Source organism: Priestia sp. JSM ZJ58, from assembly GCF_044383985.1.
Classification (GTDB): Bacteria; Bacillota; Bacilli; order Bacillales; family Bacillaceae_H; genus Priestia; species Priestia zanthoxyli.
In genome coordinates this window covers 2,925,788-3,387,160 of the sequence record NZ_JBISEM010000001.1, presented here as the reverse complement: position 1 = coordinate 3,387,160, position 461,373 = coordinate 2,925,788, and the positions used below count along the sequence as shown (strand labels likewise).

Sequence of the window (461,373 nt, the reverse complement as noted above, 5' to 3'; positions counted from 1 at the left end):
GCAGGTGTAGACATTGTAGACGTAGCCGTAAGCTCAATGGCAGGCTTAACGTCTCAGCCGAGCGCTAACTCTCTTTATTACGCATTAGAAGGTGCGGACCGCAGACCAAATCTGGATATTAAAAATCTAGAAGAGCTTTCTTACTATTGGGAAGACGTGCGAAAATATTACCAAGACTTCGAAAGCGGGATGAATGCTCCTCATACGGAAGTGTACGAGCATGAAATGCCAGGCGGTCAATATAGCAACTTACAGCAACAAGCAAAAGCAGTTGGTTTAGGAAACCGCTGGGATGAAGTAAAAGATATGTATTCACGCGTGAATTTGTTATTTGGTGATATTGTAAAAGTTACGCCATCATCAAAAGTAGTTGGAGACATGGCATTGTTTATGGTTCAAAACAATTTGACAGAAGAAACGCTGTTTGAGCGCGGTGAAACGCTTGACTTCCCGGATTCCGTTATCGAATTGTTTGAAGGGTATTTAGGACAGCCTCACGGGGGATTCCCTAAAGAGCTTCAGCGCATCATTCTAAAAGGCAGAAAACCTATTACAGTTCGTCCTGGAGAACTGTTAGAAAATGTGGACTTCGATGCAGTGAAAGAAAAGCTATTTAAAGACTTAAATCGTCAAGTGACGAGTTTTGATGCCATTGCTTATGCTCTGTATCCAAAAGTATTTATGGATTATCACAAAGCAGTCGAACAATACGGAGACATCTCTGTTCTTGATACACCGACTTTCCTATACGGCATGCGTTTAGGAGAAGAAGTGGAAATTGAGATTGAAAAAGGAAAAACCTTAATCGTTCGCCTTGTATCCATTGGAGAACCGCAGGCAGACGGTACGCGAACAGTATACTTTGAATTAAACGGTCAGCCTCGTGAAGTCGTGATTAAAGACGAAAGTGTCAAAACAACCGTTACGGCAAAACAAAAAGCCGACCAAGGAAATCCGTCCCACATTGGCGCTTCAATGCCTGGAACCGTTATTCGAGTAGTAGTAGAAAAAGGCGATAAAGTCTCAAAAGGTGATCACTTAATGATCACAGAAGCAATGAAAATGGAAACAACCGTGCAAGCACCATTTGACGGCGTGATTAAACAAGTACACGTATCGAATGGAGATGGCATCCAGCCGGGAGATTTATTAATTGAATTAGAAAGCTAATCAAAAAAGGTACGAGCTCAGAGCTCGTACCTTTTTTGATTAATTATGTGTATGACGCGTTGCAAGTAAGGTCAAGTAGCTTAATACACCGAATAGGAAAGAGATAATTAAAGAATGAGCAAGCGCGAGCTCTAGCTGCAGACGTGTGACAACAACAAGCATACCGGAAACCGCCTGAAAAATAACTAGAATGAGAGCAGCTAACCATCCGTAAAAAATATTTTTTTGATGACGATAATATTTAACTGCATGAATAAAGGCAGCTAAAATCCATACAAACGTTAAAACAGCAGCGGATCGATGTCCCATTTGAATCCACTGATTCAAATCAACGGGTAGCCAACCGTTTCCGTTTGAACAAAATGGAACGTCTGGACAGGCTAAGCTAGCTTCTTTATGGCGAACAAGCGCGCCCGTGTACACAACGGCATATGTGTATAAGATAACCCCGTAAATATGTTTTTTCATTTTAGAGCCTAGCTGCATATTAGCTGTGTCGAGCTTTTGATCCACTTCAAAGATGATAAGTGTTAACAGCAGTACAGAAGCAAACGAAATAAGGGAAATACCAAAATGAAGAGCAAGCACCGCATCTGATTGCCCCCACATAACGGCAGCGGCCCCAATTAATGCTTGCAGTACTAGGAAGAAAAAAGAGATAAACGCTAAAGGTCTAACTTCTTTTATATGTCCTAATGAAACCCATGCCCATACGCATAAAGCGAGTACAAGAAAGCCCGACACGCCAGAAACTAAGCGGTGGCTTAATTCAACAACGGTTTCAAATGTTAAAGGGTCGGGAATGAGCTGTCCGTTACACAGAGGCCAAGAATCTCCGCACCCGTCTGCTGAACCAGTTTTCGTAACAAGAGCACCGCCAAGTAGAATAAGTAACATGGCTATGCTCGTCACAACGGATAAAAACTTTAATCCAAGTCGCACAATAATCACCATCCTAAAAGCAAAGTAAGTAATATAACGAGCTAAACATTTTATCCTAATCTTTTTGTATATTAAACATAAATTTCATTTATTCTCCATAAACTTGATTGAATTTGTTATAATGGTAGAAAGTGTAAGGGTTGTTCATGAGTTTGACTCTGCAGATATGTAAAAGGTACCGTACAGAAAACTATTTTACTTGCAGAAATATCTTTTAACAAGTGACAGGGACATGCATTTAGCTCATGACAAAAAAAATCCATATTTTTTTCATGAATTCTTCACAAAGTAACGGCAAAATATGGTTTAATAAACATGAGAAATAGATAATTCTCTACTATTTTATCGTTTACATGTGAAGCTTTTAAGTAGTTTCGGTGAGAGGAATATGACTTCTTTGTGAACAAAGAGGAGATTTTTGTAAAAATATGTTGAAAACGCCTTCATTTATAGACTCTTTATTTACTAGATAAAAGTCTGTGGATGAGTAAAGGAGGAAGCGCCATGGAAGATTCAAAAATGGTGGAAGATTCAACGCTTTCTGCATCGCCTAACACAGCTCATGTAAGCGAAAATAGTTCCATTTGGTCAGATTTTTTAGCTACGATTAAAATCGGAATAGTCAACTCAAATTTCATCACCACCTTTACTGGTTTTTGGCTAGCTCTTTTCTTCAACGAACAACACTTCTTAGAAAACCTGGATAAAGCATTTTTTACTTTAATAGGTTCTTCACTTATCATCGCCGGTTCATGCAGTTTGAACAATTACATAGATCGTGACATTGACCCTCTAATGGAACGAACAAAGGGACGACCTACAGTGACAGGAAGTTTTACACCTTTGACGGTCCTTGGGATTGGAATCGGTTTGACGTTAACCGGCTTGCTTATGCTACTAGTTGTTTCTTCCGTAGCCGCTCTCATCGGATTAGCAGGAATACTTACATATGTAGTTCTTTACACCATGTGGTCCAAAAGACTATACACAATTAATACAGTAATCGGAAGTATATCAGGCGCTGTCCCGCCATTAATTGGATGGGCCGCTATCGATCCCAATTTACACGTAGTGGCTTGGGTATTATTTTTAATCATGTTTATTTGGCAGCCGCCTCATTTTCTAGCTCTTGCTATGCGAAGATGTGAAGAATATCGAGCAGCGGGAATCCCTATGTTGCCTGTTGTACATGGTTTTGAGCTTACAAAACGACAGATTCTCATTTGGATTGCTTGTTTGTTGCCATTACCTCTTTATTTATACGAATTAGGCATTCCATTTCTAATTTTGGCCACTGTTTTAAACATAGGATGGCTATTTTTAGGATTTGCTCAATACAATAAACAAGAAGACACAAAGTGGGCTAGCATGATGTTTGTCTACTCACTAAACTATTTAACTATTTTATTTGTCTCAATGATTGTCGCAACGCTTTTTGCCTAGATAAAATCTTTCACTGAATGCGACGCTGCACAAGGGGGATTTCTTCTACATGTAGAATTCATTATAGAAGGAATAAGTTTTATGCTCAAGAGGGCATAGATGAAATCACGTCAATGAAAGAGAGGTTGGGGAATGGTATGAAAAAATGGCGATTGAACTTTCGTGTTTTGTCGTTATTTACGCTGCTTGCATTCGTGTTATCGGCCTGTGGAAAACCGTTTTTGTCAACACTTAAGCCTGCAGGTGAGGTAGCTGAAGAACAATATTCGCTTATGCTTCTTAGTACAGCCATCATGGTTTTAGTTATTATTGTGGTCACCATTATCTTTATATTTGTTATTCTGCGCTTTCGCCGTCGTAAAGGCGAAGAAAACGTGATTCCAAAGCAAGTGGAAGGAAGCAGAAAGTTAGAAATTATATGGACAGTGATTCCTATCTTGCTGCTCATTATTTTGACTGTTCCAACGGTCATCTCAACATTTAAGCTAGCGGACGTAAAAGGAATGAAGGACAAAGATGCTGTCGTAGTAAATGTGCGTGCTAACTTGTACTGGTGGGAATTTGAGTATCCTAATCAAAAAATTATTACATCCCAAGATCTAGTTGTTCCAACGGATAAAAAAGTCTACTTTAATATTAAAGCTTCTGACGTCAAGCACTCATTCTGGATTCCTTCAGTTGGAGGAAAGCTCGATGCTAACACAGAAAATGATAATAAATTCTGGCTAGTGTTTGATTCTAAAAAATCGAAGGAAGCTAACGGGGTTTTCTACGGAAAATGTGCTGAGCTTTGCGGTCCATCTCATTCTCTTATGGACTTTAAAGTACGGGCTGTATCAAGCAATGAATTTGATACGTGGGCAAAAGATTTGAAAAAGGCAAAGCCTGATGTAGAAACAGCATCCGCAAAAGCGGGTCAAGAGGTCTTTAATGAAAGCTGTATCGGATGCCATGCTGTTGATGTCAAAGACAATCGTCCAGAGCAAGCTCGTCAAGCACCAAACTTAGCCGGTTTTTCTGAACGTGAGCGTGTAGCTGGAGTGCTTCCTCACAACAAGGAAAATATCAAAAAATGGTTAAAAAACCCTGAGAAAGTTAAGCCGGGTAATAAGATGAGTGGTACATATCCTGACTTAACTGATGAACAAGTAAATGAGCTAGCAGACTATTTAATGAGTTTAAAAGAAAAATAAACGTCCAGTCGTTTTTAAAAGGGGAGGTTTAGCGATGAGTACACTCAGTCAAAAGAAGGGTGTAGGTGGAACAATTTGGGACTTTATGACAACCGTTGATCATAAAAAAATCGCCATTCTTTATTTAATTGCCGGCGGTATCTTTTTTCTAGTCGGAGGAGTGGAAGCGCTATTTATACGTATTCAGCTGGCTATACCAAGCAATGACTTTGTTAGTGCAGGAACGTATAATGAAATTTTAACAATGCATGGAACAACGATGATTTTCTTAGCTGCCATGCCGCTTCTTTTTGCTATGATGAATGCAGTTGTTCCGCTGCAAATCGGAGCTCGAGATGTAGCATTTCCATTTTTAAATTTGTTAGGTTTTTGGTTGTTTGCCTTTGGGGGACTCTTTTTAAATCTAAGCTGGTTTTTAGGAGGAGCACCTGATGCAGGTTGGACATCATATGCTTCGCTGTCTATTGCATCGCCTGGTCACGGAATTGATTTTTATGCGATAGGTTTGCAGATTTCCGGAGCCGGGACATTGATTTCAGGTATCAACTTTCTCGTAACAATCATTAACATGAGGGCGCCAGGTATGACTTATATGCGTATGCCGCTGTTTACGTGGACGACGTTTGTTGCATCAGCTCTTATTTTGTTTGCGTTTCCAGCACTGACGGTTGGATTGTTTTTAATGATTTTTGACCGCTTGTTCGGTGGAAACTTTTTTGACGCCACAATGGGTGGAAATACGATTATCTGGGAACATCTTTTCTGGATATTCGGTCATCCGGAAGTATATATTTTAATTCTTCCAGCGTTTGGTGTTTTCTCGGAAATTTTACCTACTTTTTCAAGAAAGAGATTATTCGGATACTCGTCGATGGTTTTTGCTACCGTATTAATCGGATTTTTAGGGTTCATGGTGTGGGCTCACCACATGTTTACAACCGGACTTGGTCCGATTGCAAATGCCATTTTTGCTGTCGCTACGATGGCCATCGCCGTTCCAACTGGAATTAAAATTTTCAATTGGCTGTTTACGCTTTGGGGAGGAAGTATTGAGTTTACGTCTCCAATGCTTTACGCTGTCGCCTTTATTCCGTCATTTGTTATCGGGGGAGTAACAGGAGTTATGGCAGCTGTAGCACCTGCAGATTATCAATTTCAAGATTCTTATTTTATCGTTGCTCACTTCCATTACGTTATCGTAGGCGGTGTCGTATACGCTATATTAGCAGGTGTCACATACTGGTGGCCAAAAATGTTTGGCAAGATGTTAGATGAAAAGTTAAGCAAAGCAACGTTCTGGCTCTTTTTGATTGGTTTCCACTTAACGTTCTTTATTCAGCATTTCTTAGGTCTAATGGGGATGCCTCGCCGCGTATGGACGTTCTTGCCTAATCAAGGTCTCGACCTTGGGAATGCAATCAGTTCATCAGGAGCTGCTTTCATGGCGGTTGCTACGCTCATTTTACTTGTTAACATTATAAAAACCACTGCCAAAGGACAAAAGGTAGGAGGAGATCCTTGGGGAGACGGACGTACATTAGAATGGGCTATTTCATCTCCGCCACCAGAGTATAACTTTAAACAAACGCCGCTTGTACGCGGGTTAGATGCATATTGGATTGAAAAAATGGCAGGAAATAAAGAAATGACGCCAGCCGAACCTCTTGGTGATATTCATATGCCAAACTCATCGTTTATTCCATTTATGATATCGCTTGGGATGTTTATTGCAGGGATTGGCTTTTTGTATCGAAATGATCATGCGTGGGGAGATGTTGTAGGGATTATCGGAATGATCGTCATGTTTTTATCGATGTTCTTCCGTTCATGGATTGATGATCACGGCTTTCATATTCACAAAGAAGACTTAGTTGATGATGACAAGGAGGCGAAGATGTAATGGAGACTGAACAAAAGCTAACCGCTGAAACTTTCCCTGCTTCGCCTGAAAAAGCAACGCTTGAAGGGAAAAATAAATTCACCGGCTTTTGGCTCTTTTTAGGCGGGGAGACGGTTTTGTTTGCTTCACTTTTTGCTACTTATTTAGCTTTGCGCAATTCAACGATGTCAGGACCTAAGCCGGAAGAATTGTTTGATATTAAGCTTGTTTTTGCAGCAACCATGATTTTATTAACAAGTTCACTAACAAGCGTATATGCTATGTATCATATGAAAAATTTTGAGTTTAAAAAGATGCAGCTATGGTTAGGCGTTACGTGGCTTTTAGGTTTAGCGTTTTTAGGGCTAGAAATCTATGAGTTCAGGCATTATGTTCATGAAGGGCATACGTTTACAAGCAGCGCATTTGGTTCTTCTTTCTACGCGCTGGTTGGGACACACGGAGCTCACGTAACGTTCGGACTGCTTTGGATTGGTTCTTTGATGATTCGAAATGCGAAGCGGGGGCTAAACTTATATAACGCTCCTAAATATTATGTCGCAAGTTTATACTGGCACTTTATCGATGTTGTGTGGGTCTTTATTTTCACGGTTGTATATTTAATGGGAATGGTGGGATAAGCTGATGACGACAAATCAATCAAACTCAGATAACCCAAGGCTCAATTTAGAATATCGTAAAAAAAGAAACGCAGAAGATATGAAGATGCAAGTTATCTCTTTTGCAATGATGTTGTTTTTAACACTAATTGCTTTTTTTGCGGTTTATCAAGAGTTTAGCGGATGGTACATTATGCCGGTGATTGTGCTCTTGGCGGTTGTTCAAGTCATCTTTCAACTTTATTATTTCATGCATATGAACCACAAAGGACATACCATACCAGCATTTTTCTTGTATTCAGGCGTATTGGTAGCTCTTTTAACCATTTTAGCTTTTGTAACCATTATTTGGTGGTAAAGAAAAGGGCTGGCATGCGCCAGTCCTTTTCATCATCTGTAGAAGGAGGAATAGACGTTGATTAACAATTTGCAGATGTTTGGTTTTGAAGCACTTTGGAGTCCTTACTATTTTTTAACCATTTGTCTGGTGACCGTCTTATATTTTTTCATCGTTGGTAGATGGAGAGGGAATTTTATAGGAGCGGCGGCCGTAGACAGAAAAACAAAAGCGTATTTTGTTATCAGCATGGTTCTTTTGTATATATGTAAAGGAGGACCTGTAGATTTACTAGGGCACTTTATGTTTAGTGCTCATATGACGCAAATGGCAATTGTTTACTTGGTGATTCCCCCGCTTTTTATTTTAGGAATTCCACCGTGGTTAGCTCGTTCTGTTATTTATGTAAGAGGGGTTAAACCTGTTTTTAAATTTTTTACAAAGCCCTTAATTGCTTTACTATTATTCAATGGGTTATTTTCTTTGTATCATATTCCGCTGCTTTTTGATGTTATTAAAACGGATATGACGCTTCACGGAATCGTGAGTGTTGTATTATTTATCGCTGCATTTTGTATGTGGTGGCCACTCATTAATCAGCTAGAAGAAGAACAAACGCTAAGTTCTTTAAAAAAGCTTGGATACATTTTTGCAGATGGCGTACTTCTTACTCCAGCGTGCGCGCTGATTATTTTTGCAAACCATTCTTTGTATGCGACGTATACAGACTCAAGCGCTTGGGTACAAGCTCTTTCCCTTTGTGTACCGCCTTCTATGATTGCAAGTTTAGGGCAGCTTGCTCCTGAGATGTTTAATACGCTGCCTCCCGTGGAAGACCAGCAGCTAGGCGGCGTTATTATGAAGATCATTCAAGAAATTGTGTATGGAACGGTTTTAGGCTTTATTTTTTTTCAGTGGGCTCGAAAAGAACGAGAGAAAGATACGTACATGCCTGATTTTACTGAACCTCAAGATATAAAACCAAAGGAATTTCCGTCTACTCCTCCTTTGAATTAAAAAAAGCGCAGTCTGATTACTGCGCTTTTTCTAATTCTATAGCTGAACGGTTTCAAGCTGTGATTTGATTTGTGTTAATATCTTTTCACACTGTTCTACAAGGGATGGCGGGAAATATTCTCCGTCTCCATATTCTACACCGTGAGGATAATAATGTTTGCCTAATAGAGGTGTCATAAGGTGAATAACAGCATGCCTGCCCCCTACATCGCCTGAAATAGCATGTCCTTGGACTCGCAAATAGAAGGTATCTCGCTGAAACTCGAATTTTCGATCGTACGTGACGCGTTCATAATCCCATTGTCCGGCGCGGACCAGGCCAAATTGATGCATAATCTCATCTAATAAATCTAAATCTACCTTTAATGAATCAAACTTTGCATATTCAAATTTCATATGAACTCCCTCCCAAAACAGATATACCCCAACTAAATCATAAGCTGAATGGATAAAACTTGCAATATCTAATAAGGAAAAATGTAAACGTTATCTATTTTTATTTAAACGTTTTAAATGCGAAAGTTTACTAAAAAGTTGGTCACACTATAAAGCGAACACACTATGTAAAGGAGGATAAAACAATGAAAACTGTACAAGAGGTAATGACAGCTGATACGGAAACATGCACCACGCTCGATAACGTATATGAAGTGGCAGTGAAAATGAAGGAATGGAATGTAGGCGCAATTCCAATTGTCGATAGAGATCAGTTAGTAGGAATGATTACAGATCGAGACTTAGTTATAAAAGGCATTGCAGAAAAGAAGCCAAATTCAAGTAAAGTAACGGATGTTATGAGTGAAGAGCTTATAACTATTACAGCGGAAGCCTCTGTAGAAGAAGCTTCTAAGCTTATGGCTCAACATCAAATCCGTCGTCTTCCTGTTGTGGAAAATCAAAAGCTAGTCGGGATTGTTTCGCTAGGTGATTTATCAACGTTTCGCTATGCAAATGAACGTGCAGGAGAAGCGCTCTCAGACATTTCAGAACATACGCATTAAAAAGCGAAAGCCAACTGTTTGCAGGATATTCGTAAATAGTTGGCTTTTTCTTTTGTTTCCTTCATACCGATAGCTATTTTTTTTTGAATGCATGTATAATAGAGATAAAAATAAGTTAAACAGGTAAAGAAAACAGGTGTAAGGAGAGGAAGAAAAGCTGAAAAAAGTTATTTTTATTCTCGTATTAATAGTGGCATTTGTATACGCGGAGGATTATTTACCTCAGCTAGAAAAATATCTAACGGGTCAAAATATTGAGCAAAACCAAACGGATTCCAAAAGTCAGCCCACCCAAGAAGTGGCTTCTTATGAAAAACAAAGTGAAAATATGATGAGGCTCATTGGAGATCATTCAGAACAGTTAATTGGAATGCTTGGAGAGCCGGATCGTATTGATTCTTCTGCATATGGCTATGACTGGTGGATTTACAAAAAGAATCGTCAAACGTATGCGCAGGTAGGAGTAGAAAATAATCAAGTCGTATCCGTATACGTCATTGGTTCAAAAACAAATACAGATCCTTTTGAGATTGGTGAGAAGCGGGAAGAAGTGGAAAAAAGAGTTTCACTTTCATCCGAACTCACGCTTCAAAAAGACGGAAATGAATACCGATTTCGTCTGAGTGAAGAGGATATGAAAATGCGTCCAATTATTAAATATGGAGATGTATACGTCCAACTATATTTTGATCAGTTCCTTAATACAATCTCAAGTATTCGAATTATGGATATGGACACGCTATTAAAACAGCGTCCGTACGAAATTGTTTATCGCGGCGAGCTTCCAACAGCTCCGTCATTGACAGCAGAGGAGTGGAAAAGTGTCCAAGAAGGAGAAGAGCAGCAAATTATCGATATTACAAATGTAATTCGAGACCGTTTTCAGCTGTCACCTTTAGCTTGGGACGAAGCCACTGCCGGAGTAGCTTATTTACACAGCAAAGAAATGAGTGACTTAAACTATTTCTCTCACGTTTCACCAGCACAAGGTGATTTAGGCAACCGTCTGCAAAAAGGTGATGTAGTATACCGTATCGCGGGCGAAAATATTGCCTCGAATTATCAGGATGGAATCGCTGCGGTTGAAGGGTGGCTTAATAGTGAGGGACATCGTAAGGCTTTACTCAATAAAGAGTTTACGCGTCTTGGTGTAGGTGTATATGAGAAGTATTATACGCAAAACTTTATCACTCCAATGAATGAATAGTAAGATTAAAACTTCCTTTTGAAAATAGGTCTACTCTTGTCCTCTTTCTCATAAGTTTTAGTAGAGGTTAGAGGAGGGACGAGAATGAAAGGAAGAATAGTAGGAATATTGCTCGTACTTTTCTTTGCATATACGACTACTGTACATGCAGCTGAAGGGCAGTGGGAAAAGCTTGATAACTTATCTGATCAAACGCTATCGCTTGTAGAGCAAAAGGAGTATAAAGCAGCCCAACATTTGTTCAGAAATTTTTCGAATGAATTTACCAGTCTCAATACAGCTTCTTTGGGCGTATCGGCCGAAGATATACGTATTTTAACTCTTTGTTATGAACAGGTAGAAAGGTCTCTTTTATCTTCTGATTCCAGTGATGAAGAACGTCTTCAAAAAGCTACTCAATTTCGATTATTAGTCGATGCGCTGCACAGCAAGCATCAGCCTATGTGGACTGAACTCGAAGGCAGTATGCTAGCAACATTTAAAGAGATGCGAAATGAAGCAGTAAAAGGACAACAGGCGGCTTATGAAGCGCAGCTTAAGCAATTTTTAAAGGAATATGATATGATCTTACCGAGCGCGCAGGTAGACGTGTCGTCTCCCTACGTACAGCGTGTGAGCGCAGACGTTCACTTTTTACAAAGTGAAGGAACGCTAAGTGAGATTAACGATGACCAGTTCAACCAAATGGAACAAAATTTAAAAGATTTTTTTGAACAAGTAAAAGAAAATCGTACGGACCCGTCTTTTATTTGGGTTACAATTACCACCGGAAGTATTATTATTGCTACACTTTTTTATGTAGGAGCGCGAAAATATTTCGCTGACCAGAAAAGAAAGTCAGCCAGAGGGCGTAATGATTGACGTAAAAGCGCAGAATTGTCTAAAATAAAAGAGTAGTCAAACACATAATGAAAGGTGTGGGTAAATGAGCTTTTTGATTTATTTTCTCATTATTATCCTTGTGCCAATTTGGGCACAGTTTAAGGTGAGAAGTGCTTACAAAAAATATTCACAAGTAAGCAACTCATCAGGAATGACAGGGGCAGAAGTAGCAAGGAAAATTTTGGATGAAAACGGATTGTACAACGTTCACGTAGAGCCTGTAGGCGGATTTTTATCCGATCACTACGATCCTCGCTCAAAAGTCATTCGTTTGTCAGAAGACAACTATTATGGAACGTCTGTCGCAGGCGCTGCCGTTGCGGCTCACGAAGTGGGACACGCGATTCAAGACAAAGAAAACTATTCGTTTTTACGCCTTCGCCACTCGCTTGTGCCGGTGGCAAGCCTTGGATCAAACGCTTCTTGGATTTTAATTATGATTGGAATTATCGCGTCGATTAAGCCGTTGCTATTGTTAGGTATTATCTTCATGGCAGCAGCGGTCGTATTCCAAGTTGTAACACTGCCTGTTGAATTTAACGCTTCAAGCCGAGCGATGACGCAAATCGTCTCAGTCGGAGCGATTCGAAATGACGAAGAGCGCGAGACGCGCAAAGTGCTTAACGCAGCGGCTTTAACATACGTAGCAGCCGCAGCAGTAGCAGTTCTTGAGTTGGTTCGTTTAATCATGATTTATACAGGAATGAATAACGACGACTAATAAAAAAATACCGCATTAGCGGTATTTTTTTATCTTTCAAGCGGTTTTTTATTTTCATCAAGGGTAAATCCTTCACCTAAGACATCATGAACATCCGTAACTGCAACGAAGGCGTGTGGATCTACAGAAGTAATAACTTGCTTTAAACGGAAAATTTCATTTTTACTAACAACGCAGTATAGCACGTTGGTATCTTGCTTAGAAAAAGAACCCTGTCCTTTTAAAATCGTCACGCCTCGATCCATTTCTTTCATAATTTTATCCGATATGGCTTCGTTATGATTCGAAATGATGGTTGCGCCTTTGGCCGCATACGCACCGTCTTGCATAAAGTCAATAACCCGTGCAGCGACAAAGACTGCAACAAGTGTGTACATAGCTTCTCGGTAGGATAAATAAATGAGAGACGCACTAATTACAATAAAGTCAAAAAGAAACATCGTTTTCCCCATATTCCACCCGATATATTTTTGAACAACACGGGCAATGATATCGACTCCTCCTGTTGTTCCTCCAAACCTGAAAATAATGCCAAGACCCACTCCAATAAAAACACCGGCAAAAAGAGCTGCTAGAGTCATATCATGGCGCAGGGGCATATTCACCGGAAAGCGCTGGAATATCCATAAAAATAGCGATAAGCTAACAACTCCGAGCATGGTATAAATAAATGCTGTTCTCCCTAATAGTTTCCACCCTACAAAAAACAAAGGAATATTTAACACTAAGTTAGAATAAGAGGGATCAATGTTAAATAAGAAAAATAAAAGCAGGGTAATGCCTGTGAATCCACCTTCAGCTAAATTGTTTTGCATGTTAAAATTAACAAGTCCAAACGCAAATATAGCAGAACCAAGCAGTATAAAAATAATATTTTTTAATCTGAGACCTTTCATACTTACAAACCTCCTATGACCGTTTTTGCACTACCTTATCATAAAGGAATATATTTCATTTCGTAAATAACTATCGAAAAGATTTTTGAAAATAGTAAAAAGTGATGATGTTTCTTCTAGTGCTATGTATTAGTAGTATCCTCAATTCGTAAAATATAGACAGATTTTTGAGAATTAAGGGAAACGTGAGGAATATTGTGAAAGAGCATCTGACAAAGGCGTGGTAAGAAGAAGTAATTACACTAAATAATTTGAAGTAAAGATGTTATAATAGTAAGCTGAGTGTACTTCTAAAAGAGGTGAAATAAAAAGATGTCAAAAAAAACGATGGAGCAAATGCAGCAAGAAGTTGATGCATATATTAGCCAATTTAAAGAAGGATATTTTAGTCCTCTTGCTATGCTTGCGAGAATGTCGGAAGAAGTGGGCGAATTATCGCGCGAAATTAACCACTATTATGGTGAAAAGCCGAAGAAAACGACTGAAGCAGAACGTACGGTCGAAGAAGAAATGGGCGACATTTTATTTGTATTAATTTGCTTTGCAAATTCATTAAATATTGATTTACAAGAAGCGCATGATCGCGTTATGAATAAATTTAATACGCGTGACAAAGATCGCTGGACGAAAAAAGAAGACTAAGGAGAGAAAAAGAATGGACAAAATTCGAATTGTACTTGCAGGACCAAGAGGTCGTATGGGAAAAGAAGCTGTATTATTAATAGAAGAAACAGAGCATTTTGAATTAGTAGCAGCGGTGGATCGTATCAATGAAGGAAAATACATAAGTGATATTGAAGGAATGCCAAATGTACAAGCGCCGATCTACACGGATATTGAAAAATGTTTTCAAGACGTTAAGGCAGATGTTTTAGTTGATTTGACAACACCTGAAATTGGGCGCGTTCATACTAAAACAGCTTTAACATATGGAGTACGACCTGTTGTAGGAACAACTGGCTTTTCAGAAGAAGATTTAAAAGAATTAAAGCAGCTTGCTGAAGAGAAGGAACTTGGCTGTATCATTGCACCTAATTTTGCGATTGGCGCTATTTTAATGATGAAGTTTTCACAAATGGCAGCTAAATACTTTGATGATGTAGAAATCATTGAAATGCATCATGATCAAAAGTTAGATGCACCATCAGGAACAGGCTTAAAAACAGCGGAGCTGATCAGTGAAGTTCGTGAAGCAAAAAAACAGGGTCATCCTGATGAAAAAGAACTGCTAGAGGGCGCGCGAGGTGCAGATTATGAAGGAATCCGCCTACATAGCGTACGTTTGCCAGGACTGATTGCTCACCAAGAAGTGATGTTCGGAGGATTTGGACAAACATTAAAAATTCGTCATGATTCATACAACCGCGCTTCTTTTATGTCAGGTGTGAAGCTAGCTGTTGATACAGTTATGAACGTAGACACACTTGTATATGGGTTAGAAAATATTATTGACTAAGGAGCGAGAAAAATGAAAATCGCCTTAATTGCACATGATAAAAAGAAAAATGATATGGTACAATTCACAACAGCCTATCAAGCGATTTTACAGGAACATTCGCTGTTCGCAACAGGAACAACAGGAACGCGTATTTCAGAAGCAACAGGTTTGAAGGTTCACCGCTTTCAATCAGGACCGCTTGGAGGAGATCAGGAGATAGGAGCTTTAATTGCTCAAAATGAAATGGATATGGTTATTTTTTTCCGCGATCCGTTAACAGCTCAGCCTCATGAACCTGATATTTCAGCTCTGATGCGTCTATGTGACGTCTATGCGGTTCCTCTTGCAACGAATATGGGAACAGCAGAGATTTTAATTCATGGACTTGAACGAGGCGATTTGCATTGGCGTTCAATTATAAAAAAATAGGGTGAAGATAATGAAAGAAACAATAGATATCCTTGCCTTTGGTGCTCATGCCGATGATGTAGAAATCGGCATGGGTGGAACCATTGCAAGAATGAGTGAACAAGGTTTGAAGGTAGTTATTTGCGATTTGACGCAAGCTGAACTTTCTTCAAATGGAACGGTTGAAATTCGAAAACAAGAAGCGTCTAAAGCAGCTGAAGTCTTAGGTGTTCATGAGCGAATTCATCTGCATTTGCCAGACAGAGGTTTGTTTTTAAAGCCAGAATATATAGCTGAAATTGCATCAGTCATTCGCACGTATCAACCAAGGATTATATTTGCTCCTTATTTTGAAGATCGTCATCCTGATCATGGAAATTGTGCAAAGCTTGTAGAAGAGGCCATGTTTTCCGCTGGCGTTAAAAATTATATAGATGATAAGAAGCAAAAAGCTCATCGTGCGGAGTCTCTATATTTCTATATGATAAATGGATTTCATAAGCCAGATTTTATCGTAGATGTATCAAGCACGTTTCAAAAGAAAGTAGCTAGTCTAGAGGCTTATGAAAGTCAATTTATAAAAACAGCAGATACGTTTGATACGCCGCTCGTAAACGGATATATTGAAACGGTAGAGAGCAGAGAGCGATTATTTGGCAAAGAAGTCGGGATAGCTTACGGTGAAGGTTTTTTATCTAAAAAACCGATTTTGATGTACGACGATTTAGTAGGTGGAAAATAAATGAAGTTAAAAATTGGTATTACATGTTATGCTTCCGTTGGAGGTTCAGGAGTGGTAGCAACGGAGCTAGGGAAGCTGCTGGCTGAAAAGGGGCACGAAATTCATTTTATTTCCTCTAGCATGCCTTTTAGATTGACGAAAGTATATCCAAATATTTATTTTCACGAAGTAGATGTAAATCAATACTCCGTCTTTAAATACCCTCCGTATGATCTCGCTTTATCCAGTAAAATGGCTGAAGTGGCTAAAAGAGAAAAGCTTGATATTATTCATACGCACTATGCAATCCCCCATGCCGTTTGCGGGATTTTAGCTAAACAAATGGTAGAGCACGAAGTGAAAATTGTGACGACTCTTCATGGAACAGATATTACGGTTCTAGGAGAGGATCCATCGTTAAAAGACTTAATTAAATTTGGAATTGAGAAATCAGATGCAGTGACGGCTGTATCTCAGTCACTTGTTGATCAAACTCACCATTTAATTAGTCCAGATAAAGAAATTGAAACGATGTATAATTTTATTGATGAACGAGTTTATCATAAAAAAGAAGTTCAGTATTTAAAAGCGGAGTATGGCATATTAGAAAATGAAAAAGTCGTTATTCATATTTCAAACTTTCGTCAAGTCAAACGAGTTACAGATATAGTCAAAACATTTGCTATTATTAATGAAAAGCTTCAGTCTAAGCTGCTGCTTGTAGGAGACGGACCTGAAATGACGGTTGTGTCTCAATTGGTAAAAGAGCTAAATCTTCAAGATTCTGTGTTATTTCTTGGGAAACAAGAAAATGTAGCAGAATTATATTCGATTAGCGATTTAAAACTGTTATTATCTGAAAAAGAAAGCTTTGGGCTTGTACTTTTAGAAGCTATGGCTTGTGGTGTTCCATGCATCGGAACAAATATAGGCGGAATTCCCGAAGTAATTGAACACGAAAAAACAGGATATATTTGCGAAGTTGGAGACGTCGAAGAGGCAGCGAGCAAAGCAATTCAGCTACTTGAAAATGAACAGCTGCATCACCAAATGAGGGAAGCGTCTCTAAGCGCAGTTAATCATAAATTTCATTCAACAGAGATTGTGAGTCAATATGAAAAACTTTATTATAAATTGGTACAGGGTTGAAGAATGGAGGACGTTATGAAAGAACCGTTCATTCATCCGCTTTATATTATTGAAAAACTGGAGACAGCCGGTTACGAAGCGTATTTTGTTGGAGGAGCGGTCCGGGATCTCATTTTAAATCGGGCGATTGGAGATATTGATATCGCTACGTCAGCTAGGCCGGAACAAGTGATGGAACTCTTTCCTAAGACGATTCATGTAGGAATCGAGCATGGTACGGTTGTCGTTGTCCATGAGAACGAGACCTATGAGGTGACCACTTTTCGCTCTGAGGGAGAATATGATGATTTTCGTCGTCCCTCGTCCGTTACGTTTATTTCGTCTCTGATAGAAGATTTGCAGCGTCGCGATTTTACAATTAATGCAATGGCTATGAATGCAAAAGGAGAAATTATTGATCCATTTAATGGAAGAGAAGATTTACGAAACCAGTTAATTCGTACTGTCGGAAATGCTAAAGAACGCTTTCATGAAGATGCTCTTCGTATGATGAGAGCCGTTCGCTTTGTCAGTCAGCTGGCGTTTTCGCTGTCTGATCAAACTAAAAGAGCCATTCAGCAATATGGTGAACTACTGAGGCATGTTTCTATTGAACGCATTACAGTTGAATTCGAAAAAATGCTGAGCGGAAAGCGGCCGTCTTTAGCATTAGCACTTGTAGCAGATACGGAGCTGTATCGCTACTTACCCGAATTGAATGTAGATCCGCAAAAATTCCGATCTGTTTGTGCACACGATTGGATGATGCTTCAGCGAGTATCGGAGTCATGGACACTTCTTGTACATCTGCTCGACATTCAAGACAAGCAGGCATTTTTTAAAAGCTGGAAATTATCTAATAAGCAAATTAAAGATATTCAGCTTCAGTCTATTGGTCTTCGGGACGTTTTGGAAAATGGATGGTCAAAACGTATCATGTATACAATTGGAGAGCAGGCCAGCGTGAGCGTGAATCGTATTTTACAACTTCTTCGAAGCAATGAGTATATGAATGAACATGAGCTTCTTTACATCTATAGCGAGCTGCCTATTCATTCTTTAAAAGATTTAGATATAAATGGTCAAGATCTTTTAGTATGGACAGGTAAAAAGGGTGGTCCATGGGTGTCTCAACTATTAAAAGAAATTGAGGAGAAAGTTCTATACAATGAGTTAATGAACACGAAATCTTCAATAAGAAAGTGGGTGCAGTCTTGCAGTCAGATATAAGAAGAACGCTGCTTGAAATGTTTACGAACGCAGATGGGGACTATGTGTCCGGCCAAAAGATCAGCGATTTATTAGGCTGTTCAAGAACAGCTGTATGGAAGCATATCGAAGAGCTGCGAAAAGACGGCTATGAACTTGAAGCTGTTCGTAAAAAAGGCTATCGCATTGTTGGGAAGCCGAACAAAGTAAGCAGCAACGAGCTTTTATTAGGGCTTCAAACAACAAAAATCGGCCAGTATATTCACTATGAGGAAAGCGTGCATTCTACTCAAAAAATTGCTCATCGAATTGCTCAAGAAGGAGCAAAAGAAGGAACGGTCGTAGTTGCTGAAGAGCAAACGGCAGGAAGAGGAAGACTTGATAGAGCGTGGTACTCCCCAAAATATACTGGTGCCTGGATGAGTATTATACTGCGTCCTTCTATCCCTCCGCAGCAGGCTCCTCAGCTGACTTTACTATCAGCAGTGGCTGTTGTACAGGCCATTCAAGAAGTGACGAACCTTTCTCCAGACATTAAATGGCCGAATGATGTTTTATTAAATGGGAAGAAGCTAGTTGGGATTTTAACGGAAATGCAGGCTGATTTTGACCGGATTCATTCGGTCATCATTGGAATCGGCATTAATGTGAATCAGCAGGAAACGGATTTTAATGAACAAATCAAACACATTGCCACATCTTTACGTATTGAAAAAGGTGAAGAAATTAATCGTGCCGCTTTGATGCAAGCGTTTTTCTTAAAGTTAGAAACCCTTTATGAAGAATACTTAAAAAATGGCTTTGGTTTAATTAAAGTTCTTTGGGAAACGTATGCAATCAGCATTGGAAAGCGAATTATAGCACGGACGATGACAGCCAACATTGAAGGCTTCGCAAAAGGTATAACAGATGAAGGCGTTTTATTGATTGAAGACGATGAAGGTGTTATACACCGAATTCATTCTGCAGATATTGAGCTCTCTGCTAAAAAATAGTAGAAAAATAAAGAAATTTTTATTATAATACGAGTATCAAGGTAGTATCGAAAGAACTTCACTTGATACTCGTTTGTTTATTTTTAATACGACAATAAATCTGCCTTGATCCATTAAGGACTAGGACAGAGGGATGACGCGTAGGTAAGCACATTAGGTAAAGTGTGCTTTTTATAGATGAAGTCTGTCAAAGTCCTTCTTCCTTTTATAGGTAGAAGGGCTTTTTTGTGTGCAGACGTGCGCTCATCTCCTCTGAGAAGGAGGAGAAAGTTAGTGAAAACAAAATTAGATTTTTTACGTATGAAACAAAACAATGAACCAATTGTGATGCTGACTGCGTACGATTATCCGTCAGCTAAGTACGCTGAAGAAGCAGGCGTAGACATGATTTTAGTAGGCGACTCTCTAGGAATGGTCGTTTTAGGATATGACTCTACGATTCCTGTAACGGTAGATGATATGATTCATCATACAAAAGCGGTTAAAAGAGGGGCTAGTGATACATTTATCGTCACCGACATGCCGTTTATGTCCTATCACGTGTCGAAAGAAGACACGATGAAAAATGCTGCTCGCATTATGCAGGAAAGCGGAGCTCATGCTTTAAAAGTAGAAGGTGCAAACGATGTTCTCTATACAATTTCAGAATTGACGCAAGCTGGTATTCCGGCTGTTGCACATCTCGGGTTAACACCTCAGTCTGTCGGTGTTCTGGGCGGTTATAAAGTGCAAGGGAAAGAAGCGAAAGAAGCCAAACAGCTAATCCAAGACGCAATCAAGTGTGAGCAGGCGGGAGCTATTGCTGTTGTATTAGAGTGTGTTCCTAAACAAGTAGCAAAACAAGTAGCTGAACGCTTAAGCATTCCAACAATCGGAATCGGAGCAGGAGCTGAGACGGATGGTCAAGTACTTGTATACCACGATGTATTAACGTACGGCGTAGAGCGTGTGCCCAAATTTGTTCAGTCATTTGCGAAAATAAATGAGCCTATTTCACAAGGGCTTTCTCAGTATGTAAGTGAAGTGAAAAAAAGAGAGTTTCCGAAAGAAGCACATACTTTTTCAATGAAAGAAGAGCAGTTAACGGCACTGTACGGAGGGAAATAAGATGAAAGTCATTACAACAATTAAAGACATGCAGCAGGAGATGAAAAAAGAAAAGCAGCTTGGACGTTCAATTGGATTTGTCCCGACGATGGGCTATTTGCATGAAGGCCATGCTACTCTGCTTGGAGCAGCTCGCACAGAAAATGAAGTAGTGGCGCTAAGTATTTTTGTAAACCCGACTCAATTTGGACCAAATGAAGATTTTGATACGTATCCAAGAGATTTTGAGCGCGATGAGCGCGTGGCAAAAGAAGCTAACGTCGACTATTTATTTTATCCTTCAGTAGAGGAAATGTATAAGTCAAGCCGTTCAGTTGCTATAACCGTGAGAGATCGTGTAGACGTATTGTGTGGACAGAAGCGCCCTGGTCATTTTGACGGAGTAGCCACGGTACTAACAAAGCTTTTTCACATTGTAACCCCAGATCGTGCATACTTTGGTAAAAAAGATGCGCAGCAAGTTGCTGTAGTAGATGGTTTAATTGAAGATTTTAATTTCCCGGTGGAGCTTAGAGCAGTAGATACGGTGAGAGAAGCAGATGGATTAGCTAAAAGTTCTCGTAACGTATATTTAACAGATAAAGAAAGAGAAGAGGCACCTGTTTTATTTAAGAGTTTACAAAGCGCTCTGCAGCTTCTTGAAGGCGGAGAGAAGCAAGTAGAAATGATTAAAGGAACCATTCGAAAAGAAATTGAGCAACATACGAGCGGTAAAGTGGATTATATCGAGGTTTATATGTATCCAGAGCTAAAACCAATTAAGAAAGCCGCTGGAAAAATCATTATCGCTTTAGCTGTTCAATTCTCTAAAGCTCGTTTAATTGATAATGTAATTGTAGACGTACAGGGGGATAACTAAATGTTTCGCACGATGATGAACGCTAAAATACACAGAGCTCATGTAACTGAAGCCAACTTAAATTATGTTGGCAGCATCACCATTGATGAAGATATTATCGACGCAGTAGGAATTGCAGCAAACGAAAAAGTCCAAATTGTAAACAATAATAACGGAGCTCGCTTGGAAACGTACGTGATTCCCGGCGAACGAGGGAGCGGCGTAGTTTGTTTAAATGGAGCTGCTGCAAGACTCGTGCAGCCTGGAGATATCGTCATCATTATCTCTTATGCGCTCGTAGCAAATGAAGAAGTAGCTCACCATCATCCAACCGTAGCGATTATGAATGAGCAGAATAAAATCCAACAATTGCTTAAACAAGAACCAGCTGGTACAATTCTATAAGAACAGTCCCCCTTTGTGAGGGGGATTTTTATTTGAATACATACGCTAGTAAGTGAACGGTATAAACCTCTATACACACTAAAGAAAAACTTCTATGTATGAAAGCCTCTCTGTTTTTCACGAGAAGGAGTTGCGCTTTTAAAGCATATAGAGCAGGCTTTCACTTTATACTATAAAAAGACAGACTTGCGAGGTGTTGACCGTGAATAAACGCTTTGTTGTGGTAGATCTTGAAACGACGGGACATTCTCCAAAACAAGGAGATAAAATGATTCAATTTGCTGCTGTCATAGTAGAAGACGGCAAAATTGTTGAACGTTTTTCTAGTTTTTTAAATCCTGGTATGGATATTCCGCCTTTTATTACACAACTAACTAACATTCAAAATGATATGGTGAAAGATGCGCCTTTATTTGAAGAAATTTCACCTAAAATTATAGAATTGCTAGATGATGCTTATTTTGTTGCACATAATGTGGCATTTGATTTAACTTTTTTACAAGAAGAACTCTATCAGTGCGGGATGGAGACGCTTTATAATTCAACCGTGGATACCGTCGAACTGGCCCGGATTCTGCTGCCTACAGTTGATGGGTACAAACTTAGTCAATTAGCTGAGTATTTACATATTGAACATGAAAACCCTCATCAAGCAGATAGTGATGCAGAAGTAACGGCACGTATTTTACTTTTACTAATTGAAAAATTAAAGAAGCTCCCTTTAACAACCTTGAAGCAGCTATACGCGCTAAGCTTACACTTTAAAAGTGAAATTGGAGAACTGATTCAACAAGTTATAGATGATAAAAGTTATGCCGAGGATGATTCTTATGAATTTATACACGGCATTGCGCTAAACAAATATCAGCCGCATTCAGCTAATGAAAAGCAGCACTCTCATACTTACGAAATATTTGAAACTGAAAAGCAAAAGCTGTTCCATCAGGCTCTGCCATTGTTTGAAGAACGAAAAGGGCAGTGGGAGATGATGAACTTTGTACAAGAGTGCTTTGCAGGTAACGAGCATGCTTTAATTGAAGCCGGGACCGGTATTGGTAAAACCTACGCTTATTTAGTTCCTGCCGTGTTTTATGCTTCTGTTCATCACCACCCAGTCATTATCTCAACTAACACGGTAACGCTTCAGCAGCAAATCATCGAAAAAGATGTGCCCATTTTAGAAAAGATTGTGCCGTTTCCTGTCACAGCAGCTGTTTTAAAAGGAAGAGAACATTACATTAGTATAAGAAAATTCATTCAGCTCTTAAAAGAGCGAAATAATAATTACGATGCGATCCTCACAAAAGCGAAGCTGCTTATTTGGCTGACGGAAACGGAAACGGGCGACAGCGATGAAATAAACCTGCCTTCTGGGGGCAAACTTTTTTGGGAACAGCTAAATGAAAGCAATCCGTCTCCAAGTGACTTTAAGCATCCTTGGAAGCTTTATTCTTTTTATGAACGAGCGCAGAACAGAGCGCAAAATGCCCATATAGTAGTGACAAATCATCGCTTGCTGTTGATGGATGTGATGAGTAATCATGAGCTGCTACCTGATTATGAACAAATTATTATTGACGAGGCTCATCACTTAGAAGACATTGCCGGAGAAGAACTGGGAGAGCGCCTAGATTATTTTGCGGTTCATGCGCTATTAAACCGAATCGGAACCATTCAAGACAAAGGGCTGTTAAAAAAAGTTCATCATACGCTTGTAAAATATAGCATCGATCTTAACACTGAACTTCTTCAAAATCTGTTTGTACAGCTTCATTCTGAGTGCGATGACTTATTTCGTTTAATTCATTCTTTTGTCCAAAAAAGAATCGGCAATCAGCAGGGCGAGATTGGAAGAAGCAGCTATCGATATAAAGTGGAAAAAGAGCATGGGCATTACTGGACGGCTATTCAAGAAGCAGCGTCGCGTATTCGTTTTTTAATTCACGATCTTTTTACATGGAATGATGGGGCAAGACATTCCTTTGACGATTTATATGACAAAGTCACAAAAAATGAACAGTCGTCTCTTCATGAATTTCAAACGGCTGTTAAAGGATTTGAGCATATATCTCAGCAAATAGAAAAGCTTTTGTTCAAACAGCAGAGTCATCACGTAACGTGGTTTGAGATTGAACCAAAAGGAGCAGCGAATGCTACGTATATCTATAGTCAGCCTACTTCCATTGCCGATACGCTGGCTGATGAATTTTTCGCCAAGAAACAAAGCGTTATTTTAACATCGGCTACATTGACGGTGAATGGAACATTTGATTATTTAATTCAAGAGCTAGGGTTATATGACTTTCAGCCTGCTCAACTTATTCTCCCTTCCGAGTTTGATTATGAGAAGCAAGCTAGAGTCTATATTCCTCAAGATATGCCTGCTGTTAACGAAGTATCATTATATGAGTATAGCGCTATGATGGCAGAAAGTATTCTTGACGTAGCTAAAGTAACAAATGGTCGTATGCTGGTGCTTTTTACTTCATATGACATGTTGAAAGCTACGTATGGTTATTTAAAAGAGTTAAACGATCTTGAAGAGTTTGTACTGCTCGGCCAAGGAGTCACAACTAGAAATCGTAATAGACTGTTAAAAGACTTCAGTCAATTTGAGCATTCCATTCTTTTGGGTACAAACAGTCTGTGGGAAGGAATTGATTTGCCAGGAGATTTATTATCATGTCTCGTAATAGTCAGACTTCCTTTTTCATCTCCAAATCAACCTCTGTTGACAGCTAAATTTGAGCAGATGAAAAAAGAAGGGAAAAGTCCCTTTATGAATTATTCACTTCCTCAAGCCGTTATCCGTTTTAAACAAGGATTTGGACGGTTGATTCGTTCAAAAAGTGACCGGGGAGCTATATTTATTTTTGATAATCGTATTACGCGAACAGCATATGGATACCATTTCCTTCACTCGCTTCCAAAAGTCCAGGTTGTTCAAAAAACGTTTTCAAATATCTTACTGGACTACAAAGAATGGTGGAATGAAAAGACTTGAGCATAGCTTAAGTCTTTTTTTATGCATACTGTTTCTTCACTTGAGAGACGATAGTAATATACTATGATAAGCAAATGAGGACAGTGTATGATTAAAATATTGCTAAGTGCTGTACTGTTTTTTAGTTTTATGACCTGTTCGGTTTCAGCAGCCGTCATTAAAAACGTAGATTTTGGTTTGCAAGCTGATGAAGTAGTGATCACTTTTCTGCCTCTTTCAGATGGAGAAGCAAGTCTGATTCAAGACGGAAGCGGTGAGGCGATTTTAGTAAATACGGGGAGTGCATCTTCCTATCCCGAGCTAAACAAGTGGCTGCAGCGATATAAAGTAAAAAAAATCAACCAATTAATAATTACGAAACAGCAAAAGTACTATGATTCAAATGTTCAGCGAGCTGTGAAGGATTATCATATAGAGCGTATTATTGTGCCGGCTCAGTACCAGGCGGAATTTCAAACAGAGAAATGGAAAGAAAATGATTTATTTCAGTTAACGGATAATATACACGTTGATGTCTTGCATGCATCGAAGCAAAAAACAGCGGCTATGGATCTATTATTCACGATTGGAGAGCACCGAGTTCTATATGCCATGAGCGGCTCAGATGAAGTAGAGGAAAAGTTTTTACGCATTCCCCTTACTCATGTAGATATATTGAAAATTCCTAATTTTGGAGAGGGAACGTTTTTTTCGAATACATTTTTGAAGCAATTAGATATACAGCTTGCCGTTGCGTTTACGAAACCAGGGCGTTCCTATTCCCCTCGACTGCTTTCAAATTTAACAGCTGAATGGATTGAATTATATGACGTAAGAGAGGGGAGCGCTTACTCTATTAAAATGGCGCTAAAATCCTATGATGTGATGAAATTTTCTGCAAAATAAACAAATTTCCTTTTGCAAAAAGAGGTAAATTCCTTATAATATTATATATGTTTACTTATTTATTCGGTTTTTACGTAAAACGTACAGGCTGGATTGATGAGTGAAAAAGATGACGATGGTTTTTGATACCTGTTATAATACGGATATCGTCATTTTTGCGTCGTGATAGACGAGCTAGGAGGTTTACAATGGAAAGCAGGATTGAAGTATTATCAACTGTCCGCGTGGAAAATTCCTCGGATTTATATAAAATTGTTGATAGTTTGAATCGCACGTTGAAAAAGCAAGATTTGATGTTCGGATTAGCGTTAGATGAAGAAGATCAAAGCAAAGCTGTATTTACAATTTATCGTACATAAGTAGGGATTTTATGAAAAAGTTAATTATTGTAGCGGTCGCTGCTGTGCTTTTAATTATCGGAGGCATTTCTTTTAGCATTTATCACTCGTCTGTGAAGGATGTTCAGTCTGCTGAGGAAAAAGCAGCATCCCAAGCAAAAAAAGAATTTAATTTGAAATCTGTCACAAGCACCCAGCCATATTTCGGCAATCATGCATTTTATGTAGTAGAAGGTACAAACCGAAGCAATCAAAAGGTAATTGCTTGGATGCCTAAAAGCAAAAAACAAACAGCTGTTTTAAAGAAAGCAAGCAGCGGGATCACAAAAGAGAAAGCCATTTCCATTGTGAAAAATGATAAAAATCCGCAGGAAATTAAGTCGGTGCGCCTAGGCATTGAAAATAAAAAGCCGCTGTGGGAAGTAACATATGTGGATAAAGATAAGAAACATTTAACATACTATTATCTTGATTTCTCTAGCGGTGAATTTATAAAACGATACAGCTTATCTCAATCATAAATCGTTTATACCATATGAAATACCATATGTGTCATAATATAAGATTTCAGCGCTTTATGAAAATGAAGCCAATTTTTTATCTATAATCAGCCTGCGGGCTGATTATAGCTTTAGTTCATAGGGGGAGATTTTAGTGAAGTTAGCAAAACGTGTATCAGCATTAACGCCATCATCAACATTAGCGATTACAGCAAAAGCGAAAGAATTAAAAGCGGCTGGTCATGATGTGATTGGACTTGGAGCAGGGGAACCTGATTTTAATACGCCGCAGCACATTTTAGAAGCGGCTGTTACGGCAATGAATGATGGTCAGACAAAATATACGCCAGCAGGCGGTCTTGCACCATTAAAAGAAGCGGTAATTGAAAAATTCAAACGCGATCAAGGCCTGACGTATTCACCTTCTGAAATTATTGTTTGTACAGGTGCTAAGCACGCACTGTATACGTTATTTCAAGTTCTGTTAGACGAAGGTGACGAAGTAATTATCCCAACTCCTTACTGGGTAAGTTATCCTGAGCAAGTAAAGTTAGCAGAAGGTACACCCGTATTCGTTGAAGGTTCTGAAAATAACGAATTTAAAATCACACCTGAACAATTAGAAGCGGCTATTACTGCTAAAACCAAAGCTGTTATTATCAATTCACCAAGCAACCCAACGGGTATGATTTACACAAGAGAAGAGCTTCAAGCTTTAGGAGAAGTTTGCTTGAAGCACGATATTTTTATCGTATCAGATGAAATTTATGAAAAGCTTGTGTATGGTCAAAATGAACATGTATCGATTGCACAGCTTTCACCAGCGTTAAAAGAAAAAACAATTATCATTAACGGTGTTTCTAAGTCACATTCCATGACGGGCTGGCGCATTGGATATGCAGCTGGTGATGCTACAGTTATTAAAGCAATGACAAACCTAGCGAGTCACAGCACGTCAAATCCAACATCTATTGCTCAATATGCAACAATTGCTGCTTATAACGGCACTCAGGAGCCGGTGGAAATGATGCGACAAGCTTTTGAAGAGCGTCTAAACGTGATTCATGAAAAGCTGATTAACATTCCAGGGTTCTCATGCTTAAAACCGCAGGGTGCTTTCTACTTATTCCCTAATGCAATTGAAGCTGCAAAATTCACTGGTTTTGATACAGTTGATGCATGGGTAGAAGCTATTTTAGAAGAAGAGAAGGTAGCCCTAGTTCCTGGATCAGGATTCGGTTCACCTGAAAACGTACGTCTTTCTTATGCTACATCACTAGATCTGCTAGAAAAGGCATTGGAACGAATTCAATCATTCATGACTCGTCATATGAAATAAAAAAGATTATATTTAAAAATAAAAGAGCCTTTTAGCACAAATCACACGTGTTAGAAGGCTCTTTTTGTTTGTTACTTGTTATTATGTTTGTCGAAATGTATAATAGGATGGCATACATAATTACGAAATGTAAGTTTTTTGGAGGGATATTAATCGTGAAAATTACGATTTCAGAAGCAAGCAAGCATGTAGGAAAAGAAGTAACAATTGGTGCTTGGTTAGCGAATAAACGTTCAAGTGGTAAAATTGCCTTTTTACAGCTGCGCGATGGATCAGGATTCATGCAAGGGGTAGTTGTAAAAGCTGAAGTAGAAGAAGAAACTTTTAAATTAGCTAAGTCTATGACGCAAGAATCATCACTATATGTAACAGGTGTAGTACGTGAAGATGAGCGCTCACCGTTTGGCTATGAGTTAACAGTTACAAGCCTTGAAGTTATTCATGAAGCTGTTGATTATCCAATTACGCCGAAAGAACATGGAACAGAGTTCTTAATGGATAACCGTCATTTATGGCTGCGTTCTAAACGTCAACATGCTGTTATGAAGGTTCGTAACGAAATCATTCGTGCAACGTATGAATTCTTTAACGAAAACGGGTTTACAAAAGTAGATCCTCCAATCCTAACAGGAAGTGCTCCTGAAGGAACAACAGAATTATTCCACACGAAATATTTTGACGAAGATGCATATCTTTCTCAAAGTGGACAGCTTTATATGGAAGCAGCAGCAATGGCGCTTGGAAAAGTATTTTCATTCGGTCCAACGTTCCGCGCTGAAAAATCTAAAACACGCCGTCATTTAATTGAGTTTTGGATGATTGAACCAGAGATGGCTTTCTACCAATTCGAAGATAACTTGAAAGTACAGGAAGAGTATGTGTCTCATGTCGTACAGTCTGTTTTAACAAACTGTAAGTTAGAGTTAAATGTACTAGGCCGTGATACATCTAAGTTAGAACAAATTAAAGCGCCATTCCCTCGTATTTCGTACGATGAGGCTCTTAAATTCTTACATGAAAAAGGATTTACAGACATTCAGTGGGGAGATGACTTTGGAGCACCGCATGAAACGGCTATCGCAGAAAGCTATGACAAGCCGGTATTCATTACACACTATCCAACGTCATTAAAACCATTTTATATGCAGCCAGATCCAACAAATGAAGACGTAGTATTATGTGCAGACTTAATCGCACCAGAAGGCTACGGAGAAATCATTGGAGGCTCTGAACGTATTCATGATCAAGAGCTTTTAGCTCAGCGTGTAGAAGAGCACAAATTAGATACAGAAACATACAAGTGGTATTTAGAGCTTCGTAAGTATGGCTCAGTTCCACATTCAGGATTTGGTTTAGGCCTTGAGCGTACAGTAGCATGGATTAGCGGCGTAGAACACGTTCGTGAAACGATTCCATTCCCACGCTTATTAAACCGTTTATACCCGTAAGGAAGTGAAAAAGTATTCTGACTCCTGTAGTCAGGATACTTTTTTAGCTTTTTTTATGAATCATAAAAAGAAAAGAAAAACGAGGTTTTTACTTATATCACAAGGAAACAACGGCAAACATAGAAGAGAGTCTAACTTAAAACGGAGTTGCAATTCTCGAAAAAATAAGTTAGTGTAATATTCTTGGAAGGAAGTCATCGTTCGTATATATTTTATATGTGCAGAGCAATGGTACGGTTTCAGCGGAAAGTTTTACATAGAAGCTTTTTAGCTTCGAATAATTATTACTTTGACTATAAACTTCATGATATACTAACTACTGAGGTGTTCGGATATGAAAAAAGAAACGTTAATTGAATGGTTTGAACAAGGCACAGTTTCAATTCCGAAGCTGCTGTTTAATCACTATAGCGATTTGGGAATGAACGAAACGGAATTCATGACGTTAATGCATATTTATGTTTCCATTGAAGGCGGTGAAGGTTTCCCGACACCTAACGAATTGGCGGCAAAAATGAGTATTTCAAGTGCTGTGTGTATGGATACGCTGCGAGCATTAATTCAGCGCGGCTTTTTATCTATTGAGCAAGATCAACAGCAAAACGCCCTTATTTGTGAACGTTATTCATTAAAACCGCTTTGGGAAAAGCTTATTCATCATATGATGCAAGAAACAAGAGAAGTAGAAAAAAGCGAAGAAGAACAAGAAGAGCTTAATTTATATACAATGTTTGAAAAAGAGTTTGGCAGAGCATTGTCTCCGTTTGAATGCGAAACGCTAGCGATGTGGATTGATCAAGATCATCATGACCCCATTATTATTAAAGCGGCACTAAGAGAGTCGGTGATGTCTGGAAAATTAAACTTCCGGTATATTGATCGTATTTTATTCGAATGGAAGAAAAATGGCATTCAGACCATTGATCAAGCCCGCAAGCATAGCCAAAAATTTCGTCAAAATCAACAGCCCAAAAAACTATCTTCTGTTAACCCTTCTCAGTCTACATCAGCCATTCCTTTTTTTAACTGGCTAGAGCAATGACAGGATAAAAAGCTGCTTCAAGATCCAAGTAATTGAATCTTGAAGCAGCTTTTTTAAAAGAATGTGGACAAAAGTAGCATTTGACAAGAACCCTATTGTAAAATAGGGGGGAACTACCTGTAAGAAGAAGGAGAACTAGTATGTTAACGTTAAAACAAATCAGACAGTGCCTAGATGCTATGGCAGAAATGTTTCCTGACGCTCACTGTGAGTTAAATCATCGGAATCCCTTTGATTTAGTCATTGCTGTGGCGCTATCTGCTCAGTGCACAGATGCTTTAGTCAACCGCGTAACAGCGGATTTATTCAAGAAATATCAAACGCCTGAAGACTATTTAGCCGTTTCGTTGGAAGAGCTGCAGCAAGATATTAGATCAATCGGCTTATATAGAAATAAAGCTAAAAACATTCAAAAGCTCTGCCGTATGCTCATTGATGAATACGGAGGAGAAGTTCCGAAAGATCGTGATGAGCTGACCAATCTTCCGGGAGTAGGGCGTAAGACGGCTAATGTTGTTGTATCCGTAGCTTTTGGAGTACCGTCAATAGCCGTAGACACGCATGTAGAACGTGTAAGTAAACGCCTTGGGATTTGCAGGTGGAAAGATTCCGTTTTGGAAGTAGAAAAAACGCTGATGAGAAAAATTCCGAAAGATGAATGGTCCGTTACGCATCATCGACTTATCTTCTTTGGACGCTATCACTGTAAAGCACAGTCTCCTCAATGTCATGTCTGCCCGCTTCTTGATCTTTGCCGAGAAGGAAAGAAACGAATGAAAGGAAAAGAGAAGAAGACAGATGTTACCGATTGAAGTGCCGTCACATTTCATATGCGAACCATTTTATTCAAAAGAAGATCGGGTTCTTGAAGTAGATAAAAAAAATGGAAGAAATTATTTTGCTTATGATATTTTATACGATGTACATAAAGAAACGAAAACACCTTGGAGGGATGTTCAAAAGAACATACGGCCATTTTTTGAAAAGTGGGAAACTCAAAGGGAAGAACTGCATACGCTTTTTTCTCAGCGAAAAGCAAAAGAAGCAGCGCCTTGTATGAAACAAGCTGCTGCTATGTATATTAGTTTACTGTTTTGGATTAATGGACAGCCCGTTCGGCGTTTAAATCGGCTGCAAGAAGACATAGCGGACCTAACCTATAAGCCTATTAACTGTGCTGAGAGACTTATGTTTTTGCTGCAGCGAGTTTCTTCTTATCAAGCGTATATTCAGCTGACAGAATTATTTAATGAGCTGCGTAAGCAGTATGCAAAAATGCTTATTCTTCACAAGAAATAAAGCCCCTACACGTGTAGGGGCTTTTTACTGCTACGTTAATTTTCAGTTGTTGGCTCTTGCTGCGGTGTAGCAGGTGTTGACGGCGTCGATGGTGTAGCAGGAGTTTGTGGTGTTTGACTTCCTGAGTCACTTCCACCGTTGTCTGCTGGAGGAGGAGTTGTGCCCCCGTTATTATTGTTGTTATTACCATCGTTAGTATTGCCGCTATCGTTATTGTTATTATCGGTATTGCCGTTATTACCGCTATTGCTACCGTCACTATTGCTGCCATTATTGCTGTTTTGGTTATCATCCGGCTTAGTAGATGAATCGTCACCTTGATCAGAGCCGTTGTTTTGATCAGTGTTGCTATTGTCTTCATTTTGATTATCGTCCGTTGTTCCGTCATCTTCAGGCTTAGTAGAATTATCTTCGGTAGCTTGATCTGATGAATCAGGGACTTTTACAGAAGAACTAGCGCTTTCGCCCGTATTTGTTGTTACGGTGAAACTATACGTTGCGCCTGCTGCTGGATTGGAAATTGTTTTTCCACCGGCTCCTGCGCCAGATGCGAGTTGTTCAGAACCGTTAGGAGATGACATTGTGACTGTAAAGGTCGTATCACTGGCTGCGTTTGACGCTGACCAGTTAACTGAAATTGCTCCTCCGCTATACGAAGCAGTAATTTTGGGCTTCACATCTTTATTGTCTTTTTTCTCTTTTTTGTCCTCTTTTTTATCTTCTTTCTTTTCTTCTTTTTCTTTCTTCACAAACGTTTGAGATACTTTTGTCGGTGCAGTGCCGCGCACAAAGTATTCTTTCGTAATTAGGCTCGAAGGAGTAGAGCCGCTTGGGCGTTTTAAGTCTTTGCCCGTTGGTTTTTCCACGGAACGTTCAACTACGCTGTCCGGCTGCTTGAAACTTCCTTTAGGTTTGCCTTCAGAAATATGAGTAATAACATGCTTAAAGATATTTTTTGCCATGCCTGTTTCATTAGGACTTAAAATATAGCCGTCTTTAGCAGTTTCATAGCCTGTCCATACGGAAATCGTATAGTTTGGCGTAAATCCATTAAACCAAACGTCTTTTTCACCAGCGTCTGGAATATTGTATCGTTGCTTTTCTGCAGCACTAAAGTTCGAAGTTCCCGTTTTACCCGCAATTTCTAATCCTGGTGTACGAACAGCACGAGCTGTACCATATGATTCGTTTACAACAGATTTCATCATGTCCGTCATCATAAATGCCGTGTAATCTTGCATTGCGCGTTTTGGTTTTGGCGTTAAATCAATTTCTGTTCCATCAGGGAATTTTACCTTTGTCACCGTATGCGGTGCATTGTACATACCTTCATTTGCAAAAGCACTATAGGCTCCAGCCATTTGTAGAGGTGTAACACCTGTACGGAAGCCTCCGATAGAATAAGATTCAGAATAAGCTTCGCCGTCTTCTTCATCTAATTTTAGCCCAAGGCCTGTAGCGAACTCTTTTGCTTTGTCCGCACCGGTTGCTTGGAACGCTTTTAAAGCAGGGATGTTCAGTGAACGTCCTAAAGCTTCACGCGCTGAAACCCAACCTTTATAGTTGCGTCCAAAATTTCGGATTGGCGTGCCGTTTGAATAATGATATTCTTCATCTTTTAGCGGTTGTCCAGTAGACCACTTTAAGTTCTCAATCGCTGGACCGTAATCTAAGATCGGCTTAATTGTTGAGCCGGGCTGACGTCTCATATTTGTTGCAAAGTTTAAGCCGCCTGATACACGATTACGTCCGCCTCCAATTGCTTGAATACCGCCTGTTTCATTATCTACAACGACAAGACCTGCTTGGAATTTATCGTTCGGGAAGTTGACTACTTTGTTATTCATCACATCATCCACATAGTCCTGAGCATTCGTGTCAAGCGTTGTATAAATTTCTAAGCCCGCAGAAAATGGATCCGCGTCTGTTTTCTTTTTTACTTCCTCGATTACTTGATCAATAAATACATCGTACTTAGATGTTGATTCAGTTTGTTTAGCTAAGTGAGCCTGTACATCTACTTGTTTTGCTTTGTCGGCCTCGGCTTGTGTAATGAAGCCGTTTTTAGCCATTAAGTTTAATACTGTGTTACGGCGTTTAGTAGCATTCTCTGGGTTTGTAACTGGGTTATAAGTAGTTGGCGCTTTTGGTAAGCCTGCCAACATAGCAGCTTCATCAAGAGTTAAATCTTTTACGCTTTTAACTCCGTAAAATTTCTCAGCTGCTCGTTCAATACCGTATACTTCACCTGATGCGAAATATATTTTGTTTAAATACATTTCAAGAATTTGTTGTTTCGAATATTTGCGCTCAAGCTGGTAAGCTAACCACATTTCTTGTACTTTACGTTTAACCGTCTTCTTTGGTGATAAGAACGAATTCTTTACCACTTGCTGAGTAATCGTACTACCGCCCTCAGCACCGAAGCCGTCTTTAAAGTTCGCCATTAATGCTCCACCAATACGGTAAAAGTCGACGCCGTGATGTTTATAAAAACGAACGTCTTCCGTAGCGATAAATGCGTTTTTGACGACTTGAGGGATTTCATCGTATTGCACATATGTACGTTTTTGAGCTCCAATTTCTTTTACAACTGTCTTTCCATCGTTTGCATATACTTTAGATGAAAAAGAGTTTTTTAATACCGAGTCATCAACTTTTGGAGCATCGCTTATCATAGCAAAAAAAGTTCCCACTCCGGCAATGAGCCCGATGATTCCTATCAGTAAAACTGCGGCAACAATTTTACGAAATAGGCCTCCTTTTTTCTTCTTTTTCGGTTTTCCTTGAGATTTACCTTCTGGTTTGTTGTCATTCATAGCTCTTCGTCGTTCTTCACGAGAGCGATAATTATCTGACATAAAAACTCCTACCTTTCAACGCATTGTAAGAGAATGATTTCCGTAAACATATATATCATACTCTTAAAAGTATAATTTATCTATAGTTTTTATGTAATCGATTCTCGGATGGTAACCAAGTTCGATGAAATGTCCTTTTTTTTCAATATCTGCCTTAGGGATTGATTTTCGTCCATCTTTTTTCATGGAATCCCAGTAAGGAAAAAGGAACTGTGCTTCGAACAAGTATATTTCTTGTAAAGTAGAGAACATTAATATAACGAAACAAACCCCGTTTTGTTTCACAATTTGCTTCATATGTTCAATTTGATGTTCATGAAAATTACGCAGAGGAAATGAGGTTTTATTTCTCGTTTCTTTTGCTTCAAAGTCAAGGTGTTTTCCTTTATAGACGCCATTATAATCTGTAGTAGAAGCCTGTTTAAAATAAGCTTCTTTGATAACAGCGGCACTTCTCTTCGGATAGTCTACTTTTACAATTTGAACAGGGGTTGGTTTTTTGTGAACAATGGCTATTCCTTTTGAAACATAGTATTCGTTTGTTTCGTTTAAATCGTCCTCCAGCGTCATACCACGATTGCTATAGCTAGGTTCTAGCTTTTTAGGGGAAGGACTGCTGGTATTCAATGGCTTATAGGCCTTTCCGTTAGGATAGCGAATCATAACCATCACTCCTTTAGTGTAAATCTATTAAACAAACAAATTCTATTATACCAAATCCTACAAATAAAAATAGATGAAAGAAGATGAAGAGATGTCACTCAATAGTTCGGAACAAGCGCTGTTGACGGCGATTAAAAAAACAACAGACAAGCTGAATATTGATAATATATCAAGAACCCAAGCTTATGCAACTTTTTATCACAGATATCCTGAAGTAAAGTGGGCATTTCTCGCAAGTATGGTATCCCGAAACGCAGGGTGGAATATGTGTGATTTGCAAGGGGAAATCATGAAAAAAGCGTTATCAAAGCAAACGCGCGATTTATTATTTTTGACGTATGAAAGAGCAAATTGGCTTATTTTCAAAGATGCCTTCCCGCAATTACTATTGTATGCTGTTTCGCGTAAAAAACATGTCTCTTACCTTCATTTACTTCCCTATTTAAATGTTTCATCTTTTATCGAAGGAAAGTGGAGGCAATTTATGCAGAAACCTTGTGAACTGGAGCTTATTTATGCGTTAATCGTGAATGAGCAGCACGTTATTCAAAAGCCTGTCATTGAACAGCCTTTTTATCAAGATAAAGTATTTAAAAGTATGTTGTTTTTTTTTCAAGATATATTCCACTTTAGCTCCGTCCTTTTTCCTACTACAAAAGGGGAGCTATACGGTTGTTCTGTTCATGATTTTACAAAAGTAAATAACCGGATTGGTTTGGGGAAGAAATTAGCGGCTTTATTATTTCATGAAAAGTATTATCCCTTGTTTTATGAATTTTCTTTGAAAACAAAGCATACGGGGTCGAGATACGATTATGAGCAGTATTTTGTGGATGAAACCAGTTGTACACCTGCACTTCGAAAGGTGTATCCGGTTATTAGACATCATGAAAAAAAGAGAGAAAAGTGGTTTTTAACAAAAAAAGAGGAACAAAAGCTCATGAAAAAGCCGCATTTTCCAAAGAAAGTTCATTTTACAAAGTGGTATCTTCAAAAGCAAAAGCAGCTGCATATATTAATGAAAGTAGCGCAAGTAGTTAATGTAAATAAAAACGGTCACAAGTGACCGTTTTGTTCTTAAGTAGAAGGCTGGTTAGGACCGTTTAACTTTTTAGGATCACCGTAGGTTTTTGTTTCAGGCTTATTTTTAGGCTGTGATTTTTGCTGTTTGTTGGCCATGTCTAGGCACCTCCTATCATGTTGTAATGAACGTTCAGCAGCAGAATGTATCTCCTTAGCTGAAATGTCTATACTAGTGTTTTCAATATGTTCTCTTTCGATTCACCATAAATGAAAATGTCGAAAACATCTTTCTTTGACGAATAGAAACTAGTTTTGTCATGTGTGAAGGGACATTGAATAAAAAAGAGAATACGTTATGCAAAGGAAAATTTGGAGGGATGGCGATGAAACAAAGTATGGTTAGAACAAGCGAAATGATGACTTTATTAGATAGCTTACTAGAGCAAGTAGATCTAGTGGATAAAACGATGTCTACATCTATAAATGAAGCATTTACACATTGTGAAGAAACATATATGGAACAAGTTCATCGCATTGACCAATCGCTGCAAGAAATTGAAGTAGCTGTGTATGAAAGCATGCCTTCCGAAACAGAATGGAGTAGAAGCCGAAGAGAAATGGTTCTTCATACAGTATAAAGATTGTTTATGTTACAATAGTCATCGTAGAGGTGACGAATAACGATGAATGAAGATGTGAAAAAAAGTACGGAAATCATGTTTCAATATAATGAAGTAGCTGTAGAACGATTAGCGTCTATTCAACAGGAAGAAAATTATGAAGTGAAATTTTTTGAAGAAGTAAAACCTTATGGAGATATTTTCTTCAAAGAACTTGATGAATGGGCTAGTCTCGTAACGGAATGGCTGAAGAAAGAGCGACCAAAATATATTCATGTTAATCAAGTAGAGACGTTAAAAGAAAATTTACAAAACGTTGTACTACAGTCATTTTATCCCGAGACGCGAGAAAAGCGATTTAAAAAGATGTATCACTCAAATAAGTATGTGCTCGAGTCGATATTGAATAATTAATCCCGGCCTTCCGTTGAGACTTATAAGGTGGGGATTTTCTATGTATGCCTAAAGAGAAAACTCTTTAGGCATTTTATCATTATCAATAAAAAGTTAATCAAAATCTTTTTGTGATTGGATAGAAACAGCTGGGTGATCTTGTGAAGCAACTGTATCGATATGATAATCAACTTTTTCGGTATGTTTAGAAGCAACGGCGTTATTTGTTTTATTTACTGCACCTTGTCCTTGTTTTTTATGATCAAAATGTTTTCCACGACTCATGAAATAAACCTCCTTTATTGAATACTACGTTAAAGCCTTTATAGTATAAACAAGTCAAAAAAGAAGTATGTGTCCACTTTATAGGAAACAAAGAAACCACCGATTTCTCAGTGGTAGTAAAAAAATTAATCATCTTGTGCACTAAAATCAGGCTTAGTAGCTCCAATTTGTTCGAGTTCACGTACAGCGGCTTTGTAATTCATAGGAGTTAAAAAACCTTTTAAATACTGCTGCTGAGCAAAATCGAGTAATTCATTACTTGACTGCGGCTCATATTGTTTCACCGCAATAAAAGCTTCTTGAAGTTCGTTCACATACATGTAAATTCCCTCCTAATCCCCATTTGTGCCACTACGTATAGGTAGTATCACTTGTTCTTATCGTACCATATATTTAAATAATCTCGTTTTTTTGAAAAATTTAAACTTTCGACAGAAACCTACATATTTTTGAATGCGTTCCCCAAAAGTACAAGTAGACGAACGTCACCTCTTATTTCTGCATACATACTATATATTATGTAATATTAAAAAGGAGGTATTGATTTTGCATGTATACAAGTAAGCACTATCCGTATTATGAGCAACATCAACCAGAACGTTTTGATTTAAGTCAGGTACATCCATTTCCACAGTATCACCAGCAGCCATGGACGGAAGCTTATATGCCGCAACATCCGTACGCTCAGCAACAAATGCCTTTTGGCCCTCAGCAAATTCCCTATATGAACGGAATGTACCAGCAGCCCATGTACAACAATGCAGGTGCGCCTTTTAATCCATATCCTAAAGGTCAGCAGCAAAAGCCTCAGCCATCTCAATTTCAGTCATTAATGTCTCAGTTTAAATCGAGTGATGGCAATTACGATATGAACAAAATGATGAATACTGCGGGACAGATGATGGGAGCCATGAACCAATTAACATCCTTAGTAAAAGGGTTTTCCGGGATTTTCAAAGTATAAGGACTAGAAGTTATTTTCTAGTCCCAGCTTATTATTTTTTCTGTTGATTTTTCAAATAGTTTTCTCCAAGAAGTGCAAATACTTCATTGTAGGTTAGTCCAGACTGCGCATTTAAACGTTTGATCTCTTCGACATCTGTTGTTGATGAAGTTGAAATTTGATGTTTGTTTTTTTTCATAAAACCTCTCCTTTTCTATGTAAAATGAATAACGCTTCATCTTAGTATATTTCCAAATGTTCCTCTTCTATAAGTGGAAAAAAACGCCGAAGACACTCATGGCTCTTCGGCGTTTTTTTTTCAATAAAGATGAGTGTTTAGGGAAATTAAGAACGGCGAGAACGACGAGAGCGGCGAGTAGAACGACGAGAGCGGCGAGTAGAACGACGAGAGCGGCGAGTAGAACGACGAGAGCGGCGAGTAGAACGACGAGAGCGGCGAGTAGAACGGCGAGAACGGCGAGTAGAACGACGAGAGCGGCGAGTAGAACGGCGAGAACGGCGAGTAGAACGACGAGAGCGACGAGTAGAACGACGAGAGCGACGAGTAGAACGGCGAGTGCCGCGAGAAGAGCGACGAGTACCGCGAGTAGAACGGCGGCTACTGCGGCCAGTGCTACGAGAAGAGCGACGCTTTCTTGTTAGTGGACCAGCAGTTGGCTCTTGAAACATAAAAGATTTCAGTTCTGTACATTCTAGGGCTTCAGCAGCTTCTTTAATTTTTTCAGGTGTAATATGCAATACAAAAACCTCCTTGTCAATTGGACTAGGTCTTGCATTAATAGAATACGCGCTAATGCTTGTCCTTGATATGAGTCAAAAGTGGAGTTTGCGCAAATAGTTGATGCTGCGGGGTATCATGGAGAATTTACCCTTCATATACTTTAATAATTGAAGAAAGGTGGTCGAATCATGAATCAAAAAGAAATCCCTCAATACGCTCTGTTTGTAAATGTAAAAGATTTAAAGGAAATGCAAAAAGATATTTGGTCAGAAGAAGCGGTTCAGGCAACGATGAAGTTTAACAAAAAACGCTACGATATTGATTTGCTGCTAAGAGGCTCCCACATTCGGAAGATGAAGAAAAAGTCATATTATATTGAATTTTATTCTCCAAAAATATTTCAGCGCGCCAAAGAAATACACCTAAACGCCGAATACAAAGATCCATCGCTTATGCGCAACAAATTGTCTCTCGATTTTTTCTCCTCTTTAGACGTTTTATCTCCTCACTCTCAGTTTGTCACTCTTAAAATTAATGGGAAAAATGAAGGAATATATCTTCAGCTCGAATCGGTAGATGAACTATTTTTGAAAAAAAGAAATTTAGCGGATGGATCCATATTTTATGCAGTGGACGGAGATGCTAATTTTTCTTTGATGAGCGATTTGGATAAAAGGCCGAAAACAACTTTGTTATCTGGATATGAAAATAAAGCAGTGAGAGAAGGGGATGCGGAAAAATTAGAAAAGTTTATATTTAATCTTAATACGTGGACAAATACAGAATTCGAACAGAATATTGAGAAGTACTTGAACGTCGACCGCTACTTATCTTGGTTAGTCGGTATTATTTGTATGCAGAATTACGACGGTTTTGTCCATAACTATGCCTTCTATCTAAATCATGAAAGCGGGCGCTTTGAACTGATTCCATGGGATTATGATGCAACTTGGGGAAGAGATGTAAATGGAAAAGTAATGGAAGGAGACTATGTCCGCGCACAAGGATTTAATACGCTTACAGCTCGCTTACTGGCGGTGAACAGCATTAAAAAACGATATATTCAAAAAATGAACAATGTTCTAAATAATCAATTTACGATAGAATACATGAAACCAATCATTTATCAACTGCATGAGTATATTGCTCCTTATGTATTAAAAGATCCTTACGTAAAAGATAACTTGGAGCAATTTTATAAAGAACCCGAATTTATGCTGTCTTTTATAAAAGAACGAACAGCGTATATTAAAAATAACATTTTGACTTTTTAAAAAGAGATAGATTTATAGGCAATTTATAGGCAACAGTGGATTTTGTTAATAATAGGCAAATGCAGGAAATCAATAGCTGTACATGATACGTATATATACAGTATGAATGACCAATAAGGATAATCAATAAGGAGGAAAAACAATGAGTAACTATTACTACGACCAAAATCAAGATCAAACTCAAAATGCAAATCGTAGTCGCGCTCGCAAAGTTCAACAAGCTGAAAGCACGGGCTACTCTGCCCATTTTAAACCACTAAAAGGGAGAGTAGTGACTGTATATCGCGGGGGGCCTGAATCTAAAACGGGATATTTAATTGACGTTCAATCAGATTATTTAACACTTGCTCTTGAAACAAATCAAAATAACAACCAGCAAAATAATCAGCCGGCTCAGCTTATTCCACAGCAGCAGTATACATTTATTTATTATCAGCTTGCCCATGTTAAAAGCATTACAGAGGATACGAAGTCTAATTCGGCACAAACATTTTCTGGATTTAATAGTGAAGTAGAACTTCACAGAGCTAACACATTTGCAGGTACTCTATTATTAATGAAAGATAAGCAGGTGCAAATAAATCAAGGTGGTCCAGAGAAGAAAGTGGGTAAAATCCTTGACGTATTAGGCTCATTTGAATCTGCGTATGTCGTATTATTAACAGAAGATGACGGCGTCGTTTATATCAATGTAGAGCATATAAAGAGTGTAAGTGAAGTTGTAAGCAAAAATACACCTGTTGTTCCGCAAAATCCATTATTAGTTGAAGAAACACCTGATTATATCAAAGCGAAAAGTTTTAATGAACTGTTTGAAGAGTTTTCACATAGATGGGTAGCTATTAACGGTGGAGGCCCAGAGGCTGTGGAAGGTGTATTAGTTCAAAGCCGCAGTGGAAACTTTACTCTTGTACAAAATAATCAAGTTTTACGTTTACAACCAAGACACGTAAAAACCATTGCCTTAGGATCAAAAGGATCTTTCAAGCAAAATGAAGAAAATTCTGAGCAAAATGGAGATACAAATGAAGAAGATTCTATGCAAGAGTCAACTACAGTAGATAGAACCGGAGGTCGCACGGATGGCCGTACTGGAGACCGTACCGGAAGACGTACCGGAAGACGTACAGGAGGTCGCACAGACGATCGCTCGGGAGGACGCCGTACGGGTTCACGCTCTTCAACACCAGGTGAAAAAGTTATTAAAACGAAAAATTATCGTTGGAAAGCATGACGAACTGGAACGTAAAAGGTGCTTATAAAGCACCTTTTCTATCATATAGGAAAAAGGAGGAGAATGAGAATGAGTATGAATCATTATATTGATAAAATTGTTGAAGTCGATATATCAGGGAAAACAACGTTTATAGGAAAACTTGTTGATCTCGGGTTAGATGTAATGGTTTTATATAATGGACATGATTATTTGTATATTCCTCTTTTACACATACATCGCTTGCGAGAGGTTTCAGAAGAAGATTATACACCTTTACGAACCATAGAAGAGAACTTAATAGAAGAAAGTCAGCGGATTTCTTATCGTAATATTTTACAGCAGGCAAAAGGAAAATTTATTGAAATTTATGTAACAGGAGGAAAATCATTGCATGGCTATATTACAAGCGTGCTGAATGATTATCTTGTGTTTTATTCTCCAGTATATAAAAATGTCTTTGTTTCTTTACATCATTTGAAATGGCTTACCCCTTATAGTAATGAGTTAACCCCTTATTCTTTAAGTGACAAAGAGCTCCCAGTAAGGCCTGCCTCTGCACCTTTTGTCAGAAACTTTGAAGAGCAGCTTAAAAAATATGAAAATCAACTGGTCGTATTAGATTTAGGGGATCAATCAGAAAAAATTGGCGTACTTAAAGAAGTTTCTAATAATATTGTTGAACTAATTACGGCAAATGGAGAAAGTATGTACTGGAAGTTAGCTCACGTAAAATCTGTGCACTTGCCTTAGAAAAAGAGACCTTGGTGTCGTCTCTTTTTTTATGTGCTTATCAGGACAAGTATATTGAATAAACAAATGAGATGATTTAAATTTTTTAGAAAATTATGTTGACAATAAAGAAAATCTTTATTAAAGTTAGTAACAACAAACGTTAACCACCAACAATTATATAGAACTCTTATCAAGAGTGGCGGAGGGACTGGCCCTGCGATGCCCGGCAACCATCAAATGAAACATTCATTTGAACGGTGCTAATTCCTGTGGAACATCAGTATTGTTCTAACAGATGAGAGAAATCGTGTATAAACGAACACTCTTCCATCTGTGAAGAGTGTTTTTTATTTTGAGTTAAGGAGAGAAATAGATGAAAATTGAAACTTTATTAGTTCGTTCAGGAGTAGGTCGTGACCCTTCAACAGGTTCTATTACAACACCCATTTACCAAGCATCAACATTTGCTCATCCTGCTTTAGGGCAAAGTACGGGATTTGACTATGCACGTACGGCAAACCCTACTCGTACAGCATTGGAAGAAGCAATTGCTGCTTTAGAAAAAGGCGAAGTAGGAGTAGCATTCGCTTCAGGAATGGCGGGTGTAATGGCAGTTTTAGCACTATTTAAAAACGGAGATCATTTAATTGTATCAGAGGATTTATACGGAGGAACGTACCGAGTACTAAATGAAATCTTTTCAGAGCAAGGAATTACTGTTTCGTACGTCAACACAGCCCATCTCGAGCAAGTAAAAGATGCGCTTCGTCCCAACACGAAAGCTCTATTTATTGAAACACCTACAAATCCAATGATGCACGTGACTGATTTGCCAGAAGCAATTGCGTTAGCTAAACAGCATGATTTGCTTACTATCGTTGACAATACATTCATGTCCCCTTACTATCAGCGTCCTTTAGAGCTCGGAGCAGATATTGTGATACATAGTGCAAGCAAATACATTGGGGGTCATAATGATGTAGTTGCTGGTCTTGTAGTCGCTCGATGTAGTAGCTTAGGAGAGAAAATTCGTTTTTATCAAAATGCAGCTGGGGCAATCTTAGGTCCACAGGATAGCTGGCTGTTATTGCGCGGTATTAAGACGCTAGCGCTTCGTATGGAAAAACATAACGAAAACGCACTGAAAATTGCAAATTGGCTTACTGCTCATGATCTCGTGGAAAAAGTGTATTACCCTGGTCTTGAAACACATCCGGGCTATGAAATCATGAAGAAACAAGCAACTGGATTTGGAGGCATGATTTCTTTTGCTGTCTCACACCCTAACATCGTGTCAGTACTTTTAGAAAATGTTAAAGTTATTACATTTGCAGAAAGCTTAGGAGGCGTGGAAAGTTTAATGACATTCCCAGCTCGTCAAACACACGCTGATATTCCGGAGGAAATTCGAAATCGTGTCGGAGTAACAAACTGTTTACTTCGATTATCAGTTGGAATTGAGCACGCAGATGATTTAATTAAAGATTTGAAGGAGGCATTTGATGCATACCAACAATAATAAACATAGATTTGGTACGAACTTAATTCATGCAAATACAGGAATTGACGGTCATTTTGGAGCGGTTAACGTACCTATTTATCAGGTATCTACATTTAATCAAGAAGATGAGACGAACAACGGCCGCTATGACTATTCTCGTTCAGGAAACCCAACGCGTGAGGCTTTAGAAAACACTATTGCTCAGCTAGAAAATGGATACGCTGGTTTTGCTTTTTCATCAGGTATGGCTGCTATTTCATCGGTGTTATCTATTTTTGAATCAGGAGATGAAATTTTAGTTTCACACGATACGTACGGCGGGACATATCGTGTATTAACACGACTATTTTCAAAGTTTGGTATCAAAACAACTTTTGTTGATACAACGAAGGTTGAGAAAGTAGAAGAAGCTATCACAAAAGATACGAAGGCTATTTATATCGAAAGCCCTTCAAATCCATTTTTACAGGTAACGGATATTAAAGCAGTAGCAAGTTTGGCGAAGGAGCACAATCTCCTTACAATTGTGGATAACACGTTTTTAACACCTTATCTACAGCAGCCGATTGACCTTGGTGTAAATATTGTCATTCATAGTGCTACAAAATATATCAGCGGCCACAGTGACGTCATTGGCGGTTTAGTTGTAGTAAGCGATGAAAAGCTAGCGGAAGAAGTAAAGTTTGTACAAAATGCTTTTGGTGCTATCTTGGGGCCACAGGATTGTTTTTTACTGCTTCGAGGCATTAAGACATTAAAAGTTCGTTTAGATCAGCAGTTAAAAACAGCGCTGCAGTTTGCAAAGTGGCTTGAAGAACAATCTCTAGTGAGCCGTGTATACTACCCAGGCTTAAAAAGTCATCCGGACCACAAACTCATTTCAGAACAAGCAAATGGATACGGAGCTATGATTTCTTTCCAAGTGCAGGATGAAGAAGTAGCACGACATATTTTACAAGGAGTCAAATTAGCTTCAATTGGAGTTAGTCTAGGTGCAGTTGAATCCATTCTCACGCATCCTGCAACAATGTCTCATGCAAGTATCCCAAAAGAAGTACGTGAAGAAAAAGGAATTACTGATTCACTTCTTCGCCTTTCAGTAGGGCTAGAGGAATTCGAGGATTTGAAGCAAGACTTTAACGCTGTTTTTCAAAGCTTAGAAGAAAAAGCGTTAATTAAATAAAAAAAGGACTTCCATTAAGGAAGTCCTTTTTTTGTTATATACAGCTATCTAAAAGGTTTGTGTATAGGGACGTAAGCGCAACTTTTTCATCAGAGGAAAGACTGCTGTTTAGAATTCTTTTTATGCCAAGATGATATTTTACATACGGTGTTTGCCGAACGCGTGGATGAGTCATTTCATCTTTTAAATCTTTCAGAATGGCTTCGTGAAGCTGATCTTCACTTGTCAGGGCTTGTTTAGAAGCGAAAGAACGGTTCAACCATAGGGTCTGATAAGCTGCTAGTAAATGTTCAGAAGTCATTGTGCAAAGAGCTCCTTTAGATTAGTTTCTTCATTATAATAATCTATAGTTTATCATAAGTATTAATACGTGTACGTAACTTTTACAGAAGCGGATACAGTCAAGGACTGAGCTTGGATAGGGGGAGAGGCTGCTAATAACTTAGGCGAGGAGCCAGATGACTGATAGACGGGGCCTTCTTCGATTAAAATGGGGATTTGGTTAATAGGGAGCTGCAGCGTGTTGGCAATGGTAAAGGCCTTTTCTTTAGCGTTAAGCAAAGCTTTACTTATCGCTTCTTGTTCATATTTATCATCATTTGTAACGTGAAATTGAAGATCTTGCGCTACGTTGGCTCCGCTTGAAAACGTAGCGTTATAAACATCGCCAGCTTGTTTTACATCTTGTACTCTTACTCTAAACAAATGCTGTACTTCGTATCCTGTAAGAGTCGATTTTCCATCGCTGTAATCATATTTAGGATTTATAGTGAATGAAGCTGTTTCAATTTGCTGGTCATTGATTCCAAGTTTTTGTATCTCTTGCAGCAGAGTATTTGAAACAGCTGAATTTTCTTTTAAGGCTTCTTGAACGTCTCGGTTTTCCGTGCGCGTTCCAATCGTCATGGAAATTTCATTTGGAATGGCTGAAGCACTTCCTTCACCAGTTACTTTAATTTCTCTATTTTGTGTATCTGCGCGCAGTGGCTGTGTAGGTTCATAAGGGAAATAAGAATGTTGCATGTAAAAAACCTCCTTAATCCGTCTTTAGTACATATATATGACTGCAGGGCTTGCATTAAAAGCAAAAAGTACACAAGTCGTAACTTGTGTACTTTTTTTACTATTTTGTATGCTGTTCTAATACGCTTTCCATGTTTCTAAATTGATCTTCTACAGCTTCTGAAGGCTTTTTTGTTAACAGACTTACTACAATAACAGCCAGCAAGCTTAAGAAAAATCCAGGAATCATTTCGTAAAGGGCATCTTTCAATGGAGTATTTACCCAAATTAATACTGTAGCTGCACCTACAATCATTCCTGCAAGGGCTCCCCATCTAGTCATACGCTTCCAGTAAAGACTTAGTAAAATGGCCGGGCCAAATGCAGAACCAAATCCAGCCCATGCGTATCCGACAAGTCCTAAAATCGTATCACTAGGCTTTAAAGAAAGCAAAATACCAATAATTGCAACACCTAAAACCGCAGCTCTTCCGACTGTTACAAGCTCTTTGTCAGAGGCTTTACGTCGGAAAAATGTTTTATAAAAATCTTCTGTAACAGAGCTTGCCGTTACAAGCAGCTGAGAAGAAATAGTACTCATAATCGCTGCCAATAAAGCTGCATATAAAAATCCAGTAATTAATGGATTAAATAAAACATCAGCAAATTTAATAAAGATTGTTTCAGGATCCCCAAGTTTCATCCCAGTTTGATCCACATAAGCAATTCCAACAAGACCCGTTAACATAGCGCCAATGATTGATAGGATCATCCAGCTCATACCGATACGACGGGCAGGCTTTAATTCTTTAATAGAAGAGATTGCCATAAAGCGAACGATAATATGAGGTTGACCAAAATAGCCAAGTCCCCAGGCTAAAAAAGAAATAATCCCTACTACGGTTGTACCTTTAAATAAATCAAGGTAAGTTGGATCGATATTTTTTACAATATCCATTGTTGTTCCAACGCCGCCTAAGTCAGTAAAGGCTACAATAGGCACTAAAACAAGGGCAATGAACATAATAACGCCTTGCACAAAATCTGTTAAACTAACGGCTAAGAAACCGCCGAACAGAGTATAGGCAATAACGACAGCAGCCGTTACAAATAGTCCTATTTGGTAATTTAAACCAAATGCCGATTCGAACAATCTTCCGCCTGATACCATACCAGCTGAAGTGTAAAGAGTGAAGAAAATAAAGATAACAATCGCTGATACTGTTCGAAGAACCTTGGCATGGTCCCCAAAGCGATTTTCAAAAAAGTCCGGAATTGTAATGGAGTCATTCGCTACTTCCGTATAAGTGCGAAGACGCGGAGCGAGGATTAAATAATTTAAATAAGCACCAATAGATAAACCTACTGCAAGCCATAAACTTGAAAGACCTGTCACGTACATGGATCCAGGAAGGCCCATTAACATCCATCCGCTCATATCTGAAGCACCTGCTGAAAGCGCAGTAACAGCCGGACCTAGTCCGCGTCCGCCTAGCATGTAACCCGATACGTCTTGAGTTGTTTTTGTGTAGGCATACCATCCTATTCCGAGCATTCCTACAAAATAAATGCCCAGTGAAATATAAACACCAATATCCACCAAATCTCCCCTTTATGCATTTTTTATGCATGAAACGAGCACTGCTCGCCATGCAAACATCTTATGGTTTCTAAAACTAACAAACTTTTCCCTTACTATCAACCCACAAAACCGTAAAATACATGAGGCGAAAATCCCCTATCCCTCTATAATAAAGAAATGAAAACGTTTTCAAAATAAAATAAAATAAAAATATTCAGAAACTTATAAGTGCATTTTTTATGCAATATTTTATGCAATGGGTAAAATAAAAAGAGCATTTTATAAAATGCTCTTTTGACATTCATGTATATTAGCGTGAATTTGGAAACACGCGGCGAACAACTTCTGAAAACTCGTCAAACAGTCCAGAGACTGGTTTACCCGTTTGAAGCTTGTCTACATATCCATTCATACGGTTTACAAAGTCGGGGTTTGTTGATACAAACACTCGATGAACACTGCCGTCGGCTTTTCGTACTTCGTGTGCGATCTTATGCTCCATATCTTTTGTGAGATTGCCTTCTTTGTTATCGTCTAATACAGCTGCTACATAAGCTGTATGGTCGGTTACGATTACGTTAGCATCTTTTACATTTTTTAACGCTACGATACGATCAGCTGCCACATCGGCTACTCTCATTCCGCCGGACTGATTGTACTGTTCTTTCTCATTACGCTGTACGTCTTGCGTATTATTTACGTCATTCATTTTCGTTTTATTGTTTCCATTTTCATATGTGACGTTGCGGACTGTATTATCGTCAATGACGCCATCTTTACCTTGATCTGCTGTGCTGCAGCCGAATAAAGAAAGGGTCGTCATGCAGCCTACAACAAACAAAAACGATTTCTTCATGATAGTATCACTCCTTATAAGTTTTAACCTTTCTTATAATTTGTTAAAAACGTGTGAAGCATACATGAAAAATATAAAAAAGCCTATACTATCGAAAAAGGAGGAATATGTATGAGTGAAATCCGACAAAGCATATTTGTGCTTCATACAAAAGAAGAAAACCATGAAGAAACAACAACGTTTGCGTTAACTTCAGAAGAAGCTAAGCTATTATTTGAAACTCTGCAAAATAAACGAAAAGAAATTATCGACGCCCATATTGATAACATGTTGACGTAAGGAAGGTAAATATCTTGTAAAACAGATGAGCCATATGTTAAAGGTGGCCAAATATTTGCATTCTACATATAGGTATAGTATAATGTAAACGCAACCAAATATAATTAATACTATGTTTTGACCATATACTCGAATTAGATTTAGTGAAAATTCACTTGTTATAAAAGAGATCTACTTCGCGTAGGTCTCTTTTATAATATGTGAATTTTTTATTTACGGTATAAATGTAAATATAGAGTAACATATTAAAATTTTTACATTTTTTGGAGGTTTTTTTACATGGCTACTACAGGTACAGTAAAATGGTTTAACAGTGAAAAAGGCTTCGGTTTTATCGAAGTACCAGGCGAAAATGATGTGTTTGTTCATTTTTCAGCTATCCAATCTGAAGGCTTCAAAACATTAGAAGAAGGCCAAAAAGTTGAATTTGAAATCGTTGAAGGCCAACGTGGACCTCAAGCGGAGAATGTTGTAAAATTATAATTCAACGCTACATATGAAAGCTGCCGATCGGCAGCTTTTTTTGTGCGAATTTGTTTTATTTGTATGATTAAGAAAATAGATTAAAGTAGGGGAGAAGGGAAGGCGTGAGTTCATTTCATTGCTGTGCCACATGTCAACATTTTCAAAGCATTAAATTGGATAAGGGAATGAAGTATCAATGCAAGAGACTAGGCTATGAAACTCGTCCTGCTTATCAGTTTACATGCTGGGAACCAAAAGAAGTAGTTAAAAAGCTAATGGAAAAACGAAATCAAAAAGATATTGATACATAACGAAATCGATCCCATCTAAAGACGAACAAATGGAATGGATTCTCTAGTATGAATTGCTTGTTACATAGCTGTTGGTTTCCGTGCAAGACTGCGCTTTCCGCGGGCGGGCGCTGAGCCTTGCCCTCCAATCAACAGCTATAAGCACCTACATACATGAAACCTAAGTTCACCATCACTACGAAAAAATCCGAACGAGTTGGATTCTCCATCAGGAATCTCAATTCATCGTTCGGATTTTTACTAAACTACTTTTGTTCCAGCCGCTTTTAATTATTCCTCTTTATCTGTCCCTTCCTCTGAAGGTAAATGCTTCCCGCAAAACTCTTTGACAGCTGCTTCTTCCTCTTCTTCTAGGTCGAAGTCTAATACTTTATTTGTTGAAACTTCGTAGAAATGAGTCTGGGCAATAGAAGTGTTATCTTCGCCTTTAATATATACTACGCGTAGTGCTAGGTCGCTGCCGGTATATAATTCATCCTCTTCTTCTACCTCAATGTATAAATGAAATTCATAGCGTTCACCTAGAAGGAGACCAAATGGATCCTGCAATTGTTCAGCTGTATATTCTTTAATTGTAAACATATGTACGTCCTTTCCATATATCAGTAAAATACTTGCATCATCTATTATAGTTTTTCTTTGCAAAGAAAGAAAGTGCATGCGTAATTCATGCACGGATTTATTCCTTGGTCATTCTATTTAGCGAATCTACTTGATGCGATGGCGCAAGGACTTCGATGATTTACTTAAAGATGGAAGAAACGCGCGTATGTTTTTGCTTATACATGGCAGCATCTGCTTTTTGAATTAATGTATCTAGGTTGGTGTCGTCTGAAGGCGCACATATAATAAACCCGTAACTCGCAGACAGTGCATATGGCTTCTTACATTCTTTCTTTTTATCTTCTAGCTGATTATTAATATTTTGCCATAGCTCGTGTACGTATTCTTCCGTTTGTTCAGGAGCAATTAATAAAAACTCATCACCTCCGTAGCGAAAGAGCGTATCATCCTTGCTAATATAACCACTAATTGATTCTGCTATTGTTTTAATAAGCCAGTCGCCTTCTCTATGACCGTATTGATCATTTACTAGTTTTAAGGAATTAATATCGATAAAACATAATACAAAAGATGTATCATTGGTTTTAGCTCTCAGCAGTTCCAGCTGCAGTTTTTCCATTCCGCTTCTTCGATTTAAAATTCCGGTTAGCATATCAGTTGAAGCGTGCAAGCTCAATTCATGCTCAACCGCTTTTAAATCGGTTATATCGGTAATACCTGCGAGTATGCAGCTTTCGCTTCTATACTCTAGTAATTCATAATTGATCATAACCCACTTAGAATCTCCATGTTCACGTGCTTCTAGGATGTAGTTTTTTACATGCTTTTTTTGTTGAAGACGTTTTAAAATCTCCTCTCGATCTTCATCAGTAGGGTAGATTATAAATCCGTCTAGTTGATCAAGATCTTGAGAAGCAAGATTGTAAAAATGAATAGCTTTATTGTTAATGAGCAGCACTTTGTGGTCGGATAATCTCGTTAATAGTAAAGGATAGGGATTAATTTTGAACAGCGTAAAAAAATTATGTTCGCTTTCTTTTAGCTTTAAATGATTCATATATTCTTTGTGACGGTATGTATAGAGAATATATGAGATAAGCAAAGCGATAGCAACTGCTGCAGTTGTATTGATCTGCTTTGAAATAAGAGAAAAAGAATCCGGTACATATCGTGATAAGCCATATAGTAAAAAAAGATGGTTAGGAATAAAAATAATGCACAGATGTTTTAATTTCATAGGACATAAAACAGCTGTGGAAATCAAAAGCATCATATAGACGTCTACGCGACCTGTGAAAAGCTGGCTGTTAATAGTAGAAAGTGCTGCAGCAAATACGTAATAAAATATATAGCCATATACCATGGTGCTTAAGTAGTTAGCAAATCGCTCTTTTCTTTTACTAAAATAATAGAAGAATAAATAAAGAGAAGAGAGAGCGAAACTAGTGAAATGAATACCAATTAGTGTATGTCTAAACTGAGATGTCCCCGCATGTTGAAGTAAAGAAAACCCTATATAAATATAAAGAGGGTAGGAAATGACAAGAGCAAGTGAAACTAGCTTGACTCTTTGTTGAAGCATTTCTGTATTCGTTTTATCGAACATTTTATCTTCATTAACTTCTCTTCCTGAAGGGAAACGAAATTTCTTCAGAAAGGAGAAAGGTAAAAGCGAAAGAAGAAATGACATGACCATCATCTCCATATCTTTTTTTAGGTATTTTAGCATGTTTGTATAAGAAAAGACATGAATTTTTTAGATGAAAATGTCTGCTTTTCCATCAAGAAAAAGCACTAAGAGTTATAGGAGTAAAGGTGAGACCAAAGGGCCCCACCTTTTTTTATTGAAGTTTATTTGATTCAGCATGCCGTACAAACATGGTTTCATCTTCTACTAAGCCGCAAGCTCCGCACTGAATGCGTTTTTGGGGTCCGTTATAAGCAGCGTGAAAGGCATCGAGCGTATCGTTTGTGTATTCTTCTACGACGTCTCCACTTCTTGGGTCCATTTTTACAGGTTTTGCATTTTGTTCAATGATATTAAAGCGCGTTCGATTTGTTTTGCAGCTGGGGCAAAGATAAGGACTTCCCATTTTTAACATCTCCTTGAAAAATTTACTGTATTAATACCATGTCCGAATCCACCAAAAACATACAAAAACTTATGGTTTTCTATCGAACGTTCATTCGTTAAAATAGAAGCAGGTGATGAAAATGAGAATACGAAAAAACTTACAAGAAGTAATAGATATCTTGCAAACGAATCCATCGTATCAGCAAAATATTGTTCATTGGCATACAATCGAAGAGAAAGAAGCTAAAACTGCGCCATTTCCAGCTTCTTTGCATACGAAACTGCGGGAAGCACTTGAAAAACGAGGAATTGGTTCGCTTTATACGCATCAAAAAACAGCGTTTGATTTGGCGACAGCTAAGAAGAATGTTGTGGCCGTTACGCCAACAGCCTCGGGGAAAACACTGTGCTACAACTTGCCGGTACTGCAAAGTATTATGGAAAACGATCAAGCTCGAGCTCTTTATTTGTTCCCAACAAAAGCGCTTGCCCAAGATCAAAAAAGTGAATTAAATGAAATCATTGAAGAAATGGAAGTGCCAATCAATAGCTACACGTATGATGGAGATACTCCGGCAAATATCCGCCAAAAGGTGAGAAAAGCAGGGCATATCGTTATTACGAATCCGGATATGCTTCATTCAGCTATTTTACCTCATCATACAAAATGGGTATCACTGTTTGAGAATCTGAAATACATTGTGATTGATGAACTTCATACGTACCGCGGTGTTTTTGGAAGCCACGTAGCCAACGTTATCCGCCGGTTAAAGCGAATTTGCCGCTACTATGGAAGCGATCCTATCTTTATTTGTACATCAGCGACCATCGCTAATCCAAAAGAACTCGCTGAACATTTAACGGGAGCTCATGTTATGTTAGTAGATAACAACGGAGCGCCTAGCGGCCGCAAACATTTTATTTTTTATAACCCGCCTATTGTGAATAAACCTTTAAACATTAGAAGAAGTGCTACGCTTGAAGTGCGAAATATTGCAGGAGAGTTTTTGAAAAATAAAATTCAAACGATTGTATTTGCACGAAGCCGAGTACGAGTGGAAATTATTTTAACGTATCTGCAGGAGCTCGTAAAAAACCAGCTTCAACATAAGTCTATTCAAGGGTATCGAGGAGGATATTTGCCGAAGCAGCGACGCGAAATAGAAAGAGGACTTCGAGAGGGAAGTATTTACGGGGTAGTCAGTACGAATGCTTTAGAGCTAGGAGTGGATATCGGACAGCTGCAGGTGTGTGTAATGACAGGTTATCCAGGCACGGTTGCAAGCGCTTGGCAGCAAGCAGGACGAGCAGGAAGACGTCATGGAGAAGCCGTCATTGTGATGGTCGCAAGTTCAAGTCCGCTTGATCAGTATATGATTCAGCATCCGGATTACTTTTTTAGCAGAAATCCAGAAACAGCTCGAATTAATCCTGATAATCTTGTTATTTTAGTCGATCATTTAAAATGTGCGTCCTATGAGCTGCCGTTTAAGCAGGGAGAAACATTTGATGGGGTAAAAATTGAAGACGTGCTGGAGTTTTTGCAAGAAGAACGAGTGATTCATTTTAGCGGAGATAAATGGTACTGGATGAATGATTCCTTCCCAGCTCATAATATCAGTCTGCGCTCTGCATCCCAAGAAAATGTTGTCATCATTGATCAATCAGACGTTGCAAATGTGAAAGTAATTGGAGAAATGGATCGCTTTAGTGCTATGACGCTTCTTCATGATGAGGCGATTTACTTGCATCAAGGCATTCAGTATCAAGTAGAATACTTGGACTGGGATGAGAAAAAAGCGTATGTTCGTGAAGTCGATGTAGATTATTTTACCGATGCAAACTTGGCGGTTAACTTGAAGGTTCTAGAAGCTGATAAAGAACGACTGGAAGGGACATATTCAATCAGTTATGGCGATGTAATGGTCAGCGCCATGGCGACGATATTTAAAAAAATAAAGTTTGAGACGCATGAAAACATAGGGTCAGGGCCCATTTCACTTCCGGAAGAAGAGCTTCATACAAATGCCGTGTGGCTAAGCTTTGAAAAAGAACAGTTTCACGAATCTGAAGAACGATTGGAACAAGCTCTTATTTCCGTGGCAAATGCCATTCAGTCAATTGCACCGCTTATGGTGATGTGCGATCCTTCTGATTTACATGTAGTGCCTCAGATAAAAGCGGTGCACAATGAACAGCCCACTATCTTCTTATATGACCGATACCCGGGAGGCATTGGCCTAAGCGATAAAGTATACGAACAAATGAATGGTGTGCTAAGTCAAACTAATCAATTGATTGTAAATTGTTCTTGCGAAAGCGGCTGTCCTTCCTGTATTGGTATGGAAGCACAGGGAGAACACGCGAAAAGCGATGCGCTCGTACTGCTACAACAACTGCAAAGTAGGTGAACTCGTGTCTTTTAAAAATAAATTAAACCGTATGAAAAAGCATCTTCATGTTACAGAAGCGAAGCCTCCGGTTGAAAGTAACCCCCAGCGATCTAAGGGCGCGTCTATTCCCTATGAGCAGGAATGGAAGGGAAATCATGCTGCGCCTTACTTTGCCGAAGACAGCTACTGTATGATCAGAGAAGTGGTTTACCCGCTCGACTACAAGCATGGACATTATGAATTTAATGAGCTGAAAAAAGTAGTGGAAGTATGGAATCAGTCTACAGTTGCTCATCCGCTTTCATCAAAAGGCCACACATATTCAGATTTGTTTTTCTTTGATACGGAAACGACGGGGCTTAGTACAGGTACGGGAACGACTATCTTTTTGCTAGGATACGCAAGGGTGTTAAAAGATTCCGTCGTTTTTCGTCAGCATATATTAACCGAGCCAAGTGGAGAAGTAGCATTTTATGAAAGTTTTTTAAAAGAAGTAGACTACACGACGCTTGTGACTTATAATGGTAAATCTTTCGATTGGCCTCACGTCAAGACTCGCCATACGCTATTGAGAGATCATTTGCCCAAGCTGCCTAAGTTCGGTCACTTTGATTTACTGCATGCGTCAAGAAGGCTGTGGAAACATAAAATGGGTTCGGTTAAGCTTGCGAATGTCGAAAAAGAAATACTTGGAATTGAACGAGTTGATGATATTCCCGGTTTCTTAGCTCCCATGATTTATTTTGATTTTATTGAAACGAAAAATCCAAGAGGCTTATTCGACATTATGAAACATAATGAACATGATATTTTATCGCTTATTACCTTATACATTCATTTATCAAAACATCTCCTTACTAGTGAGGAGTTTACAGAAAAAGAAACATATGAAGTGGCAAGGTGGTATGAGCAGTTGGGGGAGAACAAGCACGCTTTCTCTCTTTATCAAGGCGTAGCGGAAAAAGAAAAAGAAGAGCATAAAAAAGCTCAGCTAGCGATGGCTTATCATTATAAAAAAGAGAAGAGTTGGAAAGAGGCAGTGGACATGTTTGAACCCTTGGTTCAAACATGTGAAGGTGACGTCGCTATAGAAGCACTGGTTGAGTTAGCTAAAATTTATGAGCATCGTCTCAAAGATGTTCATCAAGCACTTCTATATACTGAGCTAGCCTCGGAGAAGTGGAATCAACTCAAGGGAATGACGAAAAAAACGTCGAAGGAAGCGCTTGAAAAAAGACTTCTTAGATTAAAAAATAAATCAGCTAAAGGATAGGCTTCAGCTGATTTATTTTAAAATATTCAGAATTATTATTCTTTTGTTTTTGTAGACGTTTTATATTGTTCTATTTTTCAGTCATTGATAAAATTAGTCAATGTAAGACTGATTCTTACAGCTTAAAAACAGAACTTTGGTGAGATGGAGAGAGGCCTCATGAAAAATGTGATTTTAGTATCATTTTTCGCATTAATTTGTTTAACAGTAATTGTCTTAAGCAGTTTGAAAAATTCGTATAACTCCTTTATGTAGGTCAAAAATAGGTGTTTGTCTTAGTACATGTACATTACCCTTCACATATTGTAATAGTGTAATAACTAAACAGTGAAAGGGGAAAAAGGATATGTATCCAAGACCAACAAAATGTATGCCACCAATTGTGCATCCAACAAAATGCTGCACACAGTTTACTTCTCAGGAGGTAGTTGTACCTCACATTCATCCAAGTCATAATACATTGGTGAATCATACAAATGTGAAGCACGTGCATTACTTCCCGCAAACACAATCTGTTGTAAATGAAACTTCAAATCAACAGTTTTTTGGCGGTGCGCAGCAATATCCAACTCAAGTAGGTGGAGCAGGCTATCCAGGTCAAATGGGAGGCTACCCAGGTCAAGTAGCAGGTGCTGGTTACCCAGGTCAAGTAGCAGGTGCTAGTTATCCAGGCCAAGGAGGCTACCCAGGTCAAGTAGGTGGAGCTGGTTTTCCAGGCCAAGGAGGTTACCCAGGTCAAGTAGCAGGCGCTAGTTATCCTGGACACAAAGGTTGCGGCCAAGGAAGCTGTCATACAAAAGGCGCGCATCAAGGACCTAATTCAGGGTATTTTAGATAATGTACGTTAATAGGAGCTGATTACATCAGTTCCTATTCTATTTTGTTACAAAGGAGTTATATAATGAAGGTGCTAACGGTTACTGGTTATAAGCCATTCGAACTTGGAATTTTTAATGAAAAACATCAAGGCATTACATACATAAAAAAAGCGCTCTATAAAAAATTACAGGAATTAGTAGAAGATGGATTAGAATGGGTATTGATTAGTGGCCAGCTAGGAGTAGAGATTTGGGCAGCAGAAGTGGTATTTGATCTGCAGCTCGATTATCCCGAGCTTCAGTTAGCTGTTTTAACACCATTTTTGGAGCAGGAAGAAAAATGGAATGACGTCAATAAAGAATTGTATGAATTCGTCTTAAGTCAAGCAGATTATGTAGATAGCATCACAAAAAAGAAATATGAAAGTCCAGCACAGTTTCGGTTGAAAAATCAATTTTTAGTAGAAAAAAGTGAAGGTATTTGTTTAGTTTACGACGAAGAGCACGAAGGAAGTCCTAAATATATGTTAGAAACGGCTAAAAAGCGTGCTGAACGAGAAGAATACCCTATTATAATGGTGACGTCTCACGACTTACAAGATATCGTGGATGAAGAAAAATTTTCGTCTTTTTAACGCCACTTGACGAAACATTTTAAAAGATAAATTGACATTTGAAGCTATTTTTGAAAAAATGAATTATAATAAAGATAAGGTTTATCGTATTCGAGGTGATAGAGATGTTAGCTGATAAAATTCGTTTAACGGCCAAAGAAATTTTAGAAAAAGAATTTAAAACAGGCATGAGAGGCTATAATCAAGAGGAAGTAGATAAGTATCTAGATTCTGTTATTAAAGATTATGAAGCATTTCATGAAGAAATTGAAGCATTACAAACTGAAAATTTACGCTTAAAAAAGCAAGTAGAAGAGTTATCTAAAAAGCCGCAACAACCTTCGTTTACCCCGCCGCCGGCTCAACAGCAGCAGCAAGCGGGTACGACAAACTTTGATATTTTAAAACGTTTGTCAAACTTAGAAAAACATGTGTTTGGAAGTAAATTATACGAATAACCTAAAAATAGGAGTTGCATTCAACTCCTATTTTTATTATACTAAGGAAAGTCGTTATCAATAACGTTCGGGTAATTGCTGCATCACATATGAGGATGTAGAGGAAAGTCCATGCTCGCACAGACTGCGATGTCTGTAGTGTTCGTGCCTAGCGAAGTCATAAGCTAGGGTAGCTGTTAAAAGCTAACGGCGGGGAAAAAGCCTAAGTCTTTTTAAGATATGGCTTGACTACTCTGAAAGTGCCACAGTGACGAAGTCTTATCAGAAATGATAAGAGTGGAACGAGGTAAACCCCTCGAGCGAGAAACCCAAATAATGGTAGGGGAACTTTCTGGAAGGAACTGAACGGAAGGAAGGACAAAATGGTTACATTTTGTAGATAGATAATTGCCACCGGAGTACGAGGTAGCTAGCCGCTTGCAGTACAATGGTACAAAACATGGCTTACAGAACGTTATTGAAAAGCAATCGACAATAGTTGTTATACACTATATTTTAATCCAACCCAGCTCTTCATATAACGGAAGAGCTTTTTTTATGTCAAAATGACAGCTTATCATAAGCTGTCATTTTTTTTGTACAATCAGGCTGAGCTTGTTGTCAGCCTCAGGTCTTAGGAGAAAATAAAGCTCTAGCTCGTTTTGAAAAAACGTTATCATCCTTAAACTAAGTATATAGAGAAGCGAAAGGAGGAAACAAAATGAAAAAAGTTGGTTTGTTTTTGATTGGAGCGGTAGCTGCTATCGTTCTTCTTGCAAATGCTGGCCCCATGGTAGGACTTGCGCTTGGCTTGGTTATTTTGTACGTAGCATTTAAAGGGTTTGTTAAAGCAGAGACCCCCTTTAAAAAATGGTTCTGGGGGTTTATTGGTGTCGTCGTACTCTTAACAACCGTTTCAAACCTTCCGGCTCTTGCTGGTATCATCGCAGCAGTAGTACTTTACATTGTATATAAAAAGTGGAACAGCAGCAGGCCTATAAAAATGGAAAAAGAAGATCCGTTTAAGCACTTTGAACGTCAGTGGGCTGACTTAAATCAAAAATAATAAAATTTCACTTTATTATCTAAGGAGATGAACAAAATGAGAAACTTATTTACTCGAATGAAAGAAACGATTTCTGCAGACCTTCATCAATTACTTGATCACAAAGAACAAAAAAATCCAATTGCTTCGTTAAATCACTATTTGCGCCAATGCGAGCAGGAGACTGAAAAGGTAAGGCAGCTTGTTGAGCGGCAGCACACGTTAAAAGAGCAGTTTAATCGCGAATACCATCTGGCACTTGACATGATGAAAAAACGTCATGAGCAAGCACAAGTGGCGCAAGCAGCTGAAGAAGCAGAATTACATGAATTTATTGTAAAAGAGCATGCTCACTACGAAGAGAGAGCAAAGCGTGTAAAAGAATCTTATGAAGATGCATCCAAGCAGTTAGAAGAGCTTGAACAAAAGTATGAAGAAATGAAGCATAAGGTAAAAGATATGCATATTCGCCGTATGGAACTAATGGGGCGCGAAAATATTGCCCGTGCGCACCATCGTATGAATTCAGTAATGAAAACGGAAGCATCTTATGCGTCCTACAGTCAGTTTGACGAAATGGAAACCTATATTGACCAGCTTGAAAATCAAATTAATACAAATTACTACAGACAAACGGTAGACAGCAAGATTGCTGAATTAGAAAAAAGAGTAAAATCATCGTAAAAAATCAGTGTTTCTGCATAAAACATGGTATTCTAAAAAAGGCGTAGGTTTCTGCGTCTTTTTAAGGTGAGAGAATAGATATCTGCAGCATCCAAAGAACGCTATGTCATCTACGAGGAGAAAGGAGAGGGAGCTGTGCAAAGCGTAAACAAAACAGAATCTCTTATGTTCATTTTTATTTGCAGCTTATTTGTCCTGTTTATTGAAATTATGTTTTTTCACAGCGGCTTGATCTTTTCTGTATTAATTGCCGGTGCGTTCATGTATATTGGGCGAAAAAAAATGAGAAGAAAATTAGGGCGTATGTTATTTTGGATTGGCGTTATTGGGCTTGTGTTGAATATATTTAATACGGTTGCCTTTAAGTTTTTAGTTATTGCTCTTTTCCTGTACTTTTTACTTAGATTTATTCAATTACGAAAGCATCCGGTTGAATTTAGACCAACTGACGAGTTGACACAGCAGCCAAACCAAAGTTTGGTGCAGGTCCGGCCGGTTTTGACGAATAAACTTCTTGGTAGTCAAAGAACCGAAGACTCCGTATACGAATGGGATGATATTAATATTCAAAGCGTATGGGGAGACATTGTGATTGATTTAAGCAATACTGTTCTGCCAAAAGGCGATGCGGTTATCTTTATTCGTCAAGTGTTTGGAAATATTAAAGTGCTCATTCCTTACGAAACAGAAGTATCTGTGAATCATTCTAAACTAGCAGGAAACGTAACGGTTTTTGGCCATCAGCGCGGCTTTTCGTTCAATGAAAATTTGTCTATCAAAACAGAGGAATTTGATCAATCTGCTCATAGGGTGAAGATTGTTACAACTGTTGTGATTGGAGATTTAGAGGTGCAAAGGATATGAGTATTCTTCAACGGCAGTTATTGTGGGGGATTTTCTTAAGTTTTTTTGTATTTGTATCCGTGCTCCTTACCGTGTTTTTTGCATATCCTGTTTTTCAACTTAGCGACTTATGGAAAACGAGCGTATTTGGCATGCCTTTTGTGCTGTTTTCCTTCAGTTTAAGCCTTACGATTGGAAGTGTGATTGGAGGAATCATGGGGTTTATGTGGAGACAGCAGTGGGCATATGTTGAAAACCGATTATATGAAATAGAAAATGGCCACCGGCATATGCCGGCAAATGAACCGCTTATTCAAGAAACGTCTCGAATTATAAGCCGTTTAAACAAAGTAGATCATAAAATGATTCTTCAAGCGCAGCAATCTCAAAAGATGGCAACGGAAAAAGTGGAAAATCAGCAAAAGCAAGTGCAAGAAATTGTTTCTCAAGAACGAAATCGGCTTGCTAGAGAACTGCATGACTCCGTTAGTCAGCAGCTATTTGCCGCTTCGATGCTTATGTCTGCTATTACGGAATCCAATCTTACGCTACAAGACTCTGAAGCTAAGCAATTAAAGATGGTTGAAAAAATGATTAATCAATCACAGCTTGAAATGAGGGCTTTGCTTCTTCATCTTCGTCCTGCAGCATTAAAAGGAAAATCGCTACAGGCTGGAATGAAAGAACTGATGAATGAGCTTGCTCAAAAAGTACCGCTTGAATTAAATTGGAAAATAGAAGGGTTTGAACTTGATAAAGGCATTGAAGACCACTTGTTTAGAATTTTGCAAGAATCTGTATCAAATACGCTGCGTCATGCAAATGCAACAGCTTTAGACGTGCTGCTGATCAAACGTGACTTTTCCATTATTTTACGTATTTTGGATAACGGAGTTGGTTTTGATGTAGAAAAGGAGAAAGTCGGATCGTACGGTCTGCAAAATATGTATGAACGCGCAGTTGAAATTGGAGGCCTATTAAAAATTATTAGTTTGCCCGACAAAGGAACAAAGCTAGAAGTAAAAGTACCGTTAGTAGAAAGAGAGGAGAAGCAAAATGATTAATGTACTGTTAGTAGATGACCATGAAATGGTTCGTATTGGCGTAGGAGCGTATTTGTCGGCTCAAACAGACATTCATGTAATAGCTGAAGCAGCCAATGGCCAACAGGCCGTTGAATTAGGGCTTCAGCTGCGCCCGGATATTATTTTAATGGATTTAGTCATGGAAGAAATGGACGGGATTGAAGCAACAAAACAGCTCATTAAGCAGTGGCCGGAAGCAAAAGTAATTATTGTCACTAGCTTTCTAGATGACGAAAAAGTATATCCCGCTCTAGAGGCAGGGGCAACAAGCTACTTATTAAAAACGTCTAAAGCAGGAGAAATTGCAGCTGCTATTCGCCGTACATATGAGGGGGAATCTGTATTAGAGCCTGAAGTAACCGGTAAAATGATGTCTAAAATGAGAAAGCCGTCTTTACCTCATGAAGAACTCACAGCTCGTGAAATGGAAATTTTACTTTTAATGACACAGGGTAAAACAAATCAAGAGATTGCAGACGAATTATTTATTGCGCTAAAGACGGTAAAAACACATGTGAGCAATTTATTAAGTAAGTTGGATGTGCAGGACCGAACTCAAGCCGTCATTTATGCCTTTAAACACAAATTAGCGCAGTGAGAATCGTTATTCAAAAGAGAATAACGATTTTTTTTGTGAAAAACCTATTTTTTTGCATGTATTCATTATAAAATAGCGATATGCGTAAAGGCGAACGCTTACGTAAAAGCACTATTTTGAGGGGTTGAGCACATGGAAAAGAAATGGTGGAAAGAAGCTGTTGCGTATCAAATCTATCCGCGAAGCTTCATGGATTCAAACGGCGACGGAATTGGTGACATTCAAGGGGTTATTTCAAAATTAGACTATTTATCTGATCTTGGAATTGATGTCATTTGGATTTGCCCGATTTATCAGTCTCCTAACGACGATAATGGTTACGATATCAGTGATTATAAAGATATTATGAAAGATTTTGGAACAATGGAAGACTTTGATGAGCTGTTAGATGAAGTTCACCATCGCGGAATGAAGCTGATTATGGATTTAGTTATTAACCATACTTCAGATGAACATCCTTGGTTTTTAGAATCTAGGTCTGCTAAAGAGAATCCATATCGTGATTATTATATCTGGCACGAAGGTAAAGATGGAAAAGAGCCAAACAACTGGGAATCTATTTTTAGCGGATCAGCTTGGGAGTTCGACGAAAAGACAAAAGAATATTACATGCACGTATTTTCTAAAAAACAGCCCGATTTAAACTGGGAAAACGAAAAAGTACGTCATGAGCTTTATGAAATGGTTAACTGGTGGTTAGATAAAGGAATTGACGGCTTTCGTGTAGATGCTATTTCGCATATTAAGAAAGTGGCCGGCTTCCCAGATCTGCCGAACCCTGAAAAGCTAGATTATGTGCCATCGTTTGAAGGGCATATGAATCGACCGGGAATTCAAGAACATTTAAAAGAGCTAAAAGAAAAAACGTTTGCCAAATACGATATTATGACGGTTGGAGAGGCAAATGGTGTAACATCGGACAGCGCAGATGAGTGGGTAGCTGAAGATGGCGGAAACTTCAATATGATTTTTCAGTTCGAGCATATGGGACTGTGGGATAAAGGAGAAGAAAAACCGCTTGATTTAATCGAGTTAAAAACAATCTTAACTAATTGGCAAAATGGTTTAGAAAAAATTAACGGCTGGAACGCTTTATATTTAGAAAATCATGACCAAATTCGTTCTGTAAATAAATTCGGCAGCACAGCTTACCGAGTGGAAAGTGCAAAGTGCTTAGCTGCACTATACTTTTTAATGAAAGGAACACCGTTTATTTATCAAGGACAAGAACTTGGAATGACCAATGTTAAATTTGATTCTATTGATGATTATGATGATGTTGGGATGATTAACTACTACCGTATTCAGCGTGAAAAAGGCGATTCACATGACGAGATTATGAAAGTTATTTGGGAAACAGGCCGCGATAACTCAAGGACGCCAATGCAGTGGAATACAGAAAAAAATGCAGGATTTTCTACCGGAAACCCTTGGATGAAAGTGAACCCAAATTACGTAGACATTAACGTAGAAGAGCAGAAAAGTGATAAGAATTCGGTACTGAATTTTTACAAACAGCTCATTAAAATTAGAAAACAGCATGATGTGCTGGTGTATGGAACTTATAAGCTGTTGGCAGAAGAAGATTCCGCTATTTACGCGTATACGCGAACATTAGAAGGTAAAACCGCTGTTGTTATTTGTAATATGTCACCGAATAATCAAACGTTCGAGTTTCCTTCAGAGAGCTCATTTACAAACATAGAAGTGCTGATTCATAATTATCCGTTGGATAAAAACGAAACGCTTGAACAATGTACGCTGCACCCATATGAAACACGTGTATACTTACTTTCATAAACAAGTTGAGCAACCGATTGCGCAATTTTAAAATGGAAAGCTTTTAAAAACAAATCTATATGCGACATATGTAAAGAAACTGCTGGCTCTACCAAGAGCGAGCAGTTTCTGCATTTTGATAAAAAGACGGAGAAAGCTTTGACTACGGCGCATGTATATGGTACTTTTACACTTAGTGTAGATAATTAGAAACAAAATGAGGTTGAAAAATGGCGAAATATAAAATTATTGCAACAGCAGCAATGGGAATTGAAGCACTAGTCGCTAAAGAAGTGCGTGCTTTAGGATATGAATGTGAAGTAGATAATGGCAAGGTTATCTTTGAAGGAGACGAGCTTGCAATTGCTCGATGCAATTTATGGCTTCGTACAGCAGATCGAATTAAAGTACAGGTTGGACAGTTCAAAGCTCGTACGTTTGATGAGCTTTTTGAACAAACAAAAGCATTAAATTGGGGAGATTATTTGCCCGTAGATGCACAGTTTCCCGTATCGGGAAAATCAGTTAAATCTAAATTGTTCAGCGTATCAGATTGTCAAAGCATTGTAAAAAAAGCAATTGTTGACAGCATGAAAAAACATTATAACAAAACAACAGGCTGGCTCGAAGAAACGGGGTCAACGTTTAAAATTGAAGTAGCGTTATTAAAAGATGTTGCTACATTAACAATTGACGCAAGCGGTGCAGGACTTCATAAGCGCGGTTACCGCGTAGGACAAGGGGAAGCTCCTTTAAAAGAAACGCTGGCAGCTGCTTTAATTATGCTAACGCCGTGGAATGCGAATCGTCCGTTTGTCGATGTTTTCTGCGGTTCTGGTACAATTGCTATCGAAGCAGCGCTTATCGGTCAAAATATTGCACCAGGATTTAATCGTGACTTCTTATCAGAAGAGTGGCCGTGGATGTCAGCAAGCATTTGGGACAAAGCGCGCGAAGAAGCAGAAGACTTAGCGAACTACGACCAAGTGCTAGATATTGCTGGTCATGATATTGACCATCGTATGGTAAAAGTAGCGGAGCAAAATGCATTTGAAGCCGGACTTGGAGATTTAATTCAATTTAAGCAAATGCAAGTGCGCGATTTTACGACGCCGAAAGAATATGGAATCATTATTGGTAACCCTCCGTACGGCGAACGTTTAAGCGATCGTCCTTCTGTTGAAAAAATGTACGCTGAAATGGGCGAAGCGTTTTCTAAGCTTGATACGTGGTCGATTTATATGCTTACATCTCATGAACAGTTTGAACAGTACTACGGTAAAAAAGCGACGAAAAAACGCAAATTATTTAACGGATTTATTAAAACAGACTACTATCAGTACTGGGGACCTCGTCCTCCACGCAACGATCAATAAATACAAAAAGCCAAGCGGTGTAAAAACAGCTTGGCTTTTTTACGTTATTTCTTTTTTAAACCGCGATAAGCTAGCATTCCAAACATGCCTATCCCGAGCACGACAATTAATAAAATAAACCAAAACGTAGCATTAAGCAGGTATTTATATAGTCCGTCATAATAATCATGCATGTACTCACCCCATTATGTTTTTTTATAGTATGGGCGAGTAGCAGGGCAATATATGTATTCATTTCTTTTCAATAGCAGGCTTAAAACGAGAAATGATTAGCTTATTTCTAACATATTTACGAAAGGGAAATCTCATACTAAAACCTAAGAGGTGATAAAATGAGAAAAAATCGATCAGCACGGGTTTTTGGCGGGATGATGCTTCTTTCATGGTTAACCATCCCTTTTATAGGACGACAGCATATTAAGCGCTATTTATCATCTACTATGTTTATTTCCTTTTTAATTATGGTTGAAAGCTATATTGCTGAAAAAAAGAAGTGGTGGATATTCCCTAATCCTCCTCATCCATATTTAACAGGTGAAGCTGTTTTACTCTTAGGTCCATTTTTAGAAGGTTCTTTATGGATTAAAAAGTTCACATATGGCCATTTTGGAAGGTATATGTTATTAAATGCAATCGTAGATACATTTTTTGTTTATCCTTTTCAACGAGCTATGAGCCGTGCAAAGCTTTTTAGGGTAGGCACATTTAAAGAGTACCATTTGCTAGGTATCTTTCTGTTAAAAGCTGCTTTAATGTACGTTTACCAACACCTAATAGTAGAGAAACCGAAACCTCAGCGTGCTTTAAAAAATAATCCTATAGAATAAAGGGGCAGGCAGGGAAGCGTGATTTTCTTGCCTGCTATTTTAATGCCCCAGAGGTCATTCCTGAAATGAAATGCTTTTGCAAAAACACGTACGCAATCAATAATGGAATAGAAGAAAGAACGACTGCTGAAAACAGCATAGGGTAATTGGTTAGAAATTCCCCTTGAAAGTCCAATAATGCAATAGGCAGCGTTTTTACTTCTTTAGATTTTAATAATAGCAAAGGGAATAACAGATCATTCCACACGATCACAAACGAAAAAATTCCTACTGTAGCCATTGAAGGTATGGAGAGTCGAAGAGCGATTTTTGAATATATTTTCCACTCTGACGCCCCGTCCATGCGAGCGGCTTCGAATAGTTCCTTTGGCAAAGTTTTCATAAACCCCGTTATAATAAACACACCGATAGGAAGCAAAAAACTTATGGAGACGATAATGACCCCTGTTAGCGTATTGACCAGTCCAAGCTTATTCATCAGCAAAAAGACAGGAGTCATATTGACTTGAGTAGGGACAATCATTCCGCAAACAAAAAAGCCGTATACAATCCATCCAAGCTTTTGAGGTAGCTGAATAATAGCGTAAGCAATCATGCTTGAAAACCATAGAATAAAAAACGTGCTAAAGACGGTAACAATCACGCTGTTTTGAATATAGCCAAAGATGGGTTCATTGACGAGCAGCTGTTTATAATTTTCAATATTCCAGCCTGCTGGTAATCCAATTGGGTTGCTGTAAAGTTCAGGCGTTGTTTTAAAGGTTGTTAATAAAACCAAGCTTAAGGGCAACAGAATGATTAAACCGTATATCCCTAAAATCAGATGTCTGAATGGATTTTGTTTCATAAAAGAATCTCCTTTTACATTTTGGTCAGGCGAAGTACGCGAAATTGAAGAAACGTTAAAAGAGCAATCACAATCATAAATACAACGGAAATGGCAGAGGCATAGCCAAAACGAAAATTAATAAAAGCTTCGTGATAAAGAAGTGTCGAAAGAATTTCAGTTGAGTTGGAGGGACCTCCATTTGTCATTGCAATGATTAAATCAAATGCTTTAAAGCTTTGTATGGTCGTATAAGCCACAACCATTGTCGTAGCTGGAGCTAAAAGAGGCCACGTAATGCGCTTGAATTTTTGCCATCGTGTTGCTCCATCAATACTAGCAGCTTCATATAACTCACTGGGAATAGCTTGAATTCCAGCTACAAAAATAATAAGCATTTGACCAGTATGTGCCCAAAATTGTACAAAAGCCAAGCTGTAAATGGCGATATGTCCATTTCCAATCCAAGACTGTGTCCAATGCTTAAGGCCTATTTTACTTAAAAATAGGTTAACTCCTCCAATGTTGGGGTCATACATAAAGTTCCACGTGAACGCAATCGACACGGACGAAATAATCGTCGGTACAAAAAAGAGTGAGCGATAAAATGTATTCCATGCAGAATTTCTATAAAGTAAAAGTGCAAAGCCTAAGCTCAATAACGTTTGAAAGATCAGCACGCCAATTGTGAACTTTAAGTTGTTTGTAAGCGACTGTGTGAAAATAGCATCGTTTGTTAAAATTTCTTTGAAGTTTTGAAACCCTACAAATGAGAACTGAGAAGACAATCCATTCCAATCAGTTGTACTTAAAAATAAAGCAGAAAGCGTTGGCAATGCAAAGAAAACCGTATATATGACAAAACCAGGAAGCAAAAACAACCATAGATGCCTGCTTTTAGAGATATTTTTAAATGAAAAGAGAGGAAAAGAGAACGAAGGGGTTCTCTTTTCTTCCTCTTGAATAGACGTATTAGTTTTTAGCGACACGTTCTACCTCTCCTTGTGCTTTTTCAGCAGCTTTTTTCGCTGACATACCGGATAGTACGTCCTGTACAGATGTTTCAACAGCTTTTGATACGCGCTCATTTAAAATGGTAAATCGAGGTTGGAAGACCGTTTTTTTGTCTTTCCACTTTGCGCTTTCTTTGAGTTCAGGTGAATCATATTTCACGTCTTTGACCGTTAATAACTGGCCAGTAGCATTTGCATACTCAGAAGAAATCTTTGGATCTGCAAGGAAAGTTAAAAATTTCTTAGCAGCTTCTTTATGTTTTGATTTTTCAGCAACACCTAATAAGAATGTTGTGGTATGAACACCTTCGTATTTGGCTTTATCTTGATCCACTGTAATCGGTGCAAGCAAACCTTGATCAATCTTTGGATTTTGCTGTTTGACTGTAGCCATCATATAAGAACCTTGAGCAAGCATTGCGCCTTTTTCCTGAGCGAAAAGTGCTGCAGCACTTTCTTTTTTCGTACCAAGAGCATCTTTTTGGAAGTAACCTTTATCATTTAATTCTTTAATTTGAGATAGGGTTTTGATAAACCATTCATCAGTTAGCTTGCGCTTGCCCGTTTCTACTTCGTGAAGGGCGTTATTTGTAGGTTCGTTATTCATAATCATTGGGTTAATAAATTGAGAAGGACTTACGTCTCCTGAAAATAAAATCGGCGTGTAACCATTTTTCTTTAATGTTTCAGCTGTTTTTAAAAAGCTATTCCAGTCTTTAGGAACATCTAAATTTAGTTTTTCAAAAATGCCTTTGTTATAGACAGGGATGTTATAGACTAGCTGATAAGGAAGAGCATATTGCGTATTATCCGCTTTACCCGCTTGGATTAGCTTTTCGTCAAATTTGCTGAGTAAGTTTTGGTCGTCCAGCTTTGCAAAACCGTTTGCTTTGCGAATCGTTTCAAATTGACTTCCTGGAAAACTAGCAAATACATCGATGCCTTCTCCAGAGAGTAGAGATCCTTGAATTTGTGATTGATATGAATCCGAAGGAAAGACGGTCATCTCTACATGAATATTTGGGTTTTTCTTTTCAAATTGCTCAATGATAGAATCAAAGGCTTTCGTATCTTCTCCTCGCCAATGCGTAAAGTTAATGGTTACTTTTTTTGAAGAATCGCTGCTGTCGCCGCTTGTTGAACTGTTTTTGCCGCAGCCGGCGATGATCACGGTGAGCATTGCTAACAGAATTAATAATTTTTTCATTTTAGTTCCCCCATTTATAGAATTCTTTTTAGATAGTTATTGGTCAATTTTGATACGATTGGTAGATGTTTGGTCAAAGAAATGAGCATGATTCATTTGAAAATGAAACGGAAAGTGCTGATGAACTTGAATATGTTCATCCCCAGGGATTTTAGCCACAAAGAGCTGCTCTCCTAAACTGCTGTATAGTATGTACTCTGCTCCTAATAACTCAGACACATCTACCGGTAATGAAATATGAGGAGCATCAGAAAAGGCACGCGTAATATGCTCGGGTCGAATTCCTACAGTAATGAATTGATTATTGTAGCCTTTTTCATGTAACGAATGCATTTGATTTTCTGTCAGCTGAAACTCATGTTCACTGATGTACAGTTTGCTGTTCACTACTTTTCCTGTGAAAAAGTTCATTCCCGGTGAGCCTATAAAACTGGCTACAAACGTATTCTCTGGAGCATTATACACTTGCATAGGTGAACCTATTTGCTGAATTTTTCCGTCTTTCATAACTACGATTCTGCTTGCCATCGTCATGGCTTCTGTTTGATCGTGGGTTACATAAATAATGGTCGTCTGCAGCCTCTGATGAAGCTTACTGATTTCAGCACGCATTTGTACGCGAAGCTTCGCATCAAGGTTAGACAAAGGCTCATCCATTAAAAAAATTTGGGCATTCCGTACAATGGCTCTTCCTAAAGCCACTCGCTGACGCTGACCTCCTGATAATGCTTTTGGCTTGCGTTTTAAATAGGGTTCTAAGTCCAAAATACGAGCCGCTTCACGAACGCGCTCATCAATTTCTTGTTTTGGGACTTTGCGGAGCTGCAAGCCAAATGCCATGTTGTCGTAAACCGTTAAATGAGGGTAAAGCGCGTAGTTTTGAAACACCATTGCAATATCCCGGTCCTTAGAAGGTAAATCGTTTGCACGATCTCCGTTAATAAGCAATTCTCCTTCTGTTATCGATTCAAGGCCGGCGATCATTCGAAGGGTAGTGGATTTGCCGCACCCTGAAGGTCCTACAAATACAATAAATTCTTTGTCTTGAATATGAAGATTAAAATTATCAACTGCAAGACTATCTTTTCCGTATTTTTTATACACATGCTGCAACTGCAGTTCTGCCATTTTTTTCTCCTCTCAGCAGGCTTTTAAAAAATAAAAGCCTCTAATTGCACAGACGGATTGTACGTGTATCTGGCAATTAGAGGCTATCGGTTGACCGGTAAGCCTGTAGTATGTAGTTTTGAGTGATTGAATCTGTAAGTAATTTTAAAATATATTATTCCTATATGTCAAGTGAGAATTAAAATATTTTAATAAGTTCGATTATTTTCTTAAATGAAAGAATCCATTTATTAAGCCAGAGATGCTGGTTTTGAGAATAAAATAAACAGCTGGTGTATAGAATGATAGTATTCACTTTTATAGTAAGCACTACAGAGAGAGGATGTTTATAAATGGATAGAAACACGCAGTTCACTATGATTCGGCAAGCGTTGGAAAACAGCTATCATTTAATGCAGCAGGGAATAGAAGTTAGCGGAGAGACGCTTACTCAGCTGGAACAAGCAAAAGCCGAGTATGAAGCGGCCTTTTTATTGTCTCAGTCCACGGATTCCAAATTCCGCTGTAATTAATTTTTTAATAGCACTTATTCCGTTTGCGTTCTATACACCCAGCTTTTATACAAAAAGGTTCTGTCCTTACAGGCAGAACTTTTTTATGTTCAGCTCTTTTTATTGACATTTTAGATAAAGTAGTCAATAATTAAGTTTTGCTTACATGAGAAATTTACTAGATAAAAAGAAGTGAAGCTAATTTTTATTGATAGATATTTACATAAATAAAGGAGTCAGTATCGATGATGAGAGAGCGGTTGCCTTTTACAATTGAGCGGGATGAAAACTTTTTTGACAAATTAAATGAATGGATAGGTGATGTTTTTTATGATCATCTTCCAGACGCAGGATTAGAACTTCGGGATGAACAAATTTTTATGGCTTTTCAAATCGAACGAGCTTTTAAAGAAAAAAATGTAATCTTTGCAGAAGCAGGTGTAGGAACAGGGAAAACCATTGTGTATTTACTGTACGCTATTTGTTATGCAAGGTATATTGGCAAGCCGGCTATTATTGCCTGTGCGGATGAAACATTAATTGAACAGTTAGTAAAAGCCGAAGGAGACATTGCCAAGCTCTCTGGTATTTTAGATATTAACATGGATGTTCGCCTAGCAAAATCTCAAGATCAGTATCTGTGTTTAAAGAAATTAGATGCTGTGACAGCACGAACAGATAATGAAAACATTGAAGAAATTTACGATACGCTTCCTGATTTTGTTCATGATCATAGTGGTATGCAGTCGTTCTATCACTACGGAGACCGTAAAGAATATCCTCATTTAACGGATGAGGAATGGAATCAAATTAACTGGGATACGTTTCAAGATTGCTCTTCCTGTGAGCAGCGTCATAGATGTGGCTTAACGCTTTCACGCGAGCACTATAGAAAAGCACATGACTTAATTATTTGCTCTCACGATTTTTACATGGAACACATTTGGACATATGAAGCCCGCAAGCGTGAAGGACAGCTTCCGCTTCTTCCTGAAAGCAGCTGTGTTGTATTTGATGAAGGTCACCTGCTGGAATTTGCTGCACAAAAGGCTTTAACGTATCGCATTCAAGAAGATACGTTAGAAAACTTGTTAACGCGTCTATTAGAAAATGACGTGCGAGAAGAATTTGCTGTGAAGATCGAGCACGCTATCGATGTGTATGCAATGTTTTTCGACCGTTTAAGTGAAGCAAGCACAGAAATCGTTGGTTCTAGCCGTAAAGAAGTAGCCCGCACAAACGGATTACAAAGTGTAGGAAAAGAACTTTTATCGCTGCTTGAGCATATCGGAAACGAGCTTGTGTTTGAGAGTGAGACTTATACAGTAGACGAATATACGCTGCGAATTGTAGATGAGTACCTAGATCAAATTGATTATTCGCTGCGCTTATTTATGGACAACGAAAATGCCATCTACTGGGTGGAAGAAAACAACTGGCAGCTGACGTTGGTTATTATGCCGCAAGCAGTAAAAGACGTCTTAAAAGAACGAGTATTTGCGAAGAAAATACCGTATATTTTCACTTCTGCCACTCTTTCAGATAACCAATCGTTCGATTATTTAGCATATAGCTTAGGAATTGCAAAGCCGCTTTCTTTTTCCGTTGAATCGCCATTTGATTATGATGAGCAAATGAACATTGCGGTAAAAAATGTTTCAGATGATCAAGAAGAAGCGTTTGCTGAAAAATTTGCCTTTGCTGTCACTCAGCTCGAAAAAACGAACGGACGAGCACTTTTATTGTTTAACAGCAAAGAAGAATTAGAGATGTTCAAAGAAGTTTCCAAAGAGTTAGATCAGTACACGTTTTTATTTGAAGGCGATCAAGAGATCAGTAAATTAGTATCTCAGTTCCAAAGAGAAGAAGAAACGATTTTATGCGCTGTTCATTTGTGGGAAGGGTTGGATATTCCTGGACCTTCGCTATCTAATGTAATTATTTGGTCTCTGCCGTATCCGCCAAATGATCCGGTCTTTGAAGCAAAGCGCAATCAAGTAGTTGATCCATTTTGGGATGCAGATATGCCGTATATGCTTCTTCGCTTAAAGCAAGGAGTTGGAAGACTGATTCGCTCTCATAACGATAAGGGTCTAATTACGATCTTTATGCCAAAAAGCACAGATTCAAAAGTGCGTTCAATCATTGAACAAAATGTCCCAACGAAAATAGAAAACGTATAAAAAAGCGCGGTTGTAGCCGCGCTTTTTTATATGTATTAATAGATTGAATATTCAGTTATATACACGCCGTTACTATTATGATAAAATAATTTATGGTGAAATAAGGAAAGTAAGGAGGAAAAACAATGAGAGAAGACATACAGAAAATTGAGAAACAGTTTTATGAATACATGAATAAAATTAAAAGTTATCACGAGGCAATCGGAGTGATGTACTGGGATTTGAGGACGGGTGCTCCAAAAAAAGGGGCGGATCAGCGTTCTGAAGTGATTGGCATGATGTCATCAGAAGCGTTCAATCTTTCTGTTTCTGATGAAATGGCAGGTTTTATTGAGAAATTAACGAACCCTGAGTCGCAGCCTTACATAAACGATATTACGAAAAAAGCAGTGGAAGAATGTAAAAAAGAATATGACTTAAATAAAAAAATTCCTCCACATGAATATAAAGAATACGTTACATTAACTTCAAAAGCTGAGTCGGTTTGGGAAGACGCAAAAGAAAAAGCAGATTTTGCTTTATTTCAACCGTACCTCGAAAAAATTGTAGCGTTCAATCAGAAGTTTGTGGATTATTGGGGGTATGAAGGGAACAAATATAACCGTTTACTGGATCTTTTTGAACCGGGGATGACGGTTGAAATTTTAGACGAGGTGTTTGGAAAGCTACGGGAGCATATTGTGCCTCTTGTTCAGCGAATCGCCGGGTCAAATACAAAGCCAAATACGGAATTTTTATTCCGTACTTTCCCAAAAGAAGCGCAAAAGCAATTTAGTCTAGACGTGTTAAAAACACTTGGCTATGATTTTGAAGCGGGGCGCCTTGATGAAACAGTTCATCCTTTTGCTACTGGCTTAAACCCGGGAGATGTGCGCATCACGACTAAATATGCCGAAAACGATTTTCGAACGGCTATTTTTGGAACAATTCACGAATGCGGCCATGCTTTATATGAGCAGAATATTTCAAAGGATCTTGTCGGTACAGTTCTATGTGAAGGTACTTCAATGGGAATTCACGAATCACAGTCGCTGTTTTTTGAGCAGTTTGTCGGTAAAAATAAGGCATTTTGGCAGCATAATTACGACGTACTAAAACAGCATGCGCCGGGGCAATTTGACGATGTAGGTTTAGAAGATTTTTACCGAGGAGTAAATGAGGCAAAACCGTCGCTTATTCGTATTGAAGCAGATGAGTTAACGTACCCTCTTCATATTATGATTCGTTACGAAATTGAAAAAGGATTGATAAACGGGGAGTATAAAGTTGAGGATTTACCGGAAATTTGGAATGAGAAATACGAAGAATATTTAGGAGTTCGTCCAAGTCACGACGGAGAAGGCGTGCTTCAGGACGTACACTGGGCCGGAGGAAGCTTTGGGTACTTCCCTTCCTACGCTCTTGGCTATATGTACGCAGCGCAGTTTAAGCATACCATGTTAAAAGATCTGCCTAATTATGATGAACTCCTCGAAAAAGGAGAAATTTCGCCGATCACAAATTGGCTAACAGAACACATTCATCAGTACGGAAAAATGAAAAAGCCTCTTGAAATTTTAAACGATGTAACGGGAGAAGGCTTAAATGTAGATTATTTAATTCAGTATCTAGAAAAGAAATATGGAGAAATTTATCACGTATAAAAGGCGCTATAAACGAATATTATGTTTTGTATCACAAGTAAATGTTCGAAAATATCATTTTTAGATATTTTCAAATAAAAGATTTGCTGATATAATACAATTAACTCAATAACGCACTCATATAATGACGAGAATATGGCTCGTAAGTATCTACCAAACTACCGTAAATAGTTTGACTATGGGTGAGCGATGAAGTTTGTTTTTCACTTTTGTGCGTAAAAGCTCAAAGACATTGCTCTACTCATATACGAGTGCAGCTATGTTTTTGAGCTTTTTTAATACAAACGTTGGAGGAACGAACTATGAAAGCTTTGCAAAACAAAATTTTAACAGATGGTATCGTATTATCGGACACGGTTTTAAAAGTAGACACATTTTTAAACCACCAAATGGATCCTGTATTGATGAAAGAAATTGGAGAAGAATTTGCTTTGCGTTTTGAAAATGCAGGAATTACGAAGATTTTAACGATTGAATCATCAGGAATTGCTCCAGCGATTATGACCGCATTGAAGCTAAACGTTGAGATGGTGTTTGCCAGAAAAAGAAAATCTTTAACACTTCAAGACGGACTCATTACATCAAAAGTATATTCATTTACAAAAAAAGAAGAAAATGAAATTTCAGTTGCTGATAAATTTATTCGAGAAGATGACGTGATTTTAATTATTGATGACTTTTTAGCAAACGGCCAAGCTGCATTCGGCTTGATGGATATCGTGCAAAAAGCAGGTGCTAAAGTAGGCGGCATTGGTATTGTTATTGAAAAAGCGTTCCAAGATGGAGGAAAACAAATTCGTAAATCAGGCGTTAAAGTAGAATCATTAGCGCGCATTCAGTCTTTATCAAATGGTAAAGTTACATTTGCTGAAGATAAACCGACAGTGGAGGTTTAATATGAATAAAGGAAAAGTCTTTTCACTTGGTTTACAGCATGTTTTAGCTATGTACGGAGGTGCGATTGTTGTCCCGCTTATTGTTGGAGGAGCCATTGGCTTGACTCAGCAGCAGCTTACGTATTTAGTGGCGATTGACTTATTTATGTGCGGTGTGGCAACGTTACTGCAAGTATGGAAAAATCGTTTTTTCGGTATTGGTCTTCCAGTTGTATTAGGGTGTACGTTTACTGCCGTAGGGCCTATGATTTCAATTGGAGGTTCTTACGGCGTTTCCTCCATATATGGTTCTATTATCGTCGCCGGTTTACTCATTGTCCTTCTTTCTGCTTTTCTAGGTAAATTGGTTAAGTTTTTCCCTCCTTTAGTTACGGGTTCGGTTGTAACGATTATTGGAATTACGTTAATTCCTGTAGCGATTAAAGATTTAGCTGGAGGAGAAGGAAGTAAAGATTTTGGCAGCTTGAGCAATTTAGGTTTAGGTTTTGGCGTTTTGCTATTAATTATTGTTCTGTATCGATTTACAAAAGGATTTATGCGCTCCGTCTCTGTGTTATTAGGATTGGTTGTTGGAACAATTGCAGCGTCTTTTATGGGGAAAGTCGATTTTTCCGGCGTAAAAGAAGAAGCGTGGATTCATATGCCGCACGTGTTTTACTTTGGGATGCCAACGTTTAATATTATGGCCATCCTGACAATGTTCCTTGTTTTACTTGTTGGCATTGTCGAGTCCACAGGCGTTTATTTTGCCGTTAGTGATATTTGTAAAAAAGAAGTGGATGAAAAAGATTTATCTAAAGGCTATCGTGCAGAAGGATTGGCGATTTTATTAGGCGGATTTTTTAACGCATTTCCTTATACAGCGTATTCTCAAAATGTAGGACTTTTACAGTTGTCAGGTGTTCGCACAAGAAATGTTGTATTTGCAGCGAGTGGAATTTTAATCATTTTGGGCTTTCTACCTAAAATCGCAGCCGTGACGACAGTTATCCCGAGCTCTGTACTTGGAGGAGCTATGGTAGCCATGTTTGGGATGGTCATCTCTTCAGGTATAAAAATCCTTAGTCAAGTTGATTTAGCAAAACAAGAAAACCTTCTTGTAATTGCATGTTCGGTTGGTATGGGTCTAGGGGTGACGGTTGTACCTGAACTCTTCAAAAACTTACCAGAGAGTCTTCAAGTTCTCACTGGAAGCGGTATTGTGATGGGGACTTTTACAGCAATCTTTTTAAATATTGTCTTTAATATGATGAAATCACCACGTGCGCAAGTTGCGGACACAAAGTTAACAAATGAAGTAATATCGAAATAAAAAGAGGCTGGAGCCAAAATATTTTAGTTGAAGAAGATCCGAACGATTAATCGTTCGGATCTTTTCAATGTCATAGGGAACATAGCTGTAACAAGCGATTCATAGTAGATTATTTGTCCAATTTGGTCGTCTTTCCTATTAAGACCGTGTTTTGAAAAACAGTGTATAAAGCATTTTCCCCACGTCAGGATTTTTTGCCACTAATGAAATTTCTCTTTTGAATTTGAAGTCTGTAATAGGCAATGCTTTAATGTTTGAGCTTTGTAAATGGCGCATAAAAATTTCAGGGAGAATTGAAATACCTAAATTAGCTGAAATAAATCCCATAATACTTTGAGCAAATTCAATTTCATTGGCAATGGAAATTTTTAAGTTATGACGATTGTAGGCTTTTTCTACTAGTGTCCGAACATCGCACCCTGGAGGGAGAACTACAATGGGTTCTTCTTTGAAATCTTCAAATGATACGCTTTCTTTTTCGGCTAACGGGTGCTGATCATTCACAAATAAATAAAAGTCTTCTTTGAATAATAATTTTGACCAGTAAGTATGTTGAATCTCTCGATCATCAAATAAAGCTCCATCAATTTGATTGCTTTCTAACTGCTCTAACAAATCATAATAGTGATGCGAGGTTTTTATATCAATATGGCGATTGTGGTCTTTAGCAGAAGCCAGTTGATAAGGTAAGTAAAAAGCAGCCATACTTTGCCACGTTCCGATAGTTAAATCACAAGCTTCTTGCGTAGACACTAATTTTTTTTGAAGAGCATGAACGCTTGATAGTATGGATTCACCTTCTTGTAAAAGAATTTCACCTGCTGAGGTTAATTCTACTCCTGTAGCGGAGCGAATAAATAATGTTACTCCTAAATCTTCTTCTAGTTTTCTCATTTGCTTACTGAGCGCGGGCTGCGTCATATGCAGCTGTTCGCTTGCTTTGCTTAAGCTTTTTGTTTTGGCTGTTTCAATAAAAGACTCAAGCCATTCTGTTTTCATATTTATCACCTATAACCTTTTGTTATACCCATAGTATAGAAGGGAAGTTCTCATAAATCAACGAAGATGCTAGTGTATATAGTGTAGTTAACACAGCGCAAAGAAATTCACACAACTAGGAGGATGAATGATGTATCCAAACAAACTATATATTAACGGTGAATGGACAACAACAGAAGAGAAAATTGATGTGATTAATCCAGCAACAAAAGAAGTTATAGGACAAATTCCCAAGGCAGGCGCAAAGGAAGCAGCACTTGCCGCTGATGCAGCAGCGACAGCTTTTAAAACATGGTCGAAAAGAACCGCTCAAGAGCGCAGTGCTATTTTAATGAGATGGCATCAACTTATTGAAAATCATAAAGATGAACTAGCAGAAATTATGACAACGGAACAAGGCAAACCATTTGCAGAAGCAAAAGGTGAAGTGCAGTATGGCAATGATTATATTGCTTGGTTTGCTGAAGAAGGAAAGCGTGTATATGGTGAAACGATTCCAGCTCATCATACGCATAAGCGTATTACGGTTAAAAAACAGCCTGTTGGCGTTGTAGCAGCTATTACGCCATGGAACTTCCCTGCAGCCATGATTACGCGTAAAGTGGCCCCAGCTCTTGCAGCAGGATGTACAATTGTTTTAAAACCATCTGAAGAAACACCATTTACAGCATTTCGTTTAGTAGAACTCGCAGAAGAAGCGGGCGTTCCAAAAGGTGTGATCAATGTTGTTACTGGAGATGCAGCAGCTATTGGCGACACATGGCAAAAAGACGGACGCATCCGAAAATTAACATTTACTGGTTCAACAGCGGTTGGTAAACATCTAATGCGGGGTGCTGCTGATACTGTGAAAAAATTATCGCTGGAATTAGGCGGTCATGCACCGTTTATCGTAACAGAAAATGCAGATTTAGACGCTGCTGTAAACGGCGTAATTGCTTCTAAGTTTGTCAACGCAGGTCAAACGTGCATCTGCACAAACCGCGTATACGTACAAGAATCCATTGCAGATGCTTTCGTTGAAAAATTTGCAGCAAAAGCGGCGGAATTAACAGTAGGAAACGGATTAGAAGAAGGTACACAAGTTGGACCGTTAATTAACGACAAAGCGGTTGAGAAAGTAAAAGCACAAATTGCGGATGCAAAAAGTAAAGGAGCTAAAGTTGTAGTTGGCGGACAAGCTATAACAACTAAAAACGGTTTCTTTATGGAGCCGACAATTATCACAAATGTAACTGATGACATGAATTGCATGTTTGAAGAAACGTTTGGACCATTGGCACCTGTAGCAACATTCAAAACAGTAGAAGAAGCCGTAGAACGAGCAAACAATAGCCCTTATGGTTTAGCAGCTTACGTATTTACAGAAAACATCAAAGAAGCAACATTTGTATCTGAAGAATTAGAGTACGGCATTGTAGGAGTAAATGATGGCTCTCCATCTGCAGCTCAAGCTCCATTCGGCGGCTTTAAAGAAAGTGGCCTTGGACGTGAAGGAAGTCATTACGGCATTGAAGATTATTTAGAAGTAAAATATATCTCAATGGGACTTTAATAAAAAGTAGGACAAAAATAGTTTAGTCGAAGTGAAATACGAACTAGCAACTAATAATCAAAATTATTGGTTGTTAGTTCGTATTTTTTTATTGTTAAGATGGACGTAGCTTTCATGCGTTTCGTTGCTTCTAGCGGATTAATCCCATTTGTTCGTCTTTAGGTCGGAGTGATTTCGTTGTGTCCCAGCCTCTTTTTTATGCACTTTTGTAAAGAAAATTTGAAATAATAGTTCTTTAACGCAATTAATTGCATTTCTAGGATGTCTGTGCAAGAATAAATATTTCAAAAATGGTTTAGCTTTGTTTAAAGCGTGGGTAATACAACAAATGCACATGATTGCTTGTTAGATGAAAGGAAAAGCAGAACTTTACCACTGATAAATTACGCAAGCTAGAACCAAAATAGTAGTACTGAATGGTGAAAAATATAGGAGTTGATATAGATGATTACAGCAGAGAAAAACATAGTGAAATTTAAAGCAAAAGACGGACGTGAAGTCACTATACGCCCTGCAAAGGCAAGTGATGCAGAGCATATTACAACAGCGGTAAGAGAAATTATTGAGGCCGGGGAATTTATTCAAAAAGATGAGCCACGCACAGTCCAAGAAGAGCAAGATTTTATTGCATCAGTAGAAAAGAACAATCACATGTACGTTGTAGCTGAAGTCGAAGGTGAAGTGCTTGGAATCGCACGTGTTCTGAGAGGCGAAATTAAAATGAAGCGCCACACGGGGCTCTTCCGTACATGGCTTATTTCAAAAGCACAGGGAATGGGAATAGGAAAACAATTTATGAATTATACGCTAAACTGGTGCAAAGAAAATAATCTTCATAAACTTTCTTTAACTGTGTTTGCTTCTAATAAAGTGGCATACGAATTGTATAAAAAGGTAGGATTTGAACAAGAAGGTGTTATGAAAGAACAAGCTTATTTTAACAATGAATATGTAGATGAAATCTATATGTCCATTTTCTTTTCATAAAAAATAAGCACTTATTTTCGTCAATCCATAAATTGTATCTGTACATTCAGATTATTTGCGCTATAATAAAAGTGCACAACAAACATACACTTCTTCAAAACGTAGACTTTCCTGAGTTACAGGAAAGTTTTTTTATGTTTCACCTCCATTCCACTAAAAAAGAATTGAATAAATCCCCAGCTATTACAAATGTTAAATGTAACGCAATCAAAGAGGTGAAGTGTATGCCAAAAATTATCTCAGTTGGATTTGGAGTTCCCCCCTATGAATTAACTCAGCAAGACACGCTGCTATTTGCAAAAGAACTTTTTTCCGAGTCGTTTAAAGATATTAATCGTCTGCTGACCGTTTTTCAAAATGGTCAAATTGAAAAACGTAATTTTGCCAAAGACTTATCTTGGTTTCAAGAAGATCATACATTCGAAGAAAAAAATGATGCTTTTATAGAATGTGCTGTTGAATTAGGTACAAAAGCCATTGAAGAATGCTTAACAAATAAAGACTATGTAAGTACCCCTTTGCCGTGTGGAGAAATTGATGCTATTTTTTACGTTTCAACAAGCGGTGTAGCTACGCCTAGCATTGAAGCTCGAATTATGAATAAGCTTGCGTTTTCAGACCATACAAAAAGAATCCCTATATGGGGATTAGGGTGTGCCGGAGGAGCATCTGGACTTTCAAGGGCTTACGAATATTGCAAAGCCTTTCCGCGCGCTAAAGTTCTTGTATTATCCGTTGAGCTGTGCAGTTTGACTTTTCAGCGGAATGATCGTTCAAAAAGCAACTTAATCGGTACATCTTTATTTGCTGATGGAGTAGCAGCTGCTTTAGTCGCAGGTGACGAAGCAGATATCACTTTTTCCCGTTCAAAAAGCTTTCCTTACATTTTACATACACAATCGACGCTTATGCCAAATTCCGAAGACGTAATGGGATGGGAGATTAAAAATGATGGGTTATTTGTTGTCTTTTCAAAAGATATTCCCACTATTATCGATTCGTGGTTAGGCGGAGAAGTTGAGTCTTTTTTACAAACTCAGAATTTGACCAGTCGGGATTTAAAACATTTTGTTGCTCATCCTGGAGGGAAAAAAGTGCTTGAAGCATATGTATCAACGCTATCGCTAAACGAAAATATGATTGCTGATTCACTAGATGTACTTAAAAACCATGGAAACATGTCTTCGGCAACCGTTTTATATGTGCTAGACCGCTTTATGAAGAAAGAAATTCCGAGTAAAGAATACGGTTTATTAACAGCTCTTGGTCCTGGATTTAGTTCTGAAATGCTTCTATTAGAGTGGAGGTAAAGCGATTGTTTTTTTATAGTTTTTTTGTATTTATTATCTTACAGCGTCTATGTGAATTGGTGATTGCCAAAAGAAATGAAGCTTGGATGAAGAAGCAGGGAGCATACGAAGCTGGTCAAAGTCACTACAAATGGATGGTAAGCATGCACGCCGCTTTTTTTGCTGCTCTTTTTACGGAAGTGTATGTGTTAAACGGTGGAATGTATCACTTTTCTTTTTTGTTGTTTAGCTTTTTTGTGCTTGTGCAACTTGCAAGAGTATGGGCTATTTCTTCATTAGGAAAGTATTGGAATACAAAAATTATCGTCTTGCCTAACGCGAAGGTTGTGCTAAGAGGTCCTTATCGGTTTATGAAGCACCCAAATTATACAGTTGTAGCGGCAGAATTGGTGTTAGTTCCGCTTATGTTTCAGGCATACTGGACGTTAGCTATTTTTTCTGTTTTCAATTTGTGTATATTAGCCGTTAGAATTCCTTTAGAAGAGCAAGCGCTAACGAATGAAACAAATTATGGCGAGGTCATGCAAAATACGGGACGTTTCTTTCCTGCAAAAAAATCTCAAAACTAATTGAAAATGATTATCTTTCATGATAAGATGAAATCAAATGATAAAGATTATCAATTTCATCAAGTAGAAACGGTGGTGGACGTAATGGTTAGTCTTTTTGTGATCGGAGCACTTGCTACATATGTTGGCGTCACAACGTATGTAATGAAAAATATTGAAAAAGCCCAAAAGGCGTAATATATACACGGTAAATAAATACAATGCAAAGCTGTCAAATTATTGACAGCTTTTTTTATTGTTTTTGTAACTAAAAATTCAGTTTTTTATGGGAAAACGTAGGTGAATCAAGTAAAATAGAGAAAGAATAAGCAGAAACAAAGATGGATAGAGAACATTTAAATACAGTCTTGAATGAGGCAAAAGGGGTAGAGTAATAATGGGTAAAGTGAGTGTGAAACATCAAGAAAATCTCCAATTGGAAGCATCTCTTTTTCATTTACATAAGCAATTTCAAGCAGCTGGAGATGAACAGCAGGCAGCAAAAGCAATACAGCTGTTAAAAAAGTGGGTGAACGGTGAATTTGTTGTAGCATTTTGCGGACATTTTTCGGCGGGGAAATCGAGTATGATTAACGAATTAATGGGGCAAGCAATTTTGCCTGCAAGTCCTATTCCGACAAGCGCAAACTTAGTATCAGTAAAGGCGGGGGATGAGCATGCAACCGTTTATTACCGCAAACAGCCGCCGGTGCGTTATGAAGCGCCTTATCAGTATGAACAAATTAAGCAGTTTGCTGTCGACGGAGATGAAGTAGAGTCCATTCATTTATCAATCGAGACAAACGCTATTCCTAAAAATGTTGTGGTGATGGACACACCGGGGATTGATTCAACAGATGATGCGCATCGTGTATCGACCGAGTCAGCTCTTCACTTAGCGGACGTTATTTTCTACGTGATGGATTATAATCATGTGCAGGCAGAATTAAATCTTCAATTTGCAAAACAGCTGCAAGAAGCTAATAAAACGCTTTATTTAATTGTAAATCAAATCGATAAACATCAAGAAGATCAGCTAACATTTCAAGCATTTAAAGAATCTGTAGAAACGTCATTTTTAAAGTGGAATGTTAGACCAGAAGGAATCTTCTATACGTCGTTAAAAGAGCCAGCCAACCGTCATAATGACCTTTCGTACGTAAAATCTCTATTACTTGCTATGATGACGGAAAAAGAAAACCGACATCAGCATATTCAACATGCGATGCAAATGTTAATTGACGATCACCTTGCCTTTATTGAAGACCAAGAAGAAGAAAAGTTAACGATTCATGACGAGCTGCGCCATAAGCTGACGCTTGAGAACCATGAAATAAATAAGCAGCAAAAAGAGCAGCTTCTCGAAAAAGAAGCGGAAATAAAGCGTGCTGAAAAGCAGTTAGCAGAAACGTACCAACAAGAAACAGGCAAGATACTAAGCAACGCCAATTTAACACCATATGAAATGAGAGAAAAAGCTAGGCTGTTTTTAGAAACGACAAAGCCTGATTTCAAAGTCGGTCTTTTATTTGCTAAGAAAAAGACCGAGGAAGTAAAAAAAGAGCGGCTGACGTTATTTTTTGACGATATGAAAGAACGAACAGCCTCTCAGCTGCAGTGGCACTTGCAGCAATATGTGCAAGATCTGGTGAAAAATCAAAATCTTACTGACCCGGATCTTATACGCCAGGTTCAGCAGTTTGAAATTCCGTTAGAACCTCATGACTTAATTGAAACGGTAAAAGCAGGAGCTACGATTAATGGTGATTATGTTTTAACGTACGCAAAAGATGTAGCTGATCACATTAAGAAAAAAGCCACGCGATTGTTATACGAGCTCTATGCGCAAATCGAACAGAGCAAAATGGAGCAAGATGAAGTAAAGCGTGAGAATATTTCTCAACACTTGCAGGAATGTGAGGCATTTGAAGAAGCGTATACATCTCTTCAGGAAATGAAAGCAAAACTGGCACGTACAAAAGCGTTGCTTCAATCTTTACAGCAAACTGATGACGACCTAACGCTAGAAGATACAAACGAGTTGTCATATATGTTACAAGAAGAATATGAAACGGGCATCATGAAAGCTGAAGAAAAGCATGAAGCTGCGAGTGAGCAGCAGTTAGTTTCACAGCCTGAGGAAGCTGTGCATGAAACAGGAACAGAAAAGGTTCTTCAAGATGTATCAGCTGTTCTCGAACAGCTCCGTTCATTTGGAAAATTAGACCGCTTTATTAATAGGCTTCAAGAAAAACGTAAAAAGCTATCAAATCAAACGTTTACCGTAGCTTTATTCGGAGCATTCAGTGCCGGTAAGTCATCTTTTGCTAATGCGTTGATTGGAGAAAGATTACTTCCTGTATCTCCGAATCCAACAACAGCAACCATCAATAAAATTATGCCTCCAACAGAAAAACGGCCGCATAAAACAGCTGTTGTGCAAATGAAAACAAACGAGCAGATGATCCAAGATTTAAATGGTGCACTTAAGCTGTTTCATCATGAAGTAGAAACAATTGACGAAGCGCTAGCGATTATTCCGACCCTGCAGGCAACAGAAGAGCTGCAGCTGCATTTGTCGTTTTTACAGGCAGTAGAAAAAGGCTACGGCGAAGTCAAGCATCATATCGGTTCAGAAGTAGTAGTGGATACAGAAGGATTTCATGATTATGTAGCCAAGGAAGAAAAAGCGTGTTTTGTTCAATTTATTAACCTGTATTATGACTGTGAATTTACTCGCTTAGGCATTACGCTTGTTGATACACCTGGAGCTGATTCAATCAATGCGAGACACACGGGAGTAGCGTTTGAGTATATCAAAAATGCAGATGCCATTTTATTTGTAACGTATTATAATCATGCATTTTCAAAAGCTGACCGAGAATTTCTTATTCAGCTTGGCCGTGTAAAAGATGTATTTGCGCTTGATAAAATGTTTTTCTTAGTAAATGCAGCGGACTTAGCCAGCTCGGATACAGAGCTGCAGTTAGTTCAGACGTACGTAAAAGAGCAGCTTGAACAGTATGGTATACGCTTTCCGCGCTTATACCCGGTATCAAGCTTGCAGGCTTTGCAAAACCACGAGGATAAAATGTTTCTGCCATTCAAAAATGCGTTTTACCGCTTCATAAATTATGAATTACCAGAGCTTGCTATCCAAAGTGTCTATGCAGATTTCGAACAAATTTTAGCAGTTGCCAATGAAATGAAACAGGTGCAGACAAAATCAGAAGTCGATAAAAAGCGATACATTCAATCTCTTCACATAAAAAATGAGCAGGTAGCAGCAAAACTGCATGAAATTCATTTTGAATATGAACAACAGCAGTTTGACCGAGAATTAGAAGAGCTCTTATTTTATGTGAAAAAACGTCTGTTTGTGAGGTACGATGACTTCTTTAAAGAAGCATTCAGTCCGGCAAACTTAAGAGATGATCGAGGTGAAAAGCAAAAGCAGCTGTGCCTGTGTTTGCAGGAGTTGTTAACGTCTATTTCCTTCGACGCAACGCAAGAAGTGCGTGCGACCACTTTGCGAATCGAAAAATACATCGTAAAATTAATCGAAGACTGGCATCGACTGATCATTACAAAGCTACAGCGCTATGAACCGACGTTTACTCCAACGTTGAACTCGTTAGAGCCGCCAAATGGCAGCGAAGTTGTGACAAGTCATCAATTCGATAAGAATGAATCGTATCAAAAAGAGCTTTCACTGTATAAAAACAATAAAAGCTTTTTTGAAAAAAATGAGAAAGCAAAGCTCCACGCTGCTTTATTAGAACGTATTAAGCCGGATGTTAATCACTACATTGCGAAAGAAGAAGCTGCTCTTCATTCACACTATACCTATTTAGTGAATCAGTACGTTTTAGCGCATAAACAGTCTGTATCTGAAGAATGGTATGATTATTACAAACAGCTGCAAGCGGCCGTGTCTGAAGAATTTCCAATTCAAGAATTGGTAAGTACAATGACGGTGCTAGAACATGTATTGGAGGAAAGAAAGGGTCATTAATTTTTATGTCTACACACATAAATAAACGTTTACAGGAAATTGAAAAAGAATATAATGTAGAAATTTTGTTTGCATGTGAATCAGGGAGCCGTGCTTACGGACTCGACACGTTAGCGAGTGATTTTGACGTCCGCTTTATATATAAATATAAAGCATCACGCTATCTTCATCTCAATAGACCTCAAGAGGTCATTAATGTAGCAGAAGGCAATTATGATATGCAAGGGTGGGATTTGTACAAAACCATTTATTTGTTTACAAAATCAAACCCTTCGCTTTATGAGTGGCTATGGTCGCCTTTTGTTTATTATCAGAGGTCATCGTTTGCTGAGCCACTCCGGCAAATGATGGCTCAATCATATTCCTTAAAAGCATTGGGATATCATTATTTTAAAATTTTAACGATAAATAGTAAAAGAAATCTGACATCTTCTGTTACAATAGAGGATATAAAAGTGATGCTCCAACTGATTCGTGCATTTTTATCACTGAAAGTAGTAGTAAAGCAGCGCAGTTTCCCTGTCATTTTATTTGCCGATTTATGTAAGCAGGCAAATCTCGACGATAGGCAGCAATCCATCATTGAGCAATTTGTACAATGCAAGATAAGCGGGAAAGTCGCTTTTAATGAAAAGATGAAAAACTTTTTGGATAGCATTAAGAAAGAATCTGCAGCGATAGAAAAAAACTTAAAAGAATTACCGGAAAAGCAAATCAGTTATGAGGACATTAACTTATTTTTACTAACTCAGCATAATATAATGGAGGAACGAACATGAGTGTACATAAAGAAATTTCAGCCCATTCTAAAAAACAGCACGAATTAGTACGTGCTTTTGCCAGCTTAGAAGCTCGACGTGAGCAAGCTATTGAAGCAGCTGTGCTTCTCTGCAAAGAAGGGAAGCCCTTTTCTGTAGACGGTATTAACGCTGTAACAGCAGAAATTAATGAGCTGTCTCAAAAATATACCATCATTCCAGGCCGTAAAGTAGTGACGGAAGAAATGGTTAAAGAGTACGTAGCAAGAATATAAACGTGCTAAGCTCTGGTGTTTTTACCTTAATTTGAACAGGATATGACGTGCCGCTTGATCCATACTAATAGTGTACCAACGAGGTACAAATAGGAGGAGATAGCGATGGGTCGTCAAAAATTAGGTAATAAAAATGCGCAAGCGAATAACAATGCAAAGCATAATTATAACCAAGAGTTCTCTTCTGAGTTTAAAGCAAATCAGGCTCAAAAAGCAAAGCGTGCAAAAAGTGCAAATGACACTTATGCTGGGGAGTTTGCTTCTGAGTTCAACGTGCAACAAAACCAAAATAATTCTGTTAACAAGAAGTTAGAAGCTAATAAAAGTGCAAATAATCAATATGGACAAGAATTCGGCTCTTATGCTGAAGTTGAATCTGCCAAAATGAATAATGCTGCACAAAAAAAGCGTAAAAAATAACAGAACTGTTTCCAAAAACGCCGGGATTAGTCTGCTCTGTCAGCAGATTAGCCCGGCGTTTTTTGTTGGGCAATATTTGCTTGGGTACAAGATGTCAATCCATCGCAAACTATAGATGAGGTGAAGCAATATGAATAAAGGAATTGTCATTGCTCTTTCATCAATCGGTTTAGCACAAGCTTTAAAAATCCCAATTAAAAAGTATCAAACAGGAAAATGGGATATGCGGATGATTGCTGCGTCGGGTGGAATGCCAAGCTCTCATTCAGCCGGCGTATCTTCTTTGGCTACCTATGTAGCATTAAAAAGAGGTGTTTCTACGATTGACTTTGCGTTAGCATCTGTTTTTGGAATTATTGTGATGTACGATGCACAAGGAATTCGAAGGCAGACTGGCGAAATTACTATTAAAGTGAATACGTTAGACGAAGAAATTGAAAAGCTTGCGGGTCTTCCAGACGGAGGCTTTCACGATTTGACGGAACAGCGCTTGAAAGAAATGCTTGGTCATCAGCCAGAAGAAGTGATTGGCGGAGCCATTTTAGGAGTAGCACTTGGAGCAATTGGCTATTTTTTAGAAGGGAAATCATAGTCAAATAGCCAAAAGTAAGCTAAGATAAAGAAGAACCTTTGCAAAAGGATGGGACGAAAAAGTGACAAAAACAGCTCAAACCGTTGAAGAGTATCTTCTTTATCTTGAAGAAAAAGGCTTTCATTTAGCAGAAGATGCACGTGGATTTATTTCATTTGGTCAGCAGTATACGCGTGCAGCTGACGAGATGGTCATATTTACAATTGAATGGACACTAAAAGTACAAAAAGAATTTGACGGCAGTTTTTTTGTATCGCTCCTCGAGAATTTGACATCAAATCGTATTAGCAATCAAAAACAAGCCATTCAATATTTAAAGTCATCAGGTATGATTTAAGCAGGATTACATTCCTGCTTCTTTTTGATTAATGGCTTGTCTGGCCAGCTGATCAGCACCTGCATTTTGAGAGCTAGGGATCCACTTTATAAAAAATAAATCAAATTGACTGGACAATTTGAGGGCTTCTTCCAGTAAAGGAGCAAACGCTTTATTTTTAACGTGTTCTTGGTTCATTGCGCGGTCTACTAGCTGAGAGTCTGTTCGAAAAGATACGCTCGTATACTTTTTTTCTAAACAAATTTTTAATGCATGAAGAAGTGCATGGTACTCTGCTTCATGATTCGTCATTGTCCCAAGAGCAATAGCGTAACGATGATGTTCACCATTTCCTTTAATTAAAATACCAGCTCCAGAAGGACCAGGGTTGCCAGCAGTGGCTCCGTCTATATAAACTTCAATCATCATACAGCCTCCTTGTTAAAACAATATAAGCTTAAACCATGTTTTTTCATCAATAGTATTGTATCATAAGTACTTCAGCTATTTTATATTAGCACGTATAAACGCTAAAATCCGCTTATTAGGTAAGAAAACTGTCATGAAAAGACATAATAGAAGATAAAATACAAAAAAGCAGAAAAAGTGTTGAATTCAAAATTGCTGATGAAAGGAATGCTCGTTATGAATTTCCAAATTGAATGGCATTATAAATCCTCGAAACATAAACAGTTAATTTTCACATCCGATTTCACAGATGCGAATGAGGCGCTAATGATTGTGGGTGATTTAGAAAAAACAGGTCGAACGAAGGAAATTTTTCTACTTGATGAGCAGCAGCAAAAATGGACTGTAAAAGAAGCGAAAAAGCTCTTACAGGAAGTACAGACAGAGCCTCACGATATTGTGGCATATTTTGACGGAGGCTATGAGCATGATACGCTTTTAGCGGGGCTTGGGGTTGTGATTTATTTTAAACAGAACAACCAGTCTTACCGAATACGACGAAACTCAAGACTGCAAGAGATAGAATCAAATAATGAGGCAGAGTATGCTGCTTTTTATTATTTAATACAAGAGCTTGAGGAACTTGGTGTTCATCATATACCGGTAACGTTTAGAGGTGACTCTCAGGTTGTATTAAATCAGCTTGCAGGGGAGTGGCCCTGTTTCGAAGAAGAGTTTAATCGGTACTTAGATCGAATAGAAGATAAAATGCAGGAACTTGGTATCCGACCGGTATATGAGCCTATTTCAAGGAAGGAAAATGAAGAGGCCGACCAGCTTGCGACTCAAGCTCTTCAAGGGATACCAATTGCTAGCAGGAAGCAAGTGTAACACACAGAACGAAATGGAGATGAACGAGAGTGGAACGTAAACAATTATTAGAAGAAGTAACGGAGTTATTGGATTACTACTGTAGTGATTGTTTTGTAAAAAAAACGTTTAACAAAGAAAAGGGCAAAACATACGCTCAGACGTTTTGTATTAAAGAGTGTACCGTAGGAGAAAAGATTAAGCAGTATGGAGATTTGCTGACTAAAAAGTAAGCGTGTATAATTTGTCGGCAGCAGCTTCATTCTATCCATATGGAGGTGTTCTTTCAATGGATAAGTTTTCAAATGAAGAAGTAACAACAGGATATAATGATTTAAAGCAAGTAGAAGTGTCCATTCAATCTGCTCAAAAGATGATTGGGACAGCTACGATGAGTATGAGTCCTCAGCAGCTTGAAGAGGCAACGAATGCGCTTAATGATGCAAAAGCACAGCTTCAATCTGCCAAAGCTCATGGCACAGGAGTAGACGAGCAATTTCTTCAGCAGTGCATGCAGTCTATTCAAACATGTGACCAGCAGCTTACTGAGGCCAAACGCTAGGTATAACAAAAAAGAGACTCAGAAAAGAGTCTCTTTTACTATAAAATAAAAAGATCTATTTATGATAGCTTAGTGACATTAGCGGCTTGTGGGCCTCTATTGCCTTCTACAATTTCAAAAGATACCTCTTGTCCTTCTTCCAAGGATTTATAACCTTCGCTTTGGATGGCAGAAAAATGTACAAATACGTCGCTTCCGCCTTCAACTTCAATAAAGCCATAGCCTTTTTCATTGTTGAACCATTTTACTTTACCATTTTGCATAACTTGAATCCCCCTAGTACTGTGCAGCATCATGCTGCTGAAACTCGAATTATCATTTCCAATAGAGGTAAATGATTGTTTATATTATATAATAAGAAGAAATAAAATTTCAATATTAAAATTTAACTTTTCTGAAAATTAAATTTTATTTAACGTGGACATAGTCTATTTTTAATAAAAAAATTTCTTGTGAGATGAAAAATAACTGAAAATTTAGTTTATAATAAAAGTATAGTCAGCATAATTTTAACGCGGTGATAAGGAGTGGGTCGTGTATGTATCGTACACAAATAAATGGAAAAGAAATCATTTTGTTATTTTCAACGCTCGAAGCAGCAAAGAGCCGCAGCAGCCTAGAGAAAGAACAAATTTATAAGCGCGTATTGCATTTAAATGAGCAGCTGTTAATGTTTCAAAATGGAACAAGCTTCACCATTGGTGATCCGTTAGGATTAATTGTAGCTCAAGTGAAAAAAAGCGATTTGACAACCATATATATCGAACATATTATTGATAAACAGTTTATGTATGATGGAGATGGTCATCGAGGTGAAGTAGTGTAATAAGATGACGCCTATATATGAAGAAGCGTACGGAGATACTCGTACGCTTCTTCATATATGGGATTAAAAACATGTGTTTTTACAAGTATTAACAAGAATAAATAACAAAGTTCAATAAATTAAAGAAGAACAGTGAAACCATGAATAGCAATTACCTTTTTAGCTAAAAAATATAGATACACATCATCTTATGTAATGAGATAGTTAAGCTTTGAAATCAATGAACACGAGAAGTTTTATAAAGCTTAAATTGAAAAACGTGTGATTGTGACGTTAATTAGAAGTAAGGTTTGGAGGACGCTATGGAAAGTAGAAAAAAATTGGATTTACTTGCTCTTGCTTCTGTGCCACTTATCATGACCCTCGGAAATTCAATGTTAATTCCGGTGTTGCCGGTGATTGAAAAACGTCTACAGATAAGCTCGCTGCAGGTATCCATGATTATCACGGTCTACTCAATTTTCGCTATTTTTTTAATCCCGATTGCTGGTTATTTATCAGATCGATTTGGCCGCAAGAAAATTATTATTCCTAGTTTGCTGCTTGCTGCAGTAGGAGGGGCTTTAACAGGCTGGGCTTCATGGCAAATGGCCAATCCATTTTGGGTTATTTTAATTGGCCGCGCGATTCAAGGAATAGGTTCAGCAGGGGCTATGCCTGTTGTGATGCCTTGTGTAGGAGATATGTTCAAAGACGAGCAAGAAATTACAAAAGGACTAGGTTTAATTGAAACAGCCAATACGTTTGGGAAAGTACTAAGCCCAATACTGGGAGCTTTTTTAGCGGCTATGATTTGGTTTCTTCCTTTTTGGTTCATTCCTATTCTTTGCCTTATTTCGATTCTTTTAGTTATCTTTTTAGTAAAAGTTCCGAAAAATGATAGTTCTTCTGAATCTGAACAAAAAAAGAAAAGTATCACGCAGTTTTTGAAGGATTTGAAGAAGACGCTCAAAGAAAATATTGGATGGCTTATGGCTATTTTTATTTTAGGCGCCATTATTATGCTTGTATTATTCGGGGTTTTATTTTACCTATCGACCATACTAGAGGAGCGTTATCATATTGTGAATACGAAAAAAGGCTTGGTAATGGCTATTCCTTTGCTCGCTTTATCTATTTCTTCTTTTGTGGCGGGGAAAAAAGTTGGCAACAATAAAATCGTTATGAAGTGGTCTGCTTTTTTTGGCTTTTTATTGTTAACATGTTCTTTCATCATTTTATTTTTTAATACGTCTCTTTTTAGTATTTTACTCACTTTAGTGCTTGGTGGAATTGGAATTGGAGCAGCTCTTCCCAGTCTTGATGCACTTATTACAGAAGGAATTGAAAAGGAAGAGAGAGGAACCATTACGTCTCTTTACAGTTCGATGCGCTTTGTCGGAGTAGCAGCTGGGCCTCCTCTTTATACATTGCTTATGAAGTGGTCGGACATGGCTGTGTTCCAAACGTCTCTAGGGGTTAGTGCAGTAGGTGCCATTTTAGTTTTAAAAGCTATCAAACCAAAACCTGAAGGCGGCGTAAAACTGAAGAAAGCTGAAGTGTGATTTTACGGAGCTGTCTTATGATAAAAGACAGCTCTTTGCTATTTAAAGACCCGTCAATATGCTTAAATTTATATTGTGTCTAGAAAAAATCCTTGAAATTTCTTATACTTCAATTTATAGACAGCAGATGCAATAGTTCTTATTTTATTGAATAAGGTGGTTTTGAATTGAGTATAAATTATCAGAAATTAAAAAGCATGGTGGATCATTATCAAATATTTGATCTTGTAGCGTATATAACAGAAGAAGTACAAAGCCTTCAACCAAAGAGCCTTGCGGGGATTGTGAAAGAATGGTTGACACACTTACAAACGGAAGAAGAGCTGTACGAGCTTATCCGCTTTTGTGATGAGGCTTTATTAAATCGTGTAAGCCGAATGTTAACGACATATGGCTATCGTCGATTTGGCTCGATTCGAATGGTGACTCTTTATTGCGATGATCTCCTGCGCGAAGGCAAGATACTCGACGCTGATGATAGACTTTCTTTATTAATTTCTCAGCTGGATACGGAATCAGTTAAAAAGGAACAGCTTGAGAAAATCTATTTTTTAAAGGTAAGAATTCTTTTAGAAATGAAACAAGTGGATGAAGCTTCTAAGTGGATGAAACAAGTAACGTCACATAACCAAAAGGGTATGGCTGACAGATGGGGATATTTTTATTTGCAGCTCAACGACAGAATGAAAGCTGAAGCCTGCTTAAAAGAAGGAACGGCATATAAGGAGAATGGAGATTTTTGCTATGCAATGCTAGCGGACTTATATGCGTACGAAGGGAAGCATGAACAAGCGCTTGAAACAATTAACGAGGCTATTGTTCGCTATCCACAGCTTCCGTCTTTATATATGGATAAAGTGATGCGATTAAAAGATTTAAAAGAGTATTCTCTCTTGCTTGAAACGATTGAATTTATCGACTCAAAGTTACCCTATCACGATTATCAAGATTTTTTTACGCTGCTGCGCGCCGACATTTATTTTGAACAGCAGCAGCAATCTCAGCTTATGCATCTGCTCTCGACCAAGCGATGTTTAAAAGATTCACCTTATCAAAAATTAATCGGAAAGCATACAGACGATAAATTCAGTACAATCAAGCTTCCGATTGTACCCATCGTTCAAAAAGATAATTATTGCGTGCCAGCCAGTATGAGTATGATGTTAAGGCTTTTACATACCGAAAAAACACAGGATGAGATTGGAACGCGTATTTACGGTGGCTTAGGATCCAAATTATCAACTGCGGTGAGCTACTTTGAATCTCTTGGCTTTGCAGCGATGTTTTTCACAGGCACAGTTGAACAGTTTAAAGAACTATTAGACAAAGGGCTGCCTATTTTGGTCAGTCTGGAATTTGAACAAGCTTCCCACGTTCAAGTTGTATTTGGCTACGATGATGAACTTGAACTTTTCCATGTACAAGATGCTAATTTTCTAAGTCCAACATATGTAGAATATAAAAATTTTGATCAGCATTACGCTAATTCGGGGTTTTTATCAATTGTTGCTTCTAAAGCGGCAGCGGATCTCGCTTCACTTTCGAAAGAGCAAGATGAGTTTATCCGTCAGCTGTATGACTTAATCGAACTAGTTGAAGCGGATGAAGAGGCCCACATTAACGATCTCGTTTCTTTATTAAAAGCAAATGAGCATGTTCCATTTTCCGCTATTTACAGTATGAAGCATTTGTACAGAAAAGAGCATGAAGCCTATATTCGTACGTGTATTAATCATGTGTTAGAGAAATATAGCAATCATGATTATCTTAAGCTTCACGCCGCATATGCCTTTTTTAAACTTGACGACAGTAAGGGAGCATCTTCCTTGTTACACCACATAGATAACAAAAAGCATAGCTCTTTTTATCACTATCTTAAAGGAAGAATTGCGCTGGATGAAGAGAAATATGATGAGGCTGTTGAAGCACTGCGCAGCTCGCTGCAATTAGACGTAGAGCAGCATTTGAACTGGAGCTATCTAGCACTTGCATACATGTACCAAGGAAACCTCGAAAAGGCTTTTGAATGCTCGACTATTTCCTTAAATATGTATAGTGATGAATCTTATACACAAATCAATCACGGACTTATTTTAATGGAGAAAGAAAGATACGCAGAAGCCAGAAATCTTTTCGACGAGTTAGTAAAGGAAAACCCAAAAGATGCGCACAGCTGGTTTGAAAGAGCCCGTTGTGATGAACATTTAAAAAAGTTTCGTAAAGCTTACCGGGGGTTTCAAGTAGCTAAACAGCTTTTGCCGACTGTTCCTTATCCATATCTTTCGATAGCTGATTTGCTACAATATCAACTAGAAAAAACGGACGAAGCTGAAAGCTATCTCAAAGAAGGCATGAAGCATCTACCGGGCGACATGACAATTCGAGGAAGACTAGGCGATTTATACGTCGCGAATCAAAGGTACGAAGAAGCTATTGCTCTGTATAAAGAAGGCTTAAAAATAGAGGAAGATGCCCTTATGTATTTGGGGTTATCTTATGCGTATTTAGAAACAGGTGAACATTTAACGGCCGTTGATACGCTCACGCTTATTGCGCAGAAGTTTTCATCGAACAGCGACGTCATGTTGGATGCAGGCAGCATGCTTTTAGATGCAGCAAAACAAAAGGAGCTAGACAATCAAACGTTAGAGTTTGGATTTGCTCTTTATGAAGAAGGAATTCATTTTGCTCAAACAGCGTTAGATGAAGTGTTAGAAGCATATACGGGTTATTTAGAAGACACGGCGTTATTGACTCGTGGAATTAAGTTTTTAACTGCAGAACATCAAGAGCACCCTAATGAGATTTTGTACATGTGCTATTTAGGCATATTATACGAACAGGTCAAGCAGCTAACAAAAAGTGAGAAACTTTATCATCAAGCGCTTCGTATCAAGCAAGATGCTTTGCCATATTATCGGCTAGGTGAAATATATCAATCAATGAATCGCATCACTGAAGCAAAAGAGGCCTTCCAAAAGTGCTTAACTCTTGATAAAACATTTGAAGCCGCTTGTATGAAGCTTGCCGAAATGGCTTGTGAAGAACAAAATCGAACGGCTGAAAGAAATTGGCTGCTTCAATGGATACAGCTGAATCCTATGGAAGTAAACGTTGAGCACGTAGCTTCACTTTGTGAAACAGAGAAAGAGTATGAAGAGCTGTTAGAGGTATTAAAGAGCGTAGAGGAAATTGTGCTACCTCAATGGCTCGCTGACAGCCAGGCTCATGTGTATCGTCTAAAAGGAGACATTTCACAGGCTGAAGCGTATCTAGAGAAGGCTCTTGAACTAGATCTACAGAATCCTGCTATTCGCCATCATCACGCAAAATGGCTCATCATGGAACAGAGATATGAAGAAGCTAGAAAAGTTCTTACAGAGTTGCTAAGTGAGGATCCGGAAGATTACGCTCTATTTCAAACGTTCATGTCTAGCTTTCCAAATGGAAAAAAACTGTCCGGGCTTACGGCAGATTTAAAAAAGATAAAAATGGAAAAACAAAGCAAAAGTTTGTTATTTAAAAACGCAGCCGAGGCTTTAAATGAGTATGCCGATTCGATTGTAGAAGAGCAACAAGGATCTATCTTCAAACGAAGCTTAGCAAAATTCAAAGCAAAGGCAAAAACGGTTACGCTGCTTGGCTTAACGATTGAACTGTATGAACTTGCCATAAAAACGGATCGGAATAATAAAGAGGCTGTGCATGCATTTGCGGCTTTTTACGAAGAGAAAGGATTGATTGAAGATAGCATCACCGTGCTGAAAAAATCGCTGCATCAAAGCTGGGATTTTGATGTTGCCTATCATTTAGCCAATATACTCGTTAATATCCATGAAAATGAACAGGCTGCACATGAAGCGCTAAACTTAGTTCAAAAACTTCTCAAACAGCAGCCAAATCATATAGATTTGCAGATATACCGAGCATTTATTTTGAGTAACCTTGAAGAGGTAGAAAAATCAGAGACAGCTTTTCAAGAATTACTTCAGCAGGAGATTTATCAGCCTGACATATATGCAGGACTAGCAAAACTGTATAATAAAACGGAACGTTATCATGAAACTGTTCAGCTTCTTCAAATAGCAATTGAACAGCGTCAAGAGTATGAAGGGATGTATACCGATTTAGGTATCGCGTATCATTTAGAAGGTGAAACAGAAGCAGCAGCTTCGCTTATGATAACCAGAGTAGAAAGTGGAGACGAAGATCTTTTTATTCGCTATAACTTGGCATGCTATCTAGCTGTTCTTGGAAAAACTGCTTCTGCTCAGAAAGAATTGGATTATGTTTTAGCGCACGATGAAACGGGAGAATTTTATGAAATGGCTATGGAAGACGATGAACTAAAAGGATTAACGGTAAAAAGGTAAAAAAAAGAAGCTGAGTTTCAGCTTCTTTTTTTATCCCTCTTTTGCATCTTGTCTTTTCAACGAAAGTGATTTGGAAATTTCCAGTGCAAGAATGATAATGGTACCAAGAACTAATCCGTTGCTTAAAAACGTAGTAACTAAAGGAGGAAGTGTTGAAAAAGCTTGAGAAGGCAAAAACATAACCCCTATCCCCGACAGCAGCGCAATACCTGCTTTTTTCATTGCTTTTTCGGGCTGTTTGGCATGCTTGAATTCTCCAATTCCAAGAGCCATCATACCTGTAAAAACAGGAAAGATTGCCGCGTATCCGACGGCAGGAGGAAGAGCGGACATAATGGACGTTAAAGGGGTAAAGATACTCAGAAAAAGCAAAAGACACGATGCTACAATAAAAGGAACTCGACTATAAAGATTTGTAGCTGAAATAAATCCACCGGAACCTGAAATAGGAACGGCACCGACACCTGAAAACAATCCTCCAAGCAGCTGGCTTATACCCGAAACCATCCCGGAACGTTTAATATTGTCTTTTTCAATTTTTTCTCCTTTGTGTTTATAAACAGACTCAACAACACGAATAGAAGCGAGCATGTTTGTAATTAAAATGAGTGTTACAAAAAAAGCAGTAACAACCATATTCCATTCAACGCGAGGAGCTCCGAATACAAACACTTTAGGTATGTAAAATAACTGCGCCTGAAATTCGATCGGTTTAGCTAACCCTAACATTGCAAATACTCCCCAGCCTACACCAATACTAATAATAATGCTGAGTTTATTTAACGTCCGGTGTGATAATAAATAAAAAGTCAGCAGCAAAATCGCAGCTGAAGTCAGCGCAATTGGAAGTTTAATAGCTGAATTCGTTTCTGTAATGCCAAACATTCCTTTTAAAAAGGAACCGCTGAGCTGCGTCACTAATAAAATTAAATATGTACCGGTAACCGTTGGAGTAAAGTATTTTGCTAGTTTATCAATGAGACCAAATAGGCTCATTAAAATAGCAATTATCCCGCTTATAAGAAGGGTGAACTGCAGCACGCGAAGCGTTTCGGAGTGAGAACCAAACAGAACGGTTCCAAGACTCGCATACAGAGAAAAGACGCCCCACCAAACGCCAGCTGGCCCTTCCATGATTGGGTATTTATGCCCTATAAACACCTGCAAGAGCCCGGATAAAGCCAAAATAAATAACGTTCGCTGTAAAAATTGAATAGAATCTGCTGCGTTTAAATGAAACTGAGAAGCAATTACAATAGGAACAATCATACTATTAGAAATCATAAATAAAAACCATTGTAGCGAAGCAATGGAAACTCGAAACATTCTTAACACCTCAATTAATGCCGACGAGCGGCTGAATGAACCAACAGGTTGCTCTATTATTTTACCATGGGATTTCCAATTTGTAAGCGATATCTTGTTAAAAGGATGACGAGTAAAATGTCAAAAGATTCAATATATTGTTGTAAAAAGAAGAAAGATAATTTATAATTTTCTTACAATTATAAATTATAAACATAAGAATAATTTATAATGAACTGACTAACAGTCAAGGAAGGAGGAGGGATAAGACAAATGAAACTATACCTGTCGGTTGATATGGAAGGAATTACAGGACTCGTCGATCACACAAATGTTCTGCGAGAGAAAGAGAATTATGAAAGAAGCCGCAAAATAATGACGGATGAAGCGAATGCAGTCATTTATGCAGGGTTTAGAGAAAAGTGCTCAGAAGTTGTGGTAAATGACAGTCATTCGAGTATGAATAATCTCCTTGTTGAACGGCTTCATCCAGAAACTCAGCTTATTTCAGGAAGCGTAAAACCATATTCAATGGTACAGGGATTAGATCAGACTTTTGATGGTGCTATATTTCTAGGGTATCATGCTAAAGCATCCATGCCTGGTGTCATGTCTCATTCAATGATATTTGGTGCTCGCAATATGTACATAGACGATATGAATATTGGAGAGTTAGGCTTCAACGCATACGTCGCAGGCTATTACGGCGTGCCAGTTTTAATGGTAGCTGGTGATGACCAAACGGCGCTGGAAGCACAGCAGCTTATTCCAAACGTGACGACTGCTATCGTCAAACAGGCCATTTCACGTTCTGCAGCCAAAACATTAACCCCTAAGAAAGCAGAACAATTACTTCAAGAAAAAACAGCCGCAGCTATTCAGCACAAACACCTTGTTAAACCTTTAATTCCACCTAAACACCCAACCTTACGAATAGAATTTGCAAATTATGGTCAAGCAGAGTGGGCGCATTTAATGCCGGGCACAGAAATTGAACCTGGAACGACGACCGTTCGGTTTCAAGCAAAAGATATTTTAGAAGCTTATCAGGCCATGCTTGTTATGACTGAATTAGCTACGCGCACAACATTCTGTTAGAAGGTGGGATAAAGGTGAAAAGTTATATTTTAAAGCGATTTTTATCCATGCTTGTTACGCTGTGGGTAATTGTGACCTTAACCTTCTTTTTAATGCATTCGATTCCTGGATCTCCATTTAATGAAGAACGAGCGACAAGCGATGCAGTTCAAAAAAACCTGGAATCATTTTATCACTTAGATGAGCCGCTGGTTGTGCAATATGTTCTTTATTTGAAATCCATTGTTACCTTTGACTTTGGTCCTTCTATTAAACAGCCGTCTCAAACGGTTAACGACCTTTTAGGAAGAGGGTTTCCCGTGTCATTTGAACTTGGAATGGTGACGTTAATTCTTGCGGTGATTTCCGGTATTACACTAGGCATTATCGCTGCTCTTAGAAGAAACGGAATAATTGATTACATTGCGATGAGCATAGCAGTTATCGGATTGTCGGTTCCAAATTTTGTTATGGCCACCTTGTTAATTCAACAGCTTTCTGTCAATTTAAAAATTTTACCCGCTGCTACGTGGACGAGCCCTTTACATATGATTCTTCCGACTCTAGCTCTTGCCACAGGTCCTATGGCTATTATTGCACGTTTGACTCGCTCAAGCATGATAGAAGTACTGACTCAAGATTATATTCGAACAGCGCGTGCAAAAGGGCTTTCGCCAATGAAAATTGTATTTAAACACGCGCTTAGAAATGCTTTAATGCCTGTTATAACAGTTCTTGGAACGATTGCAGCCAGCGTATTAACTGGCACATTTGTTATTGAACAAGTCTTTGCTATTCCTGGCATGGGGAAATATTTTGTGGACAGTATTAATACGAGAGACTACCCCGTAATTATGGGCACTACGGTCTTTTACAGTTCGATTCTCATCACTATGCTTTTTTTAGTAGACATTGCTTACGGAATACTTGATCCACGAATCAAACTGTATAAGAAGGAGGGATAACGTGCTGGAAAAACAGGAGTATAAGCAAATTCCTGATGAGTGGTTTACGCCAAAGAAAAAAAAGAAATCTGAAGCCGAAGCAGTTGTAAGGCCGAGTCTTTCTTATTGGCATGATGCATGGCGCAGGCTTGTAAAAAACAAGTTGGCCATGCTGGGTCTCTTTTTTTTAGTCATCCTCGTTGTGATGGCTATATTCGGTCCTATGTTTTCACCCTACAGCGTAACGAAAGCCTCTTTTACAGAGCAAAACCTTCCTCCTTCAGCTAGTCATTGGTTTGGAACGGATGACTTAGGCAGAGATATGTACACTCGGACATGGTACGGGGCTAGAATCTCCTTATTTGTAGGGCTGATGGCAGCGCTTATTGATTTTATCATCGGTGTCATTTACGGGGGCTTCTCAGGCTATAAAGGAGGAAAAACAGATAATGTCATGATGCGCGTAATTGAAATTTTATACGGTCTTCCTTATTTATTAGTGGTAATTTTACTAATGGTAGTCATGGGACCCGGGCTTTCTACGATTATTGTGGCACTTTCCGTTACAGGTTGGATCGGGATGGCGAGAATTGTACGGGGGCAAGTATTGCAAATAAAAAACTATGAATACGTGCTTGCATCCAAAACGTTTGGAACAAAAACAAGCCGTATCATTAAGCGAAACCTGCTTCCAAATACGATGGGACCGATTATCGTTCAAATGACACTAACCGTACCAACTGCCATTTTTGCTGAAGCTTTTTTAAGCTTTTTAGGGCTGGGTGTACAGGCTCCTTATGCGAGCTGGGGAGTAATGGCAAACGATGGTTTATCAACGATTCTATCAGGCTATTGGTGGCGTTTGTTTTTTCCCGCGTTTTTTATTTCTCTTACCATGTTTGCTTTTAATGTCCTTGGAGACGGACTGCAAGATGCACTTGATCCGAAATTAAGGAGGTAAGCAAATGGAAAAAATAATCCGAATCAAAAACTTACACGTACAGTTTTCAACTTACGGAGGGCAAGTTCAAGCTGTAAGAGGCGTTAGTTTTGATTTACATAAAGGAGAAACCCTAGCGATTGTAGGAGAGTCAGGTTGCGGAAAAAGCGTAACATCTCAAAGTATCATGAGGTTAATTCCAACACCTCCGGGCAGGATCACAAGCGGCTCTATTTTATTTAAAGACCAGGATTTGACAAAACTATCAGAAAAGAAAATGCGAGACATTCGAGGCGCTGATATTTCGATGATTTTTCAGGATCCTATGACTGCGCTTAACCCAACTCTTCGCGTAGGTGAGCAAATTGCAGAAAATATTATGCAACATGAAAACATCTCAAAAGAAAAAGCCAAAGAAAAAGCATTTGAAATGCTGGAGCTAGTCGGAATTCCAAATCCTAAAGAACGCCTAAAGCAATATCCTCATGAATTTAGCGGGGGAATGAGACAGCGTATTGTCATTGCAATGGCTCTTGTATGCAACCCCGAAGTGCTAATTGCTGATGAACCTACCACAGCCCTTGACGTCACGATACAGGCGCAGATTTTAGAATTATTTAAGGATATTCAGCAGAAAACGGATGTCTCCATTGTTTTAATTACCCATGATTTAGGTGTAGTTGCTCAGGTAGCTGACCGTGTTGCCGTAATGTATGCAGGAAAGATTGTAGAAATTGGAACAAGAAGAGACATCTTTTATACGCCGCAGCATCCGTATACAAAAGGATTGCTGCGTTCAGTTCCTCGGTTAGATCTATACGAAAGTGAGCTTGTGCCTATTGCAGGCTCACCTCCCGATTTATTTGCACCTCCATCTGGATGTTCGTTCGCACCTCGCTGTCCTTACGTAATGGAAGTGTGTGATCGCATGTATCCTACGTCGACAAAGCTGAAAGAAAGTCACCAAGTGCACTGCTGGCTTCAAGATGAGAGAGCCCAAAAATTTGTAACAACTATAAGCTAGATTTATAGATGAATAGCGAACTTATGAAAGAGGGGAAAATGATGAAAAAAATAGGGTCTTTACTAATGATGTGTGTACTTATATTTGCACTTGCTGCCTGTACGGCCACAAAAGATTCAGGCGCGGAGCCAGAAAAGAAAAGCAGTACAGCAAAAGAAGACGGTAAGGTCCTTTATATGAATAATGGCGCAGAACCTACGTCTTTTGATCCGCCTATTGGGTTTGATTCATATTCATGGAATATGCTTAATAACTTAATGGAGGGGCTGACTCGTTTAGGAAAAAGCGATGAGCCTGAAGGAGCAATGGCCGAGAAATGGGATATTTCTGACGATAAAAAAGTCTATACATTTCATTTGCGAAAAGATGCTAAATGGTCAAATGGAGATGACGTAAAAGCAAGTGATTTTGTGTTTGCTTGGAAGAGGCTGTTAGATCCTAAGACTGGTTCTCCAGCGGCGTTTTTAGGTTATTTTATTCAAGGTGGAGAAGAATTTAATACGGGTAAAGGCAGTGCTGATCAAGTAGGAGTCAAAGCGCTAGATGACAAAACTTTTGAAGTTACGCTTAAAAGTCCGCAAGCCTATTTCTTAAGCGTAGTTTCCAATCCAGCGTTTTTTCCAATTAATGAAAAAGTAGCAACAAAAAATCCGAAATGGTTTGCAGAAGCAGATTCGTTTGTTGCTAATGGTCCTTTCAAATTAACTCAATGGAAGCATAACAGTAATCTAGTAATGGAAAGAAACGATCAGTACTGGGATGCTAAAAATGTAAAGCTCGATAAGGTAAAATGGGCAATTGTTGAAAATACAAACACAGAATACCAAATGTATCAAAATGGAGAACTAGATGTTTCTGAAATTCCATCGGATTTAAGTGAAAAGCTGCTGAAAGATGGAGATGTTCATATCGAAGACCAAGCGGGAACTTACTTCTATCGCTTTAACTTAGATAAAGAGCCCTTTCAAAACAAAAATATCCGTAAAGCATTCGCAATGGCTGTAGATCAAGATCAAATTGTTAATTTTGTTACAAAAAATAAAGAAAAACCAGCTCGCGGGTTTGTATCATACGGATTTAAAGATGCAGATGGAAAGGATTTCCGTAAAACGGGCGGTGACTTACTAAAAACAGATGGCAAAGAAGCAAAAGCACTTCTGAAAAAAGGAATGAAAGAAGAAGGATATAAAAAGCTGCCAGCTATTACGCTAACATACAGTACAGACGATACACATAAAAAAATAGCAGAAGCACTTCAGCAAATGTTCAAAGAAAATCTAGGTGTAGATGTGAAGCTTGCCAATATGGAATGGAATGTTTTCCAAGAAGAACAAAAAGCGTTAAAGTTTCAGCTGTCACGAAGTTCGTTTTTAGCTGATTATGCAGATCCAATCAACTTTTTAGAGAGCTTCCAGACGGGTCATTCAATGAACCGTACAGCTTGGAGCAATAAAGAATATGATAAGTTAATTAAACAAGCTATGAACGAAACGGATAATAAAAAACGTTTTGAGCTTATGTATAAAGCAGAAGGTATTTTATTTGATGAGATGCCGATCATTCCTATTCATTTCTACAACTATGTGTTTTTAATAAAAGATAACGTATCTGGAATTGTTCGTCATCCTGTTGGCTATTTAGATTTGAAGTGGGCAGATAAACAGTAAAGTGGAACTTTTCGTCAGAGGGGATTTCAATTCCCTTCTGACCCAAGTTTCACTTTCTTCATTTCTTTACACAAAAGGAGTGTAGCAAATGATCAAACCAAAACGATTAAAAAAAGGTGATACAGTAGCTGTTATTGCACCTGCTAGTCCGCCTAATCAGCACAATCTAAAAAAAGGACTAGAATATTTGAAGGAAATAGGATTAAACGTAGTAACGGGTGCGCATTTATATAAAAAAAACGGGTACTTGGCAGGGACTGATGAACAGCGAGCAGCCGATATACATGCGATGTTTGCCAATAAGGAAGTAAAGGCAATTATCTGTGCATGCGGAGGGTACGGGACTGCTAGGCTTGCCTCGCAATTAAACTACAATTTAATTAAGCAAAACCCAAAGATTTTTTGGGGATATAGCGATATTACGTTTTTACATACCGCTATTCATCAGCGCACAGGTTTGGTTACCTTTCACGGGCCAATGCTTTCGTCGGATATCGGAAAAGAAGATGTTCATATAGAGACGAAGCAAGCTTTTTATCAATTATTTTCTCACCGTTCTTTTTACTATACGGATCAAATTAGCCCGCTCGACACTATTTGTGAAGGAGAAGCAACTGGTCAGCTGATAGGAGGAAATCTGACTTTGCTCGTGAGCACGCTTGGCACTCCATTTGAACTAGATACGAAAAATAAAATTTTATTTATTGAAGATATTGACGAAGAGCCGTATGAAATTGACCGCATGATGACACAGCTGTATATGGCCAATAAACTGCAGGATGCAGCGGGAATTCTTATCGGAGATTTCCATAACTGCTATCCTAAAAAACGTACAGAGTCGCTTTCATTAGAAGAGGCATTAACAAGTTACCTGACTTCTTTAAAAAAGCCTGTTATGAGAGGGTTTCGCATCGGGCATTGCTCGCCTCAAACAGCTGTGGGAATTGGAAGTTATGCCACGATGTCGACTTATGAACGAATGGTGGAATTTGAATCCGGTATTACATTACCAAAAGATAAAGTCGAACGCTGAAGGTTAAACCTGCAGGGAGGAGAAATAAGTGATGGATAAAAAAGCGTATTACGTTTGTGTAGCTGTGGCGACTGTGTGGACTTCCTATGACTCTAGCAGAGAAATAGATGACAATGCAACAAGTGTCCCAGTAAAACTGGATAAATGGCTGGAGCAATTAACGTATACACGTCGGTTGGAGCTTTGTGAGAAAAATTTAGTTCAAACGCAGCTGTTACTAGGAGAAGAAGTATATGTAACGGAACTGAAAGGTAAATGGGCAAAAATCGTTATTCCTTCTCAGTTTTCTTCTAAAGATGAAAGAGGATATCCCGGGTGGGTTCCTTTCCACCAACTGATTTCCCAAGCTGAATATTCTCCATTGAATAAACCAACGGCAGTGGTATCAGCAGCGATTGCGACACTGCAGCTAGCGGAAGAAACCTTGCAAATTAGTTATCAAACGCAGCTGCCTCTTTTAAAAGAAGATAAAGAATGGCTAGAGGTTCAAACACCGGTTGGCACTGGGAGAATAAAACGTCAAGATGCTGTTGTAATAGAGGATAGAAACCGTAAAACAACAAAAGGAACTGGAGATATGATTATTACAGCAGGAGAACAGTTTTTGAATCTTCCATATTTATGGGGGGGCATGAGTGCTTGGGGATATGATTGTTCCGGGTTTGCCTATGCTACTCATCAAGCAAACGGCTATCTTATTCCAAGAGATGCCACCGATCAAGCAAGGAAAGGCAAAGAAGTAGGATTAGACTCTATTCAACCCGGAGATTTATTGTTTTTCGCTTATGAAAAAGGGAAGGGGTCTATCCACCATGTTGGTATTTGTTATGGCAAAGGAAAAATGCTTCATTCACCTAAAACGGGTAAAACCGTCGAACTGATTGAATTAAAAGGAACGCTTTATGAAGAAGAGCTGTGCGCAGCCCGGCGCTATTATTAGGAGGTGGCAGTTATGACAGCGAAGCATTTGTTAGAAGTAAAGCAGCTGAGCAAATATTTTTCAATTACGAACAAGCAGGTTTTGAAAGCAGTAGACGGCGTGTCTTTTTATATTTCAAAAGGAGAAACCTTTGGGCTTGTTGGTGAATCCGGCTGCGGAAAATCCACTGCCGGGCGAACAATCATTGGATTGTATAACCGTACATCAGGAGAGGTGCTTTATAAAGGGAAAAACGTGCATGAGCTATCAGAGAAAGAGAAATTTGCTTTTCATCGTAATATGCAAATGATTTTTCAAGATCCATATGCTTCACTGAATCCTCGTTCTACCGTAAAGGAGATTATCTTAGAACCAATGGAGGTTCACGGACTTTATTCCAATAAAAAAGAAATGCTGAACCGGGTGTATGAGCTGCTAGAAGATGTGGGGCTAAATCGTGATCATGCCAACCGCTATCCTCATGAGTTCAGCGGCGGGCAGCGCCAGCGCATAGGGATTGCGAGAGCTTTAGCGTTAAATCCAGAATGCATTATTGCAGACGAACCTATTTCTGCTTTAGATGTATCTGTACAGGCTCAAGTAGTTAATTTATTAAAAAAACTCCAAAAAGAAAAAGGGTTAACTTATTTATTTATTGCACATGACTTGTCGATGGTAAAGCATATAAGCAGTCGTATTGGAGTTATGTATTTAGGGCATTTAGTAGAATTAACAACAAGTTCGGAGCTGTATCAAAAACCGCTTCACCCATACACTCAAGCTCTACTGTCAGCTATTCCTATTCCTGATCCTGACGTTGAGGATAATCGGAAGCGAATTGTTCTTAAAGGAGAATTGCCAAGCCCCATTAACCCTCCCTCTGGCTGCGTGTTTAATACACGCTGTCCTCTTGCAGTAGCAGCCTGTAAGACTCAAAAACCAGAGTGGCAGGAAGTTGAAGAAAATCATTTTGTGGCCTGCCACTTATACAATCAAAAGATAATGAGTACCAACTATATTGAAACAGCTGCGACAAAATGATGGAAAAAGCAAGAGTGAAAATAGAAGATGCAGTTACGAAATGGAAACGGAGTAATAATGGACTTATACGGATTCATATTGAAGGGAAAGAATCCATACAGATTAATTCTTTTATCCAACAACGAGCAGCAAGTACAATCAAGCTGCTGCTTGCAATAGAAGCGTTTCGTCAAATTGATGAGGGCATCTTGGCTTTAACATCTGTCATTCAAAGAATGGAAAAAAACACGGTTGGCGGAGCAGGTGTACTTAGAGCTCTTCCGCGGTTAACACATATTAAAGTGGAAGAGCTGCTTGCCCTTATGATAATGGTTTCTGACAACACAGCTACAAATGAGCTCATTTCTTTAGTAGGATTTGAAAAAATTAACGAATGTGCTAAAAATCTAGGATTAAAGAAAACCGTTTTAAACCGCTATATGATGGACGAAACAGCTGTTAAACAAGGGAGTGATAATTATACGTGTGCCTCTGACGTAGTAAAGTGCCTAAAGGAAATATGTGAAGGAAACTTTTTGCGAAAATCTAGTTGCGAAAAAATAATGAGAATGCTAGAAATGCAGCAGTTTCGGCATAAGCTTCCAGCACGTATAGGATCAGCGTTTCAAGCTGCGAATAAGACTGGAGAACTACAGGGAGCGGAACATGATAGTGCTATTCTCATGCGAGGTAACGAAACGTATTATGCCGTTGTTTTGATAGATGGACTAAGTGACAATGAACAGGGAAGGAGATTGATTACTGATATTGGATACCTTCTGTCATCTAACATCTAAAAATCTTTTGACCATTTCAATAAGCGGGGGTAGTTTGGTCTCTTTTTATTTAATGTCTTCCATCAAAGAAAAACTCACATGTACTAATAATAAATGCTTGTCTTCTCAGATTTTGGCGAGACCGTTGTTTGCAGTGCTGGATTTGTGCTAGTAATAGATAAACATGTTCTTTTTCATAAAATTTTATGAAAAAATAATGATAAATCATTCATCCTATACCAACTTATTCATATTTTTTATATAATAGAATAATAGTATATATTTTAAACGAATAGTGAATGTCTATGCCAATTAGCAAGGAGCATGAAATTATTCGATTCATAAATGGTGGTGTATGTATGGCAAACGAACATGTAATGATAGATATTATAAAAGCATTTAAACGCAATTCAACTGAATCCATTGCCATGGATTTAATTAAGGAAGTGCGAGGGACATTTAGTCCTTTACCTAAATATATAGCGGATTTAATTGATGAGCTGAGAAAATTAAATTTAAAAGACGAAGTGATCAGTGTAATCTTGTATCAATCTGTATATGTGGCGGATCATCAATTTAATATTAAAGATACCATTACCAATCGTCAGTTTGTAAAAGATACGATTGAAATGGGCAGAAGATGGGTGCATCAGTACGGCCGAATTGAAACAGTAGAAGAAGCAATTCATATTGCAGAGCAAGTGTCTACAAAAGAGGACTTGCCTCATCATTTGCAAACAGCAACAATTGACGAAAAAATTACGCTTGAGGTGCAGCTTGATCATCAAACATATGAAATGTTAAAAAATATAGCGGTTTATTATGATCATCATTCCTATGAACAGTCAATGACTGTAGCAATTAATCGTTTATATACGCAGCTGCGCGATGCACAATCAAAAAATAGTTAAATGTCAAATCTCACATGTTCCGTGCACCATGTGAGATTTTTTAAGATGTGAAAGAGGCGCAGATGAAAATGTCTTGCTCCATCATTCATCAAAAGGAGGGAGAACATAGATGAGGGTATATTTATCTCCTCTTCAAGAAAAAGATGCTTCTAAAGTTTTTGCATATTGGTCGGATGAAGAGGTTACGAGATATATGAATATTGAGCCCTTTACGACGCTTTATCAAGCGGAAAGCATGATTGCACTTCTTCAAAGTTTGACGAAAGAAGGGAAAGCAACACGCTATGCTATTCGATTAAAGACTTCCGATGAGATCATTGGAACCTGCGGTCTAAACCGTATTGATTATGATAAAAAGCAAGCAGAGATTGGGTATGATTTAGGCAGACCTTTTTGGAAAAAAGGCCTCATGACAGAAGCGCTCTGCCTTTTGCTAGAAAAAGCTTTTGAAGAGTTTCATATACGGGAGATTGAAGCAAAAGTCGATCCTAATAATAAAGATTCAATTACGCTTTTAAAAAAATTCTCGTTTCAATTAAAAGAGGCGTATAAGTCAGATGATTGTACGTGTTTATACACCGTCAATAAAGAAAAAGTGAGCGCGATATTGTCAGGACGCTCAAAAAGTAAGAAGTAAATCCAACAGAAGTTCTTTTGAAATAGTAAATATTTTTAGGCCTTAACCGATAACAAAGAAAAGAACGAATTGAAGGAAGGTCATGAATGAATCATCATACACATTTACTAGAAGGGACGTACAATGAGTTACTCGTTACACTTTCTTTCCTTATCGCTATTACTGCGGCGTACGCTTCTTTTGGGTTAGCTAATCGTGTGAAAATTTCCCGGGCAAAATTTATTCAGTTTTGGTTAATCAGCGGGGCATTTACATTGGGAGTAGGCATTTGGTCCATGCATTTTATTGCCATGCTTGCTTTTCACTTGCCCGTAGATGTTTCATACAATTTATGGTTTGTTCTTCTCTCAATCTTGGGAGCGATAACAGGATGTTATATAGGCCTTTACCTCATTCACAAACAAAAGAAAAGCATGAAGGCACTCACCATTGCGGGGAGCTTTATGGGAGCTGGAATTGTTTTTATGCATTATTCCGGCATGATGGCAATGGAGCCCATTATGATTTCATATGATCCATTTGTCGTTTTTCTCTCTATTCTTATTGCTGTTGCTGCTTCTAATACAGCTTTGTGGCTTGGTTTTTACTCAAAGCTAAATGAAGGGAAGCTTACCGTTTTTGCTAAGCTTATTTGTTCTACTATTATGGGCATTGCTATTGCTGGTATGCACTATACGGGCATGCAGGCAGCTTCTTTTTCAGGAATGCGAATGCCTGAACAATCAAACGGTTTTGCTTTAAATCCACTATATTTATCCGCCGTTATTATTTTTTTTGTTGTCTGCCTATTTACGGCTGTGTTTTTAACCATTTTTATGGATCGACGCGTACAAAAACAAGAAGTTTTAAAATGGGCTTTTTTTGAATCTGCCCTGGATGCTATTTTGGTGATTGATGAAAAAAGACATGTTTTATCGCTCAATTATGCAGCAGAAACGCTTTTCTCTCTTAAAGCATCAGATGTAATCGGGAGTGATGTTGTTAAGCTGCTGCCCTTCTATAAATTTTCTTCTCTACAAGACGGACGGACTGAGCACTCCCTTTTGATAAGTAATAGAGAAGTTACGGTTGAGATAACGGTGATGGCGGTAGCGATTGAAGAGACGGTTGAGTATATGCTGTATATACGCAATATGACGCAAGAGCGTGAAGCGGAAAAAACGTTGATTGAAGCAAAAAATCGTTATGAAAACTTGTTTTACTCCTCTCCATTGGCAATTATGGTCCATCGAGAAGAAGAGGTCGTGTCCGTGAATGATGCTATGATTCAGCTTTTAGGAGTAACGGAAGACCAGCTCGTTGGGAAATCGTTATATGATTTCTTTTCATCTGAACAAGTTCCTGATATTAAAAAAGGATTGAAGGCAGTAAGAGATAGAAAAGATGAGCCAAGACCTCCATTAGCTCAGTTGAAAATGTTTAATGCGTTAGGTAAGGAACTCTTTTTAGAAGTAAAATCTACGCTCATTCAAATTAATGGAGAGACGCTTTTTCAGACAGTAACTAGAGATGTAACGGAGCAGAAAAAAGCTCAAGAATCGCTTCAATATATGGCTTTTCACGATATGCTAACAGATTTACCAAATCGAAGTATGTTTTCAAACATTGTAGAGAAATCCATTGATTCAGCAGCTGCTTCAGGAAAAAAGCTTCATTTCTTATTCTTAGACCTCGATCGTTTCAAACAGGTAAATGACACGCTTGGTCATCATGCTGGAGATCAGCTTATGCTTCAGGTGGTCGATCGAATGAAGAGCTGCCTAAGAAACCAAGATGTTCTTTCGCGTTTTGGAGGAGATGAGTTTTTAGTTTTACTGCATGATAGGACGGATGAAGAAGTAAGAAAAATCTGTAAATCATTAAATGACTGCTTATCCACTCCTTTTGTAGTGCTGTCGAGAGATGTTTATTTAGGGGTAAGCATCGGAGTTAGTTTATTTCCTAAAGATGGAAAAACGCTTGAGGTGCTAGTTCGCCATGCTGATTTAGCGATGTACGAAGTCAAAAAACAAGGGCGTAATCATTATCTGTTTTATCAAAAAGAAATGCAGGTTCATACTACGCGACGAATGAGAATTGAAGATGGTTTACGAAAGGCTTTTGAGCTGGGCGAAATGGAGCTTCACTATCAGCCGAAAGTCAATATTCAAAGTGGCCATATTGTTGGAGTGGAGGCTTTGATCCGGTGGACTCACGCCGAGATGGGCGTTATTTCTCCCGCAGAATTTATTCCGATTGCTGAAGAAACAGGCGTTATTGTTACATTGACGAAATGGGTATTAAAAAAAGCGTGCCATCAAAATAAGTATTGGCAGCTGAAAGGACTTCCTCCCTTAAAAATGAGTGTGAACATATCAAGCGTGGATTTTGGTACAACAGATTTTGTTGATTATGTGTTAGATGTCTTGCGTGAAGTAGAGTTAGAATCACGATATTTAGAACTTGAAATTACGGAAAGTGTAACGATGAAGCATGTTGAGCAAACAATCGAAAAGCTACAAATTTTAAAAGATGCAGGAGTATTTATTTCGATTGATGATTTTGGCTCAGGATATTCCTCATTCAGCTATATTCAGAAGCTGCCTATTCATACGCTGAAAATTGACCGGTCTTTTATTAAAGATTTAGATCCTAATACAACGGAAGTATCGATTGTCAGAGCCATTATTACACTAGCCAAAAGTTTGCAGCTATCCGTCGTAGCAGAAGGTGTAGAAGAAGTTGAACAAGTAGAACTTCTTCATAAAGAAAAATGTGATGAAGTGCAGGGATACTATTTCTCCAAACCGATTTCAGCGCAGGAATTTTATGAGAAATTTCATAAAATCGAAGAAAAAATGGAATTTGTTCATTAATGTAAAAAGCCGTTCTTATTTAAAAGAACGGCTTTTTATTATTGGTTATTTCGATATACATAAGGGTCTTTTGGAGACTGCTCACGCTTTACTTTTGTTACTTTTACAACAGGGATGGTTTTTTTGAACGGCTGGTAATACATTGTACTAATTTTTCCTGTAACCGTTGCCCAGTCATCATTTTTAAAAGTAACATCATCTGGAAACTCAATAAGCATTCCAAACACCCCTGAATCTGCAATACAATGAATGATACCAAAGCGAAAGAGAAAATATTGATTCTTTTTTAATTCTTTCGTTTGATACATAAATCCTTTAAAAGAAATGGTTTTGTCAGTGAATTCACCAGGATATCGGTAAATAGTCTCCATTGCATTTAAAAATTCCTCGTCTTCTAAGTTGATATTTTCTCCTTTAGAAAACTTTTTAAGATCACGATGAATCATTTTGTCATAGGCTTCTTCTCCGTAAAAAGAACTTGTGTCAGGCTGTAAAAATTGATGAGAAGAATAAGGGTCCTTTTTGTCATAAATAGGAAAATGAAACCCTTTAGCTTCAACAATATTAGAATCAAGGGTTGCGACAGGTAAAAATAAGACCGTGAGTACTGGTAAAATATAAATTGGGTACCATACTCTTCGTTTCCATTTGCCATCTTGCTGATTATGGACGCATCCACAGCTACAATCATCATCATGTTTTTTAGGGCCTATCATGTAAAAGATTAATTCTGCAATGGTCAAGAACCAAAGGACAAAGATGGTGCAAAATGAAATCCAGGAATATTTCATATTGATATATTTTGAGATATCCCCAGTTGCATGAAGGTGCATGAAGATGAATGTAAACCCTATTAAAATTAAAATACGAATCATGCCAAATCCCTCCTTACTAATGAACAATTAAAATCGAAACAATAAGTACTAAAATGAAGACATACGCCAAAAGCGTAAAGACAAATTTAGTCTTAAACTGGCTTAGCATCATCAGCGTATTCTTGATATCAAACATTGGACCGAATACCAAGAATGAAACAATAGCACTATCTGTAAACGTACTGCGAAACGAGGAAGCGATAAACGCATCTGCAGAGGAACAAAGCGATAATACATAGGCAAGTCCCATCATTACCGCATTTGATGAAACATTTCCTTGTCCCAATGAAAGTAAAGTAGAGGTCTTCACGAACGTTTGCATGCCGGCGGCAATTAATCCACCAATAATTAAAAATTTCCCAACAGAAAAAAACTCATCAATAGTATGACGAATCGATTGTGAAACTTTCTCACTCATTTTCTTGGGGGAAGTATGCAAATGAACCTCACGTTTTGTCTGAGGTGCTTTGAATTGAACACTTAAAATAAGACCTACAAGTAAGGAAACAATAAAAGCTACTCCTGCCCGATAAAATACTATTTTCCAATCATTTCCGAAAGCTACAAAGGTAGAAAATAAAACAACAGGATTAATAATAGGGCCTGTTAACATAAAAGGAATGGCAGCATAAAGGGGAACCCCTTTTGCCATTAAGCGCCTAGTAATAGGAACAATTCCACATTCACAGGCTGGAAAAAGAGCTCCAATCACACTAGCTAATAGGACAGCACCTATTTTATTTTGAGGAATAACTCGAGCCATCATTTCATCCGTTACAAAAATTTGAATAATTCCTGAAATGATCACGCCTAATAATACAAAAGGAAGAGCTTCAATAAGAATACTAATAAATATAGTATTCATTTGTAATAGAGACGAATTCATTATTTTCACTCCAAAATTAAGTTTATCTAAAATGTATTAGTGCAATAAAGTTGTATTTGGTCAACTTATACATAGTGTATCGTAAAAAGGGAAGGGAATAAAGCTTTTTCAAAAAGAAGTGAAAGGATTTTTTTGTTATTTATTCAAAATATGTCCCGTATTATGAGAAAACTATTGACTCATCTTGAATTAACAGATAACATTGATGATAATGATTATCAGCGTCATCAAGAGTATATACATAGGAGGAAGCATTAAAATGAAGCAAGTTAAAAAGATTAGACTTCTCAGTATAGCTACTATTGTTGCTATTTTATTTGTTCTAGCAGGATGCGGGTCAAATCAAAATTCTTCAAAAGAAAATTCAGATAATAACCAAAAGGTGTCTGTTCAGCATGAGCTTGGAAAAACGAAAGTTCCTAAAAATCCTAAAAAAGTAGTTGTTCTTGAACTATCCTTTGTGGATGCTCTGCAAGGTTTAGGAATGAAGCCAATAGGGATTGCAGACGACAACAAAAAAGATATGATTAAAAAACTTGTAGGTGGAAAGATTGACTATACTTCAGTAGGAACACGTCAACAGCCGAATTTAGAAGTAATTAGTTCCCTGCAGCCGGACTTAATCATCGCCGATGTGCAGCGTCATAAAGCAATTTATAAAGAATTAAACAAAATTGCACCTACAATCGAATTAAAAAGTCGTGAATCTACATATGAAGAAAATATAGACTCATTTAAAACAATTGCAAAAGCAGTAGGAAAAGAAAAAAAAGCAGAGCAGCGATTAAATGAGCATGAAGAAACGATTTCAAAATTAAAAAATGAGTTAAAAGAAGAAAGTGGTCAGACAGTCTTACCAGCAGTTGTGAGAGATACTTCTTTCCAAGCGCATACGTCTTCTTCTTATGACGGAGAGTTTCTTGAAAAGCTAGGGTTGAAGAACGCTGTGCAGAACAAAGAAGCATATGCTGAAATGAATTTAGAACAGTTGTCAGACATTAATCCAGATATTTTAATCCTAGCAAATAATGAAGGCAAACTTGTAACGGATGAATGGAAAACAAATCCTCTTTGGGAAAATTTAAAAGCTGTTAAAAATGATAAAGTGTTTGTAGTAGACCGTGATTTATGGACAAGATTCCGAGGGGTAATTTCAGCTGAGGCAATTGGAAAAGATACGGTTAAGTTACTAAACAATAAGCAGCAGTAATATAACGGAATCTGACAAAGAGGCGAGAATAGTTATTCTATTCTTGCTTCTATTTGTTTAGAAAAGAAAACTGTAGAAAGTGTGTTGGAAATGACAAATCTTGTCCAAAAGCAAAAAATAAATAAATACATTGTGTTGGTAGCTAGTGTTTGCTTGTTAATCATCGGAATGATTTTACATGTCGCTGTGGGATCCTCTGCAGTTAGTTTTACAGAAGTAATTAAAGCAATTTTTGCTCCTGATGACTCTAAGCAGACAACGATCGTACAGACGCTCAGGTTGCCAAGAGCCGTGCTGGCAGCTCTTATTGGAGCCAGCTTGGCAGCTGCTGGAGCATTGATGCAAGCTATTACACGAAATTCGCTTGCTTCACCCCAAGTGTTTGGGGTAAATGCAGGTGCTTCATTAGCGATTGTAATAGCTTTTATTCTATTTCCTGATTTTACCTCTCAATCAACTGTTTATATTGCCTTTTTAGGAGCAGCTTTAGGAGGAATAACGGTTTATTTGTTCGCATCGGGCGGAAAGACAACTCATGTGAAACTAGCACTTGCCGGAATGGCCGTGCATTTATTTTTATCGTCGCTTACTCAAGGAGTGATTGTGTTAAATGAACAAGCTACGGACGTTTTGTATTGGCTTGTAGGTTCTATTAACGGGAAAGACTGGACTCATGTAAAAATTTTGTTACCTTGGTCATTTCTAGGTCTTCTTCTAGCTTTTGTATCATCTCGTTCTATATCGATTCTAGTGTTAGGAGAGAATATGGCAACAGGTTTAGGCGAAAAGGTAAAATGGATTCGCTTTTTTGCAGGTATACTAGTCATTATGCTTGCAGGTGCATCTGTTGCCGTTGCGGGGCCAATTGGGTTCGTAGGTCTCATTGTACCTCACATAGCTAGAAAATTAGTAGGAGGAGACTACCAGCGAATCCTGCCATTTTCAGCTCTATTAGGAGCCATTTTGCTTGTCTATGCCGATGTACTTTCTCGTTTCATTGCCTATCCTTTTGAGTCGCCAGTAGGGATTGTAACAGCTCTTATCGGAGCTCCTTTCTTTTTATATCTTGCTAGAAAAGGGAGGAATATTAAGCAATGAAAAGAAAACACCCTTATCAAATATTAAGTATCTTATTGCTATGTTTAATCATCACGGTTGTAATTAGCTTAGGAGTAGGAGCCGTTTATATTTCCCCTGCAGAAATCTTTCAGCAAATAGTAGGTAGTTCCCAAGGTAGTTCCTTTATTTTAACAAATTATCGCATTCCACGTACCCTCATTGCTATTGTGGTCGGTGCGGCTTTAGCGGTAGCAGGAGCTATTTTGCAGGGGATATTAAAAAACCCGCTTGCTTCTCCTGATGTTATCGGTGTAACAAAAGGAGCAGGGTTATTCGCCGTTTTTATTTTAATTGTATTTCCAGCTGCTTCTATGCTTCTGCTGCCGCTTTCAGCTTTTTTAGGAGCATCGGTCATCGCCGTTATACTCATGGTGTTTTCTTATTCTCAAGGAGCTAAAACTCATACGCTGGCTTTAGTGGGTGTAGCTTTAGGAGCTATTTGCCAGGCTGGAATTCAGTATTTTATGATTAAGTTTCCAGATGACGTGAATACAACTCTTCTTTGGCTTACAGGAAGTTTATGGGGAAGAGGCTGGAGTGAGCTTTTGATGTTAATTCCTTGCGTCGTACTTGTTCCTTTTATTATTATATTTGCATCTAAGCTCGATATTTTAAACTTAGGAGATGAGATTGCAGTTGGCCTAGGAGAGCGAACAAAGTACGTTCGTTATACACTATTGAGTATGGCTGTGATATTAACCGGTTTATCTGTAGCTGTAGTTGGGTCAATTGGATTTATTGGTTTAATTGCTCCTCATATTAGTAGGAGGTTAGTAGGGAGTCGGTCGAAGTTCTTGTTACCAGTTTCAGCAGCAGTAGGTGCTTTATTCCTGATAATTGCTGACAGTCTCGGAAGAGGGGTTGTGCCGCCCATTGAGATTCCTGCTGGAATCGTAACATCCGTTATTGGTGCCCCTTATTTTCTATATTTACTGCGGCGTGAACAGAAAAAATAGGAGAAAGGAGGAAGAGTAATGACAAAGTTAACTGCGGAAAAACTTTCGCTATCATATGATTCAACTTCAGTTATTCGCGATATTGACCTTCACATTCCAGAAGGAAAGATAAGCATAATCATTGGATCAAATGGCTGCGGAAAATCAACAATCCTTCGTTCATTGGCGCGTTTATTAAAGCCGACAGAAGGAAATATTTATTTAAACGGAAAAGATATTCATCAACATTCATCAAAAGAAGTAGCAAAAAAACTGGCTATTTTGCCTCAAGCTCCTGAAGCTCCTGAAGATTTAACAGTAAAAGAGCTATGCTATTATGGTCGTCACCCTCATAAAGGCTTATTTGCTCGCTATTCTGCTGAAGATCATCAAATTGTAGAGGAGGCTTTACAAGCAACTAAACTGTCTAATTTAAGTCATCGCACACTGGATGCGCTCTCTGGAGGACAGCGTCAAAGGGCCTGGATTGCAATGGCATTAGCACAGGGTACGGAGCTTCTGCTTTTGGACGAGCCTACCACATATTTAGATTTAGCTCATCAGATTGAAGTGCTTGAACTTCTTCGTTTCTTAAACCAAAAGAGAAATTGTACAATTGTGATGGTCTTGCACGATTTAAACCAAGCAGCTCGCTATGCAGATCATTTAATCAGTATTTCAAACGGTCAGATTTACAAAGAAGGTTCTCCTGCTCAAGTATTTACAGAAGAAATGATAAGGGATGTGTTTAATTTATCATCAACTATCATTCAAAATCCAGTTGATGGTTCACCTCTATGTATACCAACTGGAATCATAAAATAAACTGCACTTAAAAAAACAGCGTACTATTTTCACATAGTACGCTGTTTTACATTTAAGGTCAGAGCTAACAGTTTATACAATACATAGATTCCAAGGTATGCACCGGTTAATAAAAAAGCTGAATTTAAAAAGATTGCATGAATGCTCGTCATAAAAACAGTATGATTTTTTAAGATACGATAGATAGAAGCAGCGGCTATATTTCCAAATACTAGCGCTGAAAGAAGGGCTAGCGTATTAAAAACTAGTTCTGCTCCTTTCCACTTTAGTGAGAAAAAAAGCATGATAATAGGAACAATAATACTTGCAGAAACCAACAGGAAAATCAATGGACCATCTCCAATACGTTATCTTATTACAGTTACATAGGATAATGTTTTTACTTATTTTTAGATAGTCTTCCCTTTTTATAGTCTGTTAAGCTTTTTTCTTCCATTTTTTACTTATATAAAAAAGTAAAGTAATGGATAAAACCACTAAGATGATTTTTCCTTGCATAGATCCTTGTGAAATATGATAAACCGAATAAACTTCAATAAAAAGCGCTGGAATTTTTCCAAGTGCGCTAGCAGAAATGAATACCGCAAAGGAGCCTTTTCCTACAGCACTGAAGAATGTAATGAGGCCTGATGGAACAAAGGGAAGTAATCGCAAAGAAAGAATGAATATAAAACTCTCTTTCCCTTGTACGCGCAGCAGCTTTAGCCACTTGGAGTGAGAAGGTGTTTTGGTATGAACAAGTGTACGGAAACCTTTTCGGTACAGCCAAAAAGAGAGAGCTACACCTAAAACTTCTCCAATAAAAGAAAGTAAAAATCCATTCCAAAAACCAAATAATTTTACGTTTACGAACGTAAGGGGCGCGCTTGGAAATACGCCCGTAATGCTAATAAGGATGTTCAAGAGAACACTAATAAGCTCTGCTGCTTCTAAATGTTCAAGCAGAAATGTTTGAAGATAGTCAGTCATGGTTATACTCCCGTTTATGTTTTATATGTAGGGCTAATTTAAGCTCATTTTCTACTATTATATAATTTTTGGCATGAAATAAGCAGTCAGCAGTTTATAAAAAACGAAACAGGGTAACTACTTACTAATGAAAGACGATTTACTGATTTGAAGGGATGGACAACTCATGTTGAAATTTTTGCTTGTTATTGTGGTTGTATTATTAATTATTATGATTTTCAAACGCATTATCCGAAAATAAAAATGCTAACTAAGCAGCTCGTGAGACCTTTCTCACGAGCTCTTTTGCGGAGCTATTCGGCAGCTCAACAATACACTTTTTACTGTGATGAATATCACTGCAGCTAAAGAAATGAAGGGGTAAGATAGAAATGGGAGGGAGGTATATGGAGCTAATATTCTATCTCAGCACTTATTTATCAGGGGGAGCTATCGCATTATGGCTAATTAATGCAGCGTTTAATGGATTATTAAAATAACAGAGGGAGAGAAAATGAACGATTCTAAAGGTATATTTAACAATAAAGAAAGAAAGCTTGCTCGCTATTTGGAGACGTACACAACCGAGCAAATTTTAAACGAAGCAGGTATGTCTTCGTCTGCTGCGTTATATGAGTTGAAAAAAATAAGATTACCGCGGGCAGTTGCTAATACGATTGTTTATTACGTACTGGCAACCAATAATCAAAAGCTGGTTATGTACAAACTGCTCATGTTAGCGGGCGTTTGTAAAAAGCTTGGCATTCAAGATGCACAGGCAGCCCTCACTTTTATCAAAAAATATTACGTTTGTCATCAGCATTTACACTAAAAAGCACATCTGTCTGAGGGGGAAAAGAGATGAATATTGTCCCGTTTAAGCAGCGTTCATCTGCGGAAATTTATCAAGATAAAGAACAGCCGTTTCAATGTTTCATTGAGGGAGATCGATTTCAGTTAGATTTGTATATGACGTATTTATTTCATCGCTGTCATTCTAGCAGGTATAGATATAGCCGTGTTAACAGAAAGGGTAGGATGTAATGATAAGATACCGGTGGTAAGCGGCTTCATTTTCCTAATGGAATAATGAAGCCGTTTGTTGTGTTAGAAAGAATGATTTACTATGATGTAGTTAATGATAAAAGAAAAAAGGAAGGGAAGGAACGTAATGGATTTACATAATTGGGAATATTGGATTTCAAAGCTTGAGCTGCAGCCTCATCCAGAAGGAGGGTTTTATAAACAAACCTATCGTTCTAATGATGAAATTTCTGATAAAGAAGTGTCATCTCAGTTTGATGACAAACGATTTCTATATACGAGTATTTACTTTTTATTAAGGTCTCACGATGTATCGCATTTCCACCGGCTGCAATCAGATGAATTATGGTACTATCATGGGGGAAGTTCTTTAACCATTCATATTATCTACCGCGACGGAACCTATCAAGAAGTAAAACTAGGTACAAACTTAGAAAATGGAGAAGTTCCTCAATTTTTAGTTCCAAGAGATACCATTTTCGGTTCCTCTGTCGCAAATGAGAATACGTTTTCCCTGGTAGGGTGTATGGTCGCACCAGGCTTTGATTTCCGTGACTTTGAATTATTCACAAAACAGCAGCTGCTTGATGAATTCCCCGAGCATGTCGTGATCATCGACAAATTAGGGTACGATAAACTCCCAAATGATTAAAAAGCATGCATCTCGGTTTGATGCATGCTTTTTTCATTTGAACCATCCTTTTTCCTTAAAGCGAGTAATGGCTTCAATGCGATTCTTTACTTCGAGTTTGTCCAGAATGGTAGAAATATAGTTGCGCACTGTTCCGGTCTTAATAGATAGTTCGTCAGCAATTTCCTTTGTGTTTTTTCCATCAGCTACTAGAGCTAATACTTCTTTCTCTCTAGCAGTAAGAGGACTGGTAGATTCACTATATAAGTCATCCACTAATTCTGGAGCATAGAGGCGTCTGCCTGCCATCACGCTTCGAATTGAATTTGCGAGTTCTTCACTTGGACTATCTTTTAGCAAGTAGCCACTTACGCCTGCTTTCAAAGCTCTTTGAAAATAGCCGGAGCGAGCGAACGTTGTTAAAATGATGACTTTGCAGTTTAAATCTTTCAGTTCCTCTGCAGCTTCAAGCCCAGTTTTAAGTGGCATCTCGATGTCCATTACGCATATGTCTGGCTGGTGCTGCTTAGCAAGTGATACCGCTTGTTCCCCATTTGAAGCTTTTCCGACAACTTCCATGTCATCTTCTAAATTTAACAAAGAGCCTAAAGCTCCTAACATCATTTGCTGATCTTCGGCAATGACAATTCGAATCATAATTGTTCCTCCTTAATATGTTTGACGATGTTTGGAACTGTAATATGAATAATCGTCCCCCCTTGACTGGAGATATCAAGATGGCCGTTTACAAACTCCAACCGCTCTTTCATTCCTAAAAGTCCGTTTCCTTCCCAGCAGGTTTTTTTCGTATTAATACCCACTCCATTGTCTTCTACCGTTATGCCTACTTCTTTTGCAGACTGATGTAAAGTAATCGTGCAAACGGTGGCTTGACTATGTTTGACCACATTGGTTACGGCTTCTTTTAAGCACATGCTCAGAATATTTTCAATTAGCAAAGACACATTCTCTAATGAAATATCCTTTTCTCCTACAAACGTAATTTCGGCAGCTTCTAAAAGCTCTTGAACGCGTTTTAGTTCTTCGCTAAGGCGAATTCCACGCATTTGAGAAACCATTTTTCTCACTTCATTAAGAGCCGTGCGCGCTGTTTGCTGGACATCTTTTAATTCAGATTTTGCTTTTTCAGGATCTTTTGCAATAAGTTTTCTTGCTAAATCACTTTTTAGACCGATAAGAGACAGCTTTTGTCCTAGCGTATCGTGCAGGTCGCGAGCTATACGCTGGCGCTCTTCCTGTTTTACAAGCTCAGAAATACGTTTATTTGCATCTTCCAGCTGTTCTTCCAGCCGGTCTCGCTTCTTCCGGTTATAAATGCTAAATGGCAGTACAATTACACTAATGGAAATTACAAAAATGAAAGGCAGCTGTTTTAAAAAGATCTCTTCTTGCATAACAACGTTAAAGTTTACCGAAATAACGGTGCTGATCAAATGAACAGCATACAAAGTGAAGAAAGCGAGCCGTTTTTGGATATTTCCAATAAAATAAGCGATAAAAAAAGCGAAGTAAAAGGCAAAGTAAATATAATTAAAAATCGTTGTTAGTGCTAAGGAAATGACGATTAATAAAGCCGTCCATACGTAAACGGACTTGTCTGTTGAAACAAATGCAAAACGATAGAAAATAAAAAATAAGATGGTGAGTAAAGAGCCAAGAATAATGTGATTCATGGATGAAGACTGTAAGATAAAATAAAATGGTAAAATGGCAAATACCGTCCATATGTAAGGAGATAGCCCAGTGATTTTTTGGAAAAACGTATATTTTTTCATAAAGAACCTCATTTGTTTGTTAAAATACACTATTAGTTTACCACAAAGTAGAATGAAATAAGTTTAGGCGAATAGATAAAACAGTCAAGCTTTTGAAAGCTTGACTGTTTTATTAAAGTTCTGCTTTTGTTTGAGAAGAAATTCTGCTTGCTTTTGGTGCAGCTGAGCGTTTTTTTATTTCTTTAAAGCTCACAAACATTTTGTTTTCTTCATCCCATAAACGGAATCGAAGAGAGCGAAGGCTTGTTGCGAGTGTAATGGTTGGTACATTTTGAAGAGGCTGTGTGTGTTGATGAACAGCTTCAAGCTTATAGTTGGGCACTCTTGGGCTTAAATGATGTACGTGGTGAAACCCGATATTGCCTGTTAGCCATTGCAAAAGTTTTGGAAGCTTGTAAAATGAACTTCCTTCAACGGCTGCTTTTACATAATCCCAGTGCTCATCTTCTTCAAAATAAGAATCTTCAAACTGATGCTGTACATAAAACAGCCAAATTCCAATTGAACCTGAAATGAAGAAAATCGGTCCTTGGATTAATACAAACGCCTGCCAACCTACCAACCAGCAGGTCGCTGCTGCTAATGCAACAATCAATACATTTGTAAGATACGTGTTCATTCTCTCTTTTTTCTTCGCATTTTTTCGATTGAATCGGTTTGTAATCAAAAATACATATATAGGTCCCACGCCGAACATAACGAACGGGTTGCGATAGATACGGTAAGCGATTTTTTTCCAAATAGAAGCTTCTTTATATTCCGTTACGGTTAACACCCAAATGTCACCCGTACCTCTTTTATCTAAGTTGCTGCTTGTTGCATGGTGAATGGCATGGCTATGTCCCCATTGACTGTAAGGAAACATCGTTAACACACCGGTAATTGTTCCGAGAATTTTATTGTGTTGTCTACTCTTAAAGAAAGAGTAGTGACAACAGTCATGAAAAATAATGAATATTCTTACTAAAAACCCTGCTGCGATAACAGTTAGCGGAAATGCTAAAAAATAAGAAATTGAAAGGCTCTCATAAGCGAGAAACCATAGTGTGAAAAAAGGTAAAAAAGTATTAATCAATTGTCTTATGCTGTCTTTCATTACTGCTTTTTCAAAGGGTGCAACTTGTTTTCGTAAATTCTTTTGTTTTTGTATAGTCATATGAAATTCCTTTCATCACCGTATATTATCCTCAGTATAAAGGGATTTTTCTGACTATTTAAGACATACGTGTCATATAGAAACTATGACACTTGTCATATATACGTAGGGGGAAGCTGTAAAAAATGAAAAAAAGCGGTATTTAACAGTTTGCGGTTCTGATAAAATTATACAGTGAAGGCTTATTGTGACGGAGCATTTAAGAAAAAGGAGTTTGAAATGAATAAAAGAAATAGATGGGTATACCTGCTTCTAGCTATTGTTGTCATGGGAGCAGGCCTATTATCAAGAAAACTTACTGCGTATCTTCCTCACATCGTAAATATATATGCGGGAGATTCGTTATGGGCCTTAATGATTTTTGTCAGTGCGGGTTTTTTGTTTCCTACATGGAAGACAAAAATAATTGGTATGTTTGCTATAGTGTTTTGTTACTTCATTGAATTTACACAGCTGTATCACGCTCCTTGGATTGATGACATAAGAAAGACTGCGCTAGGAGGGCTCATTTTGGGATATGGCTTCTTATGGAGCGATATACTAGCCTATTCGATTGGAGTCGCGGTAGGAATGAGCTGGGAGTATTATAGATATCGATTTAAAAGACCCGCCTAGCAAATACGTTTCAATGAATCTTAGAACTCAGCTGAGGATGGAATAAGCCGTAGGGTTATGAAGCAGGATGTATATACATAAAAATAAACTTATGCATAAAATTTTTTATTTAAAACCTATTATCTATTCGTTGAACGAGAGGAAGAGAGGGGATTATTTGAATTTAATAGCCTGGATGATTATTGCATGTGAAATCGCTTTTTGGATAGTCATCATTTTAGGATTAGCAACAAGGTATATGTTTAAAAAACAAAAGCTCAGTTTTTTTATTTTAGCTTTAACACCTGTTGTTGATTTTTTTCTTCTGATTGTGACGGGCGTAGACCTTTACGGAGGTGCTACAGCGACTTATGCTCACGCTATTGCAGCCGTGTATATTGGAATTTCGATCGCTTTTGGAAAAAGTATGATTCAATGGGCAGATGAACGCTTTCAATATTATGTGATGAAAAGTGCAGAAAAACCTCGTAAGCGCTATGGAAAAGAATATGCAAAGCATTATTTTAAATCATGGATACAGCATCTTCTTGCTTATGCTATTGGGGCAGCTCTTTTAGCGGCGATGATGTATATAGTACCAAATGGAAAAACTAACGTGCTGCAAAATGTAGTGGAAGTTTGGACAGTTATTGTAGGAATTGATTTCTTATTATCTCTTTCTAATTTCGTTTGGCCTAAAAAAGAAAAAGAGTCTGGTTATACTAACTCATAAAAAGGCATCGATGCTTGAAAAGCCAGTGAAAAAACCTCCCTGTAAGGAGGTTTTTTGTTTTACCATCCAGGGTATAGGTATATGAATGATGCTTGTCTGAGGTAGTTCAGTTTAGTCGCTTAAGCGGCTAAACTGCTTTTTGTGCAAATATATGTACATTTTATGTAGCATGCATGATAAGAATTCTGTGTATTCCATATACTACCTCATATGAAAGGTAGGCAAGTGATACAATACAGTTTGTTTTTAGGAGAGCTTTTATGAAAAAACGCCGGTTGGACTTTATTTTTTTATTTATTATTTTACTTTCAATTTATGCTTTCTTTTTTACCTCTATTGATATTCATTGGAAGTATGCCTTAGTTGGATTATATGGTGTCATCATTTTCATTTGTATGTATTCACTTATGCTTGAAAATCGAACGCCTGAAAGTACGTTGGTTTGGATGTATGTCCTCTTTTTCTTCCCTGTTGCAGGCTTTTTCTTTTATTTGTATTCAGGACAGCTCTATTTAAAGGGGCATATGTTCAAAAAAAAGCGTATGCATAACCGAGAGATGCTTAGAAAGATGGCAGATAAAGAAACGACGCCTGATCTATCAACGCTTCAATCTCATCAGCGTTACTTTGCTCAGTATCTTCAATGTGTATCTTTGACAAAGATGAATGTTCATACAAAAACCTACGTCCTTAAGAACGGGCAAGAAACGTTTAACGAAATCAAAAAGCATTTGCAGTCAGCCAAACATTTTATTCATATGGAATACTACATGTTTCACTCAGATTCGTTAGGAAAAGAAATCATTGATATTTTAATTAAAAAAGCAAGCGAAGGTGTAGAAGTGCGCTTTACGTTTGATACAATGGGAAGCTTTACATTATCGGGTTCAGATATTAAGCGAATGAAGAAATCGAATGTTAAAGTGCATCCTTTCTTACCTATTAAGTATGGATTTTTTAATCAAAAATTTAACTTTCGAAACCACCGTAAAATAGTTGTAATTGACGGGGAAGTAGGTTTTGTAGGAGGACTAAATGTAGGAGATGAGTACTTAGGGAAAAATAAAAAAATCGGTTTTTGGCGAGATACCCACCTGATGTTAAGAGGTGAATCTGTTCAAACGCTGCACTCAATTTTTATGTTTGACTGGGAATACGTTTCTGGAGAATGCTTAATTCATAATGAAGCGTATACAAAACCTCATCGTGTTGAAGGAGAAGGGTTCGTTCAGGTAGTGGCGACGGGGCCAGATACGCAGGAAAATATGAGCGACTATTATTATACAATGATTACAAGCGCGACGAAGTCAATTTGGATTTCTACCCCCTATTTTGTTCCAAACGAAGCTATAAGAACTGCTCTTCGTATTGCGGCTAGAAAAGGTGTAGGAGTACGAATTATGGTGCCGGAAATTAATGATGGCTTTCTGACTCAATATGGAACAAGATCATATTTTGCCGAACTTCTTCGATGTGGAATTGAAGTATATTCGTATAGAAAAGGATTTTTGCATCAAAAAATTGTGATTATCGACGGAGATATGGCTTCGGTCGGTACCGCAAATATGGATATGAGAAGTTTTCATCTGAACTTTGAAGTGAATGCATTTTTAATTGAGGGAGAGACGATTCAAACGCTCATTAAAAATTACGAAGAAGATATGGAAGACAGTCATTTGATCAAACCAGTAGCATTTTACAAGCGAAGTTTAGTAGAACGTTCGAAAGAGTCATTTGCTCGCTTATTTTCAGGTGTTTTATAAAATAAAGTTTGTTTTCAAAAAGCAGGAGGAAACGTATGGGTGAATCTCCATTTGTTAAAAAAGATACGTTTGGTCGAAAGTTACATCGCTTAAAAGAACGCACTAAGCCGTTTGTCGTGCGTTTTTCACGGTTTGGTCATGTAGCTCAAGGTGTGGTCTATTTTGTCATCGGTATATTAGCGATTCAGACAGCTTTCGGATTAAAAGGCGATTTAGTTACTTCTCAAGGGGCCCTACACACAATTGCAAAGCAGCCGTTTGGATTTTTAATTTTAATCGTTTTGGCAGTAGGTTTAAGTGGATATGCGTTTTGGCAAATCATTTCTGCTATTTTTGACCCTCACCACGTTGGGCATGGTGTAAAAGGCGCTTTTACTCGTTTAGGCTATTTAGTTGTAGCCACGTTTTATATTAGTCTTTGTGTGAGTTCGATAAAAATTTTGCTTCATGCTCACGTTCATACGTCAGGTAAGCATTATCAAACGGTATCAGCCAAGCTGTTATCTTATCCCTTTGGGCAAACCATCATTGCGCTTACAGGTATCGGCGTTATTATCTTTGGGATTGGACAAGTATATTGGGCTCTTTCAGGACGCTTCCTAAAAAAACTAAAGAAAAACGAAATGTCAAAAGAAGAGTGGCGATGGAGCGGGCATATTGGAAAAGCGGGTATTATTGCTCGAAGTATCGTCTTTGGGATTATTGGCTTCTTTCTTATTCGCACGGCTCTTCAAGCGGATCCAGACGAAACGAAAGGGTTAGATGGAGCCCTTGCTGAAGTAGCGCAGCGTCCTTTTGGGTCTGTACTGCTGGCTATCGTATCAATCGGGCTTATGGCATACGGAGTATATATGTTTGCAGAATCAAGGTATAAACGAATTGATCCTTAATAAAATTTAAAAGATGAAAAAGCTACTTTTTAGCCTTCTGCTCATATCATATAGCAGATAGATAGTGAACAGGAGGAGAGGCAGATGCCATCGGTAGTAGGAGCCGTAAATATCTCGAATGTATTGGTTTCATCTTCAGTGGAGTTTGGTGATTGTCTGGCTATTAAGCCAAAGAGTACAGCTTTTACAACAGTCGGTTCTGGTAGCGGGAACACAGGAAACTTTATGAATATTACAAGCAGTGCCAGTACCGCCAATACAATTGATATGGATATTAACGATCAAAATGTAGTGGGAAATGCATAAGAAACGAAAGCTTATCGTCATCGGACGGTAAGCTTTTTTATTTGAGTTTGACGTATACCCAAACGTTTCTTTACCACAATGTACCTCTAGGATTCTATCTTATAGGAGTAGTAAACTAGACAGGTGATGTCAAAAAGTGGGGAGGCGAGATTATCAAATGAAGAAAATATGTATGAGCCTACTTATTCTCTGTCTTTTCAGTGGAGGATTGGCCCCAATAAGTAAAGGAGACGCTGCTTCTTCAGTAGGCACTGTCAAAGGTGATAATGTAAATGTGTATCGTTCTCCATCTTTGCATTCTTCGATTGTTCAGACAGTGAAAAAAGGAGAAGAGTTTCCTGCTATTTCATCTGAAGCGGGAGATGCAGCTCAAGTTATCACCCATAAAGTAGTGCCAGGAAATACACTATGGCTACTAGCTAAACAATATGGTGTAACAGTCAGCGAGCTAATAAAACAAAATCAGCTAAAAACGACGGAGCTAACTCCGGGGCAAACGCTGAAAATACCACCAAAAGGCTTGTTACATAAAGTAGTATCAGGAGATACGCTTTGGAAAATCTCTGTAAAGTACGGTGTAAAAGCGACTGAATTAACAAAGTTAAATCAGCTATCATCAACAAATATTAAGCCTGGACAAATGCTTATTATTCCTGATTACTATGTACAAGTACAGCTTTTGGAAGGGAAAAAGGGCTGGATCAAAAAATCTGATTTAGCACAAAAGAAGCATCAGCCAGTAGTTATGGGCTGGAGCTTTAATGAAAAAACAGCAGGCTATGCAGAATCGATGAAACAAAAGAACTTAGACGTTGTTTCACCACGCTGGTTTACGCTAACGCGGAGTGACAAAGTTGTTTCATCTTCTATAAATCCATCGTATGTTCAAACGGCTCACAAAAACGGCAAAAAAGTCTGGCCGCTCATCGGTAACAATTTCGATGATGTGCTGACAAGTGACGTCCTAGGCAATAAAGCAAAGCGGCAAAAGCTTGTATCGTCAGTCGAAAGTTCGCTTGTGAAAACAAACAGTGACGGTATTAACGTTGACTTTGAAAATATTAATATCAAAAACAAACAAGATTTTGTTTTATTTATTAAAGAATTAAAAGGAGCGTTAAAGCCTCATGGTATGACCGTTTCAGTAGACGTAACACGAGAGAATAATGATCCGTTTTGGTCAGGAAGCTTTGATCGAAAACAGATTGGTCAAGTGGCAGATTACGTCATTATGATGGGTTATGAAGAACACTGGGGAGGAAGTCAGGTTCCAGGGTCTGTGGCTTCGCTGCCTTGGGTGAAAGAAGGAACAGAACTTCTTATGAAAGATGTACCTGCACACAAAATCCTGCTGGGAGTTCCTTTTTATACGCGAGAATGGAAAACGGATCTATCTACCAAAAAAGTTGTCACAAAAGACTTAACGATGAAAGAAGCCGAAGCAATTATCTCTTCTAAAAAGTTAACTAAAAAATGGGACAGCCAAGCCTCTCAGTACTATGTAGAATACACCGAAAATGGTACGAAGCATCAAATATGGCTCGAAGACAAAGCATCTATGCAGCGCCGGGTTAAATTAATTAATGACTATCATTTAGGCGGGGCGGCAGCTTGGTATATTGGTTCAGAAACATCAGATATATGGGAGTTATATAACTTCTAAATAAAAAACACACCTTATGCTTAATGTAGCTAGGTGTGTTTTTTATTTTCATCATATTGAAGCGCATACATCTATTTACAAACAAGATAAATTTTACAATATTTGTTTTTCTTGAGTTAATTTATAACTATATTCCAAAATGAGCCTATTTAACCTTTTTTTAGTTGAAAACGCTTAATGACTTTACGATAAAGATAATTTATAGTAAATTCAGTTTCTATACAATAAATTTACCAAATGAATAATTAAGTGATTTAATTATTAACTAAGTGAAAGGAATGGATGTTATGGGAAATGTATTAGTAATAGGCTTTCCAGGTGAAGGACATGTGAACCCTTCTTTAGGAATTGTAAAAGAATTAATGGCTCAAGGGGAGAAGGTCGTCTATTACGGCATTGAAGACTATGCTGAAAAAATCCGAAAAGCAGGAGCGGAATTTCGTGAATACGAAGATTTTCGTCCAAGTCTTGATATGAGCAACCGTATGACCAAAGAAGAGTCTTATGACCGCTATGAAATAATGAATTTGTTTTTAAATGAATCTGAAAATATTATTACTAAAATTATGAGTGAAACGAAACATGAAACATATGATTATGTACTTTATGATTATCACCTTTTAGCAGGTTCCGCTGTGGCCGACCTTCTTCAGCTTCCAAAGGTTTCTCTTTGTACGACGTTCGCGTTAAATAAGGAGTTAGCAACTTGTATGATGCCAAGTGGTCAAACAGAACCTGACCAATCTTCCTTTTATCCTCAATTCGAAAAATCATTAAATAAGTTCAACAGCCAATATAATACGGAGTTAAAAGACTCCATGGACATTATGTCAAATCCAGGGGATATTACGTTAATATTTACGTCAGAATTCTTTCAGCCGCACGTATCTGAATTTACGAGTGAGTACAAGTTTATTGGTCCTTCAATTGTTAAACGATTAGATATTGAAGATCCTTCTTACTTACAAAATGAAAATGAAAAAATTATTTTTGTTTCTATGGGAACTATTTTTAATCAGCAGCTAGAAATCTATAACTTATGTATAGAAGCATTAAAAGATTTTGAGGGTAAAGTTATTTTATCTATTGGTAAAAATACAAAACCTGAAGAATTAGCACACATTCCAGAAAACTTCGTTGTAAAACAATACGTACCGCAGCTAGAAATTTTAAAACGTGCAGATTTATTTATTACTCACGGCGGAATGAACAGCAGCAGTGAAGGATTATACTACGATACACCGCTTGTCGTTATTCCAATGGCAGTGGATCAATTTATGGTGGGCGATCGCGTGCAGGAGTTAGGAGCAGGCGTGAAATTAGATAAAAATAATGTATCTGCTGAGCTAATCAAAAATACAGTTAACGACGTTTTAACTACTCACACATATAAACAGCATGCACAACAAATCGGAGAATCACTTCGCTCAGCGGGAGGATACAAGCAAGGTGTGAAAGAAATTTTCAAGATGGTGCCTGTTAAAGCGTAATAGATGTAAGACAGCTAGATAACTAACAGAGAGGAGTAAATCATATGCAGACTATAAAAAAAGCAGTTATACCAGCAGCAGGGTTAGGTACTCGTTTTTTACCCGTTACAAAATCTATCCCAAAAGAAATGCTTCCAATTGTAAATAAGCCCGTCATTCAATTTATTGTGGAAGAAGCCTTAAAATCAGGCATCGAAGATATTTTAATTGTTACAGGAAACGGAAAACAAGCGATTGAAAATCATTTTGACCATAATATTCAATTAGAACACTTGCTTCATCAAAAAGGAAAGACCGAACTATTAGAGGAAATGGAGCATATCTCTGAACTAGCGAATATTCATTACGTTCGTCAAAAAGAAATGAAGGGCCTTGGCCATGCGATTGGCTGTGCTCGACAATTTATTGGAAACGAACCGTTTGCAGTTTTACTTGGAGATGACTTAACAGACCCAGATCAGCCTTGTTTAAAACAGCTGATTGACCAGTATACCCAAACGGGATCGTCGGTTATCGGCGTGCAGCGCGTAGAGGAAGAAGCCGTTCATCGTTACGGGATTATAGATCCAAAAGCAAATAAAAACCGATTATACGAAGTGAATGGTTTTGTAGAAAAACCATCAGTCGAAGAAGCTCCGTCTAATTTAGGAATTATTGGACGCTATGTATTTACACCTGACATTTTTGATTATCTTGAAACGCAGGAAGCTGGAAAAGGTGGGGAGATTCAGCTAACGGATGCTATTCAGTGTATGAATATAGACCGTTCTATTTATGCTTACGAATTCGAAGGCGAACGTTATGATGCAGGGGAAAAATTAGATTTTATTTTTACGACCCTTGCTTTTGCGTTAAAAGATGAAGAATTAAAAGCACCTCTTTTAACTAAATTCAAAGAGCTGATCAACAAGGAAGAACAAAAAGAAAAAATTGCTGTACAAATTGGAAAATAACCTTCATTTACACACCTTTCTTCTACTGTTTCTTGAAGAAAGGTGCGTTTTTTTGCGAAAATGGAACGTTTGACAGCTGGATAGAAAGGGTTGAAATGAGTTTATGTCGAAAGCAGAAAATTCGTTTGTATCAGGCATAAAGATTGTATTTACAGACCGGGATTTTCGAACGATTTTTATTTCATTATTTATTATTGGGTTGTCTGTTGGCGGCTTTATGCCTTATTTAACGGTTTGGGCAACAAATACATTGCACGCCACTTCGTTTCAAGCAGGATTTTTATTTGTCCCAATGAGCATTCTTGGTTTAATCGTCTCGTTTTATTTGGCTTCTTTATCAGACAAATGGGGAAAACGAAAGCCATTTATTATTTGGGCCTTACTGATTGGAACCATTTCAAGAGTTCCCTTAGCGTTTACGCATTCTTATACAATAGCACTCATTTTACTTGCTATAGGAGGGTTTAATGCGTTTTCTTTTTTCTTTGCTCTGCTGAATGATTTTATTGTTAAAAAGGAAGAAAGTAAATCGCAGGCAGGTACGATTACCGGTACTGTGCGAATGGCATTTTCACAAGGCTATATTTTTGGACCGATGCTCGGAGCTTTAATCATTGACCACGGAGGGTATACTCTTTTATTTTTACTATCAGGGTTGTTATCGCTGGCAACTTTAGTGTGGGTTCTTTTTGCGCTTAAAGAAGACAGTATGCCTCAACCTTCAGCGCATGCATCTTCAAAAGCGCCAGCTGGTATACCTTCTGTATTAATAGCTGTATTCGTAGCAGCTCTTTTCATTTTTGCGGGGGACTCCGGTCGTTCTATGTATTTGCCGCTGTATGTAACAGATACATTAAAGCAATCCGTTTCGATTGTAGGTATTCTCTTTACCGTAACATCTGTTTTTGAGCTAGTATTTATGCCATTAGGAGGCTATTTTTCTGATAAGATTGGCGTTAAACGATTCTTTATTATTGGAATAGCTTGCCAAGTGCTTTATTTTATTTTAACGAGTCTTCATCTACCGCTGAGTGGATTAATTGCGCTTCAAGTATTTTATGCTTTCATTCTATCCGCTACAATGGGAGTTGGCATGGTGTATGCTCAGTCACTGGCCCCGCGTCAAATTGGACTAGCCACGACGGCATATATGACAGCTATACAAACTTCAGCAGTTGTCAGCAGCTTAGCTATGGGGTCACTAGTTAGTGTGATTCCGTTGCCTTCTACTTTTTACATTTTAGCTGTTTTTGCGGTTATTTCAGGTGTAATGTTTCTATTGATGAAGCAAAAATCAGCTGAGGAAGTGAGCTGAAAAGTTAAGAAGAGGTTGAGATATTACCAAATTAATCTAATCTAAAGACAAACAAATAGTATGCATGAGCTGCACTGCTTGTGACACCGCAGTTGATTTCCATGCAAGTCTTCGCTTTCCGCGGGTGGCCGATGAGCCTCCTTGCGGGGTCTCATCTGTTCCACTTTCCCCGCAGGAGTCTTCGCCTTGCCCTCCAATCAACTGCTAGAAGGACCTAAAGAAATGACACATACGTTCACCATAACAAAAAACGAACCATTCATTAATGGTTCGTTTTTTTTACTTTCTCTAAAATACTTTTGCCCCAGCCTCTTTTTTATGAGGCTGTTTCTTGAATTTGTTCGCGGGGCTTTTTATTTAAAATTTTGCGGTAGCGGTAATTAACAAAAGCCGCCGCCGCCATACCTACTACTGAAAGCATCGCATCAAAGATAAAGATAATTGAAATATGTCCCGTTTTAGACATGAGCCCTGTTGCTAAAGGCAATAAAATTGCAGCTAATCCAGCAGCGGTCGCTACAATTCCTGTAACCGTTCCTTTTTTGTTCCAGAAAAGCTCAGTCATAACGGTAATCGCTAATTGAAAGACCCCAGCCGTAGAAAATCCCATGAAAAAAGCAGCTGCAATTGCAATAGCAGGTACTTTAACAAATAGAAGCGTAAGTACAGCGATAAGGGTAATCATCGGGTAAACGAGAATAACCGTTACAGGACGAAGCACTTTGCTTAATAATACGGCTAATACTAAAACAGAGATTAAAGCTCCGATGCTGTAGTAGCTTAAAAGGCGAACCGAGCTGCTTTCAGCCATACCTAATACTTGTTGACCATAAGTAGGAAGCCAAATTTGAGCCACTGTAAACAGAGCTGTAGAAGTAAATCCAATCACAATAAGAGCGATTCCTTCTTGTTTCATGTTAGGAGGAGAGATAAATTTATTCTCTTCTGTACTTTGCTGTTGAACTGTATTCTGTTCGCGTTTATGATTGGGAAAAGGCAGTTTGAACATAAAGATCATATTTAGTAAATAAATAAGAGCGGGAAGGAAAAAAGCATACCCATAAAACAAATCACGATCCGCAAAAAAGGCAATCATAAACGGCAGAAGCGCTGCTCCAGCTGATATAAATGCTTTTACAAGAACACTGGCTGAACCTGAAGATTTAGGAAAAACTTCAATCAAAGCAGGGTATGTTCCAGCGTCCATAGCAGAGTTTGCAATACCAGCAATAATGGCAAAGATAAAGGCTGTTTGATAATTTGGCGATAATGGAATGCCAATTAAGAAAATAGCCATCGTCAGAGACGAAACAATAATCAAAGGTTTTCGTCCGACTTTATCAGACAAGATGCCTGATAGAGAATATGAAAGCAATTTTCCAATTCCGATAGCAGAAATGATATAGCTGATTCCAGCACCGTCGGTATTTAATTGTTTTGTCAAAAATGACATATTTGATGCAAGCATGATATTGACCATGCCAAGTAGAAAATAGTTAATATACATACCTGAAGCTGACAGCATGTACTTATTTTTCATCGTTTACACATCCTTACGTAAAAAAGCTTATATGAAATGGATAAAAGCAATCACCCAGCCCTCCTTTTTTCATCGTTATTTATAAACCTACTTCCATGATAAGTTTATGAAGACATTACCTTTACCTTTTATCATTGGATTTATTCAGTTCTTTTTAGTATGCGACTAAATGCGTGCATCTAGTGCTTCAAATCAATATGAAATCTATTCTAACATGTTTTTAGCGCTTTAAACCAAAAAAGTGATATTTTATAAAAAAATCCTATCTTCTTTCGCGGCTTCACAAAAGAAACTCCACAAAAAATGTTCGCTTTAAAGCCAGGCTGCACAAGAAGTACCTCTTAATGATGGTTATTAAAAATGAGAAAAGGGTATTTATAAACTAAGGAAAAAGAAATAAGGGAAGAAAGGTGGAAACAATGAAGCACAAAGTATTTTTTGATGCGGAATGTCCTTTATGTTACAACGTAAAAAAAATAATTAAAGCGCTGGACTGGACGAACCAAATCCAGTGGATTCCAGTTCAATACATTGAGCGAACGGAGTATAGCTACTTAAAAGAAGAAGGAAGAGACTTATATGATCAAATTCATATGGTCACCAAAAAAGGGGAAGTATTAGCAGGATTTGAAACGGTAAGACGGCTTTTAGCTGTTTTGCCTCTTACATGTCCAATCGGCGTGCTTCTGCATTTACCATTAATGAAAAAAGCGTTTAGTCCGCTATACAAATGGATATCCACAAACAGGTACGACTGGTTTGGGCGCTACGATTCGCCGCGAACCACATAAACATATAAAAAGGACAAGCTTTTAAAAAGCTTGTCCCTTTTGTTTTGAAAACATTATAATTTATACATACTTTAATTTCTAAAAACGTATGTGACCGAGACGCGTAAATTCTAGAAAAGCAGCTATAGCTGAAAGGGAGAACTTATATGACAACAAAATGGACAGCTGAACGAATGCCTGATCTAACGGGGAAAACTGCCCTTATAACGGGAGGAAACAGCGGTATTGGGTTTGAAGCTGCAAAGGCTCTAGCAGCTCGCGGAGCAGAAATCATTCTTGCTGTGCGTAATGAAGCAAAAGGGAAAGAAGCTAAGAAAAGAATTAAAGCGGATAACGGAAATGCTAAAGTGACTATTATGTCATTAGATCTTAGTGACTTGAGCTCTATTCGGCATTTTGCCAATCAATTTCTTCAACAATACTCGTCTTTGGATCTTCTCATTAATAATGCAGGCGTGATGGTGCCGCCTCACAGCAAAACGAAAGACGGATTTGAACTGCAGTTTGGCTGTAATCATTTAGGACATTTTGCACTTACGGGCTTGCTGCTTCCTTTACTAACGGCCACTCCACATTCACGTGTCGTAACGGTAAGCAGTATAGCCGCTAATTCTGGAGAAATCTATTTTGATAATCTCGACGGAGAAAAAGGCTACAGTCCAATGAAGTTCTATAGACAAAGCAAACTCGCCAACCTATTGTTTGCCAAAGAATTGCAAATTCGCTTAGAAGCAGCCGGATCAACGACAATTAGTGCCGCTGTACATCCGGGTATTTCAAATACAAACCTATTATCACGCGGTTCAGGAAAAGAACCAAACGGCTTGTTGAAATTTTTAGTCAAGCTATTTAGTCAATCTGCAGAAATGGGCGCGCTGCCTACTCTTTATGCAGCCACTGAATCAATAGAAGGCGGTACATATATTGGGCCAGACGGAAAAGATGCTAAAAAAGGATATCCTGTAAAAGATATGATGGGAGATGTTTTATTTAAACCGGACGTAGCGGAAAAACTATGGAGCGTATCTGAGGACTTAACAGGTGTTGAGTACTCGTTTCGTGCTTAAGATAAAAAACAGTTCTGTAAGTGCGGAGCTGTTTTTTTGTTGCTCAAAAACTATAGATCAGCGGGTTAAATAAAAAAAAGAATGTTGGATAGCATAATGGTAAGTAAACGTACAATGAGTATGTTCTCTTTTGAGCGATAAAAGCACTCAACAAAGCTCAAGAAGCGGAGGAAAGTAACAGTGCCTGACAAACCTAGTATTACCTCAAGTGAAATTGGAACGCTGTGGATGACATATCAGCAGAAAACGTTAATCATTTGCTTGTTGGATTATATGATTGAACATGCAGACGATGAAGATGCTAAAACAATTATGACAGATTTGCGTGAGCAGCTTATTATATACATACGAAAGATAAAAACAATATTTGAAAAAGAAGGAGCCGTAGTGCCAACCGGGCTTTCATCTCAAGACGTAAACATACAGGCTCCAAAACTATTTACTAATGGATTTGATATTATGTTTCTTCGTGTTATTAAAGAAATTAGTATGGGGATGTATACATTAAGTTTAGGTAAGGCCTACAGAGAAGATGTGGTGAAATTTTATCAAGATTTAACAAAGATTACGCAACATTGTTATGATTCCTGTACGCAGTATTTACTGAAAAAAGGGATTTTATCACGTCCACCCTATATTCCGATGCCAACCACTGTTGAGTTTGTTTCTGACAGAAAATATTTGAGCGGCTTAAATGTATTTGCGGATAAAAGAGTATTAAATACGATGGAGCTAGCTCAGCTTTATCATGGGGTCGAAACAAACATTGTGGGGATGAAGTTAATGAAGGCTTTTTCTCAAACGGCTAAAGATACCGAAGTCAAAAAGCATTTTTTGAAAGGAAAAGAGCTCAGTAAAAAGATTATTACGCGTCTAGAAGAAATAATTATACAAGACGATATTTCACCTTCTGTTGCCTCAACAGGAAGCATCACGACTTCTGAAACGCCTGCTTTTTCTGATCGTTTGATGCTGACATGCGATATTTTACTAAGTAATTTTAGTATTGGAAGTCAGGCATTTGGAGCAGCATTTAGTTTTCGAAGAGATATTGTGGCTAAAATGATGCTGATAGGAGAAGATGCGTTTCAATATGCAAGCGAAGCGACGGAAATTATGATTAAAAAAGGCTGGCTTGAAGTTCCACCAAGTATTGATTAGCTAATATGAAAATACGTATTTACATGATGATCTTTTAAAAGCAATGAATTTAAAATAAGTGAGATAAAAACACGGTGCTGATTCAATACACTTAGTATGTAAATCAACACCGTGTTTTTTGCTTTGTTTGAGCAAGTTATGATGGAAATTATTCAAAGGTATGCTACGATAAGAATTATCTTGAATTGAAGAGGTGTCACGATGAAAATAGAAGTTTGGTCAGATTTTGTCTGTCCTTTTTGTTATATTGGAAAGCGTCGATTAGAGCAAGCGCTTCAGCAGTTTGCACACAAAGATGACGTGCAGGTTGAATTTAAAAGCTTTGAGCTAGATCCAAATGCTTCAGTTAATACTGGTAAAACGATTAATGAAGCTCTTGCTGCTAAATATGGAATGACCATTGAACAAGCGAAGCAAGCAAATGAAGGGATCGGACAGCAGGCAGCTGGTGTGGGATTATCCTTTAATTTTGACGATATGAAGCCAACTAATACGTTTGACGCTCATCGTTTAGCTAAATTTGCAAAAGCTCAAGGAAAAGAAGCAGCTATTACAGAAAAACTCTTATATGCATATTTTACTGAATCAAAACATCTAGGTGAAGAAGCGACGCTGATTGCTCTTGCTGAAGATGCAGGTCTTGATCGAGAAGAAGCACGTCAAATTCTTGCAGATAAAAACGCATATGCAAATGAAGTGCGCAGTGATGAAGCAACGGCTCAGCAATATGGCATTAGCGGCGTTCCGTATTTTGTTATTAATCAAAAATATGCGATTTCAGGTGCACAGCCAGTCGAAACATTTGTAGGAGCTCTCCAACAAGTATGGGAAGAAGAAAATCCGACTCCCGCTTTGAAGAGTTTGTCTCCAGAAGGCGCAGATGATGCCTTTTGTGCAGATGGTCAATGTGCCGTGCCTGATTCTTCTAAAGACCAACAATAAAAGAAAGCAGAGGCGGAAAATTCCGGCTCTGCTTTTTGTTTATTTGTGAAAATTTTATCCAAAATACAAACATGCGTTCTGTTTTTGTGTTATAATAGACTTAGAAGCAACAAACCTCGATGAGTGAACTCCAAAAATAAGCGATTAAAAGTGATCCCACCATGAACTAGCTTCCATTTAATCCTGCAGGGGGAATCTAAATGAAGAACAAAGTGCGCATTATCCCATTTCAAGTAGTTGAACAATTAAGTCAATTTAATGAAGTCCCACAAGGAGTGGCTCTAATTGGAGCAGAGGAAGTATGGAAGCAAACAAAAGGACAGGGAATAACCGTAGCGGTTTTGGATACTGGCTGTGAGGTTACACACCCAGATTTGCAGGAGCGAATTATTGGAGGAAGAAATTTTACGCACGATGATCAGCAAAATCCTGATGTTTATCAAGACTATAATGGTCACGGTACTCACGTAGCAGGCACAATTGCAGCAGCGCATAATGGAGCGGGCGTTGTAGGAGTGGCTCCTGAGGTGAATTTACTTATTCTGAAAGTACTTGATGGGAATGGTTCAGGTCAATATGAATGGATTATTCAAGGTATTACCTACGCCATCCAGCAAAAAGTAGATATCATTTCAATGTCACTTGGAGGTCCGGCCGATGTACCTGAACTGCATGAAGCGATTCAGGATGCTGTTGATCAGAATATTTTAGTTGTCTGCGCAGCGGGAAATGAAGGAGATGGAGAAAGCTCCACAGATGAGTTTGCATACCCAGGCTCATATAATGAAGTGATTAGCGTAGGAGCGGTTGATCTAAAGAAACGTTCTTCGATATTTTCCAACTCAAACAATGAAGTGGACGTAGTGGCTCCGGGGGAGAAGATCATATCAACCTACTTGAACGGAAAGTATGCCGCACTGAGCGGAACTTCTATGGCCACGCCTCACGTGGCGGGAGCTTTGGCATTGATAAAAGTTCTTTCAAATGAAACGTTTGGAAGAGAACTTACAGAACCAGAGCTTTACGCACAGTTAATCAGAAGAACACTTCCATTAAATGAATCACCAAGAGAAGTAGGAAACGGGTTTGTGCACTTGACCATTGTTGAAAAGCTATTGCGTGAAATTCAACGTCAAATGACTTCAGAGGTGATGGGATGAAAAGCAGTTTAGATATATTAATGGGGGAAAAACAGCAGGCAAAAGCCCTTTATCACGAATATGTAAACAAACGAAGCTATTATGATGAAAAGACGGATGAAGAGAGTAAAAATCTTTATTATCGAGGTACTCTCTTTGAAAGAGAAGCCATGCAAGCTTTGTTAACGGAAACGCATCAGCATTTGCTGAGTTATTCGCCGCATAAATATGTATATCCATGGGTGGATCTACAGGAGAATGGAGAGCTGAAGAGTCTGTATTCAGGGAAAGGTATGGATCCGTTAGAAGCGATACAGCAAGATATTGATGCACTTCAGTCGCTTAGTCACTCATCTGTTTCAAGCAATGATATACTGCTAAACTGTGAGCACGTTGTCCCGCAATCTTGGTTTGGAAAACAAGAGCCTATGAGAGGCGATTTGCATCATTTGTTTGCGTGTGAACCTTCTTGTAACAGCCGAAGAGGTAATTCCTCTTATATTGACTTCCCAGATTATACACCGGAAGTTAAGCAATCAGATGTGAAAGAAGGGTGCGGCAAATCAGAAAAAGGTAAGTTTGAACCCGAATATGGAAAAGGAATTGTCGCTCGAGCTACGCTTTATTTTTTAATTCGCTATCATAATAAAATTGACTCTTCACGAGTAGATCTTCCTCTTTTACTAAAATGGCATGAAGAATTTACCGTTTCACTTTATGAAAAACATCGCAATGCAGCAATTTTTGAATTGCAAGGCAACCGAAATCCTTTTATCGATTTTCCTGACAAAGCAGCTACATTAATGAATTCGGCTTTCTAAAATAAAAAAGGAGCTCCGTTTCTATTCGAAACGGAGCTCCTTTAGGTATCCTAATAAGAAAATCCATATTTATCGCTCAAAAGGGCATCCATTTTATTTAACAAGCGAAAATATTCTTCTTGTTCTTCTACAGTTAGAGCTGCTAGCATATCTTTTAAAAATACATTTCGCTTCTCTGTAATCATTGAAACAAGCTGTTTGGATTCATCGGTCAATGAAACCCACACGACTCTCCGGTCTTTTTCGTCTCGCACGCGCTGAATGAGAGATTCTTCTTCCAATTGATTTAATAAGCTAGTTGTAGCGCCCGAGGTTAAGTGAAGCTTATTTGAAATATCTGCCACCATATACTTTGTACCGCTGGCAATGTAGTTTAAGATATAAAATTTAGTGGGTGTTAAGTGATAAGGCTGCGTTTTTAATGTTTCTTCGACTAAATGTCGCATATATTGAAAAAAAGATGTGTTAATTTGATAAAGGTGTTCAATTTTTGATTCTACATTGTTATCCATGCTAGCTTCCATCTCCTTGTACACTACGGACATATATAAACTAACTCTAAAATAAAATGAAACAATTGTAAAGGATGGCAATGATTATCTTTAACCATCGTTATTATTTTTAAATTAATATCTTTACGAAAAAATATCTTTATGATAAAGTTATTTAGGTGGTTAACCAAATAGATGATTATAAAGAAACATATCTCCTAATAGATGGAGATAATATCTTTATGAAAAAGCTATATAAAAAAGTAATTTTATTAGTGAAGTATTAAGGAGGAGTAATGAATGTCTAGAAGTCGCTTAATGGTAACAAATTTTATTGGAATCATCGTTATTTTAGCTTTATTAATTGGAGGAGGATATTATTACGTTCAAAAATCCAACTATATTACAACGGATAACGCTAAAGTATCTGGAGATGTATACAACGTAGTTGCACCTGCAGCAGGTAAGGTAGCAAGCTGGACAGTGGAAGAAGGAAATGATGTATCAAAAGATGCTGAAATTGCTAAGATTCAAGCTGAAAAAGGCTCTGTAGCTGCTACAGTACCAGCAGATGGAAAAATTATTCAAACAAATGTAAAAGAAAATCAAATGGTTCAAGCTGGACAGCAAATTGCAACCGAAGTAGATATGAAAGATCTATTTATCGTAGCGAATATCAAAGAGGATCAGCTTAAGGATATTAAAGAGGGCGACGATGTAGATGTAACAGTAGATGGAGACAGTAGTACAAAAATTGACGGTAAAGTTGAAGAAGTGGGATATGCAACTAATTCACTTTCATCTTTAACATCGAACTCAAGCTCAGATGGAAACTACACAAAAGTATCTCAAACGGTTCCTGTAAAAATCTCTATTTCTAATTATTCAGAGCATGTGCTACCAGGAATGAACGCTGAAGTAAAAATTTCAAAAGACTAATTCTTACTACAACAGTTCAAGAAGGGAGGAAATATGATGACAGCCAGTATAGAAAACACAAGTGATGGATCCATCAAAAAGCATATTCCGCTATTGATTGTTTTAATGCTTGGTTTGTTTCTTGCAATATTAAATCAAACGTTACTAAACGTAGCCATCCCGCATTTAATTACTGAGTTTGGCGTAACCGCAAATACAGCTCAGTGGTTGTTAACTGGATATATGCTTGTGAACGGGGCGTTAATTCCGCTTTCAGCTTTTTTAATTGAACGATTTGGTGTGCGTCGCTTGTTCTTATTTGCAATGGTTTGTTTTACAGTAGGGTCATTGATTTGCGGAATTGCACCTACATTTTCGATTATGCTTACCGGCCGTTTAATTCAAGCTATTGGCGGAGGTGTCTTATCGCCTCTTGTTATGACCATTATTGTGTTTATTTTCCCTCCTCACATGCGAGGAAAAGGGATGGGTATTTTTGGATTAGCCATGATGTTCGCACCGGCTATTGGTCCAACATTATCTGGATGGGTTATTCAAAACTATGATTGGCACATCCTTTTTAACGGCATGGTGCCATTAGGTGCGATTGTATTAATTATTGCTTTCTTTCAATTAAAAGACATTCAGCCTCCAAAGGATGTAAAAGTTCACATGCCTTCAGTTGTGACATCACTTGCAGGTATGGGATTATTGCTTTACGGATTTAGTGAAGCTGGAAATGACGGCTGGACGGATTCAGTTGTTCTTTCTACAATCATTGGTGGGGCAGTTCTTTTAATTATATTTGTTCTTCAACAAATTAAATCTGAAAAGCCGCTATTGGATATGCGCGTGTTTAAATATAATATTTTTTCACTATCAAATATTATTAGTATTGCGATTACAATCAGTATGTACGCAGGTATGTTCTTGCTTCCAATTTACTTGCAAAATATCCGCGGATATTCTGCTTTTGATTCAGGATTGCTGTTGCTTCCTGGCGCACTTGTTATGCTGGTTATGTCGCCGATTTCAGGTACATTGTTTGATAAAGTGGGACCTCGTCCGCTAGCAATCGTTGGTATGTTCATTACATCTATTTCAACGTTTGAATTTACGAAGCTGACGATGGATACACCGTTTAATCATATTTTAGCGATTTATATTATCCGATCGTTTGGTATGTCACTTTTAATGATGCCAATTATGACAGCCGGTTTGAATCAGCTTCCGCAGAGACTAAGCAGTCACGGAACGTCAATGTCTAATACGCTTCGTCAAGTAAGTGGTTCAATTGGTATTAGTTTAATGACGACCATTTTTACAAACCGTACAACGTATCATGTAAATGAAATCAGCAGTTCCATGAATACGTCTGATCCATTCTTTATGAATAGCTTTCATTTATTTGTACAAAAAGTAGCTGCTACTTTGCATTTATCACAAGATCAAGCTCAGCAGCAAGCGCTGACGATTTTATCTGGAAAAATGACGCAGCAAGGTACGATTCAAGGTATTAACGATGCTTTTTATTGGGCAACAGCGATTTCTGTTATCGGTTTAATTTTAAGTTTCTTCCTTCGTGACGTACGTAAAGATAAAGTAGTCGAAGAAAAGAAATCAAAAGCTCAAGAGGAAGATATTCGTATGCTTCCAGCTCCAAAAAGTATAAATTCATAAAGTGCTATAGAATCAAAAGTTCATCATAAAACATGTTGGAGAGAAAGGGGCGGTGAGGTGGATGGATCCATTGATATTTGGTGAAGAAATTCAAAGAATTTCAATATCTTTAAACAAAAAAGTAATGACAAATGTAAAAAGCCTTTTACAGCATTACAGAATTACCCCTTTTCAATATCATATTTTACTGATTGTTGAACGTGCACGTACAATGCCTGTGACCAAAGTGGCAGACGAAATGAAGGCGAGCCCAAGCGTTATCACAGCATCAATTACACGTTTGTATGAACTGAATCTTGTGGAGCGCTACCATTCAAAAGAAGATCGGCGTAAAGTTATGGTTGAGCTTACAAACAAGGGAAAACAAGTGATTCAAGCGGCTGAGAAAGACATGCAGCAAAGGGTTGAAAAACTGTTTGCATGCTATAAAGAAGAAGAGCAGCAGCAATTTCTTACGCTCTGTCGGCAGCTAGATGAACATGTGACTTGAAGAGGAATAAAAAAAGTATATTGAGTTATGCGGAGTGAGTGTAAATGGATAAAGAGATGGTAAAAAACATTCGAAAAAACTACAATATGAATCAGCGAAACTTCGCTCAAGCAGTGAACTGCAGTTTTTCTTTAATCGCCCTGGTTGAAGTTGGGAAGAGAAGAGTAACAAAAAACTTAGAAGACAAAATTAAGCAAGCATTTCAATTGAACGATCATGATTTAAAATCACTGCAGGGCTAATAAAAAAATAGGTGTGAAACGAGCGCACCTACTTTTTTTCGTGTTGTTTTTTTGTAAGCGGATCTACGGTATGTTTATAATCATAAGCTTTTGAGGTGGTAACTACGCACAGCAGTAAAATAACAAATACAATGATAATAGAGAGCGTAATAATGATGATCATATAAAACGTCCTTTCTTTTTCTTATTACGTATGCTTTCGGTCTTATTGGTAAAATTCCTTCTTTCTCCACATAGTGCAGAAACGACAAACGCATACTAATAACAGTCTAGAATAAAGGAGTGTTCATTATGAATGAAAAAGAGTTGAAGAAACAATTAAAAAAGGTAGCAGCTTATCCTGCATCTAAAGCAGATGGAGTGGACGAAGAGTTTTCGCGTGAATTAGCAGACCAAGACGATTTAGAAGCACAGGCTAGAGCGAACGCTGCAGATGAAAGACAAAAAAAATAATAACTAGACGCGCTTTCTGAAAAAGCGCGTCTGCTTATTATTTTTTCAAAAGCAAATAAACAAAATAAGGAGCACCGATTACGGCGGCAATAATTCCTGCCGGTATACCGTTAGGATTGGCAATGTTATGTCCTATTGTATCTGCAATCAGCAAAAGCCAGCCGCCTAGTAAAATGGCAACGGGAATAAAAAGCTGGTTCCTCGGTCCGACTAAGCCTTTGGCAATATGAGGAGCAAGAAGCCCAATAAAGGCCACGCCGCCTGTAACTGAAACTGCTGCTGCCGCTAATGCAACCGCGGCTAGAAGCAATGTTATACGCTCTTTCTCCATAGCGATACCGACTCCAATAGCTGCAGCTTCATTTAAGTTAAAAATGTTTAATGAATTTGCTTTGTACAATATAAAAGGAATCAAGACAAGAAGCCAAGGTAGAAGTGCCCATATAAAAGGCCAGTCTGACCCCCAAATGTTTCCTGCGATCCATTTAGCAATAAAATCAACTTTAGCACGATCAGCTGATGACATAATCACCACCATCATTCCAGAAAGAGCCATCGAAAAACCTACGCCTGTTAAAATAAGCTTCACAGGCTGCAGCCCTTGGCTTTTACTATATGAACAAAGGTAGATAAGACCAGCTGTAAACAAGGCGCCGATAAAGCCTACCAGCGGAAGGGCATAAACGAAAGAGCCTGCTTCAATTGGGGAAAATAAAAAGAACACAGCAATTGCGGCTCCTGCTCCTGAATTAATTCCTATAATCCCAGGTTCCGCTAAATCATTGCGCGTAACACCTTGTAAGATAGCTCCTGATAAAGCTAGAGCCATTCCTGCTAGAAGCGTAATGATAATCCGCGGAAGTCGAATTGAAAAAAGGACGAACTCATCTGTAAAATTCCCTTTGCCAAAAAGAGTAGGAAACACTTTATTGTAAGGAAGGGGTGCATCACCGAGTCCCATTCCTATCACAACCGTTCCAAGAATCAAAACAGTGAGCAGCATCATAATTATTCGTTGTTTTCTAATAAGCGCTGGGTGAATCATGAGAATGCTTTTCCTCCTTTACGAACAATGACTAAAAAGAAAGGTAAACCAATCATCGATACAACTGCTGCTATCGGTGTTTCATAAGGAGCACTGACCGTTCGAGCCAATGTATCAGCGAGCAGCATAAACGCTGCGCCAGTGATAGCGGACATAGGGATAATAAAACGATAGTCAGTTCCTACAATTCCTCGTACAATATGAGGAATCATCAAGCCGATAAACACCATGTTTCCCACTAGCGCAACAGAAGCACCCGCAAGAAGAATCATGACGACAAATAAAATGGTTTTGACTTTTGTCGTTTGCTGACCCAATCCTACAGCCACTTCTTCATTTAAACTCAGAATAGTAAGCTGCCGAGAAAGCAAAAGGGCAATGAATATACCTCCGAGAATAAAAGGAACAATGATTTGAAGCTGTTCCCAAGAAGTGCCTACCATTCCCCCAGCAGTCCACATCGATACATCTTTTGAAATTTTGAAATAAATACCAACGCCTTCTCCAATGGCATAAAGAAATGCTGAAACGGCAGCTCCCGCTAGTACAATTCGAAGCGGAGAAAATCCTCCTCTTTTTAGAGCAGCAATCCCAAACACTAGGATTGCGCCAACCCCGGCTCCTATAAAGCAAGCAATCGTAATACCCAAATAATTTATAGCAGGGATCAAGGCAATTGTTACAGCTAAAGCCGCATTTGCGCCAGACGTTAACCCTAAAAGTCCTGGATCTGCAAGTGGGTTTCTTGTCATACCTTGCATAATAGCCCCTGATACTGATAAAGCAGCCCCCACAAAAACAGCGGCGATTTCACGAGGTAAACGAATATCTCTGATGATCGAAATCTGTTCGTTTACACTGCTTGATGAAAGTGCTAGCCATACATCTTTTATCGATATGTCAGCAGCGCCAAAAACCATTGAAGAAACAAACATTATGATGAATACGAGCAGCATACCTATTAATTTGTATAAAAAAGGAATGAAACGCTGATTGTCTTTTTTCATAACACACCTATCTTTTCATGTAAGAATAAATTTAGTAAAACAAAGTAAGAGGAATTCTAAAAAGAATTCCTCTTGAATGAATTACTTGCCAAGAAATTTTTGAGTAAAGAAATCTAGTTGATAATCTAATGTGATTGGATCATTAAAATAAAATTCTTTTGCATTTGCTTCAAATACGTGATTATTCTTTACAGCAGGAATATTTTTGTACGTATCTGTTTTCTCAAATGATGTATCTCCATCTTGGTTTTTGCTAAAGATTAAATAATCTCCGGCATATTCAGGAAGAACTTCTGGCGAAATCGCATAGTATCCATCTTTCAAAGCCATTTTCTTTACTTTCTCTGGCATTTTTAATTTCATTTCTTGATAAAGAATCTCCGTTCCGCGTCCCCAGTTATCCCCAAACACATAAAGCTGCTTGTCAAAGTTCTCAATAACTGAAACCGTGCTATCTTCGCCAATTTTAGCTTTGATATCAGAACCAGCTTTTGCCGCACGCTTTTTAAAGTCGTCTACCCATGATTGTGCTTCTTTTTCTTTATTTAATAGCTTTCCAATTTCTACATGCTGAGTAAGGTAATCTACTTTATCGTATGTATACGTGACAGTAGGGGCAATTTTTTTCAATTTATCAATATTTTTTGTAGTAGATAAGCCAATAATTAAGTCAGGCTTTAATTCAATGATCTTTTCTAAATTTTCGTCTGATACTTCTTCCACGCCTTTTAATTTCTTTTCAAAGCGGGGATTCATTTTAGACCATGAGTCTACTCCGACAATGTTAACACCTAAAGAAAGTACGTTACCTGCATAGGAACCTAACACAACAACACGTTTCGGATTAGCCGGAACTTTTACAGGGCCGTCTTCAGATTGATATGTGATCGTCTTGGATTCGCTGTTTTTGCTAGAATCATTTTTGCTTTCAGTTGAACCGCTGCTGCAGGCACTAATAAGTAGTACGAATATAAGCATGAATGGAAGCAATAATTTTTTCATTTAGTTATCTCCTCTTAATAAGTTATACGTGATGCACATTGGTTTATTTGTTCTCGGATCTCGTCCAATTTCAGCGTCGATATGAAACACTTTTTTTAGAACGTCCTGCGTAATGACTTCTTCACATTTTCCGGCTTTGACAATTTCACCATTTTTTAAAGCGATAATATAATCCGCAAAGCGAGCGGCTTGATTTAGATCATGAAGCACCATTACAACTGTACGTCCTTGCTCTTTGTTTAATTTTTGAAGCAGCTCAAGCACTTCTAACTGATGAGCCATATCCAAGTAGGTAGTCGGCTCATCAAGAAATATAATATCGGTTTCTTGAGCTAAAGCCATCGCAATCCACACTCGCTGGCGCTGACCGCCTGAAAGAGAATCTACAGGACGAAACTTGTAATCTTTTGTTCCGGTTACTTCAAGCGCCCAGTCAATCGTTTGATAATCTTCTTTTGATAGACGCCCAAACCCCTTTTGATAGGGAAATCGCCCATAAGATACAAGTTCTCCCACCGTTAAGCCTTTAGCACTTTCAGGGGTTTGAGGGAGAATAGCCATTTTTTTAGCGAGTGCTTTTGTATGTTCTGTTGAAATGTTTTCGCCGTCTAAAATAACGGAACCGGATTGATGAGAAATAATGCGGGTAATGGCTTTCAAAAGCGTTGATTTGCCGCATCCGTTTGAACCAATAATTGTAGTAATCTTTTTGTCTGGAATGTTAACGCTTAAGTTCTTTACTATTAGACGTTCACCATAACTAATATGTAATTTCTCTGTATATAGGCGAACCATATCTGACCCTCCGTTTACATTTAATACAACAAATACTTGATAATGATTATCAGTATCGTTTACTTTACATACTATAATTCGAACGTTTCCGGATGTCAATAGTTATTTTTATTGTCAAAACGTTGAAGAAGATGTATATTTAAATGAGAATGATAATCAATGACAATTGATTACGAGGAGTGAACGTGCATGATACACAATGAACTTTTTGATGTGACAATTATAGGCGGGGGACCGGCTGGCCTTTATTCTGCCTTTTATAGCGGGCTAAGGGAAATGAAAACAAAGCTGATTGAATATCAGCCAAAACTAGGCGGAAAACTTCACGTTTATCCTGAAAAAATGATTTGGGATGTAGGGGGCCAAACGCCTATTTCCGGTGCGAAGCTTATTGAACAGCTTGTGGAACAAGGACTGACGTTTGATCCGACTGTTGTTTTAGATGAGAAGATTGAATCCATTTCTCGCTTGAAAGATGGTATTTTCCAGCTGACGGGTTCTTCAGGTGAACATCATTACTCTAAAACCATTATCCTTGCTGTTGGAGGAGGTATTTTAAATCCGCAAAAGCTCAAAATTGAAGGAGCAGAACGATTTGAAATATCAAACTTAAACTATACGGTTAAATCTCTGCAGCATTTTAAAAATAAAACGGTGATTGTTTCCGGGGGAGGCAATTCAGCCATTGATTGGGCAAATGAGCTAGAGCCCGTTGCTAAAAAGGTATATATTACGTACCGAAACAGTGAACTAAACGGTCATGAAGCACAAGTAAGACAATTAATAAACAGTTCGGCTCGGTGTCTGCTTAACACATCTATTACAAAATTAGTGGCTGATGCGACGCATGAATTTATTGAAAAAGTTGAGCTGACTAATCATCAAACCGGTGAGGTTTCTTATTTATCGATTGACGAAGTTATCATTAATCACGGTTATAAAAGAGATACAGAGCTGTTAAAAAACAGCGAACTACATATCAAAACCATTGATGACTATTACGTTGCAGGTAATGCAGCAAGCGAAACGTCTGTAGAAGGTGTATATGCAGCTGGAGATATTCTCATGCACGAAGGAAAAGTCCATCTGATTACCGGCGCTTTTCAAGATGCTGCTAATGCCGTAAACAAAGCAAAACAATTCGTTCAGCCCTCTGCTGCTAAGACAGCTATGGTTTCTTCTCATAATGAAGTATTTAAAAAGCGTAATTCAATACTAATTAAACAAATGATGAAGTAAAGCGAGGTGCAGTGTGCATGTCGCTTCCTTCTCTACGGTGGAATTATCTACATAGATAGGCAGGGAACGAAAAAAGAAAAGAGAAATATAATAAAAGAAAACGCTTACATTTTTAAAAATGACACAGCGCTTGTTTGCATAAGGGGGAAGCCGTATGAACGAAAAAAAGAAATATCAGTTTGAAACAAAAGCCATTCACGCAGGGTACGAATCAAAACATCATTTTGATAGTTTAGCTCCACCTATTTATCAAACGTCTACATTTACATTTTCATCTCTAGAACAAGGTGCAAACCGATTTAGCGGAGAAGAAAATGGTTATGTATATTCTCGGTTATCTAATCCGACGGTCACCATTTTAGAAGAGCGTATGGCACAGCTTGAAGAAGGCGAAGCCGCTTTGGCATTTGGATCAGGAATGGCTGCAGTATCGGCTGTATTAATTGGACTTACAAAAGCAGGCGATCATATTTTATGTTCTAAAGGAGTGTATGGATGCACGTTTGGTTTACTGGAAATGCTTGAGGAAAAATATCAAATCCATCATTCTTTTTCCAACTTGGAAACTGAGGAAGAAATTCTTGCTGCTATCAAAGAAGATACAGCATGTATTTATATTGAAACACCGATTAACCCGACTATGACTTTAGTAGATTTAGAGTTAGTGACTTGTATCGCCAAACAAAAAGGAATTCCCGTGGTAGTAGACAATACCTTTTCAACTCCTTATTTGCAGCAGCCGCTGAAGCTTGGATGCGACTTAGTTATTCATAGCGCAACTAAATTTATTGGTGGACACGGAGATGTTGTGGCAGGAATTGTAGTAGGGGACAAAGAGGTTATTTCCGTACTGCGCAAAACGACGCAAAAAGATATTGGAGGTATTCTTTCACCATTTGATGCGTGGCTGTTACTCCGAGGCTTAAAAACACTGGCCGTTCGAATGGATCGCCACTGTGAGAATGCTGAACATATCGCAAAACAATTAAGTCTCCATCCCAAGGTAAAAGCCGTTTATTATCCAGGGGATAAAAACAGCACTGCTTATTCTCTCATGAAAAAGCAAATGAAAAAAGGAGGGGGGCTTCTCTCTTTTGAAGTGGAAGGCGGTTATAAAGAAACCGTAAAAGTGGTGAATCAGCTTAAGCTCATTTCCATCGCGGTGAGTCTTGGCGATGCTGAAACACTTATTCAGCATCCTGCCTCGATGACGCATGCAGTTGTGCCGGAAGAAGCTCGAAAAGAAATGGGCATCTCAAATGAACTTCTTCGTTTATCAGTTGGGCTGGAAGCTTGGGAAGATATTATGAGAGATTTACAGCAGGCATTAGATAGTATATAAAAAACAGCGCTTGGAGGAATTTCAAGCGCTGTTTTTTATGTTAACCGTATGTAGTTGTAGTTACTCATACCTCCTTCTTTGCCAGTGGAACTTTATCTGCATCTCTAGACAAATGTCCTAGACAGAAGGGGTGCCTTTCAATAGACTAGAGGTTATCTGTGAAAATACAATATTTAAGTAAGGAAGGTGCTCTGCTATTATGCTTCATAATCCAACTGGAAAAAAACGTCTAGGATTAGCGTTTCTTCTCAGCACGCTTGCGATATTAGGTCCGCTTAATATCGATATGTATTTGCCAAGTTTTCCTGCTATTGCTGATCATTTAGATGCGCGAGCTTCACTTGTACAGCTTAGCTTAACATCGTGTTTACTAGGACTTGCCGTTGGTCAAATCGTGATTGGTCCAATCAGTGATGCAAAGGGACGAAAAGGACCTTTACTCATCTCCATCTCTTTATTTATGTTATCGTCATTGCTCTGTGCACTGGCTCCTACTATCACGGCTTTAGTTATCGCACGCTTTTTGCAGGGGTTTACGGCTTCGGCAGGAGTTGTTCTTTCTCGCGCCATTGTCAGAGACGTTTTTAGCGGAAGAGAACTTACGAAGTTTTTTGCTCTGTTAATGGTTATCAATGCCTTTGCACCAATGATAGCACCAATGGCCGGAGGTGCTATTTTACTTCTTCCTTTTGCAAGCTGGCATACTATTTTCTTGTTTTTAAGTTTAATAGGTCTTTTAATTGTTTTAACAATCTCAATGCGTTTAAAAGAAACTTTGCCCATTGAAAATAGAACACCAAGTTCAATTGGTCATTCTGTTCGCACAATGGGCAGTTTATTACAAGACCGTTCTTTTATTGGATATGCCCTAATTATCGGACTGGTCCATGGAGGAAGCTTTGCTTATGTATCAGGCACTCCATTTGTCTATCAAGGGATATACCATGTTTCTCCGCAAGTTTTTAGCATTTTGTTTGGTATTAACGGCTTGGCTATTGTGACTGGAAGCTTTATTATTGGGCGCTTTAGCGGAATTATCCATGAAAGAAGCCTGCTTCGCATTGCCGTGATTACGGCTGTAAGTGCTACTAGCGTACTTCTTATCATGACTATGCTTAAAGGACCGCTTGCTACGATTGTTATTCCCATTTTTATTTACATGATCTCTATAGGAATGACGATCACAGGCTCGGTGACATTGGCAATGAAAAATCAAGGACATAGAGCAGGGAGTGCGAGTGCCGTTTTAGGTATGCTTCCATTAACTTTAGGATCAATTGTTTCTCCTTTAGTAGGGATTAACGAAACAACAGCGATTCCGATGGCTGCTATCTTATTTAGTACGGCGCTTTTAGGTTTTGTAGCTTTCTTTACGTTAACTAAAAACAAGAAAGAAGCAGAAAAGTGCGAAGTTAACGAGTTTAAAACGGAGGTTTCTCCGTAATCGCTTTTTGGATTGTTTTAAAAGCATCACTCCTTTGTGAAAAGGAGTGATGCAAATTTATTTAAGTATTGGATAATATATGCTAACCTTAGGGCATGATCGAAAGGAGTGGATAATAATGAGTAAAGTAATTCCTGAAATAACCCTTAATGACGGGGTAACCTTGCCTGCTATAGGTTTTGGTACATACAAGCTTAACGGAAATGAAGGAGTCAACGCTATAACGAGTGCGATTGATGTAGGGTATCGTTTAATCGATACTGCTTATAATTACGAAAATGAAGGCACTGTGGGGCAAGCTCTCCGAAAAACACCGGTTTCTAGACAAGAACTATTTGTTACCTCTAAACTCCCAGGGCGATACCATACGTATGACAAAGCAATTCCTACCATTCAAGAATCTTTATATCGGGCGAATTTAGACTATTACGATTTGTATCTTATTCATTGGCCTAATCCTAAACAAGATCATTATGTAGAAGCTTGGCAAGCACTGATTGATGCGAAGCGCTGGGGCTTGATTCGTTCAATTGGTGTTTGTAATTTTCTTCCCGAGCATATTGAGCGCTTGGAAAAAGAGACCGGCATTTTACCAAGCATCAATCAAATAGAACTGCATCCTTTTTTTAATCAACATCAATATCGAAATTGGTATCAAGAGAAAAACATTCAAATTGAATCTTGGAGTCCACTAGGACGAGCGAGTGCTGTTTTAGAAAATGAAACAATTAAACAAATTGCAGACCGTCATAATAAGACAGTTTCACAAGTGATTTTGCGATGGCATTATCAGCTAGGCGCCATTTCAATCCCAAAATCGTCATCCCGCAAGCGGCAGCTTGAAAACATATCGATTTTTTCATTTTCTTTAGATGAAGCGGAGATGAATATGCTTTCAGAATTGAACCGCGAAGATGGAAGACTTAATAATCAAGACCCCGCTGCCTATGAAGAATTTTAACCATAAGGCCTCACTTATTTTTTAGGTGAGGCTTTTCTTCTAAGATTTTTAGTTATGTAAGCTTGAAAATAGTCCGTTTAGTTCTAACGATTGTAAGAGAAAATGTGTTAAAATATTCCGAAAAAAGGAGTGGTGAACCATGGAAAAAGTAGTAAAAGCGATTCAAGACGAATATCCGGATGATTTTGCATGGTGTTACGGTTGCGGCCGATTAAATCAAGACGGCTATCATTTTCGGACAGGATGGCTAGGAGAAAAAACAATTACCCTTTATACACCTAAGCCTGAACATACAGCTATACCAGGATTTGTATATGGCGGACTTCTTGCATCACTGATTGATTGTCATGGAACAGGCTCTGCATCTCTTGCTCTATACCGTAAAAATGGCTGCGAAATAGGAGATTCAGCAGAGCCGCCGCGGTTTGTTACCGGTTCTCTCCACGTAGATTTTAAAAAACCAACGCCACAGGGTGAAGTACTAAAAGCGATAGGAACCGTTGAAGAAATTCACCCGAAGAAATGGAGAGTTAAAACAGAAGTATACGCGAATGACATTATTGTTGCGACCGGAGAAGTTGTGGCAGTTGTTATGCCAAATACGTTTAAACGCCAAGAAGACTAAAAAATGCAAAACAGTTACATAAAAGGGGAGGAAAAGGTATGGGTAAATGTAATTTAGACCACTCGTTAGAAGATGTACATCAGAAGTTTAATTCGCAGTCACAGTGGCTGCCAGAAGATATTCGTTCATTATTTCATGAGTTTCTCGTGCGAAACCCTTCGCAAACAACATTAAACGAGATGTTTCATTTGCTGAAGAAATATGATTTAGTTGATGAACAAGAAAGAAAAGAGCGAGATCGAAAAATCAAATGGCTGATATTAAATAAAGAAGATACGAAGATTTAATTTTTTAAGTGACATAGATTTAGCCAGGTGAAGTTATTTGAAACATGTACAAAAAGAGGATGGAACACGAATATTTTAGTTAAAGGAAGGTCCGAACAATGTATCATTCGGATCTTTCCATTGTTTTAGTTATGTCTCAATCTCTTTTTATAGATTAGAAATAATCTAGGGTAATTATAAAACTACCACCACTTAAACCCATCTTCTTCTAACAAATGCTTTGAAGCTGTTGGTCCCATTGTACCAGCAGAGTAAAAATGAAGAGGAAAGCCCTCATTGTTAAAAGCTTCTAAAATAGGCTGCACCCATTTCCAAGATAATTCAACTTCTTCCCAATGAGCAAAAAATGTGGAGTCTCCCTGTAGAGCATCAAATAACAGCAGTTCATAAGCTTCTGGTACTTCTTTTTGATTTGTGGAGAAATTGATAAAAATAGGTTCGATTTTATTGCCATTCAAAGGATTTTTGCTGTTTAATTGCAGCGAAATACCTTCATTTGGGCTGATTTCGACAACTAAAAGGTTAGGAATGATTTCATCGGCTGTATAAACCTCCTTTAAAGGATGTTTAAATTCAATGACGATACGCGTGCATTTTTTACTCATTCTTTTTCCCGTGCGAAGATAGAAAGGCACTCCTTTCCAAAGCTCATGATCAATCCATACCCGGACTGCTATAAATGTGTCATTGACGGAAGCAGCATTGATGCCGGGCTCTTCTTTATATCCTATAACGGAACAATTTTGGATTTTTCCCGCTTCGTATTGACCTCTTATGACGTTCGAATGGATAACCTCTTTTTGTAGAGGGCGAAGGCTTTTCATAATTTTTATCTTTTGTTGGCGAGTCTTTGCGATGTTAAGTGTCTTTGGCAGCTGCATGGCAGTCATCATAAGCATTTGAAGCATATGGTTTTGGAACATATCCCTAATTGCACCGGACTGATCATAGTAAGGCGCTCTTTCTTCTACACCAACTGTTTCACTAGCTGTAATTTGGACATTTGCAACGTAGTGATGATTCCATAGTGCTTGTAAAATAGGGTTTGCAGCTGCTAGAGCCTCCAAATTTTGAATCATTGGTTTTCCCAGATAGTGGTCGATACGATAAATCTCTTCTTCATTGAACGTTTCAGTAAGCTTTTGATTTAACACTTGAGCAGATTGTAAATCGTGTCCGAAAGGCTTTTCGATAATAAGACGTTTCAAGCCTTTTGTAGATCCTAATCCGCCGCTATTTATATTTGAAGCAATAACGTCTACAAATTCAGGAGCCACTGATAAATAGAAAAGACGATTTTCAGGAATATTTAATTCTGCTTCACCTTCTTGAATAGCATGCAGCAACTGGTCATATCCATCACTGTTGGTAACATCCATTTTATGATAGCGAACTGTCTTAAGAAATTCTTTTATCTTGGATTCACCTTGGCTAAAGCGCCTTGAAAAAGTCTTTACGGATTCTCCTACATATATTTGAAAGGCATCATTAGACCAGTTGCTTCTACCCGTACCAATAATAGAAAAGGAAGAAGGCAGCTTTTTATCTAAAAATAAATTATATAACGCAGGAAAAATTTTTCTTTTAGCTAAATCTCCTGTTGCTCCAAATAAGATAAAGGTCATGGAATCCACTTCTAACGCTTGTGGTAAATGAGACTTGAGACAATTATCACGTGAACGAGCTACGCTGTCCAATTGATCTCCTCCTTTATTTTAACGGTCTATTGCAGTGAATATAGTCTTTTACCATCTTTACAGATTACAGTATAGCAGGTACAATTTTCCTTTATAAGTAGACACTTTATTTTCATATAGTGTCTAAAACTATACTATTACACATAAAAAGGGAGGAAAAAGGATTGAGCAGACTTTTTAGCAAAACGTTTAACTGTGAAAAGGAATTAACGTTGACGATTATTGGAGGCAAGTGGAAAATGTTGATTATGTGGCATCTAGGAAAAGAAGGAACAAAGCGATTTGGTGAGTTAAAATCTATGATGCCGGGAATTACTCAGCGAATGTTAGTAAGTCAGCTGCGAGAATTAGAAGAAGATCAAATCGTTCACCGAAAAGTCTATCCGGTTGTACCTCCAAAAGTTGAATATTCCTTGACTGAGCACGGGAGAAGCTTGATGCCCATTCTTGAAAGCATGGACGAGTGGGGAAAAAATTATATGGAAACCTTTATAGAACCTGAAATGAATAACTCCACACATATGGGATAAAATCTTTTCTTGAGAAGGTTACAAAAACGCCTTTATTATTCAGAATTTTCTAAAATAAATACAAGTGATAAGATACACCGAAGCATCCATAGTATATTTTTAGTGACTATATGTTTTAAAAGTGCCTACTTTTTTTTTGAAAGTAACGGTTTTACAATGAATTCATGCTAGGCAACCCCATTTAATGAAGGAGTGAAGCAGGTATGGAACTTCAATTAGCATTGGATCTTGTAAATATTTCAGAGGCAAAAGAAGTAGTGCAGGAGGTTCAAGAGTATATCGATATTGTAGAAATTGGTACTCCGGTTGTGATTAACGAAGGGCTAAAAGCAGTCAAAGAAATCAAGGAAGCATTTCCGTCTTTAAAGGTATTAGCTGATTTGAAAATTATGGATGCAGGTGCTTATGAAGTCATGAAAGCTTCTGAAGCGGGTGCTAGTATTATTACCATTCTTGGTGCTACTGACGATTCGACTATAAAAGGCGCTGTAGAAGAGGCCAAAAAACAAGGAACACAAATTCTTGTCGATATGATTAATGTAAAAAACCTTGAACAACGTGCAAAAGAAGTCGATGCACTCGGTGTTGACTATATTTGTGTACACACAGGGTATGATCTTCAAGCTGAAGGAGAGACTCCGTTTGAGCAGCTTCAAACGATTAAACGAGTTGTGAAAAATGCAAAAACAGCGGTGGCAGGAGGTATTAAACTGAATACGCTTCCTGAAGTCGTGCAGTCACAGCCGGATCTTGTGATTGTAGGCGGGGGGATTACAAGTGAAAAAGACAAAAGAAACGTTGCGGAAGAAATGAAAAAAGTAGTCAAACAGGCAACTTTGGTCTAAAAATAAGCAAAAGTATTTAAGCCTTCAAAATTAATTAATCGGTAAATGGTTTAAAAAGAAGATAGCTAAGTTATTTTAGCTATCTTCTTTCCGTCATTTTTGGTATAACCATTCATTGATAAGTGTCATTTTGACAGATAGATAGTTTCTTTAAAATTCGTTATTCGAAAGAAAAAAACGGCGATTTTTCTGGTATTTTAAAGTTAAGAAAGCGTTATCCGAACATTAGCGGAAGAAAGGGCAAAAAAATCTATGTCACACTTTTTAACAAAATACTTTGAAAATTATGAATATTAAAAATATAATTAACTATCGACAATATTTAACATCTCCAAACCAAAAAAGGAGGGAGATATAAAGTGATGGAACATAAGAAAATAGTAGTGATAGGAGCTGGAATTGTCGGGTGCAGCATTGCCTACTATTTAAGTAAAATGGGGCAACGAAACATAACAGTGATTGAGCAAGGCCCTTTGCTAGAAACAGGAGGATCTACCTCTCACGCTCCGGGGCTTGTATTTCAGCTTAGCTTTTCAAAAATCCTGACAACACTAGCTTCTCAAACAGTCGAGACCTTTAAAGAGTTGAGTACAGATGAACAGCGCTCGTTTTATCCTGTCGGCAGTTTAGAAGTTGCCCGTACACCAGAGCGATTAGAAGATCTAAAGAGAAAGGCTGGTGTTGCCAGCTCATGGGGAATCGAAGCTTTTCTTCTTTCACCGCAGGAATGCGCGGAAAAAAATTCGTTGATTTGTCCTGATCGTATTTGCGGAGGTCTCTATGTTCCGTCAGACGGTATTGCTAAACCTTTGCATGCCGTTGATAAAATGACTCGTTTTTCTAAAGAGTGCGGAGTAGAGTTTTACGGTCATACAGAAGTGACGGATATTGAAGTGACAAAGGGTCAAGTAAAAGCAGTGTACACAAGTGTCGGGAAATTCGAAGCAGATGTAATCGTATGCTGTGCTGGATTTTGGGGACCTCGCATCGGAGAAATGGTCGGTGTAACGATCCCTCTTCAGCCAATGGCTCATCAATATGTGTTTACAAATGATTTATTTGAGTTGAACGGAGAAACGGAAGAAGCCGCCACTCCTCTTATTCGAGATCAAGATAATTCAATTTATTTTCGTCAAGTAGAAAAAGGGCTTGGGATTGGATCATATCAGCATGAGCCGTTTCCAGTCGAACTCAGTGATATTACAAAATACGGAGAAACAAAAGAAATGCCTTCTGTTAAACCTTTTACACCAAAAGATTTTGAAAAACCGTGGGAAGATTCAATAGAGTTAATTCCGGCATTAAAACAAACGGGAATAAAAAAAGGAATGAACGGCATTTTTTCATTCACGCCCGATGGTATGCCGCTGCTTGGTGAATCACAAACGATACAGGGATTTTGGGTAGCAGAAGCTATATGGGTAACGCACTCTGCAGGTGTCGCAAAACAAATGGCTGAATGGATGATGAATGGTGCGCCGACTGTGGATTTAGAGCTATGCGACATTAATCGTTTCGATACGTATGCATGCAGCCCTGCTTATTACAAACAGCGGTCTATTGAAGAGTATGAAGAGGTTTATAGTATTCACCATCCATTTATGCAGCGAAAAGTATCGCGAAACATGCGCGTGAGTCCATTTTATATGCGTCAACAAGAACTGAAAGCTTATTTTAATGAAAAAGCAGGATGGGAGCAGCCCCAGTGGTATGAAGCTAACTATCCGCTTATATCTACTTATGAAAAGATGATGGTAATAAGAAATGGATGGGCTGCTGAATATTGGTCACCAATTATTGAAGCTGAACATTTGCATACTCGTCAGCACGCAGCTCTTTACGATACAACGGCAGCAAAGAAAAGGTTAGAAATTAAAGGAGAAGGAGCTCTCCAGTTTTTACAGAAGCTAACGACAGGAAATATAGACATTGCAGTAGATCAAAGCATACGCACGTGTATGTTGCATGAGCGAGGCGGCATAAAAGATCAAATAACGGTTATTCGCAAAAATATATCCACTTTCTTGATTGTTTGTACGGGAGCTGTAGAAGCAAGCTGGATTCAAAAACACGTGCCACACAGCGATCAAGTTGTTTTTCAAGATGTAACGTCAGGGACATGCAGTTTAGCATTAATTGGCCCTAAAGCTACAGGAGTAATGAAGTCCATGGTTCAACGCTCAGACCTTGGCAACACTTGGATTGAAGGGCAAGCGAAAACGCTGTTTATCGAAAATGTTTCAGTCCTTGCTCTGCGTGATTCCTGCGGGGGAATGGAGAGCTGGGAATTAATTACGACTTCCGATCAAGGTCTGAATTTATGGGATTTATTAATGGAAGAAGGACAGCCTTATCAGCTGATTGCTGGGGGAGACCGAGCTCTTGAAAACCTTCGAATTGAATCTTTTTCGTTAAAAAGCGGGAAAGACTTTTGGAGCGAACATCATCCATATGAAGTCGATCTTCATGAAATGGTTGATTTGACAAAACCAGTTTTTATTGGAAAAGAGGCATTGCTTGATCGTCAGCGAAAAGATTCTGAAACAGTATTAGCGACGCTCGTATTAGATGATCCTTCAGCGATAGTAATGGGATATGAACCGGTCTTTTATGGAGAAACGGCCCTCGGATTTGTGACAAGTGCTGGCTATTCATACAGCTTAGGCAAAGGAATTGTACACACCTTATTATCTCAAGCTGTAAATGAAGAAATGGTTTTAGAAGTTGAATACTTTGGTCAGCGTTATAAAGCAGCAATGATGACACACTCCCCAGCGGTAGTTTAATTGATCAATCGAAAGGCAGGAGGAATGCAGATGTCAACACATTATGATGTCATTATTATCGGATTAGGAGCTATGGGGAGTACGGCTGCTTATCAGCTCGCCAAAAAAGGGCAGCGGGTATTGGGGTTAGAACAATACGGTCCTGCTCATGATCTAGGATCGAGTCACGGCGGTTCTAGAATTATTCGGCAGTCGTATTTTGAAGACCCTGCTTATGTTCCATTGTTGCTTCGCGCCTACGAATTGTGGAATGAAATTGAAAGAGAAAGCGGTCAAGAAATTCTTACGGTTACCGGTGGACTTATGATGGGACCTCCTGATAGCTTGACGGTTTCTGGAAGCATCGAAAGCTCTAAACAGTGGAATCTTGCGTATGAGATTCTAGAAGCAAAGGATATTTACAAACGGTTTCCGGTATTTACACCTTCACCTGCTACGGTTGCTCTATATGAAGAAAAAGCTGGATTCGTTAGGCCGGAAGCAAGCGTATATACTCACCTTCTTCAAGCAGAAAAATACGGAGCTGAGCTTCATTTTTTTGAAGAAGTGGTGTCGTGGGAAGCCCATCCTTCTGGTGAAGGCGTGCGTGTTGTAACAGCTAATGGAATATATGAAGCTGGAAAAATCATTATTTCTGCAGGCGCCTGGGCACCCGATTTATTACGGGAATTAGGTGTTAGCTTACAAGTAGAGCGTCATGTGCAAATGTTTTTTGAACCAACACAAGGAATAGACGTTTTTTCAGTGGGAAAACAGCCGATTTATATTTGGGAAGCAGATGATTATGTACAGTTGTATGGTTTCCCTTCTTTTGGATTAAAGGCTGAAGGAGCAAAAGTGGCGTTTTTCCGAAAAGGAACGGCGTGTACGCCGGAAACGATTGATCGAAATATATATGAAGATGAAGTGAACATGATGCGGCACTATCTAGCTCAAGGTCTTCCGCAGCTCAACGGTCGGTTTTTACAAGGGAAAACGTGCATGTATACCAATACACCAGATGAACATTTTGTCATTTCGCTGCATCCTGAATATCCTCAAGTAGCAATTGCAGCGGGATTTTCCGGACATGGTTTTAAGTTTGCAAGCGTAGTAGGAGAGATTTTAGCAGATTTAGTGACAGAGGGAAAAACCAATCACCCAATTGATTTGTTTGCTCCGCAGCGATTTGCGGCGAACAAAATAGTATAAATCGTCGTCAGCTCTTGCGAATGGTTCTATTTAAATGTTTCTAAAGAAGCGAAGGAGGAATAGCAGATGGTTATGGAACATGGTTTAGTAAATGATAATGGGAGACTTGAGCCCACGTTGAAAGGAGAGCTGTATACATCTTCGGACATTTTTAAGTTAGAAAAAGATCATATATTTTCTAAATCATGGAGTTTAGTTGCATTTGAATACGAAATAGCAGAACCAGGACAATATATTACAACGAGAGTTGAAGGCGAAAATATTTTAATTACTAGAGGAAAAGACCATATACTGCGAGGATTTTTAAACGTATGTCGGCATCGAGGAGCTAAGCTGTGCAGCCAAGCATCCGGTAAAGCAGGGGTCATTCGCTGTCCGTATCATTCGTGGAGCTATAGCTTAGATGGTGATTTAGTAGGTGTTCCTAACACAAGCCACTGTCGAGAAGAACTCGTGCATAACGAAAGTTACGGACTAACATCCGTTCACATTGAAGTGTGGCACGGCATGGTTTGGGTTAATTTATCAGACAATCCGATATCTGTTGAATATCAGCTAGACGCACAAATTTTTGATCGTTTTGGAGAGCTTTATACGTTTGCTAGGTATGAAATTCAAAATTTAAAATCCGCTCATCGTGAAGAGTACGAAGTCGAGGCAAACTGGAAGCTTATTGTAGAAAACTTTCAAGAATGTTATCACTGTTCCTCTATTCACCCTGAGCTTACGGCAACGCTCCCTGAATTTCGTTCGGGAGTCGGCACTCAAAATTCAGTAGGCGGTGGAGCTAAGTTTGGCAATGAGTTAGAAGGTTTTTCAATTAGCGGGAAAGGAAGCCGTCCTATGTTAAAAGGGTTGCTTCCTGAAGATGACCGCACGTATTTTGGCATTACCGTTCTGCCGCTTGTATTTATCAACTTAACACCAGATCACGTTATTATTCATCGTATTATTCCAATCAGTGCAGAAAAGTCCAAAGTAATTTGCGAATGGTTATTCGACCCGGAAGAAATGGCTAAGCCTGATTTTGACCCAAAAGATGCCGTGGAATTATTTCACCGCGTTAATTTACAAGATTTTGAAGCGTGTGAGTGGTGTCAAGAAAATATGAGCTCAAAATCTTATAAAGAAGGAGGGATTTTAGTACCTATCGAACAGCACGTTTCGCATTTTTACAATTATGTATTAGAAGCAATCGGTATGAAGGTCGAATAGTAAATAGAAGCGGTCTGGCACATTATCTCGGTGTGCCAGACCATCTCTAACAATCTACTTTAAAAATAAGGGGGAAATAAATTGAGTACAAGCTCTAAACTAACAGAACCCATTATCCGCGTTACCGATGTTTCAAAAGTGTTTGGCCGTCAAAAAGAACAGGCTCTTAAGCTGAGAGAGTCTGGACAAAGTAAATATGAAGTCGAACAAGCTACTAAGACAACCGTTGCTATTTACAATGCTCATTTCGAAGTGAAAAAGGGAGAAACCTTTGTGTTAATTGGATTATCAGGAAGCGGTAAATCTACTTTACTTCGATGTTTGAACGGACTTATAGAACCAACAGAAGGGACGGTATATCTAGAAAATACAGATATTTCTCATATGCCAAAAAGACAGCTTCAGCAAGTACGAAGAAATAAAATTGGAATGGTATTCCAAAATGTAGGCCTTCTTCCAAACCGCACCGTAATTGACAATATTACGTTCGGTCTAGAAATTCAAGGCGTATCAGCAAGCGAAAGGGAAAAGCGAGGGAAAGAGGCGCTTGAAATGGTGGGGTTAAATGGACAAGCTTATAAAAGAATTTATGAATTATCAGGAGGTATGCAGCAGCGGGTTGGATTAGCGAGAGCCCTTGCTTCTGAACAAGAGATTTTGCTGATGGATGAGCCTTTTTCGGCGTTAGATCCTCTTATTCGAAGAGATATGCAAAAGCTATTTCTTGATATTCAAGGAGAAGTACAAAAAACAGTTATCTTTGTAACGCATGATCTAGATGAAGCATTAACTTTAGGGCACCGGGCTGCCGTAATGAAAGACGGAGAGATTGTACAGCTTGGAACGGCTGAAGATATTTTAAGTCAACCCGCAACCGATTATGTAAAACTGCTTGTTCAAGACGTTAATTACGGCAAAATCCGCCTTGCTAAAGACGCTGTTATTCCGGTAGAAACGGCTGCCTATGAGTATGAATCACCACAAGTTATATTAAGAAGAATGAGAACCAATCATTTATCTACGATTTTTGTTCTTGATAGTTCTGACCGCTTATTAGGTATGATGAGCATCTATACAGTGATGGAGCTTATTGAAGCTCATAAGCATGATTTAAAAGGAAAAGCATTGACACAGCCGCATTGCGTCAATCCTGATATGTCTTTACAAGAAATGATTCCTCTATTTACAGACAGTCATTCGCCTGTAGTCATTGTTGATAATCATCATCGCCTACAAGGTATGATTTCCCCGAGCACTCTTATTGCAAATCTCACTGAACGTATTGCAGTGACCGAGCAGCAAGAAGTTAAATCATATCAAGTGGAGGTTCGATAAATATGATGGTGAATGCTGCGATGATTCCTCGTATTCCTTTAGATAAATGGGCAAATTCATTTGTTGATTACATGATTGATAGTTTTTCAGGTGTATTTACTGGAATCAACCAGATAATGACCAGTTTAATCAGCAGCCTTGAATGGGCATTGACAGCCTCTCCTCCGCTAGTAACTGTCCTTGTTTTTGTTCTATTAGCGCTATGGTTGACAGATTGGAAGATAGCTGCATTTACGTGTTTTGGGTTACTTCTTATTATTAGCTTGGATTTATGGGAAGCATCAATGCTGACCTTATCTCTCGTTTTAGCTTCTACGATTATCTCACTTTTATTCGGCGTTCCTTTAGGCATATTATCACACCGCTTTAACAAAGTGGGGGCAGTCATAAAGCCTATTCTTGATATTATGCAAACGATGCCTGCTTTTGTTTACTTAATTCCTTCCGTACTTTTATTTGGATTAGGGAATGTTACAGCTCTTATTGCTACGTTTATTTTCGCAATGCCGCCTGCCGTTCGTCTGACGCTGCTTGGGCTTCAGCAAGTTCCGCACACCACTTTAGAAGCAGCGGAAGCTTTTGGAGCGACAGAATGGCAAAAATTAATTAAAGTCCAGCTGCCGCTCGCTTTGCCTATGATTATGTCGGGTGTAAACCAAGTTATTATGCTATCACTTTCGATGGTTGTTATTTCTTCCATGGTCGGTGCGGGAGGCCTAGGTGCAGAGGTATTACGAAGCATCAGTATGCTGGATGTAGGCTTAGGGTTTATCGGTGGGATTGCGGTTGTTATTATTGCCGTTATCTTAGATCGTTTAACGCATCTTTCTACTCGAAAAAGCCAAGATATTCAATCAAGCAAATAAAATGGATAAAGGTGGGATTAGATGAAACATTCAAAAAAAATTTCTTTTATTATGCTAACAATCGTCGTCATGCTGCTTGTCTCTGCATGCGGAAATAGCAATACGGCAAGCGGCACGACGACTAAAAAAGAAATTACAATTGGGTACATACCATGGGACGAAGCCGTAGCCGTTACGTTTTTATGGAAGGAATTATTAGAGGAAAAAGGCTATAAAGTTAAAGCAGTTCAAAGTGACGTAGCCCCGCTTTTCTCAGGAGTTGCTCAAGGAAATATTGATTTATTTTTGGATGTATGGATGCCTACTACCCATAGTTCTTACATGAAAAGATTCGGAAAACAAGTAGACGTTCTCGGCACTTGGTACGATCAAGCAGACAGCGGATTAGCCGTTCCCGACTATGTAGACGCGCAGTCGATAGGTGATTTAAAAAATAAGAAAGGGGAGTTTAACGGAAAGATTATTAGCATTGAACCGGGATCTGGAATCAATGGTCTTACGAAAGACCATGCCATGCCCAGCTATGGGTTAACAGACTGGAATTTAGTAGAGAGCAGTACAGCTGCGATGCTATCGGAATTGGATAAAGCCATTGCTAATAAAGAACCTATTGTTGTTACGTTATGGCGCCCGCACTGGGCTTTTGAAAAGTATAATCTCAGATACTTAAAAGATCCCAAAAATACGATGAATCCAACTGGACCTGAGAAAATACAGTCAATCAGTAAAAAAGCTTTTAAGGAAGATTATCCAGAAGCAGCAAAGTGGCTTAAAGATTTTTCGATTAGCGCTGATCAATTGGCATCATTAGAATCAGAAATTAACAGTGCAAAAGACGAAACAAAAGGCGTGAAAAACTGGATTTCTAAAAATAAGAAAGTGACGGAAAGCTGGGTAAAGTAATAAAAAGGCTGTCTCTTAGGCAAGTTATTGACTAAGAGGCATTTTTTTGTGGTGATATACCTATTTTTGTATAAAGCTTATCTCTTTTATGGAAATGGGCATCCTACATTAAAAGGATGGTGAAAGGCAGTGGTAATCGATAGAATCTGTACAATCGGACCTGTTAGTAATAAGAAAGATGTACTAGAGAGACTGTTGGAAAAAGGAATGACAATTGCTCGGCTGAATTTATCTCATGGGTCGCATGAAAGTCATAAAACAATTATAGATACGTTAAGATCTTTAAATTCCTCTATTCAAATTTTAGGAGATTTACAAGGTCCTAAAATTAGACTTGGAGTGATAAAGTCAAAAGAAATAGTGTTAAAAGAAGGCGCATCTTTTATTTTATATACAGAGCAGATGTCAGGAAATGAAAAAGGAGCCAGCGTTGACTATAAGGGTATCGTGAAGGATGTTCAAACAGGAAGCAAAATCTTAATCAATGACGGTCAAGTAGAACTGGCTGTTGAAGGAGTAGAAGAAGATACACTTGTCACAAAGGTAAAAAAGGGCGGATCTATTTCGTCTCATAAAGGCGTGAATTTGCCAGGTGCTCGCGTCGGTTTGCCGGCCATTACTGAAAAAGACAAAAAAGACATCGTATTCTTATTGAAAGAAAAAGTAGATTTTCTTGCTTGTTCGTTCGTAAGAACCCCTGAACATTTAAAAGACATTAAAGATTTTATCCATTTAAAACATCTAAATGCACCAAAGCTGATTGCGAAAGTGGAAACAATGGAAGCTATAGAAAATTTCAAGCAAATATGTGAAGAAGGCGATGGAATTATGATTGCACGAGGAGATTTAGGGGTAGAGCTACCGTATGAATGGATTCCTTTGCTCCAAAAAATATTAATTCATGAATGCAGCTTGCACGATAAATATGTGATCACCGCGACACAAATGCTTCAATCAATGGTGAGCAGCGCAATTCCTACAAGAGCCGAGGTGACGGATGTGTTTCAGGCAGTACTGGACGGCACGAATGCAGTGATGCTTTCTGCTGAAACAGCAGCTGGGAAATATCCGATTGAAAGCATGGAAACACTTTATAAAGTATCACATCTTGCTGAAACGCTTCAAAATAAAAGAGTTGCGAGCTCCGCAGAGATTTTGGCAATGTTAAAGAGCTCGAGATAAAAAGTACAGCAAGTAGATATGTAAGTTTAAAAAATATATTTAAATTAAAAAAAGTGGCAATGTTTTCTGCTATCCAAGTACAATTCAATTAATGAATGCTTTGCATTTTGCATATAAGTATTTATACCTATGTTGTCATAATTTATGTGATTCCCCAAAGCATAAATTACTTTTCATTACCTTATTGTGTACAAATATATTATGAGATAAGCCCATGCTTGTACAGGCATGGGCTTATCTTTATATAGCGTTTTAAAACGTCAATTTCTAATTGGGGAATTAATCTTCACCTCTTGCACAATAAATATTCTTCTGTACAAAAATAGAGTGTATAATAGGAATGTTGACTTGATAGGAAAAAGAGAGAAGCCTTATCAAGCAAAGGAAGATGGAGTGGAGAGTGTGTACTGAAAGTGAAATTGTCCAGCGGCAAAAATAAACATGTTTTTCGAATGCTTCTAGAAGAATATCTAGAATGAAAGTAGGAACATTATGGAAAAGAAAATGAGGTTTGGCATCAAATCCAAAATTATTATTGGATATTTAATTGTTATTGTCTGTTTATTTATTGCATTTATTGTTTTAAACAGTCAAATTTCATCTTTGCAAAAAGAGCGAAATTTTATCATTGATCATGATATTGAAGTCCATGATCTGACCAATCGAATTGAAAAGCACCTGCTTGATATGGAAACCGGACAAAGAGGCTATATTATTACAGGAGAAGCGAGTTACTTAGAACCTTATAACAGTGCAGCAACAAGTTGGGAAAAAGATTATAATGCGCTGTATCAGCTTCTAAATAATAATCCAAATCAGCAGGAGAAACTGGAGAAGATTAAAGGAAGTATTCAAGACTGGATTGAAGCTGCTGGTGAACCGACCATTGCATTAAAAAAAGAAAATAATACAAAAGAGCTTCAGCAATTTTTTGAGAAAGATCCTGGGCGCCAGTATATGGACGATATACGCAGCCAGTTTACTTCTTTTAGAAATGTAGAGAAAAAATCGACTGAAACAAGAGCAACAGAGTTAGACGAGAAAAATCAAAAAATTAAAATTGGACTTTACGGTTTGCTGTTATTCGTTACGCTTATTTCACTTGCTATCGCTATTGTGTTGTCTAATTCTATTGTGAATACGATTAAAGAAGTTACGCAAACGATCAAACGAATTACGGCTTCAAAAGGCGAGTTAAAAGGAAGAATTAAAGTTCGATCTAATGATGAAATTAAAGATTTAGGGCTAGCCACGAACGCGTTGTTAGAAAATATTGAAGAGCGAAACTGGCTTCAAACGAACATTGCTCATGCTGTAACGATGTACCAAGGCATAGCATCTGTAGACAAGCTTGCGGAAAAATTTCTCTTTACGGTTTCAGAAATGACACAAGCTTCTTTCGGAGCATTTTATGTTCGAGAGGAAAATGATAAAGGAAACTTATTCGTCAAACAAGCTGCTTTTGCAGATAGAAAAGGCGACGCGGGAAGAGAGAGCTTTTTGATAGGCGAAGGGCTCATTGGACAAGCTGCTTTAGAGAAAAGAACCTTTGTCATAAACGATGTACCTGACACGTACCAGCTCATTACTTCAGGATTAGGAGACGTAAAACCTAAGAGTATTTTTATTGTACCCGTCTTGTTTGAAGATGAAGTAATTGCTGTTATCGAGCTTGCATCGCTGCACGAGTTTACAGTTTTAGAGCAAGAACTTATTAGTCAAGTGATTGAAACGTTTGGTCTCACTATCAATGGCGTAATTAGACGTATGGAAATTGCTCGTCTATTAAAAGAATCTCAGGCGATGACAGAAGAGCTCCAAGCTCAGTCTGAAGAACTTCAAACACAATCAGAAGAACTGCAAATGCAGTCTGAAGAGCTGCGTATGATTAATGAACAGCTAGAAGAAAGAACAAAAGACGCAGAAGAAAAATCGTTTGAATTAGAGGCTGCAAAAGAAGATTTAGAAGAAAAAGCGCATCAGCTGGAGTTGAATTCTCAATATAAATCTGAATTTCTTGCTAATATGTCGCATGAGCTTCGAACACCACTTAACAGCATTCTTATTCTGTCTGAAATGCTTGAGGAAAACGCAGCTAAAACGCTATCTGAAGATGAAGAAGAATACGCTCGTATTATTCATTCTTCAGGAAAAGACTTGCTCGCATTAATCAACGATATCTTGGATTTATCAAAAGTAGAGTCTGGAAAACTAGATATTTTACTAGCTGAGATGAATATGAGTGAGCTTCCAGATCAAATCGAACGTAATTTCAGCCACGTTGCTGAACAGAAAAACGTACAATTGAAAATTAATAAAGCACAAGATGTACCGGACATCATTCACACAGATGAAAAGAGATTCCAGCAAATTGTGAAAAATCTTTTATCAAATGCATTTAAATTTACGGAATCGGGATCTGTCACAGTATCCATTCAACGAGTAGCTGACCATCGTCTTACAACAGCTATGCGTACAGTTGATACGGATTGCTGGCTAGAAATAGCTGTAGCTGATACAGGGATTGGTATACCAAAAGAAAAGCATCAGCTTATCTTTGAAGCGTTTCAGCAGGCAGATGGAGCTACGGTCCGCAAGTACGGAGGAACGGGACTTGGCTTATCTATTTGCAGTGAGTTTGCAAAATTATTGGGCGGCTGGATTTCTCTAAGCAGTGAAGTAGGAAAAGGAAGTACGTTTACGCTATACCTTCCTAGCCTCTCTAATGGTCTTATTGACTATGAAAAAGTGAATTTTGCATATGAAGAAGTAGCGGTATCTGTAGAAGAAGCTGAACCTGAAGCAGAAATAACTGAAATTGATCATCCTGTACAACCAGTTGAATCTTCACTGCAAGATGGTGAAAATGTGTTTCAAGATAAGCGAGTGCTCATCGTAGATGATGACCAGCGCAACATCTTTGCCTTAAAAACTGCGCTAGCTAAACAAGGTATGACCATTATGACAGCTCATAACGGAATAGAGTGTCTTGAAATGATGGAAAATAGTGAACCATTTGATCTCATTTTAATGGATATTATGATGCCGCAAATGGATGGATATGAAGCCATGCAGAAAATTAGAGGAGAGCTAAAGCTTGTTGATTTGCCTATTATTGCATTAACCGCTAAAGCGATGAAAAACGATCGTGAAAAATGCTTGGAAGCTGGAGCTTCAGATTATATCAGTAAACCTTTAGATTTAAATCAGCTGTTCTCCGTTATGCGTGTATGGCTAGTAAATTAAGCGGGGTATGAAACATAAATGGATATGAAGCACCTAGATTTAAGTGAAGACTTAGTTATGAATAAAAAAACAGATTTAGAGATCGATTTACTGCTGACGGCTATTTATCGATTAACGGGATTCGATTTCAGACAGTACGCTAAATCTTCTATTTGTCGCCGAGTCTATAATCGAATGAAAATTGAACGTATTCCAACCGTGTCTCGATTGTTAGAAAAAGCGATTCACGAAGAAGAATTTATGAATCAGCTTTTAAATGATTTTTCAATAAATGTAACAGAGATGTTTCGCGATCCAAGCTTTTTTAAAGCATTTCGCACAAAAGTGATTCCGGTATTAAAGGATTATCCGGAAATTCGCATTTGGCACGCTGGCTGTGCAACGGGCGAAGAGGTATTTTCTATGGCGATTCTTTTAGAAGAAGAAGGGTTAATGGATAAAACGGTCATTTACGCAACCGATATGAACGAAGATGTATTAGAAAAAGCAAAACAAGGCGCCTTTTCTTTACGTAAAATGAAGTCATATACAAAAAATTATATTCAAGCCGGGGGAAAAAATGCCTTCTCGGAATATTATCAAACGGATCATCACTATGCATATTTTCATCCGTCGCTGTTAAAAAATATTATCTTTGCTCAGCATAATTTAGTCACGGATCAGTCATTTAATGAATTTCACGTCATCATTTGCCGAAACGTCCTTATTTATTTTACAGCTCAGCTGCAAAATCAAGTGTATAATTTATTTTCAGAAAGCCTGTGTGTAAAAGGGTTTCTTGGGCTTGGCGATAAAGAAACGCTTCGCTTTGCTGAGGGAGCAGCTTCTTATATTGAGTTTGCAGGGAACGAGCGCATCTATCAAAAGCAATAAAAAAAGACCTCATTGTGAGGTCTTTTTTATTATGCTTGTGCTTGAATCATAAGCACGCACATGTCATCAGGCTGATTTAACTTTTGTTCTTCTGAGAAAATTTCATTCATAAATGCCTGCGGATTTGTCCATTTTTGTTCAGTAAGTTGTTGAAGACGAAGAGCAGATTCATTTTCGCAAGGGCCCATCGATTCAAGAGCTCCGTCTGTAAATAGCAAAATTTGCACATCGTTCTCAAAGCTGACAACAGATTTCTGAACGTCCATTTCTTCAAAAAACCCTACAGGGCAGCTTCCTCGTTGAAGAGGAACGAGCGTATGTTCATCCACTAACATATAACCTTCTGGGTGCCCGGCATTCACATATTCTACTGTCTTGGCTTCCGTATCAATCACTAAATAAATAGCAGTGAAATAGTAAGGGATTTCATCTTTTTCGCTGTGCAATAATTCCATGTAGCGATTCAACTCTGTAATAACCTGCTCAGGGTCTATGAGGGACTTGATAGCTTCTCTGAGCACAGACGAAATAAACATACAAACAAGCGAGGCAGAGATGCCGTGCCCCATCATATCAAAAAGAATAATACCGTACCGGTGCTCGTCAATTTTGTGCCAATAGTACATATCACCCGCTAATTTAAAAGAAGGATAATATGAAACTTCCATTTGAATATCTTTCTCTCGTAAAGGGGGGCTGAGTAAGTTTTGCTGTACGTGCGTAGCTAAATCTAACTCAGTTTGAATTTTCTTTTCATGTTCCGTGTGCCAGTCAATTTCTGCTTTAAGGCGTAAGGCTACCCGCATACGAGCCAGCAGTTCCACTTTATTAATCGGCTTTGTGACGTAATCTGTTCCGCCAGCGTCTAGAGCTTCTACTAATTTGCTGCTGTCTTCTAGGGCTGTGACAAAGATAATTGGAATATGTTTTAAGCGTTCTACCTGTTGAATTCGCCTGCAGGCTTCGATTCCATCAATTTCGGGCATCATAATATCAAGTAAAATCAAATCGACCGAATTCGTTTTTGAGTTCTCATCGTCCAGGTTAAGATAGTCAAAAAGCGCATGGGCAGACGTAAGAGACACACAGTTATCGTAGCCAGCGCCTTTTAGAATTTTTTCAATCACAAATAGATTGACTTGATTGTCATCTACGAGCAGAATGGTCATGCTTTATTTCCCCTTATTATGTTTGAAGACTATTGATTGAGTATGTAGTTTTCAAGCATTTTTTATACTTTTTCTGTTTTTCTATTTATCTATTATACAGAAAACACAGCGTTTAGGGTATTTTTTAAGATTATTCTTTTCTATTAAAAAAGTCACTTGTCCCCAGAAAAGGAGACAAGTGACTTTTTATAGCAACTTGTATAACGCAAATATCCCGAAAGTCAGTACCACCGCTCCCGAAATACGATTTACCCAGATCAAGCTGTTATTCGTAAACTTCGACCGGGCAAGACTAATAGCAAAACTGAGCGAAAGCCACCAGCAGGCCGATCCTAAAAATACGCCTGCAACCATTGTCAGCGCAGAAGCAACATCAAATGCTGATTTACTAATGCCTACACCAGAAAACACGCCAATAAAAAATAAGATCGTCATTGGATTCGTAACCGTTAAAAAGAGAACGGATGTATACGAACGAAGCAACCCTTCTCCTTTAGCAGCAGCAGCGTGCTCTGCAGGTTGAGAACGAAAAGTTTGTACACCTAAATAGCATAAAAATAATCCCCCAATCAGCTGAAGCCAAATCTTTTGGGTTAATAAAAAGGTTGTAATGAACGTTAAGCCAAACGCAGCGATGCATCCATAAAGAGCATCTGCTGTAGCTGCTCCCAGCCCGGATACAAACCCGTGTAATCGCCCTTTAGATAACGTGCGATTGATGCATAAAATACCAATGGGACCGACGGGAGCAGCAACGGAAAACCCAATCACTAACCCCTTGAGAAAATAAAATAAGTTCATCTTTTATGTTGCTCCTAAGAAGTTTTTCTTTAGTATAGTACAAAAGCAATCATGAATGAAGGAAATTTTGATAAAGTTTTTAACGCATGTATTTAGTCTGGTCGGGTACAACATAATAGGGTGATAGAAAAAACATCATTAGTGAATTTGTTTTAATCATTAAAAAGTTCAAAAACTAAATTATTTTACACAGAAAATTAAATGTAGTAAAATAATTCACTGTTACATATATAGAAAGATCTACCACTATAAAGTAGTCATTCGTAATGAGATGAAGAGAGGTTAGTCATCATGAGTAATCTGTTTGCAAAAAAAGATGTTAATAAGCTGTTAGAGGAAAATGCAGCAAAAGAATCAGCTAAGACACTAGGGTTATTTGATGTTATTTTGATGGGAGTAGGAGCAACCATTGGGACAGGAGTTCTGGTTATAGCAGGACTAGTTGCCGCCAGGGATGCAGGGCCCTCGGTCTCCGTTTCATTTATTATTTCTGCAATAGCCTGTATTCTTGTTGCGTTGTGCTATGCAGAATTTGGTTCAGCTGTTCCAAGTTCAGGAGGCGCATATACATACATATATGTTTCATTAGGGAAATTTGTAGCGCATTTAATAGGGTGGTCCATTGTGGGATGCTATACGGTGTCTTTAGCGTCTGTAGCAGGCGGATGGTCTTCTTACGTAAATAATGTGCTTACTGAGTTTGGTATTAGACTTCCTGAATCGTTAACCGCCATACCGAGCGACGGAGGTATCATTAACCTTCCGGCAGTATTTATTGTGCTGTGCATGTCGTTTTTATTAACAAGAGGGGTAAAAGAAAGTAAAAAAATAAATAACTTAATGGTTTTAATCAAGATAGGTATTGTTCTTTTATTTGTAGCCGTCGGCGTCTTTTTTATTCATACAAATAACTGGCACCCATTTACTCCTTTTGGTGTGAAAGGAATCTTTGCAGGCGCAGCTTCCGTCTTTTTCGCTTATAACGGATTTGATGCCATTTCTACTTCGGCAGAAGAAGTGAAAAATCCGCAAAGAAACTTGCCGCTAGGTATTTTGATTGCACTGAGTGTTTGTGCAGTCATTTACGTAGTCATTGCATTAGTATTAACAGGGATGGTTTCTTATAAAGAGCTAAACGTGGGCGATGCGTTATCATATGCGCTCAATAGCGTTGGACAAGAATGGGCAGCGCTTATTGTATCTATAGGAGCAGTTATTGGTATAATGGCCGTCGTGTTTGCTTATTTGTTTGTTGTGCCTCGCGTACTGATGTCAATGAGTCATGATGGATTATTGCCCTCTCTTTTTTCAAAAGTAAACCGAAAGAACAGTGAGCCTGTTATATCCACATGGCTTGTCGGCGCATTAGGCGCGATTGTAGCTGGTTTTGTTGACTTAAAACAGCTGGCGGATTTAGCCAATATGCTAGCGATTGTTACGTTTGCTGCCGTTTCATTTTCAATTTTGGCTCTGCGAAAAACTCAGCCTAATTTAAAGCGCGGTTTCAAAGTACCTTTTGTGCCATTCATTCCGATTCTTGCTATTCTTTGCTGTATCTTTCTTATGTTTAACTTATCAATGGTAACGTGGATGTACTCAATCGGCTGGATGCTGATTGGCGTCTTTATTTACGTTGGATACGGGAGAAATAAAAAGAGCGTTTAGCAAAAAAAGACTCTAAGCAAACGAGCTAGAGTCTTTTTTGTGTATATATTTCTTTTGAAAGGGATCTATGAACATAACGTAAAAATTAAAATTTTATTCGGGACATATGTCCTTTTTATTTTGGGAAGTGTTATTGTTTAATAAAAAGAAACCGTTATGATGGAGAGGAAAACATGAGGGAAATTACGAGTGAGAAACAGCTGCTGGAGTATATAAATACTTATAAATTAGAGTTAGTTTTCAAGAAAGACTTACTACCGCATTTGTCACTGTATGATGTGGAGGCAGGAGAACGTCTTTGTTCTCAAGGAGATGCGTCTCATTGTTTGTACATACTGGTGAAAGGCAAGGTTAAAGTTTATACCATATCGCCCGAAGGCAAGACGCTTGTTCTTTCCTTTAAACAGCCCCTTGAAGTGATAGGCGATATTGAGTATGTACAGGATGTTGATATTATGAATACGGTTGAAGCCGTTTCACCTTTAGTTGTAATTGGTATACCATACAAACGATTAAAACAGCATGCGAGTGATGATCCACAGCTGCTGACGTTTTTACTGGAAATGCTCACAAAAAAGTTTTGCGCAAAATCGAACTCGCTCAGCTTTAATTTAATGTACCCAGTTGAAGTGCGGCTGGCTAGCTACTTGCTCTCTATTTTTTGTGAAGAATCACATTTGGTTATGGATCAAAAAACAGAAAGCCTAAAAGATATAGCCAATTTAATCGGAACGACTTACCGGCATTTAAATCGTGTTCTTCAGAAATTTGTAGCGCAAGGAGTTATTGAAAAACAGAAAGGCTCTATTATTCTCAAAGATAAAGAAAAACTGAGCTGTCTAGCAAACGACAATATATACGAGTAGAAAAAGCAATAGATTAGTTGAAGGGGAGAGAGAAGAATGAAAACATACAGAACGCTTCTATTTGACATTGATAATACGCTTTTAGATTTTAACGCAGCCGAAGAGCAGGCTTTACAGCTTCTTTTTGCTAACCACAATATTCCGCTGACTGATGAAAGCAAAAAACGTTATAGCTTGATAAACCAGGGGTTATGGACAGCTTTTGAAGAAAATAAAATAAGCCGTGAGCAAGTTGTAAATACTCGCTTTTCTACTCTATGTAAAGAATATGGAATAGAGAAAGACGGAAAGCTGCTTGAAGCAGAGTACCGAACGTATTTGAACAATGGCCATCAGCTAATTGACGGAGCAATTGAGGTAATTAAAAAACTGAGCTGTCACTATGAATTATATGTTGTTACAAATGGCGTATCGGCTACTCAATATAAGCGCCTTCAGGACTCAGGTCTATATCCTTATTTTAAAGAAGTATTTGTTTCAGAAGATACGGGCTTTCAAAAACCTATGAAGGAATATTTTGATTATGTTTTTTTACGTATAAAAGAGCTGTCCGTACATGAAACATTAATTGTTGGAGATTCTTTGAGTGCAGACATTCAAGGCGGGCAGCTAGCCGGTATTGATACGTGCTGGTTTAATCCTCAGGAAAAAAAGAATGATACAAATTGGAATTCAACCTATGAAATAGGAAGGCTTCAAGAGCTTTATACCCTGCTTAATGTAAATAATGAAGTAGCTTCGGTACAAGTATAAAAGTGTATAAATGTTAAAAAACACAAAAAGTGCTAACCTTTTCTTTAAACAAAAAGGGGTGGCGCTTTTTCTATTTTATGGCTTTCACAGGCTTAAAATATGCTAGGGATATCGGTCTAGGTACAGTAATCAATACAAATTTAAACAGTTTTATCCCAAAAGCAATAGGGTATTTTACCAATATCCCAGATAAAGTAAGTAACTAGGAGGTCGTAAAAGATGATTAATGGAAAAAGTTTATCTCGTTCAGGAAAGAGTTCATATAGAAGAGAAACAGCGGTTGGAAAAACAGGAATGGTAGCCAGTGCTCATCCAATTGCAACAGACGCCGGAGAACAGGTGCTAAGAGCTGGCGGCAACGCAATTGATGCAGCAATTGCCGTTCAGTTTGGGCTTAACGTCGGAGAACCGATGATGACCGGTATTGGAGGCAGCGGCTTTTTTATGGTATACCACAATGAAAGCAAAACAACTAAAATTTTTGACGGGCATTCTCAGGCTCCTAAAGCAGCTTATTCTGAAATGTTTCTTGATGAAAATAAAGAAGTTATTCCGTTTAGAAAGCGTTCTACTCATGCAACGGCAATTGGAATTCCAGGGATTTTAAAGGCGATGGAAGCAGCTCGTAAAGAGTATGGAACAAAACCCCTTGCTGAATTAATTGAACCGGCTGCCAAAGCAGCAGAAGCGGGTGTGGAAACAAACTGGGTGCTTGGAGATATTTTAAAAACATATGCCTATCGACTAGGAGAACATGCTAAGCAGCTATATTCTCCAAAAGGCAAGCCTATGCAAGAAGGAGACATGATTAATAAAAAAGATCTTGCTAAAACATTCCGCATTCTTCAAGAAAAAGGTATCGAGGCTTTTTATGAAGGTGAAATTGCAGAAGCCATTATTTCAACGATAAAAGAGCACGGCGGTTTTATGGAACTGTCAGATTTGAAAGAATACCAGATTAAGATTGATGAACCCGTGTGGGGAGATTATAAAGGATACCGAATTGCTTCTTCCAACATGCCTAGTGCAGGAGGAGCTACGGTGCTGCAAATTTTAAAGCTATTAGAGAACTTCGATGTGTCTCAGTACGACGTGAAATCGTGGGAAAAGTATTATTTGTTTGCAGAAGCTATGCGCATTGCATTTTCAGATAAAATTGCATTCTCTGGAGATCCAGCCTACAGTGACATTCCATTAAAAGGGCTTTTAAATGACGAATATATAAAGGAACGTCAAAAATTAATTAATTGGAAGCATAAAAATGAGAAAGTTGATTTTGGCAACCCGTGGGATTATGAGAAAGGCCAAAAAGTGAACGTTGTGCGTCAGCCTTATGAACCTGAACGCGAGCTTAGTGAAACAACTCACTTCACGGTAGTTGACCGCTGGGGCAATATTGTCGCGTGTACATCAACTGTGGAACATCCTTTTGGTACAGGAATTATGGTTAAAGACCATGGATTTTTACTCAACAACGAGCTTACTGATTTTGATGCTATTCCTGGAGGGCTAAACCAAGCGGATGCAGGAAAGCGTCCGGTTAGCTGTAAAAGCCCAACCATCGTTTTTAAAGACAGTGAACCTGTACTCACTTTAGGGTCTCCGGGCGGACCAACCATTGTAGGCTCTGTGTTCCAAACGCTTATGAATGTCTTAGACTATGGAATGGATATAAAAGAAGCGATTGAAGAACCAAGAATTTTTAATAGTACAGGATCACTTATCGGTTGGGAAGCCGGAGTGGATATGAATGCCAAAGGAGAGCTAGAAGCCATGGGGTTTAATTTTGGAGATGAGCCGTTCCCAATCGGAAATGTTCAAGGTATTCAAATTGATAAAGAAAACGGCCGTTTATTTGGAGCAGCTGATTCCAGCCGTGAAGGAAAAGCAACTGGCTTAGACTCTTAATATTAAAAAGATGCATCATACGCTCCCTCTTTTACAAGAAGGGATGGCGTATGATGCATTAAAAAAGATAAAAATAAGTAGGTAAAAAGAAGGAATATTTTTTTCGGAAAACATACTTTAGACCTTTATTAGCATCATCCTAATCTCCAGAAAGGAAAAAGAATAGAACGTTTTCATGTCCGAATAATAAAAAAGAGTACTGATTTTTCAAGATATTGATGAAAACAAAATGATTGGAAAGCATAAAAAAAGGAATAGCGCTTTCAATGCTAGAAAGATAGAGTATTTAATCGTGTAAAGAGTATAAAACGCAACGGCTGGAAAACGTAGTTTGGAATGTAAAAAAAGTCGTACCCTTTTTTTGAAAAACGGTTACATAAAAAGTCTCTTGCACGTAAACTTTGGTCCTAGTTACAGCTCAATGAAAAAGATGAAAATGAGAAATAGCTACATTTGGCACGTTTGACTTTCGTCATTTATCCAAGTAATCTTTTGGTTGAACGGAACCGGTTCTGTTTTCGGATTTTTAATAGCTAATTGAATTAATAAATTTATATTCTTTACTAACCCAAAAGGAGAAAACATATGAAAATGAAACGAGTTGCTAAGCATACAACTGCTGCTACATTGGCTGCAGCCCTACTAGTAGGCGGGGGATACCAAACATTTGCTAAAGGAAACGACAGTAAAGACTTTAATAACAGCTACGGAATTTCGCATATTACTCGCGATAATATGGTGAAAATTCCACAGCAGCAAAACAGTGATCAGTTTAAAGTTCCTGCTTTTGACGAATCAACTATTAAAAACATTGCTTCTGCTAAGGGAAAAGATGCATCGGGAAATACAATTGACTTAGATGTATGGGACAGCTGGCCATTACAAAATGCTGACGGAACAGTGGCGACTTATCATGGATATCAAATTGTGTTTGCCCTAGCAGGTGATCCAAAAGATTCGAATGACACGTCTGTTTATCTTTTCTATAAAAAAGCTGGAGACAAATCGATTGACAGCTGGAAAAACGCTGGAAGAGTGTTTAAAGACAGCGATAAATTCGTTCCGAATGACCCGCATCTTAAAAATCAAACACAAGAATGGTCTGGTTCTGCCACATTAACGAAAGATGGTAAAGTTCGTTTATTCTACACGGATTATTCAGGTAAACAATACGGAAAACAAACGTTAACGACAGCTCAAGTGAACATGTCTCAGCCAAACGATAATACGTTAAAAGTTGACGGAGTAGAAGATTACAAGTCAATCTTTGATGGTGACGGAAAGATTTATCAAACGGTTCAGCAGTTTATTGATGAAGGCGGTTATGACACAGGGGATAACCATACGCTAAGAGATCCTCATTACATAGAAGACAATGGACATAAGTACCTTGTTTTCGAAGCTAACACTGGAACAGAAGATGGCTATCAAGGCGAAGACTCTCTATATAACAGAGCATACTACGGAGGAAACAATCCTTTCTTCCAATCTGAAAAGAAAAAGCTTCTTGAAGGATCTAATAAAGAAAAAGCTTCTTTAGCAAACGGGGCTTTGGGCATTATTGAGTTAAATGATGACTATACGCTCAAAAAAGTAATGAAGCCGCTTATCACATCAAATACAGTTACAGACGAAATTGAACGTGCAAACATTTTCAAAAAAGATGGAAAATGGTACTTGTTCACTGATTCTCGCGGATCTAAAATGACGATTGATGGAATCGGACAAGATGATGTGTATATGCTAGGCTATGTTTCAAATACGTTAACAGGAAAATATAAGCCTTTAAATGATACGGGATTAGTTCTTCATATGGATTTAGATCCTAATGATAAAACATTTACGTATTCTCACTTTGCCGTACCGCAAACAAAAGGTAATAATGTTGTTATTACAAGCTACATGACAAACAGAGGCTTTTATGAAGACAACCACTCTACATTTGCACCAAGCTTCTTAGTAAATATTGACGGTTCAAAAACATCTGTTGTAAAAGATAGCGTTCTTGAACAAGGTCAGTTAACAGTGGATGAAGACTAAGCCCTTTGCAATAGCAACAAAAGAAAATGGTGATTGTAATCACCATTTTCTTTTGTTTTATTCGATGTAGACAAAAAAGAGAAAGGCGGGGTTTGTTTGAAGAAAAAAGGTGCTTATAAATGGATAACGCTTGCCGTTCTTTTAGTTGTAATAGCCGGACTCATTATAGCAGGCGTATCCAAAAAAGAGGATACAAAAGATCGAGGAAAAGAAAAAGGAAATAAAAGTGAATCCACTTATCGCCCGGTGTATCATTTTAGCACGCCTGATAAATGGAAAAATGATCCTCAAAAGCCCATTTATTTTGACGGAGAGTATCATTACTATTACTTATACAATCATGATTACCCTAAAGGGAACGGGACGGAATGGCGACATGCAACGTCTAAAGATTTGGTTCATTGGAAAGATAAAGGAGTAGCTATTCCAAAGTATACAAATAAAAATGGCGATATATGGTCCGGATCCGTTGTAGAAGATAAAGAGAACACAGCAGGTTTTGGTAAAGGCGCAATTGTAGCGATTATGACCCAGCCTTCTGCTGATGGACAAAAGCAAGAACAGTATTTATGGTATAGCACCGATAGAGGAAAAACCTTTAAATCATATAGCAAAAATCCTATCATGCCTAATCCAGGCACCAAAGATTTTCGAGATCCCAAAGTCATATGGGATAATGAACATGATAAGTGGGTTCTCGTCATGTCAGAAGGTGAAAAAATCGGATTTTATGAATCTTCTAATCTAAAGGATTGGACGTATACGGGAGGACTTGTCACTAAAGATATTGGCATTACAGAATGTCCAGATCTTTTTCAAATGAAGGCGGATGACGGGACAGTTAAGTGGGTTCTCGGGACAAGTGCAAATGGAAAAGAAAGCGGAAAGCCAAACACCTATGCTTATTGGACAGGAAATTACGATGGAACAACATTCACTCCCGATATGGATGAGCCGCAATGGCTAGATCATGGTTTTGATTGGTACGGAGCAGTCACGTTTAAAGACGGTAAAAATGAGGATTCTTTAGAAAAACGCTACGCTTTTGCATGGATGAACAACTGGGATTATCCAGATAAGACACCAACGATGAAAGATGGGTTTAACGGATTCGATTCAGTAACCCGTGAAATTACGCTTTCAAAACAAGACGACGATCAGTACAGCCTGTTATCAAAGCCTGTCGAAGAATTAAATCAGCTAACTGATTCAACAAATTCTCTCAAGCAAGTAGAAGTAAACGGAGAGAAAAAGTTAAAGGTAAAAGGTGAAGCTTATCAGCTTGATACAGATATTTCATGGTCAGATGCAGAAAATGTAGGCTTACGACTTCGAGAGTCCGCAGATCAAAAGCGGCACATTGATGTGGGGGTTTTTGCAAAAGATAACGTCTCATATGTGAATAGAAGCTATAGTAATCAGCCTGATCAAAGCAAAAAATATGTGGAAAGCCGCGATTACTTTGATGCAGGCAAGAAAAATGTTCATTTGAAGATATTGGTAGATAAAACAAGCATTGAAGTCTTTGTTGATGATGGGAAAACCGTGCATTCTAGCGAGGTTTTTCCGCGATACAACGACCAAGGAATTACGCTTTTCTCTCAAGGAGGAACGTCTTTGTTTAAGAACATAGAAATCAAACATTTTCGTTCCAGTCAGTAAATTCCCTATTTTTAAAAAAGGGAGCAGAATATCACCTTATTATGGTTTAGGACTCGTTAAAAAGGGTATATGCCTACTAACAGTAAATGAAAGGGTGTTTATTCAAATGGAAGAGAAAATGAGACAACTAATAGAGGGACTTAATACCGATTTAGCGGGTGAATATTCAGCGGTTATTCAGTACACTTACTATGCGTCTACAGTAACCGGCCTAGAATATCAAATTTTAAAACCTTTCTTTGAAGGAGAAATTCCTGACGAGCAAGGGCATGCCCTTTATTTATCAGAAAAAATTAAAAACCTTGGCGGTGAGCCAACAACAAAGCCAGCTGAGGTGAAGCACGTCTCAAACGTGACGGAAATGCTTAAAGAAGCGAGCAAGGCTGAAAAAGAAACGATCCAGCGCTACGAAGAGCGTAAAAAACAAGCAGAAGAGTTAGGATTAACAGAGCTTGTTGTCAAACTTGAGGATATGATTGCAGATGAAACAAATCATATGGAAGAAATGGAACGTTTATTAAAAGATCCCCGACTAAGTTAATCATACAAAATACGTAAAAAGCATCCCGTAACACCTGTTACGGGATGCTTTTTGTGGTTTGAAAAAGAAATAAAACATCATGTACGCATGTTTTTATAAATGAGAGGAAAGTCATATTTTTGAAATTCTCTATCGCTTTGAAAAATTTTATAGTAAAATAATTATTTGGCTGCATATGGCAGTAACTATATGCGGAGCATCACATACATATAAAGGCTAAAAGGGTATAAGTATATTGAAACCGCTTTTATCTTATGTAAAAAAAACGATGGTATGCCCGCAGTTGCAAGGAGAGAAAGAGATGAGGAAACGAATCATGACAGCGCTGCTGCTTGTCACTGTTTTAGCTGCAATGGAAGGAACCATTGTCAGTACGGCTGTTCCAAGAATTACAAGTGATTTGTCGGGCATTGAGCTAGTTAGCTGGGTGTATGCCATTTATATGCTGACAACCGCTGTATCTACACCTATATACGGAAAGTTAGCAGATTTATTCGGCCGCAAAAAAGTTATGCTTGTTGGAATTATTATTTTTTTAATCGGATCGATACTTTGCGGACTTAGCTTTTCGATGCAGCAATTAATTGTCTATAGAGCAATCCAAGGGCTAGGCGCCGGGGTCGTTATGCCGCTTACAATGATTATTATTGGCGACTTGTATGAAGAAGCAAAAGAAAGAGCCAAAGCGCAAGGATGGATTAGCGCAGTTTGGGGAGTTGCTGGAGTTCTCGGTCCTCTTCTTGGGGGATTTTTAGTCGATACGCTGTCTTGGCGCTATATTTTCTTTTTAAATATACCGTTTGGACTAATGGCTTTTATTGTTCTTTTAGTAAACTATAAAGAAGAAGTGGTAAAAGAAAAACGCTATATCGATTACATTGGAGCGGTGACGTTTTCAGTGGGAACCATTGCATTTTTATACGCGCTTTTAACCGGAAGTCAGCATCAAAACTGGGGAGATCCAACCATTATAGGATTATTTGTTCTAGCTGTTCTGACATTCATTGGCTTTATTTATATCGAAAAGAAATCGCCCGAACCTCTTATCCCGCTTGAACTGTTTTCCATTCGAAGTGTATCTGTTATAAACTTATTAACACTTCTTGTCGGATCAGTAGTTATTAGTATTACGGTCTACCTTCCAATTTGGAGTCAAGGGGTGCTGGGGAAAAGTGCAACTGCTGCAGGTTTTGTACTAATGCCTATGCCAGTATGCTGGACGATTGGTTCACTGCTTTCAGGGAATTTAGTGGGGCGTCTTAAAACGCACTCCATTCTTACGCTGGGCACGGCAATCGTAAGTACAGCATGTTTTATGCTGTTTTTAGTCTCCACCCACTCACCCGTATTTTTAATTTATGTAGCCGTTGGGGTCCTTGGGTTAGGAATGGGTATTATTACGCCTATTTTTATGCTAGTTATTCAATCAGCGGTTCCAGCTAGCAAAAGAGGAGTAGCGGTGGCTCTTAATACGTTTACAAATACATTTAGTCAAACGCTAGGTTCCGCAGTGTTTGGTACAATTTTTAACTTAGTGACGCTTTCACAAGCAAAGAAATTAGGGCAAGAAAATTTGAATGCTTCGTTTGAGACAGGCGGGGTACCACCAGAAGAACTGTCAAAGCTGCATGAAATTCTTGCATCAGGTGTTCACATTATTTACAGCGGAACGTTTTTAGCAGCCTTACTAAGCTTTGTTGTTTCATGCTTTCTAGTAAAAACAAGACATGAAAAAATAAAGAATGTATCTGTGCAAAAGTAACGGAAGAGACTGTTATAAAAGTATTTTAATTGAAGGACAATCCGAACGAGTCTGATTAAGGACCAAACTCGTTCGGATTTTTTTATTGGTAGGTGAATGTAGGTACTTTTAGCTGTTGAATTAGTTATGTATCAGTCTTTTTTTTAAAAGAATTATCAAAGAGAGAAAAGAAAAAAGATATTGTCTAATAACGTTCGGGAAAAATCGTTAACAGAAGGACGGATTTTTATTATTGCCGAAAATTTCTTATTTTTTGTTTTTTTAGTATGGACATTTACTTGGTTGTTGATTATTATAAATTCTATAAGTATTGAATTTTAAGCGCTTTCAAAAGAAACATTTGTCTTTCTCAGGAACACACTTGAATTTTAACTCATATACTGTAAGTGCTTAGATTAATCTTTTAATGGGGAAAAGAGAAGTTTATAAGACGTGTTGAACAACAATGAGGAGGTATGGAAGATGACAAGTAGAGGTTTAAAAGAATTCTTGAATAATAATTTAGAAGACTTAAAAGATAAAGGGCTGTACAACGTTATCAATCCGGTAGAGGGACCAAACGGGCCTGTTATTCAAATTGAGGGGAAACAACTAATTAATTTATCTTCCAACAACTATTTGGGGCTTGCTACAGACGAAAGGCTTATTAGTGCGTGCAACAAAGCGACTGAAAAATATGGAGTGGGGGCTGGAGCTGTCCGGACAATTAATGGAACTCTAGATATTCATATTGAGCTAGAGGAAAAGCTTGCCGAGTTTAAGCATACGGAAGCAGCTATAGCTTACCAATCTGGCTTTAACTGCAATATGGCAGCTATCTCTGCGGTTATGGATAAACATGACGCGATTTTATCAGATGAGCTGAATCACGCTTCAATTATTGACGGATGCCGATTGTCAAAAGCAAAAATTATTCCTTACAAGCATTCGGATATGGAAGATCTTCGTGCAAAAGCAGGCGAAGCACAAAAGTCCGGTGCCTATAATAAAATAATGGTAATTACCGACGGTGTATTCTCAATGGATGGAGACATTGCTAAGCTTCCGGAAATTGTAGAAATCGCACAGGAATTTGATTTAATCACATACGTAGATGATGCTCACGGATCGGGCGTATTAGGTAACGGCATGGGCACAGTCAAACATTTTGGCTTATCTGAAAAAGTAGACTTCCAAATTGGAACATTGTCAAAAGCGATTGGAGCTGTAGGCGGATACGTAGCTGGAAAAAAAGACTTAATTGACTGGTTGAAAGTACGAAGCCGCCCGTTTTTATTCTCGACTGCTATTACACCAGGCACGGCTGCTGCATGTATTAAAGCGATTGAAATTCTAAGCACAAGTACAGAGCTGCAGGATCAAATGTGGGAAAACAGCCGTTATTTAAAGCAAGGATTAAAAGAGCTGGGCTTTGATACCGGCGAAAGTGAAACACCTATTACTCCGTGCATTATAGGAGATGAAAATCAAACGCAGATTTTTAGTGAGAGATTAATAGAAGAAGGGGTATACGCTAAATCAATTGTTTTCCCTACCGTTCCAAGAGGAACAGGACGCGTTCGCAATATGCCAACGGCTGCTCATACAAAAGAAATGTTAGATGAAGCACTTCGTATCTACAAAAAAGTAGGCAAGGAAATGAAATTAATCTAAACGTTGAATCTAAGCAGTACATGAGGAGGATATTGAGATGAAAAAAGTATTAATAACGGGGTCTCTAGGACAAATCGGTTCTGAATTAACAATGAAAATGAGAGAGATATATGGTCCAGAAAATATTATTGCCACTGATATTCGCAAGACGACGAGCGATGTTGTGACTTCAGGTCCATTCGAGATTTTAGACGTAACGGATCAGACTGCGTTATTTACGATCGCCGAAAAGCATAAAGTCGATACGGTTATTCACTTGGCTGCGCTGTTATCAGCGACAGCCGAGCAAAAGCCGCTTCTAGCTTGGAATCTAAATATGGGCGGATTAGTAAACGCGCTCGAAGTAGCGCGTGAGCTGAAGTGCCAATTTTTTACTCCAAGTTCAATTGGTGCATTTGGTCCAACGACTCCAAAAGACTGGACGCCGCAGGATACAATTCAACGTCCTACCACGATGTATGGTGTTAATAAAGTAGCGGGTGAATTACTTTGCGATTACTATCACCATAAATTCGGAGTAGATACACGAGGGCTACGTTTTCCAGGCTTAATTTCATACGTAACGCCTCCAGGTGGAGGGACAACGGACTACGCTGTTGAAATTTATTATGAAGCCGTTAAACATAAGCGCTATACGTCTTATATCGACAAAGGAACCTATATGGATATGATGTATATGCCTGACGCACTAAACGCTGTCATCCAACTAATGGAAGCAGACGGTTCTAAGCTGAAGCACCGAAATTCATTTAACGTTTCTGCCATGAGCTTTGATCCAGAACAAATGGCAGCTGAAATCAGAAAAACAATTCCGGAATTTGTGCTGAATTACCAAGTAGATCCTGTTCGACAAGCAATTGCTGAAAGCTGGCCCAACCATATAGATTCCAGCTGTGCGAAAGAAGAGTGGGGATTTAAAGCAGAATATAACCTAGAAAAAATGACGAGAGAGATGCTGGGAAAGTTAAAAGTTGAATCACAGCTTGTCTTAACGTAAGTAGAGAAAAATGATTTCTTCCTTGATAATAAAGTAAGCGCTTACTAAAAGGTGAGTTACTTGTTGCAAGTTCTACTTCGTAACAGTGGTGGACAGTACACATAGATTCTCTGACCCTTTAAGTGAGCGCTCGTTCGTTGAATAATCAGCACCCTTTTAGGTACCGTCTGTTAAAATAATAAGGGGATAGAAGGGAGGGAATGACAGTTGAGCAATAAATTTCAACAAGTTAATGATTTTTCAATGGGAAGATTAACATCTTTACTCGTTCTTTTACATAATACGGAACTAGCTGAAGGTATTGAAAAGGAAATCAATGAGAGAGGATATAGCTATACAGTTGGAAAAGTCGGAGCGATGGAGCTGTCTAAAGTTGTGGCCGCAATTGAAACGAGCGCCAAGACAAACAACATTATTAATGCCCAGTCGTACCGGGAAGTCCACGCTCTTTATCATGCTATACTTGAAGCTATTCAAGGAGTTAGTCGAGGAACGCTGCAGCTAGGTGATATTTTACGGACGGTAGGACTCACATTTTCAATTGTGCGCGGAAAAATTGAGTTCTCAGGATCAAGCGACGAATGGATTAGCGTTTGTGTGTATGGAACGATAGGCGCACCGAAAAAAGGCTTTGAACATGATACGTTAGGTTTTGGTTTTAACCATATTTAAAAATAATGGACAAAATAGTATGAACGTAAAAAGTGAGAGATGCACATAGCTGCTTTAAAAAAGATATTTTTCTTATTGAAAGCTTTTGTGCGGCGTGTTAACATAATGATTAATATAATAATTGCCTTTAAGACGGTCCAGAGAGGCCGAAAAGGACGGATCACTTATTTACTGCTTCTATGCCTATCTGTGCCCTTTTGCCCTCTGCGACAAAAGGGCTTTTATGCGTTGCGTACCTCTTTTAAACGAAGTCCAGAGAGGCTTCAAAAGAGAATGGACATATGTTATTTTATCCATTCCTTCAAAAAAGAAAGAGCGTTGATACAGAAAGAATACAGTGGAGGGTGGAACAACATGAATTATCGTAACAAGACAGTTGTAGCATCAGTAGCAGGTTTGACGTTAGAAGGGATGGACATTATGTTTATCTCGTTTGCTATGTCAATGATTATCGCTGAATTTCACATTGATTTAGCAACGGGTGGACTTATTTCTTCTATTACGAATATAGGAATGCTGATAGGCGGAGTCATCTTCGGAATTTTAGCAGATAAATTTGGAAGAGTGCGGGTTTTTACCTACACGGTTCTTCTATTTGCAGTCGGAACGGCATTAACAGGTTTTGCAGCAAATGTTGAACAAGTGTATGCTTCACGATTTATTGCCGGAATTGGGGCTGGAGGAGAGTACGGAATCGGTATGGCTCTTGTTGCAGAAGCGTGGCCGAAACATAAGCAAGGAAGAGCTTCATCTTATGTTAGTATTGGCGCACAATTTGGAGTTATTCTTGCGGCGCTTTTAAGTTCTCTGATCCTGCCGATTTTCGGATGGAGAGCGCTGTTTTTTGTCGGAATTATCCCCGTCATTTTTGCTTTTATCGTACGAAAAAATTTAAACGAATCTCCTGAGTGGCTAAAAGCTCAAAAAGAGAAAACAGCCGTTGTTAAAAATAATGGCAAGCTACGTCAACTATTTGCTACGCCTAAGACGGCGATGACGACTATTTCTCTGGCAGTGATGGCTACCGTTCAAATTGCAGGCTATAACGGACTCATGATATGGCTTCCGTCTATGCTTCAGCAATCACAAGGACTCTCTGTTTCAAGTTCAGCTCTTTGGACAATCAGTACAGCCGTTGGAATGATTATAGGCATGCTAACATTTGGGCAATTTATGGATCGTTTTGGATCCAAACGTACCTTTGGAATCTTTCTTCTTGCTTCTGCTTGTGCGGTATTTTTATACTCGTATGCCGAAGGAAGTGCAGGGCTGCTTATAGGAGGAGCTGTTGTCGGATTTTTCTCAAACGGAATGTTCGCAGGATACGGAGCCTTGATCAGCAGTCACTATTCGGTAGAAGTTCGCAGTACTGCAACGAACACCATTTTTAACTTCGGGCGAGCGCTCGGAGGGTTGTCACCCATTCTTGTCGGCTATCTTTTGCAAAACTATGATATGACGGTAGCGATGACGTACTTGGCGGGGCTGTACTGTATTTCGTTTATTTTTATGGTGAGTCTAAAAAAAACGGGAGAAAAAAACGTGAAACAAATGAACGCTCAATCTGCTCTTTAACATAAAAAATAGATTCTATGCTTTTCTGGAAAAAACCGCGCTTACTCAAAAGGGCGGTTTTTTTGAGTGTTTCAAAAAATAAGTTCAGGTGTTAGATGATTGTTTCTTTCACAGATGCTTTATTAACAAAGACGTCCACAGTATCTATAAAAATATTTATGGATAAGCAGATATTTTCTAATTTGTATTATAGTAATTCCTCTCTTACAATATGATGTGTAAGGCGGAAACAGAAAATACTATCTTTATTTACAGGAGGACGTTACTATGTCTAAACATATATTAATGGTCGTAACAACGGCTGACAAAATGAAAGAAAATCATCCAACAGGCCTTTGGCTTTCAGAATTTGGTGAAGCGTACGTAGAGTTTGAAAAAGCTGGATTTACGATTACTGTAGCAAGTCCTCTAGGAGGAAAAGCGCCGGTGGATGCTCGCAGCCTTGAAGGAGAGACTTCTCAAGAAATCTTAAATACAGCTAAGCATCTAGAGAATACCCTAAAACTTGATACAATTACAGACAGTGCTAAATTTGATGCTGTTTTCTTACCAGGCGGTCATGGCACAATGTTTGATCTGCCAGATAATCAAACGCTTCATGCTTTAATTCGTGAACTATACGAAGGAGACAAAGTAGTAGCCGCTGTATGCCATGGACCCGCAGGCTTAGTAGGTGTTACATTATCAGATGAAAAGCCGTTGGTGGAAGGAAAAGATGTCGCTGCGTTTACAGATGATGAAGAACGTGAAACAACATTAGACCGCTTCATGCCGTTTCTTTTGGAAACACGCCTGCGTGAACTTGGTGCAAATGTAGTAACTGCTCCAAACTGGACCGATAATGTACAAGCAGATGGCAACCTAATAACAGGTCAAAATCCTCAGTCAACAATCAGTGTAGCAAAAGCAGTCGTGAAACAATTATTAAACTAAGATGTAAAAAAGCCTGTAGGACTACAGGCTTTTTTATTAACAGCATCAACAAAGACCGCCGTAGATAATGTGTATGTTTTGCTGTTTTGGACTAGAGAGATCCATCATCATACAAAAAATATGATGGTCAGTGTAATGAATACAAAAAGAGGGAAGCTTTTTATGGAGACTATTTTTTAAAAGAAATGAGGAAAAACGATGTCAGAAGTTATTATTAACGCCATTTTACAAGCCAAGCCAGGAAAAGAAGAAGAGCTTCGATCAGAGTTAGTAAAAGTTATTGAACCATCAAGAGAAGAAAAAGGATGTATTCAATACACTCTCCACCAGGATACAGACAAAGCAGGCACATTTGTTTTTTATGAGAAATGGAAAAGCAAAGAAGATGTTGAAGCTCACATTGAAACACCTCACTATCAACAATACAGACAGCAAACAGAACCGTTAATTGAAAGCAGAGCAGTACATCGTTTACAAGAAGTACGTTAATAAAAAGAAGCTGGAACAAAAGTGTTTTAGTTGAAGGAAGATCCGAACGAGTAATCGAGATTCTTGATGGAGAATCAAACTCGTTCGGATTTTTTTTGTGGTTATGGTGAATATGAGTTTCATTTAGTGAGACCAAGCAGAAGCGTAAGCGATGAGGAGGCTAATCGACCGCACGCAGAAAGAAAAGGCTTGCAGGGAAATCAACAGCGGAATAACAAATAACCCATACTAAGTCCTTTATCCCATTTGTTTATCTTTAGATAGGATTGATTTCGTTATTACTCAATCTCTGTTTGTTATAAAGAACTAAAAAGCTGCAGAGGAAAAAAATTTCAGCTGCAAAAAGCCGATTGGAAAAGGGATAAGGCTGTGGAAGAAACAAAAAATAATACCAGTGGTGTTTGAGAAGCAGACAGGCGGGTAGATAAAAACTAGATGACATAGTTCAATAATTAACAAACTAAAAGGAGAGATCAAATCAATGCGTACAAACTTAAAACACTTTATTAACGGAGAATGGGTTGAATCAACAGGAAACGAAACGTCAGATGTGATCAATCCTGCTACTGAAAAATCAATTGGTAAAATTAGCTTAGGTACAAAAGAAGATCTAGATAAAGCCGTGGCAGCAGCTAAAGCAGCTCTTCCCACATTTTCAAAAACAACAAAAGAAGAGCGAATCAAAATGCTTCGCAATATTGCAAAAGGATATGAAAAGCGTAAACAGGAACTTATCGAAGTTATGACTGAAGAGCTTGGCGCTCCTTTAAAGATTTCAGAAGAAGTTCACTATGAAATGGGACTTAGCCACTTTAAAGAAGCAGCTAATGCACTTGAAGATTACACATTTGAAAAAGATCATGGAAGCTACAAGGTCGTGAAAGAGTCTATTGGAGTAAGCGGACTTATTACACCATGGAACTTCCCAACAAATCAGACGTCTACTAAAATTGCAGGAGCTATCGCAGCAGGAAGCCCAATGGTATTAAAACCATCAGAACTTACACCGTATGCAGCGATGATATTAGCAGAGATCATTGATGAAGCTGGCGTACCAAAAGGTGCCTTTAACCTTGTAAACGGAACGGGAAGCACAATCGGTGACGGTATTAGTTCTCACCCGGACATTGATTTTGTATCATTCACAGGATCAGGTGCCGTAGGCGAGAAAATTATGCAAAACGCGGCTAAAACAATCAAAAAAGTAGCGCTTGAGCTAGGCGGGAAATCACCGCTAGTTGTATTAGAGGATGCGGATGTAGAAGAAGCGGCTAAAATAGCAGTTTCACACATTGCAATGAATACTGGGCAAGTATGTACGGCAGCAACACGTATTATCATTCCTGCCTCTATGAAAGAAAAATTTGAAGAAGCAGTGAAAAAGGTTCTACCATCATTCCCAGTTGGTGATCCGTTAGATAAAGACAACGTAACTGGACCGCTCGTAGCGGAAAAACAGTGGGATCGCGTACAGGATTATATTAAAAAAGGAATGGATGAAGGTGCAAAGCTTCTTACTGGCGGAACGGGCAAACCGGACGGCTTAGAGACAGGATACTTTGTTAAACCGACAGTCTTTACTGACGTTTCAAATGATATGGTTATTGCACAAGAAGAAATCTTCGGACCTGTAACAACTATTATTACGTATGATGATCTAGAGCAAGCTCTTGAAATTGCAAATGATACAGTTTATGGACTTGCAGGCTATGCGGTCGGAAAAGACCAAGAAACACTTGACTATGTTGCTAAAAACATTAGAGCTGGTCAAATCATCGTTAACGATGCCGAGCAAGACAGAGCTGCGCCATTCGGCGGATTCAAACAATCTGGTATTGGACGCGAGTGGGGAGCATTTGGTATTGAAGAATATCTAGAGCCAAAAGCGATCATGGGCGTTAAAGTTCCGGCAAAAGTATAATTAATGTAAAAAAAGAAGGGAGTTTTTCTCCTTTCTTTTTTTAGGATAAAGGATTAAAAGCTCTAAGAACGCAGTGTGTTCTTAGAGCTTTTTCAGATTTGTTTATCTGGAAGTGAGAAAACAGTTATGTTTATTACTCTTATTAAAAATTTTGCTGAATAGCCTGCTGTGCTTCGCGTAAATGTCTTAAGTGTTCTTCCATTCGTTTTAATTCTTTATCACCAGACGCCGCTTCTTTTTGTTCATTAATTTGCTGCTGAACCATATTCAACTGCATTTGAGCTTTTTGAAAATTGGCTGCATCCAAATTCATCTGCCCTTGATAAACAGCCTGTTCAGCTAATTGTAATGCTTCTTTAATATGAGTGTATGAATTCATGCTTCTCACCCTTCTGTATAGTATTTACAGTTAACATGCGCTGGTTTTTCGTAGCTATACAAAAGGATTTAGAAATAAAATAAAAATTACGTAGTACAAGCTAAGCAGGTTGCATAGATTTATCATAGTTCAATTTATAAAATCTTAGAAGTGATAGAGGGTGGATGTATGTGGGGGCTTTTTTCAGCTATGTATTATTAGGGCTATCATTAGCTGCGCCAATCGGTCCAATCAATGCAGCTCAGCTTGATAAAGGAATTAAAAGTGGTTTTTTGCATGCTTGGTTCTTAGGTATAGGAGCAACATCGGTTGACGCTCTTTATATGCTTGTAGTTTATTTTGGGTCCGTTCATTTTTTAAGTAGCGATTTTATGAAAACGTTTCTTTTTTCGTTTGGGTGCTTTGTATTAATTTATACAGGTGTTGAGGGGCTAATGGGTGCAGGGAGGATTACACAGCATAGAAAAACAAACGGTGATTCTGTGTTAAAGTGTTTTTTCTCAGGTTTTTTGCTGTCATTAACGAATCCGCTTACAATTCTCTTTTGGCTTGGTATTTATGGCTCTGTTTTAGCAAAAACGGCTAATACATATGAAACTGAACAGCTTATCTTATATAGCTGCGCTATTTTTACGGGAATTCTGGCCTGGGATATTGCGATGGCAGCTTTAGCAAGCACGTTTCGACGATGCTTAGCTGCGACGTTTTTAACTGCCGTGTCCGTTGTATCGGGGTTATCTTTAATAGGGTTTGGCCTATATTTCGGCTGGCAAGCCGCACAGCAATTAGGCTAAAAGAAGTGCTGAATCTAAAGTGTTTTCAGTACGTTGAAAAATAATAGAAAAGATGCTTCTTTTTACGCATAAATTTTTCAAACTATCACACACTACATCGAAGTGTGAGGAGTGATAGAGTGAAAAAGAAAATAGGCTGCGGAAGTCAAGTTGAAGGGAAATTAAAATGGTGGCAGCTGTCTTTAATCGGAGTAGGATGCATAATCGGCACAGGCTATTTTTTAGGATCAAGTATTGCCATAAAAGCAGCCGGGCCCTCTGTTTTAATTGCTTTTTTACTGGCAGGAGTATGCACATTTATTGTATTTGAGGCGCTTGCTAAAATGAGTGCTCAAGATCCTCAAAAAGGTTCGTTTCGCTCCTATGCTAAAAAAGCTTATGGAAGATGGGCAGGATTTAGCAGCGGATGGGTGTACTGGAGTTCAGAGATGCTGATCATGGGGAGTCAGCTCACGGCTTTATCTCTTTTTACACGTTTTTGGTTTGAAGATATTCCACTGTGGGTCTTTGCCTCTATTTATGCTGTTTTAGGCATTAGTGTTGTATTAATCGGGACAAAAGGCTTTGAACGAATGGAAAATGTATTTGCTGTCACAAAAGTGGCTGCTATTTTAATGTTTATTGTATTAGCTAGTCTCGCTTTATTTGGATTTCTTGACGAAGGTGCCAAACAAGGAGTGCCGCGAACGATAAGTGAAGTATTCCCTCACGGATTTTTAGGTTTATGGGGCGCTTTGCTTTATGCCTTTTATGCTTTCGGCGGCATCGAAGTCATGGGAATCATGACGGTTCGTTTAGAAAAAAAAGAAGACGCACCGAAAGCGGGAAGAAGTATGCTTATTCTTCTTGGAATTATTTATATTGTTTCACTGAGTTTAGCTATTTTAATTGTGCCATTTCATGATTTTCATGGAAATCAAAGTCCATTTATAAAGGCTTTAGAAACATATCATCTTCCATTTTTTCCTCATGTTTTTAATGGAGCAATGATTATTGCGGGTTTCTCAACGATGTCAGCGTCTTTTTTTTCCGTAACAACAATGATTGTCACTCTTTCAGAAGATGGAGATGCTCCTGCATTGTTTTCAAAACAAAAACAGAAAAAGCTGCAGTTTCCTTTACCGGCTTTACTTTTAACAACAGCGGGATTAGTTATTTCTATTGTCCTTTCCTTGCTATTGCCCGGGAAAATTTATGAGTACATTACAACAGCAGCTGGACTGATGCTGATTTATAACTGGTTTTTTATTTTAATTTCGTTTCATCGCTTAATTAAACAAACCGTTTGGGATAAAGTAAAACAAGCTGTTGGCCTCTTATTAATCCTGCTAGCAGTAAGCGGTACGCTGTTAGAATCTGCAAGCAGACCAGGTTTCTTTGCAAGCTTAGGCTTTTTAATTGTTATAAGCCTTGTTATTTTAAAACTGCGCCATAAGTGGAAAGAAGAAGAAGCCGCTAGTTAACATATATTTAATCTTTATGAGGGACACTATGCACGTTGTACAATTACAAAATAAAAGGTGGTTATGATTATGCCAAAAAACAAGCAGACTCCTTCTTCACAAGTAGATCAAAAACAAGTAGTAGATGACAAAGCAAAAGCGCTACGAGAAAATAATTATGAAGATGGTCATATTCGCAAGATAACTCAAAGCGGGGCAGACGGCCAATAACAAAAAAAGACGCGTTCGCGTCTTTTTTTTGTTGAAGTGTATCCTTACCAACGATGAGCTTTTGCATTACTTCGCAAGATGATGTTCGTTTGAGACATCTCTGTATGTCCATTTACTTGGGACTTTGAACGCTTCGGTCTCGTCCAGTTGTGGCGGAATAGTTCTGAATGCTGATCTACATGATTTTTATCATTCATCATAATCACCTCAAGGATAGGATACTTTCACAAGATATTTGCGGTGAAATATCTCTCTTATAGAATGGGGTAAAAAAGAAGAAATACACCTAACACTTTTAACCATACATATAAAAGCAGTGCCTATTCATAAACTACAGAAGGCAACTTCTAACTTTAGGTTAAGCTTCGGATTTATAAGGGAAAAACTGCCTTAGTGGGGACTAAGGCAGTTTTTGCTGGAGGGATTAAACTTCAATAATGATGGGAAGAATCATAGGTCTTCTTTTCGTTTGGTTATATAAGAACTGTCCAAGGGTGGTCTTAATTTCTTTTTTCATGATGTTCCATTGGTGAACGTGCGCTTTTTGCAATTGATTTACAATTTTAGTCACTTGTCGATTAACGTCTTTTAATAGCTGCTCTGAGTCTCTTGTATAAACAAAACCTCGCGAAATTGTATCTGGACCCGACACAATTTTTCCTTCCGTTTTATTTAAAGTAATCACAATAACCAGCATACCATCTTCTGAAAGCTGTTTGCGGTCACGTAAAACCGCATTTCCAACATCCCCAATGCCAAACCCATCTACATATACATTGCCTGCAGAGATTTTTCTTGTTTGAACAGCTGTTCCGCCCTTGATGTCGACAATATCACCGTTATTTATAATAAAAATGTTCGCTTTTTCCACCCCTACGGATTCTGCTAATAAGCTGTGGTGATGAAGCATTCGAAACTCACCGTGAATGGGGATAAAATACTTTGGCTTCATCAATGTAGCCATTAATTTTAGTTCTTCTTGATAGCCATGTCCTGATACGTGCATGCCTGTTGCGCTTCCTGAACCGTAAATCACATGAGCCCCGAGTGTGAAAAGACTGTCGACAATACGAGAGATATTACGTTCATTGCCAGGAATAGGCCCTGCTGATAAAATGACCGTGTCTTCAGGAAGAATCTCTACTTGTCGATGATTTCCGCTGGCTAATCTAGATAAAGCGGCCATCGGCTCGCCTTGGCTTCCAGTGCAGAGAATAGCGACTTGTTCAGGCGCAAGTGAACGTACTTCATAAGGTTCAATCAGCATCCCTTCAGGAATGGTTAAATATCCTTTCTCTAAGGCAACTGATACAACGTTAACCATGCTTCTTCCTAGCAGCGCAAGCTTTCTGTTCGTTTTAATCGCTGCATCGACAATTTGCTGTACGCGGTTAACATTCGAGGCGAAAGTAGAAATAATCACTTTTCGCTTTGCTTTACGAAAAGCTTCTTCTATATGTTTGCCAACTAGCTTTTCTGAAGGCGTAAATCCGGGGCGTTCAGCATTTGTACTTTCTGATATTAAAGCCAGTACACCTTCACTGCCGATTTTCGCCATTTTATAAAGATCTGGATATTGGTCGTTAACAGGAGTTAAATCAAACTTAAAATCTCCCGTATGTACAACAGCTCCTTCAGGCGTATGAAAGACAATTCCAAGACAATCTGGAATGCTGTGATTCGTTTTAAAAAAAGAAAGCGGAATATTGCCTAATGTAATTTCTGACTCTTCGTTGATTTCAATAAGCTCCGTCTCAGCAGATAATTGATGTTCCTGCAGTTTAATATCGATTAATCCGAGTGTAAGGCTTGTTGCATAAATGGGGAGGCTTAACTGTTTTAGAAGATAAGGAATACCTCCGATATGATCTTCATGACCATGCGTAACAACCAGTGCTCGAACTTTTTCTCGGTTCTCTTGCAAGTATGTAATATCAGGTATGATCAAATCAATTCCTAATAAACTTTCGTCAGGGAATTTAGAGCCACAGTCAATTACAATGATGTCATCATCATATTGAACGGCATACATATTTTTTCCTATTTCATTAATGCCCCCTAAAGCAAAAATGGATAGTGTGTTTCTATTTATACTCACACTTAGTTCCTCCTATATTTTCAAAATGAATATGCAGAATTTCTACTCTTAGTATGAACATTTATTTCTGGTGCATTCTGTTAAATATGGAGATTTTATTTTTATTCAATATGAGGATGCAAGCAAAAAGAAAAGAAAGTCATTTTCCTAATACTACCTCTTATTTTCTTTTTATAACTCCATAAAATATAGACGTTACACATGGAGGTGGATGAAATGAGTAAACAAAATAAGAGCATAAACCAAGGAGTCAGCAGCAGTGCAGCAGCTCCTGTTGATAATGTGAATAAAAATATTTTATCAAACGATATTCATACAGATGAGCTTCAAAAAGCAAAAGCAAGTCGTCATAACAAATAAAAGAGTGACAGACAATAGAGCAGCTTTGAGCTGCTCTGGATAAAATAGAGATAGGGAAGTGAAAAAACGTGTCAGAACACAAAAATTCTCAGTATAAAGTAGAAAATAAGTCAACGCCTAGTCGTCCTCTTGAATATAAAGAACGCGCAAACGAATCAAAGAGTACACGTCAAATGCTGCGCAGTATTCTCGAATATTCAAGTCGTTATCGTTAACAAATTTTACATATAATCATGGGCATATTTAAAAGGGAATGTCTCGACAAATATAAGGTATAAAGAACCTTTTTTGAAAAAATATATATTATTTACAATAAATTTAAAAAAATCATAAATGAACCTGCTATAATCCTCTTGAAAAGACAAGCGTTGCAAAAATTTGAGGGGAGCATTTTATATGCGGAAAAAATATAATCGCGTAGGTTATGCCGTTTTGACAATGTGTACAGCTTTATCTATCTCACTGCCTTTTACTACTCATCCAGCATCAGCAGAAAGCGCTGCTGACCCTGCACCAGAAATTAAAGCTTCTGTTGTAAATGAAAACAATGGTAAAAAAATCTTGTTTGATAATACCCATGGTCAAACGGCGGGTACAGCAGATTGGGTTATTGACGGAGGTTTTTCTGATTTTGGGAAAGGGCTGGCTGGCAGCGGGTTTGATGTAAAAGAGCTGCGGAAATCTACGCCGATTACATACAGTGACCTTAGCGGCTATAGTGTGTTTGTTGTGCCAGAAGCAAATATTCCGTATAAATCTTCTGAACAAGCTGCCCTTTTACAATATGTTCAGAACGGGGGAAGCGTCTTCTTTATTGCTGATCATTACAATGCAGACCGAAACAAAAACCGCTGGGATTCTTCAGAAGTTTTTAACGGTTACCGTCGTGGAGCATGGACAAACCCAGCAAAAGGCATGACAATGGAAGAAGCAAACTCTGAGGCAATGCAAAACGTAACAAGTTCTGACTGGTTAGCAAGTAACTTTGGTGTTCGCTTTCGCTATAATGCCATTGGTGATGTGACAGCCAATGATATTGTATCTCCTTCTCAAGCATTCGGTATTACGCTAGGTGTTTCCACCGTTGCTATGCATGCAGGTTCTACGGTTGCTATTACGGACCCAAACAAAGCAAAAGGAATTGTGTATCTTCCTAAGACAACGGCAAAATGGTCAAATGCTGTAGATCAAGGAGTGTATAACGGAGGGGGAAGAGCAGAAGGTCCTTTTGCTGCTGTTTCAAAAGTAGGGGCAGGTAAAGCTGCTTTTATAGGAGATTCTTCACCGGTTGAAGATGCTACACCAAAATATAAACGAGAAGATACAGGATCTTCTAAAACCACATATGACGGATTTAAAGAACAAGACGATTCTACACTGCTTGTAAATATGGTCAATTGGTTAGCGAAGCAAGAAAGCTATACTTCTTTGAATCAAGTATCAGGACTTCAATTGGATCAAGCTACAGCATTACTTTCGTCTGAAACGCCAAGTCAGTCCACTGAGCCTCAGCCAGAACCATGGTCAGCACCTACAGCAGGGTATAAATGGTACGATACGTCAACTTTTGCATCTGGTTCATATGGTTATAAAGGTGGAACTACGCAACCACCAACTGCTAGTGCTTACACATTTGAACATCAAGCCATTTTACCAACGAGCGGCGTATTCCAAATACGCGTAAAGGTAAGCGGGCTTTCAGCTAACACTGCGTACAGCACGTTTAATCTAGGTGTATATAACGGATCGGGAACTCAAATTGCTAAAGTCCAAAACGCAGATGGAAGCTGGCCGTCATCCTATGGATACAGCAGCAATTTTTCAATTACAACGGACGCAGCTGGAAATGGAGAAAAGGTTGTAAATGTCCAACTAAATCCAAGTGCAGCGGGGAGTGCTAATCTCCGTTTACGCCAAAGCAGTACGAACGCATATACAGAAGCTGTAACGGTAGGGAACGTAGCGGTTGAACCACTGCCTTAATAATAGTGAAAGCAAGCACTTGCGCTTGCTTTTTTATTGTTGTATTTCCTATCTTTGAGGTTAAAGAAACGTCAGAGGAGAGGCTTATCCATAAAGGAGAAATATGATATCTTAGAAGAAAGAATGAAGTAAAAGGAGTCAGCTAATATGTCTAAATATAAAGAATTAGAGACAGTTTATCTAATGGATAAGATTAAAGAATACAAAGAATTAATTTGGAGAGTAGGGCCAGGAAGTGAAAGAACAATAGAAGCTGTTCAAGAGATTCAAGGAATGGAAAAAGAGTTAAAAGCACGGAATGCAGAATTTGAAGCTACGGATTGGAAAGCTTTTACTCAGGAAATAAGAGAGAACTACGATTTTATTTATTAAGAAGACACATTCATCATAATGTGCTTGAGATAAATATCTCCAAGTAGAAGGCTTTCTGTTTTCTACTTGGAAACGATAAAAGTAGTATGAAGACGATTAAGAAAAATGATCCAGTATCAATGAAGCAAGTAATCCAAGTGCAGCAATCAATCCTGTAATAGAACCTCCTTCTTCATAGGCCTCTGGCATCATTGTAGAACCTACCATAGCAATAATACCACCGCCGGCAAAAGCAGCAAAAGCAGCCATAAGTGTCTCAGATGCATGATCTAAAAAAACAAAGCCTGTCCATGAACTAAAAGCTGAAATGAACAAAACAGCTGCCCATAGTAAAAAAATTTTCCTCTTAGAGAATCCGCTTTTTACTAGACCGGTCGTACTGGACAGTCCTTCAGGAATATTACTTATAAAAATAGCGATAACAAGAAGCCAGCTAACGGTTGCATTTTCAATTAAGCTAGCTCCAATCATAATGGACTCTGGGATTGCATCCATGACGGTTCCTATAAATATAGCAATTCCAGAACTATTCGCGGCCATTTGTTTGGTAGACCTCTTTCTTTTATTCGCTCCTTGACGTGAAATTAGATAGTCTAAAAAAGTAAAAACGACAGCCCCCGCAAGGAACCCAAGAGAAGTAGCTTTTAACCCGCCGCTATGAACCGAGTCTCCAAGCAGCTCATAGGTAGATGCTCCAATTAATACACCCGTCCCAAAAGCCATAATATAACCAATTATCTTTTTGCCGATAGGCAAAAAAACTGCTGCCAAAGCACCAAGAAGGACAGCTGATCCTGAAATTCCGCCCCACATCGCAGCTTGCCACATGAAAAATCCCTCCTCATCTCTATTTTCTATGGATACTTTCCCTAAGAAAAGAAAGAAAAAACGTAAAAGTAGAAAAAAGGAATTTATTCGATTAAGTAATGGTTTCATTTCGTTAACCTTGAGAAAGAGAGTGTTCCAGCATCCAAGCTGAGACTATATTTATTTTAATATTCATAAAATTTTAATTATACTGAAATAAAAAACTATTTTACGAAGATGACTGATTTGACAGAGGTAAATGGTTTACTTAAGTGTTTTTCTGAAAAAAACAATTGTATTTCTGAGGAAAATTTATTATTATAAAATAAGTAATTATACAGTCGAATAGCTAAAAATAGAAAAAATAGTTTAGTTGTAAAGGTACTAGGTAAAAATGGAATGATTTAAAAACGACAGCTGTTCCATCAGAAACAGAGAGTATCTTTCCTAACAGAGCTATAACAAGTTTAGGAGGAGGAAATGGAATGGCAGACAAAGAGTTAAAAAGAGGCTTAGAATCTCGTCACATTCAAATGATCGCGCTTGGTGGAACAATTGGCGTTGGATTATTTATGGGATCAGCAAGCACGATTCAATGGACAGGTCCATCGGTATTGCTTGCTTACGCAATTTGCGGAATGTTTATTTTCTTTATTATGCGTGCTATGGGCGAAATGCTGTACATGGAACCAAGCACAGGTTCATTCGCTACATTTGGCCACAAATATATTCATCCATTAGCAGGTTATATGGCTGCTTGGAGTAACTGGTTTCAATTTGTAATCGTAGGGATGTCCGAAATTATAGCGGTAGGAGCATATATGCATTACTGGTTCCCTCATTTACCAGCTTGGGTGCCTGGTATTATCGCCATGTTGATTTTAGGCACAGCAAACTTAGTTTCAGTGAAATCATTTGGAGAGTTTGAATTTTGGTTTGCGATGATTAAAATTGTAACGATTATTTTAATGATTATCGCAGGACTTGGATTAATTTTCTTTGGATTTGGAAATGATGGAGACGCAATCGGGTTATCAAATCTTTGGGCACACGGAGGCTTCTTTGCAGGCGGATGGTCAGGCTTTTTCTTCGCGCTATCTCTTGTTATTGCAGCTTATCAAGGAGTCGAGCTAATTGGGATTACAGCTGGTGAAGCAAAGGATCCTAAAAAAACGTTAAGAAACGCAATTCAAAGCATCATCTGGCGCATTTTAATTTTTTATATTGGCGCTATTTTCGTCATCGTGACGGTATATCCTTGGAATGAGTTAGATTCTTTAGGAAGTCCATTTGTATCTACATTTGCTAAAGTTGGTGTTACGGCAGCTGCAGGTATCATTAACTTTGTAGTCATTACGGCAGCGATGTCAGGCTGTAATAGCGGAATCTTTAGTGCAGGACGCATGCTTTATACGCTCGGTGTAAACGGTCAAGCACCTAAATTCTTTACAAAAATTTCTCGCAACGGCGTTCCAATTTACAGTACGCTCGCTGTTATGATTGGATTAGTAATTGGTGTTATTTTAAACTACATCGCTCCACCTAATGTATTTGTTTATGTATACAGTGCTAGCGTGCTTCCTGGTATGATTCCTTGGTTCATTATTCTTATCAGCCAAATTCGTTTCCGTAAAGCTAAAGGTGCTGAAATGGATAGTCATCCTTTCAAAATGCCTTTTGCGCCTGTAACGAACTATGTAACCATTGCTTTTCTACTAATGGTGCTTGTAGGCATGTGGTTTAATGATGAAACGCGTATTTCACTTATTGTAGGGGTTATTTTCCTCGCTCTCGTTGTCATTAGTTTTTACGCATTCGGAATCAATAAACGTATGATACCTGATACAGAGAACGGTCAAATAAAGAAATAAATATGCTTTTTCATAATCGAAAAGCAAAACAAAAAAACGGCTGATAAAAGCCGTTTTTTTGTTTTGCTTAAATAAAAGACATAAGAAAAAATGTCATTAAATGCACAAAACGAAATACTCGTTCAAATGCAGGAGGAGAACGAGGAAGCGGGAGATGTTATTGATGTATTTATGAAAGAGTATAAAACAGAAGAAATTATTGAATAGCACGTAATTGAGAAGAATATTGAGTGGTTTTGTTGAATAAATAAAAAGAAAACACCTTTATTTTTTATTGAAAAAGAAACGGACGTAAGAAAACTTCTTGTTTATCAAGAAGTTTCTTTTGTATCTGAACATTAGTTTGTATACGCAGGTAGGGGAGAGGTGATGAAGGTGAAAAAAATTGGTGAAGGTCACGTCTTTTTTATTATTCTCGGAGGCCTGTTTATTTTAATAGGTACACTCTTTGCAAATACTTCTGTTTATTTTCTCATCTCCGGATGGATAGCAGCTGTCTGTTGTTTAGGAATCAGTGCTGTACTAAAGAAAGGAAAAACAAAATCAGTCAGTAAAGAAGATGAGCAATAATAATTTTTATATAAAGATGGAAATTAAATATATGAAAAGGAAGAATGGATATCCATTCTTCCTTAAGTCATGGTGTGTATGAAATTGTCTTAGAAACGTCCGCCGCCAAGTTGTTGCTCAGCTAATTGTACAAGACGTTTTGTGATTTCGCCGCCTACTGATCCGTTTGCACGTGCAGTAGTGTCAGCTCCTAAATTTACTCCGAACTCGCTAGCGATTTCATATTTCATTTGATCGATTGCTTGTTCAGCTCCGTATACTAATAATTCATTATTATTGCTGCTTTTATTGTTTGCCATTGTATTCAACTCCTTTCTGTAACGTTAAGGTGTGAATAAAGGAAGAAGAATATGCAACAAACTGATATTTATTTTATAAAAAACATATTTTTACGTCGTTTGCCCTTCTAGAAGCTTAACAGGAAGACAGATTTCACGGGGGACATTACTAAATTCTCCTTCAATTTCTTTTAGTAAAATATCAATGGCTGTTTGAGCAATCGATTCGATTGGCTGTTGAATTGTAGTTAGGCCAGGTAACAAAGTCTGACTGGCTTCTGTTCCATCATAGCCCACGATTTTTAAATCTTTTGGGATGCATTTTCCTCTTTTTTGTGCTTCAGCAACTACTAAAGCTGCAAGTAAGTCATCGCTTGCAAAAATACCGTCTACTTCCGGATGTTCTTCAAAAACCTTAGAAATAGTTTCTCGCTGAATGTTGCGGTCAAAGGTATTTGAAATCTCATACGTGATAGGCTGTTTTCCGTACTGTTTCATCACGTTTTCATATGCTTTCCTTCTTAAGTTAGCTGGAGTTTCAAGTTTAAGGGGACCGTTAATATGAATAATATGCTTACAATCTTTTGAAATAAGCAATTCCGTGGCTTGTTCTCCTCCAGAATAGTTATCAGAAGATACGGTAGGAATATCTTTTGATAAATAATGATCGACTGCTACTACAGGAAGGCTTTGACTTTCGGAATCAAAAATACCTCTATTATAAGTAACGGCAATAACACCGTCTACCTGATTTCTGATAAGCATTTCTACATATTTTTTTTCTTTATCAATGCGATTCAGACTGTTACAAAGAAGTACTTTGTAGTTAAGGGAAGCACATATACTTTCAATATGAAAGGCTAACTCTCCGAAAAAAGGGTTGCTCGTTTGCGGGACAATCATCCCGATTAAATTTGTTCGCTTATTAAATAATGAACGCGCAATATCATTTGGGAAATAATTAATTTCTTTCATTGCTTTATAGACATTTTCTCGCGTTTCTTTGCTTATGTAACCACGGTTATTTAATACACGAGAAACTGTAGTCGGTGAAACACCTGCAATTTTTGCTACATCACTAATTTTGGCTTTCATCTAGTTTCCTCCTAATTTCTCCAAAACCTTGCTTTTATAGTATATATCTGCTGTGGAAAAGCCTTAAAATAAATGCAATCAAGCAAGCAGCTTTCCAGTCGCTACGTTTTATTTTGATACATAAAAATCTATGTAAGGATTGTAAACGGTTTATTGAACAACTTAAACATACCACAAAGCCCACTTTTACGCCTAATACAAGCTTTTTGCAATATAAAATGTGAAACCGGTTGACATATGAAACCGGTTGACATAAAATCAAGTTGAAAGTGCTTTCATTTTGTTAGATAAAAGATTTTATATCTTAAGCTAAAGGGGTAACTAAAATGAAAAGTTCAAAAAGTTTATATTGGAAGCTGAGTGCATATTTTTTCTTCTTCTTTTTTACGTGGTCGTCGAGCTACTCTTTATTTTCTATCTGGTTAGGGCAAGAGATTAAGTTGAACGGATCAGCTACAGGCTTAATCTTTTCTGTAAACGCTATCTTTGCATTGTGTATGCAGCCTTTGTACGGATATATATCTGACAGGATAGGTTTAAAGAAACACATTTTATTTTTTATTAGCTGTCTTTTAGTGTTTGTAGGACCATTTTATATTTTTGTTTATGGGCCCTTACTTCAATACAATGTGTTGATAGGAGCTATTATTGGAGGCTTATATTTAGGAGTAGCGTTTTTGGCGGGCATCGGAGCGATTGAAACATACATAGAGAAAGTCAGCCGAAAATATAAATTTGAGTACGGGAAATCTAGAATGTGGGGGTCATTAGGCTGGGCTGCAGCTACATTCTTTGCAGGACAACTATTTAACATTAATCCTCATATTAATTTTTGGGTGGCATCCGTTTCAGCGGTTATCCTAGTGGCTATTATTTTTTCTGTGAAGGTAGAAATGAGCAGCTATGAAATGGAAAAAGCTGAATCTGTCACGCTGAGAGATGTAGGTAATTTATTCTTATTGAAGGAATTTTGGTTTTTTATGATTTATGTTGTTGGCGTTACGTGCGTGTATGGGGTATACGATCAGCAATTTCCTATCTATTACGCATCTTTGTTTCCTACTGAATCGATAGGTAATCAAGTATTTGGCTACTTAAATTCGTTTCAAGTATTTTTAGAAGCCGGAATGATGTTCGCAGCACCGTTTATTGTAAATAAGATCGGTGCAAAAAATAGTTTGATTTTAGCAGGGTTTCTAATGGGATTTCGTATTATTGGGTCAGGACTTGTGGTTGGTCCAATTGGAATATCTTCGATGAAGCTTATTCATGCATTAGAACTTCCTATTATGCTCATTGCCATCTTTAAATATTTGGCAGCTAACTTTGACACGCGCCTATCTTCTATCCTTTATTTGGTTGGATTCCAATTCGCTTCACAAATAGGTGCTTCAGTTCTTTCACCCATAGCGGGAGGATTATATGATAGCGTAGGCTTTTCCCGTACCTATTTAATTATGGGAGGTATGGTTTTGGTATTTAACGTTATTTCCATGTTTACACTACTAAACTCTAAAAAACATAAGTTTATAAGAAAAGATGTACAAGAAAACACGCAGATTATATAGGGGGATATGATGATGTTAACGATAAATAAAATCGAGCAAGCTCAACGTTCATTAAATGAAGCAGAGAAAAAGGTAAATCATCAATATCGGTTAGGGTATCATATTATGGCGCCAGCGAACTGGATTAATGATCCGAATGGGTTGGTTCAGTATAAAGGAGAATATCATGTTTTTTATCAACATCATCCTTATGACGAGAATTGGGGACCGATGCATTGGGGACATGTCAAAAGCAAAGATCTTGTTCATTGGCAGCATTTACCGATTGCTTTAGCTCCTGGAGATACATTTGATAAAGATGGATGTTTTTCTGGAAGTGCCGTGGATAACCAAGGAGAGCTTACGCTAATTTATACAGGACATAATTATATAGACAAAGAGCTGGATACTTTTTTTCAAAACCAAAATATAGCTGTTAGTAAAGACGGCATTACCTTTGAAAAAGTAGAGGTCAACCCAGTTATTGCGGAGCCGCCGGCAGATAGTTCTCATCATTTTCGAGACCCTAAAGTATGGAAGCACGAGGATTTCTGGTATATGATTCTAGGAAACTCAACAAAGAAACAAGAGGGACGCGTTATTTTATACCGGTCTTCAAATTTACGAAAATGGGAATATGTTGGCGTCCTTGCTAAAAGCGATGGAGATCTAGGATATATGTGGGAGTGTCCGGACTTCTTTGAGTTAGACGGAAAGCATGTGTTAATGATTTCTCCTCAAGGGATAGAAGCAAAAGGTGATTCCTATCACAACCTTTTCCAAACGGGATATTTAGTTGGAGAATATAGTTATGAAACCAATACCTTTCATCATGGGTCATTTACTGAATTAGATCACGGCCACGATTTTTATGCTGTTCAAACGCTTTTAGATGATAAAGGAAGACGAATTGCAATCGGGTGGATGGACATGTGGGAAGCTAATATGCCAACGAAAGAGGATGGATGGTGCGGTGCGCTAACGCTTCCGAGAGAACTAACTTTAAGAGAGGATAAAGTGTTAATGAACCCCGTCCAAGAGCTGACATTACTTCGGAAAACTCAATATAATATGCTAACCAATAAAGCTCTTTCTGAAAGCTATGTAGTAGAAGTAAATGAAGATTTGCTAGAGATACAAGCTGTATTTGATTTAGCGGACTGCCAAGCTTCATCAGTAGGAATAAAAATTTGTGGAATAAACAATGAAGGAACGCTTATGTGTTATAACCTTAATGAGCAAAAGCTAGTGCTTGACTGTACTCACTCGGGAAAAGAAGATGGAGTGAGGAAAGTAGCGTTGCAAGCAGGTGAGACACTAGCTTTACGAATATTTGTGGATCGTTCTTCCATCGAAGTATTTGCAAACGAAGGACAAGCTACCATGACAAGCCGCATTTATCCAAAAGAAACCAGGCTTGGAATTGAGTTATTTACTGAAGGAGGAGACGTAATCGTAAAAGAGTTAACGTATTGGAATTTAAAAGATATTTGGGGGTAAAATACAGAGGAAGAAGTATATTAATACTTCTTCTTTTTTGAGCATTTAATAGCTCGTCAACAAAGTGGCGGTATATAAATGGATAAGGCACTTTAGATTAAAAGTACGAGCAAATACGATATAATAGTAAAAGAGATAATGAATGAAAGAGAAACTGTCCTGCTCTAAGATGCCCAAAAGAAAGCAGGATAGAGCAGGGCTGCTGCACTTATAAAACCACGATCAGTAAAGAAAAGAGTTATGTTTTAAGACACAAGAAGAAAAGGAGATACGATGACTAATCAAAAAGAAACAGGATGGAATTTACGTAATAGCTATGCGGAGTTACCAAACATTTTTTTTACGCCTCTTGATCCTAATCCAGTGAGTTCACCTAAAATAGTCAAATTTAACGACTCTTTAGCCGCATCTCTAGGGTTACAAAAAGAACAGCTGCAAAGCCAAGAAGGAGTTAGCATTTTGGCTGGAAACAGTGTTCCAAAAGGTGCTTTCCCACTTGCACAGGCTTATGCAGGACATCAATTTGGCCACTTTAACATGCTAGGAGACGGACGGGCTATGCTGATAGGGGAGCAAGTTACGCCTTCGGGTGAACGAGTGGATCTTCAGCTTAAAGGCTCAGGCCGAACTCCGTATTCCCGGGGTGGAGACGGTCGTGCAGCTCTGGGACCTATGCTGCGTGAGTATATGATTAGTGAGGCGATGCAGGCCCTTGGTATTCCGACTACTCGGAGCCTGGCAGTCGTAACAACAGGCGAATCCATTGTTCGCGAAAAAGAACTGCCGGGGGCGATTTTGACGCGTGTAGCTTCCAGTCACCTTCGTTTTGGCACATTTCAATTTGCTGCAAAATGGGGAACAGTCGAAAACCTTCAAGCTTTAGCTGACTATGCATTAGAACGTCACTTTTCCCACATAGAAAAGAATGAAAAAAAATATTTATCATTGCTTCAAGAAGTGATTAAGCGTCACGCTACCCTAGTTGCTAAATGGCAGCTTATTGGTTTTATTCATGGCGTCATGAATACGGATAATATGACAATTAGCGGAGAAACAATTGATTATGGGCCATGTGCATTTATGGATACCTATGATCCAGAAACTGTATTTAGTTCAATTGATGTACAAGGGCGCTATGCATATCAAAATCAACCAGGCATTACAGGGTGGAATCTTGCGAGGTTTGCTGAAGCTTTATTACCTCTGTTGGATCAAGATATAGAAAAAGCAGTTGAAATAGCACAAAACGCCGTGACGGAATTTCCAAAATTCTATCGAGAAAACTGGCTGGCGGGTATGCAGGCTAAACTTGGGCTTTTTAACGAAGAAAAAGAAGATGAAGCATTATTCCAAGAGCTTCTTAGCATGATGAAAACCTATAAAGCTGACTATACAAATACATTTCGTGCATTAACTTTCAATAAGCTAGGAAAGAGTGACCTGTTTGAAAGCGAAGAATTTGCACAGTGGCAGGAGTTATGGCAGAAAAGACTAGGCAGACAAAAACAATCTAAAGCAGAGTCGGAAGAGCTTATGAAACATAACAATCCCGCTGTCATTCCTCGAAATCACCGAGTAGAAGCAGCGCTAGATGCAGCACAAAAAGGAGACTACAGCGTTATGGAAGATCTTCTAGAAGTGCTTTCTAGCCCATATGAATCGCCGGATCAGTCAGAGTATTGTACACCGTCTGCTCCGTCTAATCAGCCTTATCAAACGTACTGCGGCACTTGATTTATTTAGATAAGAACAGCTATTTAAAGACAGCATAAATGAAATCAAAAAGAGCTCTTTATAAAGAGCTCTTTTTGATTTCCTGAAAAATGTATGATTGATTAATTGAAATGATAGCGATTCCTTGGGAAGAGCTGCATAAAATTTAACAGTATAAAAGAATCAAAATAAAAAGAGATTACCTAATTCTTTTGTCTCTTATTATTACCAGTAGAAACTATTATATAATAAATTATTCCACTATTTCACAAAAAATACATTAACGATATTTTCTTGAAGTTTGGGTACTTTAACAGCTGTAGAAAAGCTTATAAAAGAATAGTAGGTTAAATATGATGATGAATTTGCCGATTTAATTAAAAAGTTAAAGATTTAAGACTTTATAACTAAATTAAAAAAACAAAGGGAGAAAAAAGGGTATGATCACTCCATTTTACCTATTTGACTTTTCAATATTATGCAAGTAATCTTGGAAAGGTAATGGAACCGGTTCTGTTATTTCACCAGATGGATATGACTTCTCGATACATAGAAAATGGATCACTTGTGAGTAACACAAGAAAAAGTATGATACAAAAGGGAGAAAACAGATGAACATTAAGAAAATCGCAAAGCGAACAACAGCATTATCTTTTGCTGCAGCTATGTTAGTAGGTGCTGGACCTCAAACATGGGCAGCTGAAAGCAATCATAAAGATACAAATAATAATTATAGAGTTTCTCATATTACACGTGATAACATGCTGAAAATTCCTCAGCAGCAAAAAAGCGAACAGTTTAAAGTTCCAGCTTTTGATAAAGCAACAATCAAAAATATTGCCTCTGCAAAAGGGTATGATAAATCGGGTAATTTAATTGACTTAGACGTATGGGACAGCTGGCCTCTGCAAAATGCTGACGGAACAGTAGCCAACTACCATGGTTACCAAGTTGTATTTGCGCTAGCAGGCAATCCTAAAGATGCGGATGATACATCTATTTATGTGTTTTATAAAAAAATAGGTGAAGAGTCGATTGACAGTTGGAAAAATGCAGGAAGAGTGTTCAAAGACAGTGATAAATTTGTACCGAATGACCCTCATTTGAAAAAACAAACACAAGAATGGTCAGGATCTGCTACTTTAACATCAGACGGAAAAGTACGCTTATTCTATACTAATTTTTCAGGTGCAAACTATGGAAAACAAACTTTAACAACAGCTCAAGTAAATGTATCTCAGCCAAGTGCAGATACGTTAAAAATTGAAGGTGTTGAAGATCATAAATCCATTTTTGATGGTGATGGTAAAAAATATCAAAATATTCAGCAGTTTATCGACGAAGGCGCATATGGTTCAGAAGATAATCATACGTTGAGAGATCCTCACTATGTAGAAGATAAAGGGCATAAATACCTTGTGTTTGAAGCAAACACAGGAACTGAAGATGGTTATCAAGGGGAGGATTCTCTTTACAATCGAGCTTACTACGGTGGAAACAATCCGTTTTTCCAATCAGAAAAAGAGAAATTACTGCAGAGTTCTAATAAAAAGAAAGCCTCTTTAGCAAACGGCGCATTAGGCATTGTAGAACTAAATAACGACTATACCTTAAAAAAAGTAATGGATCCACTGATTACCTCAAACACGGTAACAGATGAAATTGAACGCGCAAATGTATTCAAAAAAGATGGAAAATGGTACTTATTCACAGATTCTCGCGGGTCTAAAATGACCATTGATGGTATCGGCCAAGATGACGTATATATGCTAGGATACGTATCAAATACGCTGACAGGAAAATACAAACCGCTAAATGATACAGGACTTGTTTTACATATGAACCTCGATCCTAATGACAAAACGTTCACGTATTCACATTTTGCAGTTCCGCAAGTTAAAGGAGACAATGTCGTGATTACAAGTTACATGACAAACAGAGGCTTCTATTCAGAGGAACACTCTACGTTTGCTCCTAGCTTCTTGTTAAGTATTAAAGGATCAAAAACAGCTGTTGTGAAAAATAGTGTTTTACAACAAGGACAATTAACTGCAGATAAATAATTTTTAAAAACGAAAGAGAATGGCGACAACTGCTGCTGTTTTCTTTCGTTTTATTATGTAAGCAAAAATATGCTGTAACTGCAGTGCTAAGTAAAATGAAAAAGTAGTATATACAGATTCACAGTTATTCAAAGAAAATGAAACATTCAGACAGACTATAACTTTAAGAATGAAACCGGTTGACATGCAAGGTTGACTAACTTAATATATTTACATATAATGGCTTGAAACGCTTTCATAGATTAGTATGACATGATGGTACTTATAGATGAAATAACTTGTAGTAGTAGGGAATGCCTCATTTCTTTGAAAGAGAACCTCCCGATCGTGAACTGAAAATAAAGAAGGTGCTTCTAATGAAACGAATTGATAAGGTATACAATCAGCTGTTGAGTAATTTTCAGGGGTTTACAGAAGTGGAACTTTTACATAAACAAGGAAGCTCAGCGATTGAAATTGCTGAACAGTTAGATTTAGAGAGATCTAATGTAAGTCTTGAACTGAACAAACTTGTCCGGATGCAAAAAGTAATCAAAATTAAAATGTTCCCCGTTCGCTACGTTCCGCTAGAGATTGTCGAAACCATTTTTCGTCAAAAGTGGGATACGAATAAGATGGAAGTAGAAAAACTAGAGCAGCTATCTAATGAGGGAAAAGAAGAAGCTCTTCCTGCTAATCCTTTTGAATTAATGATTGGAGCTACAGGCAGTTTGAAAAAATCGATTTCTCAAGCAAAAGCTGCTGTTCTTTACCCGCCCAACGGATTACATATGCTGCTATTAGGCCCCACGGGATCAGGAAAATCTCTTTTTGCAAAACGAATCTATCAATTTGCCTTATATTCAGAGAGGCTAAAAACAGATGCCCCGTTCATTACCTTTAACTGCGCTGATTATTACCATAATCCTCAATTACTTCTTTCTCAGTTATTTGGTCATAAGCAAGGGAGTTTCACTGGAGCAACTGAAAGTAAAGTAGGTTTAGTAGAACAAGCAAATGAAGGCATTCTCTTTATGGATGAAATACACCGGCTTCCTCCTGAAGGCCAAGAAATGCTTTTTTACCTCATTGATCAAGGCACGTACAATCGCCTAGGGGAAACAGATCATAAGCGAACGTCTAAAGTATTAATTATTTGTGCTACAACTGAAAATCCCGGTTCAGCCTTACTGCAAACTTTCTTAAGAAGAATTCCGATGACTATCCATATTCCGTCATTAGAAGAGCGATCTCTAAAAGAAAAGATTCGTCTCACAACGTTTCTTTTAGAACAAGAAGCTAAACGAATTAATAAAAAGCTAAGTGTCCACATTGATGTATTAAATGCTTTAATACACACTGAAAAATTCGGGAATGTAGGGCAGTTAAAGTCCAATGTACAGCTCGTTTGCGCACATGGGTTTTTAAATAACCTTGATAGTAAACATATGGTGGAACTTACAGTGAGAGATTTGCCTGACGATATTAAACGAGATTGGATTTCAAATAGTAAAAATATGGAGCGCAGCAGAAAAATTTCTGAATATGTAAACCTCAAAACGATCATTTCTCCGGCTATGGAGAGCCGAGAAATAAAAATGGAGGAAGACGTATCATTTAATTTATATCAGTTAATAGAAGAAAAAGTAGATGTTTTAACAAAAGAAGGTTTATCTCAAGAAGACATCAATCAATATATTCTTACCGACATTCATTTGAATGTTCGGAGCTTTTTTAATCAAAAAAATGGCCAGAGTTCTAATTTAATGAAATTCGTAGAAGATGACGTGATTCAACTTACTAAAGAATTAAAACATTTAGCAGAAAAAGAATTGAACTGTAAATTTGATCGCAGATTTATTCATTTTTTAAGTATGCATATGGACTCCTTTTTAAAGCGAAAAAAACAAGTAGACGTATTAAATACAAAGGAGATAGATGAAATTCGCGAAACATATCCAAAAGAATATGCGGTAGCCCTGCTTTTTAAAAATCGAATTGAAAAGTGGTTTAACATTGTCGTGCCAGAAATAGAAGTCATTTATCTCACAATGGTTATTCAATCCATTCGAACGTTAGAAGAAAATAAGCGAGTGGGGATTGTAGTTGCTGCACATGGAAACAGCACGGCCACTTCTATGGTAGAAGTGGCTACGGAGCTTTTAGGAAGCACTCCTATTATAGCTATTGATGTGCCTTTGACGGTATCTCCGGTCGAGATTGTAGATAGGTTAATCCAGGGAATTAAGACAGTAGATGAAGGAGAAGGCGTATTAATGCTTGTGGACATGGGCTCGCTTGCCATGTTAGAAAGCAAGTTGGAACAAAAAACAGGGACTAAAATTAAAACCATCAGCAATGTGACGACGTCTATGGTGTTAGACACTGTTAGAAAAGTAAATTATTTAGATTTAAATTTATATGCCATATTTGATTCGGTGCAAAAAGACTTTATGGAATTTATAGATAAGCAGCAGCACGTGTTTGGAAAAAAGAAAGCACTTGTTTCTATTTGTACAACAGGAAGCGGTACAGCAAAACAATTAGAAAAAATCTTAACGATTATTTCACGCAAAGTATCTCAAGAACCTATTAAAATTCTAACCGTTTCTTCTATTAAATTAGCAGCAAACATTCGAGAAATTCAAAAAGAATATGAAATTGTTGCAACAGCAGGTACCAAAAACCCTAAGATTGATGCGCCTCATGTATCATTAGAAGTCCTTATTGAAGGGCAGGGAGAGCAAATACTTCAACAGGCAATTACAAAAGAAACGATACGCTATGATGACGAGAAAACCGAAGCGAATATTGTGGTGCGTGAACTTTGCGAAGAAAACTTGCGAAAGTACCTTCTATTTATTAATCCATACCTCATAAGTGAAATGCTGTTAGAGTGGTTAAGTCACGTACAAGATGAGTTAGAAATGGAATTAAGCAACACTGTTATGATTCGAATTGTGATCCATACAGCCTTTGCTTTAGAAAGAATGATAAAAAATGAACCTCTTACTTTTCCAGAGGATGAAGAAATCACTCATCAGTTAGAAAATATTTATCAAAAAACGGAAAAAACATTACAAGCCGTCGAAAAAAAGCTGAAACTTACCTTAACAAGAGATGAAAAATTATTTATTGCTACCATTTTTGCGGATGAAATGTAAAAATCATATTATAATTCTGAGAAACTAGTTTGATTTATATGCCACTAGTTTCTTTTTTTATCCCACTTTTTAAATAACAGAAAAACCTGTATTAAAACGCATGACGTTTTGATACAGGTTTGTTTATTTTAAGAAACCTGTATCAACAACACAGAAAAAGGTATTGAAAAATAAATGAAAGCGCTTAACACTCTTTGTTGGCACGATACTTGCAATAAATAAGTGTAGAACGTAAAAGAGAGGAGCAAGTGTACATGATTTCAGTCATTATTAGTGGACATGGTGATTTCGCACCAGCATTAGAAGGGTCTTCCAAAATGATATTTGGTGAAGAGAATCACGTAGTAGCCGTACCTTTTCTAAAAGGAGAGGGTATCCAAACCCTTGAAGAAAAATATAAGCAGGCACTAGAGGAAATGCCTTTAGAAAATGAAGTGCTTTTTTTAGTCGATATTTTCGGAGGTACACCCTACAATGCGGCTACTCCCTATATCCTTAAAAATAAAACAGCGGATATGGTATCCGGAGTTAACTTGCCTATGCTGTTAGAAGTGTTAGCCATGCGAGAACACGTTACGTTAAAAGAGATGTTAGGAAGATTAAAGCAAGTGAATGAAGAAAGTTTTCAAGTGTGCAGTGAACATTTGGAGAAAATCCAGCAAGCAAACCAAATCGGAGAGGATGGATTATTATGAAAATCGTTTTAGCAAGAATTGATGATCGCTTTATTCACGGGCAGGTATTAACAAGATGGATCAAAACAAATGCAGCAGATCGAATTATTATTGTTTCAGATGAGGTGGCAGCGGATGAAATGCGAAAAACGCTTATACTTTCTGTGGCTCCTTCGAATGTAAAAGCGAGCGCTGTCTCGATTTCTAAAATGACAAAAGCCTTTCATAGTCCGCGTTATCAGGATACAACAGCCATGCTGCTGTTTGAAAACCCCGCAGACATTGTCGCTCTTGTTCAAGCGGGCGTACCTATTGAGACAGTAAACGTAGGGGGCATGCGTTTTGCTAATGACCGAAAACAAATCACCAAATCTGTAAGCGTTACCGAAAAAGATATCGATGCTTTTGAGAAGCTGCAGGAACTAGGCGTAAAGCTTGAGTTGCGCCAATTACCTTCAGATTCTAGTGAAAATTTTATTCAACTACTGAGAAACGAAACAAAAATCAAATAAGGAGATGAGTTTATGTCTTCCATACAAATTATTTTATTATTAGTCATTGCAGCGGTAACTGGCATCGCAAGCGTGTTGGACGAAGGGCAATCCCATCGTCCTCTCATTGCCTGCACGTTAGTAGGCTTGGTGCTTGGAGATTTAAAAACCGGCATTATTTTAGGTGGAACACTGGAATTAATGGCTCTTGGATGGATGAATGTTGGATTGGCGATGGCACCTGATACGGCTATTGCTTCTGTTATTTCAACTATTTTAGTTATCACAGCTGGTCAGGGGATTGGTGAAGGCATTGCGGTAGCTATAGCTTTAGCAGCTGCAGGGCAAGTACTCACCATTTTTGTTCGTACCATCACAGTATTTTTAATTCATCGAGCTGATAAGTATGCGGAAGAAGGAAACTTTAAAGGAATTGAAATTATGCATATTACTGCTATGGGTTTTCAGGCTCTCCGCGTTATGATTCCAACTTTAATTGTTACATTAATCAGCGTAAGCGCCGTGCAAACTTTCCTCGGAAATATTCCGGAAGTTATTACAAAAGGCCTGCAAATTGGAGGAGGCATTATCGTGGTCGTAGGATATGCCATGGTTATCAATATGATGAACATTCCTCATTTAAAGCCCTTTTTCTATATCGGGTTCTTATTGGCGGCATTTACAGGGTTTAACCTGGTAGGATTTGGAGCGCTGGGTCTTTGTTTAGCACTTCTTTATCAGCAAGTAATGCAGCAGCGAAATCAAATGCAGCCGGCGGGCGTTCCCGCAGCTACAGGGAGCGAACAAGTATATGATGATGACGATGATTTAGATGCCTAAACGGCGAACTTAAGGGAGGGATAGAGATGGAAAATGAAAAAAGATTAACGAAAAAAGATATCTTTAGCATGTTCATTCGTTCGAATTTTTTACTCGGTTCATTTAACTTTGAGCGTGTTCAGGCAATGGGCTACTGTTATGTTATGATTCCGGCAATCAAACGTTTATACGGACCAGGGGCACAGCGAAATGCAGCACTAAAGCGGCATTTAGAATGGTTCAATACACATCCATGGATTTCTGCACCTATATTCGGCGTAACAGCAGCAATGGAAGAAGAAATGGCAAACAAAAAAGATTTTGATGAAAAAGCTATCAGCGGAATGAAAATTGGATTAATGGGGCCGCTTGCTGGTGTAGGAGACCCTATTTTCTGGGGAACGCTGCGGCCAGTTCTCGCAGCACTAGGCGCATCTCTTGCGTTAGGCGGGAATATTGCCGGGCCACTGCTGTTTTTCATCTTAATTAATGCCATTCGATTAAGTACAAAATATTATGGATTAAAATATGGCTATTTAAAAGGAACAGAAATTTTAAAAGATTTAGTAGGGAATCGAATTCAAAAACTGACGGAAGGTGCGTCCATTTTAGGACTCTTTGTAATGGGAGCATTGGTTTCGAAATGGACCACTATTAATATACCAGTGGTTGTTTCTAGGATCAAAGATGATTCTGGTAAAGTTGTCGTGAAAACCGTGCAAGACGTACTCGATAGTATTCTACCGGGACTGCTACCTTTAGCGCTAACTTTATTAGTAGCATGGATGCTTCGAAAAGGTACAAATCCGCTGCTTATTATTTTCGGTATTTTCTTAATCGGTATAGGAGGTTATTGGATCGGCTTTTTAGGCTGATAAATAAGAGGAGTCATCTATTCTTCTAGCATCTGCTGGTGAACATGTTTTACATAGCCAGTATGCCAATAAAGGAGGAAAGGAAGATGAAAAGAACCGTCAAAAAGTTATTAATGATTGGAGTCGCTTGTTCTATAAGCTTGTTTTCTGTATACCCTGTATTAGCTGATAATACAGGGTATTATCAAGAAAAATACCGGAATCAATTTCATTTTTCTCCAGAAGCGAACTGGATGAACGATCCAAATGGAATGGTCTATTATAACGGGGAGTATCACCTTTTTTATCAGTATTATCCTTACGGTACCACCTGGGGACCTATGCACTGGGGGCATGCAGTTAGTACAGACTTAGTGAAATGGAAACACTTGCCGGTTGCTCTTTCGCCAGATGAGAACGGAGAGATCTTTTCAGGAAGTGCCGTTATTGATTGGAATAATACCGCAGGGTTTGGAAAAGAAGCGATGGTAGCTATCTTTACGCACTCGGGCAGTAAAGGGCAGGTGCAAAGTCTAGCATACAGCAAGGACAGCGGAAGAACGTGGACCAAATATGAAGGAAATCCTGTTATGCCGAATCCCCCAGTTCCTGACTGGCGCGACCCAAAAGTATTTTGGCACGACCAAACCAAGCAGTGGGTGATGTCTTTAGCTGCTAAAGATAAAATCATGTTTTATACATCACCTGACTTAAAAAGTTGGAAATACGCAAGTGAGTTTGGATCTGACGGAGGGATTCAAGCAAACGGTCAAAGCGGTGCCTATTCATATACTTTGTCTGAACAAAAAGGTCAATCCTTTACTCTAGAGGGAGAAATTACACTTGTAGAAAAGAATGGACGCGAAGGTGCAGGAGGCCTTGTTTTTCGTTCTAATGAAGATGCAACAAACGCATATACCGTCAATTTAGATGCTGAAAAGAACCTCTTAACACTTAACAAAGTAGAGAAAGGAAGCGTAACGACCGTTGTTTCAAAGTCAATGAGGCTGGATACGTCACAAGCGTATCATGTGAAAGTAGAAGCAAACAGTCACCGCTTTAAGATACTGCTAAATGGAAAACAGGTTTTAGAAGGTAGTGATGCATCCTTTGAAAACGGTCAGTTTGGACTAACAGCATGGAATTCCACAGCTGTCTTTCGTCATGTTAAATTTACGAATCAATCTAATTTCATCACCAATCTATCTAACTGGAAATCTGTTACGGGAACGTGGAATGATACTGCTGCTGGAAAAATCGGTAAATCTGACAGCGACGGATATATTATGAGTGAAGAACAGGGAGACCAGTTCATTTACGAGTCAAATATGACATTTTTGAATGAAAACCATGGTTCAGGTGCACTACTTTTCCGAGCAGACGCGGAAGCCAAAAACGGATATATAGCTAGCGTGGATGCTTCTAAGGATACAGTCAAACTAGTAAAGCTTGAAAATGGCATTTCAACTGTACTTGCTGAAACAAACGAAAAAATTGATACGAGCAAATCACATCAAGTAAAAGTAACTGCATCGGGAAATGAACTTGATTTGCATATAGACGATAACTTCACCCTTACTGCAAAAGATGAAACTTTTTCAAAAGGATTGTTTGGACTACATGTTAATCAATCTTCAGTCCGGTTTCAAGACGTTAACATGACAAAGTTTATTGATACAGATGAAAAAGAAATTAAAAATAAAAGTTTTGAAACAGGAGATCTCACCGGCTGGAAAACAATAAAAGGAAATGCATTCACAAATGATCATGTAACGGATGCAACCGCAAATTGGAGCGGTCTTTTTGAACAAAAAGGAAAGTATCATTTATGGGGTTTTTCTGATAAGCAAGATGGCGATAATGCCACTGGAGAATTACATTCGTCTTATTTTAAATTGAGCGGTTCAGGTGAAATTAATTTGTTAATGGGAGGCGGAAACGACCCCACAAACCGCTATGTAGCCTTAGTCCGGGCATCCGACGATAAAGAATTGATTCGTCAAGCGAATACAAAGTTTGCAGATGAAAAGTACCAGCGCTACGTATGGGATGCTTCTAAGTATATAGGAGAAGTACTGTACATTAAAGCCGTTGATCAAGCTGTAGGCGGATGGGGGCATATTAATCTAGATGATGTAAATGTATTTAATACAGAAAAAATGCCGGAGAAAGTAGACAGTGTAGCAAAAGAACCAGAGGAAGCTAAACAAAGAGAAGGCGGAGAGCTTTCAGATTGGAACACAGTGTCAGGAGAATGGGTGAATTCAACTCACGGAAGCAACGGAGGCATTTGGGAGTGTCCTACTTTACTCGAACTGCCGGTTGATGGAGACAGCACGAAGAAAAAATGGGTGCTGCAAGTCAGCATCAATGATGGAGCGGCAGCTGGAGGTTCAGGGATGCAGTACTTTGTTGGCGATTTCGACGGAAAAACATTTAAAAATGAAAATCCGCCAGAGGAAGTGCTTTGGACAGATTATGGTGCCGACTTTTATGCCGCTGTAGATTGGAGCGGAGTTGAAGGAGATAACGGAGAAAAGTATTGGCTAGGCTGGATGAGCAACTGGCAATATGCCAACAATACTCCAACTACTACTTGGAGAAGCTCTATGTCAATCCCAAGAAAAATAGAACTCACCAACACAGCAAAAGGGCTTCGTTTAAAACAAATACCTGTTTCAATTAATTCAATTCGCAATAAGCAAGAAAAAAAGGTGTTGAAGAATCTGATGGTCGTTGAAAATAAAAATCTTCTGTCAGGCATACAGGAAAACAAATATGAAATTATTGCAGAATTCGATGTTTCAAATACAGATGCACAAGAATTTGGTTTTCAAATTCAAAAAGAAGGCAGTGAAAATACAAAAGTCAGCTATAACGTAAACAAGCAGCAATTATTTGTTGACCGAACAAACTCTGGAAGTTTTGATTTTGGTAAAAATGTGAAAGGCAAACACTCTGCTCCCATGCTTCCAAAAGCCGGAAAGGTTAAGCTTCATATGTTTGTAGACCAGTCGTCTGTAGAAGTATTTGGCAATGACGGCACTGCAGTAATAACAGACCAGCTCTTTCCAACGCTTTCAAGCAATAAAATAAAGCTTTATAGCAAAGGAGGAGCTGTAAAATTAAATTCTCTCAAGATGTATCCATTAAAATCTATTTGGAATAAAAGTCCTGTTGACACAAACTTATCTGAATGGAAGAATATTAGCGGACTATGGGCCGATACGATTAACGGAAAACAAGGACGAAGCAAAGAAGATACCTTTACCTTATCATCAAAAGAAGCAAAAAATTTCACATATGAGGCAAAAATAAAGGTGTTAGACGATTCTGTTTCAAATTCTACAGGAGCAGGAGCGCTAGTATTCCGTTCGGATGAACAGGCAAATAACGCTTACGCTGCGAATGTAGATGTGCTTAATAATCAAGTGAAACTCATTGCGTTTAGAGATGGAATAGGAAAGGATCTCATTATTTACGACGATGGGGGAAAGCTGGATTTAAAACCAAATACGGATTACCATCTAAAAGTGATGGCTGAAGGAGAACACATTCAAGTTCATCTCGATGGCAAGCTGGTGATCGATACAATGGACCCTACCTTTTCAGAAGGTTATGCTGGGCTAAACGTGTGGAATTCTACTAGTTTGTTTAATGAAGTGAAATTTGAAATAGTGGATTAAGGGATTGTGAAAGCTGCCGTTTACTAAGGCAGCTTTCTTGATCAGTTTATAGTAATTTTTTTAGAGGGACTAAGAAGCTGAACGCACTTCTTCTCTTAATTCATAATAACTAAGCTTTTTCTCAATGACTACAAACAGCCTTTCAAAGAAAAAGCAAAGAATCCAGTAAATAAGTGAAGCGACCAGATACATTTCTAAATATCTATACCCATCATTGGCGATGACCTTAGATATCGCCATAATTTCAACTACTTTTACCGCAAAAGCAAGAGAAGTGGCTTTAATTAAACTAATAAAAATGTTTCCAAGGTTAGGAATAGCGGCTACTAAAGATTGGGGGAAGATAATTCTTTTAATAGCTTGAAAAGTAGTCATTCCTATTGAATATGCAGCTTCAAATTGACCACGGTCAATGGTTTGAATAGAAGAACGGAATACCTCTGATTGATAAGCAGAGGTATTTAATGTATACGCAATTAAAGCATAAATTAAAGGTGAAATAGTATCCCCACCTAAGTGCCATCCTTGAGTCTCGTTTAGAAATTCTATAAAAATAGGGATTCCGTAGAAAAATACATAGAGCTGTACGAGCAATGGAGTGCCTCTCATAAATGAGACGTATATAACAGCTATTTGCTCTAGCAGTGGAATTTTATATATTCTGCATACCGCAATGAAAAGACCAAAAATACTTCCTAACGCCATTGAAATGATCGATATTGTTAGTGTTAAAGGCACACCTTTTAAGACTTCAGGAGTTTGCTCCAAAGCAAATCGCAAATCAATAATAGGCAATCATGTTCACTCCTTTACTAGTGCAGGCTATTTAGAGATGCTGACCCTGCCTTTTTTAAAATGTTTCTCTAAATTACTGACTATGATTTCAATTACGATACACATGCTCCAATAAACAAGTGAAATCGTAACATAAATTTCAAACATTCCTATTCCATAGTTGTTGCCCAAAATGAGGCGAACTTGCCCCATAATATCAATAATCCCAATGCTAAAAGCAAGTGCAGTATCTTTTAATAATGAAATCGTAGCATTTCCTAAATTAGGTAGTGCTGCTACAAACGCTTGAGGAAGGATAATTCTTCTTAAGGATTGAAAATAGTTCATGCCTATACTATACGCTGCTTCGAACTGGCCGTTATCAATCGAGAGATATGCTGAACGAATAACTTCCGATAAAGGAGCGGCAGTATGTAAGGAAAAAGCAATCACCAAGAAAGTGATGCGACTCCAGCTGTTAATGTCGATATGCACGAGCAGCAGCAGCTGAGGAAGGCCAAAGTATACAAGAAACAGCTGAACAAGCAGCGGTGTACAGCGCATAAAAGATAAATAGATGGTAGCCATTTTAGAAAGAACAGGCTTTTTTTGAATGCGTATCAGGGCAATCACGAAACCTAAAAGCAACGAAAAAAGTAGAGAAAGGCCTAACATAAATAGCGTTAAAGGAAGTTTATCTACCACTTGCCACAATAGTTTTAACCAATCATGAAAATCAGTACTAATCATATCTCACCCCGCCTTAATGATGAATTCTTATACTCATTTAATCTTGAAAATTGAAGTTTTGTTGATTAATATACTTTAAGTCTTTAAAGAAATTTACTTTAAACCATTTTTCAGCCAAGTTTTCTAGCGTCCCGTCATTTTTTAATTTGACTGTCGCTTTATCAATTTCATCAGCAAGTTTTTGATTATTTTTATTAAAGACTAACCAAGTTGGTTCTTTTGATACAATGCCTCCTACTTTTAAATTTAATTTGAGCTGTTTTTGTACTTCGTTAAATGTTGTTACGTTTAAAAAAATAGCATCCGCTTTACCTTTATCCACTAACTTTAAGTTTTCTGCCGTAGAAGGGTTATCAATGCTTTCTAATGTTAAAGGCTTAGTGGCATGTTCTTTGTTATAAGCATTTAAAATAGCGCGCAATCCACCCGTAGCCGATACAGGTGGAAACTTTTTACCTACCATATCGTCAAGTGTTTTGATATCGTTTCGTGATTTTTGTGTGACTAAAGCTGTTAAAGAATAACCATATTCATGTGCAGGATAAAGAAACTTTTCTTCACGTTCAGGGTTTTTAAAGAACCAGTTGATGGCGAAATCATATTTTCCTGTCGAGACACCTACCAAATTTGTTTCTTCTTCCCCAAGCGTATATTCAAATTTGTATTCCGGAAGCTTTTTTTCAAGCTGTTTTAAATAATCCATATCATATCCAATAGGCTCATTCTGGTCGTTCGTAAATAGAAAAGGCGGATTTACTTCATCACTCAAAGCAACTTTGACTACTTTTTTATCGCTATTTTCTGAGCTAGAGCTTTGAGAGCATCCTCCTAAAGCTATAATCAGTCCAATTGCCAAAGTTAAAGTAAAGCATAATTTTTTCATCGTTTTATTCCTCCTGATACTAATTTCTGTTTGACGAGTAATAAAAAAGCACCGAAAAAGCTGCTAAAAAGCTTTTTCGGTGCCATTGGTGATCCAGTAGGCGGTGAACTTTATATTGCAAAACAAAAGAGGCTCTTCAAACGTTATCGATATGTTTAAAGAACCTCTGGTTGACCAGGCGGCCTGATTAATATGAAGTCTATATTAAGTTAATTATTCCCATTTGTAAAGTCGGTTTTTGGGGTAACATAAACATTTTGGTTAGATTTTTTAGACTTTCTATCTAATGCTCGATTGAAGCATCTAAGTACAGTTATTACACATAAAATACGTAATCTCACGGTTTAAAAATACTAAATTGACAGTTAAAAAGATGTTTGGTATATTTTTCAAAAGATTTAAAATTCTTATAGGAATTATCGGATTTAAAAATGTTTGTTAAACATATAGTGGAAATAGAACAGTCGACCAGACGAATGGAGACAAAAATGACGAGGATTCCCTCAGAGTTTTTGTCTTTTTTAGTGGCAGAAGATTAGCACTATATGTTTAATACATCACAAATGGTGGAGGTAGAGAGAGAAATGAAGAAATTTGTATGGCTTTTTGCATTATTAGCAGTGATTACTGTTGTGGGGGGATGTGGAAATAAAGAAAAAGCATCTGGCCAAAATAGTGACAAGAAAGAAGATGTAGTTCTTAAAGTGGGAGCAGCTTCCACGCCGCATGCCGAAATTTTAAAGTATGTGGAACCTGATTTGAAAAAAGAAGGTATAAAGTTGGACATTGTAAATATTAAAGACGGCATACAGACAAATGAACAAACAGCAAATGGAGAATTAGATGCCAACTATTTTCAGCATACGCCGTACTTAGAGCAAACGAATAAAGACAGTGGATTAAATCTTGTCAGCGTGAAAAACGTTCATATTGAACCTTTTGGAGTGTATTCCAAAAAAATAAAATCAATTGACGATTTATCCAAAGGAGCAAAGGTTGCTGTTCCTAATGATCCAGTGAACTTTTCACGTGCACTAGAGCTTTTCGAGGCTAATGGAATCATTGAATTAAACAAGAAACCTAGTGGTAGCTCTTATACGGTTGAAGATATTTCAAAGAATAAAAAGAAGCTAGACTTTGTTGCAGTAGACGGCCCGCTTCTTGTACGCTCTCTTGATGATGTAGAAGCTTCAGCTATCAATACAAATTACGCTCTTGAAGGCGGGTTCAAACCAACTGAAGATGCGTTAATTATTGAAAAGAAAGAGTCTCCTTATGTAAATATTTTAGTGACTACGAAAGAGAAAAAAGATGATAAAAATATTCAGCGTTTAGCAAAAGCACTTACTACAGATAAGGTTAAAAAGTTTATTAATGACAAATATGATGGCGCAGTCGTTCCAGCTTTCTAGTATAGGAGTAAAAAAGAAATAGGAATAACAGTTTGAAAGAAAAGGAGGGTTTCTTTTGATAAAGTTTCAACGTGTTTCAAAAATATTCGAGAGTGGCTCAAAGAAAGTTGAAGCTCTAAAAGACATTGACTTAACGATACAAAAAGGAGACATATTTGGAGTAATTGGATTAAGTGGGGCGGGGAAGAGCACACTGCTTCGAACGATTAACCTGCTGGAGTACCCGACGTCAGGTGAAGTCATAGTAGATGGAGAAAACTTAGCAACGTTGTCTGAAGTAGAGCTAAGAAAAAATAAAAAAAGAATCGGCATGATCTTTCAACACTTTAATCTATTAAATTCAAAAACAGTGTTTGAAAATATAGCAATGCCCCTTATATTAAGTGGAAAACCAAAAAAAGACATAAAGCTACGTGTAGAAGAGCTGCTTCATTTTGTAGGTTTAGAAGACAAAGCAGGTGCATATCCCGATCATCTGTCAGGAGGTCAAAAACAGAGAGTGGGCATTGCACGTGCATTAGCCACAAACCCTTCTATTTTATTATGTGATGAAGCAACTTCCGCATTAGATCCGCATACAACAGAATCTATTTTGAAATTGCTGAAAAAAGTTAATGAAGAATATCAAATTACGATCGTAATAATCACACACGAAATGGAAGTCATTAAGCAAATTTGTAATCGTGTCGCTGTGATGAAGGACGGGAAAATTATTGAAACAGGAAATGTATTTGATATTTTTTCAAATCCACGTACTGAAATTGCTAAAAATTTTGTTCAGTCCGTTGTTCGAGATGACATTCCGCAAAACATGTATGAATTAGTACAAACTACAAATTCAAATCAGAAGATTTTTAAGATTAATTTTCTCGGCAGCAATTCCGGTCAATCTGTGATTTCCACCTTATCAAAGCGCTTTAATGTACAGGTGAACATTTTACTTGGAAACATTACGGAGTTACAGGGCATTCCATTTGGGCATTTAATTATTGAATTAATTGGCACACAAGAAGAAATAGACAGAGCTGAACTATATGCACTGCAGCAAAATATAAAAATGGAAGAGGTGGTTGCAAATGTTAGAAGTAAGCCAAGAGTTGATATTAGCGGCTTTGTGGGAAACACTGTACATGGTTAGTGCTTCCCTGCTTTTCGGGGCCTTAATTGGAATTCCTTTAGGGATTTTACTCGTTGTAACACGCAAGGGGCATATTCTTGAAAATCGAGTTGTTTTTTCAATTTTAAATCCTATTGTAAATATTTTTCGTTCGATTCCGTTCATTATTTTACTTGTAGCGATTATCCCATTTACAAGGTTCGTCGTCGGAACGACTATTGGTACAACGGCAGCTATTGTTCCGCTAGTTTTACATATTGGACCTTATATGGCTAGACTCGTTGAAAATTCTTTGCTTGAAGTAAATGAAGGTATTATTGAAGCAGCGCAAGCGATGGGTGCTTCTAAAGCTCAAATTGTATTCCGTTTTTTAATTCCAGAGGCCTTTCCCTCTCTTATTTTAAGCTTAACAACTGTCACAATTGGGTTAATTGGAGCAACGGCAATGGCCGGTGCTATCGGAGGCGGCGGACTTGGCGATTTAGCTATTACTTACGGCTATCAGCGCTTCAGCACGATTACCATTGTAGTCACCGTTGTGCTTCTTATTATTATTGTTCAAGGTATTCAATCTTTAGGAAACGTTATAGAACGCAAGATTAGAAGAGTGTAAGAACGTATTAGAAGCAAATTTTTTAAAAGGAGAGTTATAAATGAAAAAACCGATATTCCTGCTTCTGCTGTTGTTCATCCTCGCCATAACAGGATGTTCTAATTCCTCATCCAGTGCCAATAGTAAAGAAGCTAAAATTAAAGTAGGCATTCGAAGCTCTGAACTTCGGACGTGGGAATTTATAAAAGAGAAAGCAAAAAAACAAGGGCTGGATATAGAACTTGTAAATTTTTCTTCAGCTTATGATCCTAATCAAGCCTTAGTCGAAGGAGAAATAGATGTAAATGCGTTTCAGCACGTTGCTTATTTAGATTTGTTTAATCAAAAGAACGGAACCGATATTGTGCCAATTGGAACGACGATCATTGCGCCTCTAGGTCTTTATTCTGAAAAATATAAATCATTAAAAGACATTCCAAATGGTGCTCAAATTGCTGTTCCAAATGACCCTTCCAACTGGGGAAGAGCACTAATTTTGCTGCAAGAAGCAGATTTGATTACAGTGGTCGAAGGCTTTGATGGTAACGGAGGAGAGGATAAAATTAAAAGCAATCCTAAAAATTTAAAGATTGTTCCCGTTGATTCTGCAAGCACCCCCCGCGTTATGCAAGATACGGCGGCTTCCATTATTAACAACGGTGTAGCTGTAGAAGCAGGTCTAAGCTTAAAAGATGCACTCATTCATGAAAACAAAACAGCGAAGCCCTATATTAATGTCATCGCTGCAAGAAAAAAAGATCAGGATAAAGCGTATTTAAAGAAGCTAGTAAAAGTGTATCAATCCAAAAGTACGGCTGCCTTTATTAAAAAAACATACAAAGGAAATTATATTCCGACGTTTATTAGTTTGAAAGAATTGAATACGTATAAAGACACGTATGAAACAAAATAAGGACTAAATAGGGGTGGGAAAATGGCCAAGGAACGAAAAATGAAACTTGCCGCTTATTTGATTGGCACAGGTATGCATGTAGCTTCATGGCGTCATCCTGATTCAAAGCCTAACGCAAGTATCGACGTTTCTGTTTATCAAAAACTTGCACAAACCGCCGAAAGAGGGAAATTTGATATTGCGTTTATTGCCGACAGTTTAGCAGTAAATGCAGAGTCACATCCTCAGATTTTAAATCGATTTGAACCTGTTGTCATCATTACAGCAATGGCAGCAGCTACTGAGAAAATTGGCGTTGTTGCCACATCTTCAACTACTTACAATGAACCTTATACACTAGCACGCCAGTTTGCCTCTGTCGATCATGTAAGTGGAGGAAGGGCCGGGTGGAACGTTGTGACTACAGCAGATGCAACAGGTGAAACGGCGTTAAACTTTAACCGTGATACTCATTGGGAACATGATCACCGATACGAACGGGCAGAAGAATTCATTGATGTTGTTCAAGGGTTATGGGATTCGTGGGAAGATGAGGCCTTTTTATATGATAAAAAAAACGGAGCGTTTTTTGATGCTAATAAGGTACATGAGCTTAACTATAAAGGGAAGTATTTTTCTGTAAAAGGGCCGTTAAATATCGCTCGTTCCGCTCAAGGACAGCCAGTTATCGTTCAGGCCGGTTCTTCAGAGCCGGGACAGCGCTTAGCGGCAAGAACGGCAGAAGTGGTATTTGCTCACCGAGATAATATAGAAGAAGCCAAAAATTTTTATAAATCCCTTAAATCAAGGCTTTCTGAATACAATAGAACAGAAGCGGATTTACATATTCTTCACGGCATTTCCCCTATTATAGGAGAAACAGAAGAAGAAGCGGTTCAAAAATACAGCGATTTACAAAAGCTAGTGAATCCGTATGAAGGATTAAAGTTCGTTTCTGGGTATATGGGGAACGTTGATTTTACGAAGTATGCCCTAAACACTCCTGCCTCAGAGATAGAGTTTCCATCCGTGAATGGCATCCAAAGTCAGTTTGATGAGATGCTAAGAATTATAGCAAGAGAAAAACTTACCGTAGGAGATCTTTATACGCGATTTTTCGGTGCTGCAAGGAAAGATAACTTTGTAGGAACCCCCATTCAAATTGCGGACGAAATGGAAAGATGGTTTCAGGAAAAAGCAGCGGACGGATTTATGCTGCAGTTTCCTTTGCTTCCATCTGGCTTAGATGATTTTGTAAATCTTGTTGTACCAATCTTACAAGAGAGAGGTTTGTTTCGATTAGACTATGAAGGAAACACATTAAGAGACCATTTGGATCTTAAAAAACCTGGAAATAAGTTTGTTGATGAAGGTGTAAGGCCTATCATGTAGAAACAAGCCAAATAAAAGTATTTTAGTTAAAGGCAAATCCGAACGATTAATAAAATTTATTAATCGTTCGGATTTTTTTGTTGTGGTGAACGCAGGTTTCATCTATGTAGGTGCTTCTAGCTGTTGATTGGAGGGCAGGGCGAAGACTCCTGCAGGAAAAGCGGAACGGATGAGACCCCGCAGGAGCGCAAGCGACGAGGAGGCTCATCGCCCCCCCCCGCGGAAAGCGAAGTCTTGCACGGAAATCAACAGCGGTGTAACAAGGGGCTCAGCTCATGTATCCAATTTGTCTGTCTTTATATTCATTTGATTTAGGTATGTCTCAACCTCTTTTTTGAGCATTTAATTGGTTAAGAACCAAAAATTTGGCATATGATAAATATCTTACTAGTCTAATTAATCGTACATTTTAGTTCTTAAAAGGTCTTTTGAAAAATCCTCATAAAAATATGATAAAATCGGATAGGATATATATTTCGAGGAAGGAAAGTGTTTTTTTATGATTATCGGTAACGAACAAGATTTAGAAAGTTTACGCAAAATTGGACGCATCGTTGCACTTGCGCGCGAAGAAATGAAAAAACAAGCAAAAGCAGGTATGACAACAAAAGAGCTTGATATGATCGGTAAAAAAATATTGGATGAACACGGTGCTACTTCTGCACCTGAAAAAGAATATAATTTCCCAGGTGTAACGTGCATTAGTGTCAACGAAGAAGTGGCTCACGGTATTCCAGGAGACCGCGTATTAAAAGATGGCGATTTAGTAAATGTGGATGTATCCGCAGTACTTGATGGCTATTATTCGGATACGGGTATTTCATTTGTTATTGGGCAAGACGAAGAAAAAGAAAAGCTGTGTCAAGCTGCAGTAGATGCATTTTGGGCAGCTATGAAAAAAGTAAAAGCTGGTTCAAAACAAAATCAAATTGGTCGTGCTGTTTCTAACTTTGCACACCAAAACGGATATGCTGTTATTGAAAACTTAACGGGTCATGGTGTTGGCCGCAGCTTGCATGACGCTCCTAACCATATTTTAAACTATTATGATCCAATGGATAAAGCCCTTTTGAAAAAAGGCCTCGTTATTGCTGTCGAGCCGTTTATCTCTATGAAAGCTGATCATATCATTGAACGCGGAGACGATGGCTGGACATTTGTTACACCAGATAATAGTCTTGTAGCACAATGTGAGCATACAATTGTTGTAACAAACGGTGAACCAATTATTTTGACTGAACTATAATCAAGTTTCTCTATAGATTTCGGTAACAAAAAAGCTACTTCACTTAGCAATGTTTTTTCATTGCATTATAGTGAGGTAGCTTTTTTATTACTATGTAATGAATGACTATTATATTGACTTGCTTTGTTCATACAACGTTTGAAAGATAGTGTAATTGAATATGCTCAAGGGAATGCTAAGTATAAATCAAAATGAAAAGAGGTATGAAATGTGGAATATGTAGGAAGAGAAGCGATTGTAAGTGAACTGACTCATCATATGGATGACATTTTAAACAAATATAACCTTCAAGGCGTCTCCGTATATGAAGAGGAAGGAGAAGGTAATCACTATTATCTTGGCTACACAGTAAAAAAGAATGATCATGTGTTTATGGTTAACAGACCTTATCTAAAAGATAAAGACGGGAAATTAGCAGTCGAAAAGCAAGAATGGACCGTTCAAGGTAACGAAGGAGAAACAAACGGATATACTTCACTTGAAGATGCGTTTCAAAAAATTGATGAAACCATACATTAAATAATTTTTTGAATTTCAGTTCAGATTTTTTCTTTGAATGCGTGAATCTGAACAGTAGGGCGCTAATGGCTGTCGTGCTTCTTTCACCTATACTATCTAACTTTTCTTTGCTATAAAGTCTAGAAAATTACATGTAATAAAAAATTGTTTTTTTTAGGTTTTACTATATAAATACGGGGTACACATATAGTACAGCAGCTATCATGCAAATGGTTGTTGTGAAAGGTTAAATACTTAGCGTTTGAAGGGACTGATTAGTTTTGAAAGGCTTAACAGCGACTTCAGCAAATGTATTACCGCAAATTGAAAGTAGATATTCGTATCTCACGCAAGGCACTTTGGTTATGAACCGATATACGTAACGAAAGGGCCTAACTAGGCAAACAAAGGTAAGACTGAATCAACGAGAAGAAGCCTGCATCTAAAAATGTAGGCTTCTTCTTTTTTACAGATGAAACTAAGAAGATGGATGAGTACATAACAGGTATACATTAAGAAGATTCACATTCAGTCCATTTTCCGTGCACGTTTTTCTTGAAAAAAACTCATAAGTTGAAGATACTGTATATAACTATGTAAAAGAATTTTTGAATACAAAATAGTAAATCTGCTTGAGGTGAAAATGATGAGAAAAGCAAATAAAAGTGAATTTCTGTGGAATACTTTAGACGGATGGCTTTTTATCCCTAGGAACATTCCTTTACTATTTCTTTTTGTATTTCTCTTAGGGATTTCTTACCTAGGTTGGGTTAAGCTGTTTCATAAATTCGTTTAGATACATCAACAAGCTGAAATGAGAAATTGTTTCAGCCTGCTGGTGTTTTGATTAATTATATCTGTACCGTCATTCACATAGATTATTCATTCCATCCTTTGCACACATCAACCCATTTTAAGCATTTCGAAAATTCTTCTAGTTCGGGTATTGTTAATTCGATTGCACTATTTCCACTTCCACAGGCAGGGAAAACAGTAACAAAACGTTTCAGAGATTCATCTAGATACACGTGAACACCTTCATTAACAGCAAACGGGCATACTCCGCCTACAGCATGACCAATCAGCGTTTCTACTTCACTTGCTCCGAGCATTTTTGCTTTAGTTCCAAACTCTTCTTTGTATTTTCGGTTATCAATTTTCGCATCTCCTGCTGCCACAATTAATAGAACGGTTCCTTCTGCGTTAAAAGAAAGACTTTTTGCAATCCGTTGCGGCTCACATTTTAAAGCTTGCGCTGCCAGTTCTACAGTAGCACTAGACTCATCCATTTCAATAATTCGATTCTCCATGCCATATTGTTTAAAATATGCTTTTACTCTTTCAATCGCCATCTTTTGTATCCATTCCTTCCGTTAAATCTTGCAAATATGTATGATTGCCTTACAGAGGATGTACAGTTTCTCTTTGAAATAAAAAATTCTTATTATTTTGTATATACGGAAATTATACACAACTTCTCAGTTAAAAGCACATATTCGTTTTAATTAAAAAAGTTACGTAGGTAAAGTATTTTTAGCTGATTGAAGCAGGATTACGGAAGCCTTTGACGAATGTAACTATGTCGGCTGCGAAAACATAGGCATTAGAACAAAAGATAAATGATGAAATTGAAAAGGCGCAAACGTTCTAGTGAAATGAGGAGAAGGAATGCCAAATTTACACACTGTCGTCAGTTTTTTTAGCAGTACATGCATGGCAACGATGAGTATGATTTATTTGTTTTCCCTTGTACCGCGGGCATGGTCTTTTAAATTTCGATTTGGAGCCATGGTTGTAGGAATCCCAGTCGGCATTATAATGGGCCAGGTTGCTATGCTGATCGGCTGGCACCATCATTAAAACTTTGAACTTTTTAACAAAAAAGGAGACATGTAAAATGAATATTGTTACATTAAACAACGGCTTAAAAATGCCTCAGCTTGGATTTGGCGTATGGCAAGTAGAAGATAACCAAGCAGCAGCTGCAGTGTCAAAAGCAATTGAAGTTGGATATACGTCTATTGACACAGCTATGATTTATAAAAATGAAGAAGGAGTAGGTCAAGCGATTAAAGAATCTTCTGTTCCTCGGGAAAAGCTTTTTATTACAACAAAAGTTTGGAACAGCGACCAAGGCTATGAAAATGCACTACGTGCGTTTGATGAAAGCTTAGAACGATTAGGACTTGATTATGTCGATTTATATTTGATTCATTGGCCTACTCCTCAATATGATGAGTATGTGGAGACGTATAAAGCATTAGAAAAGCTTTATCACGACGGAAAAGTAAAAGCAATTGGGGTCTGCAACTTTGAAATTGAGCATTTGGAGCGCTTGTTAAATGAATGTGACGTAACGCCTGTTTTAAATCAAATTGAGTGCCATCCGTATCTTGCTCAAAATGAATTAAAAGAGTTTTGCGCTAAACATAATATTTTCGTGGAAGCATGGAGCCCTCTTGATCAAGGAGGAGAAGTGTTACAAGATGAGGTTATTCAAAAAATTGCTGAAGTACATAGCAAAACTCCGGCTCAAGTTGTATTGCGCTGGCATTTACAAAACAACACAATTGTCATTCCTAAGTCAGTTACGCCATCTAGAATAGAAGAAAACTTTAACGTGTTTGATTTTGAACTCACTGCTGATGATATGGCAGAGATTAACGGGTTAAACAGCAACCGCCGCAAAGGTCCGCACCCAAGTGACATGAACGTCCGATAACGTTTAAAAAATAAAAATGTGCAGCCGTGAACCATGGCTGCTATAAGAAAATAACGGTTTTATTTCAGATTATTTTAAATTTTCTTAAATAACAATTGACAAATGATTAATTCAGCGTAATACTTAGTGTAGGTACCCTAGTTGCTTTAAGTTGTACAGCTTAAAGTGTATAGTGATTTAGTCATTTAGCGATTGTTTGTATGCATAAGGTAAAATGCCTATTATTAATAAAAGCCCATAGTTTAAGTAGGTTAGTTTATAGGGGGCTATATCAAAAGAAGCTTGTTTCTTCTTTGATATAGCCCCTTTTTGTGTTCAAAAAGAAAAGATAGTCTACAGTTTAACAAGGGAGCGGGTATGATGTTTATTCAAATTGATGGAAATTCACTGACGTTCGACCAAATTTACAAAGTTATTTACCAAGGATACTCCGTGAAAATTAGCGATCACGCAGTTGAACATATACAAAAAAGCAGAACGTTAGTTGAAGAGAGCATTACGAACAACAACGTAATTTACGGAGTCAATACGGGATTTGGAAAGTTTAGCGATACGGTTATTTCAAAAACAGACTTAGCTGATCTGCAGATTAACCTGATTCGCAGTCATGCCTGCGGACTAGGAGAGCCATTCTCGTTAGAAGTAAGCAGAGTCATGCTTCTTTTACGAGCGAACGCATTAGCTAAAGGATATTCCGGAATACGACTGGAAACTTTGCAGCTTCTTATCGATTGCTTAAATCAAAACGTAGTACCGGTTATCCCGAGTCAAGGTTCGCTTGGAGCTAGCGGTGACTTAGCCCCGTTATCACATCTAGCGCTGCTGCTAGTTGGAGAAGGGGAAGCTGTATATAATGGTCAGCAAATGCAAGGAGAAGAAGCTTTAAAGCTAGCGGGGCTTGAACCTATACAATTACAGGCGAAAGAAGGGCTAGCTTTGATCAACGGCACTCAGGCAATGACGGCTGTAGGAGTAGTTTCGTACCTTGAAGCTCAAAAGCTCGCTGATCTTGCTGACGGAATTGCAGCACTAACATTAGAAGGTCTGCAGGGTATTGTAGAAGCATTCATGCCCGAGTCTCATGCAGTAAGACCTTATCCGGAACAACAGCAGGTAGCTGCTCGAATTCTTTCGTACTTAGAAGGCAGTCAATTAACTACTTCTCAAGGTCAAATGAGAGTGCAAGATGCTTATTCACTGCGCTGCATTCCTCAAGTTCATGGTGCTATTTATCAAGTTTTAAATTATGTAAAAGAAAAGCTGTTAATTGAGGTTAATTCAGCAACCGATAACCCGCTCATCTTTGCTGACAGCGGCAAAGTAATTTCTGGAGGGAATTTTCACGGGCAGCCTGTTGCGTTTGCTATGGATTTTCTAGGAATTGCAATGGCGGAGCTTGGGAATATTTCTGAACGGCGCATTGAACGAATAGTAAACCCTCAGCTTAGTGGGCTGCCCGCATTTTTAAGTGCAGATCCAGGTCTAGAGTCCGGGCTCATGATTACTCAATACGCTGCAGCTTCATTAGTTTCCGAAAATAAAGTATTAGCGCATCCATCAAGTGTTGATTCTATCCCATCTTCAGCAAATCAAGAAGATCATGTCAGCATGGGAACGACTGCTGCACGTCATGCTTATCAAATTATCCAAAATACACGAAGAGTTCTATCAATTGAAGCAATTTGTGCCGCTCAAGCAGCCGATATTCAAGGAGTGGATAAACTCGCTTCAGAAACAAGAAAAATTCATTCAAGAATTAGAAAAACCGTACCAACCATTATTAAAGATCGAATTTTCTCACGTGATATTGAGGCGTTAGCCGCTGATTTTAAAACTTTTGTGCAAGATACGAATTATGAATTAGCGCTTTAATAAAAAGTTAGCTTAGCAGTTTTTCATTTTTATAGAGGAGGAAAATGAAATGGAGACAAAACAAAGTGGAATAAAAGCACCTCGTGGAACAGAACTAACGACAAAAGGCTGGGTACAAGAAGCTGCTCTTCGCATGCTTCTAAACAATTTAGATTCCGAAGTAGCAGAGCATCCTGAAAAGTTAGTCGTATACGGAGGGATCGGAAAAGCAGCCCGTAACTGGGAGGCGTTCAATCGTATTGTAGATACGTTAAAAGAATTAGAAGAAGATGAAACGCTTCTCATACAGTCCGGCAAGCCGGTTGCGGTTTTTAAAACGCACAGTGATGCGCCGCGTGTTTTATTAGCAAATTCAAATCTTGTTCCTGCTTTTGCGAATTGGGAGACGTTCCATGAGCTCGATAAAAAAGGGCTAATGATGTACGGGCAAATGACTGCAGGAAGCTGGATTTACATCGGAAGCCAAGGCATTGTTCAAGGAACGTATGAAACATTTGCTGAGTGTGCCAACCAGCATTTTAACGGAACTTTGAAAGGAACGATTACCGTAACAGCTGGATTAGGAGGAATGGGAGGTGCACAGCCACTAGCCGTTACGATGGCAGGCGGCGTTGTAATTGGAATTGATGTTGATCGCACGCGTATTGAAAAACGTATCAAAACAAAGTATTGCGATACGGTAGTCGAAAGTGTAGCTGATGCAATCACGTTAGCTGAAGATGCAAAAAGATTGGGCAAAGCGCTTTCCATTGGATTAGTTGGAAATGCAGCCGAGATTCTTCCTGAAATGATAAAGCGAGGATTTATCCCAGATATTGTGACAGATCAAACATCGGCACATGATCCGCTTAACGGATATTTGCCGATTGGAGTCAGCTTAGCAGAAGGAGAAAAACTGCGGAATACAAATCCAAATGAATATATAAAACAATCAAAAGCAAGTATGGCTATTCACGTTCAAGCCATGTTAGAGATGCAAAGAAAAGGCGCGGTTGCTTTTGACTATGGCAATAATATTCGCCAAGTGGCGTTGGATGAAGGTGTCACGAATGCATTTGATTTCCCGGGATTTGTCCCAGCGTACATCCGTCCGCAGTTCTGTGAAGGAAAAGGACCGTTCAGGTGGGTCGCTTTGTCAGGAAACCCAGAAGATATTTATAAAACAGATGAAGTCATTTTACGTGAGTTTTCGGATAATACGCATCTTTGCAACTGGGTTAAAATGGCGAGAGAAAAAATTGAGTTTCAAGGATTGCCGGCTCGTATCTGCTGGCTAGGCTACGGAGAAAGAGCGCGCTTTGGGAAAATTATTAATGACATGGTAGCAAACGGAGAGCTGTCAGCGCCTATCGTTATTGGCAGAGATCATCTAGATGCCGGTTCTGTGGCTTCGCCAAATCGTGAAACTGAAGCAATGAAAGATGGCAGTGATGCAGTAGCAGACTGGCCTATTTTAAATGCATTAGTAAATACGGCAGCAGGCGCAAGCTGGGTATCCGTTCACCACGGAGGAGGAGTAGGTATGGGGTATTCTCTGCACGCTGGAATGGTTGTAATAGCAGACGGGACAGAAGATGCCGCCAAACGTCTAGAACGTGTTTTAACAACAGATCCTGGCATGGGTGTTGTTCGTCATGTAGACGCCGGCTATGATAAGGCCATTCAAACTGCAAAAGAAAAAGGGATACAAATTCCCGCGTTAAATGAATAAAAAGGAGGGATACGTATGACTATTACGTATATCAAATGCGCTGAACAAATCATTACGGTTAAAGGTGGAAGTCAGCCTAGACGAGCAGAAGAAATGTCAGATCTAGGAATCATTGAAAATGGCAGCGTACTCGTTAAAAATGGAAGAATTGTATTTGTTGGCCCTGACGTCAAAACGCAGGAATACCTTGAGCATATCCATGAACCTATTAATATAATTGATGCCGAAGGAAAAATCGTAACGCCTGGGTTGATTGATCCCCACACTCACCTTGTGTTTGGCGGCAGTCGTGAAAAAGAATTAGAAATGCGCTTAAACGGGGCAAAGTATATTGATATTTTAAAAGCGGGAGGAGGAATCTTACAAACAACCGTCAGTACACGACAAGCAACAGAAGAGGAGCTAATCAAGCAATCTACAAAACGTTTAAATAAATTTCTGCAGTACGGAGTTACAACTGTCGAAGCCAAAAGCGGGTACGGTTTAAATCTTAAAGATGAAATCAAACAATTAAAAGTAGCGAAGAAACTGAATGAACAGCATCCAGTAGATGTTGTTTCAACCTTTATGGGAGCTCATGCGGTGCCAGCTGAGTACAAAGGAAATGAAGATGAGTTTGTTCGTTTTGTTATCGAAGAAATGATACCAATTGTTGCAAAAGAAGAGCTAGCGGAGTTTTGTGATGTATTTTGTGAAGAAGGCGTGTTTACAGTTGAACAGTCAGAGCGTATTTTACAAGCTGGAAAAGCATACGGACTAAAACCTAAAATCCACGCCGATGAAATTGTGTCTTTTGGCGGGGCAGAATTAGCGGCTAAAGTGGGAGCTGTGTCTGCGGATCATTTGTTAAAAGCATCGGATCAAGGAATTAAGCAAATGGCTGAAAGCGGAGTTATAGCCGTTCTATTGCCGGGTACTGCATTCTTTTTAATGGAAGAGCCGGCGCGTGCTAGAAAAATGATCGAAGCAGGAATGCCGGTTGCTTTGTCTACAGATCGAAACCCAGGATCTTCTCCTACAGAATCGCTGCCGTTTATTATGAATTTAGCTTGTTTAACGATGAAGATGACGCCAGCAGAAGTTTTAACGGCCTGTACGATCAACGCGGCTCATGCCATTTGCAAAGGTGATCAAATCGGAAGTATTGAAGTAGGTAAAAAAGCCGATTTAGTGCTATTTGATGCGCCCAATTACCAAACGCTACAGTATAACTATGCCGTAAATCTTGTAGACACGGTATTAAAAGATGGAAAAGTTGTGGTTGAAGGCGGTGTTTTACATGAACTATCCGTACCCACAGCTTGATCGACCGCCTTTTTGCTGGCAGCGTCAAAGTACTTCTGACCCAAAAGTAAGTGATTGGATTCAGACAGTTGAAGATGGGTGCAACGTCGACTTTACATCGATAGATATTACGGTCTTGGGCGTGCCTCTTTCAAGGTCTTCCATTAGTGCTTCTGGAGCTAGTGAGACGCCAATGGCCATGAGGAAACTCTGGAAATCCTTTAATCCGTATCATATTGAGTATGATACAGATTTGACTTCCTTGTCAGTGTTGGATTTAGGAGACGTCAAACAGCACGTAACGGATATAGAGAAGTCTCATCAGCATATAAAAGAAGCGATGATTTCTATGCGGAAACATCATCCGCATGCGCTTCCTGTTATGCTTGGAGGAGATCATTCCATTACAGCTATGTTAGTAAAAGGATGGAAAGAGTCACATCCCGAACAGAAAATAGGGATTGTACAGTTTGATACGCACTTTGACTTACGCAGCTTAGAAGATAACGGTCCTTCTAACGGAACCCCCATACGAAATTTAATTGAAAGCAACACGATTGATGCAAGACATGTATGGAATATCGGACTTCACGGGTTTTACAACTCAAAATCGTTAAAAGAATATGCAGATAGCAAAGGCGTTCATTATGTAACGGTACTACAAGCAAGAAAAGCGGGAATAACCCATACGGTGAAAGAAGCATTAAAGCAGCTGAGTAAAGAAGTAGACATGATCTATTTAACGGTTGATATGGACGTGTTAGATATTGCTTACGCACCTGGAGTTCCAGCAGGAACGACAGGGGGAATGAGAACGGAGGAATTGTTTGAAGCGGTATACACGGCTGGGAGTCATCCGCTTGTTCAAGCAATGGATATTGTATGTCTAGATCCGCTGCGTGATGTAAGAGAAATAACTGTAAAAGCAGGCGTACATGTATTTTTGAATTTTTTAACGGGAGTTGTAAACAGAAAGTAAGGGAGTATACTTCCTTACTTTTTTTATTGTTAAATAGCTGCTTTTATAAAGATATATCCAACTGTTTAATTACAGGTGTTATTGTCGCTTCAATCATTACTGTAATGCTCAATCAAAAAGCGAAAAAAACAGCTAGATAGTATGAATAAAAGTAAGTCAGCACCAGCAAGTTGCGAACTCGACGTTCTGGTGCTGACTTTATAAAACCTATCTTCTAGATGAACATTACGAAGGCGAATATGTGTTAAGAGCCTCAATCATTAAATCCCAAAAACCATCTACATCAAGGGTTAAACCAAACTTCGCATTCGCTTTCCTTCCTGTAACTCCAAGCAAATCAACTGAAGTTGTTCCAGCCGTGTATTCTCCGCGTGTTTCTACTACAATATTAACTTCTTTGAGCGTAAATAGTTCTGGAGCTATGCAATAAGCAACGGTTAATACATCGTGAACAGGCGGACCATCAAAGCCAAAGGTTTCTTTATAGGTAGATTTAAAAAATGCTAATAATTCACCCATTTTTTTTGCTACGTTATTATCAATGTTCATCACTTGGTTAATAACATTATCTGTTGCAACGGCTTGATGCGTAATATCTAACCCCATTACTACGAGTGGAATGCCGCTATCAAACACTTTTTTAGCCGCTTCTGGGTCTGCCCAAATATTAAACTCAGCCGTTGGCGTCCAGTTCCCGAAGGTTCCACCGCCCATAAGGATAATCTCTCCAATGTTTTCTTTAATTTCTGGAGCTTTTATTAAAGCTAAGGCAATGTTCGTTAAAGGACCGGTAGGCAAAAGCGTAACGGGATCTTCTGACTCTTTGACCATTCGTATAATAGTATCTACTCCGTGTTCTTCGCTCCAGCTGCGAGAGAGAGCCGGGAACTCAGGACCGTCTAATCCTGAATCTCCGTGTATACTAGGCGCGTTTTCACGTCTGCGCATCATTGGTTCGCTTGCTCCTTTTGAAACAATCACGTTATGTAACGATACCAAGTCACACACTTTCAAAGCATTCACCGTCGTTTTTTCAATTTCCGCGTTTCCTGAAACAGTTGTAATCGCTAAAATATCTAATTCCGGTCGTGCGGCAGCTAAAATAATTGCAATGGCATCATCATGACCTGGATCACAGTCCATAATAATCTTTCTTTTTTTCATTATGATCACCTCTATAGAATGGATAAATTGCTGTTAATTTTGCGTGGATTTTATTTTCTCTAAAATAGCTTCTGTAAACTCCGATGTAGAGGCATGTCCGCCTAAATCTTTCGTTTTCACTTCATCTTGGAGCGTTTGATAAAGTGCGTGTTCTACTGTAGCAGCCACTTCTGTAAGTTTACGATCCGCATGTTTTTCAGCCAGCCATTTGAGTATAGTATTTTTTTATGTCTATAGATTAAATTCTTTTATCTTTCTTTTTGCTGCTTTTTAAAAAAAGAACTAGCTAATGCTTCGTGCTCCAGATTTTCTATCAACCAGTACCTTAATTGGCGCTATTAAATTTTTAAAAACACCCAATTAATACCTAAAATACGATTTAATTATATCATAATTCAGAAAATTAAACGGTTCTACGTTGGCACGAAAATTGCTTGTATTGTATATGAGGAATACAAAAGAAAGGAGCAATATGTAGGCGCAGATAAGGAAGCTGCTTTTAAAGAAAGAGATGTTTGTCTAAGGCTATTATTTCATAATGAAGGGGAGAAGAAGAATGAGTGAACCGCAAAAGGAAATGAGTTCATTAAATAAGGTACGGAAAAAAGAGAGAAAAATAAACGTTTTTGCTTTATTGTTAGGCTTTCTTGTGATTGCTACTATTTTAACGTATATCTTGCCAGCCGGAGAATACGCACGTGTAGAAGTAGACGGACGAACAACGGTAGATCCTCAGTCGTTTAAATGGATTGATTCTACACCCGTTGGTTTCTTTGATATGGTCAAAGCGATACATACAGGAATGGTAGAAGGAGCCGACATTATCTTTTTTGTATTAATTATCGGCGGTTTCTTTGGTGTACTAAGCGCTACGGGGACAGTAGATGTATTGATTACAACGATGGCTAAAAAGCTTGCTACTAGAGAAAAATTATTAATTCCTGTTATGATGCTATTTTTTGCGGTAGGCGGTTCTTTAATGGGGATGGCGGAAGAAACGCTAGCCTATATTCCTCTTTTAATTCCGCTGGCACTTGCTCTTGGGTTCGACGCATTAACGGGAACTGCCATTGTTTTAATTGGAGCATCAGCTGGTTTTACTACGGCAGTTATGAATCCGTTTACAGTGGGTGTTGCACAAGGAGTAGCAGAACTTCCTATGTTTTCTGGAATGGGCTTTCGCCTTGTCTTATTCGTAGTTGTTTACGCTGTTTCAGTATGGTTTGTCTATCGATATGCGATGAAAGTGAAAAAAAGTCCTTCGATTGGAACATACGGAAAATACAGCATAACTAATGCAAATAAACTTTTAAACTCCGATGCCAAGTTAACTAGAAAGCATAAATGGATTATGGCAGCATTTCTTGTTAACTATGTAATTCTTGCTTTTGGCGTTATTAAGTATAAGTGGTACATTACTGAAATTGCCTCTCTGTTTGTGATTTTGACAGTTGTGATTGGGATTATTGGAAGGCTCTCTGTTGAAAATACAGTTAAGTCGTTTACAAACGGGGCAGCAGCACTAGTTGGAGGAGCGCTTGTTATCGGAGTTTCTCGCGCAGTTCTTGTTGTTTTAAATGAAGGTCATATTGTAGACCCTATGCTTCATCAAGTATCTGGAGCGATTCAACATGTTCCGGGATATTTAAGCGTCATCGGAATCTACAACTTCCAAGCGCTGATTCATCTTATTTTAGCATCTGGAACGGGTCATGCGATGCTGACGATGCCAATTATGACCCCTCTTGCAGATTTGCTTGATATTACGCGACAAACGGCAGTATTATCTTTTTCTTTTGCAGACGGCATCGGAAACATTATTTTCCCGACGGCTGGAACATTAATGGCTGGCTTAGCGATTGCGGGAATTTCATGGACAAAGTGGGCAAAATGGGTGTTGCCGTTAGTCCTTATTCAATATGTGATTGGTCTAATAGCCGTTGTAATTGCTTATTTTATCAATTACGGGCCATTTTAAGCATTAAAATTATATAGAAAAATGTTATTCGCAAGTCGAGCTTACTAGTAGGAGGAATAGAAGTTGTTAACCTTAATCAAAAACGCAGAAGTATATGCACCACAGCACTTAGGAAAAAAAGATATATTGCTTGCAGACAGCAAAATCATCCTTATAAAAGATTGTATTGATCATGTAAATACGTCCATTCCTATTGATGTTGTAGATGCCGCTAATCACATTATAGCTCCAGGCTTCATTGACTCACATGTTCATATTATTGGCGGAGGAGGAGAAGGTGGATATAAAACACGCACTCCTGAACTAATGTTAACCGATGCAACGACTGCCGGTGTTACAACTATCGTAGGTGTACTTGGAACAGACGGTACAACAAGAAGAATGGAAAACCTTCTGGCCAAAGCAAGAGGGTTAGAAGAAGAAGGGATCAGCTGCTTCATTCACACAGGTTCCTATCAAATACCGGTAAAAACGTTAACTAATAGCATCGAAGAAGATCTTATTTTAATTGATAAAATTATTGGAGTAGGTGAAATTGCGATTTCTGACCATCGTTCCTCTGAACCGACATTTGAAGAACTGGTGAAGGTGGCTACCGCTGCTCGCAATGGAGGAATTTTATCAGGAAAAGCTGGAATGTTAGAGATTCACGTAGGAGATGGAGAAAGAAAATTATCTTTATTAAATCAAATTGCAGATAAAACAGACCTGCCAATTCGTCAATTTCATCCTACACATATTAATAGAAATGAAGAGCTGTTTAAAGAAGGAATTCAATTTGCAAAGCGAGGCGGATATGTAGATTTTACGACTAGCACGATCCCTCACTTTTTAGAAGAAGGCGAAGTTAAGTGCAGCAAAGGGTTACGCATCATGCTGGAAGAGAAAGTGGCGATTGACAGCATTACGTTTTCATCCGATGGAAACGCGAGCCTGCCGTTTTTTGATGATAACGGAGATTATAAAGGTCTTCAAGTTGGAAAAGTGTCTTCTTTATTTCAAGAAGTACGAGATGCAGTATTAGAGGAATCAGTACCGTTAGAAACAGCTCTTCAAGTCATTACGTCTAATCCTGCCAAAGTATTAAAACTGTCCAACAAAGGGCATATTCAACCCGGAAAAGATGCAGATTTAGTTCTTTTAAATAAAGAGACGCTAACAATTAAAACGGTTTTTGCTCAAGGTAAAGTAATGGTAAAAGACGGTGTCCCTGTTGTGAAAGGAACGTTTGAATAACAGGTTTTAGACATCATTTATCGAAAGTATCGCGTAAAGGATACGAGCTAATTAGAGAAGGGTATTAAAATTTGCGTGGAAAGGATCTTTCAAATGAAAAAGAAACTGGTTTCATGTCTCATCAGCTTTACATTACTTTCTTCGTTGAGTACACCCCTGCTTGCAAAAGCACAAGAAAATACTGAGGGCATTAAAGGCAGCCTTGTTATTGCAGGCGGAGGTGTAGGAACATCCAATCACGATATATATGAAAAATTTCTCTTGCTTGCTGGGGGAAAAGAAAAAGCCAAAGTAGGGATTATTCCAGCTGCTAGCACAACGCTGCAGTCTTCTGAAAAGTTTAAGGAAGACCTCGTGAAATACGGAGTAAACTCAGATTCTATTCAAATTCTTCCCGTTTCCAATCACGATTTTTCTGACACACAAAAAGATGAATCGACTTGGAAGAATCAAGTGAACGACAAGAAGTTATCCCGTACGATTAAAGGACTAACGGCAGTTTGGTTTGTTGGAGGAGACCAAACAAAAATTGTGGATTCCCTTCGTCAAAATAATGGAAACGATTCTGAAGCGTTAAGAGCTATCTGGGATATATATCGTAAGGGAGCAGTTATCGGAGGTACAAGTGCAGGAGCTGCAATTATGAGTGACGTCATGATTACAGGAGGAGACAGTCTAGGAGCTTTAAAAGAAAGTATAGGAAACAAGGAAAATAAACATGTAAACGAAAACCAACACAATAAGAAAGAGTACGAGCCTCTATCAGTTCAAAAAGGGCTGGGATTTTTCCAACACGGCATAATTGATCAGCATATGGATGAACGAGCACGACTTGGGCGACTTGCAGTAGCTGCGTATAATGCTGAACGCGACAAAGAAAAAAACTTTGCATACGGTGTAGACGAAGATACTGCTATGGTCGTTAACAATAAAGATCAAAAGGTTGAAGTCGTTGGAAGAAGCGGAGTAGCTGTATTAGATATGAGCAAAGCTAAGCTTATATCTAAGCAAAAAGTGCGTTCAGGCTTAGAGAACATAAAAGTCAGTTACTTATCTCCTGGAGATAAAATTAACTATCATTTAAAATCATTTGAATTTCCAAACGATAAAGTAGAAACGAAGGGGTTTGAATATTATTCCTTTAACGCACTACCTGCTACGGGTGTTTTTACACCGTATGGAAGGTTAAAGGCTTATTTATCATATTCTTTCGTTGATAATAAATCAATGAAATCTGCTAACAGCTATGTTTATGACAGTAAAGGGTCTGGATACGAAATTGCTTTCCAAAAGGATAATGACACAAACGGCTACTGGCGGTATACTGATGGACAAAAAGATGATTATTCCATTGTAAATGTAAGAATGGACATTACACCTAAAACCGTCAAATTTCAACCGGATAAAAAAACTAGTTTAACGTATAAAAAATCTACTTTTTCTTCATCTGAAAGTCCTGCATACGATTCGATTAAAGGTAACCTCTTAATTGCAGGAGGAGCGCTTGGCAGCAGTAATTCAAGCGTGTATAACAAGTTTATTACTCTTGCAGGAGGAAAGCAGGCCAAAATAGGAATTGTTCCTGCAGCGAGTACTAAGTTCGACTCTTCTAATCAGTTTAAAAGTGATTTAGTTAAATACGGAGTGAAGGCAGAAAATATAGAGATTTTACCTATTTCGAACCATGACTTTAAAGGAACTTCTGAAAATGAGTCGAATTGGAAAGCAAATATGAATAGTGATAAACTAGCGCAAAAAGTTAAAGGGCTAACAGGTATTTGGTTTGTAGGAGGAGATCAAACCTTGATTACGGGCTCGTTGCGGAATGAAAATGGTTCGGACTCAAAAGTTTTACAAGCCATATGGCATACGTATAAAAACGGGGCAGTACTTGGCGGTACGAGTGCCGGAGCGGCGATTATGAGTAATACTATGCTCGCTGGCGGAGATAGCTACGGAGCTCTTTCGTACGGATTTACAGACACATACGATGATATGACTCAGCAAGAAGGCGGTCCTGCTTATTTAGAAAAAGGCCTTGGCTTTTTTCAATACGGTCTTGTAGATCAGCATTTTGACAACAAAGCAAGACTGGGACGTCTTATTGCAACAGCGTACGAAAAAGGAAATAAAAATCAGCTTGCGTACGGAATCGATGAAGATACAGCTATGGTGGTCAACAATTCAGGAAAACAAATAGAAGTTGTTGGAAGAGGCGGTATTACGTTAGTTGATTTAGCCAAAGTACAGGCAAATGACAAATTTCCGAGTGATTACAAAAATATTCTTATCTCTTGTATTACTCCAGGCGATAAAGTAAATATGACAACAAAAGAAATCGTAATAAACCCAGGTAAAACGTCTACTAGAAAAAATGAATACTACAGTGAAAAGATTGGGCCAAACACGGGTCTTTTCTCTCCGCACGGTGTATTAAGAAAATTTTTAGCTTACGATCTTATCGATAACGCTCAGAGCAAAGAAATAAAGAGCTATACGTTTAACCAAAACAAAGGTTTTGAGCTTACCTTCAGAAAAAGCCCTGAAAGCAATGGCTATTGGGCTTATACCGACGGTCAAAAAGACGATTACTCTATTGTGAAAGTAGCCTTAGATATCAAACCAATAAACGTAGACATTAAATGAGAAGGAAGTAATTCAATGCATCTAGCACTTTAGCATATCGTGCCTCCACCTATTAAAGTGGAGGCGCTTTTTTCTACTTTTTTTATTTACAAAAGGGACAAACGTCCGCTAGATGAAATGCACAGCAAAGTATAAAATGATAGGTATATATTCCAAAAGCTAATCTCTGAAGGCAAGTCAAGTTAAAGGCCTGTAGAAAGGTGTCCATACGATGAAAAAGAAATTAGTTTTAATAACAGGAAGTAAGCAAACTAGAATCATTTTACACAATCAATTAAAAGAGTTGTTAGGAGATTACATTTTTATTGAATGCTTTGCGATTGATGAAGAATTACCCGGAAAAATTGATGGAGATGTTGTCCTTTATTCATCAGAGAGTATATATCATGAAATAAAGAACAGATTAGACGTTCAGCATGCACATGAAATTGTAGGAAATAGAACGATTCACCATAAACATATAAATGAATTGCTGAAAATCCCTGCCCATACAAAGGTGTTAATTGTAAACGATGATGATAAAGAAACTCTTAAGTTAATAGAGTCTCTCTATCAAGTAGGGATTAATCATGTTCAGTTTATTCCTTTTAAAAAGCAAAAGACCTATTACGAAGGGGTTGAAATTGCTGTTTCTCCAGGGGAGGTTCACTTGTGTCCCCCATACGTAAAACATGTAATTGATATAGGCGTTAGACTTTTTGATATGGCGACCATTTTTGAACTTATAAAATCATTCGGTTTTAATCAGTCTAATCATTCAATTATTTGGGATCGCTATTTGCGAAACATCATTGTGCTGCAAAAAAAACTAATAGAAGCAGAAGGGCAAATGAAAGAACTTCACCTTCATGTAAAGAGTATTGTAAACGTAGTAGAAGATGGTATTCTTGCCGTGGATTTTAATAGAAAGATTACGTTATTCAATAAAAGGTTAGAATCATTGTTTCAACTAGCTTCTTCTGATGCTATAGATCATGAGATTCAAAGCGTAATTTCTAACAAAAGCCTTGTGGAGTTTATTATATCGTCCAACGAGAAAAGTCAGTACTTTAACATAAACGGGTACGAAATGGTTATCTATAAGTCAATGATTAAAGAGAGCAATACTACTGTAGCAACGTTTAAAAGTGTTAATCAAGCTGTTGAAATAGAAGGAAAAGCGCAGTCAGAACTTAGAAAAAACGGTTTTTCTGCTAAGTATAACTATCAAGATATTATCGGAGAACATCCAGCTTTGCTTAAAACGATTGAAATTTCCCGGAAAATGGCTGCCACTGAGTATCCTATTTTAATTCAAGGAGAAACCGGTACAGGAAAAGAGCTGTTTGCTCAGGCTATCCACAATCATTCTACACGTAAAAATGGACCATTTCTTGCGGTAAATTGCAGTGCCATGACCGATACATTGTTAGAAAGCGAGCTGTTTGGGTACGAAGAAGCCAGCTTTACAGGAGCGCAAAAAGGCGGCAAAAAAGGGCTGTTTGAGAGCGCTGATAAAGGTACAATCTTTTTAGATGAAATTGGTGATATCAGCCCGCGTTTACAAACCCAGCTTTTAAGGGTGCTTCAAGAAAAAGAAATTAGGCGGGTAGGAGGTGCAAGAGTAATTCCGATTAATGTAAGAATCATAGCAGCCACTCACAACAATTTACTACATAAAATGAAAGAAGGTGTGTTTCGAGAAGATTTATACTATCGTTTACATGTACTATCTTTAACCATTCCTCCTTTAAGATATAGAAGAACTGATATTCCTTTACTCATTCATCATTTTATTGCTAAATCGAAAACGTGGACGCATATCCATCCAGAAGCGATGAAACTGCTGATGGAATACGAATGGTTAGGAAATATAAGAGAATTAAAAGGAGTCATTGAGTATTTGCTTACCGTCTGTGATGAAAACGAAGTGAAAGCAAAAGACGTAGAATATAGGCTTAGTAGTCAAAAAGAGGATCATTCTTTGTATGAAATTGAAAATGAATCGTTGGACTTGATTGAACTTCAAGAAAATCATGCTCTGCTAGAAACGATAAAACAGTGTAATGATACAGGAAAAGCAGCAAGCAGAAAGTGGATCACACAGCATTTAAAAGGCTTTACTCTTACAGAACAGCAGGTGAGAAATCGTTTGGATGTACTAGAAGAAAAAGAGTATATTATAAAGCGCAGAGGCAGAGCAGGAACAAAAATAACAGAAAAAGGACTGCATTATCTATATCATTTAAAAACAAAACAGCACTTAATCAATCCTTAATATAAGGAAGAAAGGGAAACTTCACTAATTAAGTTTCCCTTTTCTATAAAATAAAATATTCATTTACCGTTTACGGTTGATTTCCTCCGTAAACTTTTCCTGTAGAAGAAGTAATAACACCGCCGTTTACGTTTAAAGTATAAGCTAATCCTCCAGAACCTGTCCAAGTGGAAAGATTAAAAGTGCTGCCATTAAATAGTTTATAGATAGAAATATTATTAAACGTCAGAGGCTGACCGCTTACACAAGTAGTAGGCGCCTTATTTGTTTTAGCCAGATAAACAGCAGCATTTGTAGAGCCTGGCTGTGTTACTACTTTAGCTAAACCGTCTTTTTCTACCAGAAGCGCTGACTGTTCATTAACAGCAATCCCTTTTGCGGTTGTCCCAGTTTCTTCTCCGTCTTGGATATTACGTGCTAGAAATGTTAGAAAGCGTCCCATTCTATCTCGTTGTTCAAAATGGGTGTCTGTTTGGATGTTGTTGTTATGAGGTGTTTGAATCAAATAATCTGTAAAGGAAATAAGAGAACCATAAGGATTGTTTAGCGCTGTTTTAGAATCTAAAGTTGTAGAGCCTGCTGAGATAGAGTCGTAAATATGATCCCCTTGAATCATAGTACCAGCACTTGTTCCCCCAAAAGGAATGCCTTGATTGATACGATTATTTAATGCTGTCAGAGCCGCAGAACCTTCTAAGAAATCTACGTAATCAGCCTGATTGCCTCCAGCAAAAAAGATGCCTTCTGCTTTGTTGATTTTATCAATTAAAGAAGAGTCTGAGCCTGCTCTTATTAAATCATCGACGACAATTGTGCTAACAGAGTTAAGAGGCTTACCTATGCTTTTTGCTAGGTCGTAGATATAAGAGTTATAGGCATCAGTACCCGTCGCTCTTATAACTAAGAAATCTCCGCCGTTTGCCTTTTGAATCATCCATTTGAACGCTTCATCTACATCGGTGCTTCCTCCCATATAGACTTGTCCAAAGCTTGTACTAGTCGCTTTGTCTGCAGTACTTCCCACCTGATAAAGCGTATAAGATGCAGAAGCAGCAGAAGCTGAAATGGGCAGTAAAAGAGACGTCGCGAGAACAGCACAAGTGATGACTTGCTTTTTAATACTTTTCTTACGTTTAGCTTTTTTCATAAAGTTCTCCTCCTTTAATTAAGTGTTCATAGATGAATATGCAAGTTTTATACCAACTTATTAAACAGCTGAAAAGCTGTGAAAGAAGAGGTCTTTTAAAAAAACACGCGTGATATAGGTTATTTATGGGTTCTTATTAAATTGCTTTATACCCAAAAATGACAAGAAGAACTCTAACTTGGATGCCTAATAGTGAAAGGGAAATAGTAAAGGATATATTTTAAAAGTCCATACTTCATTGAAAAATATCATTTAAAAACTTAAAATTGTGATAGAAAGGAAAAACAAGGATAAAAAAGGGCTTCCCCAAATTAGCACTTTATTTGTTTAAAAGACCTTCATTCTATCAATATCTTCGTCTCTTAAACGTTTTCTACTAACATTTCTACGCAGAAAAATTATACACGAGAGGATCTGTCAAAATGAACAAACAGGAAAGTAGTTATAGATGGGTTGTTTTTGGAACCGCTTTATTAGCATATTATTTGATTGTCAGTCAACGAACAGCCCCCGGACTTATTACAGAACAGTTAATGAAAGATTTTCACGTTTCAGCGTCCGTTATAGGATTAATGACGAGCATACAATTTTTAGCGTACGCAGGCCTTCAGATTCCTGTTGGCTTACTTTCTGACCGGTACGGTCCAAATCGATTTCTTATTATAGGGTCGCTTTTAACCGGAATAGGAAGTCTTATCTACAGTACGGCTCCCAACGAATATGTGTTAATTTTCTCTCGTTTGCTAGTCGGTACCGGAGACTCCATGATTTTTGTCAATTTAGTGTTAATTTTAAGTCAGTGGTTCAAGGGAAATGAGTTTGTAAAGCTGTTAGGTTTAATTGGGCTGGTAGGAAGTGTAGGTTCATTATCAGCTACTGTGCCTTTATCTATGTGGATTTCACTTTCAGGCTGGAGAGTTCCTTTTCTTAGCATAGGTCTGGTTTTAATGGCGGTATCTTATTTGCTTTATGTCGTTTTAGTTATAAAACCTAAACGATTATTTGTAGATGATGCTAAAGCAAATAAAGCCTCTGTTAAGACTCAAGAAAGCGTATGGGCGATCCTAAAAAGGGTAATGACGACTCGTCAAGCATGGGCAACATTTCTTTGTCATTTTGGTGTAGTGGGTACATACATTGGTTTTATTGGTTCTTGGGGAGTTCCTTATGGCATGAATGTGTTTCATTTATCTCGCGCTGATGCAAGTCAGCTTATTATGTATGGTTTGTTTGGCGCTATGATTGGGGGACCTTTAATCAGCTGGATATCAAGCAGGTTAAACTCCATTAAAAAAATCTATTCACTCGTCCATCTTATTGTGGTGCTTAGCTGGACAGGATTATTATTAACCGGAGTGAAACCTTCATTCATGCTAGTCGTTATTTTACTTTTTATCATCGGATTTGGAAACGGCGCAAGCGCTTTGACATTTGCCGTAGTACGCCAATCTTTTTCAGTAAAAGAAGTAGGAGTTGTATCAGGTTTTGCTAATATGGGAGGCTTTTTAAGCGCCGTATTATTGCCTAGTATTTTCGGAAATGTCCTTGATTTATTCCCTGAACGCTCGCTGCACGTGGGCTATCATTATGCTTTTATGATTCCCATTTTGTTTTCAATGATGGGGTTGTTAGGTGTCTTACTAATTAAAGAAAAAGGAAAAAAGGAGCAGAAGGTGCTGCATGCTTCTTAATTCACAATGACTGTCGCATTTACAGTGCAGAAAAATTCGTATATTTATTATAAGATTCATTTTTATACTTTCAAGCAGCCAGAAGATAATCGCTTTTATAAGTGGTTATCTTTTTTAGTCTACCCCATTTCTTCAGAGTCATATAAAGCTATACTTCTAAAAACAATAGTATAACTGAGCATTCTACTCCAAATAGATTTTACTCATATCAATAATACAAAATTTTTTATAAGACAGCACGCTATTAGAATTTACTACTCAAATAAAGAGCCACATCGCGAATGGCTTTATCAGTTTCACTTTCTATTAACTCTCTGTCCTTTGTATACGAATAAAGAGTATCGCCGTGAAGAAGGTGGTCTGATAAATTTAATAAGCCCACGGCGCGTTTGTTGAATTTATGAGCAATAGCTAAAGTGGTAGCTGTTTCCATATCCACCCCGAGAAAATCTGCAAGCGACCATTCTTTTACCATATCATGCGTCTCAATAAGCATGGCACCCATACTAACCACATGTCCTTTTATATAGCTGTAGCCTTTTTGTTCACAATACCTACAGGCGGTTTCCACTAACTCTTTGTCAGCTTCTACAAGCGTTTGTTCTGGTAAATACCAGTGTGATACGCCGTCTTGCATTTGTGCTGCAGATACAATTAAGATATCTCCATATTGTACAGTGGAAGATAAGCCTCCAAAATATCCCGTTTGAATAAATAAGTCGGTTCCGCTGCCAGCAAATTGATGTACGATGTTTGACGCCATCGGACTGCCATACACATTCGCAAATCCTATATTTCTGTTTTTGAACTTACCTATTACCGTGTTCCATTTAGGCATATGAACATCAGTAGATAAAATCTCTTTCCATAAGCTTATATTATCTTCAAATCCCCACTCACCATGAATAATGAATGCATTAGGCAGCTCTTTTTCTGATAGCTTTAATACGTTTAGCCAATCTTCTTTTTCAAAATCCCCATACAGTTTCATATCGTTCTCCTTATTCTTTTCATTTAGACTAGTTGGTGAAGAATTCTTCATTTCTACCTTTTATTCCTTTAATTTTTAAAACGAACAAATACAAAATAAATGACGGTTCTGATTTAGAAATGAAGAATCGCGTGCTTTTTTGCTTGTTTTTCGACAAATATTTATGACTAAAAAAGGAATTCACTAATAATAAAAGAACTTTTTTACTAACCGTTATTTAAATTAGATAAAGCTGTGAGAAAAGATCCGTCCAGTTAATGAATGGATAAGAGGAGGGAATTACAGGTGTCACATCATTTTCCCATAATTAAAACAAAAAGACTTGTACTAAGGGAAATTGTAGCAGAAGACGCAAGCAATATTTTAAAATACCTATCCGATAAAGAAGTAATGAAGCACTACGGTTTAGAGCCTTTTACAGCGGTTGAAGATGCTTTAAATGAGATTTCATGGTATAAATCAATCTTAAACAAAGAATCTGGAATAAGATGGGGCATTACTCTTAAAGAACAAGACGACATTATTGGCAGCTGCGGGTTTCTTAATCGAGTTCATGACCATTACCGTACGGAAATTGGTTATGAATTAGCCAGAGACTACTGGGGAAATGGAATTGCTAATGAGGCATTGGGCGCGGTCATAAAATATGGGTTTACACATTTTAATTTGCGGAGAATCGAAGCTTTGATAGAGCCTGCTAATGCTGCTTCACAAAAATTAATAAAAAAACACGGTTTTATAAAAGAAGGCTTATTAAGAAGCTATGAATTTACGTGTGGGAAATTTGACGATTTGTATATATATTCTTTATTAAAACAAGATTTTGACAGGCTTCAACTACATGCAGGGAATATCTAGACATCGTTATTACGTTATTAAAAATACGTATAGCACGATGAAAGATAAGGGAGGAGAATATATGGCCCACCTTAATGTTGATATTGTTCACTATCATCCTCAATTTGCTGAGGCAACGGTAAAAATGTGGAGAGATAGTAAAGAAAAAGCGATTGGACAAAAGGAAATGCACAGTTTTGACCGTCATGTTTATTTTTTAAATCATATATTGTCAGCACACTATAAAGTTGAATTAGCGTTAATAGATGAACAAATAGTAGGAATGGTTGCTTATAAGGCTGACGAAATTAGCCAGCTGTACGTTGATGTAAATTATCAAAGAGGAGGAATTGGACAGCTTTTACTCGAAAGAGCCAAGACAGAATCAAATGGAAAATTAATATTACGTACATTTGAACGAAATAAAAACGCCCAAAGGTTTTACGAGAAACACGGCTTCAGTATTATAAAAAGAGGATGTGAAAACGAAGAGAAACTACCCGATATTACATATGAATGGACAAACAAATGAATCATACGTAATTTTAATAAAGGAGCGGTTAGTGTGAATACGTTAGCACATGAAACATAACAACGCTGCCTGTATGTTCGTGGCCCGCCTTTTACTAGTTTAGGATAGATGATTAATGCTGACTGATTATTAAAAGGAGGATTTTAACATGGTAACGGACAAACATTTTTTAAAGGCTGTAAACAATACAAATGTTGATTTTACTGGATGGGATTTTTCTATTATTACTCGTACTGGTCGTATGGATAGTGATATGCTTTCGTGGTCATATGGAAGTGAAGCTTTTCGCCTTATTCAAAACTCTAATGCTGCTTTAGATATGGGAACAGGAGGAGGAGAGTTTTTATCTTTGTTACAACCTTTTCCTCGCGTTATGTATGCTACCGAAGGATACAAACCTAACGTTCCAATCGCTAAAAAACGGTTAGAGCCATTTGGTGTCACAGTTGTTGAACGAACTGAAAACGAGAATCTACCGTTTAAAGATGGTACATTTGATTTAATTTTGAACCAGCACGAAGCTTTTTGTGCTTCTGAAGTGAGAAGGATTTTGTCTAAGGGAGGCACGTTTTTCACTCAGCAAGTGGGAGGGTCAGACTGTTCACGAATCAATGAATGTATAGGGGTTCCGATAAATAAAGAGTTTTGTAATTGGAATTTAAAGAAAGCAATAGAAGAGCTCCAACAAAGTTCTTTTAACATCATCTTTTGCAAGGAAGAGTTTCCTGTGCAGAGATTTTATGATATCGGGGCGCTAGTTTTTTATCTAAATGCAATTCCTTGGCAAGTTCCTAATTTTGATATAGAAACACATATCGGCGGATTGTATAATATCCATCAAATTATACAGTCTCAAGGGTTTTTCGACGTAGAACAACATCGTTTTATTATTAAAGCTGAGGCAAAAAAATAGAGTAATCACACACAGAAGGCGGATCTCTAACTGGAGATCCGCTTTTTGTGTGTGAATGATGATTTTACATAAACGTTCTATTTCAGTTATGTAATGGAGCGTTTATGATCTTTAGTATGATTTTGTGATATACGAGAGTTTGTTAAAATGCAGTCTAATGCTCTTTTAGTAATAGGCATAAAAAAGTTAAGCAGCACGCCGCCTAAACACACGGTTAATAACGTTCCAACACCAATTGGTCCGTTTAAAAATATTGCGGCTAGTAAGAATGTCAGGTAAATAAATGTTCTTGAAAGAAATAAATTGGTTTTAGCTAGTTTTTGTATGATTAATGTTAAGCGGTCAATTGGAATAGGTGCAAAATTTGTATGTAAATAGGCTGAGGTTCCTACTCCTATAATGATTAAACCGATTCCGAAACAACATACTTTGCTGTACCAACTTTCGAACGTAATCCAATTCTTTAAGAAAAAAAGCCATATATCGATACCAAGACCTGTTATGAATGCCGTTAACAGTCCCAGTATTTCTGGCTTTTGTTTGCTTAAAAGAGAATTACCACAAATTAAAATACAGGCAAGTATAATCTCCCAGCTTCCAACGCTAAAACCTACGTTTAGTGACAGTCCAACCAACAGTGCATCAAAAGGTGAAGCTCCTAGGTTAGATTGTATCGTCAAAGCAATTCCAAGAGTTAATAGTAAAATTCCTCCTGCATAAACAACATACTTCACTGTCATCATCCTTTTTGTTATTTTTTGTTGCAAATGCAACTATTTTGAGATACATTAAATGTAGATTATTTTTATTGTATTTGCAACAAAAATATGTATAAAGGAGATATTTTATGAGTGAAATTCTGCGTGAAATTGGCATGATAGCAAGAGCATTGGATTCAATTAGTAATATAGAATTTAAAGAATATGACCTGACAAAAGGGCAGTATTTGTATTTGGTGCGAATATGTGAAAATCCAGGAATCATTCAGGAAAAGTTAGCTGAAATGATAAAAGTAGATCGCACAACAGCGGCTCGGGCTATAAAAAAGCTTGAAATGAATGGTTTTATTGAAAAGAAAGATGATCTCCATAATAAAAAAAATAAAAACCTTTTTCCTACTGAAAAAGGGAAGAACGTATACCCGTTTATAAAAAGAGAAAATGATTATTCGGATAAAGTGGCATTAGAAGGTTTTACCCAGGAAGAAGCAGATACCATTCTTAAACTAGTTCAAAGAGTAAGAAAAAATATCGAAACAGACTGGGAGTTTGTCAAAAAAGGAAACAAGAGAAATTATTGATGATATAAAGGAGAGGGGCATGTCAGTGATGATGCATATAAAAAAGTGTATTCTTGAAGATGTATATGATCTTCAAGACGTTAGCTATAAAACGTTTTATGAGACATTTAAAGATCAGAATTCACAAGAAAATATGACAGCTTATTTAGAAAAAGCATTTACAGTCGAACAGCTAGAAAAAGAACTATCCAATACGTCTTCGCAATTCTTTTTTATGTATGTTAATCATGAAATTGCAGGTTATTTAAAGGTTAATATGAATGACGCTCAGTCTGAAGAGATGGGGGAAGAAGCGCTTGAAATTGAAAGAATTTATATAGGTAACAGCTTTCAAAAACAAGGACTTGGTAAACATTTATTTAATAAAGCAGTAGAGATAGCAACGACATTTAATAAAAAGAAAATTTGGTTAGGGGTATGGGAAAAAAATAAAAATGCGATTGCTTTTTACAAGAAACAGGGATTTGTTCAAATTGGATCTCACTCATTTTATATGGGAGACGAAGAACAAATAGATCTCATCATGGTTAAAACACTTTTTTTATAGTTTTAAAAAATAAGGATTATTCACTAATTTAACTGGTAGAGGATAATCCTTATTGCATACAGAGACTTTATGCTTTTCTTCAAAGCAGATGCTTTTAGGGGAAGCAGTAAGCAAACTAATATGGTTGCTGTGCCAACACATAGGAGAATAAAATTAATGTCACATGCTTACCAAAATGTTGGCTTCTTTCATTTTGGAAATTACATTTTTACTTTAATTCTATTTGAAACAACACAAACTAATTAGACATATATCGAATTAGAAGGCTTGAAAAATGAACGTTTTTACGTCCACTTTAATAAATAACGGGCCACATCTCTTTCGGATTTAACTCGTATTCTCCATTTTGCCTATACATAAAATGCTGCATAATTAACTCTCTGCGAATCGTTGCATAATCTTCATGATATTTTTTAATATGTTCATTTAATTCTTTTTCTGGATACGTTTTTCCGTGCTGTAAATCACGTATTAAATAGGCTAATATTACGTTCTTTTTCTTTCTTTGACTTGGAATAATTTTTAAAGTACCGTCACTATTTATAAAGTTTTTAACAATAGATAATTTGTCTTTATCCTGTAAATGGTTGTCTTGATTTTCCATCGAATCCTCTCCAATACTTAAAATAGCCTTCGAGTTATATTCAAGTCTTTCAAGGTCTAGATAAAAATAAATAATGTTTCCTTGTCTTCTTTGATAAACAATTCCTACATCTCTTAGCTTTGAAATATGATGAGTAATAGTTGAAGGTTGCAACCCCAGTTTGTAAGCAATTGCTTGCCCGTGAAGAGGCCCTTTTTTTAATAGTGAAATAATTCTAATCCTGGTAGGATCACCAACGGCTTTATGATAATTAACCAACTTATCTAATTGCATAGCTTAATACCTTCTCTCTCTAATTCGATATACATCTAATTTGATATTAATCGAATTGGATGTATATGTCAAAAAAATATTTAAAGTGAAGACTTGTCACACTGCATATAAAAAATCGGCTCCGTCTAATCTTTAAAGTGTAAAAAAAATCCTGCTTCTCTATATAATTCAACTATTATTTTCACCTGTTCTTTTTATTAGTAAGAAAAAGTTACCATGTTTTCATCAAATAATACCGGGGAACATATTCAAAGAGATAAATGAATTATTAATGATACATGTATGTAAATAATAAATGAAAAAGGAATGAGTAAATCATGGCAGGAAATTCAAAAGTTTTAATGGTTGTTACAAATGGACATACGATGGAAAATGGAGAGCTTGCTGGAATTTGGCTTACAGAATTCTCTGAAGCATATTTAGAATTTAAAAAAGAAGGATACGAAGTAGTCGTAGCAAGTCCAAAAGGCGGAAAATCACCTGTGGATCCTAACAGCTTAACAGATGATGTAACGGACGAAGACAAAGAAGCAGGAAAACTTTTAGAGAATACAAAATCATTAGCTGAAGTAAGTTCACAAGAATTTGCAGGTATGTTTGTACCTGGAGGGCACGGAACAATGTTTGACTTTCCAGACGATACGCACTTACATCGTTTGCTAACAGAATTTGCTGAAGACGACAAGCTAATTGCAGCGGTATGCCACGGACCGGCAGCTCTTGTAGGCGGAAAGCTTAAAAATGGTGAGCCGATTGTAAAAGGAAAACGTATTACAGCGTTTACTGATTCAGAAGAGAAAGATACAACGTTAGATAAATACATGCCGTTTCTTCTTGAAACAAAGCTTCGTGAGCTAGGCGCCGAGTTTATTGCAAAAGATAATTGGAGCGATCATATTGAAGTAGACGGAAAGCTTTTAACAGGACAAAATCCGCAGTCTACAATCAGCCTAGCAAAAGAATTTGTGCGTGCTTTAAACGCGTAAAAGTATGTATAACCTTAATGGGGATGTCTCATGAGTGTTTGAGACATCCCCATTTCTTTAGGGTGAAATAAAATGAGAATTAAGGAAAACAAAAAGGGCGGCTATCTAAATAGCTGCCCTTTTATTTATTAGAAGATTTATTTCTGAAAATGTATGTAGTAATTCCTGTCACAATGATAACAGCCACAATACAAATGATCAGACGAACAATCTGTGTCACAAAAATATTATCTGCAATACTCATGTGTTTCGTTAGAATTAACGTTCCATAAGCAGCTAAAACAGATAAAAACATATTGACGATTCGTTGAGCCATGTTGTCGTTACTCCTTTCATTCCACTACTATACACTTTAACATATGTATTCACTGTAAAAAATATCGAATTACAAGTATGTCAGAAAATCAGCACTCTCGTAAAAGATTCCACACGTAAGGAAGTAGTTGATATCATATTAGTTATGACGACTAAACGCAGTTCAGAGAAGGAAATGAGCTTTCTTTTGTGGAATTTAACATGCTTATATTCTTTTTTTAGATAGGTGGGAAAAGCTTGTTTGATAAATTGAAAAAGCTATTTATGGATAAACAGGATCAGGAAACAAATGACAAATACATTTTAGTCCCTGAGAGTGAAATAAATGAGACTTTAAAAAGAGAGATAGTGAAGTTGGAAGAAGTAGGAGAGGCATACAGCAAAAGTCTTCAGCACAAATATAGAAATAAATTTGAACATGATGGTAAGCAGAACTTAAAAATATGGGTGTGTCGAGATATTGATGGCGACCAACTGCCAAATCTAAGTTCGGAGCAGTGTTTAGAAAAAGAATATCGTTCCCAAGTGGCAATAAACTTTGATGGGTTTACAGATGAAGAAGATGCATCCGTTTATTACATCCAGTTGTGGTATTACTTTGGTGGGTATTTTAAAGGGTCAGGCACTTTGTACGATTTGTCAAAAAATTATTTAGAAGCTGATATTGAAGAGAAGATAGAAGAAATACTGAAACAGCTATAACCTTTTAGCATAGAGATTATGTGTTAGCACACAGGGGGAAGGAAGATGAGGGGTCGTCCAGAGTTAGAAATAGAAAGGGAAAAAGTTTATAAAACGAAAAAAAATCCTAACGGAACATTTATAGCGCGAATTATTCAAGTGCCTAAGGAAGAACATATGTTAGATTTCATGTTGGAAATCAAACACTTAAGGAAAAAGGAACTTACTTATAAAAATCTATTAGTAACGACTGAAAACTGGTATGATTCTTTTCGTCTTGCTAGAGGAGATCTGAAATGGGTATCTTTGCATACAGTAGCTGTGTGGGACTGGTTGGGACATAAATTAGTTGAGGTAGCAGCCCCAACCGGTAAGGAAAATTATCGTATTTCAGATGACCACTGTTCAGCTTACCGAGAAAAGCAATAATGACGATATAGTAAGGAGAAAACGAATGAAAAAGCATTGCTGCGATTATATGAATTATCATGCGAACTTTACGTGTGATATTCACAGTGATCCGTTTGATTGTCCAGATAATCTTATCTTATTTGATAAAACAAATAAGGAATACGGTTTAATTATCCATGATGGTGGTTCATCCACTATTGGAATTTCATTTCGTCCATGGTGTGATAAGAAGCTTTAACTTAAGTATGAAGGGGGATCCTCTTCATTTCTGGAATGGGGGATGGGGCTTGATTTTTCGTTATCTAGCTATGTTATCAGGATTAGGAATAGCTCTATTAAACCTTTTTGATCCTATACATCAAGGGATTACGCGCTGGTTGATGGTTATCTGCGGTTTATTCATCTTTAGTAGCCATCTAAAATTCATCTTAGATAAGAAGTCAAAAAGAATAGATAATCAAAATAAGACCTACTAATAAGATTTTCTTTTGATTTAGTCCTGTTGATAAACGGTGTTATGTAAACGAAAAACTTATTGAATATGTAGGAGAGAAATAAAAAAGAAAAATATATGTTATAATAATCATAAATATCCAAAAAAAGGAACTAATTGTTGTGGTCAATCGTAAATTTAATTCTCTATTTATCATCTATCCTATCGTTTTCTTTGTAGTGCGTACTGTTTTTTCTTTTGTGAAAAATAGCGCTGCGGAATCTGTCTATGAGACGTTAGCTATACTTGCCATGTATTACTTTACAGTTAGTGTTTTCTATTCGATTGACTTATATATGCAAAAGAAAAATAGTTAATAGATTAAAAATGCTGAGAGTCAGAGTAAAAACAAACGATATAAAGGAGTCTAACAGTGCGCATTAAGAATTATTTTTTGTTTATTTTTCCATTCGTTTTACTATTATTAGCAAGCTGTGATCCATCTTCTACACCTAAAGAAAAATACTATTCAAGCACCAAAAGCACAAACCTTCAATCAGAAAACGTTAAGTCAGTATCAATAGGAAGTTCTAAATATGACGTAGCAATTGGTTTGAAGAAGAAACCAAAATTTATAGAGGTTACGGAGAAACCTCCGTATACTACCTACATTTACGGAGAAAGTACAGAAAAGTATGATGTTGAATTTAAAATTGTAGATAATAAAGTCAGTAGGTATGACTTTATTAGCAGCAAGTATGGTACGGAAAAGGGCATACATACTGGTGACAGCAAAAAAGATGTCATTAGGGCATATGGAGAAAATTATTACGAAAGAGAAGATACCGGAGCAACAATAATAGGGTATTTTGATAAAATTCATAAACTCAACATTGAGTTTTCTTTAGATGATAATAGTAAAGTTGGAGGAATTTTGTTTCAAAAAATAAATAATTAAGATGAGTAATAATCATTTATTTGCAAAATGAAATATATTGACTAGTAAATTTCAAATAATAGTAATAGAGGAGAATATACTGATGCTTGGGGAAACATTTACATTATTAAGGCCTATTTATTACCTGATCGCAGTTTTTTCAGTATGCAATTTGGTGTATATAATTTTCTTGAGAAATAAAGTCAAAGCAAGTAGTTATGTAATCGTCAATTCTTTTTTCTTTTTAATAATTGCAGCAGCCTTATTGTTTCAAGAAGGCATCATTGTAGATGAATTTAATCGTTCAGGTGATTCTGTAACCTTCTATTTAACGATATTATTGGGCTTTTTATTTATAGCTAGTTTCATTTTTCAAAGAAAGAAAATGAGAGATAAAAATTGAAGTAAATAAATATAATCATGTTTGCTGTAACTTTCAATATTTGCTCTTTTATGTAAATTGAGTGTTAGGGCGACCAATCTACAACAAATAAAGGGAAAGGATTTTTCTATTGAGCAACTTTATTAAAGTAGTACCGTCAACTTTTATACTTCTCTACATAGTATTCTTCTTTTTAAATATTTCGTATCGTTACGGTGTTTCTTATTTATATAGCTTTTTTCTTTTTTTGTTTTTGTCGTTAATATCTGTAGTTTTATGTTTAGTAATATGGTTTAAGAATAAGGAACGTCTTTTTCTATTTTTAACCGTCGTTTCAATCCTCCAACTTATGTTTACTGTTTTTATTTATCTTTTACCAGGAGCAGGAACTAAACCATTGATCTATGAAAAAGCAATTATAAAAGAAGAGGTTTTAAATAAATAAGCTTACACAAAAAAACTTCAAGAATGTGTATCTAGTATAAGGCTATTAAAGAGATCCCCTTAAATAAAGAGGATCTCTTTGATGTAGGTGTTTGTAATAGTAATTATATTAACTAGAGCTGTATACTTTTTCATTAAAAAGCGTTGTTTCATACTTATTAAAAAAAGAAATGTGTACAGTTAGTTGAGGAAAAGAGATCTGTCACTATAGGTTTCTTTCTTTGTTTCTAAAAAAACCATTAATTTATATTTTAACCATAATATGTTATAATGTTTTAAAAATGGTGGTGTGACAATGAGCGAAGATAAAGAAACACCTGAAAGAAGAAGAGAGAGATTAAAACACGAAGAGGTAAAAAGAAATCCAGCTGGGAATATGAACGATGCATTTAATAGAAATGAAGCTGGAAACTTATCTGGTTTAGCAGGCAGCTTAGGATGGAAGGGTCTTGGTGTACTTATTACTGTAATGATTATAGGTTTTATCGTTGCGTCACTATTTTTAAAATAATATCAGGTTTATAAATTAAGAGTACTGGAGGCGCTTTTTTGAAAAACTATACAGTGTTTATTGGTAGTTTTATATTATTGCTATTTGCTTTTCAAATTGTTTCTGGTCTATTTCTTACACTTACATATGTACCTGAGACTTCACAGCACTTGAGTAGCTCAACGGTCAGTATTTTTTCTGTTAATTATCCATTTTTAAGTTCGATTATAGCGGCCACTTTTTCATTTATTATTTCAAACAAAGTATGTAAAGTTAAGAAGAGTGCCTATAAATAAGTAGGTGCTCTTTTTGTGCTGAGAATAGTGATTACTATTTTTAATAAATTACATCTTCCTTTTTATGGTATTGTATATAGATACGTATTAAATACTGTTGAAAGAGGGAGATACTTAATGTTGCAATCACTAATCTTTGATATGGATGGAACGCTGTTTCAAACAGATAAAATTTTAGAATTATCACTTGATGATACCTTTAACCATTTGCGTACACTCAACCAGTGGAATACTAGTACTCCTGTTGATAAGTATCGTGAAATCATGGGTGTACCGTTACCCAAAGTATGGGAAGCTTTATTACCTACTCATTCAGGTGAAATAAGAAAGTATACGAATGACTATTTTTTGAAAAGCTTAGTTGAGAATATAAAAAAAGGCAAAGGCGCTTTATATCCTAATGTAAAAGAGGTCTTTAGCTATCTAAAAGAAAATAATTGCTCCATTTACATAGCAAGTAACGGTTTGAAGGAATATTTAGAAGCGATTGTAGACCATTACGATTTGGATAAGTGGGTAACAGAAACATTTAGTATTCAACAAATCCAAACGCTCGATAAAGGAGATTTAGTCAAAACGATTATAAAGAAATACGATGTAAAGCACGCAGCAGTAGTGGGAGACCGTCTATCGGATATCAATGCTGCAAGGGATAATGGTTTAATGGCAGTGGGGTGCAATTTTGATTTTGCTCAAGAAGCTGAGCTTGCACAGGCTGATGTGGTAATAGATGATTTAATGGAGTTAAAAAGGATTGTATCCAACATAAATAGTAGCTTGTCAGTTTAATAGACTGATCCTCGTACATAACCATTATAGATGGGTAATGTCTCAATTTTATTAAGAAAATAAATTTTTTATATGCATGTAAAAGGATAGGTCTTTAAAGGGCTATCCTTTTCGTTTACCTTACAGTATTGGAATCCACTTGATTTTTTAAATCTTCACTGCAGTTTCTGCTCCGTCAATGAACTCACACATATATAGACCTAAATCTACTGAAGTTGAAACATAAGTAATGAGCGGTTCCCCTGTAATTTAAAATGTTTACATAATCTTTTCTTGTCATTAATAAATGGTTTACAATACTGAGCTATGCTTAGGTTAAGATTTCCAAAATAGTTTTATAAGAAGGGAGAGTTTGGATTATGACTTCACATATGATTCGTAAATCTGATAGCCCTCACTTATATATTAGAGGATATAAGATAAAATTGTCACTCAGCCAGTGGAAGCTTGTAAGCACTCAGAGATAATGGTTAACCCAACTGTAAAAGAGGAAAACCTCCATCTTAATTTAGATGGGGTTTTTTGCATTTCTTTTAGTAACTTTTTAATTGGTTAACTATTTAGACTTTATAATAAAAAAGACTAATAAAAGTTAAAAAATGTAATAAAAAAGAGGAATATTATTTAAGTGAAATTAAAATAAAGCACAACTAAATATGCATTTTTTAAATGTTTTACCATTTTTTATTGACCATAAAAATTTAAAAGAATTAAAATAAATATAAAGTAAGTAATTACTTACATTTTTAAAATTAGTTTGTGGGAGGATGAATATTTTTAATGTATAGCTTAAGTTTTCAAAAGGTGGACGAGGCGAATGAACGAGTTGGAGCAAAAGCTTTAAACCTTATAAAAATGAAAAGAAAAAATTTACCGATTCCAGATGGGTTTGTTATTCAAACGGAAGCTTTAAAGCGATATATCGAATGGAACGGGATTGATCGTCAAACGGATAATATACACGAGAGAATTTTACACGGGGAAATTCCTATTGAAATTGAATCAGATCTCATAGAGGCATTTCGAAACCTAAAGTGCTCTTATACATCGGTAGCTGTTCGTTCATCATCTAGTGCTGAAGATTTAGAAGGTGCATCTTTTGCTGGCCAGTATGAAACCTATCTTAATGTGAAAAGTACCGAGGATTTTTTGAGTAAAGTGAAAGCGTGCTGGGCCTCATTTTTTACTGAAAGAGTCGAACAATATACTCAAAATATGTATGCTAATTTTGACGAAGTTTCAATGGCAGTTGTTGTTCAAGGGTTAATTGAGTCCGAAGTATCGGGAGTGATATTCAGTCAAAATCCTGTCACTCATAATACAAAAGAAATGATGATTAATGCCAGCTATGGACTAGGAGAAGCAATCGTATCAGGCTTAGTAACACCTGATGTTTACCTAGTTAATAAGCAAACTTTTAAAATAGAGAAAGAAAAGGGTCTAAAAGAAGTAAAAATAATTCCACTTGTTGAAGGAGTTGAAGAAATCGAAACAACGGAAGATGAGCAGCAAAGGTTTTGTTTAACAGACGAGAAAATCATTGAACTGGCCGAAATAACAAAAGAAGTAGAAGCTCTTTACCAACATCCAGTAGACATAGAGTTTGGGATTCATGACAATCAAGTATATCTATTGCAGGCAAGAGCTATTACTACATTAACAGAGGCCAAAGAATTAACTCCTTTCCAAAAAGATATATCTTTAAGTTTCGAGGATATGGAAGAGTTTTGGATTTTAAATGACACAAGTTTTTCTCATGCTGTTAGTCCTTTGTACGCTTCATTTATTATTCCGGCATTTTCTGAAGGAACAGCTGCTAGTTTTAAAAAATTAAAGTTTATGTTTAATAGACTTAATTTAAAACTTTATAAAGGTCATATCTATACAAAAATGGAGCCTTTTAAAGGAGATTCTAATAAAAGATTCCAAGAAAATAAAGAATTGATGGAAGGTATTTATCCAATCCTAACAAAACGAATGAATCAAATGATTACGGAACAATTCTTGCCTTACTATAACAAATTAAATAGTTTTACCTATGAAAGTCTAACCCTTCAGAGAGGAAAAGAGATTCTTCAAAGTTTAGCTGATTTTTATAAAGTGGCATATGATCTGCACTTTGATATTGTTATGCCTCAAATGTCTTTAAATACTATAGTTGAAGAGTACTATAAAAACCTTACAAATAAAAAATCCGGACACGATGTTTATGAGCTATTGACGGGGAAAATGAACAAATCGTTGGAAACTGATCAGGAGCTTTCTAGACTTGCTTTAACAGTTAAAGGCAATGCGGAACTTACTAAGATCTTCGAAGAAGAATGTACAGAAACTTTAGTGAAAAAGTTAGAGGAAAGTGAAGCAGGAAAAAGCTTTATGGCTGAATTAAATACTTTTCTAAAACAGTATGGATATCGAAACGTTGTAAGTCACGATTTTGTAGGAGAAACTTGGCTAGAGAATCCTCTTCACGCATTATCAATTATTCAAGGGTATGTTAAAGACAATTACAACTTTGATGAGAATTTCAAACAAACGGTCAAAAAACGTGAACAGAACTATAATGAACTCCTTGAACAGATAGCGGATAGCAAACATAAAGAAGAGTTTGAAAAATATTATCAGTGGGCATTAGATGCATCCGTTATAAGAGATGATCATCATTTTTATATCGATGCAATGTTGGATGCAAAAGCTCGTTTATTCCTACTTAAGCTAGGTAATTTACTAGTACATCATCATGTTTTTCTAGTGAAAGAAGATATTTTCTTCTTATATCTTGATGAACTAGAGTCTCTTTTAGAAAATCCAGTAGACATGACCCAATTAATTGAGAAACGTAAAGAAGAACATGTAGAACATGAGCAAACGTCTAATTTACCTAGATACTTCGGAGTCCCTGAAGCAGCTCAGCTGAAAGAAGCTGAGAAATATATGGGAGCTATTGAGGAAGATGACGCGAACAGCGAACATTCTATTAAAGGGTTAGCATCTTCTTCAGGCATCTATACCGGAAAAGTAAAAGTTATTTCAAACACAAAGGAATTTTACAAGTTAGAAAAAGGGGACGTTTTAGTATGTAAGACCACTACTCCACTTTGGACTACTTTATTTCAAACTGCGGGGGCTGTTATCACCGACGCTGGAGGTATTCTTTCTCATTCAGCAATAATTGCACGTGAATATGAAATTCCTGCAGTAGTTGGTACGAAAATAAGTACGGATAAGCTAAAAGATGGCGATATGGTTATGGTCGATGGTACGAATGGAATGGTCACGCTTTTAAATGACTAAGTGATTCTCTTCGCTTCTATTTGACAACAGCTCTTTTTCCTTTATATACTGCCTAATGGAAAGTAAATACTTACATTCAGGAAGCATAAAGGATGATTAACATGAAAAAAGATGAAACAAAAAAGAAGATAACAAAAGCTACAATAGAACTGCTTAAAGAAAAAGGCTATAAAGGTACTACTACTAGAGAAATTGCAGAGCAAGCTGGCGTTAATGAATTGACTGTTTTTCGCCACTTTGGCAATAAAGAAGGCATTATTCAAGCTATTGTCAAAACAACAAGCTTTTCACTTGAGATTTTTGATAAATCAATTGAATGGGAGCTTGAAAAAGATTTGACGAATTTCGGTTATCTGTTACTAAAAGACTTTGATAATAACCGAGACATGATTTCAATTGCTTTAAAAGACCCTTTAATTTTCTCACAAGCGCACGAGGAAATTATAAAAAAAATTAATGATACGAAAAAAATATTAAAAGAATACTTTGAAGAAATGCAAAGGAAAGGATATATCAAAGAATTAGATTGCTGCACACAAGCAGAGATTTTCCTAAGTACGTATTGGGGATATTTTATGTATAAACTAAATTTTGGAGACAAAGCCTTACATGCGGATTATCAAGATATGATAAAAAACAGTATAAACACGTTTATAAAAGGAATTTCTCTCCACTAAAAGGAGGCATTAATGTTTGGGTAAACATAAAGAGCTTATCTTGATTATTTCATTGCTAATTGGGACATTTCTTGTACCAATTAATTCAACCATGATTGCCGTTGCTCTATCAACTATATCAGCTCATTTTAATGAACCACTTGCAAATATTTCGTGGGTAGTAACTATTTATTTGATTGTAATGGCTGTTACTCAGCCTATCGCTGGAAAGCTAGGAGATTTGTACGGAAACAGAAATATCTATTTATGGGGCGTGGTGTTCTTTCTTATAGCATCTTTAGGATGTATATTTTCAACTAATCTCATTTCCCTTATTATTTTTCGATCACTGCAGGCAGTAGGAGGAGCTTTACTCACCCCTAACACTATAGCCATCATTAGATATGTGGTGCCAAAAGAGCGGCTTCCTAAAATTTTAGGTGTATTTGGAATGGGAATGGGATTGGGTGCTGCAATTGGACCATTGCTAGGGTCTGTATTGCTTGAAAACTTCAACTTGGAAGCTATATTCTGGGTGAATGTGCCTTTTCTTTTCTTAGCTTTAATCAGTGGCATAGTTATGATTCCTAAATCTAATGTAAAAAAACAAGCAAGTACTTTAGATATTCAAGGTTCCATCTATTTAGCCATTAGTATTTCCTTATTGATTTTATTAACACACGGTATGGAAATTACTAAGGCTTTAATAATGGGATTAGTATTTGTTTTATCTTCATTCTTGTTTATCAAAAGAGAAAATACGGCAGAAAACCCGATTATCAATTTTTCTTTGTTTAAAAATGCCACCTTTACAAGCGCTAATTTGTCTATTATGCTTAGCAATTTTGTTATGTATGTGATTTTATTAATTATGCCGCTGTTAATGAAGGCTCAATTTCACTTATCTACAGCACAAACGGGTATTGTTTTATCGGTTTTTTCGATTTCAATGTCTTTAAGCGGCTGGATAGGAGGATTGTTAAACAATAAGTTTAGTTCTAAAAAAGTGATTGGCTTTTCTTTTGCTATGATCATTGTCTCTACTATTCTTTTTCTATCTTTAGAGAACGTTGGATCTATTCTTTTTCTTATAGTGTCTTTAATTATTGGAGGTTTTTCGACCGGAATAGGTTTAACAAGCATGCAGGTTGCCTCTCTAGACTCGGTAAGCAAAGAGCAGTCTGGTACAGCCTCTGGCATTTATTCAACGTTTCGTTATTTCGGAAGTATTATTTCGTCCACGCTTATTGCTCTTGTTACAAGCTACAACTCCATCTTCATTATTTTAGGGTTATCGGGGGTAGTAGGTATACTAGTAGCTAAAAACATTAAATCTGGTAGCCAAGACATGATAAGCAGCAATAATTCCAGTGCAAAAGCATAGTTGTTTTTTGATAAAGCCTTTGGTTATATATGCGATTTACTAATTAATCAATAAAAAAAGTACTGCTTCTAAAATAGGAGCAGTACTTTTTTTGCTTAAAAACCTTAGAAAAAACAACACACGAATTTACAAACCGACTTGTTTCAAATAAAAAAATTCTAATAATTCAATCTTGTTATTGACGAACTCGCATTTCAGATGTACACTTAAGTCACAAAGCTACTTAGTATACAAGTTACCTAAGTGTACTAAATTATATGTTAATGGATATATCGTTTAGAAAACAGCAAGTCATAAATTAATGAGGTGACTAAAATGAAAGAAATTAGTATTGAAGAATTAAAAGGAAAAGCCATTCAATTAAGAAAAACAGCTCTTACAATGATTTATGGAGCACAATCTGGCCATCCAGGAGGTTCACTTTCTGCAGCTGATATTATGGTAGCGCTTTATTTCAAAGAAATGAATGTTGATCCGCACAATCCTAACTGGGAAGATCGTGATAGATTTGTTCTTTCTAAAGGTCACGTTTGTCCCATTCAATATTCCGCTTTAGCTTTACGAGGATTCGTTCCCTATGAAACGATATACACGCTAAGAGAATACGGTTCTCCGTTTCAAGGGCATCCAGATATGAAAAAGTGTAAAGGTATTGATATTTCAACAGGCTCACTAGGACAAGGACTTTCGTGTGGCGTAGGCATGGCAATTGCAGGGAAACGAGATTTTAAAGACTACCGAGTTTTTTCTTTAGTAGGAGACGGAGAATGTCAAGAAGGACAAATTTGGGAAGCTGCTCAAACAGCAGTTAAGTACCAATTAGATAATTTAATTGTATTTGTAGATAATAACAGACTTCAAATTGATGGATTTTGTGATGAAATTATGCCATTACAAGATTTAGAGAAAAAATTTGATGCGTTTGGTTTTGAAACAAAGCGAATTAATGGACACTCCATGGAAGAGATTGTAGAAACATTGGATGAAGTAAGAGTAGCGAAGAATGGAAGACCAAAATGTATCATCTGTGACACGGTAAAAGGTAAAGGAGTTTCGTTCATGGAGGATGTAGCTGATTGGCACGGAGTTGCTCCTAATGAAGAACAATATCATCAAGCAATGGAAGAAGTAGCAGGAGGTTTAAGATAATGAGCATACTAGAAAAAGATCTTACAATAAAAAAAGCTACGAGAGAAGCCTTTGGAGATGAAATCGTAAAATTAGGGAAAGAAAATAAAAATATTTATGTCATTGATGTCGATATTGCAAAGTCGTGTAAAACAGTAAACTTTATCAAACAATTACCCGACCAGCATATTAATGTCGGTATTGCAGAGCAAAATGCAGCTGGGTTAGCAGCTGGACTTGCTACGACTGGTAAAATTCCTTTTGTAAGCACTTACGCGGTCTTTGGTTCGTTAAGAATGCTTGAACAAATTAGACAAGAAGTCTGCTACCCTAACTTAAATGTAAAGATTGCTTGTTCACACGGTGGTCTAACGCCAGCTAACGATGGCGGAAGTCATCAGGCTATAGAAGATATGGGTGTATTAAGATCGGTTCCAAATATGACCGTCATTATGGGAGCTGACTATTATTCTACTAGAAAGCTAGTAGAACAAGCTGCGAAAATATACGGACCTGTATATCTTCGTTTTACTCGCGATACGGTTCCCATGATTTACGATGAAAATGAAGAGTTTACAATTGGAAAAGCCAAGAAAATTAAAGAGGGAAGCGATATCGCTATTATTGCCAACGGCGATACAGTACGACTCGCTTTAGAGGCAACGAAAGAATTAGAGAAACAAGGCATATCTGTGAAATTACTAGACATGCATACGATTAAGCCTTTAGATCGAGAAGCAGTGGTTGACTGCTTAAATATTGGAAAAATCATTACGGTTGAAGATCACAATATTTTAAATGGCCTTGGCAGTGCCGTATGTGAAGTAGTTGCGGAAGAAGGAAAAGGTACAGTTCGAAGAATTGGTGTACAGGATCAATTTGGGCAATCTGCGCCTTATGAAAAACTATTAGAGTTAAATGGAATTACTGTAGAAAATATTATCAAAACAGCTAAAGAACTGATTTAAGACTAACTAAATTAAATAGAAGAAGCTAACAAGATGGGGGAAATATAATATGTTTGATTTAAAAGAGAGAGTAGCAATTATTACTGGTAGCGGTTCCAAAAAAGGAATTGGACGTACAATCGCCCTGACACTTGCAGAGCAAGGAGCGGCTGTTGTTATAGCAGATATCAATTTTGATGGTGTACAAGATACAGTCAACGAAATAAAAGAAGCCGGTGGCAAAGCCTTGGGAATAGAGCTAAATGTAACAAGTAAGGATTCTTGCGATGCGATGGTTAAACAAACACTTGAAGAATTCGGCAGAATTGATATTTTAATTAATAATGCAGGGATTTCTCAAAAGGTTACCGTTCAAGATATGACGCTTGAAGACATTACAAAAGTGTTTAACGTCAATATGTTTGGGTTGTTTCTATGTACGCAAGCAGTATTAGAAACAATGAAAGATCAAAAGTATGGTCGAATTATAAGCCTGTCTTCTGTTTCGGCTAAAAGAGGTGGAGGAGTGTTTGGGGGACCTCACTATTCGGCATCTAAGGCAGCAGTATTAGGTTTTTCAAAAAACTTAGCGCGCGAGGTAGCTTTAGATGGCATTACGGTTAACTGTGTAGCTCCCGGACTCGTTAATACAGAAATTTGGAAGTCTCTCCCTGAAGAAGATGCAAAGTCTGTGATTGATAGTATTCCTATGGGTAGACCAGGTGAAGTGAAAGAAATCGCGGCTACAATTGCCTTTTTAGCTTCAGAAGAAGCTTCGTATATTACAGGAGAAGAAATTGATATAAACGGTGGCTCACATATGGATTAATATTCAAGTTCGTTATACAGGCATGCCATTATGGTATGCCTGTATAGCTGTTTATTGATAAAATCATTAGCAAAATGAAAAACTCACTACATAAATAAGGATTTTTTTGTTAGAAGATGCTAGGCTTGTTGCCCCTAAAAATAGAACAGTATATAATAATTATGTCTACTTAATTATGAATAAAATGAGTTAATAATTATAGAGAGAAGTGATTTCCATTAGTTTTAATCCAGTTTCCAATAATAAATTATATATTCAAATTTATAATCAAATTCTTTCTGAAATTCAATCTGGCGCGTTCCAAGTGGGAGATAAACTCCCTGCTGAAAGGGAGCTGTGTGAACAATTCGGTGTAAGTCGAGTGCCTGTTAGACAAGCCCTTAGCGCACTAGAATTGAACGGTTTTATTTATTCTCGTCAAGGAGAAGGTGTATACGTTAAAGAATTTCAAACAGAAGCTGAAAATTCTCAATCCACATTTTTGATGGAATCTGCCTCCCCTGAAGACATTGTTGAAGCAAGAATGAACATAGAACCTCTTATTGTACGCTTTGCAGCTTTGAGAGCTACAGAAGAAGACATTAAGGAACTGCGTGCAACAATTAATAAGATGGAGGAAGAAACGAACGCAGGCGTGTATGTACCAGAAACGGATGAAGCCCTACATAACGGCATAGCCAAGGCCTCGCATAATGATTTATTTATTAGCATTATGGCAGCTATCAGCAATGCAATGAAGCAGCAGGAAATGTGGAAGTTTATAAGAGATCGAACAGTAACGAAACCTGACTATAGAGAAGTTAATTTTAATGAGCATAAATTACTTATTAATGCAATTGAACAGCATAATGAAGAAGAAGCTGTGAGAATTATGAATTTTCACATGCGAAATTTATATGATCGTTATTGGAAAGCCTAATTCCAACTGACTTTCTATCAAAAGCATATTAAATATGAAGTTAAAAGGCAGCTAAAGTGCAGCTGCCTTTTTTGTGTTAAAAAAACCGCATAAAGCAAGCACTTTTCTATAATGTCAAAATACGCATTCTTCTTCTCTTCTAATAAAATTCAGAAAATGTTTAATTTAATAATTATATTGACAATTGTTAGGTATGTAAGTACACTGTTTATATAAGGTAACTTAGTATACAAGTAGCTAAATTAATAAAACGGAGGTAATGTGAATCTTAAAATTCATTATTTTTAAGCTTGATATTTTTTGAAGAGATTAGCAGAGGGGCTCAAAAATGTAAGCGTTTTTTATCGTTACTGTGCATTACAAATATTTTGGATTATTAGTATAGAAAGTAGATTTATAATGCTTTTATATCGCTAGTAAGGTTTTGTTGTACGATATTTTCTAATAGTTCTTACTTTTTTAAATGATAAATAATACAGGGGATACTTCGCTTTTTCATTTTTTACATCCCCATATAAAAGGGATTACAGAAGTAGGAGCTAGATTTACTTAGACTTAGAAATAGATTAATCATCTTTTATATCAACCACTAATTCTTTCTGTCAATTAGCCTAGGGTAAATACTCGGGTCAAAGACCAAAGAACACGAAGAGGAGAAAGATGATAACCCAGGGGAGGAATTATTTTGGATTCAATTAACTTAGAACGTTCAACTACCAAAAAAGTAACGTTGAGGCTCATTCCATTTCTATTTTTATGTTTTACCATATCTATACTTGACCGAGTAAATATTGGGTTTGCTGCATTACAAATGAATGAAGATTTAGGTTTTTCTAATGCTGTTTTTGGATTAGGAGCAGGAATTTTCTTTCTTGGCTATTTCCTTTTAGAGGTACCTGGCAGTGCTATGATGACAAAGGTCGGGGCTAGAAGATGGATTAGTAGAATCATGATTACATGGGCAGTTATTGCTATTTTAATGGCTTTTATCCAAACACCATGGCAGTTTTATACAGCAAGATTTCTTTTAGGAGTTGCTGAAGCTAGCTTTTATCCTTGTATGGTCTTTTATCTAAGTGGTTTTTATCAAACAAAACATCATGCAAAAGCAATTGCCGGATTTATGATTGCGATCCCTGGTGCTAATGCAATAGGATCTCCTCTCTCTACTTACTTATTAGGCATTGACTGGTTAAACATGGCTGGATGGCAATGGCTTTTCGTTTTGGAAGCGATTCCAGCTTTGATCTTAGGTGTGATATGTTTCTTCTATCTTGACGATAAGCTTGAGGATGTCAAATGGCTGACGAACGAGGAGAAGAAATGGTTAATCGACGTTACAACAAAAGAGAAGTTAGAAAAACAGGAAGCCAAACACTATACATTTGCTCAGGCCTTAAAAGATCGTGACGTCTTAACCTTATCCCTAGGATACTTTTTCTGGATGGTTGGCTACTATGGCATCGTCATGTTTTTACCGACAATTTCAGAAGGTTTATCTAAAACGACTTCTCTTAGTACACATGCGATGGGCTGGATTTTAGGGTTAATGTATGTTTGTGCAATGGTAACCATGATGTTGGTTAGTAACCACTCTGACAAAAAAAATGAAAGACGTTTTCACGTCGTTGCTTGTTTAGTAACAAGTGGCGTGGCATTAATTATCAGTAGCTACGTTGCAAATACGAACATTGTTTTATCGTTTGTATTCTTGACGATCAGTCTTTGCGGAGCGTTCGGAGCATATTCTCCGTTTTGGGCAATTCCACCATCTTTCTTAACAGAAGCTGCTGCTGCAGGTGCTATTGCTCTTATCAATAGTATTGGTAATCTAGGCGGTTTCTTCGGACCGTATATTGTGGGATACATTAAAGATCTAACAGGATCTTTTAATGCTAGTATGACATTTTTAGGTATTAGCATGTTTGTAGCGTCCTTTATCGTAGCCTTTTTACTAAAACAGTCAGGAAGAGCTATTAAAAAAAACACAGTCGATCGATTAGAAAAAACTAGTTGATTCTTGTTTGAAAGAAATGTGTAGTACTAGAAGTGGCCGGCAATTAGTTTCTAAGACTGTCGGTCAACTTTCTTACATGGATAAGAATAACAGGGGTGTATGACAATGATGAAGCTAGGAGTTTTAACAAGTGGCGGAGACGCTCCAGGAATGAATGCTGCTATTCGAGCAGTAGTAAAAACAGCTTTTTATCACAACATGGAGGTAATGGGAATCGAGGGTGGTTACCAAGGTTTAATAGAAGGTAAACTTTATAGATTAACCTCTACGGATGTAGACTATATTGCGGATAAAGGAGGGACATTTTTAAAAACCTCCCAGTGCCCAGAATTTATGAAAGAGTCGGGGAGAATAAAAGCTTTAAGTATATTAAAAGATTATGGAATTAATCATTTAGTAGTAATCGGCGGTGAAGGCTCTTTTAAAGGAACACAAAAATTACATCAGTTAGGTGTAAATGTCATTGGTATACCGGCAACGATTGATAATGATTTATCTTACACAGATTATTCACTTGGATTTGATACTACATTAAATACGATATTAGAATGTCTTGGTAAAATTAAGGATACAGATTTATCTCATGAAAAGACTACGATTGTAGAAGTTATGGGAAGATATTGCGGAGATTTAGCCCTGTACTCTGCTTTAGCGGGAGCTGGAGAAATTATCTCGACACCGGAAAGAAAATTAAGTTTTGAAGAGATATGTTCCAAGCTGAACAAGAAAATCAAAAGTGGCAAAAAAGATAACCTAGTTCTAATTACTGAAAACATATACGATATTCAAGACCTGAAAAAATATGTTGAGGATCAATTAGATATCAGCGTAAGGACGAGTATATTAGGTTTCATCCAAAGAGGAGGGCAGCCATCCGCATTTGATCGTATCTTAGCAAGTAAAATGGGGATTACAGCAGTAGAACTATTACTTAAAGGGTATTCTGGTAGGGCCGTAGGAATTAAAGAAAATGACTTAATCAATGTAGATATTGAAAAAGTTCATTCGAAGTTATCTAGTAATGATGATAAATACAGCTTACTGGATACCATTCTAGCTTAAGCACATCTTTTCTATCATACAATGGTTTATCAAACTAAAGATAAAACGAATTTGTCTTTAAAGAAATGTATTTGAATACAAACGAATTTTTCTAATAAAAAGGAGGAAATAGCTATGAATAAGCAGGTTAATGTAAAACAGGGAACTATCGTTTGTCAAGTATGTGGGAAAGTTATTGAGAATGTAGACAACTCTGAAGGGGTTAAAACATGGTACGGGAAGTGTTCTGAGGATTGTTCTAGGAAATAACGTATCAGGAAAAGAGACTCAAAAATCATTAGAATTTTAATTAAGACTATAGATGAATGAGGAGAGTAATCTTATGAAAGTTATAATTGCTTCAGATCATGGCGGAATAAACATTCGTAAAGAGATTATCAATCTGCTAGATGAAATGTCCATAATATATGAAGATTTAGGCTGCGAATGCAGCAGTTCAGTCGATTATCCGGACTATGCGATTCCAGTTGCCAAAAGAATAGCGAATGGAGAAGCCGATTTTGGAATTTTAATCTGCGGTACAGGGATTGGGATGAGTATTGCCGCTAACAAAGTAAAAGGAATTCGTTGCGCACTCGTTCATGACGTTTTTTCAGCTAAGATGACACGTGAACACAACGATACGAACATTTTAGCCATGGGGGAACGAGTAATTGGGCCAGGTTTAGCCCGCGAAATCGCGAAGACGTGGTTATCAACTCAATTTGTTGGGGGGCGTCATGAAAATCGCATCTGTAAAATTACAGAATACGAAAATGTATCAGAACCTTCTCTTGAAAGAAAATAAAGACAGAAAAGGCAAGAATCAATCTGATTCTTGCCTTTTCCTATTACTTCACTTACTGATATGATGATTACAAATCTTATCAGAATAGCAAAACTAACTATTCCAATTCCCATACCAGTTAACCTTCCGTAAAAGCAGCTTATTATGACAACACTGAGACTAATTCTTTTGCAATTAAAATGGATGTAATAAAATATGCCTGATTTATTCTTGAGAGCTAAAGAAGTTTGTTTGCTGATGAAGAAATTTGCACGGTTAGTATCTATATATAGGAGGAAGCAAGCATGCAGGGTAAAACGATGATAACAAAAGTTATGGCTTACATAACTAGATTCAATGATCCCTATACAGAGTTACTAGTTTGCGAACATAGAGATTATCCAGAAGCAGGAGTTCAAGTTCCAGCAGGTACTGTAGAAGAGGGAGAAACAATTGAAGAAGCTTTATATAGGGAGGTCAAAGAAGAATCTGGATTAGTGGAGTTTTTATCGGTGAACAAAATAAAAACATACGTCTATCATCATGAAAGTAAAAGTCAGTATCATGAACGACATGTTTTTCATTTAGAAGTTCAAGAAGAAACGGCAGAACGGTGGGAATATAAGGTGAATTCTGAAGGGGAAGATGCAGGATTAATCTTTTTCTATTATTGGGTTCCTGTTGGAGCTGTTCCTAAACTAGCTGCAAATCAAGATGACTGCATTAATCAGTTATTCGTATAGTTTTGAATTTACTCATAAAAGAAACATGCATTTAAACAAAAAATAAAACCGATTTTCATATTATATTAAACCGTCCATAAGGAGAATAGGAAACATGCTTAACCAATTAAAGTTGTGGGCTAAAAAGTTAAAAAAGCAGCTATTTATCTTATACTTAGCTTATAAAGATAACCGAGTATCTTGGTATACCAAAGTATTTACTGCTTGTGTGGTTGCATATGCCTTCAGTCCAATCGATTTAATTCCTGATTTTATACCGGTTTTAGGCTATATTGACGATATAATCATTGTTCCTTTAGGAATTATGCTTGCTTTAAAGATGATACCTAAAAATGTAATAGAGGACTGCACAATAAAAGCAGAAGAGCTCATTCAAAATGAAAAACCTAAAAATTGGGTTGTGGGTTCAATTATTATCATAGTATGGCTACTTATTTTTACGTGGAGCTGTTTTACTGTTTTTAAGTTTTTAAACTGAATGTACTCTTACAAAGAAAAAAATATATTAGGTTTACTATCGATCGTTATGATAAAAAATGGTAAATGATATATACAATTGAAAGGAGTACATTAGAACACATGCAGCAAATTGATATTCAAGAAAAAAAATAGACAGAGCTCTCTTTCAATGTATTTCCTCCATATTTATCTTAAAACAGAAACAAAGATTGTACCTTAGCCCATAATTGATAACCATAGGTATCAATTATGGGCTAATTTACCTCTATGCCTTTTGAAAAAATGTTCAGGTTAATGGTTTTTTTATATAAATTATATTGATTTACAATTAGAAATAAAGGTTGAAATCAAGCTAATAATCCATTTGTTTAGTACGGTTTTTTTACTATCCACTTTTTAGAGATGTAGTGTAAGAGAAAGCCTCTGTACTGATTTATAATATAGTAGCTAGCAATATAGAGTATACTTCCAAATAAGAAGCTGTTAAGAATCATGCCTGTTAAAAAATTCTTTCCTACTTTTGCTCCTAGTTCTAGTCGATTATCTAAATCTTCATCTGTATTCTGAAGTAAAGTTTGATCAAGATCGATTGGGAATATATATCCTCCAACTACTGTATTCAAGTAAAACATCAACGGAAAGGCCCACATAAAAAACATTCCACCAATGAGTCCTGCTATGCTGTTTCCTTTACATAATTTAGCTAAACCTACGGATAGTATAATGCCAAATCCAAAGGTAGGAACAAAGTTCACAACAGAACCTAGACTAAAACCTAGCGCAACTTTATGTGAATGATCTTTTAATCGTAATAGTTTAATAAGTAAGTATTTAAACCGGCGCTTCAAACCCGCTATTTTGCTCACATTATTCCCCCTATCCTTTACCATGCAGCCTCTATTTTTCTTTTTTATGTTCACAATTATAAAAAGGTGCTTTATTGTATGAAAGATTTAGCGGTATATACGTAAAACAGTAAGGTCAAAGAATAGTAACTTTAACCATTATAAGTATATTTATACTTTATATGACAAAACAAATAATTACCTCCTAATAAATCAAGTGATTTTTATAATTGTCACAAAAAATTCATAAATGGGTTGTTTCTTTTCTATTTCTCCCTGCTAAAATTTTATAGTCAAGAACAAGAAAAATATAACATCGGGAGATATACTTAGTGAAAAAGATAATTTCTTCATTAGCTTTATGCTCATCATTGATTGTTTTACCAACAATAAGCCATGCAGCTTTAGGGGACAAGCTATTAAAAGAAGGTATGACAGATCCAGACGTAAAAGAATTACAGGATGTTTTAAGACAGAAGGGCATATTTTCAGCTACTTCGACTGGCTATTTTGGTTCAATTACAAAAGATTCAGTTCTAAGCTTTCAGCGTTCTCATAGTTTAACCGCTGATGGAATGGTGGGACCTAATACATATCAAGCGTTAATAGCTAATTCAACAAGTGCGGTTACAAGCAGTACACTTCTGAAATATGGAATGACTAGTAATGAAGTTGAAAAAGTACAGCAGCTGTTAAAGGAAAAAGGTTACTTTAACGCCACACCAACAGGCTATTTTGGCACAATTACTCAAACTGCCGTTATGAATTTCCAACGGGATCATGGCTTAGCTGTGGATGGAATAGTAGGTCCAGCTACTTTAAATGCCTTAAATAACGCATCTACTAGCGCCACTGGTTCTTCAACTGTTAATAGTTCAACGCAAGCGACAGCTAGTGATATTGTGGCTTATTCTAAAAAATTCATAGGGGTGCCATATGTTTGGGGCGGAACTTCTCCAAATGGTTTCGATTGCAGTGGTTTCATTTATTATGTATTTAAAAATGGAGGTGGAGTAACTGTACCGCGAACAGTAGCCACCTTGTATCAGTCAGGAAAAAGTACATCTACTCCGAATATTGGAGATATCGTATTCTTCGATACTACTGGAGGTCCTTCACACGCTGGAATTTATATTGGAAACGGGCAGTTTATTCATGCTGGAAGTTCAACTGGTGTAACTATTGCATCGTTAAGCAATTCTTACTGGGCACCTCGTTATTTAGGAAGTAAATCTATCCTCTAATAGATTACTAGTAAAAAACACAGCAATTCTAAGCAGCTGCTTGATTATTATTTATGTAAATAAAGTAAAAAGTCCTGATATATAGTCAGGACTTTTTATTATAGCCACCAGTTAGCCATTCAAACGTTAAACATTCCTTATATAAGCTTGTTCCATTGAGTGGCTTTGATAGGTTTGAGTGTATGTGGTAAACATCGAAACATTGGTAAGTATTCCTGCAGCAAGCATTAACAATGTCAGCGAAGAACCTCCAAAGCTTATAAAAGTTAGGGGGACACCGGTAATAGGAAGAAGGCCCGTGACAGCTCCAAGGTTTACAAATACTTGAACAGCTATCATAACGAAAATATTTAGAAAGAATGTTTGTTAAAGTTTTACCTTCTAACTTTTATATAAAAGCTGTGATTACTTGCAGCGCGCAAAATTTTTTTGAAGATTACCTTTTTATTTTTATGAATATTGAGCTTTATGATACGATATGAAGTGAACTTTTTAAATGAGGGTCTATATGCAAAAAATTAAAGGTAAAAGAGTAAAGATCAGTATATTCATGCTGGGATTAGGGATGATTTTTTTCCTGTTTGCCGGGAAAGAGCTTGTAGTGAACGAAAAGCCTGTAAAATCTGACGTGATTATTGTGTTAAGTGGTGATAATGATCGACTGGAGAAAGGAATTGAATTATATAAAAAAGGATATGCGTCTCATTTGATCCTTTCGAATGGTCAAGAGAATAATTTTTATCATCAAGCCAAAGACTCTGGAATACCTGAGGATTCAATTATATTAGAAAATCACGCTACAAGTACTACGGAAAATGCTAAATTTACAAAAAAGCTAATGATGAACTATCACTTTCAATCTGCTATCGTTGTTTCTTCAAACTATCATATGAAAAGGGTAGAAAAAAACTTTAATAAAGAATTTGAGGATACCCAAATACAATTAACCTATTGTTCTAGTGGAAGTCGTTATTATAATCCACAGAGATGGTGGGAAACTGCTTTAAATAGAAAAGTTACTTACACAGAATACGTCAAACTTATTGGCAATTATTTTGGTTTTAGCGGAAAGAAATCTAAAGAATTATTAAGAGAATTTATTTAACAAAATAGCAAAAAGTCCATAGGGAATGCCTCTATGGACTTTTTGCTATTTGAAATTCCGGCTAGTTTAACATAGTCTTGTAAGCTCATATGAAACGGAATGATAATGGATTATTTGTTTAACATAAAGGAAAGCACGGTGCCCCATATAAAGATTACTAAATAGAATAACCTTTGCAGCAGACCGGTAGGCATAGGAACAAAAAATACAAGCAAAATGAGTATAAGGATGACTAGTAAGGACACTAAGCACCCATAAGTCCAATACTTGCCGCGTGTTAAAGATGATGCATATATCCAAAGACCAGCTAAAACAGTAACCATACCAAGCTGAGCGAATATTGAATGCCAAAATAAATTAATATCAGCCGGTATAAAGCCTGAAACAATATTACCTAAAGCTAATATAAGAATAAAAGCTGTTGCTAGTTGGCTTTTTCTCGTTTTCTTTAGGTTTTGTGAAATGTACAAAATACCAATTGAAAGTGTTAATCCGTTTATAATAAACAATACGTTCATCCAGAAATGGTGAGGAGAGCAAATTTCATGAGGTGCAATTGAATAGGTGTAGTTTCCACAAGAAGTTACACCAAGATCACTCATTGCGTGATGTAAAAAACTGTAGGGAGCAGTTGAAGTCAAAATAAAGAAAGGTTCAACTAAAAAATACAAGCAAGTAGCAAACCAGCTTAAAATGCCAATCCTTTTCGATATATACAGAATCATCACCTCTTAAAAAGCGTTATACCCGCATTATACATCCAAATAATGTTAAATGAAATGGTCTTGAAGTCTATTTTTATGTAGGGCTTGAGGTTGATGTGAGTAAGGAGGGCAAAGTGTTTAAACTTGGAGGGCTTAGGAAAAGGCCTCTTTACCAATGTTTTGTAGCGGTAAAGAGGTCCAAAAGCTGCTTAATTAGAAATGAATAACTGCTGATTATGCGGTCTTTTTATAAAATATACGTATAAGGTATCCAAAACGCAGTGACATTCAAGATGTTTTTTCTAGAATTTTATAATCTGCTGTTTTTTGAATATCTACATCATATTCATGTGCAAATGTTTCTAATTCCTTAAAAACATTTGGTGGATTAAATAATGCTATTCTCATATTCCACCCGTTTTCTACTTTTACTACTGCTAATTTTGATTTCCAACTTAACCGTTTAAATACAATTCTTTTAATGTCCCTGGGTTTAACGGTTTTTGCATATACTTTAAACCATAATATATATATTCTATAGGTTAAAGTATCTCTGTCTATCTGAAATTCATATCGGAGAAAAAGGGAAAGAAACAAGCAAAGGATAGCCAAAAGGTTTAAAAAGGCAAGTTCTTTATGTTGAACTGCTTGAATGAGTAATAAAGTATTTAAAAGTAATAAAGGATAAACAACAGTTTTTTGAGCGGTAGCTTTAAATAACATAAAGTCTCCTTCCTTTAGTAAATAAGCCAACTTATTTTTCTTCTATGATATTATTTAGTTATTGATTTAGATTAGATTTATATTGGGAGGTCTTTTATATGTATAATACCATTTCAGATTTTATCAAAGAATGGAACAACGAAGCCATGCTGACTCAAAAAGTTTTAGATAGCTTGACAGATGATTCGTTGAAACAACAAGTGTATCCTGAAGGGCGTACGTTAGGGAGAATTGCTTGGCATTTTACAACAAATATTCCAGATTACCTAACTGAATTCGGATTAAGTATAGACAGAATTGAAAGTACAGCAAGCGTTCCATCTTCAGCACAGGAAATCGCTATAACCTTTAAAAATGTAAGTTCTCATGCTGCTAAAATTATCGAACAGCAATGGACAGATGAATCTTTAGAACATACGCAAGAAGCGTTTGGAAGAACCCAATCAAATGCCACAATCTTAATGGGACTAATCAAACATATTGTTCATCACCGAGGTCAAATTACCATTCTTATGCGTCAAGCAGGCCTAAAACCTGCTGGAGTTTATGGGCCTCCAAAAGAAGATTGGATTCATTTAGGTGTGGAAAATCCACCGCTTTAATAATATCAGGTAAATAAAAAAGAGGCTGCCCATAGAAAATACTATAAAATTATTTTCCAGGCAGCCTTTACGTAAAACCTAATTAATCATTTAGTGCTTACTCTGAAAAAGATTTTGAGTAATGTACAACACCTTGCACATTTTTTAGAGATCCTTCTGTTAACTCTATGGCCATAAAAAATTCTTCAGGCACGTCAAATGGAGCATATATATTCCATGAGCTAGCTGGTTTAAATCCAAACTTAGGATAGTAATCTTTGTGCCCTAAAACAATTACTGAATGATAACCAAGCTCTTTTGCGCGTTTTAACGCAGCGTGTATTAGTTGGCTCCCAGCTCCTTGTTTTTGATACTGAGGTGCAACTGAAACTGGAGCAAGTGCTAAAGAAACGGTAGCGTTATCACCATCTATAATTGTTATTTTAGATAGAAGAATATGGCCTATAATATCTACTGCATTCGGATTTAATGCGACTAGTGAAAGTTCAGGAATAAATTCATCTGACTTCCTAATTCGTTTCACAAGTAAATGTTCTTTCTTATCGCTGTATTCTTCATTTAAAAAGGCGCTTTTCACAACTTTTTCAGTTTCATTATATTCTTCAGTGAGTTCTTGTTTAATTAAGATATCCATTTAGAGTCTCCTATCAACTTGCTAAATTACCGCTTTTTATACTCCATAAATGGGGCTTCCTTTATGCACACATTCATTAAGGAAGCTTACTCACCCAGCTCTAAGCATAAGTTTAACAAACAAAAACCTCCCAAATTAGTATGTATATATTTTACAGTGTTGTATTTTGTGAGTCCACCTTTAATACATAATATTTGTTTATTGATTATGGTAAAATGTACTATATATGTTAAATTAAAGTATGTAAAGAAGGTGTAATGTCTGGTGTTGAAATTATTATTTATAAGTCTAGTAAGCTGTTTAATCATTTATATTGGGAAACGTGTATGGAAAAAAGGTAGTACTAATTTTATTGCTGGATATGGAAAGATATTTACACCTAAGGATGAAAAGCAGCTCGCTAAAGGAATTGGACTTATTATTATGTTGTTTGGCTTTGAAACTATAATATTTCCCATTCTTTCTTTATTTTTTGAAGGGCTTGGCTTTTATTATGGATTGCTGGTTGTATTAAACTTCTTCGCTATATTTGGACTTATGATAAAGGATCAGGTGCAAAGAGAAGCCTAAAGGGGGAGAAAACAATCAATAAAAATATTCGGCTTATGATTGGTTTAATCGGCACTATTATCCTGTGTTTTTATAGAATAAGAGATTTATTCATGCATGAAACAATACCGTTTTCTTCTTATCTCTTTGCGGTAGGTGGAGCTATTTCTACCATTGCTCTTATCTGGGAATTGAAAAAGAAAGATGCAGCTTAAATTGAAAGGAGTGATGATGTGAAAAGACGATGGATTTCCTGGTGGATAGCTAATATGATGTGAATCATACTTTTCATTGTAGGCACAGCTGTTGTCTGGACAAGAGAAGTTGATGGAGCGGGTGTTACTTAAACACCTCAGCTAAAATTGTTGGCATTTATTGTTTTATTGATTGCATTTATTTTCCCTTTGATTATTCAAGTTATATGGCTAATTTTCAATTTTAAAGCTAACAAGCGTGTACTGTAGAAAATAGAAATGATGTTATGAAATAGAGGGAGTGATATGTATGTACAGCAAAAAGTGCTCTAAATGTAATTCAACTTTAACCAAAGCTCGTATTCAATCATCACTTGGAAGTTTAGGTGTAAATAAAACGCCAAGCAGCGTATTAACTAATAATCATAATTATAGTGAGTTAATACCTTATGTTTGTTCCAGCTGCGGTTATGTAGATTTTTATGTTGAGGATCATGAGAAATTTGTTTAATAGACCTTTTAAGATTTTTTATTTTCGAATACATTGTGATAAGTCACTGAACTTGGTATATCCTCTAATGTCAATTTTAATTAAAGGGTAAGGAAAATAAATGATTTCTGGAGGCCACTTAGTTTTCTGTCAGTAGTTTATTTAATCGTTCTAACTGCATGTAATCAAGAAAGTTTAGGGACGAATACAGAGAGTTCTTCTGCTATCATTGTTGTAGTTGAAAACAAGGAATATAACGGAACAGAAGATAAATTAGATCAAACACAAGAAATAGGAGACCAAATAGGAACAATAGAAAAGAAAACTAAAGCAACTAAAATGCCCGCGGGTAATAATCAATCAAACTATTTTACAGTTGGTTCAGAAATCTATTCAGTAAAAGGAACAGAGAATTATATTATAGTTAAAGATAAAGATCATAAAAGTTAGTTAATGAAAAAGGTAGTTCAAAAAAGGTGAGTGTTATCTAATATTGTCAAACAAGATTTTAAGTCTCTTAACGAATATAAATATTATCTTGATACATTCCGCTTTTCCATCAGGAGTATTTGTCTTACCCTTCAATCAACTGCTAGAAAGACCTAAACAAATGAAGTCTGCGTTTACCTTAATAAAAAAACAAACTACTAATCGAAAATCTTGATCAATAGTTCGTTTTTTACTTCATCTAAAATACTTTTGTCTCAACCTCTTTTTTCACCAGAATCTCTACTTCCGACTTTCTTATTCCGGAAAAAGAACTTTCCTGACACTGTTTTTCTGACCTTGAAATAAGTTCAACTAGATAAAAAAATTGTTGATATGTGTAAGTTTTTGATGATAAATCAGTTGAACTGAAGGATTGAAAATCCAGCTTTTATTTTGTATAATAAGTTCAACAGAAGTTCAACTAAAAAAAGAGGTGTATAGAGATGAAAATTTCACGTTTTAATAAAGACTGTGGGAACTCAGTCGATATGAATATCATAGATGGATATCTATTTGATTTCCAAACCAACGTAGTAGAACTCCAAAAAGAAGCTGCTGATTCATTCTTCACAGATGCTGTTACAGCACCAGAGGAATTTAAAAAGCGTATCTTATTATCTACAACTATTGGAGAGGAAGAAAAAGAACGTTATTTCTTAGTGGGTGACATTGCCGCCAGCCAACAATTAGCAAACAATCATATCAATCGTTTACATAATAAAATTACAAGTCATATTCCATACGTAACATTTTTAGCTGCCGTTGCATACTACCACGCGTTACACACAAAAGATCAAAAGGACAACAACATCCAAATTGACTATTTCTCTACAATGTTACCAATTTGGTTACTAAAAAAAGAAAGTACGTTTGGTGAAGCGCAAAAGGCTATGGCAAATCGCTTTGTAGGTGATCACACTTTTTATATCCATACCCCAGGATTTGAAAAAGAATTAAAAGTATCTGTGGAAGAAAGTGTTTGTTTAAAGGAAGGTGAAATCGCACGTTTTGCGTTAAAGAAAGACCTAACGCTTCAAGACCGTGAAGATGCTAATGAATATGTGGAATGTGAAACCGTAATGATCGATATCGGTGGAGGATCCATTGATGTTGTAATCTTACCTGAAGGGTTGAAGGCTGCGAACAGTCGTGAATCGTTCCAAAGTATCGAGGGTATTCCCTACTTAGCACATATCGATAAGTTACGAAAAGAGAAATTCCCAGAGTTGTTTACCGATTTACGCGCTTTTGATCAATTTATTTTAGATAACTACAGCAAACAAAAGTTTGAACTAAAAAATGAAAACACAGGTGAATCCATTGATTTAACAGCTCAAATTAAATCTTCTCTAAGAGATTATGTAGAGATCTTACTAGCTAAGTTAAATGATGTCGCCCCACCACCAGCAAATAAAATCCGAAAATATGTATATAGTGGCGGTGTCGCTCCTACACTAGAAGTAGCGATTATGAATAGCATGCGTGAAAAAATTGGCGAAGAACGCACAGAGAAATATCATAAAGTGCCTGAGGATAGCCGTCACTTAAATTTATTCGGCTTAGAAATCCGAAGCATGGGGTACCTTCAAAAGAAACAAGCCGAGAAGAAAGCCGTTAAATCCTAACAGCGTAGGTGATAACCATGTCAGAGCGTCAAAATGCCTTTACGATTAAAACTAATCAGTTGAGTGATGAAGTCTATGATATACTTGCAAAATATGCAAAGTCTCGAAAATTAGGGGACTATATTTCATCTCTAATTGTTCGTGACCTTCATAGTTCATCTTCCAATCAAATAGAAGCAGGACACAGAACAGAAGAACTTCTTGAACACATCAATTCCGAACTACAGGAATTAAAGAAATTAGCTCAGTCCAACGGGTTTGTGAGTAAGCAAGAGGAGAAAGAAGAGAAGCCTTCAGAAAGCCACCCAACCTTCAAAGAAGGTAAGGTTGCAGATCTAGAGCAATTATCCGGGTCATTAGATGATGATGATTTAGAGGAATATAACGATTTTTAATTAAAAAAGCTAATGGTATGTGAGACGAGACTGTCCCACATACCATTAGCTTTTTTGTTTTCAATATGTCTATTCGTTTTTGATACATTATCATATGTACAAAAAACGTGTTAAGCCTAAAAAAAATGGAAGGAAACAGTTTATTTATGGATAATAATAATTAGTATGAGTACTTTTATTTATTCTAAATTTGCTTTGTCTCAAGAACATTAATAATTAAGTTTAGGTATTCTAAATACCATATCGAAGCTCAATCACACCATGAAGTGTTAGATAAAAGGTACGCTTATCGTCTCCCAAGATGACAAGGACATTGCGGAGTTTAGGTTGGATTCAAACGAATAAACATGACTATAAATTTATTAGATTAATAGCTTGCTAACTCTGAAGGTATTCAGAATTAGCGGGCTATTGTTTTTACATTGAAACGCTTGTACGTGAATTTAATTTATATAGCTTTTTTAAGCAACATATAATTGATTGGCTCTAATTATTTAGTCACGATAAGCGCTCGAATAATTTCATTCCAGTAGTATTTGAAATCTTTTTTACTCGTATCTTTTTGTGTTAAACTCATCGATTCCTTTGTATTTTCTTTTTTTATGGTCATTATGATTTCCCCTTATCTCTTTATATTTAGTATGTTGTGGTTTGATTTACCATATTTTATAATGAAATTAACGATCGTTACAGATGAACATTCCGATTGAATCAATCGGAATACCCGATTATATAGAGGTGAGGAAAATCGAAATAAAACAACTGATTACATTTAAAACAGCTGCAGAAAATTTAAATTTCACCTATACGGCTAAAATTTTAAACTTTGCTCAATCAAGCGTTACCGCTCAAATAAAAGCTCTTGAAAATGAACTTGAAACGCCTTTATTTGAACGTCTCGGAAAGCGCTTGGTTTTAACAGAGGCAGGCAGAGAATTTAAAAGGTACGCCGATAAAATGATTCAACTGACTAATGAAGCAAAAAATGCTGTAAGTGGAGTGGAGGAACCTGCCGGTACACTTATTATTGGGTCTTCTGAAAGTCAGTGCACGTATAGATTGCCTCCAATATTAAAAGAGTTTAAGGATCAATTTCCAAAGGTTAAAATGATTTTTAAGCCCATTTACTCTCAAGCACAAACAAGAGCGCAGCTGCTAGACGGAACTCTTGATATCGCCTTTACAATGGAGCCTATTCAGCATCATGATGCAAATCTACATACGCAATGTCTTGTTGCAGAAAACTTAAAAATTATTGCTTCCCCTCAGCATCCTTTAGCTGATAAAGCGGAAATCTACTTAGAAGATCTTGAGAATGAGACTCTTTTGTATACCGAATCAGGATGTTCATATCGTGTAGTATTGGAAAACTTGTTTCGTGAGGCGGGTATTTGTACATCAACTAAATTTGAATTTGTAAGCGTAGAAGCTATTAAGCAATGCGTTATGCTAGATTTAGGTATTGCCATATTGCCCGAAGTAGTAGTAAGAGGAGAGCTAGAGAACGGCATATTAAAAGAATTGGCTTGTACTAAAGTTGATACGCCTCTTTATACACAAATGTTTTGGCATAAAGATAAATTTATGTCTCTTCCTTTACAATCTTTTATTCAATTGGCTTGTAGTACTTTTGGGTTAAAGTATAAGGGGATTGAAAGTAAGAATCTCTAGGTACATTATGCTGACTAAAGAATTACAAAGGATACATAAAATAATCTAATATCTTTCCTAATAAGATAAGAGGTGAAGGAAATCTTCATTTCTTTACTAATATATAGATGAACCTTAATAAACTAGATTTTAATTGGTGAAATCTGAGTTAGGAGTTGATCTGATTTGAAAATGGGAGTAAATCAAATTGAACTAAATGGTTTAACATTTCAATATCGAGAGTCGGGCGAAGCTTCGGCACCCGCTATTATTGCACTTCACGCTTTGGGAATGAGTGCAGAGTCGTGGGATGAAGTAGCAGCTGTATTAGGGAAGGAATATCGATTTTTAGCTTTAGATCAGCGAGGACACGGTGGAAGTGAAAGAACCGGCACCTATACGTTTGAACTTATGTGTGATGACTTACTTCAGTTCGTAAATGCCATGAGTTTGGAGCGCTTTACGTTGATTGGGCATTCTATGGGCGGTACGGTGTCCTATCTTTTTTCTGAAACATTTCCAGAAAGGGTAGATCAATTGATTGTTGAAGACACTCCTCCACCTTTTACAGGAGAAAAGTTCGAAATCCCAGCCAAACCGCCTGGTTCTTTACCGTTTGACTGGGAGGTTGTACCTTCAATCCTTCAACAGTTAAACAACCCCAATCCTAAATGGTGGGGAAGTCTTACAGAGATAATTGCACCTACTCTCATCATAGGAGGAGGATCTAGCCATATCCCTCAAGATAAATTGCAGGAAGTTTCTAAGCGCATTCCAAATTGTAAATTAGTAACGATAAAAGGGGCTGGACACGAGGTGCACGCAGGAAACTTATCCGCTTTTTTAACTGCTGTGAAAAGCTTCCTTGCTTCGTGACTTTCTGGAGCTTTTATTTAATTTGAAAGACTGTTTAACTAAATATAATTTTTAAAAGTTATTAAACTTTTATAGAAAGGGAGACTATACGTTAGTCTCCCTTTTAACTTGTGTATATGTTAATATATAGATTATATGTAATAAAATTCATAATTAAATAATTTTTGTGGAAGATAAATAAATGCTCATCTAATGAGTTATAGAGAGTGCTATAACTCATTAGATGAGCATTTTTGAAAGGAGGAGAGTTTCTTGTTGAAATTTATAGAAAAAGGTTTTTTCTACGGCCTTATTTTAGGAGGATCATTAGGTTTCTTTGTGATTCCATATAAAGAAGTTGAATCAGTCGGTGATGGTGTAACAGAAACAACCTATTTAAACCTTATTGATTTTATTATTCATCTCATTCGTTTTAGTGTAGTTATGGCTGTACTGGGAGCGGTAATAAGTTTCTTTCTTTATAGAAAAAAGAGTTTGTAGTGATTCACCCAAGCTGGAGGGCAAGGCGAAGACTCCTGCGGGAAAAGCGGAGCAGGTGAGACCCCGCAGGAGCGCAAGCGACGAGGAGGCTCAGCGGCCGCCCGCGGAAAGCGAAGCCTTGCACGGAAATCAACTGCGGTGTCACAAGCGATGCACCTCATGTATACTAGTTGTTCATCTTTAGATTGGATTCATTTCGTTATGTCTCAACCTTTTATTCTTTTACTATAGGAACATTCTTAAAAAAATGTTCTCGAATAGCTGCCGATTTAACTGTTTTATTTATCTTTTCTTTATTATCATCTATAAATTGCTGTGCTTTTTCTTTATCAAATAATTTATTACTATCCGGTAAAGTTTTAATGTTGCCAGAAATAAACTGTTCCATTTCTTCTCTAGATACTGAGAATTTTTGATTGTCTACTTTAAAACTGTAACCTTGAGCATTAGGCACTAATATTGCTAAATAAATAGCATTGTAAAGAAAGTTTTTCTCCAATGTATTCTTACCGTCAAACCAATATTTTAACGTTTCATCTTCTGAAAGAGAGCCCGCTTTAGTACCATACGTTATTTTTAGCGTTTTATTATGTAAATCAATTTCTTTAAATGTTTCTCCTCCAGGCAAGTCCCTTACGATAGCTACCACGTTAGAATTATTTCCAACATAAGTTCCGCTACGCTCTTTAAGCTTTTTTACATCAACAGTATTAATGCTTGTAACTTCTTCTTTTTGAGAACAGCCGGTTATGCCTACTAGGAGTAATAAGATTAAACAAAAAAATACCTTAAAATATTTCATAAAAAGCCTCCATTTTCTTACTTTAATACCCTTATGTGGATATTTCATGAATTATTAGTGTATCGTAAATAGGCTGTCTTGAAAAGGTGTAGGTCCTTTTGTACAAAATACCCTTTGCTATAGAAAACGTTTTTGTCAACTGCTAGTAGAAGAAAGGAATTTTGAAATATGAAAAGACCCCAAAGCTTTCTTGAAAAAGCGCTTTGAAGTCTTCATTTCTCTTTTTTTACTTTTAAGAGCTAATCCCTACAATTGCTTCGATAATTTGGTCCCAGTCCTCACTATGAACTTCATGTCCTGTACCCTCAAGAGCTATTAATTTAGCATGAGAAATAGCTTTTGCAAGAGCAAGTCCATGTTCATAAGGAAGTGCCGGATCTTTTGTTCCATGAATAATCAGCGTAGGTGTGCTAATTTCACTCAATCTGTCATAATATTGGCCTCCTCCTTGAAGTAAAGCATGATTAAATCTACTCGGCAACTGTTTGGCGCGGGCAGCTTCTCTTTTTGCTAGCTTATACATCCTTTCCTCTTCATAAGGTTTTGTTCCACTTAACGTTTTCCATCCACCTGCAAGATAGGGAACGGTTTCCTCATGTTTTGACCAGTCTATGGAAGTGCTTTTTGTATGATAATCAAGTATGCGCTGATCCATTGGAGGCAATTTTTCCGCCTCCGTTCCAAAAACGCTTGATGCAATTAAAGTAAGAGAGTCTATGCGTTTTGGATATCTAAGAGCAAGAATCTGACCTATCATCCCGCCCAACGACATTCCAACAATATGAGCTTTTTCTATAGAATAAGCATCTAAAACGCCAATTGCATCATCAGCCATATCCGTTATTGTATAGTTAGAAGTACCCGGCGGATAAGTGGTAGATTGGCCTAAATCACGATGGTCGTAACGAATAACAAATCTCTCCCTTTCAGCGAGGCGAAGACAGAAGTCTTCATCCCACCAATCTAACGAGGACATTGCTCCCATTATTAAAAGTACAGCAGGATTCTCTGGGTTCCCAAAACTTTCTGTGCAAATCTCTACTTTATCTATTTTTAGTATTTGTTCATTCATTTGTGTACCTCCTTTTAAGTGTTAGAAAAATGAAAAGCAGCCCTTTATTCACTTCTCTAAAATGAGAATATTTCCTTTTTGAATTTTATTTAGGTAATCGATTGTTCCGTCTGTTACCTTATTGACTAGAATAGAGCAGGAAAGTTGAATGCACGTATGGAAAACTACTTATGTGAGGTGAAATAAGAATGGATGATTACTATGGAGAGCTTTGCACAAGGTTATACGAAGTTGATAAATCCGTTGCAAAGAGAAAAGAGCTGGAGTTTTATCTTTCCTTTGTAAAAGACCAAAATATGAAAGTATTAGAACCGATGTGCGGGAGCGGTAGAATGCTTATTCCATTTATGCAAAACGGAATTGATATTGAAGGGTTCGATATTTCTAAAGAAATGCTTGAAGCATGTGTAGAAAAGGCTGAAAGAATAAGCATTAAACCAAATGTATGGTACCAAGATATCGAGAATTTTCAAAATAGTAAAAAGTATGATCTTATTATAATACCCTTTGGCTCTTTTTCGCTGTTAGCTGATGATATTGTCACTAAAAGTCTTCAAAATATGAAAGCAGTTTTAAAAGACGGCGGAAAAATACTTTTAACGATTATAAAGAAAAAAAGTGAAATTGAAGAACTAGTAGATTGGACTGAAACAAATAGAGTATCTTTTAATAAAGAAATCATCGTCGTTTACAAAAAAAGCTTCTACGATAGAAAAGCGAGCTCTTTGAATACTAAGATAAAATATGAGCTACTTCAAGGAAATCAGACAAAAAAGGTGGAGATAATGGATTTCCCTCTTCGACTTTATGGCTCAGAAGAATTTGAACGTATCCTTAGCTCTAATGGATTTAACAATCTTACTGTTCATGAAGTAAAAGATGGCTACGGAGAAGGCATGTCATTCTCTGTCTATGAGTGCAGAATATAGACATTGTAATACCATTTAAACTTTGATTACCTTTTTCATTCATTACAACTTGATAGATTAATATACATATACAGGATTGCTGAAATCGTGTGCTATTGGTGAGCATATAAATTCAGCGTTCCCATGAGGAGATGCTTTATGAAGCGATTAATAAATAAAATTGCGATTGTTACTGGTGCTAGTCGGGCAAAAGGTATTGGTACTGAAATATGCAGGGAGTTAGCTAAAGAAGGCGCAGATATTTTTTTCACTCATTGGTCAAATTATGATCGTTTAATGGATTATTGTAATGAGGATGATTTTAATTGGTCGAAGCATCTGATTGAGGAGATACGCAGTCTGGGAGTACGATGTGAATCGATGGAATTGGATTTATCACAGCCCGATGCATCAAGAAAACTGCTTGATACAGTTCAAACCAAACTGGGTTCTCCATCAATCCTTGTAAATAATGCAACACATTCTGTAGACGTAGATTTTCGTTCGATAGATGCTGATGTTCTCGACGCTCATTATAACGTGAATGTTAGAGGAACATGTCTTTTAACTGTTGAGTTTGCACGTCTAATCGAAGGCAAGCATGGCGGTCGAATTATTAATATGGTATCAGGTCAAGATAAGTCACCTGAGCCTGGCAATTTGGCTTATGTTGCCACCAAAGGTGCCGTTTCTACATTTACTAAATCAGTTGCTATTGAATTAGCACCTCTTAAAATTACTGTTAATGCTGTAGATCCTGGACCAACTAATACTGGGTGGATGAGCAGTAAGTTGAAGGAAGATTTACTGCCGAAGTTCCCAATGGGTCGACTTGGTGAGCCCCGGGATGCCGCAAAATTAGTTGTTTTTTTAGCAAGCGAAGAAGCAGAATGGATTACCGGACAAATTATCCACTCAGACGGTGGCTTTTGGTGATTTAACATAGTAGCGGTCTCCCGCTTTTTTAGCGGATTTTTGTATGAAATAAGCAGTCAAAGAGATCTTCGAATGAAGATTCTTTTTTTATAATGTAAAGTAACATTAATGGGCTATGAAGGGAAAAGTACGGGCTGTTCTAAATAGATGGTGAAATAAGGTATATCATTGTGGTAAATGTTTTATCACTTTCACTTATTAACGACAAATCGGGTATATTCAGGGGGAATATTTATATGTCAAACTTTAAGGACGAAGAAGTACTAACAGGAGGGAATGTTTCTAACGTTTACCGCTCGGGAAATACCGTACGACGAGAATTAAAATCAGATAATCATAAATTTCATAAGCTATTAAAGCATTTAGAAAACAAGGGATTTACTTATGCACCAAAATTTTTAGGCATTGACGAAAAAGGGAGAGAGGTCTTGTCATTTATTGAAGGTGAAGCTGGTAATTATCCCTTGAAGAAATATATGTGGTCCGATGATGTTTTGATAGAAATAGGAAAAATGCTCCGTCTTTATCATGATTCAGTGAGTGATTTTTCATTTGATGACAGCTGGAAATCAATAGATAACACGCCTAAACCATTTGAAATACTATGTCATAATGATTTTGCTATATACAACATTATTTTTAATGATTAGAGACCAATAGGAATTATTGATTTTGATGTTGCTGCACCTGGGCCAAGACTTTGGGACATTGCTTATACTCTTTATACGTGCGTCCCTTTGAGTAGATTTTATCTTTCTGAAACAGGTGAGAAAATTCATTATAATTCATCACAGCATGCTCAAGATAGAAAGCGAAGAGTGAAATTATTTTTTGAATCTTATGGCGAAGAATTACAAGAAGGTTATTTGGAAATGGTATTGCTACGATTAGAGGGGTTATGTAAAACAATTACAAGAAAAGCTAGTGAAGGTGATATTGCGTTTCAAAAAATGATAGACGAAGGGCATCTTGAGCATTATCAAAACGATATCAAATTCATTTATGAACATACAAAAGAATGGATTTAATTTTAATAGAGGAGCCCTTGTCATGCGAATTATTAATATTAGAGAATAGGTAGAGTACAAAGACAAAGCTATTGAATATACTCAGCGTAAGTGGGCGAGTAAAGAGAATTTAAAGCTTTACGAAGACTGTATTATACATAGCTTAAACACAAATAGTTGTCTTCCAGTCTGGTACCTGTTAGAAGACGAAGGAGGAATTATCGGCTGCCCAGGGCTTATCACCAACGATTATAAGTCGAATGGATTTATGGCCCTGGGTGTGTTCTCTTTACATTGAAGAAAGTTATCGAGGTAAATCCTTAGGTGAGCAACTTCTTTTAAAGCTGAAAGAAGTTACGAAAAATGCCGGGTTTGATAATCTTTATTTATGCACCGACTACGTTGGATACTATGAAAAGTATGACTTTTCATATATAGGCGATGGTTATCATCGGTGGGGGAGTAGTTCAAGAATCTATAGGGGTAATTTAATAGGTTAACTATCAATTTTTTTATAAAATGTTTTTAGCTGTTTTAATCAGTGAATAGCGGGTATAAGTTGATTATACAAGCGTAGCCCCCCAAGAACATGCATGTATATTTCTTTTTCTTACTTACCCTGTTGAATCCTCTTTTTCATGGAGGATTCTTTTTTTATGTCTAAAAGAAGACTTCTCAGACTATATACATCAAACACCTTAAACATCCCTTATGTATTTTATACTCACTGAATTTAGGTCACGTTACAAGATGAAAGAGATTCAGAGGTCTCATGGGACTGTGGATAAATGTAAGAAACCTTGTAGAAATACTAAAGACAGGTATAGCCAAATTTTTATTTTATAAAATATTTTTATACTTTTACGCGTTTTGCTTATACCAATTTTTTCTTTCTTTATGGTATGTACTATAAGTGTATAAGGAGGTGGAGTTATGCCAGGACGTCGTAGTGGAGATCGTCGTACATCTCAATCTCGTTCTATAGTAGATAATTTTCGAAGAGGAGATAAAATTCAAGTTTTTTCTGCTGGAAGACAGCTTGATGTAAATGGTACGTTTATTCGAGCAGAAGGCGGATTTTTAGTATGGGAAGATAATTCAGGTAATAGAAATACGACTAGTTTAGAAAGTATCAGCGTTCGCAGATTAAGAAAACGTAATTGCTAATAATTTGGACAGGCTCTGATTTTATATAAATAAAAAACACCTTCAAGCTGATAACTGGGTATAGGGTACCGAGCAATCACTTGGAGGTGTTTTTTCTCATGGGAAACATCAGAAATAAGTTTTTTGACAGTATCACTTATAGATTAATACCTTTCATAAGACGGAAGGTTTCAAGAAGCAAAACGTTTAACCCTAGCCATACTCCTCCAAATACATATCCTGCTGCAATGTCACTGGGGTATTGTATGCTCAGATACAAACGACTAATGGCAATAAGCAATAAAATAAGAATGGCCACTATTGGTGCTACTGTAGGAACCCACAATCTTTTAGAGTGTCGAACCAGCATAAATACAGCAAACCCATAAATAACAAAAGCCATTAAAGACTGCTCGCTTGGAAAGGTGTATGAAAGCTGTTCTATCAACGACTTTCTAATAGGGGAGAAATGATGGAACATTCGTCTCAGGCTTTCTTCGTATAGCTCTCCGCCGCCTGCAACAACTACCAGAGATAATAATTCAATTTTTTTATCTCTGCCTTTCCATAAAATCCATACAAGGGTAAAGGAAATCAATGTTACCAGAACCTGCCTGGATCCCAGTATGAAAAACACCCGCATTGGTACATTCCAATCTTTATTAAAAAGAGCTGTTATTAATAAACTCGTTATTTTGTTAAAATCTCCAAACTCGTTTGCGATAAAGTCTTGCGTCATTCCAATCATAAGCAGAATAAACCCTAATGTAACTAATGCTGTAAATATAAAAACAAGACCCGCCCGTTTCCGCGTATGAAATGCGTTTACTATCCACTTGAGGCAATTAATTGCTATCTTTTTAATCGTTACTTTGAACTTTTTATAAATGTAAATAGCTGCGAACAAACTTACAGCTACAATCAGCCCAATGACAAAATACTTTTTGATAGAATGATGAAACTGTTCCCACTGAGGTCCTAATAACTTTCCTAAAGTAATAAATGTGGTAACCCAAAGAAATGATCCACTATAGGCATACAGTGCATACGTACGAAAGGGAAGCCGAGTAATTCCTGAAAAATATCCTGTAATATGTCTAATAACTGGGAGGAAATAAGCAATAATCAACAGCTTGTTTCCATGTACACCAAACCATTTTGACATTCTTTCAATTCGCTCTGGCCCCATATGAAGGGTTTTTCCGTATTTATCAAAAAAGGGAGTCCCTAACCTATAACCTACCCCGTAGGCTATGGTCATTCCAACCATACTCCCCATACCAGCCACCAAGATACTTCCCACCCAGCTTAAATGTCCTTGAAAAGCAAGAACCCCAGCGTAGCCCATGAGCAGCTCCCCTGGAAGAGGAAGTGCAAGAAGTTCCAGCATCAATGCTAGAAACAGCACGATATATCCGTATTGATTTATATAAGATGTGATAAAATCCATGGTTTGTCCTTCTTTCATAGTATGTATGTATCTAAAGCACAGTCGGTAAGGCGAATATGCTTACATGCGATTGAAATACAAAGGTGAAAAGATTAATTTCACCTTTGTATTTCTTTTAATGTAGCACTATTTATTAAAAAAACTGGATTTTTCATTAATTTTTAATGTTATTTTTAGCCTATTTTTAATTACAAAACGTAGACTGAAAATGTGCTATTTGAAAGCTCAACTTAAGACTGTGTGTTTTTCTAATAAATAGTGTAAGGAGTTCCTAACCAATCTATGTAACGAAAAAGAAGAAAAGATATACCCTACAAATCGATTAAAAAGGGGAACTACCCATTATTACTTTTTTATCAGCAGAGCAATTCTTTAATCGCCTAAACAAAAGAACAAAAAGATGTGCTGAAAAGTCTAAGTTTTACCCCACAGCACAAACATACAAACTACAAGGAGGGAAAAGTCATGAATAACCGTGAACGTGATAAATACTTAATTCTTTCCGCTACGTTTGGAGAAGGACATAAACAAGTGGCAAATGCGATAAGTGAAGCAGTAAGTAATGTCGTTGCTGGTGCTGAGCCTATTACCATTGATATCATGGAGTGGGTTCATCCCAACCTTTATCCAATCAGCCATTATATTTATAAAAAAGGAATTAAGAAGTTTCCACAAGTGTATAGCTTTTTGTATGAAAAAACTCGTGTGAAAAATTCTTTTTCCGTTAAGTTAAATTCGATCTTTTTATCGGGTATGGAAACCGTGCTTAAAATCATACAGGAAATAAAGCCGAAAGTAGTGGTTAGTACCTACCCATTTGCCGCGGGAATTATATCAAAATTAAAAGAGCAAGGGTTAATTGATATTCCAGCGGTAACCATCATCACAGATTATACGGATCATTCTTATTGGATTCATTCCTCTACAGATCAATATGTGGTAGGGTCTGCTCGATTGCGTGATCAATTAATTGCGTTAGGGGTAGAGGCAGATAAAATTAAAAACACTGGAATACCTGTACGGAAAAGATTTATGGATGTTCTTCCAAAGGATCTTCTCTTAGAAAAATATATGATTAATCCCAATATATTCACCCTGCTCATCATGGGAGGGGGCGACGGATTTTTTGGGAAAGGACTTTCAACCTTTAAAGCCTTAGAATCCATTTCTACACCGATGCAACTTTTTATAGTATGCGGTAAAAACAAGAAGTTAAAAACACAATTAGAGTCGGAATTAAAAGACTCTAAGCATGACGTGAGAATTTTGGGATATTGTGAAAAGGTTGAAGAATTAATGGCTATTTCAGATTTAATGATCAGCAAGCCGGGGGGAGTGACAACCTCTGAGGCAATGGCGATGGATTTACCCATATTAATTTACCATTCGTTACCCGGACAAGAAGAAGACAATGCAGAGTATTTATGTCGTTCAGGATTCGCACTTTCTGTAAAAACAGAAGAAGAGTTGGTTGCGCGGGTCGAAAATCTGGTTCATGATTCAGCACCTTTAAAATGGATGAAACAAAGAATAAAAAAATACCAAACTAAAACGTCATCCATAGACGCTCTCCATGTCATTGTCGAAGCAGCAAGACGTAGTCCATTACTCAACGTAAATGATAGAACAATACAAAAGCAAAAGGAGATAGAGGTGAGTATATAATATGGAGTTCATGATTTCTGCTATTATTTTTTTAATTTTATTATACACCGTTATTCCGTATTTCCTATCACGTGGTCTAGGAGTAAACGTAGTTAAAAGGGGAAGGGATTTATCGAAAATTGCTTTTACGTTTGATGATGGTCCGAACCCTATTTATACGCCGATACTTCTTGATTTATTGAAGAAAAATGAGGTGAAGGCAACCTTTTTTGTGGTCGGTACCAAAGCAGAAAAGTACCCTGAACTGATTCAGCGAATGCATAATGAAGGCCACTTAATCGGAATTCATAACTACGTACATCACTCCAACTGGTTTATGTCGCCTTGGAAAGTTCAAAAAGGACTGAAGGATACAGCCAAGGTGATTGAAGCTATCACGGGAGTCGAGCCTAGATATTATCGCCCGCCTTGGGGAATGCTTAATCTTTTCGATTTTATCAAAAGAGGTAAATATAAGATTATTCTATGGTCAATCATGGCGGAAGATTGGCGAACCTCTGGCGGAAGCGAAAAGATTAAACAGCGCCTAGCAAATATAAAAGGCGGGGACGTGATTTTGCTGCACGACTGCGGTGATACGCTAGGGGCGGAATCTGAAGCTCCAAGAAATACAATTAATGCGTTAAGAGATGTGTTAAAAACAGTGAAAACGAAAGGATTCACTTGTGTCCGTGTTGATGAATTGGTAGAGAAGCTATAAGTAGTACGAGAACTATATTTATTAAAGCTCACAAATGACATTTTAATTCTTGTCATTACCCTAACTAAATATCTTCTCTGTTATAAAAAGAACCTCTATTTTAAAGAGGTTCTTTTTTATGGTCAGTAAAAATATATGGTAATATAATCATATATTGTCTATATTTATAATTTCGTGATTTTTAAATTCTGTGTTGAATCAGCAGTCAATCTAAACGACATCTATGAAAGTAGGGTAGTTCTTGAAAAAAGTTATTTTGAAATTCTTGGTATATTTTTTAATTTTCTTTGGAGGAAACGTAATAATTAATATGCTGTTTACCTCTAATTTTGATCTTTTAACAGCATTTTCAACCGCTTTTGGAGTTTCTTTTGGAATTGCTACCTTTGGGTATTGTACACATATTTGGGTATTGTACACATAAAAGAGGCAAGGAAGCATAAGATGCTGTGTTTTTGACCCAATACATAAAAGATTTTATGAGAAACGTAAATATCATAGTATTAAATTATAAAAATGTTGAGGTTTGAGATGGGGAATTTGTTGAATTACATTTATTTTTTTATGGCCATTTTAATTGGCTTGTACTTTTTTATCACCAATAAGCACTCTAGAAAGCCACTATTCATGTTGTTACTATCGATGCTTTTATTTTATAGCAGCGCGTATTCTTTTTACTATAAGACTTATCCAATTAACTTACTCAGTACATTATCCATACTTGTGTTTTGGTGGATCATTCTTTTATTACTAAGAGAGATTTATTCTAGAGAAGAAAATGTTTTCTGGAGTCTTTGTTTAATCTATGTAGCGCTATACCACTTTTTACATTATTTTTTTGATTCATTGGCTCAAAAGAACTTTTGGTATGGGTCTATTTTTTATGTTTATACAAATGTAGGATTACTTCTGCTTGGCTTGTACTACTTCGTGAGAATCTATAAAAATAGAGCCGTACATTAAAATACATAAAGCTCCTTGTAGATGAATTTTTAAAATTCTTGTTACGTTAAATTTTTTATAACAGATTGCTTTGCAGAAGATCAATTATTTTCCATTATTTAATAAATAGTATTAAATCTCATGGACGCCTTGTATATTTTTATATTATTTACCGCAATTTAAAAGAAAAAGGTGAGGCTGATATAATGGCTAAAATAATTTCATCCTTATGTATTTTGCTGGGGGCTTATGCTCTTATTGTATTCATCGACGTTTTTCAGGGAAACTATATGTTTCAATCGTTTTATAACCTAAAACAATATTTTGTAATTGCACGTGGAGAAGATTATTTTTTGATTGTTTTATTTGCTTTGTTGTTCGTTACTGTTAGCATTTTTCCTGTTTTAAAAAAACAATAGCCTCCCTTGTCATGAAAGGGTAGGCTTTATTTTTTGCTTAATATATGCTGTAATCAGCAATAGGATAGGAATTGCTATATGAAAAGGGAGGTGTAATAAATAAGGAACAACTTTGAGCCCTTCATTTATATGAGCTTGGTAGCTAGGAGCAATCATCAGTGAGGAGAAAAAAATAACACCACCAATTAGATAAATGTTTGTAACAGAAGGTTTCATACGAAACAAATCAGTTGCCCCAATCACGGCACAAAAGAAATAGATGGATATTTTAACAAAACCTAAAATGACCATGAGAATAAGAATAAAGGTATCCAGCCTTTGAATAAAACTGGCTATGTTAATGTAACTCACAGCTGTAAGAGCTGGGAAAGAAGATCTTAAAACAGTCTCTGGTCCGAGTACACATAAAAGAATAATTGAATTAATGGTTAAGACAATCCCTCCTATTATAATGGCGGATAGTCCAATTGTTGCAGCCTGACTTTTTTTATTCAAATAAGGAAGAAGCATAGTAAAGGTAATCAATTCTCCGAAAGGGACAGTAATGCCAAGAGGGACTAACTCTTTCCCTATGTTTCCCCATCCATTTGCTAATACGGGTTGAAGGTTTTCCACTTTGATATAACCTCCTACTACATACAAAACGTTTAATATAAAAAGAGTCAGTAAAATAACAACAAAACATAAGCATGTAACTCGTGCGAATGCTTCTATTCCCAAGTGAATACTATAAATTAACACAAAGGTCATGCATATGCCGAGCGTAATAATCGATGTAACATAGTAAGAAGAGCTAATTAGTAATTCTTCAAAATCACGTAGTACTCTAGAAGCAATATAAACAAAATATATAATATAACAAAAGCTGATAGCACTGCCTACGTATTTACCCCAGATTTTAATAAGATAGCCGGTTAAAGGCATATTAGGGTATCTCTTATATAGGGAGATATAGACTAAATACAGTGCACATCCAAAAATAGTAGCCAAAAAGGGAACGATCCATGCATCTTGCTTAGCAGCCTTTCCTATATCTAAAAGCAATGTACTGCCTAATATAAAGATAAACATCATACAAAATAATTGAAACCCATCGATTTTTATTTTAGTCAATGCTTTTTCAGCTCCTCATCTAATTTACCTCATAAGGATTTGTACGCATTCCGGTATTTACGATAGTGACGTTCACATTCATCGATACCTTCGCACTTGAAAATAGACTCTCCCAATTCTGTTTATGCTGACGCCAATAACTAGGGTTGGTTCGAGATAAGCTATCACCAAAGCCAAATATATCTGCCTTTTCTTTTTGTGCGATGCTAATAGTTTTTGTAATTTCCTTTTGTAGTTCATTTTGGACTTCTTTTTCCAACTCTTTTAATACCTTAGGGTTGCTTAAATCTTTTTGGCATGATGTTTCCGTAATTTCTCCCATCACATTCAGATCTGTATGAATAAAAGGTTGTCCACGGCGGATTTTTGTTTTTATTTCACTTTTTATTCCAGTCGCTGTAACTGTGATATTCTCATTTATATTACAAGGGAAAACAAGAGCTGTGCTCTTCACTTCAGACGTAACAAGTTGAACAGATCGAGCTTCATCCCCATCCAGCCATCGAACTAATTTTCCTTTTCTAAACATAGCTAATCCTTTTACCTGCATAGCACTTGGGCTGGTATTCTCTAAATTGCCTGCTTCTTCTGACTGCTGAGAGGGTTTGTTAATATTGATTCCAGGAAGAGATAGATCTTTTCCCTCACTCAAAAGTATAGAAATAACTTCATATGCTTGTACATTACTAACTATTCCATACATTTTTTGATTGTTCTGGGTTGTACTTAGGATACTTTTGACTGGAGTAACCTCAAAAGGTTCAATCACACCAAGCAATTTCTCAGCAGTTCCATCACGCGCAATAAAAACTGGAATACTTGTACGAGCTTGTTTGCCTCGATCCAAGGCATCAAATAATAAGCTAAGACCATTTCTTGCTAACTTTTCACCTACGACGATAAGCGAAAGATGAGAAGTAATATGTTCTCTTGGAATGACGACAGAGGCTTTTTTTAATGCTTCCACTAACGATTTGGCAGTTACTGTGTAGTTAATGATAGGAAGACCCTGTCCTCCCGACGAACTGCCTTGTGACAAGCCACTTGGGTTAATAATCTGATAGGTTACTTTATAGGGTTCTTCCGAATTTTTATTCTCATCAATTCCCAGTCCTATAATGACTCCTATTTGGTTCAATTCTCGATAATTCGAACATCCTGAAACACATAAACAAAGGGCAGTGATCCATAAAAGTGAAAGGTAACTTTTCATTTTTCATCCTCATTCATCTTTATGTGGCTTTTATTTATTTTGTTGTTTTCTTAAAAGAGATGGTAAAGAGAATCGAGCTAAAGTATCCTTTTGCTCTTTAAAATCAAAGGGGGCAAAAGGTGAAAAGTAGGGGACACCGAAAGATCTTAGACTACTTATATGAAGCCATATACATAAGGTCATAAGCAAAATTCCATATAAGCCAATAAATGCTGAAATTAGAATCAAGATAAATCGAAAGCCCCGGGCCGCATTGACAATGCTAGTAGATGGCAGTGTAAAATTACTGATAGCAGAAATAGCAACAATGATCACAACAGCCGCTGATACAAAACCAGCTTCTACAGCTGCTTGTCCTAAAATCAGTGCTCCTACAATGGAGACTGCTGGTCCGATTGCTCTAGGCATTCGGATTCCTGCCTCTCGCAACATCTCAAAAGCTAGTTCCATCACTAATATTTCTACAATTGCTGGAAAAGGAACTCGTTCTCTTTGAGCCATTAAGCTGACCATTAATGTGTTTGGAATAAGTCCCTGATGATGCGTAATCAATGCTAAATAGATAGCAGACGCATACATAGAAAGAAAAAAAGAACCAAATCTCAAGATCCTTAAAAAGGAAGCAATATAATAATTTTGATAATAATCTTCGGGAGACTGAAAAAATTGAGAAAAAATAGCGGGTGCAATTAAAACAAAAGGTGTTCCTTGTACAATAATAGCAATTCGTCCCTCTAATAAATTTCCTACAACGGCATCAGGTCGTTCTGTATTTAATAGAAGTGGAAAAATAGTGGTCCTATCATCCCGGATAAATTCTTCAATATAGTTCGACTCAAGGATCCCATCTACCTCAATCCCTTTTAAACGTTCTTTGATTTCTTCTACAATACGTTCATCTGCATTTCCTTGAATATACATGATTCCTATATCTGTGTGAGTTACGCTTCCAATTTTCATGCTGTCTAAACGTAAATTAGAATCCTGAATTCTAGCTCGTATTAAAGAAGTATTCGTCCTTAAATTCTCTGTGAAACTATCTTTAGGTCCCCTAACAACCGTTTGACTGGTTGGTTCTGTTACTGCGCGGGACTGAAGTTTTTTTGTATTGCCAATGAAAATTTTAGAACTTCCATTCATTAGTATGACCGTATCACCAGTTAAAACTGCTGACACAAATTCATGCCAATTCTCTTTTATAGTCAATTGAGATACAGTCAACATCTGAGGTATTTGTTCTTCTATCTCTTCGACGGTTACTACTTGATTACTTTCTTTAAACCACTGAATAAGAGGAGTCATGATATTCTCATTTATAATGTTTTCATCTGCTAATCCGTCAAGGTGAATAACGGCTGCTTTTAACGTGTTTTGATGCGGAGACTCAACCATTCGAAACGACACATCAGAACTATTTCCTAATTCGTTCAATAGCCTCTCTATATTTTTATTTACATCATCATATAAGGGAGTTGCTGAACAAGCTGTTGTCTTTTTTTTATTAGGGCTTTTCAGAAGATATCTTTGTCGCACGTTTTACCACCTTTTATATGAGTGAATATTTGTTATACAACGAGTAACGTTATCATTCCTATAAAATGTAAAAAATATGCACGTGAGGAAAATACATAAAATAAAATGATAGTAAATGTATCTAATTTTGTTTTCTTTTTTGTCGCATTAGTTGAATGTCAAAATAAAGTCGAGGATTCTTTAGAGTTTTTAGAAGAAGATCAAAGCGGGTTAGCTAGTATTACCTTATATCCAGTGACAGAATATCCAGTGACAGAATATCCAGTGACAGATCAGAAGATATTGTTTTAAGAATTAAGTAATCGGAGAGAAAAGCACATCGTATTTCTCTGTATATCTGATGTTTTTATTGCCGATATCGTACATTATGATAACTAAAAATGAAGGGAATATTCAAATTGGCTGATTCCAAAATTCCCAATGCAAAAGAATAAAAAGCCCGCTCTTAAATTTAATTGCTTAGAGATTGGGCTTTTGTATAGGAATATTTTCAACATTATAAGTGAATTTCTACTTGCAATGCTTTTCTTTTTTATGCCTTAACGATCTGTTTTTTCACAGGAATGTAGATGTCGATCTCTTTGTTTTCTGAACCATAGCATCTCTTATCATACAGTTCAAACTCCATTGATCCGTAGTGCTCATAACCTGATTCTGGAAACCACTCTGTGAAAACATAATTCCATGTGGACTGAATGGAAGAAGTAAAGGATTCTTCATTTGATTTTGGTGTAGTAAATACCGCATATTCTAGCTCAGGGAAGCTTCTATAAACAGTTCCTTCAGGCGCTGGAGTGTCTTTCTCTACCTCCATGCCAATTACATAAACAAACTCACCCGTTTCAGGATTAAAATCAGTGCAAATACCAAGCTCCGTGTTTTCGTTTATGGGATTGGGAATTTTAGATCCCAATCTATTTTGCATGTACTGTTGCCAAAATTCAGGAATGTCTTTATTATTCTGGCCACCCTCGTTCTTCGTTTTTAGCTCATATCCAATGACATAAAAAGCAGGTTTAGTGACTAGTTTTGGTTCCATTTTATTTCCTCCTGACAAAAGTGTGGTAGTTAGGTAGGCTTTTCCCCGTAGCGGTCCAGATATTCTTCTTGCGTTACGGTATTGTTTCGGTGAAACATCATAAAATTTTTTGAACGCTCTGTTAAAAGACTCTTGATAGTGGAAACCAACATCAAGTGCGATATCAATGACTTTTTCATCTGTGAAAAATAAGCGTTCTGCTGCGTGCGTAAGTCTTCGTTTCCTCACATAATCCATCACTGATTCTCCAACCATGGCTTGGAAGACACGGTGATAATGAAAAGGAGAAAAACAGGCAATTTCTGCTAACTTTTCTAAAGTGATTTGTGTCTCCAAATTCTCCTCAATGTAATCCAGCGTTCTCTGTATACAAGTTACATAATTCATTTACATTCACCTACCTTACGTTCACTATAACAGCAAACAAATCTTTGTTCTTAACATTTTTTGCTATATTTAATTAGGTGGGGGGACTTTTCCAATATACGCCTCTAGATGTATAGTCCTAAGAGGATTTTAATGTTAAAATTTTCTGTGTAAATTAATGGAAAAAAATACATTGTTAAAGGGAGCGTTTGAATTGAAAAAACTTTGTTTTAGCTTAATAATTATTTTTTTATTAGGCGCTTGTTCTTATCAGGAAAGTACAAAAGAAGCTAGTGGAAAAATTGTATTACCAACTTCCATATTTAGTTCATCGAAAAATAATGCCTTAATTGATGAAAAAGAAATGAAAGAAAGTATAAAGACATACTTAGATACTAACGAGGATCTATCCAATACCGGTGATCAATTTGAAGAAATGATGGAGTCCGATCAAAAATTAAATAAAGCTCAAACGAAAAAATTTGAACAGTTAAAAGACCTGGTGAAAGCAAATGATCATAACTTTTCCACCTATATTTCGCAAAATACTTTACCAGAAGGATATAAAAAAGATTCAGAGAGAATTAGCCGCTATATTATGGGTTCCAATCAAATTTTGGATGAACTGGATCAAGCAATCGATGACATGGTTGAGCATATGAGTGAAGGAGATTTTTCTGAAACAGAAATTGAGTCACTTATGAATAAAAATAAAAGTGTAAATGGAAGAGAGCAGATAAAGATAGAGAGTTTCCTAGATGACAAAAATATTGATACAAAAGCTTTTGGACGAAAGAGTTAAAACATTTTAATAGATTTTCTTTGGTTAGGGGGAGTTTACTATTGGAATAGTTAAGTCTACAAACAAACTTGCATTTTCTATTATCTATTTAGTCTTCGGTACAGCTTTGGGGATAGCAGCCAAATATTTAGATACTGTTGCAGGTGTTGATGGAAGTTGGCGGATGAACATCCTGCCATATTTTGGAGGTTTGTGTTCGAGGACAGGGATTTGGATACTGATTGCTACCCTTATAGCTGCGTATAGTAAAACCAAAATTAGTGCGGCTCTTAATACATTCATGTTCTTTATAGGAATGCTAACAGGCTATTATATATATTCCGCTTTTTTATTTGGATTTTTTCCAACTAGTTATTTTTTACTGTGGGGAAGTATCGCAATAGCGTCTCCGTTTCTAGCAGCTATTGTATGGATGGCTAAAAATAATTTACGTCTAGCTTGGATATTACCAGCTTTGCCTATGGGGTTATTGTTAAGTCTTTCTTTAGCGGTTGGAATATTTTATATACATGTAAACTATATTGAAGAATTCATTATGTATGCTGTTTTATGCGTAGTCTTTTACAAAACTCCAAAGCAGCTAGCGGCAACAATTGCTGTTTCGTTTATTATTTCGTTTATTATCAAACAAGTAAGTCCCTTTCACTTTTGATTTAGATTAAGATTTTTGTTTTTTAATGAACGTTTACTATGGGAAAAGAAGATTTTGGTAACTAACTATACATACAATTTAAAGTGTTTTTTACATATATATTCTTTAAAATACAGTAATTAGGAAACTTTTAGAGGAGTAATTCGTATAAAAGGTAGGAGGTGATGGATATTAACACTGAAAAACGTCTGGATGAAATTGAAAGAAAATTAGATGATTTACATAATAAGATAAGTAATCAAGAAAATAGAGCAAAGTATAAACCTATCTTTACAGTTGTACTCATTCTATCTGCAATTCTCATATTTTTTGTGCTGATAGGTGTTGTAAGTTTTTTCACAGGTTAATTTTTTTACTAGTCTCTCAGAATTATTTCTGGGAGACCTTTCATTGTTTAAACTAACGGCAATTTGCTTTATATAGAATATGCCTGAGGATAAAAGGGGATAAAATTATAATGGAAAGTGAAAAGAAACGTTCCGCATTTAGCGCATCTTTCAAAATCTACGATCAGTTTTTAAAAAAGATCTTACATATGTTCTTTACTAGATAATATTCTATGCGGCGTTAACTAAAAATATATAGTTTAATACAATATAAGTTAGTAAAAATGACATTATACTGTTTACATGGAGGACGAGGATGAGAAAGTTTTGTATTGCTTTATTTAGTCTTTTCTTTTTTGTTTCATTAGTTGGATGTCAAAGTAAAGTTGAGGATCCTTTAGAGTTTTCAGGTGAAACTCAAAGCTGGTCAGCTACTATTACGTTATATCCCGTTGAAAATAGTAAAGAAACAGCTCAAATTAACTTAAATTATCTAGGTAGTAAGGTAGAAAACGTAGGGGATTTTGGAATTAATTTAGACACTTCAAATAATCAAAATGGAATTGCAGTGAGAGACGCAAGGTTAAATGAAGAAGGGAATTTTAAAGAGAAAGTAAAGGTTGACGCTAGTGAAGGTATAATGAAATCTAAACATTTGATTTTAACTGTTAAATGGAATGACAAATCAGAAGATGTTGTTTTAAAAGGTAAGTAATTCGAGAGAAAAAGTACCCCATACTCATCTATATCAAGTATTCCCCCAGGTCATCAGAGTAGGGGCACTATACGAACATTTTTAAAAATCTAATAGAGGATTATTAATGCTCACTTTCGTCTATTTCGTCTTATTTTCACGTAAGTAGTTGGTGATGTACCAATGACGTTCCCGCATGAATCTAATGCTTTGACTTGAAAATAGGGACCACCTGCCTCAGCATGAATATCTGTTTCAAATCCAGTACGAGGGGTACTAAATACCACTACTGACAATTTAAAAGGTGTTGGTCCCGCCAGTACCTGCCAAGCGACTGTTTCTGTTGAACCATTCCATGATGCGTAAACTGTAGCTTCACCGTCGGGCAATAAGTCTACAGTTATGCTAGGCGGATAAAGTGGGAGACCTACCCACTTATTTTTAAAGGCTCGATACGAAAGATTCTGATTTGGATACTGCATATCATATAACAAATTAAATGAAGGGTTTCTCCGTGTATTGCCAGCGTTCCTAAATTCCGAAAGGTACGGTTCTTGTCCCCACCCAATGAGTTGATTTCCATTGGAAAGCTTTTGCGCATTTCCTTGACTTGGAACATATAAAGCAGGGTCATGATAATATGTTCGATCTACATTTGCAACCTTGTGTTTATAATCTAAGTGAAGAATTAAACCACGCGCTTGCCCTTGAGGTGGAGAATCAGGAGAAGCACAGCAGGCATTGTCAAACAAGCTTATCCTGTTTTCGGACCTGTAGCGCGCATCATGCTGCCAAGAAAATTTAGCGTTCGGTCCAAGCCTAAAATCACTTTGCTTTCCACCAAGTTGCCAAATTACCTTTCCCGTTTCTTTGTCAATATTATAAATAGCCCACATACTACGCATGCTCACTAAAAGTGTATTGTTTGGACCTTCTTCGACTGAATTTACGTGGTAACAATCCCATATATTGTTAGAGCTTGTTGCGGATGAAGCAGGTACCATCGAATCAGCTGGATTAATATGTTTAAGTACATCCCAAAAGAAAAGAAGCTCTCCCGTCTCAATGTCTACTTCTTGAATAGAGTAATTACTAAAATACCCGTTTAAGAGCCCTCCATACTTAGATAAATCTGCAGGTACTTGTTTTACCGCCGTAAATAAAGCCGTATTCCGTTTGGTGATTGTAAACTCGTGCAAATCAGAGGTAAACCCTTTTTTAGCAAATAACTTTTTAATGACCTCATAATGCTGATTGATAATTTGAAAATAAGCACCAGGCTCAGGTTCACCTACTGGAAGGTTAGGGTTTGAAGTTTGAGTGCCTGAAATTGTCCCATGCCACATCGTAAGAACAGGGTTCCCGCAGTATATTTGTACTCGAAAGTCTGTATTTTGGATATACCTACTAGCAAGCGGTCTAAACCACACTGGATTACCCGTCTGATCCATAATTAGTGCGCCGGTCTGTCCAATCATCGCTGCTCCATATACCGTATAAGGTGCAACAAATAATAGGCCGGGAGCTGTTCCAGGCTTATTAGTATTAATGGTAACCTTCATGGGATGTAAATTAGGAGCTGAAACAAAATTCCATACTTGCGGGTTTGGATGATCAGTGGATGATTGTGAATTAAAATTATCCATTCTCACTCTCATCTCCTCTAACTTTTATTAGTAAACACTGTCTCTTGAGCTATTAATATGTCATTCGCTTCAAAATATGTACATACATTTTAGGTTTACTGGTGTCTTTTGTTTATTTGAAACGGTTATATGTAAGGTAGATAAAATAAATATAAAAAACGAGCTCTTAGCAGATAAGAGCTCGTTTTTCTTGTTCATATACGATTATATATTATCAATACAGCAATACTTTAATTGTGTTTAAAGTTGAAAACCATGCAAAAGAAAAGCAAATTTTTGTGTATATATTATTCGTCAAGATTTAAAAAGATGATCAAGCTTTGTCTTTATGTAAGCTGAAATTTTCATCTTTTTCTTGAAAAAATTCTATAAAAGGTAAAAACTAAAGCCTATCGCAATGTAGGTACCAACAAGTAAAACACCTTCGAACCAGTTGGAATCACCATCGTTCACAACGGTCACCGTCATGAGAGCGGCAAGAATCATCGCAATCATTTCCGCTGTATTAAACACAAGAGGCAAGAAATCATACAAGTATGAGAACAGAACAAGTATAGGAGCAACAAACATGGCCGTTTGGACGGTTGAACCAATGGAGATCTCCACCATTACGTCCATTCTGTTATTATAGGCCATGGCAATTGCTGACACGTACTCTGCAGCACTTCCCACTATGGCGACAACAATAATTCCAATAAAAACGTGACTCCAGCCTAAAGCAGCACCTACTGGCTCAATGGTGCCAACAAGTTTCTCACTAATATAAGCTAGTACAATTGTCGCCAGTCCAAGCACAACGATTGCTTTCTTTTTTCCCATTCTGGTTCCTCTCCATTTTCTTCTGCGTTTCCGGTGAAAATCCCTTTATGCGTGACAAGTTTAAAAAGAAGAGCAAGCAGGTAAATGGTCAGCATCACAATAGCAAAAGAAGTGGATAGAACCTGCATATCTTTATCATCCAAGCGTTTTGCAAAGATAAACGGCAATACAAAAGTTACGATAATAGCAAACATTAAGAGGGAAGTATTATGTCGTGTTTTAAACACACTAAATTTTTGCTTTTTAAATCGAATACCTCCAACGATCATGGATATTCCACTGGCAAAAAGAAGATTAACAAGAACTGCTCCCGTAATTGAGGAAATGACGATTGTATTTAATCCTTTACTTAATGCAAAAAATGAAATAATAATTTCCGCAGCGTTGCCAAACGTAGCATTCAGTAATCCGCCTGCTGTTGGACCTACTACAACGCTAAGGCTTTCAGTGGAACGTCTAATGTAATTAGCCAAACTAATTAATGTCACGCAATAAATAAAAAACATGAAAATATAATTCCAATTAAACATGCTGCCAATAATTGAAAGAGGTACACCAATAATCATAAAAATAAAAAAGACTTTATTCATATTTTCCTCCATGGTCATTATAGATCCTATAGCAAGAAGAGAAGCTCTATATTATCTTAGCGTTTTTATTAATATAACTCTTAAGACTTTTGTTATTCACATGGAGAGTGCAACTAGCAATTAACTCGATGCATAGAAAGAGAACATACGTAATAGCTGCTACAAAAGGAGACTAAAGTTAAAAAAAGAAAAGAACCTTACAAGATCAAGCGTTATGAACTCCTCAGCATAAGCTTCAAAGTATACTGAATAGTCTTTTCTGAATAACTAATATGTATCTTTTACATGTTCAAAAGATATGAATTTTTCAAACGTCTATAATTGACGTTTTCGTTAACGTTAAGTTTGGGTAATGTAGTTTATAGAGTTAAAAATAATTAGAATGAAGCACCATTTAAATATGATTCAAACTGGTCATTATCATTAAAGGAGAGAGCTATCATGTATACACTTGGAGAACTATTAGAGCAAAGAGCTAAACAATCTGCTGAAAAAGAGGCTTTAATTTGGAGTACATCTTTCCATACATTTAAAGAATATAATGAACGTGTCAATCAGCTGGCTCATTACCTGTTAAGCCATAATGTTAAAAAAGGAGATCGAATTGCAATTCTATGTCAAAATAATCATCCGTTTCCTACAATTCTGCTAGCTGCATTAAGAATTGGAGCCGTAGCGGTTCCTATTAGCTGGCAGCTGACGAAGTACGAAATTATCGATATTTTAGACAGTGCACAACCTAAAGTTATTTTCTACGACCAAAAATTTCATGAGGTTATTCCTTTTGATTCTGAAATATTAAATGACGTTATTACTTTACAAGTAGGAAGAGAAAATAGTGTGGAGACAGTTGAAGAATATAATGACATTTTTTCTGCGTATTCTATACTAAATCCAAATATACAGGTCTCTCAAGATGACATTGCGATGCTTCTTTTTACTTCTGGAACAACTGGCAATGCAAAGGGCTGTATGATTGAGCATGGTCACGTGTATTCTTATATACAACCATCGAGTCAACGAATAGACTATGAAGAGGATGGTCGATTTCTTGCCTCGCATCCTTTTTATCATATGAGTTCTATTAACAATATTTTAAAATCTGTTTCCAACGGAATGGGGTTGTTTCTGTTGTCAGATCCTACACCAGAAATCATTTGGGAAACGATTGAAACTCATAAGATCACTATGATGTTAGCGTTTCCCTCTACGTATATGCAGATGCTCGAAGTAGTGAAAAATGCAGGGCCAAAGAAATCTTCACTAAAGGTTGCTATTGCAGGAGGAGCCAAAGTTCCTGCTTATCTTATTAAGGAGTATGAAAAGTTAGGCATTAGAATGATCCAAGGGTATGGAAGTACAGAAGCATGGACAGTGAGTGTATGGACACCGGATATGGGAAATAAAAAAATTGAATCGGCGGGTAAGCCTCTTTCCGGTGTAGAAGTGAAAATTATTGATCCCGAATCAGGAAAAGAAGTAAAAACAGGGGAAGTTGGAGAAATTATTATAAAAAGCCCCTATTGTTTTAAAGGCTATTGGCATAATCAAGAGGCGACTGACAAAGTTCTTAGAAATGGCTGGTTCTATATGGGGGACGCTGGAAAGATAGATCAAGACGGCTTTTTATATATTATGGGACGCTATAAAGATGTTATCGTATATGGCGGTGATAATATCTATCCCGATCAGGTCGAAGAAATCATTGAGCAAATGGATACTGTTATAGAAGCTGCTGTAGTAGGCGTAGAAGATCCTGTTTATGGAGAAAAACCTGTAGCTTACGTGGTAAAAGATCCTGTTTCTTCTTTAACAAAAGAAGATATTCTAAATTATTGTAGAGAACGATTGGCAAGTTACAAAGTTCCGGAAGTTTATTTTATTGATCAACTCCCTAAAAATCAGCTCGGTAAAGTATTAAAAAGAGAACTGAAATGAAGATAGTTAAAGCGTGGGCTGAATGTAGTCCACGCTTTTATAATTTAATAGAAGCGAAATCATTTTAACGCAAAAATGTTAAGTAGAAAGTTTTCTGATATCAGAGTAACAAATACAAAGTGTATTTTCATATTCAGATTCGTACCCTGTAAATACGAGATTTCTTTCTTTATTATCGTAATGAAATCCGAATTTCTTTAAATCATCTTTCAAGATATCTACACTAATTTCAATGGAAGAAGCAATATCTTCATAAGAAGCACCATTATTTAGCTTTTGAACAATCTCACCTATTAACAAGTTACGACCTCCAGTAGCATATGTTTCTTCAGTAATAATTTATCCTAAATAGCTGCTTTTATGAAAGTTGTGCGGAAAGCCATTCTAGATTATTAAAATTTGCATTGAGTGCTTCGTTTGCTAATTAGTGAATTAATTATGTTTTTTCTTTTTACGATAATCATTAAAACAATAAATGAAAAAAATACTCACAAAAAATCCAACGAAGAGACCAATGAGACTTTCTAATTGAAAATCTTTTTCCCCAATTATTTGGCCGTAAATGATTCTGAATATCACACCAAAAAAAGAAAGAACAACAGCCGTTGTGGTAATACGTAAAAAGTTAATAAAATCACACCTTTTTACAAAGTGTATTCCCCTTTTTTAATACATTTAAAGTTAAGACTGATTATAGGAGGTTCTAAAGTGCAAGTGAGAATATCACTTAGAAAACACAATAAATAATACAAATATGGAACTTTTATGAAATTCGTTCGTAAAAGATATAGGAGGCGATAATATGGATATATCAAGTGTTAATTGGGCGGACGTAGCTTTTCAAATCTTTTGGTTAATTTTATTGGTTTCTTTAGGTTTGTTTATTTATAAAGTCGTTCAAGTTAAAAAAAGAAATAAACGTTTTGTTAAGAATGAATGATCCTTTTATACATAAAGATGTGAATGGAGTATTCAAGCAAAAGAGGTGTTTTTTTGAGAAAATTGATAAAAAAATATTCATTTATCTGTACAGGATTCTTATTTGGTTATTTTCTTTTACTGATTTTAGGCTTAGATGTTTCTATTAGTAGTATGTTTAAAGTGTTTATACCAGTAGCAGCTGTAGGACTGTTGCTTGGAGAAATTATAAATATGGCTTTTAATCATCATCAGACTAATATGAACTAACATTATAATTCCGCTCAAAAATTACATAAAAACAAATAAAAGTATAAGACAAGAAAGGTAGAGTATATATGGCTTGTTGCAATCATTGCAATTACAAATGGAACGCTAAAAATGTATGGTTACTTGGGTTTTCTAAGAAAGGAAAGAAGTGTCCTAAATGCCATACCAGACAATTTATCTCCTTTAAAGGTGCTGGTCCTTTAATGGGGCTAGGTTATTTAAGTGGGATTGTTGCTATATCTCTTATTGGTTTATTTCCGTTTATCGTAAAGCTAACAGATAAAGAAGAGCACAGATGGAAGTAAATTAAAAAAGCAAAGAGAATATTAATATTCTCTTTGCTTTTTTCTTGGTTTTACATTCATAGAAGCCATATAGTAAATCAATTATAAAACACCTTTGTTTTACTACTTAATTCTCTTTTTCTGATACCACTTCAGCTTTACCTGGCCAGAAAGCAAATCTTCCTAAAACCGTAGTGATCGCAGGTACAAGGAATGGTCGCACAATAAATGTATCTAACAGAACACCTAAAGCCGTGATAATTCCGAACTGAACCAGAACTTGAATAGGCAGTGTTGCTAGAACCGCGAATGTAGCAGCTAAAATAATTCCAGCTGATGTGATAACACCGCTCGTTTCACTTACGCCTTCTTTAATCGCTTGTTTTAACGGCATGTATTTCTTTTTCTGCCAGATGCTTGAGATCATAAAAATATTATAATCCTCACCAAGCGCCACTAAGAATACAAATGCATATAAAGGAATCGCTCCTTGGATAGCATCTGCTCCCATGATATTGTGGATGATGAGCCAGCCTAAGCCTAAAGCTGCACTGTAAGAGAGGATAACGGTTCCCACTAAATAAAGCATAGCTACAACAGAACGCAAGTAAGCCACTAGCAGCAGCGATATAAAAATAATAATTAACGGGACAATAATACTGTTGTCTTTATCACTAACAGTCATCGTGTCATATTGCGTCGCTGTTTGACCGCCAATCCATACTTTGGATTTTACTGAGGAAACTCCGGACTGTGACAGTGCCTTTTCGGCTGCATCTTTCAAGTCTGGAATAGCCTCCATAGCTGTTATACTATATGGATTTACATTAAACGTGACGTCATATACCTTTAAATCCTTATTACTTTTACCGCTTTGAGGTGCAGAAACGGTACTAATAAGATCGTTTTTCTTTAACTCTTTTTCTAGATCTACCGATTTTCCTTCTGTATCAATTACTACTTGTGCTGGTGCTAGTTCACCAGGAGAGTAAGCGTCAGAGATAATCGTAAATCCTTCACGAGAAGGCATATCTTCAGGGAAAGAAGACAATAAATCATACGTGTACTTGATTTGACTAGAGTATATGGATAAAGCTCCAAAAAAGACTAGACAAGCTACAATGATTGTCCATGGTTTAGTCGTAACCACATTACCGATCCAATTCCCGAAACGGTTTTTCTCTTTTCGGTCACGCACCGGTTTTCCTTTCTTTTTCGCCAATTCTTCTTCCATTTCGGGAGTGCGAGGAACAAAAGGATAAAAAGAACCTCTTCCCATAACTGCAAGAAGGGCAGGAATAAGAGTTAAGCTCGCTAATCCCATAACCAGAATAGATAAACTAAACGGGATTGCAAAACGGTGGTAAGCCCCGTACTTTGCCACGATTAAAGCTAAAAGAGAGATGACAACCGTAAAGCCACTCATCGCTATAGCACCTGAAGCACCTTTAAAGGCGTTGATAAGTGCTTGTCTCTTATCTTTTACTTTGCGAAGCTCATCGCGATAATGAGAAATTAAAAATAAACAATAGTCTGTTCCGGCTCCAAATAATAAAACGGTCATAATGGATATGGACTGTGAATCGACCGTAATCCATCCTTTATCTGCTAAAATACCGAGAATTGGACTCAGAACCCCATAGGCAAAACCTACACCAATTAAAGGAATAATCGCTAAAATTGGGGAACGATAAATTACAAGAAGTAAAATTAAGACTAATAAAACTGTCGCAATTAGTAACGAAACGTCTGCTCCTTCAAATAAGCTCGTTGCATCTACTTGAATTCCTACAGGACCGGTAACGCGCGTGCTTAATTTATCTTTTTCATCTATATCCGTCGCAAAAGAATCGTATGAAACGTTTTCTTTTACTTGTTTTTTAATCGTATCTAGATTTTTTTCTAGTACATCCGTCTCAGCGTTTTCTTTAAAGAAAATAGGCTGTACAAGCGTGGTACCATCTTTTGATATCATTTTTTGTAAAGCTGCTAACGGTAATTTATGCAAAGGCGGTGTAGACGTTTGTTCTTCTAATGGTTTTTTTTCTAAAGCTGCCGCCATTTGCTGAATAGATTTTAGATCATCGTTTTTCAAACCTGATTCTTTGTGCCATGTAAGTAAGGCAGGAACCCCTGATGAGTTAGGGAATTCTTTCTTTATGAGATTTTCAGCTTCTACGGAAGGTGAATTCTCACTTAAGTTGGGTGCATTGTTCACTTCCGTCTCATTCACGGCAGGCCAAGCAATCGTTAGGACTACAGTGGCCAGAATCCATACGGCAATAACAACCCATCGACTCACTTTCCCAGTCATAAATCGGCTGAATGTTGCTAAAGGTGATTCTTTCATTAATTCTCCCTCATTTCCAAATCTGTTTGTTTCTATTACAATATATATAGAACCTTCAATAATTATATATACCAGAAGGTTAATTAATCAACTAGTTTAAATGTGGCAATTTCTTGAACTAGAAGGAGGCCCTCTTATGAATACTGATAAGACACCAAAAAAAAAGCCTGGCAGACCCAAAATAACAACTGAAAATAATATAACAAGAGAGCAAATTTTAAAGACTGCTGCCCATTTATTTATGGCATATGGATATGAAAGAGTCTCAATGGAGCAAGTAGCTGAGGCTAGCGATGTGACTAAGGCTAGTGTTTACTACTACTTTAAAAATAAGGCCACTTTATTTACCGTTTCGGTATCAAGCATGTTCCAACGTATTACAAAACAGACAGAGAAATTATTACAAAATTCCAAAGGGCTGAAACATAGATTATACGAGGTAACATTGGATCACTTAAAGAGACCGCATATTGATTTTGAAACATTATTGCAGGAAGCTACTTCTTCGCTTACAGAAGATCATATTCATGAAATTCGTGAAGCAGAGAAAGCCATACATCAGGCATTGGAGAACGTATTCAAACAAGCTGCAAACAACGGTGAAATTGTCGTAACAAGCCCTCGCTTGCTTGCGCATACATTTTCTATGGTCACAATGATTCGGAATAAAAAAGAATTAATAACTGAATTAGGAGGCCCTGAAAAAACGGCTCAGGCTCTAGTAGATCTTTTTTGGGTAGGGATTAGTCCTAATTGACCTGTTTTATTTCATGGTACAAAGAAGAAATAAAGAACGGCTAAAAAATATTGATGAATATTTTTTAGCCGTTCTTTTCATTGGTCGCAAGCACTTTGTAAAAAAAGCCTGAAATAATAGCGATTACCTATTAACCATCCAACTTATAGAGATGTTGGCCCGAAGTTTTCATTAATCATGTAAAAAAGCGACGTTATATGATAAAAAACGTAAAAATTTAATAATTTGGTTTTTATTTGTATTTAAAGAAGTATTTTATAGAAGGTTAGTGTTAAAATAATGAAAATCCTATCTTTTAGGGTTGCCTTTAGCATATATGGTTATTCTATTGTAAACAAAACCTTTAGCATAGCAGCTTACATTTTGGAAAGGGGAGAAGCGGATGGAATCTATTTGGCTCGAATACGTATGGGCATTATTGATTCTAATTGGATTAGAAGGGTTATTATCAGCTGACAATGCTCTTGTACTGGCAGTTATAGCCAAGCATTTACCCGAGGATCAGAAAAAAAGAGCGATTAATTACGGAATTCTGATGGCATTTATTTTTCGATTTGGAGCTCTTTTTGCCATTTCATTTATCGCCAACGTCTGGTGGATACAGGCCATAGGAGCCGTTTATCTCCTGTATCTAGGTTTGAAGCATGTCATTCAGGCGCGGTTTGGGAAACATAATGAGAATATTCATGATGATGATGAGAAGGAGTCTGCTGGAAAGGGGTTCTGGCCAACAGTGGGGAAAATTGCGTTAGCTGACCTTGCTTTTGCCATCGATTCTATTTTAGCTGCAGTGGCCATAGCTCTTGGGCTTCCGGATTCACAGTTTGGAGAAATCGGTGGGATGGATGGAGGACAGTTTGCAGTTGTAGTTCTTGGAGGAGTTGCAGGTCTTATCTTAATCAAGTTTGCAGCAACCTGGTTTGTAAAACTTCTCGAAAAGCGACCTGCCTTAGAAACGACAGCATATGCAATTGTTGCCTGGGTCGGTGTGAAACTTGCGGTTATTACTTTTGCACATAAAGATATCGGGGTTTTAGATTCTCATTTCCCTCATAGCACTGCTTGGACACTGATTTTCTATGGAGTATTAGTTGGTATCGCGCTATTGGGTTGGTTTGCACCGGGCAATAAGTCATCAGAAAAGCCATCAACCTAAAATACGCAACTATAAATTACACTTTTATCAAACATTATCGGTTATTATCTTATGGACAGTGAACACCCTAAATTTACCAATTACTCTTTCCATCCAAACGGAGTCTTATTTTTAACATGTAAAAGCATTTTAGATTCTATAAAAAGAGTGAATTTTGTTAATTCATACGTATCTCTCAAGTGCGTTAATCCAAGTAGGGTTAACGCACTTTTTAATGGGAACGATTGCGCAAATGAATCTGGTTATTTTATTTATTATTTTTTTCCTTTTGCGGTAATAAGTGAAATAGGCAGTCTATATTTTATTGGCTTGGAAGTAGATAAATTACCCTATTTTATACAATATTCAGCTGATAGTTTATAGTCTTTTATCCCATATCCGAATAAATTGGTTTTAATTGGATGCTTAAGGATACACCTATTAGTAGAACGACATATTCTATGGGGATAGAGGAGGAGAAAATAGTGAAGGAAATTAAAGTAGCAGAAAATAGTGGTCAGGCAAATAAGTTTATTGAAGAGTTTTTTGCCAACGGGTTTAGTAAAAGTGAAATTTATTTATTGACCTATAATAAAGAGCGCTCGGAATATTTAACAAATACAACAAATACAAAAGAATATCGAGCTTCTGAACAAGGAGTTTTTGAATCTGCAGTTAACAAGTTATTTTCTCGTGAAGATGAACTTCATTCTAAAATGGCCTCGTTAGGTTTAACCCAAGAAGAAGCTAAACAATGTGTCGGTGAAATGAAACAAGAACGTATAATCATTATTGCAAAAAAAGGTGTGTAATGGTTTTTCCTTGCAATAACTTTCGAAGAAACTAAGTGATCGAGAAGTATTAGTAAATCTTACTAGCATGCTGCTTTATATATAATATTGTGCTTCTATACGAATGTTTTATGAATCGGAAAGATACTGAACTGAAAGTATTTTACTAGGGTCGTTTACTAATCTCATATGGAGGTGAAAGGATAATGATTCAATTTCTTGGTATCCATATAGGGACGTTATACTTTCCTACAAGTGTCCTTCTAATTACTTTATTAGTTTTAGTAGGTTTTATTATCTATTTTCTTAGTAGAAGAAAAAGAAATAGAGATCAAACGATTCATTCAAATGAGAATAGGGTAAAGGGCAAAACTCTGTAAATAATCTAAAAGAAGAATTCATCTATTTCATCATTAAAAAGAATTACAGTATAAAGTGAAAATAAATTATCCTAATCCTACAGTTCCTGATACAGCCTTACACTATGATTTAACTTGTGAGAAAGTATGATTTAAATAAAAACAGCCCTTGAAGTCATTTTCAAGGGCTGTTTTTATTTTTATTCTGTAAAGAATAGACGACCTTTTATAGGAATTTTTTAATCAAAGAAATAATGGCGGTACCTTTACTGTTTCGTGCTGTTTTAACTATGTCTGAGTGGTTTTTTAAAATTAGATTTATTAGAAAAACAAAAGAAACTCCTGGACATATACCAGGAGTTTCTTTTGTTTAAAATAACACATATTGTGCAGTCGCACGTTTGTTAAATAAAAGATAGAAGAATCATTGAATTGCCTTCTTCAGTTTAAGATCTTGTATAAAGCTTCAGAAGCGTTATCTATATCATAATCGTTATAATTTAAGGTTTTTTGATCCGTAAGTGTAGTGATTTGAAAAATCTTAGATGTTTTACAATACGACAATTCCAGTACTTCAGGAATGGTATGAGTAATAGCGCTATCCTCATACTGAATAAGAGTATAAAGCGTTTTTTTTATTTCAAGTATATTCATAAAAGTACCTCTTTCCATTATAAGGAAACCTAGGGTACAAAGAGACCATATAATTTTAATTTATGTTCTTTCTCTATTGTAACATATGAACGTATAGAAAAATACCTGCCGAGAACAGACAGTATGATGTGAATTTAAAAATAGTTTTTTATAGATGAAAAATAAGATCACGCATTAAATTAGTTAGCGAATACCGTTCTCTCTAAAATCGAGGGTTCGTAAAAGTATAACTAAGGGATCTTTGTTTTGATTTTACCGTATTATTATAAATATCAGGTTCAACTAACTTCTACTTCCATGTAACGGAATCCGAAAAATGCATAATATGTAACGCGGTAATGTTGATTTGATTTTTCTGTCACACTGCTCCACTAATGTCCATTCGGTTTTGCATGTACATAAATAACACACCTTAGATAAAATATACTTGGTTTGTTGTCCCATTTATAGTAATCATCCATTTTAACTACTGTTATGATTACGATTTCAGTATTTTATGCTATAATAATCCCTAGTTTTTTAGTTTGTATAGAGAGGTGTAAAACAGAATGATGCCAAAATATCTGCAAGTAGCTGGCCAAATTGAATCTGATATTACTGAGCATGTTTATCAAAAAACAAATAAACTTTTGACTGAAGATGAATATGCAGCAAAGTATCAGGTGAGCCGTAATACAGTACGAAAAGCAATTGAAATTCTCGTGAATAAAGGATATGTATATCAAGTTCAGGGCAGCGGTGCATTTATTCGTAATCATCACAACAATGGATACGTTAATCTTGAAAAGCTACAAGGAGTTACCAATGATTTTAGTGACCGCCTTGTAGAAAACAAGCTGCTAGATTTTAAATTAATTAATGCGGATGAGGAACTAGCCCAAAATATGGGATGTAAGATTGGAACACCTATTTATTATGTAAAAAGGCTAAGATATGTTGATAGTGATCCATTTTCAATTGAAACTTCGTATTTCAACAAAAATCTTGTTAAATACCTTGATGAAAATATTGTGAAAAAATCGATTTATACATATTTACGCAATGACCAGCAACTAGCAATTGGTTTTGCAGATCGTGTTATTCGTGCCGATTATCTTATGTGTGAGCAAGCTGATTTATTGGGATTAAAAGAGAATGATCCGGCTTTGGTGGTAGATAATACGGTTTATTTAATAAACGGTGCAATATTTGATTACTCACAGTCAGTGCATCACTTCAAACATGTAAAATTGCTAAAAGTATCAAATATGAAAGGTAGTTAAGGTGCAAAGAGAGCTCAGGGCTCTTTTTTTTTGTCTGAAAATAAAAAAAATAGTTTACATATGAATCTGAGTGAGTTATTATAAATTTATAAAATTTGTACCAACAAATTAGATTTGTACTTATGAAAGGGTGTACATATATGGTTGAAGAATCAATTGAGATTAGCTCTGAAGATATCTTTGGATTAATTGCATTTTCAGGTGATGCTAAAGCGAGCTATCACGCTGCTTTACATCTGCTCAGAGAAAACAAAGTAGAAGAGGCAGAAGCAGAAGTAGTAAAAGCGAATGCAATTTTAAACGAAGCACATGCTATTCAAACAAAATTTGTCACACTAGAGGCCCAAGGAAAATCGGCACGGGTTGGTGTATTGATGGTTCATGCCCAAGACCATTTGATGAACACGATCTTAGTAAAAGAGCTATTGGATCATATGATGACCATGCAAAAAGAAATTAACTTATTGAAAGGGATGAATTGATATGGTGAAGATTGGATTATTCTGTGCAGCAGGTATGTCTACAAGTATGTTAGTGGAGAAGATGAAAGCGTTTGCTGGTGAGCGTGGTGTAGAAGCTGAGATTGCAGCTTACCCTGAGTCAGAGATGGAAAAGTATGTTGATAATATCGATGTTGCTTTATTAGGTCCTCAGGTAAAGTATTTGTTAAACAAAGGAAAAGCTGTTTGTGAACCAAAAGGTGTCGCTATTGATGTTATTAACACGGTGGATTACGGCATGATGAATGGTGCAAAAGTACTTGAACACGCGATTAAATTAGCGAATAAATAAACGGGGTGAATGATTTGAAAATGCCAAAAGATTTCTTGTTCGGCGCAGCTTCAGCTTCTTATCAAGTAGAAGGGGCATGGAACAAGGACGGTAAAGGGGTTTCGAACTGGGACGTCTTCTCAAAGATTCCCGGTAAAACATTTGAAGGAACAAACGGTGATGTGGCCATTGATCATTATCACCGATATAAAGAAGACATCGCACTTATGGCAGAGATGGGATTGGAATCGTATCGGTTTTCCATTGCCTGGACACGTATTCTTCCCAACGGTACAGGTGAAGTAAATCAAAAAGGATTGGAATTCTATAATAATGTCATTGATGAATGTTTAAAACACGGAATTGTTCCGTTCGTCACATTGTATCACTGGGACCTTCCTCAAACGCTTGAAGAAGAAGGCGGCTGGCTAAATCCTAAAACAGCCAATGCATTTGTCACGTTTGCTGATGTTTGTTTTAAAGCATTCGGCGATCGAGTACGGAATTGGATTACCTTTAACGAAACGGTTATCTTTTGTTCGTTAGGCTATTTAACCGGTGCTCATCCACCAGGAATTGAAGGGGATGCGAAAGCATACTTTCAGGCGACACATAATGTGTTTGTGGCTCATGCCCGTGCGGTTGAACTTTTCAAACAGTCAAGCTATGAGGGGGAAATTGGCATTACTCATGTTTTTAACCCGGCGTTTAGCATTGATGAAGACGAAGAGAACAAATTTGCAGAAAGACATGCGAATGCATATTCGACACATTGGTATTATGATCCAATTTTGAAAGGAGCTTACCCACAATATGTAATAGAAGAGCTCGAAGCTAAAGGGCTACTCCCGCAAATGACAGAAGAGGAACTGGATTTGCTTCATAGAACGGCACCTATGAATGATTTCATCGGATTAAACTATTACTGCCCACAGCGCGTAATGAAAAACGATTCAGCCCTCGTATTGTCTGGTGGACGTGAGAACTCAACAGGTAAACCTGGAAACCCTTCATTTGACGGTGTATACAAAACAGTCATGATGGAAGAAAAGGTATATACCAAATGGGGATGGGAAATCGCTCCTGATGCTTTTCTAGAAGGGATGCGTATGCTTAAAGAACGCTACGGGGACATCAAAATGTATATCACGGAAAACGGTTTAGGAGATGAAGATCCTATCGTTGGTGAAGAGATTCATGATCAACCTCGAATCGACTATATTGAAAATCATTTAAGCGCTGTCAAAAAAGCTGTCATGGAAGGAATTAACGTCTCAGGATACTTTGCATGGTCTGTCATTGATTTGCTTAGCTGGTTAAATGGTTATAAAAAACAATACGGATTCATTTATGTCGATCACAAAAATAATCTTGCAAGAAAACGAAAGCAATCATTCTTTTGGTACAAGGATATTATCGCTACACGCGCAGAAGAACTTTAAGGAGGTACCCCTATGGGTCGCTTAGAAAGTGTATTTGAAAAGTTCACCCCGTTCTTCCTTCGATTTGCAAATGCAAAACCAACACTTGCAATTAAGGATGGGTTTATTTTAACAATGCCGATGACAATTATCGGCTCTCTCTTTCTATTAATTCTCGCTGCCCCTATTCCAGGCTGGGAAGAGGCTATGGTGAAATTATTTGGAGAACAGTGGAACCTTCCACTTACCCAGGTTGTCGGTTCTACATTTGATATTCTGGCTCTTATTGGTGTGTTTGGAATCGCTTATTCATACGTCCGGAACGAAAAAATTGAAGGTACGCCAGCTGGTATTTTAGGTGTAGTTGCCTTCCTTATTATCACTCAGTCCTCTGTCTTGGCAAAAAGCGGAGAAACCGTCACAGGTGTTATTCCCAAAGTTTGGACCGGCGGGCAGGGTGTACTAGCCTCGATTGTAGTTGGTCTATTTGTTGGTTTTGTGTATTCGCAGTTTATTAAGCGTGATATTCGTATTAAAATGCCAGAAGGTGTTCCGCCAGGCGTTGCAAACTCGTTCTCTGCACTAATTCCTGGGTTTGCCATCATTACAGTAGCTGCCATTGTCTTTGGATTATGCCAAGCTTTTGCAAATAAGACATTCACTGAAATTGTTTATAAACTGCTGCAAGTACCCGTGCAAAATTTGACGGACACGCTTACTGGTGCAGTTCTTATCATGGTCTTAATGTCACTTCTTTGGTGGTGTGGAATTCATGGTGCTGCCATTATTATGGGAGTAATGGGACCGCTTCTAACAGCCAATGCTCTACAAAACCAAGCAATATTGGATTCTGGTAAAGAGCTTGTTGTAGGCGAGAATGCTAAAGTTGTAACCATTCAATTCTTGGATGTATTTACGAAACTAGGGGGATCAGGTATTACCATTGGTTTTATTATTGCAGCCCTTATAGTGGCCCGATCATCGCACTTAAAGCAGCTCGGTCGATTATCTTTAGCTCCTGGCTTATTCAATATAAACGAACCAATCATTTTTGGCATGCCAATTGTATTTAACCCAATAATGTTTGTTCCTTTTATTATTGTTCCTGCAATCGCATCATTTATGGTTTACTTCTCTATCATTTGGGGATGGGTAGAGCCTTTCAATGCACTTCAGGTTCCTTGGACCACACCGCCGGTTGTTTCTGGCTTCTTGATTGGCGGCTGGAGAGGGGCTTTATTGCAAATAGTAACCATTGCAATGTCAGTAATGATTTATCTTCCTTTTGTCAGAATGCAAGATAGTATTTCTTACAATGAAGAGCTCGAAGCAAAAAAACAATCAGAAAGTAATATTGCTTAAAACAACTAAATAAAGAATTACCCCCCGTATACTTTTATAGGGGGAAATTCTTTATTTATGCACTTATAATGAGGTTATAGTCAATATTTTGAAGAAGAAAGTAGGATATACAATGAAATTTGTATTAGCTTGTGATATTGGTGGTACCGATTTAAAAATGGGGAAATTTTCTCTTTCCGGTGATCTTGTTGAATCCGTAAAAATACCTCTAGCCAATAGGAAAGGGCAGACTATTCTTACTCAAATTGAAAGCCGAATGGATTCTGATGTAGTAGGGCTAGCTCTAAGCATACCTGGTTTTATTAATCCTAATACAGGTTTTATTGAAATGGGCGGTGCTATTGAAGATTTTAATGGGTTCAATATCTTTGCATATTTTAAAGAACAATTTCCTGATTTGGCAATAAGTGCAGAAAACGATGCGAATTGTGTAGCTCTAGCAGAAAAATGGAAAGGAAGTGCAAAAGAAGAGACTGACTTTCTTTGTCTAACTATTGGAACAGGAATTGGAGGCGCAATTTATTTGAACGACGCTCTTTATAGAGGGAGACGTAACCAATCTGGTGAGTTTGGACATATGTTCAGTGAACACGTTACGAGTGATAGTGCAGAAAATCATAAATTTAACAAAACAGCTACGCTGGCGGTTATTCGCCAAAAATATGCAGAGTGTATGAATATACCTTTTCAAAATGTCTCAGGTGAACAAATCTTTGAAGCTTACGACCAAGGGGAAGAAGTGGCATCGCTTCTGGTTAGTGACTTATATAGTGGATTGGCAATGAACATCTTAAACTTATATTATGTGTTTGCTCCTCCTACTTTTTATATTGGGGGAGGGATTACTTCAAGAAAAACATTCATAAACGAATTAAAACAGAGAATCTTAGAAATTGATCCAGCATTCTGTGCTGTTATCAGATCTACTAGTTTTGGAAATCAATCAGGTATGATTGGTGCAGTTTACCATCATATTGCGTCTCGAAAAACGTTGGAGTTAATTTGAGACTAAACAGTAGAGCTATGACATGTACAGACCATAATGAAGAGATTTTCATCTAGATAAGGTATAGGTAGAGAATTGAGTGGTTTATAGGTCAATATCAACATAAAGATTTAAATAAATAAGCGTAGCTGAAGTAAGCAGCTGCGCTTATTTATTTTTGCAAAGACCGTTCGTTAAAATGCAAAATGAAAATGTCCCTGCATTTATGAAAAAACACTGGAGTAGATAGATAAAGCCTACCTACACATAAAAGAATAATCATTGGTAAAAGGGTTATGTATCTCAAGTATGACTTCTCCGCCTTTATCGTAACATTGTGAACTGATGCTTTCGATTTGCTTGCTATTAAAATAACTAGCGCAATTTACTAATACGGAGATGACAAGTAATAAGGTTAGAATAATGAATAGTATGTCTTTAAATCTTCTTTGAAAAGTTGATTGCAATTTTATGCTCCTCTCTAATTGATAAAACTCTACCATTCGTTATTCTACAGACAGCGTATTATTCCATATGACTAGTGAACAGTAATATGGATGTCAAAAATAGTAGAAGAAGAACATATAGTACAGATATTGTACCTAATTTTAAGACAAGTAGATTCATCATAATAAATAAAACACTGATAGATAAAAAAAGTCTGTACACAAAATCTAGTCTCTTATTAGCAAAAATATATCTCTTAGTGTTTTCTGAAGACTTATATCTTTTATCTATTACGCTTGTGCTAACTACTATAAATGCAAGGATGGACCATGGTATAAAGCTACTTTTACTGATAAGTAAATATACGGAAAACACGGCCAATAAGTAAGGAAATAAACGATGCTGAACATATCTTTGACTCATCTACACACATCACCTTTTCTAAAATTAGTATTTGCATTAGACATCTACTCAATAACTGTTCTCATTTGAATTTGGTTATTCACTTCCAATTCGTTCACTCCTTAAGAATAGTTTAGGTTTGAGTATACCATAAAAGGTAATAAAATCCTTTTAATCTATAATATTGATAATTTTAAAATAATTTCAGGTGTTTTAGAGAACAATTACAATACAAAAAAGGTAGTGCATGTTGCATTACCTTTTTTTGTACGTTTATTTTTTATATCTATGTAACATCGAATGGATCATGATAAAGAAAAAAAACGGGCATGTGGCATAATCTTAGATTTAACTAACTTCTGCTTCCATGTAACGAAATCCAAAAAACGTGTAATATGTGACACGGTAATTTTTAATTGATTTTTGTTTCACACTATTCCACTGATGTCCATTCGGCTTTGCTTGGTGACTTTGCACCATAAACTTATCCAGTGGTTCAAGTGACCACTTTCGGAAATTTTCTTCGAGTTCTTCTACTTTCTTTTTTTCTTCTGATGAACCTAAAGCGCTTGCTTCATTAGCTGTTATCCTTGGTATGCCAATAGCTACAATAATAATAACCCCAACAAGAATGCTCCAACTCAAAATCCGCTTTTTCATATTGGATATTTCTCCTTTTCTATTTTATTGCTTTATAGACAACTGGTGATGAAAGTTTAATCAATGTAGATGGCTCTCCAAAAGCCATAGATTCATCAATAAATGTTTCAAGAGATTGAACGGAATTAGTTAAAACTTTTACTAGATAGTTGTATTGACCCGCCAAACGATGACATTCAATAACTTCAGGGTGTTCTTTACAATATTCTACGAATTGCTTGCATTTTGTATTGCTAAATAAAATAAAAGCAGTTACAGGTTTGTTGAAATTTTCAGGGTTAATTATTGCTCTATATCCATCTATTATGTTTTTCTCTTCAAGTTTTTTTACTCTTTCATTAACAGCAGGGGTGGATAAACCAACCAGCTTTCCCAACTGTGTAACGGACAAACGAGCATTCTCTTGTAGATGTAGTAATATATTTTTATCAATTTCATCCATAAAACATACCCCGCTTTAAATTATAAATTAAAATAATGAATTTTCCGTCAATATTAAAGCTATTAATTAGTAATACAATAAAATAGATATGTGAAAATAGAAATTTATACAATACAATTTAATTATATCAAAAGGAGGGATTTAATGGCTTTAGAAATGAGAAATACATGCGAAAAGTGCAATAAGAAACTCCATAATAGCTCTGTTGCTTATATCTGTACACATGAATGTACATTCTGTGATAAATGTAGTGAAAGTGCGATGTATATTTGTCCTAACTGTGAAGGGGAGCTGGTCAAGAGACCAAGGGGGCAAGAAAATCCGCTAAGTTGCTCATTGATTTAGACACAACACTGTATAGATAGTGAAGTCAGAACAGCTACAATCAATGGGGTGGATGTGACATTAGTGAGTGATGGACATTCAACAATGGACAGTAATGGTTTTAAGTGCTGAACAAATCATAAAGCATTATAAGGAAACTTTACATGGTCATTACAACGTTGCACACTTTTCAATTGTCAGAAATGCAGAGGAAGACTTGTTTTGTCCCACACTTTATTCATAAAGGTAATAGTACACAACTAAAATAAAGCTCTAAAAGTGTTTAATGGACGCTTTTTAGAGCTTTATTTCTGCATTATGTCTCAATCTAAGCAGGAAAGCCTCCCGTTGGCGGTGGCCATGCTCCGTTTAATCTTCTCATAATGACAATTTCACCTAGATGATAGCTGTTGTGAGAAGCAATATTACGCAGTAATCCCCCTGGGGTTTCACTTGGCCAAGCATCCAGAGGTTCTTCGATTGATAATGTCTCAGCTAAGTGACAAGCTTCGTCAATTCCATCACAAAAATGCTGGATCGTCTTTTCCCATTCTTCCTCATCAACCGGAGCAGGATGTTCAGGCCAGCTTTCACTTACACTTTTCGGTCTCTCAGGGTTTTCTCCTTTAGCAAGAGCAAGTAAAAAGTCTTGCCAATAGCTCATATGCTTCACTAATTGATAAATAGAGTAAGGTAATTCCTTTTGTTTATGTGAAGCAAGTTCCATATTAATGTCGGTTATTGCATTAATTGTTGGAAGATGACCTCTTTCACCTCTGAGTGATTTGATAAGTGCATTACGAAATGCTGTATTTGTTTGTGTCATGTTTTTCAGCCTTTCTTCTTCAAAGTCATACGCTTTTAACAGTCTAACACAAATCAGTTTAATATATGTACTTCTGTGATTAACGACTTACTATAACAAAGCGACTAAAATAAATAGTATCAATCACAATTTTTTGTTTGTAAGTCACCTTTATATGAAGAAATATGGTTTAATATAAAATATATAGAAATAAGTAGAAAAAGGTACCCTTTATGGAAAGTGAAAAAGATTATGTGATTTTGAGAAAGACGATAACAACTCTTTCTACAAGCTTTATTTTAGCGTACCTTTTGACAGTAACAGGTCTGATTCAACAGCTAACTAGCGGAGAAGAACTATCGTATCATACTGGAAATGACATGGCAGGGTGGTTCCTTGTATATCTTTTTTATGTAGGGGTAGTTATTGCTGTATACGGAAATTTTGTCTCAGTTATACTGGACGCTATTCGAAAGAAATGGCTTCCCAACATGAGGTGGCTATTTGTCTTCTTCCATGGCATATTAGGTTTAATTAACGGTTTGTTTTTTCAAGATACATATTTGGCTTATTACGGGATGGCAGCTGCTATGTTATATGCATGTATAGATTGGTGGGTAGAAAGAAGAATTGACAGGGAAAAAAGTACAAAAGTATTGCTAATCATACCTCTTATTCTTTTACTTCTCAGTTGGAGTATATTCGAAGCGCTATCACCTAGCCTTCCGCCATTTACCCAAGAAGGTGCCATAGAGTTTGCGGCAAGTGGTGAAGGAACAGATATTGATTTATTTCCTGCTAAAGTTGGAACATGGAGAGGAACTTTTAGAGGGTATCAAATCGAAAGAACAACTCGTGCTAAAAAATTAAATAAAGAGTTTTATCTAGTGACGTTTGAAGAAAACTGGACTAAAGGTAAACAAAAAGGACGCTATATAATGTCTTATAAAGTAGATCGCACCAGTGTCTCAGGGTATGGCGGAAGTGGCACAACACCTCCTTATTATGAGAAGGTATTAGAACAATAAAATAGTAAAAATTAAGTTTATGAATAAAGGAGCTTTGATCTATGTCTAAAATTTCTCTAGCAGAGGCTGTGAAATTGAAAAGTGTATTATCAAAACGAATACACGAATTAGAAGAAGAGATGGACCGTGTTGCATTTGTAGAGATTGAAAAAGGGGAGAAGATTCCTCCTCAGGCTCGATCACTAGCTCATGTTGAACAGGATTTAGAGGATATTCGAAAGGATTTACGTCTACTTGATAAATTAATGTATCAAGCCAATATTCAAAATACTATTACTTATAATGAACACAAACTAACAATTGTAGAAGCGATTGAATATGCCACTCAATTACGTGCCAAAGCAAGAAAATACAAAGAGTTTGGATCATCGTCTAAAGAAGAATATCCTTACTATGGAGAAGGGGTATCCATTATTAAAGTGGCTACATTTGATCCTGAAGAATATCGTCTAAGAGGGCTAGAGGTTGAAAAGAAAGCAAATAGATTATCGAATTTAATTAACGCTAAAAACTATCAAATAGAGTTAGAGTTTGATGGAGATAAATATTTTTAATCCTTGAAGAGGTGAGACTCCCTTCAAGGCATAGAAGGAGAATGTTTAGTGTACTCAAAGTACTATTGTGATGGCAAGTGATAAAACCAATAATCCAATGACCCATTACACCGTTACTATTTACCAATAACCAACTATAGCAATGGACGGTCGATGACCAATACCTCCTTGTTTTTAACTCCTTCTATGGTGCCCTTACTTATAAGTTAAGTAAGGGCCTTATTTATCTTATTTTTATTAGAAAGCTTTCAGTATAATAACCCCTGTAATAATAAGAGTAACGGAGATAATCTTTCTTTTGTTTTTTGATTCTTTAAATATATAAATACCTAACAGCGTTGTACTAGCAATCGTTAGCCCTGCCCATATAGCAAAAATGATGCCCATTTCAAAATAGTGTGTTGTTAGAGAAATGAAATAAATACAAGCAATGAACAATAAGAATGCACCTATCGTGGGAACAGTTTGTCTAAAGCCTTTAGATAGTTTTACACACATTTGCCCTGCAATGCCTAAAACTAAGCCAATCGTTAAAAATACGTATCCCATTACGCTGCCCTTCTTTCTTTAGAACTTCCTTTAATGTTAAGAGAAACTGCACCAATTACAATAAGAGAAACTCCTAAGATTTTAGATAAGGAAATAGTTTCATCAAAAAAAATAATACCTGTGACAACAACAAGTACGGTTGCACCTCCTGCATATAAAGCACTTGCTACTCCTACTTCACCTTTAGCGTTAAGGAGCATATAAGCAGCAATCGAAGAACAATAAAATAGTATGGCAAAAACAGTCGGAACAAAGTTTGTGAATCCATTTGTAAGATTAAGAAAAAATACTGCGATTACCTCCAAGATGATGGCAAGAAACAATAGTAAATAAAACAATCAGACTTCCTCCTTTTAGTCACCTCATTTTAAGAACTTTACGTAATGGCTACTAAATAATTGCAGTAACAATTGGATGTCATTATTTTATCTAGAGCTTGATATCTTGTAAAATAATGATAAATGATTGTAGCTATCATTATCATTAATACCTAAATGAATTAACGTAAGTGGAAAGGAAGATGTTGATGGAAGTAGAAGATATACGCATATTTATGGCTGTGGCAGAATACGGCAGTGTAAGCCTTGCTGCTGATAAGCTAGGTTATGTCCAACCAAATGTAACAGCACGTATTCGATCTCTTGAACGGAAAATTGGACACCCATTGTTTCATCGTCACAGACGTGGAATGACATTAAATGTAGAAGGCCGAAAACTTTTAACGTACGGAGAACAAATGATAAGGCTAATGGATGAAATACACAAAGCATTTCAAGATGAACGTAACCTTGTTGGATCATTATGTATTGGATTAGTTGAAACGGTAGTAGGGTTTCCTGAAATTATTTCTTCCTATCATAATAAGCACAAAAATGTGGATATTTCTCTAGTATCAGGAGTAAGTACACAATTAATAGAGAAAGTTCTTAAGTTCCAGCTAGACGGGGCATTTGTAGCAGAACCAGTAAATGTGTCAATGCTTGATCAAATTCCGGCTTTTGATGAAGAAATTGTACTTGTATGCAGTGCAAATGAAAAAGGTAAGAAGCAGATTCAGTCTGCCAGAGAGTTACTGCACCTACCATTCATTTTATTTAATGAAGGCTGCCAATATAGAGAAAGACTACAGCAATGGTTAAAAGACGAACAGATCGTATCCCCGAAAATTATGGAATTTGCTACACTCGAAACGATTATGGGGACAGTAGTTTCTGGTCTTGGTGTGACACTTATAGCCCGGGCATTAGCGGAAAGATATGAGAGGGAAGGGTTAGTACAACTCTTTTCAATACCTGAGCCTTACAGAAACCTTAGGATTGTATATGTTCGTCGTTCCGACTCCTATCTAGGAGTAACTGAGCGTGAATTTACAAAGACAATCAGCGAAGTAAGAGAAGGAAAAAAGCAGAAATAAACAGACTGTGTTTTCATAAAGAGCTTTTTAATGTAGCTTATGTTTAGTATGAATATGCCAAGTGTTAATTTGAACAGTAAAAGTGAGCTTTAGCTGCAAATAAAAGGAGAAAAGCAACTATATCAAAATTAGACAAATTAGTGGGCTTAAATGTAAGATGCGCGGGGAGAGCCTCAAATTTGTTTTGGCTAGGATTTGGAGAAAAAATTTTAGTAACCAGAAGGGGGAAAACGGAAGAGGTAGCTGAATACGCTTTACATATTCAATGTTCATGGCGTATTGTCAAAGGTAATAAAATTGTAGTAGCCTCACGGGATTTCTATTCTCCAAGAACAGGATTGGATGATGAAAATGAGTACTTTGAATGGGATGTCCAAGGAAATAATCGATTCGATGAACGAATTGAATTTTTTATAGAAGGTATAAACGAACACACGATTGTTGAAAGAGTTGGCTCGGATGAAGTAGGAGGGCTAAAGATCTTTTTATCTCAAGGTTATTTAGTGGAGGGATTTCCGGATACGTCAGAAGACGATGAGTATAGTGAGTTCTGGAGACTTTTCAACCGAAAGGAAGACAGCCCTCACTTTGTTGTCACAGGAAATGGTATTGAAAACGAGTAATCGTATAATTAAAGAAACGAAAAAAGCACAAACCCGTTGGAACCAAACGTTTTTGTGCTTTTTTCTTATTTTATAGTTGAGTTACATATAATCATAAGCGGAATCATCAAAATAGAGCCAGTGATAATATTCAACCTGCGGATCTGTCATTTTTAAAACTTCTTCTTCATTGAATTTTTTATACTCAACTAATTTCTGTACTTTAGAATTTCTTTCCACTTGGCTCATTTTAAATCCTCCTTATAGTTTGAAAAGTAACAATGTATTTAAATTTAGAAAGCGTTTTCTTTTTTCTTATTTTTATTATATATCTCAATATGAGATTAAAACAATATCAATTATAGATGATTTTTCAAAAAACAATATAGAAATGGTATTATGGCGTCGGATTGGGACAACAAGGCTTCTGCAATCGAAATTAAATAATAGGTGATTGCCAACGGCCAGGCCAAAATTTTTTTTGTTCGTATCGTTGCTTAATCCCTAAAAAACATTATGATAACTGGCTCTATAAACTAAAAATAAAGCTAGCTGGGTTAAGCTAGCTTTATTTTTTTATGTTGTTTTGCAGAGTGATAAATTTTCAACTGTCGTTCACTTTGGTATAAAAACTCTTTATCAATTTCATCATGTTACGCCCCGAAGTTCTTGACATTGGATGATGATCTTCATCATCACGTGTACTCAGGTACCAGCTTCCCTTGTCATCTTCATTTAATCTATATACCTTATTGGTTCTACTATCTGTATAAAAGTTTCCATCCTTTAGTCTCAAACAATCCCCCCTCTACCACGTATCTATCCTGTATTATGCCCAAGATATCAATTTTATGAAAAATTTTATATACACAAAAACAAGAGGTTTCTTAATACGCTTATTATTTTGTATGTAATCTACACAGGTGCAAAAAAGGATAAAGGCTATGAGTGAGAAAATATTTAGTAATGGAGAAATAGTAACTATAAGAGTATCGAATGAATCAGTAACAATCTTAAAAAATCATTATGTAAAAAACATGAAAAGATACTCTTATACAGTCGACAAATATCCAAGTACCTTTTTCTTTGAAGAAGAATTAAAAAAACACGAACTATAATTATTGATAAATAAGTTTTGATATAAAAATCTTTTTAAATAAAAACAGACTCTGAAAATAGAGTCTGCTTTTTAGTATGGTTTTTATGCTTTATTTACGTTTGTCGCTTGTGGTCCGCGTTGCCCCTGTTCGATATCAAAAGTCACTTCTTGACCTTCATCCAAGGATTTAAAGCCTTCACCTTGAATAGCTGAGAAGTGAACAAATACATCTTCTCCACCTTCACGCTCGATAAATCCAAAACCTTTGTCAGCATTAAACCATTTCACTTTACCGTGTTCCATTTTTTGTTGCCTCCTAGAATGTAGAAAATAAACCAGATTATCATTAAATCTAGCTTATTTATTATATTATCCCAATAGAGACATCTTAAACTTAAATTAATGTGATCTTTCTAACTTTCTTTATCAATACTCACTTCACTAAAAAGGTGATTGGGGTATGACGATCTACATCATAATGAGGTTCATATGCAAAAACATCAAAATATTTATAAGTGATCTTCTAAACATCGAAATGATAGAAGTCAAAGATCAACCAATGCCCACATACTCATTATGGGCATTTTATTCATAAATATGAACTAAATTAGATGAGAGAGCACACGGGGACCCGTCTGCCCAAAAGAAAGGGAAGTTCACTCAAAATCTTTTTGAATAGTGGTGTAAAAATAGATTCTATTAGATAAGAATCTATGTACCTTTTCATATAAATCCAACCTTCGCATGAAGCATCCTTAAACTTGTTTACAAATAAAAAATGACGCCGTTGGAGGCGCCATTTTTTATAGAATAGAGAAGGACACACCCTATGCACGGGCGGTACTCTTAACACATCGTCTTGATTTGATAATACCCAGTGTTTAAGTTTAATAAACCTTTTTTTGGTATGACGATTTATGCAGAATATCTACATGTACCTTTTTAGTGAACATAAGGTCTCCTAGAGGCATCAATCAAAAGAGTTCTTACAGGTGCAGTTTCTTATGAAGGAATTTCAAATAATCTCCAGCATTCTATTGGCGATTATTAAGATTATTTATTAAATTTCTCTGGAAACTGTTTCACAACTCCCGCAGATATAGTATCTGCCATTAAGACGATATGTGAGATTCCTTCATCAATTGCAACGATTCTTGCTTCCCAATCTTTTTCTAAGCTTGCAGATAAATCATTTGTCACCAATTTTAGATGCATATACAGTAATTTTTTTAAGTCTTCATTTTTTAAATAAGGGTTAGCCTGGCTAAGGAACGCTGCTATATCATCAGCATTTCGATACCATTCTTTGTTTAATTGATTCACCAAGGCTTTCTTTCCCGTTTTAGCTGCATCTACAATTTTGCCAGCAATCACAATATGTTCCTTAAGCAAAGCCGTAAGTTTGTTCCCAGCTTTTTCTCCGTATATTGGTTTCACAGCATTCCCGATATCTTCCTGATTTTTTAATAACCTTGCCAACACCTGTTTTTGGTCTTCTGATCCTGCTGTTGTTGCACTTGTAATATAATTACTTGTCCACAATACATGATCCATCCAAAGTCTTCTGAATTCATTTTCAAACGTTACCTGAGATTGACTAACACGATGTTCTGGTGCTTCAGCACGAGCACTACTTGGTTCAACCAGCATGTTTAGCGAAAATAACACAATAAATCCTACCCATAATAATCTTTTCATAAAAGCCGCTCCTTCCAATTTATACGAGTATTCGGCTTATTATTTGTATATGGGATTTTTTACATTCCTTAAAATGTTACTTTCTCATAATAATTCTTTATAGAGTATTGTCACACTCCCAATCAGTTCACACGGATGAAAGGTTGACTCATCCAATTATTTATACATTATCTAAAAAATGTATTTAACATAAGAACCTAATGGTAACACTATAAACAATAGTTAGTGAGTATGATTTCATTCCATACATTTAGGGTTTCGGTTAGTTAAAACGAGAAAAGACGAGATAAGAATTAATGAGCTATTTCTTTCACATAAGCTTGTCAGAATACTATCTAAAGAGAGGTCGAACAATATGAAAGTGACGGATACACTTGTTCAATGTTTAGAAAATGAGGGAGTTGAATATATTTTCGGAATACCTGGTAAAGAGACGTTGGATTTTATTGATTCTTTATCCAACTCTAAACAGATTCAATTCGTGAATGTGCGGCATGAACAAGGAGCTGCTTTCATGGCAGATGTATACGGAAGGTTAACAAACAAAGTAGGGGTATGTTTATCAACATTAGGACCAGGAGCTACTAATTTATTGACAGGAATATCTAGTGCAAAGCTAGACCACTCTCCTGTTGTAGCATTAACGGGACAGGCTGCTTTGGGGAGACAACATAAAGAGTCACATCAATATATGGACATTATTAAAATGGTAGAACCAGCAACGAAGTGGCGTGTTCAAATAAAAGATGCACAAACGCTTCCTGAGATTATTCGAAAAGCATTTAAAATTGCACAAATGGAAAAGCCAGGACCCATAGTAGTAGAATTGCCAGAAGACTTAGCAACTCAAATCGTTCCCATCAAACCTATTTCACCTACATCTATACCCGTAAGTATACCTATCATGGAGTCAATTCAGGCTGCCAATACTCTTATTAGGCAGTATGAGAGACCTTTTGTTATTATCGGTAACGGCGTTGTTAGACAGGAAGCCGTGGATGAGCTTCAACTATTTATTGAACGTCTTCAATCACCGGTTACCCATAGTTATATGGCTAAAGGTGTGTTATCTAAAGATCATCCACAAAATTTCTTTACGTTTGGATTTAATGAGAAAGATGAAGTGCTCGCAGGCTTAAAGGAAGCTGATCTGCTTATTGTAATTGGGTTTGATTTTGTCGAGAAGCTACCCAAAGAATGGAACACGGAAAAAACACCAATTTTACATATAGATACCTTACCAGCAGAAATAGATGAATATTATCCTGTAGAAGTCGAATTGGTTGGAGATATAAAGCAAACTTTACGCGTATTCAATCAGCTGGATATCCCTTCTAAACCGTGGATACCCTCTGGCAATCTTCAGAAACAAATTAAGCAATCCTATCATATTGAAAAGAAAGAGATAGATACTAATTTACTACCTTTAACAATTGAGAATATCTTGCACAGTATTGACAAGCTCTCTTCAGAGGAAACAATTGTGATTTCAGATGTAGGAGCTCATAAAGTATCTATAGCTCGAACTTATCAACCCAAAAACGCTAACAAGTTCATTATATCAAATGGTCTAGCTTCCATGGGTATTGCTTTACCAGGCTCAATTGGAGCTAAACTAGCCTGCCCTAATGATTCAGTTATTTGTATTACTGGAGATGGAGGAGCTTTAATGAATTTTGCAGAAATAGAGACGGCAAAGCGCTTAGGGCTTTCATTCATTATTATTGTCTTAAACGACTCTACATTAAAAATAGAGCAGGAAATGATGAACAAAAAGTTTGGTAAGAGCTATGGAGTAACTTTTACAAACCCAAATTTTGTCCAATTGGCAGCTAGCTTTGGAATTAAAGGAGAACGGGCAAATAGTTTAGTCGAATTTGAAAATATAATAAAAAGAGCCTTAAAAAATGCAGATGAGATTATCCTAATTGACGTTCTTCTAAAAAGCTGATTGCGATTTCTCCATTATTTTAACGAGTTATCTCTGTTAAGAGATTAGTCTGTAGATTCACTAGGAAATAAATATTTTAAATTTTTTTAAATAAGCTAGGCTCAGTTCAACCCAAATCCAACTATAAAGGAAAGTAAATACAAAAATTAAACCAGTAGTAGAAAGAGAAAAATTATTGGGAATCGCAGGACCTAGTACTGGGAATTTGAAACCGTACAATAAGGTAATAATCCCAACAGTTAATAGAGTGGCGCCACTTATAACAATGTACAATCTCTTGTTAAAAATGTAAAAAGCAGCGCCTATGCCCATTCCCAATATTCCGGTTGTAAAAGGAAAAATAATAAGTTCACTTGGCTGGATAATCAGAAGAAGCAGATTTGTTAGTGTATAGGTAAGAAACCCTAGAGGAAGCGAAAGTATAAAACAAAAAAGAATGGGTGCGGTAGATAATGGACTAATGAAAATTCCTATTCCTGGTAAAAACCCTCCTGCTGATTGAAAAAGGGCTGCTAAGCTGGCGAAAAGAGCGCCTGATACAAGCTGCTTAGTTTTAGATAGTCTATTAAAAAGAAGCTGCGCAGATTTTACTTCATTTGAAAGAGACTTTAAAAAGTACATGAATTTCACCTCGGTTAACTGTTTTTACATTATAAGGGGGTAAAGATCCATTTAGACCACTGCCCGATATATCAACTCTTACATGTAATATATAAAGAAATTAAGAGGGAGCACTAATAGGTCGCATTTATTTTTACAGAAATAGGTCGTATCCGTTAAGATAAGTTTCTTTATCTTTTTAAAGGTATGTACTGTAGCCCATAAAATGAATCTTTTATGGGCTTTATTGATTAAAGGCTTTTTTATTTTATAGAAAGTTCATTTGCTCATTCCTATAAAATAGCTACTGAAAAAATTAAGCTATAATTTTTTTGGGGGAAATCAATGCTTAGTCGAATTTTATAAATGTAAATCATGGAACAATTTCAAAAACAGTACCTTGATTAAAGTCAGACACTTTCATAGAACCATAAACTCCTAAATAAAGCCTCGTTTGATCCAGGTTCGTTCCCAAACTAACGTAGTAAGCTGATTGAGAACCAAAATTATACTCAATTTCCACAATCCTAAAATCATTTAGCTTACAATCTGTACCTGCCTTGGTATAAGCTAAAACTCCTCTAACTGGAGATTGAGTTTCTTTAACCTGTGCAATATCCGTAAACATAACGCTTCCTGTTAAGTTAGGGATTTTATTTCCCATATAAGGCTGAACTCCAGTAAGGGAGGTTCCTCCAAATTTATTGGGACGGGGATCTTTATGAAAATAACTAGTTAAAGGTTGAAGACGTCTCGCTGAAGTTTTTACTGCTTCATCGTAATAAGCAATTATTTTCTCATCCAAAGCCGGATTTTCAGAACACCTTTTTATAAACGAAGTTGGAAAATCTCCTTCCCATCCCCGCCAGCCAAGGTTAATAAATCCTTCTTGACTGAGTTTAGCTCTCATTAAAGAAGCTTGAACAAGTTGAGGAACAGGTATTGGCCTATAATGAACAAATGAAAAAATCGACTCTACCACGTCTTGTCCAACATTTCCCACATATTTGATGTACTGATTATAAAATTTTTGAAATGAAATGCCGGTTATATTGCGAACTCCTTTGGCAATGAGCGCAAGGGTTTCCTGAATAGGTGAGGGGAGTTCACTAAAGCGTGTGACTGCGGGTGGATTATGGATGAATGTATTCTTACTTACATCAATTTCAATTATTTTTCCGCAAATCTCCATATCATCCTGACTTAAATTAAAGGGGTCATATCCTGATCCGCCATCTCCAATTGTTAAGATAAGTTTTCCAGTTTCAGGTGAAAAGTTTAAGCTGTTAACACCATTATGATTAAAAAATGGTCTTCTTAAGTTAAGTAACGTCCGTCTTTTTTGAGGCTGAGCATTTGGTTGGAAAATCCATTCTTCCACTGTATCAATATGATCATATTTAGTTTCTCTATTTATCCACTTTAGGTTTGAAGTTTTAGGATCACACGGGTTAGGCTTAAAATGTTCAGAAAGTGCACCTGGTCCTTGTGTTCCAGCTACTGAGTAATGAAGATAAAACAGACCGTTATAATGAAATTCTGGATGAAACGCTAGCCCCAGCAATCCCCGTTCATCATATCCCCCACGAGAAACACCTGGTTCAGACGTACCCAATTTTATGATTTGTGAGCCCATATCTAAAAAAGTCCGTATAGCTCCGTTCCTTATGTAAAAGATCTCTCCTACTTGGGTTGCAATAAATAAGCTTTCAAGTGAGTCACCGGGAAGTATAGCTGTTTTCAAAACGGTAGGTAAATTTATCTTACTAATAATAGGCCGTAAACTAACCTTAGCTTTTATCAACTAACTTGACACTCCTTTTCAATGTTTTCTCTTATAAGAATATGATTGAAACTGTTCTATTAGTATCAATACTATTTTATAAAGTGCTGCAATTTAATTGAGAGACCTAATCGAGAAGCTTCTTTCATAAAACTTATTTATTCCTGGGTACGCCTGCTATTTTCTTCTCTTAGTACTCACGATTCTCCTAACTATTTGTAGTTTCCAGAAATTGTTACTAAGGAAAAATAATACTTAATTTACAAAAAAATATTGATATTATTTTATGAATTGGAAAAGAATATGGCTTAGGAAAGGAGTGATTGCAAATGTCTATGAAAAAGTGGTTAACGGGATGGGTCATTTTGTTTGCGATGCTTATCGGTGTGATAACTTCAGGGGCACTCGGCGTTTTGGCTGAATCGGACGTGGTAAGACAAAAAGCTATGGAGGTTCAGTTGAACGATGATTACTTTAATCCAGAAACCATCACTATCCCAAGTGGAAAAACGATAACATTGATATTGAAAAATAAAGGTCAGAAAGAGCATACCTTCACAGTGGAAAAACTCGGAATTGACGCTGAAGTCCAGCCTGGAAAAGAAAAAACCATTACCGTGAAACCACAAAATTCCGGTACATATGAACTGATATGTAGGTATCATTTCAATAGTGGAATGGTAGGGAAAGTGATAGTCAAATAACAAGCAGGGCCAATCGGTCTCTGCTTTTTGAAGTGAATATAGCATACTTTCTTAGTTAACATAATAGATTTTAAAGGTGCAAATAAATCATTCACAAGTTCAAAAAAGTAATAAATATTAATTTGAGATATATACTAAATGAAGAAAAGGCACAGGAAAGTATAGAATAAAAACAGCATGTATATCCACATTATGAAAAAACGTATCCTTAATGCGCGATGAACATTGTTTAATTAAAAGGAGGAGTTTTATATGAGTGATAATCAATCAAATGATTTAGAACAGGTATCAGAGGAATTAGCTGATCTTGAGAAAGAGTTTGCAACAAAGCCTTCTAATCCTTATCCCCATAAGTATTATACTGGAGACACTTCTATAGTTTCTAATGCTGTGCCAGGAAACGATAAAGAATAAAAATTTCCCCTTATCTATTAATAGATAAGGAGAAATTTAGAGCATATAAGCTTAAGCACTGTATTTTTCCAGAACCAAAATACATCTCATAAAAAGACAGTTATATTTCATTTATTATTTTAAATTAAAAGTAATCGCTTTCATTTTTTGCTTTCCCGAAATCATTTGATAGGTTATAATAAATATCTACAAAAATATTAAATGATATGTAAGTAACAAGCAATTACACCCTTAATATTTAACTAAACAGAAAAACTCCCTTAAGGTATTAGGGGAGTTTTTCTGTTTTTATGTACACTATATAAGGGTAATTTACCATAATAATAGGACGAACTCATTTTTCAATTCTAACTAATGTTTTTTCTGGCATATCAATATCGTCAATGTCAAAGTAATGGATGTTTAACGTTAATTTCCTCTCTAGTTCTTTAGCTTCTTCTCCTACCCAACAACTATACAATTCAAAAAAGTCTCCTGATTTAAGATAGCGATCCATCAATTTGCATAGTGCAATTAGTTTCTCTTTTGATTCTTTGCGCCTGCTCTTATTCATATATTCCGTAATCTCAATTCCCCAGTCACTTGCAACTTCATAAACATAAAGGGTAGTAAATTGGTGTTTCTTTATGTTCAATCGATTTCTTTCATCTGAAAAGCAACTCCCAATAGTAACTAAATTATCTAATTCCTTATTAATAGGTAATTCTACGTTCGAACCTATATAAGTAGCTAAACTCATTTGTATTCACTCCGTTCCTCATCTAAATAACCCGTTAAGTTTTGTGGAACTAACCTAGGTTGTTAACATCCTAAGAAATACATCCTGTTATCAAAAAGGTGTTTCACTAAACTTTATTACAAATACTCGAGTTTTATTCAAGGTTTACTATTATTCTACTTAACATATGAATAGGCTGCGAAATGTTTATATACCTGTAAATGGGGGATTTACCATATAAGAACATTGATACCTAATTGGAAGGAGAATGAAAAATGAACAATAATACTGAAACCGTTGAAAATAAAGTAGAGGATAAACTAAATGAAATGAGTCAAGAGAAGAAAGACAACATCCTTTCTAGTTTTAACGAATTTAAAAGTTACTTAGGAGATAAAGTCACAAAAGGTGAGAAACTAGGGTTAAATGATAATCAACTAGCTCTAGCAGCTAAAAAAATAGCTGACTATCTCGCAACCCATGAGGAGCCACAAAATGAAGAGCAATACTTGTTACATGAGTTATGGAAAGTAGGAAACGAGGAAGAACAACATCATCTTGCTCATATGCTTGTTAAATTAGTCAAAGAATAATCTAAATCGATTATAGATTGCGTTTTGCCATTATTTATTAGAGGTTCAAGTGAATTCAATCAACATAGCAAAGAGCCACTTGCGTAAAATAAGTGGCTCCTTTTTCTCTTTCATGCTGCACCTCTTTTTATTTTTTAGTATGTCCCTGCGATGCATCAATTAAAAGATAAAGCTATATTTCCCCAACAATAATTTGACTACATGCTATAACTCACTTCATTGAAAACATCAATACGAATCCAACGGATTCGTATTTTTCGGTGACATTCAAAATACGTCCCAAGCAATAGAAAGAAGAGGTTTTGAACGTTTATAATTCGGTTAAACATGAAGTAACAAATTATTTTTATTTATTCTGTATATTTAAATTATTCGTTCGTAATGGTACAATAAAATGATGGAAAGAGGATATGATGCTTCTTTCTTAATAGAGGATGAAGAAATATGGATATTAAGGCTCAGCAAACAAAATTGGCGAATAACTTGGGCAAATTGTTACGAGATAACTTTGGAAAAGGTCCCGAGGCTGTTCATGTTACGATTTATGAACCTTATGTTGTTATTTATGTTAGTGGCTTTGTATCACCGATGGAACAAGTACTGTTAAACCAGAATGAAGAACTTCAGGTTATGACTACAAGAGAGCTTTTGGTAAAGACTCTTGAACCTCAAATCACTGGTCAAATTAAAGGGATTACAGACCTTGACATCCAGCACTTATATTATGATTGGAATTTAGATCATCACTCCGGAATTTTTGTGGGAGTTTGTCTGGACGATTTGAAAGCCGATTTGACTGAGGGTGACCCTTACCCAGGAAAACAAGCAATTCATGATCGGATTATAAAGATGAGTGAAATTGCACAAAAAGGGCCTGAGAAAATCTCTTCGTATAAATTAAGTGATCGTACATTGGTCATCGTAAGAGAAGGAATACTGGTGGCTATTGAAAAGCAGCTAATTTCGTTGGGTTTTGATGACACCTTACGCATCTCTAAACGCCCTTTGGAAAAAGGAATCTTACGACAAAACGATGACTATGATGAGATATTAAATGCAGACATTCTTGATATTTTTGTGGATTGGGATTTTGAAAAGGACAATAGCATTATTACGCTTATCTTAAAACCAAAAAATTAATGAGGCAGTAATGAATTGGACACATTGTGCCAAACATAAGCCGAGGAAGAAAAGCTCATACCTTTTCTTTTTCGGCTTATTTTTGTTGTTTCAAAAGAGTAAGTCCTTTTGTAACGGAATAATCCCCTAAAATAGCATCTGAAAATAGGATGTGCCAACAGAAAGGATTTGGTCGGTATGGCTGATAATCATGAGATTGTATTGTTTATAAAAGAGCTTCGTCGATTGTTGCAGGATTACCAAAAGTATGATAATGAATTTTACAAAGAAGAAATTAGCAAGGATATAATACTTTTAAGTACCATTATCTACGGAAGTAAAATTGGAATTTCAAATAAAAGAAGAATCTTTAAACATAGAAAATACAAAGGTAAACAGAAACCAATCTATTAAAAATGTACTAGTATGACTAGTTTACATTTTATAGAAAGTGAATTCTTATTACCTAAAATGATCTTATGATGAAGAAGGAGTTTTCATAAAACATCACGAATAGTATACCTTATGAAACTAGAAACTAGGTGCACCATCTATGGATAAAACGAAACTGGAAAAAGAATTAAGTAGTTATATGGGAAGGTTACTTCGTGAAAACTTTGGAAGAGGTCCTGGAGGTGTATTCACCGTCATTTCTCCTCCTTTTATAACCGTTTATTTTAAAGCCTTTTTATTACCTTTAGAAAAGGCTTTGCTAGACAAGGGACAAGTTATCTATGTTCAAAAAACACGTGATTTGTTGATGGAGACTTTAATTGAAGAGATAAAAGGATATATCCAATTAAATATACATTTAGATATTGAAGAATTTTATTATGATTGGAATTTAGAGCTGCAGTCTGGCATGTTTATCATGATCCATTCTGATAAAAATAACATAGTCAACCATTCCTATAAAAATCAGAAATTGCTGCATAAAGAAGTTGAGGAAGTGACTCAAAAAGCAGAAAAACTTCCTCAAGGTGTTTCTTCTTATTTATTAGATCAGAGAACACTCCTTATAATCAGGGAAGGTATTATGGTAAATGTAGAGAAAGAATTAGTTCAATTAGGGTTTGAAGAAAACCTTACATTGGCTAAAAGAAATCTCGAAAAAAGGCTACTCCATGAACATAGCCAATCATTAGAAGTGATTTTAGATTCAAAGGTAACAGATATACTAGTCGCATGGGACTTTCATAAAGATAAAAGTACAATTCTTCTGATTTTAAACCCAACTTCATAACGGCACTGATAAGCTAGGCACTGAACTAGATGTAGGCCAAAAAGAAAGGTTATCTAACCTTTCTTTTTGGCCTATTGTTTTTCCTCTCCTATTAAAATAAAGAAAGTGGTGATAATGATGCTATTTCAATCGGATGAAGGAAAGGAACCTTTAACTGTTGAGATACACACTGAAGTGGATATAGTAGAAGCGCGTCAGAAAGGACGGATGTTCTCTAACTGCTTAGGCTTCAGCGCACTCGATCAGGCCCGAATTATTACGGCTATTTCAGAATTGTCCAGAAATATATATAAATATGCCACTACGGGGAAAATTATAATGGAAATAATAGAGAATCAACTTGAAATAGGACTCAAAATAATAGCTATAGATAAAGGACCAGGCATTAAAAATATTCAACAAGCGCTAGAAACTGGCTATACAACGTCAGGGGGATTAGGCGTTGGTTTATCAGGGGTAAAAAAATTAATGGACGAATTCACCATATCATCTCAAGAAGATCATGGCGTTAACATCGAGGTTATAAAATGGAAAAAAAGAAATAAATAAAAGAAACACAAGGTAAAAGGTTAAGAAAGAACTGACTTCCTCTTTACAAAAAACTCCTTTATTGAATAGGAGATAGCTTCTAAAAATATCATCCCCTGATGATCCTGCTCTAGGGTACGGTTAAGATATTTCACATGCTTGAGTTGGTGCCCTCAGCATGTGCTTCTCCTCTATTAACTCTTAGCCGTAGGACAAAAATTTTTCTCTGCAGTAATCACAAGAGGCTTAAAAACATGAGAAAAAGGTGTGGGAAATTATGAGCAATTCCATTTAATCGTTAAATGGAAGGAGCAAGCTCTCATGATAGAGAGCTTGCTCTTTTTATTTCTTAATATAATCCTATCTGACAAAAAACAGCCTGTTTCAAGTACACCAAAAACATACATTTATGATACATAGATTTTGAGATCATCTCTGGAACATTTCTACCCGTATTAGGGACGCAATAGAGTGAGAGTGTGTAAAGAGGTTATCCCTTACTTAACTCAGTTATATAAACAAACAATACTCATATACATTTATTGAATGGCTTTTTTAAACTTGGTGCGGAATAAAACGTAAATAGATAAAGAGTACATAGGAGGAGAAAACATGTTTGTTCATATAGTTCAGCCTGGTGATACGTTATCTTCAATAAGCAGAAGATATGGTTATTCCGTTGCACAGCTCAGGAGCGTGAATGGGTTAGAAGAAGCAAATATTGTTCCAGGTCAAGCCTTGCTCATAGCCCTATATGTATACACAGTTCAACCTGGTGATACGATGAAAGGTATTGCTAAAAAAGCGTACGTGTCCTTGGAGCAATTGAAAAGGGCTAATCCTTCAGTCTCGTATAACTACTTGCAAGTCGGAATGAAAATAAACATTCCTAACATATCAGACTATATTGCAGGGACACTAGAATACTATGCCGTTCGAAATCCAGAAGCAGATCGCGAGTTAATCAGTGATTTTGCAACGTATTCCTCTTCCATTTCTATCTTTGAATATCATTTTGGCAGCAATGGAGATATTATAAATAATTTAAACGATTTAGTAGCGATTGAAACGACTTGGAAAAATCGCGTTACACCGCTAGTTACGATTACTAATCTAACTTCTGAAGGGTTTAGTTCTGATCTTGCCCATCAAGTTTTAAATAATCCTCAGGCACGAAAAAATCTTGTCGATAATATCTTTGATTTAGTATCTAGAAAAGGATACGGAGGGGTAAATATTGATTTTGAACGTGTGAAGACCGAAGACAGAGACCTTTTTACCGGATTTTTACGTCAACTGAGTGAACGTTTAAAACCTGCAGACTATGTGCTGACAATAGCGGTTCCAGCCAAGACAAGCGAAGATATCCCTTGGTTAAAAGGATATGATTACGGAGGAATAGGTGCGGTTGTTAACTTTATGTTCATAATGGCATATGACTGGCACCATGCAGGCAGCGACCCTGGTCCTGTTGCACCTATTACTGAAGTAAAGAGAACAGTAGAATTTGCGATAAAAAGTGTTCCGCGAAGAAAACTCATCATTGGCGTTCCTTTGTATGGATACAATTGGCCAATTCCTTACAAGCCCGGCACGGTAGCACCCGCTATATCCAACCAAAATGCGATTAAAACAGCAATGAGATATCAGTCTCCCATTCAATATTCAAAGGAGTACAAATCTCCATTTTTTCGGTATAAAGATCAAGCGGGGCAGATGCATGAAGTATGGTTTGAAGATGTAAGAAGCATGAGTGAAAAAATGGTGTTAGTTCGTCAATTCGGCTTGCAAGCAATAGGTGCTTGGCAATTAACGCTTGGGTTTACGCCAGGACCTTGGCTTTTAAAGAAATTCTTTACTATTAGAACAGTATAAATAGCAGCAGTCATTATGGATTAATCTAGAAAATTTTATGTATAGTAAATTATAAGAGGGTGGGGGGTTCTTCTATGGCAAAAAGGATAGATGTCTCAATAAAGCAGCATCAATTAAAACTATATGATGGAGCTAAATTAGTAAAGACATATCCTATTGCTGTAGGGAAAATGATCACTCCAACTCCAATTGGGAAATTTAAAATCATTAATAAAGATACGACCCCTCCAGCTGTATTTGGCCCCTTATGGATGGGACTGTCAAAGCCTACATATGGAATACACGGGACTAATGATCCAGCTTCTATTGGCAGAGATATGTCACATGGATGTGTCCGAATGGATAATGAAGATATTCTAGAACTTTCCTCTGCAGTTCCCATTGGAACGCCGGTTTATATACATAAATAATAGTTTAAGAAGAGCACGACTGTTTACATTTAGCTAATTGTCGAGATCGAGGGTATCAAAGTTTAAGGATATGCTATACAATCATGGTTTTTTATGTAATACAAAAAAGCACCCCGGTTAACAGAGGTACTTTTAGCATTTTAACTTATTTTGATGCTGGAGACGTAGTAACTTCTGGAGACGTTACTTTGTCATAAAAATCTACGAATTTGTCACGATCCTCGCTATCACGGTAAGCCATAGCAACACGTGGATGTTCATTCAGCACACCAGAAATCATGTAAGGAATGATATAGCCCCATTCCCACTTTTGACGCATTTCAAGCATATGCTTTTCAATTACGCCAAGAATCGGCTTCATCTCATAGCTTGGTTTTGGTATGTAGCTAACAAGCAGCTCTGTGTTACAGTTACCAGCTGCACGGCCCATACCATAAACAGATGAATCAAGGAATGTAACGCCATTACGCATCGCAGTTAATGTATTAGCAAAAGCTAGTTGCATGTTGTTATGCGTATGGATCCCAAGCTGCTTGCTAGGAATCATGGCTTGGAACTTTTTCACTTGATGCTCAATATCCGCAGGGTCTAGGCTTCCAAAGGAGTCAACAATATATACAACATCTACGGGGCTTTTCTTTACCATTTCAAATGCTTCAATAAGCTGATTTTCCGGTACGCTAGATAGTGCCATAATGTTAAGTGAAGTTTCATAGCCTAAATCGTGGAACATTTTTATAAGCTCTAAGCCTTTATCTACTTCGCGAATATAGCATGCCACTCGAATCATATCTAACATACTTTGCTCACGCGGCAGGATGTCATTCGGATCTACACGCCCGATATCTACTAAAGCAGATAGCTTCGTGAACTTTTTCTCAGGGATAATTTCTTTGAGAAAGTTATCGTCAAGAAATCTCCATGGGTTGGGCTCAGTTGCTTGAAGAAGCTTAGGTGAATTTTTATAACCGATCTCCATATATTCAACGCCGGCTGCGCTTAGGCCGTTATATAAGTCTTGCACAAATTCAACGCTAAAATCCCAATTATTAATTAAACCTCCGTCACGAATGGTACAGTCTATAATTTTGCTATTATGTCCCATGATATTTATTTCCTCCTATGTCGTCTATTTATGTATTTTTTTAAACTTTATCGCTTTTATGCTTTTAAGCACTAAACTCTCCTATTGTGTTTATACCATGACTGATTCAAAGGCGTCAATGTATTTTCTAAATGTGTCTATGCTTTACTGTATTCCATGGGTAGAAGATGCTTTGTCTTTTCATCCGCTTGATGCTCTTAAAACAACACCAAGTTCAGCACTACAACCCCTAGTATATACAAACACACCCTTTATTACATCACTACTTACTGCAATAAAGGGTGTTTTTTAATTGAAACCGTTTATTAAGGAGAGGAACTGCCATTAGTATCTAGTATATCTAGTATAGGTTTAGATTTCTCTATAATTAATCCATAAATTTGGAAAGATATTTAAAACCTGAGAAATAAAAGATTTTTTCACATTAACAGTTGTATACGAAGTATTAGCTGTTACTTAATCATTTTAATTTACTGGTCTTTACATTGTCCAAAATGTAAGAAATGATAAGAGTATAGAAGTAATAAACATCGCAATCAATGGCTTTAATGCTTTTGTTCGAAGAGCCTTCATACTTACATTTAACCCTAAGCTGACCATAGCCATTGTTAAAAGAAACGTGGTTAGAGTTGAAATATCATTCATGATCGTTTTAGGTATGATAAGGTGCTTGCCTACGACATAACTTCCAAAAATACTCATGATGATAAAACCTATTAAAAACCAAGGAAATTCAATCTTCGTATCCTTTTCCATTTTTCCTGTTCGCTTCATCCAGTACATTAAGATAAAGCTTAATGGCACAAGTAAAAGCACTCTGCCTAACTTAGCCAACAGGCCAATAGCTAGGGCGTCGCGTCCAGCTGGTGCTGCAGCTAGAGCTACATGGGCAATTTCATGGAGGGCAACGCCTGACCAAATTCCATATTGGATATTCGTTAAATGTATATAGGGTCTTAAAATGGTATATCCAATGGCAAATAGAGTTCCCACTAAAGCGATAACACCAGCTCCGATAGCTGTATCTTCTTCTTTTGCTTTTACAATCGGAGAAACAGCTGCAATAGCTGCCGCACCGCATATTCCTGTTCCTATTCCTAAAAGAAGAGATAAACCACGATCAGCCTTCATCCATTTGCCTAGAAGAATTGTTAAAACAATCGCAAATACAGCCGTTCCCACATCGCGAAGTAGCAGTCCTAGCCCTTGATGAATAACAACATCAATATTAAGCTTTAGTCCATATAAAACAATCGCATAACGTAACAGCTTTTTAGAAGAAAATTCAATTCCAGATCTTATTTTTTCAGGGTATCCCCAAATTTGACGATAAATGACTGCCATTATAATTGAACAGGCTAGTGGACCGATATGATTAAACCCCGGGACTTTTGCTAATCCATAAGCAAGTAAAGCAAAAAGAAAAGTAAAAGCAATTCCTCCAGCCCATAAAGAAATATTAAATGACGTCCGGGTATTTGTTCGTAAGAATACAGTCCGCTTTTGGGCTTTATTTATATTTATCATACATTTCATCTCCAATATGAATTCTTATCAAGCGCGGCTTCACACAAGAAGTGTATGATTTAACTATAAAAGACACTTTATTATTAGTAAAATACATATAAATCATGATTAAGATTAAAAATATTAATAAGTGAAACAAAAAAAGAGCAAGTTGATCTTCAGAGTTACTGAAAATCAATTTTCTCCTTTTGTATGTTTTTATCGTTTAATTCTTTAAAAAATCATTCATACAAAAACATATGTGCTTATGAGAGAGATACAGTCTTACTAGTTGCTAAGCCTTTTTTACGTCTATACCATAGCAGGATCAAACTGCCTAGCACGCAAAGGAAAGAAACGAGCTGAGCTATTCTGATATGAGAAGTTAGCATTAAGCTATCTGTACGCAATCCCTCTATAAAAAATCGTCCTATCGAATACCATAGTAGGTAAGTAAGAAAGACTTCGCCTCTTTTTAACAAAGATTTTCTTAGTACGATCAAGACAAGAACACCTATTATGTTCCAAAGGGATTCATAAAGGAATGTAGGATGATAATAAGTTCCATTGATATACATTTGATTAACAATAAAATCAGGTAAATGTAAAGTTTCTAAAAACTGACGTGTAACAGGTCCGCCATGTGCTTCTTGATTCATAAAGTTTCCCCACCGGCCAATAGCTTGGCCTAATAATAAGCTAGGAGCTAAAACATCAGCCATTTTCCAAAAAGAAAGATTCTTTTTTCTGCAAAACCATATAGCTGTTAATACAGATCCAATAATTCCACCGTGAATAGCTATGCCTCCATGCCAAATTGCTATAATTTCGCCTGGGTGGTCTTTATAGTAACTCCATTCAAAAAGTACGTAGTAAATTCGAGCAGTAACGATAGCAATGGGTAGTGCTAGCAGAAGTAAATCAGAGATGGTTTCTGAAGAGATACCTCGTTTCTTTCCTTCTTTCGAGGCTAACAAAAAGCCTAAAAAAGCTCCTATCCCTATAATAATTCCATACCAATGGACCTCAAGTGGACCAAGGTGGAAGGCGATAGGGTTTAAAGGTTGTGTGTGTTGGTTCATGTTTTTTCTCCTTTACTTCATATCGGTTTTCTTACATTTTTTTAGAGTGATATTAAATTAGAGTGCCTTTTTAGTATATCTAATTAGATATAGAAAGGACAACTTTTGCTTACGAAAGGCCACTATTTCTTTGCCTGCTTTAGTGTAACAGAATAGTCAAAATTAAAATAAACAGTACATTGACTTAATTAACAAAATATACTATTATTTTAGACAATATATTGTCTAAAATGGAGGGTTAATATGGATATTTATAAAGATCTTTTTTTAATGCAGCAAACTTACGCTACCTTATTTTCTCTGGCAAATAAAGTCCAGGTGAAAGGAGATCAGTCTCTTGAGCTCTTAACATCAAGACAGCATATGGCGATGGTGGCAATTGCTCATTTACCTGAAGATGAAACAACGTTAAATAATATTGCTAGAAAATTAGGAACCACAAAGCAAAGCGTCAAGCAGTTAATTACCATTATGGAAAAAAAGGGGTATGTTGACGTGGTTCCTAGCAGTAAAGATAAACGTGCAGTTAACGTAAAAATCACCAAAGAGGGAAAAGAAGCGCTGCTTGTTGTTTCAGAAAAAGGAATTTTCTTTTTGGAAGGCCTTTTTAAAAAGTTTTCAACCGAAGAGTTGGAAATAATGTGGAAGCTTTTAAAGAAACTTTATAGCTTTGACGGGGAAGAACATGATGGATTTGAAGAAGAAGGCAACATCAAAATGGATGAAGATCACAATGAATTACAGTTGAGAGTGATAAGGGAGCTTGAAAGTCGAAGAGTTCAAGCAATTGATAATATAAAAAAGAACTTATAAAAATAAATTTGATAGGCTACTTTACTTTGAAGCATATCGATCCTTTTAATGATTTTCGAAATAAAGGATAAGGGAGAGCACTCATTATGTTTGAAATCAGTGATGAAACAGTACGATTAATTAACAAGACCTGTAGAGGAAAAAAGAATTTGAAATTAACCGTTGGCTATTTAACGGACAACCAATATGTTATCAAAATTTATAATGAAAGCGGTGAAATTGACTCATCCAAAAAATATCATTATGAAATTGGTTCTATTACTAAGACTTTTACTATATCGCTGCTATCAAAATACATATCTGAAAACAAGTTGACACTAAACGATTCTATACGAAAGTACATAAAAGAACTTAAGGAAGACACGTATTATCCTACATTGCTCCGCCTCGCTACTCACTCTTCTGGATATTCAGGAAGCTTACCTTTAAATAAACGGGAATATTTTAAAATAATTTTTAATTTGATTTTTGGCGGAAGTGATTTGAATAAAAATAATCCGTTACATATGGATTTTAACAAAATGAAGATGTTGATCGAAAAAAGTAAATTAAAAGAAGTAGATTATTCATGGAAGTATTCCAATTTCGGTATATCCCTTATTGGATACGTGTTGGGAATGATATCGGGGAAGGGTTATTGGGATACTATGAATGACTTTCTTCTTAATGAGCTTGGACTAAAGGATACTTGTTTAGGCGCTTCAAACAATAATCTACATGGCTATGACCGCAAAAATAATGATTGTGGCAACTGGCAGTGGGACAAGGGGAATTTTATATCACCTGCGGGCGCAGTATCCTCAACCGCTGATGATTTACTTAAATACGCAAAAATAAATATGGATGAAGATAAACCATATCTGTCTTTTTGTCATAAAAAATACGCCAATGGAACAAAGAAGTTTGATATGGGTCTTGGATGGTTGCTTTTAAAGAAAAACAATAATGTGATATTGCACGGCGGTGGAACAGGATGCTTCAGCTCATTTTTAGGGATTGATAAAGAAAAGAAAGTTGCTTCCGTCGTTTTAGCTAATTATAGACTAAGTAGAAATAAGGATGAACATATAGGAATGTCTTTATTAGAAAGCCTCCAACATTCAAAAGATATATAAAGATGGAAGACAATTTGAAAGACTGTCGCCGAATATGACCGACCTTCAAGAAGCATAGAATATGCTTCTTTTTTTGAGGAAACCGTGCTATTATCATTAAGGTTTGTAAGGAACAGAAGATTTTTGTCTTTCCGTACATTTTTTTGGTATAGTGTTAGAAATAAGGAGTGGGTAAGTTGGTTTTCACTGAATTTTTCCAGCAGTTTCCCGTAAAGGTTTTAACGGTAGGGCTGCTGATTGTACTTATCGTTTATTTTATTCGCAAATTCATTAAGCTTTTCTTTGATAAAACGAGCTTTTTAGATGAAAAACGAGAAGAGACGCTCATGCACTTTTCTAATCAGGTCACAAGAGTATTGGGGCTGGCTTTTTTCTTTATTTATGTGCTTAGCCATTTCTTTGACTTCGGAAAGATTCTCACTAGTTCGGTAGTGTTGGCCAGTGCCCTGGCAATAATCCTCCAGCATATCATCCGTGATTATATAATGGGACTGACTTACTTGTTTGAACGCCAGATCCACCACGGAGATTATGTTATTCTCAACGGAAACCGTCAAGGGAAAATAGAAGAAATTACGATGCGCTACTTAAAGATTCGTCAATATGACGGCTACCTCTATACCGTCTCATATAGCAACATTACGGAACTTCAGAACGGAACCCGAGGAAGACGCCGGGTAAATGAAAGTCTTATTCTCAACTATAGGCAAAACCCGGACGATGCCTTCAAAGTAATGGAGCAGGTAGCACAAACATGTAACGAGAAATATGGTCAATATTTGTTAAAAGATGTGAATGGAGTTCCTATAGAGAGCTTTCAATTCAATCAAATTACTGAACTGAACGTAGGTTTTAAAGGTCACCAATATTCATTATCAGGACTTGTGAAGGAAGCTGATTTTGTAGAAGCGAGCCAAAAGGTACGATATGAACTCGCAATGGCCGCCTACAAAAATGACCTTATGATGGCTGAAAGCTTCGAGACAAGCCATTAAAAATAAAACTCGTACCTTGTTTATATACAAGCTTTTATATTTAAGATAAAAACACCCTTTTGAGTTTTCAAAAGGGTGTTTTTTATTTTTAAAAATATCTATTAAGTACTTCTCTAGTACAGATTAATTATCTGAAACAGAACAAATTAATTAGTACATCTAAATTATTCTTCTAATGACATGGTAAAATTAAACAAAGTACGTAAAAAGGTAAAGGGGGATTAACTATGACGCAAAAATCTAATTATACAAAAATCAACTCCGAAATGTGGGATGAATGGGCTTCAGCTGGAGGAGAATGGTCATTAGCTATTAATCATCAAGATTTTGTAGATGCAACTCAAGGTAATTTTGATATCTACTTAACACCTTGTAAGCCTGTTCCGCATAACTGGTTTATTCCATTTAAAAAAGCAAAAATATTGGGACTTGCTAGCGGAGGAGGACAGCAGTGCCCAGTCTTTGCAGCCCAACATGCGGAAGTTACGGTTTTTGACTACTCTGATAAGCAATTAGAATTAGAAAAAATGGTGTCCACTAGAGAAGGCTATTCTATTGACTTAGTTAAAGGGGATATGAGTAAGACATTTCCATTTGAAGATGAGACGTTCGATATGATTTTTAACCCTGTATCAAACTGCTATGTTCAAGATGTTGAACACGTTTGGCAAGAATGTTTTAGAGTTCTAAAAAAAGGTGGCGTTCTGCTATCTGGCTTTGCAAATCCTGCTCTTTATTTATTTGGAGAAGATGAGGAAGCGTTACAAGTGGTTAATAAATTACCTTATGATGGAACGAAAAACACCGTAGAAAATGATGAAGAACTTATAAAAAATGGCGGTGTACAGTTTAGCCATTCATTAGAAACTCAAATTGGCGGACAGCTAAAAGCTGGATTCACCTTACAAGATCTTTATGAAGATCATCACCATAAGGGGGAAATCACCAAATATATGCCTTGTTATATTGCAACTAAATCTATTAAATAATAGTTAGTTATCATATTGAATGAGCTACCTCAACTTTTTCTAATACGGAGTCATAGTAGAATAATAGCTCAAAAATGAGATGCCATGTTCACCGAGAGAAATGGCAGAAAAAGTGGGCGAGCTTTTAGAAAAAAACTTATAAGCCTATGTTTGGTTAACAGATGCTTCAAAAAAATGAAATGGTCTACCTTTTATTTTTAATTACAGTATTTTTTGTTTTAACGTGGAAAAAAAGGGTAAATATTCTAAGAATCACCTAAAAATAGGAGGAGATCAAATGAGAAGAGCGAAACAAGCTGTTGTAGCTTCTGCCGTAGGTTTAGCTGTGTTAGCGACGCCATTAGCTCTACCGAATTTAGGAGGTTCTGCAGGCTCCGCAGAAGCTGCAGAAGTTGGAGGAGACGTAACAGTTGATCCCGTAGCCATAGGACAAGCGATTGCAGATGCGGCTAAAACGGCCGACAATCGAAGTGGGTTCGTCAAGGGAGCAATGGAAAAAGCGTTTTTTGAATCAGGTCAACAATATAATGTAATGGTTATGAATTTGAGTCAAAGTTATAATTCAGATCAATTACAAGGTGTTCAGTATTTTGATACCGTGGATTATGATGGTATTACGTATGGAGTCTGGATATTTGAAGAAGGAACATTTATTAATGAAGGTGATGGAGGTTATGATAACTGGGCCTTCAGAGGCTGGTTTGAACGCACAGGAGATGACGAGAAAACAGTCAATTTTCATAGACCTTAACTAAAGATAACATAAGACTCCCATCAGGGAAGAGCATATGAAGAGCCTTTACCGCCATGGTAAAGGCTCTTCTCAATATTTGAAAGCCTGAGACCGGATGTTTATAAGCATGCAGAATAGAAATTTGTATATCATCTACAGCTTAAAAAGAGAAAAACTCCTGTTGCGTCTGAACAGGAGTTTTTCTCTTTGCATTAACAGAAGCCCGATCTCATTCTTTTTTCTCTTTTAGTGAGCAGGAAACTTATACTAATTCAACCTTAGTTTTTACTTTTGGTTTGTAAATATTCTTTTTGAAACATACACATTCTTATAGCGTTATGATAGCTTCCATCGACAAAAAATTCATCTTTTAACTCACCTTCGATAGAAAAACCGACCTTCTTATAGATATGAATTGCTTTTTCGTTTTCCTTGTCTACAATTAAGTAAAGTTTATGCATATTCAATACCGAAAAGGCATAATTCATTGCTAGATTTGTGGCAACCATGGCGTAACCATGACCTTGATATGTAGGGTCAATAATAATTTGAAACTCTGCTCTACGATGAATATAATCAATTTCGACCAATTCCACTAATCCAAGCATATCCCCGTCCTTTTCTAGTATGAACCGACGCTCACCTTGATCGTGAATATGTTTATCATATAAGTCCTGTAGCTCTACAAAAGCTTCATAAGGCTCTTCAAACCAATAAGACATAATATTTGCATCATTATTGAGTTCATGGACAAATTTTAAATCTTCTCTTTCCAAAGGACGTAACTTAAGTTCCTTATTCATTTCTCAAACCTCCATATTCTAGCATTACTTTAGCACTTTCCGTTTTAAATGTAAAAGTTGCTGTAGTTTTAAAAAATAACAAGACATAGTGCGATGTTTTACATATTTATTAAAAGAGCAATAGTATAATTTAAACATCTTGTAAGTGAAACTCATTAACTTTAAGGAGTATCTTATGAAAAAAGCAGTTGGTATTTTTCTTATTTTACTGTGTTGTATAAACCAAAGGGTTGAGGCAGCTAATCAGCCTTCAGTAGAACCTATACATCATGAGATCTACGTTTCTCCTACAGGGGACGACAAAAACTTAGGTACTAAAAGCAAACCTTTTAGAACATTAAGAAAGGCAAGTGAAGCAGCTCAACCCGGAACTACGGTTTACATCAGAGGTGGCATTTATTACGAACAATTAATTATTAGCCGTTCAGGTACTAAACAAGAGCCTATTATTTTCAGGAACTATAAAAGTGAAAAGCCCCTTATTAGTGGAGAAAAAATAAAGCAGTCTACACAAATAGACTGCTTCTTAATTAATTATTTACCTGTTTCGGCAAAACGCTGAATACGCTCACCAATTTCATCACGGACACGTTGAAAGAATGCCCATTTCTCTTCATCTGTTCCTTCTGCTTTTGCAGGATCATCAAATCCCCAGTGTTCACGCTTCACATGAGGAGGTGTTACGGGGCAATGATCAGCTGCATGGCCACATAATGTAACCACTAAATCTGCATTATTTAAAATTTCAGGATCAATAATATCAGATGTTTGGTTTGAAATATCAACACCAGCTTCTTTCATTGCTTTTACAGCGTTAGGATTTAATCCATGAGCTTCTAATCCTGCACTGCGTACATCCCATTCATTGTTATTTAGATATTTTTTTGCCCATCCTTCAGCCATTTGGCTACGGCAAGAGTTACCTGTACATAAGAAATAAAGTGTTTTTTTAGACATGTGTAAAATCTCCTTTATGATGTGTTAAGAAATAATTGATAACCAAATATATAAACCAACAAGTGTAATAAACAATGTTGGGATGGTTAAGATAATACCTGTTTTAAAATAAGTTCCCCAAGAAATCTTAACTCCTTTTGTCGAGAGAACATGAAGCCATAAGAGCGTCGCTAGAGAGCCAATAGGTGTAATCTTTGGTCCTAGATCCGAACCAATGACATTTGCATAAATCAGAGCTTCTTTAATCGTACCTGTTGCAGAAGTTGCATCAATGGCCAAAGCATCAATCATCACGGTTGGCATGTTGTTCATAATCGATGAGAGAATGGCTGCAATAAATCCCATACCAATGGTTGCTGCAAATAATCCTTGATCAGCGGTTGTTTGAATAAGGCTTGCTAGTACTTCAGTTAGCCCCACATTGCGTAATCCATACACAACAACATACATACCAATCGAAAAGAAAACAATCGCCCACGGAGCTCCTGCTAACACTTTTCTCGTGTGAACAGCCGGGCTTTTTCTTGCTATTCCTAAGAATAAAATGGCAATAATACCTGCGATAATAGAAACTGGAACATTGAAGAACTCACCAATAAAGTAACCAAGAACTAAAATAAATAAAACGATTCCTGATAAACGGAACATTTTCATGTCTTTAATGGCCTCAACAGGTTTCTGTAAATCATCTAGATTGTATTTCTTAGGGATGCTTTTACGAAAATACAAATACAAGACAGTAATACTTGCCAAAAGTGAAAATAAATCTGGCACAATCATGCGTGAGGCAAATTCAGAAAAACGAATACCAAAGAAATCAGCTGATACAATGTTGACCAAGTTACTTACTACAAGAGATAACGATGTTGTATCCGCAATGAATCCACTGGCGATAATAAAAGGAAAGACCATTTTATCTTCAAATTTAAGTGCTCGCACCATAGCAAGTACGATAGGTGTTAGAATTAAGGCTGCCCCATCATTAGCGAATAATGCGGCTACTACAGCTCCTAGGAGGGATACATATACAAACATGCGAACGCCATTACCTCCTGCAGCTCGTGCCATATGTAACGCTGCCCACTCAAAAAATCCAATTTCATCTAAAATTAAAGAAATAATAATAACTGCAATAAACGTTAACGTTGCGTTCCATACAATTTGAGTTACATCCAGCACGTCATGGAAATCAACCACACCTGCTAAAAGAGCTATTACTGCGCCTCCACACGCTGACCAACCAATAGACAAGTTCTTTGGCTGCCAAATGACAAAAATCAATGTCACTAAGAAGGTGAGGGAGGCTACTATAACTGATACCACTTTACAAACCTCCTACTATTAGCAACAACTAATGCGTAATCCTTGCTTTTCTAGTTCTTTTAATCGTCCATCTTCGCTTGGTAAAGATTCAAGTATATTAAGGACAAACTGATAATAGCCGTTTTCTTTATTTAATGAATAGAAAATCCAATGTCCTTGTCGTCTTTCCTTTACAAGTTCGATATCTCTTAATTTACGCAAGTGTTGGCTAATAGCCGGTTGACTTGCTTTATAAATTTCAACTAGCTCACAAACACAGCACTCGTTATTTTGGAGCAGTTTCATCATAGATAATCTTGTCTTATCGCCAAGCAGCTTCAGTATCTGTGCTGCTTTCTCCATTTCTATTTGTACTTTTACATCCAATCCAACTCACCTCCTTATTTCCAAATATAATTATATAAGTATTTGATTATACATTCAACAAAAATATACACTACTATTAAACAAAAAAATTTGATTTATAAAAGTGAGGGAAAAAGCAGTGAGAGTCAACAACTCTGGAAACTTATCGGTTACGTACTTTCGAGCCTATTTTCATTTAGTTATGAACACTCAAGGGATGAACTATAAGGAAGCACAAAGTCTAATCTTTCAGCGTTTTTTTCATCAAGATCCTACGTTAAGAGGGGAAACTACATACAGTAACTTTAAAAAAGCTGCCGAGAGCTTCGAACTTTAAATCAAAAAAAATTGATGAAGGAGAATGACAATGGAAACAGTCAAGGAAGGAAAGCACCCATTTAAACAGTACGAACAAAAATTTAAAGCTCTTGCTGATCAAAAGAGATTAGAAATTATGTATGAGCTCTGCCAGCGAGGACAGACATGCGTATGTGATCTAACTGAATTCTTTGGGATGTCTCAATCTAAACTTTCCTACCACTTAAAGATTTTATTAGAAGCAAACCTCATCACAAAAGAAACAAAAGGGACATGGAGTTATTATGATTTAAATGATAAAGAGGTGAACCACCTCTTATCAGAAGAACTATGCTGCTTGTTTAGAAAAGATACAAGTAAAAGCGGCCCATGCTCTTAATTTACTACATTCCAAATAATATTATTTAGCATGCGAAGGAGGAAGTGTAAATGAAATATGTTCATGTAGGAATTAATGTAACGAATCTAGAGGCGTCCATTAAGTTTTATCAAAAGGTATTTGGCGTTCAACCTGTGAAAACGAAAATAGATTATGCTAAATTCTTGTTAGATGAACCCGGATTAAATTTCACCTTGAACGTACGTGACGATGTAAAAGGTAATCAAGTGAATCATTTCGGCTTCCAAGTAGAAACTCCTGAGGAGATTCATTCTCATAAATCACGACTAGAAAAAGAGGGGTTCTTTGCTCGTGAAGAAATAGATACGACCTGCTGCTATGCTGTGCAAGATAAGTTTTGGGTAACAGATCCTGACGGGAACGAGTGGGAGTTTTTTTATACGAAATCTGATAGTGAGGTTCATAAGACTGAGGATAGCGTTGGAGTGAATGAAAAGTCACCTGCAAGCAACTCATGTTGCTGATGCTTAAATGACAAAAAAGACAGGAAGAAGTAGACTCTTTCTGTCTTTTTTATTTAGCATAAAATCGATTATGTTTAGCGGAGTTTTCTTGCTAAGACAGCTAACTGTAAACAAGAAAATTTCGTGATGCACGTCCTTTAACTCGACTAAGCAGTTATTTTGTTTCTGTATGAGAAACATTCCAAGGGTCAACAAACATCATTCTTGCTTCTTTAATTGAATCTCTCTTACCTTTTGACGAAGATGATCTGGCCACCACGCTCCACAATCATCAGATACAATGCAAGCAGCGCATGTTTTGAAATCATAAACCATCATCTCCTTGATTGGGGGAGAGTAGAGATGAAGAGTAACTAGACCCGCGCCTTCAGCACTCTTCATCTTGTGCACACCTTTCTTGGGAGCAAAAAAAAGCTTACCTTTTCCCTGATGCTGAGAAAACAGCTCTTCTGGCATTTGGTTTTCTTTAACTTCGTAAACCGTATTTATAGTTGTACCATTTACTACTTGAATCCATCCATGCGAATGACCGTGATCGTGAGGAGCACACTCTATTGCTGACCAATTCATAACAAGTAATTCCACTTCGTCATTTTGATAGAGAAGCTTTCTATAGTATGGCTTGTCTTTTGCTGACTGCAATAGTGGTTTTAAATCATTAAAGTTTATATCTAAAGCCAAAAGTGCTTCTCTCAGTTCCAATTTGGTAGGGGAGTCCAAGTTATCTAAAATATGCTTTACCTGTTCAATTAAGCTCATACACGCATTACCTCCTTATGAGCAGCACAAATTTTTGGGTTTTCTGCATAGCTACAATTTTTTGTTTCTCCATGGCAAATACCTTAAAAAAGTTAGTAGTCTTCCATTAGCTACAATTACTCCCACTATAATTATGACTCCTCCTAATATACTGACGGGAATAATCTTTTCCCGTAACAGTAAAACAGCTGTTATCAATGTCGCTACTGGTTCTAAATAAAGGAACACAGATACCTGGGACGCCTCTAAAACCTCTAATGCCTTTGCCCAGTACCAATAGGCAACACCTGAAACGAATACACCGAGAAATAATAAATGAGCCCACTCCACGCTCGTTAAAAAAGGCATGATCTCCCATCCTTTATTTCTTACGAGAAAAGGAGTTGTTAGAGTAAACCCTATTAAACACATATAAAACGTAACAACAAGAGAGGGAAGTTGGATATCCAGCTTTTTTAATAGGACAGAATAGATTGCCCAGTTTAACGTACTTAAAATCATTAACAGGTAACCGATATTAACCGGAAGCTGAAGTGAATGCTGATTGCTAGAAGTGGTCACCAGTAGAACGCCAATAATAGCTACAATAATCCCTGATGCTTTTAATAACGTCATCTTTTCATGCAAAAAAAATACGGAGAGAATGACCGTAAATACAGGAGAAAACGAAATAATCCACCCTGCTGCAGAAGCATTTATTGTGAGAAGTGCTGTTGCCTGAATAACTTGATGAATGAATACTCCAAGGATACCTAACACAATCAAATGAGGAATATACTTGAGCGGAATGTTTAATGGATATCTCTTTAGCACTAATAATACCAATAAAAAAAGTGCCCCAATTCCAAAACGAAGAACAAGGAGTGTGTATGGATCTAGTTTATCTAAAACAGCTTTGGTAGAGACAAAGGAAATTCCCCAAAAACTAATAGACATTATTGCATAGAACGAGGCAGCAAATTTAACCTTTGACGCAATCATAGGATCAATTTTCCTTTCAACAATAAAGGTATCTTTTATTAACTAACATATGCCTTTTCGAAAGGAAAATGAAAAAAATCATGCCATTCTAAAAAAAATAGTAGAAACTTTAGTATTTGTATCGTTATCACTATCTCTTAATCTTCATTAAAACAGCTATAGATGTTATGTATAGAAAACTAAATTTGGGAGTTTATAGCCATGTATAGGCTAAATTCTAAAGAGTCTGTTACCAAAAATAAAAATGCCAACTCTCCTTAATTATTGAGACTCTTTTATTCCTTCTTCCTGCTTGCTTATATAAGCATTGCCCCATTTTTCTAAAGATTTAAGTATTGGAAGAAAACTTTCTCCAAGCTCTGTTAAATAATATAAAACTCTTTTAGGGTTATCGTTTGTTTCTTCTCTTTCTATTAATCCGTCTTTTTCCATATCGCGAAGCTGGAGTGTAAGGATGCGCTGAGTAATACCCGGTATTTCACGGCGCATTGCATTATAATACATAGGTGACTTTGATAACAAAGACAAAATAATGCCTTTCCATTTACCGCCCATAATATGCATCGCTAATTCAATTGGACAGGCTTGCTTTACAGTTAACGTACAAGGGCCGTATTGATCACTTTTAAACTCTGACATTTCCTCACCTCAATGGGGAGTAACAAATTTGTGCCTTCTTGTTACTCCTATTTTTTCTGATTACACTTATGATATCAAATAAATCAGAAGAAGGTGTATGAATTGGAATTTGTTCAAATCTCTGAACATGTTTATAGACTCACTTATGAAACCGTCGTTGGTATCCGAGTTAAGATCAATACATGGTACATAGTGGATGGTGAGGATGTTTATCTCATCGATACCGGAATGGAAGACTATGCATATGCGCAGTTGAATGCAGCAAAATCTTTAGGTATTCCCAAGAGTATCTTGCTGACACATGGCCATTTGGATCACATTAATGGTGCCAAGTATTTAAAAGATCATTTAAATATTCCTATTTACGCACACGAAATTGAAACGCCTTTTATCAATGGCGAAAAACCGTATCCAAACAAGGCAGAAAAAGAAACAACAGGCGTAGAACATCAAGTTGAAGGTTTAAGTGACAATATCATTAAAGCGTTACCCGTAGACGTATATCTAACACCCGGTCATACCCCGGGACATGTCATATACCATCATAAAGATGACAATGTGCTGCTAATTGGAGACTTATTCTTTTCTAATACCGAATCCTTACATCCACCGATTCGAAAGTTCACAGTTGATATGGATGAAAATATTAATAGCGGGCGAATTATAGATAAAATTAAACCCTCTATTATTTCTTCTTCACATGGCGAAGATGTCAAATACAGTAATGATTTATATTCTATTTATAAATTTATCTATGAATAAGAGGGAAAAACATGAAAATACAATTATTTCAAATGGAGATTATTGAAGGAGAAGTTAAGCAAAACGAAAACCGTATTGTATCCTTATTTGCAGAAAAGCTGGATATAGATACGGAAATTGTTGTAATACCTGAAATGTGGAATACGGGTTATGATTTAAAAAATGTAGCAGAAAAAGCTGATATTGACTTACAGAGAGCTTTTCCTTTTATCCAAAGTTTAGCAACTAAACATCGAGTGAATATCATTGCAGGTTCAGTTTCGAATAAAAGGAATGGAAATATTTATAATACAGCCTTTGCAGTATCAAAAACGGGCGAACTGCTCTATCAAAAAGATAAGATACATCTTGTGCCGATGTTAGATGAACATCATTATTTAACAGGTGGAGATGAAGTACCGGAAATATTCAAAATTAACGGTATCAAAACTAGTCAAATTATATGTTACGATTTACGTTTTCCAGAAATCACACGTTTTCCGGCTTCTCAAGGTGCAAAAATCATATTCTACGTTGCACAATGGACTACCAAAAATATAAATCATTGGAGAACACTATTGAGAGCAAGAGCTATAGAAAATGGTGTATACGTCATTGCATGTAACAGCGTGGGGAATGTGAATCATAAAAATCATGCCGGCAACACATACGCTGGACATTCAATGGTCATCGATCCAAATGGAAACATTATAAAAGAGGGGAGAGACAAAGAAGAAATCATAACAGCAGAAATTCATATACAGAAAGTTACAGAACAACAAAAAAACATCCCAATATTTGAAGGCCTGAGACCCAATGTTTATAAGCATGCGGAGTAGAGATTTATATATTATTTATAGCGTAAAGGCCAGCACATGACTGTGTCTCATTGCTTTTCCATACTGAAAAGCACCCTTTTTCAGAATACTAGTATCAGTATGGAAAAGTTATATGTTTCTTACGTCAGGACTGAAAACTCTACATCTTTTCTTGATAATATTTCCGATAGACGTTAGGAGTTATATTTTCATATTTTTTAAATGTCTTGATGTAATATCCAGGATCATTAAAACCTAATTCATCGCTAATCTGTGCAATAGACAAATCCGTTTCTTCTAATAATTGCTTGGACCACTCTATTTTTTTGAGCGAAATAAAAACAGAAAAATTCATACCCGTTTCTTTGGTAAATATACGGCTGAAATAACCTGTGCTAATGTGACATAAATCAGCCATCTTTTGCTGAGATATTTTTTCTCTTTTATGTTTATAAATGTAGTCAAAGGCTGGCTGTAATACTTTGTTTTTACAAACTAAGTGATCGTTAATAGACGTTTTTACATAAGCATTAGTAACTGTGTTGGCTAATTCCTTTTTTATATTTTGAATATTATCTAGAGAATAACCGTAAGAAATATCTTCAGTAGAAACGTCTTCTTTTACTGGAGCCATCTTTTCATATACTTCTAAAATCAAATTTTTATTCATAGCTTCCTCTACAATGTAGTTACAAAGCCTATATAACATTTGAGCAGCTTCGTTAATTTCTGTATAGGATAGAGTAGGAATAGAATCATATAGACGCTGTATTTCCTCATTATTATTTAACTTCTGTTCAAATCCCTTTGATGGAACAGTAAGCATTTGTTCCAATTGAGGATGTTTGTCACCATCCTCAATTTTTACTTCTCCCGCCATGATAGCGCCTACATATTTATCATCAATTATAATGGGAATGGCAATATCGACAATATTCCAGTGGCATAAATAGATATAAGGAGCATTGGTTCTAACTGCCTCTAATCCTCCCCGCGCATCGCACTTTTCACAAAGTTTTGCCGTATCAGGATTTTTACGCATAGTCTCACAAAATGGACGTACACCACTGTGTTGAGAAATGGGCACTCCTTTATAGTTAACCGTAACAATCGCTAATTTTGTAACAAGCGCAAGTGAATCTTGAAGATTTCGCCATTTCTTTAAATCTAGTATTTTATCTAAATTCATGTAAGTAGTTTTCAATGATGTTTTATCTCCCTTGCTTCTACTTCCCATATGGTAGTTTGGATTACCTATTTGAGAATATCTTTATTTTATTCCTGAGTTCGTAAAATAAAAGAGTGTTCAGCGATAAAGTTAACCTCTTTTCAACGTGAACTTAGTAGTATTTTTACCTGAAATAATGTCATAATAATACCATATTAAATGAAGAGAGCAAAAAAATACGATAAAAAGTTGTAAAAACTCGTCATTTAAGACTAATGTAATCTTACACAAAAGATAGTAAAATTCCGATTGTAAGGGATTACAAAGTTAATTAGGAGGTTTTATTTATGAGAAAAGCATTTATTAGTCCTTCAAAATACATTCAAGGTGAAGATGAAATTTTAAATTTAGGTTATTTTGTGAAAACATTTGGTACCTCTGCACTTTTAATAGCACATCCTGAAGATATTAAACGTGTACAAGGCAAATTAGATGCAACAGCAGAAAAATATGGTATTACATTTTTTGAAGGCGGATTCAATGGCGAGTGCTCAAGACCAGAAATTTCTAGATTGCAGGAAATAGCAAAAGAAAACAACTGTGATTGTACAATTGGTTTAGGTGGTGGTAAGGCAATTGATACGGCAAAATGTGTAGCAGAGGGAGAAGGGTTAATTATCGTCCCAACAATTGCTGCTACGGATGCACCTACAAGTCATTCCGCAGTTATCTACACACCAGAGGGTGCTTTTGATGATTACGCATACTTTAAGCAAAGCCCAAGTGTTGTATTAATTGATACAACAGTCATTGCTAATGCACCTACTAGATTCTTAGTATCTGGTATGGGGGATGCGTTATCCACTTATTTCGAAGCAAGAGCAACAGCACGTTCTTTCTCTAATGTAAATGCTGGATTACCTTGTGGAGTGCGTGAGGACGTATGTGCACCAGCAAAAGGTACAAATGCAGCGTTAGTTTTAGCAGAACATTGCTACAACACTCTATTAGAGGACGGGGTTAAAGCAAAAGCAGCAAGCGATCATAATGTTGTTACTCCGGCCTTAGAAAACATTATTGAAGCTAATATTTTATTATCAGGGTTAGGATTCGAAAGTGGTGGATTAGCTGGAGCACATGCCATTCATGATGGGCTTACTCTTTTAGAAAGTGCGCATCACTACTTCCACGGTGAAAAAGTAGCTTTTGGTACATTAGCACAATTGGTATTGGAAAATGCGCCAACTGAGGAAATAGAAGAAGTGTTAGATTTCTGTGTAGCAGTAGGACTCCCAGTTTGTCTTGCTGATATTGGAGTAGAACAAATTACACAAGAAGAGTTAATGGAAGTAGCTAACAAAGCTTGTATTCCAGAGGAATCTATTTATTCTATGCCATTCCCTGTTACTCCAGAGTCAGTAGCTGCAGCTATCCTTGCAGCAGATCAAATTGGAAATGATTATAAGAAGAGGTTAATATAAGATGAAAAAAATTATTAATAAACCAGAAAATGTCGTACTTGAGATGTGTAAAGGAATGGTTCTAGCACATCCGGAACTGAATTTAATTGAAAAATATAAAGTCATTAAAAAAGAGCAAATTAATAAAAATAAAGTAAGCATAATTAGCGGGGGCGGCAGTGGACATGAACCTGCTCACGCTGGATATGTCGGGAAGGGCATGTTAGATGCAGCAGTTTGTGGAGATGTATTTGCCTCACCTTCTCAAATACAGATTTATCAAGCCATTAAAGAAACAGCTAGCGATAAGGGAACTCTACTCGTGATTAAGAACTACAGTGGTGACATGATGAATTTCAAGAATGCTGCTTATCTAGCAGAAGAAGATGGAATTCAAGTGGATTATGTAAAAGTAGATGATGATATTGCTGTACAGGACAGCTTATATACAGTTGGAAGACGTGGAGTGGCTGGTACTGTTCTTGTCCATAAAATAGCAGGTGCTGCAGCAGAACGCGGATATGATCTACCAAAAGTGAAAGAGGCAGCAGAAAATGCTATTGCGAATGTTAAAAGCATTGGTATTGGACTAACTTCTTGTACAGTTCCTGCTAAAGGAACTCCTACTTTTGAGATTGCAGAAGATGAGATGGAATTTGGCGTTGGCATTCATGGAGAACCTGGTATCCGTCGTGAAAAAATTATTTCAGCAGACGAACTTGCAGAGCGCATGGTAACGGCATTATTAAAAGAAATAGGGATAGAAGATGGAAAAGGAGAAGTGGCTGTCCTAATTAATGGATTTGGAAGCACACCTCTTCAAGAACTGTATTTATTAAATCATTCTGTCATTCGTGAACTGTCACGTAGAAAAGTAACGATTGCAAGAACGTTTGTCGGAAACTATATGACAGCCATTGATATGTCCGGTGCTTCTATTTCAATTATGAAATTAGATGAAAACTTAAAGAGTCTTCTATCTGAAGAGTGCGATACTCCTGCGCTAAAACTTAAAGGTGAAGTACCAGCTGTCACTTATGATGAAATCATCGGTACCGCGGAGGCCCCGAAAGTGTCTTATGAGGTGCAAACCAACAAAGAATATTCCGTAGTAACGGAAAATCGACTAACGTTGAATAATATTATTTTTATGGTGGACCAAATGAGTGAATGTATTATTAGAAATGAAATACCGTTTTGTGAATTAGATTCCCATGCTGGTGACGGAGACTTTGGTATGAGTGTTGCTAAAGGGTTCAAACAGTTGAAAGCTGAATGGCACGAAATTCTAGAAAATAAATCAAATGATATTGGCAACTTCTTAGAGGCTTGTTCCATCGTTATCATGGAGCATTGTGGCGGGGCATCAGGGCCTATTTGGGGATCAGCATTTCGTGCGGCTGGAAAGAACACTGAATCTAAAACCGAACTGACTTTAACAGAATTTGCTGAAATGATCCAAGCGTCTGTAAAAGGAATTCAAGCAACAGGAGAACGTTCTTTTGGACGTGGAGCTGTTGTGGGAGATAAAACTTTAATTGATGCCTTAGTACCTTATGCAGATACGTTAACGTCAAGTGCTGCTGAAGGTGAAAGCTTGAAACATGCGCTTGTCAAAGCAGCAGAAGCTGCTGTTGAAGGAGCAAAATCAACTGAACAGATTGTTGCACGTATGGGGCGTGCTGGTACGGTTGGAGAAAGAAGCCTTGGTTATCCGGACGCAGGTGCACATGGATTAGGTGTAATTTTTACTGAAGTAGCTCAAGTAATGCAAGAAAAACAGTAAAATTTGGTATTATCTCCTCTAAGTATAGTGTAAAGAAATTACTCTTTGAGAGTGAGGGTTACACTATATTTAGTGGGGATTTTTTATGGTTCACTAAGGACGAGCTTCAACTGATTTAAACTGGAAGTGGTGAAAATATATCAACAAAGAAGTCAAATCGCGGATATCTAGCTCTAGTCTGTTGAAAGCATAGCTAAGAAAGTACAATAGCCATCCAAGATAGAATCTATGGAACCCGGGGTACAGTTAAACTAACAATAAGATACTATAGAAGAAATAAATACAGTTTGATGACTAGTTACTTCCTTTTATTTTATAGGATGTTTTTAGTTGTTTTAGTCAGTGAACAGGGGGTACGAAATGATTGTACATGTGTAGTACTCCAATTTTATATTGTCAGCTATTAGTAAGTACTAGTTAGAGAAAAACAATTCCAAGTATAAATAAACATATGGTAATAATGTTTATAACATTTTTAGCTTTGTCATCTTCTTTTATTGAAGTTACAAGTTCAAATATTATGACAAGAGTAAGTATAGACAAAGCTATTTGTAGATGTAAGTTAAATGCATATACAGATATTACAATTAGAGCATATATAATACCTAAAATTATATTTTTGTTATTCTTAGTTTTTTCATAATTACTCATTTAAAAACTCCTTATTTAAAAGTATTAGCTGTTCTTTGTTTTTTAAGGGAAGGTGTCAGTAACTAGGAGTAGGGTAAGGAAGATAATAGAAAAGGAAAAGCTATGTATAATATGATTTATATTTTCTTTGTCTGCTTTCTCTCAAGTGGATAATTTTACAAAAGTTTAAAAAATGAATACCTCCTATAATTGCTGTAACTAGCGTGTTTAATAATATCAAATACTTCTTTCTAAGAATTGTAGCAAAAATAAAAAGCTCCCCCAGCACCATTTATTTTAGAAAAACTTGATAAGCAATTTTATTTTTTAATACCCTTTCATCCTTGTTGGGTGAGTACACTGAAAGAGGGGGTAGTCCTCATATCATATTCTATAAAAAGTGTACTAAATATGACTGCCTATAGTTCTGAAACAGTACGTTTTCATAAAGATATTCTATCTAGCTCAACTGTATATTAAAATAAACGTACTAGCTTAATTTATTGCTTGTTGATATGTTGTTAGATATGTATCTGTTTAGAGAAAAATAAAATAACTTACTGATAGTCCTTATGTAGAGCAGAACAAGCAGATTCTTGATTATTAAGAGCCTGCTTGTTTTACTTTACACGTAGCAGTAGATTCTTTATTTACGCTTTTATTGGCAAACAGAGCCCGGCACTGTTCGTCATTAGCAATGGGTCAGAAAAGTGCGTCAGTCTTTTTTCATTCTTAATTAATTACCTGTGGGCTAACGTCTAAATACGCATTAATGCGCCATTAGGCTTTGGTAACTCTTGATCCGTTATCAAATTCATTTTGCAAAAATGCTCAAAAAATTGCTGTGCCTGCTCTCGTTCGTTTGAGTCACTTTTCAATGAAACTATATCAAGCAAAATTTGAGCCATCCATGAATTATCAAAATAACGGTATTTACCTGTATTCCACACCATTTTTTGGGAGTTCTTTTCGTTTATATAATATTTCCAGAAAAGCATCTGATTGGATTCTTGTTCTGTAAGTTGGAGTCTGTACGTTGAATGAGCAGGAATATATCCATCTTCGCAAAGCTTACCGATAAAATTTTCATTGACCATATAGACACCTAAGATGCGTCTGTCTTTTTCAGGCATACTGGAATCTATTGCTGTTAACAAGACAGCGCTATTTTGATGTAGGCGGGTGGGTTTGGTTGGCTTCCCCTTGTAATTACCACTTTTTATTACGCCTGAAAAAACCGTCCACTCTGAAAAAGAACTATTCTGTTCTTCTGTGTCGCACCAAAAAACCATTTGTGATTCGGGATGAAGTTTATGGTTTTTCATAAGTTTTTCATGTCCCCAGCGAAGTTCCTGATTTTTTCGCTGTAATTTTTTTTCTTCTTCCTTCTTCCATTCTTCCTCTTTTCGTTCCGTTTCCTTTTCTTCTAAAATTTTTTCCAGGGAATGAGCAACACTTTTATCATGCAGTTTTAGGTGCTTTCCAAATACATCGGGGAAAACAAATTTTTTGTTTTCTGATGCGAAATTTATTTCAATACTAGAATCATTATATTTAACTATAGTACCTGTTCCAAAATGCTTGTGTGTAACTTTCTTATCGATTAGATTCATCATTCTAGGCCTCCTTATAGAATAAAAACGCGGTTACTACTTAGATAGTAAATTAATAATTTTATTCAACTAACTTACCTTTTGAGTTAACACAATTATTTTAATTTTATTTAAAAAAGAAAAAGCAACCTCAGTCTTTAATGGCATTCGAGTGAGGTTGCTTTTTGAGATAACTCTATAACTTTAGATAAATGATAACATATTTATACGATAACGACTATCTTTTCCATGACGAGCACATGTATAAAAGGGGAGCTTTTTATACATCATATCTTCAATCACCTGAAAGAAAATAGTTGTTATATCAACAATCTATAAAACGTTTTATGGTAACTGTTTAAATATAGTTCAAACAGCAAAAGAACTACTGTATATTTCAGTAGTCCTACCAGTTCTATAAAGGCAAGCTAAATTAAATTTGATAAATTCTATTCAGGAGTCCCAATTAGTTCTGTTATCGCATCATAACTCATATTATCATTCATTAATCGTTGAAAATTATTATCACAAAGGATATCTTCAGTAATTCTTTGTAATAATGTAGCAGTTGCTCTAAAAGGGGCGGATCCAGTACTTAATCTTTCAATACCAACTTGCGATAATGTATTAATAGAAGGCAAGTTTGGCCCAGACAAAAGATTAATGGGACAAGATAGTTCTTGTCGAACTTTTTTAATGGATTCCATGTCATATAGCCCAGGAATAAAAATACAATCTGCTCCAGCCTTTTGATATGCTTTTCCCCTATTGATGGCTTCTTGAAGTCTTAGATCCGGATCTCCTGTATTTAACCAATACAAATCAGTACGCGCATTAATAAATAATGGGGCTTTTAGCGATTTGGATAGTAATCTAATTTCAGATATTTTTTCTACTTGCAACGAAACATCTAAAATAGGACTATCTAAATCTCCCGTCCCATCTTCTAGGTTTATACCAATTCCTCCTGCTAAAATAATTTGTCTTGTATTATCTACCACTTCATTAGTAGACCTGCCATAGCCAGACTCTAGGTCTACACTGACAGGAATATTGACGGAATTAATAATTCTCTTAACAGCTTCTAACATTTGTTCAAAAGGGATTTTTTCACCATCATTATATCCTAAAGACATTGCTATGCCAGCACTGGTTGTTGCAATAGCTGGAAACCCATTTTTCTCAAAAATTTTAGCACTGATAACATCCCAAGCATTAGGCAATACAAAAGTATAGGGTCTTTTGTGAAGTTGCTGAAACGTCTGAAATTTAAGTAACTGCTTTTCATTATTCACAATGGTTCTTCCCCCTTTAAGTAAACAACTTTATGGCTTTGTATGAGCGTTCTTTAGAGCAGAGAAAAATAAAACAACGGGAGATTAATCAGAAACTTAATCCCATATTATAGGACGTTTAACTTTTGCAGTTCTTAAATAATCTAAAAGTTGTCCTGTATGTACTGATTCATGATAAGCCACTCGTAACAACATATCTCCTAACTCTCGAATATATCCCATCTCCGATCGGTCTATCTTTATCTCTGTTAGCTGCTTTTCATTAAGGAGGCCTAAAAACTCTATAAATTTTCCCCTATATGGTTGAGCAAACTTTAATGCTTCTTCAACAGAACTAAATGTTACTGCCTTATAAGGATTATGCTCCTCTGTTAGAGAAAGGTTAAGGGGTTTTTCTAACATTTGATGATAGAGGTATTCTCCTTCAAGAACATGATGTATCATTTCCCTACATGACATTGCTTCTGGATCAGGGCGCCAGTCTAACCTATCTTGAGGTATTGACATCCATACTTTTATACTTCGACGTCTCACTTCTTCAAAGTTTAGTAAAATAAAACTCATCGCATCCATTTTCGCTCACTCCTTTAGTTTTACTATAAATATAACATATCCAAAGTCTTACAATGAAAAATATGGATGGTTTTATAAATATTATCTGTTTATTTAGATTAATCATTAATTTTTTAAGAAAGCCTGTTAATATAGATTTATTAAAAATTGGGAGGAAGTTATGAGACAAAAAATAATTAGAATTAATAAACCAAGCATATATAATTTTGATTTAATTTTAAGGTACATAAAAAACTCGCCCTCTTTTGTAATCGAGAAGGTTATTGAAAACACATATTGTAGAGCTTTTATAATAGGGGGAAGAACGTACCTAGTACTAGTTAGGGACGAAGGAATCGATAGTAAGTACTTGGAAGTTAAAGTTATTGGTGAAGAAGTTAAGAATAATCAGGTTCAACTAGTAAAGGAGAAAATTATCACAATATTTTGTCTGGAACAAGATATAAACAAAGCTCAAAAGTCTACAGCTAATGAATCTAAGATAGGAAAATTAATAAAAATGTACGAAGGGTTTAGACCTGTTTTATTAGGAAGTGTCTACGAATCCATCATATGGGCAATCATCGGTCAACAAATTAGTGCAAAAGTTGCTCATAGGATTAAAAAGAGTTTGTTAGAAAAAACAGGAGCTAAAATAATAATTAATAACTGTGAATATTATACAGATTTATGCCCCCACAAGGTGATGAAGTTAAATATAAACCAACTTCGTGACTTAAAGCTAAGTCAAAGGAAAGCTGAATATATTCATGAAATAACTAAAGCCATTATAGATGAAGAGCTAGACTTAAGTTGCTTATATTTATTAGATCGTGAAGGGGGTTGTAGCTATTTAATGAAACATAGAGGTATAGGAAAATGGACGGCAGAGTCAATACTAATGAGAGGTATAGGACGTCAAGACATTCTACCCGCAGGAGATTTAATTATACGTAAAGTAGTAGGAGAGATTTATGAGTATAACGAATTATTAACAGAATCACAAGTTAGAAAAATATCTACTCAATGGAAAACTGCGGAAACCTGGATTACTCATCTATGCTGGTTTTACATGCAAGAAAAAATATTATAAATGGAATATTTGTCGGTTTAAAATAAACGAAAAAAAGTATAATTTACCTGTTTTTGTTTGAATATTATAAAAATTGGATTTAATTGTTGAAAATGCCTTTTTAATGCAATATTATAAATATATCTTTTAAGAAATGGAGGTGTTAGTTATGAAGGTAAAAGTTAAGAAAACAACTAATAAAGCTGCGGTATTAAACGGTATTCCAGGCTAAAACGTTATCATTATGTGAACTACTTACTTATTGTTTAAACTTCAAGTCTGTAAATATAGGGAACTATCATATGATAGTTCCCTATTTCAATAATTAAGAGAAATGGAGTGAAATGTAGAAAATGAAACCTAAGTTCAAAGAGACAATCCCTGTATTTTTTATAAATGATGAAATCCATATTGGTGAAGAAGATGGAGTAGCAGGAGTTATTGAAGATCCCAGTGGAAGTATTAAGTATTTAATTTCTCTTATTAATGGAAAAAATTCTATAGAAGAAATAATACATTTAGTCCAAGAAAAGTATCCAAACATAAAAGAAAATGAGGTATTGGAAGGGATAAAGGCATTAGATACAGAGAAATATTTAGAAGATAATTCTTTGAATCCTCAATCTATAGGAGATTATGAACTCGAAAGATACAAAGCAAACCTTAATTATTTTTCGCTTTTTACGTCTTTAGAGGACAATAAGTACAATGTGCAAGAAACTATCATAAATACAAAGGTTGCTTTGCTCGGAATCGGAGGTTTAGGTAGTCAAATACTATATCATCTATCTGCATTAGGTTTTCATAACATTAATGCATTGGATTTTGATACTTTGGAATTAAGCAATTTTAATAGACAGTTGTTATATTCTGAAAAAGATATTAATAAGTTAAAAACGGAATTAGCAAAGGAAAGAATATCGCGTTTTAATCCTAATGTTAAGTTAAACGTTACTAATAAGCGTATAGAATGTGCTGAAGATGTAATGGCACATATTGAAGGTAGTGATTATGTAATTTGTGTAGCCGATAAACCAACCCTTCATATACAGGACTGGGTAAATGAAGCAGTAGTGAAGTTAGGAAAGCCGTTAGTTTCAGGTGGAGTCCTAAACACAAGGGGCAGATTTTATTCTATGTTACCAGGAAAAACTGGGTGTGTAGAGTGTCATAAACAAACCATAATTGAAAGTGATGTTATAGTTAATAAGCAACTTGACAGTATGCATCAGATAAATTTCCAACGAAATAATGCTGCGATTAGTCCTAATGTAGCTATGTTGGCTGGTGCTATTGTAAATGAATTTTTAGGGTTGGTAACAGGTATTCAAACTCCAACATCATTAGGGAAAATGATGGAATTAAATTTCCTTACATATCAAACTTACCCTATTTCAGAGTGGAATAAGAAAGAGGATTGTCCAGTTTGCCATTCCGCACCTGTAACAGCAGGTAAATAATTATGATGGGGGGGTAAATGTTGAAATCTTATGAAGTACTAAAGAACAGAGATTTTTTATGCTTATTTTTAAGTGCCACAACAAGTAAGTTGGGCACGTCTTTTTTTCAAATCGCACTGCCTTTATTAGTATATGATTTGACTAAATCACCAAGTTTAATGGCATTAACATTTGTTTTAGAAATTACGCCTCAAGTATTGTTTAGTTTGTTAGGCGGAGCCTTAGCTGATCGTATAAGTAAGAAATACATTTTATTAATAGGTGATATTTTATCAGCCATTTTAATTATTATCATACCTCTTGCAGCTTTAATAAACGTGTTAGATATATGGATTGTATATGTGGTAGCTTTTTTAATATCAGCTGTGAGTGCATTTTATCATCCAAGTTTTGAATCGGTCATACCAGAAATTTTAGAAGGTGAAAATTTAATACAGGGTAACTCTTTATTCAAGTTATCAGAGACAATTACAACCTTTGCAGGCCCTTCAATAGCAGGCATTTTAATTGCTTTGGTTGGAACTCATAACTTATTATATTTTAATTTTTTCACGTATTTTCTTTCTGGAATATTCATTGGCTTAATAACTAAGAAATATAAAAGCCAAAATCCAGTTAATAGTTCTATAATGAATTCAATAGCTGAAGGAGTTAAATACGTTATAAATACTAAAAAGATTTTGATAGGGACTATTCTCATATTCTTAATCAATGTGGGTTATGGTGCTATGGAAGCTTTATTTATGTTTCATCTAAAGGATAATTTACATTTATCGGCACAGTATATTGGTTTAATATTTTCCCTACAAACCTTAGGGTCATTTGTAGCAATTTATGCTGCAAATAAACTAAATAAATTACCACGGGGAAATATAATTATCTATTGTGGTGTAATAATAGGTTTAGGTCAAACTATCCTTACTTTTTCAAACACTGCAGTTATTTTGTTAATAGTCTGTAGAATTGTAATTGTCGGTTCGGTAACATTATTAGCAATTAATTGGTTTACCCTTAGGCAAGAGATTGTACCATCAGCCTTATTGGGAAGAGTAATTAGTTCAACTCGTATGTTAGCTTTTTTGGCTTTACCAATTAGTGGAATGTTAGCAGGTGTTGCAGCTGAATATATTAGCGTCTCTTTAATTTTTATTTCAGCAGGCATCCTAACGATTGTGGCGTCTTTAATCGGCATTAAGACCTCTCTATTTGAGACCCAACAATCTATAGATCAACCTATTAATAGTAGCAACAAGTAGATAATTACTTGGGTTGACTTGAAACATATTGATATTTAGTGTATTCTTCTATAAGAACTTCATACTTGGAGTTTAAACAATAAGTAAGAACCCCTTTAACATACGGTTAATAGGGGTTTTTAATTTTTAATCCAAATGTGCATCTGATATACAAGCAAAAATCTTTTTTCATACCGAAAATACGAGTTATGTTAAGTAAAACGTACAGTATTTGATGAAAATAATCAGTTTAACTATTTACTCTTAGTGATGACAAATGGATGGGTGTCACCAAAAAGTTGGCTTACCGACCATAAACCAAAGCATAGTCATTAATAGAATGATATAAATCCAAATAGATCGCTCTAGTTTAGTTGCCAGTTCTTTTTTATTTTGTCCTTCCTCCTTGTACTTTCGAAGTGTTGGTGAAAAAGCACGGGCCAGAAAGAACAAGGAGCAAAAAAGGAAAATCAGTGTCATTATAATCCACGGCGTAGTCCACGTCCATGGGCCACACATAACGAGGAGTATCCCTGTGATAACAAGAACATGGCCCGTATGTTTTGCGAGCCTAACAACAGATTGAAATGTGATCAAATAGGCATTCATTTCTTGTTCTCTTGAACTATGTAGTTTTTTAACAATTGGCAAGAGAATAAAAAAAGGACCAATCGATAAAATGACACTAGAAACATGAATATATACTAATATACGGTACAACAAATCCATTTCTTTTACCTATCAATCGTTAACTAATCTGAACTCATGCACCCATACCCTCATTTGCGGAAGCCAAGGCATCCCAGGATGATAAGACAAAATAGATTGTTTATATTCCTCTACTGTAGCATAGCCTTCCTGGCGAGCATTTTCATCTGTTAATTCACCTAGTGATTGAGAATAAACTCGTTCCACTACAAATTTTTGATCTTCTAAAACCATTATCTCTCCTACATCAGCATATCTTCCATTTCGGCGAGTTGCTGTTTTGCTGCCTTTGATTACTTTATTTACATCATCCGGCATTGTTACAAGTCGATCGATTGTACATGTTTTTGGTGGCAATTCATTTTGTGCTTCATGGTTACTCATTAAAAAAACTCCTTTCATTTCTTGTCTCTTATTTAATGTATCACATTTTTAATAACGAATTTCATTTGAATTTATTAGGTGGAAATTTTCTCTAATAAATCTATTATAATTTATCCCTTTTCTTATTCGATAGTCCAAGTACATAACATAATGTATATAAGAGAATGAATTATTCTTTGTTCGTATAATAAGGGTTATTTTATAGATTAAAGTTTCAATAACTGTAAGTATTAAAGGTATAAACCTACTTTTTACAAAAAAGATATTTCTTTGGCTGGCTTGTACAAAACTTTCTCCTTTACAACTAGATGCGTTTATTGTATGATTACACAACAGGAACATTTGTTCGATATTAAGGGTTTAGAGATAAATAAAGGAACAACAGAATAAACCAAGACAGTTAAACACAAAATTTTCTCGCACGGAGCAAAAACATTTGAGCCAATCCTTATTATTTATCCATATACATTGTCGTTTACTGTAAACGTACTAACAATCGGAGGTTTTAAATTATGAATGATAAACAAGCAGCACTAGATATGGCTCTAAAACAAATTGAAAAACAATTCGGTACAGGATCAATTATTAAGATGGGGGAAGGCACACATACAAAAGTTGAGGCATCTAGCTCAGGCTCATTAGCTTTAGATATCGCTCTTGGAATTAATGGTTATCCAAAAGGAAGAATCATGGAAGTGTACGGACCCGAAAGCTCAGGTAAAACAACAGTTTCCTTACATGCGATTGCAGAAGTACAAAAAAATGGAGGTCGAGCTGCCTTTATTGATGCTGAACACGCACTTGATCCAGTTTACGCAAGAAAACTAGGTGTAGATATTGATGAGTTACTGTTATCTCAACCAGATACTGGTGAGCAGGCACTTGAAATTGCTGAAGCATTAGTTAGAAGTGGTGCTGTAGATATTATTGTTGTTGACTCAGTAGCAGCATTAGTTCCTCAAAAAGAAATTGAGGGAGAAATGGGAGATTCTCACGTAGGTCTACAAGCTCGTTTGATGTCTCAAGCCCTTCGTAAACTATCTGGAGCAATTAATAAGTCTAAAACCATTGCTATTTTCATCAATCAAATCAGGGAGAAAGTAGGCGTTATGTTTGGAAATCCTGAAACAACGCCAGGCGGAAGAGCGCTAAAATTCTATTCTTCCGTTCGCCTTGAGGTTCGCCGTGCTGAACAACTTAAACTGGGAAATGACATAGTTGGTAACAAAACAAGAATTAAAGTAGTCAAAAATAAGATGGCACCTCCTTTCCGCATTGCTGAAGTAGATATTATGTATGGAGAAGGTATCTCAAGAGAAGGAGAAATCTTAGATATTGGTTCTGAAGTAGATATTGTTCAAAAGTCTGGATCTTGGTTTTCTTATAATGGGGAACGTTTAGGGCAGGGACGAGAAAACGCTAAGGTTTTCTTAAAAGAAAACCCTGAAATCAGAGAAGAAATTAGAAAAAACATTATTGATTTTAAATATGGTAATACTGACAACGATAATGATATTGATAACGATAGCGATAGTGAAAACGAAAGCTAATAAAAGCTTAAAATGCCTTTCCCGGCAGCTTCAAGCCCATCCATTTCACTGATTTCACTTCATTATTTTGGTCATTTTATGCGATTTATAGTAGGCAGCAGGGAGCTGATATTTTCTTAATTCAAAAGGAGCTTGGCCACAGTAATCGTAAAATAACGGAACGTTATCTAGAAAAGGTTTTGCAGAGAAAACAAAAAATTGGGCTACTGTGGAAGGAACAAGATTTCTAATTGAGATACTGTTGTCTAAAGCGCTATACTAGACTTTTTATTGCAATCTTTTTAAACAGAAAAATTCTTATAGCAAACAAACAGAACCCTATTTAATTAAATAGGGTTCTGTTTAATTAGATCAAGGTCTATGGAAGTTGACCGTTTTCTCATCGTCCCCCGTGCGTTCAAACCAACCTCTAAAGGCCCAGTTATCATAACCTCCATCACCTTCATTAATAAACGTTCCTTCTTCAAATATCCAGACCCCAAACGTGATACCATCATAATCTACGGTATCAAAATATTGTACACCTTGTAACTGGTCGGAATTATAACCTTGACTTAAATTCATTACTATCACATTATACTGCTGACCCGATTCAAAGAAAGCTTTTTCCATCGCTCCCTTAACAAAACCACTTCGATTGTCGGCCGTTTTAGCCGCATCTGCAATCGCTTGTCCTATGGCTACTGGATCAATCGCTACGTCTCCTCCAACTTCTGCAGCTTCTGCGGAGCCAGCAGAACCTCCTAAATTCGGTAGAGCTAATGGCGTCGCTAACATAGCTAAACCTACAGCAGAAGCTACAACAGCTTGTTTCGCTCTTCTCATTTGATCTCCTCCTATTTTAGTTGATTCTTAGAACTAATACCCTTTTTATGAATATTAAAACAAAAATTCCATAATTAAGTATATATAGGGGGGCGAAAAAGTAAAATAAAGGTTTGAAAAAACCTGAAAATAATCTCGATCTATTGAAGATTCAGATAGGTTAAACGTACATTTCAGTAAAGACTTTTATAAAACGTCACTTACTTATTTGTTACTGAGTTGCTCTGCCAAACCGATTAAAAGTCCTTCTACTCCACGAATGTAGCAGAGACGATACGAGTCCTCGTACTGAACCACTTCGCCAACGAGCTGAGCGCCATATCTAGTAAGTCTGGACACCATTTCGTCAATGTCTTCAACAGTGAACATGACGCGTAGATAGCCGAGAGCGTTTACAGGAGCATTCCGGTGATCTGATATAGTAGGTGGGCTGAGAAATCGCGAAAGTTCAATCCGACTGTGACCATCCGGGGTGACCATCATCGCAATCTCTACACGCTGAGAACCCAATCCCGTTACGCGGCCACCCCATTGACCTTCGACGGTGGCCCGCCCTTCGAGACTCAAGCCAATCTCCTTAAAGAAAGAAATTGCGTCATCAAGGGATTCTACAACGATGCTGACATTGTCCATTCTTAGTAGGTTGTTTTTTTCCATAGTTTTATCTCCTTATGTGTAAAATTTTATTATCTGTCCATTTTCATAATCATTCTATTTAAAAGTTACAAATTCCTTTCAAACAAAACATTCCTATCCTGTCACTAGGCCATATTTGTTGTATACTTTATATTTTTTGTAGAAAAATGATCTATTTGTCATTAATACACGAAGTACTTTATCATTTACTTAACTAATTAATGAAAAAATGGGTGTAATAATAATTCTAAAGAGTGTATAGTAAAGAATAATTTTTCATTATATGTCTGAGAGGTGGGATTGTTATGGAAAAGCTAGAATATGAATGGGTAAAACAAGCACGACAAACTTTATTAGAGCAGTGTAGAGAATTGAGTGAAGGTGACTTGACGAAAGAGTTTGCATTTGGTTTTCAAAATATTAGAGATTCTCTAGTTCATGTGGCAGGTTGCTACCATGCTTGGTTAGGTTCTTTTGTGCTTTCAGAAACATCATCACCACTATTCACAAAAGAAGTAATTAATACTATGAAAATAGACGATATTCAGCATTATTTTCAACAGGCTGATAGATATGTAGAAAAAGTATTGGAGCAATTCACAGATAAATTTGATGAGTCTATCGAAAAAGAACTTGCTTGGAGAGCAAACAGTGGTTTTGTAAGAAAGACACCTCGTCAATTGCTTACCCATTCAATTACTCACGAATCACATCATAAAGGACAAATTGTAGTTATGTTACGTCTATTAGGGCATACACCTAAAAATACGGACATATTGGGATTACCTGAAAAAGAACCTTTCAAATAATAAATTAAGAAATCATTTCACGAAGAGCATATTTGCAGTCCTAGCTTATATTTGGATGTTCCAAGAGGCCGTGATCGGGCTTCCTGAAATTGTGCAAAACATCTCGCGTGTGCTGGATATTGGTGAACGTGTTGCTGAAGACGTTCACAGCTAGAATCACAAAAATTTAACCAACCATCGTTGTTACGCTATCCACTAAATTATTGTTGTTGTCTTTTCAGAGAAATAAATCCATAAATATAAGTTGGAGGGTTTTAATGAAAAAAATATTTCTTCTAATGGACTCTGAGGAAAAGGTATCTTCTTATTTCATCTAGATAACGGAATGAGCGTTAAATTCAGTGGTATTTAGTAATATCAAGTTGGGAAATTTTGTAGAAAAAGAACTATTTTGTCGTCACTAAGTGTAAATAGTAAAAAATAAATAATAAATAAAATACTTTATCAATTACTTAACTAAAAAAACTTAAGTAAGGTTGCTTTTTAAAAACAGAGTCATCACAATGTTTATTTTTAAAGTTATATGTATATGAATCTACAAATCTGGCCAGACTAATAACGTATTCCCAACAGAACAACCTACTGTACAGGAGGTTATTCTGTTTTATAAATTATATACTTAGTTACCATCAACCAGCTTATTGGAACAAAAAGGGCATCTATCTATATAGTCGCCCTTTTTTATTTTACTGGCTTGCTTATTTATTAAAAGAACCACATAACTTATAACTGTTCCAAACATATTAAGTAGAACATCGTCTATATCTAAGCTACGTCCCATGAAATATTGAATAAATTCAATTAAACATGTAACAGATAAATCTAAGATTGTTACTTTTTTTACTTAACGAAACTTTCTTGATAGGGGTTTATTTTTATAGAATCCTTCAAAAAGGTTGCTGTAGACCCACTTGAACTTGCTTTGTTAGGATAAAAGAGAGGAAACATTATGGAGTCCTGTAGTAGATATCTCCATTCTCGCAAATTCCATCTTGGGAGTAGACGCTGCTCATGATATAACAGCTAAAGTAGAGAATACATTAGCATAAGAACACAGTATAGAGGGTGCTAACTTACATGTGGAAACAAGCCAAATAGTAAACATGCCCATTAAAACGAATACATAAAGGGAAGGAATTAATCATATGGAATTAGGATATAAGAAAAACATACAGCTTAAAGATAGAGATTTAAAGTATAAAATAAAAGATAGTGAGGAAACAATTGAATTGATTGTTTTTATTGCACTTTTAAGTGTGATTTTTATTATTAATACTTTCTTTAAATTCTTATAGTCTTTTTTACATGTGATTGTATGAAAAGATATAGTATGTATGTCTGGACGTGCATATTATAGTAAAAAGCCACCTTTACTTCAAATACTAGATGGCTTTTTATTTTATTAACGATAATAATTTCTTTAACACTCTGCAATAGATTTGAATATTTTGTTCGTGAAAATATATCTTTTTTAAAACACAAAAACTCATTCATAATGTAAGAAAGAGCTGGGAAATAATAATTCGTAAAAGTGAGTCATGATTTTTTTGTCTGTTGACCTATACATTTAGTTTATTATCGACAGCAATATTCTTCAGGGTTTACACATATAAAAACACCAAGTTGTATTAGTGATGACCTTCACGTTTGGTGGTAGAGCAAATAGCTGACTCATCATGAGGGTGCTCTTCGTTTTCTAACTGGATAGTTGCATGCTCAATTTCTTGATGTTGAAGTTTGGATTCAATTTCTCTTAATATGACCTGACTTTCCAGGAAACTTATTTGATTATTTAACACCACATGACAGGATAATGCATTTTTCCCACTAGTTATACTCCAAACATGTAAATCGTGGACATTTAGTACACCTTTAACTGCATGAATTGTTTCCATTACTTTTTCTAAAGAGATTCCTTTCGGTGTACCTTCCATTAAAATTTCTATTGTCTGCTTTACAATTTTCCATGCGCCCAAAGCAATTAAGAATGCAATAAGAACACTTAGGATTGGATCTACGATATTCCAGCCAGTGAATAGGATAATAAGTCCTCCGATAATAACTCCTGCCGAAGCCATTGCGTCCCCAATCATATGAAGTACGGCGCTTTTCACATTGATGTTGTCTTCCTTCCTTAAGCCAAGACCTAAGTAAAGGTTCATGGCTAAACCAACAGATGCACTAATAAACATCCATGTACTTCCCACTGGTTGGGGATCCTTAAAGCGATCAATCGCTTCGTATAGTATGACAACAGCAATAACAATTAACGTCATGGCATTAATAAAAGCAGCTAGTATCCCTGAACGGTGATACCCGTAAGTGAAATTTTCCGAAGCTGGCTTTTGGGCTTGGTGCATAGCAAACCACGATAGCCCTATGGCTGCAATATCTGTAAGTACATGTCCAGCATCAGAAAGTAGGGCTAAGCTGTGTGAAATGAATCCTCCAATTAATTCGACTACCAGGATAATTAAAGTAAGAAAAAATGCTAATTTCATTTTCCCAATCGGAGCATGGGAGTGAAATACATCTCCGTGGTCGTGATTGTGGTTGTTTCCCATAAAAATCTCTCCTTGCTGCAAAAACATGATCATTGTTTGAAAAACCGTTATTTCTCTTGTTCTGGATTTCACTAAAAGTAGTTTATTCAAAAAACTCAATGGGTGGATCTTTAAATCCCCGAAAGCCTTATATACTAAAGATTCCTTTTAAGACAGTAGATATAGAATGTTAATTCTTTTATGATGGGATGGTGCTTTTAAGTTCTGGGAAACCCTAACAGAAGCTTCATCATTTAAAGATTTAATTTGACCATCTGTTTTAGTATTTTCAACTTCATCAAAAATCATTTATGTCATTCAAAAGCTGTTTCCAAATCAATTTCATACTTCTTTTTAACAAATCAGAAAAAAATTGGATCACGACTTTTGAATTTCTTATGTAATATGATTAATCTTATAAGAATAAAAAAGAGACCTTATAAATTAAGATCTCTAAAATTTTCTATATAAGTTTAATGACTATGAAATAGTGAAAGGGAATAGTGATAAATATAAATAATTAGTACTCCTAGCGATATTAATAGCCATACATGTAGGTTTCTGAAGTGATTAATAGCCTTTCCTATTATTTCATGAAAAATAACAAAAGATAGGGTACCAATTGCTCCTCCAGTCGATAAGGCTTGTATTTTAAGCGAGGAAGCTTGTACACTTTCTCCAAGTAATAAACTCCCTCCCAAAGATAGTGATAGAAGGACTATAATGAATAAAAAGAAGACGTTAGGTATTTTTGCTATGGAGAGAACGGTCATTAGGGCCATCCCCTCTGGAATTTGGTGTAAGAGGGTAGCTACAAATACGGAAGCTGACTGATGTAGATCTGTTATCCCAAAGGTAATACCTGTGATAATATTATGAAAGAAGATTGCAGCCGTTAATAAAATAAGTGACTGCAAAGGTGAAATTGCACTATTTGTTTTATGCAAAAAGAGGTCAATGCATAGCATAACGATATATCCTGCTACGATGCCTAATAGAACGCCTGTTAAATCATACAGATGCCATGTGGAAGGAAGGATATCAAAAAATAACAACCCTAATAAGATTCCTCCACATATCGCATACATAAACTGAATTCTACCTCGTGACAGGTGACTAACTAATTTAAGAAGTCCTCCACCTACTAATAAACCCATTAAAGAACCTAAAGTAAATAAGGTATTTATTTCTATATGCATAATTGCTACTTCCTTTCGGCTATATGTTTTTTTACAACTAACCTATTCAAAGGAAGGGCAATCATACCTATGTTTTATAAATGGTTAAAAAAATAAAAGTACATGATATTAACTTTGGAGTGATTTTTAGGTGAATCACTAATAAAAACGGACATACTAACGTTATCTAAAGAAGAGGTGTTACTATGGAATCTCCTTTTGAAATGATAACAGATGTGGATAAGGTGGAAAATGCTTATTATATAGAAGTGAAGCCAGGTGAGTACAATGCAAAGTATTGGAATAAAGAATCGGTCTATTTTGCTGATGAAGCTTTTGCTTATTTCTACACCACGATTTGTAAGTATGTGCCACAGTATCAACCTACCCAAGTGACGGAAATCAAAGCAGAAACATGGCTGAGGATCAGTAATCAGCTGCAAGAACTCGCGTATTTTTTGAGCACCAACCCGCCTATGCTTAAACTAAAGAAATGGATTGATTTTAGCAAAGTAGAGGAAACGTACAAACAGTTTGATCATCACAAAAACAAGTACATTCGTGAGTTGATTAACATGATTAACGAATTTACAGTGTGGATAACAAAGGTATGTCAAACACAATCGTACATCACTATTTTGGGCACTTAATGGGCATCGACATTGCTTATTGTAATCTACAAGCTATGCAGAAAGTGAAAGAATTGCTCAAAACGAATATGGCATATTGGATGGAAACCTGAAAAAGAAAACGTGTTAGGTTTCTAGGGACTGGATAATGTCAAATTAATTGGAACTTTTTTATCGACAGCAAGACACTTTATAATATCTTCAAGTGGTGTATAGTAAAAATTTCACATATGTCTCAGAGTTGAGATTCTAACGAAACAGTTAGAATCTGAAATGCTGATTATGTTAATTGGGTTTGTATATGTGGTATACATAAGCGCTTAACTTGTTTAATCCCAGACTTTAGGACGATCAACTCCCATTGTTCTTAAATACTGTAAGAGTTGTCCTGCGTGTACGAACTCATGATAACCTATACGCAATAACATATCACCTAAAGAACGAATATAGCCTACATCTGAACGATCTATTTGAATACATGTTAAATCCTCATCTGAAAAGGTACTTATCATCTCTAGAAATTGTTGATGGTATATGTCTGCAAATTCCAATTCACTTTTTACACAAATCAATGGTTTTTTTTCAAAAGGAGAGTCAAATTCTTTTAAGATACCCCTATTTTTAATAGCTAGATGATAATAGTATTCTGACTCTAAGACATGTCGAACCATCTCTATGCATGTCATAGCTTCTTTATCTGGCTTCCAATCCAATTCAGTTTGAGGAATTGCTTCCCCCTTTTTATCTTCTTAGATAATTTTACTAAATTAAAAAGAGAAACATCTAATTATTTCAAATATTTATGGTTCTTATAATAGGTTTTATGTTAATTAACTCGGCATATTGTATTCATTAATTTATCTTCTCTTATAGTGTGTTAAAATGTAATTATAAGGAAAAAGGGGATGTTTATATGTTTACAGTGGGAATTGACGTTAAGAAAACAGAAAAAGAATTAATCATAAAATGGCAACTTGCTAAATTTAATATTGCACTAGAAGATATTATTGAGATTACGGAAGACGATACGTATGGAGGTAAAGAAGTTGATGCAATCCGTATAGGTCCTCCATATGGAACAACTGATCGAATATTCATTAAAACTAAGAAGCAAAATTACATACTTTTCACTACAAACAGGGCGACAATCATAAACAGAATAAACTCATAATCGATAGTTTTTATGTATAAATAATGGCCATATCTAATCACAGATGTGGTCATTAATATTTAGCTTCACTACCAATAAAGTTCATTATATTAATTACAAATCAAATATCTTATGTATTTTTATTTTTATTTACTTTTAAATACTTTGTAAAGTAAGCAGCGAGTAATAGTAACATCATATTAACAACCCAACTTATTGTACCGTTATAATTTAGCCACATCGATAAAAAACAATTAATGGATATGATATAAAAACATAAACTGGAGAGAAGTTCTTTAGGTTGAAAACCTACCTTTTTTATTCTAGCTCTTAAAATGAAAAAGTAGAGCACAGTTGTTAGTACTAAAAGCGGTATTACTACATGTAACAAATAAAATACACTCCTATTTCTTTATTAATCCTTTAAAGGATCATTTTACCATATGGTTGAATCTGCGCCAATAACGTGGTTTATAAAAACTAGAGGTATAAAAAAGTTTAAATAGAACTTAAAAACAAAAGAACCTACCTTTTGGGAGAGGGAGGAGCTTCTTTTTCTCATTAAATAGGAACCCTAGACAGTTGTCTCAGTGTTAACACCTGTCTTCTGTTAATATTCAATACAAAAATGGTTACAGTATTAATTGTTTACAATTAGAAAATAAAACATAATTTATTCTAATTACTAAAAATCACAATGTTATAATAAAATGGGTTTGAAAATATTTAACAACTAAGAGGTGATAAACATGATATTTCTTACTCTGTTTTTACTATTAATTATTGTAGGGTATCCAGTATGGGACTATTTTTATTTAAAGAAAATAAAAAGTAATCAACTAAACAAATGGAGAATGTACGGGGAAATTGTTATTACTCAATGGATATTGGTCATCATATTTCTAGTCTATTGGTTTTTGACTAAACACACGTTTAACAACTTATTTTCTATTAAAAAACCTTTATTTTCTTTAGATAAAGATTTTTTACTGTCTGCGGGAGTGGGGGCAGGAATTAGTATTATAATGATTGTTTTTATGATTTCCTTTTCCAAAAATGCTAGAGAGAAAATTTCCGAAGGATTAAGTGATGAGAGTATTCAATTCCTGTTGCCATCAAACTTCAAGGAAAGGCTGTTTTTTCTTTTGATAGCAGTTACAGCAGGAGTTTGCGAAGAGATTATTTTTCGTGGCGCAATGTTTCATTATTTCGACCACCTCCTTTTTCATTTATCTACCGTTGCAATTGGAATTATTTCAAGTCTGTTATTTGGAATTGTTCACCTCTACCAAGGCTGGAAAGGGGTACTATTCACTTCCTATTTAGGTGGCATTATGTTTTTTCTTCTTGTGGGGACAGGCTCTTTGTGGGTTCCTATCGCACTACATTTCATTATTGATTCGAAGTTTGTCTTTTTGCCTAATAAAAAGAGCCCTTCAAGTGTAATTAAAGAAAATTAAATCACTATTATCAAGAGATACTTGAATAAACTATTATTCAGGTGTTTTTTTTATTACTATTCATTTCTACCTTTAAATTGAGTATTGAAGTTTCATAAAATTTCCTTTTTAATGTGTTCTGAGAACAGAATTTATAAAGAGAGCTTTTTATATCGTATATAAAGAATTCACTTAGAAAAATGTTAAAATAAAATCAAAAACCACGGAGAAAAATATATGAACCATGATATTCTACACTCATTTTTAGAAAAACATTTTGAAAGACTAATATTAGGCCCTTCTCTATTTTATTTATGGAAAAATAGCATTCGTTTTGAAATATCGGATCCTTTGATACCTTATTATAAGAAGGAACATTTAGAGCAAGCATTTTATCGTTCAATCCGATTATTTGAAGCAGTATTTGAAGAAGAAGATGAGATTCTTCTTGTTACGGATGTACACTCCATAAAAAAAGATATCTTCCTCCAAAAAAGACCTTTAAACGTATATTTAAAATACATAAAAAATAAGGAAAAGCTATATCAATTAAGTCATCACCCTTTACCTAGTGTATTTGATGAGGCAGATGATCAATCTGTCACTCATCGATTTGCACTTTCTTGTAAGAAACCAGAACTAAAATATGTACAACTCTTAAAAGCTATTTGTTATGAAGACTTTGATCATCCATCTAGCATACTTAAAAACAACCCACAAAGTGGTTATGATATTTATTTTGTTAATCTTTCTAAAGAAATCATTTTTCATTTGTATGATGATCGAGGTTGTGATGTATTAGCCTCTAATAAAGAATCTATAAAGTTTCTTTATGAAGAATATAATCATTGGATTTTAGATTATGACCGGAAAGAAATAGATCTTTTATTTAAATAAAAACGTTATTAAATGCAGAGTCATTGAACGAAAGGTTACTATATATGCGTAAAAAAGGATCTGTTCTAATAAAAAATGACAACCAACTAAACCATGCAGAATTAGCACAAATAGCATATTGGAAACCAATTACTGTAGGGGAAGTTCTTTATAACTACTGGGATTAAATTTTCACTAAGAAGAAAAGAATGGAGATATAACGATGGATTCAAGAAAAGCTATGTTGATGGAAATGCAGAAACTTATACATGAATATTCGCAAATGGGTAACCAACTAACTAATATTAATAAAGAACTCGTTTGGCAGGAACTAAACTTAACAGATGAAGAAGCCCTAAGTTTAAGTAGCGAAAATTTATCGCCAGCATCAATAAAAGCAATTGAAAAGATAGTTAAGGATAATATGATGGGCTTATTTCATGATTTTATGTGTTTAGTAGATGGCGTTTCAGATCCGAATGACATTGAAATTGATAACGATGGAGTCTGGCTAGGTCTTCAAATAAAACCAAAGCACTTATTACCTGAACAAGAATTGGAAGATGAACATAGTGAATTAATGCTACATGACGAGGTTTATGATAGTTATTGGGACTGGAAAGACCAATTCGGGGAAAATGATGATAAAAACGGATAATACGTTACTTAAACATCTACTCATCACCACTTCTGTTATGACCCTTATGATGTTTTTAACGATTGTTCTCCTCCCCGAGATATGGCATCTATCTAAAAATTATATGATCGCGATAGGGATTTATTGGGCAATCGTAAAGTGCAAAACGAGAGTAATTTTAATTTCGCAGATTTTTGCTGTTATTTTTAGTATTCCCCTTATGGAATTATTCTTTTGATTTTCAAGCTGAGAGGAACTGTCTGTTTTTGAGATATAGAAGATAAAAAGAACCCTTTGCTACTATAAGCAAAGGGTTTTCAAATTTATTGGGATAGGGGGAATACGTTATTAGTCTGACCAGATTTTTAGATTCATATACATATAGCTTTAAAAATAAATATTGTGATTAAATCTCCGAGTGTAAAATAACCTCATCTTCGTTCTATTATTAGTTAAGTAAACATTAAAGTATTTTAGTTATTATTAAAGTTTTATTGTTTACACTTAGTGACGACAAATATGAACTTTTTCTACAATGTGTGTAATAGTTAACGATATTTTTAATAAAATACGTTAGATGTTACTTCTATAGAAAAGGGTTCGCAGGAAGAAGAGTTTTTTACTTTATGCATATTTTTATACATCGTTGATTTAACAAGGTTTCTCTTTGAGACAGAGCTTAGAAAAGTGTATAAAAAGCGCACCTTCTGTATGTGGTTTTATTTATTTGTTTGAAAATTCAATAAGTTACCACTATATTTTGTTTACATAATCCTAGTATAATGAGAGAGCGAGAAGAAAGAAGGGATTATGTGTTGAAAAGTAAAATGAATCAGTTGTTTGCAGAACAAAAGAGTATTCATATACTGTATTCCTACGACCAGCAAGAAAATTATATACGACAAGTTGTAAGTTATATCCAAGAGGGGATTTTTGCTGGAGATTGCATTCTTCTTATTGAAAATGACCGTTTTTATCCTTTTATTCATGACCATTTGAAAATACTATTGACTACAGATCAAATGAAAATGATACATCGTATAAACAACTTTGATTTCTATTATTCAAGTGGTAGTTATCATCCTCCTGCCATTCTTAATTATTTTAATAAGAGCGTTCAGCCCTACTTAGAAAATAGAATTTCTTTCAGATCATGGGCACATGTAGAATGGAGCACAATGGAAGATCCTTTACATCTAATCGAAGATTTTGAAAAAATAGTGGATAGCGCGGTGAATAAACTCTCATTCCCATTAATTTGTGCATACAAAGGAGAGAGGATGCCAGAGTATCTCAAAACTATTCTGATGGAAACACATCCTTATGTTCTTATTGAGGGTGATTTAATTACTTCTAAACAATATCGGCCATTAACTGAATTGGAATAAAGATAAAAAACGCTTAAGCAATCATACTAAGCGTTTTTTATTTTTAAAGAAATCAATGGCTCCTTTTCATCCATTCAGTTTATTTACCACTATAAGCTCTTTCCTCGTATTCTTATGTCTCTTCAGGTTAGTTTTTCTATTTCGAGGTAGCTCTTTTTATTGTAAAGAAAGTCCGGTTTAATTATTTAGTTAACCTAATGGAAATCATAAATACAAAGAATAGAAAAGCATCATTCTCTTATACAGCCCTCATAAAAATACCGGTTTTGATAGGCGAAAATGTGGAATATCAAATGTAAGATTATTTTAAGAGGAAAGGGAGACAGGTATGTTTGGATGGAGTGATATGCCGAAACTATTATTTTCTTTTTTGATTGTCATTCCACTTGTGTCTGTTATTCACCAACTGGGGCACTCACTTATGGCTATCATTCTAGGAGGAAAGGTCGATTTTACCATTGGACAAGGGGGAACGATTTTTAGGTGGAAGAAAATTAAAATAAAATCTATTTATTTTTTGCACTCCTTTTGTATTTACGAAAAATTAAAGTATGATAACCGTTTTACTCATGCTTGTGTTTATGCTGGAGGTACCGTAGCTAATGTAGCGTCTATCCTTCTTGTGTATGGTTTAATTATGTTGGGTGTTCTCTCAAAGAATCTCTTTTCTTACCAATTTGTTTATTTCTCTATTTATTATATTGTTTTCTCGCTCTTACCCTTTGAATATTCAGAAACGAGTTTAAGTGATGGGCGAGCTATCTATGATGCATTAAGATATGGAAAGATAACGTGTAATCCGGATTAACAAAGGAAAGAAAAATGGCTAATTAAAACTGGACGTCCACAATGCGTATTAACGCGGCAACGGTACTGAAATAGATACTGATTAGTAATCAAGTCGTAATTCTTTAGATACTATGATGTAGCTACTGCAGTAAATTTACCTGTCTACTCAAAAAACAACAAGGAGCTCTTACTGCAGTAAGTAAGGCGTAGATGGTTATATACAAGAAAAACTCTGATCAGGAAAAAAATAACAAGATTAATGAGTTTTAGTGAGGGGTAAAGTTAACTAAATAATTTAAAAGGAGGGAAGTAGTAATGGAGATTCTATGGATGCTAATTGTAGGTGGAATTATCGGGTGGCTCGCCGGTTTAATTACGGGACGCGACGTTCCTGGAGGTATTATTGGTAATATTATCGCTGGCTTTATTGGTTCTTGGTTGGGCGGCCTTATCTTGGGAAGTTGGGGGCCAGTCATTGGCGGTTTTGCAATTATCCCAGCAATTATTGGATCAATCATTTTAGTATTAATTGTAAGCTTTCTTTTAAGAAAAATGGGTCAAAAAAAGAATCATGGTCATCATGTATAAAAATTGAAAAAACTTAAATTGGAGTGATTAAAAATGAGAGAAGAAAATAATTCTATGCTATATGATTTTGTTGAAGGTAATCAATTTGAACTAGATTCTTATCTTACTTATTTATTCGATCAAATTAATAATGATAGCGAAATTCTGTCAGAAGATTAATGAGATTACAGATATTTTATTATAAAGAAACAGACAAAAAAACAATAAATCAAAATATAGTATAAGCGACCTTAGTAACTTTGTTTACAGTATATAGGGTCGCTTATTATTATGGAAAATATTTAAAAATAAAGTGCAGATATGCTTCATCACTGCAGTAGGTCAGGCGTAAACGGCCCTAGAATCTGCGCTTTTTTATAGGTTAGGGATTAGCTTCCTCACTTAAACTGAAGTATCTATTACTCAACCTTATTAAACATAAACAAAAGGCCCCTTTAAATTCTGAAGGGCCTGGTTATTATATATTTACATTTTATATACTCTTTCTCATGCCACATTCTCTACATTCATGTAAGAAAACGCCACCTTTTACGGAGCTTTTGAAGTAAGCTGAGTTACAGTGATCGCAACGGCCACTAACCTTATTCGGAAATTCCACATAGTCATACACTTTATCAAAATCGATTTCTTGCTCTTTTATTTCTTCCAGGTTGATCATTCTTTTCTATTTGACTTTTATTAGACTAACACAATTAGGTCTATATAAAAGGTGTATGTTAAAATTACTTTGTTTTTTCCATAACAGTTCGTCGTTATTAAAATATTATTTACTTCTATGAGACCTGTCTAAATAAAATGTACGCGAAATGAATAATAATTTTCTTGATTTATCTGTCGTATATAAATATAATGTAACTGAAGTACGCAAAAAGAGAACATGAAATTAAAAATATACTTTTCGTTATTATCATTTTTTTGATTCCATTCATTACCTATATACAAGAAACGCATGTTTATTATAATGAGATTACAGTATGAAGAGGCTGAAGGAGATACCCCAACTTAATGCTGTAGTTTAGTTAATTAAGTTACACTTGAAATAAATCCTAAATTCCTTTAGCTTTCAGAGAAGATATATGTAGTTACTACGATTGAAATTTTTGAAAGCGATATCATTTAATTTGAAGAAAAACATTTTAAGAGATTTAATTATTTTAACAAGTTATAGAGATATCTAATGTTATGATTTCCTTATCTCTAAATAAAAGAAGAAGATATTTCTTTATCTGAAATGAAGGGATAATAGATTAAGGTACTCTTGTCTAACATTCATATAAATCTAGTAACAGTCACTTCTAGGTTTATATGAATGTTAGACAATAAACAGGATTTCAAAAGGTTAAAAGGATAATAGAAAATCTCTTTATAAATGATACTATATGCTCAGGTATATAAGGTGAGCCGAAAAAGTGTATTTTACATTAAAGATTTTGAAAACGCTTTACTGAAGGGGGGAGTTAATTTCAAATTATATGATTACCATTTATTTTAAAGATTATTTACACATTGGACTTATTTTTAATTATTGTCTTTTTTTATAGACGCTAGCCTAAGCATAGGCTCTCTTTAAGTGTTTTAATGAACTGTAAATTGAAAGGGGTTACAACTATGAAGAAATTAGGATTGGCTACACAAATATTTATTGGACTTGCGTTCGGGATTGCTATAGGTGCTCTTTTTTATGGAAATCATGCAGTGATGGCCATTCTTCAACCTTTAGGAGATATTTTTCTTCACCTAATTAAAATGATTGTTATTCCTATCGTTGTATCTGCACTCATCGTATCTATAGCTGGTGTAGGTGATATTAAAAAGTTAGGAAGACTAGGTGGAAAAACCATTCTTTATTTTGAAATTGTTACTACCATTGCATTAGCAGTGGGCTTATTGGCCGCAAATTTGTTCCATCCAGGTACTGGTATAGATATGGGGAACCTTGAGAAAGGTGATATATCCAAATATGAAGAAACATCTAAAACAACTGAAAGTGCAGGTGTAGCAGCTCAAATTGTTCATATCATCCCAACTAATATATTCCAATCATTGACTGAAGGAAATTTATTAGCGATTATCTTTTTCTCAGTCTTATTTGGTCTAGGAGTTGCAGCAATTGGAGAAAAAGGCAAACCAGTTTTAAATTTTTTTGAAGGCGTACTAGAATCCATGTTTTGGATGACAAACTTAGTTATGAAATTTGCTCCATTTGGCGTATTTGCTTTAATTGGTTTGAATGTGGCGAAGTTTGGAATTGGTTCATTAATCCCTTTAGGAAAGTTAGTACTCGTTATATATCTGACCATGATTTTCTTTGTTTTTGTAGTATTAGGTATTATTGCAAAAATGGCTGGAACTAATGTTTTAGTGCTTATAAAAATCTTAAAAGATGAGTTAATTTTAGCGTTTACAACCGCAAGCTCTGAAGCAGTATTGCCAAGGTTAATGACTAAAATGGAGAACTTTGGTTGTCCGAAAGCTGTCACATCATTTGTTATTCCGACAGGATATACCTTTAACCTTGATGGATCATCCATTTACCAAGCCATTGCTGCCCTTTTCATTGCACAAATGTATGGGATTCATTTATCTTTCATAGAACAAATTACACTTTTACTTGTATTAATGTTGACTTCTAAGGGAATGGCAGGAGTTGCAGGAGCTTCATTTGTTGTTGTATTAACAACACTAGGATCAATGGGATTACCTCTAGAAGGTATGGCATTCATTGCTGGTATTGATCGTATTTTAGATATGCTTCGTACATCTGTCAACGTAGTAGGTAACGCATTAGCTGCTATTGTGATGTCTAAGTGGGAAGGCGGATTCGATAAAGAAAAAGCAAAGCATTATACAGATTCTATTAGAAAATCGGACGTAGCATAAAAAAATTTCTTTTTATGTAAAGAAGGAGATCAATGTTATGAAAAATATAGAAATACCAGAAAAACAAAATGTAAGAATTGAAAAAGATTTCCTAGGAACAAAAGAAGTTCCTACTTATGCTTACTATGGGATTCAAACTTTACGTGCAGTTGAAAACTTCCCAATAACAGGATATCAGATTCACCCAGAGCTTATTAAAGCATTAGGAATCGTAAAAAAGGCTGCTGCTCTTGCTAACATGGAAACCAAAAGGTTATATGATGGATTGGGTAACGCAATTATTGAAGCAGCAGAAGAGGTTATCGAAGGGAAAAGAAACAATCAATTTATTGTTGATCCAATACAGGGTGGTGCGGGGACCTCAATGAATATGAATGCAAATGAGGTTATTGCAAATAGAGCTTTAGAGTTACTTGGTCACGAGAAAGGTTCTTATTCCGATTTAAGCCCTAATAGTCATGTAAACATGTCACAATCAACAAACGACGTATTCCCAACTGCTATCCATATTGCAACGCTTAATCTGTTAAATAAGTTACTAAAAACAATGAATTATATGCACAGTGTATTTCAGAAAAAGGCAGAACAATTTGATTCTATTATAAAGATGGGACGTACTCACCTACAGGATGCGGTTCCAATCCGTCTTGGTCAAGAATTTGAATCATATAGTCGTGTTCTTGAGCGCGATATGAAACGTATTAAGCAATCTTATGGACATTTATATGAGGTTAATATGGGAGCAACTGCAGTTGGAACGGGTTTAAATGCAGATCCACGTTATATCGAAAATGTTGTAAGATATCTAGCAAATATTAGTGGTTTACCACTTAAGAAGGCCAATCATCTTGTAGACGCGACTCAAAATACAGACGCTTATACAGAAGTCTCCGCTAGCTTAAAAGTGTGCATGATTAATATGTCTAAAATTGCGAATGATATCCGATTAATGGCATCTGGTCCTCGTGCAGGATTAGCTGAACTTATATTACCAGCTCGTCAACCTGGTTCATCTATTATGCCTGGAAAGGTCAATCCTGTCATGCCTGAAATGATTAATCAAGTAGCTTTTCAAGTTATAGGTAATGATCATACAATTTGCTTGGCATCGGAAGCAGGTCAACTTGAACTAAATGTGATGAAGCCTGTTCTTGTGTTTAACTTGCTTCAGTCAATCAGTATTATGAATAACGCATTCCACGTCTTCACAGACCATTGTCTAAGAGACATTGAAGCAAATGAGGGACGTTTAAAAGAGTATGTAGAAAAAAGTGTAGGGATTATTACAGCCGTAAATCCACATATAGGATATGAAGTAGCAGCACGAATTGCTAGAGAGGCTATTTTAAATGGAAAGTCGGTACGAGAACTATGTTTGCAATATGACGTATTGACTGAGGAGGAGCTTGAGTTAATTTTAAATCCCTATGAAATGACGAATCCAGGTATATCTGGCAGCTCTCTTTTTGACAGAAATTAATTTTTAACAGCTTGCTCCATATTAAGTTTATCGTATAAGCCACCTACTTGGGATATCCCTAGGTGGCTTATTTTCGGTATAAACGTCTAAAAATACCACATGCCATTCAAACCAGGCTATTTTTTATAGTCTAAATACCACCTAAACGCTTTTCTTCATGCTACACTCTCGACATTCACGTAGAAAAATGCACTATTTGTCGCCACTAACTATAAATAGTGAAACCTTAAAAATACATAAAATACTTTAATATTTACTTACCTAACTATAAAACGTAGATAAAGTTATTTTGTAAAAACAGAATTGTTCACAACATTTATTTTTAAAGTTATATGTATATGAATCTACAAATCTGGGCAAACTACTAACGTATTCCCCCCTATTCCAATAAATTTGAAAATCCTTTGCTTGTATAGCAAAGGATTATTTTTGGAAAATTTTACTTTTGTTGATTGTTAATCTGAATAAAAGGGAACTACATATATTAATAGCACACAAAGGAGATATGCATTGGAAACAAATTACGGGTACTATACTGGATCTCTGTTCGTGAGGGAATTAGAACGTTTAAAAGAAGAATATATTCAACTTGATCTCGACGATATGAAAGTAATGATGAGGGAAGACATTTTACTTCTAGAAAAAGCAATGGATATGTTGTGTAAGAATAAAGTGTATTAAATTGAGCAAACTACTCGAGAAGTCTTTTAGGACTCCACTTACAACCTAATATTTATCAGTAGAAAAAGCCATCTTCCCCAAAGATGGCTTTTTCGCCTTTTAGTTAACATAAAACCAATTTCCGGAACAAACAAAAAAAAGGTTAACCATTAAATGATTAACCTTCTTTTTAGCATAGAGAGTTTTTGTTATTGTTTATATCTTGAAACAATCGTAAAGAAATATACAGTTAGATTTGAGTTTGCCTCTAAAGAAGCATTTATAGATGATTTTATAGGGTGAGCTTGCTTCAAAACTTCGTTACTTTTTCTTGTTCTACTAAAGAATTCTGATTAATTAGGAAAATAATGGTCTTAAATTTCGATTAAAAATTCTTTACTGAACGTTCTCAAATTGATATACTAAGTACAAGTTAGATCTAACAGTATCTTATCAAAATAAGAATGATCATTCTTAAATTACCTGAAGATTTTATTGAGGGGGAATGAATAGTATAAAATTGTTGCACTCTAAGTGCATAAAATACTTCTAAATCCTTTCTCAGACATGCGAGATAATACGTTCTAAGGTGGGAGTACATGGCTAGAAATAAAGAATTTGATGAAAAAGAAGCATTAAGGAAAGCAATGGAGCTTTTCTGGCAACAGGGGTATGAAAAAACATCCATGCAAGATTTGGTGAACTATATGGGCGTTCACCGTAGAAGTATTTATGATACATTCGGTGACAAACATACTTTATTTATTCGAGCCCTGAGTCACTATGTAGAAGTAATGGATGTAAGATTTAAAAGTAACATAACACCAGATTTAACGGTTAAGCAGGCTATACGAAAATTATTTGAAATGGTTATTTATCCAGCCGATAAACAGCCAAAAGGGTGTTTAACAGTCAACACAGCAGTTGAATTATCGTTACTTGATCAAGAAGTAGCTGAAAAAATTACAGAGACGTTTATAAAGACCGAAACCTTATTATTTGATTTACTGAAACATGGTCAAGAACAAGGAGAGATTCCTGAGCACTATGATATTAAAGCGCTCTCTAAATTTATTCATAATTCCCTTGTAGGAATACGAGTATTAGCAAAAACAACAAATGATAAAAAAGAATTAGAAACCATTATTGATATGAATTTGTCAGTACTAGGATGAATTATATCTTGTTGTTTAAATAAATGAATTAACACCAATCTAAATATATTTTTAAGGAGAGAAAGAATATGAAGTACACAGTTATTACAGGAGCAAGTTCAGGTATAGGATATGAAACAGCATTAGAATTTGCTGCTCGTGGAAAAAACTTAATTATTGTAGCTAGAAGATTAGAGAGATTAGAAGGGCTCAAATCAGTCATTCATAATATAAATCCTGATTTAGATGTTATTATTCATACAAGTGACCTATCGATAACAGATCAGGCGTACGCACTGTATAACAGTTTAAAGCAGTATCAAATTGAGACGTGGATTAATAATGCCGGTCTTGGTGAATCTTCTTCTGTGACAGATCAGAATTTAGAAAAAGTAGAATCCATGTTACGTCTTAACATAGAGTCATTGGCAATCCTTTCTACGCTATTCGTGCGAGATTATTCTCATGTAGAGGGAACTCAATTAATTAACGTATCCTCCGCACTGGGATATGCAACTTATATTGGTGGTATCACCTATTCTGCATCTAAATATTTTGTTAGTGCATTTACAGAAGGGCTTGCAAAAGAACTAGAGCTTAAAGGTGCAAAAATGAAGGCCAAAGTTTTAGCACCAGCAGTGACAGAAACAGAATTTGAGAAAACTTCACAGGATGTAGAAGAATTCGATTATAAAAACTTTATGCCGATGTATCACACAGCTAAGCAAATGGCTGGTTTTATGATGGAACTTTATGACAATGATAAAGTTGTAGGTATTGTAGATGAAAGCTACAATTTCAATTTAAGAGATCAAATCTATCCAATACTAGGCGCTTAATGTATCAACAAAGGTTTTAAATCTATATATAACTGAAAAACGAACATAACTCATTAGGGTGATAAACATAGTTTACAGTATCAATTCAAAAAATTTAACTATTTAAGAATGAACGTTCTAAAATAAAACAACAGTATTAGATGGATAAAAAGGTAATTTTGTAAGTGTTTAAGGTTTAGGTGGTGGGTTGATCCTACAATAAGGTTTCCTCCACCTAAACGATTGGAATAATATAAGTTTTTTATAAAAAGAATTATATTGAGGAGAAAAAATGAAGTAGACAGTGAAAATAATAAAAATAAGATAAAAAAACTAATAAAAGCAACTCAATGGAAGGGTGCTAAAGAAAAGAATGAAAACACTCATGAAAGCAGCTCAGATCACCAAATATTCAAAAGATATTCAGGCCCAAGTCAATGGTATTCCAATCCCAGAAATCAATGACAACGAAGTCTTGGTAAAAGTTAAAGCTGCGGCGGTCAATCCACTCGAAATGTTGATTATGACAGGTAGTGTAAAACTGATTCAGGACTATGAATTCCCCTTAACGCTTGGTAATGAATTGACAGGAGTTATAGAAAAGGTTGGAAAAAACGTGAAAGAATTTCAGGTAGGAGATGACATCTATACACGTCTCCCATTAAAAAAAATTGGTGCTTTTGCGGAATATGCCGCAATTGATGCTACCGCCATTGCACTAATGCCAAAAAACTTATCTTATGTGGAAGCTGCTGCAGCACCACTGGCTGGACTAACAGCTTATCAAGGTCTACACGAAGAACTCGAGGCACATCCTGGTAAATCTGTTTTTATTCCAGGTGGATCGGGTAGCTTTGGTCAAATGGCTGTCCCAATCGCAAAAGAAATAGGTCTGAATGTTATTGTTAGTGGCAACTCAGAAGCGCGCGAACGCACGTTGGAAATGGGTGCAGATCAATATTTGGTTTATGCAACAGAAAACTACGTTGACTCGTTGTCGAATGTGGATTATGTGATCGATACACTGGGTCCTAAAGAATTTGACAATGAATTGAGTATCATCAAACCTGGGGGAAGATTGCTCTCTCTCCGTACAGGTCCAAATAAGCGTTTCGGAAAAAAAGGAAATTTTCCATTTTGGAAACAAAAGCTGTTTTCCGTTGCTGGTGCAAAGTATGACTACAAAGCCAAGAGACACGACGTGGAATATCATTTTATGTTTGTTCGTTCTGACGGCGCACAACTAAAAAAAATCACCAAAATCATTGAGGAACACAACATTGTTCCACCAATTCATCCAACACTATTTCCCATAGACAACGTAAATGAGGCGCTAGAACTAGTTGCAAGTGGACGACCGAAAGGAAAAGTAATTATTAATTTTTAGGAGAACATGAGGAGATCAGTCCAAATAAAAACTAACCTAAAAAGAAGAAGGTCATGTCCATAATTTATCTGTTATAAAAACAAACAATAGATCAAGTATTAATTAAAAGTAATGTATTAAAAAATACTATATATTTTGTAACAGTATTAACTATTACTCTTGTTGATATAATGTTATAATTTACTTTCATTTACAAGAGTAATAGTTAACGTACTTTATTAAAAATAGTTATATCTATTACACACCTTGTAGAAAAACTCCATATTTGTCGTCATTTAGAGTAAATGATAAAACTTTAATTTTAATAACATACTTTATACATTTACATCTATGTATATAATACGTTGATTTTGTATTAATAGTTAAAATTATCTTATAAAAACATAGCAATAATAAATATTTTATGAACTTTCTGTTACGTTGTTGTAAATAAACCAATTTCTTAAAAGGAAAGTAAGTAATAGGCTGGTTATGGTAAAAAGTAAAATAACCAATTTGTCGTCACTAACTGTAAATAGTAAAACCTTAATAATAAATGAAGTGATTTAATATTTACTTAACAAATAATAAAACGTAAACAAGGTTATTTACTCTAAATATAGTGAAAGACAACATTTTTTAAAAGGTATATGTATATGAATCTATAAATCTGGCCAGACTAAGAGTGTATTCCCCCTATTCCGATAAATTTGAAAACCCTTTGCCTATATGAGCAAAGGGTTCTTTTTTTATGTAAATATTTATCAAGGCGCAAACCCTTGAAAACTGACTGCAAGATAGATACCAAACGAAAGAGCACATAAGGAAACAAAATGTAATGTTAAAAAAGGGATTTTCTGTTTACCTTTGATAAAGAAGGAATAAATAAACCCGAGTATTGTAACTAAAGTTAAAATAGGCACAATAATCCTAATCACAGTACCAAAAATATTTGCTGTAACAACTGATAAAAGAAACAATCCAATTATAACTACATATAAAGTTATCGAAATGACTAAAGAGGCTATTGATACCTTTAAAGCATTTTTAAAGAATTTCTCCATCTAATTTCCTCCTATTTTTAGCAACGCATATTCATTATAATATACAGGCTAAAAGGAAATAAATACCTTTTCTTGAAGTGCATTATATTTCTAGTTACCATAACGTTATTTATCGGCACGAAAAAAGGCAACTATCTATATAGTCGCCTTTTTTTGCTTTACTGGCTTGCGTATTAAATATTGACTTATCAAAAGAACCACATAACCTATAACTGTGCCAAACGTGTTAAGTAGAACATCATCAATATCCGAGCTACGTCCTATAAAATATTGAATGAATTCAATTAAGCATGTAACAAATAACCCTAAGATCATTACCCTTCTAAAGGAATGATACTTTCTCCAAATAAGGGATACAAAAAAACCTAAAGGTAAAAATAACATAACATTTGCAGTTAGATTTAAAAGAGATACGCTATTCCATTCGTCAACATTTGTATTCGTTTGAAAGAAGTATTCGTAAAGGGTATGAAAAGGTATGATATTTACATGAGAAAGCTCATTTGTAAAATAAATATCAAAAAAAGGCTCTCCAGTATCTGTAACAATACCCGCATTCCAATTTGGAACAATGGTTTGAGATGCCAAACCAACAAGATATAATGCAAACAAACCTAAAATAAGTTCCTTTTTGAAAGATGTTATCTTTCTTTTCTTCTTTAAAAAGATAAAACGAAACCCTACATAAAAGGGTAATGCAGCTAAGATATACCTAAGCATATCTTCTACATATAAAGTGATTAAACCCATTAAAACTATTTCAACACCAATCTATTCAAAAATGATAAGACCACATTATACCATTAAATGAAATAATAAGTAATAATTCTCTACTAAATGAAAAGCTAGTCAACATAATGTAGCTTATAGGAACTTATTTACATATCGATTATAATTATACTTAAAATACACTTTAAGTATTGAAGGAGAATATATAATGGATATTGAAGTAGGGTTTCTTTCCAAAAGCTACATAGGTGATATTCCCTCATGGGGTGGTTTGTTTCCCTTCGGAATAGATGGCGATGCACCTTACATTGTAGAGTATGAAGGTCATGATGTAGACATAGAAACCTTTATTAATAACTGGATGAAAGAGTTAAACAGTTTTCCGATATATGCACTTTTTACATATATAAGCTACGATGCAGAAGAAATAGGTGATGTATTTTCATCTGCTAATATTGAATATGTAAAACTAAAAGTAGACAGAGAGACTTTTATTAAAGCTAAAATTGAAGATTATACACAATTTAAAGTCGTTATGCCTTTTTTATATAGCCAAGGAAGTATGAATTGCTTTGCTGCTTGGTCTCTTTCGGAAGATTTATTTAGCTTTGGAAAACGGGATATGAAAACCTTATTTGGGAGAAAAAAGGTTCAAATGCCTATTGTTACATTACGAAAAGATTGCACAGTGTTTTGGATTTTTTACGATGGTGCATCTGTTGTTTCCCTATCTAATGACGATTTATTTTCTTCAACTAATTCAATTATTAGCTCCTTTCCCCAAAATATTAAAGGGGCTGAGGTGGAATATGAAGATTGATTCTTATATCTTATAAGCTTTACAAATCTAATTACCATAATCCATATTACCGGAACAAATAAAGAAGTCCCCTTATTAAAAGGGAACTCCTTTATTTAATCCACTGAACCTCTTTTATAGGCCAATAAGCTAATTTGGCTTTTCCTACAATTTTATCTGCAGAAATTGTTCCTACTTTTTGGGATCTGCTATCTACGCTATACTTCCTATTGTCTCCCATAACAAATAATTGCCCTTGTGGAACTGTACTACTTCCTGTATACTTTTCAAGTTTAAAATCTTCTGTTAATGGACCTGTCATTATGTCTTTCTTATATTGATCTAAGTAGGGTTCATCGTACTTCTTACCATTTATATATAGCATATCGTTACGATACTCTATATGATCACCAGGTAAACCAATTACCCTTTTGATATAGTCTTTTTTCTTTGTAGCATGAAAAACAATAATATCAAATCTGTTTATATTTTTTACTTTGTTTTTACCCATTTCATTAAGAATGATATGTTCATCGTTTTTTAAAGTTGGCATCATTGATTCACCGTTAACGACTATAGGGGCAAATATGTATTCTCTTACCATAAAAATCAAAATACAGGCAATGATAATTGACTTAATCCATGAAAAAATCTCTTTTTTCTTCAACTGAAAACTCCTCTACAACCATACTACGTGTCTCAAGTTATAAAAGAAAACCACCTTTCATAAAAGAAAAGGGTTTCTTACACTCTTAAAATCCTTTTAACTTTCAGTTTGTCCGACCTTCTGGTGCTCTTCGGTCATTACATGAATTTTTAAACTATCGCTTTCTGAATTTAAATCCTCACTACCTTTAAACATAGCCCCTTTAACAATATTTAATTCGGCTTGTTTTTGTTGTTCAGCTGTTATATGAGCTTCAACAACTTCACTTTCTAATTGAACATTTTCACTACTCTTCAAAATACTTAAGTCAGAATTAGTTAATTCAGCCTGTTTTTGTTGCTCAGCTGTTATATGAGTTTCAACAACTTCATTTAGTGCTAAATTTGATTTTGTAGTTCCCGATTGAGTAATACTTTGAATCAGGACTCCTGTGGCAGATAGGCCTAGAATACATGTGCAAATCAGTAGATGTTTTTTAACTTTAATTTTAAACAACCCTTTCCTCTTACATTATAATCGTTTTCAATTATATCATTTTATCTTTTATTTTACATAAAAGGAATTTATTATAGATTCATTGACGTAACTTAATCAGTATTGAATTTCCTAGTCATAATGTATACCGTATACAAAAGTAGTTAACATAATCACTCTTTCCGGAACACATCACAAAAAAGAACCCTTGGGAGGCAAAGGTTCTCAAAAGGGTCCTCTTTATCGATTATGCATCTTTTTATACATCCTTGACGCGTAAGGGTTTCATACTAGGGCATAACCCAAACGAATGAATAAAAAGCGCACCTTTTATTCATATGCTCGTACAGAAAAATATAGTCTATAAGGTAAAAAATGTGTTATTATATGTCTGCACATGCATTTTATAGTAAAAAGCCACCTGTCCTGCAAATACTGGGTGGCTTTTTATTTTGCTTTTTAGATAGAAGTTAAGTTACCTATAGAGTATAATTATGTAATATTTTTTATATTGGTATTCGACACTTTGTTTGTTAAGTGGGCCAAAGCAAGTTGTAGTCAGTTTGTTATTTTAGGAGATCAGAGCTGATAGTGAAGTAATAAGTTAAATGAAAAATAGTTAAAAATAAAGGAGATACTTAATGTCTGAGTATAGAGTTAAATTAAAGAAAGTTTGGGAAGATGAAAACTTTCTTGAATTAAATATGGTTGTCACTTCTCCCTATTGTAAAGTAAATACTCATTTTTACACCACTATTGAAGATCTCAAAGAGTTGAAAGATAATCTAATTTTATTTTCAAACTTAAAACGAAAAGAGTATCAATGGATTCAAGGGGAAGATAATGAAAGTGCTGCTCAATATGTACAAGTTAGATTCTTTCATTTTAACAATCAAGGACATATCGGAGTCGAGTTTGTACTTGATAATAAGCTAGATATTCCAGATAAAACACGCGTGAATTTTTATCTTATTACTGAATTAAACCAAATTGATGATTTTGTATATAAACTAGAAGGATTAATTAAGGGGATTACAGATAGTCTTGAAAGTTTATCAGAAGTAAAAGTATGAAGTTTATAGACATTAGATTGAAGAAGGTGAAGTTTTGAAAAAAGAATTTTATCAGGGAGATAGTTTTTGGAGCGATGATAGTGAATATAAGCGTATAGATTATCCGATAAATGATGAAATCATAAAGCAAGCTGAAGTTATTTTAGGTGTTAAGTTACCTAGTTCATTATTGGATTTACTGAAAATAAGAAATGGTGGGGGATTAAACTACCCATACTTTATGTTACCTGATGGAGATACAGAAAGTATTCCTTACGGGCAAAGAGCAAGGATTAGCGATATTGATCCTATACACTTTGAAAAGGAAGATATAAGCATCTTATCTTCCAAAGAACTATTAGAAGAAGTCAAACTCACCGGTGAATTTGTGGTTTTGTGGACGGATTTTCACTATTGGGTCGTGTTGGATTATCGTAATAGATCACAAGACCCTACTGTTATGTATATCGCAGAAAACTTCTCAGCTTCAACACACGATACTACAGAATGGGAGTATATCAAAATAGCAGATACTTTCGATGATTTTCTAAAGCAATTATTTCGTGTACCCGCCCTAGATCCAAAACAATTAAAAAGTAGTTATAGCCGCAAAGAATGATTAAGCTAAACAAGCTTTTTAGAAACTACATTTTTTACTATAATCCTATTTTCATTGGTTAAATATATATTGTTTAACCTTTACAGTATATAATGTGGTATATCATTTACTTTTAATGTAATTCATGGAGGGAATTTTGTATAAATTAAAGTGCATTCCATTTTTTGTGTTTATTATTTTGTTCCTGCAAGGCTGCGAAGACTCATTAAATAAAAAAAGTAGTCGTGAACAAGAAGAAACTACCTTAATAGAAGATATAGAGAAAGAGGAAGAGGCCATGACAACCGTCTATGATAAAGCTAAATGGCATTATGAAGGAGATTTCCCGAGTAACTTGAGTGAAAAGCAGGCATTCGTTCATACTGGAATGTATCTCGGTTGGATTATTGAAGAAAACTTATATAGCAAAGAATTTGAAGAAGAGGCTGCGCAAGAAATTATAGAGTTTAAACAAAAGAACATGACCGGAACTGAAATATATATGGAATGGGATGGCGTCTTTGCCAGTGATATGCTGAATGCGGAAGGAAAGGCCTTTACAACAGATTACTTTGATTTCGATAAAGGTACTTATTTAGATGATTATGAAGCTATATTTCCTCATATAAAATCCCTTTATGAGGTAGAAGATACGTGGAATAATTATGAGGCGATTAATACAAAGATTAATGAGCGTTTTGATACTTGGAAGCATACAAAGGAAGAAAATAAAGGTGATAAGTTATTTACGGTTGATTCATATATTGGTTCATTAAAGAAAACACTTGAACAAAATGAAGATAAGTTAATTAACAATATCGAAAAAATACATACTTTTCATTATTATAAGGACATTGACTTACTGAACTTTGAAATCTTCATTCAGCCATTTGATTTGTCTATTAGGATGTTTTCTATGGACAATGAAGCGAATGAAGTTTTCTATGAAGGAAACAATCGTGCCATTTTTTCAGGTAGTTATGAGCTACTTGAAGAGTTTGAATACTATGAGCTAGCCGACGAGCATTCAGATGAGTTTTGGGATTTTTATGAACAAAATGAAGAAGAAATATCTGCTGCTGAGAAAGAACTGATTTCAAAATGGTTTATCACTTGTTGGAATAAAGCTGGCGATAATGGAATAAATCTGCCTGTTTATCTAGATTTTCATGATGATATAGAATCTTTTGATTTAAAGAAGAACGAATGGATCGATAGCGAAGACAAATGGTCTGACGAAAATAGCAACTAAATTCATTGTACACGTAAAAAGAAGCCAAACAATCGTAGTGGCTTCTTTTTAATATCAATACTCACATTCTAAAAAACAAAAAATTATATGTTCGCAAAAGTATAGCTTTTTAGACAACATTGTACTTCCCAAGCATCTAACGTAACGAATAAATTACGTGTAGTTGGCCCTTGGTAGCATACACGTGCCTTATAGTCTTTTTATTCTCCAGGTCCTATCAGTTGTTCACCTTGATAAAGTTCATATACGTACGGGTTATCAGGCTTGTGAATGGACTCAATCCGTTGAACCTGAATATAGGGGACATTTTCTCCGTTGTACGTAGTTTTTTGTATGATTCCTTTTATATGAACCCAAGTATCTTTTTTCAATGCTGAGGCATTTTCTAGGGTAGATAATAAGCCATATACAGATGCATCTGCTGCACAACAAGATATTCCAAAACGAGCAACAACAAATTGATTATCTTTAAATCCTTTTTCATGGTATACAAAGCCACTGACTTCGATTTTTTTTCCAACAAACTGATCTGTATTGTTTTCAATAATATTCATGACTGGAATATAATCCGTATCATTTATAGAAATTTTCGGTTTTTTGAGTAGCTTCTTTTCAAGTAATTCATGAAAACCTTTAGGTGCTACTTTAGCAGCAATACTATTTTGGTGTCTTGTTGGAACATTCTTTGGTGTTTCCTCTGAATTTCCAAACAGGAAATCATTCGTATCCTTTTCCAATTCTGAATTAGTGGTGTCAATTTTTTCATCATTTCCGGCTTGTTGTGGAGTATCAGGCGTATTAACTGAAAAGCTTAACCCTCTTCTTACTGCAACCGAACTATCAAGTGTGTGATTTGAAAATAAAAAGCCCGTCATAATAGGTAATAGAAATAAAGAGTAAAAAAACGTTGTTCGAATTTTTCCTTTTTCCGTATGATCATGACCACATTCACAAGATAAATCCTTATTGATACTACTTCGCCAAATTTGTATAATTCCCAACAAAAAAAAGGTACCAGAAGAAAACAATATAAAAGGCATCATTTTAGGCGCAATAAATTGAATGATTTTACCTGTTAATATGAGTTTAAACATAAGGAGGGAAAAACCAATTAGCAATATCCCCCTTATATAGATGACAAATTGCTGGTCAATTTTTTTCATACCACTTCTCCTATCTACTAACTATCCCATAAGTCATGACAATAACGTATACAACCACAGTAATGATAAGAATCAGACTAAATGCAAAACGTTTTTTAAAAAAAGACAATAGCATAATGGTGTTTTTAAAATCCATCATAGGACCATATAGTAGAAAGGCAAGAAGAGCTGTAGGTGAAAATGTATGAGAAAAAGATGAAGCAACAAAAGCATCTGCTTCTGAACAAAGTGACAGTACATAAGCAAATCCCATCATAACGGCAGAAGACATAAATTCATTACTTGCAAGGTTTGTTAATAATTGTCTATCTAAAAAGGTTTGAAACAGACTTGCCACAAGCGCCCCGAATAATAAATATTTACCCATATCGAAAAATTCATCACTAGCATGATACAACGTTTGCTTTAACTTATTACCTACTTTTGCGTCCTCATGTTCATGAACGTGTACATGTCGTAGCTGATTCGAATTTTTAAAAAAGAAATAAACGGATAGACCAATTAATAGACAAGCAACAACAGCTAGTCCCATACGGCTGTAGACGATGGATGTATTTGATTGAAAGGCATAAAAAGTAGCAGCAAAGACAACGGGATTTAAAATGGGGGCCCCCACTAGAATGACAACCCCGATATGAAGAGGCATTCCTTTTTTTAATAACCGCCTTATAACTGGAATAATGGCACATTCACAAACAGGTAAAAGAACACTTACTAGAACAGCTGGTAAAAGAGCTATATACGGATTTTTTGGAATTAGACGTTGAATGAATTCTTCTGAGACAAATACTTGAATCAGGGCAGATGCAAATACTCCGATTAAAATGAAGGGTATAGCCTCAAGTACAATGCTTAAAAAAATGGAGTTTACATTTAATAGAGATGCTGGGATAGCTAAATCGTGCGTATTTATATCGACAAAGAAAAAACAATAACCAAAAAGCACTAGTAACAGCACACCTATTAGGTCTTTACTTAACTGTGATAGAGTTGTCATAATCTATCATTTCACCTCCAATTACTAAAACTATATGATAGAGTTTAAACACATTATGCAGCTAATAAGAAAGAGTTAATATAAAAAATATTTAAAAGATAAAAACCTCAAAAATAATAATTATCCCTCCACCAAAACGTAACGCTTACGATTTAATGTATATTATGTAAAAAGCATAAGGTATAGAACTGAGAAATACAGATACGTTTAGTTTTGCAATTTCTTATCTTATTGTTGAAAATCAGTACTAGAATACTGTAAATTTTAGTACTTACTTGTACGTAATAAAATTTACAGTATTTTAATAATCATATTGTTATAAAATATATAAGTTGGTAAAATAAAGAAAAATGATTGGTGGTATTTGGATATTAATGAGTATCAAAGAGAAAGTATTAATGAAATTTGCAGAGAAGAAATTGAATAAGTTACAGATTAATCTTGTACATTTCATTCCAGGAAGAATTAGACTTCGTTCAACTGTTTGGAAAGATAATAGTAGGCTAGTTGAATTAATTATTTTAAATTTGAAATCTCAACCCCTTGTCTATGACGCAGTATTTACACCAGATACCGGGAGTTTACTTATTACATATAAAGCTTCCCACATGACAAATAACAAAGAAATTGAAGAGTGGTTTCACCTTATTGAACAAATATATCAAAAAGAATATAAATCTTAAGGAAAGGAAGGAATGAGCATGCTTCCCACTGTAATAGGTTTAGGTGCTTCCTTTATTGCCCCGAAAATTATGTCTCAATTCCGTGATCAAAAAATAAAAGTAATACATGCCATGCCAGGGCGCCTGCGCATACAATGCGACAGTTGGAAGCATCGTATTATTGCAAAGACTTTAACGGAAGAGGTAAAGAAACACCCTCTTATTCTAACATCGAAGGCTTCAGAACTAACCGGAAGTTTAGTGCTTCAATTTGTTGTCCCGCATATTAACCAAGAAGAGCTAGACGAACTCATGAGCTATATTGTACAAATCGCATCTAATGCCATCTTAAACAAAGATGCGACATTAATGAATGGTATGACTAACACACTTAGATTTGTAGATAAAGGAATTAAAAAGCAAACCAACGGTTTTGCTGACTTTGATAGTTTATTTGTTCTCTTTTTATTAGGGAAAGGTATTCAGACATTTGGAAGTGCGCCTGCTTTTTCTGCAAGTTTACTTTATTGGTCATACAATATCATTAAGGAGAAGGGGGAAAAGAATAGGTGATGATGTTTGGGGTAAAGGTAGCTCATTCTCTTCCTGGTAGGACCCGATTTTATATACCTAAACAGTTAGAAATAAGCCGTATTGAAACTTGGCTACGCTCTTTTCCAGGAGTGTATTCTGCAAGCTATAAACAAGTAACCGGAAGCCTACTTGTTTACCATCACATTAACCTTTCTTTGAACAATCTAAAGTCTTTTATCTGGAAATATAGACATACAATCAGTCAAGTAACATCTTCGTGGAAGAAATTTGTCCCTGTTATAGCTTGTGGAACTACATTTTTAATTAACTGGTACTTACAACGTTCTTCATATTCTCCTATAGTAAAGGTAGTTTCTTATTGGATTAGCACCCTTACTGCTATTAGTACTTCCTATGAGGTCATTAAAGACGGTGTTGTTCATGTCCTAAAAGAGCGAAAAGGGAATGCTAATACATTAACAGCTGCCTCTATATTTGCTTCTTTATATATGAAGAATCCGGGATCGGCTTTAATTATTACTTTGATGTCTACTATTAGTGAGCTATTAACAGACTATACGTCTGAACAAACCAAGCATTATATTCACTCAGTTCTAAAATTAGATGTCTCATATGCCTGGAGAGTAAAAGAAAAGGGCCTTGAAGAAAAGGTTTTAGTCGAGGATATTCAAGTTGGTGATAAGGTTGTAGTTTTTACTGGAGAAAAGATCCCCGTGGATGGAATCATAATAGAGGGGAACGGTACAGCAGATGAGTCTTCAATTACTGGGGAGTATATGCCGCGAGAGGTAAGTGGTGGAGATAATGTGTACGCTGGAAGTGTTTTGCAAAGTGGACATGTTACTGTAACAGTTGAAAAAGTAGGAGAAGATACATCCCTCTCTAAAATTGTGAAACTGTTGGAGGAAGCACAAGATAAACGCGCTCCTATTCAAAATATAGCCGATACAGTAGCTGAAAAAATGGTTCCTGTTTCTTTTGGTTTGGCACTTCTTACATTTTTCTTCACTCGAAACCTTAACAGAGCGATGAGTATGTTAGTTATTGATTTTATTTGTGGAATTAAATTATCAACGGCCACAGCTTTATACGCATCCATTGGACGTGCTGCAAAAGAAGGGGCTATTGTTAAAGGCAGTGATCATATTGAAAAGATGTCTAAACTAAATACAGTTATTCTTGATAAAACCGGAACTATTACAGAAGGAACGCCTGTGGTTCAGCAAGTAATTGCTGCTGAAGGCTTTAATCAAGAAGATGTCATTCGTTTAGCTGCGGCAGTTGAGAAAAATTCTACCCACCCTATTGCTGATGCAATTATGAAGCAAGCGAAAGATTGGAATATTTCAATTCCTAATAGAGACAATAATGCTCAGGTAGAAACAACGGTAGGAAAAGGAATTTCCACTTGGCTAAATGGTAAAAAAGTTGTTGTTGGAAGTTTACGTTTTATGAATGAATTAAAGATTAAAACAACTAACTTACTTCAACACATGCAAAACGACGAAAATGTAATTTATGTAGCCTATGATCAAACACTTGTAGGAGTAGTCAGCATTTTTGACAAAATACGTTCTGGTATGCATCGCGCAGTGAAAAATCTTCGACATCAAGGTATTAACGACATTATTATGCTCACAGGAGACAAGAGAACGGTTGCGAGAGAAATGGCGCGTCGCTTAAAACTGAACTGGTATCATGCAGAGGCTTTGCCAGAAGATAAAGCCTTTTATGTAAAAAGGTATGGGAGAACAGGGGCTGTCATGATGGTAGGTGATGGCATCAATGATGCTCCAGCTCTAGCTCATGCCCATGTAGGTGTAACGATGGGGGCTAAACGAACAGACATTGCTTCAGAAGCCAGTGACGTTATTATTACGTCTGATAACCCAGAAATGCTTTCTGAGTTAGTTGGACTATCTAAAAAGACCATGAACATTATTAAACAAAACTTTATTGCCACGTTTGCTATTAATGGTATTGCAATTTTATTTGGTGCTTTAGGTATCTTCTCTCCAATTGTGGGAGCAGCTATTCATAATGCGGCCACTATTGGTGTAGTAATAAATAGTGCAAGAATTTTATGGCTAGGGAGGGAAACCAATGAATCCCAAATTCTACGTTCTGCATGATATACCAGGTCGTATTCGATTTCATATCCCAGCATTGAGAGATAAGAAAAATCATGTGGAAATAGAGCATATGTTTTCTGCTTTAAAAGGTATAACGAGTGTGAGAATAGAACCCACTATTCAAACCATGCTTATATACTACGATGTTTCACAACTTTCTCGCAATACCATTTTTCGTTATGTATCTATCTTTTTTCAGCAAACGCGTTTAGATCCATTAGATGATATTATGATTCAAATGGATCCTGCCACACGAAATGATTGGCTACGTACATTGTTTTCTGGGGGATTACTTCTACTGGCAGGTATTCGAAAAGCATCTTTTTATAAACCAGATGCACTCGTATATGGAGCAGTAGTTGCGACAGGCTACACGGTCTTATCCCACGGTACGAGCAATAAAATGAGGCACCCAGATATTTTAACTGGAATTGTTACGATGTTATCTCTAGGGCCCTCAAATATGCTATATGTAGCAATGATTACATGGATTGTGAATGTATTGGAATTGTTACATGAAAAGCAGAAAGTGCAATCACAAAAGCTATCTACAATTACGTAAGATATTCATTCATACCTTTTGTATGAATTGATATAAAAAACTTAGGATTATGGGGGAGTTTTATAATGATTAATCGCGATTTTCTAATGGGATTTGTATCAGGAACAGTGGTAGGCGCAGTAGGCTACCGTTTATATGAACAAAACGGTGGGCAATTACAACGTTTGGTTCAACCTAAACAGGCATATGGTGGACAACAAACTATATCATCTTATCAACCTTCTATGGAAGAGCTTCAAGCACAGAAAGAGCGTCTAGAAGATATGATTGCTGAGCTACAAGTAAAATAATGATAAAAAGAGTGAGAGATAGTTCCAGGCTACCTCTCACTCTTTTTATTCATGATGAGGGAATCATTTTAAATGATTAAAAGCTTATTTACCGTACGCTAAAAAGTTTCCTGTGGTAAACTCTTGTTATTATTATATTCTGCAATTTGAAAATTATCAATAATTGTAGAGGGAAATGTTCTAATTTTACAAATGAGCAGAAGGAGTAATTTACTTTTTATTTAAACAGCGTTAAAAAGTTACAAATAAAACTCTTGACTTTACCTCTATAATTTTTGAAGAAAATTGCACGTACCGACCGTAAAAGTATACCTTTACGAACGTATGAAAAATTATCAGAACCAATTGTTTTATATATCCGTAAAAGTTAAAAAACACTTTATGAACGTTCATTGTTTAACATGTACTTTTGCGAACCTTTTTTAAAAACGGATATAAAAATCAGTTAATTGATGATTGGTATTACGATTACTATTAACCATATTAATCATGGATTCAAGACGTTTGTTTTCCATAACATCAAGCCCCAACATATAATCAATAAAAGCGATTTTTGATAGGGTAGCAACCATCAATGTTTCCAAATCATGCTGATCCATTATTTCATTAACGAGCTTATAAAGGTCATCTTTTCTATGTCTCATTACTTTTTCCTCTACAACAACAGACCTGTCTATTTTAAAAATGCTCATTCTTTCATTTCACCTTCTCACACATAATTAGTTATATTAGTATGCTCTTTTTACTGGTAATATATATGTTAGGTTTCTGTATAAGAAGAAAAATACAAATAAGACAATAGTAGATAACTGAATGGTTATTTTGAGGGGACTATTATGATAACTGATGATTTATTGCACTTTTTTCAATATGGCTTAAGTGCCCGAAGATTAATCTTTAGGTATATGAAACTTTATATTTTTATAACTATTGTTTTTATAGGCGCATATTTCATTTTTTGTTTTTACGCTAAAGAACATAATTTAAAGTATAGTATCATAGGATTCTTTCCTGGTAGTGGTGTAGTCCTCTTGTTAGGTGCATTATTTATTAATTACCAAGCAACAAGAGTGCTAAGAAATAAGTATAAATTTAAGGTGAAGCACAGAATTTTCTCAATGTACAGTAAGGATTGGGAATTATTTCAATTAATGATTTTGAAAGTTTATCTTGAAAGAAAACGTATTAATACTAAAGAAGCTATTGAACAACTAAAAGAAGATTTGAAAGAAAGAGCTGAATTTAAAATTAAAACCCAAGTTCCGTTTTATATAGGTTCTTTCATGATATTATTTATTCCTGTTTGGTCTGCAACAAATAATTCAGTATTTAAATCTGCGGGCAACCTAAAAGAATCCTATATTTATTTAATATTTATTGTGTTGGTTATAGTTTTTATTAATTTAACAGTTGGCAGTTTCAAGCAAATTGCTAAAATAGTATTTTTAAACCATCTGGTTAAAACTGAAGAATTGAATTATTTTCTAACGGCTTTAGCATACGAATATTATTTGGTCGAAAATGATTTAAGAGAAAATAATCTGCATATCCCTTATCATTCTAGAGGAACTATCAAGTTTAAATTAATTAAAAATGTATTAGATGATTATTATGAAAGATACCCAGAGCGAATATAAAATATATGATGAAAAGATTAAAAAAGGCAGCCAAATATTTTTGGCTGCCTTTTTAGCAAAATTACACAACTAGAATTATATTTTATCATCTTGAATTACTAATTGCATTTGAAATATATCTGATTCTGTAATTCCTGCCTTATTTAACTCATCTTTAAGGGTCATTCCCTCTTCGATCTTTATTTTCCTTTTAGTGCCGTATCTTAATGTAAAAATTCTCATTTGATACATTAACAAATTTCCCTTTCTAACACACATTTAAATTTTTTTAAAAATCTTCTTAGTTTTAAAGAGTTTGCTTCTCTACTACAACTGGGAGGATAAAAAGTCTTGTTTCCTACCTCTTCCTAAAATATTAACAAAAAGAGGTGATTTTATGAATTTACTTTTACTTAGTTCTGTTATTGGTGTTACTGGCAATGCTCTTTATCATGTGATTCGAATTTATTTTCTTATAAAAAAAGAAAGACAAAACATAAGAGTAAAAGGCTAATCTGCATTCCATTTCTGATAGGGTAGCAATAATCGGGAAAAATTTAGATTTCATCCTTGAAAAAAGAACATTTGTTCGTATATAATATATAGAACAAATGTTCTTTTATTTAAGGAGTTCTTTTGATGGATGATGGGCAGCTACCAAACAGAGTGATTATTTGTATAGACATGAAATCGTTTTTTGCTTCTGTTTCTTCTGTCATACGGGGCTTAGATCCGTTGAAAACAAGGCTTGCGGTGGTAGGAGATATCAAAAGGTCAGGATCTGTTGTGTTAGCTGCTACACCCTTATTAAAGAAAGAAGGGATCAAAACAGGAAGTCGTCTTTTTGACATTCCTAAAAGGAAAGATATCCATGTGGTGAATCCATCCATGGAGAGATATATCAAGGCTTCGAACTATATTTCGAGTTTGGTGTTACAGTATGTGGCTCCTGAAGACTTTCATGCGTATAGCATTGATGAGTTATTTATTGATGCGACAGCTTCGTTGCATTTATTCGCTCAAACACCAGAAGAACTGGCCCATAGAATCATCAACGAGATTTATCGCAAGACACGGCTGACAGCTACCGCAGGTATCGGTCCGAATCTCTTACTGGCGAAGGTGAGCTTAGATCATGAAGCCAAGAACAGCCCAACAGGAGTTGCCTATTGGCGATATGAGGATATTCCCTTTAAGTTGTGGTCCATTCATCCGATGAAGGATTTCTGGGGGATCTCGTCTGCTACGGAAAGGCGCTTAAATCGTTTGGGCATTCACTCCATAAAGGAACTCGCTCTTTCTTCAAAAGAGATGTTACAAAAGGAATTTGGCATACTAGGCGAAGAGTTGCACCAACATGCGAATGGCATTGATTACAGTCGCATTTCTGATGTATATATTCCTAGTTCTCGTTCCTTTGGAAAGAGTCAAATTCTATTCCGTGATTATACAAACCGAAAACAAGTGGAGTTATTGCTGTTGGAGCTATTGGACGATGTCTGTTTTCGCTTACGCATGCATCAAGTGGTGGCTCAAACGATCCATTTATCCATTGGCTACAGCAAACAAACAGGTGGAGGCTTCTCCAGACAAAAGAAAATGGGGAGAGCTTCGAACTTAAGTCAAGATATCTTTCCGTACTGTTTAACCATTTTACATACGTTTGATAGTGGAATGCCGATTCGCTCCATTGGCATTTCCTTATCGAACACACGCATTCAAGAAGAGGAGCAAATGAGTTTATTTGAAGACATTGACCAGCGTGAAAGAGCCTATGCACTTGCAAAAACGATCGATGACATTCGTCTTCGTTATGGAAAGAATAGCGTTCTACGGGCCTCAAGCTATCTCGATCATTCAACGGCTCGTTATCGAAACGGCCTTCTAGGAGGTCATAAAGCATAAAGGAGGAAAATAATATGCAGAACAGAGGAATGAAAAAATGGCGACCGTTCGCCACTATGCCAGAGCAATACAAAGGATTACAGGAAATTATAAAAAAACAAGCAGAGATACCACAACCTTTTTTAACAGAAGATCAAATGGAACAGATTAATTTCACTTTGATCGAAGCGCTTCATACACATAAAAAAGTGTACCTGACGTATTACAAGCATGGGCAGTGTATAACGGAAACAGGAATTATTCAATTTGTTGATTCTCTAGGAGATGTCTTTGTTTTTATAGATGAAGGATGTAAGCAAACAAACAAAATGAGGCTAAGTGAACTAATTGATGTTCGTTTCATGTAGTAGAAAATAATAAAACAGTTTATTTACATAAGATTTCCATACATAATTAGTATAAGCTTAAAAAGTACAGGATCATTTTCATAGATTCATTTAGTAATGTTATATAAGGGGGCTTTTAAAATGAAGCAGGTTTGGCATGAATTTGAACAGTGGTTGAGAATAAATCGGCCAGAAGCAGTAGGAACACTTAACGAAGCAGCTGCTGAATCAGAAATTGCAGCGGTTGAACAAAAGATGGGACTAACCTTCCCCCAAAACCTTAAAGACTGGTTAATGATACATAATGGACAGAGCGATGAGTATATAGGAGTTATTGAAAATTATACTCTATTACCTCTAGAGGAGATTCTGTATACGTGGCAAACCTTAAAAGAGCTTTTAGATGGAGGAGAATTTGAAGATTTTCCAGAAGTAGAACCTGTTGGACCAGTGAAAAAAGAATTGTGGTGGAACCCGCGTTGGATTTCGATTGCCACGAATGGAGGAGGAGACGATATTTGTATAGACTTGGATCCTGATGAAGGAGGAAAAGTCGGCCAAATTATCACCTTTTGGCACGATTGGGAACAGCGTGAAGTAATAGCAGATAGCTTAGAAGAATGGGTGATGGCTACGATAAATCATACAGATCATTAAAGGGGAGAAGCAAATGATAAAGCCGGATATAGAGAGAATCTATAAAATTCTTAAAGCACTTCCAGGTACGTCAGTGAAAGTAGAATTTGAAGATGAAGTGGGAGAAATTCTTTCTACTCCTTATTATATCTATCTTAAAAGCGAGTTTTTAGATGGACAATTAGGCTATAGAGAAGGTCTAGAAGCAAATTCCCTTATAGGAAATCAAGAAGGAGATTGGCAAGAAAGCTGGTTTGTCATAGGGTATGATGAAGAAATCGGCGGTGACCCGCTTTTTATTGATATAGCGAATGAAGATTATCCAGTTTTTACAGCTGAACATGGTATGGGTGAATGGGACGCTTTAGAAATATATGATTCTCTAGAAGAGTTTGTAGAAGATGTTACTTAATTATGGGTTAATTAAATACTTACCGAAAAGGCCGTTACTCCAAAAGAGTAACAGCCTTTTTTTCATTAGCAGTCATCAAATTTTCAAATTGACTTAGTACTTCTATACCTAATTCTGTAATCTCTGTTCCTTGTTTTCTCTTTCCGACTTTAATACACTTAACCTTATTTAACGTAGCTAACCGACGTCTCAATTGTGAATCAGAAAGGAAATAAGGGAGCATTTCTTGCATAACTCCTCTTCCTATATTTAAGCCCTGTTTTTTAAAAACCTTTAGTATTTTTAGTATAGATTTATAATCTTCTGTGAACCTTCCATTTTTTAAAAAGAGAAGAGCTTCTTCAATCTCCGAAAATGAATCATTTGCTAAATTAGAAGGCCTTTGTGATGACAAAATTTGATCTGGCAGGTGATTTTTAGTTACTGTATTACCTTCGACGATAACTATTAAATAGCGAATGAAATTTTCGAGCTCACGTATATTGCCTGGCCAATTATAATTTATTAAAAAATCTTTAACAATTGAATCAAATGTTAACCTTTTTTTATTTAGCTTAAAGAAGAAATCTATTAATATAAATAAATCTTCTTTTCTTTCTCGAAGTGGCGGGATGTTTAGTGGTAAGACGTTGAACCGAAAATATAAATCTTCTCGAAACGTACCTTCCTTAATCATTTCCTGTAAGTTTTTATTGGTTGCAGCAATTACTCGTACATTAATTGGTATAACTTTATGACCGCCTACACGCATTACCTGTCGTTCCTGAAGGACTCGCAAAAGGGATGCTTGAATATTTAAAGAAGCGTCTCCAATTTCGTCCATAAAAATAGTTCCATTATGAGCTAATTCAAACAATCCCATTTTGCCTTCTTTTTTAGCGCCTGTAAATGCTCCACCCTCATAACCAAACAATTCACTTTCGATTAAAGTCTCGGTTAACCCTGCAAAATTTACTGCTACAAACGGTCCATCTTTCCTTTCAGAATCATTATGTATGGCTTGGGCAAAGACTTCTTTTCCTGTCCCATTCTCTCCAGTGATCAAAACTGTATAGTCACTTTGAGCTAAACGATTTGCTTTCTGTTTGGCGGATACAATTAAATGGCTGTTTCCAATAATATTATCAAATGAGTATTTAGTTGTTAGACCCAGTTCTGTACTTTTCCGTCTAATTTCTTGTTCCATTCTTTGAACTCTCGTAACATCTTGAAACGTAATGACCAGTCCTGTAAATTTTTGATTAAAGGTTAATGGGACTTTAGACACTAGCATCGATCGGTTATTTATTTGAAATATGCTATCTAGTTGTTCTTTCTGCTTATTTAAATTTTCACTAATCTGAAAATTAGGTATAACCTCATTGTAATGCTTTCCAATATAGTTTATAGAAGGGAGTTGTAGAATTCGATGAGCATCTTCATTAATTAATGTAATGAATCCTTTTTCATCTAGCCCTACAATTCCTTCGTGGACTGCATTTAAAACAGATTCTAATTTCTGCGTTAACTCTTTCTCATTCTGAATAGATAATGATAAATTCCTTCCCATTTTCACAAAATCCCTAAAGAATTCTGCTGTATAAAAATGAGCATTTTCTAAAGATAGATTTAAAAGACGAGCAATATCGAGCATAGTTGTTAGATCGATAGGTCGGTTCTCTAAATCAATAATTTTTTTTATATGACTAGGAACTAACTCAACTTGTCCAAGTGTAATTGCCAGCTCGATGTTGTGAGTCTCTTTGGCATTTGTAACTCCTGGCACATAAGGAATTAATGTTAAATGACCAAAACCAAACGCATGCAGAAGGTCAATAGAATCTCTAACATTCTGTATATAATTAGTAACCAATAAAATTTTTGTTTGAGGAGCCAAATCTAGAAGTTGCTCTAGCTTCGCAATTCGGATAGATCGTCTAGCAAGCATAACAGGAATGCTCGGTTTCAGGACTTTAATAGTATCTTCAAGCACTGGGCTTGATAATACAACCAAATCTGCTTTATTGATCATCTCCTTATTTAATTGTAGAGATTCATAACATGTCTCAATACGAATTTTCGATCCAAAAAACATCCTTAGATTTTCCTCAAATGTTTTGCATACTTTTTTACTGATAGTCACCAGAAGTATAGTAGGTTTTTTCATTATTTTCTCCTTACCCCACGGTTGCATTTTGCTCTTATTCTATCAGATTTTAAATGGAATTAAAAAGGACCCCATTTTATTAATACACCAATCGTTAAAAAGATAGCAGCCAATACAGCCCAGATAACAGTTAAAGGAATCATAAATCTCAGCCATTTACCATATGAGATACCACTAGTAGCCAATATAGCCATTAAAACCCCTGATGTTGGATTAATACAGTTTACTACTCCCTCACCAAACAAAACGGACTGTACGGCTACTTGACGGGTAATGTGTAACAAATCTGCAAGCGGTACTAGTATTGGCATTAACATCGTTGATTCACCAGAGCCAGATGAAATTAAAAAGTGAATAGCGGCACTACCTATGAACATACCTAACGTTCCAGTAACTGGAGAAAGGGGCGCTAAAAGAGTTGAAAGGCCATGAACAATTGTATCTAAAAGTTGGCCTTGCTCAAGCAAAATAATGACTGCGCGTGCCATTCCTACAATTAAAGCTCCATATACAAGTTTTTGACATCCATCCATGAATGTTTTAGCAATATCATTAACTTTCATACGAGAAATAATCCCTGCACCTATAGCAATAAAAATAAACAAGCCTGCCATCTCGTTTTCAGTCCATTTAAAGATAAGTGTGCAGATAATGAATGCTAATAGAGAACCTCCTGAAAATAATAAAACAATTTTGTGTTGCAATGTTAATTTCTCTGTTTTTATTTCGTTCTCGTTTATACCTAAAGAATTAGGAAAACGGTCTAAACCCAAAATACTTTGGCTAATATCCTTCTTGATTTTACGTGCATACCAATAGATATAACATATGGTACACAATAGAAAAGTTAGATAAATCACAATACGAAAACTCATCCCAGATAACAAAGGAAGCTCCGCAATTCGTTGGGATAACCCTAAGGTTTGTGGACTTATTAATGAAACATTCCATCCTGCATACGTACCAAGATAGATAAGAGATACACCAAAAATGGCATCTGATTTTAATTTACGCGCAATCATTACTCCTATTGGAATAAAAGCTATAACAGAATTAACAATGATACCTGTGGTGCCTAGTATAGAAAACATTAAACAAATAGGAATGATAAGAAGAAGAACTCTTCCTTTACATAAATTTATAACATTACGAATAAATGTATCAATGGCTCCGGTTTTATCAATAACAGCTAGTGCGCCACCTGTAAATAAAATAAGGAAAATTAGGGGCGCTCCAGCTACCATTCCAGCTTGAATAGCTGTAAAAATCTCAAGGAAATTAACAGGAGTGGACTTAACCAAGTGATAGCTTCCAGGAACGGTCATGGTAATGTCACCTTTTTTTACTCGATCAAATACTCCAGATGGAACAAGGTACGTAGCAATAGTGCAGAAGATTAAAATATAAAATAAAAGGACATAGGCGTCAGGTTTAAATAACTTACGTTTAATAGGTTTATGGACTGTTTTTTCAGCTGTAGATTGCATAAATATAAATCCCCCTTCAATTTAACTTGTACACAGTTCAGAAAAATGCTCGCTCCTCTCTAATGATTTTAATTATTCAGAATTTTAAACCCCTGAAAATTTTTGTTACTTTACACACTTACAATAAATGCAAAAAGCATGCCAAATACTTAAACCCCTAAATTAAGCCTTTAAAGTATTTTACATTAAAAGAATAGAATTTATAGGATCGTTTATAGGTTATTAACCAAACAAAAAACATCCTATAAAAAGAAAGTAAATTAAAAATATACAAATTTACTAAGAAAACAAAGTTGGCAAGGTTCTTGCATTGGTATTAATTGAGGCCGCGTACGGCTCACCAAACAGATATTGTAGAGCTCAGAGGAGGAATTATATTGGGTAAGTTGTTAACACCGCAAACTATTCATAGTTATTTAGAAGAACATGAACAAGCTATGCTAGATGATTTAATTAAATTTGTAAAAAAAGAATCGCCTTCACGTAATAAAAAGTTAGTAGACGAATGTGGTGCATATTTAACTGACCTGTTCCAATACCGATTAGATGTGGAACACTATGAAGTAATAAAAGAAGATAAAGTGGGAAATCACATGAAGTTTACAATAGGAAAAGGAGAACAACAAATTTTAATTATAGGACATTTTGATACGGTTTGGGAGAAAGGTAGACTTAAACTTAAAAAAGAAGGAAACAAGTTGTTTGGCCCTGGAATCTTGGATATGAAAGGGGGAATTATTCAATCTCTATGGGCAATAAAAGCAATTCAAGAATTGCAGCTTCCTCTTAATAAAAAAATTGTTTTTCTTTGCAACTCCGATGAAGAAATTGGTTCGATTGCCTCTAAAAAATATATTGAAGAGGAAGCTAAAAAAAGTGAAGCCGTGCTCGTTGCTGAGCCTGCTGTGGCTGGTTCAGGAGCCTTAAAGACTTCTCGTAAAGGGGCAGGGATTTTCAACTTAAAAATATGGGGACGTGCAGCTCATGCCGGTAATCATCATGAAGACGGTGTAAATGCGATTGAAGAATTAGCTAAACAAGTAATAGTACTACAAAGATTAACTGACTATCAAAAAGGGACAACTGTTAATGTGGGAACAATTACTGGAGGAAGTGGAATAAACGTGGTTCCCGAATACGCAGAAGCAAATATTGATTTGCGTGTCTCGACAGAAGAAGAGGCAAAAAGAGTGACGGACATCATTTTAAACTTAAAACCACTTTCAAAAGGAATCAAACTTGAAGTAACTGGCGGGATGAATCGACCTCCTATGGTCAAAACTGAACAAACAAAGGAACTATTCGAATGCGCTCAATCTATTGCTAACGAATTAGATATAGCGTTAACAGAGGAAGCTGTTGGAGGGGGCAGTGATGGAAATTTCACCGCCGCGATAGGTACTCCTACACTGGATGGTTTAGGTGCTTGTGGTAAAGGAATTCATGCTGCGCATGAACATATACAAATTGATAAGCTAGCTGAACGTTCATCTTTATTGGCTAATTTATTGTTGAAAATATAAGGATTACACTACAATTTAATCATTTTAGCCAAACGGAAAAACAGTACGCCGGGCGTGAAAATGAAAAAGTTCAGTTACAATTAAAAACTCTATGAGCGCAGCAGTAGTATATAAAGACGCACTATTCTTTAGTAAACAAAGAATAGTTGAATAAACACATGTGCTGCTTAAATAAATATGCTGTAAAAAAGCACTCACAAGAGTGCTTTTTACTTTGCCTTAAGAAATGATTTTACAAACAATCATGATACATATGGGTATTTCTACACTCGCTGTGCACAAAAAACTGGAAAAAATTCTCTTCGTTCATTTATAATAATAGAGAACTATGTCGAATCCTAAATATTGGAGAGATTACTATATGAGAAGAATACTTCCTTTTATAATTTTTACCATTTACTGCATTCCATATGTTTATCTATCTATACGAAAAGATTTTGAAGATGATTCAAAAATAAACTATATAATCATGGCCATGGTTACAGTCGTACTATCTTATCTAAGCGGGCTGATTAGAGCAGATTTGTCACTTATTTTAGGAAATATCGTTTCTTTTAGTACTTCATATTTTTATAACGCGTTAAGACTTCCTGATCCAAAATGGGAAAAATACTTTTCGCCTGTTACTTCGGTTGAGCAAATCGTACTCATAAGCCTTGCGGCGCTTGTACTGCAGATGATTGTTTATACAGTTGCTAGAAAGCGAGCGAAGAGATACATTCGTAACGCTATGGTTTCAAAATAGCAAAAAAGAGAGTTAGTCATTTGATGGGCCAGACTCTTCAGATGACTAGCTGAAAGAAGGGGTAAAAAGAAATTCATTCTGTATGAGAAGATAAAGTGATTAAAAACATTGAAAAAAATGCTCTTGCAGTCAAACGAGGAGGGAAGAATAGCAGCGTTATGAGGCGTGTGCTTATCTGCTTTAAAAAGGATACAAATCAATTAGATAAGTTAGTTATACAACTCCCAAATATGTAAACGCAAACAAAAAGTTGTGTATTTCTCTTCCTACTTTAATTATACCACATAAAAAAATGCCGATATAGACTGTTTATTCTCATTTACTGCTGGTAAAATCAATAAAACATTACCGGTTAGGAGAGATGTTGAATGAACTCTTTAGTTCTTAGCTTTCAAGAAATAAAAGATACACAGCTTTCACTTGTTGGAGGAAAAGCTTTAAATTTAGGCGCGTTATCAAAAATTCAAGGAATACAAGTACCGGAAGGATTTTGCGTGACAGCGGCCGGGTATCAAAAAGCTCTTGAACAAAATGAAACATTTCAAGCGTTACTGAACCAGCTGACGATGCTAAATGCTGATGATCGAGATCAAATTGGTGAAATCAGCGAAAAAATTCGCCAAACCATTATGGAAATAAAAATTCCTTCTGACGTTGTAAAAGCAGTTATTCATTCTCTCTCTCAGTTTGGGGAAGAGCATGCTTATGCAGTTCGTTCAAGTGCGACAGCTGAAGATCTGCCACATGCTTCTTTTGCTGGTCAGCATGACACCTATTTAAATCTCAGAGGCAAAGAAGCCATCCTTGAGCACATTAGCAAATGCTGGGCTTCCCTGTTTACAAATCGCGCGGTAACCTACCGTATAAAAAATGGATTTGACCATAGTCAAGTGCACGCATCGGTTATTGTTCAACGAATGGTTTTCCCGCAGGCTTCAGGTATTTTGTTTACCGCTGACCCAGTCACTTCTAATCGAAAGCTGCTATCCATTGATGCAGGATTTGGACTTGGAGAAGCGCTGGTATCTGGTTTGGTATCCGCCGATTGCTATAAAGTACAAGAAGGAGAAATCGTCGATAAAAAAATAGCAGCTAAAAAGGTAGCTATCTACGGATTAAAAGAAGGTGGAACAGAAACCAAGGAAGTTCATTTTGATCTGCAAAAAACGCAAGCGCTCACTGACTCTCAAATTTTACAATTAGAACGCGTTGGAAGACAGCTTGAAGCTTATTTTGATTGTCCTCAAGATATTGAATGGTGCTTGGCTGATGATACATTTTACATTGTCCAAAGTCGCCCAATCACTACTTTATATCCAATTCCTGAAGCAGCTGATCAAGAAAATCACGTGTATGTATCTGTTGGACACCAACAAATGATGACCGATGCCATGAAACCACTGGGATTGTCTTTTTTTCTGTTAACGACTAATGCACCGATGCGTACAGCCGGTGGAAGGCTGTTTGTCGATGTCACGCCTACGCTGGCTTCCCCTGACAGCAGAAAAAGGATGTTAGGTGCCATGGGACAGCATGATCCGCTTATGAAAGACGCACTTACAAGCATAATAGAACGCAGAGATTTCATAAAATCTTTATCCAACGATCAAAGTTTCGGTAAAAGCAATAAAAGCGTGCCGCCTACGAAGCCTAAGGTACAAATCGAAAACGACTTTACAATCGTTTCTGACTTGATCAAGAAGAATCAAGCTTCAATAGAAGAGCTAAAACAAACCATCCAAACGAAGTCAGGGCCGGAATTAGTCGATTTTATTTCAGAAGATATCGGGATATTAAAGAAGATTTTATTTGATCCACAAAGTACAGCTGTGTTTATGGCCGCTATGGATGCTTCATCATGGATTAATGAAAAAATGGAGACATGGTTAGGTGAAAAAAACGCAGCAGACGCGCTTTCTCAATCCGTACCAAACAATATTACTTCAGAAATGGGTCTGGCGCTATTGGATGTCGCAGATGTAATTCGCCCTTATCCAGAAGTCATGCATTATTTAAAACATGTAAAAGATGATAACTTTTTAGAAAACCTGGTTAAGTTAGAAGGCGGACAGGAAACCAAAGACGCTATCTATGATTATCTCAGCAAATACGGAATGCGATGTCCCGGGGAAATCGATATTACGAAAACTCGGTGGAGCGAAAAGCCAGCTGCACTTATCCCTGTGATTCTTGGTAATATTAAAAACTTTGAGGCTAGCGCCAGCAAACAAAAATTTGAAAAAGGTTTGCAGGAAGCCTTAAAAAAAGAGAAAGAGCTATTAAGTAGATTAAAGCAATTGCCCAATGGCGAACAAAAAGCAAAAGAAACAAAAGAAAGAATTAATCTCCTCCGAAATTTTATCGGTTATCGTGAATATCCCAAATACGGGATGATTAACCGTTATTTTGTTTATAAGCAGGCTCTCCTGAAAGAAGCCGCTCTGCTAGTAAAAGCCCGCGTTATTGATGAACTAGAAGATATATACTATTTGACATTTGAAGAACTTCAAGAAGTTGTGCGCACACATAAACTGGATTACCAAATCATCAGTAAACGAAAAGAAGAGTACAAATTATATGAAAAGCTAACGCCTCCGCGTGTGATTACGTCTCAAGGTGAAATTATTACAGGTGCGTATAAACGAGAAAACCTTCCGTCCCAAGCAATTGTAGGTTTACCGGTTTCTTCCGGAGTGATAGAAGGGCGAGCGCGCGTCATTTTAAACATGGAAAAAGCTAATCTATCAGATGGAGATATATTAGTCACTTCCTTTACTGACCCTAGCTGGACCCCGTTATTCGTAGGGATAAAGGGGCTTGTTACGGAAGTTGGCGGACTGATGACTCACGGCGCAGTCATTGCACGTGAATACGGATTGCCAGCGGTTGTCGGAGTAGAGAATGCTACTCGGCTAATAAAAGACGGTCAGCGAATTCGCGTACATGGAACAGAAGGGTATATTGAAATACTGTAAAAGCCAAAAATACTTGCACTATTTTATCTAATTAATAGATGAAGATTTGTCTAGATTTCTTTGCGCATCTTCAGTTCATACAAAAAGGCAGGCCACAATGGCCTGCCTTTTTTATATTGGTAACAAAGTAGATTGAAACGTCAAATGCTGACTTTTTTCGTAGCTGTCTGCTGCACATGCTCCATAAACAGCTTAAACAAGTTCAGCATTGAATTATGTTCTTTTGCCATCATTTCTGGATGCCACTGGACGCCGACTACAAATTGATTTCCTTGTTTTTCAATGGCTTCAATGACTCCGTCTTTTGCCCATGCGGAAACTTCAAAGCCTGACGCTACGTCTTTAATCGCTTGATGGTGAAATGAATTAATAAGAGCTTGATTACCGTAAAGGTCATGTAGGCGTGTTCCGTCTTTAATCATGATGGAATGAGAAGGGTCGCTTGTATTGTTGTATTGATCATGTTTGATAAATGACTCTTTAATGTCTGACATGTCTTGATAAAGCGTGCCGCCGTAAGCAACGTTTAAAATTTGTAAACCGCGGCAAATCGCTAATACGGGCTTTCCTTGATCAATCACATGCTTTAACAATAGATGTTCAGACTGATCTCGTGCTAAAAAAGGTGAACCTGTTTTGGTTGTCGGTTCTTCACCGTATAAAAGGGGATTGACGTCTTGTCCACCTGATAAAATCAACCCGTCTATACTTTCTGCCTGCGCTTTAATCATTTCTTCATCTTCTAGTACTGGCAAGATAAAAGGAACTCCGCCGCTTAGCGCTGTTGATTCGATATAGTCGTTATTCACATACGCTCGCTTATAGCCTGGAAAGCGTCCTCCTTGATCCACAATAATGCTTCCTGATATACCAATTAAAAATCCCACTGTTGTTTTCTCCTTTTTTGTTAAATTACCATTTCTTAAGATGTTTTTTCTTTTTTACTGCGTTGATAAAGTGTTTTCAATCGCTTGCTTTATAAGAAATAAATGGTTCTTTTATTCAACTATTATACATATATACCATATTTATTTAATAGAAAATGGTATAATAGCCTCTGTGTGTCAAAAATACTAATTGCCAAAGGTAGAAGGTAGTGCTACAATTGTTCACATTCCTACTATTCTTCTTATTATAGTCGGATTAAAATTTTATACAAGGAAATAGGAGTGATTTTAGTGAAAAGGACTTATTTACTTTTCATCTCTCTTTTAACCATTGTCCTCATGGTAGCAGGGTGCAGTGGTAACGCAAGTGAAAATACTTCAAGTGAAAAAGAAGGAAAAGAAGGCGGAACGCTAAACGTCGCGTCTCAAAGTGAGCCAGCAACGCTAGATGCTCAAATCACTGGGGACTCAGATGTGAAAGATGCAACGCGCAGTATCTATGAAGGGTTAATGATTTTAGACGACAAAGGAAATCCTAAGCCTGACTTAGCGTCTAAAGTAGATATTAGCGATGATAAAAAAACATACACGTTCCAATTAAGAAATGGGGTTAAATTCCATAACGGTAAAGAAATGACTGCAGATGACGTTGTCGCTTCTATTAACCGCTGGATTAAGCTATCATCCCTTGGAAAAACAAACTTCTCTGGTGCTGAAATGACAAAAACCGGTGATTATACGGTAGAGCTTCATTTACCATCACCAAATGTTAACACGCTATCTTTATTAGCTGATCCAATCCCCGCAGCAGCTATTTTACCAAAAGAAGTGGTTGACAATGCATCTGATGAAGGGATCAAAGACTACATAGGAACAGGTCCATATAAAGTAAAAGAGTGGAAGAAAAATCAATATCTTTTATTAGAAAAATTTAAAGATTATTCTTCGAAAGGCCGCGAAGTTAAGAAAACTCCTCACGTCGATGAAATTAAGATTAGTTTCGTAAGCGATGAGTCAACTAGGATTTCTGGTATTACAACCGGACAATTTGACGTTGCGCTATCTGTATCAAGCGATAATGCCAAACAAGTTGAAGGCAGTCAAAATGCAAAAGTAGAAACATCACCAGGCGGATTTATGGGACTTTTCTACAACGCAGATAAAGGCGTCTTTAAAGACATCAATGCGCGAAAAGCAGTTAACGCAGCTCTTAACTCAAAAGATATCTTAGACAGTTCTTACGGAAGCTCAGATTATTACAAGCTTTCTTCATCCATTGTGAACAAAGAGTATCCAAACTACTACAGTACAGCTGGAAAAGAAGAATATAACCAGCATGATAAGAAAAAAGCAAAAGAATATTTGAAGAAATCTGGTTATAACGGAGAAGAAATTCGCTTAATGGCGTCTCGTGATTACCAAGATCAATACAATACAGCTGTTGTGGTTCAACAAGAATTAAAAGACATTGGTATGAATGTAAAATTAGAAGTATACGACTGGGCGACATTCAGCGATAAAATGAGTGATACAAACCAATGGGACATCTATCCTGTTGACTGGAATGCTCGTTCTACCATCTTCCAAGGATTCTGGACGACAAAAGGTACATCAGTTGAAAAATCAATGGACTACTTAAACAAAATTAAAGCTGCTCCTTCTGTTAAAGAAGCTCGCGGTGACATTGATGCCATCCAGCAATACGTATGGGACGAGCTTCCGTTCACGCTTATTGGTCATAAAGTGAACATCAATGCCGTTTCTAACAATTCAAAAGGCTATGAGTATAATTTAGGTCCAATTTTCTACAATATGAGTTTAACAAAATAATATCTTATTATTCTAATAAACAGAGGGCTTACGCTCTCTGTTTTAGAAAGGAGTTTACGATGGGAGCTTATACACTTAAGAGACTTTTTGCACTAATTCCTGTTTTATTCATTGTATCTATTGTTGTGTTCTTAATTACACGCTTAACGCCTGGGAGTCCCGCAGCAATCATTTTAGGACAAGGCGCAAGTCCGGAACAAATTGCAGCGCTAAGCAAAGAAATGGGATTGGATGAGCCTATTGTCAATCAATACTTTATCTGGCTATCTAACATCTTTCACGGAGATTTTGGTTATTCCTACTTTTTAAATAAACCTGTGCTCGGGGCAATTTGGGATAACGTAGGTCCTACGGTTTCTCTAGCTATACTTGCGCAAATTTTTGGCGTGGTGTTTGCTTTACTATTTGGTATATATGCAGCTAAACATAAAGGAACGATTCGTGATGAAAGCATTATGGGAGCCAGCCTTTTAGGTATCTCTATTCCTAGCTTTCTTCTCGGTTCATTCCTTATTTTGCTTTTTGCTGTACAGCTTCGAATTTTCCCTGTTTCAGGATACGTTCCGTTAAATGCCGGATTATTTGAATACTTAAAGTATTTAGTTTTACCAACGATTACGCTTGGAGCGATTCAAGCTGCATTAATTACACGTATGACGCGTTCATCTTTACTCGATACCATTTCTGAAAACTTTGTTAAAACGGCAAAAGCAAAAGGATTAAATGAACGCACAATTATGCTTAAGCATACGCTGCGCGTGAGTTTTTTACCGATTTTAACAGTTATCGGAGAATCATTTGCGGGACTTGTGACCGGAGCGGCAGTAACAGAATCATTATTTAACATCCCGGGATTAGGTCAGCTGATTGTTTCATCAATTGAACGCCGTGATTACGCGCTTATTCAAGGAGCTGTACTTTTAATTACGGTTGCTTATGTGGTCATCAATTTAGTTGTTGATTTGCTGTATGCCGTGATCGATCCGCGTGTACGCAATTCTTATCATGATTAAAGGAGGGTGATGAATGTGAATGCACAACAAAATACAGAGACCATTTCAGTAACTTCAAAGAAAAAAAGAAACCCAGCGGCAGCGCGTTTCTTCTCAAATCGTTTGCTAGTAAGAGGAGCGATACTTATTTTATTATCTATTTTGATTGCTGTTTTTGCTCCGCTCATTTCTCCTTTTGGCAGCTTACAAATCGACCCTGCAAATCGATTAGCACCGCCGTCAAGCACGCACTGGTTTGGAACGGATAACTTTGGGCGAGATGTATTTAGTCGGACAATGTACGGCGTCAGAATATCGTTAATGATTGGAGCCGCAGTAACGATTATTGCTACTGTACTGGGTTTAATCGTTGGACTTTTATCTTCTTATTATAAAATTCTTGATTATATTTTAATGAGAATTTGTGACGGCTTGTTTGCTTTCCCGTCTATTTTACTAGCAATTGCCATCATGTCTGCTTTAGGACCTAAAACAAGCAATGTTATTATCGCACTGAGCCTTGTATTTATTCCTTCGATTGCGAGAATTGTTCGTTCAGCTGCGCTTGTTGTAAAAGAAAAAACATTTATTGAAGCGCTAAAAGCTCAAGGAGCAAGCTCACTTCGAATCATTTGTTTTCATATGGCGCCAAACGTCTTATCGCCTTTAATCGTTCAAGTAACATACGTGTTTGCCGTGACGATTTTAACAGAGGCTTCGCTAAGCTTTTTAGGAGCCGGAATTCCTGCGCCAACACCAAGCTTAGGAAATATGCTGTATGACGGAAAGCTTGCAATTTACAACGCGTGGTGGATGACCGTGTTTCCGGGTGTATTTATCATTTTAATTGTACTTGGCCTTAATTTATTTGGTGACGGTCTGCGCGATTGGTTAAATCCGAAAAACGTAATGCTGAAGAAAAGGAGGAAAAAACGTTGAGTAACGCCCTTTTAAAATTAGAAGACTTACAAGTAACTTTTACAACGTATAGCGGAGAAGTAACGGCTGTTGACAATGTATCTCTTCAATTAAATAAAGGAGAAGTATTGGGCATTGTCGGTGAATCCGGATCTGGAAAAAGCGTAACGTCCGAATCTATTCTTCAGTTATTAGATGAAGACCTAACAAGCTACGATGGTAAGATTTTGTTTGAAGGAAAAAACTTATTAGACATGTCTTCAAAGCAAATTCAAAAGCTAAGAGGAAACGAGATCTCAATGATTTTCCAGGATCCCATGTCGTCATTAAATCCTGTTATGCCAATTGGAAAACAAATTGCTGAAGTGATTCGTCTGCATCAAAAAGTCTCTAAAAAAGAAGCGCAAAAGAAAGTCGTAGAGCTTTTAAGACTAACTGGCATTCCGTCTCCAGAGCAGCGAGCAAAAGAGTATCCGCATGAAATCTCGGGAGGAATGAGGCAGCGCATTATGATTGCGATGGCTTTAGCCTGTGAGCCGAAGCTTCTTATTGCCGACGAGCCAACAACGGCTTTAGACGTAACCATTCAAGCGCAAATCCTTGACCTTATGATGGATTTAAAAGACAAGCTCAACATGGGCGTGCTGTTCATCACCCATGACTTAGGAGTTGTCGCTAATATTTGTACAAAAGTAGCTGTGATGTATTTAGGACAAGTGATGGAAGAAACGGACGTTAAAACGCTGTTTTCAAAGCCGCTTCATCCTTATACAATGGGCTTAATTAAGTCGGTTCCTCACTTAGATGGCGACCGAACAAAAGAGCTTTCGTCCATTCCAGGAACGGTTCCGCCGCTTTCAAACGTGCCGGACGGCTGTCGTTTTGCACCAAGATGCCCGTTTGCAACGGAAAAATGCCATAAAGAAGTACCTGTTTTAGAGCATGCCGATGATACGCATCGCGTTCGATGCTGGCACTATGAAAAAATTCAAGAAGGAGAGGTTGCGTATGTCTAGTGAAGCAAAGCAGCAAAGTGCCAAGCCCTTGCTTGAAGTTCGCAACCTGCAAAAATATTATCCGGTTCGTTCTGCCTTAGGGAAAGCGAAGGGCCAAATCAAAGCAGTTCAAGATGTATCCTTTGATATTTATGAAGGCGAAACGTACGGACTAGTAGGTGAATCTGGGTGCGGGAAAAGTACAGCGGGGCGCACGCTTTTAAAATTAGTAGAACCAACGGGCGGAGAAGCACAGTTTAATGGAGAAAGTATTTTCGAATCTAAAGCATCACGCTTGCGGACAATTCGTAAAGATTTACAAATGATTTTCCAAGATCCGCATACTTCTCTTAATCCAAGAAAAAAAATTGGTGCTTCCATTCAAGAAACATTAACAATTCATAATGTAGGTGCCAAAAGCGAACGAAAGCAGCTTGTCATTGAGTTATTAAAAAAGCTTGGGTTTAATGAAGAAGATTACAACCGTTATCCGCACGAATTTTCAGGCGGCCAGCGCCAGCGCATAGGCATTGCGCGTTCATTAATTTTAAACCCAAAGCTTATCATTTGTGATGAGCCGGTTTCAGCACTGGACGTATCCATTCAAGCACAAATCTTAAACTTACTGCGCAGTTTGCAAAGAGAAATGAAGCTTTCATATCTCTTTATCTCCCACGATTTAAGCGTCGTAAGACATATTGCAGACCGCGTTGGCGTGATGTATTTAGGAAGATTAGTAGAAGAAGGGCCAACAGATGAGATTTTTTCAAATCCTCGTCATCCTTACACAAAACTTCTTTTATCATCTGTCCCGGCAATTCACGAACATGAAAAACGCGAAAAAATTGAGGTTAAAGGTGAAATTCCTTCTCCTCTTAATCCACCTTCAGGCTGTGCGTTTCATAAAAGATGCCCGTTCGCATTTGACCGCTGCATGAAAGAAACACCTGAAGACACAGTGATTGACAGCAAGCATAAAGTAAAATGTCATCTATATAATTAATGTGAAAAGTTGTAGCGATATGGAAGACAACCGTATTGATACAGTAGAACAATTGAATAGACATAAATGAAAAAAGTCACTAGTGCCTCTAGTGGCTTTTTTCCTGTGAAAACCGCGGGTTCCAAGGATAGTGAAAAGTCATTATTTAGCATATTAGATTCATTTTTATATAAAAGATATGAATAACCCTTACTAACCTACCTATCCTAATATATGGAGATATGAAAACAAAACGTGTTATGATGGTATCGGTGATAATTATGGGTAAAAAAGCAGACAAAACGAACGTAATGCGAATTTTAGATCAGAAAAAAATTGAGTACAATTATTATTCTTATGAAACTAAAAATCTGAGTGGAGTACAGGTAGCTACTTCGCTCGGAGAGGATCTTGCTAAAGTCTTCAAGACACTTGTGACCGTAGGGAAATCAAAAGAACATTATGTCTTCATGGTACCGGTTGAAAAGGAGCTTGATTTAAAGAAAGCGGCAAAAGCAGCTGGTGAAAAGTCCTTAGAAATGATTCCTCAAAAAGAGCTGTTACCTCTTACAGGATATGTTCACGGCGGGTGTTCTCCTATCGGAATGAAAAAGCAGTTCACAACCTTCATCGACTCTACGGCAGAAGACTGTGAAACGATTTACTTTTCAGGCGGGCGTGTAGGTCATCAGATACAGCTACCACTAAGTGACTTATCAAAAGTAATTCGTATACGTCCGGCAGACATCACAAAAGATAGTTGAAATGTAGTTCCCTTGAGCGAAACGCACTTAGACATAAGCGTTTCGCTTTTTTAATTGCTTTAATTACTGTTGGAATAACGAAAAATAAAAGTAAAAATATAGAAAAAATGATATTATATAGATAATGCATGGGGGTTTTATAAAAAAACTAGGAGGAAGACAGAAATGATTAAATCAATTATTGGTGGGTTCATTTTATCTTTTATTCTTTTAGTAGCATGTACAATAGCTAACGTAAATTCAGAAACAGTACTTTTCACCGCTTTCATTATATTAGTGGGGCTAGCTCTTATCATATCTGGAGTAGCTGTAAGCGGTGATCGAATGAGAGCTAACCTTTCCACAGAATCAAAAACGGACAAGAAGTGGAGAATTACAAACTCTATAAACCTTATGTTAGCTGCCGCTCCAGTTCTCGGGGTATTTCTTCTCATTCATTACTTTGTATAGTTTATTCTTCGACATGTAAGAGCAAGCCGCAAGGTCCTAAAAAACAAACTAATTATTCATAAGATAATAGCGAAAAGAGGTGCTAGGATGAAAGAAATCACTTCAACTATGGTGAACCCGACAATAAAAAAGCTGTTATCTTATGCCACTTTAGAAGAGAAGGTTGATGGAGAATATAAAAAATACACTTGTTTGCCAAGTCGGAAATTATATAGTATTGAAGTAAATGGAGAAACAGTTAGCTGTATAGGAGTTGAATTTCTTAACGCCAAGGAAGCTGTTGTAAAACATATAGCTGTTTTACCAAAAGAGAGAGGGAAAGGAATAGGAAGCAGCATGATTAGCTTTCTTTGTAAGAACTATGATATACATTCTATTTTTGCTGAGACAGATAAAGAGGCAGTAAACTTTTATTCTAATTTTGGCTTCCAAATAACAAGTTTAGGTGAAAAATATCTCGGAGTGGAACGCTTTTTGTGTGAATTTAAAATCAAATGAGCCAAATTAAGGTTGCCAATGTAACAAAATTATAGAACATCTATGGCTGTATATATATTAGAGGATAAGATTAAAATTCGATAATTATCTTAAATTTAGGTTAGAGCTTAGTACAAGTTATGTTTATTCTACATATTATGTAAATGTAAGCAGCTTACACTCTCAAGTTGAAAAGAGTATTTTCTTAACCATGTTCTTACTTAAAGAACGTGGTTTTTTTCTGTTTCACATATAAATTAGAAAACCAAACTTTGTAAAATTTTTGTATAAATAATTAGAAAATATTATATTTTCTAATAAATCAATAGTACAATATATAAATAGAAGGGAGGATTAACACTACATATGTAATAGACAGCAGCCGCTTTTAAACCCGCTTATTTTGTATCTATAGGTGATATCAAAATGAATTATTCAACCTTTTTTAAGCGCTCTCATTATATAAATAATTGGTTGAACAGGTTTTATAGAAAGCAATACAATCTAGCTGTTAAAAAAGATTTGCTGGTAAATTACTTACTACTTCATGTTACAGGAGAACCAACATTAAACACTCAAAGAAAAGAGGGATCACTCATGGCTCATACCAGTGAAGCTGCAAACAACAGGCGTGTTACAAGTAATATTTTTAAAGGATCTGTTGGGAATTTAATTGAATGGTACGATTGGTACGTTTACTCTGCTTTTGCCGTCTATTTTTCATCGCAATTTTTCCCAGAAGGCGATCCAACAAGTCAGCTGCTTAACACAGCGGCAATCTTTGCCGTCGGTTTCTTAATGCGTCCAATCGGTAGTTTATTAATGGGACGCTACGCGGACCGATATGGTCGCCGTGCTGCGCTTACCTTATCTATTACGATTATGGCGAGCGGTTCTTTGATTATCGCTTGTACCCCCAGCTACAGTACGATAGGATTATTATCTCCTATTATTCTAGTACTCGCACGTTTGCTTCAAGGAATCTCCTTAGGGGGAGAATACGGAACGTCTGCAACTTATCTTTCTGAAATGGCAAGCAGCGGGCGAAGAGGATTTTATTCAAGCTTTCAGTATGTAACGCTTGTTGCTGGTCAGCTGGTAGCATTAGGTGTTCAAATTATTCTGCAAAACGTTCTCAGTGAAGCAGATATGATTTCATGGGGCTGGCGTATTCCTTTTGTCATTGGAGCTATCGGAGCGCTAAGCGTTTTATGGCTGCGCCGTACAATGGATGAGTCAGAACAATTTTCTAAAATGGACTCTGAAAGCCGTGAAAACGCAGGGACTATTAAAGCACTTATGAAGCATCCTAAAGCAGTATTAACCGTTATTGGCTTAACTTTAGGAGGAACGGTCGCTTTTTATACGTATACAACATATTTGCAAAAATTTATGGTAAACAGTGTAGGTCTGGATAAAGGAGTCGTAAGCTGGATTAATTTCTGTGCGCTACTTGTATTTGTTGTTATTCAGCCAATAGCAGGTATGCTATCTGATAAAATTGGACGCAGACCTCTGTTAATGAGCTTTGGTATTTTGGGAACATTGCTGACTGTACCGCTGTTTCTTTTTATGAAGCAAGCACATAACCCAGTCATGGCCTTTTTATTAATGACAGTTGGACTTATCATTGTAACTGGTTATACATCTATTAACGCAATTGTAAAAGCTGAGCTTTTTCCAACAGAGATTCGAGCTCTTGGTGTAGGATTACCGTACGGACTTACAGTTGCCATATTTGGAGGGACAGCAGAATTTATCGCACTATGGCTAAAAAGTATTGGCCATGAATCAATTTTCTTCTTCTATGTAGCAGGGTGTATTGCCATCAGCTTTCTTGTTTATTGGCGTATGGGAGAATCCTCTAAAGATTCATACATAGAGTCCGAGCTCAAGACAGATGACAAAGGAGACAATGTACCGCCAAATAATATCAGTTTTTAATTTTGGTTAAATAAATAATCGTTTGATAACATAAAAAAGGACGGGCTTTTATAGCCCGTCCTTTTCTAGTATTCCGCGCGTATACTTGTATTAAACGCACTAAGTGACGGTTCTTGCTATAGAATTCTTTTTTCTATAGTTTTGCATTATGAATTTGTACGATTAAAGCATAAAGAGGAAAATAATTAAAGGCATATAAAAAAGATCAGCGCCATAATAAAAGGATTATTTTGTGATATAACGAAATAGAGAGTATATACATCAGAAATAGAGAGAGGGTAAACTCCGTGAATACTTTATGTTCCTTTTTTACAAATCCAATTTTAACTGCTTCTACGCTTTTAATAGAATTACAGAGCGTGTTCTTTCAACCTATTTGGAAAGAGTATAATTATGATGATTATTTTACCTACAAGGTATATGTTCCAAGTACATATACTGGATTAAGTAAAGTACCATTAATCGTTATGCTTCATGGGTGTCAACAAGACGCAGATGATTTTGCTGCGGGTACGGAAATGAATAAGCTAGCGGAAGAAAAAGGTTTTATTGTTCTCTATCCCCAAATGAATTACTTTGCTAATTCCAACGGGTGCTGGAATTGGTTTTATGAGTATAACCAGTTTCGCGGTAATGGAGAGCCAGACATAATAAAAGATATGATTGATCACATAACCACTAAGTATGCGATTGATTCTACTAATATATACCTTGCTGGCATGTCAGCTGGAGGCTTTATGGCGAATGTGATGGCTATTGCTTATCCTGATATATTTAAAGCGGTAGGCATTCATTCAGCAGGCAGTAATGCGTATGCTGTAGACCTCATAACAGCCGGAGAAGTTATGCTATATGGATCTCTAAATCCTGAATTTGACGGTGATGAAGCTTATAAGAAAATGGGACCTTACGCACGGCCTGTTCCCATCATTACGGTTCATGGCCAATCAGATACAACAGTTAATCCAATTAATGCGTCTACATTAATTCAGCAGTGGATTTATACATATAAGTATTTCGGTATCGACCTACATGAAAATGCTGCTTCTTACACTTCAAGGGAAAACGAAAATCATTATAGTTACATAACTTATGACTACGTAGATGCAGAAAATAAAATCTGGATGAAAAAAATTATGGTAGAGGATATGGGGCATGCATGGTCAGGTGGAAATGACAATGGATCAGATACTGATTCAAAAGGTCCTAATGCTTCAAAAATGATGTGGGATTTTTTTGAAGCCCACAATGATTAAATAGAGCATGAAAGAGCGATCACAATATGTTACTAAATAACATTTGCCTTTCATTTTCTTGAAACGAATAATCGTCTACCAACAGTAAAAAAGGATCTTATCGAAAGATCCTTTTCTGTTATCAACCAGCATTTCTTAACAAGTAGCTTCAAACCGATTTAACAATACATCTAGATCCTGACTGATTTTAATCGTATTACTACTTGTAAACCCTTCTTCTAGGGCAATCATCATCATCATTTTTCGTATAAATTCTATCTTTATCAGCAGTAGCCTACATTTGAAACACATTAAGTTTCCTCCACTTGCCACGTCATTTTAAAGGTTTAAATTATTGAATTTTTTATGTAAAAACGGTTCAAATCTAAAAATAGAACCTAAAAAATATAGTAACAAATAGATAGTGTCGAAGTCTGTCGTATTTTGAATTCAGATATTTTCATTTAAAAAGAATTAACTCTTAAACGTTTTGCTCGAAGCTGCGCTCTGATTGTTCCACCGGTTGTAAATAACTGACGGAGTAACAGAGCTTACCCTGTTTTTTGTATATAGGCATAATCAGATTACATTTAGGCATGTTAACATAAGATTGGACTTATTTAAGTTAGTCAACTTTAAACTAAAACATATCTTTTTTTCATTTATTGGTTTCTGTTTAACTATTTATGGCTATCAGGCACTGACAAATAAAGATAAATGATAGGTGAGGGCCGTTTCTAACCGCTATAGACTTTGTAAAAAGCGCAACAAAAAAGCGTCTGTTAAGACGCTTTATATATAATACATATACTGCTCTTCTTTATTGGCATGTGTTGTTTCATGGATTATTTCTTCCGGGATATTGGACGTCCGGTTAGTAAAAAGCATAAACAACGCAATAATTGATGCCACAAAACCTAAAGTAACAATCACAATAAATCCCTCCCTTTAGAATATATATTCTACTTTCATCTTCATTTTCCTATATTTATTTTATACCCTTATTTTATTTTCTCAACACATAGAATAAAAAGAGTGTATGCATCGCATCGGCTGAATATCCATCCAAAGTAAATACAATCAAGGGAACTTAAAAAAGTAGGAAACCATAAAGATTTTTTCGTATTCGGGATATAAATCATTAAAATTATTAATCATTGAGATAACTTATTTGTATTGTACGAATGAAAGAAATTTATATATATTAAAAATACGAAATATTCATTAAATTATACGAGGGTTTGTTTTAAGTTAAAAAGAAAGAAGCTGCTGCTTTAAAGGCAACAAGTAAGCAGTATAAGATTAAGGAGTTACACGGAATATAAAAGTTATAGAAATGAATACAAGTAGAATTCTTTTTGCTCAAATATTCACATAGTTTTCATTCGTAAAAAAGACTGAAAATTTTGATAATAAATTTCACTTTTATTAAGGGGGACTTTTTATGACAACAACGGTTTTAAATGTATCAACTTATTCTTTTTATCTTAACGGTGAGTGGAAAGAAAGCAAATCAGGGCAGACGATCGATATTGTTTCTCCATACCGTCATGATGTGATTGGAAAAGTGCAGGCTATCACAAAAGAAGAAGTCGATGAAGCGGTACATGCCGCGCAAAAAGCTCAGAAGGGGTGGGCGGAAACTTCTCTGCAAGACCGTGCCAAATATTTATATAAGTGGGCAGATGAGCTGGTAAAAATGCAGAGTGAAATTGCCGAAATTATTATGAAAGAAGTTGGAAAAAGCTTAAAAGATGCAAGGAACGAAGTCGTACGCACGGCAGATTTCATTCGCTATACAGTTGAAGAAGCTCTTCATGTGAACGGAGAAAGCATGAAAGGAGATAGCTTTCCTGGAGGTTCTAAGTCAAAGGTTGCGATTGTTGAACGCGTGCCTTTAGGCGTGGTACTCGCGATTCCTCCTTTTAACTATCCGGTAAATTTGTCTGCTGCTAAGCTTGCGCCTGCTCTTATTTCAGGAAATGCAGTTATCTTCAAACCCGCAACGCAAGGAGCGATCAGCGGTATTAAGATGATTGAAGCTCTTGATCAAGCAGGGATTCCACAAGGACTTGTAAACGTCGTAACGGGGCGCGGATCTGTAATTGGGGATTACTTGGTTGAACATAAAGGCATTAACATGATTTCCTTTACCGGAGGAACAAATACGGGTACTCAGTTAGCTAAAAAAGCAGGCATGATTCCTCTTGTACTAGAACTTGGAGGAAAAGACCCGGGTATTGTATGTGAAGATGCAGATTTACAGGAGGCAGCAAAACATATTATAAGCGGAGCATTTTCTTATTCGGGTCAGCGCTGTACAGCTATTAAACGTGTACTTGTACATGAAAAAGTGGCAAACGAGCTGGTCGACATCCTAAAAGAAGAAGTACATAAACTATCAGTTGGTTCTCCTGAAGATGGATGTACAATCGTTCCATTAATTGATAGTAAGGCAGCGGACTTTATTCAAATTTTAATTGCAGACGCGCTCGGAAAAGGTGCAGAAGTTGTGACTGGGAACAAGCGTGAAGGCAACCTTATCTATCCTACTCTTTTAGATAACGTGAATGATACTATGCGCGTAGCATGGGAAGAACCATTTGGTCCTGTGTTACCAATTATCCGCGTCGCTTCTGACCAAGAAGCCATTGACATCGCAAACGAATCAGAATTTGGCTTACAAGCAAGCGTTTTTACAAAAGATATTAATAAAGCCTTCTCAATTGCAAATAAAATGGAAGTCGGTTCCGTTCAAATCAACGGCCGCACAGAACGCGGCCCCGATCATTTTCCTTTTATCGGCGTAAAAGGATCCGGTATGGGCGCTCAAGGTATTCGTAAAAGTATTGAATCGATGACTCGTGAAAAAGTAACGGTATTAAACCTTCAATGATTGAATTCCATGAGCTATCCAATCGACCCGGTAGAATGTAGAGAATCTCATGGAAAAAGCCTGTGCTCCAAAAAGCACAGGCTTTTAAACGTCTTATTTGTCTATCACTCGATTCCGTCTTTATAGTTCTTATGCCAGTTTTTATCCCCTTTGTGCTCTATATCTTCAACGGTTTTTTCGAGCTCTGACATAATGAGTGTTTTTACTTCATAGATGGTATCAAAAAAAGCTTTCTCTTCATCCGGATTCGGCTTTATTTTGGCTGCTGCCGAAATATCAACATATCTGCGATGTTCAGTTGTTAATTTATCAAGCGCATCAAAAATATGAGAGGTCAGAACAGCAACCTCTTTATGATTATCAGGCAGTTTTTCTTTTAATGTTTCAATTCTTTTATCCATGTTAAAGTCCCCCTATAACGTGTTGTATTTATGTAACTTTCCCACTAATAAAAATGAATAACCTTAAATAGCAAAAATTCATGGGAATTAGCACGTGAAACAAAATTATACTACAGGATATCATGTTAAAGTGAAAAATTGGTGAAATGAGTGGGTATATTTTCAATATAGAGAAGTTTGTACTAATAAAAGAAGAGGTCATTTAGCAGGTAACCTTTGTCCGTGTTTTCAAGCCTTACCTATATTTAATCGATATAAAGCTTTTTTAAAAATATTTGTAAGTTGATTCATTTTGCATCAAAAGAATTTTTTGGTATATTATAGATGTGTTTAAAAATGCAACAGAAGGTGATTGAATGAAAGTACTGGCTATCGCTCCTTATAACGGTTTAAAAGAGCTAATGATTACCCTAGGAGAAAAAGAAGAGTTCGAGTTGCAAGTAGAGATAGGTGATTTAGAAGAAGGCCTGACTCTTGCTAAAGATGCAATACATAATGGCATAGATATCATCATCAGTCGAGGAGGAACGGCGGAACTCATCCAAAGAGAGTTGACTATCCCGGTTGTTGAAATTGAAGTTTCTGGTTACGATATGCTTCGCGTGCTGACGCTTGCTAAAGGTTACCCAGGAAAAAAAGCAATTGTTGGGTTCTCTCCTATTTCAGAAGGAGCTTCTACAATTTGTGAAATACTAGATATCAATATGTCTGCATACAAAGTCAAAAGCGAGAAAGAAATCGAGCCTATTTTAGTTCAATTACAGCAAGATGGATATACAAATATTATTGGAGATGCCATTACGGTAAAAATAGCTGAAAAGCTTGGACTCAATGGTATATTGCTGACTTCTGGAAAAGAAAGTGTTTTAAAATCTTTTCAAAATGCAAAGAAAATATATGGATTTCTTTCGTCTTTCAAAAAAAACTACTTGATGTCTTATGATATTATTCAAAATGAAATGGAAGGAATTGTTGTATACAATTCAACGTCTCGGGCTATTTTTTCTAATCCTTATTTTAATAAGAATTTTACTGACAGCTTTAAACAAAACCTCAATGTAGAAGAGGCTGTAAAGACTGTATGTAACACAGGTTCTTTTGAAACAGTCTTTAGTAGGGATGATGACTTTTGGACAGTAAAAGGATATCCTCTGGAAACCTCACATTCAAAATTGATTATGTTTCGCATTAATCAATATAAGTCCAATGAAAATCAAGGTATAGATGGAATCTCAATTGTGTCTTTACAAAACGAAGCAAGCTCTGCAAGTAACCTTACTACTATCGTCACAAAAAATGAGAGAATGCAAGGTGTTTTAAAAGCTGCAACTATTTATGCTAATACGGAAGAACCTGTATGGATTAGCGGTGAAGAAGGAACTGGAAAAGAACGACTAGCAAAACTTATTCATCTTAATAGTGAAAGACGTGAATATCCACTGCTTATTATAGATTGTGAAGTTCTCTCAAAAGCACAGTGGGCGCGCCTTATAGACAAAAGTTCCTATGATGATTTATTAGCCCACAATCCGCATGGAAGCGTTATTTTAAACAATATAGATTTTTTAGAATTGGATACTCAAAAACAATTAGTGAGTTACTTAAAAAAGAATTCAACTACGTGCCGTTTTATAACTTTATCGCGTAAAAGTATCGAATACTTAACTGAAACACAGCGTTTTGATCAAGAGTTGTATTATTTATTAGCTAGTTTAACCTTGGACCTTCCTTCATTAACAGAAAGAAAAGAAGATATCGAAAGCTTAGCTCTTTTCTTTATCGGGGAATACAATATAAAATTCGGCAAGCAAATCGTAGGGATACGTAGCGATGCAAACGAAAACTTAAAGAATTTTGAATGGACTGGTAATATAAAGCAGCTAAAACAGATCATTAAAGAGAGTGTACTATTAGCTGAAGGGGCTTTTTTAGAGCTTCATGATTTAAAGAAAGTAATAAGTACCATTCGCGTTACAAGTGACAATCAGGAAATTGATTTAAACGGAACGTTAGAAGAAATCGAACGAAAAATCATAAAAAGAATATGGTTAGAAGAGGGTATGAATCAAACAAAGACAGCTGAAAGGTTAGGTATAAATCGAACCACTCTGTGGCGGAAACTAAAATAAAATTTCCTATATGTATTCTATTGAGTCAAATTTAAAAACCACTTTATCTATAAGTTAGTAAAGATAAAGTGGTTTTTGTTGTTTAATTTTTAAACAATTTAGAAAATATTAATTTTTGTTTTCTTTAACTGTTGATTAATTAAACATTTATGTATATAATTCAAATTGTAAACGTTTTAAAAAAAGCGAATTGTACATATACGTTGCAAAAATAAACAATTAACTAAATGCAAATAGATACTGTAGGGAGGAAGGAATATGGAGTTAAAAGGAATTATTCCAGCGTTATTAACGCCTTTAACAAAAGAGCAGACAATAAATGAACCGGTACTGCGTCAATTAACTAGTCATCTTATTGAATCTGGTGTGCACGGCATTTTTGCTTTAGGAACAAATGGTGAATTTCATCTCTTCACAAAAGAAGAAAAATTAAAAATTGCTCAAGTGATCATTGATGAGGTCAAAGGAAGAATCCCCGTAATTGTTGGTACGGGAGGGAACAGTACAGAAGAAGTTATTGAATTATCAAAGCAGATGGAAAACCTTGGAGCAAATGCTCTTTCTGTTATTACTCCTTATTTTGTTACACCAACTCAAGAAGAAGTGATCGTTCATTTTCAGCGAATAGCAGAAGAAACATCTTTACCAGTTCTTTTATACAATATCCCTTCAAAAACGGGAATGAGCTTAGAACCCGACACTGTCGCCAAGCTAGCAGATGTTCCTAATATAGTAGGAATTAAAGATAGCAGCGGCAGCTTCGAAAATATCAAAAACTATATTCATGTAACAAAAGACAAAGACTTTTCCGTGTTTGCGGGAACGGATTCTTTAATACTAAAGACCTTAGAAGCAGGAGGAGTAGGAGCAGTTGCAGCAACTGCAAATATGGTCCCTGATATTGTCGTATCTATTTACACCAGCTGGTTAAAGGGATTTAACAACGAAGCGGAAGAAGCTCAAAAAAAATTACAGCCTCTTCGAGACACATTTCAATACGGGACGCTTCCATCGGCTTTGAAAAAAGCTGTCGAACTATATGGAATTCCGGTAGGCCCTCCTAAACTGCCAGTCTCTGAACTATCAGGAGAGGGACTTGAAAAGGTAAAAGAAATGGTTGCGGGATATAAAAAACAGAATGCACTTTAAAATAAACTAACTATAAGGGAAAGAGGTTAAAATGATGCAAAAGCTTTATCAATTTCAAACAGCAAATCATCTTATCGCAGGACCAAACTCAATTGAAAAAGTAGGAGAACACCTTTCTCTATTAGGTACAGAAGTCAAGTCAGCCTTAATTATTACTCAACCATCGATGAAAAGGTTAGGTTTTGTCGAGAAGCTTATTCATCAGTTATCTGACAAAGGCGTATCAGCCTATGTAAATATTGATGTTCTTCCAGAGCCAACGATTGAAAACATTGAGGAAGTTTTTCAAGCTATTAGCAAAGAACAGTATGATGTATTAATTGGATTTGGTGGAGGAAGCGTGCTTGATGCAACAAAAATTCTTTCAGTCTTACAAACAAATAACCAATCTATCCGTGAACTATTAGGTACAGATTTAGTTAAAAACCCAGGTACACCAACTATCTTAATTCCAACTACTTCAGGAACAGGTTCGGAAGTAACGCCTAATGCGATTGTTACACTGCCCGATGAAGAATTGAAGATTGGAATCGTAAGTAAGTATTTACTGCCTAAATTAGTGGTACTCGATCCAGTTCTAACATTAAGTTTGCCAAGACCTATCACAGCTGCAACCGGGATGGATGCATTTACTCACTCATTAGAATCATTTATTTCAAATAAATCAAATTTAATAAGCGATATGGTTGCATTAGAATCAATTCGTCTCATCTCGTCTAGTATTATAGAAGCTTATCAAAATGGGAATTCGGTCGAGGCGAGAGAAAAAATGCTTGTAGGTTCTATGTATGGCGGAATGGCTTTAACAAGTGCAGGTACTGCTGCGGTTCATGCATTAGCATATCCGCTAGGCGGAAAATTTAAAATTCCTCACGGTGTAGCTAATTCGATGCTTTTACCCCATGTGATGGAGTTTAACATGGATGCCATTGAAGATCGGTTGTTCCTCGTAGCTGAGCCTATGGGAATTAAAATAGAGGGTTTTTCAAAGACGGAAGTAGCTCAAAAAGTAGTAAATCGTATTGTAGAGTGGACAAACGTTTTAGAAATCCCACAAAATCTAAAAGAATATGGAGTAAAGGAAGAAGATGTTCCAGAGCTAGCTCTTTCCGCTTCAAAAGTAACGCGATTATTAAATAATAATCCTAAAGAAGTAAGTTTGAAAGATATGGAAGGAATTTACCGTAAATTACTTGTTTAAAAAGGTGATGACATTCTATGAAAATATCCGTTATTTCTGATGATTTAACAGGCGCAAGTGATTGCGGAGGACAATTAGTTCGTTATGGGTTAGATGTTTCTGTCGTTTTAACCGATGACAATAGTAATTTAAGTAAAAAAGAAGCTTTTATATTTAATACGGATAGCCGCGCTGTTTCAGGGAAAGAGGCTTACGAAAGAGTTAAAAACGTTTGTGAAAGAATTCAAGGTGAAACATTTGATGTTATTTACAAAAAAATTGACTCCACAATGAGAGGCAATATCGGACAAGAAATTAATGCTGTGTACGACGTATTTCAACCTGATTTTGTTTTTATCGCTCCAGCCTTTCCAAACGCCGGAAGACAAGTAATTAACGGCGTACATTTTCTGAATCAAAAACGTTTAGATGAAACTGAAGTAGCGAACGATCCTAAAACTCCCGTAAAGGATTCTTTAATTGCCCGACTGGTTAAAAACCAAGCGCAAAAGGAAGTGGGCCATCTTTCGTACAAAGATCTTCATGCAGGATATGAATTTATCTTCAAAAAGCTTAAAGCATACAAAAATCAAAACATTTCATACATCACAGTAGATTCAATTCATGAATCAGATCTTAAATGTCTCGTTGAAACGATAAAAAAGACGGAATTTTCTGTTGTATGGTCCGGTTCAAGCGGATTAATTAACTATTTACCTCAAGCTTATGGACTACAGCCATCCACAAAGAAAGTCAGTTTTCTAAGAAATGATCAACCCGTGCTATTTGTTATTGGAAGCGTAAGTAAAGTTGGAAGAAATCAGCTGAACCAACTATTACTATACTCTGACACCATTAGTGTAGAAATGAACCCATCAAAAATCATTTTAGACGGTGTTTCCAGACAAAAAGAAATAGATCAGGTAATAGAGAGGGCCTTAACATTTCTGAAAACAGGAAAAAGTATTGCTTTATTCTCTTCAGAAGAAGTAAAAAAAACACAAGAGATTGGTAAAAAACAAGGCTATAGCGCTATTGAAATAAGTGACTATATTTCAATGGCCATGGGAGAAGTAGCTGTAGATCTAATTAATCAATGTACTATTACTAATCTTTTTCTTACAGGAGGAGACACGGCTCAACAAGTGTTAAGTCAATTACAGGTTCATAGACTTCATTTGGTTGATGAAGTGGAGCCTGGTATACCGCTTGGCAAGTTAGATTATAAAAGAGAGATTTTTGCTGTAACGAAAGCAGGAAGTTTTGGTACAGATGTAGCTATGCTTAAAGCTAAGTCGAAGCTGCAGGGGAAAAAAGATGTTTGGGAACCCTCTGTAAGATTAAGCAAATAATTAAACAGTGCAATAAAAATGGAAGTGAATTTTAAAGGAGGAATATGATGAAACCTGTTATCGGAATTACAATGGGCGATGCAGCTGGAGTAGGTCCAGAAGTTATTGTAAAAGCACTAGCAGACCCATCGGTTTATGAAGCTTGTCGTCCTATTGTTGTAGGAGACGCTAAGATAGTAGAAAGAGCGATCAAAATGACACGAACCTCGTTAACTGTCCATCGCGTTAACGAGGTAAATCAAGGAGAATTTACTCATGGGGTAATTGATTGTCTTCATTTGGACTTAGTGCCGGAAGATCTTCCAGTTGGAGAAATCTCATCATTAGCTGGGAGCGCAGCGTTTAAATTTATTAAAAAAGCGATTGAATTAGCAAAACAGCAAGAGATACAGGCCATTTGTACGGCACCTTTAAATAAAGAAGCGTTACATAAAGGCGGCTACACTTACCCTGGCCATACTGAAATTTTGGCAGAGCTTACGAATACAAAGGATTATTCCATGATGTTATCTTCACCAAAGCTAAAAGTCATCCACCTTACTACTCATGTAGGATTAAAAAAAGCAATAGATGCTATTACACCGGAACGAACATACACCGTTATCAAACTTGCTCATGAAACATTAAGTCGCGCAGGGTATAAAAACCCGCGAATTGCCGTTTGCGGAATTAATCCTCACGCTGGAGAGAACGGTTTATTTGGAGAAGGAGAAGAGGAAGAAAAACTAATTCCAGGTATTCAAATTGCAGCTTCTGAAGGGATAAATGTTACAGGTCCATACCCTGCGGATACGCTATTTTTCCGTGCAGTTCGCGGAGATTTCGATATTGTCATCGCTTGTTATCACGATCAGGGACATGTGCCTATTAAAGTCCTAGGGTTAGAAGAGGGTGTTAACATCACAGTTGGTTTAAACGGCGGCGTTATTCGCACTTCTGTCGATCACGGTACAGCATTTGATATCGCAGGAAAAGGAATTGCTGATGAAAGAAGTATGTTAGCTGCTCTTCAATCAGCTGCTGAGCTATCACCTAAAAAGGTTTTAAATAAGTTTTAAAAGTGGCGTTGTTATCAATTTTTTATAAAATGTCTTCGGAGGAATTTGAATATCTTTTACTATGAGTATAGTAGTAATAATATGAATTGTAATCAAAGAACTCCGAAGACAGTGAGTTATATTTGGTAATGTTTTATTACTTCTTCACAGAACACAAATGAAAGCGCTTAATAAATATCTGCATAAAAACGTTTGACTACTGACCAATGAATCTTTTTAGAACAGAAAAAATGGTAGAAGCATTGAGAAAAATAAATCCTAAAATATTGAAAGTTTTATCGACATATATCAAAATTCTGTTGTTATTATAGGAGGAAATCTATAATGAAAGCATTAAATCCTTCAAGCCTGGTTTTTGTTTTAGCAGTAATTGTTGTATACATTCTATTTACAACATGGTTAACAATGAGATTAAGAAGTAAATCCAGCGCGGAATTTAATAACGCAGCCAAAACATTGCCTGCGCTTGTAGTTGGAATCTTATTAATGTCAGAGTTTATCGGCACGAAATCAACAGTAGGGACTGCTGAATCATCATTTACTGGTGGTATCGCGGCTTCTTGGTCACTTATTACGGTAACAATTGCTTTTTTCCTCTTTTCATTCTTTTTGGTTAATAAATTTTATGGGACTGGGAAATATACTATTTCCGGTATAATTGAGCAGAAATTTGGAAGATCTACAAAAACGGTTGTATCAATTATTATGATAGCGGCTCTTTTACTTGTGAATCTAGGAAACTACTTGAGTGGTTCTGCGGCCATTGCTTCTTTGTTAGGTTTACCATTAATGACATGTGCTATTATTACAGCCATTGTCAGTACATTTTATTTTACATTTGGGGGAATGAAAGGGGTTGCTTGGGTAACCATTCTTCACTCATTCGTGAAATATGCGGGTGTCTTGATCACAGTAGGAGTGGCATTGTACCTTTGCGGTGGGTTCAAGCCTATCGTGCACGAACTGCCAAAAAGCTACTTTACATGGGATGGAACGATTGGTGGAGGGACTATTTTTGCATGGCTTATCGGGAATATGGGAGCTATTTTCTCTACACAATTTATTATTCAAGCCATTACGTCGTCAAAAAGTGCAAAAGCAGCTAAAAAATCAAGTTTATATGCAGCACTATTATGCTTGCCGCTTGCATTGGCAATCGGAGTAATTGGGGTATGTGCACGATATTTGTATCCAAATATCGATCCTATCTACGCGTTTCCAGTATTCTTAGAACATATGAATCCAGTATTAACAGCAATTGTAGCAACTTCCTTAGTAGCATCCATTTTCGTTGGGGTTTCAACCGTGGCTTTAGCTACAACAACATTAATTGTTGACGATTTTTATGTTCCAAAAGCTAAACCATCTCCAGAACAACAGATGAAGATGACTCGAATTATTTCTGTAGTTGTTGGTATCATTCCTTTACTTGGTGTGGTTTTAGCCCCAGAACTATTAACTTTATCTTTTTTCACTCGTGCATTGAGAACATCTATTGCTGTGGTAGCTGCAATGGGATTTTATCTTCCATTTTTTAGTTCAAACCGAGGTGCAACTATCGGCTTAGCAATGTCCGGTATTTTCACAACTGTATGGTATTTGCTAGGAAACCCTTTTGGTATTGACAATATGTATGTCGCTGTCATTACACCATTTATTGTGATGGTAATTGACCGATTTATCGGTGGAAAAGATAAAAAGTCTGAAAATACTGAATCTAATACTGTAGAATATATAGATGCAAAGTAGAAAATAGCTTAGTTTACGTTAATACGTTAAAAGGAGAGATATGTAATGAGTAATCAATCAACGACTATTGTAGCAGATGGAAAATTAAAAATGTGTCCAGACGGATTGGAACATGTAGAGGCATATATTCCCTCTGATTGTATACAAAATCATGCTTCTAATTTACTTGTGTTAGACAACGGTGACCTGTTATGCACTTGGTTTGGCGGCACACAAGAGGGAATAGCCGACATTCACATTTATCTATCAAGACTTAAAAAAGGCCAAAAAGAATGGAGTAAAGCTGTAAAACTTTCAGATGATCCCGCTCGTTCTGAGCAAAACCCCATTTTATTTCGTGCTCCAGACAATAAATTATGGTTATTGTACACGGCACAAAAATCCGGTAATCAAGACACAGCGATTGTAAGATATCGTATTTCGGAAGATGAAGGCTATTCGTGGGGACCTATTGAGACTTTATTTGATCAGCCAGGTACTTTTATTCGACAGCCTATTGTTGTATTAGATAACGGTGATTGGCTTTTACCTGTTTTCTATTGCATTACGCCTCCGGGACAAAAGTGGACAGGAAATAAAGATATAAGCGCGGTGAAAATCTCAAAAGATCAAGGTGAGTCTTGGGAAGAGTATGAAGTGCCTAATAGCTTAGGGTGTGTTCATATGAATATTGAAAAATTAGATGATGGTACGCTTTTAGCATTATTCCGCAGCCGCTGGGCTGATCATATTTATAGCAGCCGTTCAACTGATTACGGGGAAACGTGGAGCGAGCCGATTCCAACGCAGTTACCTAATAACAATTCTTCTATTCAATTCACAAAATTAAATAACGGGGATTTAGCGCTCGTCTTTAACAATATGAACGCCGATAATTGTACGGAACGCAGGCTGTCGCTTTATGATGAAATTGAAGATGAAGAGGATACAGATATTCTGTCTGCTAATCAAGATACGCCTGAAAAAGATGATGAAGGTAGACAAGCATTTTGGGGAGCACCTAGAGCACCGATGACAGTTGCGATTTCAGAAGATGGAGGGAGAACATGGCCATATAAAAAGGATATTGAAATAGGGGATGGCTATGCAATGACCAATAATTCAAAAGAAAAATTAAATAGAGAATACTCATATCCTTCTATTAAACAAAGCGCTGATGGAAAAATTCATATCGCTTTTACGTATTTTAGACAAGCTATTAAATATGTATGTGTGTCAGAAGAATTCATAAAGTCTTAATAGCTTCATATACTTCGGAGGGATAAAGTATGCTTTTGGAAAACAAAATTGCGATTATTACAGGAGCTAGTAGAGGTATTGGAAAGGCTATCGCTTTAACTTTAGCTAAAAATGGTGCCTCATTAGTTATACACGGTACGAATCAGACTTTATTAAATGAATTAGCTTTACAGGTTGAGGACTTAGGTAGAGAATGTATTGTAAAAGCTGGGGACGTAGCAGATCCAAATGTTGCAACCGAGGTTGTAAGAGCTGCTGTAGAGCGTTTTGGAAAAATTGATATTTTAATAAATAATGCGGGTATCAATATGCGCAGCTCAACATTAGAAATGACTTTGGATGATTGGAAAAAGGTATTAGATGTTAATTTGAATGGAACTTTATATTTCTGTAAAGCCGTCTTACCTTATATGATAGAACGAAACTATGGGAAAATTGTCAATGTAAGTTCTACAACAGCCAAAACAGCGCATAGAAATGCAGCGCCATCTTACGGAGCTTCAAAAGCTGCAGTTAACTACCTTACGATGCATTTAGCTTTAGAAATGGCGCATCATAATATTTTTGTAAATGCTGTATGTCCAGGTCCTGTAGAAACGGACATGAGCAATCAATGGACAGATGAATACAGGAAAGAAGTAACAAAGCGAATTCCGTTAAATAAGTTAGGAACTCCTCAAAATGTTGGGGAAAGTGTTTTGTTTTTAGCTTCAAGTATGTCTGATTTTATAACGGGTGAATCTATTAATGTGAATGGCGGAACGTACATGAATTAGGGAATGAAAAGCCTAGAGAGTTGACTATCTAGGCTTTTCAATTGTTTCTCTAAAGAATAGAATATAAACAGGTGATTAAAATGGAATTTTTAACAATCCTATTACCTATTTTCGGCATATTTACACTAGGTTTTATTGGGCAAAAGAAAATAGGGTTCGATACAAAAACGATATCCACCATGGCGCTTTATTTAATGTCTCCGATATTAGTTTTTAGAACGTTTTATACGACAAAATTTCAGGTGGATTATTTATATCTTGCTTTTTATACGTTTGCCCTTTGTTTTACTTTAATTATAGTTGTATATATTGTGGCGTTTATTCAGAAGTATTCCACTCGAGAGACATGCGGAATGATATTAGCCTCTTCTTTTATGAACAATGGGAATTACGGTACTCCTGTGGTTTTACTAATCTTTGGAGTTTCAGGGCTTGACTGTGCAATCATTTTAATGGTTATTCAACAGCTGGCAATGTGTACAATTGGAGTCTACTACGCCGCAAAAGGAAGTGCAGAAGGAAATGGTATACGTTCAGCTATTCGTGCTGTTCAGCGCATGCCTGCTATATATAGCGCCTTTTTGGGAGCTTTTTTTCAATTTTTCAATATTCATTTAGGGAAATCAGTCCTCGAAGCGGTAGATTTAGTTGCGAATGCAGCAATTCCTACGGTTATGATTGTACTCGGCATGCAGCTGGCAAAAATATCAGTTAAAAATTTAGCCAAAAGCAAAGTTTCTTTATCGCTTATAATTAAACTGATCATTTCTCCTGCCGTTGCTTATTTACTTACTTTGTTTCTTCCAGTTGATGACATGGTTAAACAGATTATGATTATTACGGCCGCTATGCCAACAGCAGCAAACACGACCATGTATGCGCTGCAATTTGATACTGAGCCAGAATTTGTTTCAAGTGCAACGCTTATTAGTACATCGTTGAGTTTAGCTACTTTACCCCTAATTTTTACAATTGTATTGTGAAAATCTTTTATGACTACGTAATTTTTATGTCATATGAACTTTTTTGACTACTTTTTACGATTTTATGACTTTTTTTGAATGAATTTGATTGTTTTTGATGATTTTTCGAATAATCTGATATATAATGAAAGCGTAAACAGTAAAACATGTCGGTTGGTTAAGAAAAACATCCACAAAAATGGGATTCGTTATTACATAAAATCAGACCTCTGTTTTTATAAAAATAAATAGAATTTGAGAAAAGGAGAATGAGGATGGACATATTGGATGCAAAAGTAGTGAATACAAAGTACGGTTTAGAAACATATCTGGATGTATCAGAAAGCGTAGAAATAAAAGAAATTCATATGCCGAGTTCAGAGAGCCAATCTCACAAAATTAAATTTGGAATCAAGTATTTTCTTTTAAGAGAAGGAAAGTATTACGATAGCCAAAAAGGTTATTTTTGGCTTTGTATGAATCACGATTTTAGCAGCCTTATGCTGAGTGAAACGGAAACAGAGAGTTTGTTTGCAGTTAAAAGTGAAGAAGAAAGAGAAGCAACAAAAACGCTGTTAGCAGAATGGTTTATCCAAACAAATGCGTATAAAGAAGTCATCAACGAATGTATCCATCAGATTAAAACGGAGAATATTCGTACAGAAGAAGACATTGAAGACAGAGTGGACGCCATACAATTTTTAGAAAAATTAAAGGTACTAACTGCAAAAGAGATTGAAAACGCTTCTATAGAAAATCTATATGCCCTGCAGCAAATTGGCTAGGCGATAGTTCACGCAAGTTGAGATGCAGATTGATGTACAACAATAAGGAGGAATAGTGAGATGAAATTTTTTATTGATACAGCAAACCTTGAGGATATTAAGAAAGCATATAAAGTTGGTGTTCTAGCAGGTGTAACAACCAATCCATCTTTAGTAGCAAAAGAAGGCGTAAGATTTGAAGACCGCATCGAAGAAATTCTTCAAATGGTACCGGAGGTTGAATCCGTTTCCGCTGAGGTAACGCCTGACGCACTTTCTGCTGAAGACATGATCGCTCAAGCTGAAGAACTGATTAAAATTAACGATGGAGATAAAAACATTACGATTAAGCTGCCTATGACATTAGCTGGCTTGGAAGCGACGCGCTACCTTGCAAAAAAAGGCGTAAAAACAAATGTAACCCTAATCTTTACAGTAAACCAAGCGCTTTTAGCAGCTCGTGCTGGAGCGACGTATGTTTCTCCATTTTTAGGACGTCTTGATGATATTTCAGAAGACGGAGTACAGCTGGTATCTAAAATTGCTGAGTTATTCCGCGTTCAAAACATCGACTCTCAAATTATCGCCGCATCTGTAAGACACCCGGATCATGTAACGCGCGTAGCACTTGCAGGGGCTCATATTGCCACAATTCCATACGCTGTTATTGAGCAATTAGCAAAACACCCGTTAACTGACCAAGGAATGGAAAAATTTTCAGCAGATTGGGAAAAAGCAGTTAAAGCTTAACCAAAAGTCATATCAATAAAAAAAGCTTGGGGTAAGCATAGCTTATTCCAAGCTTTTTATCGTTTAACTAGCTAGTTTCTTTTTGCGTAAACGCTCTAAGCGTCGCTGCACGCTATTTCTCGAACGCCCGAGCAGCTGCCCAATTTCTCGCTGATTGCGCTTTTCCTGATAAAACATACGCCACAACTTGGCATCTTCTTCTGCTGTCCACTTTTTATGCTCGTATTTAGGGCGCTTTACATAGTCTAGCCTTCTTTGTTCATTCACCCACGCTGGTTCTGGAATAAGTGTATTTTTAGGTATTTTAAAAAAGTTAAGGCACGATTTATTTTGTTCAGCCCACTTCCAAAAAGATTGAATGTCAATTCCCATGAATGTTCTTGTCTTGGCGATGATCATTTTATACGGTAGATTCTCTTTATGAATCCACTTGTAAATTGTATGAACATCTACTTCGAGGCAGGCTGCTAGCTCACACGCTGTGATATGTCCTACGTGCGATTTAGCTCCATACACCTCTAAACGACTTAACCTCGATTCTAGTGCCTGCACACTTCGCTGCAATTTCGCTGATATGCGCGAAAGGGGTTTTGTTCCGTAATACCTTAGCAAATATTCGTCTTCTTGTACGGTCCATCTTCGCATCGCAGTTTATCGAGTTAAACCCAAAACTTTTATGCGCGTAGCAATAGAAGAAGGACTTCTGTCTAAGGAGTCTGCCATTTCACGGTTGTTCATGATATCAATGTTCTGCTGTAAAAAAGCATCTTGTTTCGGCGTCCACTTTTTACGTAAAGCTGTATCTGAAGCTCGAAGATTTAATCGAGTAAGCCGTTTATTAACCGATTCCTTGCTTCTATGTAAATGCTCACCCATCTTTTGAAGCGTCATAACGCCATAGTGTTGGATAAGAAATTTATCTTCTTCTTTTGTCCATCGCTTTTGATTTTTACTCACTGTTGTCTCACTCCAATTCAAACGAAAAGCTCAAGATGAAAAAGTTGCTAGCAATCTATTTTACGAATGAGCAGTACCCATTCAGACTGATACTCACTGCGTTCTAGCCTGTATATATTTTATCATATTTCTAGAGAAAAACCAAACGTGTGTTCTGTTTTTGTTTTAGTAAGCATTAAAGTAAGTAGAAGATTAGCTCCTTCCTTTAATAAAAGTCAATTGTGGTAAAATTGACTAGAATCGCAAGAATTTTTACATAACTGACAGCTCAGCATCATTACGTTGAGAAAGGGGAATGAGCATGAATTTTAATTTAAAAGAAGCGACCGAAATACTTGAGCGTACGCCTAAGACGCTTGAAAAACTTTTGTCGGGTCTATCTGCAGGGTGGCTGCAATGTAATGAAGGAGAAGGAACTTGGAGTACCTCGGAAGTAATAGAACATTTAATAGAAGCAGAAAAAAACAATTGGATACCAAGGCTAAAATTCATCCTTCAAGAAGGAAAAGGAGGAGCTTTCCCTCCATTTGATCGCTATGCTCATTTACACAAGGAATCTACTAGTTCTATTGAAGAAAAGCTTCTTGAATTCAACATGATAAGAATGCAGAATTTACAACAACTAAAGCTGTTAATTAAGCCTGAAAAGCATCTTGAAGTGAGAGGAGAACACCCGGAGTTTGGGGAAGTAAAAGTCAGAGAGTTGCTCTCGACTTGGGTTGCTCACGATTTAACGCATATTGCCCAAATTGTTCGAGTAATGGCAGAACGATACAGAGAAGATGTAGGACCTTGGGAAGAATACTTAGGAATACTAAAGAAATAGCAATGACAAACAGTAGCCAGCCTTTATCATTCAAGCTTGAATTACGAAATGTACACGATTACAATAAAATGAGAATAATGAAGATTCAGGAAGGATTGCAGAGGGAACTATAAGAACATATCCCATGTGTATAACATGTAGGGTCCGTTAAGCAATTTACGAATAAAAAGAGGATTGGACTGATTAAAAATGAAAGTGAATTTTGAGAAATTTGGCGAACTAAACAATCAAGCTGTACATGCTTATACCTTATTAAATGATGAAGGGCTTAAAATCACCTGCCTTGACTATGGATGTGTGATATCAAATATTGAAATGCCGGATTCTGAAGGGAAGATTGAAAGTGTTGTCTTGGGATTTGATTCAATAGAAGAATACCAAAAGTATTCTCCTTATTTCGGAGCTGTGGTCGGACGCGTAGCAGGACGTATAGGGAGAGCGGAGTTTCAGCTTAATGATGAAACCTATCGTCTAGAGAAAAATGAAGGAAATAACCATTTGCATGGCGGTTCAGAAGGGTTTAGCCACAAAATATGGCATGCAAAAACAATCGAGGCAAGTGATCACGTAGGTGTTGAATTTACATATGTAAGTAAAGATGGAGAAGAAGGGTACCCTGGCAATCTTGAAGTGAAAGTTACGTATACGTTGACTAATAAAAATGAGTTTCATATCTCTTACGAAGGAACAACAGATCAAGACACTCTTATCAATTTAACAAACCATACGTATTTCAATTTAAGCGGAAATCTAAAGGAAACGGTCTTAGATCATGTTTTAAAGCTGAAAAGTAACGAATTCTTAGAGCTGAATGATGATCTTTTACCTACTGGAGAAACGATAAGTGTCACAGATACCCCATTTGATTTTAGAGAAGGACATAGCCTCAAGGAAGGAGTGGAATCTACACATCCGCAAAATGTATTAGTTGGTAAAGGATACGATCATCCATTTCTTTTAGAAGCAGAAACTGAAAACCAGATGTCATTATTTGATCCAGCAAGCGGTCGCAAAATAGAAGTCAAAACGGATCAGCCTTCAGTTGTTCTCTATACGGGAAATCATCTAGACGAAGAATTTGAAATTAGAGGGGTTCACTCAGAGAAATACCTCGGTGTTTGCTTGGAAACACAAGGTTTACCAGACGCTATTCATCATAAGCATTTTCCTTCTTGTGTATTAAAGCCCGGTGAGAAATATGAAGCATCTACTAAATATTTATTTACTAATAACACTATCTAAATAAAAAAGTGCTCTCATTGAGAAGAGCACTTTTTTATTGACGTTAAGAAGTTATAAAAATGATGAATATCCAAAGCCGATGCCAAGATCTTCGATAAACGAATGGTAAAAATAAAAAGACTTAGGGACAAAGGGCTTTTCAAGCTAATGGAGAATCCTTATATAGATTAATTAAATTGTTCCAGCTTACATATTTCAGGCTTAAACAGGATAACAAGGAGGTTTCATTTTGAAAAAAACAGTAATGCTAGCTGGTCACGCCAAGCTTCCGCAAGGGATGGCAGCCAGTGATATCCATCAGACTTTAACAGTTACATTAGAAACAGATTTAAAGTATTGGGTCATTTTAAATGCGTCCTGTACGCTTGCCACTGAGCATGCACAAAAGTTTTTGGACCAATTACTAAAAGGACACAGTTTGTTAGATGG

458 protein-coding genes, 1 other RNA gene, 7 pseudogenes and 2 riboswitches (2 of these 468 only partly in view) are annotated in these 461,373 nt (G+C 36.7%); of the genes and pseudogenes, 338 read left to right on the top strand and 128 right to left on the bottom strand.

The window, feature by feature from the left end:
- Window positions 1-1,170: the 3' portion of a pyruvate carboxylase gene (gene pyc / locus ACH6EI_RS17695; RefSeq protein WP_108674525.1), read on the top strand. The gene continues 2,280 nt to the left of window position 1, outside the view; only the last 1,170 of its 3,450 coding nucleotides appear in the window; the start codon falls outside the window, past its left edge; it ends in the stop codon at window positions 1,168-1,170.
- 39 nt (window positions 1,171-1,209) lie between these two features.
- On the opposite strand, the gene ACH6EI_RS17690 is transcribed toward pyc, so the two are convergent.
- Window positions 1,210-2,112, bottom strand: a complete 903-nt coding sequence (locus tag ACH6EI_RS17690; RefSeq protein ID WP_108674526.1) for a COX15/CtaA family protein — start codon at window positions 2,110-2,112, stop codon at window positions 1,210-1,212.
- A 504-nt stretch (window positions 2,113-2,616) separates the two neighbouring features.
- Here ACH6EI_RS17690 and cyoE point away from each other — a divergent pair.
- The 6 genes from cyoE (at window position 2,617) to ctaG (ending at window position 8,601) form a co-directional block, all read left to right on the top strand.
- Complete coding sequence (gene cyoE, locus ACH6EI_RS17685; RefSeq protein ID WP_028414097.1) at window positions 2,617-3,555, top strand: heme o synthase; 939 nt, start codon at window positions 2,617-2,619, stop codon at window positions 3,553-3,555.
- A gap of 137 nt (window positions 3,556-3,692) precedes the next feature.
- The gene (gene coxB / locus ACH6EI_RS17680; protein WP_028414096.1) at window positions 3,693-4,748 is read left to right on the top strand and encodes a cytochrome c oxidase subunit II; all 1,056 of its coding nucleotides are present in this window, start codon (window positions 3,693-3,695) and stop codon (window positions 4,746-4,748) included.
- A gap of 34 nt (window positions 4,749-4,782) precedes the next feature.
- Window positions 4,783-6,648, top strand: a complete 1,866-nt coding sequence (ctaD, locus tag ACH6EI_RS17675) for a cytochrome c oxidase subunit I (protein ID WP_033578414.1) — start codon at window positions 4,783-4,785, stop codon at window positions 6,646-6,648.
- Window positions 6,648-7,268 (top strand): cytochrome c oxidase subunit III, encoded by a 621-nt coding sequence (gene ctaE / locus ACH6EI_RS17670; protein WP_013056081.1) that lies wholly within the window; start codon window positions 6,648-6,650, stop codon window positions 7,266-7,268. The genes ctaD and ctaE overlap by 1 nt, the downstream gene beginning before the upstream one ends.
- Before the next feature lie 4 nt (window positions 7,269-7,272).
- Window positions 7,273-7,605, top strand: coding sequence for a cytochrome c oxidase subunit IVB (ctaF, locus tag ACH6EI_RS17665; protein WP_014460982.1), 333 nt, complete (start codon window positions 7,273-7,275; stop codon window positions 7,603-7,605).
- 57 nt (window positions 7,606-7,662) lie between these two features.
- A complete protein-coding gene (ctaG, locus tag ACH6EI_RS17660; protein ID WP_028414094.1) occupies window positions 7,663-8,601 on the top strand; it encodes a cytochrome c oxidase assembly factor CtaG in 939 nt (312 codons plus the stop codon).
- Window positions 8,602-8,637: 36 nt separating this feature from the next.
- Here ctaG and ACH6EI_RS17655 read toward each other — a convergent pair whose 3' ends face one another.
- Window positions 8,638-8,997 (bottom strand): YugN family protein, encoded by a 360-nt coding sequence (locus ACH6EI_RS17655; RefSeq protein WP_013056084.1) that lies wholly within the window; start codon window positions 8,995-8,997, stop codon window positions 8,638-8,640.
- Between the two features lie 185 nt (window positions 8,998-9,182).
- Between ACH6EI_RS17655 and ACH6EI_RS17650 the strand changes: the two genes are divergently transcribed.
- From ACH6EI_RS17650 to ACH6EI_RS17635, 4 genes are all read left to right on the top strand, one after another.
- Entirely contained in the window at window positions 9,183-9,602 is a 420-nt protein-coding gene (locus tag ACH6EI_RS17650; RefSeq protein ID WP_028414093.1) for a CBS domain-containing protein, read from the top strand.
- A 190-nt stretch (window positions 9,603-9,792) separates the two neighbouring features.
- Window positions 9,793-10,809: a CAP domain-containing protein gene (locus tag ACH6EI_RS17645; protein WP_028414092.1), complete on the top strand. Its 1,017-nt coding sequence runs from the start codon at window positions 9,793-9,795 to the stop codon at window positions 10,807-10,809.
- Window positions 10,810-10,893: 84 nt separating this feature from the next.
- Window positions 10,894-11,670, top strand: a complete 777-nt coding sequence (locus tag ACH6EI_RS17640; protein WP_028414091.1) for a sporulation protein YpjB — start codon at window positions 10,894-10,896, stop codon at window positions 11,668-11,670.
- Between the two features lie 64 nt (window positions 11,671-11,734).
- Window positions 11,735-12,412 (top strand): zinc metallopeptidase, encoded by a 678-nt coding sequence (locus tag ACH6EI_RS17635; protein WP_013056088.1) that lies wholly within the window; start codon window positions 11,735-11,737, stop codon window positions 12,410-12,412.
- Window positions 12,413-12,441: 29 nt separating this feature from the next.
- Here ACH6EI_RS17635 and ACH6EI_RS17630 read toward each other — a convergent pair whose 3' ends face one another.
- The gene (locus ACH6EI_RS17630; RefSeq protein WP_028414090.1) at window positions 12,442-13,308 is read right to left on the bottom strand and encodes a YitT family protein; all 867 of its coding nucleotides are present in this window, start codon (window positions 13,306-13,308) and stop codon (window positions 12,442-12,444) included.
- Window positions 13,309-13,620: 312 nt separating this feature from the next.
- Here ACH6EI_RS17630 and ACH6EI_RS17625 point away from each other — a divergent pair, with 312 nt between their 5' ends.
- From ACH6EI_RS17625 to ACH6EI_RS17535, 19 genes are all read left to right on the top strand, one after another.
- A complete protein-coding gene (locus ACH6EI_RS17625) occupies window positions 13,621-13,950 on the top strand; it encodes a nucleotide pyrophosphohydrolase (protein ID WP_013056090.1) in 330 nt (109 codons plus the stop codon).
- A 13-nt stretch (window positions 13,951-13,963) separates the two neighbouring features.
- On the top strand, window positions 13,964-14,764 hold the full coding sequence (gene dapB, locus ACH6EI_RS17620) for a 4-hydroxy-tetrahydrodipicolinate reductase (RefSeq protein WP_028414089.1): 801 nt from the start codon (window positions 13,964-13,966) through the stop codon (window positions 14,762-14,764).
- A 12-nt stretch (window positions 14,765-14,776) separates the two neighbouring features.
- Window positions 14,777-15,175 (top strand): methylglyoxal synthase, encoded by a 399-nt coding sequence (gene mgsA, locus ACH6EI_RS17615; protein ID WP_013056092.1) that lies wholly within the window; start codon window positions 14,777-14,779, stop codon window positions 15,173-15,175.
- Window positions 15,176-15,185: 10 nt separating this feature from the next.
- A complete protein-coding gene (gene bshB1 / locus ACH6EI_RS17610) occupies window positions 15,186-15,896 on the top strand; it encodes a bacillithiol biosynthesis deacetylase BshB1 (RefSeq protein ID WP_028414088.1) in 711 nt (236 codons plus the stop codon).
- A complete protein-coding gene (gene bshA, locus ACH6EI_RS17605) occupies window positions 15,897-17,024 on the top strand; it encodes an N-acetyl-alpha-D-glucosaminyl L-malate synthase BshA (RefSeq protein ID WP_028414087.1) in 1,128 nt (375 codons plus the stop codon).
- A 15-nt stretch (window positions 17,025-17,039) separates the two neighbouring features.
- The gene (locus tag ACH6EI_RS17600) at window positions 17,040-18,233 is read left to right on the top strand and encodes a CCA tRNA nucleotidyltransferase (protein ID WP_028414086.1); all 1,194 of its coding nucleotides are present in this window, start codon (window positions 17,040-17,042) and stop codon (window positions 18,231-18,233) included.
- Complete coding sequence (locus ACH6EI_RS17595; RefSeq protein ID WP_013056096.1) at window positions 18,218-19,207, top strand: bifunctional biotin--[acetyl-CoA-carboxylase] synthetase/biotin operon repressor; 990 nt, start codon at window positions 18,218-18,220, stop codon at window positions 19,205-19,207. The genes ACH6EI_RS17600 and ACH6EI_RS17595 overlap by 16 nt, the downstream gene beginning before the upstream one ends.
- Before the next feature lie 273 nt (window positions 19,208-19,480).
- Window positions 19,481-20,314, top strand: a complete 834-nt coding sequence (gene panB / locus ACH6EI_RS17590) for a 3-methyl-2-oxobutanoate hydroxymethyltransferase (RefSeq protein ID WP_028414085.1) — start codon at window positions 19,481-19,483, stop codon at window positions 20,312-20,314.
- Between the two features lies 1 nt (window position 20,315).
- A complete protein-coding gene (gene panC / locus ACH6EI_RS17585) occupies window positions 20,316-21,173 on the top strand; it encodes a pantoate--beta-alanine ligase (protein WP_028414084.1) in 858 nt (285 codons plus the stop codon).
- Window positions 21,174-21,557 carry an aspartate 1-decarboxylase gene (panD, locus tag ACH6EI_RS17580; protein WP_028407965.1) on the top strand — a complete coding sequence of 128 codons (384 nt, stop codon included), beginning with the start codon at window positions 21,174-21,176 and terminating at the stop codon, window positions 21,555-21,557. It abuts the gene before it with no gap.
- Window positions 21,558-21,759: 202 nt separating this feature from the next.
- On the top strand, window positions 21,760-24,561 hold the full coding sequence (gene dinG, locus ACH6EI_RS17575; protein WP_099330768.1) for an ATP-dependent DNA helicase DinG: 2,802 nt from the start codon (window positions 21,760-21,762) through the stop codon (window positions 24,559-24,561).
- An 87-nt stretch (window positions 24,562-24,648) separates the two neighbouring features.
- Window positions 24,649-25,446 (top strand): ComEC/Rec2 family competence protein, encoded by a 798-nt coding sequence (locus ACH6EI_RS17570; RefSeq protein ID WP_028414082.1) that lies wholly within the window; start codon window positions 24,649-24,651, stop codon window positions 25,444-25,446.
- Between the two features lie 188 nt (window positions 25,447-25,634).
- Window positions 25,635-25,805, top strand: coding sequence for a YpmA family protein (locus tag ACH6EI_RS17565; RefSeq protein ID WP_013056102.1), 171 nt, complete (start codon window positions 25,635-25,637; stop codon window positions 25,803-25,805).
- Between the two features lie 11 nt (window positions 25,806-25,816).
- Window positions 25,817-26,305: a cell wall elongation regulator TseB-like domain-containing protein gene (locus ACH6EI_RS17560; RefSeq protein ID WP_013056103.1), complete on the top strand. Its 489-nt coding sequence runs from the start codon at window positions 25,817-25,819 to the stop codon at window positions 26,303-26,305.
- 133 nt (window positions 26,306-26,438) lie between these two features.
- Window positions 26,439-27,623, top strand: coding sequence for a pyridoxal phosphate-dependent aminotransferase (locus ACH6EI_RS17555; protein ID WP_098112891.1), 1,185 nt, complete (start codon window positions 26,439-26,441; stop codon window positions 27,621-27,623).
- 155 nt (window positions 27,624-27,778) lie between these two features.
- A complete protein-coding gene (gene asnS / locus ACH6EI_RS17550; RefSeq protein ID WP_045293839.1) occupies window positions 27,779-29,071 on the top strand; it encodes an asparagine--tRNA ligase in 1,293 nt (430 codons plus the stop codon).
- A 334-nt stretch (window positions 29,072-29,405) separates the two neighbouring features.
- Window positions 29,406-30,113, top strand: a complete 708-nt coding sequence (locus ACH6EI_RS17545; protein WP_016763459.1) for a DnaD domain-containing protein — start codon at window positions 29,406-29,408, stop codon at window positions 30,111-30,113.
- A 140-nt stretch (window positions 30,114-30,253) separates the two neighbouring features.
- Window positions 30,254-30,925, top strand: coding sequence for an endonuclease III (gene nth / locus ACH6EI_RS17540; RefSeq protein WP_028414079.1), 672 nt, complete (start codon window positions 30,254-30,256; stop codon window positions 30,923-30,925).
- Entirely contained in the window at window positions 30,912-31,412 is a 501-nt protein-coding gene (locus ACH6EI_RS17535; RefSeq protein WP_028414078.1) for a YpoC family protein, read from the top strand. The genes nth and ACH6EI_RS17535 overlap by 14 nt, the downstream gene beginning before the upstream one ends.
- Before the next feature lie 35 nt (window positions 31,413-31,447).
- On the opposite strand, the gene ACH6EI_RS17530 is transcribed toward ACH6EI_RS17535, so the two are convergent.
- Window positions 31,448-34,273 carry a transglycosylase domain-containing protein gene (locus ACH6EI_RS17530; protein WP_028414077.1) on the bottom strand — a complete coding sequence of 942 codons (2,826 nt, stop codon included), beginning with the start codon at window positions 34,271-34,273 and terminating at the stop codon, window positions 31,448-31,450.
- Window positions 34,274-34,336: 63 nt separating this feature from the next.
- The gene (gene recU, locus ACH6EI_RS17525) at window positions 34,337-34,936 is read right to left on the bottom strand and encodes a Holliday junction resolvase RecU (protein ID WP_028414076.1); all 600 of its coding nucleotides are present in this window, start codon (window positions 34,934-34,936) and stop codon (window positions 34,337-34,339) included.
- Window positions 34,937-35,009: 73 nt separating this feature from the next.
- Here recU and ACH6EI_RS17520 point away from each other — a divergent pair, with 73 nt between their 5' ends.
- Window positions 35,010-36,002 carry a DUF2515 family protein gene (locus tag ACH6EI_RS17520; protein WP_028414075.1) on the top strand — a complete coding sequence of 331 codons (993 nt, stop codon included), beginning with the start codon at window positions 35,010-35,012 and terminating at the stop codon, window positions 36,000-36,002.
- Between the two features lie 11 nt (window positions 36,003-36,013).
- Here the strand turns inward: ACH6EI_RS17520 and ACH6EI_RS17515 are convergent, their stop codons facing one another.
- Window positions 36,014-36,115 (bottom strand): hypothetical protein, encoded by a 102-nt coding sequence (locus ACH6EI_RS17515; RefSeq protein WP_016763465.1) that lies wholly within the window; start codon window positions 36,113-36,115, stop codon window positions 36,014-36,016.
- 227 nt (window positions 36,116-36,342) lie between these two features.
- Between ACH6EI_RS17515 and ACH6EI_RS17510 the strand changes: the two genes are divergently transcribed.
- A complete protein-coding gene (locus tag ACH6EI_RS17510; RefSeq protein ID WP_028414074.1) occupies window positions 36,343-36,597 on the top strand; it encodes a hypothetical protein in 255 nt (84 codons plus the stop codon).
- Between the two features lie 45 nt (window positions 36,598-36,642).
- Complete coding sequence (locus tag ACH6EI_RS17505) at window positions 36,643-36,993, top strand: YppE family protein (protein WP_013056113.1); 351 nt, start codon at window positions 36,643-36,645, stop codon at window positions 36,991-36,993.
- A gap of 93 nt (window positions 36,994-37,086) precedes the next feature.
- On the opposite strand, the gene ACH6EI_RS17500 is transcribed toward ACH6EI_RS17505, so the two are convergent.
- Complete coding sequence (locus ACH6EI_RS17500) at window positions 37,087-37,257, bottom strand: hypothetical protein (RefSeq protein ID WP_167387310.1); 171 nt, start codon at window positions 37,255-37,257, stop codon at window positions 37,087-37,089.
- 125 nt (window positions 37,258-37,382) lie between these two features.
- Complete coding sequence (locus ACH6EI_RS17495) at window positions 37,383-37,577, bottom strand: YppF family protein (protein ID WP_013056115.1); 195 nt, start codon at window positions 37,575-37,577, stop codon at window positions 37,383-37,385.
- Window positions 37,578-37,807: 230 nt separating this feature from the next.
- Between ACH6EI_RS17495 and ACH6EI_RS17490 the strand changes: the two genes are divergently transcribed.
- Entirely contained in the window at window positions 37,808-38,221 is a 414-nt protein-coding gene (locus tag ACH6EI_RS17490) for a YppG family protein (RefSeq protein ID WP_028414073.1), read from the top strand.
- Window positions 38,222-38,252: 31 nt separating this feature from the next.
- Here the strand turns inward: ACH6EI_RS17490 and ACH6EI_RS17485 are convergent, their stop codons facing one another.
- Window positions 38,253-38,399 (bottom strand): hypothetical protein, encoded by a 147-nt coding sequence (locus ACH6EI_RS17485; protein WP_165573333.1) that lies wholly within the window; start codon window positions 38,397-38,399, stop codon window positions 38,253-38,255.
- A 146-nt stretch (window positions 38,400-38,545) separates the two neighbouring features.
- Window positions 38,546-38,959, bottom strand: coding sequence for a CotG/ExsB N-terminal domain-containing protein (locus ACH6EI_RS17480; protein WP_108674528.1), 414 nt, complete (start codon window positions 38,957-38,959; stop codon window positions 38,546-38,548).
- Window positions 38,960-39,127: 168 nt separating this feature from the next.
- Between ACH6EI_RS17480 and ACH6EI_RS17475 the strand changes: the two genes are divergently transcribed.
- The 5 genes from ACH6EI_RS17475 to ACH6EI_RS17455 all read left to right on the top strand — a co-directional run bounded on the left by ACH6EI_RS17475 (window position 39,128) and on the right by ACH6EI_RS17455 (window position 44,848).
- Window positions 39,128-40,216, top strand: a complete 1,089-nt coding sequence (locus ACH6EI_RS17475; protein WP_028414071.1) for a CotH kinase family protein — start codon at window positions 39,128-39,130, stop codon at window positions 40,214-40,216.
- 142 nt (window positions 40,217-40,358) lie between these two features.
- Window positions 40,359-41,450 (top strand): hypothetical protein, encoded by a 1,092-nt coding sequence (locus tag ACH6EI_RS17470; protein ID WP_028414070.1) that lies wholly within the window; start codon window positions 40,359-40,361, stop codon window positions 41,448-41,450.
- A gap of 69 nt (window positions 41,451-41,519) precedes the next feature.
- A complete protein-coding gene (locus ACH6EI_RS17465; RefSeq protein ID WP_028414069.1) occupies window positions 41,520-42,182 on the top strand; it encodes a hypothetical protein in 663 nt (220 codons plus the stop codon).
- Window positions 42,183-42,348: 166 nt separating this feature from the next.
- A riboswitch (SAM riboswitch) is annotated at window positions 42,349-42,466 on the top strand.
- A 71-nt stretch (window positions 42,467-42,537) separates the two neighbouring features.
- Window positions 42,538-43,683 (top strand): trans-sulfuration enzyme family protein, encoded by a 1,146-nt coding sequence (locus tag ACH6EI_RS17460; protein ID WP_099330770.1) that lies wholly within the window; start codon window positions 42,538-42,540, stop codon window positions 43,681-43,683.
- On the top strand, window positions 43,667-44,848 hold the full coding sequence (locus tag ACH6EI_RS17455; RefSeq protein WP_048018481.1) for a trans-sulfuration enzyme family protein: 1,182 nt from the start codon (window positions 43,667-43,669) through the stop codon (window positions 44,846-44,848). Before ACH6EI_RS17460 ends, ACH6EI_RS17455 begins: the two co-directional genes overlap by 17 nt.
- A 34-nt stretch (window positions 44,849-44,882) precedes the next feature.
- Here the strand turns inward: ACH6EI_RS17455 and ACH6EI_RS17450 are convergent, their stop codons facing one another.
- From ACH6EI_RS17450 to ACH6EI_RS17435, 4 genes are all read right to left on the bottom strand, one after another.
- Window positions 44,883-45,149 carry a hypothetical protein gene (locus ACH6EI_RS17450; RefSeq protein WP_028414066.1) on the bottom strand — a complete coding sequence of 89 codons (267 nt, stop codon included), beginning with the start codon at window positions 45,147-45,149 and terminating at the stop codon, window positions 44,883-44,885.
- Between the two features lie 62 nt (window positions 45,150-45,211).
- Window positions 45,212-45,871 (bottom strand): SIMPL domain-containing protein, encoded by a 660-nt coding sequence (locus ACH6EI_RS17445; protein WP_099330771.1) that lies wholly within the window; start codon window positions 45,869-45,871, stop codon window positions 45,212-45,214.
- Between the two features lie 100 nt (window positions 45,872-45,971).
- The gene (gene putP, locus ACH6EI_RS17440) at window positions 45,972-47,450 is read right to left on the bottom strand and encodes a sodium/proline symporter PutP (RefSeq protein WP_028414064.1); all 1,479 of its coding nucleotides are present in this window, start codon (window positions 47,448-47,450) and stop codon (window positions 45,972-45,974) included.
- Between the two features lie 292 nt (window positions 47,451-47,742).
- The gene (locus tag ACH6EI_RS17435) at window positions 47,743-48,288 is read right to left on the bottom strand and encodes a YhcN/YlaJ family sporulation lipoprotein (protein WP_033578433.1); all 546 of its coding nucleotides are present in this window, start codon (window positions 48,286-48,288) and stop codon (window positions 47,743-47,745) included.
- A gap of 111 nt (window positions 48,289-48,399) precedes the next feature.
- On the opposite strand from ACH6EI_RS17435, the gene ACH6EI_RS17430 reads away from it, so the two are divergent.
- The 3 genes from ACH6EI_RS17430 to ACH6EI_RS17420 all read left to right on the top strand — a co-directional run bounded on the left by ACH6EI_RS17430 (window position 48,400) and on the right by ACH6EI_RS17420 (window position 49,343).
- Window positions 48,400-48,567 carry a hypothetical protein gene (locus tag ACH6EI_RS17430; protein ID WP_165573336.1) on the top strand — a complete coding sequence of 56 codons (168 nt, stop codon included), beginning with the start codon at window positions 48,400-48,402 and terminating at the stop codon, window positions 48,565-48,567.
- Window positions 48,568-48,846: 279 nt separating this feature from the next.
- Window positions 48,847-49,050 (top strand): cold-shock protein, encoded by a 204-nt coding sequence (locus ACH6EI_RS17425; protein ID WP_013056130.1) that lies wholly within the window; start codon window positions 48,847-48,849, stop codon window positions 49,048-49,050.
- 104 nt (window positions 49,051-49,154) lie between these two features.
- Window positions 49,155-49,343: a hypothetical protein gene (locus ACH6EI_RS17420; RefSeq protein ID WP_028414062.1), complete on the top strand. Its 189-nt coding sequence runs from the start codon at window positions 49,155-49,157 to the stop codon at window positions 49,341-49,343.
- Window positions 49,344-49,613: 270 nt separating this feature from the next.
- On the opposite strand, the gene ACH6EI_RS17415 is transcribed toward ACH6EI_RS17420, so the two are convergent.
- The 3 genes from ACH6EI_RS17415 to ACH6EI_RS17405 all read right to left on the bottom strand — a co-directional run bounded on the left by ACH6EI_RS17415 (window position 49,614) and on the right by ACH6EI_RS17405 (window position 52,000).
- Window positions 49,614-49,925 (bottom strand): DUF6509 family protein, encoded by a 312-nt coding sequence (locus tag ACH6EI_RS17415; RefSeq protein WP_028414061.1) that lies wholly within the window; start codon window positions 49,923-49,925, stop codon window positions 49,614-49,616.
- Window positions 49,926-50,085: 160 nt separating this feature from the next.
- Complete coding sequence (locus tag ACH6EI_RS17410; protein WP_098113463.1) at window positions 50,086-51,597, bottom strand: sensor domain-containing diguanylate cyclase; 1,512 nt, start codon at window positions 51,595-51,597, stop codon at window positions 50,086-50,088.
- 151 nt (window positions 51,598-51,748) lie between these two features.
- Entirely contained in the window at window positions 51,749-52,000 is a 252-nt protein-coding gene (locus ACH6EI_RS17405) for a hypothetical protein (RefSeq protein WP_013056134.1), read from the bottom strand.
- Between the two features lie 121 nt (window positions 52,001-52,121).
- Here ACH6EI_RS17405 and ACH6EI_RS17400 point away from each other — a divergent pair, with 121 nt between their 5' ends.
- The 13 genes from ACH6EI_RS17400 (at window position 52,122) to ACH6EI_RS17340 (ending at window position 64,926) form a co-directional block, all read left to right on the top strand.
- Complete coding sequence (locus ACH6EI_RS17400; protein WP_099000117.1) at window positions 52,122-54,392, top strand: DEAD/DEAH box helicase; 2,271 nt, start codon at window positions 52,122-52,124, stop codon at window positions 54,390-54,392.
- 4 nt (window positions 54,393-54,396) lie between these two features.
- Entirely contained in the window at window positions 54,397-55,647 is a 1,251-nt protein-coding gene (locus tag ACH6EI_RS17395) for a ribonuclease H-like domain-containing protein (RefSeq protein WP_099000114.1), read from the top strand.
- Between the two features lie 346 nt (window positions 55,648-55,993).
- Window positions 55,994-56,485, top strand: a complete 492-nt coding sequence (locus ACH6EI_RS17390) for a spore coat protein (RefSeq protein WP_033578437.1) — start codon at window positions 55,994-55,996, stop codon at window positions 56,483-56,485.
- Between the two features lie 63 nt (window positions 56,486-56,548).
- A complete protein-coding gene (locus ACH6EI_RS17385) occupies window positions 56,549-57,100 on the top strand; it encodes an SLOG family protein (protein ID WP_028414057.1) in 552 nt (183 codons plus the stop codon).
- A gap of 104 nt (window positions 57,101-57,204) precedes the next feature.
- On the top strand, window positions 57,205-57,537 hold the full coding sequence (gpsB, locus tag ACH6EI_RS17380; protein WP_013056140.1) for a cell division regulator GpsB: 333 nt from the start codon (window positions 57,205-57,207) through the stop codon (window positions 57,535-57,537).
- Window positions 57,538-57,600: 63 nt separating this feature from the next.
- An RNA gene (gene rnpB / locus ACH6EI_RS17375) (RNase P RNA component class B) lies at window positions 57,601-57,989 on the top strand.
- 248 nt (window positions 57,990-58,237) lie between these two features.
- Window positions 58,238-58,582 (top strand): lmo0954 family membrane protein, encoded by a 345-nt coding sequence (locus ACH6EI_RS17370; RefSeq protein ID WP_028414056.1) that lies wholly within the window; start codon window positions 58,238-58,240, stop codon window positions 58,580-58,582.
- A gap of 36 nt (window positions 58,583-58,618) precedes the next feature.
- Window positions 58,619-59,245, top strand: coding sequence for a PspA/IM30 family protein (locus ACH6EI_RS17365; protein ID WP_028414055.1), 627 nt, complete (start codon window positions 58,619-58,621; stop codon window positions 59,243-59,245).
- A gap of 135 nt (window positions 59,246-59,380) precedes the next feature.
- A complete protein-coding gene (gene liaF, locus ACH6EI_RS17360; RefSeq protein ID WP_028414054.1) occupies window positions 59,381-60,109 on the top strand; it encodes a cell wall-active antibiotics response protein LiaF in 729 nt (242 codons plus the stop codon).
- Window positions 60,106-61,152 (top strand): sensor histidine kinase, encoded by a 1,047-nt coding sequence (locus ACH6EI_RS17355; RefSeq protein ID WP_028414053.1) that lies wholly within the window; start codon window positions 60,106-60,108, stop codon window positions 61,150-61,152. The genes liaF and ACH6EI_RS17355 overlap by 4 nt, the downstream gene beginning before the upstream one ends.
- Window positions 61,145-61,771, top strand: a complete 627-nt coding sequence (locus ACH6EI_RS17350) for a response regulator (protein WP_028414052.1) — start codon at window positions 61,145-61,147, stop codon at window positions 61,769-61,771. Before ACH6EI_RS17355 ends, ACH6EI_RS17350 begins: the two co-directional genes overlap by 8 nt.
- A gap of 132 nt (window positions 61,772-61,903) precedes the next feature.
- Complete coding sequence (locus ACH6EI_RS17345; RefSeq protein WP_028414051.1) at window positions 61,904-63,571, top strand: glycoside hydrolase family 13 protein; 1,668 nt, start codon at window positions 61,904-61,906, stop codon at window positions 63,569-63,571.
- Between the two features lie 209 nt (window positions 63,572-63,780).
- Window positions 63,781-64,926: a THUMP domain-containing class I SAM-dependent RNA methyltransferase gene (locus ACH6EI_RS17340; protein WP_028414050.1), complete on the top strand. Its 1,146-nt coding sequence runs from the start codon at window positions 63,781-63,783 to the stop codon at window positions 64,924-64,926.
- Between the two features lie 44 nt (window positions 64,927-64,970).
- Here the strand turns inward: ACH6EI_RS17340 and ACH6EI_RS17335 are convergent, their stop codons facing one another.
- Complete coding sequence (locus ACH6EI_RS17335) at window positions 64,971-65,099, bottom strand: hypothetical protein (protein WP_013056148.1); 129 nt, start codon at window positions 65,097-65,099, stop codon at window positions 64,971-64,973.
- Window positions 65,100-65,258: 159 nt separating this feature from the next.
- On the opposite strand from ACH6EI_RS17335, the gene ACH6EI_RS17330 reads away from it, so the two are divergent.
- The gene (locus ACH6EI_RS17330) at window positions 65,259-65,753 is read left to right on the top strand and encodes a hypothetical protein (RefSeq protein ID WP_099330772.1); all 495 of its coding nucleotides are present in this window, start codon (window positions 65,259-65,261) and stop codon (window positions 65,751-65,753) included.
- A 34-nt stretch (window positions 65,754-65,787) separates the two neighbouring features.
- On the opposite strand, the gene ACH6EI_RS17325 is transcribed toward ACH6EI_RS17330, so the two are convergent.
- The 4 genes from ACH6EI_RS17325 to ACH6EI_RS17310 are packed head-to-tail and all read right to left on the bottom strand — an operon-like array spanning window position 65,788 to window position 69,927.
- Window positions 65,788-66,600 (bottom strand): carbohydrate ABC transporter permease, encoded by an 813-nt coding sequence (locus ACH6EI_RS17325; protein WP_099330773.1) that lies wholly within the window; start codon window positions 66,598-66,600, stop codon window positions 65,788-65,790.
- Between the two features lie 14 nt (window positions 66,601-66,614).
- On the bottom strand, window positions 66,615-67,568 hold the full coding sequence (locus tag ACH6EI_RS17320; RefSeq protein WP_099000105.1) for a carbohydrate ABC transporter permease: 954 nt from the start codon (window positions 67,566-67,568) through the stop codon (window positions 66,615-66,617).
- Complete coding sequence (locus tag ACH6EI_RS17315; RefSeq protein WP_034266533.1) at window positions 67,552-68,799, bottom strand: ABC transporter substrate-binding protein; 1,248 nt, start codon at window positions 68,797-68,799, stop codon at window positions 67,552-67,554. The genes ACH6EI_RS17320 and ACH6EI_RS17315 overlap by 17 nt, the downstream gene beginning before the upstream one ends.
- Before the next feature lie 36 nt (window positions 68,800-68,835).
- Window positions 68,836-69,927 (bottom strand): ABC transporter ATP-binding protein, encoded by a 1,092-nt coding sequence (locus tag ACH6EI_RS17310; protein WP_099000104.1) that lies wholly within the window; start codon window positions 69,925-69,927, stop codon window positions 68,836-68,838.
- A gap of 332 nt (window positions 69,928-70,259) precedes the next feature.
- Between ACH6EI_RS17310 and ACH6EI_RS17305 the strand changes: the two genes are divergently transcribed.
- From ACH6EI_RS17305 to ACH6EI_RS17285, 5 genes are all read left to right on the top strand, one after another.
- A complete protein-coding gene (locus ACH6EI_RS17305) occupies window positions 70,260-70,439 on the top strand; it encodes a hypothetical protein (protein WP_013056154.1) in 180 nt (59 codons plus the stop codon).
- Between the two features lie 224 nt (window positions 70,440-70,663).
- Window positions 70,664-72,601, top strand: a complete 1,938-nt coding sequence (locus ACH6EI_RS17300) for an ATP-dependent DNA helicase (protein WP_099330774.1) — start codon at window positions 70,664-70,666, stop codon at window positions 72,599-72,601.
- A gap of 125 nt (window positions 72,602-72,726) precedes the next feature.
- Window positions 72,727-74,244 (top strand): carboxypeptidase M32, encoded by a 1,518-nt coding sequence (locus tag ACH6EI_RS17295; protein WP_099330775.1) that lies wholly within the window; start codon window positions 72,727-72,729, stop codon window positions 74,242-74,244.
- A gap of 97 nt (window positions 74,245-74,341) precedes the next feature.
- Window positions 74,342-74,443, top strand: a riboswitch (purine riboswitch).
- Between the two features lie 103 nt (window positions 74,444-74,546).
- Window positions 74,547-75,140 carry a xanthine phosphoribosyltransferase gene (locus ACH6EI_RS17290; protein ID WP_099330776.1) on the top strand — a complete coding sequence of 198 codons (594 nt, stop codon included), beginning with the start codon at window positions 74,547-74,549 and terminating at the stop codon, window positions 75,138-75,140.
- Window position 75,141: 1 nt separating this feature from the next.
- Complete coding sequence (locus ACH6EI_RS17285) at window positions 75,142-76,452, top strand: nucleobase:cation symporter-2 family protein (RefSeq protein ID WP_397377696.1); 1,311 nt, start codon at window positions 75,142-75,144, stop codon at window positions 76,450-76,452.
- Between the two features lie 138 nt (window positions 76,453-76,590).
- Here the strand turns inward: ACH6EI_RS17285 and ACH6EI_RS17280 are convergent, their stop codons facing one another.
- Window positions 76,591-77,451, bottom strand: coding sequence for a LysR family transcriptional regulator (locus ACH6EI_RS17280; RefSeq protein ID WP_034266540.1), 861 nt, complete (start codon window positions 77,449-77,451; stop codon window positions 76,591-76,593).
- A gap of 130 nt (window positions 77,452-77,581) precedes the next feature.
- Here ACH6EI_RS17280 and ACH6EI_RS17275 point away from each other — a divergent pair, with 130 nt between their 5' ends.
- The 11 genes from ACH6EI_RS17275 to ACH6EI_RS17225 all read left to right on the top strand — a co-directional run bounded on the left by ACH6EI_RS17275 (window position 77,582) and on the right by ACH6EI_RS17225 (window position 88,248).
- A complete protein-coding gene (locus tag ACH6EI_RS17275) occupies window positions 77,582-79,006 on the top strand; it encodes an NAD-dependent succinate-semialdehyde dehydrogenase (protein WP_047751357.1) in 1,425 nt (474 codons plus the stop codon).
- Window positions 79,007-79,450: 444 nt separating this feature from the next.
- Complete coding sequence (locus tag ACH6EI_RS17270) at window positions 79,451-79,993, top strand: GNAT family N-acetyltransferase (protein ID WP_028414038.1); 543 nt, start codon at window positions 79,451-79,453, stop codon at window positions 79,991-79,993.
- A gap of 224 nt (window positions 79,994-80,217) precedes the next feature.
- Window positions 80,218-81,303, top strand: a complete 1,086-nt coding sequence (locus ACH6EI_RS17265) for a type III polyketide synthase (protein WP_028414037.1) — start codon at window positions 80,218-80,220, stop codon at window positions 81,301-81,303.
- Window positions 81,304-81,308: 5 nt separating this feature from the next.
- Window positions 81,309-81,872: an isoprenylcysteine carboxyl methyltransferase family protein gene (locus ACH6EI_RS17260; RefSeq protein WP_028414036.1), complete on the top strand. Its 564-nt coding sequence runs from the start codon at window positions 81,309-81,311 to the stop codon at window positions 81,870-81,872.
- A 27-nt stretch (window positions 81,873-81,899) separates the two neighbouring features.
- The gene (locus ACH6EI_RS17255; RefSeq protein ID WP_156830705.1) at window positions 81,900-82,049 is read left to right on the top strand and encodes a hypothetical protein; all 150 of its coding nucleotides are present in this window, start codon (window positions 81,900-81,902) and stop codon (window positions 82,047-82,049) included.
- A gap of 199 nt (window positions 82,050-82,248) precedes the next feature.
- Window positions 82,249-85,866, top strand: a complete 3,618-nt coding sequence (locus tag ACH6EI_RS17250; protein WP_205663954.1) for a dynamin family protein — start codon at window positions 82,249-82,251, stop codon at window positions 85,864-85,866.
- A 5-nt stretch (window positions 85,867-85,871) separates the two neighbouring features.
- Window positions 85,872-86,645, top strand: coding sequence for a nucleotidyltransferase domain-containing protein (locus ACH6EI_RS17245; RefSeq protein ID WP_028414034.1), 774 nt, complete (start codon window positions 85,872-85,874; stop codon window positions 86,643-86,645).
- A complete protein-coding gene (locus tag ACH6EI_RS17240; RefSeq protein ID WP_013082381.1) occupies window positions 86,642-86,899 on the top strand; it encodes a DUF2533 family protein in 258 nt (85 codons plus the stop codon). The genes ACH6EI_RS17245 and ACH6EI_RS17240 overlap by 4 nt, the downstream gene beginning before the upstream one ends.
- A 105-nt stretch (window positions 86,900-87,004) precedes the next feature.
- A complete protein-coding gene (locus tag ACH6EI_RS17235; RefSeq protein WP_013056168.1) occupies window positions 87,005-87,319 on the top strand; it encodes a hypothetical protein in 315 nt (104 codons plus the stop codon).
- Between the two features lie 130 nt (window positions 87,320-87,449).
- Window positions 87,450-87,911 (top strand): divergent PAP2 family protein, encoded by a 462-nt coding sequence (locus ACH6EI_RS17230; RefSeq protein WP_013056169.1) that lies wholly within the window; start codon window positions 87,450-87,452, stop codon window positions 87,909-87,911.
- A 61-nt stretch (window positions 87,912-87,972) separates the two neighbouring features.
- On the top strand, window positions 87,973-88,248 hold the full coding sequence (locus ACH6EI_RS17225) for a DUF6123 family protein (protein ID WP_013082383.1): 276 nt from the start codon (window positions 87,973-87,975) through the stop codon (window positions 88,246-88,248).
- A 6-nt stretch (window positions 88,249-88,254) separates the two neighbouring features.
- Here the strand turns inward: ACH6EI_RS17225 and ACH6EI_RS17220 are convergent, their stop codons facing one another.
- Entirely contained in the window at window positions 88,255-88,653 is a 399-nt protein-coding gene (locus ACH6EI_RS17220; RefSeq protein WP_028414032.1) for a reverse transcriptase-like protein, read from the bottom strand.
- 219 nt (window positions 88,654-88,872) lie between these two features.
- Here ACH6EI_RS17220 and ACH6EI_RS17215 point away from each other — a divergent pair, with 219 nt between their 5' ends.
- From ACH6EI_RS17215 to ACH6EI_RS17205, 3 genes are read left to right on the top strand one after another with little or no spacing between them, the layout of a single operon-like run.
- On the top strand, window positions 88,873-89,526 hold the full coding sequence (locus ACH6EI_RS17215) for a ribonuclease H family protein (protein ID WP_028414031.1): 654 nt from the start codon (window positions 88,873-88,875) through the stop codon (window positions 89,524-89,526).
- A 29-nt stretch (window positions 89,527-89,555) separates the two neighbouring features.
- Window positions 89,556-89,738, top strand: a complete 183-nt coding sequence (locus ACH6EI_RS17210) for a zinc-finger domain-containing protein (RefSeq protein ID WP_013056173.1) — start codon at window positions 89,556-89,558, stop codon at window positions 89,736-89,738.
- Window positions 89,739-89,794: 56 nt separating this feature from the next.
- The gene (locus ACH6EI_RS17205) at window positions 89,795-90,067 is read left to right on the top strand and encodes a DUF2564 family protein (protein ID WP_028414030.1); all 273 of its coding nucleotides are present in this window, start codon (window positions 89,795-89,797) and stop codon (window positions 90,065-90,067) included.
- Between the two features lie 59 nt (window positions 90,068-90,126).
- On the opposite strand, the gene cspD is transcribed toward ACH6EI_RS17205, so the two are convergent.
- Entirely contained in the window at window positions 90,127-90,330 is a 204-nt protein-coding gene (cspD, locus tag ACH6EI_RS17200; protein ID WP_013056175.1) for a cold-shock protein CspD, read from the bottom strand.
- A 275-nt stretch (window positions 90,331-90,605) separates the two neighbouring features.
- Here cspD and ACH6EI_RS17195 point away from each other — a divergent pair, with 275 nt between their 5' ends.
- The 3 genes from ACH6EI_RS17195 to ACH6EI_RS17185 all read left to right on the top strand — a co-directional run bounded on the left by ACH6EI_RS17195 (window position 90,606) and on the right by ACH6EI_RS17185 (window position 96,810).
- Window positions 90,606-90,893 (top strand): hypothetical protein, encoded by a 288-nt coding sequence (locus ACH6EI_RS17195; RefSeq protein ID WP_028414029.1) that lies wholly within the window; start codon window positions 90,606-90,608, stop codon window positions 90,891-90,893.
- 302 nt (window positions 90,894-91,195) lie between these two features.
- A complete protein-coding gene (gene bcbE / locus ACH6EI_RS17190) occupies window positions 91,196-92,437 on the top strand; it encodes a bacillibactin exporter BcbE (RefSeq protein ID WP_028414028.1) in 1,242 nt (413 codons plus the stop codon).
- Between the two features lie 167 nt (window positions 92,438-92,604).
- A complete protein-coding gene (locus tag ACH6EI_RS17185) occupies window positions 92,605-96,810 on the top strand; it encodes a tetratricopeptide repeat protein (protein ID WP_394530614.1) in 4,206 nt (1,401 codons plus the stop codon).
- Between the two features lie 30 nt (window positions 96,811-96,840).
- Here the strand turns inward: ACH6EI_RS17185 and ACH6EI_RS17180 are convergent, their stop codons facing one another.
- A complete protein-coding gene (locus ACH6EI_RS17180; RefSeq protein WP_108674531.1) occupies window positions 96,841-98,136 on the bottom strand; it encodes a purine/pyrimidine permease in 1,296 nt (431 codons plus the stop codon).
- A gap of 252 nt (window positions 98,137-98,388) precedes the next feature.
- On the opposite strand from ACH6EI_RS17180, the gene ACH6EI_RS17175 reads away from it, so the two are divergent.
- From ACH6EI_RS17175 to ACH6EI_RS17120, 12 genes are all read left to right on the top strand, one after another.
- Window positions 98,389-99,213 (top strand): M55 family metallopeptidase, encoded by an 825-nt coding sequence (locus tag ACH6EI_RS17175; protein ID WP_033578456.1) that lies wholly within the window; start codon window positions 98,389-98,391, stop codon window positions 99,211-99,213.
- Window positions 99,214-99,227: 14 nt separating this feature from the next.
- On the top strand, window positions 99,228-100,157 hold the full coding sequence (locus ACH6EI_RS17170) for an ABC transporter permease (RefSeq protein WP_108674532.1): 930 nt from the start codon (window positions 99,228-99,230) through the stop codon (window positions 100,155-100,157).
- Window position 100,158: 1 nt separating this feature from the next.
- Window positions 100,159-101,097 carry an ABC transporter permease gene (locus tag ACH6EI_RS17165; protein WP_028414023.1) on the top strand — a complete coding sequence of 313 codons (939 nt, stop codon included), beginning with the start codon at window positions 100,159-100,161 and terminating at the stop codon, window positions 101,095-101,097.
- Window positions 101,098-101,101: 4 nt separating this feature from the next.
- Window positions 101,102-102,100, top strand: a complete 999-nt coding sequence (locus ACH6EI_RS17160; protein WP_028414022.1) for an ABC transporter ATP-binding protein — start codon at window positions 101,102-101,104, stop codon at window positions 102,098-102,100.
- A 23-nt stretch (window positions 102,101-102,123) separates the two neighbouring features.
- Window positions 102,124-103,767, top strand: coding sequence for a peptide ABC transporter substrate-binding protein (locus ACH6EI_RS17155; protein WP_033578457.1), 1,644 nt, complete (start codon window positions 102,124-102,126; stop codon window positions 103,765-103,767).
- Between the two features lie 88 nt (window positions 103,768-103,855).
- Window positions 103,856-104,800 carry a S66 peptidase family protein gene (locus tag ACH6EI_RS17150; RefSeq protein WP_034266565.1) on the top strand — a complete coding sequence of 315 codons (945 nt, stop codon included), beginning with the start codon at window positions 103,856-103,858 and terminating at the stop codon, window positions 104,798-104,800.
- A 31-nt stretch (window positions 104,801-104,831) separates the two neighbouring features.
- Window positions 104,832-105,740, top strand: coding sequence for a C40 family peptidase (locus ACH6EI_RS17145; protein ID WP_394530615.1), 909 nt, complete (start codon window positions 104,832-104,834; stop codon window positions 105,738-105,740).
- Between the two features lie 12 nt (window positions 105,741-105,752).
- Window positions 105,753-106,760 (top strand): ABC transporter ATP-binding protein, encoded by a 1,008-nt coding sequence (locus tag ACH6EI_RS17140; protein WP_108674533.1) that lies wholly within the window; start codon window positions 105,753-105,755, stop codon window positions 106,758-106,760.
- A complete protein-coding gene (locus ACH6EI_RS17135; RefSeq protein WP_260503774.1) occupies window positions 106,760-107,536 on the top strand; it encodes a serine hydrolase in 777 nt (258 codons plus the stop codon). Before ACH6EI_RS17140 ends, ACH6EI_RS17135 begins: the two co-directional genes overlap by 1 nt.
- Before the next feature lie 338 nt (window positions 107,537-107,874).
- Window positions 107,875-108,426 (top strand): hypothetical protein, encoded by a 552-nt coding sequence (locus ACH6EI_RS17130; RefSeq protein ID WP_013056190.1) that lies wholly within the window; start codon window positions 107,875-107,877, stop codon window positions 108,424-108,426.
- Between the two features lie 109 nt (window positions 108,427-108,535).
- Window positions 108,536-109,063: a GNAT family N-acetyltransferase gene (locus tag ACH6EI_RS17125; protein ID WP_034266572.1), complete on the top strand. Its 528-nt coding sequence runs from the start codon at window positions 108,536-108,538 to the stop codon at window positions 109,061-109,063.
- A gap of 86 nt (window positions 109,064-109,149) precedes the next feature.
- A complete protein-coding gene (locus tag ACH6EI_RS17120; protein ID WP_028414015.1) occupies window positions 109,150-111,918 on the top strand; it encodes a bifunctional diguanylate cyclase/phosphodiesterase in 2,769 nt (922 codons plus the stop codon).
- A gap of 38 nt (window positions 111,919-111,956) precedes the next feature.
- Here the strand turns inward: ACH6EI_RS17120 and ACH6EI_RS17115 are convergent, their stop codons facing one another.
- Together ACH6EI_RS17115 and ACH6EI_RS17110 are read right to left on the bottom strand one after the other, a co-directional pair.
- Window positions 111,957-112,793: a TIGR03943 family putative permease subunit gene (locus tag ACH6EI_RS17115; protein WP_028414014.1), complete on the bottom strand. Its 837-nt coding sequence runs from the start codon at window positions 112,791-112,793 to the stop codon at window positions 111,957-111,959.
- Between the two features lie 16 nt (window positions 112,794-112,809).
- Window positions 112,810-113,679 carry a permease gene (locus ACH6EI_RS17110; RefSeq protein WP_028414013.1) on the bottom strand — a complete coding sequence of 290 codons (870 nt, stop codon included), beginning with the start codon at window positions 113,677-113,679 and terminating at the stop codon, window positions 112,810-112,812.
- A gap of 259 nt (window positions 113,680-113,938) precedes the next feature.
- On the opposite strand from ACH6EI_RS17110, the gene ACH6EI_RS17105 reads away from it, so the two are divergent.
- The 4 genes from ACH6EI_RS17105 (at window position 113,939) to ACH6EI_RS17090 (ending at window position 117,768) form a co-directional block, all read left to right on the top strand.
- Complete coding sequence (locus ACH6EI_RS17105; protein ID WP_028414012.1) at window positions 113,939-114,889, top strand: ABC transporter substrate-binding protein; 951 nt, start codon at window positions 113,939-113,941, stop codon at window positions 114,887-114,889.
- Window positions 114,890-114,979: 90 nt separating this feature from the next.
- The gene (locus ACH6EI_RS17100; RefSeq protein ID WP_028414011.1) at window positions 114,980-115,987 is read left to right on the top strand and encodes a FecCD family ABC transporter permease; all 1,008 of its coding nucleotides are present in this window, start codon (window positions 114,980-114,982) and stop codon (window positions 115,985-115,987) included.
- Window positions 115,984-116,964 carry a FecCD family ABC transporter permease gene (locus ACH6EI_RS17095; protein WP_028414010.1) on the top strand — a complete coding sequence of 327 codons (981 nt, stop codon included), beginning with the start codon at window positions 115,984-115,986 and terminating at the stop codon, window positions 116,962-116,964. Before ACH6EI_RS17100 ends, ACH6EI_RS17095 begins: the two co-directional genes overlap by 4 nt.
- A gap of 18 nt (window positions 116,965-116,982) precedes the next feature.
- Window positions 116,983-117,768 carry an ABC transporter ATP-binding protein gene (locus ACH6EI_RS17090; protein ID WP_028414009.1) on the top strand — a complete coding sequence of 262 codons (786 nt, stop codon included), beginning with the start codon at window positions 116,983-116,985 and terminating at the stop codon, window positions 117,766-117,768.
- A gap of 29 nt (window positions 117,769-117,797) precedes the next feature.
- Here ACH6EI_RS17090 and ACH6EI_RS17085 read toward each other — a convergent pair whose 3' ends face one another.
- Window positions 117,798-118,097: a hypothetical protein gene (locus tag ACH6EI_RS17085; protein ID WP_028414008.1), complete on the bottom strand. Its 300-nt coding sequence runs from the start codon at window positions 118,095-118,097 to the stop codon at window positions 117,798-117,800.
- A gap of 88 nt (window positions 118,098-118,185) precedes the next feature.
- A complete protein-coding gene (locus ACH6EI_RS17080) occupies window positions 118,186-118,737 on the bottom strand; it encodes a TVP38/TMEM64 family protein (protein WP_028414007.1) in 552 nt (183 codons plus the stop codon).
- Window positions 118,738-119,230: 493 nt separating this feature from the next.
- Here ACH6EI_RS17080 and ACH6EI_RS17075 point away from each other — a divergent pair, with 493 nt between their 5' ends.
- The 3 genes from ACH6EI_RS17075 (at window position 119,231) to ACH6EI_RS17065 (ending at window position 120,412) form a co-directional block, all read left to right on the top strand.
- Window positions 119,231-119,548, top strand: a complete 318-nt coding sequence (locus ACH6EI_RS17075) for a hypothetical protein (protein WP_028414006.1) — start codon at window positions 119,231-119,233, stop codon at window positions 119,546-119,548.
- Window positions 119,549-119,577: 29 nt separating this feature from the next.
- On the top strand, window positions 119,578-119,760 hold the full coding sequence (locus ACH6EI_RS17070; protein WP_028414005.1) for a hypothetical protein: 183 nt from the start codon (window positions 119,578-119,580) through the stop codon (window positions 119,758-119,760).
- Between the two features lie 127 nt (window positions 119,761-119,887).
- On the top strand, window positions 119,888-120,412 hold the full coding sequence (locus tag ACH6EI_RS17065) for a cupin domain-containing protein (protein ID WP_028414004.1): 525 nt from the start codon (window positions 119,888-119,890) through the stop codon (window positions 120,410-120,412).
- 33 nt (window positions 120,413-120,445) lie between these two features.
- Here ACH6EI_RS17065 and ACH6EI_RS17060 read toward each other — a convergent pair whose 3' ends face one another.
- The 3 genes from ACH6EI_RS17060 to desA form a co-directional block, all read right to left on the bottom strand.
- Entirely contained in the window at window positions 120,446-121,048 is a 603-nt protein-coding gene (locus tag ACH6EI_RS17060; RefSeq protein ID WP_013056197.1) for a response regulator transcription factor, read from the bottom strand.
- Window positions 121,045-122,187, bottom strand: coding sequence for a sensor histidine kinase (locus tag ACH6EI_RS17055; protein ID WP_028414003.1), 1,143 nt, complete (start codon window positions 122,185-122,187; stop codon window positions 121,045-121,047). Before ACH6EI_RS17055 ends, ACH6EI_RS17060 begins: the two co-directional genes overlap by 4 nt.
- A 112-nt stretch (window positions 122,188-122,299) precedes the next feature.
- On the bottom strand, window positions 122,300-123,343 hold the full coding sequence (gene desA, locus ACH6EI_RS17050) for a Delta(5) desaturase DesA (RefSeq protein WP_028414002.1): 1,044 nt from the start codon (window positions 123,341-123,343) through the stop codon (window positions 122,300-122,302).
- Between the two features lie 219 nt (window positions 123,344-123,562).
- Here desA and ACH6EI_RS17045 point away from each other — a divergent pair, with 219 nt between their 5' ends.
- From ACH6EI_RS17045 to ACH6EI_RS17005, 9 genes are all read left to right on the top strand, one after another.
- A complete protein-coding gene (locus tag ACH6EI_RS17045) occupies window positions 123,563-123,958 on the top strand; it encodes a ribosomal maturation YjgA family protein (protein ID WP_099330778.1) in 396 nt (131 codons plus the stop codon).
- Window positions 123,959-124,115: 157 nt separating this feature from the next.
- Entirely contained in the window at window positions 124,116-124,670 is a 555-nt protein-coding gene (locus tag ACH6EI_RS17040) for a hypothetical protein (protein ID WP_048018517.1), read from the top strand.
- 260 nt (window positions 124,671-124,930) lie between these two features.
- Window positions 124,931-126,433: a cardiolipin synthase gene (gene cls / locus ACH6EI_RS17035; protein ID WP_099330779.1), complete on the top strand. Its 1,503-nt coding sequence runs from the start codon at window positions 124,931-124,933 to the stop codon at window positions 126,431-126,433.
- A 35-nt stretch (window positions 126,434-126,468) separates the two neighbouring features.
- Window positions 126,469-127,323 carry a DUF1206 domain-containing protein gene (locus ACH6EI_RS17030; RefSeq protein WP_033578468.1) on the top strand — a complete coding sequence of 285 codons (855 nt, stop codon included), beginning with the start codon at window positions 126,469-126,471 and terminating at the stop codon, window positions 127,321-127,323.
- An 84-nt stretch (window positions 127,324-127,407) separates the two neighbouring features.
- Window positions 127,408-127,629, top strand: a complete 222-nt coding sequence (locus ACH6EI_RS17025; protein WP_028413997.1) for a spore germination protein — start codon at window positions 127,408-127,410, stop codon at window positions 127,627-127,629.
- 157 nt (window positions 127,630-127,786) lie between these two features.
- Window positions 127,787-129,292 carry a LysM peptidoglycan-binding domain-containing protein gene (locus ACH6EI_RS17020; RefSeq protein ID WP_226313281.1) on the top strand — a complete coding sequence of 502 codons (1,506 nt, stop codon included), beginning with the start codon at window positions 127,787-127,789 and terminating at the stop codon, window positions 129,290-129,292.
- 287 nt (window positions 129,293-129,579) lie between these two features.
- Window positions 129,580-130,782: a macrolide family glycosyltransferase gene (locus tag ACH6EI_RS17015; RefSeq protein ID WP_033578469.1), complete on the top strand. Its 1,203-nt coding sequence runs from the start codon at window positions 129,580-129,582 to the stop codon at window positions 130,780-130,782.
- 44 nt (window positions 130,783-130,826) lie between these two features.
- Window positions 130,827-131,735: a UTP--glucose-1-phosphate uridylyltransferase GalU gene (gene galU, locus ACH6EI_RS17010; RefSeq protein ID WP_099330780.1), complete on the top strand. Its 909-nt coding sequence runs from the start codon at window positions 130,827-130,829 to the stop codon at window positions 131,733-131,735.
- Window positions 131,736-131,838: 103 nt separating this feature from the next.
- Window positions 131,839-133,050: a sugar efflux transporter gene (locus tag ACH6EI_RS17005; RefSeq protein ID WP_028413993.1), complete on the top strand. Its 1,212-nt coding sequence runs from the start codon at window positions 131,839-131,841 to the stop codon at window positions 133,048-133,050.
- A 36-nt stretch (window positions 133,051-133,086) separates the two neighbouring features.
- Here the strand turns inward: ACH6EI_RS17005 and ACH6EI_RS17000 are convergent, their stop codons facing one another.
- Together ACH6EI_RS17000 and ACH6EI_RS16995 are read right to left on the bottom strand one after the other, a co-directional pair.
- Window positions 133,087-133,251 carry a hypothetical protein gene (locus tag ACH6EI_RS17000; RefSeq protein ID WP_167387311.1) on the bottom strand — a complete coding sequence of 55 codons (165 nt, stop codon included), beginning with the start codon at window positions 133,249-133,251 and terminating at the stop codon, window positions 133,087-133,089.
- A 115-nt stretch (window positions 133,252-133,366) separates the two neighbouring features.
- Window positions 133,367-134,590, bottom strand: coding sequence for an MFS transporter (locus ACH6EI_RS16995; RefSeq protein WP_028413992.1), 1,224 nt, complete (start codon window positions 134,588-134,590; stop codon window positions 133,367-133,369).
- A gap of 419 nt (window positions 134,591-135,009) precedes the next feature.
- On the opposite strand from ACH6EI_RS16995, the gene ACH6EI_RS16990 reads away from it, so the two are divergent.
- The 6 genes from ACH6EI_RS16990 to ACH6EI_RS16965 all read left to right on the top strand — a co-directional run bounded on the left by ACH6EI_RS16990 (window position 135,010) and on the right by ACH6EI_RS16965 (window position 140,511).
- On the top strand, window positions 135,010-135,381 hold the full coding sequence (locus ACH6EI_RS16990; RefSeq protein ID WP_028413991.1) for a thiol-disulfide oxidoreductase DCC family protein: 372 nt from the start codon (window positions 135,010-135,012) through the stop codon (window positions 135,379-135,381).
- Window positions 135,382-135,527: 146 nt separating this feature from the next.
- Window positions 135,528-136,448, top strand: coding sequence for an oxidoreductase (locus tag ACH6EI_RS16985; protein ID WP_099330781.1), 921 nt, complete (start codon window positions 135,528-135,530; stop codon window positions 136,446-136,448).
- Between the two features lie 180 nt (window positions 136,449-136,628).
- A complete protein-coding gene (locus ACH6EI_RS16980) occupies window positions 136,629-137,609 on the top strand; it encodes a DUF3231 family protein (protein WP_033578473.1) in 981 nt (326 codons plus the stop codon).
- Between the two features lie 201 nt (window positions 137,610-137,810).
- Window positions 137,811-138,551: a DsbA family oxidoreductase gene (locus tag ACH6EI_RS16975; RefSeq protein WP_028413989.1), complete on the top strand. Its 741-nt coding sequence runs from the start codon at window positions 137,811-137,813 to the stop codon at window positions 138,549-138,551.
- Between the two features lie 200 nt (window positions 138,552-138,751).
- The gene (locus tag ACH6EI_RS16970; RefSeq protein WP_033578474.1) at window positions 138,752-139,711 is read left to right on the top strand and encodes a S8 family peptidase; all 960 of its coding nucleotides are present in this window, start codon (window positions 138,752-138,754) and stop codon (window positions 139,709-139,711) included.
- Window positions 139,708-140,511: an endonuclease I family protein gene (locus ACH6EI_RS16965; RefSeq protein ID WP_099330782.1), complete on the top strand. Its 804-nt coding sequence runs from the start codon at window positions 139,708-139,710 to the stop codon at window positions 140,509-140,511. Before ACH6EI_RS16970 ends, ACH6EI_RS16965 begins: the two co-directional genes overlap by 4 nt.
- 50 nt (window positions 140,512-140,561) lie before the next feature.
- Here ACH6EI_RS16965 and ACH6EI_RS16960 read toward each other — a convergent pair whose 3' ends face one another.
- The gene (locus tag ACH6EI_RS16960) at window positions 140,562-141,023 is read right to left on the bottom strand and encodes a MarR family winged helix-turn-helix transcriptional regulator (RefSeq protein ID WP_033578476.1); all 462 of its coding nucleotides are present in this window, start codon (window positions 141,021-141,023) and stop codon (window positions 140,562-140,564) included.
- Between the two features lie 279 nt (window positions 141,024-141,302).
- Here ACH6EI_RS16960 and ACH6EI_RS16955 point away from each other — a divergent pair, with 279 nt between their 5' ends.
- The 4 genes from ACH6EI_RS16955 (at window position 141,303) to ACH6EI_RS16940 (ending at window position 144,332) form a co-directional block, all read left to right on the top strand.
- Window positions 141,303-141,941 (top strand): biotin/lipoyl-containing protein, encoded by a 639-nt coding sequence (locus ACH6EI_RS16955; protein WP_028413985.1) that lies wholly within the window; start codon window positions 141,303-141,305, stop codon window positions 141,939-141,941.
- A gap of 33 nt (window positions 141,942-141,974) precedes the next feature.
- Complete coding sequence (locus tag ACH6EI_RS16950) at window positions 141,975-143,600, top strand: DHA2 family efflux MFS transporter permease subunit (protein ID WP_033578477.1); 1,626 nt, start codon at window positions 141,975-141,977, stop codon at window positions 143,598-143,600.
- 61 nt (window positions 143,601-143,661) lie between these two features.
- The gene (locus ACH6EI_RS16945; RefSeq protein ID WP_028413983.1) at window positions 143,662-144,090 is read left to right on the top strand and encodes a MarR family winged helix-turn-helix transcriptional regulator; all 429 of its coding nucleotides are present in this window, start codon (window positions 143,662-143,664) and stop codon (window positions 144,088-144,090) included.
- Window positions 144,091-144,134: 44 nt separating this feature from the next.
- Entirely contained in the window at window positions 144,135-144,332 is a 198-nt protein-coding gene (locus ACH6EI_RS16940) for a helix-turn-helix domain-containing protein (RefSeq protein ID WP_028413982.1), read from the top strand.
- A gap of 28 nt (window positions 144,333-144,360) precedes the next feature.
- Here ACH6EI_RS16940 and ytzI read toward each other — a convergent pair whose 3' ends face one another.
- The gene (ytzI, locus tag ACH6EI_RS16935; RefSeq protein ID WP_080754395.1) at window positions 144,361-144,495 is read right to left on the bottom strand and encodes a YtzI protein; all 135 of its coding nucleotides are present in this window, start codon (window positions 144,493-144,495) and stop codon (window positions 144,361-144,363) included.
- Window positions 144,496-144,623: 128 nt separating this feature from the next.
- Here ytzI and ACH6EI_RS16930 point away from each other — a divergent pair, with 128 nt between their 5' ends.
- Window positions 144,624-144,785 carry a YfhD family protein gene (locus ACH6EI_RS16930; protein ID WP_081732888.1) on the top strand — a complete coding sequence of 54 codons (162 nt, stop codon included), beginning with the start codon at window positions 144,624-144,626 and terminating at the stop codon, window positions 144,783-144,785.
- Window positions 144,786-144,822: 37 nt separating this feature from the next.
- Here ACH6EI_RS16930 and ACH6EI_RS16925 read toward each other — a convergent pair whose 3' ends face one another.
- From ACH6EI_RS16925 to ACH6EI_RS16910, 4 genes are all read right to left on the bottom strand, one after another.
- Complete coding sequence (locus ACH6EI_RS16925) at window positions 144,823-145,830, bottom strand: FecCD family ABC transporter permease (protein WP_099330783.1); 1,008 nt, start codon at window positions 145,828-145,830, stop codon at window positions 144,823-144,825.
- Window positions 145,827-146,837, bottom strand: a complete 1,011-nt coding sequence (locus ACH6EI_RS16920) for a FecCD family ABC transporter permease (protein WP_028413980.1) — start codon at window positions 146,835-146,837, stop codon at window positions 145,827-145,829. The genes ACH6EI_RS16925 and ACH6EI_RS16920 overlap by 4 nt, the downstream gene beginning before the upstream one ends.
- Window positions 146,838-146,918: 81 nt before the next feature.
- Window positions 146,919-147,839 carry an iron-hydroxamate ABC transporter substrate-binding protein gene (locus tag ACH6EI_RS16915; protein WP_028413979.1) on the bottom strand — a complete coding sequence of 307 codons (921 nt, stop codon included), beginning with the start codon at window positions 147,837-147,839 and terminating at the stop codon, window positions 146,919-146,921.
- Entirely contained in the window at window positions 147,840-148,634 is a 795-nt protein-coding gene (locus ACH6EI_RS16910) for an ABC transporter ATP-binding protein (protein ID WP_028413978.1), read from the bottom strand.
- A 189-nt stretch (window positions 148,635-148,823) separates the two neighbouring features.
- On the opposite strand from ACH6EI_RS16910, the gene ACH6EI_RS16905 reads away from it, so the two are divergent.
- The 6 genes from ACH6EI_RS16905 to ACH6EI_RS16880 all read left to right on the top strand — a co-directional run bounded on the left by ACH6EI_RS16905 (window position 148,824) and on the right by ACH6EI_RS16880 (window position 154,532).
- Window positions 148,824-149,873 carry an NAD(P)/FAD-dependent oxidoreductase gene (locus ACH6EI_RS16905; RefSeq protein WP_028413977.1) on the top strand — a complete coding sequence of 350 codons (1,050 nt, stop codon included), beginning with the start codon at window positions 148,824-148,826 and terminating at the stop codon, window positions 149,871-149,873.
- 154 nt (window positions 149,874-150,027) lie between these two features.
- Complete coding sequence (gene megL, locus ACH6EI_RS16900) at window positions 150,028-151,215, top strand: methionine gamma-lyase (protein ID WP_033578482.1); 1,188 nt, start codon at window positions 150,028-150,030, stop codon at window positions 151,213-151,215.
- 199 nt (window positions 151,216-151,414) lie between these two features.
- A complete protein-coding gene (locus ACH6EI_RS16895) occupies window positions 151,415-152,659 on the top strand; it encodes a Bcr/CflA family efflux MFS transporter (RefSeq protein ID WP_028413975.1) in 1,245 nt (414 codons plus the stop codon).
- Window positions 152,660-152,777: 118 nt separating this feature from the next.
- Window positions 152,778-153,620 (top strand): aldo/keto reductase, encoded by an 843-nt coding sequence (locus ACH6EI_RS16890; RefSeq protein ID WP_028413974.1) that lies wholly within the window; start codon window positions 152,778-152,780, stop codon window positions 153,618-153,620.
- Between the two features lie 139 nt (window positions 153,621-153,759).
- Window positions 153,760-154,245: a PaaI family thioesterase gene (locus ACH6EI_RS16885; protein WP_098113433.1), complete on the top strand. Its 486-nt coding sequence runs from the start codon at window positions 153,760-153,762 to the stop codon at window positions 154,243-154,245.
- A 38-nt stretch (window positions 154,246-154,283) separates the two neighbouring features.
- Window positions 154,284-154,532, top strand: coding sequence for a hypothetical protein (locus ACH6EI_RS16880; RefSeq protein ID WP_028413972.1), 249 nt, complete (start codon window positions 154,284-154,286; stop codon window positions 154,530-154,532).
- A 182-nt stretch (window positions 154,533-154,714) separates the two neighbouring features.
- Here the strand turns inward: ACH6EI_RS16880 and zwf are convergent, their stop codons facing one another.
- Window positions 154,715-156,229 carry a glucose-6-phosphate dehydrogenase gene (gene zwf, locus ACH6EI_RS16875; RefSeq protein WP_081732887.1) on the bottom strand — a complete coding sequence of 505 codons (1,515 nt, stop codon included), beginning with the start codon at window positions 156,227-156,229 and terminating at the stop codon, window positions 154,715-154,717.
- Window positions 156,230-156,393: 164 nt separating this feature from the next.
- Here zwf and ACH6EI_RS16870 point away from each other — a divergent pair, with 164 nt between their 5' ends.
- The 11 genes from ACH6EI_RS16870 (at window position 156,394) to ACH6EI_RS16820 (ending at window position 171,201) form a co-directional block, all read left to right on the top strand.
- A complete protein-coding gene (locus ACH6EI_RS16870) occupies window positions 156,394-156,759 on the top strand; it encodes a winged helix-turn-helix transcriptional regulator (RefSeq protein ID WP_014460848.1) in 366 nt (121 codons plus the stop codon).
- 203 nt (window positions 156,760-156,962) lie between these two features.
- The gene (hxlA, locus tag ACH6EI_RS16865) at window positions 156,963-157,604 is read left to right on the top strand and encodes a 3-hexulose-6-phosphate synthase (protein WP_013056245.1); all 642 of its coding nucleotides are present in this window, start codon (window positions 156,963-156,965) and stop codon (window positions 157,602-157,604) included.
- Between the two features lie 362 nt (window positions 157,605-157,966).
- Window positions 157,967-160,390 carry a GcvT family protein gene (locus tag ACH6EI_RS16860; RefSeq protein ID WP_226313322.1) on the top strand — a complete coding sequence of 808 codons (2,424 nt, stop codon included), beginning with the start codon at window positions 157,967-157,969 and terminating at the stop codon, window positions 160,388-160,390.
- Window positions 160,391-160,420: 30 nt separating this feature from the next.
- On the top strand, window positions 160,421-161,581 hold the full coding sequence (gene solA, locus ACH6EI_RS16855) for an N-methyl-L-tryptophan oxidase (RefSeq protein WP_028413969.1): 1,161 nt from the start codon (window positions 160,421-160,423) through the stop codon (window positions 161,579-161,581).
- A 66-nt stretch (window positions 161,582-161,647) separates the two neighbouring features.
- Window positions 161,648-162,796: an aromatic ring-hydroxylating oxygenase subunit alpha gene (locus tag ACH6EI_RS16850; RefSeq protein ID WP_047751332.1), complete on the top strand. Its 1,149-nt coding sequence runs from the start codon at window positions 161,648-161,650 to the stop codon at window positions 162,794-162,796.
- 81 nt (window positions 162,797-162,877) lie between these two features.
- Complete coding sequence (locus ACH6EI_RS16845) at window positions 162,878-164,131, top strand: quaternary amine ABC transporter ATP-binding protein (protein WP_028413967.1); 1,254 nt, start codon at window positions 162,878-162,880, stop codon at window positions 164,129-164,131.
- Window positions 164,132-164,133: 2 nt separating this feature from the next.
- Window positions 164,134-164,997 carry an ABC transporter permease gene (locus tag ACH6EI_RS16840; RefSeq protein WP_028413966.1) on the top strand — a complete coding sequence of 288 codons (864 nt, stop codon included), beginning with the start codon at window positions 164,134-164,136 and terminating at the stop codon, window positions 164,995-164,997.
- A 21-nt stretch (window positions 164,998-165,018) separates the two neighbouring features.
- Window positions 165,019-165,900, top strand: coding sequence for a glycine betaine ABC transporter substrate-binding protein (locus ACH6EI_RS16835; RefSeq protein WP_028413965.1), 882 nt, complete (start codon window positions 165,019-165,021; stop codon window positions 165,898-165,900).
- 129 nt (window positions 165,901-166,029) lie between these two features.
- A complete protein-coding gene (locus ACH6EI_RS16830; protein ID WP_028413964.1) occupies window positions 166,030-167,082 on the top strand; it encodes a pyruvate kinase in 1,053 nt (350 codons plus the stop codon).
- Between the two features lie 492 nt (window positions 167,083-167,574).
- On the top strand, window positions 167,575-170,328 hold the full coding sequence (locus tag ACH6EI_RS16825; RefSeq protein ID WP_034266623.1) for a CHASE3 domain-containing protein: 2,754 nt from the start codon (window positions 167,575-167,577) through the stop codon (window positions 170,326-170,328).
- Between the two features lie 18 nt (window positions 170,329-170,346).
- Entirely contained in the window at window positions 170,347-171,201 is an 855-nt protein-coding gene (locus ACH6EI_RS16820; RefSeq protein WP_028413962.1) for a CheR family methyltransferase, read from the top strand.
- Window positions 171,202-171,230: 29 nt separating this feature from the next.
- Here the strand turns inward: ACH6EI_RS16820 and ACH6EI_RS16815 are convergent, their stop codons facing one another.
- Window positions 171,231-172,370: a SpoIIE family protein phosphatase gene (locus tag ACH6EI_RS16815; protein ID WP_028413961.1), complete on the bottom strand. Its 1,140-nt coding sequence runs from the start codon at window positions 172,368-172,370 to the stop codon at window positions 171,231-171,233.
- A gap of 186 nt (window positions 172,371-172,556) precedes the next feature.
- Window positions 172,557-173,171: a LysE family translocator gene (locus ACH6EI_RS16810; protein WP_028413960.1), complete on the bottom strand. Its 615-nt coding sequence runs from the start codon at window positions 173,169-173,171 to the stop codon at window positions 172,557-172,559.
- A gap of 291 nt (window positions 173,172-173,462) precedes the next feature.
- Here ACH6EI_RS16810 and ACH6EI_RS16805 point away from each other — a divergent pair, with 291 nt between their 5' ends.
- The 15 genes from ACH6EI_RS16805 to ACH6EI_RS16735 all read left to right on the top strand — a co-directional run bounded on the left by ACH6EI_RS16805 (window position 173,463) and on the right by ACH6EI_RS16735 (window position 192,608).
- Window positions 173,463-174,836, top strand: coding sequence for an amino acid permease (locus tag ACH6EI_RS16805; protein ID WP_028413959.1), 1,374 nt, complete (start codon window positions 173,463-173,465; stop codon window positions 174,834-174,836).
- A 173-nt stretch (window positions 174,837-175,009) separates the two neighbouring features.
- The gene (locus ACH6EI_RS16800) at window positions 175,010-175,702 is read left to right on the top strand and encodes a Crp/Fnr family transcriptional regulator (protein ID WP_099000049.1); all 693 of its coding nucleotides are present in this window, start codon (window positions 175,010-175,012) and stop codon (window positions 175,700-175,702) included.
- Window positions 175,703-175,738: 36 nt separating this feature from the next.
- Window positions 175,739-176,455, top strand: a complete 717-nt coding sequence (locus ACH6EI_RS16795) for a YjjG family noncanonical pyrimidine nucleotidase (protein ID WP_099000047.1) — start codon at window positions 175,739-175,741, stop codon at window positions 176,453-176,455.
- A gap of 219 nt (window positions 176,456-176,674) precedes the next feature.
- Window positions 176,675-178,363 carry a gamma-glutamyltransferase gene (gene ggt, locus ACH6EI_RS16790; protein ID WP_099000045.1) on the top strand — a complete coding sequence of 563 codons (1,689 nt, stop codon included), beginning with the start codon at window positions 176,675-176,677 and terminating at the stop codon, window positions 178,361-178,363.
- Window positions 178,364-178,948: 585 nt separating this feature from the next.
- Window positions 178,949-180,403 carry a glycoside hydrolase family 68 protein gene (locus tag ACH6EI_RS16785; RefSeq protein WP_028413955.1) on the top strand — a complete coding sequence of 485 codons (1,455 nt, stop codon included), beginning with the start codon at window positions 178,949-178,951 and terminating at the stop codon, window positions 180,401-180,403.
- A 96-nt stretch (window positions 180,404-180,499) separates the two neighbouring features.
- Complete coding sequence (locus tag ACH6EI_RS16780) at window positions 180,500-182,065, top strand: glycoside hydrolase family 32 protein (protein WP_028413954.1); 1,566 nt, start codon at window positions 180,500-180,502, stop codon at window positions 182,063-182,065.
- A gap of 106 nt (window positions 182,066-182,171) precedes the next feature.
- Entirely contained in the window at window positions 182,172-182,606 is a 435-nt protein-coding gene (locus tag ACH6EI_RS16775) for a ferritin-like domain-containing protein (protein ID WP_013056263.1), read from the top strand.
- Between the two features lie 301 nt (window positions 182,607-182,907).
- Window positions 182,908-184,368, top strand: a complete 1,461-nt coding sequence (locus ACH6EI_RS16770) for an MDR family MFS transporter (RefSeq protein WP_098113425.1) — start codon at window positions 182,908-182,910, stop codon at window positions 184,366-184,368.
- 462 nt (window positions 184,369-184,830) lie between these two features.
- Window positions 184,831-186,021 carry a glycine C-acetyltransferase gene (locus tag ACH6EI_RS16765; RefSeq protein WP_098113424.1) on the top strand — a complete coding sequence of 397 codons (1,191 nt, stop codon included), beginning with the start codon at window positions 184,831-184,833 and terminating at the stop codon, window positions 186,019-186,021.
- Between the two features lie 37 nt (window positions 186,022-186,058).
- Complete coding sequence (locus ACH6EI_RS16760; protein WP_028413951.1) at window positions 186,059-187,018, top strand: L-threonine 3-dehydrogenase; 960 nt, start codon at window positions 186,059-186,061, stop codon at window positions 187,016-187,018.
- Window positions 187,019-187,225: 207 nt separating this feature from the next.
- The gene (hutP, locus tag ACH6EI_RS16755) at window positions 187,226-187,690 is read left to right on the top strand and encodes a histidine utilization transcription antiterminator HutP (RefSeq protein ID WP_028413950.1); all 465 of its coding nucleotides are present in this window, start codon (window positions 187,226-187,228) and stop codon (window positions 187,688-187,690) included.
- A gap of 354 nt (window positions 187,691-188,044) precedes the next feature.
- Window positions 188,045-189,265, top strand: coding sequence for an MFS transporter (locus ACH6EI_RS16750; RefSeq protein WP_033578503.1), 1,221 nt, complete (start codon window positions 188,045-188,047; stop codon window positions 189,263-189,265).
- A gap of 267 nt (window positions 189,266-189,532) precedes the next feature.
- Window positions 189,533-190,198 carry a type 1 glutamine amidotransferase domain-containing protein gene (locus ACH6EI_RS16745; protein ID WP_028413948.1) on the top strand — a complete coding sequence of 222 codons (666 nt, stop codon included), beginning with the start codon at window positions 189,533-189,535 and terminating at the stop codon, window positions 190,196-190,198.
- Between the two features lie 198 nt (window positions 190,199-190,396).
- Window positions 190,397-190,687, top strand: coding sequence for a putative quinol monooxygenase (locus ACH6EI_RS16740; RefSeq protein ID WP_033578504.1), 291 nt, complete (start codon window positions 190,397-190,399; stop codon window positions 190,685-190,687).
- Between the two features lie 481 nt (window positions 190,688-191,168).
- Entirely contained in the window at window positions 191,169-192,608 is a 1,440-nt protein-coding gene (locus tag ACH6EI_RS16735) for an aldehyde dehydrogenase family protein (RefSeq protein ID WP_028413946.1), read from the top strand.
- A 142-nt stretch (window positions 192,609-192,750) separates the two neighbouring features.
- Here ACH6EI_RS16735 and ACH6EI_RS16730 read toward each other — a convergent pair whose 3' ends face one another.
- Entirely contained in the window at window positions 192,751-192,987 is a 237-nt protein-coding gene (locus ACH6EI_RS16730) for a hypothetical protein (protein WP_034266658.1), read from the bottom strand.
- 170 nt (window positions 192,988-193,157) lie between these two features.
- On the opposite strand from ACH6EI_RS16730, the gene ACH6EI_RS16725 reads away from it, so the two are divergent.
- The 3 genes from ACH6EI_RS16725 (at window position 193,158) to ACH6EI_RS16715 (ending at window position 195,454) form a co-directional block, all read left to right on the top strand.
- A complete protein-coding gene (locus ACH6EI_RS16725) occupies window positions 193,158-193,781 on the top strand; it encodes a LysE family transporter (RefSeq protein WP_099000041.1) in 624 nt (207 codons plus the stop codon).
- Window positions 193,782-193,900: 119 nt separating this feature from the next.
- Window positions 193,901-195,244 (top strand): amino acid permease, encoded by a 1,344-nt coding sequence (locus ACH6EI_RS16720; protein ID WP_028413943.1) that lies wholly within the window; start codon window positions 193,901-193,903, stop codon window positions 195,242-195,244.
- Window positions 195,245-195,313: 69 nt separating this feature from the next.
- Window positions 195,314-195,454 carry a hypothetical protein gene (locus ACH6EI_RS16715; RefSeq protein ID WP_013082476.1) on the top strand — a complete coding sequence of 47 codons (141 nt, stop codon included), beginning with the start codon at window positions 195,314-195,316 and terminating at the stop codon, window positions 195,452-195,454.
- Between the two features lie 44 nt (window positions 195,455-195,498).
- Here ACH6EI_RS16715 and ACH6EI_RS16710 read toward each other — a convergent pair whose 3' ends face one another.
- Both ACH6EI_RS16710 and ACH6EI_RS16705 read right to left on the bottom strand, forming a co-directional pair.
- Window positions 195,499-195,651: a YpzG family protein gene (locus tag ACH6EI_RS16710; protein ID WP_014460817.1), complete on the bottom strand. Its 153-nt coding sequence runs from the start codon at window positions 195,649-195,651 to the stop codon at window positions 195,499-195,501.
- Window positions 195,652-195,878: 227 nt separating this feature from the next.
- Window positions 195,879-197,552, bottom strand: coding sequence for a ribonuclease J (locus ACH6EI_RS16705; protein WP_099330784.1), 1,674 nt, complete (start codon window positions 197,550-197,552; stop codon window positions 195,879-195,881).
- Window positions 197,553-197,768: 216 nt separating this feature from the next.
- Between ACH6EI_RS16705 and ACH6EI_RS16700 the strand changes: the two genes are divergently transcribed.
- From ACH6EI_RS16700 to ACH6EI_RS16685, 4 genes are all read left to right on the top strand, one after another.
- Window positions 197,769-197,912 (top strand): hypothetical protein, encoded by a 144-nt coding sequence (locus ACH6EI_RS16700; RefSeq protein ID WP_167387312.1) that lies wholly within the window; start codon window positions 197,769-197,771, stop codon window positions 197,910-197,912.
- Window positions 197,913-197,980: 68 nt separating this feature from the next.
- On the top strand, window positions 197,981-198,127 hold the full coding sequence (locus ACH6EI_RS16695) for a hypothetical protein (RefSeq protein WP_157774321.1): 147 nt from the start codon (window positions 197,981-197,983) through the stop codon (window positions 198,125-198,127).
- A gap of 181 nt (window positions 198,128-198,308) precedes the next feature.
- Window positions 198,309-199,895, top strand: coding sequence for a type 1 glutamine amidotransferase family protein (locus ACH6EI_RS16690; protein ID WP_099000038.1), 1,587 nt, complete (start codon window positions 198,309-198,311; stop codon window positions 199,893-199,895).
- Window positions 199,896-200,042: 147 nt separating this feature from the next.
- The gene (locus ACH6EI_RS16685) at window positions 200,043-200,267 is read left to right on the top strand and encodes a transcriptional regulator (protein WP_099000036.1); all 225 of its coding nucleotides are present in this window, start codon (window positions 200,043-200,045) and stop codon (window positions 200,265-200,267) included.
- Window positions 200,268-200,363: 96 nt separating this feature from the next.
- Here ACH6EI_RS16685 and ACH6EI_RS16680 read toward each other — a convergent pair whose 3' ends face one another.
- On the bottom strand, window positions 200,364-201,095 hold the full coding sequence (locus ACH6EI_RS16680) for a ZIP family metal transporter (RefSeq protein ID WP_028413939.1): 732 nt from the start codon (window positions 201,093-201,095) through the stop codon (window positions 200,364-200,366).
- A gap of 464 nt (window positions 201,096-201,559) precedes the next feature.
- Between ACH6EI_RS16680 and ACH6EI_RS16675 the strand changes: the two genes are divergently transcribed.
- Together ACH6EI_RS16675 and ACH6EI_RS16670 are read left to right on the top strand one after the other, a co-directional pair.
- Window positions 201,560-202,945: an amino acid permease gene (locus ACH6EI_RS16675; protein ID WP_028413938.1), complete on the top strand. Its 1,386-nt coding sequence runs from the start codon at window positions 201,560-201,562 to the stop codon at window positions 202,943-202,945.
- Window positions 202,946-203,314: 369 nt separating this feature from the next.
- Complete coding sequence (locus ACH6EI_RS16670) at window positions 203,315-203,515, top strand: hypothetical protein (protein WP_028413937.1); 201 nt, start codon at window positions 203,315-203,317, stop codon at window positions 203,513-203,515.
- An 89-nt stretch (window positions 203,516-203,604) separates the two neighbouring features.
- Here ACH6EI_RS16670 and ACH6EI_RS16665 read toward each other — a convergent pair whose 3' ends face one another.
- Together ACH6EI_RS16665 and ACH6EI_RS16660 are read right to left on the bottom strand one after the other, a co-directional pair.
- Entirely contained in the window at window positions 203,605-203,814 is a 210-nt protein-coding gene (locus ACH6EI_RS16665) for an alpha/beta-type small acid-soluble spore protein (RefSeq protein ID WP_013058452.1), read from the bottom strand.
- Between the two features lie 90 nt (window positions 203,815-203,904).
- Complete coding sequence (locus ACH6EI_RS16660; RefSeq protein ID WP_028413936.1) at window positions 203,905-204,888, bottom strand: LacI family DNA-binding transcriptional regulator; 984 nt, start codon at window positions 204,886-204,888, stop codon at window positions 203,905-203,907.
- A gap of 326 nt (window positions 204,889-205,214) precedes the next feature.
- Here ACH6EI_RS16660 and ACH6EI_RS16655 point away from each other — a divergent pair, with 326 nt between their 5' ends.
- The 10 genes from ACH6EI_RS16655 (at window position 205,215) to ACH6EI_RS16610 (ending at window position 221,378) form a co-directional block, all read left to right on the top strand.
- Complete coding sequence (locus ACH6EI_RS16655; RefSeq protein WP_028413935.1) at window positions 205,215-206,456, top strand: MFS transporter; 1,242 nt, start codon at window positions 205,215-205,217, stop codon at window positions 206,454-206,456.
- Window positions 206,457-206,477: 21 nt separating this feature from the next.
- A complete protein-coding gene (locus ACH6EI_RS16650) occupies window positions 206,478-207,935 on the top strand; it encodes a glycoside hydrolase family 32 protein (RefSeq protein ID WP_205161311.1) in 1,458 nt (485 codons plus the stop codon).
- A 273-nt stretch (window positions 207,936-208,208) separates the two neighbouring features.
- Window positions 208,209-209,669 carry a protein adenylyltransferase SelO gene (locus ACH6EI_RS16645; RefSeq protein ID WP_099000032.1) on the top strand — a complete coding sequence of 487 codons (1,461 nt, stop codon included), beginning with the start codon at window positions 208,209-208,211 and terminating at the stop codon, window positions 209,667-209,669.
- Window positions 209,670-210,259: 590 nt separating this feature from the next.
- The gene (locus tag ACH6EI_RS16640; RefSeq protein WP_099330786.1) at window positions 210,260-211,711 is read left to right on the top strand and encodes a glycoside hydrolase family 68 protein; all 1,452 of its coding nucleotides are present in this window, start codon (window positions 210,260-210,262) and stop codon (window positions 211,709-211,711) included.
- A 356-nt stretch (window positions 211,712-212,067) separates the two neighbouring features.
- Window positions 212,068-214,854 (top strand): sigma-54-dependent transcriptional regulator, encoded by a 2,787-nt coding sequence (locus ACH6EI_RS16635; protein WP_108674537.1) that lies wholly within the window; start codon window positions 212,068-212,070, stop codon window positions 214,852-214,854.
- 254 nt (window positions 214,855-215,108) lie between these two features.
- Window positions 215,109-215,549, top strand: coding sequence for a mannose/fructose/sorbose PTS transporter subunit IIA (locus ACH6EI_RS16630; RefSeq protein WP_014460796.1), 441 nt, complete (start codon window positions 215,109-215,111; stop codon window positions 215,547-215,549).
- Complete coding sequence (locus tag ACH6EI_RS16625; protein WP_013056296.1) at window positions 215,546-216,040, top strand: PTS sugar transporter subunit IIB; 495 nt, start codon at window positions 215,546-215,548, stop codon at window positions 216,038-216,040. Before ACH6EI_RS16630 ends, ACH6EI_RS16625 begins: the two co-directional genes overlap by 4 nt.
- Before the next feature lie 12 nt (window positions 216,041-216,052).
- Window positions 216,053-216,859, top strand: a complete 807-nt coding sequence (locus tag ACH6EI_RS16620; protein ID WP_013056297.1) for a PTS mannose/fructose/sorbose transporter subunit IIC — start codon at window positions 216,053-216,055, stop codon at window positions 216,857-216,859.
- Between the two features lie 26 nt (window positions 216,860-216,885).
- Window positions 216,886-217,713, top strand: a complete 828-nt coding sequence (locus ACH6EI_RS16615) for a mannose/fructose/sorbose PTS transporter subunit IID (protein ID WP_013056298.1) — start codon at window positions 216,886-216,888, stop codon at window positions 217,711-217,713.
- An 86-nt stretch (window positions 217,714-217,799) separates the two neighbouring features.
- Entirely contained in the window at window positions 217,800-221,378 is a 3,579-nt protein-coding gene (locus ACH6EI_RS16610) for a glycoside hydrolase family 32 protein (RefSeq protein ID WP_108674538.1), read from the top strand.
- A gap of 69 nt (window positions 221,379-221,447) precedes the next feature.
- Here the strand turns inward: ACH6EI_RS16610 and ACH6EI_RS16605 are convergent, their stop codons facing one another.
- From ACH6EI_RS16605 to ACH6EI_RS16595, 3 genes are read right to left on the bottom strand one after another with little or no spacing between them, the layout of a single operon-like run.
- Window positions 221,448-222,173, bottom strand: coding sequence for an amino acid ABC transporter permease (locus ACH6EI_RS16605; RefSeq protein WP_108674539.1), 726 nt, complete (start codon window positions 222,171-222,173; stop codon window positions 221,448-221,450).
- 27 nt (window positions 222,174-222,200) lie between these two features.
- The gene (locus ACH6EI_RS16600; protein WP_108674540.1) at window positions 222,201-222,902 is read right to left on the bottom strand and encodes an amino acid ABC transporter permease; all 702 of its coding nucleotides are present in this window, start codon (window positions 222,900-222,902) and stop codon (window positions 222,201-222,203) included.
- A gap of 37 nt (window positions 222,903-222,939) precedes the next feature.
- Window positions 222,940-223,785 (bottom strand): transporter substrate-binding domain-containing protein, encoded by an 846-nt coding sequence (locus tag ACH6EI_RS16595; protein WP_108674541.1) that lies wholly within the window; start codon window positions 223,783-223,785, stop codon window positions 222,940-222,942.
- Between the two features lie 584 nt (window positions 223,786-224,369).
- On the opposite strand from ACH6EI_RS16595, the gene ACH6EI_RS16590 reads away from it, so the two are divergent.
- From ACH6EI_RS16590 to ACH6EI_RS16555, 8 genes and pseudogenes are all read left to right on the top strand, one after another.
- Window positions 224,370-225,197, top strand: coding sequence for a MetQ/NlpA family ABC transporter substrate-binding protein (locus ACH6EI_RS16590; protein ID WP_108674542.1), 828 nt, complete (start codon window positions 224,370-224,372; stop codon window positions 225,195-225,197).
- Window positions 225,198-225,252: 55 nt separating this feature from the next.
- On the top strand, window positions 225,253-226,335 hold the full coding sequence (locus ACH6EI_RS16585) for a methionine ABC transporter ATP-binding protein (protein WP_108674543.1): 1,083 nt from the start codon (window positions 225,253-225,255) through the stop codon (window positions 226,333-226,335).
- The gene (locus tag ACH6EI_RS16580; protein ID WP_048018570.1) at window positions 226,274-226,927 is read left to right on the top strand and encodes a methionine ABC transporter permease; all 654 of its coding nucleotides are present in this window, start codon (window positions 226,274-226,276) and stop codon (window positions 226,925-226,927) included. The genes ACH6EI_RS16585 and ACH6EI_RS16580 overlap by 62 nt, the downstream gene beginning before the upstream one ends.
- A gap of 40 nt (window positions 226,928-226,967) precedes the next feature.
- Window positions 226,968-227,819, top strand: a complete 852-nt coding sequence (locus tag ACH6EI_RS16575; protein WP_108674544.1) for a MetQ/NlpA family ABC transporter substrate-binding protein — start codon at window positions 226,968-226,970, stop codon at window positions 227,817-227,819.
- A gap of 21 nt (window positions 227,820-227,840) precedes the next feature.
- Window positions 227,841-229,190, top strand: a complete 1,350-nt coding sequence (locus ACH6EI_RS16570) for an LLM class flavin-dependent oxidoreductase (RefSeq protein ID WP_108674545.1) — start codon at window positions 227,841-227,843, stop codon at window positions 229,188-229,190.
- A 123-nt stretch (window positions 229,191-229,313) separates the two neighbouring features.
- Window positions 229,314-229,528, top strand: a pseudogene (locus ACH6EI_RS16565) (hypothetical protein).
- Window positions 229,529-229,689: 161 nt separating this feature from the next.
- On the top strand, window positions 229,690-230,436 hold the full coding sequence (gene map / locus ACH6EI_RS16560; protein ID WP_108674546.1) for a type I methionyl aminopeptidase: 747 nt from the start codon (window positions 229,690-229,692) through the stop codon (window positions 230,434-230,436).
- Between the two features lie 210 nt (window positions 230,437-230,646).
- Entirely contained in the window at window positions 230,647-230,955 is a 309-nt protein-coding gene (locus ACH6EI_RS16555; RefSeq protein WP_014460781.1) for a DUF5634 family protein, read from the top strand.
- Window positions 230,956-231,812: 857 nt separating this feature from the next.
- Here ACH6EI_RS16555 and ACH6EI_RS16550 read toward each other — a convergent pair.
- Window positions 231,813-232,286 (bottom strand): YbaK/EbsC family protein, encoded by a 474-nt coding sequence (locus ACH6EI_RS16550; protein ID WP_034267780.1) that lies wholly within the window; start codon window positions 232,284-232,286, stop codon window positions 231,813-231,815.
- A 316-nt stretch (window positions 232,287-232,602) separates the two neighbouring features.
- Between ACH6EI_RS16550 and ACH6EI_RS16545 the strand changes: the two genes are divergently transcribed.
- From ACH6EI_RS16545 to hutG, 6 genes are all read left to right on the top strand, one after another.
- Entirely contained in the window at window positions 232,603-232,794 is a 192-nt protein-coding gene (locus ACH6EI_RS16545; protein ID WP_108674547.1) for a hypothetical protein, read from the top strand.
- A 37-nt stretch (window positions 232,795-232,831) separates the two neighbouring features.
- Window positions 232,832-233,656 (top strand): aldo/keto reductase, encoded by an 825-nt coding sequence (locus tag ACH6EI_RS16540; protein ID WP_014460777.1) that lies wholly within the window; start codon window positions 232,832-232,834, stop codon window positions 233,654-233,656.
- A gap of 360 nt (window positions 233,657-234,016) precedes the next feature.
- Window positions 234,017-235,528, top strand: a complete 1,512-nt coding sequence (gene hutH / locus ACH6EI_RS16535; protein ID WP_108674548.1) for a histidine ammonia-lyase — start codon at window positions 234,017-234,019, stop codon at window positions 235,526-235,528.
- 49 nt (window positions 235,529-235,577) lie between these two features.
- Window positions 235,578-237,239, top strand: coding sequence for a urocanate hydratase (gene hutU, locus ACH6EI_RS16530; protein ID WP_108674549.1), 1,662 nt, complete (start codon window positions 235,578-235,580; stop codon window positions 237,237-237,239).
- Between the two features lie 15 nt (window positions 237,240-237,254).
- Entirely contained in the window at window positions 237,255-238,544 is a 1,290-nt protein-coding gene (hutI, locus tag ACH6EI_RS16525; RefSeq protein ID WP_108674550.1) for an imidazolonepropionase, read from the top strand.
- Window positions 238,519-239,502 carry a formimidoylglutamase gene (gene hutG / locus ACH6EI_RS16520; RefSeq protein ID WP_108674551.1) on the top strand — a complete coding sequence of 328 codons (984 nt, stop codon included), beginning with the start codon at window positions 238,519-238,521 and terminating at the stop codon, window positions 239,500-239,502. Before hutI ends, hutG begins: the two co-directional genes overlap by 26 nt.
- Before the next feature lie 225 nt (window positions 239,503-239,727).
- Here the strand turns inward: hutG and ACH6EI_RS16515 are convergent, their stop codons facing one another.
- Together ACH6EI_RS16515 and ACH6EI_RS16510 are read right to left on the bottom strand one after the other, a co-directional pair.
- On the bottom strand, window positions 239,728-240,666 hold the full coding sequence (locus ACH6EI_RS16515; RefSeq protein ID WP_108674552.1) for a nucleoside hydrolase: 939 nt from the start codon (window positions 240,664-240,666) through the stop codon (window positions 239,728-239,730).
- A gap of 33 nt (window positions 240,667-240,699) precedes the next feature.
- Complete coding sequence (locus ACH6EI_RS16510; RefSeq protein WP_014460770.1) at window positions 240,700-240,834, bottom strand: isocitrate/isopropylmalate family dehydrogenase; 135 nt, start codon at window positions 240,832-240,834, stop codon at window positions 240,700-240,702.
- Window positions 240,835-241,222: 388 nt separating this feature from the next.
- Here ACH6EI_RS16510 and ACH6EI_RS16505 point away from each other — a divergent pair, with 388 nt between their 5' ends.
- The 4 genes from ACH6EI_RS16505 (at window position 241,223) to ACH6EI_RS16490 (ending at window position 248,783) form a co-directional block, all read left to right on the top strand.
- Window positions 241,223-242,644: a YfcC family protein gene (locus ACH6EI_RS16505; protein WP_108674553.1), complete on the top strand. Its 1,422-nt coding sequence runs from the start codon at window positions 241,223-241,225 to the stop codon at window positions 242,642-242,644.
- A 63-nt stretch (window positions 242,645-242,707) separates the two neighbouring features.
- Window positions 242,708-243,880, top strand: a complete 1,173-nt coding sequence (iadA, locus tag ACH6EI_RS16500) for a beta-aspartyl-peptidase (protein ID WP_108674554.1) — start codon at window positions 242,708-242,710, stop codon at window positions 243,878-243,880.
- A 93-nt stretch (window positions 243,881-243,973) separates the two neighbouring features.
- Entirely contained in the window at window positions 243,974-246,526 is a 2,553-nt protein-coding gene (locus ACH6EI_RS16495) for a cyanophycinase (protein ID WP_108674555.1), read from the top strand.
- A 211-nt stretch (window positions 246,527-246,737) separates the two neighbouring features.
- Window positions 246,738-248,783, top strand: a complete 2,046-nt coding sequence (locus ACH6EI_RS16490; RefSeq protein ID WP_108674556.1) for a sigma 54-interacting transcriptional regulator — start codon at window positions 246,738-246,740, stop codon at window positions 248,781-248,783.
- Window positions 248,784-248,853: 70 nt separating this feature from the next.
- On the opposite strand, the gene ACH6EI_RS16485 is transcribed toward ACH6EI_RS16490, so the two are convergent.
- Window positions 248,854-249,930, bottom strand: coding sequence for a cyanophycinase (locus ACH6EI_RS16485; protein ID WP_108674557.1), 1,077 nt, complete (start codon window positions 249,928-249,930; stop codon window positions 248,854-248,856).
- A gap of 422 nt (window positions 249,931-250,352) precedes the next feature.
- Between ACH6EI_RS16485 and ACH6EI_RS16480 the strand changes: the two genes are divergently transcribed.
- A complete protein-coding gene (locus tag ACH6EI_RS16480) occupies window positions 250,353-251,621 on the top strand; it encodes an MFS transporter (RefSeq protein WP_108674558.1) in 1,269 nt (422 codons plus the stop codon).
- 244 nt (window positions 251,622-251,865) lie between these two features.
- Here the strand turns inward: ACH6EI_RS16480 and ACH6EI_RS16475 are convergent, their stop codons facing one another.
- Entirely contained in the window at window positions 251,866-252,612 is a 747-nt protein-coding gene (locus ACH6EI_RS16475; protein WP_099000023.1) for a phosphorylase family protein, read from the bottom strand.
- A 285-nt stretch (window positions 252,613-252,897) separates the two neighbouring features.
- Here ACH6EI_RS16475 and ACH6EI_RS16470 point away from each other — a divergent pair, with 285 nt between their 5' ends.
- The 3 genes from ACH6EI_RS16470 to ACH6EI_RS16460 all read left to right on the top strand — a co-directional run bounded on the left by ACH6EI_RS16470 (window position 252,898) and on the right by ACH6EI_RS16460 (window position 254,894).
- Entirely contained in the window at window positions 252,898-253,470 is a 573-nt protein-coding gene (locus ACH6EI_RS16470) for a GNAT family N-acetyltransferase (RefSeq protein WP_099330794.1), read from the top strand.
- Window positions 253,471-253,531: 61 nt separating this feature from the next.
- Window positions 253,532-253,981: a GNAT family N-acetyltransferase gene (locus ACH6EI_RS16465; RefSeq protein WP_028413911.1), complete on the top strand. Its 450-nt coding sequence runs from the start codon at window positions 253,532-253,534 to the stop codon at window positions 253,979-253,981.
- Between the two features lie 148 nt (window positions 253,982-254,129).
- Entirely contained in the window at window positions 254,130-254,894 is a 765-nt protein-coding gene (locus tag ACH6EI_RS16460; protein ID WP_099330795.1) for a class I SAM-dependent methyltransferase, read from the top strand.
- Window positions 254,895-254,980: 86 nt separating this feature from the next.
- On the opposite strand, the gene ACH6EI_RS16455 is transcribed toward ACH6EI_RS16460, so the two are convergent.
- A complete protein-coding gene (locus ACH6EI_RS16455; protein WP_099330796.1) occupies window positions 254,981-255,628 on the bottom strand; it encodes a YczE/YyaS/YitT family protein in 648 nt (215 codons plus the stop codon).
- 113 nt (window positions 255,629-255,741) lie between these two features.
- Between ACH6EI_RS16455 and ACH6EI_RS16450 the strand changes: the two genes are divergently transcribed.
- Entirely contained in the window at window positions 255,742-256,194 is a 453-nt protein-coding gene (locus tag ACH6EI_RS16450; protein ID WP_013056339.1) for a MarR family winged helix-turn-helix transcriptional regulator, read from the top strand.
- A 19-nt stretch (window positions 256,195-256,213) separates the two neighbouring features.
- Window positions 256,214-256,741: a spermidine/spermine N(1)-acetyltransferase gene (paiA, locus tag ACH6EI_RS16445; protein ID WP_099000014.1), complete on the top strand. Its 528-nt coding sequence runs from the start codon at window positions 256,214-256,216 to the stop codon at window positions 256,739-256,741.
- Between the two features lie 295 nt (window positions 256,742-257,036).
- Here the strand turns inward: paiA and ACH6EI_RS16440 are convergent, their stop codons facing one another.
- Window positions 257,037-257,618 carry a DUF2087 domain-containing protein gene (locus ACH6EI_RS16440; RefSeq protein WP_028413907.1) on the bottom strand — a complete coding sequence of 194 codons (582 nt, stop codon included), beginning with the start codon at window positions 257,616-257,618 and terminating at the stop codon, window positions 257,037-257,039.
- Between the two features lie 317 nt (window positions 257,619-257,935).
- Here ACH6EI_RS16440 and ACH6EI_RS16435 point away from each other — a divergent pair, with 317 nt between their 5' ends.
- On the top strand, window positions 257,936-258,604 hold the full coding sequence (locus ACH6EI_RS16435; protein WP_028413906.1) for a type 1 glutamine amidotransferase domain-containing protein: 669 nt from the start codon (window positions 257,936-257,938) through the stop codon (window positions 258,602-258,604).
- Between the two features lie 121 nt (window positions 258,605-258,725).
- On the opposite strand, the gene ACH6EI_RS16430 is transcribed toward ACH6EI_RS16435, so the two are convergent.
- Window positions 258,726-258,920, bottom strand: a complete 195-nt coding sequence (locus tag ACH6EI_RS16430) for a hypothetical protein (RefSeq protein ID WP_013056341.1) — start codon at window positions 258,918-258,920, stop codon at window positions 258,726-258,728.
- 236 nt (window positions 258,921-259,156) lie between these two features.
- Here ACH6EI_RS16430 and ACH6EI_RS16425 point away from each other — a divergent pair, with 236 nt between their 5' ends.
- From ACH6EI_RS16425 to ACH6EI_RS16330, 20 genes are all read left to right on the top strand, one after another.
- The gene (locus ACH6EI_RS16425; RefSeq protein WP_099000012.1) at window positions 259,157-259,621 is read left to right on the top strand and encodes a hypothetical protein; all 465 of its coding nucleotides are present in this window, start codon (window positions 259,157-259,159) and stop codon (window positions 259,619-259,621) included.
- A gap of 45 nt (window positions 259,622-259,666) precedes the next feature.
- Entirely contained in the window at window positions 259,667-260,029 is a 363-nt protein-coding gene (locus ACH6EI_RS16420; protein ID WP_099330797.1) for a hypothetical protein, read from the top strand.
- A gap of 25 nt (window positions 260,030-260,054) precedes the next feature.
- The gene (locus ACH6EI_RS16415; RefSeq protein WP_098113400.1) at window positions 260,055-260,249 is read left to right on the top strand and encodes a DUF6980 family protein; all 195 of its coding nucleotides are present in this window, start codon (window positions 260,055-260,057) and stop codon (window positions 260,247-260,249) included.
- Window positions 260,250-260,877: 628 nt separating this feature from the next.
- A complete protein-coding gene (locus ACH6EI_RS16410; RefSeq protein ID WP_098113398.1) occupies window positions 260,878-261,402 on the top strand; it encodes a hypothetical protein in 525 nt (174 codons plus the stop codon).
- Window positions 261,403-261,484: 82 nt separating this feature from the next.
- Complete coding sequence (locus tag ACH6EI_RS16405; protein ID WP_098113397.1) at window positions 261,485-261,784, top strand: hypothetical protein; 300 nt, start codon at window positions 261,485-261,487, stop codon at window positions 261,782-261,784.
- A gap of 718 nt (window positions 261,785-262,502) precedes the next feature.
- Window positions 262,503-262,718, top strand: coding sequence for a DUF6366 family protein (locus tag ACH6EI_RS16400; RefSeq protein ID WP_099000008.1), 216 nt, complete (start codon window positions 262,503-262,505; stop codon window positions 262,716-262,718).
- A gap of 392 nt (window positions 262,719-263,110) precedes the next feature.
- Entirely contained in the window at window positions 263,111-263,782 is a 672-nt protein-coding gene (locus ACH6EI_RS16395; RefSeq protein ID WP_028413897.1) for an HAD family hydrolase, read from the top strand.
- A gap of 780 nt (window positions 263,783-264,562) precedes the next feature.
- Window positions 264,563-267,076: a PEP/pyruvate-binding domain-containing protein gene (locus ACH6EI_RS16390; RefSeq protein ID WP_099330798.1), complete on the top strand. Its 2,514-nt coding sequence runs from the start codon at window positions 264,563-264,565 to the stop codon at window positions 267,074-267,076.
- 101 nt (window positions 267,077-267,177) lie between these two features.
- On the top strand, window positions 267,178-267,753 hold the full coding sequence (locus ACH6EI_RS16385; RefSeq protein ID WP_226313282.1) for a TetR/AcrR family transcriptional regulator: 576 nt from the start codon (window positions 267,178-267,180) through the stop codon (window positions 267,751-267,753).
- 16 nt (window positions 267,754-267,769) lie between these two features.
- Window positions 267,770-269,116, top strand: a complete 1,347-nt coding sequence (locus ACH6EI_RS16380) for an MFS transporter (protein WP_099330799.1) — start codon at window positions 267,770-267,772, stop codon at window positions 269,114-269,116.
- A 297-nt stretch (window positions 269,117-269,413) separates the two neighbouring features.
- Window positions 269,414-270,265, top strand: coding sequence for a transketolase (locus ACH6EI_RS16375; RefSeq protein ID WP_048018605.1), 852 nt, complete (start codon window positions 269,414-269,416; stop codon window positions 270,263-270,265).
- Window positions 270,265-271,212 (top strand): transketolase family protein, encoded by a 948-nt coding sequence (locus ACH6EI_RS16370; protein ID WP_099330800.1) that lies wholly within the window; start codon window positions 270,265-270,267, stop codon window positions 271,210-271,212. The genes ACH6EI_RS16375 and ACH6EI_RS16370 overlap by 1 nt, the downstream gene beginning before the upstream one ends.
- Before the next feature lie 49 nt (window positions 271,213-271,261).
- Entirely contained in the window at window positions 271,262-272,020 is a 759-nt protein-coding gene (locus ACH6EI_RS16365; RefSeq protein WP_034265135.1) for an SDR family NAD(P)-dependent oxidoreductase, read from the top strand.
- Window positions 272,021-272,228: 208 nt separating this feature from the next.
- A complete protein-coding gene (locus ACH6EI_RS16360) occupies window positions 272,229-272,939 on the top strand; it encodes a FadR/GntR family transcriptional regulator (protein ID WP_034265132.1) in 711 nt (236 codons plus the stop codon).
- A 685-nt stretch (window positions 272,940-273,624) separates the two neighbouring features.
- Window positions 273,625-274,956, top strand: a complete 1,332-nt coding sequence (locus tag ACH6EI_RS16355; protein ID WP_063246957.1) for an MFS transporter — start codon at window positions 273,625-273,627, stop codon at window positions 274,954-274,956.
- 105 nt (window positions 274,957-275,061) lie between these two features.
- Window positions 275,062-276,018 carry a 6-phosphofructokinase gene (gene pfkA / locus ACH6EI_RS16350; RefSeq protein ID WP_397377636.1) on the top strand — a complete coding sequence of 319 codons (957 nt, stop codon included), beginning with the start codon at window positions 275,062-275,064 and terminating at the stop codon, window positions 276,016-276,018.
- A gap of 114 nt (window positions 276,019-276,132) precedes the next feature.
- Window positions 276,133-276,267 carry a GapA-binding peptide SR1P gene (locus ACH6EI_RS16345; protein ID WP_107917869.1) on the top strand — a complete coding sequence of 45 codons (135 nt, stop codon included), beginning with the start codon at window positions 276,133-276,135 and terminating at the stop codon, window positions 276,265-276,267.
- Window positions 276,268-276,340: 73 nt separating this feature from the next.
- A complete protein-coding gene (gene rpiB / locus ACH6EI_RS16340) occupies window positions 276,341-276,805 on the top strand; it encodes a ribose 5-phosphate isomerase B (RefSeq protein ID WP_099330801.1) in 465 nt (154 codons plus the stop codon).
- A 284-nt stretch (window positions 276,806-277,089) separates the two neighbouring features.
- Complete coding sequence (locus ACH6EI_RS16335) at window positions 277,090-277,527, top strand: NUDIX hydrolase (RefSeq protein WP_063246960.1); 438 nt, start codon at window positions 277,090-277,092, stop codon at window positions 277,525-277,527.
- A 94-nt stretch (window positions 277,528-277,621) separates the two neighbouring features.
- Window positions 277,622-278,005 carry a YkvA family protein gene (locus tag ACH6EI_RS16330; RefSeq protein ID WP_028413889.1) on the top strand — a complete coding sequence of 128 codons (384 nt, stop codon included), beginning with the start codon at window positions 277,622-277,624 and terminating at the stop codon, window positions 278,003-278,005.
- Between the two features lie 349 nt (window positions 278,006-278,354).
- Here ACH6EI_RS16330 and ACH6EI_RS16325 read toward each other — a convergent pair whose 3' ends face one another.
- A complete protein-coding gene (locus tag ACH6EI_RS16325; RefSeq protein WP_099330803.1) occupies window positions 278,355-278,852 on the bottom strand; it encodes a DUF2062 domain-containing protein in 498 nt (165 codons plus the stop codon).
- 311 nt (window positions 278,853-279,163) lie between these two features.
- Between ACH6EI_RS16325 and ACH6EI_RS16320 the strand changes: the two genes are divergently transcribed.
- Window positions 279,164-280,075: a C40 family peptidase gene (locus ACH6EI_RS16320; protein WP_033578555.1), complete on the top strand. Its 912-nt coding sequence runs from the start codon at window positions 279,164-279,166 to the stop codon at window positions 280,073-280,075.
- A gap of 126 nt (window positions 280,076-280,201) precedes the next feature.
- Here ACH6EI_RS16320 and ACH6EI_RS16315 read toward each other — a convergent pair whose 3' ends face one another.
- Complete coding sequence (locus ACH6EI_RS16315) at window positions 280,202-280,423, bottom strand: FtsW/RodA/SpoVE family cell cycle protein (protein WP_335577401.1); 222 nt, start codon at window positions 280,421-280,423, stop codon at window positions 280,202-280,204.
- A 160-nt stretch (window positions 280,424-280,583) separates the two neighbouring features.
- Here ACH6EI_RS16315 and ACH6EI_RS16310 point away from each other — a divergent pair, with 160 nt between their 5' ends.
- Complete coding sequence (locus ACH6EI_RS16310) at window positions 280,584-281,180, top strand: YdcF family protein (RefSeq protein ID WP_028413886.1); 597 nt, start codon at window positions 280,584-280,586, stop codon at window positions 281,178-281,180.
- 110 nt (window positions 281,181-281,290) lie between these two features.
- Here the strand turns inward: ACH6EI_RS16310 and ACH6EI_RS16305 are convergent, their stop codons facing one another.
- Entirely contained in the window at window positions 281,291-281,905 is a 615-nt protein-coding gene (locus ACH6EI_RS16305; RefSeq protein WP_099330805.1) for a DUF998 domain-containing protein, read from the bottom strand.
- Window positions 281,906-282,172: 267 nt separating this feature from the next.
- Entirely contained in the window at window positions 282,173-282,607 is a 435-nt protein-coding gene (locus ACH6EI_RS16300; RefSeq protein WP_099330806.1) for a diguanylate cyclase, read from the bottom strand.
- Between the two features lie 98 nt (window positions 282,608-282,705).
- On the opposite strand from ACH6EI_RS16300, the gene ACH6EI_RS16295 reads away from it, so the two are divergent.
- Window positions 282,706-283,209, top strand: coding sequence for a DinB family protein (locus ACH6EI_RS16295; RefSeq protein WP_099330807.1), 504 nt, complete (start codon window positions 282,706-282,708; stop codon window positions 283,207-283,209).
- Between the two features lie 97 nt (window positions 283,210-283,306).
- Here ACH6EI_RS16295 and ACH6EI_RS16290 read toward each other — a convergent pair whose 3' ends face one another.
- The gene (locus tag ACH6EI_RS16290) at window positions 283,307-283,843 is read right to left on the bottom strand and encodes a GNAT family N-acetyltransferase (protein ID WP_099330808.1); all 537 of its coding nucleotides are present in this window, start codon (window positions 283,841-283,843) and stop codon (window positions 283,307-283,309) included.
- A 264-nt stretch (window positions 283,844-284,107) separates the two neighbouring features.
- On the opposite strand from ACH6EI_RS16290, the gene ACH6EI_RS16285 reads away from it, so the two are divergent.
- From ACH6EI_RS16285 to ACH6EI_RS16255, 7 genes and pseudogenes are all read left to right on the top strand, one after another.
- A complete protein-coding gene (locus tag ACH6EI_RS16285; protein ID WP_099330809.1) occupies window positions 284,108-284,413 on the top strand; it encodes a hypothetical protein in 306 nt (101 codons plus the stop codon).
- A gap of 257 nt (window positions 284,414-284,670) precedes the next feature.
- A pseudogene (locus ACH6EI_RS16280) lies at window positions 284,671-284,856 on the top strand (DUF3923 family protein).
- A 1,152-nt stretch (window positions 284,857-286,008) separates the two neighbouring features.
- Window positions 286,009-287,190: an Alp7A family actin-like protein gene (locus tag ACH6EI_RS16275; protein ID WP_014460729.1), complete on the top strand. Its 1,182-nt coding sequence runs from the start codon at window positions 286,009-286,011 to the stop codon at window positions 287,188-287,190.
- A 17-nt stretch (window positions 287,191-287,207) separates the two neighbouring features.
- Window positions 287,208-287,585: a hypothetical protein gene (locus tag ACH6EI_RS16270; RefSeq protein ID WP_049163902.1), complete on the top strand. Its 378-nt coding sequence runs from the start codon at window positions 287,208-287,210 to the stop codon at window positions 287,583-287,585.
- A gap of 747 nt (window positions 287,586-288,332) precedes the next feature.
- The gene (locus ACH6EI_RS16265; protein ID WP_049163905.1) at window positions 288,333-289,256 is read left to right on the top strand and encodes a LysR family transcriptional regulator; all 924 of its coding nucleotides are present in this window, start codon (window positions 288,333-288,335) and stop codon (window positions 289,254-289,256) included.
- Between the two features lie 165 nt (window positions 289,257-289,421).
- Window positions 289,422-290,111 carry an alpha/beta fold hydrolase gene (locus ACH6EI_RS16260; RefSeq protein ID WP_108674561.1) on the top strand — a complete coding sequence of 230 codons (690 nt, stop codon included), beginning with the start codon at window positions 289,422-289,424 and terminating at the stop codon, window positions 290,109-290,111.
- A gap of 252 nt (window positions 290,112-290,363) precedes the next feature.
- A complete protein-coding gene (locus tag ACH6EI_RS16255) occupies window positions 290,364-290,591 on the top strand; it encodes a hypothetical protein (protein WP_049163909.1) in 228 nt (75 codons plus the stop codon).
- A 214-nt stretch (window positions 290,592-290,805) separates the two neighbouring features.
- On the opposite strand, the gene ACH6EI_RS16250 is transcribed toward ACH6EI_RS16255, so the two are convergent.
- Both ACH6EI_RS16250 and mle read right to left on the bottom strand, forming a co-directional pair.
- Entirely contained in the window at window positions 290,806-291,393 is a 588-nt protein-coding gene (locus ACH6EI_RS16250; RefSeq protein ID WP_108674562.1) for a DUF4825 domain-containing protein, read from the bottom strand.
- Window positions 291,394-291,625: 232 nt separating this feature from the next.
- Window positions 291,626-292,465: an alpha/beta fold macrolide esterase gene (mle, locus tag ACH6EI_RS16245; protein ID WP_108674563.1), complete on the bottom strand. Its 840-nt coding sequence runs from the start codon at window positions 292,463-292,465 to the stop codon at window positions 291,626-291,628.
- Window positions 292,466-292,653: 188 nt separating this feature from the next.
- On the opposite strand from mle, the gene ACH6EI_RS16240 reads away from it, so the two are divergent.
- The 5 genes and pseudogenes from ACH6EI_RS16240 (at window position 292,654) to ACH6EI_RS16220 (ending at window position 296,483) form a co-directional block, all read left to right on the top strand.
- Window positions 292,654-293,394, top strand: a complete 741-nt coding sequence (locus ACH6EI_RS16240) for a class I SAM-dependent methyltransferase (RefSeq protein ID WP_033578568.1) — start codon at window positions 292,654-292,656, stop codon at window positions 293,392-293,394.
- 138 nt (window positions 293,395-293,532) lie between these two features.
- Window positions 293,533-294,309: an SDR family oxidoreductase gene (locus ACH6EI_RS16235; RefSeq protein WP_033578569.1), complete on the top strand. Its 777-nt coding sequence runs from the start codon at window positions 293,533-293,535 to the stop codon at window positions 294,307-294,309.
- Between the two features lie 236 nt (window positions 294,310-294,545).
- A pseudogene (locus tag ACH6EI_RS16230) lies at window positions 294,546-295,337 on the top strand (phosphotransferase).
- 239 nt (window positions 295,338-295,576) lie between these two features.
- Window positions 295,577-295,816, top strand: coding sequence for a GNAT family N-acetyltransferase (locus tag ACH6EI_RS16225; protein ID WP_394530626.1), 240 nt, complete (start codon window positions 295,577-295,579; stop codon window positions 295,814-295,816).
- A 433-nt stretch (window positions 295,817-296,249) separates the two neighbouring features.
- The gene (locus tag ACH6EI_RS16220) at window positions 296,250-296,483 is read left to right on the top strand and encodes a hypothetical protein (RefSeq protein ID WP_098113378.1); all 234 of its coding nucleotides are present in this window, start codon (window positions 296,250-296,252) and stop codon (window positions 296,481-296,483) included.
- A 136-nt stretch (window positions 296,484-296,619) separates the two neighbouring features.
- Here ACH6EI_RS16220 and ACH6EI_RS16215 read toward each other — a convergent pair whose 3' ends face one another.
- The gene (locus tag ACH6EI_RS16215; RefSeq protein ID WP_189643450.1) at window positions 296,620-297,912 is read right to left on the bottom strand and encodes a VTT domain-containing protein; all 1,293 of its coding nucleotides are present in this window, start codon (window positions 297,910-297,912) and stop codon (window positions 296,620-296,622) included.
- Window positions 297,913-298,377: 465 nt separating this feature from the next.
- Here ACH6EI_RS16215 and ACH6EI_RS16210 point away from each other — a divergent pair, with 465 nt between their 5' ends.
- The 3 genes from ACH6EI_RS16210 to ACH6EI_RS16200 all read left to right on the top strand — a co-directional run bounded on the left by ACH6EI_RS16210 (window position 298,378) and on the right by ACH6EI_RS16200 (window position 301,638).
- A complete protein-coding gene (locus ACH6EI_RS16210; RefSeq protein ID WP_108674565.1) occupies window positions 298,378-299,577 on the top strand; it encodes an MGDG synthase family glycosyltransferase in 1,200 nt (399 codons plus the stop codon).
- A gap of 1 nt (window position 299,578) precedes the next feature.
- The gene (locus ACH6EI_RS16205; RefSeq protein ID WP_034265051.1) at window positions 299,579-300,277 is read left to right on the top strand and encodes a polysaccharide deacetylase family protein; all 699 of its coding nucleotides are present in this window, start codon (window positions 299,579-299,581) and stop codon (window positions 300,275-300,277) included.
- A gap of 1,148 nt (window positions 300,278-301,425) precedes the next feature.
- On the top strand, window positions 301,426-301,638 hold the full coding sequence (locus tag ACH6EI_RS16200; protein ID WP_226313283.1) for a YczF family membrane protein: 213 nt from the start codon (window positions 301,426-301,428) through the stop codon (window positions 301,636-301,638).
- A 9-nt stretch (window positions 301,639-301,647) separates the two neighbouring features.
- Here ACH6EI_RS16200 and ACH6EI_RS16195 read toward each other — a convergent pair whose 3' ends face one another.
- The 4 genes from ACH6EI_RS16195 to ACH6EI_RS16180 form a co-directional block, all read right to left on the bottom strand.
- Complete coding sequence (locus tag ACH6EI_RS16195) at window positions 301,648-302,751, bottom strand: GerAB/ArcD/ProY family transporter (RefSeq protein ID WP_033578576.1); 1,104 nt, start codon at window positions 302,749-302,751, stop codon at window positions 301,648-301,650.
- A 19-nt stretch (window positions 302,752-302,770) separates the two neighbouring features.
- Window positions 302,771-303,964 (bottom strand): Ger(x)C family spore germination protein, encoded by a 1,194-nt coding sequence (locus ACH6EI_RS16190; RefSeq protein ID WP_108674566.1) that lies wholly within the window; start codon window positions 303,962-303,964, stop codon window positions 302,771-302,773.
- 30 nt (window positions 303,965-303,994) lie between these two features.
- Entirely contained in the window at window positions 303,995-305,497 is a 1,503-nt protein-coding gene (locus ACH6EI_RS16185) for a spore germination protein (RefSeq protein ID WP_034265040.1), read from the bottom strand.
- A 532-nt stretch (window positions 305,498-306,029) separates the two neighbouring features.
- A complete protein-coding gene (locus tag ACH6EI_RS16180; RefSeq protein WP_108674567.1) occupies window positions 306,030-306,923 on the bottom strand; it encodes an AraC family transcriptional regulator in 894 nt (297 codons plus the stop codon).
- Window positions 306,924-307,116: 193 nt separating this feature from the next.
- On the opposite strand from ACH6EI_RS16180, the gene ACH6EI_RS16175 reads away from it, so the two are divergent.
- From ACH6EI_RS16175 to ACH6EI_RS16160, 4 genes are all read left to right on the top strand, one after another.
- Entirely contained in the window at window positions 307,117-307,704 is a 588-nt protein-coding gene (locus ACH6EI_RS16175) for an NDxxF motif lipoprotein (protein WP_165573362.1), read from the top strand.
- A gap of 163 nt (window positions 307,705-307,867) precedes the next feature.
- Window positions 307,868-308,356 carry a DUF6518 family protein gene (locus ACH6EI_RS16170; RefSeq protein ID WP_034265031.1) on the top strand — a complete coding sequence of 163 codons (489 nt, stop codon included), beginning with the start codon at window positions 307,868-307,870 and terminating at the stop codon, window positions 308,354-308,356.
- Window positions 308,357-308,520: 164 nt separating this feature from the next.
- A complete protein-coding gene (locus tag ACH6EI_RS16165; protein WP_014460704.1) occupies window positions 308,521-308,703 on the top strand; it encodes a hypothetical protein in 183 nt (60 codons plus the stop codon).
- A 295-nt stretch (window positions 308,704-308,998) separates the two neighbouring features.
- Window positions 308,999-309,397 carry a hypothetical protein gene (locus ACH6EI_RS16160; RefSeq protein ID WP_033578582.1) on the top strand — a complete coding sequence of 133 codons (399 nt, stop codon included), beginning with the start codon at window positions 308,999-309,001 and terminating at the stop codon, window positions 309,395-309,397.
- A gap of 110 nt (window positions 309,398-309,507) precedes the next feature.
- On the opposite strand, the gene ACH6EI_RS16155 is transcribed toward ACH6EI_RS16160, so the two are convergent.
- Together ACH6EI_RS16155 and cax are read right to left on the bottom strand one after the other, a co-directional pair.
- Window positions 309,508-311,022: an arylsulfotransferase family protein gene (locus ACH6EI_RS16155; protein ID WP_108674569.1), complete on the bottom strand. Its 1,515-nt coding sequence runs from the start codon at window positions 311,020-311,022 to the stop codon at window positions 309,508-309,510.
- A 366-nt stretch (window positions 311,023-311,388) separates the two neighbouring features.
- Window positions 311,389-312,431, bottom strand: a pseudogene (cax, locus tag ACH6EI_RS16150) (calcium/proton exchanger).
- Window positions 312,432-312,872: 441 nt separating this feature from the next.
- Here cax and ACH6EI_RS16145 point away from each other — a divergent pair.
- Window positions 312,873-314,369 carry a class I adenylate-forming enzyme family protein gene (locus tag ACH6EI_RS16145; RefSeq protein WP_108674570.1) on the top strand — a complete coding sequence of 499 codons (1,497 nt, stop codon included), beginning with the start codon at window positions 312,873-312,875 and terminating at the stop codon, window positions 314,367-314,369.
- 78 nt (window positions 314,370-314,447) lie between these two features.
- Here the strand turns inward: ACH6EI_RS16145 and ACH6EI_RS16140 are convergent, their stop codons facing one another.
- The gene (locus ACH6EI_RS16140) at window positions 314,448-314,669 is read right to left on the bottom strand and encodes a hypothetical protein (RefSeq protein WP_033578586.1); all 222 of its coding nucleotides are present in this window, start codon (window positions 314,667-314,669) and stop codon (window positions 314,448-314,450) included.
- Between the two features lie 502 nt (window positions 314,670-315,171).
- Between ACH6EI_RS16140 and ACH6EI_RS16135 the strand changes: the two genes are divergently transcribed.
- Together ACH6EI_RS16135 and ACH6EI_RS16130 are read left to right on the top strand one after the other, a co-directional pair.
- Window positions 315,172-315,309: a hypothetical protein gene (locus tag ACH6EI_RS16135; RefSeq protein ID WP_165635762.1), complete on the top strand. Its 138-nt coding sequence runs from the start codon at window positions 315,172-315,174 to the stop codon at window positions 315,307-315,309.
- Between the two features lie 53 nt (window positions 315,310-315,362).
- Window positions 315,363-315,557: a hypothetical protein gene (locus ACH6EI_RS16130; RefSeq protein ID WP_028413858.1), complete on the top strand. Its 195-nt coding sequence runs from the start codon at window positions 315,363-315,365 to the stop codon at window positions 315,555-315,557.
- Between the two features lie 411 nt (window positions 315,558-315,968).
- On the opposite strand, the gene ACH6EI_RS16125 is transcribed toward ACH6EI_RS16130, so the two are convergent.
- On the bottom strand, window positions 315,969-318,191 hold the full coding sequence (locus ACH6EI_RS16125; protein WP_108674571.1) for an MMPL family transporter: 2,223 nt from the start codon (window positions 318,189-318,191) through the stop codon (window positions 315,969-315,971).
- 136 nt (window positions 318,192-318,327) lie between these two features.
- Between ACH6EI_RS16125 and ACH6EI_RS16120 the strand changes: the two genes are divergently transcribed.
- From ACH6EI_RS16120 to ACH6EI_RS16110, 3 genes are all read left to right on the top strand, one after another.
- Window positions 318,328-318,948: a TetR/AcrR family transcriptional regulator gene (locus ACH6EI_RS16120; RefSeq protein WP_033578589.1), complete on the top strand. Its 621-nt coding sequence runs from the start codon at window positions 318,328-318,330 to the stop codon at window positions 318,946-318,948.
- Between the two features lie 382 nt (window positions 318,949-319,330).
- Window positions 319,331-320,104, top strand: a complete 774-nt coding sequence (locus tag ACH6EI_RS16115; RefSeq protein ID WP_034265004.1) for a TerC family protein — start codon at window positions 319,331-319,333, stop codon at window positions 320,102-320,104.
- A gap of 464 nt (window positions 320,105-320,568) precedes the next feature.
- Window positions 320,569-320,895: a YflT domain-containing protein gene (locus ACH6EI_RS16110; protein WP_034264999.1), complete on the top strand. Its 327-nt coding sequence runs from the start codon at window positions 320,569-320,571 to the stop codon at window positions 320,893-320,895.
- A gap of 779 nt (window positions 320,896-321,674) precedes the next feature.
- On the opposite strand, the gene ACH6EI_RS16105 is transcribed toward ACH6EI_RS16110, so the two are convergent.
- Window positions 321,675-321,887 carry a hypothetical protein gene (locus ACH6EI_RS16105; protein ID WP_047751259.1) on the bottom strand — a complete coding sequence of 71 codons (213 nt, stop codon included), beginning with the start codon at window positions 321,885-321,887 and terminating at the stop codon, window positions 321,675-321,677.
- A gap of 548 nt (window positions 321,888-322,435) precedes the next feature.
- Here ACH6EI_RS16105 and ACH6EI_RS16100 point away from each other — a divergent pair.
- The 6 genes from ACH6EI_RS16100 to ACH6EI_RS16075 all read left to right on the top strand — a co-directional run bounded on the left by ACH6EI_RS16100 (window position 322,436) and on the right by ACH6EI_RS16075 (window position 327,709).
- Window positions 322,436-323,149: a GntR family transcriptional regulator gene (locus tag ACH6EI_RS16100; protein ID WP_014460689.1), complete on the top strand. Its 714-nt coding sequence runs from the start codon at window positions 322,436-322,438 to the stop codon at window positions 323,147-323,149.
- Between the two features lie 140 nt (window positions 323,150-323,289).
- Window positions 323,290-323,631 (top strand): PTS lactose/cellobiose transporter subunit IIA, encoded by a 342-nt coding sequence (locus ACH6EI_RS16095; RefSeq protein WP_033578591.1) that lies wholly within the window; start codon window positions 323,290-323,292, stop codon window positions 323,629-323,631.
- A 1-nt stretch (window position 323,632) separates the two neighbouring features.
- Window positions 323,633-323,941: a PTS sugar transporter subunit IIB gene (locus ACH6EI_RS16090; RefSeq protein WP_014460687.1), complete on the top strand. Its 309-nt coding sequence runs from the start codon at window positions 323,633-323,635 to the stop codon at window positions 323,939-323,941.
- A gap of 14 nt (window positions 323,942-323,955) precedes the next feature.
- Window positions 323,956-325,362 carry a GH1 family beta-glucosidase gene (locus ACH6EI_RS16085; RefSeq protein ID WP_108674572.1) on the top strand — a complete coding sequence of 469 codons (1,407 nt, stop codon included), beginning with the start codon at window positions 323,956-323,958 and terminating at the stop codon, window positions 325,360-325,362.
- Between the two features lie 12 nt (window positions 325,363-325,374).
- A complete protein-coding gene (locus tag ACH6EI_RS16080) occupies window positions 325,375-326,703 on the top strand; it encodes a PTS sugar transporter subunit IIC (protein WP_098627288.1) in 1,329 nt (442 codons plus the stop codon).
- Between the two features lie 112 nt (window positions 326,704-326,815).
- The gene (locus ACH6EI_RS16075; RefSeq protein WP_098627287.1) at window positions 326,816-327,709 is read left to right on the top strand and encodes an ROK family protein; all 894 of its coding nucleotides are present in this window, start codon (window positions 326,816-326,818) and stop codon (window positions 327,707-327,709) included.
- 1,176 nt (window positions 327,710-328,885) lie between these two features.
- Here the strand turns inward: ACH6EI_RS16075 and ACH6EI_RS16070 are convergent.
- Window positions 328,886-329,197: a hypothetical protein gene (locus ACH6EI_RS16070; RefSeq protein ID WP_034264981.1), complete on the bottom strand. Its 312-nt coding sequence runs from the start codon at window positions 329,195-329,197 to the stop codon at window positions 328,886-328,888.
- 19 nt (window positions 329,198-329,216) lie between these two features.
- Window positions 329,217-329,639, bottom strand: coding sequence for an Lrp/AsnC family transcriptional regulator (locus ACH6EI_RS16065; protein ID WP_034264978.1), 423 nt, complete (start codon window positions 329,637-329,639; stop codon window positions 329,217-329,219).
- A 144-nt stretch (window positions 329,640-329,783) separates the two neighbouring features.
- Between ACH6EI_RS16065 and ACH6EI_RS16060 the strand changes: the two genes are divergently transcribed.
- Window positions 329,784-329,984, top strand: a complete 201-nt coding sequence (locus tag ACH6EI_RS16060) for a DUF1272 domain-containing protein (protein ID WP_028413848.1) — start codon at window positions 329,784-329,786, stop codon at window positions 329,982-329,984.
- A pseudogene (locus tag ACH6EI_RS16055) lies at window positions 329,985-330,207 on the top strand (cysteine hydrolase); the annotation flags it as partial. It abuts the gene before it with no gap.
- 84 nt (window positions 330,208-330,291) lie between these two features.
- Here the strand turns inward: ACH6EI_RS16055 and ACH6EI_RS16050 are convergent.
- Window positions 330,292-330,789 carry a DinB family protein gene (locus tag ACH6EI_RS16050; RefSeq protein ID WP_108674573.1) on the bottom strand — a complete coding sequence of 166 codons (498 nt, stop codon included), beginning with the start codon at window positions 330,787-330,789 and terminating at the stop codon, window positions 330,292-330,294.
- A gap of 212 nt (window positions 330,790-331,001) precedes the next feature.
- Between ACH6EI_RS16050 and ACH6EI_RS16045 the strand changes: the two genes are divergently transcribed.
- Together ACH6EI_RS16045 and ACH6EI_RS16040 are read left to right on the top strand one after the other, a co-directional pair.
- Window positions 331,002-331,796, top strand: a complete 795-nt coding sequence (locus ACH6EI_RS16045) for a hypothetical protein (RefSeq protein ID WP_108674574.1) — start codon at window positions 331,002-331,004, stop codon at window positions 331,794-331,796.
- Between the two features lie 41 nt (window positions 331,797-331,837).
- A complete protein-coding gene (locus tag ACH6EI_RS16040) occupies window positions 331,838-332,350 on the top strand; it encodes a DIP1984 family protein (protein ID WP_108674575.1) in 513 nt (170 codons plus the stop codon).
- A 237-nt stretch (window positions 332,351-332,587) separates the two neighbouring features.
- Here ACH6EI_RS16040 and ACH6EI_RS16035 read toward each other — a convergent pair whose 3' ends face one another.
- Window positions 332,588-332,899, bottom strand: a complete 312-nt coding sequence (locus ACH6EI_RS16035; RefSeq protein ID WP_047751245.1) for a DMT family transporter — start codon at window positions 332,897-332,899, stop codon at window positions 332,588-332,590.
- A complete protein-coding gene (locus ACH6EI_RS16030) occupies window positions 332,899-333,237 on the bottom strand; it encodes a DMT family transporter (protein ID WP_033578604.1) in 339 nt (112 codons plus the stop codon). The genes ACH6EI_RS16035 and ACH6EI_RS16030 overlap by 1 nt, the downstream gene beginning before the upstream one ends.
- 188 nt (window positions 333,238-333,425) lie before the next feature.
- Between ACH6EI_RS16030 and ACH6EI_RS16025 the strand changes: the two genes are divergently transcribed.
- Together ACH6EI_RS16025 and ACH6EI_RS16020 are read left to right on the top strand one after the other, a co-directional pair.
- Window positions 333,426-334,313 carry a LysR family transcriptional regulator gene (locus ACH6EI_RS16025; protein ID WP_108674576.1) on the top strand — a complete coding sequence of 296 codons (888 nt, stop codon included), beginning with the start codon at window positions 333,426-333,428 and terminating at the stop codon, window positions 334,311-334,313.
- Between the two features lie 179 nt (window positions 334,314-334,492).
- Window positions 334,493-334,936: a hypothetical protein gene (locus ACH6EI_RS16020; RefSeq protein WP_226313284.1), complete on the top strand. Its 444-nt coding sequence runs from the start codon at window positions 334,493-334,495 to the stop codon at window positions 334,934-334,936.
- Window positions 334,937-335,017: 81 nt separating this feature from the next.
- On the opposite strand, the gene ACH6EI_RS16015 is transcribed toward ACH6EI_RS16020, so the two are convergent.
- The 3 genes from ACH6EI_RS16015 to ACH6EI_RS16005 all read right to left on the bottom strand — a co-directional run bounded on the left by ACH6EI_RS16015 (window position 335,018) and on the right by ACH6EI_RS16005 (window position 337,712).
- A complete protein-coding gene (locus ACH6EI_RS16015) occupies window positions 335,018-335,164 on the bottom strand; it encodes a BH0509 family protein (protein WP_014460666.1) in 147 nt (48 codons plus the stop codon).
- Between the two features lie 952 nt (window positions 335,165-336,116).
- Window positions 336,117-336,317, bottom strand: a complete 201-nt coding sequence (locus ACH6EI_RS16010) for a cold-shock protein (protein ID WP_013056409.1) — start codon at window positions 336,315-336,317, stop codon at window positions 336,117-336,119.
- A 750-nt stretch (window positions 336,318-337,067) separates the two neighbouring features.
- Window positions 337,068-337,712 (bottom strand): glycosyltransferase, encoded by a 645-nt coding sequence (locus ACH6EI_RS16005; protein ID WP_108674578.1) that lies wholly within the window; start codon window positions 337,710-337,712, stop codon window positions 337,068-337,070.
- A gap of 355 nt (window positions 337,713-338,067) precedes the next feature.
- Here ACH6EI_RS16005 and ACH6EI_RS16000 point away from each other — a divergent pair, with 355 nt between their 5' ends.
- Window positions 338,068-339,663, top strand: coding sequence for an acetolactate synthase large subunit (locus ACH6EI_RS16000; RefSeq protein ID WP_108674579.1), 1,596 nt, complete (start codon window positions 338,068-338,070; stop codon window positions 339,661-339,663).
- Between the two features lie 60 nt (window positions 339,664-339,723).
- Here the strand turns inward: ACH6EI_RS16000 and ACH6EI_RS15995 are convergent, their stop codons facing one another.
- Together ACH6EI_RS15995 and ACH6EI_RS15990 are read right to left on the bottom strand one after the other, a co-directional pair.
- Window positions 339,724-340,284 (bottom strand): hypothetical protein, encoded by a 561-nt coding sequence (locus ACH6EI_RS15995; RefSeq protein WP_108674580.1) that lies wholly within the window; start codon window positions 340,282-340,284, stop codon window positions 339,724-339,726.
- 352 nt (window positions 340,285-340,636) lie between these two features.
- On the bottom strand, window positions 340,637-342,067 hold the full coding sequence (locus tag ACH6EI_RS15990) for a PQQ-dependent sugar dehydrogenase (RefSeq protein ID WP_397377615.1): 1,431 nt from the start codon (window positions 342,065-342,067) through the stop codon (window positions 340,637-340,639).
- Window positions 342,068-342,375: 308 nt separating this feature from the next.
- On the opposite strand from ACH6EI_RS15990, the gene ACH6EI_RS15985 reads away from it, so the two are divergent.
- Window positions 342,376-342,750 carry a cupredoxin domain-containing protein gene (locus ACH6EI_RS15985; RefSeq protein ID WP_108674581.1) on the top strand — a complete coding sequence of 125 codons (375 nt, stop codon included), beginning with the start codon at window positions 342,376-342,378 and terminating at the stop codon, window positions 342,748-342,750.
- Window positions 342,751-343,002: 252 nt separating this feature from the next.
- Window positions 343,003-343,164 (top strand): hypothetical protein, encoded by a 162-nt coding sequence (locus tag ACH6EI_RS15980; RefSeq protein WP_189643452.1) that lies wholly within the window; start codon window positions 343,003-343,005, stop codon window positions 343,162-343,164.
- A gap of 334 nt (window positions 343,165-343,498) precedes the next feature.
- Here the strand turns inward: ACH6EI_RS15980 and ACH6EI_RS15975 are convergent, their stop codons facing one another.
- The gene (locus ACH6EI_RS15975; RefSeq protein WP_108674582.1) at window positions 343,499-343,903 is read right to left on the bottom strand and encodes a hypothetical protein; all 405 of its coding nucleotides are present in this window, start codon (window positions 343,901-343,903) and stop codon (window positions 343,499-343,501) included.
- A 254-nt stretch (window positions 343,904-344,157) separates the two neighbouring features.
- Between ACH6EI_RS15975 and ACH6EI_RS15970 the strand changes: the two genes are divergently transcribed.
- The 7 genes from ACH6EI_RS15970 (at window position 344,158) to ACH6EI_RS15940 (ending at window position 349,650) form a co-directional block, all read left to right on the top strand.
- Window positions 344,158-344,475 (top strand): DUF3243 domain-containing protein, encoded by a 318-nt coding sequence (locus ACH6EI_RS15970; protein ID WP_014460657.1) that lies wholly within the window; start codon window positions 344,158-344,160, stop codon window positions 344,473-344,475.
- 444 nt (window positions 344,476-344,919) lie between these two features.
- Complete coding sequence (locus ACH6EI_RS15965; protein WP_014460656.1) at window positions 344,920-345,615, top strand: Na-translocating system protein MpsC family protein; 696 nt, start codon at window positions 344,920-344,922, stop codon at window positions 345,613-345,615.
- 177 nt (window positions 345,616-345,792) lie between these two features.
- Window positions 345,793-346,008 (top strand): hypothetical protein, encoded by a 216-nt coding sequence (locus ACH6EI_RS15960; protein WP_033578616.1) that lies wholly within the window; start codon window positions 345,793-345,795, stop codon window positions 346,006-346,008.
- Between the two features lie 139 nt (window positions 346,009-346,147).
- Complete coding sequence (locus ACH6EI_RS15955; protein ID WP_108674583.1) at window positions 346,148-346,837, top strand: Na-translocating system protein MpsC family protein; 690 nt, start codon at window positions 346,148-346,150, stop codon at window positions 346,835-346,837.
- Between the two features lie 117 nt (window positions 346,838-346,954).
- A complete protein-coding gene (locus tag ACH6EI_RS15950) occupies window positions 346,955-347,386 on the top strand; it encodes an ATP-binding protein (RefSeq protein WP_108674584.1) in 432 nt (143 codons plus the stop codon).
- Between the two features lie 591 nt (window positions 347,387-347,977).
- On the top strand, window positions 347,978-349,240 hold the full coding sequence (locus tag ACH6EI_RS15945) for a glycoside hydrolase family 18 protein (RefSeq protein WP_108674585.1): 1,263 nt from the start codon (window positions 347,978-347,980) through the stop codon (window positions 349,238-349,240).
- A gap of 74 nt (window positions 349,241-349,314) precedes the next feature.
- The gene (locus ACH6EI_RS15940; RefSeq protein ID WP_033578620.1) at window positions 349,315-349,650 is read left to right on the top strand and encodes a L,D-transpeptidase; all 336 of its coding nucleotides are present in this window, start codon (window positions 349,315-349,317) and stop codon (window positions 349,648-349,650) included.
- A gap of 145 nt (window positions 349,651-349,795) precedes the next feature.
- On the opposite strand, the gene ACH6EI_RS15935 is transcribed toward ACH6EI_RS15940, so the two are convergent.
- The 3 genes from ACH6EI_RS15935 to lgt form a co-directional block, all read right to left on the bottom strand.
- A complete protein-coding gene (locus tag ACH6EI_RS15935) occupies window positions 349,796-350,755 on the bottom strand; it encodes an aldolase catalytic domain-containing protein (RefSeq protein WP_033578621.1) in 960 nt (319 codons plus the stop codon).
- 480 nt (window positions 350,756-351,235) lie between these two features.
- A complete protein-coding gene (locus tag ACH6EI_RS15930) occupies window positions 351,236-352,282 on the bottom strand; it encodes a YeiH family protein (protein WP_108674586.1) in 1,047 nt (348 codons plus the stop codon).
- A gap of 245 nt (window positions 352,283-352,527) precedes the next feature.
- Window positions 352,528-353,343: a prolipoprotein diacylglyceryl transferase gene (gene lgt / locus ACH6EI_RS15925; protein WP_034264911.1), complete on the bottom strand. Its 816-nt coding sequence runs from the start codon at window positions 353,341-353,343 to the stop codon at window positions 352,528-352,530.
- A 243-nt stretch (window positions 353,344-353,586) separates the two neighbouring features.
- Here lgt and ACH6EI_RS15920 point away from each other — a divergent pair, with 243 nt between their 5' ends.
- The 5 genes from ACH6EI_RS15920 (at window position 353,587) to ACH6EI_RS15900 (ending at window position 358,006) form a co-directional block, all read left to right on the top strand.
- The gene (locus ACH6EI_RS15920) at window positions 353,587-354,156 is read left to right on the top strand and encodes a MarR family winged helix-turn-helix transcriptional regulator (RefSeq protein WP_033578624.1); all 570 of its coding nucleotides are present in this window, start codon (window positions 353,587-353,589) and stop codon (window positions 354,154-354,156) included.
- Window positions 354,157-354,242: 86 nt separating this feature from the next.
- A complete protein-coding gene (locus ACH6EI_RS15915) occupies window positions 354,243-355,271 on the top strand; it encodes a serine hydrolase domain-containing protein (RefSeq protein ID WP_033578625.1) in 1,029 nt (342 codons plus the stop codon).
- A gap of 176 nt (window positions 355,272-355,447) precedes the next feature.
- Window positions 355,448-356,266 (top strand): mechanosensitive ion channel family protein, encoded by an 819-nt coding sequence (locus ACH6EI_RS15910; protein WP_028413821.1) that lies wholly within the window; start codon window positions 355,448-355,450, stop codon window positions 356,264-356,266.
- Window positions 356,267-356,493: 227 nt separating this feature from the next.
- Window positions 356,494-357,255 (top strand): class I SAM-dependent methyltransferase, encoded by a 762-nt coding sequence (locus ACH6EI_RS15905; RefSeq protein ID WP_098113357.1) that lies wholly within the window; start codon window positions 356,494-356,496, stop codon window positions 357,253-357,255.
- 277 nt (window positions 357,256-357,532) lie between these two features.
- Window positions 357,533-358,006 carry a hypothetical protein gene (locus tag ACH6EI_RS15900; protein ID WP_063247007.1) on the top strand — a complete coding sequence of 158 codons (474 nt, stop codon included), beginning with the start codon at window positions 357,533-357,535 and terminating at the stop codon, window positions 358,004-358,006.
- A 260-nt stretch (window positions 358,007-358,266) separates the two neighbouring features.
- Here the strand turns inward: ACH6EI_RS15900 and speG are convergent, their stop codons facing one another.
- Window positions 358,267-358,791 carry a spermidine N1-acetyltransferase gene (gene speG, locus ACH6EI_RS15895; RefSeq protein WP_028413819.1) on the bottom strand — a complete coding sequence of 175 codons (525 nt, stop codon included), beginning with the start codon at window positions 358,789-358,791 and terminating at the stop codon, window positions 358,267-358,269.
- A 175-nt stretch (window positions 358,792-358,966) separates the two neighbouring features.
- Between speG and ACH6EI_RS15890 the strand changes: the two genes are divergently transcribed.
- Complete coding sequence (locus ACH6EI_RS15890) at window positions 358,967-359,353, top strand: DUF1565 domain-containing protein (RefSeq protein ID WP_049163971.1); 387 nt, start codon at window positions 358,967-358,969, stop codon at window positions 359,351-359,353.
- Here ACH6EI_RS15890 and arsC read toward each other — a convergent pair.
- Genes arsC through ACH6EI_RS15875 form a run of 3 tightly spaced genes read right to left on the bottom strand, consistent with a single transcriptional unit; the run spans window position 359,326 to window position 361,437 of the window.
- Complete coding sequence (arsC, locus tag ACH6EI_RS15885) at window positions 359,326-359,748, bottom strand: arsenate reductase (thioredoxin) (RefSeq protein ID WP_049163975.1); 423 nt, start codon at window positions 359,746-359,748, stop codon at window positions 359,326-359,328. The genes ACH6EI_RS15890 and arsC overlap by 28 nt on opposite strands.
- A 24-nt stretch (window positions 359,749-359,772) precedes the next feature.
- Complete coding sequence (locus ACH6EI_RS15880) at window positions 359,773-361,071, bottom strand: arsenic transporter (protein ID WP_108674587.1); 1,299 nt, start codon at window positions 361,069-361,071, stop codon at window positions 359,773-359,775.
- 18 nt (window positions 361,072-361,089) lie between these two features.
- A complete protein-coding gene (locus ACH6EI_RS15875) occupies window positions 361,090-361,437 on the bottom strand; it encodes an ArsR/SmtB family transcription factor (protein ID WP_014460639.1) in 348 nt (115 codons plus the stop codon).
- Between the two features lie 346 nt (window positions 361,438-361,783).
- Here ACH6EI_RS15875 and ACH6EI_RS15870 point away from each other — a divergent pair, with 346 nt between their 5' ends.
- Together ACH6EI_RS15870 and ACH6EI_RS15865 are read left to right on the top strand one after the other, a co-directional pair.
- A complete protein-coding gene (locus ACH6EI_RS15870; RefSeq protein WP_033578631.1) occupies window positions 361,784-362,113 on the top strand; it encodes an ArsR/SmtB family transcription factor in 330 nt (109 codons plus the stop codon).
- A 50-nt stretch (window positions 362,114-362,163) separates the two neighbouring features.
- On the top strand, window positions 362,164-362,598 hold the full coding sequence (locus ACH6EI_RS15865) for an ArsI/CadI family heavy metal resistance metalloenzyme (protein ID WP_033578632.1): 435 nt from the start codon (window positions 362,164-362,166) through the stop codon (window positions 362,596-362,598).
- A gap of 198 nt (window positions 362,599-362,796) precedes the next feature.
- Here ACH6EI_RS15865 and ACH6EI_RS15860 read toward each other — a convergent pair whose 3' ends face one another.
- From ACH6EI_RS15860 to ACH6EI_RS15850, 3 genes are all read right to left on the bottom strand, one after another.
- On the bottom strand, window positions 362,797-363,357 hold the full coding sequence (locus ACH6EI_RS15860; protein WP_014460635.1) for a cysteine dioxygenase: 561 nt from the start codon (window positions 363,355-363,357) through the stop codon (window positions 362,797-362,799).
- 51 nt (window positions 363,358-363,408) lie between these two features.
- On the bottom strand, window positions 363,409-364,338 hold the full coding sequence (locus tag ACH6EI_RS15855) for a DMT family transporter (protein WP_033578633.1): 930 nt from the start codon (window positions 364,336-364,338) through the stop codon (window positions 363,409-363,411).
- 261 nt (window positions 364,339-364,599) lie between these two features.
- Window positions 364,600-364,977: a winged helix-turn-helix transcriptional regulator gene (locus tag ACH6EI_RS15850; RefSeq protein ID WP_033578634.1), complete on the bottom strand. Its 378-nt coding sequence runs from the start codon at window positions 364,975-364,977 to the stop codon at window positions 364,600-364,602.
- 102 nt (window positions 364,978-365,079) lie between these two features.
- Here ACH6EI_RS15850 and ACH6EI_RS15845 point away from each other — a divergent pair, with 102 nt between their 5' ends.
- Both ACH6EI_RS15845 and ACH6EI_RS15840 read left to right on the top strand, forming a co-directional pair.
- On the top strand, window positions 365,080-365,739 hold the full coding sequence (locus tag ACH6EI_RS15845; RefSeq protein ID WP_033578635.1) for an MBL fold metallo-hydrolase: 660 nt from the start codon (window positions 365,080-365,082) through the stop codon (window positions 365,737-365,739).
- A gap of 11 nt (window positions 365,740-365,750) precedes the next feature.
- On the top strand, window positions 365,751-366,557 hold the full coding sequence (locus ACH6EI_RS15840) for a carbon-nitrogen family hydrolase (protein WP_033578636.1): 807 nt from the start codon (window positions 365,751-365,753) through the stop codon (window positions 366,555-366,557).
- A gap of 139 nt (window positions 366,558-366,696) precedes the next feature.
- Here ACH6EI_RS15840 and ACH6EI_RS15835 read toward each other — a convergent pair whose 3' ends face one another.
- On the bottom strand, window positions 366,697-367,740 hold the full coding sequence (locus ACH6EI_RS15835) for a PocR ligand-binding domain-containing protein (protein WP_098999930.1): 1,044 nt from the start codon (window positions 367,738-367,740) through the stop codon (window positions 366,697-366,699).
- 311 nt (window positions 367,741-368,051) lie between these two features.
- Between ACH6EI_RS15835 and ACH6EI_RS15830 the strand changes: the two genes are divergently transcribed.
- Both ACH6EI_RS15830 and dhaK read left to right on the top strand, forming a co-directional pair.
- Window positions 368,052-369,185: a glycerol dehydrogenase gene (locus ACH6EI_RS15830; RefSeq protein ID WP_049163982.1), complete on the top strand. Its 1,134-nt coding sequence runs from the start codon at window positions 368,052-368,054 to the stop codon at window positions 369,183-369,185.
- A gap of 1 nt (window position 369,186) precedes the next feature.
- A complete protein-coding gene (gene dhaK, locus ACH6EI_RS15825) occupies window positions 369,187-370,950 on the top strand; it encodes a dihydroxyacetone kinase subunit DhaK (protein WP_108674588.1) in 1,764 nt (587 codons plus the stop codon).
- A 417-nt stretch (window positions 370,951-371,367) separates the two neighbouring features.
- On the opposite strand, the gene ACH6EI_RS15820 is transcribed toward dhaK, so the two are convergent.
- From ACH6EI_RS15820 to ACH6EI_RS15805, 4 genes are all read right to left on the bottom strand, one after another.
- Window positions 371,368-371,601 (bottom strand): hypothetical protein, encoded by a 234-nt coding sequence (locus ACH6EI_RS15820; protein ID WP_028413804.1) that lies wholly within the window; start codon window positions 371,599-371,601, stop codon window positions 371,368-371,370.
- Window positions 371,602-372,338: 737 nt separating this feature from the next.
- A complete protein-coding gene (locus tag ACH6EI_RS15815) occupies window positions 372,339-373,193 on the bottom strand; it encodes a hypothetical protein (protein ID WP_047751880.1) in 855 nt (284 codons plus the stop codon).
- Between the two features lie 428 nt (window positions 373,194-373,621).
- Entirely contained in the window at window positions 373,622-374,467 is an 846-nt protein-coding gene (locus tag ACH6EI_RS15810) for an isocitrate lyase/PEP mutase family protein (protein ID WP_108674589.1), read from the bottom strand.
- Between the two features lie 96 nt (window positions 374,468-374,563).
- Window positions 374,564-375,040 (bottom strand): DinB family protein, encoded by a 477-nt coding sequence (locus ACH6EI_RS15805; RefSeq protein WP_108674590.1) that lies wholly within the window; start codon window positions 375,038-375,040, stop codon window positions 374,564-374,566.
- A 160-nt stretch (window positions 375,041-375,200) separates the two neighbouring features.
- Between ACH6EI_RS15805 and ACH6EI_RS15800 the strand changes: the two genes are divergently transcribed.
- The 3 genes from ACH6EI_RS15800 (at window position 375,201) to ACH6EI_RS15790 (ending at window position 378,807) form a co-directional block, all read left to right on the top strand.
- Complete coding sequence (locus ACH6EI_RS15800; RefSeq protein ID WP_108674591.1) at window positions 375,201-376,112, top strand: DNA-3-methyladenine glycosylase family protein; 912 nt, start codon at window positions 375,201-375,203, stop codon at window positions 376,110-376,112.
- Between the two features lie 332 nt (window positions 376,113-376,444).
- Complete coding sequence (locus tag ACH6EI_RS15795) at window positions 376,445-377,551, top strand: HesA/MoeB/ThiF family protein (protein ID WP_033578641.1); 1,107 nt, start codon at window positions 376,445-376,447, stop codon at window positions 377,549-377,551.
- A gap of 20 nt (window positions 377,552-377,571) precedes the next feature.
- Entirely contained in the window at window positions 377,572-378,807 is a 1,236-nt protein-coding gene (locus tag ACH6EI_RS15790) for an MFS transporter (protein WP_372452327.1), read from the top strand.
- Window positions 378,808-379,074: 267 nt separating this feature from the next.
- On the opposite strand, the gene ACH6EI_RS15785 is transcribed toward ACH6EI_RS15790, so the two are convergent.
- Entirely contained in the window at window positions 379,075-379,509 is a 435-nt protein-coding gene (locus ACH6EI_RS15785; RefSeq protein WP_028413797.1) for a DUF2269 family protein, read from the bottom strand.
- 18 nt (window positions 379,510-379,527) lie between these two features.
- Entirely contained in the window at window positions 379,528-379,878 is a 351-nt protein-coding gene (locus tag ACH6EI_RS15780) for an ASCH domain-containing protein (protein ID WP_033579502.1), read from the bottom strand.
- 512 nt (window positions 379,879-380,390) lie between these two features.
- On the opposite strand from ACH6EI_RS15780, the gene recA reads away from it, so the two are divergent.
- Complete coding sequence (gene recA / locus ACH6EI_RS15775; protein WP_028413795.1) at window positions 380,391-381,428, top strand: recombinase RecA; 1,038 nt, start codon at window positions 380,391-380,393, stop codon at window positions 381,426-381,428.
- 351 nt (window positions 381,429-381,779) lie between these two features.
- Here recA and ACH6EI_RS15770 read toward each other — a convergent pair whose 3' ends face one another.
- Together ACH6EI_RS15770 and ACH6EI_RS15765 are read right to left on the bottom strand one after the other, a co-directional pair.
- Window positions 381,780-382,253: a hypothetical protein gene (locus tag ACH6EI_RS15770; protein ID WP_028413794.1), complete on the bottom strand. Its 474-nt coding sequence runs from the start codon at window positions 382,251-382,253 to the stop codon at window positions 381,780-381,782.
- 204 nt (window positions 382,254-382,457) lie between these two features.
- Window positions 382,458-382,910 carry a VOC family protein gene (locus tag ACH6EI_RS15765; RefSeq protein WP_047751219.1) on the bottom strand — a complete coding sequence of 151 codons (453 nt, stop codon included), beginning with the start codon at window positions 382,908-382,910 and terminating at the stop codon, window positions 382,458-382,460.
- A 284-nt stretch (window positions 382,911-383,194) separates the two neighbouring features.
- Between ACH6EI_RS15765 and ACH6EI_RS15760 the strand changes: the two genes are divergently transcribed.
- Window positions 383,195-383,698, top strand: coding sequence for a DinB family protein (locus ACH6EI_RS15760; RefSeq protein WP_028413792.1), 504 nt, complete (start codon window positions 383,195-383,197; stop codon window positions 383,696-383,698).
- A 619-nt stretch (window positions 383,699-384,317) separates the two neighbouring features.
- On the opposite strand, the gene ACH6EI_RS15755 is transcribed toward ACH6EI_RS15760, so the two are convergent.
- On the bottom strand, window positions 384,318-384,527 hold the full coding sequence (locus tag ACH6EI_RS15755; protein ID WP_081732881.1) for a VanZ family protein: 210 nt from the start codon (window positions 384,525-384,527) through the stop codon (window positions 384,318-384,320).
- 316 nt (window positions 384,528-384,843) lie between these two features.
- Here ACH6EI_RS15755 and ACH6EI_RS15750 point away from each other — a divergent pair, with 316 nt between their 5' ends.
- A complete protein-coding gene (locus tag ACH6EI_RS15750) occupies window positions 384,844-384,993 on the top strand; it encodes a hypothetical protein (protein WP_155017187.1) in 150 nt (49 codons plus the stop codon).
- Between the two features lie 333 nt (window positions 384,994-385,326).
- Here ACH6EI_RS15750 and ACH6EI_RS15745 read toward each other — a convergent pair whose 3' ends face one another.
- On the bottom strand, window positions 385,327-386,262 hold the full coding sequence (locus ACH6EI_RS15745; protein WP_098999922.1) for a cation diffusion facilitator family transporter: 936 nt from the start codon (window positions 386,260-386,262) through the stop codon (window positions 385,327-385,329).
- A 452-nt stretch (window positions 386,263-386,714) separates the two neighbouring features.
- Complete coding sequence (locus ACH6EI_RS15740; RefSeq protein ID WP_098999920.1) at window positions 386,715-387,440, bottom strand: ZIP family metal transporter; 726 nt, start codon at window positions 387,438-387,440, stop codon at window positions 386,715-386,717.
- A gap of 185 nt (window positions 387,441-387,625) precedes the next feature.
- Between ACH6EI_RS15740 and ACH6EI_RS15735 the strand changes: the two genes are divergently transcribed.
- A complete protein-coding gene (locus tag ACH6EI_RS15735; RefSeq protein WP_098999919.1) occupies window positions 387,626-388,069 on the top strand; it encodes a hypothetical protein in 444 nt (147 codons plus the stop codon).
- Window positions 388,070-388,377: 308 nt separating this feature from the next.
- On the opposite strand, the pseudogene ACH6EI_RS15730 reads toward ACH6EI_RS15735, so the two are convergent.
- Window positions 388,378-388,791 (bottom strand): annotated as a pseudogene (locus tag ACH6EI_RS15730) (DinB family protein); the annotation flags it as partial.
- A gap of 170 nt (window positions 388,792-388,961) precedes the next feature.
- Here ACH6EI_RS15730 and ACH6EI_RS15725 point away from each other — a divergent pair.
- The 8 genes from ACH6EI_RS15725 (at window position 388,962) to ACH6EI_RS15690 (ending at window position 395,074) form a co-directional block, all read left to right on the top strand.
- The gene (locus ACH6EI_RS15725; RefSeq protein WP_028413788.1) at window positions 388,962-389,219 is read left to right on the top strand and encodes a SunI/YnzG family protein; all 258 of its coding nucleotides are present in this window, start codon (window positions 388,962-388,964) and stop codon (window positions 389,217-389,219) included.
- 833 nt (window positions 389,220-390,052) lie between these two features.
- Complete coding sequence (locus ACH6EI_RS15720; RefSeq protein ID WP_189643454.1) at window positions 390,053-390,658, top strand: type II CAAX endopeptidase family protein; 606 nt, start codon at window positions 390,053-390,055, stop codon at window positions 390,656-390,658.
- Window positions 390,659-390,874: 216 nt separating this feature from the next.
- Complete coding sequence (locus ACH6EI_RS15715) at window positions 390,875-391,534, top strand: DUF3885 domain-containing protein (RefSeq protein WP_098999917.1); 660 nt, start codon at window positions 390,875-390,877, stop codon at window positions 391,532-391,534.
- Between the two features lie 202 nt (window positions 391,535-391,736).
- Window positions 391,737-392,171 carry a hypothetical protein gene (locus tag ACH6EI_RS15710; RefSeq protein ID WP_028413785.1) on the top strand — a complete coding sequence of 145 codons (435 nt, stop codon included), beginning with the start codon at window positions 391,737-391,739 and terminating at the stop codon, window positions 392,169-392,171.
- A 791-nt stretch (window positions 392,172-392,962) separates the two neighbouring features.
- Window positions 392,963-393,538 (top strand): MEDS domain-containing protein, encoded by a 576-nt coding sequence (locus ACH6EI_RS15705; RefSeq protein ID WP_081356431.1) that lies wholly within the window; start codon window positions 392,963-392,965, stop codon window positions 393,536-393,538.
- Between the two features lie 328 nt (window positions 393,539-393,866).
- Window positions 393,867-394,346 (top strand): hypothetical protein, encoded by a 480-nt coding sequence (locus ACH6EI_RS15700; RefSeq protein WP_098999915.1) that lies wholly within the window; start codon window positions 393,867-393,869, stop codon window positions 394,344-394,346.
- Between the two features lie 296 nt (window positions 394,347-394,642).
- On the top strand, window positions 394,643-394,915 hold the full coding sequence (locus ACH6EI_RS15695; RefSeq protein WP_028408939.1) for a GlsB/YeaQ/YmgE family stress response membrane protein: 273 nt from the start codon (window positions 394,643-394,645) through the stop codon (window positions 394,913-394,915).
- A gap of 33 nt (window positions 394,916-394,948) precedes the next feature.
- Window positions 394,949-395,074, top strand: coding sequence for a hypothetical protein (locus ACH6EI_RS15690; RefSeq protein WP_255219823.1), 126 nt, complete (start codon window positions 394,949-394,951; stop codon window positions 395,072-395,074).
- Window positions 395,075-395,387: 313 nt separating this feature from the next.
- Here ACH6EI_RS15690 and ACH6EI_RS15685 read toward each other — a convergent pair whose 3' ends face one another.
- Window positions 395,388-395,573 carry a DUF8096 family protein gene (locus ACH6EI_RS15685; RefSeq protein ID WP_108674593.1) on the bottom strand — a complete coding sequence of 62 codons (186 nt, stop codon included), beginning with the start codon at window positions 395,571-395,573 and terminating at the stop codon, window positions 395,388-395,390.
- 950 nt (window positions 395,574-396,523) lie between these two features.
- On the opposite strand from ACH6EI_RS15685, the gene ACH6EI_RS15680 reads away from it, so the two are divergent.
- From ACH6EI_RS15680 to ACH6EI_RS15655, 6 genes are all read left to right on the top strand, one after another.
- A complete protein-coding gene (locus ACH6EI_RS15680) occupies window positions 396,524-397,795 on the top strand; it encodes a cation:dicarboxylate symporter family transporter (protein ID WP_028413781.1) in 1,272 nt (423 codons plus the stop codon).
- 37 nt (window positions 397,796-397,832) lie between these two features.
- Window positions 397,833-399,275, top strand: a complete 1,443-nt coding sequence (gene aspA / locus ACH6EI_RS15675; protein WP_397377596.1) for an aspartate ammonia-lyase — start codon at window positions 397,833-397,835, stop codon at window positions 399,273-399,275.
- A 510-nt stretch (window positions 399,276-399,785) separates the two neighbouring features.
- The gene (locus ACH6EI_RS15670; RefSeq protein WP_176551740.1) at window positions 399,786-399,956 is read left to right on the top strand and encodes a hypothetical protein; all 171 of its coding nucleotides are present in this window, start codon (window positions 399,786-399,788) and stop codon (window positions 399,954-399,956) included.
- A gap of 578 nt (window positions 399,957-400,534) precedes the next feature.
- Window positions 400,535-401,110 carry a TetR/AcrR family transcriptional regulator gene (locus tag ACH6EI_RS15665; RefSeq protein ID WP_098999912.1) on the top strand — a complete coding sequence of 192 codons (576 nt, stop codon included), beginning with the start codon at window positions 400,535-400,537 and terminating at the stop codon, window positions 401,108-401,110.
- A 68-nt stretch (window positions 401,111-401,178) separates the two neighbouring features.
- Complete coding sequence (locus ACH6EI_RS15660) at window positions 401,179-401,928, top strand: SDR family NAD(P)-dependent oxidoreductase (protein WP_028413778.1); 750 nt, start codon at window positions 401,179-401,181, stop codon at window positions 401,926-401,928.
- A gap of 352 nt (window positions 401,929-402,280) precedes the next feature.
- Window positions 402,281-403,294, top strand: coding sequence for an NADP-dependent oxidoreductase (locus ACH6EI_RS15655; protein ID WP_098999910.1), 1,014 nt, complete (start codon window positions 402,281-402,283; stop codon window positions 403,292-403,294).
- Between the two features lie 743 nt (window positions 403,295-404,037).
- Here the strand turns inward: ACH6EI_RS15655 and ACH6EI_RS15650 are convergent.
- Both ACH6EI_RS15650 and ACH6EI_RS15645 read right to left on the bottom strand, forming a co-directional pair.
- Window positions 404,038-404,337 (bottom strand): hypothetical protein, encoded by a 300-nt coding sequence (locus ACH6EI_RS15650; protein WP_098999908.1) that lies wholly within the window; start codon window positions 404,335-404,337, stop codon window positions 404,038-404,040.
- Between the two features lie 135 nt (window positions 404,338-404,472).
- Window positions 404,473-404,949, bottom strand: coding sequence for a VanZ family protein (locus ACH6EI_RS15645; RefSeq protein WP_192907018.1), 477 nt, complete (start codon window positions 404,947-404,949; stop codon window positions 404,473-404,475).
- Between the two features lie 325 nt (window positions 404,950-405,274).
- Between ACH6EI_RS15645 and ACH6EI_RS15640 the strand changes: the two genes are divergently transcribed.
- Window positions 405,275-405,886: a hypothetical protein gene (locus ACH6EI_RS15640; protein WP_098999905.1), complete on the top strand. Its 612-nt coding sequence runs from the start codon at window positions 405,275-405,277 to the stop codon at window positions 405,884-405,886.
- A 91-nt stretch (window positions 405,887-405,977) separates the two neighbouring features.
- Here ACH6EI_RS15640 and lepB read toward each other — a convergent pair whose 3' ends face one another.
- On the bottom strand, window positions 405,978-406,532 hold the full coding sequence (gene lepB, locus ACH6EI_RS15635; RefSeq protein ID WP_099000560.1) for a signal peptidase I: 555 nt from the start codon (window positions 406,530-406,532) through the stop codon (window positions 405,978-405,980).
- Between the two features lie 96 nt (window positions 406,533-406,628).
- Window positions 406,629-407,027: a hypothetical protein gene (locus tag ACH6EI_RS15630; protein WP_099000561.1), complete on the bottom strand. Its 399-nt coding sequence runs from the start codon at window positions 407,025-407,027 to the stop codon at window positions 406,629-406,631.
- A gap of 620 nt (window positions 407,028-407,647) precedes the next feature.
- Here ACH6EI_RS15630 and ACH6EI_RS15625 point away from each other — a divergent pair.
- The 3 genes and pseudogenes from ACH6EI_RS15625 to ACH6EI_RS15615 form a co-directional block, all read left to right on the top strand.
- The gene (locus tag ACH6EI_RS15625) at window positions 407,648-408,079 is read left to right on the top strand and encodes a hypothetical protein (RefSeq protein ID WP_099000562.1); all 432 of its coding nucleotides are present in this window, start codon (window positions 407,648-407,650) and stop codon (window positions 408,077-408,079) included.
- A gap of 34 nt (window positions 408,080-408,113) precedes the next feature.
- Window positions 408,114-408,677, top strand: a complete 564-nt coding sequence (locus ACH6EI_RS15620; RefSeq protein ID WP_099000563.1) for an SMI1/KNR4 family protein — start codon at window positions 408,114-408,116, stop codon at window positions 408,675-408,677.
- Window positions 408,678-408,954: 277 nt separating this feature from the next.
- Window positions 408,955-409,377 (top strand): annotated as a pseudogene (locus ACH6EI_RS15615) (DUF7832 domain-containing protein); the annotation flags it as partial.
- Between the two features lie 731 nt (window positions 409,378-410,108).
- Here the strand turns inward: ACH6EI_RS15615 and ACH6EI_RS15610 are convergent.
- A complete protein-coding gene (locus tag ACH6EI_RS15610) occupies window positions 410,109-411,071 on the bottom strand; it encodes a TIGR03943 family putative permease subunit (RefSeq protein ID WP_108674594.1) in 963 nt (320 codons plus the stop codon).
- Between the two features lie 10 nt (window positions 411,072-411,081).
- On the bottom strand, window positions 411,082-412,068 hold the full coding sequence (locus ACH6EI_RS15605) for a permease (protein ID WP_108674595.1): 987 nt from the start codon (window positions 412,066-412,068) through the stop codon (window positions 411,082-411,084).
- Window positions 412,069-412,466: 398 nt separating this feature from the next.
- On the opposite strand from ACH6EI_RS15605, the gene ACH6EI_RS15600 reads away from it, so the two are divergent.
- From ACH6EI_RS15600 to ACH6EI_RS15580, 5 genes are all read left to right on the top strand, one after another.
- Window positions 412,467-412,751: an HMA2 domain-containing protein gene (locus ACH6EI_RS15600; RefSeq protein ID WP_099000644.1), complete on the top strand. Its 285-nt coding sequence runs from the start codon at window positions 412,467-412,469 to the stop codon at window positions 412,749-412,751.
- A gap of 18 nt (window positions 412,752-412,769) precedes the next feature.
- A complete protein-coding gene (locus tag ACH6EI_RS15595) occupies window positions 412,770-413,303 on the top strand; it encodes an HMA2 domain-containing protein (RefSeq protein ID WP_098113977.1) in 534 nt (177 codons plus the stop codon).
- Window positions 413,303-415,417 carry a heavy metal translocating P-type ATPase gene (locus tag ACH6EI_RS15590; RefSeq protein ID WP_223546660.1) on the top strand — a complete coding sequence of 705 codons (2,115 nt, stop codon included), beginning with the start codon at window positions 413,303-413,305 and terminating at the stop codon, window positions 415,415-415,417. The genes ACH6EI_RS15595 and ACH6EI_RS15590 overlap by 1 nt, the downstream gene beginning before the upstream one ends.
- Window positions 415,389-415,979, top strand: a complete 591-nt coding sequence (locus ACH6EI_RS15585; protein WP_048021443.1) for an HMA2 domain-containing protein — start codon at window positions 415,389-415,391, stop codon at window positions 415,977-415,979. Before ACH6EI_RS15590 ends, ACH6EI_RS15585 begins: the two co-directional genes overlap by 29 nt.
- Window positions 415,980-416,044: 65 nt before the next feature.
- Window positions 416,045-416,269 (top strand): hypothetical protein, encoded by a 225-nt coding sequence (locus tag ACH6EI_RS15580; protein ID WP_011106165.1) that lies wholly within the window; start codon window positions 416,045-416,047, stop codon window positions 416,267-416,269.
- Window positions 416,270-416,691: 422 nt separating this feature from the next.
- On the opposite strand, the gene ACH6EI_RS15575 is transcribed toward ACH6EI_RS15580, so the two are convergent.
- Window positions 416,692-416,961 (bottom strand): hypothetical protein, encoded by a 270-nt coding sequence (locus tag ACH6EI_RS15575; RefSeq protein ID WP_155017611.1) that lies wholly within the window; start codon window positions 416,959-416,961, stop codon window positions 416,692-416,694.
- Between the two features lie 144 nt (window positions 416,962-417,105).
- Here ACH6EI_RS15575 and ACH6EI_RS15570 point away from each other — a divergent pair, with 144 nt between their 5' ends.
- The 5 genes from ACH6EI_RS15570 to ACH6EI_RS15550 all read left to right on the top strand — a co-directional run bounded on the left by ACH6EI_RS15570 (window position 417,106) and on the right by ACH6EI_RS15550 (window position 421,164).
- Window positions 417,106-417,906, top strand: coding sequence for a hypothetical protein (locus ACH6EI_RS15570; RefSeq protein ID WP_140457115.1), 801 nt, complete (start codon window positions 417,106-417,108; stop codon window positions 417,904-417,906).
- A 618-nt stretch (window positions 417,907-418,524) separates the two neighbouring features.
- Window positions 418,525-419,790 carry a Y-family DNA polymerase gene (locus tag ACH6EI_RS15565; protein WP_108674597.1) on the top strand — a complete coding sequence of 422 codons (1,266 nt, stop codon included), beginning with the start codon at window positions 418,525-418,527 and terminating at the stop codon, window positions 419,788-419,790.
- A gap of 14 nt (window positions 419,791-419,804) precedes the next feature.
- Complete coding sequence (locus ACH6EI_RS15560) at window positions 419,805-420,137, top strand: YolD-like family protein (protein WP_098999826.1); 333 nt, start codon at window positions 419,805-419,807, stop codon at window positions 420,135-420,137.
- 120 nt (window positions 420,138-420,257) lie between these two features.
- The gene (locus ACH6EI_RS15555; RefSeq protein WP_034264737.1) at window positions 420,258-420,773 is read left to right on the top strand and encodes an SMI1/KNR4 family protein; all 516 of its coding nucleotides are present in this window, start codon (window positions 420,258-420,260) and stop codon (window positions 420,771-420,773) included.
- Window positions 420,774-420,786: 13 nt separating this feature from the next.
- Window positions 420,787-421,164, top strand: coding sequence for an SMI1/KNR4 family protein (locus ACH6EI_RS15550; RefSeq protein WP_098999827.1), 378 nt, complete (start codon window positions 420,787-420,789; stop codon window positions 421,162-421,164).
- 34 nt (window positions 421,165-421,198) lie between these two features.
- On the opposite strand, the gene ACH6EI_RS15545 is transcribed toward ACH6EI_RS15550, so the two are convergent.
- Window positions 421,199-423,310, bottom strand: coding sequence for a sigma-54 interaction domain-containing protein (locus ACH6EI_RS15545; RefSeq protein WP_098999828.1), 2,112 nt, complete (start codon window positions 423,308-423,310; stop codon window positions 421,199-421,201).
- A gap of 59 nt (window positions 423,311-423,369) precedes the next feature.
- Window positions 423,370-424,797 (bottom strand): YfcC family protein, encoded by a 1,428-nt coding sequence (locus ACH6EI_RS15540; RefSeq protein ID WP_098999829.1) that lies wholly within the window; start codon window positions 424,795-424,797, stop codon window positions 423,370-423,372.
- A gap of 377 nt (window positions 424,798-425,174) precedes the next feature.
- Here ACH6EI_RS15540 and ACH6EI_RS15535 point away from each other — a divergent pair, with 377 nt between their 5' ends.
- The 3 genes from ACH6EI_RS15535 to ppsA all read left to right on the top strand — a co-directional run bounded on the left by ACH6EI_RS15535 (window position 425,175) and on the right by ppsA (window position 430,040).
- Entirely contained in the window at window positions 425,175-426,320 is a 1,146-nt protein-coding gene (locus ACH6EI_RS15535; protein ID WP_223546515.1) for a M20 family metallopeptidase, read from the top strand.
- Between the two features lie 361 nt (window positions 426,321-426,681).
- Window positions 426,682-427,065 carry a hypothetical protein gene (locus ACH6EI_RS15530; RefSeq protein WP_033578688.1) on the top strand — a complete coding sequence of 128 codons (384 nt, stop codon included), beginning with the start codon at window positions 426,682-426,684 and terminating at the stop codon, window positions 427,063-427,065.
- Between the two features lie 368 nt (window positions 427,066-427,433).
- Window positions 427,434-430,040 (top strand): phosphoenolpyruvate synthase, encoded by a 2,607-nt coding sequence (gene ppsA, locus ACH6EI_RS15525; protein ID WP_108674598.1) that lies wholly within the window; start codon window positions 427,434-427,436, stop codon window positions 430,038-430,040.
- A 140-nt stretch (window positions 430,041-430,180) separates the two neighbouring features.
- Here ppsA and ACH6EI_RS15520 read toward each other — a convergent pair whose 3' ends face one another.
- Entirely contained in the window at window positions 430,181-430,927 is a 747-nt protein-coding gene (locus ACH6EI_RS15520; RefSeq protein WP_108674599.1) for a gamma-glutamyl-gamma-aminobutyrate hydrolase family protein, read from the bottom strand.
- A 291-nt stretch (window positions 430,928-431,218) separates the two neighbouring features.
- On the opposite strand from ACH6EI_RS15520, the gene ACH6EI_RS15515 reads away from it, so the two are divergent.
- The 10 genes from ACH6EI_RS15515 (at window position 431,219) to ACH6EI_RS15470 (ending at window position 441,535) form a co-directional block, all read left to right on the top strand.
- Window positions 431,219-432,757, top strand: a complete 1,539-nt coding sequence (locus tag ACH6EI_RS15515; protein ID WP_108674600.1) for an ABC transporter substrate-binding protein — start codon at window positions 431,219-431,221, stop codon at window positions 432,755-432,757.
- 59 nt (window positions 432,758-432,816) lie between these two features.
- Window positions 432,817-433,770: an ABC transporter permease gene (locus ACH6EI_RS15510; RefSeq protein ID WP_108674601.1), complete on the top strand. Its 954-nt coding sequence runs from the start codon at window positions 432,817-432,819 to the stop codon at window positions 433,768-433,770.
- A 9-nt stretch (window positions 433,771-433,779) separates the two neighbouring features.
- Window positions 433,780-434,688, top strand: a complete 909-nt coding sequence (locus tag ACH6EI_RS15505; RefSeq protein ID WP_034264721.1) for an ABC transporter permease — start codon at window positions 433,780-433,782, stop codon at window positions 434,686-434,688.
- Window positions 434,685-435,683, top strand: coding sequence for an ABC transporter ATP-binding protein (locus tag ACH6EI_RS15500; protein WP_028413752.1), 999 nt, complete (start codon window positions 434,685-434,687; stop codon window positions 435,681-435,683). The genes ACH6EI_RS15505 and ACH6EI_RS15500 overlap by 4 nt, the downstream gene beginning before the upstream one ends.
- Window positions 435,676-436,665 (top strand): ABC transporter ATP-binding protein, encoded by a 990-nt coding sequence (locus ACH6EI_RS15495; protein WP_108674602.1) that lies wholly within the window; start codon window positions 435,676-435,678, stop codon window positions 436,663-436,665. Before ACH6EI_RS15500 ends, ACH6EI_RS15495 begins: the two co-directional genes overlap by 8 nt.
- Before the next feature lie 260 nt (window positions 436,666-436,925).
- Window positions 436,926-437,408, top strand: coding sequence for a Cys-tRNA(Pro) deacylase (gene ybaK, locus ACH6EI_RS15490; RefSeq protein ID WP_034264724.1), 483 nt, complete (start codon window positions 436,926-436,928; stop codon window positions 437,406-437,408).
- Window positions 437,409-437,573: 165 nt separating this feature from the next.
- The gene (locus ACH6EI_RS15485) at window positions 437,574-437,858 is read left to right on the top strand and encodes a DUF5316 family protein (protein WP_108674603.1); all 285 of its coding nucleotides are present in this window, start codon (window positions 437,574-437,576) and stop codon (window positions 437,856-437,858) included.
- Between the two features lie 87 nt (window positions 437,859-437,945).
- A complete protein-coding gene (locus ACH6EI_RS15480) occupies window positions 437,946-438,356 on the top strand; it encodes a GNAT family N-acetyltransferase (protein WP_108674604.1) in 411 nt (136 codons plus the stop codon).
- Window positions 438,357-438,932: 576 nt separating this feature from the next.
- Complete coding sequence (locus ACH6EI_RS15475; protein WP_014460571.1) at window positions 438,933-440,279, top strand: MFS transporter; 1,347 nt, start codon at window positions 438,933-438,935, stop codon at window positions 440,277-440,279.
- Between the two features lie 287 nt (window positions 440,280-440,566).
- Entirely contained in the window at window positions 440,567-441,535 is a 969-nt protein-coding gene (locus ACH6EI_RS15470; RefSeq protein ID WP_108674605.1) for an extracellular catalytic domain type 1 short-chain-length polyhydroxyalkanoate depolymerase, read from the top strand.
- Between the two features lie 135 nt (window positions 441,536-441,670).
- On the opposite strand, the gene ACH6EI_RS15465 is transcribed toward ACH6EI_RS15470, so the two are convergent.
- Both ACH6EI_RS15465 and ACH6EI_RS15460 read right to left on the bottom strand, forming a co-directional pair.
- Window positions 441,671-441,826: an aspartyl-phosphate phosphatase Spo0E family protein gene (locus ACH6EI_RS15465; protein ID WP_016763750.1), complete on the bottom strand. Its 156-nt coding sequence runs from the start codon at window positions 441,824-441,826 to the stop codon at window positions 441,671-441,673.
- Between the two features lie 480 nt (window positions 441,827-442,306).
- On the bottom strand, window positions 442,307-442,447 hold the full coding sequence (locus tag ACH6EI_RS15460; protein WP_014460568.1) for a hypothetical protein: 141 nt from the start codon (window positions 442,445-442,447) through the stop codon (window positions 442,307-442,309).
- Window positions 442,448-442,958: 511 nt separating this feature from the next.
- On the opposite strand from ACH6EI_RS15460, the gene ACH6EI_RS15455 reads away from it, so the two are divergent.
- Entirely contained in the window at window positions 442,959-444,410 is a 1,452-nt protein-coding gene (locus tag ACH6EI_RS15455) for an NADP-dependent glyceraldehyde-3-phosphate dehydrogenase (protein WP_098999835.1), read from the top strand.
- 104 nt (window positions 444,411-444,514) lie between these two features.
- On the opposite strand, the gene ACH6EI_RS15450 is transcribed toward ACH6EI_RS15455, so the two are convergent.
- Entirely contained in the window at window positions 444,515-444,811 is a 297-nt protein-coding gene (locus tag ACH6EI_RS15450) for a hypothetical protein (RefSeq protein ID WP_028413740.1), read from the bottom strand.
- Between the two features lie 401 nt (window positions 444,812-445,212).
- Between ACH6EI_RS15450 and ACH6EI_RS15445 the strand changes: the two genes are divergently transcribed.
- The 11 genes from ACH6EI_RS15445 to fsa all read left to right on the top strand — a co-directional run bounded on the left by ACH6EI_RS15445 (window position 445,213) and on the right by fsa (window position 457,919).
- Window positions 445,213-446,940: a PrpR N-terminal domain-containing protein gene (locus ACH6EI_RS15445; protein ID WP_222591564.1), complete on the top strand. Its 1,728-nt coding sequence runs from the start codon at window positions 445,213-445,215 to the stop codon at window positions 446,938-446,940.
- A 258-nt stretch (window positions 446,941-447,198) separates the two neighbouring features.
- Window positions 447,199-448,089 carry a 4-hydroxy-tetrahydrodipicolinate synthase gene (gene dapA / locus ACH6EI_RS15440; protein WP_034264670.1) on the top strand — a complete coding sequence of 297 codons (891 nt, stop codon included), beginning with the start codon at window positions 447,199-447,201 and terminating at the stop codon, window positions 448,087-448,089.
- Window positions 448,090-448,123: 34 nt separating this feature from the next.
- Window positions 448,124-449,290 carry an iron-containing alcohol dehydrogenase gene (locus ACH6EI_RS15435; RefSeq protein WP_108674607.1) on the top strand — a complete coding sequence of 389 codons (1,167 nt, stop codon included), beginning with the start codon at window positions 448,124-448,126 and terminating at the stop codon, window positions 449,288-449,290.
- A gap of 17 nt (window positions 449,291-449,307) precedes the next feature.
- On the top strand, window positions 449,308-450,621 hold the full coding sequence (locus tag ACH6EI_RS15430) for a four-carbon acid sugar kinase family protein (protein WP_108674608.1): 1,314 nt from the start codon (window positions 449,308-449,310) through the stop codon (window positions 450,619-450,621).
- Window positions 450,622-450,665: 44 nt separating this feature from the next.
- The gene (gene pdxA / locus ACH6EI_RS15425) at window positions 450,666-451,679 is read left to right on the top strand and encodes a 4-hydroxythreonine-4-phosphate dehydrogenase PdxA (RefSeq protein WP_033578700.1); all 1,014 of its coding nucleotides are present in this window, start codon (window positions 450,666-450,668) and stop codon (window positions 451,677-451,679) included.
- 324 nt (window positions 451,680-452,003) lie between these two features.
- Window positions 452,004-453,428 (top strand): sodium:solute symporter family protein, encoded by a 1,425-nt coding sequence (locus ACH6EI_RS15420; protein ID WP_033578701.1) that lies wholly within the window; start codon window positions 452,004-452,006, stop codon window positions 453,426-453,428.
- A 45-nt stretch (window positions 453,429-453,473) separates the two neighbouring features.
- Window positions 453,474-454,667, top strand: coding sequence for a sialidase family protein (locus ACH6EI_RS15415; RefSeq protein ID WP_098626738.1), 1,194 nt, complete (start codon window positions 453,474-453,476; stop codon window positions 454,665-454,667).
- A gap of 29 nt (window positions 454,668-454,696) precedes the next feature.
- Window positions 454,697-455,443 (top strand): SDR family NAD(P)-dependent oxidoreductase, encoded by a 747-nt coding sequence (locus tag ACH6EI_RS15410; RefSeq protein WP_033578703.1) that lies wholly within the window; start codon window positions 454,697-454,699, stop codon window positions 455,441-455,443.
- An 80-nt stretch (window positions 455,444-455,523) separates the two neighbouring features.
- Window positions 455,524-456,426: an AEC family transporter gene (locus tag ACH6EI_RS15405; RefSeq protein WP_034264652.1), complete on the top strand. Its 903-nt coding sequence runs from the start codon at window positions 455,524-455,526 to the stop codon at window positions 456,424-456,426.
- A gap of 254 nt (window positions 456,427-456,680) precedes the next feature.
- Window positions 456,681-457,190 carry a hypothetical protein gene (locus tag ACH6EI_RS15400; protein WP_034264650.1) on the top strand — a complete coding sequence of 170 codons (510 nt, stop codon included), beginning with the start codon at window positions 456,681-456,683 and terminating at the stop codon, window positions 457,188-457,190.
- Between the two features lie 60 nt (window positions 457,191-457,250).
- Window positions 457,251-457,919 carry a fructose-6-phosphate aldolase gene (gene fsa, locus ACH6EI_RS15395; protein WP_098196385.1) on the top strand — a complete coding sequence of 223 codons (669 nt, stop codon included), beginning with the start codon at window positions 457,251-457,253 and terminating at the stop codon, window positions 457,917-457,919.
- Window positions 457,920-457,982: 63 nt separating this feature from the next.
- Here fsa and ACH6EI_RS15390 read toward each other — a convergent pair whose 3' ends face one another.
- Both ACH6EI_RS15390 and ACH6EI_RS15385 read right to left on the bottom strand, forming a co-directional pair.
- Complete coding sequence (locus ACH6EI_RS15390; RefSeq protein WP_226313285.1) at window positions 457,983-458,531, bottom strand: sigma-70 RNA polymerase sigma factor region 4 domain-containing protein; 549 nt, start codon at window positions 458,529-458,531, stop codon at window positions 457,983-457,985.
- Between the two features lie 39 nt (window positions 458,532-458,570).
- The gene (locus ACH6EI_RS15385; RefSeq protein WP_226313286.1) at window positions 458,571-458,876 is read right to left on the bottom strand and encodes a hypothetical protein; all 306 of its coding nucleotides are present in this window, start codon (window positions 458,874-458,876) and stop codon (window positions 458,571-458,573) included.
- A gap of 301 nt (window positions 458,877-459,177) precedes the next feature.
- Here ACH6EI_RS15385 and ACH6EI_RS15380 point away from each other — a divergent pair, with 301 nt between their 5' ends.
- The 3 genes from ACH6EI_RS15380 to ACH6EI_RS15370 form a co-directional block, all read left to right on the top strand.
- A complete protein-coding gene (locus tag ACH6EI_RS15380) occupies window positions 459,178-459,702 on the top strand; it encodes a DinB family protein (RefSeq protein ID WP_028413738.1) in 525 nt (174 codons plus the stop codon).
- A 189-nt stretch (window positions 459,703-459,891) separates the two neighbouring features.
- On the top strand, window positions 459,892-460,944 hold the full coding sequence (locus ACH6EI_RS15375) for an aldose epimerase family protein (protein ID WP_108674609.1): 1,053 nt from the start codon (window positions 459,892-459,894) through the stop codon (window positions 460,942-460,944).
- A gap of 244 nt (window positions 460,945-461,188) precedes the next feature.
- A protein-coding gene (locus ACH6EI_RS15370; protein ID WP_098112817.1) for a DUF3870 domain-containing protein crosses the window boundary here: on the top strand, window positions 461,189-461,373 show its 5' portion. 157 nt of this gene lie beyond the right edge of the window; the window shows 185 of its 342 coding nt (coding positions 1-185); its start codon is at window positions 461,189-461,191; the stop codon falls past the right edge of the window.

Coding starts and splice junctions, on each gene's coding strand:
- cyoE (WP_028414097.1), top strand. CDS start 2,617: ATGGAAGATTCAAAAATGGTGGAAGATTCAACGCTTTCTGCATCGCCT.
- coxB (WP_028414096.1), top strand. CDS start 3,693: ATGAAAAAATGGCGATTGAACTTTCGTGTTTTGTCGTTATTTACGCTG.
- ctaD (WP_033578414.1), top strand. CDS start 4,783: ATGAGTACACTCAGTCAAAAGAAGGGTGTAGGTGGAACAATTTGGGAC.
- ctaE (WP_013056081.1), top strand. CDS start 6,648: ATGGAGACTGAACAAAAGCTAACCGCTGAAACTTTCCCTGCTTCGCCT.
- ctaF (WP_014460982.1), top strand. CDS start 7,273: ATGACGACAAATCAATCAAACTCAGATAACCCAAGGCTCAATTTAGAA.
- ACH6EI_RS17655 (WP_013056084.1), bottom strand. CDS start 8,997: ATGAAATTTGAATATGCAAAGTTTGATTCATTAAAGGTAGATTTAGAT.
- ACH6EI_RS17650 (WP_028414093.1), top strand. CDS start 9,183: ATGAAAACTGTACAAGAGGTAATGACAGCTGATACGGAAACATGCACC.
- ACH6EI_RS17640 (WP_028414091.1), top strand. CDS start 10,894: ATGAAAGGAAGAATAGTAGGAATATTGCTCGTACTTTTCTTTGCATAT.
- ACH6EI_RS17635 (WP_013056088.1), top strand. CDS start 11,735: ATGAGCTTTTTGATTTATTTTCTCATTATTATCCTTGTGCCAATTTGG.
- ACH6EI_RS17630 (WP_028414090.1), bottom strand. CDS start 13,308: ATGAAAGGTCTCAGATTAAAAAATATTATTTTTATACTGCTTGGTTCT.
- ACH6EI_RS17625 (WP_013056090.1), top strand. CDS start 13,621: ATGTCAAAAAAAACGATGGAGCAAATGCAGCAAGAAGTTGATGCATAT.
- dapB (WP_028414089.1), top strand. CDS start 13,964: ATGGACAAAATTCGAATTGTACTTGCAGGACCAAGAGGTCGTATGGGA.
- mgsA (WP_013056092.1), top strand. CDS start 14,777: ATGAAAATCGCCTTAATTGCACATGATAAAAAGAAAAATGATATGGTA.
- bshB1 (WP_028414088.1), top strand. CDS start 15,186: ATGAAAGAAACAATAGATATCCTTGCCTTTGGTGCTCATGCCGATGAT.
- bshA (WP_028414087.1), top strand. CDS start 15,897: ATGAAGTTAAAAATTGGTATTACATGTTATGCTTCCGTTGGAGGTTCA.
- ACH6EI_RS17600 (WP_028414086.1), top strand. CDS start 17,040: ATGAAAGAACCGTTCATTCATCCGCTTTATATTATTGAAAAACTGGAG.
- panC (WP_028414084.1), top strand. CDS start 20,316: ATGAAAGTCATTACAACAATTAAAGACATGCAGCAGGAGATGAAAAAA.
- panD (WP_028407965.1), top strand. CDS start 21,174: ATGTTTCGCACGATGATGAACGCTAAAATACACAGAGCTCATGTAACT.
- ACH6EI_RS17570 (WP_028414082.1), top strand. CDS start 24,649: ATGATTAAAATATTGCTAAGTGCTGTACTGTTTTTTAGTTTTATGACC.
- ACH6EI_RS17565 (WP_013056102.1), top strand. CDS start 25,635: ATGGAAAGCAGGATTGAAGTATTATCAACTGTCCGCGTGGAAAATTCC.
- ACH6EI_RS17560 (WP_013056103.1), top strand. CDS start 25,817: ATGAAAAAGTTAATTATTGTAGCGGTCGCTGCTGTGCTTTTAATTATC.
- ACH6EI_RS17545 (WP_016763459.1), top strand. CDS start 29,406: ATGAAAAAAGAAACGTTAATTGAATGGTTTGAACAAGGCACAGTTTCA.
- nth (WP_028414079.1), top strand. CDS start 30,254: ATGTTAACGTTAAAACAAATCAGACAGTGCCTAGATGCTATGGCAGAA.
- ACH6EI_RS17535 (WP_028414078.1), top strand. CDS start 30,912: ATGTTACCGATTGAAGTGCCGTCACATTTCATATGCGAACCATTTTAT.
- ACH6EI_RS17530 (WP_028414077.1), bottom strand. CDS start 34,273: ATGTCAGATAATTATCGCTCTCGTGAAGAACGACGAAGAGCTATGAAT.
- recU (WP_028414076.1), bottom strand. CDS start 34,936: ATGATTCGCTATCCTAACGGAAAGGCCTATAAGCCATTGAATACCAGC.
- ACH6EI_RS17520 (WP_028414075.1), top strand. CDS start 35,010: ATGAAAGAAGATGAAGAGATGTCACTCAATAGTTCGGAACAAGCGCTG.
- ACH6EI_RS17515 (WP_016763465.1), bottom strand. CDS start 36,115: ATGGCCAACAAACAGCAAAAATCACAGCCTAAAAATAAGCCTGAAACA.
- ACH6EI_RS17510 (WP_028414074.1), top strand. CDS start 36,343: ATGAAACAAAGTATGGTTAGAACAAGCGAAATGATGACTTTATTAGAT.
- ACH6EI_RS17505 (WP_013056113.1), top strand. CDS start 36,643: ATGAATGAAGATGTGAAAAAAAGTACGGAAATCATGTTTCAATATAAT.
- ACH6EI_RS17500 (WP_167387310.1), bottom strand. CDS start 37,257: ATGAGTCGTGGAAAACATTTTGATCATAAAAAACAAGGACAAGGTGCA.
- ACH6EI_RS17495 (WP_013056115.1), bottom strand. CDS start 37,577: ATGTATGTGAACGAACTTCAAGAAGCTTTTATTGCGGTGAAACAATAT.
- ACH6EI_RS17490 (WP_028414073.1), top strand. CDS start 37,808: ATGTATACAAGTAAGCACTATCCGTATTATGAGCAACATCAACCAGAA.
- ACH6EI_RS17485 (WP_165573333.1), bottom strand. CDS start 38,399: ATGAAAAAAAACAAACATCAAATTTCAACTTCATCAACAACAGATGTC.
- ACH6EI_RS17470 (WP_028414070.1), top strand. CDS start 40,359: ATGAGTAACTATTACTACGACCAAAATCAAGATCAAACTCAAAATGCA.
- ACH6EI_RS17465 (WP_028414069.1), top strand. CDS start 41,520: ATGAGTATGAATCATTATATTGATAAAATTGTTGAAGTCGATATATCA.
- ACH6EI_RS17460 (WP_099330770.1), top strand. CDS start 42,538: ATGAAAATTGAAACTTTATTAGTTCGTTCAGGAGTAGGTCGTGACCCT.
- ACH6EI_RS17455 (WP_048018481.1), top strand. CDS start 43,667: ATGCATACCAACAATAATAAACATAGATTTGGTACGAACTTAATTCAT.
- ACH6EI_RS17450 (WP_028414066.1), bottom strand. CDS start 45,149: ATGACTTCTGAACATTTACTAGCAGCTTATCAGACCCTATGGTTGAAC.
- ACH6EI_RS17445 (WP_099330771.1), bottom strand. CDS start 45,871: ATGCAACATTCTTATTTCCCTTATGAACCTACACAGCCACTGCGCGCA.
- ACH6EI_RS17435 (WP_033578433.1), bottom strand. CDS start 48,288: ATGAAGAAATCGTTTTTGTTTGTTGTAGGCTGCATGACGACCCTTTCT.
- ACH6EI_RS17430 (WP_165573336.1), top strand. CDS start 48,400: ATGAGTGAAATCCGACAAAGCATATTTGTGCTTCATACAAAAGAAGAA.
- ACH6EI_RS17425 (WP_013056130.1), top strand. CDS start 48,847: ATGGCTACTACAGGTACAGTAAAATGGTTTAACAGTGAAAAAGGCTTC.
- ACH6EI_RS17415 (WP_028414061.1), bottom strand. CDS start 49,925: ATGTTTACAATTAAAGAATATACAGCTGAACAATTGCAGGATCCATTT.
- ACH6EI_RS17410 (WP_098113463.1), bottom strand. CDS start 51,597: ATGTCATTTCTTCTTTCGCTTTTACCTTTCTCCTTTCTGAAGAAATTT.
- ACH6EI_RS17405 (WP_013056134.1), bottom strand. CDS start 52,000: ATGGGAAGTCCTTATCTTTGCCCCAGCTGCAAAACAAATCGAACGCGC.
- ACH6EI_RS17400 (WP_099000117.1), top strand. CDS start 52,122: ATGAGAATACGAAAAAACTTACAAGAAGTAATAGATATCTTGCAAACG.
- ACH6EI_RS17390 (WP_033578437.1), top strand. CDS start 55,994: ATGTATCCAAGACCAACAAAATGTATGCCACCAATTGTGCATCCAACA.
- ACH6EI_RS17385 (WP_028414057.1), top strand. CDS start 56,549: ATGAAGGTGCTAACGGTTACTGGTTATAAGCCATTCGAACTTGGAATT.
- gpsB (WP_013056140.1), top strand. CDS start 57,205: ATGTTAGCTGATAAAATTCGTTTAACGGCCAAAGAAATTTTAGAAAAA.
- ACH6EI_RS17370 (WP_028414056.1), top strand. CDS start 58,238: ATGAAAAAAGTTGGTTTGTTTTTGATTGGAGCGGTAGCTGCTATCGTT.
- ACH6EI_RS17365 (WP_028414055.1), top strand. CDS start 58,619: ATGAGAAACTTATTTACTCGAATGAAAGAAACGATTTCTGCAGACCTT.
- ACH6EI_RS17355 (WP_028414053.1), top strand. CDS start 60,106: ATGAGTATTCTTCAACGGCAGTTATTGTGGGGGATTTTCTTAAGTTTT.
- ACH6EI_RS17350 (WP_028414052.1), top strand. CDS start 61,145: ATGATTAATGTACTGTTAGTAGATGACCATGAAATGGTTCGTATTGGC.
- ACH6EI_RS17345 (WP_028414051.1), top strand. CDS start 61,904: ATGGAAAAGAAATGGTGGAAAGAAGCTGTTGCGTATCAAATCTATCCG.
- ACH6EI_RS17340 (WP_028414050.1), top strand. CDS start 63,781: ATGGCGAAATATAAAATTATTGCAACAGCAGCAATGGGAATTGAAGCA.
- ACH6EI_RS17335 (WP_013056148.1), bottom strand. CDS start 65,099: ATGCATGATTATTATGACGGACTATATAAATACCTGCTTAATGCTACG.
- ACH6EI_RS17330 (WP_099330772.1), top strand. CDS start 65,259: ATGAGAAAAAATCGATCAGCACGGGTTTTTGGCGGGATGATGCTTCTT.
- ACH6EI_RS17325 (WP_099330773.1), bottom strand. CDS start 66,600: ATGAAACAAAATCCATTCAGACATCTGATTTTAGGGATATACGGTTTA.
- ACH6EI_RS17315 (WP_034266533.1), bottom strand. CDS start 68,799: ATGAAAAAATTATTAATTCTGTTAGCAATGCTCACCGTGATCATCGCC.
- ACH6EI_RS17310 (WP_099000104.1), bottom strand. CDS start 69,927: ATGGCAGAACTGCAGTTGCAGCATGTGTATAAAAAATACGGAAAAGAT.
- ACH6EI_RS17305 (WP_013056154.1), top strand. CDS start 70,260: ATGGATAGAAACACGCAGTTCACTATGATTCGGCAAGCGTTGGAAAAC.
- ACH6EI_RS17300 (WP_099330774.1), top strand. CDS start 70,664: ATGATGAGAGAGCGGTTGCCTTTTACAATTGAGCGGGATGAAAACTTT.
- ACH6EI_RS17295 (WP_099330775.1), top strand. CDS start 72,727: ATGAGAGAAGACATACAGAAAATTGAGAAACAGTTTTATGAATACATG.
- ACH6EI_RS17290 (WP_099330776.1), top strand. CDS start 74,547: ATGAAAGCTTTGCAAAACAAAATTTTAACAGATGGTATCGTATTATCG.
- ACH6EI_RS17285 (WP_397377696.1), top strand. CDS start 75,142: ATGAATAAAGGAAAAGTCTTTTCACTTGGTTTACAGCATGTTTTAGCT.
- ACH6EI_RS17280 (WP_034266540.1), bottom strand. CDS start 77,451: ATGAAAACAGAATGGCTTGAGTCTTTTATTGAAACAGCCAAAACAAAA.
- ACH6EI_RS17275 (WP_047751357.1), top strand. CDS start 77,582: ATGTATCCAAACAAACTATATATTAACGGTGAATGGACAACAACAGAA.
- ACH6EI_RS17270 (WP_028414038.1), top strand. CDS start 79,451: ATGATTACAGCAGAGAAAAACATAGTGAAATTTAAAGCAAAAGACGGA.
- ACH6EI_RS17265 (WP_028414037.1), top strand. CDS start 80,218: ATGCCAAAAATTATCTCAGTTGGATTTGGAGTTCCCCCCTATGAATTA.
- ACH6EI_RS17255 (WP_156830705.1), top strand. CDS start 81,900: ATGAAATCAAATGATAAAGATTATCAATTTCATCAAGTAGAAACGGTG.
- ACH6EI_RS17250 (WP_205663954.1), top strand. CDS start 82,249: ATGGGTAAAGTGAGTGTGAAACATCAAGAAAATCTCCAATTGGAAGCA.
- ACH6EI_RS17245 (WP_028414034.1), top strand. CDS start 85,872: ATGTCTACACACATAAATAAACGTTTACAGGAAATTGAAAAAGAATAT.
- ACH6EI_RS17240 (WP_013082381.1), top strand. CDS start 86,642: ATGAGTGTACATAAAGAAATTTCAGCCCATTCTAAAAAACAGCACGAA.
- ACH6EI_RS17235 (WP_013056168.1), top strand. CDS start 87,005: ATGGGTCGTCAAAAATTAGGTAATAAAAATGCGCAAGCGAATAACAAT.
- ACH6EI_RS17230 (WP_013056169.1), top strand. CDS start 87,450: ATGAATAAAGGAATTGTCATTGCTCTTTCATCAATCGGTTTAGCACAA.
- ACH6EI_RS17220 (WP_028414032.1), bottom strand. CDS start 88,653: ATGATTGAAGTTTATATAGACGGAGCCACTGCTGGCAACCCTGGTCCT.
- ACH6EI_RS17215 (WP_028414031.1), top strand. CDS start 88,873: ATGAATTTCCAAATTGAATGGCATTATAAATCCTCGAAACATAAACAG.
- ACH6EI_RS17205 (WP_028414030.1), top strand. CDS start 89,795: ATGGATAAGTTTTCAAATGAAGAAGTAACAACAGGATATAATGATTTA.
- cspD (WP_013056175.1), bottom strand. CDS start 90,330: ATGCAAAATGGTAAAGTAAAATGGTTCAACAATGAAAAAGGCTATGGC.
- ACH6EI_RS17195 (WP_028414029.1), top strand. CDS start 90,606: ATGTATCGTACACAAATAAATGGAAAAGAAATCATTTTGTTATTTTCA.
- bcbE (WP_028414028.1), top strand. CDS start 91,196: ATGGAAAGTAGAAAAAAATTGGATTTACTTGCTCTTGCTTCTGTGCCA.
- ACH6EI_RS17180 (WP_108674531.1), bottom strand. CDS start 98,136: ATGTTTCGAGTTTCCATTGCTTCGCTACAATGGTTTTTATTTATGATT.
- ACH6EI_RS17175 (WP_033578456.1), top strand. CDS start 98,389: ATGAAACTATACCTGTCGGTTGATATGGAAGGAATTACAGGACTCGTC.
- ACH6EI_RS17160 (WP_028414022.1), top strand. CDS start 101,102: ATGGAAAAAATAATCCGAATCAAAAACTTACACGTACAGTTTTCAACT.
- ACH6EI_RS17155 (WP_033578457.1), top strand. CDS start 102,124: ATGAAAGAGGGGAAAATGATGAAAAAAATAGGGTCTTTACTAATGATG.
- ACH6EI_RS17150 (WP_034266565.1), top strand. CDS start 103,856: ATGATCAAACCAAAACGATTAAAAAAAGGTGATACAGTAGCTGTTATT.
- ACH6EI_RS17145 (WP_394530615.1), top strand. CDS start 104,832: ATGGATAAAAAAGCGTATTACGTTTGTGTAGCTGTGGCGACTGTGTGG.
- ACH6EI_RS17140 (WP_108674533.1), top strand. CDS start 105,753: ATGACAGCGAAGCATTTGTTAGAAGTAAAGCAGCTGAGCAAATATTTT.
- ACH6EI_RS17135 (WP_260503774.1), top strand. CDS start 106,760: ATGGAAAAAGCAAGAGTGAAAATAGAAGATGCAGTTACGAAATGGAAA.
- ACH6EI_RS17130 (WP_013056190.1), top strand. CDS start 107,875: ATGGCAAACGAACATGTAATGATAGATATTATAAAAGCATTTAAACGC.
- ACH6EI_RS17125 (WP_034266572.1), top strand. CDS start 108,536: ATGAGGGTATATTTATCTCCTCTTCAAGAAAAAGATGCTTCTAAAGTT.
- ACH6EI_RS17120 (WP_028414015.1), top strand. CDS start 109,150: ATGAATCATCATACACATTTACTAGAAGGGACGTACAATGAGTTACTC.
- ACH6EI_RS17115 (WP_028414014.1), bottom strand. CDS start 112,793: ATGATTCGTATTTTAATTTTAATAGGGTTTACATTCATCTTCATGCAC.
- ACH6EI_RS17110 (WP_028414013.1), bottom strand. CDS start 113,679: ATGAATTCGTCTCTATTACAAATGAATACTATATTTATTAGTATTCTT.
- ACH6EI_RS17105 (WP_028414012.1), top strand. CDS start 113,939: ATGAAGCAAGTTAAAAAGATTAGACTTCTCAGTATAGCTACTATTGTT.
- ACH6EI_RS17100 (WP_028414011.1), top strand. CDS start 114,980: ATGACAAATCTTGTCCAAAAGCAAAAAATAAATAAATACATTGTGTTG.
- ACH6EI_RS17095 (WP_028414010.1), top strand. CDS start 115,984: ATGAAAAGAAAACACCCTTATCAAATATTAAGTATCTTATTGCTATGT.
- ACH6EI_RS17090 (WP_028414009.1), top strand. CDS start 116,983: ATGACAAAGTTAACTGCGGAAAAACTTTCGCTATCATATGATTCAACT.
- ACH6EI_RS17080 (WP_028414007.1), bottom strand. CDS start 118,737: ATGACTGACTATCTTCAAACATTTCTGCTTGAACATTTAGAAGCAGCA.
- ACH6EI_RS17075 (WP_028414006.1), top strand. CDS start 119,231: ATGAACGATTCTAAAGGTATATTTAACAATAAAGAAAGAAAGCTTGCT.
- ACH6EI_RS17070 (WP_028414005.1), top strand. CDS start 119,578: ATGAATATTGTCCCGTTTAAGCAGCGTTCATCTGCGGAAATTTATCAA.
- ACH6EI_RS17065 (WP_028414004.1), top strand. CDS start 119,888: ATGGATTTACATAATTGGGAATATTGGATTTCAAAGCTTGAGCTGCAG.
- ACH6EI_RS17060 (WP_013056197.1), bottom strand. CDS start 121,048: ATGATTCGAATTGTCATTGCCGAAGATCAGCAAATGATGTTAGGAGCT.
- ACH6EI_RS17055 (WP_028414003.1), bottom strand. CDS start 122,187: ATGAAAAAATATACGTTTTTCCAAAAAATCACTGGGCTATCTCCTTAC.
- desA (WP_028414002.1), bottom strand. CDS start 123,343: ATGACTATACAAAAACAAAAGAATTTACGAAAACAAGTTGCACCCTTT.
- ACH6EI_RS17045 (WP_099330778.1), top strand. CDS start 123,563: ATGAATAAAAGAAATAGATGGGTATACCTGCTTCTAGCTATTGTTGTC.
- cls (WP_099330779.1), top strand. CDS start 124,931: ATGAAAAAACGCCGGTTGGACTTTATTTTTTTATTTATTATTTTACTT.
- ACH6EI_RS17030 (WP_033578468.1), top strand. CDS start 126,469: ATGGGTGAATCTCCATTTGTTAAAAAAGATACGTTTGGTCGAAAGTTA.
- ACH6EI_RS17025 (WP_028413997.1), top strand. CDS start 127,408: ATGCCATCGGTAGTAGGAGCCGTAAATATCTCGAATGTATTGGTTTCA.
- ACH6EI_RS17020 (WP_226313281.1), top strand. CDS start 127,787: ATGAAGAAAATATGTATGAGCCTACTTATTCTCTGTCTTTTCAGTGGA.
- ACH6EI_RS17015 (WP_033578469.1), top strand. CDS start 129,580: ATGGGAAATGTATTAGTAATAGGCTTTCCAGGTGAAGGACATGTGAAC.
- galU (WP_099330780.1), top strand. CDS start 130,827: ATGCAGACTATAAAAAAAGCAGTTATACCAGCAGCAGGGTTAGGTACT.
- ACH6EI_RS17005 (WP_028413993.1), top strand. CDS start 131,839: ATGTCGAAAGCAGAAAATTCGTTTGTATCAGGCATAAAGATTGTATTT.
- ACH6EI_RS16995 (WP_028413992.1), bottom strand. CDS start 134,590: ATGAAAAATAAGTACATGCTGTCAGCTTCAGGTATGTATATTAACTAT.
- ACH6EI_RS16990 (WP_028413991.1), top strand. CDS start 135,010: ATGAAGCACAAAGTATTTTTTGATGCGGAATGTCCTTTATGTTACAAC.
- ACH6EI_RS16985 (WP_099330781.1), top strand. CDS start 135,528: ATGACAACAAAATGGACAGCTGAACGAATGCCTGATCTAACGGGGAAA.
- ACH6EI_RS16975 (WP_028413989.1), top strand. CDS start 137,811: ATGAAAATAGAAGTTTGGTCAGATTTTGTCTGTCCTTTTTGTTATATT.
- ACH6EI_RS16970 (WP_033578474.1), top strand. CDS start 138,752: ATGAAGAACAAAGTGCGCATTATCCCATTTCAAGTAGTTGAACAATTA.
- ACH6EI_RS16965 (WP_099330782.1), top strand. CDS start 139,708: ATGAAAAGCAGTTTAGATATATTAATGGGGGAAAAACAGCAGGCAAAA.
- ACH6EI_RS16960 (WP_033578476.1), bottom strand. CDS start 141,023: ATGGATAACAATGTAGAATCAAAAATTGAACACCTTTATCAAATTAAC.
- ACH6EI_RS16955 (WP_028413985.1), top strand. CDS start 141,303: ATGTCTAGAAGTCGCTTAATGGTAACAAATTTTATTGGAATCATCGTT.
- ACH6EI_RS16950 (WP_033578477.1), top strand. CDS start 141,975: ATGATGACAGCCAGTATAGAAAACACAAGTGATGGATCCATCAAAAAG.
- ACH6EI_RS16945 (WP_028413983.1), top strand. CDS start 143,662: ATGGATCCATTGATATTTGGTGAAGAAATTCAAAGAATTTCAATATCT.
- ACH6EI_RS16940 (WP_028413982.1), top strand. CDS start 144,135: ATGGATAAAGAGATGGTAAAAAACATTCGAAAAAACTACAATATGAAT.
- ytzI (WP_080754395.1), bottom strand. CDS start 144,495: ATGATCATCATTATTACGCTCTCTATTATCATTGTATTTGTTATTTTA.
- ACH6EI_RS16930 (WP_081732888.1), top strand. CDS start 144,624: ATGAATGAAAAAGAGTTGAAGAAACAATTAAAAAAGGTAGCAGCTTAT.
- ACH6EI_RS16925 (WP_099330783.1), bottom strand. CDS start 145,830: ATGATTCACCCAGCGCTTATTAGAAAACAACGAATAATTATGATGCTG.
- ACH6EI_RS16920 (WP_028413980.1), bottom strand. CDS start 146,837: ATGAAAAAAGACAATCAGCGTTTCATTCCTTTTTTATACAAATTAATA.
- ACH6EI_RS16915 (WP_028413979.1), bottom strand. CDS start 147,839: ATGAAAAAATTATTGCTTCCATTCATGCTTATATTCGTACTACTTATT.
- ACH6EI_RS16910 (WP_028413978.1), bottom strand. CDS start 148,634: ATGGTTCGCCTATATACAGAGAAATTACATATTAGTTATGGTGAACGT.
- ACH6EI_RS16905 (WP_028413977.1), top strand. CDS start 148,824: ATGATACACAATGAACTTTTTGATGTGACAATTATAGGCGGGGGACCG.
- megL (WP_033578482.1), top strand. CDS start 150,028: ATGAACGAAAAAAAGAAATATCAGTTTGAAACAAAAGCCATTCACGCA.
- ACH6EI_RS16895 (WP_028413975.1), top strand. CDS start 151,415: ATGCTTCATAATCCAACTGGAAAAAAACGTCTAGGATTAGCGTTTCTT.
- ACH6EI_RS16890 (WP_028413974.1), top strand. CDS start 152,778: ATGAGTAAAGTAATTCCTGAAATAACCCTTAATGACGGGGTAACCTTG.
- ACH6EI_RS16885 (WP_098113433.1), top strand. CDS start 153,760: ATGGAAAAAGTAGTAAAAGCGATTCAAGACGAATATCCGGATGATTTT.
- ACH6EI_RS16880 (WP_028413972.1), top strand. CDS start 154,284: ATGGGTAAATGTAATTTAGACCACTCGTTAGAAGATGTACATCAGAAG.
- hxlA (WP_013056245.1), top strand. CDS start 156,963: ATGGAACTTCAATTAGCATTGGATCTTGTAAATATTTCAGAGGCAAAA.
- ACH6EI_RS16860 (WP_226313322.1), top strand. CDS start 157,967: ATGGAACATAAGAAAATAGTAGTGATAGGAGCTGGAATTGTCGGGTGC.
- solA (WP_028413969.1), top strand. CDS start 160,421: ATGTCAACACATTATGATGTCATTATTATCGGATTAGGAGCTATGGGG.
- ACH6EI_RS16850 (WP_047751332.1), top strand. CDS start 161,648: ATGGTTATGGAACATGGTTTAGTAAATGATAATGGGAGACTTGAGCCC.
- ACH6EI_RS16840 (WP_028413966.1), top strand. CDS start 164,134: ATGATGGTGAATGCTGCGATGATTCCTCGTATTCCTTTAGATAAATGG.
- ACH6EI_RS16835 (WP_028413965.1), top strand. CDS start 165,019: ATGAAACATTCAAAAAAAATTTCTTTTATTATGCTAACAATCGTCGTC.
- ACH6EI_RS16825 (WP_034266623.1), top strand. CDS start 167,575: ATGGAAAAGAAAATGAGGTTTGGCATCAAATCCAAAATTATTATTGGA.
- ACH6EI_RS16820 (WP_028413962.1), top strand. CDS start 170,347: ATGGATATGAAGCACCTAGATTTAAGTGAAGACTTAGTTATGAATAAA.
- ACH6EI_RS16815 (WP_028413961.1), bottom strand. CDS start 172,370: ATGACCATTCTGCTCGTAGATGACAATCAAGTCAATCTATTTGTGATT.
- ACH6EI_RS16810 (WP_028413960.1), bottom strand. CDS start 173,171: ATGAACTTATTTTATTTTCTCAAGGGGTTAGTGATTGGGTTTTCCGTT.
- ACH6EI_RS16805 (WP_028413959.1), top strand. CDS start 173,463: ATGAGTAATCTGTTTGCAAAAAAAGATGTTAATAAGCTGTTAGAGGAA.
- ACH6EI_RS16800 (WP_099000049.1), top strand. CDS start 175,010: ATGAGGGAAATTACGAGTGAGAAACAGCTGCTGGAGTATATAAATACT.
- ACH6EI_RS16795 (WP_099000047.1), top strand. CDS start 175,739: ATGAAAACATACAGAACGCTTCTATTTGACATTGATAATACGCTTTTA.
- ggt (WP_099000045.1), top strand. CDS start 176,675: ATGATTAATGGAAAAAGTTTATCTCGTTCAGGAAAGAGTTCATATAGA.
- ACH6EI_RS16785 (WP_028413955.1), top strand. CDS start 178,949: ATGAAAATGAAACGAGTTGCTAAGCATACAACTGCTGCTACATTGGCT.
- ACH6EI_RS16775 (WP_013056263.1), top strand. CDS start 182,172: ATGGAAGAGAAAATGAGACAACTAATAGAGGGACTTAATACCGATTTA.
- ACH6EI_RS16770 (WP_098113425.1), top strand. CDS start 182,908: ATGAGGAAACGAATCATGACAGCGCTGCTGCTTGTCACTGTTTTAGCT.
- ACH6EI_RS16765 (WP_098113424.1), top strand. CDS start 184,831: ATGACAAGTAGAGGTTTAAAAGAATTCTTGAATAATAATTTAGAAGAC.
- ACH6EI_RS16760 (WP_028413951.1), top strand. CDS start 186,059: ATGAAAAAAGTATTAATAACGGGGTCTCTAGGACAAATCGGTTCTGAA.
- ACH6EI_RS16750 (WP_033578503.1), top strand. CDS start 188,045: ATGAATTATCGTAACAAGACAGTTGTAGCATCAGTAGCAGGTTTGACG.
- ACH6EI_RS16745 (WP_028413948.1), top strand. CDS start 189,533: ATGTCTAAACATATATTAATGGTCGTAACAACGGCTGACAAAATGAAA.
- ACH6EI_RS16740 (WP_033578504.1), top strand. CDS start 190,397: ATGTCAGAAGTTATTATTAACGCCATTTTACAAGCCAAGCCAGGAAAA.
- ACH6EI_RS16735 (WP_028413946.1), top strand. CDS start 191,169: ATGCGTACAAACTTAAAACACTTTATTAACGGAGAATGGGTTGAATCA.
- ACH6EI_RS16730 (WP_034266658.1), bottom strand. CDS start 192,987: ATGAATTCATACACTCATATTAAAGAAGCATTACAATTAGCTGAACAG.
- ACH6EI_RS16715 (WP_013082476.1), top strand. CDS start 195,314: ATGCCAAAAAACAAGCAGACTCCTTCTTCACAAGTAGATCAAAAACAA.
- ACH6EI_RS16710 (WP_014460817.1), bottom strand. CDS start 195,651: ATGAATGATAAAAATCATGTAGATCAGCATTCAGAACTATTCCGCCAC.
- ACH6EI_RS16700 (WP_167387312.1), top strand. CDS start 197,769: ATGAGTAAACAAAATAAGAGCATAAACCAAGGAGTCAGCAGCAGTGCA.
- ACH6EI_RS16690 (WP_099000038.1), top strand. CDS start 198,309: ATGCGGAAAAAATATAATCGCGTAGGTTATGCCGTTTTGACAATGTGT.
- ACH6EI_RS16685 (WP_099000036.1), top strand. CDS start 200,043: ATGTCTAAATATAAAGAATTAGAGACAGTTTATCTAATGGATAAGATT.
- ACH6EI_RS16680 (WP_028413939.1), bottom strand. CDS start 201,095: ATGTGGCAAGCTGCGATGTGGGGCGGAATTTCAGGATCAGCTGTCCTT.
- ACH6EI_RS16675 (WP_028413938.1), top strand. CDS start 201,560: ATGGCAGACAAAGAGTTAAAAAGAGGCTTAGAATCTCGTCACATTCAA.
- ACH6EI_RS16670 (WP_028413937.1), top strand. CDS start 203,315: ATGAAGGTGAAAAAAATTGGTGAAGGTCACGTCTTTTTTATTATTCTC.
- ACH6EI_RS16665 (WP_013058452.1), bottom strand. CDS start 203,814: ATGGCAAACAATAAAAGCAGCAATAATAATGAATTATTAGTATACGGA.
- ACH6EI_RS16660 (WP_028413936.1), bottom strand. CDS start 204,888: ATGAAAGCCAAAATTAGTGATGTAGCAAAAATTGCAGGTGTTTCACCG.
- ACH6EI_RS16655 (WP_028413935.1), top strand. CDS start 205,215: ATGAAAAGTTCAAAAAGTTTATATTGGAAGCTGAGTGCATATTTTTTC.
- ACH6EI_RS16645 (WP_099000032.1), top strand. CDS start 208,209: ATGACTAATCAAAAAGAAACAGGATGGAATTTACGTAATAGCTATGCG.
- ACH6EI_RS16640 (WP_099330786.1), top strand. CDS start 210,260: ATGAACATTAAGAAAATCGCAAAGCGAACAACAGCATTATCTTTTGCT.
- ACH6EI_RS16635 (WP_108674537.1), top strand. CDS start 212,068: ATGAAACGAATTGATAAGGTATACAATCAGCTGTTGAGTAATTTTCAG.
- ACH6EI_RS16630 (WP_014460796.1), top strand. CDS start 215,109: ATGATTTCAGTCATTATTAGTGGACATGGTGATTTCGCACCAGCATTA.
- ACH6EI_RS16625 (WP_013056296.1), top strand. CDS start 215,546: ATGAAAATCGTTTTAGCAAGAATTGATGATCGCTTTATTCACGGGCAG.
- ACH6EI_RS16620 (WP_013056297.1), top strand. CDS start 216,053: ATGTCTTCCATACAAATTATTTTATTATTAGTCATTGCAGCGGTAACT.
- ACH6EI_RS16615 (WP_013056298.1), top strand. CDS start 216,886: ATGGAAAATGAAAAAAGATTAACGAAAAAAGATATCTTTAGCATGTTC.
- ACH6EI_RS16610 (WP_108674538.1), top strand. CDS start 217,800: ATGAAAAGAACCGTCAAAAAGTTATTAATGATTGGAGTCGCTTGTTCT.
- ACH6EI_RS16600 (WP_108674540.1), bottom strand. CDS start 222,902: ATGATTAGTACTGATTTTCATGATTGGTTAAAACTATTGTGGCAAGTG.
- ACH6EI_RS16595 (WP_108674541.1), bottom strand. CDS start 223,785: ATGAAAAAATTATGCTTTACTTTAACTTTGGCAATTGGACTGATTATA.
- ACH6EI_RS16590 (WP_108674542.1), top strand. CDS start 224,370: ATGAAGAAATTTGTATGGCTTTTTGCATTATTAGCAGTGATTACTGTT.
- ACH6EI_RS16580 (WP_048018570.1), top strand. CDS start 226,274: ATGTTAGAAGTAAGCCAAGAGTTGATATTAGCGGCTTTGTGGGAAACA.
- ACH6EI_RS16575 (WP_108674544.1), top strand. CDS start 226,968: ATGAAAAAACCGATATTCCTGCTTCTGCTGTTGTTCATCCTCGCCATA.
- ACH6EI_RS16570 (WP_108674545.1), top strand. CDS start 227,841: ATGGCCAAGGAACGAAAAATGAAACTTGCCGCTTATTTGATTGGCACA.
- map (WP_108674546.1), top strand. CDS start 229,690: ATGATTATCGGTAACGAACAAGATTTAGAAAGTTTACGCAAAATTGGA.
- ACH6EI_RS16550 (WP_034267780.1), bottom strand. CDS start 232,286: ATGGCGATTGAAAGAGTAAAAGCATATTTTAAACAATATGGCATGGAG.
- ACH6EI_RS16545 (WP_108674547.1), top strand. CDS start 232,603: ATGCCAAATTTACACACTGTCGTCAGTTTTTTTAGCAGTACATGCATG.
- ACH6EI_RS16540 (WP_014460777.1), top strand. CDS start 232,832: ATGAATATTGTTACATTAAACAACGGCTTAAAAATGCCTCAGCTTGGA.
- hutH (WP_108674548.1), top strand. CDS start 234,017: ATGTTTATTCAAATTGATGGAAATTCACTGACGTTCGACCAAATTTAC.
- hutU (WP_108674549.1), top strand. CDS start 235,578: ATGGAGACAAAACAAAGTGGAATAAAAGCACCTCGTGGAACAGAACTA.
- hutI (WP_108674550.1), top strand. CDS start 237,255: ATGACTATTACGTATATCAAATGCGCTGAACAAATCATTACGGTTAAA.
- hutG (WP_108674551.1), top strand. CDS start 238,519: ATGAACTATCCGTACCCACAGCTTGATCGACCGCCTTTTTGCTGGCAG.
- ACH6EI_RS16515 (WP_108674552.1), bottom strand. CDS start 240,666: ATGAAAAAAAGAAAGATTATTATGGACTGTGATCCAGGTCATGATGAT.
- ACH6EI_RS16505 (WP_108674553.1), top strand. CDS start 241,223: ATGAGTGAACCGCAAAAGGAAATGAGTTCATTAAATAAGGTACGGAAA.
- ACH6EI_RS16495 (WP_108674555.1), top strand. CDS start 243,974: ATGAAAAAGAAACTGGTTTCATGTCTCATCAGCTTTACATTACTTTCT.
- ACH6EI_RS16490 (WP_108674556.1), top strand. CDS start 246,738: ATGAAAAAGAAATTAGTTTTAATAACAGGAAGTAAGCAAACTAGAATC.
- ACH6EI_RS16485 (WP_108674557.1), bottom strand. CDS start 249,930: ATGAAAAAAGCTAAACGTAAGAAAAGTATTAAAAAGCAAGTCATCACT.
- ACH6EI_RS16480 (WP_108674558.1), top strand. CDS start 250,353: ATGAACAAACAGGAAAGTAGTTATAGATGGGTTGTTTTTGGAACCGCT.
- ACH6EI_RS16475 (WP_099000023.1), bottom strand. CDS start 252,612: ATGAAACTGTATGGGGATTTTGAAAAAGAAGATTGGCTAAACGTATTA.
- ACH6EI_RS16465 (WP_028413911.1), top strand. CDS start 253,532: ATGGCCCACCTTAATGTTGATATTGTTCACTATCATCCTCAATTTGCT.
- ACH6EI_RS16460 (WP_099330795.1), top strand. CDS start 254,130: ATGGTAACGGACAAACATTTTTTAAAGGCTGTAAACAATACAAATGTT.
- ACH6EI_RS16450 (WP_013056339.1), top strand. CDS start 255,742: ATGAGTGAAATTCTGCGTGAAATTGGCATGATAGCAAGAGCATTGGAT.
- paiA (WP_099000014.1), top strand. CDS start 256,214: ATGTCAGTGATGATGCATATAAAAAAGTGTATTCTTGAAGATGTATAT.
- ACH6EI_RS16440 (WP_028413907.1), bottom strand. CDS start 257,618: ATGCAATTAGATAAGTTGGTTAATTATCATAAAGCCGTTGGTGATCCT.
- ACH6EI_RS16435 (WP_028413906.1), top strand. CDS start 257,936: ATGGCAGGAAATTCAAAAGTTTTAATGGTTGTTACAAATGGACATACG.
- ACH6EI_RS16430 (WP_013056341.1), bottom strand. CDS start 258,920: ATGGCTCAACGAATCGTCAATATGTTTTTATCTGTTTTAGCTGCTTAT.
- ACH6EI_RS16420 (WP_099330797.1), top strand. CDS start 259,667: ATGAGGGGTCGTCCAGAGTTAGAAATAGAAAGGGAAAAAGTTTATAAA.
- ACH6EI_RS16415 (WP_098113400.1), top strand. CDS start 260,055: ATGAAAAAGCATTGCTGCGATTATATGAATTATCATGCGAACTTTACG.
- ACH6EI_RS16405 (WP_098113397.1), top strand. CDS start 261,485: ATGCTTGGGGAAACATTTACATTATTAAGGCCTATTTATTACCTGATC.
- ACH6EI_RS16400 (WP_099000008.1), top strand. CDS start 262,503: ATGAGCGAAGATAAAGAAACACCTGAAAGAAGAAGAGAGAGATTAAAA.
- ACH6EI_RS16395 (WP_028413897.1), top strand. CDS start 263,111: ATGTTGCAATCACTAATCTTTGATATGGATGGAACGCTGTTTCAAACA.
- ACH6EI_RS16390 (WP_099330798.1), top strand. CDS start 264,563: ATGTATAGCTTAAGTTTTCAAAAGGTGGACGAGGCGAATGAACGAGTT.
- ACH6EI_RS16385 (WP_226313282.1), top strand. CDS start 267,178: ATGAAAAAAGATGAAACAAAAAAGAAGATAACAAAAGCTACAATAGAA.
- ACH6EI_RS16370 (WP_099330800.1), top strand. CDS start 270,265: ATGAGCATACTAGAAAAAGATCTTACAATAAAAAAAGCTACGAGAGAA.
- ACH6EI_RS16365 (WP_034265135.1), top strand. CDS start 271,262: ATGTTTGATTTAAAAGAGAGAGTAGCAATTATTACTGGTAGCGGTTCC.
- pfkA (WP_397377636.1), top strand. CDS start 275,062: ATGATGAAGCTAGGAGTTTTAACAAGTGGCGGAGACGCTCCAGGAATG.
- ACH6EI_RS16345 (WP_107917869.1), top strand. CDS start 276,133: ATGAATAAGCAGGTTAATGTAAAACAGGGAACTATCGTTTGTCAAGTA.
- rpiB (WP_099330801.1), top strand. CDS start 276,341: ATGAAAGTTATAATTGCTTCAGATCATGGCGGAATAAACATTCGTAAA.
- ACH6EI_RS16335 (WP_063246960.1), top strand. CDS start 277,090: ATGCAGGGTAAAACGATGATAACAAAAGTTATGGCTTACATAACTAGA.
- ACH6EI_RS16330 (WP_028413889.1), top strand. CDS start 277,622: ATGCTTAACCAATTAAAGTTGTGGGCTAAAAAGTTAAAAAAGCAGCTA.
- ACH6EI_RS16310 (WP_028413886.1), top strand. CDS start 280,584: ATGCAAAAAATTAAAGGTAAAAGAGTAAAGATCAGTATATTCATGCTG.
- ACH6EI_RS16305 (WP_099330805.1), bottom strand. CDS start 281,905: ATGATTCTGTATATATCGAAAAGGATTGGCATTTTAAGCTGGTTTGCT.
- ACH6EI_RS16300 (WP_099330806.1), bottom strand. CDS start 282,607: ATGTTATTTAAAGCTACCGCTCAAAAAACTGTTGTTTATCCTTTATTA.
- ACH6EI_RS16295 (WP_099330807.1), top strand. CDS start 282,706: ATGTATAATACCATTTCAGATTTTATCAAAGAATGGAACAACGAAGCC.
- ACH6EI_RS16290 (WP_099330808.1), bottom strand. CDS start 283,843: ATGGATATCTTAATTAAACAAGAACTCACTGAAGAATATAATGAAACT.
- ACH6EI_RS16275 (WP_014460729.1), top strand. CDS start 286,009: ATGAAAATTTCACGTTTTAATAAAGACTGTGGGAACTCAGTCGATATG.
- ACH6EI_RS16270 (WP_049163902.1), top strand. CDS start 287,208: ATGTCAGAGCGTCAAAATGCCTTTACGATTAAAACTAATCAGTTGAGT.
- ACH6EI_RS16250 (WP_108674562.1), bottom strand. CDS start 291,393: ATGAAATATTTTAAGGTATTTTTTTGTTTAATCTTATTACTCCTAGTA.
- mle (WP_108674563.1), bottom strand. CDS start 292,465: ATGAATGAACAAATACTAAAAATAGATAAAGTAGAGATTTGCACAGAA.
- ACH6EI_RS16240 (WP_033578568.1), top strand. CDS start 292,654: ATGGATGATTACTATGGAGAGCTTTGCACAAGGTTATACGAAGTTGAT.
- ACH6EI_RS16235 (WP_033578569.1), top strand. CDS start 293,533: ATGAAGCGATTAATAAATAAAATTGCGATTGTTACTGGTGCTAGTCGG.
- ACH6EI_RS16225 (WP_394530626.1), top strand. CDS start 295,577: ATGGATTTATGGCCCTGGGTGTGTTCTCTTTACATTGAAGAAAGTTAT.
- ACH6EI_RS16220 (WP_098113378.1), top strand. CDS start 296,250: ATGCCAGGACGTCGTAGTGGAGATCGTCGTACATCTCAATCTCGTTCT.
- ACH6EI_RS16215 (WP_189643450.1), bottom strand. CDS start 297,912: ATGGATTTTATCACATCTTATATAAATCAATACGGATATATCGTGCTG.
- ACH6EI_RS16210 (WP_108674565.1), top strand. CDS start 298,378: ATGAATAACCGTGAACGTGATAAATACTTAATTCTTTCCGCTACGTTT.
- ACH6EI_RS16205 (WP_034265051.1), top strand. CDS start 299,579: ATGGAGTTCATGATTTCTGCTATTATTTTTTTAATTTTATTATACACC.
- ACH6EI_RS16200 (WP_226313283.1), top strand. CDS start 301,426: ATGGCTAAAATAATTTCATCCTTATGTATTTTGCTGGGGGCTTATGCT.
- ACH6EI_RS16190 (WP_108674566.1), bottom strand. CDS start 303,964: ATGAAAAGTTACCTTTCACTTTTATGGATCACTGCCCTTTGTTTATGT.
- ACH6EI_RS16180 (WP_108674567.1), bottom strand. CDS start 306,923: ATGAATTATGTAACTTGTATACAGAGAACGCTGGATTACATTGAGGAG.
- ACH6EI_RS16170 (WP_034265031.1), top strand. CDS start 307,868: ATGAACATCCTGCCATATTTTGGAGGTTTGTGTTCGAGGACAGGGATT.
- ACH6EI_RS16165 (WP_014460704.1), top strand. CDS start 308,521: ATGGATATTAACACTGAAAAACGTCTGGATGAAATTGAAAGAAAATTA.
- ACH6EI_RS16160 (WP_033578582.1), top strand. CDS start 308,999: ATGAGAAAGTTTTGTATTGCTTTATTTAGTCTTTTCTTTTTTGTTTCA.
- ACH6EI_RS16155 (WP_108674569.1), bottom strand. CDS start 311,022: ATGGATAATTTTAATTCACAATCATCCACTGATCATCCAAACCCGCAA.
- ACH6EI_RS16145 (WP_108674570.1), top strand. CDS start 312,873: ATGTATACACTTGGAGAACTATTAGAGCAAAGAGCTAAACAATCTGCT.
- ACH6EI_RS16135 (WP_165635762.1), top strand. CDS start 315,172: ATGGATATATCAAGTGTTAATTGGGCGGACGTAGCTTTTCAAATCTTT.
- ACH6EI_RS16125 (WP_108674571.1), bottom strand. CDS start 318,191: ATGAAAGAATCACCTTTAGCAACATTCAGCCGATTTATGACTGGGAAA.
- ACH6EI_RS16120 (WP_033578589.1), top strand. CDS start 318,328: ATGAATACTGATAAGACACCAAAAAAAAAGCCTGGCAGACCCAAAATA.
- ACH6EI_RS16115 (WP_034265004.1), top strand. CDS start 319,331: ATGGAATCTATTTGGCTCGAATACGTATGGGCATTATTGATTCTAATT.
- ACH6EI_RS16105 (WP_047751259.1), bottom strand. CDS start 321,887: ATGAATATACTTGAAATAAAAAAAACGCTTTATACTCTTATTCAGTAT.
- ACH6EI_RS16100 (WP_014460689.1), top strand. CDS start 322,436: ATGATGCCAAAATATCTGCAAGTAGCTGGCCAAATTGAATCTGATATT.
- ACH6EI_RS16095 (WP_033578591.1), top strand. CDS start 323,290: ATGGTTGAAGAATCAATTGAGATTAGCTCTGAAGATATCTTTGGATTA.
- ACH6EI_RS16090 (WP_014460687.1), top strand. CDS start 323,633: ATGGTGAAGATTGGATTATTCTGTGCAGCAGGTATGTCTACAAGTATG.
- ACH6EI_RS16080 (WP_098627288.1), top strand. CDS start 325,375: ATGGGTCGCTTAGAAAGTGTATTTGAAAAGTTCACCCCGTTCTTCCTT.
- ACH6EI_RS16075 (WP_098627287.1), top strand. CDS start 326,816: ATGAAATTTGTATTAGCTTGTGATATTGGTGGTACCGATTTAAAAATG.
- ACH6EI_RS16070 (WP_034264981.1), bottom strand. CDS start 329,197: ATGAAAAAGCGGATTTTGAGTTGGAGCATTCTTGTTGGGGTTATTATT.
- ACH6EI_RS16065 (WP_034264978.1), bottom strand. CDS start 329,639: ATGGATGAAATTGATAAAAATATATTACTACATCTACAAGAGAATGCT.
- ACH6EI_RS16060 (WP_028413848.1), top strand. CDS start 329,784: ATGGCTTTAGAAATGAGAAATACATGCGAAAAGTGCAATAAGAAACTC.
- ACH6EI_RS16050 (WP_108674573.1), bottom strand. CDS start 330,789: ATGACACAAACAAATACAGCATTTCGTAATGCACTTATCAAATCACTC.
- ACH6EI_RS16045 (WP_108674574.1), top strand. CDS start 331,002: ATGGAAAGTGAAAAAGATTATGTGATTTTGAGAAAGACGATAACAACT.
- ACH6EI_RS16040 (WP_108674575.1), top strand. CDS start 331,838: ATGTCTAAAATTTCTCTAGCAGAGGCTGTGAAATTGAAAAGTGTATTA.
- ACH6EI_RS16035 (WP_047751245.1), bottom strand. CDS start 332,899: ATGGGATACGTATTTTTAACGATTGGCTTAGTTTTAGGCATTGCAGGG.
- ACH6EI_RS16025 (WP_108674576.1), top strand. CDS start 333,426: ATGGAAGTAGAAGATATACGCATATTTATGGCTGTGGCAGAATACGGC.
- ACH6EI_RS16015 (WP_014460666.1), bottom strand. CDS start 335,164: ATGAGCCAAGTGGAAAGAAATTCTAAAGTACAGAAATTAGTTGAGTAT.
- ACH6EI_RS16010 (WP_013056409.1), bottom strand. CDS start 336,317: ATGGAACACGGTAAAGTGAAATGGTTTAATGCTGACAAAGGTTTTGGA.
- ACH6EI_RS16005 (WP_108674578.1), bottom strand. CDS start 337,712: ATGAAAAGATTATTATGGGTAGGATTTATTGTGTTATTTTCGCTAAAC.
- ACH6EI_RS16000 (WP_108674579.1), top strand. CDS start 338,068: ATGAAAGTGACGGATACACTTGTTCAATGTTTAGAAAATGAGGGAGTT.
- ACH6EI_RS15995 (WP_108674580.1), bottom strand. CDS start 340,284: ATGTACTTTTTAAAGTCTCTTTCAAATGAAGTAAAATCTGCGCAGCTT.
- ACH6EI_RS15985 (WP_108674581.1), top strand. CDS start 342,376: ATGTCTATGAAAAAGTGGTTAACGGGATGGGTCATTTTGTTTGCGATG.
- ACH6EI_RS15980 (WP_189643452.1), top strand. CDS start 343,003: ATGAGTGATAATCAATCAAATGATTTAGAACAGGTATCAGAGGAATTA.
- ACH6EI_RS15975 (WP_108674582.1), bottom strand. CDS start 343,903: ATGAGTTTAGCTACTTATATAGGTTCGAACGTAGAATTACCTATTAAT.
- ACH6EI_RS15970 (WP_014460657.1), top strand. CDS start 344,158: ATGAACAATAATACTGAAACCGTTGAAAATAAAGTAGAGGATAAACTA.
- ACH6EI_RS15965 (WP_014460656.1), top strand. CDS start 344,920: ATGGATATTAAGGCTCAGCAAACAAAATTGGCGAATAACTTGGGCAAA.
- ACH6EI_RS15960 (WP_033578616.1), top strand. CDS start 345,793: ATGGCTGATAATCATGAGATTGTATTGTTTATAAAAGAGCTTCGTCGA.
- ACH6EI_RS15955 (WP_108674583.1), top strand. CDS start 346,148: ATGGATAAAACGAAACTGGAAAAAGAATTAAGTAGTTATATGGGAAGG.
- ACH6EI_RS15950 (WP_108674584.1), top strand. CDS start 346,955: ATGCTATTTCAATCGGATGAAGGAAAGGAACCTTTAACTGTTGAGATA.
- ACH6EI_RS15945 (WP_108674585.1), top strand. CDS start 347,978: ATGTTTGTTCATATAGTTCAGCCTGGTGATACGTTATCTTCAATAAGC.
- ACH6EI_RS15940 (WP_033578620.1), top strand. CDS start 349,315: ATGGCAAAAAGGATAGATGTCTCAATAAAGCAGCATCAATTAAAACTA.
- ACH6EI_RS15935 (WP_033578621.1), bottom strand. CDS start 350,755: ATGGGACATAATAGCAAAATTATAGACTGTACCATTCGTGACGGAGGT.
- ACH6EI_RS15930 (WP_108674586.1), bottom strand. CDS start 352,282: ATGATAAATATAAATAAAGCCCAAAAGCGGACTGTATTCTTACGAACA.
- lgt (WP_034264911.1), bottom strand. CDS start 353,343: ATGAACCAACACACACAACCTTTAAACCCTATCGCCTTCCACCTTGGT.
- ACH6EI_RS15920 (WP_033578624.1), top strand. CDS start 353,587: ATGGATATTTATAAAGATCTTTTTTTAATGCAGCAAACTTACGCTACC.
- ACH6EI_RS15915 (WP_033578625.1), top strand. CDS start 354,243: ATGTTTGAAATCAGTGATGAAACAGTACGATTAATTAACAAGACCTGT.
- ACH6EI_RS15905 (WP_098113357.1), top strand. CDS start 356,494: ATGACGCAAAAATCTAATTATACAAAAATCAACTCCGAAATGTGGGAT.
- ACH6EI_RS15900 (WP_063247007.1), top strand. CDS start 357,533: ATGAGAAGAGCGAAACAAGCTGTTGTAGCTTCTGCCGTAGGTTTAGCT.
- speG (WP_028413819.1), bottom strand. CDS start 358,791: ATGAATAAGGAACTTAAGTTACGTCCTTTGGAAAGAGAAGATTTAAAA.
- ACH6EI_RS15890 (WP_049163971.1), top strand. CDS start 358,967: ATGAAAAAAGCAGTTGGTATTTTTCTTATTTTACTGTGTTGTATAAAC.
- arsC (WP_049163975.1), bottom strand. CDS start 359,748: ATGTCTAAAAAAACACTTTATTTCTTATGTACAGGTAACTCTTGCCGT.
- ACH6EI_RS15870 (WP_033578631.1), top strand. CDS start 361,784: ATGGAAACAGTCAAGGAAGGAAAGCACCCATTTAAACAGTACGAACAA.
- ACH6EI_RS15865 (WP_033578632.1), top strand. CDS start 362,164: ATGAAATATGTTCATGTAGGAATTAATGTAACGAATCTAGAGGCGTCC.
- ACH6EI_RS15860 (WP_014460635.1), bottom strand. CDS start 363,357: ATGAGCTTAATTGAACAGGTAAAGCATATTTTAGATAACTTGGACTCC.
- ACH6EI_RS15855 (WP_033578633.1), bottom strand. CDS start 364,338: ATGATTGCGTCAAAGGTTAAATTTGCTGCCTCGTTCTATGCAATAATG.
- ACH6EI_RS15850 (WP_033578634.1), bottom strand. CDS start 364,977: ATGTCAGAGTTTAAAAGTGATCAATACGGCCCTTGTACGTTAACTGTA.
- ACH6EI_RS15840 (WP_033578636.1), top strand. CDS start 365,751: ATGAAAATACAATTATTTCAAATGGAGATTATTGAAGGAGAAGTTAAG.
- ACH6EI_RS15830 (WP_049163982.1), top strand. CDS start 368,052: ATGAGAAAAGCATTTATTAGTCCTTCAAAATACATTCAAGGTGAAGAT.
- dhaK (WP_108674588.1), top strand. CDS start 369,187: ATGAAAAAAATTATTAATAAACCAGAAAATGTCGTACTTGAGATGTGT.
- ACH6EI_RS15820 (WP_028413804.1), bottom strand. CDS start 371,601: ATGAGTAATTATGAAAAAACTAAGAATAACAAAAATATAATTTTAGGT.
- ACH6EI_RS15815 (WP_047751880.1), bottom strand. CDS start 373,193: ATGAATCTAATCGATAAGAAAGTTACACACAAGCATTTTGGAACAGGT.
- ACH6EI_RS15805 (WP_108674590.1), bottom strand. CDS start 375,040: ATGGATGCGATGAGTTTTATTTTACTAAACTTTGAAGAAGTGAGACGT.
- ACH6EI_RS15800 (WP_108674591.1), top strand. CDS start 375,201: ATGAGACAAAAAATAATTAGAATTAATAAACCAAGCATATATAATTTT.
- ACH6EI_RS15795 (WP_033578641.1), top strand. CDS start 376,445: ATGAAACCTAAGTTCAAAGAGACAATCCCTGTATTTTTTATAAATGAT.
- ACH6EI_RS15780 (WP_033579502.1), bottom strand. CDS start 379,878: ATGAGTAACCATGAAGCACAAAATGAATTGCCACCAAAAACATGTACA.
- recA (WP_028413795.1), top strand. CDS start 380,391: ATGAATGATAAACAAGCAGCACTAGATATGGCTCTAAAACAAATTGAA.
- ACH6EI_RS15770 (WP_028413794.1), bottom strand. CDS start 382,253: ATGAGAAGAGCGAAACAAGCTGTTGTAGCTTCTGCTGTAGGTTTAGCT.
- ACH6EI_RS15765 (WP_047751219.1), bottom strand. CDS start 382,910: ATGGAAAAAAACAACCTACTAAGAATGGACAATGTCAGCATCGTTGTA.
- ACH6EI_RS15760 (WP_028413792.1), top strand. CDS start 383,195: ATGGAAAAGCTAGAATATGAATGGGTAAAACAAGCACGACAAACTTTA.
- ACH6EI_RS15750 (WP_155017187.1), top strand. CDS start 384,844: ATGGAATTAGGATATAAGAAAAACATACAGCTTAAAGATAGAGATTTA.
- ACH6EI_RS15745 (WP_098999922.1), bottom strand. CDS start 386,262: ATGGGAAACAACCACAATCACGACCACGGAGATGTATTTCACTCCCAT.
- ACH6EI_RS15740 (WP_098999920.1), bottom strand. CDS start 387,440: ATGCATATAGAAATAAATACCTTATTTACTTTAGGTTCTTTAATGGGT.
- ACH6EI_RS15735 (WP_098999919.1), top strand. CDS start 387,626: ATGGAATCTCCTTTTGAAATGATAACAGATGTGGATAAGGTGGAAAAT.
- ACH6EI_RS15725 (WP_028413788.1), top strand. CDS start 388,962: ATGTTTACAGTGGGAATTGACGTTAAGAAAACAGAAAAAGAATTAATC.
- ACH6EI_RS15720 (WP_189643454.1), top strand. CDS start 390,053: ATGTACGGGGAAATTGTTATTACTCAATGGATATTGGTCATCATATTT.
- ACH6EI_RS15715 (WP_098999917.1), top strand. CDS start 390,875: ATGAACCATGATATTCTACACTCATTTTTAGAAAAACATTTTGAAAGA.
- ACH6EI_RS15710 (WP_028413785.1), top strand. CDS start 391,737: ATGGATTCAAGAAAAGCTATGTTGATGGAAATGCAGAAACTTATACAT.
- ACH6EI_RS15700 (WP_098999915.1), top strand. CDS start 393,867: ATGTTTGGATGGAGTGATATGCCGAAACTATTATTTTCTTTTTTGATT.
- ACH6EI_RS15695 (WP_028408939.1), top strand. CDS start 394,643: ATGGAGATTCTATGGATGCTAATTGTAGGTGGAATTATCGGGTGGCTC.
- ACH6EI_RS15690 (WP_255219823.1), top strand. CDS start 394,949: ATGAGAGAAGAAAATAATTCTATGCTATATGATTTTGTTGAAGGTAAT.
- ACH6EI_RS15685 (WP_108674593.1), bottom strand. CDS start 395,573: ATGATCAACCTGGAAGAAATAAAAGAGCAAGAAATCGATTTTGATAAA.
- ACH6EI_RS15680 (WP_028413781.1), top strand. CDS start 396,524: ATGAAGAAATTAGGATTGGCTACACAAATATTTATTGGACTTGCGTTC.
- aspA (WP_397377596.1), top strand. CDS start 397,833: ATGAAAAATATAGAAATACCAGAAAAACAAAATGTAAGAATTGAAAAA.
- ACH6EI_RS15665 (WP_098999912.1), top strand. CDS start 400,535: ATGGCTAGAAATAAAGAATTTGATGAAAAAGAAGCATTAAGGAAAGCA.
- ACH6EI_RS15660 (WP_028413778.1), top strand. CDS start 401,179: ATGAAGTACACAGTTATTACAGGAGCAAGTTCAGGTATAGGATATGAA.
- ACH6EI_RS15655 (WP_098999910.1), top strand. CDS start 402,281: ATGAAAACACTCATGAAAGCAGCTCAGATCACCAAATATTCAAAAGAT.
- ACH6EI_RS15650 (WP_098999908.1), bottom strand. CDS start 404,337: ATGGAGAAATTCTTTAAAAATGCTTTAAAGGTATCAATAGCCTCTTTA.
- ACH6EI_RS15640 (WP_098999905.1), top strand. CDS start 405,275: ATGGATATTGAAGTAGGGTTTCTTTCCAAAAGCTACATAGGTGATATT.
- ACH6EI_RS15625 (WP_099000562.1), top strand. CDS start 407,648: ATGTCTGAGTATAGAGTTAAATTAAAGAAAGTTTGGGAAGATGAAAAC.
- ACH6EI_RS15610 (WP_108674594.1), bottom strand. CDS start 411,071: ATGAAAAAAATTGACCAGCAATTTGTCATCTATATAAGGGGGATATTG.
- ACH6EI_RS15605 (WP_108674595.1), bottom strand. CDS start 412,068: ATGACAACTCTATCACAGTTAAGTAAAGACCTAATAGGTGTGCTGTTA.
- ACH6EI_RS15600 (WP_099000644.1), top strand. CDS start 412,467: ATGAAATTTGCAGAGAAGAAATTGAATAAGTTACAGATTAATCTTGTA.
- ACH6EI_RS15595 (WP_098113977.1), top strand. CDS start 412,770: ATGCTTCCCACTGTAATAGGTTTAGGTGCTTCCTTTATTGCCCCGAAA.
- ACH6EI_RS15590 (WP_223546660.1), top strand. CDS start 413,303: ATGATGTTTGGGGTAAAGGTAGCTCATTCTCTTCCTGGTAGGACCCGA.
- ACH6EI_RS15585 (WP_048021443.1), top strand. CDS start 415,389: ATGAATCCCAAATTCTACGTTCTGCATGATATACCAGGTCGTATTCGA.
- ACH6EI_RS15580 (WP_011106165.1), top strand. CDS start 416,045: ATGATTAATCGCGATTTTCTAATGGGATTTGTATCAGGAACAGTGGTA.
- ACH6EI_RS15575 (WP_155017611.1), bottom strand. CDS start 416,961: ATGAGCATTTTTAAAATAGACAGGTCTGTTGTTGTAGAGGAAAAAGTA.
- ACH6EI_RS15570 (WP_140457115.1), top strand. CDS start 417,106: ATGATAACTGATGATTTATTGCACTTTTTTCAATATGGCTTAAGTGCC.
- ACH6EI_RS15565 (WP_108674597.1), top strand. CDS start 418,525: ATGGATGATGGGCAGCTACCAAACAGAGTGATTATTTGTATAGACATG.
- ACH6EI_RS15560 (WP_098999826.1), top strand. CDS start 419,805: ATGCAGAACAGAGGAATGAAAAAATGGCGACCGTTCGCCACTATGCCA.
- ACH6EI_RS15555 (WP_034264737.1), top strand. CDS start 420,258: ATGAAGCAGGTTTGGCATGAATTTGAACAGTGGTTGAGAATAAATCGG.
- ACH6EI_RS15550 (WP_098999827.1), top strand. CDS start 420,787: ATGATAAAGCCGGATATAGAGAGAATCTATAAAATTCTTAAAGCACTT.
- ACH6EI_RS15545 (WP_098999828.1), bottom strand. CDS start 423,310: ATGAAAAAACCTACTATACTTCTGGTGACTATCAGTAAAAAAGTATGC.
- ACH6EI_RS15540 (WP_098999829.1), bottom strand. CDS start 424,797: ATGCAATCTACAGCTGAAAAAACAGTCCATAAACCTATTAAACGTAAG.
- ACH6EI_RS15530 (WP_033578688.1), top strand. CDS start 426,682: ATGAGAAGAATACTTCCTTTTATAATTTTTACCATTTACTGCATTCCA.
- ppsA (WP_108674598.1), top strand. CDS start 427,434: ATGAACTCTTTAGTTCTTAGCTTTCAAGAAATAAAAGATACACAGCTT.
- ACH6EI_RS15510 (WP_108674601.1), top strand. CDS start 432,817: ATGGGAGCTTATACACTTAAGAGACTTTTTGCACTAATTCCTGTTTTA.
- ACH6EI_RS15505 (WP_034264721.1), top strand. CDS start 433,780: ATGAATGTGAATGCACAACAAAATACAGAGACCATTTCAGTAACTTCA.
- ACH6EI_RS15495 (WP_108674602.1), top strand. CDS start 435,676: ATGTCTAGTGAAGCAAAGCAGCAAAGTGCCAAGCCCTTGCTTGAAGTT.
- ybaK (WP_034264724.1), top strand. CDS start 436,926: ATGGGTAAAAAAGCAGACAAAACGAACGTAATGCGAATTTTAGATCAG.
- ACH6EI_RS15485 (WP_108674603.1), top strand. CDS start 437,574: ATGATTAAATCAATTATTGGTGGGTTCATTTTATCTTTTATTCTTTTA.
- ACH6EI_RS15480 (WP_108674604.1), top strand. CDS start 437,946: ATGAAAGAAATCACTTCAACTATGGTGAACCCGACAATAAAAAAGCTG.
- ACH6EI_RS15475 (WP_014460571.1), top strand. CDS start 438,933: ATGGCTCATACCAGTGAAGCTGCAAACAACAGGCGTGTTACAAGTAAT.
- ACH6EI_RS15465 (WP_016763750.1), bottom strand. CDS start 441,826: ATGTGTTTCAAATGTAGGCTACTGCTGATAAAGATAGAATTTATACGA.
- ACH6EI_RS15455 (WP_098999835.1), top strand. CDS start 442,959: ATGACAACAACGGTTTTAAATGTATCAACTTATTCTTTTTATCTTAAC.
- ACH6EI_RS15450 (WP_028413740.1), bottom strand. CDS start 444,811: ATGGATAAAAGAATTGAAACATTAAAAGAAAAACTGCCTGATAATCAT.
- ACH6EI_RS15445 (WP_222591564.1), top strand. CDS start 445,213: ATGATTACCCTAGGAGAAAAAGAAGAGTTCGAGTTGCAAGTAGAGATA.
- dapA (WP_034264670.1), top strand. CDS start 447,199: ATGGAGTTAAAAGGAATTATTCCAGCGTTATTAACGCCTTTAACAAAA.
- ACH6EI_RS15435 (WP_108674607.1), top strand. CDS start 448,124: ATGCAAAAGCTTTATCAATTTCAAACAGCAAATCATCTTATCGCAGGA.
- ACH6EI_RS15430 (WP_108674608.1), top strand. CDS start 449,308: ATGAAAATATCCGTTATTTCTGATGATTTAACAGGCGCAAGTGATTGC.
- pdxA (WP_033578700.1), top strand. CDS start 450,666: ATGATGAAACCTGTTATCGGAATTACAATGGGCGATGCAGCTGGAGTA.
- ACH6EI_RS15420 (WP_033578701.1), top strand. CDS start 452,004: ATGAAAGCATTAAATCCTTCAAGCCTGGTTTTTGTTTTAGCAGTAATT.
- ACH6EI_RS15415 (WP_098626738.1), top strand. CDS start 453,474: ATGAGTAATCAATCAACGACTATTGTAGCAGATGGAAAATTAAAAATG.
- ACH6EI_RS15410 (WP_033578703.1), top strand. CDS start 454,697: ATGCTTTTGGAAAACAAAATTGCGATTATTACAGGAGCTAGTAGAGGT.
- ACH6EI_RS15405 (WP_034264652.1), top strand. CDS start 455,524: ATGGAATTTTTAACAATCCTATTACCTATTTTCGGCATATTTACACTA.
- ACH6EI_RS15400 (WP_034264650.1), top strand. CDS start 456,681: ATGGACATATTGGATGCAAAAGTAGTGAATACAAAGTACGGTTTAGAA.
- fsa (WP_098196385.1), top strand. CDS start 457,251: ATGAAATTTTTTATTGATACAGCAAACCTTGAGGATATTAAGAAAGCA.
- ACH6EI_RS15380 (WP_028413738.1), top strand. CDS start 459,178: ATGAATTTTAATTTAAAAGAAGCGACCGAAATACTTGAGCGTACGCCT.
- ACH6EI_RS15375 (WP_108674609.1), top strand. CDS start 459,892: ATGAAAGTGAATTTTGAGAAATTTGGCGAACTAAACAATCAAGCTGTA.